Genomic DNA, 342,088 nt, shown 5'->3' on the forward strand with positions numbered 1-342,088 from the left:
GAAGGCTACCTCGTCGGGGTGGCGGGCCCGGTAGATGAGGGTGGCCTGGCCGTGGCCGTAGGGGAGGTCCCACAACAGGGCCAGCAGTGGGGTTATGCCGACCCCGCAGGCCAGCATTGTCACCGGGCCGCCTCGGTAGGATTCGGCGGTCAAGCGGCCGTAGGGGCCTTCGATCAGGACCTTTGTTCCCGGGGTCAGGTGGGCTACCCGGGCGCTGCCGTCACCTAATTGTTTGACCGTGATTCTCAGCTGGTTGCCGTTGGGCGGGCCGGACAGCGAGAAGGGGTTTCCTCGGGTCCATCCTGGACCGTCGAGGAAGCGCCAGACGAAGAATTGTCCTGCTCGGACCGGGAGGCGGTCCAGGCGGCGGCCGCGGAAATGGACCGACACCAGGCCGTGTGCTTCCGGGACGACGTGGTCGACCACCAATCTGTGCCGGAGGGTACGCCATAGCGGGCGCAGCACTCGGAACAGCACCACGCTGCCGGCGGCCAGCAGGTACAGGGTCCACCAATAGGCGCGCGCCGCTGGGCTGGATCTGAACTCCGTGCCTGTCCACAGCATGTGCGGCAAGGCTAGGGCTACGCCCAGGTACGCGTACAGATGAAGGAGGTGCCATGACTCGTAGCGCAAGCGGCGACGGGCTTTTCGTACCGAAGTCGTCACGACCATGACCAGTGCGGCGGTGGCTGCTGTCGCCAAAAGCATGCCGGGGTAATTGATGACGAGGTCCAGGAACTGGACGAAAATGTTGCCGCTCGCCGCGTAGGCGAATGTTGCCAGCGCGATGTGCGCTATGAGCAGGTGGAACGACGTGAAACCGGCCCAGCGGTGCCAGCGGGCGAGGGTGTCCTGGCCGAAAGCGCGTTCGATCAGCGGGATCCGGGCCATCAGTACGACCTGGATGAGCAGCAGGTCCGCTGACCAGAGCGCGGCCAGTCGCCCGGCCGAGCCGGCGGTCGGATCGCTGACGCCGCCATTCTTGGCCCACAGGGCGGTGACCACGAGCAGGCTCAGGCCGGCCGTGGTGCTCGCGGCGCCGGCCCACCAGCGCGGGGTCGGGCCGACACGGGGAAGCATGAGCAGTAACGTACAAACGCTAAAGCCCTGGTGGCAGGGGTGAGTGAAGAAGATAATGCGCAGGGCCGATAAGGGTTATCGGGGCCCGGGTCGCGCCGTCTCCTAAAGACCCACGGCCTGCGTGCTGGAGTCCCACAGCCGTCCGGCGAGCCCGAGATCGGTCTTCGGCACGGTCACGTCATGACCCACGTAATAGGCGCCGTCGGTGAGCTCCGCGCCGGGTGTCGTCATCAGCCAGACCAACAGGGCCCCGGCGTCTTTCGGGCTGGTCAGGAACGGCCACGTCTTGTAGAAGAAACGGGTCATCCGGCCGGCACCGAAATTGGTGCGCACCACGCCCGGGTGGAACGACACCGACAATACGTCCGGCCAGCGCCGGGCCGCTTCCGCCGCGAACAGGATGTTCGCCGCCTTGGCCGCGCCGTAGGCCCGCCACGCATTCCAGGACCCGGGGTCGCCGGTGAAATCGTCCGGATCGACGCGGGCGCGCCGATGCGCTTCCGAGGAGGTGCTCACCACCCGGCCGCCGCTCAGCCGGTCCCGCAGCAGATTGGCCAGCAGGAACGGCCCGAGATGGTTGCTCTGGGCGGTCGCCTCGAAGCCGTCCACGGTTTTCCGGTACGCGTTCAGCATGCCACCGGCGTTGCTGGCGAGAACATCGATCTTCTCGTACGCGGGTTCGCCGCGAATGTGATCGGCGAGTTTGCGCACATCGTCGAGCGACTCGAAGTCGGCCCGGAACTCGTCGGGCTCGGGGCCCTTCGCGACACGCCGGATCTCCGCCATCGCGGCACCCAACCGGCGCGGGTCGCGGCCCACCACGAGCACCCGGTCACCGGTCGCGGCCAGCTGTTTCGCCGCCTCGAGGCCGACACCTGAGCTGGCGCCCGTGATCACGATCGTGCGCATGCGGTGTTCCTGCTTTCTACGGTACGTACTCGATGATCGTCACCGGGGCGTCGAACGTCCAGCCGAGCTTCTCATAGAGTGCCCGCCCGTCATCGGTCGCGACCAGCACCGCCCGGAACTCGCCGAGGCCGGTCAGCCGGTTGCTCAGCAGCGTCATCGCGGCCCGGCCGAGCCCTTGCCGCTGGTGCGCGGGCTCCGTGCCGACCTGATCGAAGACTACGACGTCACCGGCGATCCCGGCACGGGCCCAGGCGGCTGCCCCGCCGTCCGCCGCTCGCACGGTCACCTGCACGACGTCGTTCCCGTCATCGCGTACGGCTGCGGTGTATCCGTCGGGCAGGGTGACCTGACCGGTCTCTTTTATCAGCCGGTGCATCAGGTGAGCGGGCTCACGGGCCTGCCAGCCCGCGGCCATCGGCACCCGGTCCGCCGGGGCACTCACCTTGATCCAGGTGTGCGGTTCGGTGGGAAGCCCGGTCACCCGCACCACGTCAGCGCCGTCATGCAGCAGGTAACGGGCGGATTCCCCGGGTACGCCGGTCGGGATGTACCACCCACCGGCCCGTGGCGTGGGTGCCACGGTGTGCCGTGACACCGCCCAGCCATGAGCCCAATCGGACATCAGGGTCGAACGGCTCGGTGAACTGGTCACGCCGGGATTTTACGGAGCGGGCGGCTCGGCGTCAGCGTTGTTTTTTTGTCAGAGGGGGGTGTTACTCTCTCCAGTAGTTAGAACGAGTGTTCGATAGGTTCGAACGGCTGTTCCAGACGGTGTCCTTCCTCGGAGGGTGCCCGGAGCGCGCCGGAGAGCACATCGACCACCCGTCCTGACCGCGGGAGCCACGTTTCGCGGCGAGGCTCCCCGGGTGCGGCACCCGCGAAGTGCCGCACCGAGGTTCCGGGCATTCGCGGGCCCGGAACCTACCCAGGCAGGACCGCCGTCCGCCGCCCACGACCCCCGGGCAGCGGGCGACGGCCCCGCCGGAGAAGTCCGGCCGGGTGTGGTGTGGGGAAGCTTCACACCCGGCCGGCAACCCCGCTGTGCCTTCCTCAGCAGCGGAATCGGTTCGACCAGAACGTCGGATGCGACACACGCGAGGAGAAACCCATGGGGAGCAACCCGGCACCAAGCCCGAGGCAACCCAGCCCAGGCCTCACCATCACCCCGGCCCACCCCGAGCCGTCCACCATGCCCGCCCTCTGGGACGCGGAGTTGTGGGATGCCGGGCGTGACTCCCTCGTCCGGAGACCCCGACGGGAGGACCCCGCTCCTGACCCGGCCGGATTGCGGGGGTTCGGGCCACAGGAGCCCGCCCTCTGGGAGCCCGGCGTGTGGCCGGTCGAGCCTTCCTCCCCTGCCCCTGAGACGGGTGTCCCCACGGCGCGTGCCCCCGAGGCGCGTGTTCCTGAATCCCGGGAGGTTTCCGCTCAGGGCGAGCTTCCGCTGCCGGGCCGGTTCTCCCCGGAGGCCGTGACGCAGCAGGCTGGTCGGCGGCCGGTCGAGCCGCAGGTGGTCGAGCCGCAGGTGGTCGAGCCGCGTGTGGTTGAGCCGCGTGTGGTCGAGCCTCATGTGGTGGGGCCGCGGGCTTACGGCCTGGCTCATGCCCCCACCGCCGGCACCCAGGCGGCGCCCACGGTTCCCGCGAATCTGCTGCCCAACCGCACCCCCGCGCAGCTGCTCGCCATCGCCCACCAGGGCCTGACGGAAGCAACCCGAACCCGGCCCGACGGACTCCGGTACGCGGCCGCCCACCTCGCCGCCCTGCGCGCGGCCGCCGCGGTGCTCGCCGCCCGGGCCCGGCCGGCCGCGCCCACCAGACGCAACCAGGTGACCAGCGTGTGGTCCTTGCTCGTGCTAGTGGCACCCGAGTTCGGCGACTGGGCCACCTACTTCGCACTCGGGGCCAGCAAACGCTCCGCCGCCGAAGCGGGCATCCCCCGCGTGGTCACGGCCCGCGAGGCAGACGACCTCTTGCAGGCAGCAGAAGACTTCGTGTCGATGGTGCAGTCGGCCCTGGGGCTGACCTACCAGCCCAGTCTCGAGGCCGCCTGACAGCGGCTCCCGCCCACCCGGCACTCCCTTACCGCCCACCGGCCCTCCACGCCGGCCGGTCTTGATACCTGCCCGTCCTGGTCGGCCGGGTTCGGCACCGCTCCGGTTCGGCACCGCTCTGACCCGGCACCGCTCCGGTTCGGCACCGCTCTGACCCGGTGCCCGCTGGCTTTGTCCGCTGACGGCGGTCGCTTGGCCGGGTCGCTTGGCCGGGTCGCTTGGCCGGGTCCGGCGGCCGTTGGGCCTGCTCGCTGTCTGGGCCTCGTGACCGTTGGTCCGGTGATCGTTTGCATCGGGCGTCTGGTTCGGGCCGTGGCGGGCTTCGGACCGTCGTGCTCGGCGGCGTTGGTGCTGGTGATGCCGATGGTGACGGTGTCAGCGCGGTGGTAGCGGCGCTGGCAGCTGTGACGGGTGACGGCATTGGCGGTGGGGCTGTGCCGGCGGGGAATGGTGCGGGGCGCCTCTGCCCGGCTCATTCGGTGCGTGGCCGAGGCGGTCCTGGTGACCGCGAAGGACGGTGGGGCGCTGCCAGGCCGAACCCGGCACCTTCTGTTTGACCGGGAGGCCGGGGGCGGGCAGAGCCTTGAAGATCAACTTGGTGAATGTGTACAGCGGGGCGGGGACGATGGCCGGGCGCATGATCAACGGTGCTTCGGCTCTTGCTGAGCTGGTCCGGCCTGCGGGGGAGGTCGACGACGGGGGGATGCAGCGGGTTCTTCCCGTATTGCCTGAACTGGGAGGACTTTTTCCGTGGCGGGGGCTTCGGCGGGGGAGCACCGTCGCGGTCGGGCTGACCTTCGACACCTCTGCCGAGCGCGGGCGGGGGCTGGGGGTGCCGGCGGCTCGGGGGCGGGGGGTGCCGGTTGGGCGGGGGGTGGGTCATGCCGTTGGGCGACGGCCTCCGGTGGCCGGGGTGGGGAGTGGGAGTACCGCTCTTCTGCTGGCACTTCTCTCCGCTGCCTCGCACGCCGGATCGTGGTGTGCGGTGGTCGGGGTGCCTTCGCTGGGGGCGCTGGCCGCTGCGGAGAGCGGTGTCGCGCTGGACCGGCTCGCGTTGGTTCCCCATCCGGGTCCTGATTGGGCCACGGTGGTCGCCGCGCTCATCGATGGCGTCGATGTTGTCGTTCTTGCTGTTCCGGGGCAGGTCTCGGCTTCGATCACGAGCCGGTTGGTGGCGCGGGCCCGGCAGCGGGGGTGTGTGCTGATGCCCTACGGGCAGTGGGACGGGGCCGATGTCACTCTGCAGGTCACCCAGGGCCGGTGGGAAGGGCTGGGGGACGGGCGGGGGCGGCTGCGGCGGCGGAAGGTGACCGTCGTGGCTCGCGGGCGGGGGGCTGCCGCGCGGCCCAAGGAGCTGAGTTTGTGGATGCCGGCGATGGCGTCCACGATGCCGCGGATCCCTCCCGCTCCCGACGAGGTCCGCGATGAAGCCCGCGATGAGGTCCGCGGTGAAGCCCGCGGTGAAGCCCGCGATGAGGTCCACGATGAAGCCCGCGACGGCGGCCGTGATGAAGCCCGCGACGGCGGCTGGGGAGAGGCCCGCGACGGTGGGTGGGGGGAAGTCCTCGGCGGCGGCCGCGCGGGGGTGGGGGCGCCGGGGCGGGTGGGGCCTGCTCGGCGGGGTGGGCTGTGGGCGGTGGATGCGGGATGAGCCGGACTTTGCTGGTGTGGTGCCCGGACTGGCCGGTGGTGGCCGCGGAGATCGTGGACGGGGTTTCCGCTCAGGGGGCCGTTGTCGTGCTGCATGCCAACCGGGTGGTCGCCTGTTCCGAGGCGGCCCGGGCGGAGGGGATCCGGCGGGGGCTGCGGCGCCGGGAGGCGCAGAGCCGGTGTCCTCAGCTGGTCGTCGTCGAGCATGATCCGGGGCGGGATGCCCGGGCGTTCGAGCCGGTGGTCGCCGCTGTCGAGGAGGTTGCCGCCGGCGTCGAGGTGGTCCGGCCCGGCGTTTGCGCGGTCGCCGCCCGGGGGCCGGCCCGGTATTTCGGGGGTGAGGAGGCCGCCGCCGAGCGGGTTGTCGAACAGGTCGCCCAGGCCTGTGGGGTGGAGAGCCAGGCGGGGATCGCCGACGGGGTGTTCGCCGCCGGCCTGGCCGCCCGGGCCGGGCAGATCGTCGCCGACGGGCGTACCCCGGAATTCTTGGCCGGGGTGACCGTCGAAGCGCTGGAGCGGCCCGCCCTGACCGACCTGTTGCGGCGGTTGGGGGTGACGACGCTGGGGGAGTTCGCGAAGCTGCCGAGATCGGATGTGCTGAGCCGGTTCGGGTTCGACGGGGCGCTGGCCCACCGGCTGGCGGCCGGGCTGGATCATCGGGCGCTGGCGGTGCGGACGCCGCCCCGGGACCTGGAGGTGAGCGGGGAGTACGACGAGCCGCTCGAACGGGTCGACGTGGCCGCCTTCGCGGGGCGGGCGCTGGCCGAGCGGTTGCACGAGCTGCTGGCGTCGTACGGGCTGGCCTGCACCCGGCTGGGCATCGAGGCGGTCACCGCCGACGGTCAGGAGCTGCACCGGGTGTGGCGGCACGACGGGCTGCTCACCGCCGCGGCCATCGCCGAGCGGGTCCGGTGGCAGCTCGACGGGTGGCTGACCGGGGCCCGGCGCGGGACGGCGGCGCGGCCGACCGCGGGGCTGGTCCGGTTGCGGCTGGTGCCCGGCGGCGTCATCGTCCATCTTGGATTGCAGCCGGGGCTGTGGGGGGACGCGGGGGCCGAACGGGAGCGGGCGCACCGGGCGCTGAGCCGGGTGCAGGGGCTGCTCGGGCCGGAGTCCGTGGTCACCGCGGTGGTGGGTGGGGGACGATCGGCCGACGACCAGATCAGGTTCGTGCCGTGGGGTGACGAGCGGGTGCCGGCCCGGCCCGCGGCGGCGGCTCCGCAGCCCGTACCGATGAAGGTTGTCGCTCTTGAGGAACCGGAACCGGAAGACGGAGCGCGGCCGCCGGAGAAGGGTCCGCCCTGGCCCGGTCGTCTTCCGGCGCCCGCGCCGGCGCTGGTGCCGGAGCAGCCGATGCCGGCGCTGGTGCTGGACGCGGCGGGGGAGCCGGTCGGGGTCAGTGCGCGGCTGGAGCTGACCGGGAAGCCCGCGGTGCTGCTGCTGGACGGCCCGGTGGAGATCGTCGGGTGGGCCGGGCCGTGGCCGGTGGACGAGCGGTGGTGGGCGCCGGGCGAATCGCGGCGCCGGGCCCGGTTCCAGATAGCGGTGGCCGACGGGCGGGCCTTTCTGATGTCACTGACCGCGGGTCACTGGGCGATAGAAGCGATCTATGACTGAGAACGGCCGGGTACGGGCTGGGAGGCGCGGGCGATGAGTTTCCATAATCCGCCGGTGTCGTGGGGTGAGCTGGAGGGCAAGCTCACCGGTAAGCGGCATCTGCAGGTCGTCGACGGGGACGGCGGGGATGCGCCGGCCTGGAGCCGGAAACGGGAGCGTTACGAGGCGCCCGCGTTCATCAAGAAGGTCAGCGACGACCGATACGCCGAATTGCACTGTCACACGAATTTCAGTTTTCTCGACGGGGCCAGCCATCCCGAGGAACTGGCCGAGGAGGCCGCCCGGCTCGGATTGACCGCGCTCGCCGTCACCGATCACGACGGTTTCTACGGGGTGGTGCGGTTCTCGCAGGCCGCGCGGGAGCTGGGTCTGCCCACCGTCTTCGGCGCCGAGTTGTCGCTGGATCTGGCGAAACCGCAGAACGGCGAGGCCGATCCGGAGGGCCGGCATCTGCTCGCCCTCGCGCACGGACCGGAGGGGTACGCCCGCCTGGCCCGGACCATTTCCCGGGGTCAGCTCGACGGCGCGGAGAAGGGCAAGCCGGCGTACGGGGACCTGGAGCGGATCGCCGACGTCCTGCGCGACCACGTCCTGGTGCTGACCGGGTGCCGCAAGGGCAGCGTGCCGCGGGCCCTGGCCACCGAGGGGGTGACCGGCGCGGCTCGGGAGCTGGACCGGCTGGTGCGGCTGTTCGGGCGGGGCAACGTCGTCGTGGAGCTGACCGCGCTCGGTGACCCGTACGACGACGACCGTAACGATGTGTTGTTCGAGCTGGCCCGCAGCCGGAAGCTGGAGGTGGTGGCGACCGGGAACGTGCACTATGCGACCCCGGGCCGGCGGCGGCTGGCGACCGCGCTCGCCGCGGTGCGGGCCCGGCGTGGCCTGGACGACATGGACGGCTGGCTGCCCGCCGCCGGGACCGCGCACCTGCGCAGCGGTGCCGAGATGAAACGGCTGTTCGCGGCGTATCCGGGGGCGGTGGAGAACGCCGCGATGTTCGGTGACGATCTCGCGTTCGACCTGAACCTGGTGGCGCCGCGGCTGCCGTCGTTCGACATCGAGGGCCGCACCGAGATGAGCCTGCTGCGGGAGTTGACCATGCGGGGCGCGCGGGAGCGGTACGGCCCGCCGCAGGCCCATCCGAGAGCGTATGAGCAGCTGGAGCACGAGCTGCGGATGATCGAGGAGCTGAACTTCCCCGGCTACTTCCTGGTGGTCGAGGACATCGTGGCGTTCTGCCGGGACAGGAAGATCTACGCGCAGGGGCGGGGTTCGGCGGCGAACTCCGCGGTCTGTTACGCGCTGTACATCACCAATGTGGACGCTGTGCGGTACGACCTGCTGTTCGAGCGGTTCCTGGCACCGGAGCGGGACGGCCCGCCGGACATCGACGTCGACATCGAGTCCGACCGGCGCGAGGAGGTCATCCAGTACGTGTACACCAAGTACGGCCGCGAGCACACCGCCCAGGTCGCGAACGTCATCTCGTACCGGCCGCGGTCGGCGGTGCGGGACATGGCCAAGGCGTTCGGGTTCTCGCCGGGGCAGCAGGACGCGTGGAGCAAGCAGATCGACCGGTGGGGCAGCGTCGCCCAGCTCGACGTGGAGGACATCCCGGAGCACGTGGTCGACTTCGCGAACCAGGTGCAGGGTTTCCCGCGTCACCTGGGCATCCACTCCGGGGGCATGGTCATCTGCGACCGGCCGATCATCGAGGTCTGCCCGGTCGAGTGGGGGCGGATGCCGGGCCGCACGGTGTTGCAGTGGGACAAGGACGACTGCGCGGCGGTCGAGCTGGTCAAGTTCGACCTGCTGGGGCTCGGGATGCTGTCGGCGCTGCACTACGCGTACGACATGATCGAGTCCGATCTGGACATCGGCACGATGCGGCTCGACGACGACCAGGTGTACGCGATGCTGTGCCGGGCCGATTCGGTCGGCGTCTTCCAGGTGGAGAGCCGCGCACAGATGGCCACGCTGCCCCGGCTCAAGCCGCGGGAGTTCTACGACCTGGTGGTCGAGGTCGCGCTGATCCGCCCGGGGCCGATCCAGGGCGGCTCGGTGCACCCGTTCATCAGGCGCAAGAACGGGCTCGAGGAAGTCACCTATCCGCACCCGCTCATGCGTAACGCGCTGGAGAAGACGCTCGGTGTCCCGTTGTTCCAGGAACAGCTCATGCAGCTCGCCATCGACGTCGCCGGCTTCGACCCGGCCGGGGCGGATCAGTTGCGCCGCGCGATGGGATCAAAAAGGTCCGCGGAGAAGATGGAGCGGATCAAGAAGCGGTTGTACGACGGAATGGCGGACCGTGGCATCACCGGTGACCTCGCCGACGAGCTCTTCATGAAGCTGTCCGCGTTCGCCAACTACGGGTTCCCGGAGAGCCACGCGATGAGTTTCGCCTATCTCGTGTACGCGAGCGCGTGGCTCAAGCGGTATCACCCGGCCCCGTTCTGCGCGGCTCTGCTCAACGCGCAGCCGATGGGTTTCTACTCGCCGCAGTCGCTGGTCGACGACGCGCGCCGGCACGGGGTCGAGGTGCGCCGGCCGGACATCAACCGCAGTGCCGCCGCGGCGACGCTGGAGTCGACGCCGGCCACCCGGTGGGGCGCCCTGCCGGACGAGCCGCCGCACGCGTGGGGGCTGGGTGGGCCGGCCGTGCGGATGGGGCTGTCGAGTGTCCGCACGCTCGGAGCCGAGCTGGCGGAGCGGATCGAGGAGGAACGGCGCACTTCTGGGCCGTACCGTGACATGAACGATCTTGCCCGGCGGACCGGGTGTTCGACCGCCCACCTGGAGGCCCTCGCGACCGCCGATGCTTTTGCCGGTTTCGGTCTGTCGCGCCGGGAGGCGTTGTGGGCGGCGGGTGCCGCGGCGCAGGACCGGCCGGACCGCCTGCCCGGCACGATCACCGGGACGAGCGCGCCGACCCTGCCCGGCATGGGTGACGTGGACGCGCTCGTCGCGGACGTGTGGGCGACCGGGTTGTCCCCGGACGCGCACCCGGCGCAGTTCATCCGGGCCGAGATGCAGCGCCGGGGTGCGGTGCCGATCAACCGGCTGGGCCGGGTCGAGGCCGGCACCCGGATCCGGGCCGGTGGCATCGTCACCCACCGGCAGCGGCCGGCGACCGCGGGCGGGGTCACGTTCATCAACCTGGAGGACGAGACCGGGATGTTGAATGTGACCTGCTCACCGGGGTTGTGGCAGCGCTACCGGCGGGTGGCCCGGACCAGCTCGGCGCTGATCGTGCGCGGGCGGCTGGAGAAGTCGGAAGGGGTGCTCAACCTGGTGGCGGACCGGCTGGAGGCGCTCACCCCGCCGGTGACCCCCGCGTCCCGTGACTTCCGCTGAGCAGACCGTATATTTCCGTTCTGCGTGTCTTGCACCTTTTATCGGGTAGACCGGATGCGCGAGAAGGGGAGTGTTGCCATGATCCGCACCATCGTCCTGTCCACGGTCCTGCTGGCCGCCGCCGCCGCACCGGCCGAGGCTGCCGCCCCGCGTACCGAACTGCGGTTGAGTTATCAGGCGGAAGCCGGTTACGCCGCGGCGGTCGTGCTCCGCTGCGACCCGGCCGGCGGGCCGCATCCGAGGAAGGGCAACGCCTGCAAGGCGCTGGCGAAGGCCGGCGGTGACCCGGCGAGGCTCAAGCCGGCCAAGGCGATGTGCACGATGGAGTATTCCCCGGTCACGGCCGCTGTCCGGGGTTCGTGGAGGGGCACGAAAATCGACTGGTCGCGCACATTCGGCAATGCGTGTCAGATGCGGGTGGCAACCGGAATTGTGATGATCTTCTAAATTGTCACCTTTCTGTCAGTTGGGCCGCGCACCCGCCATTCACTGGTGAGCGTCTATACCTTCAGACCGGGAATTACCCGGTCCTTGGGGAGGACGCATGCGTCTGGCTTTGCTGTCAGGTCTCGTCTCGATCACTGTCGGAGCTCTGGGCACACCGGCCCACGGTTCCCCTGTTGTCGCCGAACCACCCGCTTCCGCCCGCGCCACCTCGGTCACGCTGATCACCGGTGACCGGGTCGTTCTCGGCGCGAGCGGAAGCACCGCCGTCCAGCCCGGTCCCGGGCGCGCCGGCACGCGCTTCGTCACCACCCGCACGAAGCAGGGCCGGTCGGTCATCCCGGTCGACGCGTTGCCGCTGCTGAAAGCCGGCCGGCTCGACGAACGGCTGTTCAACGTCACGACGCTGGCCGAAGCCGGCTACACCGACGAGCTGCCGCTGCTGGTCGAGGGCCGGTCCCGGCGCGCGTCCGCGGTCGACGGCGTCACGGTCAAACGCGACCTGCCGGTCGTCGGGGCGGTCGCGGTCCGTGCGGACCGGCAGGGCCGGGCCGAGCTCTGGAAGACCCTCACCACGGGTACGAACTCGGCGCGCTCGCTGCGGGCCGGGGTCGACCACATCTGGCTCGACGGCAAGCGCAAGATCAGCCTCGACGTGAGTGTGCCGCAGATCGGGGCTCCCGCCGCGTGGCAGGCCGGTCTCGACGGCACCGGCGTCACCGTCGCGGTGCTGGACACCGGCATCGACGCCACCCATCCGGACCTGGCCGGGCAGATCGCGGAGTCGGCGAACTTCACCACCACCGCGTCCACCGACGACGAGGTGGGCCACGGCACGCACGTCGCGTCGACCATCGCCGGCACCGGTGCCGCGTCGGGTGGCCGCTACAAGGGCGTGGCCCCCGGTGCGAAGCTGGCGATCGGCAAGGTCTGCGGCACCTCGTTCTGCGAGGAGTCCGACATCCTGGCCGGCATGGCCTGGGCCGCGACCAGGGCCCCGGTCGTCAACATGAGCCTCGGTGGTGGCGACAGCGAGAGCATCGACCCGCTCGAAGCCGCGGTCAACGACCTCACCGCGCAGTACGGCACGCTGTTCGTCATCGCGGCCGGCAACGCCGGAGGCGACGCCACGGTCGGGTCCCCGGCCAGCGCCGACGCCGCGCTCGCGGTCGGTGCCGTCGACCGTGACGACCAGCTCGCCGACTTCTCCAGCCGCGGCCCCCGGGTCGGCGACAACGCGATCAAGCCTGAGATCACCGCGCCCGGCGTCGAGATCGTCGCGGCGAAGGCGGCGCACGACGTGATCGGCGGGCCGGCGCCCGTCGCGGGATATTCCAGCCTGTCCGGCACCTCGATGGCCACCCCGCACGTCGCGGGGGCCGCGGCGATCCTCACCCAGCAGCACCCGGGCTGGTCGCCGAACCAGCGCAAGACCGTCCTCATGGGAGCGGCGCAGCCGACCGAGGGTGTCACCGTGTACGGCCAGGGCGCCGGCCGGGTCGACGTGGCCCGGGCGATCACCCAGCAGGTCGCCGTCGACGAGGGCACGGTCAGCTTTCGGGGCGGGCTCTGGCCGCACGACGACGACCAGCCCGAGACCAGGACGGTGACCTACCGCAACGACGGCACCACCGCGGTCACCCTGTCGCTCGCGTTGTCCGCGCCCGCCGAGGTGTTCACCCTCGCCGCCACCACCCTCACCGTGCCGGCCGGCGGCACGGCCACCACCACGATCACCGCGGACACCAGCGCCGACGTCGAGGACGGCTTCCACAGCGGTTACCTCACCGCCACCGCCGCGGGTGGGCTCCGGGTCGAGACCCCGGTCGGGGTGTTCCGCGAGCCGGAGAGCTACAACGTCGCCATCGACGTGATCGACCGCGCCGGCAACCCCGCCGAGAATTCCCTCGTGGTCCTGTTCGAGCACAACACCGGCTCGACCCACGAGCTGCAGGGCTCCGGCACCAAGCGGCTGCCCAAGGGGGAGTACGGCCTGTTCTCCTTCATCGGTGACGAGGACACGACCCTGCTCGCCCAGCCCCGGCTGTTCGTCACCGATGACTCCACGATCAGGGTCGACGCCCGGGTGGCGAAGCCGGTCAAGGTCACCGTGCCGACGGCCGGGGCGGTGAACACCCTGCTCGTGGCGAGTGCCGAATGGCAGACCGACGCCGTCTGGCTCGGCGCGGGCGCCGGTGGTGACGACACCGTTGCGCTCTACACCGGACAGCTCGGGCCGCGGACCCCGTTCGAGCCGTTCACCGCCTCGATCAACGCGTCGTACGCCAGGGCGGACGCGGCGGGGACGCTGCACAACAGCCCGTACACGTACGACCTGGCCTGGTTCTCCGAAGGGACGATGTACGACGGGTTCCGCAAGAACGTCCGGACCCGTGACCTCGCCACCATCAAGGCCTCGTACGCCGCCGCGGCCACCGGGGCGACCGGGGTCAAGGCCAACTCGGCCCGGCACGGCGACGCCGGTTCCTGGTCGGTGTACATCCCGTTCGACCTGCCGTTCCAGCGCACCGAGTACGTCAACACCGACGGCGGCGCCACCTGGGCCGCGGACTTCTACCAGCAGGCCCCGCCGCCCACCGAGGACGACTGGCCGGTCGACCTCAGCTACCTGTCCCAGCCGCCGGCCCAGCTGCGCGCCGGTAAGACGTACCGGCAGGAATGGAACAAGGGCGTCTTCGCGCCGAGCGTGGCCGGTGTCTCGTCGCCGTACGACTTCGTGTTCCGGATCGGCGACACCCTGTACGCGTCGCCGCCCACCCACGGGGACGGTGCCGGGCACCCCGGGTATTCCACGCTGGACTCGGCCCGGCTCGCGCTGTACCGCGACGGCAAGCCGGTCAGCGCGACCGACACCGAGTACGGCCAGTTCGAGCTGCCGGCCGGGCCCGGCAACTACCGCCTCGACCTGGTCGTGAACCGGAGCGCGCCGCACACCCTGTCGACGAAGGTGACCGGCTCGTGGACGTTCCGTTCCGGGCACGTCGCGGGTGCGGACCCGCAGCGGATCGCGATGTCCACGATCCGCTGGAGCCCACCGCTGAGCGACCACAACGTCGGCCGCGCCGGCCGGGTGGTCACCGTGCCGGTCCACGTCGACCAGCAGGTGGCGTCACGGGTCGGCAAGGTCACCACCGAGGTCTCGTTCGACGACGGCCGGACCTGGCGGCCGGTGCCGGTGAAGGGCTCCGGTGACCACCGCAGCATCGAGATCCGGCACCCTGGCCGGGCCGGCTTCGTCTCGCTGCGCGGCACGGCGACCACCCGGGCCGGCACGGTCGGCCAGACCGTGATCCGGGCGTACCCGATCAGCTGACATCCAGCACCCGGGGTGACGGGCCACGGTCCGTCACCCCGGCTCGGAGCCGGGCAGCTCGCGCATGCGGGGGACGGGGGAGAACAGGACGAACAGCACGCCGGTCACCGCGCCGACCGCGCCGATCCACAGTGCCGCGTGCACCCCGATCAGCGTGCCGAGGGTTCCGCCGAGCAGCGCACCGATCGGGCGTACCCCGTAGTTGACCGTGCGCTGGGCGCCTTTGACCAGGGAGAGCCGGGAGTGCGGGGTGGCCGCGGTCTGCAGGGAACCGACCCCGATGTCGAGGATCATCACGCCGAGGCAGGACAGGAACTCCGCGGCCAGCAGCATGCCGATCACCACCGGCTGAGGGCCGCCGGCGAGCGGGATCAGGATCAGGGGGAGCGGGAACGCCAGGTAGCCGAGGACCACGATCGGGCCGATGCCGAAACTGCGGGTGAGCGGGCCGGCGACCGCGGCACCCAGCAGCCCGCCGATCGACGCGATGCCGATCAGCGCGCCGAGCATGCCGGGCGAGATGCCCAGCACCGTGGTCACATAGAGGATCAGCAGCGCGTGGAAGACGTAGTTGAACAGGTTGATCGTGGTGGCGCCGAGCAGGAGCTGCCGCAGCACCGCGGAGCGGAAGATGAACGCGAGCCCGGAGCCGATCCCGAGGCCGGCACCCTCCGATCGGGAGCCGGCGTGCTCCGGCGGGGCGATCCGGGACAGCAGCAGGGCCGATCCGAGGTACGACAACACGTCCGCCACCAGCGCGAACGGCGCGGTGAGCACCTGCACGAGGATGCCGCCCGCGCTCGGGCCGGCCACGAACGACATGGCCCGGGCGCCGTTGGTCAGCGAGTTGGCGGCGATGTAGTCCGGCCGCTCCACCACCGACGCGAAGAGGCTGCCGTCGGCCACCTCGTAGAGAACGGTGAGCGTGCCGATGGCGAAGGACAGCGCGTAGAGGTGCCACAGGTGCAGCACCCCGGTGAACGCCAGCACCGGCACCACCGCGAGCAGCGCGGCCCGGCCCAGGTCGGCACCGATCATGACCTTGCGCTTGTCGGTCCGCCGGTCCACCCATGCCCCGGCGAGCAGCGAGAGGAAGAGGTTCGGCAGCAGCGCCGCGGCGGTCAGGTAGCCCATCTCGGCCGGGCCGGCACCGATCGTCAGCACGGCGAGCAGCGGGATCGCGATGAGCGAGATCTGGTCGCCGACCATCGACACGACGTGGGCGGACCAGTAGCGCCGGAACACCCGGTCGCGGAGCAGCACCGGTCCGGTCCCCGGCCGGGTCTCGGTGGTCACGGCGCGCCGTCCTCGGGTGTGGGTATCGCCATCTGGACGACGGCGACCGGGCGGGAGCCCTCGGCTCGCGCGGACCTGTCCCGGAACGGCTCGAGCAGCGCCTCGACCTGCTCGTTGAGGGCGACCAGCTGCTCCGCGGTCACATAGATCATCTCGTCGCTGAATCCGGCCGCGTTGCGCCACTCGGCGGGCTCGTCGCCGCGGATCGCCAGATAGGCCTCGGTCCGCCGGATGTAGTGCCGGAAGATCGCCGTGTTCAGCTGGTCGGTCGCGACCCGGGTCTCCGGGTCGTCCGAGTCGTCGGTCCAGGACGTGCTGCTCGCGGTCGCCTGCCAGGGCCGCTCCCGCCCGTCGGCCGCGGGCGCCCGTTCGGCCAGCCCGTACTTCGCGAGCTGCCGCAGGTGGAACGAGCAGTTCGGCACGTTCTCGTCCAGGGCGGCGGCGCACTGGGTGGCGGTCATCGGCCCGTTGCGCCGCAGCATCCCGATCAGGCTGAGCCGCAACGGGTGCGCGTAGGCGCGCAGTGCCCGCGGGTCGTCCAGCCGGATCGTCGTACGTTCTTCGGGAGCCATACGCTAGAGAATGCTTTATAAACACAGCTTTAGCAACACTCCTCTAGCATCTGCTGGCGGGGGCGGGCGCCCGGCGCGCCGTCCCGCCTGCTGGGCGGGGCCGATACGCTGCGGATGTGGACACCGCATCGACGCGAACCCCCCGACCGCCCGTCTCCGTGCGCACCGCCGCCGTCTGGGCGGTGCTGCGCCGGGAGCTGGACCGGCACGCCGGCCGGGAGCTGACCGTGCTCGACGTCGGCGGCGGCACCGGTGGATTCGCCGTCCCGCTGGCCGAGCTCGGGCACACGGTCACCGTGGTCGACGCCAGCCCCGACGCCCTCGCCGCCCTCACCCGCCGGGCCGCCGACGCCGGCGTCGCCGGCCGGGTCCGCGCCGTGCAGGGCGACGGCGACGCCCTCTCCGGCCTGGTCGAGCCGGGCAGCGTCGACCTCATCCTGTGCCACGCTGTCCTCGAGGTCGTCGACGACCCGGCCGAGGTCGTCACCGCGGTCACCACCGCCCTGCGCCCCGGCGGCGCCCTCAGCCTGCTGGTCGCGAGCCGCGCCGCCGCGATCCTCGCCCGCGCCGTCAACGGCCACCTCGGCGCGGCATCGGCCCTGCTCACCGACCCGGACGGCCGGGCCGGCCAGCGCGACAACCTGCGCCGGCGCTATGACGCGGAGTCGGCCGCGGCCCTGCTCGGCGCCGCGGGCCTCACCGTCGAGGAGACCCACGGGGTGCGGGTCCTCACCGACCTGCTGCCGCCCGCGGTCGTCGAGGGCGACCCCCGCACCATGCTGGAGCTGGAGCTCGCGCTGGCGGCCCGCCCACCGTTCCGCGACATCGCCGCCCAGCTGCACGTCTTCGCCCGCCGCCCATGATCCCGCCGCCACCGGTCCCGCCGCCCCTGGTTCCGCTGGGGGACCCGCTCGCCGTGGTGCGGCCCGCGTACGGCCGGGGCAGCCTGGCCGACCTGCTACCCAGCGTGTCGGCGGTGCTCGGGGTGCCCGGTGCCACGGACGTGCTGGGGCTGGGTGGGCGGCTCGGGGACGTCGACCGGGTGGCCGTGCTGCTGATCGACGGGCTCGGCGCGTACCAGATGGGGTTGGCCTCGGCGCACGCGCCGATCCTGGCGCAGCTGGACGGGGACACGCTGACCTCGGGTTTTCCGTCCACGACGCCGGTCAGCCTGGCGACGCTGGGGACCGGGGCGCCGCCGGGGGAGCACGGGATCCTCGGGTTCACCGTGCGCAGACCGGACGGCGGCGTGCTCAACCACATCCAGTGGGGGTCGGATCCCGATCCGGCGAGCTGGCAGCCGCTGCCCACCCGGTTCGAGACCGCGGTCGGCGCCGGGATCCCCGCGACCCTGGTGACCAGACCGGGATTCCGGGGCAGCGGGCTGACCACCGCCTGTTACCGCGGTGCCGCTTTTGTCGGTGCCGCCGATCCGGACGCCCTCGTCGCCGGCATGCTCGAAGCTCTGGACCGACCCGGCATCGTGTACGGATACCACCCCGACCTGGACCACCACGGTCACGGCAGCGGGGTCGGTTCGCCGGCATGGATCACCGCCGCGGTCGAGGTGGGGCGGCTGATCACCCGGCTCGCCGAGCGGCTGCCACCGCGCTGCGCCCTGCTGGTCACCGCCGATCACGGACAGCTGAACATCCCCGCCGAGGGGCGTCGTGACCTGGCCCTCGAGCCCGACCTCGCGGCCGGGGTGACCGGGGTGGCCGGCGAGCCCCGGATGCGTCACCTCTCTGTCGAGCCGGGGGCCGTGGACGACGTCGTCGCGGCGTACTCGCAGCTCTCCGCGCTGGTCCTGACGCGGGACGGCGCCATCGCCGAGGGGCTGTTCGGCCCGGTCCCCGACGCTCACCGGGGCCGGATCGGGGACGTCGTGGTCGCCTGCCTCGACCACGAGGTCGTGCTGGCCGGTGGCTGGGAACCGCCGAACGTCGGCCGTCTCGTGGCGTACCACGGGTCACTCACCGCCGCCGAGATGACCGTTCCGCTGCTCAGTTGTGTCACACCCCCGCTCTAGTCTCTGCCGGTGGGAAGAAGTCAGGCGATCGGGCGCGGCTCCGACCCGCGGTTCGGGCCGGAGGCCGACGACGCGGGATGCACCATCCTGCACGTCGACATGGACGCGTTCTTCGCGTCGGTCGAGGTGCGCCGGCGCCCCGAGCTGCGGGGACGCCCCGTCGTGGTCGGTGGTGTGGGCCCGCGCGGGGTGGTCAGCTCGGCCAGCTACGAGGCCCGGCGATACGGCATCCGCAGCGCGATGCCGGCCGCCCGGGCACGGGCGCTCTGCCCGCACGCGGTGTTCCTGCCACCGGACTTCGACGGGTACAACGCCGCCTCCCGGGCCGTCATGCAGATCTTCCGGGACGTGACCCCACTGGTCGAGCCGTTGTCGCTGGACGAGGCGTTCCTCGACGTGACCGGGGCCCAGCGGCTGCTCGGCCGGCCCGCGGTGATCGCCCGGGCGATCCGCGACAAGGTCCTCGAACAGCAGCGGCTGACCTGCTCGGTGGGGGTCGCGCCGAGCAAGTTCGTGGCCAAGCTCGGCTCCACGCGGGCCAAGCCGGACGGCATGATCGTCGTCCCGGCCGGCCAGGTGCTCGAGTTCCTGCACCCCCTGCCGGTCGACGCGCTCTGGGGCGTCGGTGAGAAGGCCGCCGAGCACCTGCACCGCCTCGGCCTCGCCACCGTCGGCGACCTGGCCAACGCGCCGGCCCGGATGCTGCGGTCGTCGCTCGGTGAGGCGTCCGCCACCCACCTGCACGAGCTGGCCTGGGGCCGCGACCCGCGCCGGGTCGTCCCCGAGCACGAGGAGAAGTCGATCGGTGCCGAGCTGACCTACGACACCGACGTCCTGGACCGCGCGGTCCTGCGGCGCAGCCTGCTCTCGCTCGCCGAGAAGGTCGGTGCCCGGCTGCGCGGCGGCGCTCTCGTGGGTCGCACGGTGTCGATCAAGGTGCGGATGGCGGACTTCCGTACGGTCAGCCGGTCCCGCACGATCCCGACGACGACCGATATGTCCCGCGAGATCTTCGAGACCTCCTGGGCGCTGTTCCAGGTGCTGGACCCGGCCGAGCCGATCCGCCTGCTCGGCGTCCGGGTGGAGGGTCTTGCCCCCGCCGCCGGCGCCGCACGACAGCTCACGCTGGGCGAACCCGAGCGCGGCTGGCGCGAGGCGGAGGCCGCGGCGGACGCCGTGGCGGCCCGGTTCGGGCGTGCGGTTCTGGGTCCCGCCAGTCTTTTGGGACGAACCAACCCTCGGAGAACCGAAAATCACCCGCACTCGACGGTCGTCCCGCTTTCCGACCCGCCAACCCCCTCGTAGACTTGCGGTAAGGCAGCCGGTCGGCTGTCTCGCACCATCGGCCCGCCTGCACCTCAGCCGGAGGGCCGGACATGCGCCCGGGGAGGAATGCCGTGCCGCTCTCGGAGCACGAACAGCGGCTGTTCGATCAGATCGAGCGGTCGCTTGCCGAGGACCCCAAGTTCGCCTCGGCTGTGCGCAACAGTGACCCGCGGTTCCACGCCCGCCGTCGGCTAGTCGTCGCGGTGCTCGTGGGCATCCTGGGTCTAGCACTGGTTGTCTATGGCACGGTGAGCAAAAGTACGCCGCTCGGTGTGGCCGGCTTCGTGGTGATGCTGGCCGCCGCCGCGTTCGGGATCCAGAGCCGCCGCAAGGGGCAGTCACCGGACCTGCACGTCGTCGGCGGCACCGCGACCCGTCGCACCCGCCAGGCCCGTCGAGGTGGCTTCATCGAACGCCTCGAGGACCGCTGGCGCCAACGCCCGGAAGGCCACCGATAGCAGTGGATCCCCGCTAACCCACCAGAACGCCGACCCGGCGGCCGTCCAGGCCGCCGTCGCCGTGTGGACCCCAGCGGGGATCCCACCCGAGCGGCATCTCCCGAGGTGCCGCTCATACCCATGTGCAACACCCGGTCATTCGCCGGTGCAGCGCATCGGTGTGACCGACCTGATGCGGCTGGACGGTGATCTGGAGAACGCCGCGGCGTTGTCGAACAGGCGCCCGCCGGAGCCGGGCTACCCGTGTTCCGGTGCCCCGGCCCGCCAGCCGAGAAGGATCGCGCTGAGAGCCTGTTCGGCGAGTCGCCGGGCGCGCTGGTTGCCGTCGGTGCCGAGGTGGCCGAGCGAGGCTATGCCGTACAGCGTGCCCCAGATGATCTCGCAGGCCTCGTCGGGGTCGGCAAGGACCACGTCGTGTGCGTCCGACCAGGTGGTGAGCAGTTCCTTGAGGACGTCGACAGCTGGTTCCGCGGCGCGCCGGCGCTCGTCCGCTCCGACTGCGGTGCCGTTCATGACGTCGTAGAGGTGCGGGTGCGCGCCGGCGAACCGGACGTAATCCGACGCGATCCGCATCATGCGCCGGTCGATGCCGGGCTCCTGGGCGGCTTGCCGGAACTGGTCCAGCATCAGGCGGTGGCCGTGCGCGACGAGTTCCAGCACCAGGGCGTCCTTGTTGGCGAAGTGCTGGTAGACGACGGGCGCGGAGTATTCGACGTCGGTCGCGATGCGCCGGATCGTCAGCGCCGCGGCACCCTCGGTCTCGAGGACGTGCAGGGCAGCCTCGATGATCCGTTCGCGGGTGCTCGCCCGTTCGCGGGCTCGTCTGGTGTGGGTCGGCATGGTCGGTCACCTTGCTGGAGATGGTGTCCACGGACACTAGCCGCCGCCCTTGACGGCGCCGTCACGGCGTCGCTAACTTAACAGCGTTAGGTAATCTAACAATGTTAGATATCGGGGCGGACGTGCGCCGCACCCGACCGACCGTTTCAAGGAGAAAGCTGTCATGGCCGAACATGTCATCATCGGCGCCGGTTCCATCGGTACGAACGTCGCCCGGCTGCTCGCCGACCACGGCGAGAGTGTCCGGATCGTCACGCGCAGCGGCTCCGGCCCCGATCACCCCCTGATCATGCGGGTCGCCGCCGACGCATCCGACCCGTCGCGCCTGACCGAGCTGTCCCGCGGCGCGAAAGTGATCTACCACTGTGCGAACCCGCCCTCATACACGACGTGGGAACGCTTGCTACCACCGATGCAGACGGCAGCGATCACTGCCGCAAAGGCGAACGACGCCGTCCTGGCGCTCACCGGCAGTCTCTACGCCTACGGCCGGCAGCCCGGCGGCCGGATGAACGAGCACACCCCCATGGCCGCTACCGGCCGCAAAGGGCGCCTACGCAAACGGATGTGGGAACAGGCCCGCGCCGCCGGCATCCGCACCGTCGAGGTCCGCGGTGCCGACTACATCGGCAAAGACGCGGCCGGCCTCTACGCCATGGTCATCGAGCCGGCCCTGATGAAGGGCCGCGCCGCCTGGATCCCCGGCCACCTGGACATGCCGCACACCTTCACCGTCAACCGCGACATGGCCAAGGCCTTGACCACGCTCGCCCAGGACCAACGTGCCTGGGGCCGGGCCTGGCACGTGCCGTCCCCGCCGGCCGTCACCATCCGCGAGCTGGCGCACCGCTACGCCGTCGCCGCGGGTCGGCCACCGATCACCTTGATTCAAATGCCACGCTTCGCGATGCGTACGGCTGGACTGGTCATACCGATCGCCCGCGAGACGGCCGAGATGGACTACCAGTGGTACGCCCCGTTTCACATGGACGCGACGGAGACCGCTGACACCTTCGGCCTGACCGCCACCGACCTCGACACCGCCATCCGCGACCAGGTCGGCACGATCACGTCCTGAACACGCCGAGGCGGTTCGACTCCGCGGAAACGGGACGGACGTGACCTGCCACTCCGTGAGTGCTTTGCCGTCCGGCATGCTTGCTCGACTAGCCTGCTCTGGTGGCAGCAACCGAACTGGACGAGTTGATCGTGGCTGACAGCGCGGCGTTGCGTGCGTGGCTGGTGGACAACCACGCCGCTTCCCCCGGGGTGTGGCTCGCTCTGACCCGGAAGGGCGGCTCTGTCACCACGGTGACCTGGCAGCAGATGGTCGACGAGGGACTGTGCTTCGGCTGGATCGACGGGCAGGCGCGCAAGCGCGACGACGCGAGTTCCTGGCGGCGGTTCACCCCGCGCCGGTCCCGCAGCATCTGGTCGCAACGCAACGTCGCCAACGTGGCCCGGCTGGAGGCGGCCGGTCTGATGCTGCCCGCCGGCCGCGCCGCGGTGGACGCCGCCAAGGCCGACGGGCGGTGGACGGCTGCCTACGCGCCGCCGTCGGAAGCGGTGGTGCCGGCCGACCTGCTGGCCGCGATCGCCGCCGAACCGGCGGCACAGGCGATGTTCGACGTGCTCACCAAGGCGAACATCTTCTCCCTCATCGGCCGGGTCAACGCCGTCAAGCGGCCCGAGACCCGGACCCGGAAGATCGCCGAGTTCGTGGCCATGCTGGCCCGGCACGAGACGTTCCACCCGCAGCGAGCCAGACCGGCGAGCCCGCCAACCCCCTGACGGGCCATCGTGGTCACCCCGTCCTCCGCCGGTCCCGGGGTGGGAAAGGCCTTTACCTGGCCCGGTTGGCCAGCATCCGCCGAGGGTTGAACCGCGAGGACGCCTCCCGCAGCTTGCTGAGCGAAGCCATCCACCGGGTGGAGGACTCACCGAGATCGGTCCGCCACCGCAGCATGACCGAGGGCGGCAGGAGCAGAGCCGTCAGCCGGGTACGGGCCGTGGCCGAGGCGGACATGCCCTTGCGGACCTCGGCGAGCGCCTCCGTGAGGCCTTCACCGCGCAACGGCTTGCGGGCGTACCGGGCTCGTTCCTCGGCCTGGCCCAGCAGGGTGGCCGCCTGGGCGGTGCCCGCCTCGAGCTCAGCTTCGCGGATGAGGCGCTGGGCGGTGTGCCGGGGGGTCTCGGTCGGGTCGACCGGGACCCGGAAGTCGAGCATGGTGTCGACCAGTTCGTCCCAGGCGGCGTGGGCGTCCTCGCGGGCCTGGATCGTCTCGGTGGTGACGGTGACCTCGACGCCGGGGCTGCCGGGTGGGGCGGCGGTCGACGAACTCACCGTGATCGGGGCGGTGGCCGCGTGCCGGCGTTTGCGGACCAGGATCCGGCGCAGGGCCGGGACCAGCAGCAACGCGAGCAGCAGGGCGAGGCCGGCCACGATCAGCAGGGCTGTGGTCGAGAAGCCGGAGCCGGCCGGGGTGCTCGTGCCGCCGGCGGCGCCCGCGTCCACGTCGCGGTCGGGGCGGGCGGCGGAGCCGGTGCCGGCCGAGCTGGACGCACCCGGGGCGGCCGTGGCCGACTCGCTGGCCTCCGGTGCCGCGCGGCGGTCGTTGTCGGGGGCCCAGGCCGAGCGGCTGGAGCCGACCACGTCCGCGGCCGGGGTGGCGTCGAACGGGACCCAGCCGAAGCCGTCGAGGTAGACCTCGGTCCAGGCGTGGGCGTTGCGGTTGGTGAGGACGTACGCGTCGCCGTCGCGGGTGCTGCCCCGGGTGAAGCCGAACGCCACCCGGGCCGGGATGCCGGCCGCGCGGGCCATCCAGGCGAGCGCCGCCGCGTACTGCTGGCAGTAGCCCTGCTTGTTCTCGAGGAACGCGGCGATGGCCGACGCGTTGCCGTCCGCGTTCGCGGTCAGGCTGTACGAGAACCCGTTGTCCTTGGAGAAGTGCCGGTACAACGCCATGATCTTGTCGTACGGGGTGTCCAGGCCGTCGGTCAGCTGCTCGACCAGCGCCTCGACCGCGGGATCGTCGGGGACGGTGGTCAGCTGGGTCACGAGGGCGCTGTCGGAGGGCAGCGGCTCGGAGCGGCGCAGCTGGTTGGGCGTGTACTTGGCCCGGACGTAGTCGAACGAGTATTTCTGGCCGCGGGTGGTCGAGCGGTTGGAGAAGATCACCTGGGCGTTGCGGTCGTAGGACCAGGCGCCGTCGAGACCGTCCATGTCGACCGTCGCGGCGTAGACCGGGGCGAGGGCCTGGGCGAAGTCGTTCGTGATCTCCACGTCGGCGCGGTAGGTCTGGAAGTCGCCGCCCTGGGTGTCCGGGTTCTGGCGGGGGTCCTCCAGGCCGCTGGAGAGCGGCCGCCCGGTCGGTGTGCGGTTGCTGAAGCCCTCGTCGCTGAGCACGTCGGCGATGCCGAAACGCAGGTAGAACGGGTCCGGCTCGTTGGTCGTCACCTTGACGTAGTTCGTGGTGGTGGTCGTGGTGAGCTGCCCGGAGAGCGCGGAGAACAGGTTGATGCGCCCGTTGCCGCCACCGCCCGTACCGCTGCCGCCCACGCCCGATCCCGCCTGGGTGAGCTGGTTGAGCAGCCCGGTGTTGAGGCCGGGCACGATCAGCGGGAGCAGGACGGCCGCGGCGACGCCGATGATGGCGAGCCGGCGCCCGGCGGCGGCCAGCGGTGAGGGTTCCCAGACGTCCACGTCGCGCCCGTCACCGGTGAAGCGGCGGCCGAAGCGGCGGACCCGGTCGACGTTGTCGGCGACCAGCAGCCAGAGGAAACCGACCGCGCCGACGATGAACGACAGGACCGGGACGCTGTCGATGTAGACGGCGACCGGGACCGAGTAGATGGCCAGCATCGGCAGGCCGGCCAGCGCCGGCCGCCGGGCCACCACGGTGAGCAGGTCGACCGCGATCGCGACCGAGCCGATCCCCAGCGCGGCGATGAAGAGCAGGCCGTCGCGGTCCGGCACCGGGACCCCGTACGCGCGGGTGTCGTTGCCGGCCTCGGAGAAGAGCTCCCCGAAGTGGGCGAAGGTCCCGGGTGTCGGGATCAGCGACAGGAACTCCTCCTGGCTGGGGAACATCCAGGTGAGCGTGAGCAGCAGCACCAGCACCATGCCGGCGGCCTGAGCCCAGGTGGGGAAGCGCAGGGTGCGGGTGAGCACCGCGGCTCCCGCGACGAGGGCCACCGTCAGCGTGCACTGCAGCAGCCAGGTCCAGGTGTCGAAGATCGCCGAGAGGGGGGCCGCCGACAGCAGTGTCGCGGCGGCCGCCACCAGCCCGAGCCGTCGTCGGCCGGTCACAGAGGGACTCCTGTCATCACATTCCCGATACGGTCTCGGCCATCGCCGCGCGGTAGGCGAAACCCTGCGAGCCACGCCCGGCCGAGGGCCAGAGCGTCGCCAGCGAGTCGCCGTGTGCCACGGGCAGGGAGCGCCAGCCGCTGCGGACGAGCGCCAGTGTCGTCCCGGCGTGCTGCCGGTCGGCCTCCTGACGGTCGGCGGGTGTCATGTTCACCCAGGTGGAGCTGTCGACGGAGAAGGCGATACAGGTCGCGCCGTTGCTGCGCAGCCCGGTCAGCACCTGCGCCTCGGCGGTGGTGAGCAGGCCGAACAGGCCGATCACCAGGCCGCCGTCGGTGCGCCGGCGGACCGTCTCGACGAGGGTCGAGATGTCGCCGTCGGTGGTCGGTTTGACGTCGGCGAGGGTGTCCAGGATCGCGCCCTCGCCACCCATCTCGTTGGCGTCGAGGTCGATGCCCGTACCCGTGACGAGGCGCAGTTTGTAGCCCGCGTGCCGCAGGTGGACCGAGATGCTGGCGGCGGCCGACACCGCCCATTCGAAGCTGGCGGTCGGGCCCTCGCCGCGGTGGGCGTAGAGCCGGGTGTCGAGCACGACCGTCGCCCGTGACTCCCACGGTTGTTCCTCACGGCGGACCATGAGCTCACCGGTCCGGGCGGTGGAGCGCCAGTGCACCCGGCGCAGGTCGTCGCCGCGGCGGTATTCCCGGGTGGCGGCGTCGTCCTCGCCGTGCACGGCGACCGAGCGGGCCCGGCTGTCCCCGGTGCCGGCGTACTCCCCGGCGAGGCGGACCGCGGGCAGCGCGACGACCTGCGGGATGACGGTGAGGCTGTCGACGCTGGGGAACGAGCGGGTCAGCTCGCACAGGCCGAACGGGTCGGTCAGCCGGATGACCAGCGGGCCGACCGGGTAACGGCCGCGGACGTCGGCGCGCACGGTGTAGGCCACCGAGCTGGCCATGTGCGCCCCGAGTCGCTCGAGCACCACCCGGGGGCGGCTGCCGAGCGCGTACGGCAGGCGGTCCTCGAGCAGGAGGGTGCCGGTGGGCAGCCGGGACAGGTTCTGCAGGCGCAGGATCACCCGCGCGCTGGAGCCGACCGGCGCGCGGCCCGGCTCCAGCGAACGGGTGCACGCCAGTTTGTAGCGGCTGCGCCCGACGTAGGCGGCGGCCAGCAACGGCAGCGCCGCCAGCAGGATCGCGACCCGCAGCAGGTCCTTCTCGCCGAGGATGATCGCCGAGATGCCGGCGGCCACCGCGGCGGCGAGGAACGACCGGCCGCGGGTCGACAGACCCCGCATCGCCTCCCGCATGTCAGAGACCCCGGGACTCGTACTGCGCCCGGCCGTCGCCGTTGGTGGTGGCCCGGGTGTCGTACGGGTTGCGGGCCCGGTCGTGCGGCAACGGCAGCCGGTGCACGATCTCCGACACGATGGTGTCGGTGGTGCGCCGGTTGAGCTGCGCGTCCGCGGTCGGGATGAGGCGGTGCGCCATCACCGGCACGGCCAGCGCCTGCAGGTCGTCGGGCAGGACGTAGTCGCGGCCCTCGAGCGCGGCGACGGCCTTCGCGGTCCGGATGAGCTGCAGCGTCGACCGGGGCGAGGCGCCCAGCCGGAGCTCCGGCGTCTCACGGGTCGCGTTGACGAACGCGATGGCGTACTGCTGGACGGCCTCGGCGGCGTGCACCTGACGGACCGTGGCGATCATCCGGCGCATCAACGCGGCGTCCGCGACGGCGCGCAGGCTGCTCAGCGGGTCGAGGGCGCCGTGCCCGTTCAGCATCGCCAGCTCGGCGCGCGGGTCGGGGTAGCCCATGGCGATCCGGGCGGTGAACCGGTCGCGCTGCGCCTCGGGCAGCGGGTAGGTCCCCTCCATCTCGATGGGGTTCTGCGTCGCGATGACCATGAACGGAGCCTGCAGCTCGTACGTGGTGCCGTCGACCGTGACCTGGCGCTCCTCCATGCACTCGAGCAGCGCGGACTGGGTCTTCGGCGACGCCCGGTTGATCTCGTCGCCGACCACCAGGTTGGCGAAGACCGCGCCCGGCTTGAACTCGAAGTCGCGCGTCTCCTGGTTGTAGACGCTGACGCCGGTCACATCGCTGGGCAGCAGGTCGGGCGTGAACTGGATGCGGCGCACCGAGCAGTCGATCGACCGCGCGAGCGCTTTCGCCAGTTTGGTCTTGCCGACACCGGGCACATCCTCGATGAGCAGGTGTCCCTCGGCGAGCATGACCGCGAGCGCCAGCTTGACCGTCGCGCCCTTGCCTTCGATGACCTGCTCGATGTTGCCGATGATGGCGCTACTCGCGGCGCGGAACTCGTCGTCTGTCAACGGTCCGACGGGCGCGTCCCAGGTAGGGGTTGTCACGGGCCTCCTCCATGTCGTTCAGGCTCCTTCCTACGTGACCACGCCGAAAGGAAACCGAAGGCCGGCGCTCGCCGCCCGTTCCCCCACAGGTTAGCCCGATCACAGCAACTCGTGAGAGGCGCCGTAAACACGATTACGTCCCGTGGTCAACCGGACACGCATATCGACTGGGTTGCGAAATCGCCCATCCGGACACCGGTCGTCGCCGCGGAGGTCGTACGGGTATCATCTGGGCATGGTCTCTGGCTTCCTGCTTCTTAGCTAGCCGCGCGGTTCCTCCGAACCAGCGCGGCGCCCCCTCGTGGAAGGGGGCTTTTTTATGTCCAGGGCCAGGCTGATCTTTCCCGCGGCGGAAAACTGAAGTTCAAAGAGCTGTGAACGAAAACGAGATGGTGACGATGAGCGAGTCCGAAACCGGAACGGACGTCCCGGCGTTCCGTTACACGGCCGCGATGGCCAACGAGATCGAGCCGCGCTGGCAGGACTTCTGGGCCCGGAACGGCACGTTCCACGCCCCGAACCCGACCGGTGACCTGGCCGATCCCTCGCACCCGCGCGCGGGCGCCCCGAAGCTGCACGTGCAGGACATGTTCCCGTACCCGTCGGGCGCCGGCCTGCACGTCGGGCACCCGCTGGGCTACATCGGCACCGACTCGTACACCCGCTACAAGCGGATGACCGGCTTCAACGTGCTGCACCCGATGGGCTTCGACGCGTTCGGCCTGCCCGCCGAGCAGTACGCGGTCCAGACCGGCACGCACCCGCGCACCACCACCGAGCAGAACGTCGAGCGTTACCGGATCCAGCTGCGCCGGCTGGGCCTGGCGTACGACGACCGGCGCTCGGTCTCGACCACCGACCCGGAGTACTACCGCTGGACCCAGTGGATCTTCCTGCAGGTCTTCAACTCCTGGTTCGACCGCGACCTGCGCAAGGCCCGCCCGATCACCGAGTTGATCACCTCGCTGGAAGACGGCACGCGGGAAACGCCGGACGGCCGGAACTGGGCTGAGCTGTCCGCGGTCGAGCGCCGTACGGTCATCGACGGCTACCGCCTGGCCTACGTCAGTGAGGCGCCGGTCAACTGGTGCCCCGGGCTGGGCACCGTGCTGGCCAACGAGGAGGTCACCCCGGACGGCCGCAGCGAGCGCGGCAACTTCCCGGTCTTCCAGCGGTCGCTGCGGCAGTGGAAGATGCGCATCACCGAGTACGCCGACCGGCTGGTCGAGGACCTGGACGTGATGGACTGGCCCGAGCCGGTCAAGCTGATGCAGCGCAACTGGATCGGGCGTTCGCGGGGTGCGCACGTCGACTTCGCGATGGACGGCGACGACCGCGTCTCGGTGTTCACCACCCGCCCAGACACGCTGTTCGGCGCCACCTACATGGTGCTGGCGCCGGAGCACGCGCTGGTCGACACGATCGTGCCGGCGAAGTGGCCGGACCGGACCCGCCCGGTGTGGACCGGCGGCCACCCGACCCCGGAAGCGGCGGTGGCCGCCTATCGCGCGCAGGCCGCGGCCAAGACCGAGGAGGAGCGCACCGCCGAGGGCAAGGTCAAGACCGGCGTCTTCACCGGCGCGTACGCGACGAACCCGGTCAACGGCACCCGCGTCCCGGTCTTCATCGCCGACTACGTGCTGGCCGGGTACGGCACCGGCGCGATCATGGCGGTGCCCGGGCACGACACCCGCGACTGGGACTTCGCCGAGACGTTCGACCTGCCGGTCATCCGTACCATCGAGGTCCCGAAGGGCCACGACGGCGTCTGGACCGGCGACGGTCCGGTGGTCAACTCCGACTTCCTGGACGGTATGGGGATGGTCGACGCCAAGGCGGCGATGATCTCCTGGCTGGAGGAGAAGGGGCACGGCAAGGGCGCCACGACCTACCGGCTGCGTGACTGGCTGTTCAGCCGGCAGCGTTACTGGGGCGAGCCGTTCCCGATCGTCTACGACGAGACCGGGCTGCCGATCGCCCTGCCCGACACCATGCTGCCCGTCGAGCTGCCGGACGTGGACGACTTCTCGCCGCGTACGTTCGACCCGGACGACGCCGACAGCGAGCCGGAGACGCCGCTGTCGCGCAAGAAGGACTGGGTGCAGGTCGAGCTGGACCTGGGCGACGGCCTGAAGACCTACACCCGCGAGACCAACACCATGCCGCAGTGGGCCGGCTCCTGCTGGTACGAGCTGCGCTACCTGGACCCCGGTAACGACAAGGTTCTGGTCGACCCCGAGAACGAGGCCTACTGGATGGGCCCGCGCGGCGAGGGCGACCCGGGCGGCGTCGACCTGTACGTGGGTGGCGTCGAGCACGCCGTGCTGCACCTGCTGTACGCCCGCTTCTGGCACAAGGTCCTGTACGACCTGGGCCACGTCTCGTCGTTCGAGCCGTTCAAGAAGCTGTACAACCAGGGCTACGTCCAGGCCTTCGCCTACCGTGACTCGCGGGGCTTCCCGGTCGAGGCGTCCGAGGTCGTCGAGCGCGACGGCAAGTGGTTCCACGGCGACGTGGAGGTGGCCCGCGAGTACGGCAAGATGGGCAAGTCGCTGAAGAACGTGGTCACCCCGGACGAGATGGCCGAGGAGTACGGCGCCGACACGTTCCGCGTGTACGAGATGGCGATGGGCCCGCTGGACGCGTCGCGCCCCTGGGACACCCGCGCGGTCATCGGCTCGCAGCGCTTCCTGCAGCGCGCTTACCGCCTGGTCGTCGACGAGGAGACCGGTGCGATCCGGGCCGGCGACACCGAGCTGGACGCCAAGACCCGCCGCGTCCTGCACCGCGTCATCGACGGCGTCCGCGCCGACATGGAGGAACTGCGCTTCAACACCGCGATCGCCAAGCTGATCGAGCTGACCAACGCACTGACCCCGCTGCCCACGGTGTCCCGCGAGGCGGTCGAGCCGCTGGTGTTGATGATGTCGCCGTTCGCCCCGCACCTGGCCGAGGAGCTGTGGCGCAAGCTGGGTCACGACGACACCCTGGCCTACGCGGACTTCCCGGTCGCCGACCCGGCTCAGCTGAAGGCCGAGTCGATCACCTATCCGGTGCAGATCAACGGCAAGGTCCGCGGCCGGGTCGAGGTCGCGCCGGACACGACCGAGGACGCCGTACGCGCGGCGGCGCTGGAAGCGATCGCCGAGGCGCTGGCCGGACGCGAGCCCCGCAAGGTGATCGTGGTCAAGGGACGGCTGGTCAGCGTCGTCGTCTGATCCGGTACCAACTGGTGGAAAAGGCTCGCTCCGGCGGGCCTTTTCCGCGTCACAATGCCGGCATGCCCGACGTGCAGCATCTCACCCCGCTGACCAGGCCCCTGGACGCCACCGTGCGCCCGCCGGGCTCCAAGAGCATCACCAACCGCGCGCTCGTCTGCGCCGCGCTCGCCCCCGGCACCTCCACGCTGACCGGCGCGCTCTTCGCCGACGACACCCGGGCGATGATGGACGCGGTGGCCGCGCTGGGCGCGTCGGTCACCGCTGACCCCTCATCTCGTACGGTCACCGTGGCCGGCCCCTGCTCGAAGGGCGGGCCCGTCGACGCGCGGCAGTCCGGCACCACCTCGCGTTTCATCCTGCCCGCGGCGGCACTGCTCGGCGCCCGCACGGTCGTCGACGGCACACCGCAGCTGCGGGCCCGCCCGTTCGGCCCGGTCCTGGACGCGCTGCGCCAGGTCGGCGCCGAGGTCGAGGAGCTGGGTGAGCCGGGCTGCCTGCCGGCCGCCGTCCGGGGGCCGTCGCGCGGGGGAGAGGTCCAGGTCAGCGGGCACATCTCCAGCCAGTTCCTGTCCGGGCTGCTGATGGCCGGCCCGCTGATGCGCGACGGGCTGACGGTGGCGCTGACCTCGCCGCTGGTCTCGGTGCCGTACGTCGAGATGACCAGGGCGGTCATGGCCGCTTTCGGCGTCGTCGTCACCGGCCTCACGGTCCCCGCCGGGGCCTACCGTCCGACCGATTACGCGGTGGAACCCGACGCGACCGCCGCCTCCTACTTCCTGGGCGCGGCGGCGGTGGCCGGCGGCCGGGTCACGGTCTCCGGGCTGGGCACCGACAGCCTGCAGGGTGACGTCGGGTTCGCGGACGTCCTCGCCCGGATGGGCGCAACGGTGTCCCGCACCGACACCTCGATGACGGTCAGCTCCACCGGCCGCCTGCACGGCGTCGACGTCGACATGGCCGACATCTCGGACACCGCCCAGACGCTGGCGGCGGTGGCGGTCTTCGCGGACTCCCCGACCCGGGTCCGCGGCATCGGCTTCATCCGCGGCAAGGAGACCGACCGCATCGCGGCCGTGGTCACCGAGCTGCGCCGGGCGGGCATCGACGCCACCGAGGACGAGGACGGTTTCACGATCAACCCGGGCCGGCCCCGGCCCACCCGGTTCGCCACGTACGAGGACCATCGCATGGCCATGAGCCTGTCCCTGCTGGGCCTGCGCGCCCCGGGCATCGAGATCGCCGATCCCGGCTGCGTGGCCAAGACCTACCCCGGCTACTTCCAGGACCTCGCCGCGCTGTCCTGAGCGGCCGGTCCGTCGTCGGGCCGACATGCAAGAAGCCCGGCGGTGGTGGTCACCGGCCGGGCTTCTTGTCGTGCTTGGTCAGGCGGTCGCGGCGGCAGCGGTCATGGCGGCAGCGGTCATGGCGGCGGCCGCGGTGCGCTTGGCGGCCAGGCGCCAGCGGAAGACGATCGTGGTGGTGAGGCCGATGCCGATCGCGGCCGGGGCCAGGGTCAGCGGGTTCAGCGAGCCCGGGGCGGCCACCGCGGCGCCGATCACCGCGTAGGAGACGGCCGACGGGATCGAGGCGAGCGTGGTGCCGAGCAGGTAGCGCTTGCGGCAGACCGACGTCGTGCCGTACGCGTAGCCGATGAGGCCGAACGGCGCGAGCGGGAGGAAGCGGACCAGCAGGACCGCCGACAGGCCACGGCGGTTGAGCCAGCCGTCGAGGCGTTCCATCTTGCTGCCGTTCTTGGCGCCGAGGGCGCCGCGGCCGGCCCAGCGGCCCGCGTAGTAGGTGGCGACCGCGGCGATCACCGCGGCGGCCAGCGCGGTGGCGGCACCCGTCGCCGGGCCCAGCAGGGCGCCGCAGGCCACCGTGATGGCCGTGCGGGGCACCAGGACGGAGAGCAGGAGACCGCCGACCACCGCGACCACGATGGCCGCGGCCGGGCCGAGCGCCACGATCGAGTCGGCGATGGCCTGCAGCGGCAGCACCATGGCGGCCACACCGAGGCCGGCGACGACCGCCCCGAGGACACCGAAGCGCAGGAGGCGGTGCCGCCGGCTCATCGGCGTGGCCACCTCGTCGGTGGTCACGAGGTCGGCGGCAGGGGCGGCCGTGAGCTGCTGGCTGGCCTGAGGGTCCGCGGCGGGGGTGTTGATGCCCCGCGGGGCGATCAGGATGTCAGTCATGCAGGCGTACCGCCCCTACTTTTCGTCGGTCCAGGAAAGTGCTGGTCTGGCGTGCCATCGGGTGCTGGTGGTGCGTGCTGGGTCAGACGGTACTCGCGGCGGCGAGTCGTTCGCCGCGGAGGCGTTCGGCCCAGGTGTCGTCGAGAGGTTGAAGACTATCCGCGCCGATCGCCCAACGCAGTAGCAGATCGGCTATAGCTGGGTTGCGAGCGAGTGCGGGGCCGTGGGCGTACGTGCCGAGGATCTTCCCGTTCCAAGCGCCCTCGGTCTGCCCGTCATTCCCGATCCCGGCGGTGACCCGCGCGAGGGGGGCGACGCCGGCGCCGAGATGGGTACGGCCGCCGTGGTTCTCGAAGCCGGTCAGCGGGGGCAGCCCGAGCCGCGGGTCGATGTCGCCGCGGACCTCGCCGACCGCGCGGGTCTCGCCCCGGTCCGAGTTGATGTCGAGCAGGTCGAGGCCGCGGCACTGGGCGCCCTTGGCGTAGAACGAACCGCCGAAGAGCTGGTAGCCCGCGCAGATCGCCAGCACGGCCGCACCCTGGTTGACCGCGCGGTGCAGGCCGCCGTCGGCGATGAGCCGTTGCGCGGCGAGCGCCTGGGGGCCGTCCTCGCCGCCACCGATCAGGTAGATGTCGGCGGTCGCGGGCATGGCCTGGTCGGAGCGCACCTGGTAGGTCTCCACCGGGATGCCGCGCAGGGCGGCGCGACGGGCCAGGATCAGCATGTTGCCCCGGTCGCCGTACGTCGACAGCAGGTCGGGGTAGATCCAGACGATCCGCAGAGTGCTCTCACTCATGGTTTTTCCTCGTTTGTCCGCGGCGGGCAGGCTCAGTTGACACGGTCCAGCTCCGCTCGGATGTCCTGGAACGCCGTGTAGTTGGCGATCACCTCGAGTCGTCCCGGCGGGGTGGCCTGGACTGCCTCGTCGAAGGTAAGCACGTGCCGGAACGCCACTTCGTTCACCTCGAGGCGCACAGCGAGGTCGTAGGCCCGGTCGCCGGTGATGTAGACAGGCCGTCCCCGCAGCGGCGAGAAGTCGACGTCGTAGAGCCACGACGTGTCGAAACCGTCGGGGTCACGGGCGTTGATGGACAGCAGGGTCGGCGCGGTCTCGGCCATGTCGAAGGCCTCGAGCCAGCTCGCCGGGTTCTTCGCCAGCAGCAGCCGGATGTTGCGCCCGTCCCGGTCGACCTGGGCGTAGCGCCCGGCGACCGACGCGACGCTCGCCAGCCGCGGCACGGCTTCTATCGGGCGGACACCGAACTCCGCGGCGACGGCGAGCGCGGTGGCCGCGTTGCCGACGTTGACGTGGCCCGGCAGCTGCAGCTTGACCAGGTGCCAGTCGCCCTTGGGGTCCAGCACGCCGTCGTCCTCGACGGACCACTGCGCCTTGGGGCGGCGCAGCGTGCAGCCGGTGCACCACCAGTCGCCGTCGGCGCGGTTGATCGGGGAGCCGCACTCCGGGCAGACCCAGGAGTCGTCGGTCCAGCGCTGGCCGGCGCTGAACCAGCTCACGTGCGCCACGTTGACCGCGGCCCAGACCACCATCGGGTCGTCGGCGTTGGCGACCACGGCGACGTCGGGGTGGGCGGCGAGTGCGGTGCGCCACATCTGCGCCATCATCGCCACCTCCTTGGCCCGGTCGAGCTGGTCGCGCGAGAGGTTGAGCAGGGCCACGACCCGGGGCGTGGTCTCCTCGATGACCCGGGCCAGGTAGTGCTCGTCCACCTCCAGCACGGCGAACGGGGTCGCCCCGGCCTTCGCCAGTGCGGACGTGTGCCCGGTGGGCATGTTGGCGCCGAAGGAATTGGTGGCGACCGGGCCCAGCACCCCGAGGGCCGCCGCCGCGAAACGTGTCGTAGTCGTCTTGCCGTTGGTGCCCGAGACGAGCGCGATGGCCCGCCCGGACGCGAGGTTGCGCAGCAGGTCCGGATCGATCTTGAGACCGATCCACCCGCCGATCACCGAGCCGTCACCGCGGCCCGCCACCCTGGAGAGGGCGGCAGCACCGCGCGAGACCGAACTCGCGACCTTGGCCCGCAGGGGCATTTTCCCGTCCGTCACGGTGGCGAGGGTACCGGAAACGGACACTACGTCGAGTGGTCCCAGGTGGGCCTGTGGACAACCGCACCGCTCCTCCGGCCGCCCTCCTCCGAAAGGATGATCAACCAGGGTCGTCCGGTGCCGTATTAGCGCCGGTAGGGGTGTTTGCGATGGCAATAGTCCGACCTGGTGGGCGTCCATGATCAGCCCGGCTGCGGCTTTTTGTGTGTTCTGATTCACCCGTAACCATCGGCGCAGTGTGATCGACCATGCGCACAGGGTCGCGGCATTTGTCACGGCGCGGTTACAAAGCGGACATCGGCTCGCGTGCCAATTACTCACAGTGATGACGGTGGGGCTAACGGTCGGCGGAAAATTCAGGTAGCAAGGACGGGCCGGTGAGCACCCGCTCGCCGCTCGCATCGAACGGATCACGCCGAGCCCTGCCCCGGTCCGTTCGGAGCGACCGACGAACTCGAACGACCAAAACAGGCAGACGGGGGCAGGGACGGGGGACCCATAACCGGTCCGATCACGAGCCGAACAGACTCGCGGACCTTGGGGTGAAGTCGTCTTCCTGGCGACCGGGCACACCTTCCCGCCCGAACCCGACAGCTAACCTCGCAGGCGTGCCGGAGGGATATCTCTACCGTGCACGAACGCAGTTCGAGCCGTGGCCGCCGCATGTCCGTCGGTACCGGAACAGCAGCACTGTCCCTGGGACTCTGCCTCTGCGCCGGCCAACTGGTCGCGACCCCGGCAGCCTCCGCCGCAGCAGCGCCCGTCACCGCGGCCCCCGTGGTCAAGGCGGCAGCGGCGGCGAAGGTCACCCCCAAGATCGCCAACCGCTACTCCGCTCGCACCATCAAGTGGGGTCAGAAGGTCTCCGTGACCGCCAAGGTGATCAACCCCAAGACCGGCAAGGTCGTGACCAGCGGATCCGTACGCTTGCAGGCCAAGCGCAACGGCAAGTGGGTCACCATTGCCACCAAGAAGCTGAACAAGGGCGGCACGGCCACCCTGACGACGAAGCCCACGGGCAGCGTCCGGCTCCACACGCAGTACACCGGCAGCGGCTCCGTCAAGGCGCTCAACTCCGGCAGCGTCCGGATCACGGTCAAGAACAGCGGCGCGAAGATCCTGGCCGAGGCCAAGAAGCACAAGGGCGCTCTTTACAAGTACGGTGCGTCGGGCCCCAAGCGCTTCGACTGCTCGGGCTTCACCAAGTACGTGTACAAGAAGGCCGCGGGTAAGAGCCTGCCCCACAAGGCGAACTCGCAGCAGAACTACGGCAAGTCCGTCAGCAAGAGCAAGAAGCAGGTCGGTGACCTGATCGTCTTCCGCTCGGGCGGCCACGGCTACCACGCCGGCATCTACGCGGGTGGCGGCTACATCTACGACTCGCCGCACTCGGGAGCCCGGGTCGGCAAGCACAAGATCTGGAGCAGCAACTACGTCGTACGCCGCCTCGCGGCCTGACGACCTCCGGATCGCCGGGAAGTAGAGCGGCCAGGCACCGAAGATAAGCAGTGGACAGTTCAGCAGGGCGCGGCCTTCCACAGGCCGCGCCCTGCTGTCGTCCGGCACCGGCCCGGTCGGGGCTGTCCCCGGCGCTGCGCAGCGCATCGTGCAGCCTGGTGAATCGGCCTCTCTGCCTCCCTCGGCCGCCTGCTTCCCTCGGCCGCCTGCTTCCCTCGGCCGCCTGCTTCCCTCGGCCGCCTGCTTCCCTCGGCCGCCTGCTTCCCTCGGCCGCCTGCCTCCCTCGGCCGGGCTGCCTCTCCACCCACCTCGGTCGGGCGGTCCTGTCCTGGCATCCTCCGGTTGCCGGTAGAACGATCGTTCTTTCTTCCTGTTTGGGCTGCCGGCCGTTCCCGGCGCCGTCGAGGTGCGCCCGAGCGGTGGGCCCGCCTGGCGCGAGAAGGCTCTCCGTCCGTCGCGGTCGGCCGAGCGGTGCGCCCGCCTGGCGTGGGGAGGGTGTCTGTTGCGGTCGGCCGGGCCCGCGTGGTGCGAGAGAGGCCGTCGCGGTCGGCCTAGCGGTGCGCCCGCCTGGCGTGGGAGGAGTGTCCGTCGCAGTCGGTTGAGCGGTGCGTCCGTCCGGTGAGGGAGTGGGCGCATCCATCCGGGCCGGTCCTGAGCGAGGTGGATCCGTCTCTACCGTCGTGCGGGAGACGTGTCCGGTGGGGGATTGTGCGCCTCCGTCCGGGCCGATCCGTCTCGGCCGTCGAGCGGGAGGATGCCGCCGGCGGTGGGTGGCGGTCGTGGGTGGTGTGGGGTGGGCAACAGCCTGCGGTAGCGGGTGGTCCGGGCAGGGGTGGGTGGCTGATGGGGGCGTGGGGGTTGATTTTTCCCTCCACTTCGCTTCCTCTCTTTCCTCCACTTCCCTCCCCTGAGGGCATTTTGGGGCCTGGAACGCCCGAAATCGGTGGAGTTTCGTGCCCGGGTGGGCGGCTTGTCGGAAAGTGGACCATGGTCTGAGGGCTGAAGCCCTCCACCCCCGCTCCACCGCGTCTGACGTGCGGATTCGTCTGCGAATACGGTTCGCGGACGGGCCGATTCCGGTTGCGGGTGGAGGGAAGTGGAGTAAGGTGGAGCGCAGTGGCAGGCCGGACTGGACCTGCCGGCCCGAGTGAACCAGGCGGACCGCGAAGCCGCCGAATGGGCAGGGGGGTGGCCGGATGTTCCTCGGCACGCACACCCCTCGCCTGGATGACAAGGGCCGGTTGATTCTTCCGGCGAAGTTCCGGGACGAGCTGGCGGGAGGTGTCGTGATCACCAAGGGGCAGGAGCGTTGCCTGTACGTGTTCCCGATGCCGGAGTTCCAGCGGATCGCGGAGCAGTTGCGGGACCAGCCCGTCACCCACAAGGCTGCCCGGTCCTACAGCCGGGTGTTCTTCGCCAGTGCGCACGACGAGATCCCTGACCGGCAGGGGCGGGTCACCATCCCCGTCCACCTGCGGGAGTATGCGGCTCTCGACCGTGAGCTCGTGGTGATCGGGGCGAGTACCCGGGTGGAGATCTGGGACAAGCAGTCCTGGGAGCAGTACCTCTCGGCGAGCGAGGACGATTTCGCCGACATCGAGGAGGGGGTGCTGCCCGGCGGACTGTAGGCGTGGCATCTGCCGGCCGTCGAGACGGTCCGGACGTCGCTGCCGCCGTACTGCGAGATCTCCAGCCGCTCCCGCTCCTGGCGCCTCTTCCCCGGCGCCAGGCGTGTGTCCAGAGGGCGCGCCCGAACGGCAAACGGGCACGAGCGGATGGGGATCTGGCGGTACGGAACGACGTCTGGCGGTAGTACGGACGACCGGAACACAGACCACCGGAACACACCGGTGTACGGATGGCACGCGCGAGAAAGAGCTGGGGCTATGGGGGTCGACATGGGGGAGCTGCGAGGCACGCATGTGCCGGTGCTGCTCGAGCGGTGCATCGAGCTGCTGGCCCCCGCGCTGGATCGGCCCGGGGCGGTGCACGTCGACTTCACTCTCGGACTCGGCGGGCATGCCGAGGCGGTGCTGGAGCGGTATCCGGACGTCACGCTGGTCGGGCTCGACCGCGACCCCGAGGCGCTGGCCCACGCGCGGCATCGACTGGCTCGTTTCGAGGCGCGTACCCATCTCGTGCACGCGGTCTTCGACGAGCTGCCGGAGGCGCTCGCCGAGCTGAAGCTGCCGGCGTTCCACAGTGGGCTGATGGACCTGGGTGTGTCCTCGTTGCAGCTGGACGAGGCGGACCGCGGGTTCGCGTATTCGAAGGACGCTCCGCTGGACATGCGGATGAACCAGTCCGACGGGCCCACCGCGGAGGACGTCGTCAACGGGTACGAGCCGGGTGAACTGGTCCGGATCCTGCGGGTGTACGGCGAGGAGAAGTTCGCCACCCGGGTGGTGTCGTCGATCGTCAAGCAACGGGCGAAGGCACGCATCGTCTCGACGAGCCTGCTCGCCGACCTGGTGCGGGACGCGATTCCGGCCGCCGCGCGGCGTACGGGTGGAAATCCTGCGAAAAGAACGTTTCAGGCACTGCGCATCGAGGTAAACGGGGAGCTCGCCGCCTTGGAGAACGCGTTGCCGTCCGCTCTGGACCGGCTCGCGCCCCGAGGGCGATTTGTCGTCATGTCGTACCACTCTCTTGAGGATCGGATCGTCAAGCGCGCCCTGGCCGAGAGGGCGCGCAGCACCGGCCCGATCGATCTGCCGGTCGAGTTGCCGGGCACCGGTCCGAGTCTGCGGTTGCTGACCCGGGGGTCGGAACCGCCGACGGAACAGGAAGTGGCGGAGAACCCGCGTGCGGCTTCGGTGAAGCTGCGCGCGGCGGAACGGATCGACGAGCACGAGCCGGCATCGGGGGCCGCCCGCGAACGGGCCCGGATGCCGGTGGCCGGGGGACGAGGGCGGGAACGCCCGGGGGCAAGGAAGAAGGGGGAGGGGCATTGAGCGAGCGCAGGACAGCGGCGTCGCGGTCGGGGGGCCGGACCGCGAGCCAGACGGACAAGAGCCGGTGGAAGCCGGCCGGCATCAGGGGGACCGCGCGGGGGGCGCGGGATTTCCCGGTCGACGGTGCCACGGCGCTGAAGCTCGACGCCGACCAGCAGCGGGCCGGTGGCCTGCGTGAGGGCGCGGCCACGCCGCGCCTGAGGGTCGCACCGCCGGCACCGATCAACGCGCCCCGGGCGCCGTTCATCGCACTGGTGGTGGGCATCGTGATCGCTGGTGTCCTCGGCATTCTGTTGATCAACACGAAGACGGCGGAGAATTCGTTCAAGCTGGATTCGCTGGAGAAGCAGCAGAGCACTCTGGACGCGCGGCAGCAGGCGCTGAAGAACGAGATCGACCTGAACAAGATGCCGGGCAGCCTGGACGCGGCGGCGAAGCGGCTCGGCCTGGTCAAGGCCGACTCGCCGGCGTTCATCCGGATGCCGGACGGGAAGATCATCGGCGTGATGACGCCGGCGAACGGTGAGCCTGCCGTCACCGCCCAGGACTCGGCAACACCGGACGCGCCGGCGGATCCGGCGGGCACCGCCCCGGTCGCGGGGCAGTAGCGGGGTGCCGCGTTCAGACGGGACGCCGCGCCGGGGCCAGGATCCCCGGCGCGGTTCTTCGTCCCAAGACCAGACTCCTGAGGACGAGGAGCGGGGCTTCGGCGGGATCGGCGAGGCCCGTGCGTACACGCCGCGTGGCCGGACCGTGCGCGAGAGCAGCGACCAGCGCAGCCGTTCGCCGCGCGCCGGCCGGACCGGTGACCCCTTCCGCCCGTCGTTGCAGGTCCTGGACGGCGGGCGGCCGTCGCGGGACCGCCGGCACGAAGAGGCCGACCGGCGGCGCGAGGGCGAGCGGGAACTGCCGCCGCAGCGCCGGGCCCGGGCTGATAAAGGCGATAAATCCGATAAGGGCAAGGGTACGACCGCGAGGCGGCGCACGGCCGAGGAGAAGGAACGGCGCACCCGCACCGAGCCGACGCGCGCGACCGCGGGAACCGGCCGCACCCGCTCGACCGCGAACCCCCGCCGTGGCACCACAGCGAGCACCCGCCGGGACGGCGCAGCGGGCACGGGCCGGGACGGTTCCGCGAGCACCCGCCGGGATGGCACAGCGGGCACCCGACGGGGGAGTGCGGCGGGCGCGCGGGAAAGCAGCGTGCGAGGAAGCCGGGCCCGGGAGACCAGCGCGCGGGAGAGCGGTGCGCGAGATGGCGGTGCGCGAGATGGCGGTGTCCGGGTCGGCAGGGCGCGGGACGGCGGCGACCGTGCGGGGCGGGGCGGCCTGCGCGATGGCGGGGGCCGGAGCGGCGCGCGCGACGGCGGGGGCCGGGGTGGTGCTGGTGAGCGGGCCAGGACGGGGAGCGGTGGGCGGCTGCGGGCGGAATCGCGCCCGGGTTCGCGTACCGATGGCTTCCGGGTTGTCCCGGCGGAGCCGCCCAAACTTGCCAGCAGCAGCAAACGGCTGCGGCTGGGCACGGTGCTCGCGCTGACGTTGTTCGCGACCATCGGGGTGCGCCTCGTCGTGCTGCAGGTCATGGATTCGCCCGCGTCCGCGCAGAGTCTGCTGGAGCAGCGTCAGAAGCGGCTCATCGAGGTGGTTCTCCCGGCGCCGCGCGGCAGCATCACCGACCGTAACGGCGCCGTGCTCGCGCACAGTGTCGCGGCCCGGCACATCTATGCCGACCCGGAGATGGTGACCGATCCGGTGGGCGCCTCGGCCCAGCTCGCGCCGCTGCTCGGGGTGCCGCAGTCGAAGCTGATGCAGCTGATGGCGAAGAAGAAACGGCCCGGCGGTGGTGAGTCCCGGTTCGAGTATCTGGCCCGGGGCGTCGACATCGCGGTGGCGGACAAGATCAAGAAGTTGGACCTGGACGGTATCGGCTGGGGCCGTGACGAGCGGCGTGACGTGCCGGGCGCCGACCTGGCCGCGAACCTGATCGGTTTCACCGGCGAGGACCACACCGGTCTGGAGGGCATCGAGGCGCGGTACAACGACGTGCTGCGCGGTGTCGACGGCAAGAAGGTGTACGAGACCGGTAACGGTGACCTCGCCAAGGAGATCCCGGGCGGGTACAAGCGGGAGACCGCCGCCGCCCCCGGCTCCTCGGTGCAGCTCACCATCGACAGCTTCCTGCAGTTCGACGTGCAGCAGTACCTCCAGCAGTACATGGAGGAGGTCAGTGCCACCGTCGGCGGCGCGGTCGTGATGGACGCCCGGACCGGCGAGGTCCTCGCGCAGGCGAGCTACCCGACGTACAACGCGCAGAAGCCGCTCGACTTCAAGCCGGCCGAGCGTGACGACGCGGTGTCCAGTGTGATCACCGACCCGGGGTCGACGCACAAGGCGTTCACCATCGGGGCGGCCCTGCAGGAGGGGGTGATCACCAAGGATTCGGAGATCACCGTCGGCAAGGCGCTGGAGCTCGGCGGGACGACGTTCCCCGACACGCACCCGTTCCCGGCCGGCACGAAGCTGACCATCCCGCAGGTGCTGGCGTACTCCTCGAACGTGGGGACGATCCGGATCGGTCAGAAGCTCGGCAAGGAGAAGCTCTACGAGTACCAGCAGAAGTTCGGGCTGGGCCGGTCGACCGACGAGGGGATGCCCGCCGAGGCGTCCGGGGCGCTGCTCGCACCGGCCGACTGGAGCGGTTCGTCGTACGGTTCGGTGCCGATCGGGCACAGCGTGGACGCGACCCTGCTGCAGATGGTGGCCGGGTACGCGGCGATCGCCAACGACGGGACGTACATCCAGCCGCACCTGATCAAGTCGACGACGTCGGGGAACACCGGCAAGGTCACCGCGGCGGCCCCGCCGGAGACGCACCGGGTGCTGAGCCCCGAGGTCGCCTCGGAGCTGCGCGAGATGATGGAGGCCGTGGTCGACGCCAAGGGCGCCACCGGGGGCAAGGCGAAGGTCGAGGGCTACCGGATCTCCGGCAAGACCGGCACCGGCAACCTGCTCATCAACGGCCGGTACACCAAGCACAACGCGAGCTCGTTCATCGGCATGGCGCCGGCCGAGAACCCGCGGTTCGTGGTCGGTGTCTTCGCGGACGTGGCGACCGGCACCGGCGGCGACGTGGCCGCTCCGGCGTTCAGCAAGATGATGTCCGCGGCGCTCGTGCAATACCGTGTGCCACCGTCCGGTACCCCCGCGCCGAGATTCGACTGGAAGGAATAGCGCGCCCGTATGGCGTTCGCAGCGGTGTGCGTGTCACCGGGTAGGGTCTGACGCCGTGCCTGGCATTCCCCGTCCCCAGACTGTCCGGCCGTATCGGCTGGCCGACCTAGCGGTGCTGGTTGAGGCTGTTCCAGCCGTCAACGACGCCGACAACGACGCCGCGATCACCGGTGTCACCCACGCCAGCGGCGAGGTCCGGCCCGGTGATCTCTACGCCGCGCTGCCCGGAGCCCGCCGGCACGGCGCCGAGTTCGCCGGTGCCGCCGCCGAGGCCGGTGCCGTCGCGGTCCTGACCGACCCGGCCGGCCGGGAGCTCGCCGCCGGTGCCGGGCTGCCGGTGGTGGTCGTGCCGGATCCGCGCGCGGTGCTCGGTGTGGCCGCGTCCGCGATCTACGGCGACCCCTCGGCCCGCCTGACCGTGATCGGGCTGACCGGGACGGCGGGCAAGACCTCCACCGCGTACCTGGTCGAGTCGGGCCTGCGGGCCGCCGGGCTGACCACCGGCCTGATCGGCACGGTCGAGACCCGCCTCGGCGACCTGGTGGTCACGAGCGCGCGGACCACCCCGGAGGCCACCGACCTGCACGCGATCCTCGCGGCGGCCGTCGAGCTCGGGGTCACCGCGGTCGTGATGGAGGTGTCCAGCCACGCGCTGTCCATGGGCCGGGTCGGCGGGGTGCGGTTCACCGTCGGCGGCTACACCAACTTCGGCCTCGACCACCTGGACTTCCACACCGACGTGGACGACTACTTCGCCGCGAAGGCCAAACTGTTCGACGGCCGCTGCCGCTTCGAGGTGCTCAACGCCGACGACCCGGCGCTGAAGCCGCTCGGCAAGCCGGCCACGATCACGTACTCGGCGGACGGCGACCCGGCGGCGACCTGGCACGCCGAGGACGTCGTGGTGGCCGGCGAGGGCCAGACGTTCGTGGCCGTCGGTCCCGGCGGTCCGCTCCGGGCCGGGGTGGCACTGCCCGGCCGGCACAACGTGGCCAATGCGCTGCTCGCCCTCGGTTCGCTGACCGCGGCCGGGATCGACCCCCAGACGGCCGCTGACGGCATCGCGGCGTGTCCCGGGGTCCCCGGTCGGCTGGAGCGGGTGACCGTCCCCGGCGACGTGCTCGGCTTCGTCGACTACGCGCACAAGCCGGACGCGATCGTGGCCGCCCTGACCGCGCTTCGTGACCTGGCGACGGCCCGTGGTGGCCGGCTCGTCTGCGTCATCGGGGCCGGCGGTGACCGGGACACCGGCAAGCGGCCGCTGATGGGCGCCGCCGCCGCGCGCGGCTCGGACGTCGTGGTGGTCACCGACGACAACCCGCGCACCGAGGACCCGCAGGTCGTACGCACCGCGGTCCGCCAGGGGGCGGAGTCGCTATCCAAGCCTGGACTATCAGTCGGCGGAACGCAGGCCGGCGCGGCTGCGAAGATCATCGAAGTGGCGGGCCGCCGGCCCGCCATCGACGAGGCGGTGCGGCTCGCCGGTCCCGGCGACATCGTGGCCGTCCTCGGCAAAGGACACGAGCGAGGCCAGGAGGTGAACGGCGAGGTGCTGCCGTTCGACGACCGGATCGAGCTGGCCGCGGCGCTGGAAGCCCGCGCGGGCGGTGCCGCTTGATCCGCATGACACTGGGTGAGATCGCCGCGGTGACCGGGGGACGGGTCGTCAACGCCGACCCGGCCACGACGGTGAGCGGGCCGGTCGAGTACGACTCGCGCGCCCCGATGCCTGACGGGCTGTTCGTAGCGTTCGAGGGCGAGAACGTCGACGGTCACGCCTACGCCGCCGGCGCGGTCGCCGCCGGGGCCGCCGCGGTGCTGGGGACCCGGGACACCGGTCAGCCCGGCGTGGTGGTCGGCGAGCAGCTCGCCGCGCTGGCGAAGCTCGCGCACGAGGTCGTCGGCCGGCTGCCGGAGCTGACCGTGGTGGGGCTGACCGGGTCGTCCGGCAAGACCACGACGAAGGACTACATCGGGCAGCTGCTCGCTCGGCTCGGTGCGACCGTGGCGCCCCCGGGCTCGCCCAACAACGAGCTCGGCTTCCCGTGCACGGTGCTCAAGGCGACCCCGGACACCCGGTTCCTGGTGCTGGAGATGGGCGCCCGGGGGATCGGGCACCTCGCCTACCTGGCCGGGATCGCGGCACCTTCCGTCGGCGCGGTGCTGAACGTGGGCGCCGCGCACATCGGCGAGTTCGGTTCGATCGAGGGCACCGCCCGGGCCAAGGGCGAGCTGGTCGAGAGCCTGCCCGCGGACGGCGTCGCGATCCTCAACGCCGACGATCCGCTGGTCGCCGCGATGGCGTCGCGGACCCGGGCGCGGGTCGTGCTCACCGGTGAGAACCCCGAGGCGACGGTACGCGCTGAGCACGTGAGCGTGGATCCGCGGGGCCGGGCGTCGTACACCCTGGTGGTGGGACGTGAGAGTGCGCCGGTGCGCCTCGCGGTGACCGGGCGGCACCAGGTCGCGAACACCCTCGCCGCCGCGGCCGTCGCGCTGGAGGCCGGGATGCCGCTCGCGGACGTGGCCGTCGCGCTGGGTGCGGTGGGCATCGTCTCGAGCCGCCGGATGGACGTGTTCGACCGCCCGGACGGGGTCACCGTCATCGACGACTCGTACAACGCCAACCCGTCCTCGACCGCCGCCGCGTTGCGGGCACTGGTGTCGATGGGCGGGGACGGCCGCACGATCGCCGTGCTCGGTTACATGGCCGAGCTGGGCGAGCAGGAGGTCGCCGGCCATGAGGAGGTCGGGCGGCTCGCCGCGGAGCTGGGCGTCGACCGGCTCGTCGCGGTGGCCGAGGCCGCCCCGGTGCTCGACGGCGCGGCCGGCGTACCGGGATGGAAGGGTGAGGCTGTCGCCGTGGCCGACCAGGCGGAGGCGATCGCGGCGGTGACGGGCGATCTGCGCCCGGGAGATGTCGTGCTGGTCAAGGGTTCGCGGTACCGGACGTGGAAGGTGGCCGACGCGCTGCGCGCGGAGCCGGCCACTGGGGAGGTTGGCCCGTGAGGGCAGTCATCGTCGCGGCCGCGGTCGCGTTCATCATCTCGTTGTTCGGCACCCCGGTGGCGATCAAGGTGTTCACCGCGCTGAAGGCGGGCCAGCCGATCCGGTCGGTCGGCCCGGCCACGCACCAGGGCAAGCGGGGCACCCCCACGATGGGTGGCGTGGCGTTCATCATCGCCACGGTGCTCGCGTACGTCGCCGGGCACATCGCCCTGACGACGCTGCCCGAGGCCCAGATCGCCCAGGTCAAGCCGACCATGACCGCGCTGGTGCTGCTCGGTCTGTTCGTCTTCTGCGGGGCGGTCGGCTTCCTGGACGACTTCCTCAAGGTGCGCAAGCGCAACTCGGCGGGCCTGAGCGCGAAGGGCAAACTGCTGGGCCAGCTCCTGGTCGGCGGTGGCCTGGGCGTGGCCGCGCTGTACGTGCCCAGCACCAACCTGCAGACCGTGGCCAGCGAGCACATCTCGTTCATCCGCGACATCAGCTTCCTCGACGTCGGCAAGGTCGGCTCGGTCCTGGTGTTCGTCTTCGTCATCATGTCGATGTCGAACGGCGTGAACCTCACCGACGGCCTCGACGGTCTCGCCACCGGCGCGTCGATCCTGGTGCTCGGCGCGTACTCGCTGATCGGGTTCTGGCAGTACCGGCACTGGTGCGGTGACATCAACTACACCGGCAGCTACTGCTACGAGGTACGGGATCCGTTGGAGGTCACGCTCATCGCGGCCGCGGCGGCCGGGGCCTGTGTGGGCTTCCTGTGGTGGAACACGTCGCCGGCCCGGATCTTCATGGGTGACACCGGCGCGCTCGGCCTGGGCGGTCTCATCGGCGGCCTGGCCATGGCGACCCGCACCACGCTGCTGTCGATCGTCATCGGCGGCCTCTTCGTGATCATCACGATGTCGGTCGTCATCCAGATCATCTCGTTCAAGACCACCGGCAAGCGGGTCTTCCGGATGTCGCCGCTGCAGCACCACTTCGAGCTGGCCGGATGGAGCGAGGTCAACATCGTGGTGCGGTTCTGGATCGTCGCCGGCATCTTCGTGGCGATCGGTCTGGGCCTGTTCTACAGCGACTTCCTCGCGGCAATGGGATAGATCTCTTCCGACACGCCAGGTGCGCATCCCGGGCCTGGCGTGTCGCCGCACCATGATGGTGGGCATGGGGGAGGACAAGCTCGAGTCCCGGACCACGGTCACCGTGTCGCCGGCCGCCACCGTGCAGCCCGCGCCACCGCCGCTGAAGCCGAGGTCGCTCAGCCAGCAGCTGCTGCCCGCGGTGCACGGCATGCTCGCGCGGCCGCTGTCCTCGTACTATCTGCTGATCGCGAGCAGTGGCCTGTTGCTGCTGATCGGCCTCACCATGGTCTTCTCGGCCACCAGCGTGAAGGCGTACGCGGAGGACGGCAACGCGTTCTCGGCGGTCCAGAGCCAGCTGATCTTCGCGGTGCTCGGTCTGCTCGGGTTCTGGGTGTGCCAGCGGCTGCCCGCGAGCACGCTGCGTTTCCTCGGCATCTACGTCCTCGGCGTGGCCGTGCTGCTGCTCGGGGTGCTCGACCTGCTCGGCGCGCTGGGCGCGGTCGGGGTGCTGCCCACCTCGCAGAACGGCGAGGTCGTCACGCTCGGCCCGCTGACCGGCAACCTGCTGTGGCTGTACATCGGCCCGGTCGGTCTGCAGCCCGCCGAGTTCGTCAAGTTCGGCGTCGTGCTCTGGGGCGCCGACATCATCGTGCGCAAGGGCGCGTCGCTCGGCTACTGGCGCGAGTTGTCGATGCCGCTGTTCCCGGTGGTCGGCGTGCTGTTCATCCTTGTCGGCTACAACGACCTCGGCACCATGCTGGTGCTGCTGGCCCTGATCGTCGGCCTGCTCTGGGCCGCCGGGGTGCGCCTGCGGGTGTTCAGCGCGCTCGGGGTGCTCGGCCTCGCCGGGATCGGCCTGCTGATCGCCGCGGCGTCGCGCGGCGCGGGCTCGGGCAGCGCCGGCGAGCCGAACTACCGGCTGCTGCGCATCACCATGTGGCTGCACATGCCGGAGAACTGCGACCTCGGCTACTGCTACCAGATCCTGCAGGCTCGCTCCGCCATCTACGAGGGTGGCTGGTTCGGCGTCGGACTCGGCAAGGGCGCGCTCAAGTGGAACTGGCTGCCGGCCGCCGACAACGACTTCATCTACGCCGTCGTCGCCGAGGAGCTGGGTGTGGTCGGGTGCATGGTGATCGCGGTGCTGTTCGCTGTGCTCGCGTACACCGGGTTCCGGATCGCCCGCCGCGTCGACGACCCGTTCCGCCGGCTCGCCGCGACCGCCATCACCACCTGGCTCGTCGCGCAGGCGGTGATCAACATGGGTGGCGTGATCGGCCTGCTGCCGCTGACCGGCGTGCCGCTGCCGCTCATCTCCGCAGGTGGCAGCGCGTTGACCGTGACGATGGCGGCGCTGGGCATCCTCGCCGCGTGTGCCCGGGCCGAACCGGACGCCGCGCGGGCCCTGCACGCCCGTCCGCCGTCGCGGTGGGTGCGGCTAGTCTGGGCCCCGCTGCCGCCGCTCCCCCCACCGCGGCGGCCGGGTTCGTCGCGCCCCTCCACCCGGGCACCCGTGAACAAGGGGGGTGTGAGGAGGCGGTGATGGGTTCGCTCCGGTCGGTGGTGCTCGCCGGGGGAGGCACCGGCGGTCACATCTATCCGCTGCTCGCCTTCGCCGACGCGTTGCGCCGCCACTTCCCCGAGGTGCGGATCACCACCCTCGGCAGCCCCAAGGGCATGGAGAACGAGCTGATCCCACCCGCGGGGTACGACCTGCGGGTCATCCCGGCGTTCCAGCTCCCGCGCTCGGTCAACCTGAACCTGCTGCGCACCCCGGACCGGATGTACAAGTCCGCGCACGCGGCCGGCCAGATCCTGGACGAGGTCAAGGCGGACGTGGTGGTCGGCTTCGGCGGCTACGTGTCGGTCCCGGCCTACCTGGCGGCCTGGCGGCGTGAGCTGCCCATTGTCATCCACGAGGTGAACGTGCCGCCCGGGGTCGCCAACCGGATGGGCATGAAGTTCACCAAGAACATCGCGGTCGGGTTCCCCGGTCAGCCCGCGGCGGCCGAGTCGTTGCGCGACGCGAAGGTGGTCGGGGTGCCGCTGCGCACCGCCATCGCCCGGATGGACCGGCCCACGCTGCGCCCGCAGGCCCTGCAGCACTTCGGCCTGCGCCCCGACCTGCCGGTGCTGTTCGTCTCCGGCGGCTCTTCCGGGGCCCGGACGATCAACCTCGCGGTGGCCGGCGCGGCCAAGAAGCTGTCCCACGCGGGCATCCAGGTGCTGCACGTGCAGGGCGGGCGCAACGACCCGTTCGACGTGCCCAGCGACCTGCCGGTGCCCTATGTCGTGGTCCCCTACCTGTCGGACATGCAGCTCGGATACGCTGCCGCGGACCTGATGCTCTGCCGGGGCGGCGCGATCACGGTCGCCGAGACCACGGCGATCGGCATGCCGGCCGTCTACGTGCCGTACCCGCACAGCAACCAGGAACAGAAACGCAACGCGCTGCCCGTGGTCGACGCCGGCGGTGGTCTGCTGGTCGACAACGCCGAGCTCACGCCGGAGTGGATCGAGCAGACCATCATCCCGCTCGCCCGCGATCCACAGCGGCTGTCCGTGATGGGCGGCGCCGCCGGCTCCTACGGCCGGCGGGACGGCGACGAGGCACTGCTGGACTTCGTCGTCGAGGCGGTGGCGGCACGATGACCGTATCGACGATTGGGAGAGTGGCCCTGTGAACACGGCGCAGCTGAAGCCGGCCGGCGGTCTGACCGCCGAGGACCTAGGCACGGTCCACCTCATCGGCATCGGCGGTGTCGGCATGGGCGGTCTCGCCCGGCTGCTGCTCACCCGCGGTGTGCCGGTCTCCGGCAGCGAGCTGCGGGAGTGGCCGGCCCTGGTGGCGCTGCGCGCGCTCGGCGGCACGGTGCACATGGCGCACGAGGCGTCCAACCTCGACGGCGTCGACACGGTCGTGTACTCCACGGCGATCCCGTTCGAGCACGTCGAGCTCGCCGAGGCGCGCCGCCGGGGCCTGCGGGTGCTGCACCGCTCCGAGGCGCTGGCCGCCGCGATGACCGGGCGCCGCACGATCGCGGTGGCCGGCACCCACGGCAAGACCACCACCACCTCGATCATGACGGTGATCCTGCAGCACGCCGGCGAGGACCCGTCGTTCGTGATCGGTGGCGAGATCTCCGCGGCCGGCTCCAACGGCCACCACGGCTCCGGCGGTTACTTCGTGGCCGAGGCGGACGAGAGCGACAAGTCGTTCCTCGTCTACCGCCCGCACGTCGCGATCATCACCAACATCGAGGGCGACCACCTCAACAACTGGGGCGACCTCGACGGACTCAAGGCCGGCTTCCTGGAGTTCGCCGAGCTCACCGACCCGGACGGGTTCGTCGTGACCTGCGCCGACGACGAGGGTGTGCACGGCATGGTCGAGGCGCTGCGCGCCAAGGGCCGGACCGTCTACACGTACGGGGAGAGCGAAGGCGCCGACCTGCGGATCACCGATGTGGTCACCGGCCCCCAGGGGGTGCGCTTCCAGGCAACGCTCGACGGGAAGCCGCTGGGGGAGATCTCCCTCGCGTTGCCGGGCCACCACATGGGCCTGAACAGCGCCGCCGCGGTGCTCACCGCGCTGCGGCTGGGCCTGCCGCTCGACAAGATCACCGAGGCGCTCGCGTCGTTCCCGGGGGTGCGGCGGCGCTTCGAGCGCAAGGGCACGGTCGCCGGGGTCCGGGTCTACGACGAGTACGCCTACCACCCGACGTCGGTCAAGGCGGCGCTGCGGACGTTGCGCGACGTGGCCGGCGACGGGCGGCTGGTCGTGGTCTTCCAGCCCTACCGCGTGTACCGCACCCGTGACCTGCAGGCCGAGCTGGCCGAGGGGCTGGCGATCGCCGACGAGGTGATCGTCATGGAGGTCTTCGGGCCGGGGGAGACCCGCGGGCCCGGCGAGGGCGGTGTCGCGCTCACCGCGGCCGTCGACCTCCCCGCCGAGCACAAGATCTTCGTGCCGTCGTGGGAGGACGTCCCGGCCGAGGTCGTGCGCCGCAGCCGGCCGGGTGACGTCGTGGTGACGATGGGTGCGCCGCCGATCTCGCTGATGGGCGACGAGCTCCTGGTGGCGCTCGCCGAAAGCTGATCCATTCCGGTCCGGGGGTAACCATGAGTGACGGCGGTGGGCGGAACTGGCGGTTGGTGCGGGCGGACACGGACGCCGTACCCCCGTCGGTCCGGCGGTTCATGGCCCGCGCCCGCCGGCGCCGGCTGCGGGCGGTGCTGCCGTGGGCGGTCGCGCTGGGCGTGGCCGTCGTGCTCGGCGCCCTCGGCTGGACCGTGTACGCGACGTCGGTGCTGGGCGTGCGCGACGTCGAGGTGGTGGGCACCGAGCTGGTCACCCCGCAGCAGGTCGAGGACGCCGCGGCGGTGCGGATGAACGAGCCGCTCGCCCGGGTCGACCTCGACGCGGTGCGGGCCCGGGTGCAGGCCCTGCCGGCGGTGGAGCGGGCGATCGTGTCGCGCGGCTGGCCCTCGACGCTCAAGGTGCAGGTCGTGGAGCGGACGCCGGTGGCCGCCGTACCCGTGGGTGAGGCCTTCGCTCTGATCGACGCCGAGGGCGTGCCCTATCGCACGGTCGCGCAGGCCCCGGAGGATCTGCCGGTGGCAAAGCTCGCGGAGCCCGGCCCGGCGGACATCGAGACCCGCGCCGCGCTGGTGGTGCTCGGCTCGCTGACCGACGAGCTGCGCGAGCAACTGATCTCCGTGTCGGTGCCGGCGCCGGCACAGGTCACGCTGAAACTCCGGATGGGCCGGACCATCGTCTGGGGCGACGACACCCAGAGCGAGAGCAAGGCACAGGTCGCCACAGTGCTGTTGAAACGCGACGGCGACTGGATCGATGTGAGCGCGCCCACTGTGGTGACCATTCGCTGAGTGTGGCGTTATCAACCGGACAGAGTGCGTCAAACGGCGCATTCCGTCGCAGGTTACGGCTGAGTCGGATACTCGCCTCGTAAGCGGACGCCGACACGCCGCGTCGGTCCTTGGATCGGGCGACACGTCCGCTTACGTTGCCCCGAGAGGTTGAGTAGTTGACATAACACTAAGCCTCTAGTAGAGGGTGAGGGTTTCCTCGCCCTCCCTTGTAGCGAGCGGACGTCGGTGGCTGTTCTCCGAGGAAGAACAGCTGGGGCCTCGACGTTCGCCAACCCTGGAAGGGAAGGCTGAGCCCGATGACACCTCCGCACAATTATCTGGCGGTCATCAAGGTCGTCGGCATCGGTGGCGGCGGCGTGAACGCCGTGAACCGCATGATCGAGGTAGGGCTCAAGGGAGTCGAGTTCATCGCGATCAACACCGATGCCCAGGCGCTTCTGATGTCCGACGCCGACGTCAAGCTCGACGTCGGCCGCGAACTGACCCGTGGTCTCGGCGCCGGTGCGCAGCCCGAGGTCGGCAAGAACGCCGCCGAGGACCACCGCGACGAGATCGAGGAAGTCCTCAAGGGCGCCGACATGGTGTTCGTGACCTGCGGCGAGGGCGGCGGCACGGGTACGGGCGGAGCGCCCGTGGTGGCCAACATCGCCCGCAAGCTCGGGGCGCTGACCATCGGTGTGGTCACCCGGCCGTTCTCGTTCGAGGGCAAGCGCCGTCAGGTGCAGGCCGAGTCCGGCATCGACGAACTGCGCAACCAGTGCGACACGCTGATCGTGATCCCGAACGACCGGCTGCTCGCTCTCGGTGACCGCGGCATCAGCATGATGGACGCGTTCCGGCAGGCCGACCAGGTGCTGCTCTCCGGCGTGCAGGGGATCACCGACCTGATCACCACCCCGGGTCTGATCAACCTGGACTTCGCCGACGTCAAGAGCGTCATGAGCGGTGCCGGTAGCGCCCTCATGGGTATCGGCAGCGCCCGCGGCGACAACCGCGCGGTCGAGGCGGCCGAGAAGGCGATCTCCAGCCCGCTGCTGGAGCAGAGCATGGACGGCGCCCGCGGCGTGCTGCTCTCCATCGCCGGCGGGTCCGACCTGGGCCTGTTCGAGATCAACGACGCGGCGCAGCTGGTCACCGACGCGGCCCACCCGGACGCCAACATCATTTTCGGCGCGGTCATCGACGACGCACTGGGCGACGAGGTCCGGGTCACCGTCATCGCCGCCGGTTTCGACGGGGGCACACCCTCGTACAAGCCGGTGGAGCAGGCCCGCAAGGTCGCGCCGCAGGCCGCCGCGCCGGTGTCCACGCCCAGCGTGCCCGCGCCGGTGAACCCGCCGGCGTCGACCCCGCCCGCGGCGACCACGCCGCCGCCGCGCCGGGTGCTCTTCGACGACGTCGACGTGCCGGACTTCCTGAAGAACGGCTCCTGAGGAACTTCTTTCTTGACGGCTCTCTCCGCTGAGGCGCGCCGCGCCGAGCTCGCCACCTCGCTCGCCGAGGTGACCGGGCGGATCGCGCGCGCCTGCGCGGCGGCCGATCGCGACCCGGGCTCCGTCGCCCTGGTCGCGATCACCAAGACCTATCCCGCGTCGGACGTCGCCCTGCTCGCTTCGCTGGGCGTCACGGACGTGGGCGAGAACAAGGACCAGGAGGCGGCGGCCAAGGCCGCCGCCGTGGACGCGCCGCTGCGCTGGCACTTCGTCGGCCAGCTGCAGCGCAACAAGGCGAAATCGGTCGTGACCTACGCCGATGTGGTCGAGTCGGTCGATTCGGTGCGGCTCGCCACCGCCCTGGGCGCGGCCGCGGCCCGGCTGCGGGAGCGGCCGCTCGACGTCCTCATCCAGGTGAGCCTCGACGGCGACCCGGCGCGCGGGGGAGCGGTCGACGCCTCTTCGCCGGATCCCGAGCGGGATCTCGCTCGGATCGCCGACGCGATCGCCTCGGCCGATGGGCTGCGGCTGGGCGGAGTGATGGCCGTCGCTCCCCGCGACTGGGAGCCGTTGCGGGCCTTCGATGAACTGGCTGGTATCGCCGCCCGGTTGCGGGCCGTCCATCCCGGGGCCACAGTCATCTCCGCGGGGATGAGCGGCGACCTTGAGCAGGCCGTGACGCGCGGGGCGACACACGTACGGATCGGTAGTTCTTTGCTCGGGATGCGAAACACGCTGCGGTAGCCTTGCGGCGGGCAGCAAACTACATACGTGTTGTTCACGCGCGACGTGCTCCCGGTCCTCGCCAGGATCGGCCGCCGCGCCCGACGACGCAGCGTCGTGACGGGTGCCGTGGTCCGAAAAGGTTTGAAGATCGCGGAATCCGTGCAAGGGGGGACGCGGCTCGCAGGGGGTGCGGGCCGCATTAAGACGGAGGTGGGGGCATGGACGAGCGGTTCGGCGCCGAAGGTCTGGTGATCGCATGAGCGCTCTTCGCAAGGCTGGTGTTTGGCTCGGTCTCGTCGAGGAGGACGACCAGTACGACGACCGTGGCTACCGCGACAGCGGCTACCGCGAGCGGGAGCGTGACCGGGATCGCGACCGGGACCGGGACACCGGTTACCGCTACGCGGACGAGTACGCCGACGACGAGGACGAGGTTGACGAGGCTCCCGCGCTGCCGCGTGCCCGCACCTCGGACCGGGGCAGCGGACGCCTCGAGCGGGCCGCCGCGGCACTCGACCGCGAGGACCACGACCACGACCGGGGCGAGCGCGCCAGCGTGCGTTCCATCACCCGGCCGCACGTCCCGGCGAGCGAGCCGGCCTACACGGGCCGGGAGAACATCGCGCTGGCCCCGCAGACGCAGGTGCACCAGCGGCCCGCCGAGGAGGAGCAGCGTTACCAGATCACCACGCTGCACCCGACGACGTACCGTGAGGCGCGCACCATCGGGGAGCACTTCCGCGACGGCGTGCCGGTGATCATCAATCTCACCGAGATGGACGAGAGCGACGCCCGCCGGCTGGTCGACTTCGCGGCCGGACTCGCGTTCGGTCTGCGCGGTACGATCGAGCGCGTGACCAACCGGGTTTTCCTGCTCTCACCGGCCAACGTCCAGGTCACCGCTGAGGACAAGGCCAAGATCGCTGAGGGCGGTTTCTTCACCCAGAGTTGACCCCTAACGAGGGACCCGCCTGACGTGCTGTCGATCGTGTTACAGATCATCTATCTGTTGGTCTATCTCTTCTTCCTGACGCTGCTCGCCAGGTTCGTGCTGGGTGCGGTGCTGCAGTACGGGCGCCGCTGGCAGCCGGGACGCGGCGCCTCGGCGGCATTGGAGTCGGTGTGGAGCGTCACTGATCCACCCCTCAAGGCGTTGAGGCGTGTGATCCCACCGCTTCGAATTGGTACCGTGAGTTTGGACCTGGCGTCCCTGGTCCTGCTGGTTATCCTGTTCGTGCTTTTGAACTTCGTGTTAGCGCGCCTGATCTTGCAGACCTCCTGACCGAGGCCGGCCCGATCAGCTGCGCCCCACGCGGCCGCAACTGACCCGAGGAGTTTCGATGCCGCTGACCCCGGCCGACGTGCACAACGTCGCCTTCAAGAAGCCCCCGATCGGCAAGCGGGGGTATGACGAGGAGGAGGTCGACGCCTTCCTGGACGAGGTCGAGCGTGAGCTCGCCCGTCTGATCGAGGAGAACAACGAGCTGCGAGCCCAGGTGGAGCGCGGCGGACGGGGTGGCGCACCAGCCGGCCCGAGCGCCGACCCGCGGATGGCCGCCGAGCTCAATGACATCAAGGCGCAGCTCGACCGCGTCCAGCGTGACAAGTCCGCCGCCGAGCAGGCGGCCCGCCAGATGCAGGCCGAGCTCGAGTCGGTCCGCGCCCAGGGCCCCGGCGCCGGCGCCTCCCCGTCCGGTGGTGGTGACGGCGAGCAGCAGGCACTGCGCGTCCTCATGATGGCCCAGCGCACCGCCGACGACCACGTGTCCGACGCGCGTCGCGAGGCCGACAAGCTCCTCTCCGACGCCCGCTCCAAGGCGGAGGAGGTCACCCGGGAGGCCCGGGCCAAGGCCGACGCCCTCGAGCGGGACGCGCGCCAGCGCCACCAGGAAGCCATGGGCGGCCTGGATGCGAAGCGCTCGGCCCTGCAGAAGCACATCGAGGAGCTCAAGCAGTTCGAGCGCGAGTACCGCACGCGCCTGAAGGCTTACCTCGAGAGCCAGCTGCGCGACCTCGACGGCCGTGGCCAGGGACTGGAGACCGAACTCTCCCGTGCCGACGCCAACCGCGCGGTCGGCGGATCGGGCGGTCTCGCCGCGGCGGGCCTGGCCGGATCGTATGGCGGCAGTCGCGCCAATTCGATCGAGACGGGCCGCTGAGCCCCGCATCACCCCTCGTGCGAAACCACTCTCCACTGCGGCGGGGATGAGCCATGATCGTAGCCAGCCTCCTGCTCATCCTCGTCGCCGTAACACTGCTGATCCTCGGCCTCACCGGCGGATCGAGCACCCTGCTCATCAGCTCCATCGTCGCCAGCCTGCTGGCCGCGGTGGCCCTGGTGATCGGCGCGCGGCAGACGGCCACCCGCCGCTCCGCGTACGGCGATCCCCTCCCCGCCGACGCCGACCCCCTGTTCCCGCCCGAGGCCGCCTACGCGGCCACCGCGGGCCCGGGCACCCCCACCACGCCCGGAACGACCAGTTCCCGGGCGGCCGCCGGACCCGGCTCCAGGACACCCACCGGACCCGGCTCCCGCACCTCGTCCACATCCGGCTTCACCGCCGCCCGCGACGCCGACGACCTGTCCGGGTCTGAGACGTCCGCTTTCGACCCGCCCGTGTCTGACCCGTCCGCGCTGGACGAGGACCCCTACGACCGCACCGAACCGGACCGTGCCGCCGCGTACGCCGCGGGTCAGCGCGACGCCGAGGAGGGCCTCACCGGCCCACCCCGGGCGGCGGACGAACCGGACGACCTCCACCAGGACCCGGCGCCGACCCAGCATCCGAGTCCCGGCGAGGCACTGCACGAGGACCACTCACCGGCAGCCCACCACGACACCGGCGCGGACCGCACCCCGTACTCGGGAACGGACGCGACCCGCACCGGCCGTCGTGGCCCGGGCTCCCCGGAAGAGGACCCCGAGGGCTACATCTCCCCCGACTACGACCAGGCAGCCTCGGTGATCGACGCGGCCCGGACCCAGGAGGACGACTCCTGGCGTCGGACGCCGGGTGCGGGTGAACCGTGGGAACGCGACCAGCCGTCCTCCTCGACCACGGACGACTCTTCGACGGAGCCGACCGTCACCCGCCTCGCTGAATCCGATGTCGCAGCGCCGTCCGGCATCGATGACGGTCCGGAGGCTTCCGCGGGGCCGGATGCCCTCGGCCAGCAGAGCGCGGGCCGGAGCTACGCCGCGGAAGAGGCTTCATCCGGGCCGGCCGCTGAGCCGGTCGCCCGGGACGCCGACTTCGCGGCTCCGGACCCGGAGGATCCCGACGACGAGCCGTTGCCCCAGGCGGTACGCCCGTCCGACGCGGTCCGGATCGCCCGGATGGACGCTGAGGTCATGGTGGTCGACGGCCGCCCGCGCTATCACATGGCGGACTGCCCGCATCTGACAGGCAGGTCGACCGAGGCGCTCCCGGTCGCGGAAGCGGTCGAACTCGGCTTCAGCCCGTGCGGGCTGTGCCGCCCGGTCGACCGTCTGGTGGCCGCCGCGGCCCGCCGATGATGTAGTCCGGCCGGCGGCCCGGTGGTGATCGACCTGGGAACGGGTCGATCGCTGCCGGGCCGCGGTGCGTGACCGGGGGTGGTCACTCACCGTCGTGGGCTGGCCCCGGTGGGGTGGGGAATCGATGATCGGGACAATGGGGCATGGCCAAACGGCGCCCGTCCCGACCTGATCCTGCCCCGGCATCGAGCGGCTCCGTCACCTCGCGCCGGGTGGCAGGGACGCCCGGTGCGGGGCCGGTTCCGGTCGCGGTGCGGGTGCGGCCGGGTGCCGGGCGTACCCGGGTCGGTGGGCGTTACGAGGGGCCGCACGGGCCCGCGGTGATCGTGGCCGTCGGGGCTCCCGCGGTGGACGGCAAGGCTACCGAGGCCGTACGGCGGGCGCTGGCTTCCGCTCTGGGTGTGCGGCCGGCCGCGGTCGAGCTCAAGATCGGTGCCGTCAGCCGGGACAAGGTCTTCGTCGTCGAGGGGGCCGTCGGTGCGAAGCTCGCAGAACTGCTCGATGGCGCCCCGTGAGCGGTGGGCTCGACCTGGGGCTGCTGCTCGGGGCCGGGGTACTGCTCGTCGCGGTCGGCGCGGTCCGGCTCTCCACCCGGGTCGGGGTGCCCAGTCTGCTGGTCTATCTGCTGATCGGGATGGTGATCGGGGAGGCCGGGCTGGGGATCCGGTTCGACGACGCCGAGCTCACCCGTACCCTCGGATTCTGCGCTCTGATCATGATCATCGCCGAGGGCGGGCTGACCGCCCGCTGGAGCACCTTGCGGCCCGTCCTGGGGCTGTCGGCGACGCTGTCCACGCTCGGGGTCGCGGTCAGTGTCGCGGTGGTCGGTGGCGCGGTGCACTGGGTGCTGGGGATCGACTGGCGGCTGGCCCTGCTCTACGGTGCCGTCCTCTCCTCGACCGATGCCGCCGCCGTCTTCGCCACCCTGCGGCGCCTGCGGCTGCCACCGCGGCTGGTCGCCACGCTCGAGGCCGAGTCCGGGATGAACGACGCCCCGGTGGTGCTGCTGGTCGTTCTGCTCTCGGTCCCGGTTCCCGCCGGTCACCCCTGGTGGTACGAACTTCTCCTCGTCGGGTACGAACTGAGCGCCGGCACCGCGGTCGGACTGGCCGTGGGATGGGCCGGCCGGTGGCTGCTGCGGCATGCCGCGTTGCCGTCCGCCGGGCTGTATCCGATCGCGGCCGTCGGGTTGACCGTGCTCGCCTATGCCGTGGGGGCGGTGGCGCACGCCTCCGGGTTCCTGGCCGTCTATGCCGCCGGGGTGGTGCTCGGGAACGGGCGGTTGCCGCACCGGCGGGCGATCCTGGGGTTCGCCGACGGACTGGCGTGGGTGGCCCAGATCGGGCTCTTCGTCCTGCTGGGGCTGCTGGTGTCGCCGGCCGAGCTGTCCGCCGCGGTGGGGCCGGCGCTGGTGGTCGGGCTGGTGCTGGTGCTGCTGGCCCGGCCGCTGTCGGTGTGGGTGTCGGCGGTGGCCGCCCGTCGTTCGCGGGCGCTGGGCTGGCGGGGGCAGGCGTTCCTGTCGTGGGCCGGGTTGCGCGGTGCGGTGCCGATCGTGCTGGCGACCATCCCGTTGTCCAGTGCGGCCCCGGGTGCCGACGGGCTGTTCAACGCGGTGTTCGTGCTCGTCATCGTGTTCACGCTGGTGCAGGCCACGACGCTGGCTCCGGTCGCCCGGCGGCTGGGGATCACCGCGCCCGCGGAGGCGGCCGAGGTGCACGTGGAGGCCGCGCCGCTGGAGCGGATGCACGCCGATCTGCTCCAGATCGACGTCGCGCCGGGGTCGTTGCTGGCCGGGGTGCACATCGACGAGCTGCGCCTGCCGGTCGGGGCGAGTGTCACCCTGGTCGTGCGGGCCGGTGCCGGCTTCGTGCCAGGACCGGACACCAGGTTGCGTACGGGTGACAGTTTGCTGATCGTGGCCACCTCCGACGTGCGGGATGTCGCCGAGCGCCGGCTGCGGGCGGTGAGCCGCCGGGGGCGGCTGGCCCGGTGGTTCGGCGAGGACGGCGCCGATCATGCGTGACCGGCCCGGCGGGTCGGGAATCCGACCGGGGCACCTGGGCGGTTCGTCCTGGTTGGGGATGACCGGGGCGGTGTGCCGTGTTGTCGCGGCTCTTCACGTTCCGTATCCTTGCCACCCATCGGTGTGGCCGCGAGGGCGGTAGTGCCGCCGATGGACCAGGGGACAGCGCGGCCGGGGGGCTGCGCGCGGACCGCGTGGGGGCGCGGCCGGATCACCGACGGGCGGGAGCGGCGGGCGGCCGCGGACCCGCCGACACCACGACCGATTTCAGCCGCGCCCGGCGCGGCTCAGGGGGAGCGACGATGGCCAAGGTAACCGAGAAGGCCGCGCCCGAGCGGTCCCGCAGCGCGGAAGAGACCGAGCGGATCCGGGTAGCGCTGGTCGAGCGCCGCGACGAGCTGCAGACGGAGTACGACCAGTCGCTCACCGAGGCGACCGCCGCCCAGCGGGAACGGCTCGAGGACTCCGCCGGCGACGACCAGGCCGACACCGGCACGAAGACGTTCGAGCGTGAGCAGGAGATCACTCTGGCGAACAATCTGCTGGAGCGGGTCACACAGGTGGAACGCGCCATCGAGCGGCTCGGCGAGGGCAACTACGGTTGGTGCGAGCGATGCGGCAACGCCATCCCCGTCGAGCGGCTGGCGGCGTTCCCCGTCGCGACTCGCTGTGTGGCCTGCAAGCAGTTGGAGGAACGACGCTGAACGCGGACGAGGCAACGGGCGGCACCGCCGGGGCCGGCCCGGCGGACGAGACCGCGGGCGGGACCGCCCCGGTCGGCATGCCGGTGGACGACGCCCGGCCCGGCTTCACCGCCAGGGCCGTGGCGGTGCTGGGGATCACCGCACTGCTCGCGGTGATCATCGACCAGGTCGTCAAGGAACTCTCGACGAACGGCCTGACCGAGGGGGAGCCCGTACGCATCCTCGGTGGTCTGGTCTATCTGTCCCTGCTGCGCAACAGCGGGGCCGCGTTCAGCCTGGGCAGCGGCTACACCTGGGTGTTCCCGCTGGTGACCCTCGTGGTGATCGGCTGGATCGGGTGGATGGCCACCAAGCTGCGCTCGGTGCCCTGGGCGGTCGCGCTGGGCCTCGTGCTCGGCGGCGCGCTCGGCAACCTGGGGGACCGGCTGTTCCGGGCCCCCGGCGTGTTCCAGGGGCACGTGGTCGACATGATCAGCCTCTTCGGTCCGTACGGGGAGTATTTCGCGGTGTTCAACATCGCCGACAGCTGCCTCAGCGTGGGCGTCGTCCTCGCGGTCCTGCTCGAGTTGACCGGGCGTCAGCGGGACGGTTCCCAGCCCGCCCGGAAGGTGGCTTCCTCATGACCGCGCGCTCCCTGCCCGTACCCGACGGTCTGGACGGCATGCGTCTCGACCAGGCCGTGTCGCGTCTCTTCGGCCTGTCCCGCACGGCGGCCGCGTCCCTGGTCGAGGCCGGCGACGCGCTGGTCGACGGCTACCCGCGGCCGAAATCCGACAAGGTCGCGGCCGGGTCGTGGCTCGAGGTCACGCTGCCCGCGCCGGTCACCGCCCCCACGCTGGTGGCCGAGCCGGTGCACGGGATGAGCATCGTCTACAGCGACGACGACATCGTGGTGGTCGACAAGCCGGTCGGCGTCGCCGCGCACCCCAGCCCCGGCTGGACCGGGCCGACCGTGATCAGCGGGCTGCTCGCGATGGGGCAGAACGTCGCCACCAGCGGCGCCGCCGAGCGTCAGGGCATCGTGCACCGCCTCGACGTCGGCACCACCGGGCTGATGGTCGTCGCGAAGAGCGAGATCGCGTACAGCGTGCTCAAGCGCGCGTTCAAGGAGCGCGAGGTCGACAAGCGCTACCACGCGATCGTCCAGGGGCACCTCGACCCGCTGCGCGGCACCATCGACGCGCCGATCGACCGGCACCCGACCGCCGACTACAAGTTCGCGGTCATGAACGACGGCAAGCCCAGCGTGACGCACTACGACACGATCGAGGCGTTCCGGTCGGCGAGCCTGATCGACGTCAAGCTGGAGACCGGCCGGACCCACCAGATCCGGGTCCACTTCTCCGCGATGCGCCACCCGTGCGTGGGCGATGTCACGTATGGTGCGGACCCGACCCTCGCCGCCCGGCTGCGGCTCGGCCGACAGTGGCTGCACGCCCGTGAGCTGGGCTTCGTCCACCCGCGCACGCACGACGAGGTCCGGTTCGTCAGCGAATACCCGGCCGACCTCGAGTACGCGATGGACACGCTCCGCGACGCGAACTGAGAACCTGCCGTAGGGGGAGCTTGCATGTGGCCCGGGGACCGCATGATGCCACCGCTGGTACGCGGCCGGGCCCACCCGGGTCCCGGCCCGCTCCGGCTGCGCGTCATGACCGGGCTGGCCCTCGCGGCGGCCGCGGCGCTGCTGGTCACCGTGGTCCTCAGCACCGACCGGGGACCCCTGGCCGAGCACCCCGCCGGTGACGTCGTCCGGGTCGGGGTGGTCGACGGCCAGTCCGTCTCCGGCTACCTGCGGTCCACCCGAGGCGAGCTGACCGCGATGATCCCGTCCGGCGGCACCCCGACCGCCGGGGACACCTGGGCGCTGGTCAGCCTCGCGGCCTACGTCGCCCCCGACGACCTGCGCGGCCTGCTCGGCGACGTGCCGGTCGCCCAGGTGTACGCGCGGGCCCCGATGGCCGGGCCCCGGACCCCGGTCGTCCGGATCCCCGTCTACCGGATGCCCGAGGACGTGGTCACCGGCCTGCTCGACGCCGCGGTCGCCCGGGACGTGGAACAGGCCGACTACCGCAAGCTCGGCGGCGAGCTGCACGGCGACGGCGACAACGAACAACGGCTGCGCCGGGCGTACGACACCGCCGCGCGCACCGCCGCCGCCGAGTCGGCGGCCTTCCGCGCGCGCTGTGCCTGCGTCTTCGCCGCGGTCGTCCGGGCCGGCCCGTCGGCGCTGGATTTGATCGCCGCCCGCTCCGACGTTCGAGCGGTCGACCCGGCACCGGAGGTACGCAGCCTCGACCGCACCGAATTCCGCCCGGTCCGGCCCGAGGAGACAACGACCGTCCCCGATGAGGAAAGCCCCTCCGGGCCGATAGTTTCGGCCCCGTCGGCGGTTGCCCCGGAAACCTCCGCGCCACTACCCTCATCGTCCGGGGCCGGTGTGACATCAGCCTCATCCGACAGGCGCAGCACGTCCGCCCCGGCACCGGAGGAGAGCACCGCCGCACCGTCCGTGCCGCCCACCGATCCGGTCCCCGAGCAGCGGACCACCGATCCGGGAGCATCCCAGGGCGCTCCCGGGCGTTGAGACTGCGTCGGCACACATCCGTGCCGGCGTCCGGAGACGTACTGACAGTCGCGGGAGCCGTACGCCCGCCCGGCGCCGATGGGTGACCAAGAGCGCGCGTATTTGCGGCCCGCAGGTGTGGCCCGAATAGGGTAGGCGTCCGTAGCCTGTGCAGGACAGTGCACCGGATGGTTGCCACAAGCAGTGTCAGGTGGCTGAACGGTTACGCGTTGTGGTCTGCCTTCCGGGCGGGCATCTCGCCTTCCGGGCGGGCATGGGGTCTGTCCTCCGGGCAGGCATCGAGCAGGAATCGACTGAGCACCGAGTAGGCGCTGGGAGGACGAGCCGTGGACGGGACCGAGACCGGCTGGGGCCGGCCTGCGGAACCAGCACCTCGCTGGCGAGCGCTGCTCGACCGGGCTCGTCACGGTTCCCGCACCGAGCAGGAAGCCCGCGAGGCCGAGCAGGACGACGAGGCCGAGGCCCGGCGACAGGCCGGCCAGCCGCCGCTGCCCAACCGCCCGCAGGGCCGCCCGTTCAACCCGCTCGACCCGCGCACGCGCGACCAGTCGCCGCAGCCCTACTCCCCGCCGGCGCCGCCGCCACTGAACCCTCTCGATCGCCGCCCCGGCCGGGCCGGCCTCGGCGAACGCCTGGGCGCCACCGAACAACCCGAGCGCGGCGGTCTGCCGGACCGCGGTCTGCCGGACCGCGGTCTGCCGGACCGCGGTCTGCCGGACCGCGGTCTGCCGGACCGCGGTCTGCCGGACCGCGGTCTGCCGGACCGCGGCCTGCTGGGCGAACGCGGCCCTCAGCCCCTTCCTGAGCGAAACGGCCTGCCCGAGCGTGGTGGCCTGCCCGAGCGTGGTGGCCTGCCCGAGCGGAACGGTCTTGCTGAGCGAAACGGCCTGCCTGAACGGAACGGTCTTGCCGAGCGGGGTGGGCTGCCTGAGTGGGGTGGTCTCTCCGAGCGTGGCGGTCTGCCCGAGCGTGGCGGTCTGCCCGAGCGTGGCGGTCTGCCCGAGCGCGGCGGCCTGCCCGAGCGCGGCGGCCTGCCCGAGCGCGGCGGCCTGCCTGATCGGGGTGGAATGTCCGATCGGGGGCCGGGTTCGGTGGCCGACCGTGGTGGGCTTCCGGAGCGGGCCCCGCTGGAGCGCGGTCCCATGGGCGACCGGCCGATGGGTGACCGCTCCATGGGTGACCGCTCCATGGGTGAGCACCCGATGGGTGACCGGCCGATGGGCGATCGACTCCTCGGCGACCGTTCTCTGAGCGACCGTTCTCTGAGCGACCGTTCTCTGAGCGACCGTTCTCTGAGCGACCGTTCTCCGGGTGAGCGTGCCCCGGGGGACCATGCCCCGGGTGAGCGTGCTCCGGGGGGCGAGCGGGGTGCTGAGTGGGGCAGCCAGCCGTCGCCGGGTGGTCCTCTCGAGTCTCGCCGGCAGTCGCGGATCGGGGAGGGTTTCCAGGCCCGGTCGGACGCCGAACCGCACAGCTTCTTCAACCCCGCCACCCGGCCCTCGCCGCCGATCGGGCGGGGTGGGCCGGATCAGGTGCCGCCGCGCGGTGCCGCGTCGGTCGGGTCGGCCTCGGTGCCGCAGCCCGCCGCGGGGCTCGCGCCGCCCGTACCCGCGCCGTTCCAGGCCCCGGTGCAGTCACCGATGCACCCGGCGCCCCCGCGGCAGGCTCCGGTGCCGCAGCAGGCCCCGCCCAGCGCGCTGTATGAGCCCGCGCCCACCCACCCGGGATCCGGTCAGCCGGGCTTCGGTCAGCCCGCGCCCACCCACCCGGGTCCCGGCCAGCCCGGCCACATTCAGCCCGGCCAGCCCGGACCCGGCCAGCCCGGCCCTAACCAGCCGGGGCCCAACCACCAGCCCGTGCCGCATCAGGGCGTGCCTCATCAGGGGGCGCCGCAGCAGAACGCGCCGAGTCCGACCTCGCCGGCGCCGGCGCGGATCGAGTGGCGGCATCAGAGCCGGCCGGAGCCGGAGAACCGCGCGGTCTCGATTCTTCGGCGGAAGCTGGGCAAGCCTCGGGTGCTGGCGTTCGCCAACCCGAAGGGTGGCGTGCACAAGACCACCGCGACGGTGCTGGCCGCGGCCACGGTCGGCAGTGTCCGGGGCCGGGGTGTGCTGGCCTGGGACGACAACGAGCTGCGGGGCACCCTGGGGCTGCGGGCCGGCAGTGCCCGGCACGCGCGCACGATCCGGCACCTGGTCGGCGACCTGATCGAGATCGAGAACATGCACGGTAACGACCTGATGCAGTTCTTCGACGGCTACCTGCGGCATGCCTCCGACGGATCGTACGACGTGCTGGCGGGCGAGGAAAATCCGCGCTTCGCCCAGCGCCTGGACCAGAGCACCGTCAGCCGGGTGATGGACCTGCTGCGGCGTACCCATGATGTGATCTGTGTGGACACCGGCAACAACGTGGAGAGCGTCAACTGGCAGACCGTGATGCGCAGTGCCGATCAGCTGGTCGTCACGACGGTGCCGCGCGAGGATGCCGCGTTCACCGCCGACTGGATGCTGGACGTGCTCAACGAGACCGGCCAGGAGGAGCTCGTCGCGAACGCGGTGACGCTGATCTCCTGCCCGTCGCCGGGGAAGCTCCCGCTGCTCGACGATCTGGCCAAGCACTTCGCCACCCGTACCCGGGCTGTCGCGGTTGTTCCTTACGACCCGGCGCTGGAAGTCGGGTCATCGATCGAGTACGGAGTGCTACAACCCGAGACCAAGCAGGCCTGGCTGCGGGCGGCAGCTGTGATGATCGAGCCATTCGCCGAATAGATCGGGTGTCACCGGTGCCGTCGGTACCTCCCCGGGTCTAGGCTCGCAGGGCTGTATCTGCCGCAGGCGTTAGGGGGCCCTGGGTGTCTGACTCGTTCGTGCACCTGCACGTGCACACCGAGTATTCGATGCTCGACGGAGCCGCCCGGGTGAAGGAGCTGCTCGCCGAGGCGAACCGGCTCGGCATGCCCGCCGCGGCGATCACCGACCACGGGAACATGCACGGGGCGTACGACTTCTACACGCAGGCGAAAGCCGCGGGTGTCACGCCGGTGATCGGGGTGGAGGCCTACGTCGCCCCCGAGTCGCGGCTGCACAAGAAGCGCGTCAAGTGGGGCCGGCCGGAGCAGAAGAGCGACGACATCTCCGGCAACGGCGCCTACACCCACATGACCATGTGGGCCCGCAACGCGGTCGGTCTCAAGAACCTGTTCCGGCTCAACTCGCGGGGCTCCATCGAGGGCCAGCTCGGCAAGTACCCGCGGATGGATTTCGACATCATCGCGGAGCACGCCGAGGGCATCATGGGCACCACCGGCTGCCCGTCCGGTGCCGTGCAGACCCGGCTGCGGCTGGGCCAGTTCGACGAGGCGCTGGCGTCCGCGGCGCAGTATCAGGAAGCCCTGGGCAAGGACAACTACTTCCTCGAGATCATGGACCACGGCCTGTCCATCGAGAAGCGGGTCCGTGACGGGCTGCTCGAGATCGGCAAGAAGCTCGACATCAAGCCGCTGGTGACCAACGACTCGCACTACACCCACGAGGCCCAGGCCGCGGCCCACGACGTGCTGCTGTGTGTGCAGACCGGCAGCAACGTGGCCGACCCCAACCGGTTCCGGTTCGACGGCGCCGGTTACTTCGTGAAGTCGGCCGACCAGATGCGCGCCGTCGACTCCTCCGAGGCCTGGCAGCAGGGGTGCCGCAACACCCTGCTGGTGGCGGAGCGCGTCGACATCGACGGCATGTTCACGTTCAAGAATCTCATGCCCCGGTTCCCGATCCCGGAGGGTTACTCCGAGGAGGAATTCTTCCGGCACACCGCGTTCGAGGGGCTCCGGGCCCGCTTCCCGGGCGGCATCCCGGACTCGCACATCAAGCAGGCGGAGTACGAGCTCGGGATCATCATCCAGATGGGCTTCCCGTCGTACTTCCTCGTGGTCGCCGACTTCATCCAGTGGTCCAAGCGCAACGGCATCGCGGTGGGCCCGGGGCGTGGCTCGGCGGCGGGGTCGCTGATCGCGTACGCGATGGGTATCACCGACCTCGACCCCATCCCGCACGGCCTGATCTTCGAGCGGTTCCTCAACCCCGAGCGCATCTCGATGCCCGACGTCGACATCGACTTCGACGAGCGCCGGCGGGCCGAGGTCATCAAGTACGTCACCGACCGCTGGGGCGAGGACAAGGTCGCCCAGATCGCCACGTTCGGCACGATCAAGGCGAAGGCCGCCATCAAGGATGCCTCCCGCGTCCTCGGTTTCCCGTACGCCGTGGGCGACCAGATCACCAAGGCGATGCCGCCGGACGTGATGGGCAAGGGCATCACGCTGGGTGGCATCTTCAACAAGGACGACAAGCGGTACAGCGAGGCCGGTGAGGTCAGGTCGCTGTACGAGCAGAATCCCGACGTCAAGAAGGTCATCGACACCGCGCGGGGCATCGAGGGCCTGATCCGGCAGACGGGTGTGCACGCGGCCGGCGTCATCATGAGCGCCGAGCCGATCATCGACCACATCCCGCTGATGCGGCGCCCGGCCGACGGCGTGATCATCACGCAGTTCGACTACCCGACGTGTGAGACGCTCGGCCTGCTCAAGATGGACTTCCTGGGCCTGCGAAATCTGACGATCATCGATGACGCGGTCAAGAACATCAAGCTCAACCACGACCTGGACCTCGACCTGCTGGGTCTGCCGCTGGACGACCCCAAGGCGTACGACCTGCTGGCGCGCGGTGACACCCTGGGCGTGTTCCAGCTCGACGGCGGCCCGATGCGCTCGCTGCTGCGGTTGATGAAGCCCGACAACTTCGAGGACATCTCCGCCGTCCTGGCGCTGTACCGCCCCGGCCCGATGGGCGTCGACTCGCACACCAACTACGCGCTGCGCAAGAACAAGCTGCAGGACATCACCCCGATCCACCCGGAGCTCGAGGAGCCCCTGCGGGAGATCCTGGAGCCCACCCACGGCCTGATCGTGTACCAGGAGCAGGTGCAGCGCGCCGCGCAGATCCTCGCCGGTTACACCCTCGGCCAGGCCGACCTGCTGCGCCGGGCCATGGGCAAGAAGAAGAAGGAGATCCTCGAGAAGGAGTTCAAGCCGTTCCTGGCGGGCTGTCAGCAGAACGGTTACTCCGACGAGGCCACCCAGGCGGTGTGGGACGTCCTGGTCCCGTTCGCCGGGTATGCGTTCAACAAGGCGCACTCCGCGGCGTACGGCCTGGTGTCCTACTGGACGGCCTACCTGAAGGCGCACTACCCGGCCGAGTACATGGGTGGTCTGCTGACCAGTGTCGGTGACGACAAGGACAAGATGGCGATGTATCTGGCCGAGTGCCGGCGCATGGGCATCCAGGTCCTCCCGCCCGACGTCAACCAGTCCGCCGGCCCGTTCACCCCGGTCGGCAAGGACATCCGCTTCGGTCTCGGCGCGGTCCGCAACGTCGGCCACAACGTGGTCGAGGCCATCGTCCGGGGCCACAAGGAGAAGGGCGACTACACCAGCTTCTACGACTTCCTGTCGAAGGTGGACGCGGTCGCCTGCAACAAGAGGACGATCGAGTCGCTGATCAAGGCCGGCGCGTTCGACTCCATGGGGCACAGCCGCAAGGGCCTGCTCGCGGTGCACGCCGAGGCCATCGACGCGTTCGCGGACGTGAAGCGCAAGGAGGCCGCGGGGCAGTTCGACCTGTTCGGGGCGTTCGGCGACGAGAACGGCGGGGCCGCGACCGTGGCCATGCCGACGATCACCGACAGTGAGTGGGACAAGCGCGACAAGCTGTCCTTCGAACGCGAGATGCTCGGTCTGTACGTCTCCGACCACCCGCTCGCCGGCCTGGAGCAGATGCTCGCGAACGCGGCGGACACCTCCATCGCGTCGCTGAACGAGGACGGTTCGGTCCCGGACGGCCAGGTCGTGACGCTGGCCGGCATCCTGACCGGGGTCCAGCGGCGGATCACCAAGCAGGGCCGGGCGTGGGCGTCGGCGACGCTCGAGGACCTGGCCGGCGGGGTGGAGGCGCTGTTCTTCCCGAACACCTACGAGGTCATCGGCCAGTACATCGCCGAGGACGCGATCGTGGTGGTCAAGGGCCGCATCGACCGCCGCGACGACACCCCGCGGATCATGGCGATGGACATGTCGATGCCGGACGTGACGCACAACCCGGACTCGAAGCCGATCACGCTGACCATGCCGATCACCCGGTGCACCCCGCCGCTGGTGGCCGATCTCAAGGAGATCCTGGTCAGCCACCCCGGTGACGCCGAGGTGCATGTCCACCTGCTCAACGGCAGCCGCAAGACGGTGATGCGGCTGGGCGGTTTCAAGGTCGCGCCGACGCCCGCGCTGCGGGCCGACCTGAAGATGATCCTCGGTCCGTCGGCGGTCGCGTGATGGTCCGCAGCGGACGTCCAGCCGGACCTGGCAGGATCGGGGCGTGAACCCGAACCACCAGGACCCGAACCACCCGGACTCGGCGCACCAGGATCCGAACCACCAGGATCCGATGCAGCGGCGCGACGATCCGGACCCGGTCTATCTGTACGGTCCTCCGCCCGGCCCGGAAGCGGTCGAGTCCGGCGACCAGGGCCCCGAGGAGGGCTGGACGATTGTCGAGCCGCCGCGGGTGAAGCGCCCCTGGCGGCGTACGCTGCTGGTCGCGGTCGTGATCATCGTGGTGATGGCGGTCGCTGGCGCCGCTCTCGGGCTGCTCTGGGCCTGGCTCGCGCCGACGGTGCCGGTGGTGAACGCCGGCGGCAACGGCATCGTGGTCAACGACCCGTCGCCGGAGGAGTACATCGCTGCCGACGGCTGGTTCACGCTCATCGGTTTCGGGTTCGGCCTGGTCGCCGCGATCGTCGCGTGGCTGGTGCTGCGCCGCGACCGGGGTCCGGCGATCCTGATCGGGGTGACGCTCGGTGGCCTGCTCTCGGCGCTGACCATGTGGGCGGTCGGCCGGCTGGTCGGGCTGTCCGCGTGGAACGACTGGCAGCAGAGCTCGGCCGCGGGCGACTCGTACGACCGCCCGCCGGACCTCCACGCCCACGGCGCGCTGCTGGTCACCGCGTTCGCGGCGGTGATCGTCACGACGCTGCTGGCCGGCTGGTCGAACGACCCCGACCTGGACCTGCCCGGCGCGAAGCCCGGTTACGGCCGTGACCTCGCACCGGCCGGCGAGGCCGGGACGGAACTCAGTTCGGGCTCACCGGCCGGGCCAGATCCGACAGCGGCACCGGCACCGCCCGCACCCTCGCCAGCAGACCCGCCTCGCGGTTGAGCAACCGCAGCTCGGCCCGCAGCCGGGCCGCGGTGTCGGGGGCGGCGAGCAGGTCCTGACGCTCGTCGGTGGTCAGCTGCGCGGTGGCCGCGACGAGGTGCGACAGCACGGTCGGGTCGTCCGGCACCTGGTCGAGCACCTCGGAGTCGGGGCGCAGCAGGTCGAGGTAGGTGCGGAACGCGGCCAGCACCCGCGGCGCGAGCAGCGCGGCGATGTCGCCGCGGGACTCCTCGTCCGGCAGCCACTCCACCTCGGCGGTCAGGTAGGGATGCGGTGACTCCGCGGTGATGGCCAGCACCCGGAACCGCCGCCGGCCCACCGTGACGATGTCGAAACGGCCGTCCGGCAGCTCGGTCACCTGACGCAGCTCCGCCGTGCAGCCCACGGCGTAGAGCTGGTCGGCGGAGACCGGCGGCCCGTCGGGGCGCTCCCCGTCGCCGTCGCCGGACGTGGTCTCGAACGCGGCCGGGGCCTCGAGGCCCTGCCGCATCGTGACCACGCCGAACTCGTGCGGATCGTCATCGGTCGTGGCGACGAGATCGCGCACGAGTGTGCGATACCGCTCCTCGAAGATGTGCAGGGGCAGCACCAGGCCGGGGAAGAGCACCGTGCCCAGCGGGAAAACCGGGAGAATCGCGCCCACCGGACGAGACTATCGCCCTTGTTTGCGCTCCGCCCCCTCCGTACGGCCGCGATCTTTTCGTCGCGCCCGGGTTTCCGGAGGCGGTGCGGCCGGGAAAAGCCGCAAAGTGGCAGTTCCCACTGCCTGGAACCGGGTCCGGGGGCCCTCGGCCCGGCGGCCTAGACTTGGCGGCGTGTTGAACCGGATCGACCTGCGCGGTTCCCTTCGGGACCCGCGCGGTCTGCTGCCCCGTGCCCAGCTCGACGTCTCCCAGGCGGTCGAGACGATCAGGCCCGTCGTGGAGGCGGTCCGGGAGCATGGTTTCTCAGCGATCCGCGAGGCCACCGAGAAGTTCGACGGGGTACGCCTCGAGCGGCTGCGCGTGCCGGTGGAGACGATCCGGGCCGCGGCCGAGACACTCGACCCCGACGTCCGCGCCGCCCTGCTGGTGTCGATCGAGCGGGCCCGCAAGGTGCACGCCGACCAGCGCCGCACCGACGTCACCACCCAGGTCGTACCCGGTGGTTCGGTCACCGAGCGCTGGGTGCCGGTGTCCCGGGTCGGTCTCTACGTCCCCGGCGGTCTCGCCGTGCTGGCCTCCACCGTCGTGATGAACGTGGTGCCCGCCCAGGCGGCCGGCGTCGAGTCGCTGGTCGTGGCGAGCCCGCCGCAGGCCTCCAACAACGGCCTGCCCGACCCGACGATCCTCGGCGCCTGCGCGCTGCTCGGCGTGACCGAGGTCTACGCGGTCGGTGGCGCTCAGGCGATCGCGATGCTGGGTTACGGCAGCGCCGGACGGTCCGGTGCCGCCGACGAGGCCGGCTTCGAGCACTGCGCGCCGGTCGACGTGATCACCGGGCCGGGCAACATCTGGGTGACCGCGGCCAAGCGGCTGCTGCAGGGCACGGTCGGCATCGACGCCGAGGCCGGCCCGACCGAGATCGCGATCCTGGCCGACGACACCGCCGCCCCGGCGCACGTCGCCGCCGACCTGATCAGCCAGGCCGAGCACGACCCGCTCGCGGCGAGCGTGCTGGTCACCGACTCCCCGGCGCTGGCCGACGCGGTCGACGCCGAGCTCGCGGTCCAGGTGCCCGTGACCAAGCACGAGGCCCGGATCCGCGAGTCGCTGGCCGGCCGGCAGTCCGGTGTGGTCCTGGTCGACGACCTCGAACAGGGGCTCGCCGTGGTCGACGCGTACGCCGCCGAGCACCTCGAGATCCAGACCCGCGACGCCCGCGCCCTCGCCATGCGGGTCCGCAACGCCGGGGCCGTCTTCGTCGGCGCCTTCTCGCCGGTGTCGCTCGGTGACTACGCGGCCGGCTCCAACCACGTCCTGCCCACGGCGGGTTGCGCGCGGCACTCGTCCGGCCTGTCGGTCCAGTCGTTCCTGCGCGGCATCCACGTCGTCGAGTACGACGAGGCCGCCCTGCGGGAGACCGCCCCGCACGTGGTCGCGCTCGCCAACGCCGAGGACCTGCCCGCACACGGTCAGGCCGTGACCGCCCGCTTCCCCCGGGGAGAGTCGTGACCACGATCGACGATCTGCCGATCCGCGACGACCTGCGGGGCCAGACGCCGTACGGCGCTCCCCAGCTGGATGTCGCGGTGCGGCTGAACACCAACGAGAACTCGTACCCGGTGCCGGACGCCGTGGTCGACGCGATCGGCAAAGCCGTCCAGGCGGAGCTGCGCGACCTCAACCGCTACCCGGACCGGGACGCGGTCGCCCTGCGCACCGACCTCGCCGACTACCTCGGTCACGGCCTCGGCGTCGCGAACGTGTGGGCGGCCAACGGCTCCAACGAGGTCCAGCAGCAGCTGCTGCAGGCGTTCGCCGGGCCCGGCCGGGTCGCGCTCGGCTTCGGCCCGTCGTATTCGATGCACCCGCTGCTCGCGGTCGGCACCGGCACCCGCTGGGTGGGCGCGCTGCGCGATCCCGACTTCGCGCTGACCCCCGCGGCCGCCGTCGCGCAGATCGCGGAGCACCGGCCCGACCTGGTGTTCCTGTGCTCGCCCAACAACCCGACCGGCACCGCGCTCGACCCCGAGGTGGTGACCGCGGTGCTCGGGGCCGCGCCCGGCATGGTGATCGTCGACGAGGCCTACGCCGAGTTCGCCCGCCCCGGCGTCCCGAGCGCGCTGGCGCTGCTGCCCGGCCACCCGCGCCTGGTCGTGACCCGCACGATGAGCAAGGCGTTCGGCTTCGCCGGCGGCCGCCTCGGCTACCTCGCCGCCGACCCGGCCGTGGTCGACGCCGTCCAGCTCGTCCGCCTGCCCTACCACCTGTCGGCGCTGACCCAGGCCGCCGCCCGGGCCGCACTGTCGCAGCGGGACGCGCTGCTCGCGACCGTGGACGCGATCAAGGCGCAGCGCGACCGGATCGTCGCGACGTTGCGTGCGCGGGGGGTGCCGGTCGCCGACAGCGACGCCAACTTCGTGCTGTTCGCCACCGACCCCGACCAGAAGGCCGTCTGGCAGGCGTTCCTCGACCGCGGGGTGCTGATCCGCGACGTCGGCCTGCCCGGCTGGCTGCGGGTCACCGCCGGCGACCCCACCGAGACATCCGCGTTCCTGACCGCCGCCGAGGAGATCCTGTCGTGAGCCGCACCGCCCGCATCGAGCGCGTCACCAACGAGACCAAGGTGCTGGTCGAGATCGACCTCGACGGCACCGGCAAGGGCGATCTAGCCACCGGCGTCGGCTTCTACGACCACATGCTCAACCAGCTCGCCAAGCACGGCGGCTTCGACCTGACCGTGCGCACCGAGGGCGACCTCGAGATCGACGCGCACCACACCATGGAGGACACCGCGCTGGCGCTGGGCGAGGCGTTCGCCCGGGCGCTCGGCGACAAGGCCGGCATCCGGCGGTACGGCTCGGCGACCATCCCGATGGACGAGGTGCTCTGCCGCGCCGCGATCGACCTGTCCGGCCGTCCGTACGTGGTGCACGACGAGCCGCAGCTCGCGCCGTACATCGGGCCGGTCTACCCGACCAGCATGACCCGGCACATCTTCGAGTCGTTCGGCCACGCCGCCAAGGTGACCCTGCACGTCAGCGTGCTGCGGGCGGCCCGTGACGGCGGTTACCCGGACGCCCACCACGTCGTCGAGGCGCAGTTCAAGGCGTTCTCCCGGGCACTGCGTGAGGCCGTCGAGATCGACCCGCGCAACGCCGGGGCGCTCCCGTCGACGAAGGGCGTGCTGTGAGCCTGGTCCCGCTGCTGCTGCTCGGCCTCGCCGGCATCCTGGTCGGCGGCGTGATCACCCTGGTCCAGCAGAAGGCGACGAAGTTCTCCATCGGCCTGGTCGGGGTGCTCGCCCTGATCGCGCTCGCCGGTGGGGTGCTGTGGATGATCCCGGGGGAGTCATGACCGACGTCGTCATCCTCGACTACGGGTCCGGCAACCTGCGCTCGGCCGAGCGCGCGGTCGCGCGTACCGGCGTGACCGTCACGGTGACCGACGACCTGGCCGCCGCCGCCGCCGCGGACGGGCTGGTCGTGCCCGGGGTCGGCGCCTACGCGGCCTGCATGGCCGGCATCGGCAAGCTCGGAGCCGGGCCGGTCATCGCGGAACGGGTCGCGGCCGGCCGGCCGGTGCTCGGCATCTGCGTCGGCATGCAGATCCTGTTCGAGTCCGGCCTCGAGCACGGCGTCGAGACCCGTGGCCTCGGGCTGCTGCCCGGTGCCGTCACCAAGCTCACCGCACGGCGCATCCCGCACATGGGCTGGAACACGGTCACCACCCCGGCCGGCACGGTGCTGCTCGACGGGCTCGCCGGCGACACGCGGTTCTACTTCGTACACTCGTATGCCGCCTCTGATCTGGCCGCCCTCGACGCGGCCGGCGCCAAGGTGACCACCGCGGCCCACGACCAGCCGTTCGCCGCCGTGGTCGAGCACGGCGCGCTGTCGGCCGCGCAGTTCCACCCGGAGAAGTCGGCCGACGCCGGCTACGCGCTGCTGCGCAACTGGGTCACCGGGCTCTGACGGATGAGCAAGGAAAGGGCCCGCCGCCGGGCCGAACGGACCGCCGTCCTGGAACGCGAGAAGGCGGCCCGTGCCCGTAAGGTCGCACGGCGCAACGGGCGCCGGGCCCTGGTCCGCAAACTCACCCCGCAACGCCGCGGGTCCGGGCGCCTCTACCGGCGCAGCCGGTCCCAGCGGGCCGGGATCATCGCGATCCCGGTGGCCGCGGCGGCGCTGATCTGGTTCCTGGTGCCGGACATCGCGCTCCGGATCGTACTCATCGCCCTGATCGTTCTCGTCCTCCCGGCCGTGGTCGTCGTCGTCCTCGGCCGCCGGTGATAAGGAGTTTTCCGTGACTCTCTCCCTGCTGCCCGCCGTCGACGTCGCGGACGGTCAGGCGGTGCGCCTCGTCCAGGGTGCCGCCGGCTCCGAGACCAGCTACGGTGACCCGCTCGAAGCCGCCCTCGCGTGGCAGAACGACGGTGCCGAATGGGTGCACCTGGTCGACCTCGACGCCGCGTTCGGCCGGGGCTCCAACGCCGCGCTGCTGGCCGGTGTCGTCGACCGGCTCGACGTCAAGGTCGAGCTCTCCGGCGGCATCCGCGACGACGAGTCGCTGCGCGCGGCGCTCGCCACCGGCGCCGCCCGGGTGAACATCGGCACGGCCGCGCTCGAGGACCCGGAGTGGTGCGACCGCATCTGCGGCGAGTTCGGCGACCGGGTCGCCATCGGCCTCGACGTCCGCGGCCGCACCCTGTCCGCCCGCGGCTGGACCCGCGACGGCGGCGACCTGTGGGAGGTCCTCGAACGCCTCGACAAGGCCGGCGCGGCCCGCTACGTCGTCACGGACATCACCAAGGACGGCACCATGAAGGGCCCGAACCTCGAGCTGCTGCGGGACGTCTGTTCGCGTACGGCCGCACCGGTCATCGCGAGCGGCGGCGTCTCCACCCTGGACGACCTGCGCGCCCTGACCACCCTCGAGCCGATCGGCGTCGAGGGCGTCATCGCGGGCAAGGCCCTGTACGCCGGAGCCTTCACCGTCGCCGAGGCGCTGGCGGCCCTGGCATGACGGTGGCGGTGCGGGTGATTCCCTGTCTCGACGTGGACGCGGGGCGGGTGGTGAAGGGCGTCAATTTCGTCGACCTCCGCGACGCCGGTGATCCGGTCGAGCTGGCCGCCGCCTACGACGCGGCCGGTGCCGACGAGCTGACGTTCCTGGACGTGACCGCGTCGTCGGACGACCGGGGCACGATGCTCGACGTGGTGCGGCGCACCGCCGAGTCGGTGTTCATCCCGCTGACCGTGGGTGGCGGGGTGCGCTCGGTGGAGAACGTCGACACCCTGCTGCGGGCCGGGGCTGACAAGGTGGGTGTGAACACGGCCGCCATCAACCGGCCCGAGCTGATCGCCGAGATCGCCGACCGGTTCGGCAACCAGGTCCTCGTGCTCTCGCTGGACGTGCGCCGGCAGGCCGATCAGCCCAGCGGGTGGGAGGTCACCACGCACGGCGGCCGCCGCAGCGCGGGCCTCGACGCGGTCGCGTGGGCTCGCCGGGTCGCCGAGCTGGGTGCCGGGGAGATCCTGCTGAACTCCATGGACGCCGACGGCACCAAGGCGGGATTCGACCTGGGCCTGATCGCGGCGGTGCGGGCGGTCGTCGGCATCCCGGTGATCGCCAGCGGGGGAGCGGGTGCGGTCGAGCACTTCCCGCCCGCGGTCGAGGCCGGGGCCGACGCGGTGCTCGCGGCCAGTGTCTTCCACTTCGGCGAGCTGACCATCGGCCAGGTCAAGGACAGTCTGCGCGCGGCCGGCAACCCGGTCCGGCGGTAAGGGCGCCCGACCGGATCAGCGGTCGTCGGCGAGGCGCAGCGAATACTCGCGGACCGCGGCGTTGTAGGTCTTGTCGTCCAGTTCCCAGTCCGACTCGCCGGGGGTCGCCGCGCGGTTGAGCTGGGTCTGCAGCGTCACCACGGCCGAGGACAGGCCGCTGAACGGGCGGGTGCGCCAGAGCTGTTCGCCGGCCGGGGCCACCTCGACGATGTCGTCGTCGACGGTGAGCAGGCCCGCGCCGGTCAGGCGGCGGACCGCCTCCTCCAGCTCCGTGCGGCTGGGGACGCTGTGGTGCAGGAAGTCGGCCGCGGCGAGGACGTCGGCCAGGCTGGCGCCGGTCACCGGCAGGGCGGCGTGCAGGGCCCGGTCACGCTCGAGGCGTTCGGCGATGACCGCGGACACGAAGATCCAAGCGTCGTTCCAGTGCCACCCGCCAGCCCCCATGTCGTCATGATGCCGTCTGGTCGCCCAACCGGAAAGCGATTGTGTCGCGATGATCACCAAGCTGTGTCCAGGGGGCGGACATTTCACCCGGTCGGTCCATTCAGGATGGTACGAGCTCCGGGCGCGGTGCGGGGACCGCGAAGATCGGCATCAGCAGCTGGACGAGCGGTCCGATGGCCAGGGCGTACGCGATGGTGCCGACCCCCGCGGTGCCGCCCAGCACCAGGCCCACCGCCAGCACCGTCACCTCGATCGAGGTCCGCACCAGGCGGATCGACAGCCGGGGGAAACGGTGCACGATCCCGGTCATCAGGCCGTCGCGCGGGCCGGGCCCGAAGCGGGCGCCGATGTACATGGCGGTGGCGACCGCGTTGAGCAGGATGCCGGTGACCAGGAAGCCGATCCGCGCCGGCAGGCCGTCGCCGGCGTCGAGCACGGACAGCGCGTACTGCGCCACGAAACCGATGATCACCAGGTTGGCGACGGTGCCGAAGCCCGGTCGCTGCCGCAGCGGGATCCAGATCAGCATCACCACGGCGCCGGCGATCAGGGCCACCCACCCGAAACCCAGCCCGGTGGTCCGCGACGCGCCCTGGTGGAAGACGTCCCAGGGGTTGCCGCCGAGGCTGGAGTCGACCATGAATCCGGTGCTGACGCCGTACAGCACCAGGCCGGTGAAGAGCTGCGTCACCCGGCGCGGGAGGCGGTTGCCAAGATCCTTCATAACTGCCACTCTGAAGGCCAATCCACGGCTCTGACAGAGCCAATTCGCGGGCGGTGGTTATGACGACGTCGGTGCGAGGGGGCCAATTGGCTCGCCTGCTCGGTCAGTGGCACTCCCTGCCGGGCCGGCACCGCAGTCCCGACTATGCCGCCCTCGCCGGCGCCGTCCGAGGGCTGCTCAGCGACGGCCGGCTGCCCCTCGGGGTCCGGGTCCCGGCCGAACGCGAGCTCGCCGAGTCGCTCGGCATCAGCCGGACGACCGTCACCGCCGCGTACCGGAGCCTGCGCGAGAGCAACCACCTGACCAGCCGGCGCGGCGCCGGGAGCTGGACCACCCTGCCGAACGGGCACCGGGTGGCCACCTCCGGGCTCTGGACCCCGATCGATGACCTCGACATGATCGACCTGGGGGTGGCCGCGTCCGCCGCCCCGGCCGAGCTGGTCCCCGCCGCCCGCGCCGCCGCCGAGGACCTGCCCCGCTTCCTGGGCAGCGCCGGGTACAACCCCACCGGCCTGGGCGAACTGCGCGACGCCGTCGCCGCCGCGTACACCGCGCGCGGCGTACGGACCAGCCCCGAGCAGATCCTCATCACCAACGGCACCCAGCAGGCCCTCGACCTCGTCCTGCGCCTCAGCGTCCCGGCCGGCGCCCCGGTGCTGGTGGAGACCCCGACCTATCCCAACGCGCTGGCCGCGCTCGCCGCCCGCCGCGCCCGGATCAGCACCCACGGGCTCGATTCCGCGACCGGCTGGGATGCCGAACTGCTGCTCGGCGCGCTGCGGCAGACCCGGCCCCGGCTCGCGTACCTCATCCCGGAATTCCAGAATCCCACCGGCCACCTCATGTCGGCCGAGCTGCGGGAACGGCTCGTGGCCGCGGCCCATGCGACGGGCACCGAGCTGGTCGTCGACGAATCGTTCGTCGACCTGCCCCTCGGCGGCACCGTGCTGCCGCCACCCGTCGCGGTCTTCGACCGGCACTCGCGGGTCGTCTCGATCGGCGGCATGAGCAAGGCCTACTGGGGTGGCATCCGGATCGGCTGGGTCCGCGCCTCGGCCCCGCTGGTGCAGCGCCTGGCCGCGCTGCGCGTCGGCGTCGACATGGGCAGCCCGGTCCTCGAACAGCTCGTCGCGGTGCGCCTGCTCCGCGACGCCACCGCGATCGTGACGGCTCGCCGCACCCAGCTCGCCGAACGCCGCGACGCCCTGGTCACGGCGCTGCGCGAACACCTACCGGAATGGCAGTTCACGCTGCCCACCGGCGGTGCGACGATCTGGGCGGAGCTGGACGGCCCGATCTCCAGCGCGCTGGCCCGCGCCGCCGAGGAGGTCGGTGTGCGCCTCGCCCCCGGCCCCCGCTTCGGCCTCGACGGCACCCTCGAGCGCTTCATCCGGTTGCCGTACGCGCTGCCGGCCGAGGATCTGATCGAGGCCGTCAAGCGCATCGCGTCGGTCCGCTACGACCTCGACCGGGCCGCGCGGCCGGAATGGCGCACCCCGGCGGTCATCGCCTGACTCAGGCCGTGGGACAGGCTTTCGGCGTGGTCAGCGTCGCCCCCGACAGGGCCTGCCGGACCAGGGCGGACACCGCCGGGTTCGTCGGCAGCTCACTGTGCGAGACGGTCAGGCCAGGACAAAGACCCTGCATCGGTACGTTCACCGCGCCGTCCAGCCGCGCCGAATCCGGCGGTTGCACGGTCTCGTCGTCCTCGGTCCAGATCGACAGCCAGGGCAGCCCGGACGGCAGGTCGTCGTCGGCGATCCCGGTCAGCAGGTCGCTGCCCGGGGCGAGCTGACGGCAGGCGACCGGGCAGGAGTCCGGGGCCAGTGCCGCGCCCAGCCCGGCGAGCCGGGTCCCGTGCAACGGCGAACCGAGCGTGACGACGCGGCGGGCAAACCTGGCCCCGTCGTGCCGCTGCACCCAGAGCCGGGCGACCACGCCACCGGCGGAGTACCCGACGATGTCGACCGAGGGTGCCCCGTCGTCGAGCGCGGTCCGCACCGCCTGCTCGAGCGTCCCGGCCGACACGACCAGGTCACCGGTGCCATCCCCGGGCAGCGCCACCACCCGTGCCGGCCGGCCGTCGGCCTCCAGCAGCTCGGCGAGCCTGGTCAGGGCGGTGGTGCTGCCGCCGTACCCGGGGACCAGCAGCACGGTCCCGGCGGCGGCCTGATCCGGGCCAGGCCGGTCGCGCTCCCCGGCCCCGCGCACCACGAACACCACCGCGACCGCGGCCAGCACGACGGCGGCGGCGGTGACCAGAGCGATCCAGCGTCCGCGAGTCACCGCCCCATCATGCAACCGCCCCGGGCGGCGGGGGATCACATCTGGACGAGCGACCCCGCGTACATCTTGTCGATCTCGTCGGCGAAGTTGGCCTCGACGCTGCGGCGCTTGATCTTCATGGAGGGGGTGATCTCGCCGCGTTCGATGCTGAGGTCGCGGGGCAGGATGGCGAACTTCTTCACCGTCTCCCAGCGGTTGAGCTTGGCGTTGAGCTGGTCGATGTAGTCGGCGACCAGCTTCTGGGTCTCCGCGGCGACGGCGATCTCCTCGTAGCTGCGCCCGGCCAGCGGGCCGCCCGCCGCCCAGGCCACGATGGCTTCCTCGTCGAGGCTGATCAGCATGGTGACGAAGTTGCGGGCCTGACCGACGACGACCGCCTGCGACGTGTACGGGCAGACCGCCTTGAACATGCCCTCGATCGCCGACGGCGCGATGTACTTGCCGCCGGACGTCTTGACCAGGTCCTTCTTGCGGTCGGTGACCTTGAGGTAGTTGTCGGCGTCGAGCTCGCCGATGTCGCCGGTGCGCAGGAAGCCGTCCTCGGTGAACGCCTCGGCGGTCTCCTTGGGCAGGTTGTGGTAGCCGCGCATGACCGTTCTGCCGCGCAGCAGGATCTCACCGTCGGCGTCGATCCTGCATTCGAGGTCGCCGAGCGGCTGACCGACCGTGCCGATCTTGATCTTGCGGTGCCGGTTGCAGAAGTCGGCGGCGCTGGCCTCGGTGAGGCCGTAGCCCTCCATGATCGGGAGGTTGGCCGCGGCGAAGAACTCGGCGATGTCGCGGCTCAGCGGGGCCGAACCCGAGACCAGGGCGCGCATCCGGCCGCCGAGGCGCTGCTGGAGCTTGGAGAAGACGAGCTTCTCGGCGAGGGCGTACTGCGCCTTGAGCGGGGCCGGGACCGGCTTGCCGGCCTGTTCCAGGGCGACCTTGCGCTTGCCGGTGGCCACCGCCCAGTGGAAGATCTTCGTCTTCAGGCCGCCGGAGCCGGTCGCCGTGGTGACCGTCTTGTTGTAGACCTTCTCGAAGATCCGCGGGGCGCCGCACATCAGCGTCGGCTTGACCACCGACAGCATGTCGACGAGCTTGTCGACCCGGCCGTCGACGTAGGTCGGCACCCCCACGTGGATGATGCCGCAGGTCAGCGACTTGCCGAACGAGTGCGACAGCGGGAGCCAGAGGAACTGCAGGTCGGTGGGCTCGAACAGGCCCACCCCGGACTGCGCGACGCCCTGCCAGCACCAGCCGCCGTGGGTCAGCTCCACGCCCTTGGGCCGGCCGGTGGTGCCGGACGTGTAGATCAGCGTGGCGATGTTGTCCGGGCCGATGCCGTCCGCGATCCGCTCGATGAGGTCGGGCGTCGTGGCCAGGGCCGCGCGGCCGCGCTCCTCGAGCTCGGCGAGGGTGAGCTGGGGCGGCTGGGCCGACGCGTCGGCGAGACCGTCGATGACCACCAGGTGGGTCAGCGAGGTCTCGACACCGGAGAGCTTCAGTGCCTGCCGCGGGTTCTCGGCGAAGAGCACCTTGGACCCCGAGTCGGCGACGATGAACGCGGCGTCCTCGGGCTCGGTGGTCGGGTAGACCGTGGTGGTCGCGCCGCCGGCGAGGTTGATGCCGAGGTCGGCGAGGATCCACTCGATGCGGGTGCCGGACAGGATGGAGACGCGGTCCTCGAGGCCGATGCCGAGCTCCGCGAGCCCGGCCGCGATCGCCTTGGCCCGCTCGCCGATCTGCGACCAGGTCAGCCAGGTGATGCCCGTGTCATCCGCGGTGGGGACGGCGAACGCTTTGTCCTCCGGGGTTTTCCGCACCCGCTGCAGCAGCATGTCGGGAATCGACCGGTAGGGAACCTCGAGAGCCATCGGCGCCGCCTCTTTGCGTCTGTGTGGGGCTGTAACAGCCGTGTTACCGAAGGGTATTGCCCCGGACTCGCGGGCACCAGCCCACCCCGGACCTGCGTTGATCCTATCCGCGCCGCTCGGGCCGTTACTGAAAGGCACTTAACAGTCAGCGATATGGTTGTTTCGATATAGGCACCTATCGACTGTTTGGCCCTACTGTCGGGGGCCAGGATCTTTCTTCCCCCAAAGAAGACGGTGCCCGGGCTGGTCGGCCCGGGCACCGTTTTCTGGTGGTACGCGTACAGAACGCCGATCAGTCGTCGGAACCGTGCCCGCCCTTGTCGTCCGAGCCGTGCCGCCCGTGGTCGTCCCCGCCCTTGTCGTCCGAGCCGCGGCCCCGGTTGTCGGACCGGTGGCGCAGGACCTCGCCGGTCGTGCGGTCGACGTCGATGTCGTGCTCGACGCCGCCGGTGACGACGTCGATGTCCCAGACCGCCCGGCCGTGCTCGGTCTCGCGCTCCACCGACGCGACGTGACCGCCGCCGGCGACCCGGATCGCGATCGCCTTGGCCGCGTCCAGGCTGATCCCCGACGCCGAGGCGGCCGACGAGGAGCTTGCCGACGCCGATGCCGACGGCAACGGGGACGCCGATGCCGACGGGGACGCCGATGCCGAGTCGTCCGTTGCGGAGGGTGACGGGGAGGCCGCATCGTCGGTGAAGCTGGGGTCGTCGGTGAAGCTGGGGGACGGCGTGATGACGTCGCCGTTCGGCTTCATCGGCACGGCGCCGTTGTCGTCGGCGCCGTCCGAGGCCAGTGCCACCCCGCCGACGGCGAGGGCGGCGAACGCGCCGGCGGCCAGGGCGGAAGCGGTGCGAAGCCTGATCATGTGAACCTCCGGTGTCTCGTGAACTTGACACCGGAAGAGTGCCGCGCCGCAGGCTATGGGGGCGCTGTGTGATCCCTAAGCTCCGGTAAAGGCCGTCGCGCCGAGCTCCACGCGCACCCGCGCCCCGCCGCCCGGGGCTGCCTCCACCCGCAGGCTCCCGCCGGCGGTCTCCGCGGCCCGCCGGGCGATGTCGAGACCGAGCCCGGTCGAGCCGCTGCCGGACGAGCCCCGGTCCAACGCCCGCGCCGGGAACCCGGGACCATGGTCACTGACCGTGAGAACAGCGCCGCCCCCGGGCCGGGGCGTCAGGGCCACGGCGAGCGCCGTGCCGTCCGGTGTGTGCGCGAAGACGTTGCCGAGCAGCGCGTCGAGGGCCGCCGCCAGCTCGTCGGCGGATATCGCCACGGGCAGGGGTGCGGACGGGAGCTCACGGCGTACCTCCCGGTCGGTGTCCTCGGCCAGGACGGTCCAGAAGGCGACCCGGTCGGTGACCACCGCCGTGGCGTCGCAGGCCTGTCTCTCGCCGCCCCGGCGGCGGGCCTGCTGGATGACCACCGTGACGGCCCGCTCGATGCTGTCCGCGGCCGCCGCGACCCGGGCCGCTTCCTCGGTGTCCCGCAGCGACTCCACCTCGAGCCGCAACGCGGTCAACGGCGTCCGCAGCCGGTGCGAGAGATCGGCGACCTGCTCGCGTTCCTCGCGCAGCAGATCCTGGATGCGCGCGGCGAGATGGTTGAGCGCCCCGGCGACCTCACGCACCTCGGGCGGCCCGGCGGGGGACGCCCGCGCGGACAGCTCGGCACGCGCGAGCCGGTGCGAGACCGCGGCGAGCTCGGCGATCGGGGCGACCAGCGACCGCGCCAGCCGGTCGGCGACGAGCAGTCCGATCGCGACCAGCGTCAGCCCCAGACCGGCCAGCACCAGCCAGGACCGGGTCACCCCCCGGGTCAGTTCGGCATCGGGCACCACGGTCCGGATCACGTAGCGGCCCCGGGTGCTGACCACCGGCACGACGAACTCGCGCCCGGCCGGCGTCGCCACCACGAAAGCCCCGGTCCGGGCCGAGGCCAGCCGCACCGCCGGGGTCCGTCCGGCCGGGGCGCCGAGCACCGAACCGTCCGGGGTGAAGATGCTGACCGGCAGCGGCTGCCCCTCGGCGGAGAGCGCCAGCACGTCGTCGGAACTGCTGCCGATCAGCGGCACGATGCTCTGCAGCGACGCGGTGGCCCGGCTGACCGCGCGGTCCGCGGCCACCTGCCGCACCAGCACCGCCAACGGCACCAGGAACGCGATCAGGACCAGGCAGGTGGTCGCGGCGACCAGCAGGGTCAGGCGCCGTCTCACCCGGGCCCACTCAGCCGTACGCCGACCCCGCGCACCGTGTGCAGATAGCGCGGTGCCTGCGCGGTCTCCCCGAGCTTGCGGCGCAGCCACGACAGATGCACGTCGACGGTCTTGTCCGCCCCGCCGTAGGGCACCTGCCACACCTCGCTGAGCAGCTCCCGCTTGGTCACCACCTGACCGGCCCGCGCGGCGAGGTGGTGCAGCAGGTCGAACTCGCGCGGCGTCAGGTCCAGCGACGTCCCGTCCAGGCTGGCGGTCCGCGCCCCGGCGTCGATCCGGAGCCCGCCGACGATCAGCGCCACCGGTTTCGAGCCGGCCGACTCGCCCCGCCGCAGCACCGCGCGGACCCGCGCGTCGAGCTGCGCGGCGGTGAACGGCTTGACCACGTAGTCGTCGGCGCCGGCGTCCAGCACCCGGACGATCTCGGCCTCGTCGTCCCGGGCGGTCGCCACGATCACCGGGATGGTGCTCACCGCCCGCAGCATCCGCAGCAGTTCCTTGCCGTCCAGGTCGGGCAGCCCCAGGTCGAGCACGATCAGGTCGGGCCGTTCGGCGAGCGCGGTCTGCAGCCCGTCCATCGCGGTGTGCGAGGCGGCGACGGCATGACCGCGCTCCCGCAGGGCCCGCAGCAGATTGGTACGGATCGCCGCGTCATCCTCGATCAGAAGCAGGTGGGCCACTCGCGCACGCTATCCGACCGGGCCGCCCCGGCCGCGTCCCTTAACCCTCTTTTATCGTCCCCCTGGGTGAGTCTTAGCGCCGGGCCGGGCATAGTCGGCCAGGTGAAACGTCGCACGCTCATCGTCCTGGCCGGCTGGCTCGGCGCGGCCGTGCTCGCCGTCGTCGTCGGCATCACGGCGATCAGCGTCCTCCGCGCCGGCCTGACCTCCTCCGCCGACCGCCCCCTGACCGCGGCTGAGGTCGACCGCCTGCTCCGCGACCTGCCGTCGGAGCCGGCTCCGTCGCCATCGGCCCCGTCGCCATCGGCTTCGCAGGGGGTGGGCACCTCACCACCACCTGAGGTCACCAGCCGGACCCTTGCCACGGCCGGCGGCACGGTGGTCGCCCGCTGCCCGGCCGGCCGGCCGGAGATCGTCTCCGCGGCCCCCCGCCCGGGCTTCGCCCTGCACGAACAGCACGGCGCCGAAGGCGAGTTCCGGGGCACGTCCGACAACCACAACCGGGTCAAGTTCACCATCACCTGCGCCGGCACCACCCCCACCCTCACCCTCCGCACCTCCGGCGGCGGGGACGACGACTGATCAACGGCGAGGCCCACCAGGCCGCCCTCGACCCCTGCATCCGCCTCCACCGCCGCCCGCAAACGGGAGGTGCCACCCCTGTCCCCCGCCTCACGGCGGTCAGGTCGAACGGAACCGCCGGCTGAACACGGCCGACGCCCCGTGTGGGTAACTCGCGTCCGGCAGGTAGCCGTCGCAACCCCGGCAGAACGGATATGCGTCGACGCGCGATCCGGTTGCATCCAGCGCTGCTCGGACGCTCATGAGCCGGACGCTATGGCCGAGATCTGACGAGAGCGACGTTTGCTCAGATTGTCGTATGACTACTAGTCTCGGGTGAACCGCTGGGTCGCAGGTAGTCGCTACCTCAGGGAACTGTTGTGCGCACTTCGCGAGGGCGCGGTGCCGCGCGGCGAAGATTTCCTGCTCCAGAAAGAGCTATACCCCGGGTCGCATGCAAGCAGAGGCGGGTCCCGGGGCGTACAAGAGGGAGCCTAGCACGATGGCTGACAACACAGGAAGCGCATCGGAGGGCCCGATCGCCGAGGGGGGTCAGGAATTGATCAGGAAGTTCCTCTCGGAACCACGCTTTCAGCGCTACAGACGCGACTGTGCGGGTGACGACGGCGAGGCATGGCGCCTCTACTGGTGGAATGTCGAGGTATCGTCCGCGTTCTATCCTGCTCTGCACTGCCTGGAGATAGCGTTGCGGAACGCCTTTCATGAGGCGTTGGCATCCCACCACGGTCGGGGTGACTGGTGGAATGCGGTGACCCTGCCCGGTGTCGGTACCCGGATGGTGGAGGAGGCCACGGAGAAGCTGCGTCGCTCATTGCCGCAACCTGGCGCCGACGACGTCGTCGCGGCATTGACGTTCGGGTTCTGGGTTTCGCTGTTGAGCCGGTCCAACGAAGTCGCCCTGTGGAGGCCGGCCCTCTATCGAGTCTTCCGGCCCGGCTATCGCGGGCCGAGGGGTGAGATGCATCGACGGATCGAACATCTGCGCTTGTTCCGGAACCGGATCATGCATCACGAGCCGATCTACTGGAGGCGCCTGGTCCGGGACCGTTCCAGCATCTACGACCTGGTGGAGAACGTGGTTCCTGAGATGGGCCCGGAAATGCGAAGGATCGATCCGCTGCCGGGAGTTCTCGCCCGGAATCCCCTTCGCCGCTGATCGCGCTGTGTGTATGCGAGGGGTTCGAGAGCGGGCGGCAGACTGGGGGGATGGATCTGGTTGTCGACCTCGAGGGGCGTGGGGAGCGGACGGTCCGGGTCTACCGGGCGCTGCGGGAGGCCATCGTGGACGGGCGGCTGGTCGCCGGGCACCGGTTGCCGGCTACCCGGGTGCTGGCCGCTGACCTCGGCGTTTCGCGCAACAGTGTGGCCACCGCCTATGAGCGGCTGGTCGCCGAGGGGTATCTGGTCGCCCGGATCGGGGCCGGGACGTTCGTGGCCGACGTGCGATCGGAGCCGGTTCCCCGGCGGGCGGCGGCCGATCCGCTCACGCCGCGGGCGGGGTGGAGCTTCACGCCACGGGCCTCGGACGGCGACGAGCCCAAGCCACGGTACGACTTCCGCAGCGGCATCCCGGACGCGACGCTGTTCCCGTTCGAGACGTGGCGGCGGTTCGTGGCGGCGGAGTTGCGGCTGCGGGCGCATGATCCCGGCGGGTATGCCGGGCCGGCCGGGCATCCGGGTCTGCGGGCCGCGGTCGCCCGCTATCTGGGGTATTCCCGTTCTTTGCGGGTCACGGCCGACGATGTGCTGATCACCAACGGTACCCAGCATGCCCTCGATCTGATCGGCCGTGTCCTGCTGGCTCCCGGTGACGTGGTCGCGGTCGAGGAGCCGGGGTATCCGCCCGCGCGGCGGTTGTTCGCGTCGCTGGGGGCGCGCGTGGTCGGCGTACCCGTCGATGGTGCGGGGTTGGTCGTCGATGCCCTGCCGGAGGACGCGCGGATCGTCTATGCGACGCCGTCGCACCAGTTCCCGCTGGGGCGGCCGATGAGTCTCGCCCGGCGGCACGCGTTGCTGGACTGGGCGCGGCGCAAGCAGGTCGCGTTGCTGGAGGACGACTACGACAGCGAGTTCCGGTATTCGGCCCGGCCGCTGGAACCGTTGCACAGCCTCGACACCGCGGGGCGGGTGCTCTATCTCGGCACGTTCTCCAAGACGATGATCCCCAGCGTGCGGACCGGTTTTGTGATCGCGCCACCGGCGTTGCGGTCCGCCCTGGCCGCGGCACGCCAGCTCGGTGACGGGTACGGCCAGATCGCCGTCCAGGCCGCGCTGGCCCGCTTCATCGACGAGGGGCAGCTGGCCCGGCATGTCCGCAGGGCCGCGAAGGCGTACGCGGACCGCCGCTCCCGGATCGTCGCCGCGCTCAGCGGTCATCCCGGGCTGGACGTGGTCGAGTCCGCGGCCGGGTTGCACGTCACGGCGCTCAGCCGGCGACCACCCGCCCCGAACCGGGTGGTCGCCGCGCTCGCGGCCAAGGGGGTGGCCGTCGAGGATCTCGCGGACTACGGCAGTGGGACCGGGTTCGTGTTCGGGTTCGGCGCGATCGACCCGGCGGTGCTGGACGAGGGGATGGCGCTCTTCCTGGACGAGCTGTAGAGCACCGCCGCCCCGGCCACGGCCAGGCTCCACAGTGCGGGCCGGCCGGTCAGCACGAGCAGGCCGCAGACCGCGACCAGGGCCAGTCCGGCACCGCGCCGGGTCCAGCCGCGGGGCAGCAGGCGCAACGCGGCGGCCGTACCGAGGATGTAGACCAGCGTGAAACAACCGGTGACCAGCAACATCGTGGTTTTCAGGTCGAACGGGAGGGCGAACGCCGCGATCGCGCCCAGGGTCACGAAGACCAGCGATCTCCGGACCGTGCCGAACGGGCGGGCCGGCAGCGCGCCTTCGGCCGCGAGCGCCGCGCCGAGCCGGGAGGTGCCGGCGATGTACGCGTTCATCGCCCCGATGGTGAGCAGCACCGCGACGACGGCGGTGAGCGCCCGGACCGGGCCGCCCAGGCCGGCCGCGAGCAGGTCGGCGAGCGGTGCCGGGCTGTCGCCGGCGGCCGGGCCGAGCACGAGGACGCTGGTCGCGGCGACCGCGAGGTAGAGCACGCCGACGACGAGGACCGCGGCGCCGGTCGCGAGCGGGACGTCGCGGCGCGGGTCGCGGTAGTCGCCGGACAGCGAACTGACCGCCTCCCAGCCGGCGAATCCCCAGACCAGCACCGCCGCGGCGGCGCCGACACCCGCCCAGCCGTGCGGGGCGAACGGGGTGAGGTTGGCGAGCCGGGCGTGCGGCAGCGCGGCGACGACGGTGACCACGAGCAGGGCGGCGAGGGTGGCGGTCAGGCCCAGTTGTGCCCGGCCGGAGATCCGCAGCCCGAACCAGTTCATCGTGACGACCACGGTGAGGCAGAACAGGAACGTGGCCAGCACGGTGGTCCGGCCGCCGCCCAGCACGTCGGCGACGTAGCCGCCGGCGAACGCGGCCGCCGCCGGGGTGCCCAGCGGGACGGCGAAGAAGAAGCACCAGCCGACGGCCGCGGCGGCGCGCGGGCCGAAGGCCAGACGGACGTAGGTGGAGACGCCGCCGGCCCCCGGATAACGGGCTCCGAGCGCCGCGAAGGTCCAGGCCAGGGGAGCGGAGAGCAGGATCAGGACGAGCCAGGCGAGCAGCGACGCGGGTCCGGCCTCGGCCGCGGCCAGCGCCGGCATCGAGATGACCCCGGTGCCGAGGACGGCGCCGACGGACAGGGCTGTGCCTTGGGCACGGGAGAGGGCCATGACGTCGACCGTAGGCAGTCGATTGGCCCCCTGTCCGGGCCAATCAAGCCTGGATCGGAAGGGCCAATCCGGTGGGTACGGCGATCAGCGGCCGAGTTTCGCCGTCCGGAGGGACTGGTCGCCGGTGACCTCGACGCGGGAGACGCGCTGGCGGCCGGACAGGAAGAGCACCAGTTCGCCCGGGGCGCCGGTGAGGGTGGCCGTGGGTTCGCCGTCGCCGATCTGCAGGACGCCGTGACCGGGCGCCTCGATCCGGACCGGCTGGAACGGGCGCAGCGTCATCCGCGACGTCAGCTTCACGCCCTTCCAGAGCGCGAGCTCGAAGTCCTTGTCCAGCGGGCGGGGCTCCCAGCCGGGCTGCGCACGGCGCACGTCCTCGTGGTGGATGAAGAACTCGGTGCCGTTGGTCAGCCGGTCGACGAGCGGGATCGGGCTCCAGGCCGGCGGGTTGCGCAGCTCCTCGACGATCGCGGGGTACGGCGCGCCGGTCTTGGCCGCGCGCACCTTCTCGGCGTGCCCGGCCAGCGCGGGGACCACCGAACCGGCCGCGGTGTCCGGGCGGCGCTCGCGGACCACGACGTGCGCGGCGAGGTCACGGGTGGTCCAGCCCTCGCAGCAGGTCGGCGCGTCCGGCCCGGCCGCTAGCAGGCTGTCGGCGAGCAGGTGGCGCTCGGTACGCGCGAAGTCCGTCATGCATCGATCTTAGGCTGTCGATGATCGCGGGGCTGCGCGCGGCTGTAATTGTGGACACAATGTAAATCCCGTGGTTTCCGGCGGGCGATTCGGCAGGATGGATCGGTAAGGCCGGTACGGCCGGCGGGCGCTTACTTCAGGGCGGGGAACCAGTGACCACGAGGGCCAGCACGGACGTGCTGGGACGGGGCCTGCGGGTGCTCGGCCGCGCGATCCGCACCGAGCCGCGGCTCTTCATCATCGGCGCGGCCGGCAGCAGCCTGTTCGGCCTGCTCGTCATCGCCAACTCCTACGTCGTCGGCGCGGTCACCGGCCGCGTGGTCGTGCCGGCGTTCACCGAGCACCGGGCCGGGGTGCGCGAGCTCGCGGTGATCGCCGCGGTGTTCGTCGGCATCTCCGTGCTGCGGGTCGCCAGCATCTTCGGCCGCCGACTCGGTGCAGGTTACATGCAGTTCGCGCTGCAGGCCCGCTACCGGCGCGCGGTCACCCGGCGCTACCTGGCCCTGCCCCCGGCATGGCACCAGAAGCACTCGACCGGCACGTTGCTGTCCAACGCGAACTCCGACGTGGAGGCCGCTTTCGTACCCATCGCGCCGTTGCCGTTCGCGGTCGGCACCATCGTCATGATCGTCGCCGCGGTGGTGTCGCTGTTCTTCACCGACTGGGTGCTCGCGCTGGTCGGGGTGTTCCTGTTCCCGGCCCTGTTCGGCCTCAACTATGTCTATTCGCGGCGGATGTCCCCGCGGCAGATCCGCGCCCAGCAACTGCGCGGCAAGGTCAGCGCGGTCGCGCACGAGAGCTTCGACGGCGCGCTGGTGGTCAAGACCATGGGCCGCGAGGCCGACGAGTCACGCCGGTTCCGGGTGCACGTCAGCGAGCTGCGCGACGCGCTGATCTCGGTCGGCCGGCTGCGCGGCGCGTTCGACCCGGTCATGGACGCGCTGCCCAGCATCGGCACGCTCGCCGTCCTGCTGCTCGGCGCGTGGCGGCTGCAGAGCGGCGCGATCACCGTCGCCGAGGTGGTCAGCGTCGCGTTCCTGTTCACCGTGCTGGCCTTCCCGGTACGCGCGATCGGCTGGGTGGTCGCCGAACTGCCGCGCAGCGTCGCCGGCTGGGAGCGGGTCCAGGCCGTCCTCGGCGCCACCGGCGACCTCGCCTACGGCACGGCCACCACCCCCGGCACCGGCCCGGCCGCGCTCATCTTCGATCAGGTCTCCTTCTCGTACGCGGGTGGCGCCGACGTGCTGCACGACGTCTCCTTCACCGTCCCGGCCGGTAAAACCGTGGCGCTGGTCGGCGCGACCGGCTCCGGCAAGTCGACGATCGCGTCGCTCGCCGTGCGCCTCGTCGACCCGGCCGGCGGCACCGTCTCGGTGGACGGCGTGCCCCTGCCCGAGCTGACCGCGTCCGCGCTGGCCGGGACGTCCGCGCTGGTCCCGCAGATCCCGTTCGTGTTCGACGACACCGTGCGCGGCAACGTCACCCTCGACCGCGACGGGATCGACGACGACGCGACCTGGAAGGCACTGCGGATGGCCCAGGCCGAGGGCTTCGTCGAGAAGCTGCCCGGCGGGCTGGACACCGCGGTCGGCGAGCGCGGCACCTCGCTCTCCGGCGGCCAGCGCCAGCGGCTCACCCTCGCCCGCGCGCTCGCCGGACGGCCCCGGCTGCTCGTGCTCGACGACGCGACCAGCGCGGTCGACCCGCGGGTCGAGGCGGCCGTCCTCGCGTCGCTGCGGGACAAGGACGCGGGCGCGTCGATCCTGGTCGTGGCCTACCGGCGGGCCACGATCGCGCTCGCCGACGAGGTGGTCTACCTCGAGGACGGCAAGGTCGTCGCCACCGGCACCCACACCGCGTTGATGGCCTCCGAGCCCGGTTATCTGGGGCTCGTCACCGCGTACGAGAAAAATGACGAGGTCGAGGTCCAAGCGTGACCACCGCAGTAGTCGAACCTGAAGAAGGCACCCTCGCGACCGTCCGGCGCGGCATCGCGCTGTCGCCGGAGCTGCGTCCCGGGCTGGCCGGCACCCTGGTGCTGGCGCTCGTCTCGATGCTCGGCCGGGTCGCCGTGCCGATCGCCGTGCAGCAGGGCATCGACCGGGGCATCCGCGCCCCCGGCGGGCCGCACCTCGACGTCATCGCGGTGATCGTGCTGATCGCGGTCGGCCTGCTGGTGATCTCCACGGTCTGCGGATACCTCATGACCCGCCGGCTGTTCACGGTCAGCGAGACCGCGCTGGCATCGCTGCGGGCCCGCACGTTCCGGCACATCCACGACCTGTCCATGCTGCACCAGCAGTCCGAGCGGCGCGGGTCGCTGGTCTCCCGGGTCACCGGCGACATCGACCAGATCACCCAGTTCCTGCAGACCGGCGGCGTGCAGCTGATGCTGACCGCCGGCCAGGTCGTGGTCACCACCGTGGTCATGCTCGTCTACTCGTGGCAGCTCACCCTGGTGGTGTTCCTCGCGTTCGTGCCCGCCGTCATCGTGATCCGGCTGTATCAGCGCCGGCTCGCCGGCGTCTACCGCATCGTGCGGGAACGCACCGGGATCATGCTCGGCGCGGTCGCCGAGAGCGTCGTCGGCGCGACCGTCATCCGCGCGTACGGCGTGGCCGGGCGTACCGGCAAGCGCCTCGACACCGCGATCGACAGCCTGCGGGTGGCCCAGCAACGCGCGCTGCGGACCAGTGTGACGAGCTTCTCCACCGGTGAGCTGGCCGCCGGGGTCGCGCTGGCCGCGGTGGTCGTGGTCGGGGTCCTCATGGGCGTCGGCGGCGGGCTGACCGTCGGCAAGCTGACCGCGTTCCTGTTCCTGGTCACGCTGTTCATCCAGCCGGTGCAGATCGCCACCGAGGTGCTCAACGAGGCGCAGAACGCGGTGGCCGGCTGGCGGCGGGTGCTCGACGTGCTCGACATCGACCCGGACGTCGCCGACCCCGACCTCGACGGTGTCGCTCTGCCGCCGGGGCCGCTGTCCGTACGCTTCGCCGACGTCTCGTACCGCTATCCCGGCGGCCCGGTCGTGCTCTCCGGTGTCGACCTGGAGATCCCGGCCCGCACCAAGGTCGCGGTCGTCGGCGAGACCGGCAGCGGCAAGACCACGTTCGCCAAGCTGCTCACCCGGCTGATGGACCCGGCCGGCGGCGAGGTGCTGCTCGGCGGCACGCCGCTGACCACGGTGCGGTTCGACTCGCTGCGCTCGCGGGTGGTCATGGTGCCGCAGGACGGTTTCCTGTTCGACGCCACGGTCGCCGAGAACATCCGCTTCGCCCGCCCCGAGATCACCGCCGACGAGATGGAGCTCGCGTTCTACGAGCTGGGCCTCGACGACTGGCTGTCCGGGCTGCCGCAGCGGCTCGACACGCCGGTCGGCGAACGCGGTGAGGCCCTCAGCGTGGGGGAGCGGCAGCTGGTGGCGCTGGTCCGGGCGTACGTCGCGGACCCCGACCTGCTCGTGCTGGACGAGGCGACCAGTGCGGTCGACCCGGCCACCGAGGTGCGCCTGCAGCGCGCGCTCGACGCGGTCACCCGCGGCCGGACGACGGTGGCCATCGCGCACCGGCTCTCCACCGCGGAGTCCGCCGACGAGGTGATCGTCGTCGACGCCGGCCGGGTGGTGCAGCGCGGGCCGCACGCCGCGCTGGTCGCCGATCGCGATTCCATCTACGCGAAGCTGTACGCCAGCTGGCTGGAGCAGACACGTTGAGATCCCGGCACTCCGTTGTGCCGGGATCTCAACAGTCCTTTAGCGGGCGTAGAACTCGACGACGAGCTGCTCGTCACACACCACGGGGACCTCGGAGCGCAGCGCCTTGCGGATCACCGTCGTACGCAGGTCCTCCACCACGGTGGACAGGTACGGCGCGGTGGGTCCGTCGAGGTGCGCGCCGGTGGCCGCGATCTGGAACGGCGGCTTCTGCCGGCTGCTCTCACGGACCTCGACGACCTGACCCGGCTTGAGCCGGTAGGACGGGCGGTCCACCTTCTTGCCGTCCACCGTGAAGTGGCCGTGGGCGACGAGCTGCCGCGCCTGGTAGATCGTGCGGGCGAGACCGGCGCGCTGCACGGTGGCGTCGAGCCGGCTCTCCAGGAACGCGACCAGGTTCTCGCCCGTCTTGCCCTCGCGACGGTGGGCTTCGTCGTACGCCGCACGCATCTGGGTCTCACTGATGTTGTACTGGTGCCGCAGGCGCTGCTTCTCGAGCAGCCGGACCTGGTAGTCGGACGCCTTACGCCGTCCGCGGCCGTGCACGCCGGGCGGGAACGGGCGCCGCTCGAAGTACTTCACACATTTGCGGGTCAGAGGGATGCCGAGAGCCCGCGACAGCCGGGCCTTGGGTCGGGAGTTGTTCACGGGCGATCTTTCTTCCTCCGGGGCAGGTGTTACGGTTAGCCTCGCCTTACTAAGGTAAGGCTAACCGATGCCCGGAGGATCCTGACATGCAGCCCACCCATGCCGAGGTCGCGCGAACACTTGCGGCCGGCCATCTGCCCGCCACCGCGCACATCGCCTGCCGACCGGGACCGCATCCGGTGCGGCACGTCACCGATGCCCAGGGCCGGGTGCTGCTGCTCTCGCCCCGCGACGGAGCCGTGACCGCGGCTCTGCGCCCCGGCCCGGACGTGGACGACACCGCGCTGGTCCTGGACATCGCCGACGTCCCGCCGGTCGCCGGCGCCCCGTCGCTGGGCCGCGTCTGGGTGGCCGGCTGGGCCACCCTGCTCGAAGGCGAGGAGGCCCGCCAGGCGGCGCTCGACTACGCCGACACGGACGCGGCGTCCGACCTGCTCGACATCAACGACACCCAGGTCATCCACCGGATGGACGTGGCCGAGGTGCGATACGAACGCAACAATGTGCTGGTCGACGTCGACCCGGACGACTACGCCGAGGCGACCCCCGACCCGCTGCGCCAGATCGAGTTCGACCTGATCGCCGACCTCTCCGACCACCACGTCACGGAGATGTCCGACTACGTGCGCCGCCAGCTCGGCCCGGCCGCCCGGCCCGGCGACGACCCCCGCGTCGTCCGCCTCGACCGGTACGGCTTCCTGGTCCGCACCGGCAAGCGCCTCGCCCGGTTGTCCTTCCCCCGCCCGGTCACCGACCGCCACGACCTGGCCCACCTGCTGCACCCGGTGCTCTGCCACCGCTGCGCCCACCAGGAGGAAGCCGCCTGACCTGGTGGCCTCCGCGCACCACCAGGTCGCGGGACCGTCGCTACCGGCTTTCGGAGGCTGGCCCTCACCATCGCCGCGCATCACCGAGATCTCGGTCATGCCGGGAAGGTCGCCGGACTAATAGCGCCCAGTCCCCGTTACAGCGCGAGAATCCGTTCCAGGAACTCTGTGTAGCTCCGCATCGCAATCCGCATACTCTCGGTATCCGGTGCCGAGGTGTCCCGGAGCGGGTCGAGCTCGTCCCGCTCGGCCAGCATCGACGCACTGAGCTCCTGGACCGCCTCGGTGAGCAGCCCCCGGGCCCGGGTCAGCGCCGCCACCGGGTCATCCACGAACTGAGCTTTCACCTCGTGCCACTCGCCGCGGAACTGTTCCCCGGCGGCAGGATCCCAGAACGAGATCGACGTCTCACCCACGTCACCGGGCCGCAACCGAGCCGAACCAGCAGCCTCCACGCCGGCCATCGGCTCACCCGCCCCGGTCCCGCCCGCCCCGGTCCTGTGTGGCTCGGCCACGTCTGCCTCGGCCCTGACCGGCTCGGCCCTGACCGGCTCGGCCCTGACCGGCTCGGCCCTGACCGGCTCGGCCATGTCTGCCTCGACCCTGCCCGCTTCGGCCTGGTCGGGCTCGGTCCCGGTCTCGCCCGCCGTGGTGTCGCCCGCGGTGGTCCCGGCCGTCTTGGTCCTTGCGTCGTCTGCTTCGGCCGATTCTGCCCTGACCTCGGCCGTCCTGGGCCCGTCTGCCAGGGTTGCGTCTGCCACGGTTGCGTCTGCCACGGTTGCCCCAGCACCGGTCCAGCTTGCCCCGGTCTGGCCTGTGCTGGTCTGGCCTGCATCGGTCCGGCCTGTGCCGGTCCGGCCTGTGCCGGTCACGGCGGCAATGGTCGCGCTGGTAACGGTTCCGGCCGCATCGGTTCCGGCCACCGTCTGGCCTGCGTCGTCTGTCTCCGTGAGGCGTTCCGGTTCCCCGACGGCCGCGATCGACTCGTTCTTCTCGGAGAACGTCGCCGTGCTCCAGGCCGCCAGGGGACGCACTTCCTCCTCCGCCGGCTCCGCGCGCCCCGCCAGTTCCTCCGGGCTGTCCACGTTGATCATGGACAACGCCGCGTATCCGGCGTCCGACTCAGTGCCTGCCGCTCGGCCGGCTTCCGTTCCAGCGCTGTTCGCGGTGCCGATGCCAGGTCCGGTGTGGAGCCCCGTCTCGGTGCCGGTCACTGTTTCCGCGGCGGCCTCGGTCTCCGGGACCACCTGGTAACCGGCCGGGCCGTCGTCGTCGGACCGGTCCCCTTCCTCCGCCGCGGCACGGCGACCGCCACGGTAGGAGTCCGGCGCCGATTCCAGCACGTCCTCCTCGCGGCTCCGGCGCCGGCCACCGGGCTGCTGCGGCGTACCCGTCGGAAGTCCCCGGACCGGCGCCGGGTGCAGCGGGTTCGGCGGCAGCGGGTCGACCCGTGCGGCGGCCGGCGTCGCGTCGGCCGCGGTCGGCTGGGGTGCCGTGGGCAGGTCGGACAGTTCGTCGTGGACCGCGGCTGCCCCGCTCGCGGTGGGCGGACCCGACACCGGCCAGGACGACACCGGTGCCGCGGACGGCTGCTCGGCGGCGGGCTGGGAGTGGTAGGTCGCCCGGTAGTGCTCCTCCTCGCTCACCGGCTGTCCGCTGACCGGCGCCGAAGCGGCGGTGAACGGGGCAGGCGGAGCCCATGGGCTGAGCGGTACGGGCTCGGAGGACACGTCGCCGGTCCCGGTCGCCGGTGTGTCCCGGTGCTGGGGCTCCGCGGGCGGGACCTGCGCCGAACCGGTGGCCGGGCGGGGGACCTGCGCCGAGCCGGTGGCCGTGGGCGGGACCGGGGCGGAACCGGTCGCCGGGCCGAGCGGATCGGTCAGGTAGTCAGGGGCGTGCTGCCCCCGGCCCCGGTCGACGTTCTCGGCGCCGTTCTCGCCCCAACTCGGGGAATCCCACGCGGGCGCGTCCGAACGGGGCATGTCCCACGCCTGGCCCGGGGTGTCCCAGGCCGGCGCCTCCGGGTGGCGCGAGTCGAAGTCCTGGAACTCCGCTTCGGGCTCCTCGGCACGGGGCTCGGGCACCGGCGGGTTGCCGGCCGCGGCGAACGGCGACGGGGCGTACAAGGGTGGGGTCTCCGGCGGATGCGGCGCGAACGGTGACCGCGACATCGACAGCGGGTTGCTCGGCGCCGGAGGTGTCCCGTACTCATCGTGGGAGTCGTCCTCCGAAGCGCTGTGCCCGTTGATACGGTGCCCGTTCGTCTCCACGGGTCCGAGGCCTCCCTGGTCGTCCCAACGTGCTACTGACACCTCACCGAGCAGCATGTCACCGCGCCGCCGGTTACCGAGGGCCACCATCTCGGTGTCCCCGTCCATGGTCCTGCCCTGCTCCGGCTCAGGCTCCGGCTCGTCACGCGACACCGGATCCGGAGTCGGCTCGGCATCGCCCGCCCATGCCGCCTCGAAGGCACTCACCGTCTCGTCCGGCCCGGCGTCGTGGGGCTCCTGAGCGACACCGAACGCCGGCCAGTGCCGATCAGCCCCCGGTACGAACGGTTCGGTCACCCGGAAAGGCTCGGCGACCGGCTGCACGGGCTCCGCGTTGGCAGCGGTCTCCGGGCGCTCGGCCGAGGACGCTTCACGGTCAGCAGGAGGTTGCGCGGCGGACCAGTCGCCCAGACCGAAATCCGGCCGGCGGTCGTCCTGATGAAAACCGTTCCGCCCGAATGGGGAAGGTTGCCCGAATGGAGTGGCACGCCCGAAAGGCGCAGGATGTTCGACCGGAGCCGGCTGCCCGGAGGCAGTGGGCTGGTCGCCGTCACCGGGCTGGTCACCAGCGGTGGTCTGCATGCTCGGATTGGTCCGCGTGCCCGCAAGGGGCTGCATGTCCGCAAGGGGCTGCATGTCCGCGGCGGGTTGTTCGTCGGAAACAGGCTGCACCCCGGGGGTGGCCTGCCCGTCGGCAACAGGCTGCTTGCCGGCGGTCGGCCGCTCGCCGGCATGGGGGTACGTGCCCGTGGCGGACCACTCGTCGGCAGCGGGTTGTCCGAAGGCGACCTCCGGCCCGGGCGCGATGGGCTGCCCGGCCGGAGCCGATCGGTCCCGACCTGCGGGCTGCTCGATCGCGCCGGGTTGCCCGGCTCCTGCCAACCGTCCAAGAGGCGCGGGTTGCCCGTGCGATGCGGGTTGCCCGTGCGGTGCGGGCTGTCCGTGCGGTGCGGGCTGTCCGTGCGGTGCGGGCTGTCCGTGCGGTGCGGGCTGCTCGAACGAGGCGGGTTGCCCGGGCGGGCCGGGTTGCGTGGACGGGTCGGGTCGACCGAACGGGGCAGGCTGTTCGAAGGCGGCCGGCCGGCCGAACGCTGCGGGTCGGCCGAACGGCGCGGGTCGGCTGAACGCGGCAGGCTGCTCGAACGGGGTCCGATCCGGGGCGGCGGACCGGTCCGGGGCGGCGGACCGGTCAATTGCGGCTGGCTGGTCTGAGGCAGCGGGATGACCAGAGGCGGCGGCCCGGTCCGAGTCGGCGGGATCGCCGGAGGCGGCTGGATCGGCTGAGGTTGCGGCCTGGTTCGAGGCGGTGGGCCGATCGAACCCGGTGGCCTGGTCAAACCCGGCCCGTTGGTCGAACCCGGCCCGTTGGTCGAACCCGGCCCGTTGGTCGAACGCGGCAAGCGGGTCGAGCCTGGCGTGCTGGTGGGAACTGGCGGCCTGGTGAGAACCGGCCCGTTGGTCGAATGCGGCACGTGGGTCGAGCTTGGCCTGCTGGTGGGAACTGGCGGCCTGGTGAGAACCGGCCCGTTGGTCGAATGCGGCACGTGGGTCGAGCCTGGCGTGCTGGTCGGAACCGGCAGCCTGGTCGGAAGCGGCCCGCTGGTTGGAACCGGCGTGCTGGTCGGAACCGGCGGGCTGGTCGGAACCGGCGGGCCGGGCCGGGGCGACGGGGCGGCCGAACGGTGCGGGCCGGTCGGGGGCGGGGGGCTGGTCCGGGGTCGGTGGGCGCTGCTGGGGTGGGGCGGCCGCCGGCTGGGCCTGGGGATCGGGTTCCTGGCGGAGATGCTGGGAGGCGAGCCGGAGCGGGTCCGAGGGGGCCGGGCGGGGCGTCGGGCGTTCGAACGCGGGGAACGAACCGGTCGGGAACGTGGCGGCCCGGGCCGGGGTGACGCCCCGGGGGAAGGGTTCCGGGATCGCCGCGGGGGTCGCCTGGCTGCCGCCGGAGGCCTCCGGGCTGCCGTTCGGGGCTGCCGGGCCATTGGAGGCGACGGGGCGGTCGAATGCCCACTGGCCGAAACCTGAGCGGCCAGGCGCCGGCGGCGGGGTGACCCGGCCGGCCGCGGTCCCGGGCGCCCGGGACGGTGCCGGGTTGGTGGGTGCCGGGTTGGTGGGTGCCGGGTCTGCGGGTGCCGGGGGGAACGATCGCGCTGCGGGGAAGGCCGCGGCGGCGGGGGAGAACGGCCGGATCGAGTCCTCGTCCCCCTGGGTGGGGAAGGCCGAGCGCGCTGAAGGCGCCGGACGGTCCGCGAAGGGCGGACGGCCGTTGAAGGCCGGGCCGTCGCCGGGGGCCGGGCCGTAGCCGGGGGCCGGGCCGTCGCCGGGGGCCGGGCCGTCGCCGGGGGCCGGGCCGTCGCCGGGGGCCGAGCCGTCGCCGCGGGCTGGGCGGTCACCGAAGGCTGCGCGGTCACCGAAGGCTGGGCGGTCGCCGGGGGCCGGGAGGTTCGGCGGGGGCGGAGCGGAAGACGGTGCCGGGTCCTCGGGCCGGGGTGGGCCGTCAGCGGGGGCCGGGTGGTCGGAAGGGGCCGGGTGGTCGGAAGGGGCCGGCCAGAAGCGGTCCGGGCCACGCGATTGGCGGCCGTCGTCGGGGGTGGCCGTCGGCTCCATCTGAACGTGACTCCTGTCGCGGTGGCGGCGCGTGGCCTGCCGGATGGGCCAGCGGGTGCGGGTGCGGCACCTTGACCGGCGCGGCGCACGACGACGGTACCGTCACCGGCACGGCGGTCACACCCCCTGTGCGGCTCCGTGACCGGATCGTGGGCTATCGGGTACGCCACGTGGACACTCGCGGTGGATGCGAGACAATCTGGCACTGTGCCAGTTACCGACCTCGAGAACCAGCCCGCCCGTCCGTCCTCCCTCGATCCGGCGATCGCCGCCCTGCTCAGTCGTAGCACCGATGGCCTGGTCGCCGCCATCGTGCGGGAGCATGACACCGGCGACGTCCTGATGCTGGCGTGGATGGACGACGAGGCGTTGCACCGCACGCTCACGTCCGGGCGGGCCACGTACTGGTCCCGGAGCCGGCAGGAATACTGGGTGAAGGGCGCTACGTCCGGTCACCACCAGTATGTGCGGTCGGTAGCCCTCGATTGTGACGGTGACGCTCTGTTGGTCACGGTCGATCAGGTGGGCGCCGCCTGCCACACCGGCACGCACACCTGTTTCTCGCAGCAGATCCCGGTCAGCAAGCCCGAGGGGAACTCATGACCAGCGGTACCGTCGTACCCGATGAGGCCGGTTTCCTCAGCCAGGCCGCGCGCCGCCGGGTCGTTCCCGTCACCCGGCGGCTGCTCGCCGACGGTGAGACGCCCGTCGGGGTGTATCGCAAGCTCGCCGGTGGCCCGGGCACGTTCCTGCTGGAGTCCGCGGAGCAGGGTGCCGGGTCCGCCGCCTGGTCGCGGTACTCCTTCATCGGCGTCCGCAGCGCGGCCACGCTGGTCGAGCGGGACGGGCAGGCGGCGTGGCTGGGCAGTCCCCCGGACGGCGTACCCCTCGATGGTGACCCTGTTGTCGCCCTGCGGGAGACGGTCGCGGCGCTGACCGCCCCGGAGGACCCGGGGACCAGTGCCGAGCTGCCGCCGCTGACCGGTGGGATGGTCGGTTATCTGAGCTATGACCTGATCCGGCGTTTCGAGCGGTTGCCCGTCACCGCGACCGACGACGTGCCGCTGCCCGAGCTGGGCATGATGCTCGCCACCGACCTGGTCGTGCTGGACCATTTCGACGGCTCGGCGATCCTGGTGGCCAACGCGGTGCTGCCGGCGGACGCCGGTGACGCGGCGGCCCGGGCGGCGTACCACCAGGCGGTCGGTCGTCTCGACGCCATGACCACCGCGTTGTCGCGGCCCACCCCGCCGATGATCTCCACGGTGGAGCGGGTGAAGCCGGGCGAGGTGATCAGCCGGACGGCTCCGGGTGACTACCAGAAGGCCGTCGAGACCGCGAAGGAGGCGATCCGGGCCGGCGAGTGCTTCCAGATCGTCGTCGCGCAGCGGTTCGAACGGGCCACCGACGCCGACCCGCTGGATGTCTACCGGGTGCTGCGGGCGACGAACCCCAGTCCGTACATGTATCTGTTGCGGTTCGACGATTTTGACATTGTCGGTTCGTCGCCGGAGGCACACCTCAAGGTCACCGCCGAGGACGACGGCGCGCGCCGGGCGATGCTGCATCCGATCGCCGGTACGCGCTGGCGCGGTGCGACCCCGGAGCTGGACAACGCGCTGGCCGCGGAGCTGCTCGCGGACCCGAAGGAACGCTCGGAGCACGTCATGCTGGTCGACCTGGGCCGCAACGACCTGGGCCGGGTCTGTCGCGCCGGCACGGTCGAGGTGCCGGATTTCGCCAGGATCGAGCGGTACAGCCACGTCATGCACATCGTGTCGACCGTGGTGGGCGAGCTGCGCGACGATCAGAGCGCGTTCGACGCCCTGGCCGCGACGTTCCCGGCGGGCACGCTCTCCGGGGCGCCCAAGGTCCGGGCCATGGAGATCATCGAGAGCCTCGAACCAACCCGCAGAGGACTGTACGGAGGGACTGTCGGCTACTTCGGTTTCGGCGGTGACCTGGACATGGCGATCGCCATCCGCACCGCTCTGATGCGCGCCGGCACCGCCTACGTGGGAGCGGGAGCGGGCATCGTGGCCGACTCCGATCCGGTCGCCGAGGAACAGGAGACCCGCAACAAGGCCGCCGCGGTCCTCGCCGCGATCGCCGCCGCCGAGACCCTGCGGGCAGCCCGCTGATGCCCGCCGACGATCCCACCACCCCGGCCGCCGCCCTGCCGGAGAAAGCCGGTCCCGCGCCGGCCGGAACAGCGGAGAGCGGGCCCGTGCAGGCCGGGTCCGGGGAGAGCGGGCCGTCGCCGGCGTATCAGCTCGGTGCGGCGGTGGTGCTCTGCGTGCTCGGTGCCGGCCTGGTCTGGTATCTCGCCTCCCGGGTCTGGACGGCCACGCTCGTGTCCGGGGTCAAGACCGACGAGACCGGTGCGGACGTGGCGCCGCTGGTGCCGGCACTGGCCCTGGTCGGGCTGGCCGCGGGCGGGGCGCTGCTGGCCACCCGGGGGCTGTTCCGGCGGATCCTGGGCGCGTTCGTGATGGTGGCCGGCCTCGCGGCGGGCGTCGCGGCGGTCATCGGCTGGACGTCGGTGCCCGCGGGGCCCAGCTCCAAGGTGACGGTCTACATGGTCGGGTGCGTGCTCGGCGGGATCGTGATCGCGCTGGGTGGCCTGTGGGCCCTGCGCCTGGGTCACCGGTGGCCGGCGATGGGTGCCCGCTACGAGCGCGGGGCGACCACGGCGCCGGCGGTCGACGACGACGGCCGGGTGGACGCCCGCGCGGCCTGGGACGCCCTCGACCGCGGCGACGACCCGACAAACCGGTGAGCCCGCGCCGACGGCGGTGAGGCCCGGAGGCGGCTCGGCCGGCCGGTAGGCCCGGCGGGCGGGAAGCTCAGCGGGCGGGAAGCTCAGCGGGCGGGAAGCTCAGCGGGCGGGGGAGACGCGGGTGCGGGTGGGGCGGTTGTTGCGGGGGCGGGGGCGCGCCGCGAGGGCCGCCACCATCTCGTCGACGTCCGCGCGGGCCTGGGCGCGGGCCTGGTCGGCGCGCATCGCCTCGTAGGCGTTGCCCTGGGCGGTGCGGACGTTGCGTTCGCCGACGATTTTCCGTTCCATGCCGGCGAGCATCTCGGCGGCGTACGAGACGACTGAGCGGGAGACGGCGATGAAACCGGTCTCTTCGACGACCATGTCAGCTCCACAAGGCGTAAGTCGGCAGCAAACTCGTGAACCAGTGTGCCCGAACCCCATCGTGCCGCAGTCGTATTTCAGCTGCGTGACACCACCGTCACAGTCGTCCGGGGTCAGCCGATCATCCAGGGTGCCGCAGGTCCGCGCGGTGGCGTGCGGCGAAACGCCCGGGGCGCGTGTGACAGAAGTGACACCTGCTCGCCCGGCAGCGCATTATGCCGCAGTCCATCTCGTGAGGATCGCCATACCCCGGGGGGCTGGACAGGACGGCGGCCACCTAGCATCGGGCCGAGGACACCCGGAGAGGGGAGTCGTTAGGTGACATCCGATCAGCGTGGTGCGGGACCGCAGAACGTGCTCGAGGAAATCCTCGCGGGGGTTCGCGAGGACGTAGCGGTCCGGCAGGAGAACGTCTCGCTCGACCAGGTGCGCGACCTCGCCGCGGCAGCTCCGCCGGCGATCGACGCGTACGCGGCGTTGCGTAAACCCGGTGTGGCGGTGATCGCGGAGGTGAAGCGGTCGTCGCCGTCCAAGGGCGCGCTCGCCGACATCCCCGATCCTGCCGTCCTGGCCGGAGAATATGCCGCCGGAGGCGCGCGCTGTATCAGCGTGCTGACCGAGGGCCGATGGTTCGGCGGGTCGCTGGCCGACCTGACCGCGGTGCGTGCGGCTGTCGGCGTGCCGGTGCTTCGCAAGGACTTCGTCGTCTCCAGCTACCAGGTGCACGAGGCCCGGGCCCACGGCGCCGACCTCGTCCTGCTGATCGTGGCGGCGCTCGAGCAGAACGTCCTGACGGGCCTGCTCGAGCGGATCGAGTCGCTGGGTATGACCGCGCTCGTCGAGGTGCACAACGAGGAAGAGGCCGACCGGGCACTGGACGCCGGTGCGCGGGTCATCGGGGTCAACGCCCGGGACCTGCGGACTCTCGAGGTGGACCGGTCGGTGTTCGAGCGGATCGCGCCGGGCCTGCCCAACAACGTCGTGAAGATCGCCGAGTCGGGGGTGCGCGGGCCGCACGACCTGATCCGGTACGCCTCCGCGGGGGCCGACGCGGTGCTGGTCGGCGAGGGCCTTGTCACCCAGAAGAGTCCCCGGGACGCGGTGGCGGAGCTGGTCAACGCCGGTAACCACCCGGCGACCCCGAGGCCCGTGCGATGACCGCACCCTCGTTGCCGGACCTGGCCGGGCACTTCGGCCGCTTCGGTGGGCGGTTCGTGCCCGAGGCGCTGGTCAAGGCGCTCGACGAGCTCGACGCCGCGTACCGTTCGGCCAAGACCGACCCGGTCTTCCAGGAGCGGTTCACGGGTCTGCTGCGCGACTACGCGGGCACGCCCTCGCTGCTGTACAGGGCGGAGCGGCTGTCGGCCGCGATCGGTGCGGAGGTCCTGCTCAAGCGGGAGGACCTCAACCACACCGGCGCGCACAAGGTCCGCAACGTGCTCGGGCAGGCGCTGCTGGCGAAGCGGATGGGCAAGCCGCGGGTGATCGCGGAGACCGGGGCCGGCCAGCACGGCGTCGCCAGTGCCACCGCGGCCGCGCTGCTCGACCTGGAGTGCGTCGTCTACATGGGCGAGACCGACACCGAGCGGCAGGCGCTGAACGTGGCGCGGATGCGGATGCTCGGCGCCACGGTCATCCCGGTGACGAACGGCTCGCGCACGCTCAAGGACGCGCTCAACGAGGCGCTGCGGGACTGGGTCTCCAGCGTCGACACCACGCACTACCTGCTCGGCACCGCCGCCGGGCCGCACCCGTTCCCGGAGATCGTCCGGGACTTCGTGGGCGGCATCGGCATCGAGGCCCGCGAGCAGTGCCTGACCCAGCTGGGCCGGCTGCCGGACGCGGTCGCGGCGTGCGTGGGCGGCGGGTCCAACGCGATCGGCATCTTCCACGCGTTCGTGCCGGACGAGGGCGTACGCCTGTACGGCTTCGAGGCCGGCGGCGACGGGGTGGAGACCGGGCGGCACGCGGCGTCGATCACCGGCGGCTCGTCGGGGGTCCTGCACGGCGCCCGCACGTACGTGCTGCAGGACGACGACGGCCAGACGGTCGAGTCGCACTCGATCTCGGCCGGCCTGGACTACCCGGGTGTCGGGCCGGAGCACGCGTGGCTGCACGACACCGGCCGGGCGGTCTACGAGCCGGTCACCGACGACGAGGCGATGGCCGCGTTCAAGCTGCTGTGCCGCACCGAGGGGATCATCCCGGCGATCGAGAGCGCGCACGCGCTCGCGGGTGCGCAGCGGATCGTCCCGCGGCTCACCGAGGAGCTGGGCCGGACGCCCACGATCGTGATCAACCTGTCCGGCCGCGGTGACAAGGACGTGCACACCGCCGGTGCGTATTTCGGCATTCTGGACAAGAACGAAGTGATCGTCCCGGGGGAAGTCACGTGAGCATCGCCGACACGTTCGGGAAGGCGAAGGCCGAGGGACGTTCGGTGCTGGTCGGCTGCATGCCGGCCGGTTTCCCGAACGTGGACGACTCGATCAGGTCGATGGTCGCGATGGCCGAGTCCGGCTGCGACGTCATCGAGGTCGAGCTGCCGTACTCCGATCCGGTGATGGACGGCCCGGTCATCCAGAAGGCCAGCGACATCGCGCTGGCCGGCGGGGTGCGCACCCGGGACACCCTGAAGATCATCGAGGCGGTCGCCGGCACCGGTGCCACGGTCGTCCTGATGACCTACTGGAACCCGGTCGAGAAGTACGGCGTGGACGCGTTCGCCCGTGACCTCGCCGCCGCCGGCGCCACCGGCATGATCACGCCGGACCTGATCCCGGACGAGGCCGGCGAGTGGATCGCCGCCGCGGACCGCTACGCGATCGACCGTACGTTCCTGGTGTCTCCCTCGTCGACCGGCGAGCGCCTGGCCATGACCGTCGGCAACTGCCGGGGCTTCGTCTACGCGACCGCGCTGATGGGGGTCACCGGAGCCCGTACCAGCGTGTCCTCGCAGGCCCCCGAGCTCGTCGCCCGGATCCGCGCGGTGGACCCGGGGATGCCGGTCGGGGTCGGTCTGGGGGTCGGCACCGGCGCGCAGGCGGCCGAGGTCGCGGCGTTCGCCGACGGGGTGATCGTGGGCAGCGCGCTCATCCGGTGTGTCCTGGAGGCTCCGGATCTCGCCACCGGGCACCGTAACCTGCGCGCGTTGAGTGCCGAGTTGGCCGAAGGCGTCCGCGCGGGCCAGCCCGCTTGATGATTCCCCCGCCGTCCGGCGGTAAGGTGCGCCCGTGAATTACGCCGCTATTCCCAGCCCGACGACGTCGGTGTGGCACCTCCTCGGCCTTCCCGTGCGGGCGTACGCGCTCTGCATCGTGCTCGGCATCGTGGTGGGCGTCCTCATCATGGAGCAGCGGCTGCGCCGCCGTGGGGTGGCGCCGTGGGCGTCGCTGGACATGGCGGTGTGGGCGGTGCCGTTCGGCATCATCGGGGCCCGGATCTACCACGTCATCAGTTCACCGGCGGACTACTTCGGCGACGGCGGTGAGCCGTTGCGGGTCTTCCAGATCTGGGAGGGCGGCCTCGGCATCTGGGGCGCCGTCGCCGGTGGCGCGCTCGGCGCCTGGCTGGCCGCCCGCCAGCTGGGCCTGCCGCTGTCGGTCTTCGCCGACGCGATCGCGCCCGCGCTGCCGGTCTCGCAGGCCATCGGCCGGTTCGGCAACTGGTTCAACAACGAGCTGTACGGCAGCGTCACCACGCTCCCGTGGGGTCTGCGGGTGCACGACATGGACCGGGCCAATCCCGGTCACGCCACCGTCATCGACGGCCAGGCGGTCACCCTGCCGGACCTCTACCACCCCACTTTCCTGTACGAAGCACTGTGGGACGTCGGCGTGGCGGTGCTCGTCTGGCTGCTCGACCGCAAGTTCAAGTTCGGCCGGGGACGCGCGTTCGCCATCTACGTCATGGCGTACACGGTCGGCCGCTGCTGGATCGAGATGCTGCGCATCGACGACGCCAACCACTTCTTCGGCGTACGCCTGAACGTCTTCACGGCGATCGTGGTGTTCCTCGGGGCGCTCATCTTCTTCCTGCTGGTGAAGGGGCCCCGCGAGTACGTCGTGCCGATCGACGCCCCGGACACCGCGCCGGAGCCGGCCGCGGAGAGCGACGTCAGCCAGGTCGACGTGGCGGGACCGCGGGAGGCCGCCAAGGCGCCCAAGGCCTATCAGGTCGTGAGCGAGGAAGAATTCCGGGAGTACGAACGTACGGGAATCCTGACGCGCAAGGGTGAGCCCGAGCCCGAGCCCGAGCCCGCTCCCGAGCCCGGCCCGGTGGAAGCCCCCGCCGAGTCCGCCGCCGACGAGCGTTAGGGACCGGGGCCCGGGCATGCGCACGGCCGTGGTCGTGGGCGCGGGTATGGCCGGGCTGGCCGCCGCCGGCGCGCTGGCCCGCGACGGCTGGCGGGTGACCCTGCTGGAACGCGGTGAACGGGTCGCGGCGCCACCGACCGCGCTGGTGCTGTGGCCCAACGGCCGCCGGGCCCTGGACGCGCTCGACCCCGACGGCGGCTGGTCGGCGATCGCCGCCCCGCTGCCCGACGGCGGTGTCCGCCGCCCCGACGGCCAGTTCCTGGTCGCCCCGCACACCCGGCCGGGCGCGGGCCCGGCACCCGCGGTCGTACACCTGGAGGACCTGTACGACGCCCTGGTCGCGGGTCTCGGCGAGAACGTCGAGATCCGTACCGGGGTCGAGATCACGAAGGTCCGGACCCACCGGGTGACGCGTCCCGCGGTGGGTGACGGCCGGGTCTTCTACGACGCCGACCTGATCGTGGCGGCGGACGGCATCGACAGCCCGATCCGGCACGCGCTCGCCCCCGAGGCGGTCGTCGTCGGCTCCGGTTTCGCCGCGTGGCAGGCGGTCGTCCCGGCGTTCCGGGCCCCGGCGCTCGCCCCCGACCAGGCCGCCGGCGGGGAGACCCTCGGTGCGGGCTACCGCTTCGTGTCGATGCCGCTGGGCGGGCGGGCAGCCGGCCGGGGCGGGGTCTACTGGGTGGCCACCGCGGCGGGCGCACCCCGCCCGGAGCCGCCGGCGACCCAGCTGGCCCTGCTGTGCCGGTGGTTCGCCGCGTGGCACCCGCCGGTCGGGGAGCTGCTCGCCGCCACCCGTCCGGAGGATCTCGTCCCGCAGGAGGTCCGCGAGCTGCGGCCGTTGCCGCGGTCCTACAGCTTCCGGTGCGGCACCGGGGGTGTGGTGCTGCTGGGCGACGCCGCCCACGCGATGCCGCACCACCTGGGCCAGGGCGCGTGTCTCGCGTTCGAGGACGCCGCCACGCTGCGCTCGCTGGTGGCCACCGCCGAGCCCGGCGCCGAGCTGGGTGCGGCGGTCGAGCAGTACGACCGGGCCCGGCGTCCGCGGACGGCGTCGGTGGTGCGCCAGACCCGCCGGATGTCCGCGGTCGTGCAGGCCCGCGGCCGGCTGGCCCTGCGCGCCCGCAACGCCGCCCTGGGCTCGCTGCGCCCGCGCATCCTCGGCCACGCCCACGGCTCGGCCGCCGACTGGCAGCCCCCGGAATAGCCCTCAGCCGGCAGCCGGCGGGACAGCTCAGCCGGCAGCCGGCGGGACGGCCCAGCCGGTCCGGCGGGCTCAGATGGTCGCGGCGGCGGGGGCGGCGATGCAGGCCGTGCCGGCGCGGCGGAAGCCGATCCGGGAGTACAACCGGGCGATGTCGTCGTCGCCGGCGGACAGGAAGACCACGTCGTCGCCGGATTCGAGGGCCCGGCGGGCGAGGTTGGCGGTCAGCTGCGACGCGTAACCGTGCCGGCGGGCCGATGGCAACGTGGCCACCCCGGCGACCTCGGCGACGCCGCCCACCCGCTGGACCGTGCCGCAGGCCAGGATGCCGGTCCCCGGTGCCTCGACGACCGCGCTGAGCAACCGCCCGGCGGCGTGCGCCCGGGTCTGTTCGGCGATGACGTCCGCGCCGGGGGCCGGCACCGCGTCGCGCTGCTCGGGACCGGCCGGCCCGATGACCAGCGCACCGGCCGTCGCGGTGCCGGGCGTGGCCGCCGGGGCGCCGAAACCGAGCCGGGACACCGCCTGCGACGCCGCGATGTCGGCGGCGAACCCCGGTGCGTCCGGGTCGAGGAACCGGACGGCCGCCCCGGGGATGGGCAACTCCGGCACCAGGGCCGCGCGGTCCAGCACCAGCAGCGGCGCGAGCAGCACGTCCAGCCCGGCCGAGCGGGCCACCGCGAGCAGATCCGGCGTGGTCTCGTGCACCCATTCGAAAGCCTCGGGTACGCCGAGCTCTCGTTGCCGGGCCCGTACAGCGGTAACATCAGCGGCGGACGGCGTCTCGGCGCCGTTCTTCCCGGATGGGCGGGGCCGGGCGTAATAGGGCCACCCCGCGCCCTCACGGACGAAGAGCACGAAGCCCCCGATGTCCTCCGCCACCGCGGCGGCACGGGGCACGGCGTCGTAGAAACGCTCCAGCCTGGGGAAGATCTCGGTATCCTCTAGCGCCACCGCGCGAGACTATCGAACCCGAGCCGAGCCTGTGTGATCTACAAGCACAAGTGCACCTGGCGGAGATCGGCGACGACTAACGTAGTATCTAGAGACTTTGCAGGGCCGACGTCGTCCCGACTTTGAATGGAAACACCAGTGACGATCGGAGGCCCGGTGGCTTTTGCGCACCCCCAGGGGACGAACCAGGGGCTTTACGACCCGGCCAGCGAGCGCGACGCGTGTGGTGTCGCGTTCGTCGCGGACCTGCACGGCCGCCGCTCGCATGACGTGGTCGCCAAGGGCCTTTCCGCCCTGATCCGGCTGGACCACCGTGGCGCCCGCGGTGCCGAGTACAACACCGGCGACGGCGCCGGCATTATGATCCAGGTCCCGGACACGTTCCTGCGCGGGATCGTCGATTTCGAGCTGCCCGCCCCCGGCGCGTACGCCACGGGTCTGGTCTTCCTGCCCACCGACGCCTCCGACGCCGCCCGGGCCATCGCGGTCTTCGAGAAGTACGCCCTGGTCGAGGGCGCCGAGATCCTGGGCTGGCGGGACGTCCCGGTGGACCCGTCCGGGCTGGGCGAGTCGGCCGAGGCCGCCCGTCCCACGATCAAGCAGGTCTTCATCGCGGCGGACCGGATCACCGGCGCCCGCACCGGGGAGCCGCTGAGCGGCCAGGAGCTCGACATCGTCGCGTTCTGCGTGCGCAAGCAGGCCGAACGCGAGACCCAGCAGCGCGGCATCGGCGCCTACTTCCCGTCGCTGTCGGCGCGGACCATCACGTACAAGGGCATGCTCACGCCGGACCAGCTGCCGGAATTCTTCCCGGACCTGACCGACGAGCGGGTGGACAGCGCGATCGCGCTGGTGCACTCGCGGTTCTCCACGAACACGTTCCCGTCGTGGCCGCTCGCCCACCCGTACCGCTTCATCGCGCACAACGGCGAGATCAACACCATCCGGGGCAACAAGAACTGGATGGCCGCCCGCGAGGCGCTGCTGAAGTCGCCGAACGTGCCGGGCAACATCAAGCGGCTGTTCCCCATCTGCACGCCCGAGGCGTCCGACTCGGCGAACTTCGACGCCGTGCTCGAGCTGCTGCACCTCTCCGGTCGCAGCCTGCCGCACTCGGTGCTGATGATGATCCCGGAGGCCTGGGAGAACGACCCGGGCATGGACGCCGCGCGGCGGTCGTTCTACCGCTTCCACGCGAGCCTCATGGAGCCGTGGGACGGCCCGGCCTCGGTGGCGTTCACCGACGGCACGATCATCGGTGCCGTGCTGGACCGCAACGGCCTGCGCCCCGGCCGCTGGTGGCACACCAGCGACGGCCTGGTGGTGCTGGGTTCCGAGGCGGGCGTGCTCGACCTCGACCCGTCGACGGTCGTCGCCAAGGGCCGGCTCCAGCCGGGCCGGATGTTCCTGGTCGACACCGCGGCCGGCCGGATCGTGCACGACGACGAGATCAAGGCCGAGCTGGCCGCCGCGCAGCCCTACGACGAGTGGCTGCACGCCGGGCTGATCGACCTCAAGGACCTGCCGCCGCGCGAGCACATCATCTACACGCACGACTCGGTGATGCGCCGCCAGCAGATCTTCGGTTACAGCGAGGAGGAGCTGAAGATCCTCGTCGCCCCGATGGCGCGCGCCGGTGCCGAGCCGCTCGGCTCGATGGGTACGGACACCCCGATCTCCCCGCTGTCGACCCGGCCCCGGCTGCTGTTCGACTATTTCCACCAGATGTTCGCCCAGGTCACCAACCCTCCGCTGGACGCGATCCGCGAGGAGATGGTGACCAGCCTGTCGATGACCATCGGGCCCGAGGGCAACCTGCTCGACCCGGGCCCGTCGAGCTGCCGGCAGATCGTGGTGCCGTACCCGATCCTCGACAACGACGAGCTCGCCAAGCTGCTCTCCATCGACGAGGACGGCGACCTGCCCGGGTTCAAGGCGGTCCGGGTCTCCGGGCTGTACCCGTTGCGGGACGGCGCGGCCGGCATCAAGGCCCGGCTGACCCAGATCTGCCGGCACGTGTCGGAGGCGATCGAGGACGGCGTACGCATCCTGGTGCTCTCCGACCGCGACTCCAACGCCGACCTGGCGCCGATCCCGTCGCTGCTGCTCACCGCCGCCGTGCACCAGCACCTCGTGCGCGAGCAGACCCGTACCCAGGTCGCGCTCGTGGTGGAGAGCGGCGACTGCCGGGAGGTGCACCACGCGGCCGTGCTCATCGGGTACGGCGCCGCGGCGGTCAACCCGTACCTCGCGTTCGAGACGGTCGACGACCTCATCGCGACCGGCCCGCTCGCCGGGATGGAGTCGCAGAAGGCGGTCCGCAACTACGTCAAGGCGCTCGGCAAGGGCGTCCTGAAGATCATGTCCAAGATGGGCATCTCGACGGTGTCGTCGTACTGCGGCGCGCAGGTGTTCGAGGCCGTCGGCCTGGACAACAAGCTGCTGCAGCGCTACTTCGCCGGCACCTCCGGGCGGATCGGCGGCTCCGGCCTGGCCGAGATCCACGCCGAGGTGGCCGCCCGGCACGACAAGGCGTACCCGAAGAACCCGGCCGAGCGCAGCCACCGCCGCCTCGAGGTCGGCGGCGAGTATCAGTGGCGTCGTGAGGGCGAGGTCCACCTGTTCAACCCGGAGACCGTCTTCCTGCTGCAGCACGCCACCCGCAGCAAGCAGTACGACGTCTTCAAGCAGTACACCGAGAAGGTCGACGGGCTGTCCGCGAAGGCGGGTTCGCTGCGCGGGCTGTTCCGCTTCAGCCCGGACCGGGTGCCGGTGCCGCTGGACGAGGTCGAGCCGGCGTCGGAGATCGTGAAGCGCTTCGCGACCGGTGCCATGTCCTACGGCTCGATCTCCGCGGAGTCGCACGAGACCCTGGCCATCGCCATGAACCGGCTCGGCGCCAAGTCGAACACCGGTGAGGGCGGCGAGGACGTCGAGCGGCTGTACGACCCGGCGCGGCGCTCCAGCGTCAAGCAGATCGCGTCCGGCCGCTTCGGCGTGACCAGCGAATACCTCGTGAACGCGGACGACCTGCAGATCAAGATGGCGCAGGGCGCGAAGCCGGGCGAGGGTGGCCAGCTGCCCGGCAACAAGGTGTGGCCGTGGATCGCCAAGACCCGCCACGCGACGCCGGGCGTCGGGCTCATCTCGCCGCCGCCGCACCACGACATCTACTCCATCGAGGACCTCGCGCAGCTGGTCCACGACCTCAAGAACGTCAACCCCGCGGCCCGCGTACACGTGAAGCTGGTGTCCGAGATCGGGGTCGGCACCGTCGCGGCCGGCGTGGCCAAGCTCAAGGCCGACGTCATCCTGATCTCCGGCCACGACGGCGGGACGGGCGCGTCGCCGCTCAACTCGCTCAAGCACGCCGGTTCGCCCTGGGAGCTCGGCCTGGCCGAGGCGCAGCAGACGTTGCTGCTCAACAAGCTGCGCGACCGGGTCACCGTGCAGGTCGACGGCCAGCTCAAGACCGGCCGCGACGTGATCATCGCGGCGCTGCTCGGCGCCGAGGAGTTCGGCTTCGCGACCGCGCCGCTGATCGTGTCCGGCTGCATCATGATGCGCGTCTGTCACCTGGACACCTGTCCGGTCGGCATCGCGACGCAGAATCCGGTGCTGCGCGAGCGGTACACCGGCAAGCCCGAGTTCGTCGAGAACTTCTTCCTGTTCCTCGCCGAGGAGGTCCGCGGTTACCTGGCCGAACTGGGCTTCCGCACCATCGACGAGGCGATCGGGCACGCCGAGGTGCTCGACGTGCTGCCCGCGGTCGACCACTGGAAGGCCAAGGGCCTCGACCTCGCGCCGGTGCTGTTCGTGCCGGAGCTGCCCGAGGGCGCGTCGCGCCGCGGCATCGTCGCGCAGGACCACGGCCTGGACAAGGCGCTCGACAACGAGCTGATCGCGCTGGCCCAGCCGGCGCTCACCGGGGGCCACGAGGTCCGGGCCGAGGTCCGGGTCCGCAACGACCACCGCAGCGTCGGCGCGATGCTCGGCGGCGAGGTCACCCGGCGTTACGGCGGCAACGGCCTGCCGGACAACACCATCTCGTTCACCCTGCGGGGCACCGGTGGCCAGTCGTTCGGCGCGTTCCTGCCGCGCGGCGTGACGCTGCGGCTCATCGGCGACACCAACGACTACGTCGCCAAGGGCCTGTCCGGCGGCCGGGTCGCGATCCGTCCCGCCGAGGACGCGCCGTTCGTCGCCGAGGACAACATCATCGCGGGCAACACCATCCTGTACGGGGCCACGGGCGGCGAGGTGTTCCTGCGCGGCAAGGCGGGGGAGCGGTTCGCGGTCCGCAACTCCGGCGCCTCCGCGGTCGTGGAGGGCGTCGGCGACCACGGCTGCGAGTACATGACCGGTGGCCACGTGGTGGTGCTCGGCCCGGTCGGGCGCAACTTCGCGGCCGGCATGAGCGGCGGCACCGCGTACCTGCTGGATCTCGATCCCTCGAAGGTGAACCCGGAGCTGGTCGACCTGGCGCCGCTCACCGCCGAGGAGCGGGAGACGCTGCACACGCTGGTGACCCGGCACCTCGACGAGACCGGTTCGGCGGTGGCCGAGCGGCTGCTCGAGGACTGGCCGGCCGCGGTGACGGGCTTCACCGCCGTCGTGCCGCGCGACTACAAGCGAGTGATGGAACTGATCAAGACCGCCGAGGCTGCCGGTCGCAACGTCGACGAGGCGGTTATGGGGGTCACCCGTGCCTGATCCGAACGGTTTCCTGAGGTACGAGCGGCAGCTGCCCGCGCGCAGGCCGGTGCCGGTCCGCATCCGGGACTGGAGCGAGGTGTACCCGCCGGCCGGCGAGGAGCTCATCCGCGACCAGGCCACCCGGTGCATGGACTGCGGCATCCCGTTCTGTCACGAGGGCTGTCCGCTGGGCAACCGCATCCCGGACTGGAACGACCTGGTCCGGACCGGTGCGTGGGCGTCGGCGGCGGAGAGCCTGCACGCGACGAACAACTTCCCGGAGTTCACCGGGCGGCTCTGCCCCGCGCCCTGCGAGGCGGCCTGTGTGCTCGGCATCGCCGACGACCCGGTCACCATCAAGCAGGTCGAGGTGGAGATCGCCAACCACGCGTTCGACCTCGGGTACGTCCAGCCGCAGCCGCCGGTCACGCTCTCCGGCAAGTCGGTCGCCGTGGTCGGCTCCGGGCCCGCGGGCCTGGCCGCCGCCCAGCAGCTGGCCCGGGCCGGGCACGCGGTGACGGTGTTCGAGCGCGACGACCGCATCGGCGGCCTGCTGCGGTACGGCATCCCGGACTTCAAGCTGGAGAAGGAGCGCATCGACGCCCGGATGGCCCAGATGGTGGCCGAGGGTGTCGAGTTCCGCACCGGCGTGAACGTCGGGGTCGACGTGTCCGCGGCCGAGCTGCGCGAGCGGTTCGACGCGGTGCTGCTCACCTGTGGCGCGCTCACCGGCCGCGACACCCCGGGCACCCCGGGGCGCGAGCTGAACGGCGTACACCTGGCCATGGACCACCTCGTCCCGGCCAACCGGGTCGTGGCGGGCCTGCAGCCGTTCGCGGAGATCGACGCGGCCGGCAAGCACGTCGTGATCATCGGTGGCGGTGACACCGGCGCGGACTGCCTCGGCGTCGCCCACCGTCAGGGCGCGGCCGAGGTCATCCAGCTCGACCAGTACCCCCTGCCCCCGGACACCCGCGTCGCCGGCCTGCACCCGTGGCCGACCTGGCCGGTCATCCTGCGCAACTACGCCGCGCACGAGGAGGGCGGCGAACGCGTCTTCGGGGTGGCCGTGCAGGAGTTCGTGGACGACGGCGACGGCAACGTCGCCGCGGTCCGGGTCGCCGAGGTCGTCGTCGAACGCATCGACGGCGTCCGTACGATCACCGTCACCCCGGGCTCCGAGCGGGACCTGCGCGCCGAGCTGGTGCTGCTCGCCATCGGCTTCGAGGGCACCGAGCAGCAGCCGCTGCTCGAGCAGTTCGGCGTGACGCGCAACCCGCGCGGCGCGGTGGACGCCCGCGACGACTGGCAGACCGAGGCCGACGGCGTCTTCGTGGCCGGTGACATGCACCGCGGCGCGTCCCTGATCGTGTGGGCGATCGCGGAGGGCCGGTCCGCGGCCGCCGCCATCCACACCTACCTGGGTGCCTACGGCGAGCTGCCGGCTCCGGTGTCCCCGTCCTCGCAGCCGCTCGCGGCGACCCGCTGACGACCGGGCCCGGCGTCCGCGCCGGGCCCTGTCCCGTTCTCCCGCGGCATCCCGGTCCCGTTCTCCCGCAGCATCATCGCGTGATGGCGGCGCCACAGTTCCAGCTCGGCGGGGTCGGCGCCGCACGCGTGCAGCAGCGGCGCGACCAGGGTTTCCCAGTCGGGCGGTGCGCCGACCGCGCCGGCCAGCATGTCGTCGACCCGGCGCTGGTCCAGCCCCAGTCGCCGGACCAGGTGCGGCACGGAGAGCCCGGACGTCCGGACCGCTCGGTCCACATCCGCGCAGAAGTCGCTGACGGCGTTGCCTGGCATGTGCTTCCCCAGCCCTTCCCGACCAGCGAGACCCCGCGGAAGAACCTAGTGGCAAACGTGCGGGCGCGATGCCCCGCTCGCCGGGTGGCGCCCGCTCCTCTGGCAACGATCCGGGGCCCGTGAGGCGATGCCCGGGCCGGCGACACTCCCGTACACCCGCACTCGTGGGGTGCGGAACGGCGGTCGCCGTCGGAGAAGGTCGCGGGGCCGATAAGCTGAGGTCGTATCGCGGTGCCTGACGCCCGCATCGGCGCGGGGCGACGCGCCCGCAGCTTCACCACCCCTGACGGGGGTCGGCCGGCGGGCCGACCCGAAAGAGAGACTAGCCTGATGGCTGTGACACGCCGCGCAAAGATCGTCTGCACCATGGGTCCCGCCACCGCCTCCCCCGAGCGCATGCTCGGTCTGGTCGAGGCCGGCATGGACGTCGCCCGAATGAACTTCAGCCACGGCAGCCACGAGGACCACCAGAAGGTCTACGAGCTGGTCCGGGCCGCCGCGAAGCAGACCGGCCGTGCCGTCGCCGTCCTCGGCGACCTCCAGGGCCCGAAGATCCGCCTCGGGAAGTTCGCCAACGGGCCGCACGTGTGGGCCACCGGTGACATCGTGACCATCACGAGCGACGACATCCTCGGCACCCCCGACCGGGTGTCCTGCACCTACAAGAAGCTGCCGCAGGAGGTCAAGGTCGGCGACCGCCTCCTCATCGACGACGGCAAGGTGGCCATCGAGGTCACCGACGTCGCCGGCAACGACATCACCTGCCTGGTCACCGAGGGTGGCCCGGTCTCCAACAACAAGGGCGTCTCGCTGCCCAACGTCGCGGTCAGCGTGCCGGCCATGAGCGACAAGGACGAGGAAGACCTCCGGTTCGCGCTCGGCCTGGGTGTCGACCTGATCGCGCTCTCGTTCGTCCGCTCGCCCGACGACATGAAGCTCGTCCAGCAGATCATGGCGGAGGAGGGACGCACCGTCCCGGTCATCGCCAAGGTCGAGAAGCCCGAGGCGGTCGAGCACCTCGAGGCCATCGTGCTGGCGTTCGACGGCGTCATGGTGGCCCGTGGTGACCTGGGTGTCGAGCTCCCGCTCGACCAGGTGCCGCTGGTGCAGAAGCGCGCGGTCCAGCTCTGCCGCGAGAACGCCAAGCCGGTCATCGTCGCCACCCAGATGCTCGACTCGATGATCGAGAATTCCCGCCCGACCCGCGCCGAGGCCTCCGACGTGGCCAACGCGGTGCTCGACGGTGCGGACGCCGTGATGCTCTCCGGTGAGACCTCGGTGGGCAAATACCCCGTCCTCACGGTCAGCACCATGGCCAAGATCGTCACCACCACCGAGGGCGGCGACTTCGGTGTGCCGGTCCTGCAGCACGACCCGCGTACCCACAGCGGCGCGCTGACGGTCGCGGCGTCCCGCATCGCCTCCAACATCGGCGCCAAGGCCCTCGTCGCGTTCTCCCAGACCGGCGACACGGTCCGCCGCCTCAGCCGGCTGCACAGCGACCTCCCGCTGCTCGCGTTCACCCCGGTCCCCGAGGTCCGCGACCAGCTCGCCCTCTCCTGGGGTGTCGAGACGTTCCTGACGGACTTCGTCCAGCACACCGACGACATGTTCCGCCAGGTCGACCAGGCGCTTCTCGGCCTCGGCCTGGCCAAGCCCGGCGAGTACGTCGTCGTGGTGGCCGGCAGCCCGCCGAACGCCCCCGGCTCCACCAACACCCTGCGCGTCCACCAGCTCGGATCGCTCGTCGACCCGGGCACCGTGTGACCGTGGCTCCTTCCGGCCAGGCCGCCGTCGACCAGCTGCTCGAGGTTCTCGACCTCAAGCAGCTGGACACGGACCGTTTCCAGGGCGAGAGCCCTCAGGTGGGCGCCCAGCGCGTCTTCGGCGGCCAGGTCGCGGGCCAGGCCCTCGTGGCGGCGGGACGCACGGTCGACCCGTCCCGCGCCGTGCACAGCCTGCACGGCTACTTCGTGCGCCCCGGCGACCCCACGGTGCCGATCGACTTCACCGTGGAGACGATCCGCGACGGCCGCTCGTTCTCGGTCCGCCGCTCCACGGCCCAGCAGCACGGCAAGACCATCTTCTTCATGTCGGCGTCGTTCCAGGTCCACGAACAGGGCCTCGACCACCACACGCCGGCGCCGCACGACCTCCCCGGCCCGGAGGACACCCCGACGGCCCAGGACTGGCTCGCGCGCTATCCCGAGCGGCAGGCGTCCTTCAACGCCTCCCCGCAGGCGATCGACGTCCGTTACGTCGGCACCCCCGGCTGGGTGCCCCCGGGCGACCGGGCCGCGGCCGACCAGCAGCGGGTCTGGATGCGGATCAACGGCACGCTCCCGGACGACCCGCTGATCCACGCCTGCGCGCTCACCTACGCCTCGGACCTGTCGCTGCTCGACTCGGTCCTGTCCGTGCACGGCGAGGTGTGGGGTCCCGGCGGCGTGATCGGCGCGAGCCTCGACCACGCCCTCTGGCTGCATCGCCCGTTCCGGGCCGACGAATGGTTCCTGTACGACTGCACCAGCCCGTCCGCCTCCGGCAGCCGGGGCCTGGCCAGCGGCCGCATGTTCACCCGGGACGGCACCCACATCGCGAGCGCGGTCCAGGAGGGCCTGCTCCGCAAGATCGGCGCCTGACCCGGCTCCGGACACAGAAGTGCCTCGCCGGCTGCGGGACCCCGGCCCGGCGACTGACCGGTTGGGTGGTCCCGCCTCCGGCGAGGCGGGGGAGTGGCTTCCTCGGACGGGCGTCAGTCCACCATCCGGCTGCGCATGATGATCGAGGTGTCGTCCATGCCGGGCCCGGCCGCCTCCGCGGCCCGTCCCGCCGGGTCCAGCAGCGGCAGCGATGCCGGGGTGTGGCCCGACGCCGACGCGTTGGCCGCCGCCAAGGCCGCTGCCTGGGCCGCCGCGGCAGCCGCGCTCGCCTGGGCCGGGTCGGGCAGTTCGGCGCCCTCGGCGGTGTCCGGGATCTCGACCTGACGGGCCTGGTCGGCCGCGGCCCGGGCGGCGGTTCCCGGGGCGGCCGCGCCGGTCACCCCGGCCAGGGCGAGCATCGCGTCCAGGTCGGCGGTGGTCCGCACCACCTCGTCGTGGAACGAGCCGGTGGGGCCCGGTCCGGCCCCGATCTGGGTGGCGGTGACGTGCGGTACCGGCATGCCCGTGGCGCCGGTGTCCAGCGGCACCGCCCGGTCGCTGGTGCCCGAGGGCCGGGCGAGATCCGCCATGCCGGCGGCGGACGGCCGGCTCGGGGCGGCCGCGCGGTGCCGGGGCGTCGTGCCCCGCTGCGGTGCGTCGTCGAAGTCCGCCATGCCGGCCGTGTATCCGGCGACCCCGATCGCCCGTTCGGGCGGGAGCTCCAGCAGGTGCTGCGCGCGGGTCCCGGCCGAGGCCTCCCGCAGGCGCAGCGACGCGACGAGGTCCGCGACGCCACGGATCAGGGCGGCACCGCCGAGGATCACGACGACCAGTTCGGCCGTACGCGCGTAGGAGCCGGCGGCGAAGAATCCCAGCGCGACCTCCGTCACACCCACGACCGTGAGCAGTCCCCAGATCCGGTCGCTCTCCCGGGTCAGCATGGCGATCGCCAGGTCGGCGGCGCCGCGGACCATGAGGTACCACCCGATGAGCGCGGCCGGCGTGGTCCACGACGACGTGTCGCCGTCGGTGATCAGGATGGCGCCGGTCGCCGCGAACAGGACGGTCATGCCGGCGTTCAGCCACCACGTGCGGGTCCCGGCGAGGGCCCGGACCGCCTCGGTGACCGCTGCGAACAGGATGACCGGCCCGGCGACCTGGGCGATGTCGGCCGGTTCGAGCCGCAGCACGCTCCAGGCGACCGCCAGCCAGGCCACGCCCGCGAACAAGAGGAAGCCCCACATCCCGTCACGGACGACGGTCAGGGGCGATGATCCGGACCACAACATGGAGCCTCCCGCATTGCTGGTACTGCCATGACAACACCAGCCATGACCAGCAATCCGGCCTTTCCCGGAAATACCTCAGGTGCGCGCCCGGCGCTCAGGCCGTGATCGAGGACACGCGCAGGCTCTCGGAGCAGTACCGTGAGGGAGACCGGTTCCGGCCCCTGAACAGGGCCGGAACAACGTCGGTAGGTGTGCCGAGGGCGGGACTTGAACCCGCACGCCCTTTCGAGCAGAGCATTTTGAGTGCCCCGTGTCTGCCATTCCACCACCCCGGCATGCTCGATTCGCCACAACCAAGGTCACGGCGATACGAGCAGGACACACACTACCTACTACGCTGTCAGAGGTGACACCCAGATACCCGGGTGTCGCACCATCGGGAGTGTTGGGGGTAAGGGTTTCGTGGCCGACACGCAGGCGAGTGCCGAGCGCAGGCGGGTGTTGATCGCCGAGGACGAGGCTCTGATCCGGCTCGACCTGGCCGAGATGCTGGTCGAAGAGGGTTATGACGTCGTCGGGGAAGCCGGTGACGGCGAGACCGCCGTACGCCTCGCCGAGGATCTCTCTCCGGACCTGGTGATCCTCGACATCAAGATGCCGATCATGGATGGCCTCGCGGCCGCGGAGCGGATCGCCGGCGGCCGTATCGCCCCGGTGGTGATCCTGACCGCGTTCAGCCAGCGCGACCTGGTCGAGCGGGCCCGCGCGGCCGGTGCGATGGCCTACCTGGTCAAGCCGTTCCAGAAATCGGACCTGGTGCCGGCGATCGAGATCGCGCTGTCCCGCTATTCGGAGATCTCCGCCCTCGAGTCCGAGGTGGCGGGCCTCACCGATCGGCTGGAGACGCGCAAGAGCGTCGAGCGCGCCAAGGGCGAGCTCATGACGAAGTATTCGATGACCGAGCCGCAGGCCTTCAAGTGGATCCAGCGCACCGCGATGGATCACCGCATGACGATGCGCGAGGTCGCCGACCGGATCCTCGCCGAGGGCGAGGAGACCGAGACCGCCACCGAGGCGCCACCACCGCAGTCATGACCACGCCCGGCCGCCGGCGACCGTACCCCCGGGTGCGCGCATCGCCGGTGGCCGCGCGGGTTCTCGCGGTGGCGGTCCTGCTCGCGGCCGGCTGTGACCCGGCCCCTTCCGAACCGGCCCCGCCGGTTGCGGCGCCGCTGTCGCTGCCCTGGCAGGTTGTGGAGCTGCCGGTGCCGCCGGGTGCTCCGGGCCGGGTGATGCTGCGGGATGTGACGTTCTGCCCCGGCCACTGGTTCGCGGTGGGTGCGGTGGCGGACGTCAAGGGCGGCACCCGCCCGGCGGCGTGGTCGAGCCCCGACGCGGTGACCTGGTCGGCGCTGCCGATCGAGGCGAAGACCTATTACGGCGACCAGAACATCCTGGCGACGGTGGCCTGCCGGGACGGCCGGATGGCCGCGGTCGGCGCCAAGGTCGGCGGCGCGCACGGCAACCCCCGGACCAGCTCCTGGTATCAAACGCCGGCCGGCGCGCTGCGGGAGGTGACCGCCCCGTTCGAGCTGTACGGCGGCCCACAGGCGATCAACGTGACGCGGCTGCACGCCGGTCCGGCCGGATGGCTCATCACCGGCAACCGGATGTCCGGCGCCGCCGCGTGGCTGTCCCCCGACGCGGCGACATTCGCGATCAAGGAGCGCGCACCGGGGCTGGCCTCGAGTGCGGCGGGGGAGACCTGGGCGTTCGACGGCACCCCGGCCGACGATGGATGGCTGATCGTAGGCGGCTGGTTACCGTCCGGCAGGATCGACCGGGACGTGGCCGGCTGGCGCTCGGTGGACGGTGCGGTGTGGACGCCGGTACCCGCCGCGGAGCCGACCAGTGATTACGAAGAATTGCAGCGAGTGGTCACCGCCGATGTCCCGGTGGCTCTCGGTGTTCGGGGCGGCAAGTTCGGAGCGTGGCGCCTCGAGTCCGGCTCGTGGCGGCCGGCCGGCACGTTCGGCACGGTTCCCCCTGGTGGGAAAGCCGGCGTTCGATCTCTCAGCGGTGCTCTGCTGGCGGCGACCACCGACGGCAGTGCCTACTCTGTGTGGTCCTCATCGGATGGTGGCCGGAAATGGCTACCCGTGGTGATGCCTGAGCCGACGGTGATCGGCGGCGAGGGTGCGGTCGCGGTGGCCGCCGGTGCGGGGCATTGGGTGGTTGCTGTCGACAATGCCCGGGATGCACTAATTTATCTGACTGAAACACCCGGTTAACGCGCCAGCTTTGTTACATGGGCCACTCAGGCAGCCGACCCCTGGCTTAACGTGCATGCCTTCGTAACGGTTTGGCAAGCGTCACGTTTGAAGCTTACGCAGCAAATCTGAGACAAGTACGCTGCGCCATCACAAGCAGTAAGCAGGTGCTGCGGTTCGGACGCCCGGGGACGGCGACGAACACGTGGTGAACCCGTCCGCGGCGCCGCGCCTGCACCTGGATGAAAGGTCATAAGCCTTGAGGCGAAACTTTGTACGAGCTCTCGGCGTCGTGGGTCTCTCCGCGTCGCTGCTGGCAATGGCAGCCTGTCAGGACGCCGGGGGCGACGACACGGACGCCGCCGCCGGCTGTGGCGGCAAGATCGCGATCTTCGGTGCCTTCACCGGCGCCAACGCGGGTCTGGTCATCCCCTCGCTGAACGGTGCCAAGCTGGCCCTGAAGCAGTTCACGGCGGCCAACCCCGACTGCAAGGTCACCATGCAGGAGTTCGACACCCAGGGCACCCCGGAGCAGGCGACGCCGATCGCCAACCAGGTCGCCCAGGACACGTCGTTCACCTCGGTCATCGGTGGTCACTTCTCCGGTGAGTCCAAGGCGACCATGGCGACCTACAACGCCGCGGGCCTGGTCATGGTCAGCCCGTCGGCCACCGCCGCCGAGCTCACCACGCTGGGCAACAAGAACTTCTTCCGCGTGGTCGGCAACGACAACACCCAGGGCGACGCGGCTGTCACCTACATCAAGAACACGCTCAAGGCGCAGAAGGTCTTCGTCATCGACGACGGCCAGACCTACGGCGTGGGCATCATCGACCGGGTCAAGGCCGGTCTCGGCGCGACGGTCGTCAACTCGGACAAGGTCCAGACCGACCAGGCCAACTTCGACGCCACCATCTCGAAGATCAAGTCTTCGCAGGCGGACGTCATCGCGTACGGCGGCTACACCAACGAGGCTGCCCCGCTGCTCAAGCAGGCTCGCGCGGCCGGCGTCACCGCCAAGTTCCTCGGCTTCGACGGCCTGTACGACCCCGGTTTCCCCAAGGGTGCCGGTGCCGCCTCTGACGGCGCGGTCGTGACCTGCCCGTGTCTGCCCGCCGAGGAGGCCGGTGGCACGTTCGCCGCCGACTACACCAAGGAGTACGGCGAGGCTCCGGGCTCGTACGGCGCCGAGGGCTACGACGGTGCGACGATCATCCTCGAGGGTTACAAGGCCGGCAAGAAGACCCGCGCCGAGCTGCTCGAGTGGGTCAAGGCGTACGACAAGCAGGGTGTCTCGAAGTACCTGAAGTTCGACGAGAACGGCGACGTGGACAAGAGCAAGGTCGTCATCTGGGCGTACGACGTGGCCTCCGGTGGCTTCAAGCCGCAGCAGGAGATCAAGCTCAGCTAGTAAGCCGGTTCCAGGACGCGGCCGGAGGCAGCAGCCTCCGGCCGCGTCTGGTGCAAAAGGAGACTTCGTGAACTTCGATGAACTCTTCGGGCACCTGGGCCAGCACACGGTGGACGGCTTGGCGAAGGGCTCGATCTACGCGCTCATCGCCCTCGGCTACACCCTGGTCTACGGCGTTCTGAAGCTGATCAACTTTGCCCACTCCGAGGTGTTCATGGTCGGCACCTTCGCCGTCCTCGGGGTGTGGAACCTGATGGGTGCCGACGGCAGCGAGGGTCTGGGCATGACCCTGGTCCTGCTCGCCGTGGGTCTGCTGGCCGGCGCGCTCGCGTCGGGTGCCACCGCGGTCGCGACCGAACGGATCGCGTACCGCCGACTGCGGCGGATGAACGCCCCGCCGCTGATCTTCCTGATCACGGCCATCGGTGTGTCGCAGGTGCTGTCCGAGACGTTCGGTCTCTGGCAGGGCCGGCTCATCGTCGGCATGCCGACCCTGGTCGAGCAGAAGGTCGCGTTCAGCATCTTCGGCACCGACGTGACCAACACGCAGTTGCTCACGATCATCGCGGCTCTCGTGATGATGGTGCTGCTGGACCAGTTCATCAACCGCACCCGCTACGGCCGGGGTGTGCGGGCGGTGGCCCAGAACCCGGACGCCGCCGCGCTGATGGGTGTCAACAAAGACCGCGTCATCATGCTGATCTTCCTGCTCGGCGGCCTGCTGGCGGGCGCCGCCGCGCTGCTCTACTCGGTCCGGTACGGCAACACCCGCTTCAACGTCGGCTTCATCCTGGGCCTCAAGGCGTTCACGGCGGCGGTTCTCGGCGGCATCGGCAACCTGCGGGGCGCCCTGCTGGGCGGCCTGGTCCTCGGTGTGGTCGAGGTCTACGCGGCGACGCTGACCACCTCGAGCTGGGAGGATGTGGCAGCGTTCATCGTGCTGGTCGTGGTGCTGTTGTTCCGGCCGACCGGCTTGCTCGGAGAATCGTTGGGGAGGGCACGCGCATGAGCGAGACAACACAGAGCGGACCCCTCGGCGCTGTGAAGGGTTTCTTCGGCGGTGTCGGAGAACGCTGGCGTGGCCTGCCCAAGTGGCAGCGCGCCATCGGTTTCCTGGCCTTCGTGGCGTTCCTGTACTACCTGCCGTTGCTGGGCATCCCCGGCCTCACGTGGCTGCGTACCGACTCGATCGAGGGCGGCAACAACTGGGCGGGTGTGCTCTTCACCTGTGCCATCTATGTGCTGATCGCGCTCGGCCTGAACGTGGTCATCGGTCTGGCCGGCCTGCTCGACCTCGGCTACGTCGGCTTCTTCGCGGTCGGCGCGTACAGCGTCGCGCTGTTCGGTTCCCGGCAGTCGCCGGTCGTCGCGGCGATCCAGGAGAAGTTCGACCTGTCCCAGGACTGGGCGGTCGCCTGGGCGATCTGCATCCCGATCGCGCTGGCGCTCGCGATGATCTCCGGTGTCATCCTCGGCTGGCCCACCCTGCGGCTGCGCGGTGACTACCTGGCGATCGTGACCCTGGGCTTCGGCGAGATCATCCGGATCGTGGTCCGGAACTCCACCGAGTGGTCCGGCGGTGCCGCGGGTGTCGCGGCCATCCCCGGTCCGCAGGGCGCGCCCTCGGCCGACAACCAGATCTTCGGTCTCATCGACGCGAAGCCCTGGTACTGGCTGGCGCTGAGCGTGGTGCTGCTGGTGGTCTTCCTGGTGCGGCGGCTGGAGAACAGCCGGGTCGGCCGGGCATGGCTGGCGGTCCGCGAGGACGAGGACGCGGCGGCCGTGATGGGCGTCGACGGCTTCAAGTTCAAGCTGTGGGCGTTCGCCATCGGCGCGGCGCTGGGTGGCCTGTCCGGCTTCCTGTTCGCGAGCCGGCAGGGCTTCATCGAGCCCAACCAGTTCAACGCCAACCTGTCGATCCTGTTCGTCGCGATGGTCGTCGTCGGCGGATCTGGCAACATGGCTGGTGCGGCGCTGGGCGCGGTGCTGCTGGCGTACCTTCCGGAGCGCTTCCGTGACTTCGCGGAATACCGCTTCCTGGTCTTCGGCCTCGCGCTCGTTCTGGTCATGCTCCTTCGCCCGCAGGGCCTGCTGCCGAGCCGGCGGCGTGCCCGTGAGCTGAAGGACCGTCGGGAGGAGGTGCCCGCGAGTGTCTGAGCGTGAGGTACTTATCGACGTCGACCACGTCACCCTGCGCTTCGGCGGTGTGGTGGCGCTCAACGACGTCAGTTTCAAGCTCTACAAAGGTGAGATCCTGGGGCTGATCGGCCCGAACGGCGCCGGCAAGACGACCTGCTTCAACGTCATGACCGGTGTCTACAAGCCGACGTCCGGTGCGGTGCAGTTCGACAACAAGACGATCACCGGCAAGAAGCCGCACGAGATCAACCGCATGGGCGTCGCCCGTACGTTCCAGAACATCCGGTTGTTCCCCGAGATGACGGCGCTCGAGAACGTCATGGTGGGAACCGACTCCCGGCACTTCACCAGCGTCCCGGGGGCGCTCTTCCGGCTCTACCGCAAGAAGGCCAAGCCGGAGGAACTGCCGGTGGTGGACGCCACCAACGGCATCGTGCGGGCATGGCAGCAGGTCCGGCTCACGTCCGCGAAGATCTTCGGGATCTCGCGGCACGCGCTGGAGGAGCGGGCGGGTGAGCGCAAGTCGCTCGACCTGCTGCGCCTCGTGGGTATCGAGCACCGGGCGAACGACCAGGCCCGCAACCTGCCGTACGGCGACCAGCGGCGGCTGGAGATCGCCCGGGCGCTCGCGACCGAGCCGAAGCTGCTGTGTCTCGACGAGCCGGCGGCCGGCTTCAACCCCGCGGAGAAGGAGGAGCTGAACCAGCTCATCCGCAAGATCCGCGACATGGGGTTCACCGTGCTGCTGATCGAGCACGACATGCGGCTGGTCATGGGCGTCACCGACCGGATCGTGGTGCTGGAGTTCGGCAAGAAGATCGCCGAGGGCGTCCCGGCCGAGATCCGCGACGACCCGAAGGTGATCGCCGCCTACCTGGGGGAGTCCGCTGATGCTGCTTGAGCTTGAGGAAGTCACCCTCAAATACGGTCGCATCGAGGCGCTGCACGGCATCAGCCTGCAGGTCGAAGAGGGCGAGATCGTGGCGCTGATCGGTGCCAACGGCGCCGGCAAGACGTCCACGATGCGCGCTGTGTCCGGGCTCAACCCGCTCGCCGGCGGCAAGATCAAGTTCAACGGCGAGGACATCACCGGGGTACGAGCGGACCTGCGCGTTCCCATGGGTATCTGCCAGTCACCCGAGGGCCGGGGCGTCTTCCCCGGTATGACGGTGCGGGAGAACCTGGACATGGGGGCGTACACCCGTCGCGACGGTGACGGCATCGCCGCCGACCTGGAGCGGGTGTTCGGTCTGTTCCCGCGTCTGCTGGAGCGGGCCAAGCAGGCCGCCGGCACCCTGTCCGGCGGCGAGCAGCAGATGCTCGCGGTCGGCCGGGCGCTGATGAGCCGTCCGAAGCTGCTGTTGCTGGACGAGCCGTCCATGGGTCTCGCACCCATGATCATCCGGCAGATCTTCGACATCATCACGGAGATCAACCAGCAGGGCACCACCGTGCTGCTGGTGGAACAGAACGCCCAGCAGGCACTGTCGCGGGCACACCGCGGTTACGTGCTCGAGACCGGCAAGATCGTGAAGGCGGGTACCGGACAGGACCTGCTCGTCGATCCCGCGGTCAAAGAGGCGTATCTCGGCGTCGCCTGATCCTCATGCGGTCACGGGGCGCTTGCGCGTGCAAGCGCCCCGTGTCGTTTCCCCGGTGACGATTCTTGTCGTACCCGGCGACTAGAGTTCCCTCCCGTGAGCGACGACATCCAGACCCCCCGACTGCTGCTGCTGGATGGCCACTCGCTGGCCTATCGCGCCTTCCACGCGCTGCCGGTGGAAAACTTCTCCACCGCCACGGGCCAGGCGACGAACGCGGTGTTCGGCTTCACCTCGATGCTGATCAACATGCTCCGCGACGAGAAGCCGACGCACATCGCGGTCGCGTTCGACGTCGCCCGCACCACGTTCCGCACCGAGATCTTCCCGGAGTACAAAGCCGGTCGCTCCGAGACCCCCAAGCCGTTCCTGGGCCAGGTCAGCCTCGTCAAAGAGGTGCTCGAGGCGCTGCGCATCCCGGTCCTGGAGAAGCCCGGTTACGAGGCCGACGACATCATCGGCACGCTCACCACCCAGGCCCGCGCGCAGGATTTCGACGTCCTCATCTCGACCGGCGACCGGGACTCGTTCCAGCTCTCCGGCGAGAAGGTGACGATTCTCTACCCGGTGCGCGGGGTGTCCGAGGTCTGGCGGATGACCCCCGACGCCATCGAGGCGAAATACGGTATCCGCCCGGAGCGCTATCGCGACAAGGCCGCCCTCGTCGGCGACTCGAGCGACAACCTGCAGGGTGTGCCGGGCGTCGGTGACAAGACCGCCGCGAAATGGATCAATCAGTACGGCAGCCTCGACGAGATCATCGCGCGGGTCGACGAGTTCAAGGGCAAGGCCGGCGAGAACCTGCGCGCCCACCTCCCCGGCGTCATGCGGAACTACGACCTGAACAAGCTCGTGCTCGACCTGGAGCTGCCGCTCGGCCCGCAGGACCTCAAGTGGCAGGGCTGGGACCGCGAGGCGGTGCACCAGGTCTTCGACGCCCTCGAGTTCCGGGTGCTGCGCGAGCGGCTGTATTCGTACCTCGACGCGGTCGAGCCCGAGGCCGAGGCCGGCTTCGACCTCGACGGCATCGTGCTGGGCACCGGTCACGTCGCGGCCTGGCTCGCCGCCCACGCCGCGAGCGCCCCGGTCGGCGTCGCGGTCACCGGCACGTTCGGCCGCGGCACCGGCACGCTCACCGGCGTCGCGGTGGCCACCGGCGACGGCCCGGCCGCCTGGTTCGACCCGGCCGCCCTCGACGAGAAGGACGAACACGCGGTCGCCGCCTGGTTCGCCGACCCGGCCCGGCCCAAGATCGTCCACGACGCCAAGCCCGCGATGCTCGCGGTCCGCGCCCACGGCTGGACCCTCGACGGGGTGCGCGTCGACACCGCCCTCGCGGCCTACCTCGCCAAGCCCGACCAGCGGGCCTACGACCTCAACGACCTCGCCCTGCGCTACCTCAAGCGCGAGCTGCGCGTCGACGCCCCCGACAACGGTCAGCTCACCCTCGAGGGCTTCGGCGAGACCGGCGACGAGAGCACCGCCGAGCAGAACCTCATGCTCCGGGCCCGCGCCACCCTCGACCTCGCCGACACCCTCATCGAGGAGCTCTCCCGCGACGACGGCGCGTCCCAGCGCCTGCTGGCCGAGGTCGAGCAGCCCCTCGAGATCGTGCTCGGCCAGATGGAACACGTCGGCATCGCCGCCGACACCGACTACCTGCACGAGCTCGAGTCGCATTTCGCGGCCGAGGTGAAATCGGCCCAGCAGGCGGCCCACGAGGTGGTCGGCCGCGAGTTCAACCTCGGCTCGCCCAAGCAGCTCCAGGAGATCCTCTTCGTCGAGCGCAACCTCCCGAAGACCAAGAAGATCAAGTCCGGCTGGACCACGGACGCCGACGCGCTGCAGCACCTGCACACCCAGACCGGCGACCCGCTCCTCGCCCACCTGCTGCGCCACCGCGACGTCGCCAAGCTCAAGTCCACCGTGGACGGCCTGCTCAAATCGGTCTCCGACGACGGCCGCATCCACACCACGTTCAACCAGACCGTCGCGGCGACCGGCCGGCTCTCCTCGACCGACCCCAACCTGCAGAACATCCCGATCCGCACCGAGGAGGGCCGCCGCATCCGCCGCGCCTTCGTGGTCGGCCAGGGCTACGAGTCGCTGCTCACCGCCGACTACAGCCAGATCGAGATGCGCATCATGGCCCACCTCTCCGAGGACGAGGCCCTGATCGCGGCATTCAACTCCGGCGCCGACTTCCACGCCGCCACCGCCTCCTCGGTCTTCCACGTCCCAGTCGAGGAGGTCGTCCCCGACCAGCGCCGCAAGATCAAGGCCATGAACTACGGTCTGGCGTACGGCCTGAGCGCGTTCGGCCTCTCCAACCAGCTCGGCATCACCACCGAGGAAGCCCGCGGCCTGATGAACGAATACTTCGAACGCTTCGGCGGGGTCCGCGACTACCTCCAGGCCGTGGTCCGCAGAGCAGTCCAGGACGGCTACACCGCAACCATCCTCGGCCGCCGCCGCTACCTCCCCGACCTGAGCAGCGACAACCGCCAGCGCCGCGAAATGGCCGAACGCATGGCCCTCAACGCCCCCATCCAGGGCTCAGCCGCGGACATCATCAAGGTAGCCATGCTCAACGTCGACAAGGCCCTGCGAGAATCCGGCCTCAAGAGCCGCATGCTCCTCCAGGTCCACGACGAACTGGTCTTCGACATGGCCCCCGGCGAAAAAGCCCAGCTCGAAGCGCTCGTCCGCCAGCAGATGGGCGAGGCCTACCCCCTGTCGGTCCCCCTGGAAGTCTCCGTAGGAATCGGCCAGGACTGGAACGGAGCCGACCACTGACCCGGCCGCCCCGCCCTGGCCGCACTCGACCGGGCGGCCTGCTCTGGCCGCACTCGACCGGGCGGCCTGCTCTGGCCGCGCTCAACCGGGCGGCCTGGCCTTGCCTGGCCGCTCTGACCTGGCCGCACCCACCCGGTCCGCCCTGCCCCGGGTGGGTGCGGCCCACGCTGGACCGCGGTGGCGTCAGCCATCAAGATCGAGCTGACTCCCCACGCCGGCCGGGCACAGGTCCGGCCCCGCACCCGAATTTCGGGCGGCACGCCGCGGATCCGTAAAGCGCAGCCGCAGCCGGGGCGTGCCTGGTCGACTCACGGCGCAGCCAGTCGCCCGCCCGGTTGCGGGCGGCGGAAGCATCGCGGTCGTGCCCCGTGCTCCCTTGGGCCGGAGTGGTCTCGGATGCGCCTCGGTGGGGGCGGCCAGGGTCGGTGCAGCCCGATCCGGAAGATCCCGGCCCGCGGCGCCCGATCTGAGAACGACCCGGCCTGTGCAGCAATCTCAAGTCTGGTGGCCAGGTCCGATGGTGGCCAGGTCCGATCGCGGTCGGGGTTGATTACCGTCCGTCCTGGTCCTGGCCGGTCCTGGTCCTGGCCGGTCCCGGTCTCGGTCTCGGTCTCGGTCTCGGTTGAGGGTTGATCGCAGACTGGGTTGATCGCGGCCTCCGGTGCTCCTGGCCTCCGGTGCTCCTGGCCTGCGTTGATCGCGGGCTGCGTTGATCGCGCCGGCCGGGGATGTGTTGATCAAGGCTTCGGGGCTCGTAGCCTTGCCGTTCTGTATGCGTGTGGTCTTGGCGCGCTGCCTGTCTCTGTCGACGCGGTCAGGGGCGGGATTGCCGGGCCTCTCGTCGTTGTCTTTCGGTATCGCGACGATCGTGGCGTACCCGTGGGCGTCGTTGCGTCCCGCGGCACTCGGCCGTGTGGTCCTCGATGCTGTCGACGGCTTGCTGTCCGGGCCGTAGTTCCGTCCAGGCCGGCATCCCTGGTCGCCGCGCCGGGGCGGCAGGCCGGTCCTTGTTTCCCCGCTCCGGTGCCTTTGTCGGGCCACCGTTCATGTCGACCGGACGGTGTTCCCGGGGGCTGGGACTTTCGGGCAGGAGCGGCAGACTTTCGGGCTTTCGTACATTGTGGTGGACAGGTCTTTTATTACTGACTGGTAATGGACCGTCCACCTCGGACTTCGTCTGACCTGGCACTCTGTGGCCGCGGAATTTTCGATAATGCATTCTGGCTCAGCGCATCGAGGATCTTGCGGAGTGCAGCGAAATGTCAATTTCTTGTGTGGACGGCTTGCTCGCTTCTGCAAAGGTGGGCTTATGCCAAGCACTTCCATCGAGATGACATCGCTGTCGGGGGCGTGGGCTCCGGTGGTCCGCCGGCCGCTCGAGGCCGACCAGGCGAGTGCCTTCGCTCCGATGTTCAAAGCCCTCGGCGATCCGGTGCGCCTTCGCCTGCTCTCCATGATCGCCTCCGCCGGTGGGGGAGAGGTCTGCGTCTGCGATCTGACCGGTTCCTTCAACCTGACCGGACCGACGATCTCGCACCATCTGAAGGTTCTCCGCGAGGCGGGGCTGGTGGACAGCGACCGCCGGGGCACGTGGGTCTACTACCGGCTCGTCCCGGCCGCCCTGGTGCTCCTGACCGGCCTGCTCGACATAACCTCGGCCGCGGCCACGATCTGAGGCTGCGGCCATGTTCTGAGGCTGCGGCCATGATCTGAGGCCGCGACCATGATCTGAGGCAGCGGCCCCACCGGTGACGTCGCAGAGGGGTTGGCGGACCCCGGCGCGGCGGCGAGAGAGCGCCCTACTTCTTCTTCAGCGGGTCGTGTCCCCAGTTCATGAGGGAATACCGCCAGGCCGTGTCCGTGACGTCTCCGGACGGGCGCTGGGCCAGGTGCCGGTGGACGTACCCGGTCACCTTGCGCATATGAGCCTCATCCGCGTCTGTCAGGTCCGCCTTCCTGGTGTGCAGGATCTTGATGATCTTCCGGCCGCTGTCGTGGCCCACCGATTCTCCGCCGGACGCCGGTTTCTGGCCGACGTCGCGGGACTCGCCGGTTTCCAGCCACTTCGAGAGCTCCGCGGCGGTCATGTTCACCGCCTCGCGGAACGGGGCGTGGACGTCGTCAGTCATGGTGGAGCGCCTCCGGCTTGTGGACCGCCGTACCCCCGGTCTTGTCGCTCTTGACCTTGAACTGGGGTTCGTCCGGGGAGGCCTTGACGGTCCGGCCCGCCTCCTCCGTGTGCGAGGTGACCTTTTTCTCCACCGTTCCGTGGACCTTGTGACCGTGGCTGTTCCAGGTGACCTTGTCACCTTTCTCAAGACTCATGGCTGGGGAATACCCCCAGGTCAGGGGAGATAACAGACGAAGATCGCGGTGCCCGGGAAGAGCCGGCCGCGCAGCGGGCTCCACTGGCCCCAGATCTGTTCGTGCCCCGGGGGCCATTCCGGTTCGATCAGGTCGGTGAGGACGAAGCCCGCCGCCACCACCTCGCGGATCCGGTCGCCCAGGGTGCGGTGCTGCTCCACGTACGTGGGGACGCCGTCCTCGTCCTGCTCCACGTACGGGCGGCGGTCGAAGTAGGGGTGGACCGCGAGGAGTCCTTCCTTGCCCGGTTCGTCGAGGAAGACCCACCTCATGGGGTGGGTGATCGAGAAGACCCACGTGCCTCCCGGGCGCAGGACGCGGGCGACCTCGTTCATCAGCTCGCCCGAGTCCGCCACGAACGGGATGGCGCCGAAGGCCGTGCACACGGTGTCGAAGGACGAGGTCGCGAACGGGAGGGCCAACGCGTCGGCCTGCACGAGCGGTACCCGTACCCCCGAACGGTCCGCGGCCTGCTGCGCCTGGCGCAGCATCCCCCCGCTGAGGTCCATCGCGATCACGTCGGCGCCCTGCCCGTCGAGCCAGCGGGCCGCCGCGGCCGCTCCGCACCCGAGTTCGAGCACCCGCTTGCCGCGGACGTCACCCAGAAGGTGGACGTCGGCCTCGCGGACGCCTTCCGGGCACCAGATGAAATCGACATCACCCAGGAAGGCGCCGTGTTCCTCCTGGTAGTCGTCCGCGTCGAGGTCCCACCAGTGCCGGCTGGCGACGCGGCTCTCGTCGTCGGTCACGGTGCGGCGCAGCGTGGCGGCCTGTCCGGTCGGTTGCTCTTCGATCACGACGCAACGGTACGGCCAGAGCGCGGCCCGCCTCCACGGACGGGCCCCGAGGGCGAGGGGATCGACCGGTGGCCGCGGTTCGGTTAAGATCAACAAGCGGCAGGTGAGCCTGAAGTGGCACAAAACAGCCTTGATGGCGGGTTTTGGGGGACCAATCTGGTTCGGTCCTCAGGAGGCCTTGCAACCTGTGGTAATGCGCACGGTAAGCTAGTCGATGCGCTCGCGGAATCGTGTGCCTCGGCAGGGAGCAGGTTCCGCAAGTCGTCGGTCCCAGCATGATTCTGCTCGCTTGGCCATGGGTCGTTTGCCCAGGTCACCGGATGTTCGTGCTGCGCCCGTCGCCAGTTCCGCGGCCGCGCTGACACCACGAAACCATCCGTTCGGAGCAACAGTCCACATGACGAGCAGCATCGAGGCCACCTCGAGCGCCAACAGGGTCACTATCGACGATCTTGGCTCGGAGGAAGCTTTCCTCGCAGCCATCGACGAGACCATCAAGTACTTCAACGACGGCGATATTGTCGAAGGCACCGTCGTCAAGGTCGATCGGGACGAGGTCCTGCTCGACATCGGCTACAAGACCGAGGGCGTCATCCCCTCGCGCGAGTTGTCGATCAAGCACGACGTGGACCCCGCGGAAGTGGTGTCGGTCGGTGACCACATCGAAGCCCTCGTCCTCACTAAGGAGGACAAGGAAGGTCGCCTGATCCTCTCGAAGAAGCGCGCGCAGTACGAGCGCGCTTGGGGCACCATCGAGAAGATCAAGGAGGACGACGGCGTCGTTCGCGGCTCCGTCATCGAGGTCGTCAAGGGTGGCCTCATCCTCGACATCGGCCTGCGTGGCTTCCTCCCCGCCTCCCTGGTGGAGATGCGTCGTGTGCGCGACCTCCAGCCGTACGTGGGCCGTGAGCTCGAAGCCAAGATCATCGAGCTGGACAAGAACCGCAACAACGTGGTCCTGTCCCGCCGTGCGTGGCTCGAGCAGACCCAGTCCGAGGTCCGCACCGAGTTCCTCAACAAGCTCCAGAAGGGCCAGGTCCGCAAGGGCGTCGTGTCCTCCATCGTCAACTTCGGTGCCTTCGTGGACCTGGGTGGCGTGGACGGCCTCGTGCACGTCTCCGAGCTCTCCTGGAAGCACATCGACCACCCGTCCGAGGTCGTCGAGGTCGGCCAGGAGGTCGAGGTCGAGGTCCTGGACGTCGACCTGGACCGCGAGCGCGTCTCGCTGTCGCTGAAGGCGACCCAGGAAGACCCGTGGCGCCAGTTCGCCCGCACCCACGCGATCAACCAGATCGTCCCGGGTAAGGTCACCAAGCTGGTTCCGTTCGGTGCGTTCGTCCGCGTGGACGACGGCATCGAGGGCCTGGTGCACATCTCCGAGCTGGCCGAGCGTCACGTCGAGCTGCCGGAGCAGGTCGTCCAGGTCGGTTCCGACGTCCTCGTCAAGGTCATCGACATCGACCTCGAGCGTCGCCGGATCTCGCTGTCGCTCAAGCAGGCCAACGAGGGCTTCGTCGAGGGCGAGGAGCACTTCGACCCCACCCTCTACGGCATGGCTGCCACGTACGACAACGAGGGCAACTACATCTACCCGGAGGGCTTCGACCCCGAGACGGGCGAGTGGCTCGAGGGCTTCGACAAGCAGCGCGAGACGTGGGAGAAGCAGTACGCCGACGCCCGCGAGCGCTGGGAGGCCCACACCAAGCAGGTGCAGGCGTCCCGCGACGCCGACGCCGAGGCCGCGCTCAACCCGCAGCCTGTCGGTGCCGTCACCACGTCGTCGTCCTCGACGTCGACCTCCTCCTCCACGAGCTCGTCCGCTCCGGCGCGCTCGAACGAGGAGCCGGCCGGCACGCTGGCCACCGATGAGGCTCTCGCCGCTCTGCGCGAGAAGCTCGCCGGCGGCAAGTGATCATCTGATCCACCGCTTCCGCCCCCCGGCCTCACCGCCGGGGAGCGGGAGCACCTCGCTCCGGCCTGGGACGCCAGGCCGCGACGGGACCCCAAGAGCCGCCCACCCCGCACTCCGGTGCCCGGTGGGCGGCTTTTTCATGGGTTGACCGGGGTGGATACTGGGCGCGTGCTCAAGGTGGGGTTGACCGGCGGGATCGGTGCCGGCAAAAGTGCCGTCGCGCGACGGCTGCGGCATCTCGGTGCCGTCATCGTCGACGCCGACAAACTGGCCCGCGAGGTCGTCGCCGCCGGCACCGACGGCCTGGCCGCGGTGGTCGAGGCGTTCGGGCCGGGGGTGCTCGGCGCGGACGGCGAGCTCGACCGCCCCGCGCTCGGCGCCCTCGTCTTCGGTGACGACGGCGCCCGCCGCCGGCTCGAGGAGATCATCCACCCCCGGGTCCGCGCCCGTACGGCCGAACTGACCGCCGCCGCCCCGGCCGGGGCGATCGTGGTCAACGACGTCCCGCTGCTCGTGGAGACCGGGCTCGCCCCGACCTATCACCTGGTCGTCGTCGTCCAGGCCGACGCCGCCACCCGGATCGCCCGCCTCGCCGCGACGCGTGGCATGCCCGAGGACCAGGCCGCCGCCCGGATCGCCGCCCAGGCCGGTGACGACGACCGCCGCGCCGCCGCCGACGTGGTCCTGGTGAACAACGGCACCCGGGCCGAGCTGGAATCACAGGTCGATCGGCTGTGGCGCGAGCGGCTCCGGCCGTACGAGAGGAATCTCGGTCTCCGCAGGCATGCCCCGGCCGACAAGATCCTGCGGGTCGCGGAGCCGGACCCGGAATGGCCGGCACAGGCGGCCCGGCTGATCGCCCGGATCAGCCACGCGCTCAGGCCTTCGATCGGCGCGGCCGGCATCGCGCACATCGGCTCGACCGCCGTGCCCGGTCTCCCGGCGAAGGACCTGATCGACCTGATGCTCACCGTCGCGACCCTGGACGAGGCGGACAAGATCGCCGGCACCCTGGCCGCGGCCGGTCTGCCGCGACGTCAGGGAGAATGGGCCGACAACGCCCGCGGCGTCCCCGGCAAGACCTGGCCCAAGCGGTTCCACGGCAGCGCCGACCCGGGCCGGTCCGTCAACCTGCACGTACGGGTGAACGGCTCCCCGGGCTGGCGTTTCGCCCTCCTCATGCGCGACCACCTGCGCGCCGTCCCCGCGGCCCGCGACGAGTACGCGGCGTCGAAGTTACGCTGGGCGGCCGAGCACGGGGACGTGGCCGGCTACGCGGAGGCGAAGGAGCCCTGGTTCGACGCCGAGGCCACGGCGGCGCACGAGTGGGCCGTGGCGACCGGCTGGAGTCCGCCGGCCTCCTGAGCCACTCAGCGGCGCCGACGTTTCCCCTGCCACTGTGCGCGCCGAGGTTCCCAGCTGCCGGACGGCCGGTCGGCGCTCTCGGCGTGGCGTGTGCCGAGGCTGCGGTCCGGTCCCGCCCGTCGGCACCCGACGGTGGCGCCGGACCGAATGTGCACCCGCCGAACGCCGCCGCCGAAACTTGTCGTACCCCCGACGTACGGTAGGTCCATGGCGCTCGACATCCCACGACTCGACGGCACTTTCCAGGTCGTCAGCGACTACCAGCCGGCCGGTGACCAGCCCACGGCCATCGCCGAGCTGGAGCGCCGGGTGCGCCGCGGCGATCGCAACACGGTCCTGCTCGGCGCGACCGGCACCGGCAAGAGCGCGACGACCGCGTGGCTCATCGAGAAGCTGCAGCGGCCCGCGCTCGTCCTCGCGCCCAACAAGACCCTGTGCGCGCAGCTCGCCAAGGAGTTCCGCGAGCTCATGCCGCATAACGCCGTCGAATACTTCGTCAGCTACTACGACTACTACCAGCCCGAGGCGTACATCGCCCAGACCGACACGTACATCGAGAAGGACTCGTCGGTCAACGAGGAGGTCGAGCGGCTTCGGCACTCGGCCACCATGTCGCTGCTCACCCGCCGCGACGTCATCGTGGTCGCCACCGTGTCCGCGATCTACGGCCTGGGCACCCCGCAGGAATACCTCGAACGCGCCGTCCGGGTGAAGGTCGGCGGCGAGGTCGACCGCGACAAGCTGTTGCGCCGGCTGGTCGACATCCAGTACTCCCGCAACGACATGGCGTTCCAGCGCGGCACGTTCCGGGTCCGGGGCGACACCCTCGAGATCATCCCGGCGTACGAAGAACTGGCCGTGCGCGTGGAGCTCTTCGGCGACGAGATCGAGAAGCTCTACTACCTGCACCCGCTCACCGGCGAGATCGTCCGTGAGGTGGACGAGCTGGTCATCTTCCCCGCGACCCACTATGCGGCCGGTCCGGAGCGGATGGAACGCGCCATCGGCCAGATCGAGGTCGAGCTCGCCGAGCGGCTGGCCGAGTTCGAACGCCAGGGCAAGCTGCTGGAGGCTCAGCGGCTGCGGATGCGCACCACCTACGACATCGAGATGATGCGGCAGGTCGGCTTCTGCAACGGCATCGAGAACTATTCGATGCACATGGACGGCCGTAACCCCGGCGACCCGGCGTACACCCTGCTCGACTACTTCCCGGACGACTTCGTCACCGTCATCGACGAGTCCCACGTGACCATCCCGCAGATCGGCGGGATGTACGAAGGCGACGCCTCCCGCAAGCGCATCCTCATCGAGCACGGCTTCCGCCTGCCCAGCGCCGCCGACAACCGCCCGCTGCGCTTCGACGAGTTCCTCGAACGCGTCGGCCAGATGGTGTTCCTGTCCGCGACCCCCGGCCCCTGGGAGATGGGCGAGGCCCAGGGCGAGTTCGTCGAGCAGGTCATCCGCCCCACCGGCCTCGTCGACCCCCAGGTCGTGGTCAAGCCCACCAAGGGCCAGATCGACGACCTCATGCACGAGATCAAGCTGCGGACGGACAAGGACGAGCGAGTCCTGGTGACCACCCTCACCAAGAAGATGTCCGAGGACCTGACCGACTACCTCCTCGAGAACGGCATCCGGGTCCGCTACCTGCACTCCGAGGTGGACACCCTGCGCCGCGTCGAGCTGCTCAAGGAGCTCCGCAAGGGCGATTACGACGTCCTGGTCGGCATCAACCTGCTCCGCGAGGGCCTCGACCTGCCCGAGGTCTCCCTGGTCGCCATCCTCGACGCGGACAAGGAGGGCTTCCTCCGCAGCGCCCGCTCCCTCATCCAGACCATCGGCCGGGCCGCCCGTAACGTCTCGGGCGAGGTCCACATGTACGCGGACAAGATGACCCCGTCCATGACCGCCGCCATCGAGGAGACCGACCGCCGCCGGGCCAAGCAGGTCGCCCACAACAAGGCCAACGGCATCAGCCCCGAGCCCCTGCGCAAAAAGATCCACGACATCCTCGACGACATCTACAAAGAGGCCGAGGACACCGACGCCGTGGTCGGCGGCAACGTCGTGGGCGGAGGCGGCCGCCAGATGTCCCGCGGCAAGGGCCCGGTCCCCGAAACCCGCTCCCGGTCCCGGGCCTCCACCACCCCGGCCCGCGAAGGCATGGCCCGCGCGGAACTGGCCCAGCTGATCCAGGACCTCAACGACCAGATGCTGGCAGCAGCCCGAGAGCTCCAGTTCGAGCTGGCAGCCCGCATCCGCGACGAGGTCTCCGAGCTCAAAAAAGAACTCCGAGGCATGGACGTAGCCGGCGTCCGCTGACCCCAGCCCAACCCGTCTGCCGCTCCCACCGCACTCACCCCGCGGTGGGATCGGGCCAGGCCAATGGCGCTGGCCTACGTCCTGGCTCGCCTTGCTTGTCCCGGCCCGCTCTGCCCTGCTCGCACTATCCGGCCCGGCCCTGCTCGTGCCGTCCCGGCCCGCTCTGCCCTGCTCGCACTACCCGGCCCGGCCCGGCCCTGCTCGTGCCGTCCCGGCCCGCTCTGCCCTGCTCGCACTACCCGGCCCGGCCCTGCTCGTGCCGTCCGGCCTTCCCTGCCAGCCCTGCTCGCGCCGCCGGTGCCGGACCGCTATGCCTGTTCGGCCTGGCTCGGCCCGGCCCGGCCTGGCTCGGCTCGGCCCGGCCCGGCCCGGCCCGCCTCGGCCCGGCCCGGCTCGGCTCGCCTTGGCCCGGCTCGGCTCGCCTTGGCCCGGCTCGGCTCGCCTTGGCCCGGCTCGGCTCGCCTTGGCCCGGCTCGGCTCGGCCCGGCTTTGCTGGCCCGGCTTTGCTGGCCCGGCTTGCGCTGCGCGGCTCGCGTGGCCCGTTCTGGCCTGGCCTGCCCTGCTGGCCCGGCTTGCGCTGCGTCCGACGGCCGGCCCTGCCCTGCCCGCTCGGGCGGGGAGGGCTCACCTGCCCTGTTCCGCCCCTCCCTGCTTCGCACTGTTCTACCCATCGTTGGCCGGTCGGGGGTCGGCATCGATCGGCGATTTGTCGGTTGCACGCTGTTTTCTGGGCTGAGTGCTTACCGGGGTCACAGCTGCCGGGCGCGGGCTGGTGGGTGGCTGGGGAAAGTCGGTGGGGGATCAGGGTGGGGATTATTACGCTGGCGGCCGTGACTTCTCTGGGAACTGTTTCCTGGGCCGGTGGTTCGCCGGGGGATTTTGCTGAGCTTGTCGGCCTGGCCGCGCGGTGTCTTGCCGCTGATGGTGGGCTTCCGCTGGCCGCCGATCCTGGATTTGTGAGATCTCGGTGGACGGGGGAGGGCGTGCTGGATGTGCGGGGCCGGTCGCAGGCTGGCCGGCTCGTTGCTGCCGGTGCCGTTCGGCCCGCGGGTGGTGGGGCGATTTTTGTGGGGCTGGTCGACCCGGTCGCTCGGGGTAGGGGGCTGGGTGGGCACCTGGTGGACTGGGGGCTGCGGACGGCCGGCCGGTTCGGTGGGGGTGTGACGGTAGAGACCGAGTCGGTCACGCCGGGGGCGACCGAACTCTTTGCCGCCCGGGGGCTTCGGCGGGTGTTTGCCGAGGATGTAATGCGGTGCGACGTGGCTGCCGGCGTACCGGATGGGGGTTGGGCTGGCCATGTTGACCTGGCGGCTTGGTCGGGGGCGACTGCCGGGCGGTTCTTCTCGGTCTATGAGGCCGCTTTCCGGGAGCGTCCGGGGTTTCCGGGGTGGTCCGCGCAGGAGTGGATCTCGGATCTGGTCGAGGACGATGAGTTCCGGCCCGAGTGGTGCGTGCTTGCGGTGCTTCCTGGTGTGGGGGATGCCGGGTTCGTGACTGCCGCGGACGGGTGGATCGTTCAGGTCGGGGTAATTCCGGCGGCCCGGGGGCGGGGGCTCGGGGCGGCTCTGGTGACGGAGACCTTGCGGCGGATGCGGGCCGCGGGTGCGGATGAGGCATGGCTTGATGTCAATGTTGATAACCCGGCCGTGAGTTTGTATCGGCGGCTGGGATTTGCGCATCGCGGCCAGCGTGCCCGGTTCGCGTCGGTCTGAGGGGTTGAAAAGCCGGCCTTCAGGGCGAGTGCGCGGCGCCGGTCCCGCTGAGTGAGGCACCGGACCGAGAGCAGGGGGCGAGGCACTGGGCTCAGGAATGAGGCGCTGGGCGAAGGGGTGATGCGAAGGGGCGAGCCGGGCTCAGGAGTGGAGGTGTTGCCCCGGTGGGGGGCCTGAGGGCAAGGGGCTGGGGTATTGGCTCGCGAGAGCGGGCATCGAGCTCAAGGGCGGGCCGCCGATCTGATCAAGAGCAAACCGCCTAGCCTCCTAGGATGCTCTGAAGGGGGTGTTGTTACTCATCGTTACCGGGCGGTCCGGGTGGCATTGCCGTGCGTGGTGGGATTGCTGTGATGCCGCAGCGTGAGGCCGGCTGTCCGTCGGCAGGTACGGATGGCCGCGCAGGCTGCGGGGATGGTGGCAGGGTGCGACCCCGCAAGCAGCCAGTTAGCACCTTCGACCTGGGCTGAGTCCGGTTTGGGAAGTGCTGGCGGAGAGAGCCCGGACACGGTTGGCTGGGGGCATGTGTCACTTCGGGACGCGATGCGACACAATGGTTTCTGTAGGAGGGGAGTATTCCCCCGTGCCGGTCTCGTCAGCACGGTCTGCATTCGAGAGGATGCGCCCGGGGCCGGTGGTTCTTGTCCGCCGGGCAAGAGCGGAAGAGACCTCCGACAGTCGCACATCGTCGCGCCGTTCTCCCCGGACCTCGCGATGGTGCCCCGTGTCTGCCGGAGGTTCTTGTTGAACGTGTCTGCCTGGGTCTGGATCGCCACCCTCGGTGCTCTTGCGATCATGCTCGCCGTCGATCTGCTGATCGTCGGGCGACGGCCCCACGAGCCCTCCATGAAAGAAGCCGGCGGCTGGGTCGCCTTCTATGTCGCGCTCGCCCTGGTGTTCGGTCTCGGGGTGTGGCTGGTCGCGGGTGGGCAGCCGGCCGGCGAGTTCTACACCGGATGGCTCACCGAGTATTCGCTGAGCGTCGACAACCTGTTCATTTTCATGATCATTATGGCCCGGTTCAGCGTGCCCCGGCAGTTCCAGCAGAAGGTGCTGCTGATCGGGATCGTGCTGGCGCTGATCATGCGGGGTGCGTTCATCGCCGCCGGGGCCGCGTTGATCCAGCAGTTCTCGTGGGTGTTCTACCTGTTCGGCGCGTTCCTGGTCTATACCGCGATCACGCTGCTGAAGAACGGCGACGAGGAGGAGGAGTTCACCGAGAACATCCTCATCCGCTGGGCCAAGCGGCTCTTCCCGATCTCCAGTTCGTTCGACAGCGGCAAGATGACGGTGGTCAGCGAGACCGGCAAGCGGCTGTTCACGCCGATGCTCATCGTGATGATCGCGATCGGGACCACCGACCTGATCTTCGCGCTCGACTCGATCCCGGCGATCTTCGGTATCACCAAGGAGCCCTACCTGGTCTTCACCGCGAACGTGTTCGCGCTGATGGGCCTGCGGCAGCTCTACTTCCTGCTCGGTGGCCTGCTCGAACGCCTGGTCTACCTGAACATCGGGCTGTCGTTCGTGCTCGCGTTCATCGGTGTGAAGCTGTTCCTCGAGGCGTTGCACACCAACACGCTGGGCTTCATCAACGGCGGGCACGGGGTGCACTGGGCGCCGGAGATCCCGATCTGGCTGTCGCTGCTCGTGATCCTGGGCACGCTCGGGGTCGCCACCGCCGCGAGCCTGATCAAGACGTCACGGGACCGCAAGAAAGAGCTGATCAACTTCTGACAGGACACAAAAACGCTCCCCGGGTACGCGTACCCGGGGAGCGTTTTTGTCTGCTTCTAGCCCTGGTGCTTGCGGCGGGAAGCCGCCCGGCCGCGGGTCTGCTGGTCGAGGACGACCTTGCGGATCCGGATCGCGGACGGGGTCACCTCGACGCACTCGTCCTCGCGGCAGAACTCGAGGGACTGCTCCAGGGACAGCTTGCGCGGCGGGATCACCTTTTCGGTGTTGTCCGCGCTCGCGGCCCGCATGTTGGTGAGCTTCTTCTCCTTGGTGATGTTGACGTCCATGTCGTCCTCGCGGGAGTTCTCGCCGACGATCATGCCTTCGTAGACCTCGGTGGTCGGCTCGACGAAGAGCTGGCCGCGCTCCTGCAGGTTGATCATGGCGAATCCGGTGACCACGCCAGCGCGGTCGGCGACCAGCGAGCCGTTCTGGCGGGTGCGGAGCTCGCCGTACCACGGCTCGTAGGACTCGAACAGATGGTGCATGATGCCGGTGCCGCGGGTCTCCGTGAGGAATTCCGTCCGGAAACCGATGAGGCCACGGGCCGGGACGAGCCACTCCATGCGGAGCCAGCCGGTGCCGTGGTTGATCAGCTCTTCCATCCGGCCCTTGCGGGTGGACAGCAGCGTGGTGATGGCGCCCATGAACTCGTCGGGGGCGTCGATGGTGAGGCGCTCGACCGGCTCGTGGACCTTGCCGTCGATGGTCTTGGTGACCACCTGGGGCTTGCCGACGGTCAGCTCGTAGGACTCGCGGCGCATCTGCTCGACCAGGATGGCGAGGGCGAGCTCACCACGGCCCTGGACCTCCCAGGCGTCGGGCCGCTCGGTGTTGAGGATCCGCAGCGAGACGTTGCCGATGAGTTCCTTGTCGAGGCGGTCCTTGACCATCCGGGCGGTGACCTTGGCGCCCTTGACCTTGCCGACCAGCGGTGAGGTGTTGGTGCCGAGGACCATCGAGATGGCCGGCTCGTCGACGGTGATCAGCGGCAGCGGGATCGGGTTCTCCGGGTCGGCGAGCGTCTCACCGATCATGATGTCGGAGATGCCGGCGATGGCCATGATGTCGCCGGGGCCGGCGCTCTCGGCGGGCTTGCGCTCGAGGCCCTCGGTGATCAGCAGCTCGGAGATGCGCACGTTGCTGACCGTGCCGTCGGTCTTGCACCAGGCCACGGTCTGGCCCTTGCGGATCGTGCCCTCGTGCACGCGGCAGAGCGCGAGCCGGCCGAGGAACGGCGAGGCGTCGAGGTTGACGACGTGGGCCTGCAGCGGCGCGCCCTCGGTGTAGGTCGGGGCCGGGATGGTCTCGAGGATCGTGCTGAACAGCGCCTGCAGGTCGGTGGCGTCCTCGGGGACGGTGCCGTCCTTGGGCTGGGTCAGCGACGCGACGCCGTCGCGGGCGCACGCGTAGACGATCGGGAACTCGATCTGCGACTCGTCGGCGTCCAGGTCGAAGAAGAGGGCGTACGTATCGTCGACGACCTCTTTGATCCGGGCGTCGGGACGGTCGACCTTGTTGATGATCAGGATGATCGGCAGCTTGGCGGCGAGCGCCTTGCGCAGCACGAAGCGGGTCTGCGGCAGCGGGCCCTCGGACGCGTCGACGAGCAGCGCGACGCCGTCGACCATGGTGAGGCCGCGCTCGACCTCACCGCCGAAGTCGGCGTGGCCGGGAGTGTCGATGATGTTGATGGTGACGGGCTCGCCGGACTCCGGCTGGTAACTGATCGCCGTGTTCTTGGCGAGAATGGTGATGCCCTTTTCGCGCTCAAGATCCCCAGAGTCCATGGCGCGGTCGGCCATCTCGCCGCGGGCGTGGATCTGGCCACCCTGCCGCAGCATGGCGTCCACCAGGGTCGTTTTGCCATGGTCCACGTGGGCGATGATGGCGACGTTGCGTAGGTCGGTGCGGGTCTGCATACCACCATTGTCCCCGGTCTTGGTTGCTGTCGCCGCCCCGGGGTCCATCGCCGGAACCGGTTGCGGCAGGCGTCCTTTACGTCCCTTTTGCCGGGCGGCTACGGTGTCGTCGCGCTGCTAGCGTTCGGGCATCCCGCCGGGCGAACGTGAGAGGGGTCCCTCGATGGATCGCAGGTTGTCCTGGTTCGCCGGTGGGGTGGTGGCCCTGATCGTGGCCGGTGGGTGTGGCCTGGGCGGGAACGACGCCCAGCCCGTCCCGGTCGCGGCCGTGCCCACGCAGACGTCCGAGGTGCCGGCGTCCGAGGCGCCGGCGTCCGAGGCGCCTACCGCCGAGTCGGCCGTCGAGACGGAGTCGCCGTCGCCTTCCGCGTCGACGAAGACGAAGAAGGCGAAAGCGAAGCCGAAACCGTCCCGGACCTCGGCCACGCCGACCGAGGACCCGAACAACTTCCAGCTGCCGGAGTGCGCGCACTACGAGGGCAAGGCGGTCTCGAAGGCCAAGGCCAAGGCGGCGCTGAAGGCCGCGGCGGCCAGGCGGTACTGGCCCGGGTCGGCGCCCGGGCTCACGGTGCCGGGCCGGCTGGTGATCGCCACGGCCTGGCACGAGAGCGGCTGGACCTCGAACGTCGTCAACTGTGACGGTGGTCATGGCCTGATGCAGGTGATGCCGGACACCGAGGCGTTCATCAACCAGCGCTTCGAGCAGTCCTACGACGCGACGGACTACAAGCAGAACGCGGTGCTCGGGGCCAACTACCTCGCCTGGCTCACGAAGGCGTTCGGCGACACGCACTTCAAAGGGTCCTACGACCTGAGTGCCAAGAAGTGCCGGACCCACGCCAGCCCGTGTCTGCTGAACATGGTCATCGCGGGTTACAACATGGGCCGCGGGGCGGTCGACGCCGCGTACGAGGACAAGGAGATCCCCAACCCGGGGTATGTCGACAGCGTCCGTTCGCTGATGACGTCCTGCTTCTGCGACAAGTACTGACCCCTGGGCCGGGTCGGACGCGGTCAGTGGGGCGAGCTATGCTGGTGGGCGAACCTGAGCCTATGCTGCGCCGCTCCATGTTTTTTGACCCATGAACCAGCGCGTTAGTAGAGTCTCGGGGTTGTCGCGCGTTGAGATGCTGGCGAGCTCCTGAATTTGGCCCGTGCAGCACACACTAAGGAGCTTTGCGTAATGCCGCCCAAGAAAAAGACCCATGAGGTAACCCTCGCGCTTGAGGCGGGTAACGCCGCGATGGTGGACCTCGGTAAGATGCTCGGCCCGACGGGCGCCAACATGCGCGCCGTCAAGGTCGAGTACGACGAGGCGACGTCGAAGAACCGTGGCGAGATCATCCCGGTCGTCGTCAGCGTCTACGAGGACCGCTCGCACTCGCTGATCTACAAGACGCCGCCGACGAGCTCCCTGATCCGCAAGGCTTTGGGCATCCAGTCGGGCGCGTCCAACCCGCTGACCCAGACGGTGGGCACGCTGAGCACCGAACAGATCACGAGCATCGCGGAGCGCAAGCGCCCCGACCTGAACGCGAACGACCTCGACGCCGCTATCAAGGTCGTCGCCGGCACCGCGCGCTCCATGGGCGTCAAGGTCGCCGAGTAACCCAGTACTTCACCGACGGCGCGGTTCCCCACGGGGAGCCGCGCCGTCGGCATTGGTGGGCAAGAGCTCAGGCTTTGCCGACGATGTCGTCGATCAGGCCGTACTCCCTGGCCTCCTCGGCGGACAGGCTGCGACCGGTCGACAGGTCGTCCTCGACCCGGCTGCGGGTCTGCCCGGTCACCTCGACGAGACGCAGGATGACCTCCTCCAGCTCCCGCAGGTGCTGCCCGGCGGCGCGGGCGACCTCGTCGGCCGTACCCGTGACGCCGGCCGCCCGGGGTTCCACCAGCCGGAACCGGGCGTGCCGGTATGCCGATCGTTTCCGGGCGGCGGCCAGCACGGCCAGGACCGCACCGCCGGCCTCGGAGGTCACCAGCGCGTGGACCGGGGCGGTCATCGCGTCGATCACGTCGAGGACCGCGTGGGCCGCGTTGAGGTCACCGCCGGAGCTCGACACGTGCAGCTGCACCGGCTCCGGGCCGGCGGCGTCGAGGGTGAGCAGCGCCGCGGCCGTGCCCGAGGCGGTGTGCGTGGTCAGCGGGCCCCGGATCATCACGATCCGCTGGTCGAAGAGGCGTTCCTCCAGCCAGCCGGGGACGCCGGGACCGGCCCCGCCGGGGCTGCCGGGCGGCCAGGAATCGGGCGACGGCTGCCCCGGCTGCCAGCGCATCGGGTCGTGATGCATGTCCATCTTCCCGACTGTACGTATCACCAGCCGCGAGCGCGCCACTCCGCCAGGTGGGGGCGTTCCGCGCCGAGGGTGGAGTCGTTGCCGTGGCCCGGGTAGAACCACGTGTCGTCCGGGAGCCGGCCGAAGACCTTGGCCTCGACGTCGTCGATGAGCGAGGTGAAGTTCTGCTCGCCGCGGGTGCCGCCGACGCCGCCCGGGAAGAGGCTGTCACCGGTGAACAGGTGGGCGATGCCGTCCGGTTCGCGGTACAGCAGGATGATCGACCCCGGGGTGTGCCCCACCACGTGGATCACCTCGAGCGTGCGGTCGCCGACCGCGATGGTGTCCCCGTCACGGACCGGGTCGGTGACCACCGGGATCGCTTCCGCGTCGTCGGCACCGGCGTAGGAGCGGGCGCCGGTTGCTTTGACGACGTCGGCGAGCGCTCCGTGGTGGTCGTAGTGCTGGTGGGTGGTGATCACCGCGGCCAGCCCGGCGTCCCCGATCAGGTCGAGCAGGGTCGCGGTGTCGTTGGCCGCGTCGATGAGGACCTGGGTCCCGTCGGTGGTGCTGCGCAGCAGGTAGGCGTTGTTGTCGAGGGTGCCGACCGAGACCTTGGTGACGGACAGCCCGGTCAGTTCACGGACCGCCGGCGCCGAGCCCCGGCTCACGTTTCCGGTGTAGGTCATGGTCACTTCCATCTCGCGGGTACGGGGAGCTCCCCATCGGGGGCAACGGTCAGGCCGGCGCCGTCCGCGCGGCCGGTCAGCCAGGCGGCGATCGCCCGGCTCGGGCCACCGATCACCGGGGTGCTGCCGGTGACCTCGCCCAGGGTCACCGGGTGGTCGAGGCCCTGGGGGCGCAGGATCAGCGGCGCCGTCCCCGGCGTGGCGTCGGTGGCGACCTCGCGCAGCAGCCGCAGCGCGAACGCGTCCGACCAGTCCTCCGGGGTGTAGCCGGCGTCCAGGTCGACGTGGTGCACCTCCACCTCGCGCAGCCGCGCCCACGGCACCGCCGCCGCGGACTTGCCGATCGAGGGCACCAGGAACGTCCAGGCCTCGGCGGTCATGGCGGCCGCCGCGTCCGCGAACCGCTCGTGGGCGTCGCGGACGTCGGCGATCTGCTCGCTCAACGGCCGGCCGTGACCGGCCTCGATGCCCTCCGCGCGGGCCGTCGGCGTCGGGTACGCGGGTGTCGGCACGCCGGTCCGGGCCCAGGTCAGCAGGTTGGTGTAGGCGTCGGCGTTGCGGGCGACATGCGTTAGCACATGGCCGGTCGTCCAGCCGGGCAGCAGCGACGCCCGGGTCAGGGCGCCGGGTTCCAGCCGCTCGGCGGTGCTCAGCAGCCGTTCCGTCGCCTGATCGACATCGGTCATGAGGACCAGCGGATCCATCGTCACCCCCCAGACCCTAGTCGCCCGGCCGGAATTCGCTTTCCCGGCGGTGGCGCCGACCGTACCGTTCGGGGCAGACGCGTCGGGAACAACGGAGAAGGAGGTAGGGAAGCCGTGCTTCTTCATCACCACAGGGGATCGCTCATGTCTGAACTGCCCGCGCTGGGCTGGGACGCCACTCTCGCGTCCGCCTATCGCCCCTTCGACCGGTCCGACACCGCCGCCGGGCGGGTGCTGCGTGCCGATCGTGGGATCTGCACCGTTTTGGCCGCCGACGGGGTGCACCGCGCCAGCCTCGCCGGCAACCTGCTGATCAGTGCCGCCGCCGACCCGGCCGACCTGCCCTGTGCCGGCGACTGGGTGGTGCTGCGGCGCTGGCCGGACCGGCGGACCACCGTCGATCTGGTGCTGCCGCGGCGGACCGCGCTCGTACGGCGTACCGCTGACAAGGACTCCCGTGGCCAGATGCTGGCCGCCAACATGGACACCGTCGCGGTTGTCGAACCGGTGCACCCGGCGCCGGACGACGGCCGGATCGAGCGCCTCCTGGCCCTGGCCTGGGAGTCCGGGGCGCAACCGATCGTCGTCCTGTCCAAGTGCGACACCGCGGGCGATCCCGGGGCGATCGCGCGCCAGCTCAGCGACATAGCCCCGGGGGTACGCGTCCTGCCGGTCAGCGCCCGTACCGGAGCCGGCCTGGACGAGCTGCGCGAGTTCGTCGCGCCCGGACGCACGCTCGCGTTGCTGGGCCGGTCCGGTGCGGGCAAATCCTCCCTGGTCAACGCGCTCGCCGGCACCGACGTGATGGGGATCCAGGAGATCCGGCGCGCGGACGGCAAGGGGCGGCACACCACCGCCTATCGCAACCTCGTCCCGATTCCCGGCGGCGGTGCGGTGCTGGACACCCCCGGCATCCGCGGGGTGGGTCTGCTCGACACCGGTGGCGGGCTCGAACGGGCCTTCGCGGACGTCGCCGAGGTGGTGGCCCGGTGCCGGTTCGGTGACTGTGGTCACGGCGCCGAGCCGGGCTGCGCGGTCCGCGAGGCGCTGGCGGACGGCACCCTCACGGCCCGGCGCTGGGAGAACTGGCGCAAACTGAGCCATGAGGTCGCCGTCGAGAGCGGCCGCAAGGCCGCCCGGCTCGCCGCCACCAACCGTCGCCGGCCCCGGACGTGACACCGGGGTGACACCGGGCTCTGGCAAACTGCCCGGGTGCCCACGGCCGAGGAGACGATCGACGCGGAACGTCCCGGCGGCGTGCCGGAGCTAAACCGCGGCCGGATGGGGCTGTGGGCACTGCTGAGCTACCCGGTTCTCGCCGTGGTGGTGATGAGTCAGCTCTGGATCAACCCCGCCGGGCGGGTGCTCTCGGCGAACGAGGACGACTACGGCTTCTTCCTGTTCGTGCTGGGGCACGGCGAGCGGGTGCTGTTCCACGGTGACAACCCGCTGTTCACCGACCGGATGAACGTGCCGGACGGCGTCAACCTGATGGCGAACACGTCGGTGCTGGCGCTGACCGTGCCGTTCGCGCCGGTCACCCACGTGTTCGGCCCGGGCCTGTCGCTGGTGCTGCTGCTGACCCTCAGCCTCGCCGGCACGGCTGCGGCGTGGTGGTGGTTGCTCTCCCGGCATCTCGTACGCTCGCCGCTCGCCGCCTGGGTCGGCGGACTGTGGTGCGGCTTCTGCCCGGCGATGGTGTCGCACGCCAACGGGCACCTGAACTTCGTCGCCCAGTTCCTCGTCCCGTTCATCGTGTGGCAGGTGCTGCGGCTGCGCGAGCCCGGCCGGGCCGTGCGGGGCGGGGTGGTCCTGGGGCTGCTGATCGTGCTGCAGGTCTTTCTCAACGAGGAGATCCTGCTCTTCACCGCGATGGCCCTGCTGGTGTTCGTCGCCGCCTACGCCGCGTTCGACGTCGCTCTCGTACGGGAGGCCGCCGCCCGTTTCCTGCTGGGGCTGACAGTGGCCGCCGGCACCGCGCTGGTGTTCCTGGCCTACCCGCTGTGGTTCCAGTTCACCGGGCCGCAGAGCTACGCCGGGCAGCCGTTCGAGCCGGGCCGGTTCGTCACCGACCTGGCCGCCGTCGGCGCGTACGCCCGGCAGTCGCTGGCCGGCAACGCCGCGATCGCCCGGACCCTGGGCGTCAGCCCGACCGAGGACGACTCGTTCTGGGGCCTGCCCATGGTGGTGCTGCTCGTGGTGGCCGCCGTGCTGCTGTGGCGTAACCTCGCCGCCCGGGCGGCGTTCGTCGCCGCGTTCGCGCTGCTGGTCGCGTCGCTGGGGCCGCGGCTGCGGGTGGCCGGGCACGACACCGGCATCGTGATGCCGTTCGCGCTGATCCAGCACCTGCCGATCGTCGACCTGGTCAGCGTCGTCCGGTTCGCGATGGTGCCCTCCACGATCATCGGGGTGCTGCTCGCGCTGGCCGTCGACCGGGTGCCGGCGCTCACCCGCCGGCGGCGTACGGCTTTCTGGATCGGTCTGGCCCTGGCCCTGGTCCCGGTGCTGCCCAAGCCGTTGCCCGCGATCACGTCCGACCCGTTGCCGCCGTTCATCGCGCAGCAGATGTGGCAGCGGTACGTCCCCGAGGGCAGCACCCTGCTGACCGTGCCCGTGCCCGAGGTCACGTTCGGGCGGGAGGGCATGCGCTGGTTCGCGCTCTCCAACCTGGCCTACCCGGTGCCGCGCGGATATTTCATGGGTCCGCAGAATCCGCCGGGCGACCGCACCGGTTCGTGGAACGCCGCCCCGCGGCCCACCAGTGACCTGCTGGTCCGCGCGGAGAGGTACGGTCGGAAGCCGGTGCTCACGGACGCCGACCGGACGGCCGCGGTCACCGACCTCACCTACTGGCGGGCCGCCGCGGTGGTCCTGGAGCCACGCACGAAGAACCACGACCTGCTGCTGGCGGTCCTCACGGACCTGCTCGGATCCGGTCCGCAGCTGGTCGGCGGCGTCCAGATGTGGGACGTCCGGCCGCTCGTTCACCCCGGCGGGTGACGGGAATGACCGGCGTGTCCCGGGCGCTGTCATCTCACGGCGGAAAACTTGTCGTACCCCCTAGCTAGGGTGACGGCGCCCATTGTCCTGACGTAAACGGAGTGGCTGGCTGTGGCCGACCGATTGATCATCCGTGGCGCGCGCGAGCACAACCTGCGCGACGTCAACCTCGACCTGCCCCGCGATGCGATGATCGTGTTCACGGGGCTCTCCGGCTCGGGCAAGTCCAGCCTCGCCTTCGACACGATCTTCGCGGAGGGGCAGCGGCGGTACGTCGAGTCGCTGTCGTCGTACGCGCGGCAGTTCCTCGGGCAGATGGACAAGCCCGACGTCGACTTCATCGAGGGCCTGTCCCCGGCCGTCTCGATCGACCAGAAATCGACCTCCCGCAACCCGCGGTCGACGGTCGGCACGATCACCGAGGTGTACGACTACCTGCGGCTGCTCTTCGCGCGTACCGGCATCCCGCACTGCCCGGTCTGTGGCGAGCTGATCTCCAAACAGAGCCCGCAGCAGATCGTCGACCGGGTCCTCGCGATGAAGGAGGGCACCCGCTTCATGGTGCTCGCCCCGGTCATCCGCGGCCGCAAGGGCGAGTACGTCGACCTGTTCGCCGAGCTGCAGGCCAAGGGCTATGCGCGGGCCCGGGTCGACGGCACGGTGTATCCGTTGTCGGAGCCGCCGAAGCTCAAGAAGCAGGAGAAGCACACCATCGAGGTGGTCGTCGACCGGCTCTCGGTGAAGGACTCCAGCAAGCAGCGGCTGACCGACTCGGTCGAGTCCGCGCTGGGCCTGTCCGCCGGCATCGTGCTGCTCGACTTCGTCGACGTGCCCGAGGGTGACCCCAACCGCGAGCGGCTCTTCTCCGAGCACCTGGCCTGCCCGAACGAGCACCCCCTGGCCATCGAGGATCTCGAGCCGCGGGTCTTCTCGTTCAACGCACCGTACGGCGCCTGCCCGGAATGCACCGGTCTGGGCACCAAGAAAGAGGTCGACCCGGAGCTGATCATCCCGGACGACGAGCGCAGCCTGCGTGAGGGCGCGGTCCAGCCCTGGTCCGGCGGCACCACGCTCGAATACTTCCTGCGCCTGCTCGAAGCGCTCGGCAAGGCGGAGGGCTTCAGCGTCGACACCCCCTGGCGGGCCCTGCCCAGCCGCGCGCAGAAGACGATCCTGTTCGGCTCCGAGGACCAGGTCCACGTCCGATACCGCAACAAGTACGGGCGTGAGCGCTCGTATTACACCGGTTTCGAGGGCGTCATCCAGTGGATCGAACGCCGGCACAACGACACCGAGAGTGACTGGTCGCGCGACAAGTACGAGGGCTACATGCGCGACATCCCGTGCCCCACGTGCGGCGGCACCCGGCTCAAGCCCGAGGTGCTGGCCGTCACGATCGCCGGGAAGAGCATCGCCGAGGTCTGCAACCTGTCCATCGGTGAGTGCGCCGAGCTGCTCTCCGGCATGGAGCTCGACGACCGGCAGAAACTGATCTCCGAGCGGGTGCTCAAGGAGATCAACGCGCGGCTGCAGTTCCTGGTCGACGTCGGCCTCGACTACCTGTCGCTGGACCGCGGCGCCGGCACCCTGTCCGGCGGCGAGGCCCAGCGGATCCGGCTCGCCACCCAGATCGGCTCCGGCCTGGTCGGCGTCCTGTACGTGCTCGACGAGCCGTCGATCGGCCTGCACCAGCGCGACAACCACCGGCTCATCGAGACCCTCGTGCGGCTCAAGAAGCTCGGCAACACGCTGATCGTGGTCGAGCACGACGAGGACACCATCCGCACCGCCGACTGGATCGTCGACATCGGCCCCGGCGCCGGCGAGCACGGCGGTCACATCGTGCACAGCGGTTCGGTCAAGGGGCTGCTCGCCAACAAGGAGTCCCCGACCGGGGCCTACCTGTCCGGCCGCAAGAAGATCCCGATGCCGGCCATCCGCCGCCCGCAGACCGCCGGCCGGGAGCTGGTCGTGCAGGGCGCCCGCGAGCACAACCTGCGCAACCTCACCGTGCCGTTCCCGCTCGGGCAGTTCATCGCGGTCACCGGCGTCAGCGGCTCCGGCAAGTCGACGCTGGTCAACGACATCCTCTACACCGTGCTGGCCAACCAGGTCAACGGCGCCCGGATGGTCCCCGGCCGGCACCTGCGCATCACCGGCCTCGACAACGTCGACAAGGTCGTCGGCGTGGACCAGTCACCGATCGGCCGCACGCCGCGCTCCAACCCCGCGACGTACACCGGTGTCTTCGACCACGTCCGCAAGCTGTTCGCCGAGACCCCCGAGGCGAAGGTCCGCGGCTACGGCCCCGGCCGTTTCTCCTTCAACGTCAAGGGCGGCCGCTGCGAGAACTGCTCCGGCGACGGCACGATCAAGATCGAGATGAACTTCCTGCCCGACGTGTACGTGCCGTGCGAGGTCTGCAAGGGCGCCCGCTACAACCGCGAGACGCTCGAGGTGCGGTACAAGGGCAAGACGATCTCCGAGGTCCTGGAGATGCCGATCGAGGAAGGCGCGGCGTTCTTCGAGGCCATCACCGGCATCCACCGCCACCTCAAGACCCTGGTCGACGTCGGCCTCGGCTACGTCCGGCTCGGCCAGAGCGCCCCGACCCTGTCCGGCGGCGAGGCCCAGCGCGTCAAACTCGCCTCCGAACTGCAGAAACGCTCCACCGGCCGGACGGTCTACGTGCTCGACGAGCCCACCACCGGCCTGCACTTCGAGGACATCCGCAAACTCCTGCTGGTCCTCAACGGCCTGGTTGACAAGGGCAACACGGTCATCACGATCGAGCACAACCTCGACGTCATCAAGAACGCCGACTGGCTCATCGACATGGGCCCCGAGGGCGGCAGCAAGGGCGGCCTGGTCCTGGCCACCGGCACCCCCGAGGAGATCGCCGAGGTCCCCGGCAGCCACACCGGCCAGTACCTGCGCCCCATGCTCGGCCTGGAAGGCGAGCCCCGGGGCGCCGACGCGGCCACCGCCCGCGCGGCCAAGGCCAACGGCACGAAGACAACGGCCCCCACCAAGGCTGCCCCCACCAAGGCAACCGCTTCGAAGGCGGCCGCTTCGAAGACGGCGCCCTCCAGGGCGGCCACGTCGAAGGCGGCGGGCTCGAAGGCCGCTGCGGCGGCGGCCTCGGCCGAGGCGGAGCCGGCGGCCAAGCCCAAGGCCACCCGGCCCCGAGCCAAAGCCGCAACCGCGCCGAAGGCCTGACCCACCCCGGCCCGCTCCACCCGGGGCCGGCCCGCCTTTTCCTTGGCGGATCCGCCGTCCGGGCGGAGAAACTTTAAGGCACAGGTAACTCACAGCTATGGCGTGCGCCCCGTCCGCAACCTGCGAGAACGGGGTGCGCGCCGCTGTGTTCGCCGAAACGCGCCGGAAATCGGCAGTTCCGGGCGGATAATTTCCTCGACGAGCCATGAACCACATCCGGGAGCCGTGCGTATCTACAAGCAACGCCGTGTGACCTCATCACACGGAACAGCGGGTACATCGAAGGGTTTGGCGAACAGATGACTGACGTGCAGATGAGGCCCGAAGCCGAGATCCCGGCCACCGACGAGAAGGCCGCCGGCGTCTCCACGGCCACCTCCCGGCGTGTCGTGCTCACGGGCGCCGGAGCACTCGGCGCAGGATGCCTCCTCGCCGCCTGCGGTACGGACACCACCACCGCCGGCACGACCGGCGCCAACGGCGGCGACTTCAGCAACGACCCCGTCCCGGCCGGCAGTGCCACGGCCGGCGCGAACGGCGGCTCCTCCTCGGGCGGCTCCACGCTCGCCGCGGTGGCCGACGTCCCCGAGGGGGGCGGCATCATCAAGGGTGACTACGTCATCACGCAGCCGCAGGCCGGCACGTTCAAGGCGTTCAGCAAGATCTGCACCCACCAGGGCTGCCCGGTCACCAAGATCGACGGCGACAACATCTTCTGCCCGTGCCACAACAGCACGTTCTCGATCGCGGACGGCTCGCCCACCGGCGGCCCGGCCACCAAGGCGCTGCCCGAGACCAAGGTCAAGGTGGACGGCGACAACGTCGTCTCGGCGTAACCGGTCCATACCGCTCTGACCTGGGGCCGGCCTGGTGGTCACCGTGCGACGGTCACCACGTCCCTGCCGGCAGCGCCGGCCCCACCAGACTTCCCGGCCGGAGGTACGGCGCCGTGGCGGCGGCAACGGGCCTCCGGCCGGGGAAACATGTCAGAGGGTCTCGCTAGTGTGGAGTGGTGCCTGACCCGTCCAGCTACCGCCCGGCGCCCGGGACCATTCCGGACGCACCGGGCGTCTACCGCTTCCGCGACCCGACCGGCCGCGTCATCTACGTGGGCAAGGCCAAGAGCCTCCGCAGCCGGCTGAATTCGTACTTCGCCGACACCTGGACCCTGCACGCGCGCACCCAGCAGATGGTGACCACGGCCTCCGCCGTCGACTGGGTCACCGTCGGCAGCGAGGTCGAGGCGCTGCAGCTCGAATTCTCCTGGATCAAGGAGTTCGACCCGCGGTTCAACGTCAAGTACCGCGACGACAAGTCCTACCCGTTCCTCGCGGTCACGCTCAACGAGGAATACCCCCGGCTCCAGGTCATGCGTGGTGCCAAGCGCAAAGGCGTGCGCTACTTCGGCCCGTACAGTCATGCCTGGGCGATCCGGGAAACCCTGGATCTCCTCCTGCGGGTCTTCCCGGCGCGCACCTGCTCGGCCGGCGTCTTCAAGCGGTCCGGGCAGATCGGCCGGCCCTGCCTGCTCGGTTACATCGGCAAATGCTCCGCGCCCTGCGTCGGCACGGTCAGCGCCGAGCAGCACCGGGCCATCGTCGACGACTTCTGCGACTTCATGGCCGGCCGCACCGACGCGTTCGTCAAACGCCTCGAGAACGACATGCTCGACGCCTCCGAGCAGCTGGAATTCGAGAAGGCCGCCCGTCTGCGCGACGACATCGCCGCACTGCGCAAGGCGATGGAGAAGCAGACCGTCGTGCTCGGCGACGGCACCGACGCCGACGTGGTCGCGTTCGCCGAGGACCCGCTCGAGGCCGCGGTCCAGGTCTTCCACGTCCGCGACGGGCGGGTGCGCGGCCAGCGCGGCTGGGTCGTGGAAAAGGTCGAGGACCTGACGACCGGAGACCTTGTGCACCACTTCTGCACCCAGGTGTACGGCGATGAGCACGGCGAAGGTGACGTGCCCCGTGAGTTGCTGGTGCCGGCCCTGCCCCCGGACGCCGAAGCGCTCGAGAACTGGCTCTCCGAACACCGCGGCAGCCGCGTGAGCCTGCGCGTGCCCCAGCGCGGCGACAAGCGTTCCCTGCTCGAGACGGTCGCCCGCAACGCGGGGGAGTCCCTGCAACGCCACAAACTGAAGCGCGCCGGCGACCTCACCACCCGCAGCAAAGCCCTCGACGAGATCGCCGAGGCCCTCGGCATGGAGACGGCCCCGCTGCGCATCGAGTGCTTCGACGTCTCCCACATCCAGGCGACGGACGTGGTGGCCAGCATGGTCGTCTTCGAGGACGGCCTGGCCCGCAAGAGCGAATACCGCCGCTTCGCGATCCGCGGCAACGCCGACGGCAGCGGCCTCGACGACCTGGCCGCCATGAGCGAGGTCATGCGCCGCCGCTTCGCCCGCTACCGGGCCGACGTCACCGCAGCCGAGCCTGCCCCCGCCGCAGCCGAGCCCGACCGGGCCCCAGCCGAGCCTGACCCAGCCGAGCCTGACCCAGCCGAGCCTGACCCAGCCGAGCCCGGCGGTGGCGACGGGACGGCGGCCAACGACCTACCCGGCATCGACCCGCTGACCGGCAAGCCCCGCCGCTTCGCCTACCCACCCCAGCTCGTCGTGGTCGACGGCGGCCAACCGCAGGTCAACGCGGTGGCGGCGGTCCTGTCCGAGATGGGCATCACCGATGTGGCCCTGTGCGGCCTGGCCAAGCGCCTCGAGGAGGTCTGGCTCCCGGGCGACGACTTCCCGGTCATCCTGCCCCGCACGTCAGAGGCGCTCTACCTGCTGCAACGGGTCCGCGACGAGGCCCACCGCTTCGCGATCACGTTCCACCGCCAGCGCCGCTCCAAGCGCATGACAGCCTCCGGCCTGGACAACATCCCCGGCCTGGGCGAAACCCGCCGCAAGGCGCTGCTCCGCCACTTCGGCTCCCTCAAACGCCTCGGCCAGGCCACCCCCGAGGAGATCGCCGAGGTCCCCGGCATCGGCCGCCGGACAGCGGAAGCCATCCTCACCGCCCTGGACGGCGAGACCACCCCCAAGCCGGCGGCCGGTGCCAAGCGCGCAGACGGCGCCGAGGCCGCGGAGGGTGCCAGGCCCGCAGACGGTGCCAGGCCTGCGGAGGGTGCCAGGCCTGCGGAGGGTGCTGGGCCCGCAGACGGTGCTGGGCCCGCAGACGGTGCTAGGCCCGCAGACGGTGCTAGGCCCGCGGACGGTGCCGAGCCCGGCAGAAGTGTCGAGGCCGGGGCCGCGGAGGGTGTCAGGTCGGCCGACGGTGCCGGGCTGGCCGACGGTGCCAGGCTGGCCGACGGTGCCAAGCCCGGCAGAAGTGTCGAGCCTGCGGCCGGCGCCGAGGCTGCCGAGGGTGTCAGACCGGCCGACGGTGCCAAGTCCGGCAGCGGTATCGGGGCCGGCGGCGGTGGCTGGTCCGGGTCCATGACCGGGGTCGGATCCGAGCCTGTCGCAGCAGCCGGATCCGAGCCCGGCCCCACCGGGATCGGAGCAAATCAACTGAGCCCGGCCGTCATGGGCGGAGCCGGCAAGACCAAGCCGGGAGGCGCCAGGCCCCGAGCCGCGCGACCGCCGGTGCAGCCGCCCGCGATCGTGGAGGCCAGAGAGGGCTGACGAACCCGCTGCCCGCGATCCTGCTGCCGGACAGGGTCGAGGTCACCGCGCCCATGTCCGGCTGACTCCGCTGCGGGAAACCTGAGGCATGCCCTCGCGGCCCGACCTCACCCTGCCCGCCGGCCTGGGCCGACGAGGTGGCCCTCGGGTCTGACCGACGAGCGGACCCATGGGCGGGGTCTACAGGTTCGGCCGCCGGGGCCGGCTCATCGGCTGGCCCACCGGCCCTGCTTGATCGAGCCGAGGGTGCGGCTGTCGGTTGAAGACGGCGTGCTTGCCCGGGCCGTCTCGCCCGGCTGGCTTGGCTTACCCGGGCCGTCTCGCGCCGGGCGGTCTTACTGGGCCGTCTTGCCGGGCGGTCTTACTGGGCCCTCCGGCCGGGCCGTCTGGCCGGGCCGTCTGGCCGGGCCGTCTGGCCGGGCGGTCTTACTGGGCCCTCCGGCCGGGCCGTCTTGCCGGGCCGTCTTGCCGGGCCGTCTTGCCGGGCCGTCTGGCCCAGGCCGTCTGGCCGGGCAAGACCGCCCGGCCGTCTCGCCCAGGCCGGCTTGGCCTGGCTTGGCTGGGCGGGTCGGGGTGGGGTTCTCGGGTGGGTGATCTTGCCTTGGTGGGATGGGTTGGCGGGTGCATTCGGTTACGGGTGGGGGACGCGGGGTGAGCTGGACTTTCTGGAATAGGGATGTTCGGTGGCATGGTTGATTTGAAGGGTGAAATGCCCGTTGGTGTGGTGAGAGCCACCCTGGGTGGTGGATCGGCAAGCGGACATCATGTCCGGCGGCCCCGGGTGGTCCGTTCGGCCTAGGATGCAGTGTCCACCCGGACCGGGTGGGCAAGCAGCGGTGCAGGAGGAGTGCGTGACCGAGTCGATGCCGGAGTTCGCTCCGGAGCCGTCGCCGGACGAGGAGAGTACGGACCTCGTGGTGGTGACCGGGGTTTCCGGTGGTGGCCGCAGTACGGTCGCCCGTGCCCTGGAGAACGTCGGCTTCTATGTCGTCGACAATCTGCCGCAGGCGTTGATGCTGGACATGGCCCAGCTCGCGTTCGCCGCGGGTGGGGCCGCCCGGCGGACCGCGATGGTGCTGGATGTCCGGAGCCGGGCGTTCTCCACCGATCTTGCCGGCGCGGTGCGGGCGTTGAAGGAGCGGGGTTTCTCGCCTCGGGTGGTGTTCGTGGACGCCGATGACGAGGTGCTGATCCGGCGCTTCGAGTCGGTGCGGCGGTCGCATCCGTTGCAGGGGGACGGGCGGCTGGCCGATGGGATCGCCGCTGAGCGCAAGCTGCTCGAGGAGGCCCGCGAGCAGGCTGACGTGATCATCGACACCAGTCATCTGAACGTGAATCAGCTGCGGCGGCGGGTGGAGGAGCTGTTCGGCGGCGAGGATGCTCGCAAGCTGCGGATCACCGTGCTGTCGTTCGGCTTCAAGTATGGCCTGCCGCCGGACGCCGATTATGTGCTGGACGCGCGTTTCCTGCCGAACCCGTTCTGGGTGCCGGAGCTGCGCGAGCACACCGGGCTGGAGGAGGGCGTCAGCAATTATGTCCTCGGCCAGGAAGGCGCCAACGATTTTGTCGGCACGTATGCGAATCTCATCGCGTCGACCGCTCCCGGGTTCGAGCGGGAGGGCAAGCGCTATCTGACCGTCGCGGTGGGGTGCACCGGGGGGAAGCACCGCAGTGTCGCGATCACCGAGGAGCTGACGTCCCGGTTGCGGGACATCCGGTTGTCCGCGCATGCCTCGCACCGGGATCTGGGGCGCGAATGAGCCGTCCGCTGAAGGTGGTCGCTTTCGGTGGGGGGCACGGGCTGGCGGTGTCGCTCAACGCGCTGCGCCGGTCCGCCTCACCGGGCCGGCTCGACATCACCGCGGTCGTCACGGTGGGGGACAACGGTGGGTCGAGCGGCCGGCTGCGGGCCGAGCGTGATGCCCAGCTGCCGCCGGGTGATCTGCGGATGGCGCTGGCCGCGCTGGCCGGTGCCGGGTCCGATCATCAGATGACCGTGAAGCTGCTGCAGCACCGTTTTGCCCCGATCGGCAACCCGGACCGCCGGGCCGGCGAGCGGCGGGTCAGCGGTGCCCATGATCCGCTGGCCGGGCACGCGGTCGGCAATCTGCTGCTGCTCGGGCTGATGGAGCTGACCGGTGACCCGGTCGAGGCGTTGCGGCATGCCGGGGCGATGGTCGGGGCGCAGGGCCAGGTCCTGCCGATGGCCTGTCACGCGGTCGGGATCGAGGCCGATGTGCGTGGCGGGGATCCGTCCCGTCCGGATGATGTGGTCACCGTGCGGGGGCAGCACGCGGTCGCGGTCACGACCGGGCACGTGGAGGCCGTACGCATCGTGCCTGAATCGCCGCCGGCGTGCCCTGACGCGCTGGAGGCGATCGCCGGGGCCGACTGGTTGATCTTCGGTCCGGGCAGTTGGTACACCAGTGTGCTGCCGCATCTGCTGGTGCCGGAGCTGGCCGCCGCTATCGTGGCGAGCCCGGCGCGGCGGCTGGTGACGCTCAATCTGGCGGCCGACAACGAGACCGCCGGGCTGTCGGTGGCCGATCATCTGGCCGCCCTGCACTGGTATCTGCCGCAGCTCCGGGTCGATACCGTGCTCGCCGACGTGAAATGGGTCGGGGAGCCGGATCCGGTGCACCGCGCGGCCGAGGCGCTGGGTGCGAAATTGGTGCTGGCCCCGCTGGCGGTGGCCGACGGCAGTCCCAGGCATGATCCTGAGTCGTTGGGCACAGCACTGGTGCCGGTCCTCGGTGTCGATCGTTAAAGCAACTGGCGTACCGCGAAACAAGCATGAGGTGACTTCGAGATGGCGATGACGGCAGCGGTGAAGGACGAGCTGAGCCGGGTCGACGTGCCCAAGCCGTGCTGCCGCCGTGCGGAGATGGCCGCCCTCCTGCGGTTCGCGGGCGGGCTGCACATCGTCTCCGGCCGGGTGGTCGTCGAGGCCGAGCTGGACACCGGGGCGGTCGCGCGGCGGCTGCGGCGGGAGATCGCCGAGGTGTACGGGTACCAGAGCGAGGTGCACGTGCTGGCCTCCGGTGGCCTGCGCAAGGGCAGCCACTACATCGTGCGGATCGTGAAGGACGGCGAGGCGCTCGCGCGGCAGACCGGCCTGCTCGACGTGCGGGGCCGTCCGGTCCGGGGGCTGCCCCCGCACGTGGTGTCGGCGAACGTCTGCTGCGCGGTCGCCGCGTGGCGGGGTGCGTTCATGGCGCACGGCTCGCTCACCGAGCCGGGCCGGTCCAGCGCCCTGGAGATCACCTGTCCGGGTCCGGAGGCCGCGCTCGCCCTGCGTGGCGCCGCGCGCCGGATCGGGATCACCGCCAAGGAGCGCGAGGTGCGCGGCGTCGACCGGGTCGTGATCAAGGACGGGGACGCGATCGCCGCGCTGCTCACCCGCATAGGAGCGCATTCCAGCGTGCTCGCCTGGGAGGAGCGCCGGGTACGCCGTGAGGTGCGCGCCACCGCGAACAGGCTCGCCAACTTCGACGACGCCAACCTGCGCCGTTCCGCCCGGGCCGCAGTCGCCGCCGCCGCTCGGGTGACCCGGGCGCTGGAGATCCTCGCCGAGGAGGCCCCGAACCACCTGACGTCGGCCGGCCGGCTGCGTCTGGAGCACCGCCAGGCGAGCCTGGAGGAGCTGGGCGCGCTGGCCGACCCGCCGCTGACCAAGGACGCGATCGCGGGCCGGATCCGCCGGTTGCTCGCCCTGGCCGACAAGCGGGCCCGTGACCTGGGCATTCCTGACACCGAGGCGGCCGTCACCCCGGAGATGATGGCCTGCTGACCAGGTCGCGCAGCTCGGCCACGAGCCCGTCCAGCCAGCCGGCGGACCCGGGGATCGCGGCCAGGCCCTCGTCGACCAGCCAGCGCAGGGTGAGCACGGTCCAGCACATCCCGCCGGTGGTCAGCTCGTCGGCGACCTCCGCGGGGCCGGTGCCGGTCTCACGGGCGTAGACCTCGGCCAGCCCGGGCTCCCCGGTCTCCCGGATCAGGCAGTACAGATCGCCCAGGTGGGAGTGCAGGTAGGCGAGCGGCCAGTCGACGGCGACCAGCCGGCCGCCGGGGGTGTGGACGAGGTTCTTCGGGTGGAAGTCGCCGTGCACGATCGTGTCCGGTCGTGCCGCCGCCCGCTCCAGCCGCTCGATCAGCTCCCGGGCCGGTTCGTCCAGCGCACCGGCGAGATCCGGGCGCACGGCCGCCAGCCCGGCACCCGCCCGCCGCGCGATGCCGGCGAAATCGGCGGTCGATCGGCGCAGGCCGGCCCCGATCGACGGGTCGGCGGCCAGGGCATTCGTCGCGGTGGCGCGCATCCGCACCAGCGTGCGGACGGCCTCGCGGTAGCCGCCGGGGCTGGGCCGCTGCTCCAGGTTGTCGCGCCCGGCGTCCTCGAGCACGAGCGGATCGACGCCGAGCAGCCGCGGCGCGTCGAGGCCCAGGGGCACGATCAAGCGCTGATAGCGGTCGGCCTCGGCGGCCATCTCACCGCTGCCGCGTTTGACGATCACGGACCGTACGGGTGCCCCGGCGAGCTCGACCCGCCACACCTCGGACAGCCCCCACTTGCGGAGCAGCTCCGCCGCGACAACCCTGCCTCCATGCGCTTGTTGATGCTCGGCGGCACGAAGTACATCGGCCGGTACGTCGTCGAGGACGCGCTCGCTGCGGGACATGACGTCACTGTGTTCCACCGGGGGCGTACCGGCAAAGACCTTTTCCCCGAGGTGCCCCGCCTCGTGGGTGACCGGGACGGTGACCTGTCCGCGCTGACCACCGGGACCTGGGACGCGGTCCTCGACTTCAGCGGGTTCGAGCCCGGCGAGGTCACGGCGACCGCCGAACTGCTCGCCCCGCGCGCCGGTCACTACGTCTTCATGTCGTCGATCGCGGTCTACCCGCCGTCGTCACAGGCGGGCCGCACCGAGGACGCGGAGACCATCACGTCGCCCGCGGACGCGTACGGTCCGCTCAAGGCCGCCTGTGAACGCGCGGCCGAGGCCGCGATGCCGGGCCGGAGCACCGCGATCCGCGCGGGCCTGGTGATCGGGCCCGGCGACCCGTTCGGCGCGTTCTGCGCCTGGGCGATCGCGATGGCCGGCGCCGGCGAGGTCCCGTGCGCGGCCCGCCCCGAGCAGCCGTTGCAGACCACGGACGTGCGTGACCTGGCCGCCTTCATGGTGCGGGCCGCGACCGGGCCGCTGCCCGGGATCTTCAACGTCGTGTCCCCGCCGACCACGTTCGCGGAGCTGCTGGAGACGTGCCGGCGGGTGGGCGGCGGGACGGCCACGGTCCGCTGGAACGAGACGGAGAACGTCGACGGGTTCGTCGTGCAGCCCCGCGACGGCAGCGACGACGGCGTGTTCCAGCTCTCCGATTCCCGGGCGCGGGCGGCGGGCTACCGGCCCCGGCCGTTCGCCGGGACCGCCGCCGACGTGATCGGGTGGATCCGCCGGGCCCGCCCCACGTTCACCAGCCCGCACTGAGGTCAGGACGGCGTGGGTGACCGGTTGAGCAGCACCCGGCCGAGGAGCAGGGTGCCGAGGCCGGCGACGACGACGCTGAGCAGCCCCACGCGCAGGCCGGCGTGGTCGGCGACGAGGCCGACCAGCGGGGGTGAGGCCAGGAAACCGATCCGCAGCACCCAGCTGACCACCGTGAGACCCAGGCCCGGTGGCAGGCCGGGCAGTTCGTCGGCGGTGTGCATCGCGGCCGGGACCAGGGTCGCCGTGCCGAGGCCGGCCAGCGCGAAGCCGATCAGGGCCGAGCCCACCGACGGGAACGCGAGTGCGCCTGCCATGCCCGCCGCGGCCAGCGCACCCCCGAGCCGTGTCGCCGTGCGCTGGCCGAAGCGGTCCACCGCCCGGTCGCCGACGAGGCGACCGGCCGTCATCGCGACCTGGAGGGCCACGAACGCGAGACCTGCCGTCGCCGCGGTCGCGCCGAGGTCGCCGGTCAGGAACAGGGCACCCCAGGACGCTCCCGCGTCCTCCACCAGGGCGCCGAACAGTGCGAGGCACCCGAGCGCGGCCAGCATCCAGACCGTTCTTCTCCCCAGCGACGCCGTGGGCCGGGGTGCTTGCGACCGTTCCGCGTCGTCGGGGCCGGGCAACAGGTAGCGGTACGCGACCACGGCCACCACGCTGAACACGCCGCCCGCCACCACGAGGTGGAGCAGCAGCGGAACGCCCAGCCCGGCCGCCGCGGAGCCCATGAGGCCGCCCAGGACCGCGCCGATGCTCCACACGCCGTGGAACGAGTTGACGATCGAGCGCCCGTAGATCCGCTGGACCCGCAGGCCGTGGGCGTTCTGGGCGACGTCCACGACCGCATCGGCCGCGCCCGAGGCGAACAGCACCAGAGCCAGCAGCCACCAGCTGGGTACGACCGCGACCAGGGCGAACGCGGCGGCGACCAGCGGGATGCCGAACGCGGCGGCCCGGGCCGAGCCGAGCAGCCGCAGCGCCACGGACGCGAACAGGCCGCCGGTCAGCGCGCCCAGCGGACCGGCCGCCAGCGCCGTGCCGAGCAGGGCGTTGCTGAGCTCCAGGTGCTCCTTGATCTCGGGGTACCGGGGGACGACGTTGGCGAACAACGCGCCGTTGGTCAGGAAGACGACGGCGACGGCCGCCCGGGCCCGCCGGACCCCGGGCGGCACCGCGACAGTGGTCATGAGAAGCGCTGCACCGCTTCGGTCACCTGGGTCTCGCTCACCGGGAAGCCGGGGAAGCGGGAGAGCCGCACCAGCGGGATGGCCCGCATCATCTGGCCGTTCTTCGGGTCGAACAGCATGTCGTGGAACGCGCCGGTGAGGCTGGTGCGCAGCCACTCGCCGGCCGCCGGGTGCGCCAGCCACGCGTCGGCGGTCGACTCGACGGTCAGCGGTGTCACGACGTCGTCACCCTCGAGCGTGATCGTCGTGTCCATGCGGATGTCGCGGGAGGAGGAGCCGACCCGGATGCCGAACTCACCGCCCTCGACGGTCCAGTTCCGCAGTGCCGGGTGCCAGAACGCGAACGCGCGCCGGTCGAGCTCGACGGTGACCCGCTTGCTCTCGCCGGGCTCGAGCGTGACCTGGGCGAACCCGCGCAGCTCCTGCTCGGGGCGGTAGACGCTGGCCTGCGGGTCGCTCACGTAGACCTGCACGGTCTCCGTCCCGGCGCGGGCTCCGCTGTTGGTCACCGTGAGGGAGACCTGGGCGGTGTCGGTCCCGGTCGTGACATCGAGATCCCCGTACGAGAACGTGGTGTACGAGAGCCCGTGGCCGAACGGGTACGCGACGTCGAGCTGGTGGGCGTCGTACCAGCGGTAGCCGATGAGCAGGCCCTCGCCGTACCGGACGTGGCCGTGCTCGCCGGGGAACGCGCCGACCGTGGGGTTGTCCGCGTAGCGCACCGGGACCGTCTCGGCGAGCTTGCCGGCCGGGTTGACGACGCCGAGCAGCAGGTCCGCGGTGGCCGCGCCGCCGGCCTGACCGAGCAGCCAGCCCTCGAGGATCGCCTTGGCCCGGTGCTGCCACGGCGCGACGGTGACGACCGAGCCGTTGGACAGCACCACGGCCACGTTGTCGTTGACGTCGGCCACGGCGTTCAGCAGGTCGATCTGATGCTGCGGCAGGTCCATGTGGGCGCGGTCGTAGCCCTCCGACTCGTACGACGGGGGCAGGCCCAGGAACAGCACGGCGACCTCGGCGTCACGGGCGGCGGCGACGGCGGCCTCGACCAGCGCCGGGTCGGCCTGTTCGGACTCGATGACGAAGCCGGGGGCGAAGACGACGTCGGTGGCGGCCCGGAGCGCGTCCAGCGCGGTGTCGACCCGGGTCGGGTTGACCTGCGACGAGCCGGCGCCCTGGAACCGCGGGGAGCGGGCGAACTCGCCGATCACCGCGATCGGGCCGCCGCCGGTGGCCAGGGGGAGCAGGCCGCCGTCGTTCTTGAGCAGCACGGCGCTGGCGGCGGCGGCCTCCCGGGCGAGCACGTGGTGCGCGTCGACGTCGAAGCCCTGACCGGGGGCGAGCGCGGGGATCGCCTTGTTCACCAGGTCGAGCACCCGGGTGACGGCCAGGTCGACGTCCTTCTCGCTGAGGGTGCCGGCGGCCACCGCGTCGAGGATGACCGTGGTCCCGCCGCCCCCGGAGGACGGCATCTCCAGGTCGAGGCCGGCGTGCACCCCGGCGTCCCGCTCGTTGACCGCGCCCCAGTCGGAGACGACCAGGCCCTGGTATCCCCACTCGTCGCGGAGCACGTCGGTGAGCAGCCAGCGGTCCTCGCTCGCGTACACGCCGTTGATCCGGTTGTAGGAGCACATGACGGTCCACGGCTGGGCGCCGGTGACGACCCGCTCGAACGCCGGCAGGTAGATCTCGCGCAGCGTGCGCTCGTCGACGTCGGCGGAGACCGTCATCCGGTCGGTCTCCTGGTTGTTGGCGGCGAAGTGCTTCAGCGACGTGCCGACGCCCTCGCTCTGGATGCCGTTGACCAGCGCGGTGCCGAGTTCGCCGGCGAGGTTCGGATCCTCGGAGAAGTATTCGAAGTTGCGCCCGCACAGCGGCGAGCGCTTCATGTTGATGCCGGGGCCGAGCAGCACCGCGACCTCCTCGGCGCGGCACTCGCGGCCGAGCGCGGCGCCGATGCGCGTCAGCAGATCGGGGTTCCAGGTGGAGGCGAGACCGGCGGCGGGCGGGAAGCAGGTGGCCGGGACACTGTCGTGCAGCCCGACGTGGTCGGCCTCGCCGGCCTGCTTGCGCAGCCCGTGCGGGCCGTCGGTGACCATCACCGCCGGGATCCCCAGGCGCTCGACGCCCTGGGTGTGCCAGAAGTCGGAGCCGTCGAGCAGCCCGGCCTTCTCCTCCAGGGTCAGGGCGCTGACCAGGGTCGGGACATCTAGCGCGGCTGCTCGTTCTTCGCTCATAACCTGACTGTAACAATGAAAACCTCCGCGTGGAAGTTTTTGGGTGCCTACGATGGGGCGATGACCGAAGAGGCGCTCACCGTCCGGCGCGGTTCCTACGAAAAGGGCGTCCGGCGGCGGCGGGAGATCCTCGACCGGGCCATCGAGGTGTTCGCCGAGCGCGGCGCCCAGGGCACGTCGCTGCGGGCGATCGGGGAGGCCATCGGGGTCTCGCACGCGGCGCTCAAGCACTACTTCGACTCCCGCGAGGAGTTGCTGATCGAGGTCTACCGGGCCGCCGAGGAGCGGCTGACCGCCGGTGACCCGCCGATCGGGGAGACCTCCGTGGTGGGCGTGATGACCCAGGCGGCGCGGCGCAACCACGGGGTGCCGGGGCTCGTGCAGCTCTACTCGACGCTGGTGGCCAGCGCGCTGGAGAACGGCCACGACGCGGCGCGCACCTTCTTCTCCGCGCGCTTCTCGGGGCTGCGGGAGGTGCTCGCCGAGCGGGTGCGCGACGAGCAGCGGGCCGGGCGGATCCGGGCCGACCTGTCCCCGGAGGCCGTGGCCGCGCTGATCATCGGCGCCTCGGACGGGCTCCAGACACAGTGGCTGCTGGATCCGGCGGTGGACATCGAGGAGTCGTTGGCACTGCTCGAATCGTTGCTGGAGCAGCCCTCGCCGTCAGTCCCGCTTCAGCCCGGAAGGGGCCAACGGCCCTGATCGCTACGGCCCGCCCACCAGGGGACGGGGCCGGGATTTCTGCGCCTGTGAAACCGTATGCGCGTACCGGAAAATGAATTCAGGAATGCGACCCTGAGGTAACGATAAGGTCGCGCCCCGCAGTAAGCGGTCGGAGGCTGCTCGGTTAGGGTCTTGGTTGACGGCGACGCTGCCGGGCTAGGACGGCCGACGCGCGAACCAGGTCGGCCCGAAGACCTCCGCCGGTCGCTTCCGGCGGACCGAAATGAGGAGATCCACCTGTGACCATCCGGGTTGGCATCAACGGCTTCGGCCGCATCGGCCGCAACTTCTTCCGCGCTGTGCAGGCGTCCGGCGCCGACATCGAGATCGTCGGCGTCAACGACCTGACCGACAACGCGACCCTTGCCCACCTGCTGAAGTACGACAGCATCCTGGGCCGTCTGCCCTACGAGGTGAAGGCCACCGCCGACGAGATCACCGTCGCGGGCAAGACCTTCAAGGCGTTCGCCGAGCGCGACCCGGCCAACCTGCACTGGGGCGACCTGGGCGCCGACGTCGTCATCGAGTCGACCGGCTTCTTCACCGACGCCGTCAAGGCGAAGGCGCACGTCGACAACGGCGCGAAGAAGGTCATCATCTCGGCGCCGGCCAAGAACGAGGACATCACGATCGTGATGGGCGTCAACGACGACAAGTACGACGCGTCGAAGCACACCATCATCTCCAACGCGTCCTGCACCACGAACTGCCTGGCGCCGATGGCGAAGGTCCTGAACGACACGATCGGCATCGAGCGTGGCCTCATGACCACGATCCACGCCTACACCCAGGACCAGAACCTGCAGGACGGCCCGCACAAGGACCTGCGCCGCGCCCGCGCCGCCGCCCTCAACGTGGTGCCGACCTCGACCGGTGCCGCCAAGGCCGTCAGCCTGGTGCTGCCGGAGCTCAAGGGCCGCCTCGACGGCTTCGCGATGCGCGTGCCGATCCCGACCGGCTCGGCCACCGACCTGACGTTCCAGGCCAAGAAGGAGACCTCGGTCGACGAGGTCAACGCCGCCATCAAGGCCGCGGCCGAGGGCCCGCTCAAGGGCATCCTGGTCTACACCGAGGACGAGATCGTCTCCTCGGACATCGTCACCGACCCGGCGTCCTGCATCTTCGACGCCGGCCTGACCAAGGTCATCGGCAACCAGGTCAAGGTCGTCGGCTGGTACGACAACGAGTGGGGCTACTCGAACCGCCTCGTCGACCTGGTCAAGCTGGTCGGCTGAGCTGACGTGAAGACTCTCGACGACCTGCTCGGCGAGGGTGTCTCGGGTCGGCGCGTGCTCGTGCGCGCCGACCTGAACGTCCCGTTCGACAAGAGCGACCCCACTGTCATCAGCGACGACGGCCGCATCCGGGCGGTGCTGCCGACCCTCGTCGCCCTGCGCGACGCGGGCGCCAAGGTGATCGTCATGTCCCACCTCGGCCGTCCCAAGGGCGCGCCGGACCCCGCTTTCACGCTCGCCCCGGTCGCCTCGCGGCTCGGCGAGCTGCTCGGTGCGCCCGTTGTCTTCGCCTCGGACACCGTGGGTTCCTCGGCGACCGAGGCCGCGGCCGCGCTGCTCGGCGGCCAGGTGCTGCTGCTGGAGAACCTGCGCTTCAACGCCGGTGAGACGGCCAAGGACGACGCCTCGCGGGGTGCGTTCGCGGACGAGCTCGCCGCGCTGGCCGACGTCTACGTCGACGACGCGTTCGGTGCCGTGCACCGCAAGCACGCCTCGGTGTACGACGTACCGGCCCGGCTCCCGCACTACGCGGGCGGCCTGGTCGTGCGCGAGGTCGAGGTGCTGCGCAAGGTCACCGAGACGCCCGAGAAGCCGTACGTGGTCGTGCTCGGTGGCTCGAAGGTCTCCGACAAGCTCGCCGTCATCAAGGCGCTGCTGCCGAAGGTCGACAAGCTGCTCGTCGGCGGCGGCATGTGTTTCACGTTCCTCAAGGCCCAGGGCCACGAGGTCGGGAAGTCGCTGCTCGAGGCCGAGATGATCGAGACCTGCGCCGCGCTCCTGGCGGAAGCCGATGGGCGCATCGTCCTGCCGGTCGACGTGGTGGCGGCTACGGCGTTCTCGGCCGACGCGGACCACGAGATCGTCGGCGTGGCGGACATCCCGGCCGAACAGCTCGGTCTCGACATCGGCCCGAGGTCGGTGGCGCTGTTCAACGAGGCGATCGCGTCGGCGAGGACGGTGTTCTGGAACGGCCCGATGGGCGTGTTCGAGCTCGCACCGTTCGCCGCCGGCACCCGCGGCGTGGCCGAGGCGATCACCAAGATCGACGGCTTCTCCGTGGTGGGCGGTGGCGATTCCGCCGCGGCCGTGCGCACGCTCGGCATCGACGAGTCCGGCTTCGGGCACATCTCGACCGGTGGCGGCGCCTCCCTGGAATACCTCGAGGGCAAGACCCTGCCGGGTCTGGCCGCGCTGGAGAGCTGATCCATGACCGGGGCGACTCCCCGCACCCCGATCATGGCCGGCAACTGGAAGATGAACCTCGATCACCGTGAGGCGAATCTCCTGGTCCAGAAACTCGCTGCCAGCCTCACCCCGAAACAACTGACCGACGTCGAGACGGTGGTCCTGCCGCCGTTCACCGACCTGCGCACCGTGCAGACCGCGATCGACGGCGACAAGCTGCTGATCAAGTACGGCGCGCAGGACCTGTCACCGCACAAGAGCGGCGCCTACACCGGCGACGTCTCCGGTGTGATGCTGGCCAAGCTCGGCTGCTCGTACGTCACCGTCGGGCACTCCGAGCGCCGCCAGCACCACCACGAGGACGACACGGTGGTCAACGCCAAGGCGAAAGCGGCCCTGGCGAACGGCATCACACCGATCGTCTGCGTGGGCGAGGGCCCGGACGTGCGCGAGGCCGGCGAGCAGGTGGCGCACTGCGTCGCCCAGCTCACCGGTGCGCTCGCCGGGTTCAAGGCCGAGCAGGTGAGCAAGATCGTCGTCGCCTACGAACCGATCTGGGCGATCGGCACCGGTAAGACCGCGACCCCCGAGGACGCCCAGGAGGTGTGTGCCGCCCTGCGGGCCGCGCTCGCCGAGAAGTACGGCGCCGAGGTGGCCGAGGTCGTCCGGATCCAGTACGGCGGCTCCGTGAAGGCGGGCAACATCGCCGCGATCATGGCCAAGCCGGACGTGGACGGCGCCCTCGTCGGGGGTGCCAGCCTGGTCGCGGACGAGTTCGTATCGATCGTCCGGTTCCGCGAGCACGTCCAGCGTTAGAGGTATCGTGAGAAACCGGCTGCCCCAGGGCGGCCGGTTTCCGCTGCGCCCGCTATTGTGGGGGCGCTGCTGTGCCCTTCGAGAGGATTGACCCGACCATGCCGATCGGCTTCGCGTACACGTTGATCGTGTTGCTGCTCATCTCGAGCATCCTGCTGACTCTGCTCGTCCTGCTGCACCGCGGCAAGGGCGGCGGCATGTCCAGCATGTTCGGTGGCGGTGTCACCTCCAGCCTGGCCGGCTCCTCGGTCGCGGAGAAGAACCTCGACCGATACACGGTGCTCGTGGGCATCATCTGGTTCGCCTGCATCGTCGGCCTTGGGCTGTGGCTCAAGGTGAACCAGGGTTCCTGAAACACATTGTTTACGCACGGTCCCTGACCGTGCGTCGGTAACTCTTCCTGAGTCGCTCCGCGAGTCGTAGACTTCCCCGCGCGGTCCGGTCCTTTCCGGGCCGCGCGGTTGTTTCTTCACCGCTCTACGACCGCCGGCCCCCTCGGCGAAGACGCCCCTTGACAGGCAGGAGTGACTCCGTGTCCAGTGGCAGCGCGATCCGCGGCAGCCGTATCGGGTCCAGCCCGATGCGCCCCGACGAGCGCAGCGAACCCGCACCCCGTCGGGAGGTGACGTACTGGTGTGCCGCCGGCCACGAGGTCGAGGTCCGCTTCGCCGCCGACGTCGTCCCGCCGGACACCTGGGACTGCACCCGCTGTGGTCAGCCCGGTGGCCTCGACCGTAACAACCCGCCCGGCCGCCTGCGGGCCGAGCCGTACAAATCGCACCTCGCGTATGTGAAGGAGCGCCGCTCGGACGCCGACGGCGAGGCCATCCTCGCCGAGGCGCTCGCCAAGGTCCGCCGCCGGCGCGGCCGGGACTGACGCCATCGAGGACCCGCGGGGCATGCCCCGCGGGTCCTCGGCGTTTCTACCGGATCTCGTACGCCCTGAGCACCGTCTGCGTGATGGTGCCGCCGGGCCTCTATGCGGTGTGGCCGGGTGATCAGCTCGTCTCGCGGCCCAGGTAGACGACGTTGCCCGCGTCTGGCACCGTCAGCTCGTGAAAGCCGAGCCGGTTGTAGAAGGCGCGCGCCGCCGTGTTGCCCGGCGCCATGCCCAGGTGCACCCGCGCCACCCCGGCCCGCCGCAGGCCGGCGAGGAACGCGGCGATCAGGCCCCGGCCGAAGCCCCGCCCCTGCCACTCGGGCAGCAGGTCGATGTGCAGATGCGCCGGATAGCCGGCGAGCTCCGGCACGACCATCCGCTCCGGGTGGTGGTGCAGGAAGAGCATGCTGTCATCGGAGTCGGCGGGATACCGGTCCGCGACGGCCGGCAGCCACTCGTCCCGGTACCGCCGGGCGAAGACGGCCGTGTCCGCGGTGCCGAGCACGTATCCGACCGCCGCCCCGGAGCCGTCGTCGAGGACGTGGGCGTGCTCGGGTTCGAGGGTCGCGTACGGCACCGCGAAGATGTCGCCGAGAAGCCGGTCGGTCAGGAACTTCCCGCGGGCGTCACCGCCCGCGTCACCGGTCCGGACGCAGATCTCATAGAGGGCTTCGAGGTCACTGGGCTGGTAAGCACGGATCACGGGCTGCACGGCGCGATTCTAGGTCGTCCGCCGCTGTGACCGGCATCACTTCAAAGGCGCCAACCTTTTCCGGCGCCGCGCGTCCCTCCCTGCGAGAGCACCACCACCGACCCCGCAGGAGATCCGCGATGCGCAAGATCGTCCAGGCCGCCATCGGCACCGCAGCGTTCGTCGTCGTGGGCGGGATCTCCGCCGCGGCGTTCGCCGACACCTCCGCGCCGGCCCCCGCCCCCGTGACCTCACCCGTCGCCACCTCATCTGCTGCCGCCGAACCGACCACCTCGCCTGCCGCCGCCGCTCCGACCACCTCACCTGCTGCCGCCGCACCTGCCGAACCGACCGCCTCGCCCGCGGCCGTCACCACGGCCCGGCCGCGGACCCCGCGCCACGCGCCGACCGCCGCGCCCGCCGTCACGCCGGGCAACCCGGGCCCCACCGTCTCTCTGGTGCCGCCCCGGGTCTCGCCGACGCCGGCCCGTCCGGCCGCGACCGCCTCGCCGGTGCCGGCGGATCCCGCCGCGACGGTTTCGCCGGCACCCTCGCGGCACGTCACGCCGAAGCCGACCGTCTCGGCCCGCTGATGCACTTCGTCGGGGTTCTGCCGGCACCGCTGCTGCGGTGGCTGCGCGCGGTCGTGTCCGGTTCCGGAGCCCCGGTCCGCGACACGGCCGGCCCCGGCGAGGGCTCCGGCCCACCCGCGATCAACGAGCTGTACCACGCGCGTCGCCTCAGCCTGGTCCGCCTGGCGGTGCTCATGGTCGACGACCTGCCCACCGCGGAGGACATCGTCCAGGACGTGTTCGCCGCGCTCTACCGCCGGCACGGCTCCAGCCTGAACACCATCGCGGACCCGGACGCGTACCTGACCTCCGGTGTCCTGAACGCCGCCCGGTCCGCCCTGCGCCGCCGCCGGACCGCCCGTGCCTACGTGCCGCCCCCGCCGGATGCGGCCCCGGCCGCCGAGGACCAGGTCCTGCTGGCGGTCGAGGATCGCCAGGTGATGGACGCGCTGCGCGGGCTGACCGCCCGTCAACGCCAGGTGGTGGTGCTGCGCTACTGGTCGGAGCTGTCCGAGCAGGAGATCGCCGAGACCCTGCGGGTGTCCCGGGGAACGGTCAAATCAACCGCCAGCCGAGCCCTGACCATCCTCCGAGACCAGCTGGGAGACCGACGATGAGCGCTGTCGAGGCCCGACTCCGCACCGCGCTCGCGGCCCGGGCGGCCCAGGTGACCACCGCGCAACTGCAGCCCGCCCGGCCCCCGACCCTGCACGAGCCGGGTCGCTCCCCGCGCCGCTGGTGGCTCGCGCTGGCCGCGGGGGCGGTGGCGGCGGTCGCGCTGGCGGTGGCGGTCGCGCTTCCCCACCTTCCGGTACGCCGTGAGCGCCCCGACGCCCCGGCGGTCCCCGTGGCCCCGCCCTCCCCGTCGACCCCGGCCTCCCCGTCGACCCCGCCCTCCCCGTCGTCCCTCGCCTCGCCCACCGCCACACGGGCACCGTCACCTTCCGCTGCGGCGTCCTCCCCGACCACCCCGCCGCGCTCGGTGTCGCCGGACCCGTCGCCACCCGTCGCCGATCCCGGTGCGGCCGCCCCGACCGTCTCGCCACCCGGCACGCCCGAGGCCCCGGACAGCGCTCCTCTGGCTACACCGGGTGACACCATGGGCGAATGAACTGGACGCTGGAAGTAGTGGTGGTGCCCGTCGCCGACATCGACCGGGCGAAGGAGTTCTATGCCGGGAAACTGGGCTTCGTCCTCGACCACGATGTCGTGTTCAACGACGATGTCCGGATCGTGCAGCTCACCCCACCGGGCTCGGGCTGCTCGATCGTCATCGGCAAGGGTGCGGTCCCCGACATGCCTCCCGGTTCCCTCAAAGGCCTCCAGCTGGTGGTCCCCGACATCAACAAGGCCCACGCCGAGCTGGTGGAACGAGGCGTGGCGGTCAGCGACGTCCAGAAGATGGGCGAGAACCCCACGCCCACCCCGGACCCTCTGGACAACGTCGGCTTCGTCTTCTTCGCCGACCCCGACGGCAACGGCTGGGCGGTCCAGCAGATCTCCTCCCGCGCCTGACCCGAGGCCTCCGGCCGGCCGGACCTGGCACCGTTGTGCGCCCGTCCAGCGCTCCCCACGGCCCCTCGTTCCACGATCGGGCCACTGTTGATGAGAGTCAGCAGCGGGCCAAGATCCGGACCAGGTGGCCGTCACATGGGTGCCGCCATCGCGCCGTGGCCTTTCCGCTGGAGCGCGTGGAACTCCTCGCGGCGGCCCTCCCGCTCGCTGCGGCCCAGTTCCACCGAGGTCTCCACCAGGGCCCGCGCCCGGCCGTGACGCCGGGTTTCGTACGCGTCGAAGGCCTTGTCCAGGCTGGGACGCGCCGTGATCTCCTCGGCCAGGACCACCGCGTCCTCGATGGCCAGGGCCGCGCCGCTCACCAGCTGTGGTGAGGGGGAGTGGGCGGCGTCGCCGGCGAGGACGGTGCGGGCGGCGTGCCAGGGGCCCTCGACGAACAGGACCTGGACCGGGCGGCGCACGACCTGGGCCGGGACGGTGATGCCGTCACGGACCTCGGCGAACCGGCCACCGAACGGCGCCAGCAGGGCCCGCATGCGTGCGGCCAGCTCGGCCTCGGGCACGGTGCCCGGGTCGTCACTGCTCTCGGTGAGGAAGACGTAGGCCTTGCCGGGGGAGATGGGTATCAGACCGGTGGTGAACGTCGGACCGGCGAAGGTGTAGATGTCGGTGGCCCACTCGGGACGGTCGACCAGGGCCCGCCAGACCATCTGGCCCGTGTACCAGGGGTCGCCGGGCAGACCCAGCTGTGCGCGGGTGCGGGACCGGACGCCGTCGGCGCCGACCGCGTAGTCGACGGTCCGGGTGCTGCCGTCGCTGAGGCTCGCGGTGACCCCACCCTCGCCGGACGACAGCGACTCGACCGACAACCCGGTGCGCAACGTGGCGCCCAGCTCGGCGGCGCGCTCTCGGAGGACGGCGTGCAGCACCGGGCGGCCGATGCCCACCTCGGCGGGCTTGCCGGGCCCGAGCACGCTCGGGAGCTCCATGACGTTTCGCACGGTGCCGATGGCGTCACAGTGGAGCGTACGGAAAACGGGGTAGCCGGCTTCGACGCAGGCGTCCGCGAGGCCGACCGCCCGGAGCGCCCGGATCGCGGGGCCGGTGAGGCTCAGGCCCCAGCCGGCGACCTTCCAGTCGGGCCGCACCTCGATGACCTCGACCTCGATACCCGCCTGCCGCGCGGCGACCGCATGGGTCAGTCCCGCGATCCCACCGCCGATCACCAGCACCGATCGTGGCCCGACGTCTCGTTTCATGACTGCCCGCTCCTCTGTGCCGCTGCCGTGTCGCCGGTTCCCAGTGTGGAGGGGCAGGGTGCCCGGAAACAGTGGTCATCGGTCTACGTATCGATCGACTTAAGTATTTGGCGATTGAGCCGATGGTCGCTGGCCGGATAGACCATCGGCGCAAGAAGCTGGAGCGGAGCCGAAGGCAGGCGGCGCGGTGGGGGGAAGGCGGTGGCAGGGGCGTGTTGGTGGGGTGGTGGGAAAGCGGCGGGCGGGGACGGGGAGGCCGTGCCACGAGGTCTGGATTCGGGCGGCCAGGAGGGGCAGGCCGGGGCCGTCCAGGTCGGCGAGTGCGGCGGGCCGGCCTGATATCGCCATGCTCAGGGCCTCGGCGGGGCCCTGCACCAGTGCCCCGTCGTCGCTGGGAGCGGGAGGCCAGATGGTGTCGGTGGCGGACAGGACGAGTCCGTCGAGCCGGTGTGGGGGGATCAGGGCCGGTGCTGCATGGGGGGAGACCAGGTAGTCCAGCAGCGCGCGCCAGTGCTCGAGGGGTACGTCCGCCGCGAGGCCGAGTGGCCGGACCATGTCTCGCAGGTGGAGGCAGCTGTCCGCGAACGGGCCCATCGGTCCGACGCGGGCCGGGGTCAGGCGGTCGGTGGCGTGCGAGCGCAGCAGTTCGGTCAGTTCGGTGACCGGTCGACGGGCCAGTTGCCGGGCGAAGTGGTCGACGGTGCGGTCGGTGTCGCCGCGGAAGCGGATCGCGGTCACGGCGAATCGTCCGAACCCGATCAGCGTCGGCTGGACGAGGTGTGCGGCGAGATGGCGCACCGTCCAGCCGGCGCAGAGCGTGGGGGTGTTCCACTGGGCGCCGGACAGCGTGTCCAGGATGTCAGCGATCGCCAGCCGGTTGGCCGTGGTCCACTCGTGGATCATGGGGATCCTCCTTGGTCTGCGCTCTGCGGCGTACATCCCGGTTCAGGGCCCGCAACACTTTCCTGGCCGCTGTGATCTCCTCGTCGGTGCAGTCCTGGGCCATGCCCGCCAGGTGGCGCAGCTCGTCCGTGCGGACCCCGGCGATCGCGGCCGCGCCCGCCGCGGTGAGGCTGACCAGCGACGATCGGCGATGCGCGGGATTGTGGTGGGTGGTGACGTGGCCCAGGGCGATCAGGTCGTTGATGTGTCGCTGGACGCCCTGGCGGGGCAGGTCGAGCCGGTCGCCGATGGCCGGGACGGTTGCCGGGCCGTGGTCGTCGAGGATCTCCAGGACCGCACGGGATCCGACGCTCAGGCCGGCCGGGCGCAGGGACACCTCCACGACCCGGGCCGAGTTGAGTACCAGGGGGCGAACGTGGCGCAGGACGTCGTACAGGGCGGCTCCGCGATCCTGCGACATGACAACAATGATGTCATGATGAGGAGGTGATCGTCGATTTCGAAGCCGAGTTGTGGATCTGGGCAGCCCGGCGGACCGAGACCTGGACGTTTGTGAGTCTGCCCATCGACGCGTCCGAGGAGCTCCGGGAGCGGGCCGGGGGACTGACCCGCGGGTTCGGCTCGCTGCGGGTGCGGGCCACCATCGGCACGACCGTGTGGAAGACCTCGATCTTCCCGGACAAGGACCGGGGCAGCTACGTGCTGCCGGTCAAGAAAGCGGTTCGCAAGGCCGAGGCTCTCGAGCCGGGGGACCGTACGGCGGCGACGGTGGAAATTCTGGATCTATGACAGAACCGCCCCGCGGAGTGGTCCACGGGGCGGCGCGAGCACGGCGTCAGCGCTTGGCGGCAGCGGCGGTGTCGAGGAGCCAGAGCGTGCGGGACGTGCCCTGGGCGCGGGCGGCGGGCAGCGATTCGTCGCCGCCGAGGGCCGCGCCGACCGAGACCGCCTTGTCCGGGCCGGCCGCCACGAGCCAGACCTCCTGGGCCGAGCGGATCGTCGCCATGGACAGCGAGATGCGGGTGGGCGGCGGCTTGGGGCTGTTGTGGACCGCGATCGCCGTGCCCGTCTTCGTGGCGTCCGGGTGGTCCGGGAAGAGCGAGGCCACGTGGCCGTCCTCGCCGACGCCGAGCATCAGCACGTCGAACGTCGGGCTGCCCAGCCCACCGGCGTAACGGGCGGCGGCGGCCTCCGCGTCGTCGCCGTCCGGGCCGTCCGACGCCGGCATGGCGTGGATCCGGGCCGGGTCGAGCGGGAGGGCGTCGAGCAGTGCCTCGCGGGCCTGGGTCTCGTTGCGGTCCGGGTCACCGGCCGGCAGGAACCGCTCGTCGCCCCAGTACAGGTCGACGCGGGACCAGTCGATGGCGGCCGACGCGGGCAGGTCCTTGACCGCGCGCAGCACCTTCGCGGCGACCCGGCCGCCGGTCAGGACGATGTCGGCGCGCCCGCGGACCGCCTGCGCGTCGATGATCTTCGTGACCAGGCGGGCGGCCACGGACGCCGCCAGGACGTCGGCGTCGGGAACCACCACCACTACGGTCTCGCTCATGGGACCCCTTGCTCTCTGCCTACAGTGAAGAAAAGGGGCCGTCCGCCCAGCCAGGCGGAACGGCCCCGTCGATCTTAGTTCGGCCTCAGGCGGCCGAACCGCCAGGTCCGGCCATCGCGGCCTCGTCGCCCGCGCGGGCGGCCAGGGCCGGGTCCTTCCAGACGTGTACGCGCATCGGCGGCTTCTGGTCGAGGTCCTTCATGCCGGCCATCGCGCCGAGTGCCTCGCCGTAGATCTGGTCCGGGTCGAGCCGGCGCAGCTCCTCGGCCAGCTCGTCACCGACCGGACGCTTGGGCAGCGGCATGTAACGCGGCTCCTGGCCCGTACGGCTGAAGAGCGCTGTGCCCTCGTCGCGGGTGACCGAGACGCAGTCGCCGTTGGCGCACTGCAGCTCGACCGAGTGCATCCGTGGCGCGCGGTCGGTCTTCTCCCAGACCGGCTCGATGCCGAGGCGGGACTTAAGCCAGCCGCACATCAGGGCCGCCGTGGGGTCGTCGCCGGGGGCGATGACGGTGGCTCCGGTGACGCGTTCCTCGGTGGTGTCGAACGCGCCCGCGACCAGGGTGCGCCACAGGGTGATCCGGGTCCAGGTGAGGTCCGTGTCGCCCGGGGCGTAGTCGAGGGCCCGCTGCTTGAGCGCGGCGACCGGGTCGACGGCGAGCTTGCTGTCGGTGATCCGGCGGTCCGCGACGACGCCCAGGAAGTCGTTGGCGATGACGTCCGGCGGGGCGCTGTGCCACCAGGTGACCACCGGGACGTCCGGGGCCAGCAGCGGCATGACGACGGACTCGGCGTGCAGCGCGAGCCGGCCGTACATGCGCATCACGACGGCCTCGGCCGGGCCGAGCCGGCCACCCACGACGATCTCGGCGTCGAGGCGGCTGCGGCCCTCCAGGTCGGAGCGGACCACGATGAGCAGGCGGCACGGGTGTGCCGACGCCGCGATGGTCGCCGCGGCCTCGGCCTCACGGACCTGCTTCTCCTCCACGACGGACACGAGCGTGAGGGCGAGGCCGGAGGCCACACCACCCGCGCTGCGCCGTTCGGCGGCGAGGGCCTTGACGACCTCGTTGCCGGTGGTGTCCCACAAGCCGATCATGCTCGCCTCCAAGCACGGCCCTCGCGGGCCAGCATCTGGTCCGCAGCGCGCGGACCCCACTCACCCGACCGGTACGGCTCGGGTTTGGTGCCCGCCCAGGCCGCTTCGAGCGGGTCGATGACCCGCCAGCTCTGCTCGATCTCGGCGGCGTCCGGGAACAGCGAACGGTCGCCGACGAGCACGTCGAGCACGAGTCGTTCGTACGCCTCCGGGCTGGACTCGGTGAACGCCTCGCCGTACTGGAAGTCCATCGCGATGTCGCGGACCTCCATGGTGGTGCCGGGGACCTTGGAGCCGAACTTCAGCACCACGCCCTCGTCCGGCTGCACGCGGATGACCAGCTGGTTGTTGCCCAGCATCTCCACGTCGGCGGGGTCGAACGGCAGGTGCGGCGCCTGCTTGAACAGGATCGCGATCTCGGTGACCCGGCGCGGCATGCGCTTGCCCACGCGGACGAAGAACGGGACACCCGCCCAGCGCCGGTTCTGGATGCCGAGGCGGACGGCCACATAGGTCTCCGTGGTGGAGTCGGCGGGCACGCCCTTCTCCTCCAGGTAACCCACGGCGCGTTCACCGGCGACCCAGCCCGGGAGGTACTGCCCGCGGACCGAACCCTCGCTGATGTCCTGGGGGATGCTGATGGCCTTGAGGACCTTCAGCTTCTCGGCGCCGATGTCGATGGAGTCGAAGCTCGTGGGCTCCTCCATGCCGACCAGGGCGAGCAGCTGCAGCAGGTGGTTCTGCAGGACGTCACGGGCGGCACCGGAGGCGTCGTAGAACGCGGCCCGGGAGCCGATGCCGACGTCCTCGGCCATGGTGATCTGCACCGAGTCGACGTACTTGGAATTCCAGACCGGCTCGAACAAGCTGTTGGCGAAGCGCAGCGCCAGGATGTTCTGGACCGTCTCCTTGCCGAGGTAGTGGTCGATCCGGAAGACGTCCTCCGGGGTGAAGACCTCGTCGACGAGCTGGTTGAGCGACTTGGCGGTGGCGAGGTCGTTGCCGAACGGCTTCTCGACCACGACGCGGCGCCAGCCACCGGATTTCGCGTTGTCCGCCATCCCGGTGCGGTTCAGCTGGTTGAGCACCAGCGGGAACGCGGCCGGCGGGATGGAGAAGTAGAACGCGACGTTGCCCGCGATGCCGTTGCGCTCGCGCAGGTCGTCGAGGGTCTCCGCGAGGTGGTCGAACGCCTCGTCGTCGTCGAACGAGCCGGGGACGAACTGGAACTGGCTGGCGAGGCGCTGCCAGACGTCCTCCCGCCACGGTGTCCGGGCACCCTTCTTGGCGGCCGCGTAGGCGAGCGACTCGAAGTCGCCGTCGCCCCAGTCGCGCCGGGCGAAGCCGAGCACGACGAAACCGGGCGGCAACAGACCCCGGTTCGCGAGGTCGTACACGGCCGGGATCAGTTTCTTTCGCGACAGGTCACCGGTGACTCCGAAGATCACCAGAGCGCACGGCTCCGGGATCCTGGGCAGCCGTCGGTCCTGTGCTGTACGCAGCGGATTACCCACGTGTCCCATCCTGCCAGCTTTTTGTCGTCCCGAAGGGTTACAGCCAAGGGTCGGGCCCGCAACATCTGCACGAGCCGTGTTGCTCCGTGCCGGTCCGCGGACCCGGGACGGCGATCCACGGGAAGATCCATTCCGCAGGTCACCGTTGTGGTAGAAGACGTCCGGAGCCGGAAAAGACTACGACGGACAGATGATCATGGACGGCCGCGGGGAAGGCACACGGGACACGGGCATGATCTGAAGTGGTGAAGAACACGTGACCCGCGGCCTGCCCGCGGCGGAGAACCGCCGCGGGCAGGCCGGTGATCACTTGGCGGCGTCGCTCGGGTTGCTCGCACCCTTGGCGGCGGCCTCGAGGGACTTCTTGACGTCCTCGAGCAGCTCGGACCAGCTTGCCTCGAACTTCTGCACGCCCTCGTCCTCGAGGACCTTGAAGACGTCCTCGAGGTCGACACCGATGGCGGCGACGTCGTCCATGACCTTCTGGGCCGTGCCGTACGAGCCGGTCACGGTGTCGCCCCGGGTGTCGCCGTGGTCCTCGTACGCCCGGATGACCGCTTCCGGCATGGTGTTGACCACACCGGGAGCGATGAGCTCCTCGACGTAGATGGTGTCCTTGTATGCCGGGTTCTTGGTCCCGGTCGACGCCCACAGCGGACGCTGCGGGAGGGCACCGGCGGCGGCCAGCGTCTTCCAGCGGTCGGTCGCGAAGACCTCCTCGTACGCCTGGTACGCGAGCTGCGCGTTGGCGACGGCGGCCTTGCCCTTGAGCGCCTTGGCCTCGTCCGAGCCGATCTTGTCGAGACGCTTGTCGATCTCGGTGTCCACGCGGGAGACGAAGAACGAGGCGACCGAGCCGATCTTGCTCAGGTCGTGACCGTTCGCCTTGGCCTGCTCGATGCCGGCCAGGAACGCGTCCATGACGGCCTTGTAGCGCTCGAGCGAGAAGATCAGCGTCACGTTGACGCTGATGCCCTCGGCCAGGGTCGCGGTGATCGCCGGCAGGCCCGCCTTGGTCGCCGGGATCTTGATGTAGACGTTCGGCCGGTCGACGAGCCACCAGAGCGTCTTCGCCTCGGCCTGCGTCTTCTCGGTCAGGTGCGCGCTGCGCGGGTCCACCTCGATGGAGACCCGGCCGTCGACGCCATCGGTCGCGTCGTACTGCGGGCGCAGCACCTCGGCGGCCCAGCGGACGTCGTACGAGGTGAGCAGACGCACGGCCTCCTCGACCGTGACGCCCTGCGCGGCGAGGTCCTTGAGCTGGTCGTCGTACGCGGAGGCGTCGGCCAGCGCGGAGGCGAAGATGCTCGGGTTGGTGGTCACACCCGCCACGTGCTGCTCGTTGAGCAGCTTGGCGAGCGAACCGGTCTGCAGCCGGACGCGGGAGAGGTCGTCGAGCCACACCGCTACACCCGCAGCGGAGAGCTCAGCCAGCCTGTCAGTCATCGGTACTCCTCAGTTTCCGGTCTTGTGACCGGTGATCTCGCCGACCTTGGCCAGGGCGGCGTTGGCCTTGGCCACCACGTTGTCCGCGGTGAAGCCGAACTGCTCGAAAAGAATCTTGGCGGGGGCGCTCGCGCCGTAGTGCTCGATGCTCACGGGCTCGCCGGCGTCGCCGAGGATACGGTCCCAGCTCATCCGGATCCCGGCCTCGACGGTTACGCGGGCCTTAACACCGTGCGGCAGAACTTCCTGCTGGTACGCGGTGTCCTGCTCGTAGAACCACTCGAGACACGGCATCGACACGACCCGGGTCGGGGTGCCCTCGGCCTCGAGGCGCTCCTGGGCGGTCAGGCAGAGCTGGACCTCGGAGCCGGTGCCGATGAGGATGACCTTGGGCTCGCCGCCGGTCGCCTCGGACAGGATGTAGCCGCCCTTGAGGGTGCCCTCGGCCGACGCGTACTTGTCGCGGTCGACGGTCGGGAGGTTCTGCCGGGACAGCGCCAGCGCGGTCGGCCGGTCGTTGTGCTCCAGCGCGCCACGCCAGGCCCATGCGGTCTCGTTGGCGTCGGCCGGGCGGACCACGTCGAGGCCGACGATCGCGCGCAGCGCGGTCAGCGTCTCGATCGGCTGGTGCGTCGGGCCGTCCTCGCCGAGGCCGATCGAGTCGTGCGTCCACACGAACGTGACCGGCAGCTTCATCAGCGCGGACAGGCGGACCGAGCCGCGCATGTAGTCGCTGAAGACCAGGAACGTGCCACCGTACGGGCGGGTGCCGCCGTGCACGGTGATGCCGTTCAGGATCGAGCCCATACCGTGCTCGCGGATGCCGAAGTGCAGCGTACGGCCGTACTCGTTGCCCGGGAACGCCTTGGTCGCGTACTCGGCGGGGATGAAGGAAGGCTCGCCCTTCATCGTGGTGTTGTTGCTCTCGGCGAGGTCGGCCGAACCGCCCCACAGCTCCGGCAGGACCGGTGCGAGCGCGTCGAGCACCTTGCCGGAAGCGGCGCGGGTGGCGATGCCCTTGGCGTCGGCCGGGAAGACCGGCAGCGCCTCGGCCCAGCCCTCGGGCAGCTTCTTGGCGGCGAGACGGTCGAAGAGCGCCTTGCCCTCGGCGTTGCCCGCGGCCCAGGCCTCGAACGCCTTGTCCCACTCGGCGTGCGCCGCGCGGCCCCGCTCGACGACCGTGCGGGTGTGCTCGAGCACCTCGGGCGCGACGTCGAACGTGGTGTTCGCGTCGAAGCCGAGGATCTCCTTGGTGGCCTTGACCTCGTCGGCACCGAGCGCGGAGCCGTGGATCTTGCCGGTGTTCTGCTTGTTCGGCGCCGGGTAGCCGATGATCGTGCGCAGCACGATGAACGACGGCTTGTCGGTGACGGCCTTGGCCGCCTCGATCGCGGCCCAGAGCTCGGGGACGTCTTCCTTGTAGGCGCCCTTCTCCGGGTCATCCTTGCGCCAGTCGACGGTCTGGACATGCCAGCCGTACGCCGCGTAACGCGCGCCGACGTCCTCGTTCTTGGCGATCCGGGTGTCGTCCTCGATGGAGATCTCGTTGTCGTCGTAGATCACCGTGAGGTTGCCGAGCTTCTGGACCGAGGCCACCGCGCTCGACTCGTGGCTGACGCCCTCTTCGATGTCGCCGTCGGAGCACAGCGCGAAGATCTGGTGGTCGAAGAGCGACTCGCCGTCGGTGCTCGGGTCGAACAGGCCACGCTCGCGGCGGGCGGCCATCGCCATGCCGACCGCGTTGCCGATGCCCTGGCCCAGCGGGCCGGTGGTGATCTCGACGCCGGGGGTGTGGCCGTACTCCGGGTGACCCGGAGTGAGCGAGTCCCACTGGCGCAGCGAGCTCAGGTCGTCGATCGACAGACCGAAGCCGTTCAGGAACAGCTGGACATACAGAGTGAGGCTCGAGTGGCCGCACGACAGCACGAAGCGGTCCCGGCCGGCCCAGTGCGGGTCCGTCGGGTCGTGCCGCATCACCTTGTTGAACAGCAGGTATGCGGCCGGCGCCAGGCTCATGGCGGTGCCGGGGTGGCCGTTCCCGGCCTTCTCCACGGCATCCATCGCCAGTACCCGTGCGGTGTCGACCGCACGGCGGTCGAGGTCGGTCCAGTCAAATTCGTTGGCCACGTCGGTTGTGCTCCTCGGGGCATGGTGGTGGAACCCTTTTGAGTTGACCCTATCCATTCCCTCTAAACCACCGTCGGCGGATACGTGCAGGCCCATACGCTGAGAGCGGACAGCCGGGGCCCGGTGCTGTGACGCCGTACACGCTCGCCGGGCCGTCCGAAGGACTGCCCAGGCTGCGCGTAGTGTGTCCCAACGTGCCGCCCGGCCCCGCCCGGCAGCGGTCCACGAAATACGCCCTCGCCGATGCCGGAAGGTGGCAGTCCGTGAGCATGATCACCGAGCGACCCGCCGAGGGGCAGTCGCCGGGCCAGCTGGAGAAGGCGTCTCGCCCCAGTGCTCGAGCCCTCTTCGGGGCGTACCTCTCGTTGACCAAGCCCCAGATCGTCGAACTCCTGCTGGTGACGACCATCCCGGCGATGATGCTGGCGGCCGGCGGCTGGCCCGATCTGGGACTCCTCGCGGTGGTCCTCGTCGGTGGCGCGCTCGCCGCGGGAGCCGCGACGACGTTCAACTGCTACATCGACCGCGACATCGACGAAGTGATGCGGCGCACCAAGCGTCGGCCGCTGCCGCAGCACACGCTGACGCCCCGCGCCGTGCTCGTCTTCGGCACCGTCCTGACGGTGGTCTCGCTCGTGCTGATGGCGACGTTCACGAACTGGCTCGCCACCGCGATGACCGCGGCGTCCATCTTCTACTACGACGTCATCTACACCATCTGGTTGAAGCGACGCACCCCGACGAACACGTTCTGGGGCGGCATCTGCGGCGCGGCGCCGGTTCTCATCGCCTGGGCGGCCGTCACCGGCAGCGTGGGCCCGGTCGCCTGGGCGCTGTTCGCGGTGGTCTTCTTCTGGCAGATGCCGCATTTCTACCCGCTGGCCATCAAGTACAAGGACGACTACGCCCGGGCCGGCATCCCCATGCTGCCCGTGGTGCGCTCGGCCCGTCGGGTGAACACGGAGATCCTGCTCTTCACGGTGCTCACCCTGGTGTCCTCGTTCGCGGCCTGGCCGCTGGGCACGGACATCGGCGTGGGCCCGATCTACGGCATCACGGCCATCGTGTCGGGCGCCTTCTTCCTCCTGGAAGCGCTCCGCCTGGTCGGCCGCTCCCGCCGGGGAGAGCCCCTCAAGGCCATGCGCCTGTTCCACTGGTCCATCACGTACCTGACGATCCTCTTCATCGCGGTCGCGGTCGACGCACTAGTCTGATCGCGCGGTCGACTTCCTTGATGATGTTGCATTGAGTGACTTCAATGCCGAACCGTCGCACACTCTGCCCGTTTTCCACCCCGGGAAGGTGACGGAATGTCACTCGATGGAGGGAACACGCGACTACCGGATAATTCGGACCATATCGGGTCAGAGCAATGCTACGTTCCGGTAAACCCGCAGGTAATTGGCATCACAAAATGCCCCGCCACCTTCGCGGCCCGGGCAAATGCGTGCCTACGCTGCTTGTCATGGCAGACGGTTCCGATACGACATTGACCGCGGGCATCAAAACCTTCGCCACCGGTCACGGCGGCGCCAAGGCGGTCATTGAGTACGTAGGCAAGCGAGGCGCCCGCATCGTCCTGGTCGGCCAGGACGGCGAATGGACCGACCAGTTCGCCGCCGGCGGCACCGATGTGGCCCGCAAGGCCTGCGAGAAGGCCGGCGTCGAAGTGGAGAACGAGTGGGAACGCGAGCTGATGGACCAGATGCGCCCCAGCAACGATCTCTGGCGTTCGATGTCACGCCGGAGCATGGCGCGATGACTCTCTGAACTCTCCCTGTTCGGCGCGGCCCGGGATCCCCGGGCCGCTTTCGTGTCCGGACTGCTTGGACCAAGAGCAAACCGGTTCGCCCGTACGTGCGGTGCTGCGACCAGTAATGGCAGCTCGGATCGATCGTGCGGTTGCCTGCCGGCTTCCCGGTCGCTCCCGTGCCGGCCGCCGCCGTGCGTGCACGAATTCGGGATCACGCGGAGTCGTGCCGACCGTGAAGCGGCGTGTTCACTCGCCCTGTGCCTTTCCCGCTGTGCGCGGCCTTCTGCGCCCGGGCAGGTCTTCGCGCTCCTCGTGATGTCTCCGCCTGGGCCTTCGTGGGGCCGGGCGCCTGACCCTCGACACGTTCACAGCCTCGCGGCCCCCGCTGCCCGACCTGCCCGGAGGGTGGCGCGCCGAGGTTGCGCGTGGGGAGGGGTGCGCGATGTCCGGCTCCCGGCCGAGCGGATCGTCGCGACGGTTGGCCGTGCCGGAATCAGCGACGCGGGACGTAAAGAAAGAACGGTCGTTCTTGCCCACGACAATCCCGAGCGCGTGGAGCCGGTGCGAGGAATGCGGTAGGGAGGGCGGCGCGGGCAGGTGGCGCCGGGCGGGCGGCGCCGGGCGGGCGGCGGGGAAGCGCGGTGACGAGGGTGCGGGGCGCCGGTACGCGAGGGGGAGCGCGGCTTGAGGGGGAGCGCGGCTTGAGGGCTGGTGGGGCGGCCTTGACCGTGTGGCCGGGTCTGCCGGTGGGGACCGGGTCAGATGGCCGGTGCGGGCTCCGGGGTGGCTGCCGGGGACGGCGACGGGCTGCCCTCTGTCTGGGCCGGGCGTTCGCGCAGGCGCCAGAGGACGTTCAGGGTTGCCACCCAGACCAGGGCTGCTCCCAGGAGGTGGAAACCGACCAGGACGACCGGGAGGTGGGTGAAGTACTGGACGAAGCCGATCAGGCCCTGGGCGAGCTCCACCACGATGAGCAGCCCGGCCGCCCGGATCGCCGTCGCCGGGGCGTGGACCGCTCGCAGGGCGAACCAGAGCGCCACCGAGAGGCCGATGAGCAGCATGACCAGGTCCGCGTGGGCCTGGGAGATGGTTGCCGGGTCGAGGCCGTTGCGTTTGGCGTCCGCGTCGCCGGCGTGGGGGCCGCTGCCGGTGACGATCACGCCGACCACGATCACGGCCGCGCTCACCACCGCCGTCAGGGCCGCCAGGTGGTACAGGGGGCGGGCGACGAGGGGGCGGGCCGGGGCGTCGCCTTCCTCGGTGCGGCGCCAGAGGGCGTACGTGAGGGCGATCAGTGCCATCGAGAGCAGGAAGTGCAGCCCGACCACCCACGGGTTGAGGTTGGTCAGGACCGTGATGCCACCGATGACGCCCTGGCCGGGGATGCCGAGGCCGGCGGCGAGCGAGAGCATGACGAGCGAGCGGCGGCGGGGCTTGCGCAGCAGCGCGGCGATGAACGTGGCCAGGGCGATGACGCCGAGCACGATGCCGAGCACGCGGTTGCCGAACTCGATGATGCCGTAGACGCCCATCTCGGGAGTCGTCACATACGACTCGTCGGTGCATTTGGGCCAGGTCGGGCAGCCCAGCCCGGAGCTGGTGAGCCGGACCGCGGCACCCGTGACGACCAGCGCGATGTTGGCGATCAGGGACGCTAGGGCCAGGGGGCGCAGGAGGGTCGTCTTGCTCACGCGAGGCATGCTACGCCCGAATTTGATCTTGTTATCGAGCGCCTCCGTGAGCCGGTGTCATGAATCACCGGGGCGTCGGTTTGCAGGGGCGCGCGGAAATACGTAACGTTGCCGTAGTGAAATACGTCGTGGGGTCCAGGGGAAGTCAGGTGACCGCTCCGGTCGCCGGCCCCCGCGCACCCCTCGACGGCAGGCGCGCGCCTCTCGACGGCAAGGCAGCCGACGGGCGTACCCGCGACCGGGTTGCGCAGTTGCTCTTCGACTGCGGCGGCGCGACCGCCGCGGAGCTGGGCGGCCAGCTCGGCCTCAGCCCGGCCGCCATCCGTAAGCACCTCGACGCGATGCTCGCCGACCACCTGGTCGAGGCCCGGGAGACGACACCGCGCGGGCCCCGGGGCCGCGGCCGGCCCGCCAAGGTGTTCGTGCTCACCGCCGCCGCCCGCGAGGGTTTCCCGCACTTCTACGACGGCATCGCCACCGCCGCTCTGCGCTGGATCGCCGAGCACGGCGGTCCCGCCGCCGTCGACGCCTTCGCGGCCGCCCAGGTGACCGCGCTGGAGGAGCGTTGCCGCACGGCCATGCTCGAGGCGGGCGAGGATCCTCTCGCCCGGGCGGAGGCACTCGCCAATGCCCTGACCGCCGAGGGTTACGCTGCCAACGCGACCACGATCGCTTCCGGCGGGCAGCTGTGCCAGCACCACTGCCCGGTGGCGCACGTGGCCGCCGAGTTCCCTCAGCTGTGCGACGCCGAGACCGCGGTCATTTCGCGGCTCATCGGCACCCACGTGCAGCGTCTCGCCACCATCGCGCACGGCGACGGGGTGTGCACCACGCACATCCCCGCCCCGCAGTGCGCACCAGTTGTAACCAACGCAATCACGGTTAGGACGGATAGATGACCGACCAGATCGTCACTCAGGAAGAGCACCTCGCCGCTCTTGGTAAATACGAGTACGGCTGGGCCGACGCCGACACCGCGGGTGCCACCGCGAAGCGTGGTCTGTCCGAAGACGTGGTGCGCAACATCTCCGCTCTGAAGAACGAGCCGCAGTGGATGCTCGACCTGCGGCTCAAGGGTCTGCGCCTGTTCGGCCGCAAGCCCATGCCGAACTGGGGCGCCGACCTCACCGGCATCGACTTCCAGAACATCAAGTACTTCGTGCGCTCCACCGAGAAGCAGGCCGCCACGTGGGAGGACCTGCCCGCGGACATCAAGGCGACGTACGACAAGCTGGGCATCCCCGAGGCGGAGAAGCAGCGCCTCGTCTCCGGTGTCGCGGCTCAGTACGAGTCCGAGGTCGTCTACCACAAGATCCGTGAGGACCTCGAGGAGCAGGGCGTCCTGTTCCTCGACACCGACACGGCGCTGCGCGAGCACGAGGAACTCTTCAGGGAGTACTTCGGCACGGTGATCCCGGTCGGCGACAACAAGTTCGCCGCGCTGAACACCTCCGTGTGGTCCGGCGGCTCGTTCATCTACGTGCCCAAGGGTGTCCACGTGGACATCCCGCTGCAGGCCTACTTCCGGATCAACACCGAGAACATGGGCCAGTTCGAGCGGACGCTGATCATCGCCGACGAGGGCAGCTACATCCACTACGTGGAGGGCTGTACCGCGCCGATCTACTCGTCCGACTCGCTGCACTCCGCGGTCGTCGAGATCGTCGTCAAGAAGAACGCCCGGGTGCGGTACACGACCATCCAGAACTGGTCGAACAACGTGTACAACCTGGTCACCAAGCGCGCCACCTGCGAAGAGGGCGCGACCATGGAGTGGGTCGACGGCAACATCGGCTCCAAGGTGACGATGAAGTACCCGGCCGTCTACATGACCGGCGCGCACGCCAAGGGCGAGGTCCTCTCCATCGCCATGGCCGGCGCGGGTCAGCACCAGGACTCGGGCGCCAAGATGGTGCACGCCGCGCCGCACACCTCCTCGACGATCATCAGCAAGTCGATCGCCCGGGGTGGTGGCCGCACGTCCTACCGGGGCCTGGTCCAGGTGCTCGACGGCTCGCACCACAGCGCCAGCACGGTCAAGTGCGACGCGCTGCTGGTCGACACGATTTCGCGCTCGGACACGTACCCGTACGTCGACATCCGCGAGGACGACGTGAACATGGGTCACGAGGCGACCGTCTCCAAGGTCAGCGACGACCAGCTCTTCTACCTGATGAGCCGGGGCCTGACCGAGGACGAGGCGATGGCGATGATCGTCCGTGGCTTCATCGAGCCGATCGCCAAGGAGCTCCCCATGGAGTACGCCCTGGAGCTCAACCGCCTGATCGAGCTGCAGATGGAGGGCGCGGTCGGCTGACCGCCGCCCCTCCCGTCAACCTCAACGCCGAGAACTAGGAAGACATGACTACCGAGGCCATGGCCCCGCCGAGCACCAAGTCGCAGGTGCTGCGCTCCTTCGACGTCACCGACTTCCCGGCCGTCAACGGCCTGGAGGAGGAGTGGCGCTTCACCCCGGTCAAGCGGCTCGGCTCGCTGATCACGGCCACCACCCTGTCCGGCACGGCACCGGGGTTCACCCCCGGTGACCTGCCGGCGGGGGTCTCGGTGACGAGTGTCGACGCGGGCAAGGTCGACCCGGTGCTGACCCCGTTCGACCGGGTCAGCGCCCTCGCGTTCGGTTCGGCCGCCGCGGTGACCCTGATCGACGTCGCGCCGGACACCGTCTCGGACGTCCCGGCCGTGATCAAGGTCGTCGGCGGTGGCGGCGACGCGGCGGCCGCCCGCACCTACGTACGGGTCGGCAACTTCGCCAAGGTCACCATCGTGCTGGAGCAGACCGGCACGGCGACCGTCGCCGACAACATCGAGGTCGTCCTCGGCGACAGCGCGCAGCTGACGTTCGTCACGACGGCCGAGTGGGACGCCGGGTCGGTGCAGGCCCAGCACCTCAAGTTCCGGGTCGGCCGGGACGCCCGCGTCCAGCACGTGCAGGTCTCGCTCGGTGGTGACCTGGTCCGCCAGTTCGCGTCCGTCGAGTACACCGGCCGTGGTGGCGACGCCGAGCTCTGGGGGATCTACTTCGCCGACGCCGGCCAGCACATCGAGCAGCGTCAGCTCGTCGACCACTCGGTCCCGAACTGCCGCAGCTACGTCGGCTACCGCGGTGCGCTGCAGGGCGAGTCGGCGCATACCGTCTGGGTCGGCGACGTGCTGATCCGCGCGGAGGCGACCGGCACCGACACGTACGAGATCAACCGCAACCTGGTGCTGACCGACGGCGCCCGCGCCGACTCGGTGCCGAACCTCGAGATCGAGACCGGCGAGATCGTCGGCGCCGGCCACGCGAGTGCGACCGGCCGCTTCGACGAGGAGCAGCTGTTCTACCTCATGGCCCGGGGCATCCCCGAGGGTGAGGCACGCAAGCTCGTGGTGCGCGGCTTCTTCGCCGAACTGATCAACAAGATCCCCGTCGAGGAGCTGCGCGAGCGCCTCGGTGACGCCATCGAGTCGCGGCTGGCGAAGGCCGGAGCCTGACCGATGAGCTTCGAGCTGGTCGGCCGCTCCGGCGACGTGGCGAAGGGCGACGTGCTCTCGGTGGAGATCGAGGGCGTGGAGGTCGCGGTCGTTCATGCGGACGACGACAACTTCTATGCCGTACGCGACGAGTGCAGTCACGCCGCGGTAGCCCTCTCCGAGGGTGAGCTGGACGGCTGCTTGATCGAGTGCTGGCTGCACGGCTCGCGCTTCGACCTGCGTACCGGTGCACCCTCCGGTCTGCCCGCCACCGAGCCGGTGGCGGTTTTCCCCGTCGAGATCCGCGACGGCGACATCTACGTTTCGACGACACCGAGTAATGGAGTAGAGCCGTGAGCACCCTGGAGATCCGCGACCTGCAGGTTTCGGTCAAGCTGCCCGAGGGCGAGCTGAAGCCGATCCTGGCCGGGGTCGACCTCACCGTGAAGTCCGGCGAGACCCACGCCATCATGGGGCCGAACGGCTCCGGCAAGTCGACGCTGGCCTACTCCATCGCCGGCCACCCGAAGTACGAGATCACCGGTGGTCAGGTCAGCCTCGACGGCGAGGACGTCCTCGCGATGACGGTGGACGAGCGCGCCCGGGCCGGCCTGTTCCTGGCGATGCAGTACCCCGTCGAGGTGCCCGGCGTGTCGGTGGCCAACTTCCTGCGTACCGCGAAGACCGCGATCGACGGCGAGGCGCCGAAGCTGCGCACCTGGGCCGGCGAGCTGCGGACCGCGATGGAGCGCATCCAGATGGACCCGGCGTTCGCCCAGCGCAACGTCAACGAGGGCTTCTCCGGCGGTGAGAAGAAGCGCCACGAGATCATGCAGCTCGAGCTGCTCAAGCCCAAGATGGCGATCCTCGACGAGACCGACTCCGGCCTCGACATCGACGCGCTGCGCGTCGTCAGCGAGGGTGTCAACCGGGTCCGCAGCACCGGCGAGACCGGTCTGCTACTGATCACGCACTACACCCGGATCCTGCGCTACATCAAGCCGGACTTCGTACACGTCTTCGTCGCCGGCAAGATCGTCGAAGAGGGCGGCCCGGAGCTGGCCGAGCAGCTCGAAGCCGACGGCTACGAGCGCTACACCACGGGCGTCAAGGCCTGATCATGGGCTTCGATGTGATCCGCGTCCGCGGCGATTTCCCCATCCTGCGCCGGGAGATCAACGGTCATCCGCTGGTCTATCTCGACAGTGCCAACACGTCGCAGAAACCGCGCCAGGTGATCGAGGCGATGCAGGATCACCTGGAACGGCACAACGGCAACGTGTCGCGCTCGGTGCACACGCTGGGCACCGAGTCGACCACCGCCTACGAGGGCGCCCGGGCGAAGGTCGCGGCCTTCATCGGCGCGGCGTCGCCCGAGGAGGTGGTGTTCACCAAGAACTCCACCGAGGCGATCAACCTCGTGGCGTGGACGGCGCCGCAGTTCCTGTCGCTCGGCCCGGGTGACGAGATCGTGGTCTCCGAGATGGAGCACCACTCCAACCTCGTGCCGTGGCAGATGCTGTGCGAGCGGACCGGCGCGACCCTGCGCTGGTTCGGTGTCACCGACGAGGGCCGGCTCGACGAGTCGACGCTGACCGAGCTGGTCAACGAGCGCACGAAGCTGGTCTCGGTCGTGCACATGTCCAACATCCTGGGCACGGTCAACGACCCGGCGCGGATCGTCGCCCGGGCCCGCGAGGTCGGCGCGCTGGTGATGCTCGACTGCTCCCAGTCGGTGCCGCACTTCCCGGTCGACGTGGCACAGCTCGGCGTCGACTACATCGCGTTCACCGGCCACAAGATGCTCGGCCCGACCGGCATCGGTGTTCTGTGGGGGCGTGCCGAGCTGCTGGAACGCATGCCGCCGTTCCTGGCCGGCGGGTCGACCATCGAGACCGTGACGATGGCCGGCACGACGTTCGCGCCGCCGCCCGCGCGGTTCGAGGGCGGTACGCCGCCGATCACCGAGGCCATCGGTCTCGGCGCCGCCGTCGACTACCTGACGGCGCTGGGCATGGACAACGTCCACCGCCACGAGCAGGAGATCACCGCGTACGCCCTGAAGGCGCTCGCGGACGTCCCCGGCGTCCGGATCTTCGGGCCGGCCACCCCGGAAGGACGTGGCGGCACGGTGTCGTTCGCCGTCGACGGGGTGCACCCGCACGATGTCGGGCAGATTCTCGACGATCTCGGTGTTGAGGTACGGGTGGGGCACCACTGCGCACGACCGGTGTGCACCCGGTTCGGGGTTCCGGCGATGACCAGGGCCTCGTTCTACCTCTACACGACGACCGATGAGATCGACGCCCTGGTGCGCGGTCTGGAGCAGGTGCGGAAGGTGTTCGCCTGATGATCGACTCGCTCTACCAGGAGATCATCCTGGACCATTACAAGCACCCGCACGGTCGCGGACTGCGCGACCCGTTCGCGGGCGAGGCCCACCACGTCAACCCGACGTGCGGCGACGAGATCACGCTGCGGGTCACCGAAGACCTTTCCGACATCTCGTACGACGGCATGGGCTGCTCGATCAGCCAGGCCTCGGCCTCCGTGCTGTACGAGCTGCTCAAGGGCCGCCGGCCGGCCGAGGTCACGGAGATCCACGAGGCGTTCGTCGCCCTCATGCAGGGCCGCGGCCAGGTGGAACCGGACGAGGACGTGCTCGGTGACGCGATCGCGTTCGCCGGCGTCGCGAAGTACCCGGCCCGGGTCAAGTGCGCCCTGCTGCCGTGGATGGCTTTCAAGGACGCGGCGGCTCGCGCCGGTGTCAGCGTCAACCCGGAGGTGACAGCATGACCGACAAGACCATCGAAGACATCGCCGAGACTGCGGCGGACACGGCAGGACCGGACGACGCCACGTCGCCACTGGTCGCCGCAGAACCGGTCGCCGCGGCCCCCACCGAGGCTCCGGCCGTGGAGAGCGTGCCAGCCTCCGAGGTCGCGGGCACGGTCGTGTCCAAGGCATCGGTCGCCGACGTCGAAGAGGCGATGAAGGACGTCGTCGACCCCGAACTCGGCATCAACGTGGTCGACCTCGGCCTCGTCTACGACGCGTTCGTCGACGACGACAACGTGGTCACCCTCGACATGACCCTGACGTCGGCGGCCTGCCCGCTGACCGACGTGATCGAGGACCAGACCCGTCAGGCCCTGACCACGGGCCCGGGCGGCGGCCTGGTCAAGGACTTCCGGATCAACTGGGTGTGGCTCCCGCCGTGGGGCCCCGACAAGATCACCGACGACGGCCGCGAGCAGCTACGGGCGCTCGGCTTCAACGTCTGATCCACCTGTTCCACAGAACCGCCGGGCGCCGCGTGCGCCCGGCGGTTTTTGTCGGGTGGTGCTGGTAGTGATCCGGCATGGACCCCATCGATCTGATCGATGACCGCGCCACCGCCTTCCGCACCGCGGTGGCGGCGGCGGACCTCGGCGCCCGCGTGCCCGGCTGCCCGGACTGGACGGTCCGCGACCTGGTCGCCCACCTCGGCCGGGTCCACCGCTTCTGGGCGGCCGCGATCAAAGCCGGCCCCTCCGACAGCCCGCCCCCGGAAGACGCGATCGGCCCGGTCAGCCCGCTCACGACGGATGCCGTCGGGTGGGCAGGGAAAAAGTCTGGTGGCGCGCCCGCGATGGATGCCGCCGGGTGGGCAGGGGAAGAGGCCGGTGGCGCGCCCACGACGGATGCCGCCGGGTCGGCGGGGGAAAAGTTTGGTGGCGCGCCCGCGATGGATGCCGCCGGGTGGGCAGGGGAAGAGGCCGGCGGCGCGCCCATGACGGATGCCGCCGGGCCGCCTACGGCCAAGGCCGGTGGGCCGCCCACAGCCAAGGCCGGCGGGCCGGCTGCCGGGGATCTGCTTGCCTGGTCCGAGGCGTCCACCGGGCTGCTGCTCGCCGCGTTGCGGGCCGCCGATCCCGGCGACGGGTGCTGGACGTGGTGGGGTGCGTCCGGCGCGCCGATGACCGTCGGTGCGGTCGCGCGCCACCAGGTCATGAGGCGGCCGTGCACGCCTACGACGCCCAGGCTTCCGGCGGTGACCCGCAGCCGATCCCGGCGGCCGTCGCGGTCGACTGCGTTCCCGAGTTCCTGCAGGTGGGCCTCGGCTCGCTAGGTCCGTGGCCCGGGCGTCCGGCCCGGCTCGCGTTCGCCGCCGTGGAGGGACCCACCTGGATCCTCGATCCGACCCCGTCCGGTGCCACGCTCGACCCGGCGCCGAGTGGCGATCCGCTCGCCACGATCCAGGGTCCGGCGGCTGTTCCGCTACGGCCGGGTCGCGGCGACGGAGCTCACGATCACCGGTGACCTCGGCGTTCCCGGCGCGCTGACCGCGTGGATCAAAGCAGCTCAGAGATGCTTGGACGCCTCGCGGACCGACAATGGGGACAAGTGTGCGCGGTGGCCGGCCAGGTAGCCGCGCACCGCGTCCGGGTCGGTCCGGGCGTGGTGGCGCAGGGCCCAGCCGATGGCTTTGCGGACGAAGAAGTCGGGGTGGCCCGCCTGCATGTCGCAGTAGTCGAACAGCCGATCGGTGTCGGTCGCCGCGCCGTGGTGCAGCTGGTGCAGGATCGCGGTGCGGACCAGCCACATGTTGTCGTCGGCGGCCCACTCGTCCATGGTCGCGGTCAGGGCCGGGTGGCGTCGCACCAGCGTGCCCACGAAACGGGTGGACAGCGGGTCGACGGTGTCCCACCAGGAGTGGGTGACGATCAGCTCACGTGCCGTACCGATGAAGTCCGGGCCCGGCACCGCCGCGTGGGTCCGCAGATAATCGCAGGCGAAGTACTGGTATTCGCGTTCCGGCAGCTCCCAGCAGGCCAGCGCGACCTGGCGCAGGTCGTCCGGGGACGGCGTGGGCAGTCCGGCCACGACCTCGCGGCTCAGGATCCGCCGGGCCGGCGTCGCGATGCCGAGGAACGGGAACCGGTCACGCATGTACGCGGCCGCGGCCACCGCCCGTCGCGGGTCCCGGGCCCGGCCGAACGCCGGGACGAGCCGGGCCACGACCGCTGTGGTCAGCGAGGACGACATGGGCCGATCCTGCCACCGTAGGGTGTTCCCATGAGCGCACGACCCGCGGCCGGCGGGGGACGCTGGGTCGATGTGGCCCCCGAACGGCTGACCCGCTGGCTGGAGAATTTCGCGTCCCGGCACGACGGCTACACGATCGAGGGCCTGATGATCACGGGTACGGACGGTGCCACAGCCGAGCTCTCGCCCCCACCCGGCGCCCCCACGGTCACCGGGCTTGACGAGCTGGCCACGGTCGCCGCCGAGCCGCGCCGGCTGGGCCTGTTGCTGGCTCGCAAGGGTGCCGTCGCCGTCGGCATCGCGGAGGGCACGAAGCTGGTCACCTCGAAGGTCGACACGCATTACGTCCAGGGCCGGACCGCTGCGGGCGGCTGGTCGCAGCAGCGCTTCGCCCGCCGGCGCGACAACCAGGCCAAGGCGGCGGCCGCCGACGGCGCGGCCATCGCGGCCCGGATCCTGCTCCCGGAGGTACGCGCCCTGAGCGCGCTGATCACCGGTGGTGACCACACCGCGGTGGACACGATCCTCGCGACGCCGCAGCTGAGCGCGCTGAGATCGTTGCGGCACGAGCGGTTCCTGGACGTCCCGGAGCCCCGCCGCGCGGTGCTCGAGGAGGCCATCGCCCAGGCCCGGGCGATCCGGGTCCTGGTGACCTGAGTGGCCGGTGCGTCCCCGCGGTGGATAGGGTCCGATCATGGGTGTGGTCGCTGAACTGATCCTGGTCCGTCACGGTCAGAGCGCGTCGAACGTCGCGTTCCCGAAGGCCAACGCCGCCGGGCTGGTGGATTCCGGGCTGACCGGCCGGGACACCGATGTCGAGCTGACGCCGTTCGGGGTCGAGCAGGCGAAGGCGGTCGGGCGGTGGCTCGCCGGGCTGCCCGCGGAGCTGGTGCCCGAGGTCGTGATCACGTCACCGTACCTGCGGGCCCGGGAGACGTGGCGGATCGCGGCGGCCGCGTCGGGTCTGGCGTTCGCCGCGCCGTCGACGGACGACCGGCTGGTCGACCGCCTGCTCGGTGATCTGGAGATGCTGACCGAGGCCGCGGTGGCCCAGCGTTTCCCGGACGAGCCGGCCCGCTACCTGCGGGCGGGCGCCTACCTGTACAAACCGCCGAACGGCGAGGCTTTCGGCGACATCGCCGTCCGGTTGGCCTCGTTCCTGGCCGATCTGAACCGGGATCATGCGGGACGGCGGGTCATCGTGACCGCCCACGACTCGGTGGTGCTCATGATGCGGTCCGTCATCGAGGGCCTGGACCTGGACGGGACGGCACGGATCGCCGATTCCGGCCACGTCCGGAACGCCTCGATCACCCGTTTCGACGGTGCGTCCGGCAAGCTGCTCCTCGACCACTACAACACCGTCGACCATCTGCCGGTCGAGGAGTCATAGCACCATCAGGACGGCCAGCGCGGCGATCACCGCGCTGGAGACCAGTGTGGTGACGGTGCGGGCGCGGGGGCCGGTCAGGAACCGTCCGGCGAGGGAGCCGCTCGCGGCGATGAGCAGTTGCCAGCTCGTGGACGCGAGGAACGCCCCCACGACGAACCACGCTCCGCCGCCGTCCCCGCCCCGGCCCAGCACCAGTGCGGCGAAGTACACGACGGTGACCGGGTTGAGCAGGGTGAGCCCCAGGACACCGAGGTAGGCCCTGGTGGGGCTGCTGCCGTCCGTACCCTCCGCCGGGGTTGTGCGGTTGACCGCCGTCCACCCGGCCAGGGTGAGCAGCACCGCGGCGGCCGCCCACCGCAGAGCAGTGGCCAGCGGGGCGATGGCCTCGGCCAGGGCGGTGCCACCGATGATCGCCAGTGCCGCATAGACGCCGTCGGCTGTCGCGGCACCGAGCCCCGCCGCCGCGCCCGTGCGGAAACAGACCCGGGCGCTGAGGCCGGCGATGAGCACGCCGATCGCGCCGACGGGCACGGCAACCCCGTAACCGGCGATCGCTCCGGCCAGGAAATCCGCGATCATGACAGGGGTACGGGCACCGCGCGGCCGCCGGGGACCCGCTGCTGTCGCGTGGCCCGGACGGGGGCGGCACGGTCAGCGGTCGGCGGGAGCACGGTGGCGGTCACGTCGGCATCATGGTTCGCCCGGGCGCGGATCCGCCATCGATTTTGCCGCGCGCACTGTGGTCTGATGGGTGCAGGGGAGGCGGATCGCATGGAATCGCTGGTGCTCGCCGCGTTGCTGTTCCTGACCGCTCAGGCCGGGGCGAAGTCCGATGTCGTCACGCGGCGTTTCGGTCTGGCCGCGGGGGACGCGGCCGCCCGGTTGCTCGATGTGGCGCGCTCGCGGATGCGCGGGAACGACGCCGCGCGGCCGGTGCTCGAACGGTTCGAGGCGGAACCCGGTGATCCGGTTCACTTCACGGCGCTGCGCCGGCAGCTGAACGTGCTGCGCGTGCGGGACGAGGGGTTCCACCAGCGGCTCAGCGAGCTCACCGGGGAGGTCCGGGCGGCTTCCGAGGCGCTGTGGGAGGGTCTCGAGCGGGCCGGGCGGGAGATCCAGCAGGGGATCGACCCCGGCGACATCGCATTCCTCGCGGGCGATCGGGTCACGGCCGAGATCGAGGGCCTGCGGGTGCGCCTGCGGGCCGTCACCGCGGTGTGGGACGGCGCCGGCGGGCCGGATTCGCCGCAAGCGGTCGAGCTCCGGCTCCTGATCGGCCGGCTCGACGAGGCCGTGGACGCCTATCTGGGGAACTGATCGGCCGGGCCGCTCAGGAAGCGGCCCGGCCGAGATGGATCAGGAGACCGCGCCGGCGGCGAAGGTGTCGCAGCTCTTCGGGGAGCCGCTCTTGTAGCCCTCGCTGAACCATTGCTGGCGCTGGGCACTCGTACCGTGGGTGAACTCGGCGGGGTTGACCGTGCCGCCGGACTGCTGCTGCAGGGTGTCGTCGCCGATCTTGCTGGCGGTCTGCAGGCCCTCCTCGATGTCCTGGGTGGTGATGCTCTTGAAGATCTTCTTGCCGCTGGCGGTGTCCGTGCCGGTGGCGTTCTTGGCCCAGGCTCCCGCGTAGCAGTCGGCCTGCAGCTCGAGCTTGACGCTCAGCGCGTTGGCCTGGTCGGGGTCACGTTCCTGCTGGCGGCGCATGGCCGCCTCGGTGCCGGCGAGGTCCTGGATGTGGTGGCCGTACTCGTGGGCCAGCACGTAGGGCTGCGCGAACTCGCCCGGGGCGCCGAGCTGCTGGGCGAGCACGTCGTAGAAGCTCAGGTCGATGTAGACCTTGTCGTCCGCGGGGCAGTAGAAGGGCCCGACGCCGGAGTCCGCCGCGCCGCAGCCGGTGTTGACCCGGTTGGCGAACAGCGTGGTCTTCGCCGGCTTGTAGGAGCCGTCGAAGTTCTGCGGGTAGGCATCGGTCCAGTAGTCCTGGATCGAGTTGACGAACAGCGTGTTGCGGCAGTCGAGCTGCTTGGTGGCATCCGACTCCGAGCACTTCTGGGTCAGCGAGGTGTTGTCCCCCGTCTGGGTGGAGCCGCTGTCGCTGCCTCCGAGGGTATTGATGCCGAAGTAGCCGCCGACGAGGGCTATGAGCACCGTCACGATGATGCCCGTGAGGCCGCCACCACCGATCGGGAGGCCGCCGATGCCGCCACCGCCTCCACCACCGGATGATCGCTGGTCGTCGATCTGACTGGTGTCGATCTCAGCGTTCTCGTTGAGTTCCATGCCGTCCTCCCGGGCGAGTCTCGCCGCGTGTACCCGATGATCTTGCCGCTTAATCGGGTGAGTGGTGTCATCCGCGGCCGGGTACAATTTGCGTGTGCTGCTCTGCGAAGGCTGACCTGCCCTGCCCCGACCCGTGTTTTCCCCGGTCGGGGCTTCCGTGTGCCTGAGCCAGCCTTCTTCCCGAGAGCGAGAGTTTTTCCCCGATGATTACCGCCACTGGCCTGGAACTGCGCGCCGGCGCCCGGATCCTGATCTCCCCCACCACGCTCCGGGTGCAGCCCGGGGACAGGATCGGCCTGGTCGGGCGCAACGGCGCCGGCAAGACCACCACGCTGAAGGTGCTGGCCGGCGAGGGCGCGCCCTACGCCGGTGAGGTGACCCGTACGAGTGAGGTTGGTTACCTTCCGCAGGACCCGCGGACCGGTGACCTGAACGTCACCGCGCGCGACCGGGTGCTGTCCGCCCGGGGTCTCGACGTGCTGCTCACCGAGATGCAGAAGCTCGAGGTCGAGCTCGAGGAGAGCTCCGACGAGAAGCTGGTCCGGCGGTACGGCGTGGTGGAGGACCAGTTCGCCAGCCTCGGCGGTTACGCGGCCGAGTCCGAGGCGGCCCGGATCTGTTCCAACCTCGGGCTGCCGGACCGCGCGCTGGCGCAGACGATCGGCACGCTCTCCGGCGGTCAGCGCCGCCGGATCGAGCTGGCCCGGATCCTGTTCCAGAACTCCGGTCAGAACGGCAAGGGCATCCTGCTGCTCGACGAGCCGACCAACCACCTCGACCACGACTCGATCACCTGGCTGCGCGGTTACATCGCCAACCACAAGGGCGGGCTGATCGTGATCAGCCACGACGTCGAGCTGCTGGACGCCGTGGTCAACCGGGTCTGGTATCTCGATGCCAACCGGTCCGTGGTCGACATGTACAACATGGGCTGGAAGACGTACCTCGAGGCGCGGGAGACCGACGAGCGCCGCCGCCGCCGGGAGCGGGCCAACGCCGAGAAGAAGGCCGGTGCGCTGTTCGCGCAGGCCGACAAGATGCGGGCCAAGGCCACCAAGACGATCGCCGCGCAGAACATGGCCAAGCGGGCCGAGAAGCTGATCGGTGGCCTGGAGGAGGTCCGGGTCTCCGACAAGGTCGCCAAGGTCCGCTTCCCGAACCCGGTGCCGTGCGGCAAGACCCCGCTGACCGCGCACGGGCTGTCGAAGTCGTACGGCTCGCTCGAGATCTTCACCGACGTGGACGTGGCGGTCGACCGCGGTTCCCGGGTTGCCATCCTCGGCCTGAACGGCGCGGGCAAGACCACGCTGCTGCGGATCCTCGGCGGGCACCTGAAGTCCGACACCGGTGAGGTGCGCCCGGGCCACGGCCTGCGGCTGGGCTACTACGCCCAGGAGCACGAGACGCTGGACGTGGACCGGACGATCCTGGACCACATGCGCAGTGCCGGTTCGGAGCAGACCGACACCGAGCTGCGCAAGATCCTCGGCGCGTTCCTCTTCTCGGGTGACGACGTCGACAAGCCGGCCGGGGTGCTCTCCGGCGGCGAGAAGACCCGGCTGGCCCTGGCCACGCTGGTCTGCTCGGGCGCCAACGTGCTGCTGCTCGACGAGCCGACGAACAACCTCGACCCGGTGAGCCGCGAGCAGGTGCTCGACGCCATCGCCAACTACCCGGGTGCGATCGTCCTGGTCACCCACGACGCGGGTGCCGTGCAGGCGCTCAAGCCGGACCGGGCGATCCTGCTGCCCGACGGCGACGAGGACGCGTGGAGCGACGACCTGTTGGAGCTCGTCGAGCTCGCGTAGCGATCCCGTTGGATCGAGGATCATCGGCATTCTCAGTTGTCAACTGGTGCCCACACAGACAGTGCGACCTTTGCCCGCCACTGGTCACACCGCAACAGCATCCGGGCGTCCCTCACACGGTGAGGGACGCCCGTTCGGGCAGTGGATCGAGCCCCATCGTGACCGAGTGCTACACGCTGCGTGACATCGTTGTCGGTCGTCGACGATGATGATGTTTGTGCAGGTCATCCTGCCTTGATCGACGGCGGATCGCGGGTATTTCCGGGTAGCCGTTAACGTTCTCATCCGTTCGGCCGCCCTCTCTTTTCGCGCCCGAACGGACATCGGCGCCAACTGTCTGACATTGATGTGCTTGGTCATCGTCGGGTTCCTGACACTGGTAAAAGGGCACGTTCGCTAAGCCGAGATACCTAGCGCATGATCGTTGGAGGCGGTCTAATAGGTGGGACCGTATCGAACCGCACAGTCTGGGACGTGAGGATTCAACATGGCAGCCACCGGCACAGCCACCAGCACTGAGAAGGGTCGTCGAATCGTCGGAAGCGAGCGTCAGACCCTCGCCAAGGACCTGGTGAAGCGATACACCTCCGGAGAGAGCATTCGCGCACTGGCCGCGTCGACCGGCCGGTCGTACGGATTCGTGCACCGCGTGCTCACCGAGTCCGGCGTGCAACTGCGGCAGCGTGGCGGTGCCCGTCGCCGTAAGAAGGCGTGACGACCAGCGCAGCCTCGGCATCGGAGGCCGGCGTCCGGTACGTGCAGGACGGGCCGGTCGCGTCGGTGACGTTGTGCCGGCCCGACGTCCTCAATGCGCAGACGCCGGCGATGTGGGCCGAGCTGGGCAACATTTCGCGGAAATTACCGGGTGACGTGCGAGTCGTCATTGTCCGCGGCGAGGGACGTGCTTTTTCGGCGGGACTCGACTTGTCGGTGGCGCGTGGCGACGGCGATTCCTCGTTGTCCCAACTCGCTCGGTTGTCCCCGGAAGAGAGCGCGGAACGGATTGCCGGCTTCCAGGATGCATTTACCTGGCTGAGGCGTCCCTCTCTGGTCACCATCGCGGCAGTGCAGGGTCATGCGATCGGCGCCGGATTCCAGCTCGCACTGAACTGCGACATGCGCGTCCTCGCCGATGACGCGCGGTTCTCGATGGCCGAGGTGACACTCGGACTGGTGCCCGACCTCGGCGGCACCAAACGGCTCACCGAACTGGTCGGGCCGTCCCGGGCACTGGAGATCTGCCTCACCGGACGCCGGATCCCGGCGGACGAGGCGGACCGGATCGGACTGGCCACCGCCGTCGTGCCCCGTGACGAGCTGGACGCCGCGGTGCGGGACCTGAGCGCCGCCGTGCTGGCTGCCCCGGCCGGAGCGGTCGCCGAGATCAAGGCGCTGATCCACGAGGCGTCCGGGCGGACGTACCCCGAGCAGGACCGGGCCGAGCGGGAGGCGCAGACCCGCCGCGTGCGCGATCTGGCCGGGCTGGAATAGGGAACACCGGCCGGTCCCGGGAAGTTGTCGTACCCGGCGGGCACAATGTGCCTGCCGCTACGACGCCGCCCGGGAGGTGACGGATGATGGGACCCACGTCCGGTGGGAACAACTGGGCCATGCTGCGCTCGCTCCAGAATTCCGAGCGGGTCACCCAGCACCAGCTGACCCGGGGCACCACGCGGCGCATCCTGCGCTTCGCCGTGCCCTACCGGCGCGACATCTCGGTCTTCCTCGTCACCGTGGTGTTCGCGGCCGTGATCGGTGTCGCGACACCGGTCCTGGCCGGGCACGTGGTCAACGCGATCACGTCGGGCGGATCGGAGGCGGCCGCCACCGTCATCCGGCTCGCCCTGACCATCGCCGCGCTCGCCGTCGTCGACGCGCTGTTCTCCCTCGCCCAGCGGTGGTATTCGGCCCGCATCGGCGAGGGCATCATCCTCGACCTGCGCACCCGGGTCTACGACCACGTGCAGCGGATGCCCCTGCAGTTCTTCACCCGCACCCAGACCGGGGCGCTGGTCAGCAGGCTCAACAACGACGTCACCGGCGCCCAGCGGGCGTTCACGTCGACCCTGTCCGGGGTGGTCAGCAACGTCATCCAGCTGGTGCTCACCGCCGCGGTGATGTTCAGTCTGTCCTGGCAGATCACCGCGCTGTCACTGGTGCTGCTGCCGCTGTTCATCATCCCCGCGCGCCGGGTCGGCAAGAAACTCGCCGAGATCACCCGGGAGTCCTACAACCTCGACGCCAAGATGAACGCGACGATGACCGAGCGCTTCAACGTCTCCGGCGCGCTGCTGGTCAAGTTGTTCGGCCGGCCGGACGCGGAGGCCGGCCACTTCGGTGACCGGGCCCGCCGGGTCCGGGACATCGGCGTCCAGCAGGCCATGTTCTCCCGTACCTTCTTCGTCGCGATGCTGCTGGTCGCGTCCCTGGCCCAGGCCCTGACGTACGGTCTCGGCGGCTGGCTCGCGGTCACCGGCAGCGTCACGGCGGGCACCGTGGTCACCATGGCCCTGCTGCTGACCCGGCTGTACGGCCCGCTCACCGCGCTCAGCAACGTGCGGGTCGACGTGATGAGCGCGCTCGTGTCGTTCGACCGCGTCTTCGAGGTCCTCGACCTGAAGCCCGGCATCGAGGAGAAGCCGGACGCGGTCGCCATCGCGCCCGGAGCCGGCCGCGTCGAGTTCCGCGACGTGCACTTTCGGTACCCCAGCGCCGACGAGGTCTCGCTGGCCACCCTCGAGGACGTCACCGCCCTCGACCGTACCGAGAACGCCCCGGTCCTGCGCGGTGTCGACTTCAGCGTCGAGCCGGGCCAGATGGTGGCCCTGGTCGGCCCGTCCGGCGCCGGCAAGTCGACCACCTCCATGCTGGTGTCCCGGGTCTACGACGTGACCGGGGGCGCGGTCCTGGTCGGCGGCGTCGACGTCCGCGACGCGACCCTCGACTCGCTGCGCGACACCATCGGCGTGGTCACCCAGGATTCCCACCTGTTCCACGAGAGCATCGCCGAGAACCTGCGCTACGCCAGCCCCGGCGCCACCGAGGAGCAGATGTGGGCGGCCCTGGAGGCGGCCCAGGTCGGCGACCTCGTGCGAGCACTGCCCACCGGCCTCGACACGGTGGTGGGCGAGCGCGGCTACCGCTTCTCCGGCGGCGAGAAACAGCGCATCGCGATCGCCCGCCTCCTGCTCAAGCACCCGTCGATCGTCATCCTCGACGAGGCCACCGCCCACCTTGACAGCGAGTCCGAGGCCGCGGTCCAGCGAGCCCTGTCCGCGGCTCTCGAGGGCCGCACCGCCCTCGTGATCGCCCATCGCCTGTCCACCGTCCGCGACGCCGACCTGATCCTGGTCCTCGACGGCGGCCGCATCGTCGAGCGCGGCCGCCACGACGACCTCGTCACAGCGGGCGGCCTCTACGCTGAGCTCTACCGCACCCAGTTCGCCGACAGCCGCCCGCTGCTCCCCGCCAAGGCGGAGTGATCAGGCGATCTTCATGCTGTAGACGACGACCGAGTGGTCCGAGTACGCCGTGTCGATCACTCCGCACCAGCGCCACGGCTGGGTGCTGAAGATGTGGTCGAACTTGACACCCCACACCGTGGTGGAGCGACCGGTGCGCAGCGGGTTCGTGGCGTCGGACTGGTCACACTCGCGGTAACCGGTGGTGCCGTTCCAGTACAGCCCGGCCGGCCACACCCAGTCGCGCGAGCTGTCGCCCGCCCAGTCCGGCGGCACCACGTTCAGGTCGCCACCGAAAGCCACGTGGTCGTACTGGTCGACGACGGCCTTGACCTCGGCCAGCTGGTCGTCCGCGTAATCCCAGGTGGGGTGGTCCGGGTTCACGCCGTACCGGGAGATGTGCAGGTTGCAGAGCCGGATGTTGTCGAAGTAGGTGGCGGTGGCGCACTGCTGGACGCTGTTCTGCCCGTTCCACGGCTGGGTGGTCTCGATGATCTGGGGGTTCGACAGACCCGCGTGGATCACGATGGCGGTGCCGTACCGGTCCTGACGGCTGCTGTTGTCCTCGCCGCACCGGCTGTTGGTCAGCACGCCGTTGTTCGAGTAGTAGTACGGCGCGAAGTTCTTGCTCCACCCCGATCCGAGCTGACCCATCAGGGTGGTCAGGTCGTTCTCGCAGATCTCCTGGAGCAGCATGGCCTGGACGTAGTTGTTGGCCACCTGGGACTTGATGATCGCGAGCTTGTCGGCGAAGGTCCCGTAACCGGCGCAGTTCCAGCTGGCCCGCTGGGAGTCGCACATGTTCCACGACATCAGTTGCAGGTTCGTCCCGGCGGGCGCTGCGGCCGCGGCCGGCGTGACCGGTATGAGTGCGGCGAGCACGAGCAGGGCGCCGGCGAAGGCGGTGCGAAGCTTCCTCAAGAGTTCTCCCCGAAGTAGTTGATCAATCGACCACTGTAGAGAGTGGGGAGATCGCGTGCTGCCCCGTTGCTCCGGAACGCGGTTCAGAGCAGGGTGAGGGCCTCGGCGTAATGGCAGGCGGTGCGGTGGCCCTGGCCCCGGTCGATCAGGGCCGGCGTCTCGGTGACGCAGGCTTCGCGTTCGGGATCGCTCAGCCGGCCGGCGAACGTGGGGCAGCGGGTGCGGAAGCGGCAGCCGCTCGGCGGGGTGATCGGGCTGGGGACGTCGCCGGTCAGGGTGATGCGGCGGCGGGTGCGTTCCTTGTGCGGGTCGGGCAGCGGGATCGCCGAGATGAGGGCCTGGGTGTACGGGTGTGCGGCGCGCCGGAAGAGTTCCTCGACCGGGGCGGTCTCCACGATGCGGCCCGAATACATCACCGCGACCCGGTCGGCGATGTGGCGCACCACCGACAGGTCGTGGGAGATGAACAGGTAGGACAGGCCGTACTCGTCCTGGAGGTCCTCCAGGAGGTTGACGATGCCGGCCCGGATGGAGACGTCCAGGGCGGAGACCGGCTCGTCCAGGACCAGGAACCTCGGGCGCAGCGCCAGGGCCCGGGCCACACCGATGCGCTGGCGCTGGCCGCCGGAGAACTCGTGGGCGTACCGGTTGCCGTGCTCGGTGTCGAGGCCGACCGTGCGCAGCAGGTCACGGACCTTGGCCCGGCCCTCGGCGGCGGTGCCGTACCGGTCGTGGACGCGCAGCGGCTCGGCGATGATCTCGCTGACCGTCATCCGGGGGTCCAGTGAGGAGTACGGGTCCTGGAAGACGATCTGCATCTCCTCGCGCAGCGGGCGCATCCGGGCCCGGGACAGCGGCACGATGTCGCGGCCCTGGAAGCGGACCTCGCCGGCGGTGGCCTGTTCGAGGTTGAGCAGCAGCCGGCCGGTGGTGGTCTTGCCGCAGCCGGATTCGCCGACCAGGCCCAGCGTCTCGTGGGGGAGGATGTCGAAGTCGACGCCGCAGACCGCGTGGACCTCGCCGGTGCGCCGCCGGACGATGCCGCGCGAGCGCACCGGGAAGTGTTTGACCAGGCCGCGGACGGAGACGATGGGTGCCGTCATGGGAGCTCCGAGTGGAAGTGGCAGGCGGCGAGGTGGTCCGGGGCAGCGGTACCGGTCAGGACCGGTTCGGTGTCGTCGCAGAGGTCCGCCGAGCGGGGGCAGCGCGGCGCGAACGGGCAGCCGGGCGGCAGCGTCAGCAGCGACGGCGGCGCGCCGGTGATCGGGGTGAGGCGGGGGCGGCCGGCTTCGTCGATCCGGGGCAGGCTGTCGAGCAGGCCGAGCGTGTACGGCATCCGGGGCCGGTAGAAGATCTCGTCGACGGTGCCGGTCTCGACGAGTTTCCCGGCGTACATCACCGCGACCCGGTCGGTGTGCCCGGCGATGACGCCGAGGTCGTGGGTGATCAGGACCAGCGCGGCGCCGGTCCGGGCGCGGGCCGCCTCGAGGGCTTCGAGGACCTGGGCCTGCACGGTGACGTCGAGGGCGGTGGTCGGTTCGTCGGCGATGATCAGGTCGGGATCGTTGGCCATGGCGATCGCGATGACGACCCGCTGCCGCATGCCGCCGGACAGTTCGTGGGGGTAGTCGCGGGCCCGGTCGCGCGGTGCGGGGATGCCGACGACGTCGAGGAGTTCGGCGGCCCGGTGCAGTGCGTCCTTCTTGGACACCCGGTGGTGGGCGCGGATGGCCTCGGCGATCTGGGCGCCGACCGGGTACACCGGGTTCAGCGACGTCAGCGGGTCCTGGAAGATCATCGCCACGCGACGGCCGCGGATCCTCGAGAGCTCGGCGTCCGTACGCCCGAGCAGCTCCTCGCCGAACAGCTTGACCGAACCGGTGACCCGTGCGCCGCGCGGCAGCAGGCCCATCACCGCGAGCGAGCTGACCGACTTGCCGGAGCCGGACTCGCCGACGATGCCCAGCGCGTCACCGGGCCGCACCTGGTACGAGACGCCGCGCACCGCCCGCAGCGGCCCGTCCTCGGTGGGGAATTCGACGGTCAGGTCCTCGACGGACAGCAACGTCATGCGCGCACCCTCGTCTGCTTGGGGTCGAAAGCGTCGCGCAGGCCGTCGCCGATGAAGTTGACGGTCAGCGCGACGGCGATGATGAACAGGCCGGGGAAGTAGAACAGCCACGGCCGGGTGTTGACCGCGTCCTTGTTGATCGACACGAGCAGCCCGAGCGAGGTGTCCGGGGCCTGCACGCCGACGCCGAGGAACGACAGCGCCGCCTCGCCGAGGATGCCGGTGGCGATGGTGAGGGTCGCGGTGACGATGATCGGGCCGAGCGCGTTGGGCAGCAGGTGGCGCAGGACGATCCGGGTGTTGCCGGCGCCGAGGGCCCGGGCGGCCTCGACGAACTCCTGCTCGCGCAGGGCGAGGACCACGCCACGGACCACCCGGGACACGTACGGCCAGGTGAGCGCGCCGAGCACGACCGCGATCGCCCACCAGCGGCTCTGACCCACGCCCTGGGCGGCGACGGCCGCGGCGACCGCGATCGACGGCAGGGTGAGGACCACGTCGACGAGGCGCATCATGATCAGGTCGAGCCGGCCGCGGTGGAGGCCGGCGATCGCACCCCAGAGCGCGCCGAACACCGTACCGATCAGGGCGATCGCGAGGGCGATCTTGACCGACTGCTGGGTGCCGCGCATGACCTGGGCGAAGGTGTCGTGTCCGATCTGGTCGGTGCCGAACGGATGGGTCGCGGACGGCGGCTGGGAGAGGTCGTCGGTGATGTCCGCGTAGCCGTACCGCCACAGCAGGGGACCGGCGAACGCGAACAGCACCACCACGAGGAGTACGCCCAGACTGGTCACCGCCGCACGGTGCCGCAGGAACCGGCGCAGCACCAGTTCGGTCTGGGTGCGCACCACGACCGGGCGGCGGCTATCCATGGCGGATCCTCGGGTCCAGGACGGCGTACAGCACGTCGGCGACGACATTGAAGATGATCACCACGAACCCGGCGAGCAGCAGCCAGCCGGCCACCGCGTCGGTGTCGGCGCGGGCCACCCCGGTCAGCAGCATCCGGCCCAGACCGTTCCAGTTGAAGACGGTCTCGGTGATCACCGCCCCGCCGAGGATCGCCGCGACGTCCAGGGCGGTGACGGTGACCAGCGGGATCAGCGCGGTCCGCAGCACGTGCCGGACCAGTACCTTGCGCCAGGTCAGCCCCTTGGCCCGGGCCAGGCGGACGTAGTCGGAGTTCAGCACCTCCAGGACGGCGGCGCGCTGGTACCGGCTCCACGCCGCGTACGAGACGAGGCCCAGCGCGATCGTCGGCAGCACCAGGTGCCCGGCGACGTCGGCGATCTTCGCCCCGGGGGACAGTCCGCTGTAACCCTGCGACGTCTCGCCGATGGTGTAGAACACCGTGGTGCCGGTGGCCTTGTTGTAGCGCACGGCGAGGTCTTTGAGTACGATCGCGACCCAGAACAGCGGCATGGCCAGGAACACGAAACCGGTCAGCGTCAGCGCGTAGTCGGACTTCGAGTACTGCCGGACCGCGCCGAGCACGTCGGTGAGCACGGCGAACACGAGCGCGAGCAGCATCGCGCCGACGACCAGCCGCAACGTCACGGTCGCCGACCGGGACAGGTTGGCCCCGATGTCGTACGTGCTCTGCACCGACTCACCGAGGTCACCGTGCAGCACACCCCACAGCCAGTGGCCGTATCGCACGACGATGGGGTCGTCCAGGCCGAGCCGCGCGGTCTCCATGTCGATGGTCCGCTGCGGCGCCGGCGGGTTGCGCAGTCTCAGCGGTTCGAGCGGGTCACCCGAGAGGGCGACCAGGGCATAGGACAAAAAAGACGCGACGATGAGTACGGGCACCGCGGCCAGCAGGCGCCGGACGACGTAGGCGAGCATCTAGTTCGTACCCGCCGGGTGTCCCCACTCCTCGGTGTTGAACGTCGGCCCGGTGACCGTGGCGTTCGGCCGGATGTTGACGTAACCGGACTGGGCCGCGATGAAGTTGGCGCGCTGGAACAGGGGGAGCACGTAGTAGTCCGCGGCCATCAGCGCGTCGGCCTGGTTGAGCAGCTCGGCACCCTTCGCCTCGTCGAGCCCGGCCTGCACGCCCTGTTTCAGCAGTGTCTCGGCCTGATCGTTGGCCCAGTGCCCGTAGTTCGTCTCGCTGTCCTTGCCCCAGAGCTGGTCGGCGATGGCGAAGAAGAACGGCGAGGTGACCCACGCGTACACGATCAGGTCGAAGTCGCCGGAGCTGAGCGCGTCGTTGAGGTTGTTGGTGGGCTGGATGCTCATGGTGATGCCGAGCTGCTTGAGCGTGGCCTGGACCAGCTCCCCGGTGGCGGCCCGGTTGACGTTGCCCTCCGTGTGCCGGAACCGCAGTGTGACCGGCTCGCCGGCCGGCGTGGTGAGCTGTGTGCCGACCCCGCCGTAACCCGCGTCGGTCAGCACCTTCTTCGCGGCCTCGAGGTCACCCGCGCCGGCCCCGGACGCGCTGAGCACGTCCTTGTAATGCGCGCTGCCCGGCACGAAGTTGTGGCTCAGCAACGGTTTCGCGTCCTTCCAGAACGTGCCGACCGTACGGTCGATGATGCGCTGCACGTCGATGGCCCGGAAGATCGCCTCGCGCAGGGCCTTGTCCTTGAGGAACGTGTTCTCGAGGTTGAGGTCGATGTGTTCCCAGGAGAGCCCGCCGCTGACCCGGTGATTGACCTCGGTCAGGTTCTGCACCTGCGTCACCATGTCGAAGTTGGGCTGCGGGTCACCGGCGTTGATCTCGCCGTTCTGCAGCGCCGGGACGAACGACGACTGGTCGGTCACGATCTTGAAGATCAGCTTCTCCAGCGACGGTTTCGTGCCCCACCACCTCGGGTTCGGCACCTCGACCAGCTCCTGGCCCTCGGCGTAGCTCTCGATCATGAAGGGGCCGCCGGACCACGCCGGCTGCGTCGCCTTGAACCACTCCCAGGATCTCGCCAGCCCCGCGGGCGTACCGTCGTCGCCGTTCTGCTTGGCCAGGTGCGCCGGGTAGATCGTGCTGAACAGGTCTTTCCAGTCCGGATAGGTCTTGCCCGGCTGCAGCGTCGCGGTGACCGTCCTGCCGCCGTCCGCACCGGTGACGCTCGCCATCAGGTCGTACCCGGCGTTGCTGGACGAGCCGCAGGCCGGGCAGTCCCTGGTGTTGCGCGCCCGGAACTGGTAGGCGAAGTCGTCGGCGGTGATCGGCACGCCGTCGCTCCACACCGCCTCCGGCTTGATCGTGTACGTGATGGTCTGCGGCGAGGTGGCGGTGAGCTCGGGCTCCGCGGCCATCAGCGTGGTGTTCAACGTGGCCTTGAAGTCCGAGCCGCTGTAATAGACGCTCGGCACCAGCGGCCGGAGCATCACCGACGTGGCGTAGTGCCCGCCGTCCTCGCTGACCGTGTTCCAGGTGGTCCGGTCCTGCTCCTCGTAGAACACCATCGTGCCGCCGGGCTCGGTCGTGCCGGTGTTGCAGGTCAGCGGTGACTCGCCGCAGGAGTCGAAGCCAAGTTCCCGATTCGGATCGGAGTCGTCACCGCTGCACGCGGTGAGGGCGAGCACGGTCACGGTCAGGATCGCGGTCAGTCTGACGGTCATGGTGTCCTCCGGAGCGTCGCCGGGCGCGGAGTTACAGCGTGAGTACATCCGACTCCACGGAGTGCCGATGCGATAGATCGTTGCATCGACATGTGACTATCTCGTTACCCGGCGGGCGTTACCCGGCGAGCGTTATCCGGCGGGCGTTATCCGGCGGGCGTGGCCCGGAGCACCGCGTAGGCGGCGCCCAGTGTCTCCACTGTGTAGTGCGCGTTGAGGCCGCTCGGGTTCGGCAGGACGTGCACCGGGACGCCGCCGATCGTCGAGGACTGCGGGCCCGTCGTGGCCTTCGGCCGGCCGAACGCGGTCCGGTAGGCGGTCACCCCCAGGATCGCGAGGCATCCGGGCCGCCACCGTGCGACCAGCTCGGCGAGCACCTCGCCGCCGGCCTTGAGCTCGGCGGGGGAGAGCTCGTCGGCCCGCGCCGTCGCCCGGGCCACCACGTTCGTGATGCCGAGACCCAGGCCGGGCAGCAGTCCCTGCTCCGACGGGTGCAGGCGGCGCGGGGTGAGGCCGGCCAGGTGCAGGGCCGGCCAGAAACGGTTGCCGGGCCGGGCGAAATGGTGGCCGGTGGCCGCAGAATACAGACTCGGATTGATGCCGGAGAACAGGATCCGCAGATCAGGACCGACCAGATCCGGCACCGTACGGCCGGCCGCCGCCGCGATCTCCTCGGGAGACGGTTTCACAGCATCCGCAGGGAGCCGCCGTCGACCGGGATCTGCAGCCCGGTGAGGTAACTCGCGGCCGGGGACAGCACGAACGCCGCCACCCGGCCGAACTCCTCCGGGCGCCCGAGCCGGCCCAGCGGCACCTTCGTGGCGGCGTCGGCCTCGGCGCGCGCGGCGTCACCACTGGCCGCGAAGATCTCGCGGTTGCGGTCGGTCAGCACCCGTCCGGGCAGCAGGCTCACCACCCGGATGCCGCGCGGACCCAGCTCGTCGGCCATGTCCTTGGCGACCCCGGCGAGACCCGGCCGCAGTCCGTTGGACAGGCCCAGCCCGGGCAGCGGCACCCGGGTGGACGTGGACAGCACGAACACCAGCGAGCCGCCCTCGGACAGCGCCGCCGCGAACGTGCGGGCCGCCCGGACGACGCCGAGGAAGACCGTCTCGAACGCGTCGCGCCAGTCGTCGTCGGCGTGCTGCAGGGCGGTGCCGAGCTTCGGGCCACCGACCGAGATCAGCGCGCCGTCGAAGCGGCCGAAGCGCTCCATCGCGGTATGCACGAGCAGCTCAGGGGTGCCCGGATCGGTCAGGTCGGCCGCGACGCCGGTGCTCGCGGGACCGAGGTTGGCCACCGCCTCGTCCACCGAGGACGGGGTGCGCGCCGAGATCACCACCCGGGCGCCGTCGTCGGCCAGGGCCCGCGCGGTGGCGTAGCCGAGGCCCTTCGAGGCGCCGGTGAGGACATAGACGCGGTCGGTCAGCCCCAGATCCATGGCTCTGATCCTGCCACTACCGGGTCCGCAGGAAGCGGGCCGTCCCGTCGTTCGCCGGAAGGAATGACTCGACGGCCAGTTCCGACAGCGTGACGTCGAGCGGCGTGCCGAGCACCGAGGTCACGCTGAAGAAGACCAGTTCCGTGCCGTCCACGTCGAGGCGCAGCGGCACGACGGGCCCGGCCGGCGTGCCCGTGACCGTCCCGCCGGGCAGGTCCAGCAGCTCGCCGTGCAGGGCCCGCAGGACCGGATCGCCGGTCGCGCCCGCCTGGTGGTCCAGCTGGTGCAGCAGATGGGTACGCCACTGGGCGAGGTTGGCGATGCGCGGAGCGACCCCGTCCGGGTGCAGCGCCAGCCGCAGGACGTTGACCGGCGGCTCCAGCAGGGCGGGAGCGGCGCCCGCGGTGAGCAGAGCACTCGCCTCGTTGCCGTCGATCAGCGTCCAGTGCCGGTCGATCAGCACCGCCGGGTAGGGCTCGTGCCCGCGCAGCACGTCACGCAGCGACCCGAGCACGGCGGCCAGGTCCGGGCCGTCGAGCGCGTGCTCCGGATGCGCCGGTGCGAAACCGCCGGCCAGCAGCAACGCGTTCTGGGCCCGCAGGGGTACCCCCAGCTCGCGCGCCAGCCGCAGGATCATCTCCCGGGTCGGCCGGGAGCGCCCGGTCTCCACGAACGACAGGTGCCGCGCGGACACCCCGGTGCGGGTCGAGAGCTCGAGCTGGCTCAGCCTGCGGTTCCCCCGCCATTCCCGCAGCAGGACACCCACGTCACCCATGGTCGTTACCTCCGAGGTAATCGTCACGCTTACCCGTACCGGTGAGAGTGGACCTCATGAGTGACATGGTCAAGAAGTACCTGGACATCTGGAACGAGACCGATCCGGTGGTGCGGCGCGCGGCGATCGCGGACGTGTTCGCCGCGGACGTCCGATACACCGACCCGCTCGCCGCGGTCACCGGCCCCGACGGGCTGGACGCGGTGATCGCCGGGGTGCACCGGCAGTTCCCCGGGCTGGCCTTCACGGCGGGCGAGCTGGACGACGCCCATCACGACCAGGCCCGGTTCACGTGGCGGCTCGGCGAGGCCGTCGAGGGCTTCGACGTGATCACGCTGGACGCCGACGGGCGGATCAGCGCGGTGTACGGCTTCCTGGACCGGGTGCCCGGCTGAGATACACCCGGCCGGCGACCTGGAGCACGACGGTGCCGGCGGCGGTGCGCAACGCGGGGAACCGGCGCCGGTGGCCGTCGTCGTGCATCGTCGCCTCCCGGGTGGCCAGCTCCACGAGCGCGAGCGGGGGGAGCGCACCCCGGGCCCGCAGGACGCGGGCGAAGGCCCAGCCGTCGCGCAGGGAGCCCTGGGTGGGCCGGGCCGCGGCCCAGGCCGACCATGCGCCCATCCACCCGGGGCCGAGCGCGGTGGCCGTCATCGGCCAGTGCCGGGCGACCTCACCGGCCCGTTTGCGCAGCAGCGCGACCCGGGCGACCTCCACCAGCCGGGTGTCGAAACCCGGCGGGACGGGGGCGCCCGCGGTCAGCGCCGCGACCAGCGCGGCCTGCCGCTCGGCGAGCGAGCTCACCGGGTGACCGGCGGATGACCGGAGGCGGCCGCGATCGCGTCGAGCTCGGCGCTCAGCTCGGCCGCGGGCGGGTAGTCACCGTCGCGTTCCAGCATCAGCGCCGGGGGCCGGTGCCGGGCGCACAGGTCGGCGACCAGGTCGAGGACCTCGGCCGGCACCGCGTCGGTGTGCGTGTCGTGATACACCCCGTCGTGCGACGAACCGCCCGCGACGTGGCAGTACGCGATCCGCTCCAGCGGGATCCGGGTGAACAGCGCGGCCGGGTCGGTGCCCCGGTTGAGCGCGTTCGCGTACACGTTGGCCACGTCGAGCAGCAGCAGCGCGTCCGTACGCTCGAGGATCTCGGTGAGGAACGCGCCCTCGTCGAGTTCGTCGTCCGGCCAGTCGAACAGCGCCGCGATCGGTTCCAGCGCGATCGGGACGTCGAGCTCGGCCTGGGTCCGCTTCACGTTGGCGACCACCGCGTCGACCGCCTCGCGGGTGCGCGGCACCGGCAGCAGGTGCCCGGCCTCGACGCCGCCGGCCCGGACGAACGCGATGTGCTCGCTGACCAGGGGGGCGTGCAGGCGCCGGGCCACCTCGGCGAGGTGGGTCACCCGTTCGGGGCTGACCGGCTCGGCGCCGCCCAGCGACAGCTTCACGCCGTGCGGCACCACGGCCACGCCCCGCTCCAGCAGCTCGCCCAGCCCGGCCGGCAGGTCGCCGTGGGCGTGCACGGACTCGGCGACCACCTCGGCGAAGCGCAGGCCGGGGAGCCGGGCCACGTAGCCGGCGATCTCCGGCCGCCAGCCGATCCCGACGCCGTACGCGGTGGTCATCCGCCGCACCCTCCGCCACCGCCGCAGGAACTGCCACCACCGCACGAGCTGCTGCCACTGCTGCAGCTGGAGGCGGTGCTGTTGTACGAGCTGTCGGAGAACCCGGTGCCGCCGCCGCTGGTGAGATCGGTGTGCCGCTGGATCTCCGCCTCGGCCGCGAACGCCGGGTCCATCGTGTAGAGCGCGGCCGCGCCGAACAGGGCCACGCCCATCGCCGCACCGGTCGCGCCGTACGTCGCGTAGGCGGGCGACTGCCGCGGGGCGAGGTACTGGTGCTGGGCCCGGAGCTGGTCCAGCGCCTTGACCGTGGCGTTCGTGGCCCAGCGGGTCTTCTTGCGCAGCGTCAGGGTCATGCCCAGCGCGAAGATGATGGCGATGACCAGGAAGGTGACCGGCTTGTCGTTGAGATACCCGGCCACCGCCCGGGCGACCCCGAGCGCCACCAGGGCGAACCCGGCGTACACCCAGATCCGGGCCGATCGCGCGGTGCTCGCGCCGACCGCGTGGCCGCTGGTCTCCAGGCCGGTGCGCAGCTGCTCCAGCGCCGAGCGCACCCAGTTGTCGGCCGCCGCGTCCCGGGCCCGGACGCGCTGTCCGGCCACGTTGTAGACGGCGGTGTCGAGCGGGGTCACGCCGGAGGGCAGCGGGCCGGTCTGCTGCAGGGTCTTGCCGGGGCCGCTGCTGATCGCCCCGGCGGTGCGCAGCGCGCCCATCGAGGCGTAGAGAGCGAGCCTCTCCCCACCGTTGAGGTAGGCGACCTGCTGCGGCCCGAGCGAGGTCACCGACAGCTTGCGGTCGCCCGCGAACAGGATCCGCCGGTGGATCGCGGCGAGCAGGACGAGAGCCACGGTGGCCCCGATGTAGAAGACGAGGAACGTCGGACCGGGAATGCCCCAGGTGTCCATGCTGACCTCCCGTTATGTGCCGCTGCTGACCCTCATTGTGCAGGTCGGCGCAACAGCCGGGTCAGCGGCGCCGGACGGCTTCCTCCACGACATCGAGGACCCTGCTCAGTTCGCCCGCCGGGCGGCCGGTCGCGAGGTGCAGCACGAGCCCGTCGTACGCCAGCTCGAGGAACTGGGTCAGCACCTCGACCGGCACGTCGTCGCGCAGCACCCCGGCCTCGTGCTGGCGTTCCAGCCGCTCGCGGGTGGCGGAGGCGATGGCCGCGGACCGCTCGGTCCAGCGCTTGGCGAACTCGGGGTCGGTGCGCAGCCGCCGGGACACCTCCAGCTGGCTGCCGAGCCACCCGGCGGTGTCCGTGCTGGCGCCGGCGCGTTCCAGCAGGTCCCGCATGACCTGGACCAGCCCGTTGCGGGCCACGGTCTCGGCCATCGCGGCGGCGTCGTCCTCGGCCACCGCGAGGAACAGCGATTCCTTGTCGCGAAAATGGTGGAAAATCGCGCCCCGGGACAGCCCGGTGGCCTCCTCGAGGCGGCGCACGGTGGCGCCCTCGTAGCCGTGGCGCGCGAAACACCCACGCGCTGCCCCGAGGATCTCGTGGCGGCGGGCCTCTAGCTGGTCCTGGCTTACCCTGGGCACAAAAGTGATGGTGTCATGACAGCTCCGCCGCTTGCAATCCGTACGTACGGCTTGGGATCGGCTTCTCATGCTGCTGAAACACCCATCCTGCCCGATCTTTGTTAACACTCCTGCACTGTTCGCGCCCGCATTCACTCACGTACAGTGCCCGGGTGCCCCTTGTCTTCCTGGCTCTGGACGACACCCTGCTCGACCGCAGCGGTGGCTTCAAGCTGTGGGCCAAGGGCTTCCTCGACGAGATCGCCGCCCCGCAGGAAGACCTCGACTGGTTGCTGTCCGTGGATGCCGACGGCCTGACGTCGCGCTGGGACCTCGCCGACGCGCTGCGCGAGCGCTACCAGCTGGACATCCCCTCCATCGATCTGGTCGAGGAACTGCACGAGGGCCCGCTGGCCTACGAACGCCTCGATCCGCTGGTCGCCTGTGCGCTGCAGATCGCCGGGGACGCCGGCTGGGTGCCGGTGGTGGTCACCAACGGCGCCCACGAGCAGCAGGAGAGCCGGATAAGGCGCACCGGGCTGGACCGCTACGTCGCCGACTGGGTGATCTCCGAGCAGGCCGGCGTCAGCAAACCCAACCCGCGCATCTTCGCCCTGGCCGCCCAGCGGGTCCGGATGCGGCTCGGCGGCGCCTGGATCGTCGGTGACAGCCCCGAGGCCGACATCGGCGGGGCCGCCGCGATGGGCCTGCCCAGCGTGTGGCTGCACCGCGGCCGGGACTGGATCGACAAGCGCTTCGCCCCGACCCGGGTGTGCGGCAACGTGATCCAGGGCCTCTCCGCGATCATGACGCCGCGCTGATTGTTAATTCGGTTGCGCCCCGGTCGGGCGCCCGGCAGAGTTGCTCCCGCACCGCACGTCGCGGGTGCTCGCAGATGAAGGAGGTGAACCTCATGGCCGTCGCTGTCCTCCGCCACGCCCAGGTTCAGCACGTTTCTTTCTTCATCTCCGAGGAGACCCTCCAGTGCGAGAGCACGATTCTTCCGGTCCGGCCACCATGGGCCGCGGCCGTCGCAAGTTCGACGACGACGAGTCCGATTTCCTGAAACGCGGGCGCCTCGAGCCCCAGCTGACCGAGGACCCCGACCTGCCCGAGGTCGGCGACCGCTGGTCTACCTGGGACGGGTCCCTGAAAGGCCCCGAGCCGCGACCCGACTGGGTCCGCACCGAGCACGGGGCCGTCGACACCGAGCTCGGCATGCTCAAGACCGGCAAGGAAGCCGACGTCTTCCTGGTCCGCCGGGCGGTCCCGGCCACCGGCGAGGTGAGCATGCTGGCCGCCAAGCGGTACCGCGACGGCGACCACCGGATGTTCCACCGCGACGCCGGCTATCTCGAGGGCCGCCGGGTCCGCCGGTCCCGGGAGAACCGGGCGATGACCAACCGCACCGCGTTCGGCAAACAGATGATCGCCGGTCAGTGGGCGGCGGCGGAGTTCGACGCCCTCTCCCGGCTCTGGCAGGTCGGGCAGGAAGGCGGCACGATCTCGGTGCCGTACCCGGTCCAGCTGATCGGCACCGAGCTGATGCTGGAATTCATCGGCGACTGGGAGACCGGTGAGGCGGCACCCCGCCTCGCCCAGGTCCGCCCGGACCCGGACGGTCTCGCCGACCTCTGGCGCCAGATGGTGGACGCCCTGAGCATCCTGTCCCGGGCCCAGGTCGCGCACGGCGACCTGTCGCCGTACAACACGATGGTCCACCACGGCCGGCTGATCATCATTGACCTCCCGCAGGTGGTCGACCTGATCGCCAACCCGCAGGGCGGCGAGTTCCTCGCCCGGGACGTGCGCAACGTCGCCTCGTGGTTCACCGCGCGTGGTCTGCGCGTCGACATCGAGGAGCTGATCGAGCGTCTCAGCTTCGAAGCGGGTCTGCGGTAGGCGTTCCGCGGCCGCCTCCCATGAGGCGGCCGCGTTCACGTCACTGCAGGTAACCCTCGACCTCGCCGGCCGAGTGCGCCTGCTGCTCGTCCGGGTCGGTGCCGAACTCCCGGGCCGCCCGCCGCCGGCGCAGCAGGTCCCAGCACTGGTCGAGGGCGACCTCGACGTCCTTCAGCCGGGCGTGCTCCTCGTCCGCGGTGAGCTTGCCCTCGGCCAGCTGCGTGCGCAGCTGGTGTTCCTCGTCGACCAGACCGTGGATCCGGCCCAGCACCTCTTTGTCATCCATGCGCGAAGCGTAGAACAACGGTCCGCCTGGCACTCTTGGCGGATGGACTTCCGCTGGGCCTACAAATCCGCCGTCACCGTCTTCACCGATCTGGTCTACCGGGTGCCGGCCGACCGGTGGGACGGCCCCGGCCTCGGCGACTGGAGCCTGCGCGAACTGGCCGGGCACACCGTGAGCTCAGCATTGCGCCAGGTGCCCGGGGTGCTGGCCACCCCCGGCCCGGCGGTGATCGTCGAGGCACCCGAGGGTTACTGGGCGTCGACCCCGCCGGCCGCCGACGACGCGAAGGCGGCGGGGGAGGCCCTGGGCGACGATCCGGGCGCCCGGGTCGCCGAGTACGCCCGGCAGGCCACCCGCGCGTTGTCGGCCGCCGGGGACAACGACGTGATCGCGGTGCCGGCCGGCGGGATGCGGGTGCGCACCTGGATCCCCACCCGCACCTTCGAACTGGTCGTGCACGGCCTCGACGTCGCGGCGGCCGCGGGGGTGCCGGTCGAGTACGCGACCGGCGTCGTCGCCGAGATGACCCAGCAGGCGGTGGCGATCGCGGCGACCGGCCGGGACAGCACCTTCGTCCTGCGCGCCCTCACCGGCCGCGCGACACTGCCGCCGGGCTATTCGGTGCTGTCGGCGACCACGACGTGAGGCCCGCGCCGCCGCCCCGGCGCCGCCGCCGAAATCCCGTGGTGAGGCAGCGGAAGGTCGGATAGCGTCCCCGCGCATGGACGCCATCGGAGAAAAAGAGATCCGGTCTTCCTTCGTCAACTGCAGCAAGGGTGAGGCGAGCCGGGTCAAGATGCCCGCCGGCCTGACCGACGGCGGGGTGGCCTGGGACGATCTGGATTTTCTGGCCTGGACCGACCCGGGGGCGCCGTTGCGGGCGCTGCTGGTCGTCCCGGGTGAGCGCGGCCTGACCGGGCTCGTGCTGCGGCGCCCCGAGGCCCGGCGGGCCAGCGCGATGCGGTCGAGCATGTGCCAGGTCTGCCTGACCGACCATGCCGGGTCGGGGGTGGCGCTGTTCGTGGCGCCGCTGGCCGGGGCCGCCGGGCGTAACGGCAACACCGTCGGCCAGTATCTCTGCGCCGATCTCGCGTGCTCGCTCTATCTGCGGGGCAAGCGGCAGCCGAAACTGCGGCTGATCCGCCGGGAGGAGACGCTCAGCCTGCGGGAACGGATCGACCGGGCGCTGACGAACCTGGCCGCGTTCACCGACCGGGTGGTCGCGGGCTGACGGGAGGGCGGGTCACGGGAGGGCGGCCACGAAGACCGCTACCGAGCGGGGTGGCACGGTCAGGGTGCCGGTTGCCGGGTCGGCGGTCGCGGTGCGTAGCAGCGGGTCGGCCGAGGCGGTCAGTTCGGGGTGCAGGGTCAGCGGGACACCCACGAGTTCCGGGACGGTCTCGGTGGCCGGGGAGCCGGTGGCGTTGAAGACCGTGACCACGGTGCTCCAGCGGGGGTCGAGGCCGGTGCCGTCGAGGCACATGACGATCACGCCGGGGGTCTCGGCCGGGCCGCCCAGCGGGAACGTCAGGCGGCGTTCGACCTCGTCGGCGGTGGGCAGGCCGAAGACCGGGGTGGAGCGGTGGACGCGCAGCAGCTCGGCGAAGCGGGCCGCGGTCAGGTCCACGATCGCGGGCGGCGGGACGAGGGCGGGGTCGGCCAGCAGCGGCCGGGCGTGGCCCCAGACCTCCTCGTTGTCGGCGGCCGGGGGCAGGCCCACGCCGAAGCCGTTGCCGTCCGCCGGGTCCCAGCGGATCTGGTTGAACCAGTCGCCGGAGTTGTAGGAGTTGCGGTCGAGGGATTTGGACCGCAGCCGCTCGCTGCCGAGCGCGAAGAAGCCCACGCCCTGCCCGAGCACCACCAGCGACAACGCGAGCACCTGCATCCGGGCCCGGTCCTCGATGCTCAGGTCGCGGGGCAGTTTGAACGCCATCGCGTCGTACAGGATCTCGTTGTCGTGGGCGTCCACATAGGTCACGCACTCGGCCGGGCTCGTGGTGTAACCGCTCGGGGAGCCGTTGTAATCGATCTGCGAACCGCACTGCGAGGCGCCGGTGTGGGTGACGAACCTGTACGTGGCGAGCGCACCGGACAGGCCGACCTTGATCCGGTCGTGGACGTGCGGCGGGGTGTCCGGGCCGAGACCGGTCGCGAAGCCCCGGGTGCCGGGGTCGTTGCCGTGCGCCGCTCCGCCGCGGGCCGCGTCGCGCAGCCGGTCGTCGAACGTGCCGACCCCGGTGCCGGCCATGTTGACCTGGGTGGCCTGGGCGAAGCGGGCGTCGTAGGCCACCTCGCCGAAGTTCCAGCCCTCGCCGTACAGGTAGATGTCGTCGCCGAGGGCCGCCTTGACCGCCAGGATGTTGGCCCGCGGGTGGTGGCCCATCAGGTCGAACCGGAACGCGTCGACCTTGTAGTGCCGGGCCCAGGTGGTGAGCGAGTCGACGACGAGCCGGCCCATCATCAGGTGCTCGGGCGCGGTGTTGGAGCAGCAGGTCGACTCCGCGACGGTGCCGTCGTCGAGCAACCGGTGGTAGTAGCCGGGTACGACCTTGTCGAGGACGCTGAGCGGGGCGAGCCCGTCGGCCATCGTGTGGTTGTAGACGACGTCCATGACGACGCGCAGGCCGGCCGCGTTGAGCGCGGCGACCATCCGGCGGAATTCCAGGATCCGCGCGCTGCCGGCCGGTTCGGCGGCGAAACTGCCCTCGGGTGTCGTGTAGTGCAGCGGGTCGTAACCCCAGTTGAAGCCGTCGTCGTCGGCGACGGCCATGACCGCGCGCTGCTGCTCGGGTGAGTCCGGCGGGAACGACGCCAGGTCGCACAGCGGTACGGCCTGCTCGGCGCGGCGGTCGGGCACGGTGGCGAAGTCGAACGCGGGCAGCAGGTGCAGGTGGGTGAGCCCGGCGTCGGCGAGTGACCGCAGGTGCCGCATGCCGGCGGTGTCCTCGTCGGTGAACGCGAGATACGTGCCGCGGTGCGCCGCCGGGACGCTGCGGTCGGCGATGGAGAAGTCCCGGACGTGCGCCTCGGCGATCAGCATCCGGGCCGGGGCGACCGCGGGCGGCTTGGCCAGGGTGTCCCAGCCGGGCGGCTTGAGCGCCGGGTCGTCCAGGTCGACGAGCTGGCTGTGGGTGGATCCGGCGGACAGCGAGAGCGAGTACGGGTCGGTGACGCTGCTGGTCACGATCTGTTGCGCGGCCGGGTGCCAGACCTCGACCCGGTAGCGGTAGTAGCGCCCGAGCCACTTCGGCTTGCCGGCGACGCTCCACACGCCGGTCGCCGGGTCGCGGTCCATCGGGTGGATCCGGGGCTCGTCGTCCCCCGGGGTCTTCGAGAGCTCCAGCGACACCGTCCGCGCGGTCGGCGCCCACACCGACAGCGGCCCGAGGGGGGCCTCGGCGGCGTCCGCGTACAGGTCGTCGAGGACGCCGGGCAGCTGCACGCCGGTCAGGGTGATCACACGGCCGTGCTCGTCCCGGCCGGCGACCAGCAGCTGGCCGCGCAGCAGGTGCCCGAGGGCGGCGTCGGCGAGCTCGGGCACGGCGTACGCCCGGTAGGCGCGCAGGTGCGGGAACCGCCGGCTCTGCGCCTGGAACAATCCGCCCGGGCGCGGCGTGAGCGGCAGGATCTCGTGCTCCCCCACCAGCTCGCCCCCGTCGCGGCGCACCTCCCCGCCGGCGGAGGCGACCAGCGTGAACGCGCCGGTGAACCGGGCCGGCAGGGCGATGGTGGTGCGGTCGACGAAGACCGCCAGGGACCGCGCCGGGTCCAGCTCGGGACCCAGCGACCCCAGGTCGGGGCGTACGGGCGCGACCTCGCCGGCGAGCACCCACACCGCGCGGCTCACGGTCAGATCGAGCCGCTGGTCGTCCGGCAGGTCCTTCTGGTCACCCCGGTGGATCACGAAACGTACGCCGGCCGCGCCGGGTCGCACCGGAACGCGGAACACCGCTCCGTAGGAGTCGTAGGAATCGGGCTCGGTGGGCGTACCCCATCGGGGTTTGGTGGGTGTGCCTTCCCAGGCGTGCACGCCCCACCCGGCGTAGTCCCCGTCCGGGCGGCGATAGTGGATCACGGCGAAGCCGTCGTCGATGCTCTCCGTGACAGGCGCGGGGTAGATCTCGGGGTCGCCGGGCCGCAGCCAGATCTCCGGCGTCACGCCCGGGTCGACGAACCGGTCCCCGGCGACGTCCTTGACCCCGTCCGGGCCGACGACCAGGAAGCCGACCTCGCGGGCACCCTCGGCCAGACGCACCCAGGCGAACCGCCCATGGTCGTCCGCGCCGGCGAACGGATGCCCGTCGGGGAAGCTCGTCTTGGCGGACTCGTCGATGTCACCCCAGGCGTACAACGACCCGTCCTGGGGAAAATGCACGATGAGCCACATGGTGACCATGATGGCACTCTCAGCGGGTGGAGATCACCGTTGTGATGCGGGGCCCGTCGGCGTCCATACGGATCAGGTATCGATAGCTCTCACCGGGAACGGCGTTGCCCAGGCTGTCGAGGTATTCCCACTCGACGTGGACCATGGAGAGCGCCGCACTGAGCTGCTGCACATCGTGGAGCTGCGCGTGCGCCGCGACGATGTGCTGGTCGTGGTACGACGGGGCGGCCCCCAGGAACGACAGTGCCACCGCGGCCGGGGAGCTGAACGTGAAGCTGTACGAATCCGCGACCACCATCCCGGGCAGCGCGTAGCAACCGGCCACCGCGGCGACGTCGCCCCGTGTCAGGGCCGATCCGTAGCGGTCGAAGAAATCCGTGAAGCGGTCCAGATCCGTGGGTGCCTGCACGGATCATGGATACCCGACGGGAACAACCGCGAAACCGGTGGGGCGGGTTGCGTCGGCTAACAAGACGGACGTACGGTTTAGCCGACGACATTGACGCTGAGTTAGGTATGCCTAACCGCCGCGCGGCACCAGCCGGTGCGGAAGACTGCTGAGGACTACTCACGGTCGCTGGGTCTGGAAGGAGAAGACGTGGCCAGCCTGGACACCTTCGGTGCGAAGAGCGAGCTGCGCGTCGACGACGCGAGCTACGAGATTTTCACGATCGACAAGGTCGAGGGTCATGAACGCCTGCCCTACTCCCTGAAGATCCTGCTGGAGAACCTGCTCCGCACGGAGGACGGCGCGAACATCACCGCCGACCACATCCGTGCCCTCGGCGGCTGGGACTCCAGCGCCGACCCGAGCGTGGAGATCCAGTTCACGCCGGCGCGGGTCCTCATGCAGGACTTCACCGGCGTCCCGTGCGTGGTCGACCTCGCCACCATGCGCGAGGCCGTCAAGGACCTCGGCGGCGACCCCACCAAGGTCAACCCGCTCGCCCCGGCCGAGCTGGTCATCGACCACTCGGTCATCGCCGACCTGTTCGGACGCGAGGACGCGTTCGCCCGCAACGTCGAGCTCGAATACCAGCGCAACCGCGAGCGCTACCAGTTCCTGCGCTGGGGACAGACCGCGTTCAACGAGTTCAAGGTCGTCCCGCCCGGCACCGGCATCGTGCACCAGGTCAACATCGAATACCTGGCCCGTACGATCATGGAGCGAGAGGGTCCCACGGGGGGTAGGACCGCGTACCCCGACACCGTCGTGGGCACCGACTCGCACACCACCATGGTCAACGGCCTGGGCGTGCTGGGCTGGGGCGTGGGCGGCATCGAGGCCGAGGCCGCGATGCTCGGCCAGCCGGTCAGCATGCTGATCCCGCGCGTGGTCGGCTTCAAGCTCTCCGGCGAGATGCCGGCCGGCACCACCGCCACCGACCTGGTGCTGACCATCACCGAGATGCTCCGCCAGCACGGCGTGGTCAGCAAGTTCGTCGAGTTCTACGGCCCCGGCGTCACCGCCGTGCCTCTCGCCAACCGGGCCACCATCGGCAACATGTCGCCGGAGTACGGCTCCACCGCCGCGATCTTCCCGATCGACGACGAGACCATCAAGTACCTGAAGCTGACCGGCCGGTCCGAGGCCCAGGTCAAGCTCGTCGAGGCGTACGCGAAGCGTCAGGGCCTGTGGCTCGACCCGAACGCCGAGCCGGACTACTCGGAGAAGCTCGAGCTGGACCTGTCGACGATCGTCCCGTCGCTGGCCGGCCCGAAGCGTCCCCAGGACCGGGTGCCGCTGGACGCCGCGAAGCCGATGTTCCGCGACGCGCTCACCAACTACGTGCAGGGCAACGGCCCCGCCGACGAGGCGTCCGAGGAGTCCTTCCCGGCCAGCGACGCCCCGGCCAACCACGCGGACTCGGCGGTCGACAAGCCGCACGTCTTCTCCGCCGCGACCGGTTCCGCGGGCCGCCCGTCCAAGCCGACCCGGGTCACGCTCAGCGACGGCACCGAGTTCGAACTGGACCACGGCTTCGTCGGCATCGCCGCGATCACGTCCTGCACCAACACCTCGAACCCGCAGGTCATGATCGGTGCGGCGTTGCTGGCCCGCAACGCGGTCGAGCGCGGCCTGTCCCGCAAGCCGTGGGTCAAGACCACCCTCGCGCCGGGTTCCAAGGTCGTCATGGACTACTACGACCGCGCCGGCCTCACGCCGTACCTGGACAAGCTCGGTTTCAACCTGGTCGGCTACGGCTGCACCACCTGCATCGGCAACTCCGGCCCGCTGCTCGAGGAGATCTCGGCCGCGGTCAACGAGGCCGACCTCACCGCGGTCAGCGTGCTCTCCGGCAACCGCAACTTCGAGGGCCGGATCAACCCCGACATCAAGATGAACTACCTGGCGTCGCCGCCGCTGGTCGTCGCGTACGCGCTGGCCGGCACGATGGACCTCGACATCACCACCGAGCCGCTCGGCACCGGCTCGGACGGCCAGCCGGTCTTCCTCGCCGACATCTGGCCCAGCGCCAAGGAGATCGACGACACCATCGCCTCGGCGATCGGCGCGACCGGTTACTCCGCGGCCTACCAGGACGTCTTCGCCGGCGACGAGCAGTGGCAGTCGCTGCCCACCCCGGAGGGCAAGACGTTCGAGTGGGCATCCGAGTCCACCTACGTCCGCAAGCCCCCCTACTTCGAGGGCATGGCCGCCACGCCGTCCCCCGTGGTGGACATCCCGGGCGCGCGGGTGCTGGCCAAGCTGGGCGACTCGGTCACCACCGACCACATCTCCCCGGCCAGCTCCATCAAGGCCGACTCGCCCGCCGGCAAGTACCTCGCCGAGCACGGGGTGCCCAAGCACGAGTTCAACTCATACGGCTCCCGGCGCGGCAACCACGAGGTGATGATCCGCGGCACGTTCGCGAACATCCGCCTGCGCAACCAGCTCGTCCCCGGTGTCGAGGGTGGCTTCACGGTCAACCACCTCACCGGCGACCGGTCGACCATCTACGACGCCTCCACCGCCTACAAGGAGGCCGGCATCCCGCTGGTCATCCTCGCCGGCAAGGAGTACGGCTCCGGCTCGTCGCGTGACTGGGCGGCCAAGGGCACCATGCTCCTGGGCGTCCGCGCGGTCATCGCCGAGTCCTACGAGCGCATCCACCGCTCCAACCTGATCGGCATGGGCGTGCTGCCGCTGCAGTTCCCGCCCAAGACCAACGCGGAGTCGCTCGGCCTCACCGGCACGGAGACGTTCTCCATCACCGGCGTGACGGCGCTCAACGAGGGCGGCATCCCGTCCACGGTCAAGGTCCGCACGGACACCGGCGTGGAGTTCGACGCGGACGTCCGCATCGACACCCCCGGCGAGGCCGACTACTACCGCCACGGCGGCATCCTGCAGTACGTCCTGCGCAAGATGCTCGACAGCTGACGCGTACGCACCAGGCCGCGCCCCGCCTTCCGATCAGGGAAGGCGGGGCGCTGTCAGTTCCGCCAGCAACACCCCGGCGTCCACGCTGGTGCCGAACGCCCGGCCGCCGAGCTCGGCCGGCACCTCCGGATGCTGGGTGTTCACCCGGATCAGGCGCCCGCGGGGACGTTCCCGGGCGACGCGTTCCATCGGCCACCGGATGACGCCCGGGGTGTTGTACCCACTGCCGAGGTCGAGCACGAGCAGCCGCTCGTCGGCCGGGGCCGCGGCCAGCCAGCTCTGCAGGCGCCGGCCGGCCGGCAGGTACGGGTCGACGATGTACTCCGGTCCCTTGTGCACGTTGAGGAACACCTCGCCACCGCAGTTCGGGCACGACGGGATCGCGGCCGGGTCGGTGACCCGGCCGGTGGACGGGTCGTACGCGGCCAGCGCGGCGTCGATGATCGGCCGGCTCTGCCAGGTCTGGCGGGTGCACGGCGTCTCGCACTGGTACCGGCCGTAGTCGCCCTGCACGGTGAACACCCGGCCGGGATCGAAGCCGCCCCGCGCGAACAGGCCGTCCACGTTGGACGTCATGACGAAGTGGTCCCGCTCGCCGATCAGCGCCCGCAGCCGCTCGTAGACCGGGTGCGGGCCCGGGCCGAACCGGATGTCGGTGACGTGCGCGGCCCAGTAACCCCAGAGCAGGTCCGGTGGCAGCCGGGCACCGATGAGCTGGTACCGGGCCCGCAGGCCGAGCCGGTGCAGCGCGGGGAACAACTCGGCGAAACGGACCGGGTCGCCGTAGTCGTAACCGGCCGCCACGGACAGACCCGCGCCCGCGCCGATCAGGACCCGGTCGGACTCGTCGAGCCACTGCCGGACGGTGTCGAGGTTCATCGTGGTCCTTCGCTCAGTGCCTGCTGGTAGAAGCGCCGGTCGTCGGCCGACCAGACGTCGAACACGACCCGGTCGAGCCGTCCCGGATGCGCGGCCAGCCACCCGGTCACCGTGCGCACCGCTGTCCGCGCGGCCGGCAACCCCGGATACCCGAAGACCCCGGTGCTGACGGCACATAGGGCCACACTGCGGACGTCGTCGACCTCGGCGGCCAGATCAAGACATGACGTGTACGCGGAGACGAGCGCCGCCTCGTGCCCCGCCCCGGGTTCCCCGTCGACCACCGGGCCGACGGTGTGCAGCACGTACCGGGCCGGCAGGTGGTATCCCCGGGTGATCTTCGCCGTGCCGGTCGGCTCCGGGGAGCCCTGCGCGGCGACAACGGCCCGGCAGTCGTCGCGCAGCCGGGGTCCGGCCGCGCTGTGGATGGCGTTGTCGATGCAGGGGTGCCCCGGCCGGAAGCAGCCGAGCAGCCCGGAGTTGGCGGCGTTCACGATGGCGTCGACACGCAGCGTGGTGATGTCCCCGCGCCACAGCGCCATCGCGGAGGGCCGGCCGCCGCCGACGCCGGGCAACGCGGCGGCGTCCACCTCGGGCCGCCCGGCGCGTTCGGCGGCGAGCAGGCCGTCCAGGAGCGGGACCACCGCGCCGGGCAGCGGCCCCGGGTCACGCACGGTCAGCATCGCGCGCAGCAGATCCCGCGCCGGTCCGCGCCCCGCCCCGGCCACCCGCCGCGCCTGCCCGGGTGTGACGCCGAGCCGGGCCATCGCCGGATCCCCGGCGAGCAGCTCCAGGACCGCGCCCGGGTCCGGGGCGGGCGAGCCCGGCGGCGCGGCGTGGTGGAACGGGCGGTCGAGGTCGATCAGGCCTCGGTAGGCGGCCAGGTCCACGCGCGGTCAGCCCTTGAGCGCGTCGGTGACCGCGTCGCGCAGCGGGGTGGCCGGGCGGCCGAGCAGCGTGGCCAGGTCGCCGCTCACCGGCGCCAGGGAGCCCCGGGAGACCTGCACGTCGGCGTCCACGAGCAGCTCGACCAGGAAGTCCGGCAGGCCCGCGCCGGTGAGGATCCCGGCGTAGTGCTCGGCGGGCAGGTCCGTGTAGCCGACCGGCCGGCCGGACACCGCACTCGCCTCGGCGGCCAGCTCGCTCAGCGTCCACGCGGTGTCGCCGGTCAGCTCGTACACCCGCCCGGCCTGGGGTTCGGTGGCGGTGAGCACGGCGGCGGCCGCCTCGGCCAGGTCGGCGCGGGTGGCCGACGCGATCCGGCCGTCCCCGGCGGACCCGGCGATGCCGCCGCGGGTGACCCCGTCGGCCAGCGTCGCGGTGTAGTTCTCGGTGTACCAGCCGTTGCGCAGCAGCACGGTCGCCAGCCCGGACGCGGCCAGCGCGGCCTCGGTGTCGCGGTGCACGCCGGCCAGGCCCAGCGGGCTGGTGTCGGCGCCGGCCAGCGACGTGTAGGCGACCAGCCCAACCCCGGCCGCCCGTGCGGCGTCGACCACGGCCCGGTGCTGGACGACCCGCACCGGGTCCGGGCCGTTGGCGGAGACGAACAGCAGTTTGTCCGCTCCGGCGAACGCCGCGGTGAGGGTCTCCGGCCGGTCGTAGTCGGCCTCGCGCACCTCGACGCCGAGCGCCGCGAGCCCGGCGGCCTTCTCCGGGCTGCGCACGGCGACCGCGATCTCACTGGCGGGCACGCCGCGGCGCAGCAGGCTCTCGACGGCCAGTCGGCCGAACTGTCCGGTGGCTCCGGTGACAACGATCATCGAACTCTCCTTCAACGAGGGGCTTACCCGGAACCGTACGCTAACTTTTTGAAAGCGCAAACTAAAAGTTAGTGCTGTGTGGCGGGTAGCATAGGCGTTATGGACACCCCGCCCCCGTTCGACGTGTTCGCCCGCGGCTGCCCCTCCCGGCCCGTGCTGGAGCACCTCACCGGCCGCTGGGGGCTGCTCACCCTGGCCGGCCTGCAGCCCGGGCCGGCCCGCTTCAACGCCCTGCGGCGGCGGGTCGACGGCATCAGCGAAAAAATGCTGGCCCAGACCCTGCAAGCGCTCGAACGCGACGGCTTCGTCCGCCGCGAGGTGCACGCCGTGATGCCCCCCCGGGTGGAGTACAGCCTCACCGACCTCGGCCGGGGCACCGCGGTGAAGCTGCTCGACCTGATCGAGCACCTCGAGACGAACATGCCGGCGGTGCTGGCCGCCCAGCACGATCACGACACCCAGCAGGCCGGCAGCTGAACGTTCGCCCGGCCGCGGTGGCGTCGCGCAGGCGCGTGACACGATGTGGACGGTGAGCGACCGCCCGTTCTACGCGCGCCATGCCGACGGCTACGACCTGCTGATCGATGACCCGGCCGAGCCGTGGGTGGACGCGGTCTGCGCCCGGATCGCCCCGGCGTCGTCACTGCTCGACGCCGGTTGCGGCACCGGGCGGCACGCCGCGGAATTCCGTGCCCGGGGGCACCGGGTCGAGCTCGCCGATGCCGCCCCGGAGCTGCTGGCGATCGCGGTGCGACGGTGCCCGGGTGCGCGTACCCGGCTGGTCGATCTTCGCACGATGGTGCCGGCACCGGAGCACGACGCGGTGACCTGCCGGGGTGTCCTCAACGACCTGCTCACCGACGCCGACCGGGCCGCGGCGCTGGCCACCCTGACCGGCAGCCTGCGCCCCGGCGGCCGGCTGTTCCTCGACGTCCGCGAGGCCGGGGCCGCCCGTGCCCGGGCCGACGGCACACCCCGCAGCCGGACGGTCGCCACCGGCCTCACGTTCACCGGCACCACGACCTGGGACGACGGGCTGCTGCGGGTCGCGGAGACCTACACCCTGGCCGGTGAGACCGTCCACCACGACTTCACCATGCGCCCCTGGCGGCTCCCGGAATTGACGGATCTGTTGCGGGCCAACGGATTCCAGCACATCGAGATCGGCCCCGGCGCCGGCCGGCGCACCCCGGACCGCCTGTTCGTGATGGCTGCCGGGCTCGGCGCCGGCTCGGCGCGGCGGTGCGGGCCGGAGGGGATTTGAACCCCCGGTGGGGCATGGCACGCCAGCGGCCCCACGCGCCGACCGGTCGCCGTGCGTGCCCGGCTGTCAACTCGTCGGCGCCGCGATAACCCGGCTCTGCCACCGGCCCGCTGCAGTATCGCGGAACCGTGACCTCCTGGCACCGGGATTACTGCTCGGCGGCGATGTCAGCGAAGTAGGGCTCGGCTGCCTCCAGCCGCGGCACCGGCACGCCCAGCCGGCGCGCTTCGGCCAGGGTGTCGCGGCAGACCGCGCGCAGTTGCTCGGGGTTGGCGTGCGCCTCCTCCCCGCGCCGGCGGCGTTCCTGCGCGGCTTCGTGAACCATCTGCGCACCCACCAGGGCCTGGCGCGCACGCTCGCCCCCCTCGTGGCCACGCGTTCGGACGCGCTCGCCGACGGTGGCCGGGTGCTGGACCAGGCCATGGCCGGCCTGCTGGCCGCGGGCGTCGAGGAGGGCTCCATCCGCGAGGACGTGGGCGCCGGCACGATGGTGCTGCACGGCATCTGTGCCGCCGCACGTCTTGAGCTCTGGCATCATCCGATCGCGGTGACGGTGAGGTCGACGATGCCGTCGGCGTAGTCGTCGGTCAGGGGGCCGTTGCGCAGCAGCCAGCGGTGGTACAGCGGTCCGAAGAGGAGTTCGACCGCCTGGTCCAGGTCGACGTCCGGGCGGACCTGGCCGGCCCGCCGGGCGGATTCCAGGCGGGTGCGCACCGCGGTGAGCTGCGGGCGCAGGAGCCGGTCGCGGACCTGGCCGGCCAGGTCGTCGTCGGACAGGGTCTCGATGGTGAGGGCGCGGGTGGTCGCGGACAGCCGGGGGTCGGCGAACTCGGCGACCGTGGCCCGCAGCATGCCGCGCAGGTCGGCGCGCAGGTCGCCGGTGTCCGGCAGGGCGGGGTCGCCGGCGCGGGTGAGCTGGTCGACGAGTGCGTCCAGGATGACCGCGCCCTTGCCGCGCCACCACCGGTAGATGGTCTGTTTGCCGACGCCGGCCCGCGCGGCGATCGCCTCGACGCTCAGGTCGCGGTAACCGGTCTCGGCCAGTAGTTCCAGGGCGGCGCCGAGGATCGCGCGGCGGGAGCGCTCGTTGCGGCGAGCGGGGTCGGGGTCGGGGCGGGACACGTCGCCGACCCTACCGCCCGTCTTGACAACTCCGGCTAGACGCGCAACGGTGGGGAGACGAGACGGTCCGTCTCGCCAGTGAAGGAGCACTCATGTCGCACATCGCCATGGTCAGCATCCCCGCCCACGGGCACGTCAACCCGAGCCTGGAGATCGTGCGCACCCTCGTCGCGCGCGGGCACCGGGTCACGTACGCGAACGACAAGGCGTTCGGCGCGGCCATCGAGGGTGCCGGGGCCGGGCTGAGACCGTACGCGTCGACGCTGCCCACCACCGACGACGAGTGGCCGGAGGACTGGGTCGAGCAGCTGACGATCTTCCTCGACGACGCGATCGCCATGCTCCCGCAGCTCAGGGCGATCTTCACCGAGGACAGACCCGATCTTTTCCTGTACGACATAGCCGCCGCGCCCACCCGGATCCTGGCCGAGGAGTGGGGCATCCCCGCGATCCAGCTCTCCCCGACGTTCGTGGCCTGGGACGGTTATGAGCAGGAGACCGCCGCCATGCGCGCCGATCCCGCGGCGGCGGACTACTACCGGCGGTATGCGGACTGGCTCGCCGCCAACGGGTCGGCCGTCACGGACAGTGTCGCGTTCCAGGGCCGGCCCGAGCGGTGCGTGGTGCTGATCCCGCGGGCCCTGCAGCCGAACGCCGACCGGGTCGACCCCGCGGTCTACTCGTTCGCCGGCCCGGTCCTCGGCGACCGTGGATCGTGGACCCGCCCGGCGTCGGCGGACAAGGTGCTGCTCGTGTCGCTGGGTTCCGCGTTCACCCGGCACCCGGATTTCTACCGGCGCTGCGTCGAGGCGTTCGGCGACCTGCCCGGCTGGCACACAATCCTGCAGATCGGGCGGCACGTCGACCCGGCCGAGCTCGGGGCCGTCCCGGACAGTGTCGAGGTGCACCCGTGGGTGCCGCAGCTCGCGATCCTGGAGCGGGCCGACGCGTTCCTGACCCACGCCGGCATGGGTGGCAGCAGCGAGGGCCTGGCCTGCGGTGTCCCGATGATCGCCGCACCCCAGGCCGCCGACCAGTTCGCCAACGCCGACCGGCTCGCGGAGCTCGGCGTCGCCCGCGTCGTGGACACGGCCACCGTCACAGCCGCCGAGCTGCGGGCGGCGCTGCTGGAGCTGACCGCGGACCCGGCGGTGCTCGCCCGGTCCGCCGAGCTGCGGCGCGGAATCGGCGAACAGCCGGACGCCGCCGGTCTCATCGAAACCGTACTGTGGGAGCGGGGCGGGTCGCTACGGGCGTGAGCGGCAGCGGGTGACGCATGGCAGGAGCGACCGGGGAGTTGCCACCGGCGGTTCCCGACCCGGCCCGGCTCGCCGCGGTGACCGCCACCCCGCCTGCCGGACGCCGCGGGCATGGACGCCGCCGCCGCCTACCTGCCCGCCGGCGTGCACGGGGCCGAGGTGGTCGGGGACTTCCACGACCTGTTCCACACCCGGGAAGCGTCGTGGTGCGCGGTGGTGGGCGATGTGTGCGGCAAGGGCATCGACGCGGCCAAGCTGACCGCCCTGGCCCGGTACACCGTCCGCCCTCGCGGCGTTGCGTCACGAGGTCACCGGATACACCGGCGGTCATGCGGTCGACGACACGGCGCTGATGCTGCTGCGCGTCGTCGGCTGACCGCCGGCCGGGGGACGGGGCCGGGTTGAGCGCCGGGGCGACTTGCGGGATCATGACGCACCGGTGACGGCCCGGATCGCGGTCGTCGAAGGTGGGGGAGAGTTCGACGTGCGTGCGCTGCCGGTGATGTGCGGTCTGTTGATGGTGGCGCTGGCCGCGGGGTGCACGTCCGACCCGGAGACCCCGGCGTGGGAGCCCGGCGCCTCGGCCGCCGCGTCCACCGCCGCGTCGCCGCCGGCCTGGACCGAGCCAGCGAACTACGAGTACGTCGTGGAGCGCGGCTGCGAGGGCAAGAAGCAGCTCGGCATCTACAAGGTCACGGTCGCGGGTGGCGAGGTGGCGAACGTCGAGCGCACCGACGACCGGCAGTTCACGAGCGAGGAGGAGATCGAGCCGCCGACGCTCGGCGGCCTCCTCGAGATCGCCCGGACCGCGGCCGAGGACGGCGGCAAGATGTCGACCAGCGCCGACCCCGCCGACGGCCACCCGGTGGCGGTCTCGTTCGACGTCTCCGAGAACGGCGACAACGAGGACAACACCTGCTTCGTCATCTCGGAGTACACCCCGAGGTCCTAGGCGCAGCGGCGGGAGAGATCTGCGCTGCCCGGCCTCGTCTCAGGCCGGGCAGGCAGGCCGTTTGTCAGTCGGGCAGGCGGGGGCCGGCTTCGCGCTGGGAGGTCAGCCAGGCCTCGACGTCGGCGGAGGTGCGGGGCAGGGCGGCCGACAGATTGCGGCAGCCGTCCGCGGTCACCAGGACGTCGTCCTCGATGCGGACACCGACGCCGCGCAGCTCCTCGGGGACCAGGTCGTCCTCGGGCTGGAAGTACAGGCCGGGCTCGACGGTGAGGACGTAGCCCTCCTGGAGCGCGCCGTCGCGGTAGGTCTCCTTGCGGGCCGCGGAGCAGTCGTGGACGTCGATGCCCAGCATGTGGCCGAAGCCGTGCAGCGTCCAGCGGCGGTAGACCGTGGAGTTCTCGGACATCGCCTCGTCGACGCCGACCGGGAGCAGGCCCAGGTCGTGCAGGCCCTCGGCGAGCACGCGCATGCAGGTGAGGTGGATGTCGTGGAACTTGACGCCCGGCCGGATGGCGTCCATGCCGGCCTGCTGGGAGGCGTGCACGATGTCGTAGACCTGGCGCTGCAGCGGCGTGAACGTGCCGGAGACCGGCATCGTGCGGGTCACGTCCGCGGTGTAGAACGAGCGGGCCTCGACGCCCATGTCCATGAGCAGCAGGTCGCCCGGGGTGGTGACGCCGTTGTTGCGGATCCAGTGCAGGATCGTGCCGTGGGCGCCGGCGCCGACGATGCTGCTGTAGCCGACGTCGTTGCCGTCGGTGCGGGCCCGCAGGCCGAAGACGCCCTCGAGGAGGCGTTCCTTGACGCCGCGGTCGGCGGGCAGGACCCGGGCGACGTCCTCGAAGCCGCGGACGGTGGCGTCGATCGCCTCCTGGAGCTGGGCGATCTCCCACTCGTCCTTGACGAGCTTGAGCTCGGAGATCACCCCGGCCAGGGTGCGGTCACGGCGCACCGACGGGTCGGGGTCGTAGGCCAGCACGGTGCGGTCGACCGCGGCGTCGAGGCCGCGCAGCACCCGGGTGCGGGCCGGGGCGTTGTCGGCGAGGGCGCGGCCGAGTTCGCCGTACGGCGCGGTCTCGATGCCCAGCTCGGTGGAGCGCTCGGCGAGCGTGTGCCGGCGGCCGACCCACAGCTCGCCGTTGCGGTCGCGGAAGAACGCGTCGGTGGCCTTGGAGTTGCGGTCGTGGGTGTAGAGGACCGCGTCGTGCCCGGAGCCGCTCGGGCGCATGACGAGCACGCCGTCGGGGTCCGCGTCGCCGGTGAGGTAGACGTAGTCGCTGCCCGGCCGGAACGGGTAGTCGGTGTCGTTGGCGCGCACCTTCTCGTTGCCGGTCGGGATGATCAGCGTCTCGCCCGGGAACGCGTCGGACAGCGCGGCCCGCCGCTTGGCGTAGTTGGGCACCTCGGGGCGCGCCGTGACCTCCAGCGCGTCCTCCCGCCAGCCACTGCGCATGAACTGCAGGAACGCCTCGGGGAAGTCGGGGTCGTGTGATTCCGTCTTCGCCGGCGTCTTGCCGTCGCCCTGCTCAGCCATGGTGGAGCCTCCCGTCTGTCCCGCGTTGCGACTGAGACGTTACCGCTTCCCACCGACAGGTTTTCGCCCCGGATGCCGTTTGAAGATCAACTACGGGCGCAAGGTGAGGCACGCCACCCGGGGCCCGGCCGTCCCGGCCTTGCCCGCGTCGGTACGCGTGAGCTCCGCGTGCAGGATCAGCGACCGCGGCGGCTGCGTAGCCCCGAACGCCCAGTCGTGGCTCGACGCGACGGTCGCGGCGCCCCGGCTGTCGGTGGTGAAGTCCAGCCACACCTCGTTGCCCGGGTTCGCGTACGCGGGGTCCACCGACGGCTTCGACGGGTCCGCCTGGTGCTGGTAGTGCGGACCGGCGTCGTCGGGCACCGAGGTGCAGGTCATCGTGTGCAGGTGGGCCCCGTACGCGCGGCGGGGCACCATCCCGGTCACGGCGAGCCGTACCCGTACCCCCTGGGCGGTCGTCGCGATCGAGACCTGGGCCGTCGCTCCGGGCGGGACCACCGCCTTGTCGTACGTGACCGCCTGGGTGCCCTGGGGGGCGGGCTGGAACGTGCCCGACGCCGTCCCCTCGGTCAGTGGGGCCTGCTCGCCGGCGGAGGCACCGGCGGAACCCGACGGGGCCGGGAGGCCGCTGGAGATCATGAACGGCGTGCCGGGCGGCGGCAGGGACGGCTCGCCGCCGCCGATGCCGTCGAGACCGGGGGAGCTGCCGCAGCCGGCGAGAGCGGTGACGAACACGGTGGCCAGGGCGGGAAGCAAGCGACGCATCCCCAGATAATGCCAAATCACGCCAAACCGGACGAGCGCGGGGAGGGTGCTAACTTTCCGGGGACGCAGTCGCTGAGGCCGGCGGCGCGACCGGGAGGAGAGCACGGATATGGGGTACGCGGTGGTGCTGGGCGAGGCGCTCGTCGACCTCCTGGAGACCGAGCTGGAGACCGGTGAACTGATCTACCGCCAGGCGATCGGGGGAGCCCCGCTGAACGTGGCGGTCGGCGTGACCCGGCTCGGCGGCGAGGTGCGCTATGTCGGCTCGCTCGGCGGTGACACGCTCGCCGACCGCATCGCGGCGTTCCTGACCGAGACCGGCGTCGCCACGACCTCGGTGACCCGGGTGCCGGTGCCGACCACACTCGCGGTGACCACGTTCGAGGGCGCCGAGCCGACGTTCCAGTTCTACGGCGAGCCGCCCTCCTACTCGCTGGTCACGCCGGACGACGTCGACGAGGCCGCGGTGGCCGGCGCGGCGGTGGTCTACGCCGGGTCGATCGCACTGATGCGCGAGCCGTTCCAGGCCGCCGCCCGGGCCGCCTGGTCGGTGCCGGGCCCGGTGCGCGTCTTCGACCCCAACGTCCGCCCGAAACTGCTCCCCGACGTCGCCGCGGTCGACGAGCTGCGCGACCTCGTCGAGGAGTATTTCGCCACCGCCGACCTGGTGAAGCTCAGCTCGGCCGACGTCGAGGTGCTCTGGAACGGCGCGACGCCCGAGACGGCCGCGAGCCACATCCTCAAACTCGGCGCCCGCGCGGTCGTGGTGACCTGCGGCGCCAAGGGCGCCTACATCGCTACGCCGGACGGCACCGCCATGATCCCGGCCCCGCGGGTCGCCGCGGTGGATGCCACCGGAGCCGGTGACTCGGTCATGGCGGCCCTGGTGAGCCGCCTGCTCGTCCAGGGTGTCCCGGTGGACCTCGCCGGCTGGCAGGGTTACGTGACGTTCGCGCTGCAGGTGGCCGGCCTCGTCTGCGAACGCCCCGGCGGCGCGGTCGCGATGCCGACCGTCGAGGAGCTCGCCACCCGCTGGAGCTAGCCCACCGGGAAGCCGTCGTCCAGATAGAGCGACGTGCCGTCCGCCGACGCGGTGACGGCCGCGCGCACCCGCCGGGCCAGTCTCTCCGGCAACCGCGCGGCCGCCTCCTGCTCGGTGCACCACGCCCAGCCGAGCAGCTCGTCGGCGGGCACCTGGATCCGCGCGGTGTCCCGCTCGGTGAGCACGCCGCCGTCGAAGACCAGCATCAGGCCCTCGGTGCGGTCCGGCTGCGGCGGCACCCAGTCGGTGACCAGCAGCCGGCCCGGCGTCAGGTCGAGGCCCAGCTCCTCCTTCAGCTCCCGGACCGCCGCGGCGTAGGGGGACTCGCCGGCCTCCACGGTCCCGCCGGGGATCTCCCAGGTCGGCTTGTACGCCGGCTCGACCAGCAGCACCCGCCCGCCCGGATCCCGGAAGAGCAGCCCGGCCGCCATCCGCTTGCGGGGCAGCGTCGCGGTGAAATCACTCATCCCCGAGCGCCTTGGCGATGAACCGCCGCCGATCGAGGACGACCCGCTCGACCCGCACCTCCGCGACCAGGTCCGCACCGTCGTGGACGGTGACCTCGAAGATCAGCGTGCGGCCGTCCTGCCGGGCGAGCGTCGCTTGGGCCACCACCCGGTGCCCCACCGGCGTCGGGGCCCGGTGCTCCACCTCGGCCCGGGTGCCCACCGTGGTCAGACCGCCGGGCAGCTGCCGGGCGGTGGCCGCCACCGTCGCGGCCTCGGCCAGGGCCAGGACCCGCGGCGTGGCGAGCACCGGCACATCGCCGGAACCGAGCGCCTGGGCCGTGTCGGCATCGGTGACGGTCAGCTCGACCCGGCTGCCGAGACCGGGCGCGAACTCCGGAAGCTCCATGCCACTCAGCTTAGGGGCCGCTGCCAGAGCGCGTCGCCCTCCGGAGCGGCCGGAGCGGCCGGAGCGGCCGGAGCGGCCGGAGCGGCCGGAGCGGCCGGAGCGATCGGAGCGACCGGGTCGGCGGCACCAGGATCGGCCACCGTGGACGTGACGAGCGGTGCGGGGCCGCGGGCGTGCCGGGCCCGCACGGACAGCTGCTCGGCGAGCCACCACGCCTCCGCGACGTCACGGTCCTTGGCCACCCCGGACAGTCCGCCGGCCGTGTCCGCGTACACCGTCGCGAGCCGGAGCAGGCGCTGCACCGGACCCTGGATCACCCGGACGCTCTGTAGCCGCGCGTACGGCACGAGTGTCATCTCCCGGGTCAGCAGCCCGGACCGGGACACGAACACCTCGGCGGTCAGCCCCACGCCGTACGACCGCAATGCGATCGGATGCAGCCACCTGGCCCGGGCCGGCGGCGGCGCGGTCGGCACCGCGCCCACGTCGACGCCGGGCAGCACCTCCCAGACCAGCATCCGGCCCACCTCGAACGCGCCCACCGGCAGCAACCGGTCCGAGCGCTTGTCGTCGCCACCGGCCTGGGGACCGGACAACCCGGCGATGTCGAGCCGCAGGTGCAGCCAGCCCTGCATGCGCCACAGCAGCGGCCAGGTCACCCCGATCGCCTGCACCCGGTTCAGCGGCACGATCTGGCTGCGCGTCTCGACCAGCCCGAACCGCACCGCGAGCCGCCCGTCCGGATCGCGGGCCAGCCGGAAGTCCCAGTCCTGCAGGACCCGCCGCACCGGCTGCAGGAGCACGCCGGCCATCGCGGTCACCGTGCTGGCGATGCCGATGAACGTCCACGACCCCTCGAGCACGAACTGCATGACGACGAACGCGACACCGACCGGCAGCAGGAACGCCTGCGGGGTGAGCAGCTGGCTGATCACCAGGTCCCGGTTGCGGACCCGGAAGAGCGGACGTTCCAGGGCGGCCGGTCCGGCGTCGTCGCCCGGCGCGGCCTCGGCGGCGGCCCGGGCTCCGGACCCGGGGGTACGGCCGGCAAGCGCGAGCAGGCGTTCCCGCAGAGCGCCGGCTTCCTTGACCGTGAGGTAGGCCAGCGGCGCCTCGGTCTTGCCCCCGCCGACCACCTCCAGGCGCAGCTCGGCCAGCCCGGTGAGCTGGGCGAGCAACGGCCGGCGCACCTCGACGGCCTGCAACCGGTCGAGCGGGATGGCCCGGTTCCGGCGCCAGAGCAGGCCGTCCTGGATCCGCAGTTCCCGCCCGACGACGTGGTATCCGGTGTTCAGCCACCCGATGACCGCGAAGATCACCACCCCGACCGCGAGCACGGCCACGACCAGCGCGAACTTCTCCGCACCCAGTTGCGAGAACGTCTGCCAGCTCAGCGCGGCGACGATGACGGCGATCGACTTGGCCCCGGTCAGCAGCGGACTGAGCGGATGCAGCCGCCGCCGCGGCTCCCCGCCGGTCTCGTCACCGGGGAGCTCACCCGGCTGGGGCTGGTCCGGCTGGGGCTGGGCCGGGTCCGGCTGGGGGTGGGTGTCGGCGGCGGTCACAGGCCTTCGGCCCGGTCCTCGCCCAGGGCGGTCAGGCGGTCGCGCAGGCGGGCCGCCTCCTGCGGCGGCAAGCCGGGGATCTTGGCGTCGCTGGCCGCCGACGCCGTGTGCAGCTGGACGGTCGCGAGTTTGAACGCCCGCTCCAGCGGCCCGGCGGTCACGTCCACGAACTGCATCCGCGCGTACGGCACGATCGACAGCCGGCGGACCACCAGCCCGTGCCGGACGAGCAGGTCGTTGTCGCGTTCGGCATAGCCCCAGGCCCGGACCGCCCGGAACGTCACCACCGAGCGCCAGGCCCAGGCGGCGATCTCCAGCGCGACCGCGGTGGGCCAGAGCCAGTGCCCCTGCAGCACCCAGCCGGCGCAGAGCCCGATGAGCACGACGACCGCCCACGACGCGCGGCTGATCAGTTCCACAGTGATCAGGCTCCGTGACACCGGCCGCCAGTCGACGGTGTCGGGCCACGGCTCCAGCGCATCGATGGGTACGCCCTGCTGGGTCACGCCGGATTGGTCGCTCACCCCCTGAAGATTAGGGGGTGGGACGGAACGCGGTCACCTCGCGCAGGAAACCCCGGAGCTCCAGGAACTGCCCGAGGGTCTCGCGGTGCTGCTCACAGGCCAGCCAGGTCTTCCGGTACGCGGCATCGTGCAGCTTGGGATTGTTCCACCGCAGGGCCCACCGGGCGGCCGAGCGGCAGCGCTTGGCGGAACACTGCACGGCCGGCTCGTCGTCCACCCGCAGAACCCTACCGACCGGGGTGATCCGGCCCGACGCGCCCGGGGTGTGGAACGGATTCGGATTTCCACCACGGTCTTTCCGGGGACCGGGCGGAAGTTCCTCGCGCGCTCGAAGGAAGCCGGTCCTGAGCTGCGGAGAAGAGAAGTTTGAGCGCCGGGCGACCACGGGGGAAGTCGCCCGGCGACGGGGTGAATGTTACACCGGTGATCCGGGCATTCGTCTACCCGCTCGAGGTGCCCGTCCGTGCTCATCGCGCAGAAAGATCGACATGTTCGTAGTCTTGCCGTCGGCGCGTAATGCGGCACTGCCGGACTGCTCCCAGCCCGGTCGTGTAAGTCTTGAGCGTCGGCATGCGCGCCGACGCGCCCGCGAAGTGCACACGCTGTTGGAGGACCGGTGGCCGAGCCGACCACGCCCGAAGGTACGACCAGCACGTCCGCGCCGGTGCCCCCCGCGCAGGACGCCACGCAGCTCGAACGGGCCATGTTCGAGGTGAAACGGGTGATCGTCGGGCAGGACCGGATGATCGAGCGGATGTTCGTCGCCCTGCTCGCCCGGGGTCACGTCCTGCTCGAGGGTGTCCCCGGTGTGGCCAAGACGCTCGCGGTGGAGACCCTGGCCAAGGTGGTCGGCGGCACGTACTCCCGGGTGCAGTTCACCCCCGACCTGGTCCCCGCCGACATCGTGGGCACCCGGATCTACCGCCAGTCGAGCGAGAAGTTCGACGTCGAGCTGGGCCCGGTGTTCGTCAACTTCCTGCTCGCCGACGAGATCAACCGCGCGCCCGCCAAGGTCCAGTCGGCGCTGCTGGAGGTCATGGCCGAGCACCAGGTGTCGATCGGCGGCGAGAGCCACCGGGTCCCCGACCCGTTCCTGGTCATGGCCACCCAGAACCCGATCGAGCAGGAGGGTGTCTACCCGCTGCCGGAGGCCCAGCGCGACCGGTTCCTCATGAAGATCATCGTCGGCTACCCGACGGATGCCGAGGAGCGCGAGATCGTCTACCGGATGGGCGTCAGCGCCCCCGAGCCGAAGCCGATCTTCAACGCCGAGGACCTGCTCAACCTCCAGCGCCGGGCCGACCAGGTCTTCGTGCACAACGCACTGGTCGACTACACGGTCCGCCTGGTCCTCGCCACCCGCGCCCCGGCCCAGCACGGCATGCCGGACGTCGCCCAGCTCATCCAGTACGGCGCCAGCCCCCGGGCCTCGCTCGGCATCGTCCGCGCGACCCGGGCGCTGGCCCTGCTCCGCGGCCGCGACTACGCGTTGCCCCAGGACGTGCAGGACATCGCCCCGGACATCCTGCGGCACCGTCTGGTGCTCAGCTACGACGCCCTGGCCGACGACGTCCCGGCCGACCACATCGTCGGCCGCATCATGGCCAGCGTCCCGATGCCCTCGGTCTCGCCCCGCCAGGACGCCGCCGCGACCAACGGCCACAACGGTCCGAGCCCGAACGGCGGCCCCGCTCAGCACACCGGACCCGGTCAGCACGGCCCGGGCTATCCCGCCCAGGTCTCGGGGGTGCCGGCCCCCGCGAGCGGCGCCCCGTTCGGCGCCCGCCCGGCCCAGCCCGGTCAGCCCCAGCCCGGTCAGCCCCAGCCGTTCCCGATGGGGCCGGCTCAGCAGCCACCGGCCGCCCAGCAGCCGTCCTGGCCGGGCCAGCAGTGACGGTCGGCCAGTGACCACAGAGCCGGTATCCAACGGCCCGGTATCCACTGGCCCGGCGCCGACCGGGCCGGGGTCGACCGGGCCGGCGCCGACCGGGCCGGGGTCTGGGGCGGCTGGTGGTGTCGCGCAGCACAGTGGGCGGACCACTGAGCTCCCGCCGCCGATCACGGGCGCGGGCACGGCTCGGGCCGAGGTGGTGCTCTCGCGGCTGCAGCTGCTCGTCACCCGCAAGCTCGACGGGCTCCTGCAGGGTGACTACGCGGGCCTGCTGCCCGGGCCCGGCAGCGAGGCGGGGGAGAGCCGCGAGTACCGTCCCGGCGACGACGTGCGCCGGATGGACTGGCAGGTCACCGCTCGCACCACCAAGCCGCACGTGCGGCGCACCATCGCCGATCGGGAGCTCGAGACGTGGATGGCGCTCGACCTGTCGGCGAGCCTCGATTTCGGCACCGCCAGGTATCTGAAGAGCGACCTGGTGCTGGCCGCGGCGACCGCCATGGCGCACCTGACCGTGCGGGGTGGCAACCGGATCGGCGCGGTCGTCGGGACCGGGCCGGACCGGCCGGTGCGCGAGCATCGGGGCGCGTTCTGGAAGCGTCGCAAGGCCCCGGCCGCCACCGCGCCCGAGCACCCCTCGGTGGTACGGATGCCGGCGCGCCCCGGGCGTAAGGAAGCTCAGGGACTGCTGCGGGCGGTGGCCCGTACCGAGATCAGGCCCGGACGTGCCGACCTGGGTGAGCTGATCGATCTGCTGAACCGGCCGCCGCGCCGTCGTGGGGTGGCGGTGGTCGTCTCCGATTTCCTGGCGCCGGTCGACGTCTGGTCGCGGCCGATCCGCAAGCTCGGGGTGCGGCACGACGTGCTGGCCATCGAGGTGGTCGACCCGCGCGAGCTGGAGTTGCCCGATGTCGGCGTGCTCACCCTCGCGGACCCGGAGACCGGCGCGTTGCACGAGGTGCAGACCAGCGACCCTAAGCTGAGGGAAGGGTACGCGGAGGCGGCCGGCCGGCAACGTGGCGAGATCGCGCGCGCGTTGCGGGCGGCCGGAGCCGCGCACCTGCGCCTGCGCACCGATTCCGACTGGCTGCTGGACATGGTCCGCTTCGTGGCCGCCCAACGACACGCTCGCACCCGGGGGACCACCCGATGATCCGTTTTCTGCAGCCGTGGTGGCTGCTCGTCGTCCTGCCCGTGCTGCTGGTGGCGGCCGCCTACATCTGGCGGCAGTTCCGCAAACGGCACTATGCGATGAAGTTCACCAACGTCGACCTGCTGCGCACGCTCGCCCCGAAGGGCCTGGGCTGGCGCCGGCACGTGTCGGCGGCCGCGTTCCTGCTCAGCCTGTTCATCCTGGCGCTGGGCATGGCCCGTCCGTCGATCGACCGGGAGGAGCCGCTCGAACGCGCCACGGTCATGCTGGCGATCGACGTCTCGCTGTCGATGGAGGCCGACGACGTCGCCCCGAACCGGATCGAGGCGGCCCAGGAAGCGGCCAAGGCGTTCGTGCAGGAACTGCCCCCGACGTACAACCTGGGTCTGGTCTCGTTCGCCAAGTCGGCGAACGTCCTGGTCTCCCCGACGAAGGAGCGCGGGGACGTGCTCGCCGGCATCGACGGGCTGACCCTCGCGGAGGCCACGGCCACCGGTGAGGCGGTGTTCACGTCCCTCGACGCGATCCGTTCGGTGCCGTCCGACGGTGCCGACGGCGCCCCGCCGGCCCGGATCGTGCTGTTGTCGGACGGGTACCGCACGTCGGGCCGCTCCATCGAGGACGCGGGTGCGGCGGCGGAGGCGGCGAACGTGCCGGTCTCCACGATCGCTTTCGGCACCGACACCGGCATCGTGGACATCCGCGGCGTGCTGCAACGGGTGCCGGTGGACCGGCTCTCCTTGCAGCAGCTCGCGGAGAAGACGAAGGGGTATTTCTACGAGGCGGCGTCGGTCAGTGAGCTGAAGCAGGTCTACGAGGACATGGGAAGCTCGATCGGCCACCGGGTCGAACCCCGTGAGATCACCCAGTGGTACGCGGGGACGGCGCTGCTGTTCGGCATCGCGGCCGCCGCGTGGAGCATGGTGTGGACGTCCCGCCTGCCCTGACCGGCGGCGGTGCGGTCAGGGGTTGTTGTGGACCAGGACGAACACCACGACAACCCAGGCGGCGGCGAGGGTGAAGCTGAGCGGAGCGACAAATCGGTTCATGTCAGTGACTTTCCGTGAGGTGCGTACGGAGAAAGTTGCGCATGAGGAAGTCGCGACCGGCACTGTCTGCAACGTCGCGGCGCGGCGCGACGACACCCGGCATGAGCGCCAGGAGCGCGTGCCAGGGTGGGGCAGAGAGTGGGTGAGCGGTGTCAGCGGGTCAGAACCCAGCCTGCGGCGGGTCAGAGCGACTGACGGGCGGCCCGGCCACGACTAGGAGGATCGCTATCTCGCACAGCGATCACCTCCGTCGGTAGTAGGCCGTCTGGAACCGAGTGAGACAGTACTCCTTAAGCGCCATTTAAGAAATTCGGGCTACCTGTGGCGTCCCCCACGCGGGTGAGCTGCCGCGGCCGGCGATGTCGGCACCCAGCCGCCGCCGTCCGGCTCGAGAGCCGGTGTGCCCGCGGCGGGCGCCGGTGGGTTCAGGTCCGACCGCCCAGCGCCCAGGACGCCGACAGCGCTGACCGGATAATCACCCAGGGTGACGAGGGTGATCAACAGGGCGCCACCACCTAGCGTGACCCCCTGTGGGGGTGGGCCTGGCGGCGGCTCACGGTGATCCGGTCCGGCGGCGAGCCGGCGCGGCGGCGCCGGTGTGACGCGGACCGTGCCGGGTATCAGCTACTCGCAGGTAACGCCTAGTCTGCGAGCGATCCGTCGTGACTTCCCGGCGGACGTCCCGACAGCAAGGAGCAGCGCGTTGGCCCGCACCGTCCTGGTGACCGGAGGAAACCGTGGCATCGGCCTCGCGATCGCGCAGGCCTTCGCCGAGCAGGGGGACCGCGTGGCGGTCACGCACCGTGGCTCCGGCGCCCCTGAAGGCCTGTTCGGTGTGCAGTGCGACATCACCGACCCGGCGGCTGTCGATGCCGCGTTCACCACGGTGGAGAAGGAGCTCGGCCCGGTCGAGGTGCTCGTCGCGAACGCCGGCATCACCGACGACACGCTGCTGCTCCGGATGTCCGAGGAGCAGTTCACCCGGGTACTCGACACCAACCTGACCGGCTCGTTCCGGGTCGCCAAGCGGGCCAGCTCCAAGATGCTGCGCGCGAAATGGGGCCGGATCGTCTTCATCTCGTCGGTGGTCGGCCTGTACGGCGGTCCCGGTCAGGTGAACTACGCGGCGAGCAAGGCCGGCCTGGTCGGCATGGCCCGTTCGATCACCCGTGAGCTGGGCAGCCGTAACATCACCGCGAACGTGGTGGCGCCGGGGTTCATCGAGACCGAGATGACCGAGGTGCTGTCCGACGCGCGCAAGGCCGAGATCCTCAAGGCGATCCCGGCCGGGCGGCTCGCGACGCCGCGGGAAGTGGCCGACACGGTCACGTTCCTGGCCGGCGACGGAGCGGCGTACATCTCCGGCGCGGTCATCCCGGTCGACGGCGGTCTCGGTATGGGTCACTGAACAACAATGGGAGAGAATCAGTTGTCTGGATTGCTGGCCGGTAAGCGGCTGCTCATCACCGGCATCATCACCGACGCGTCGATCGCGTTCTCGGTGGCGAAGATCGCCCAGGAGAACGGCGCCGAGGTCGTGCTGACCGGCTTCGGCCGGCTGTCGCTGGTCGAGCGGATCGCCAAGCGGCTACCGAAGCCGGCCCCGGTGATCGAGCTGGACGTGACCGATCCCGAGCACCTGGCGTCGCTCGAGGGCAAGGTCCGCGAGCACGTCGACGGTCTCGACGGCGTGGTGCACTCGATCGCGTTCGGGCCGCAGAGCGTGCTCGGTGGCGAGTTCCTCAACGCCGGCTGGGAGGACGTGGCCAAGGCGTTGCAGGTGTCCACGTTCTCGTACAAGTCGCTGGCAACCGCGTGCCTGCCGCTGATGAGCAGCGGCGGCAGTGTCGTGGGCCTGACGTTCGACGCCACCAAGGCGTGGCCGGTCTACGACTGGATGGGCGTCGCGAAGGCCGGCCTCGAGTCGGCGTCGCGCTACCTCGCGCTGCACCTGGGCAAGCAGGGCATCCGCAGCAACCTGGTGTCGGCCGGCCCGCTGCGCACGATGGCGGCCAAGTCGATCCCCGGGTTCGTGCAGTTCGAGGACGCGTGGGCCGAGCGGGCGCCGCTCGGCTGGGACCTCTCGGACCAGGAGCCGACCGCGCGGGCGATCTGCGCGCTGCTGTCGGACTGGTTCCCGGCCACCACCGGCGAGATCATCCACGTCGACGGCGGGTATCACGCGCTCGGTGCCTGACGGGCATGCTGGAGGGCCTCCGGGCCCTCCAGTAAATGTCTGACAAGCGAGGTTTATTCGGAAACGAAAGATCTTTCGCTTTTCCGGGTTTAGCGTCGCGTCGTGGCGCATATGCGAGTGTTTCGTGACGACAAGTCGGGACAGACCCGCCGTACGGCGGTCTTCACCGCGGTACTGCTCGCTCTCGCGCTGGTGGGTCCGCCCAGCGCTGCCAAGGCGGCCCCGGTGGACGTCCGGACCACCGCCCAGGGGCTGAGGTCCAATCTCACGCTGGTCGTGCCGATCAACGGCCTGACCACGACGCAGTCCACCTGGCAGCAGGGGCAGGCGGTGAACACCCAGGACACGGCGAACGTCGGTGTCCCCGGGGTGCTGAGCACCGGCACCATCACCGCGAGCAGCGGCCCCGACGGCGACGGCGGCAAGTCCTCCGCCCGGGTCGAGAACCTCGGCGCACTCGGCGGGAGCACTCTCGGGGCGGACGCGGTGACCACGTCCTGCTCGATGACGCCCACCGCCGTCACCGGTGGCGCCGACGTCGCGAACCTCAAAGTGCTCAACAACCCGGTCAACCCCGGGGTCGGCGTCAACATCAACGCGCCCGGCGTGCTCACCGGCGTCGCCAACAAGCAGACCGCCACGTACAACACGACGTCGGGGCGACTGCTCTTCACCGTCCACGGGCTCGACCTGCAACTGCTCGGCGGAACGGGCCTCGCCAGCGGGACCGTCGTGGTGGCCGAGTCGACGTGCTCCGGCGTGGTCAGGTTCGGCGCCGTCGACACGAACGCCAGGACGCTGGTTCCCGGCGCGAGCGGCACCCCGACCGTCACCGTCACGAACGCCGGTGAGGTCGCCGCCCCGAACACCGTCATCACGATCCCGGCCCCGCCGTTGGGGTACACGCTGGACGAGGTCACCACGACCGGCGGCGGCACCTGCTCGACGGCGAGCTCGACCCAGATCCGGTGCAGCGGGGTGACCGTGCCGGGTGGCGGCTCGGCCGTCGTCTCCCTGCCGGTGCGCCTCGCCGCCAACGCCGCGGGCGCGGGCAACTGGTCGCCGGCGGCCGGCACCATCACCGCCGTCAGCACGCCGTTCCCGTCGGTGGACACCACGACGATCTCGGTCAGCGGCTCGGGCCGGCTGGTCACCGTCGGCACCCCGCAGAGCACCGGCGCCACCATCACCGTCACGGAGATGTCGCTGCCGGCCGGCAAGACCGCCCAGACGCCGATCACGGTGACCAACGCCGGCCCGTCCGACGCGACCACCACCGTGACCGTGCCGCTGGCCGGGCGCCCCGACGGCGTCTCGATCGTGAGCGCCGCCGTGGGCAGTGCCCCCTGCACGGTCACCTCCAGCACGATCACCTGCTCCGGGGTCACCGTCCCGGCCGGCGGCCGGACCGAGGTCACCGTCAAGGCCGCCGCGACCACCACCACGCCGGTCGGCACCTCATGGAGCCTGGCCGGGATCACCGCCACCGTGAACGGGTTCGCCGCCACCGGTGCGGGCAAGCTGCTCACGGTCAGCGACCCGGACGTGAACCTCAACGGCGGGGTGTCGATCATCCGGGTGACCGCCACGCCCGGCGGCCCCGCGGCCACCGCCCGGGTCCGGGTCGCCAACGCCGGGATCACCGCCGGCACCGGCACCACCGTGACGATCCCGGCACCGCCCGCCGGCTACACCGTGGGGACCGTGACCACGACCGGCGGCGGCACCTGCACCAGCGGCCCGGCCAGCGTGTACTGCAGCGGGGTGACCGTGCCGCCGATGGGCTCGGTGACTGTGAACGTGCCGGTGACCCTGGCGTCGAGCGTGACGGCGAACTGGGTCACCGTCCCCGGCACCCCGGTCAGCGCGACCAGCGCCGACTCCACCGGGCAGACCTCCGGGACGCTGGTCACCGCCGCGCCACGGTGGACGTTCTCCATCGATGCGACCGGGCCGGCGCCACGGACCGTACGCCCGGGGCAGAGCACGACCATGAACGTCACGGTGACCAACGACGGCCCGTCCGACGCGACCCAGCAGGTGTTCACCGTGCTGGCGCCCCGCTCGACCACGTTCGGCACGCTCACCGGCACCGCGCTGCAGCGCTGCACGGTCACCGGGCCGGCGTCGCTGCGCTGCACCGCAACCCTGGCCGCCGGCGCCGATCTGGACCTCGTGCTGCCGCTGAACGTCTCGGCCCAGGCCGACCCGGCCACCCCGCTCGACGGCGGGTGCGTCAGCTTCGACGGGGACGCCGACTGCTCCGGCCCGGACGACGAGGGACTGCCCGCGATCCAGCTGAACGCCCCGCTGAGCGGCCGGCTGGCCCCGAGCCCGACGCTGGTCCCGGTCACCGTCACGCCGGGGCTCAGCGGCGTCGCCCGGGTCCGGCTGGCGTCCAGCCAGGACGAGACCGGCCTGACGGTGACCGTGCCGACCGGCGGCCTGCCCGACGGCTTCCGGGTCACGCTGGCCACCACGACCGCGTCCGGCGGGTCCTGCACGATCGGCGCGACCGCGGTGTCCTGCACCGGTCTGAACCTGACCGCGAGCCAGCAGCGGGAGGTCGCGCTGACCGTCACGCTCGGCTCCGGCGTGCTGCCGCCGGCGACGTGGACCCCGACCGGTGTCACCGTCTCCGACGGCGCCGAACAGGTCAGCCGCAGCGGTGACCTGGCGATCGCCGGTGACCCGGTGGTCGACCTCGACGCCGTGGTCACCGGGCCGCCCGACAACACCGTGCAGCCCGGCGGCACGACCCAGCTCACGCTGGTGGTCTCCAACGGCGGGCCCTCGGACGCGAAGCGGGCGACGTTCGCCGTGCTCGCCCCGAACGGCGCGACGTTCGGGACGTTCGGGACGCCGGCTGCCACGTACTGCACGCTGCCGACGCCGGCCCGGGCCGAGTGCACCGCGGACATCGTCGCCGGCGGGCGTACCCCGAACCTGGTCCTGCCGTTGATCGTGTCCCCGAACGCGGACCCGTTCACCCCGCTCGACGGCGGTTGCGTCGACATCGACGGCACGCCCGGCTGCGGCCCGGACGACGAGCCGATCGACCCGATCCTGCTCCAGGTGCCGTTCGACCGGCAGGTATCGGTGGACTCGACCACGGCGACGGTGACCCCGGGCCGGCAGGACACCGCGACCGTCACGGTCACCGCCACGCACGGCGACCTGACCGGCGTCTCCGTGGCCGTGCCGCTGGGCGGTCTGCCCACCGGGCTGACGGTCGTCGCACGCTCCAGTTCCAACGGCGGCGCCTGCACCCAGAGCACCACCGAGGTGCGCTGCACCGGCCTGAGCATCACCGACGGCACGACCGCGACGGTCTCGCTCGGCGTCGCCGCGACGCCGGCGACCCCGCAGGGTACGGCCTGGACCGCGGCCGGCATCACGGTCGCCCGCAACACCCAGTCGGTGACCGCCCGGGCCCGCCTCGCCGTGGTGGGACCGCCGGTGTACGACCTCGACGTGAACGTGACCCCGCCGGCCGGCCCGCTGGAACCGGGCGGCACCGGGAACGTCGACGTCACCATCCGCAACCTCGGCCCGTCGGACGCCGACGACGAGACGATCAGCGTGCTCGCCCCGGACGGCGCCACGTTCGGCCCGCTGACCACGCCCACCTCGGGCTTCTGCCGGGTGGTCACGCCGACCCGGGTGACCTGCACGTTCGACCTGCCGGTGTCGGCACCCCCGATCTCGCTGCGGCTGCCGATCGTGGTCTCGCCGGGCGCCGACCCGGGCCAGCCGCTCGACGGCGGCTGTGTCGACCGCGACGACAACGGCGTCTGCGACGACACCACCGACGAGCCGATCCCGGACATCCCGCTGGCCACGCCGTTCGACCGTCAGGTCGACATCAGCACGAACCCGGCCCGGATCACCCCGGGCACCACCGGCAACGCGACGGTGCTGCTCTCGGCGAGCCCGGCGCAGACGAACCTGACCGTCACGATCCCGCTGGACGACAAGCCGGCCCAGATGACGCTCGGCCTGACGACCGCGTCCTCCGGCTCGTGCCTGCCCACGCCGCAGAACACGATCAGGTGTACGGGCGTCAACGTGCCCGCCACGGGCGCGACCATCACCATCCCGGTGACCGTGCAGAGCGGCGTCCAGGGTGTCCTGGTCTGGTCGACCCGGGCGATCGTGGCCACCAACACCAGCGGCGACCGGGCCACCGGCGCGGGCCTGCTGGTGCGCACCGGCGACCCGCAGTACACGCTGAACGCGGTCGTCCAGGGGCCGCAGCCGGGCACGGTGCTGCCGGGCGACACCACCACGATGCGGGTGACGCTCACCAACACCGGACCGTCCACCGCCACCAACGCGCTGGTCACCCTCAGGGCGCCGGTGGGTACGGCGTTCGGCACGCTGACCGCACCGATGTCGAACGCGTGCACGCGGGCAGCGGCCACCCGGATCAGCTGCTCGGTGACCCTGGGCCTCGCCCCGGCGAACATCGTCTGGGACGTCCCGATCGTGGTGCCCGGCAACGCCGACCCGCAGCAGGCGCTCACCGGCGGCTGCCTCGACCTCGACGGTGACGCGGTGTGCGGCGGGCCCCCGGACCGGATGATGCCCGACATCACGCTCGCGACCCCGCTGGGCCGGGTGGCGGCGATCAGCGCCACCAACACCCCGGTCGTGCCCGGGCGCACGGCGACCACCACGGTCACGGTCGCCCTGAGCCAGGCCCGCGACGGCCTGCGGGTGACGATCCCGCGCGCCGCGCTGCCGGCCGGGGTGACCACCACCGGGATCACGGTCACCGGGGGGACCTGCACGACGGCCGACGACGCGTACACCTGTGGTGACTTCACCGTCGCGGCCGGCGGAAGCATCGCCCTGCGGATCGCGCTCGCCGCGACCGGAGCGGCCGTCCCGGGTGCCGTCTGGGCCCCGGCGGTGACCGTGACCCGCGGTGCCGAGTCGCTGAACCGCTCGGTGGCCGCCGCGACCGTCGCCTCGGCCGACGCCCCGCTCACCGTCACGGTGGTCGGCCCGGCGCCCGGCACCGTCCAGCCCGGAGGCACCGGCGACGTGACCGTCACGGTCACCAACCCGGGACCGTCCGACGCCCGCAACGCCCGGCTCATCTTCCGGGCGCCGACCGGGACCACGTTCGCGGCGCTCAGCTCCACCGTCGCCACGTTCTGCACCCGGTCGTCGGCCACCCGGGTGGACTGCACCCTGGACGTCGCGGCCGGTACGAACCGCCAGTTCGTCCTGCAGATCCTGGTGCCGCCGACCGCGGACCCGGACGAGCCGGTCGGCGGCGGCTGCGTCGACACCAACCGCGACGGCGTGTGCACGACCCCGCCGGACAACCCGATCCCGGACATCGACCTGGGCTCGCCGCTGACCGGTTCGCTGGCCGTGACCACCCGGACCGGGACCGCGACGCCGGGCCTCGGCGCCACCGGCTACGTCGTGGTGACCGCCCAGCGGGCCGCCGCCGGCCTGACCGTCTCGGTGCCGCTGACCGAGCTGCCGGACGGCTTCACGGTGACGTCGGCGACCGGCCCGGCCGGCTCGTCCTGTCAGGTGCAGGTCATCCAGATCCTCTGCACCGGGGTCTCGCTCACGGCCGGCGCCAACCAGGCGGTCACGATCGTCGCCGGCACCGCGTCGCGGCTGCTCGCCGGCGTCAGCTGGACCCCGGCCGCGATCCGGATCACCCGGGGCACCGAGAGCGCCCAGGGCAGCGGCACGATCATCACCACCGGCACGCCTGTCCCGGCCGTGCAGGTGGCGCTGACCGGGCCCACCGGTGCCATCCGGGTCGGCACCACCGTGACGGCGACCGCCACGGTCACCAACACCGGCCCGTCGGACGCCGTCCGCGCCGTCGCCACCGTCGTGGCGCCGACCCAGACCACGTTCGGCAACCTCTCCGGCCAGGCCGCGGCGGACTGTGTCGTGGTCAGCACGACGCGCCTGACCTGCACGTTCGACCAGGCGGTGGGCGCGGCCGCCCGGGTGTGGCTGCTGCCGCTGGTGATCCCGGCGACCGCCGACACGAGCCAGCCCGCGACCGGCGGCTGTGTCACCGTGTACGGCGTCAGCACCTGCCTGAGCGACCTCTTCGGGGACTTCGCGCTGTACCAGCCGCTGCGCAACACCGCGACGATCACCACCGCGCCGGTGGAGGTCACGCCAGGCGACTCCGGGTCGCCCGCGGTGACCGTGGCCGACACCAGCATCCGCGACGGGTTGAGCCTGGTCGTGCCGCTGGAGACGCTGCCGACCGGCTTCTCGGTGGCCGGCGCCGACGCGGTGTCGACCGACGGGGACAACGCGTCGGGCACCTGCCGGGTGCAGACCGCCCAGGTGAGTTGCACGGGCATGTCCGTCGAGGCCGGTTCGATCACCGTGACGCTGGAGGTCGCCGTGGCGGACTCGGTGGCCGACACCGCCAAGTGGACGGCCACCAACATCACCCTGACCGACGACGACAGCACCACCGACCAGCTCATCACCTCGGGGGTGCTCGTCACCACCGGCGGGACCACCGACACCGTGACGACGACGTTCGGCACGCCGACGGTGAACCCGGCGGCACCCGGACAGCGCACGATCCTGCCGATCAAGCTCAGCAACCCGGGGCCGAACGCGGCGAACCCGCACGTCATGACGCTCAAGGTGCCCAGGGGCCTGACCCCGGGATCGCCGCTGCCCGGCGACTGTGTCTGGGACGAGGCGAGCAACGTGGTCACCTGCACGCGGACGCTGGAGGTGGGGGACGAGTACTCGTACAAGATGCCGTTCGTGGTGGGCCGCACGGTCGCCGTCGGCACGGCCATCACCGGGGGCTGCCTCGACGCCGAACCGGCCAACAACACCTGCTCCGACGCCGACGACCAGGCGCTGCCGGCGATCTCGGTGGTGGCCTCCCGCGTCGACCTGGAGCTGGGCGTCAAGCGCAAGACCACCACCGCCCGGGCCGGGGGGACGGTGCTGCTCAAGCTGCCGTACAGCAACAACGGCTCGCAGACCGCGAGCGGGATCGTGTTCACCATCGACCCGCCCACCGGGGTGAACCTCGAACGGGCCCGGGTCCTGCTGGACGCGTCCGCGGACAGTGCCGCGCTGGTGCGGGCGGCGGCGGACGGCGAGCTCGCCGAGATCGACTGCATCCCGGACGAGACCGGCGACGAGAACACCGTGGTCTGCGACGGCCCGGACGCGGTGGTCGGGGCGACCAGCGAGCTGTGGCTCACGATGCGGATCACCTCGGCGGCCAGAAAGGGCGTCCAGCCGGTGCACGTGACGATCAGCACGACCAGCGCCGAGGGCAATGTAATCAACAACACGATCGATGCTCTGCTCGACATCGGCGGTACGACCACCAACACGCCGCAGGACAACTCCGACGACGGTCCCAAGGTGGTGGACAACCTGCCCAAGACCGGTCAGAACCTGATCGGCATGGTCGCGCTGTCGGTGATGTTGCTGGTCTCAGGCGTGATGCTGCGGGTCGGTGCCCGCCGCAAACCGGCCCGCCGGAGCGAGTGACGGCGGGCCGACATCAGGGGTGCGTGGGCGCCACCGGGCCGGACGAGAGAGGATGGTCCGGTGGCGTACGACGCGTTCCTCCTGTTGTCCTTCGGTGGCCCCGAACATCCCGACGATGTGATGCCGTTCCTGCGCAATGTCACGCGCGGCCGCGGTGTCCCCGAGGAGCGGCTGCTGGAGGTCGCCGAGCACTACTACCACTTCGGTGGCGTGTCCCCGATCAACCAGCAGTGCCGTGAGCTGCTCGACGCGGTGCGGGCCGACTTCTCCGCCCACGACGTGGACCTCCCGGCCTACTGGGGCAACCGCAACTGGCAGCCGATGCTGGCCGACACCGTCGCGCAGATGCGCGACGACGGGGTCACCTCGGCGCTCGGGTTCGCCACCAGCGCCTACGGCGGCTACTCCTCCTGCAAGCAGTACTGGGAGGACATCGCCCAGGCGCGGGCCAAGGTCGGTCCCGGCGCGCCCGTGATCACCAAGCTGCGTCAGTTCCACGACCACCCCGGCTTCGTCGAGCCGCACGTCGAGGCCGTCCAGGCCGCGCTGGCCGAGCTCGACCCGAAGCGCCGCGCGAGCACCCGCCTGGTCTTCACGGCGCACTCCATCCCCAGCTCGATGGCGGCCACCGCGGGCCCGACCGGCGGCCGTTACGAGGCGCAGCTGAACGAGACCGCCGCGCTGGTGCACGCCGCCGCGGCCCCCGACCTGCCCTGGGACCTCGTCTGGCAGAGCCGTTCCGGCCCGCCCCAGGTGCCGTGGCTCGAGCCCGACATCAACGACCACCTCAAGGTTCTCGCCGAGAAGGACGTGACCGACGTCGTGGTCAGCCCGATCGGTTTCGTCTCGGACCACCTCGAGGTCATCTGGGACCTCGACAACGAGGCCAAGGAGACCGCCGACGAGCTCGGTCTCGGCTACGCCCGGGCGGGCACCCCCGGCACCGATCCCCGTTTCGTGACGATGATCCGCGAGCTCGTGCTGGAACGTACCCAGGGCGTGGACCGCGACCGCTTGGGTACGCTCCCGATCTGGGACGTCTGCCCGGCCGACTGCTGCCCGCCGCCGCGCCGCGCACCGCGCGACTGACCGTTACCTGAGGAGTTCCATGATCGAGCGCAAGGCCATCGAGACCTGGCTGACCGATATGGACGGGGTCCTCGTCCACGAGGGCGTGCCGGTGCCCGGAGCGCCCGAGTTCGTCAACCGGATGAAGGAGTCGGGCAAACCGTTCCTCATCCTCACCAACAACTCCATCTACACCCCTCGCGACCTGCAGGCCCGGCTCGCCCGGATGGGCTTCGACGTGCCCGAGCAGTCGATCTGGACGGCGGCGCTGGCCACCGCGCAGTTCCTGGCCAACCAGCGCCCGGGCGGCACCGCGTACGTCATCGGCGAGGCCGGTCTGACCACGGCCATGCATGCGGCGGGTTACATCCTCACCGAGTTCGCCCCGGACTACGTGGTGCTCGGCGAGACCCGGACCTACAGCTTCGAGGCGATCACCAAGGCGGTCCGCCTGATCAACGACGGGGCCCGTTTCATCTGCACCAACCCGGACGCGACCGGACCCTCCAACGAGGGGGCGCTGCCGGCGGCCGGCTCGGTGGCCGCGATGATCAGCAAGGCCACCGGCGTGGACCCGTACTTCGTCGGCAAGCCCAACCCGATGATGATGCGCTCGGCCCTCAACGTCATCGGCGGCCACAGCGAGAGCACCGCCACGATCGGCGACCGGATGGACACCGACGTGCTCTGCGGTCTGGAGGCCGGACTCGAGACGATCCTGGTCCTGACCGGCATCAGCACCCGGGCCGAGAGCGAGCGCTACCCCTACCGGCCGTCCCGGGTGGTCGACAGCGTCGCCGACCTGATCAGCGAGATCTGACCCGGGCGTACAGCATGACGGCCACCGAGGTGGCCAGATTCAGGCTCGACACCCCGGGCCGCATCGGGATCCGGACGGCGAGGTCGGCGCGCTCCAGCAGGGCCGCCGACAACCCCTCCCGTTCGGTGCCGAACGCCAGCACGGCGCCGTCGGGAACGGCCTCGGGGCGCAGCTCGTCGCCGTCCGGGTCGACCGCGACGACGACCCGGCCCGGGAACACCGGCTCCGCGATCCGGGCCACCGGCAGCGCGTAGTGCAGCCCGGCCGAGCCCCGGATCGCCGCCGGGTCCCACGGGTCGTGCAGCCCGCTGGTGAACACGGCCGCCGCGTCGGCGGCGGCCGCCACCCGGATGACCGCGCCCAGGTTCCCCAGGTTCCGGGGGTCCTCCAGGAAGACCACCGGCTTGGCCGGGTCGAGCTCGGCGCCGGCCGCGGGCCGGCGGGCGATCGTGATGACCTCGGTGTGCACGCCGTTCCTGGACAGCCGGCGGAACAGCTCCGGCGGCACCGGCACGGCCGTCCGGATGAAATAGCCGCTCAGGTCCGGGGCGAACTCACCCGTCATGGCCTCCAGCTTCGCGGGGTCCACAGCTACCACCCGCAGGATCTGCGCCCCGAAGCGCAGTGCGTGCTTGAGCGCGTGGAATCCCTCGAGGACCGCCAGCCCGGGATTCTTGCGGGCCTGGGCGAGCTCGTCCGGGAGCGCGGAGAGGTCGTCGTACGTCATCGCTGGAGTCTGCCTGGCCGGCCCGGCGGCCCCGGACCCGGGACGTGGTGGTCCCGGACTTGGTGAAACAGGCATGGCAAAACGTGAGCTTTGATTAGATATGAGGCGTGCGAAGGCTAACGGTTCTGATGGTGAACGCGGCTCTTGTCCTGCTCGCGTCCGGCGCGGTGGGCTGGGCCGTCGTGCTGGTGCGCGAGGACGGTGGCGGTGACCGCGCGACCGCCGCGAGCCCGGCCCGGACGGTGACCGTCGGGAAAGGCCCGGTGACCGCGACCGTGGAGGCCGACGGCACGCTGGAAGCCGCGTCCACCGCCACCGCCGACTTCGTCACCACCGGCACGGTGACCGCCGTGCACGTGAAGGTCGGGGACGTGGTCGCCGCGGGCAAGGTGCTCGCCGAGGTCGACCCGGCCGCCGCGAAACGGGCCCTGGCGCTGGCGAACGCCGACCTGGCCGTCGCGGACGACGCCCTGGCCGGGGCGGTGGCCGCCGCGACCGGCACCACCGCCGCCGCCAACCAGGTCACCCGGGCCAAGCTCGCCGTCGACGACGCGCAGGCCGCGGTGACCGGCACGAAGCTGCTCGCGCCCACCCGGCCGGGGCCCTGACGCACTCCGCAACGAGCAGAGGACACGCATGGACAGCGACACCAAGGTCATCGCGCATCCCACGGAGGATCTCGCCGGCGCGCTCGCCGCCGCGGCACCTCGGCGCTGGCGCAACGGGGCCACCCCGGTCCTGCTCGCGGTCGTGCTGGTCGCGGGCGGTTTCCTCGGGGGCGTCGCGGTCCACCGTTCCACCGGCTCCGTGGCGCCGGCCGTCAGGTCACCCGCAGCGCGGGACGGCGGTCAGGCCACCGCCGGGACGATCCAGTCGGTGGGCGACGGCACGCTGACGGTGCGGACCGCGGACGGGCGAACGGTGACGGTCAAGGTTGGTGGCAACGCCCAGGTCCGGGCGACCACCACCCCGGCGGAACTGACCGCGGGCCAGAACATCACGGTCCAAGGCACAACAGAAGCCGACGGTACGGTCACAGCGACGTCCCTGACAGCCTCCTGAACCGTCCCCGGCTCGTTCCTTCCGGCTTCCTGAACCGTCCCCGAACGGGTGAAGCCCGGCGACCGGCCTCTTCCCTGCCGGATAATCCGGAGATGGCGATGACGGTAGGTAGCGGGCCGGTTCATGTTCTGGCCCTGCACGGCTGGTTCGGCTCGGCCCGGGGGTGGGGCTTCCTGCCCGGCCTCATCGACAAGGAATCCCAGACCTGGGCCTTCCTCGACGCCCGCGGCTACGGCGAGCGGCGCGACGTCCCCGGCGAGCACACCATCGCCGAGATCGGTGCCGACGCCCTCGCTCTCGCGGACGACCTGGGCTGGGACCGCTTCGCCCTGGTCGGCCACTCCATGGGCGCGAGTGCCGCCCAGCATCTCCTCGCGGAAGCCCCGGCCCGCGTCACCCACCTCGTCGGCATCAGCCCGGTCCCGGCCAGCGGCATCCCCTTCGACGACGACCAGTGGGCGGTGTTCACCGGGGCGGCCGCCGATCCCGCCAACCGCAGGGCCATCATCGACATGGTCACCGGCGGCCGGCTGTCCGCCCGCTGGGTCGCCACCATGGTCCGCGACAACCTGGCCACCTCCGACGCCACGGCGTTCGGCGCCTACCTGCCGTCCTGGGCTCGCAGCGACTTCGCAGCCAGAATCAAGAGCAACCCGGTCCCGGCCCTCGCCGTGGTGGGCGCCCAGGATCCGGCCATCACCGCCGCCATCATGGAGAACACCTGGCTGGAGCCCTACCCCAACAGCAAACTCGAGATCATCGCCGATGCCGGGCATTACGCCATGTACGAAACCCCGGTCCTGCTCCAGACCCTCATCGAAGACTTCCTCCGTACGTAGCCCGATGATCTAACGTGGCGGGCATGGCTTTGTCGTGGGAAGAGTCGTATCTGGGCGGCCTGCGGATCCTGGCCGGTGACGACCGGGTCCTGATCGCGATCAGCGCGCACAGCGTGGTCCGCGACGATCGGGGCCGGGTGCTGCTGATCCAGCGCTCCGATGATCTGACCTGGGCACTGCCCGGCGGCACGATGGAGCTGGGGGAGACCCTGCGCGACTGTGCGACCCGTGAGGTGCGGGAGGAGGCCGGGCTGGTCGCGCATTCGGTGACGCCGTTCGGGATCTACACGCGGGCCCGCGACCTCGCCCCGAACCCGTTCGGTCACACGTACCAGAACATCTCCCTCATGTGCCGCGTCAACGGTTACGTGGGCGAACTCCAGCGGGTGACCGACGAGAGCGTCGACGCCGGCTGGTTCGCCCCGGAAGCGTTCCCCGAGGGCACCGGCTGGCTGGTCCGGCGAGCGGTGACCGACCTGGCCGCCTACGAGAAGGACGGCACCTTCGCCCTCGACTGACGAGCCTAGAAACCGGCGGCGACCTGGGCGAACCAGCGGTCCGCGACCTGGGTGTGCAGGCTGAATCCGAGGGGGGCCGGGCGTTTCAGGACTTCGCGGCCGGTGGTCTCGGCGTCCTCGTGGTCGGGCAGGTCCGCCGCCGTGGCCAGGGACGGGAGCAGTCCGAACACGAGCAGGGTGCCGTCGGGGGCGCTGAGTGCGTCGAACAGGCGTACCGCGTCGGGGTCGGCTTTGATCCCGGTTTCCTCGCGCAGCTCGCGGCAGACCGCCTGCTGCCAGGTCTCGGCCATGTCGATGTAGCCGCCCGGCAGCGCCAGCAGGCCCGTCGCCGGGGGCACCGCGCGGCGGATGACCAGCAGGCCCGCGCCGATCGGCTGGAGGGCGACCGCGACCGGTTTCGGGTTCAGGTAGCTGGTCTCACCGCAGGCGCCGCAGCGCCGGGGCCAGGCCTGATCCGGGGTGAAGCGCGCGCCGCAGAAGGTGCAGTGCGCGTAACGGTCAGGCATGCAGCGGGGCGTTGCACGCCGCGACCAGGGCCTGGCGGCATGCCGACATGAGCGGGCGCAGGGCCGCGTCGCGCTGCTGGGCCTCGTAGGTGTTGACCGCGCCGCCGGGGGCGTTGTGTTCGGCCAGGGTGAGGACCTGGTCGAGGACGCTGGCCCGGGCGAACAGGCGGCGCGAGCGTGGGTCGAAGCCGGGGGGCAGCGTCGCCGTGCTCTCCGGGCGGCGCAGGGCCTGCAGCGCGCCGGCCAGCTCGGGGCGCCAATGGGCGACGTCGAGGCGGGTCAGCTGGGTGGTCGCGTCGGCGAGGGCCTGGGTCAGCTCCGCCTCGGCCTCGGCCGCGCCCATCTGGAAGACCGGTTTGCACTCGGCGACCGGGTAGAACTTCCACAGGACGGTCTCGAACGTCACACCCGAGCCGGACGTGTGGGTGCGCACCTCGGGGACGACGCCGAAGTCGGGGGCCATCACCGCTTCGCCGGCGAGCAGGGCGGCACCGGTGAGCTCGCCGGGGCCGGGCAGGCCGCGGGGGTCGCCGGGGGCCGGGAGGACCAGGCGGATGTCGTCCGGGTGCAGCTTGGCGAACGCCGGCAGCGCCTGGGTGAGCGGCACGTCGGTCCACGTGCCGGGGGCATCGGCGACGAGGTGTTCCTCGTCGGTGGCGATCTCGTCGGCCAGCTCGTCGAACGGGACGAGGCCGGCGCGCCAGGCGCGAACCCAGGCCACGAACCGGGTTGACCGGCGCGCCGTGAGGGTCGCCGCATCTGCTGCGGGGGACATGCAGGCAAGGGTACGTGGCACCCGGCGACGTTGTCTCGGTGAGAAGGTCGGTGCGTCGTGTCGGCGTGGCGGCGCGCGGAGGGTTACCGTGCCGGGATGTATGGGGAGGACGTGCTCACGGGTAACTGGCGGCGCCGTAAGACGGTCCCGGAGGTCGACGCGGAGCCGGACCTGGTGGTCGAGGACGCCGACTCGGGGTTCTGCGGCGCGGTCGTCGGGTTCGAGTTCGGCGCGGTGGTCCTGGAGGACCGGCGCGGCAAGCGGCGCAACTTCCCGCTGGAGCCGGCCGCGTTCCTGCTGGAGGGCCAGGTGGTCACGCTCCGCCGGCCCGCCGCGGCCAAGGCCGCACCGCAGGCCCGGCGCACGGCATCAGGATCAACCGCACTTGCTGGGGTACGGGCTCAGGTGGCCAAAGCCAGCCGCATCTGGGTCGAAGGCATCCACGACGCTGCCCTGGTGGAGCGGATCTGGGGCGACGACCTGCGGATCGAGGGCGTCGTGGTGGAGCCGCTCGACGGCATCGACGATCTCGCCGGTGCGGTCCGGGAGTTCCGGCCGGCCCCGGGGCGCCGGGTCGGCGTGCTCGTCGACCACCTGGTGCCGGGTTCCAAGGAGAGCCGGATCGTGGCCGCCGTCACCGATCCGGACGTCCTGGTCACCGGGCACCCGTACATCGATGTCTGGCAGGCGGTGAAGCCCGAGCGGGTCGGCCTGCGCGCGTGGCCGGTCATCCCGCCCGGGCAGCCCTGGAAGGAGGGCGTCTGCCGGGCCGTCGGCATCGCCGAACCGTACGAGATGTGGCGGCGCATCCTCGGCAGCGTGAACAGCTACAAGGATGTCGAGACGCCACTGATCAACGCGATGGAACGGCTGATCGACTTCGTGACGGAGCCCGCCACCCAGGACACTCCCTAAGCCAGGTCGCGGGGGTCCCGGCTGAACACGAACGTGGCGATGTCCAGTTTCGTCACCGTGCCGTCGGGGGCGCGCAGCACGGCCAGGACCTCGCCGGTGTTGGCGCCCGCGGTGCCCCGCCAGCGGTCCCGGGCCTCGCGGGTGAAGCGCCACGGTGCTTTCGCGCTGAAACCCACCGGGGCCATGACCAGTTCGGTGCCGTCGGTGGCGACCTGGTACTCGCTGCCCATCCACCACCAGCGCCCGCACACCTCGGCGGTGTCGCCCTCGGGTGCGGGGGAGGGGCGCCACGCCGGTGGGGTCACCGGTTCCGCGTCCAGCACCGTGGTCAGGGCTTCGAGCGCCACCGCCCGGATGCTGGTGCCGCGCAGGCCGTACGAGTTGGCGAACGCGATCACGCCGAGGCGGCTGGGCCGGTGCACCAGGAGCTGCGCGACATAGCCGGGCATCGAGCCGCCGTGACCCACGTACACGCGTTCGCCGACCCGGTTGAGTTCCGGTCCCAGCCCGTGCCCGGCGGTCCAGGTCTCGTCCTGCATCACCACCGGCGTGCACATCTCGTCGACGGTCGCCCGGCTCAGCACCGCCGGGGCCGGGTCGGCGAGGAACGCGGCCCACCTGGCCATGTCGGTCACCGTGGACCACAGCTGCCCGGCCGGGGCCATCGCGCCCGCGTCCGGCCGCGGTTCCTCGTGCAGGCTGTCGTCGAGCGAGTGCACCAGATAGCCGCGGGCATACGGTTCGACCGGCGCGTACGTGGTGCGTTCCATGCCCAGCGGCTCGAGCACCCGCTTGCCGACGAGTTGGGCCCACGGCTCGCCGGTGACCCGTTCGAGCATCGCGCCCAGGAGTCCGTACGCCAGATTGGAGTAGTGGTAATCGCGGAACGGCGGTCCATAGAGCTTGTCCGGCGCGAGGTCTTTCAGCAGTTCGTCGACGGTGCCGCCGGCGTTGCGCTCCCACCACGGGCCGTCGGGCTCGCGCTGCAGGCCGGAGACGTGCCCCAGCAGCTGGCGCAACGTGATCCCGCCGACCGGGGTGCCGGGCAGGTGCCGGTAGAGCAGGTCGTCCAGCGCGAAGAAGCCCTCGTCGCGCAGCTGCAGCACCATCGTCGCGGTCAGCGTCTTGGTGATCGACCCCAGCCGGTACTGCGTGCCCGGATCCGGCGGTGGCGTCTCACCGGCTCCGGTGAAGTGCAGCAATGATCCGTCGCGGACCACCGCGAGGGCGAGCGACGGCGTACGTCCGGTGGACTGCGCGCGGGCTGCTGTCTCGGTGACACGTCGGCCGATTTCCGGCAACAAGGACACGGGTGGGTTCCTCCAGACTCGGTCGGGGGTCTAACTGTGCGGGACGAATAATGGGAACGCGGCAGATCCCGGGCTCCGTGATGTCGCTGGACAAGCGTGGACGTGTCACGATCGAGGTATGGAAGCCGTGCTCTGGGTAGTGCTCGCGGTCGCGCTCGCGATCGGCGAGGCCTTCACGGCGACTTTCCTCATCATCTTCTTCGCGGCCGGCGCCCTCGCGGCGGGCGGCGCGGCGGCCCTCGGGGCCCCGCTGCTGGTCCAGGTCATCGTGTTCGCCCTCGTCTCCGGCCTGTCCCTCGGTGCCCTGCGCCCCATCATCGTCCGGCATCAGCGCACCGCGCTGGAGTCGGGGGAGACGGCGTTCGGCGTCGAGGCCCTGGAGGGTCAGCAGGCCACGGTCCTCGAGGAAGTCGACGGCGATCACGGCATGATCAAGATTGACGGCGAGATGTGGCGGGCCCGCTCCTTCGACGGCGCGGAGACGTACCAGCCCGGCGACCGGGTCCGCGTCATCAAGGTCAACGGCGCCACCGCCATCGTCTGGCGCGACGAACAACCGAACATATAGAGAGGGCACCCGTGGATGTCATAGTCGGTGTACTCATTTTCGTGATCGTCCTTTTTGCGGTGATCACCACGATCCGCTCCGTCCGCATCGTCCCGCAGCAGCGCATGGACGTCGTCGAACGGCTCGGCAAATACAAGCGCACCCTGGCGCCGGGCCTCAACCTGCTGGTCCCGTTCGTCGACGCGGTCCGCACCAAGGTCGACATGCGCGAGCAGGTGGTCAGCTTCCCGCCGCAGCCGGTCATCACCTCCGACAACCTCGTGGTGAGCATCGACACGGTGCTCTACTTCAAGGTCGTCGACCCGGTACGCGCCACGTACGAGATCTCCAACTTCCTCCAGGCCATCGAGCAGCTCACGGTGACGACGCTGCGTAACGTCATCGGCTCCCTCGACCTGGAACGCGCCCTCACCAGCCGCGAGGAGATCAACCGCCACCTGTCCAGCGTCCTCGACGAGACCACCGGCCGCTGGGGCATCAAGGTCACCCGCGTCGAGATCAAGGCCATCGAGCCCCCGCCCAGCATCCGCGACTCCATGGAGAAGCAGATGCGGGCCGAGCGCGAACGCCGCGCCACGATCCTCAACGCCGAGGGCCACAAGCAGGCCGCGATCCTCACCGCCGAGGGCGAGAAGCAGGCCTCGGTCCTGCGCGCCGACGGTGACCGCCAGTCCCGCATCCTGCAGGCCGAGGGCCAGGCCAAGGCGATCCGTACGGTCTTCGACGCGATCCACACCGCCAACCCGTCGCAGAAGGTCCTCGCCTACCAGTACCTCCAGTCGCTCCCGCAGATCGCCAACGGCACGGCCAACAAGGTCTGGATGATCCCGACCGAGTTCACCAAGGCCCTCGAAGGCCTCGGTGGAGCCCTCGGCGGCCTGGCCGGCATGGTCGGCGACCAGCCCTCCGCGAACATCGACGCGGGCGCGGTCGAACGCGAGGCCCTGGCCGCCGCCGAGGCCGCGGCCGCCGAGGCCAAGGCGGTCGACGAACAGGTCCGCGCGGCCGAGGCCCAGGTCTCGAGCTCGGCCCCCAGCGCGGTGACCGGTGCCGCCCCGGCCGGCCTCGGCGTGGGCTCCAGCACGGTGTCCGGCGCCGCTCCCGGCCCGATCCCGGGCCCGGTGCCGGACGACCAGGCTCCCAAGGGCCTGCCCGCCCCGGAACACATCCCGCCGTCGGCCGCCCTCGGCGCCGCCGACTACAACGGAGTGGGCGAGCAGGAACGCGCCTGACCCGGACCGGGTGCGAGAACGGAGTGAATCCGGCAAAACCCCGCGCGCGAGTGCGGGGTTTTGCCATGGTGGATCGAGGATTCCGACGGTGCCCCCGGGCCGCTCGGCTGGAGCGAACTTCGTGAGCCATCTAGGCGGAGCCATGAGCATGTCCCAGTTCCAGACCGCCAGCGGTCGCCCCCTGCGGGTATCGCCGGCCTGGGTGGGCGCCGCCCGTCCGGAGACCGACGACGACGTCCTGCTCACGGTCCAGGAAGCGGTCTGGATCTGGTCCGTGCGCCGGTACGCCCGCGTCTCCCTGTGGGGCCTGCCCCTCGGAGCCGCCCTGTACGGCTGGTCCACCCTCGGTGTCACCGTCCCTCCTGGTCCGCTCCCGGTCGAACTCGCCGCGGGCTGGCTGGCCACCGTGGCCATGATCGGCCTGACCGGCCTGCTCGCCGGCTGCCGGACCCGCCGGACCGCCCTGCTCGGCCTCCTGGTCGGCCTCGCCGGGGCGATCCTCTGGCTGCCCCTGACCGCCCTCCCCGCCGGAACCGCCCCGGACGGCACCACCATCCCCGCCGGTTCGGTCCACACCACCGCCGTGGTGGCCGCGGCCGCCATGGGAACGGGCCTGCTGCTGCTGGGCTGGGCGGTCTTCCGCTCCAAACTGGTCAACCCGGCGGACGGTGTCCTGCTGATGCTGGCGGCGGTGTCGATCGGCGCCGGCTCCCTCGCGGTCAAACCACTCCCGACGGTGGGCGCGCTGCTCCTGCTCGCCGCCGGCATGGGCCTGGCCTGGACCGGATCCCGTCTGATCCCGCCCGTCTGATCCCGCCCGCCTGATCCCTTTCGGCATGACCCCGACCCTGTCAGATCCGAGATCTCGTGGATCGGGTTGTCCACAGGGGCGCGGAGCGGTCACCCGTGTTTGTCCACAGGCCGCAGCGGGCCCCGCTTCAGGAATGGCATCCTCGATCCCAGGAACGAGCTGGGAGGAAACATCATGGGGAAAGTGGTCGCCGACATCTCGGTGTCGCTCGACGGTTTCGTGGCCGGGCCCGATCCTGACCTGGAGCACGGCCTCGGCCTGGGTGGCGAGGCCCTGCACACGTGGGCCCTCGCCGGCGACGCCGTGGACCGCGAGATCCTGGCCGCCACCACCGAGGCGACCGGCGCGGTCGTCATGGGCCGGCGGTTGTTCGACTTCGTGGACGGCCCGACCGGCTGGTCCGACGAGATGGGCTACGGCGCCGCCGAGGCCGGCACCCCGCCGGTGCTCGTGGTCACCCGGAATCCGCCCGATCACGTCCGCCTCGGTGACCGGTTCTCGTTCGTGGTCGACGGCGTCCGCAGTGCGGTGGCCAAGGCGGTCTCGACAGCCGGTGAGCGCGATGTGGTCATCATGGGCGGTGCGGAGGTCATCCGGGGCGCCTTCGAGGCCGGTGTGGTCGACGAGCTGCGCCTGCACCTGGCACCGGTGATCCTCGGGGCCGGCACCGCGCTGTTCAACGACGGGACCGAGCCGATGCTGCTCCGGCAGATCCACGTGCGGGCGTCCACACACGCCACCCACCTGACCTACCGGGTGGACTCGCGGGACAGTTCGTAGAAGGCGATCGCCGCCGCCGTCGCGACGTTGAGGGAGTCGACACCGTGATGCATGGGAATCGCGACCCGGACGTCACTGGCCGCCATCGCGCGCTGGGTGAGGCCGGGGCCCTCGGCGCCGAGCAGGAGCGCCGGTCGTTCCCGCTGGGCGGGCGTCAGCGCCGCCAGCGGCACGGTGTCCGGGCCCGGGGTCATGGCGAGCAGGGTGAAGCCGGCCGCCCGGATGCCGGCCAGGGTGTCGGGCCACGACTCGCTCTTCGCGTACGGGATGGCGAAGACCTCACCCATGCTGACCCGGACGGATCGGCGATAGAGCGGGTCGGCGCAGTCGGGCGAGAGGACGACGGCGTCGATGCCGAGCGCGGCGGCGCTGCGGAACAGGGCACCGAGATTGGTGTGGGTGTTGAGCCCTTCGAGGACGGCCAGCCGGCGCGCCCCCGCGAGCAGTGCCGGCAGCGTGGGCAGCTCCCGGCGGTGGAAGGACGCCAGCACACCGCGGTGCACGTGGAAGCCGGTGATCGCCTCCAGCACCGGCTGGGTGCCGCCGTACACGACGGCGTCGTCCGGCAGACCGGTGAGCTGATCCACCCGCTTCTCGTCCACCAGCACGGACCGCAACCGGTAACCGCCACGCAGCGCGCGCCGGATCACCAGCTCACCCTCGGCGATGAACAACCCGTTGGGGGGTTCCCACCTGGTCCGCAGCTCGACGTCGGTGAGTGCCCGGTAATCGGCGATGCGGTCGTCGTCGGGGCTGCTGATCTCTGCGTACGGCACGGGAGCATTGTGCCCGCCCTAGTACGGTTGCCGCGGCACCGGGCCATTGACGAGGGGATGCCATGACAGTTTTGAGGACCGAACGTCTGCTGCTGCGCCCCTGGCGTGACGAGGACGTGATGCCCTGGGCCGCGATGAACGCCGATCCGCTGGTCCGGGAGTACTTCACCGAGATCCTCACTTACGACCAGAGTGCGGCTTCCCTGGAGATGTTCCGCACCGAGCTGGCGGAGCGCGGCTGGGGCTGGTGGGCGGTGGAGGTCGCCGGGACCGGGCAGTTCATCGGTTTCGCCGGTCTCGACGTGGTGGACGACGGGTTGCCGTTCAAGGGCGTCGAGGCGGGGTGGCGCCTCGCGCGCGAGGCCTGGGGTCACGGCTATGCGACGGAGGCGGGCCATGCCTGTCTCGACTACGGCTTCGATGTGCTCGGCCTGGACGAGGTCCTGGCCCTGACCGCGGTGGGCAACACGCGGTCCCGGGCGGTCATGCACCGCCTGGGGATGACCTACGACCCGGCCGACGACTTCGAGGATCCCGACGTCCCCGGCCGGCATTCCGTGCTGTACCGGGGCCGCAGGAACGGCTAGACAACAGGCCGGGCCCGGTGGAGATCCCCACCGGACCCGGACGAGCGGGAGCGGACAGCTCAGGCCATGTGCGGGTAACGGTGGTCGGTCGCGGGGACGAACGTCTCCTTGATGGAGCGCGGGCTGGTCCAGCGGCGCAGGTTGCTCGCGGCACCGGCCTTGTCGTTGGTGCCCGAGGCCCGGCCGCCGCCGAAGGGCTGCTGGCCGACGACGGCGCCGGTCGGCTTGTCGTTGATGTAGAAATTGCCCGCCGCGTTGCGCAGGACGTGCTGGGCGTGGGCGATGGCGGTGCGGTCCTGGGCGATGATCGCGCCGGTCAGCGCGTACGGGGCGGACGACTCCATCTGGCGCAGCACGGTCTCGTAGTCGCTGTCGTCGTACACGTGCACCGCCAGCACCGGGCCGAAGAACTCCGTGGTGAACACGTCGTGCGCCGGGTCCATACCCTCGATGATCGTGGGCCGGACGAAGTAGCCCTCGGAGTCGTCCGTGGTGCCGCCGGCCAGCACGCTGAGCGACGTCTCCTGCTTCGCGCGGTCGAGGACACCGGCGAGGCGGTCGTAGGAGCGCCGGTCGATGACAGCTCCACCGAAATTGGTGAAGTCGGTGACGTCACCCATCGCGAGGCCGTCGGTCAGCGCCGCCAGGTCGTCGCGGATCCTGGCCCAGACGCTGCGGGGCACGTAGGCGCGCGACGCCGCCGAGCACTTCTGGCCCTGATATTCGAACGCGCCACGGATCAGCGCGGTCCGCAGCACGACCGGGTCGGCGGACGGGTGGGCGAACACGAAGTCCTTGCCGCCGGTCTCGCCGACGAGCCGCGGGTACGAGCGGTAGCCCGCGATGTTCGCCCCGACCGACTTCCACAGGTGCTGGAACACGCCGGTCGAACCGGTGAAGTGGATGCCGGACAGGTCCCGGTCGGCGAGCACCACATCGGACACGGCCAGGCCGTCGCCGGGCAGCATGTTGATGACGCCCGCGGGCAGCCCGGCCGCCTCCATCAGGCGCATGAGGAACTGCGCGGAGTACTGCTGGGTGGGTGCGGGCTTCCAGACGACGGTGTTGCCCATGAGCGCGGCGGCGGTCGGCAGGTTCGCGGCGATCGACGTGAAGTTGAACGGCGTGACCGCGTACACGAAGCCCTCGAGCGGGCGGTGGTCGAGCCGGTTCCACATGCCCGGGCCGGAGACCGGCTGCTCGGCGTAGATCTCGGCGGCGAAGTGCACGTTGTAACGCCAGAAGTCGATCAGCTCGCAGGCGGCGTCGATCTCGGCCTGGTAGGCGGTCTTGCTCTGGCCGAGCATGGTGGCCGCGTTGATGGTCTGCCGCCACGGTCCGGCCAGCAGGTCGGCGGCCTTCAGGAACACCGCGGCGCGGTCCTCGAAGCTCAGGTCACCCCAGCCGGGGGCGGCGGCCTTGGCGGCGCGTACGGCCTGCACGGCGTCCGCCGTGGTCGAGTGGGCCGAGACACCGAGCACCTGGCTGTGCCGGTGCGGGGCGACGACGTCGAAGGATTTCCCGCCGGGCATCCGCTCGGTGCCGCCGATGGTGGCGGTCAGCTCGGCCGGGGCGGCGTCGGCCAGCTCGGTCAGCTTGGCCTGGAGCTCGGCGCGCTCGGGGGAACCGGGGGCGTAGTCACGGACCGGCTCGTTGCGCGGCGCCGGCACCTGGGGGATCGAGTTCACGTCGGGTTCCTTAGTTCGTGGTGGCGAGGGAGCGGAGGAAGAAGGCCACGTTGGCGGGGCGCTCGGCGAGGCGGCGCGAGAAATACCCGTACCAGTCGGTGCCGTAGGGGACGTAGACCCGCACGGTGTGCCCGGCGCGGGCGAGCCTTTCCTGTTCCCCGGCGCGGATGCCGTACAGCATCTGGAACTCGCTGTCCGATCCCGGCGGGGTCAGGACCGTCTCCGCGATCCGGATGATCCGCGGGTCGTGCGTGGCGACCATCGGATAGGCCGGGGACTCGGCCAGGATCCGCAGACACCGCACGTACGCGCGGTCGACCTCGGCCTTGACGGTGTGCGCGACCGACGGGGGTTCCGCGTACGCGCCCTTGACCAGCCGGATCCGGGAACCGGCGACGGCCAGGTCCCGCGCGTCGGCCTCGGTGCGGTGCAGCATGGCCTGCAGGACACAGCCGACCCGGGGCTGAGTGGCCCGCGCCGCCCGCAGCGTCTCCAGCGTGTGGTCGACGGTGGTGTGGTCCTCCATGTCGAACGTGACGTCGACACCGTGCCGGTAGGCGTGCTCGACCAGCTCGAGGGCCCGGTCGGTGGCCCGCTCGGGCCCGTCCGTCCCGAGCGACTGGCCCAGCGCGGACAACTTGATCGAGATCTCGTTGCCGGCGGCGAGCCCGGCGTCCGCGAGCCGGCTGACCAGCGTGCGGTACGCCCCGACGGTCGCCTCGGCCTGCGCCTGCTCGGTGATGTCCTCCCCGAGGTGGTCCAGCGTGACGCGCAACCCGTCGTCGTGCAGCGCCTTCACCGCGGCCAGGGCGGCTTCGACCTCCTCGCCGGCGACGAACCGCGAGACCACCGGCCGGCTGATCGGGCTGGCGGTCACCGCCGTACGCACCACGGGGTTGCGGGCCACGCCCAGCACCATCCGTCCGAACATGCCGTTCCTCCTCGCGAGCTTCCGTCATGGTGACGGTAGGGACGAGAGCCCCCTCGCAGCCAGATACAGGTGTAAGACCGTGGCCGGCCTTCGCTGTACATTTGGATGATGATCGAGGCGGATCCGGCGCAGATCCAGGAACTGGTCGACGTCGTCGCGGCCCGCACCGGCGCACCCACCACCCTCGAGGACCGGGAGCTGCACCTGGTGGCCTCGTCCGGCCACGAGGAGATCCTCGACGAGGTCCGCCGCATCTCCATCCTGCGCCGCCGCTCCAGCCCCGACGTGCAGCGCCTCTTCGCCAGCTTCGGCATCGCCGCCGCGGAGGAACCCCTGCGGATCCCCGGCAACGCCCAACCCGGCCTGTACGCGCGGTGGTGCGTCCCGGTCCGGTGGCGGGGTGTCGCGTACGGCTATCTGTGGTTGCTCGACCCCGGCGAAGCCGTACCGCCCACCGCGATCCGGGCCCTCGCGGACGTCGTCGACCAGCTCGCGGTCGCCATGGCCCGCAGGTCCCGGACCAGCGACCGCACCTCCTGGGCCGTCGCCGAACTCCTCTCCGCCGACGCCGGAGCCCGCGCCCGGGCCGCGGAGGAGATCCAGCGCGACGGCCTGATCCCGGCCGGCCGCGAGATCGTCCTGGTCGGCCTCGCCCGCCACGACGGCGGCCCGGTCGGCCCGGTCAACACCTGGCTCCTGCCCCGCGGCGTCCTCAGCGCCCCGATCGGCCAGCGCGGTGCCCTCGTCCTGCCGGCCTCGACCCACGACGCCACCGACGTCGCCGCCCGCGCCGCCCGATCCCTGCTCGCGGAACACACCGCGGGCGTCGCGGCCGGCGTGTCGGCCCCGGTCCAGGCCCCGGACGGATACGCGGCCTGGCGCCAGGTCGACGCGGCACTGCGCGTCGCGCTGAGCGCCGATCCCGGAACCGCCACCGTACGGACGTGGGCGGACCTGGGCGTCCTGCGGCTGCTCTCCTTCGCCGAACCGGACACCCTCACCCGCACCCTGGCCGACGCCCGGGCCCAGCGCCTCCTCGACGGCGACCCCGACCTGCTCCGCACCGCCGGCACATACCTCGACCTGGCCGGCAACGCCCAGAGAACGGCCGCGGCGCTCTCGATCCACCGCCAGACCCTCTATCACCGCCTGCGCCGGATCACCGCCCTGACCGGTTACGACCTGGACGACGGCGGCGACCGCCTCACGCTCCACCTGGTCCTCCGCCTGGCCGAATACCGCTCCTGACCACCCCGTCCGGCCACCAGAATTGTGCCAGGAATACGACAGCCAGGACGGCTTTAGCGGGGGCGGGGCGGCGATCGTCGAAGTACGGTTGTCCCATTGGCGTCATTTGGCGGTCGGGGGTGCATACGTGTCGTCCGGTTCCGGTTCGGACCCGCACATGCTGGCCCTGCTGCGCGCGATCCGGCTGCGCTCGGCCGCCCCGGACGCGGCCGCGGCGGGCGCGGCGGACGCCATGGCGGCCCTCCGGGGCGAGATCTCCGAGATACCCGACGCCGGCGTCATACCGGCCGAGCTGAGTCACCCCGGGCTGATCCATCCCGAGCTGATGGTGCACCCGGACTGGCCGGCGCACCACGAGCTCCCGGCGGCGGAGACCCCGGCGCTGCCGTCGGCCCATCCGTTCCGCGACCTGTCGGCCACGAGCATCCCGCGCGAGAGCCCCCAGGAGGCCACGGCCCACTCCCGGCCGGGCGAGTTCCGGGCGAGCATGGGCCCGCTCCCGAGCGGAACACGCCCGGCACCGAGCACCCCACCGTCGACGCCGGCACCCCCGGCAGGTGGCCAGCCCGCACCATCCGGCGCAGGCCGCCCGATCGTCGACGGCCCGGGAACGACCACCCCGGCTCCGGCCCCCGGATCGGTGCCGGCCCCGGGAACGACCAGCCTGCCGGAGACGTCACCGGTCGCCGACTTCGACCCCGGCCACCTCATGGACCTCCTCCCGGACGACCTCGGCCGCAGCCAGCGCACCACCACCTCGACCTCACCGGTCCCCGCCCACCTGATCCCCCCGGAAGCAGCGGTCCCCAACGGCGGGAACACCGGCGCGTCCCCGGGCAGCAACGTTCCCGGCGGCGCGCTCCCGGGCGGCACCGGCACAGGCAACGCGGCCGCCGGTGGATTCGGTCCAGGCGGAACCGTCCCGGGGGGCGCCAACCCGGGCGGTACCAACCCGGGCGGCATCGGCCCAGGCGGCAGCGGTCCAGGCGGCAGCGGTCCAGGCGGCAGCGGTCCAGGCGGTGCTAGCCCAGGTGGGACGGGCCCAGGTGGGACAGGCCCAGGAGGATCCGGCGTGGGCGGGCCTGGCATGGGCGGGCCTGGCGTGGGTGGCGTTGGCTCGGGCGGCCCGGGCGGGGGTGGGGCTGGCTCTGGCGGGTCTGGTCAGGGCGGCCTTGGCGCGGGTGGATCCGGACCGGGCGGCATGAATCCAGGCGGAATCGGCTCCCAGCCCGGAGGAAGGACCCCGGGCGGGGCCGGGCCGGGCGGCGCGAACCAGGGTGGTCCCGGACCAGGCGGCATGAACTCAAGCGGCGCGATCCCAGGCGGCGCGATCCCAGGCGGCGCGATCCCAGGCGGCGCGATCCCAGGTGGGACGGGCCCAGGCGGCGCGATCCCAGGCGGCGTGAACCCGGGCGGGACGTGGCCGGGTGGGGCCGGGCCAGGTGGTACAGGGCCAGGCGGTCGCGGCGGGACCGGGCCGGGCGGCGCGAACCAGGGCGGCGCGAACCAGGGCGGAGCGGCGCCGGGTGGGACAGGTCCGGGCGGGACAGGTCCGGGCGGGATGTACCCGGGCGGCGGTAGGCCAGGTGCTGTCGGTCCGGGAGGTATGACGCCGGGAGGTATGACACCGGGAAGCGCCGGAGCGGGCGGTCTGGTGCCGGCGGCCGGGGCCGGAGGTCCTGGCCTGCCCGTTCCAGGTTCGCCCGTTCCTGGGTCGCCCGTTCCAGGTTCGCCCGTTCCCGGGTTTCCCGCCCCCGGGGCAGGACTTCCGGGCATGGGTGGTCCGGGCGGTCAGCAACCGGCCCACGGTACGACGATTCCAGGAACGGTGATCCCGGGGGGACCTCTTTCCGGTGCTCCGGGGGCGGGCCGGCCGGCTCTGCCGTGGGACGCTGCGGGGCGGGCTGACGGCGTACCCGGAAGAAGGCCGACCATCGCCTATCCGCCGGGTCCCGGGCCCTGGGCCGGCGGTGCTCCCACCGCCTCGGCGTCACCGATCGGGGCCATCCCGCCGCTGAGCGGGCCGCGACCACCGTGGTTCGGTGATCAGCTGAACCCTGCGCAGGGTCTGTCCGCGATCCGGTTCCCCGATCTTTCCGGCCTCTGGGGTGCCAAGCCGGTCGCTCCCGGGCGGCCCGCGCTGCCGGCGGACGGGATGGATCCCGCGGACGATGCCGCGCTCACCGAGATCCGGCGGCTCCTGGGCAACAGCCTGTCCCTGGCCGGCGGGCCGGCCGAGGTGGCGGGGCGGTTTCGGGCGGCCCTGGCCCAGGCGCAGCCGATGCTGTTCGCCACGCTTCCGGGCGGGCCGGCCTCGCAGGTCGAGCAGCTGGCCGACGGGCTGGTCTGGCTGGCGCATCATGTGGATCAGCCGCCGATGCTCGTGGCCGGGTTCGGGCGGCTGGGGATGGCGCTGGCCGAGGCGGGGGTGGCACCGCAGCAGCTGCAGCTGGCGGGGGCGGCGCTGGCCGAGGCGATGCGGGCCGGGATGGCCGCCAACGGGTGGCGGCAGGATTTCGACCAGGCGTGGCGGTCCACGTGGCAGCACGCCTACGAGTGGATCTCGGAGGGGATGGCGGTCGGCGGGTACGAGCCGATGGTCTGGAGTGCGAAGGTCGTCTCGCACGAGCTGCGGCGGCCCGATCTCGCGGTGATCCGGCTGCGACCGTATCTGCCCCTGCCCTACCTGCCCGGCCAGTTCGCCCGCGTGCAGGTGGCGGAGCATCCGGGGGTGTGGCGGCCGTATTCGCTGGCCGGGACGCCGCGCCGGGACAACGTGCTCGAGCTGCATGTGCGGGTCAAGACGTTCACCGGCGTCAGCGGGAGCCTGGTGCACCGTACGGGCGTGGGGGACAGCGTGCGGATCTCCCGGGCCGAGGGTTCGATGATCCTGCCACCCGCCGGTCGTGACCTGTTGATGATCGCCGGGGACACCGGCGTCGCGCCGCTGAAGGCGCTGCTCACCGAGCTCGCCGTGACCGACGATCCGCGGTCGGCGGTGCTGTTCTGGGGCGTCCGGTCGATGGCCGAACTGTACGACCTGGACGAGCTCGTCGCGATCGCCCGGGCGGCGCGGCGGGCCACGGTGATCCCGGTGATCACCGAGGGGGAGCCCGGGCCGTACCCGTCGGGTCCGGTGACCGAGGCGGTCGCCGCCTACGGCGAGTGGTCGGATCACGACGTGTATCTCGCGGGACCGCCGGTGATGCTGGCCGAGACCGGTGCCGCGTTGATGCATCTCGGGGTCGGGCCCGGGCAGATCCATCATGACCCGCCGGAACAGTCCTGACGGGTCAGGTCACGGCGACGTCGATCCGGAAGTCGAGGTCCGCGCCGGCGGCCGGTCGCGCGGTGGTTCCGGCCCGCGAAAGACGCCGGCGCGGCCCGGGCAGTGCGGGCCGGCCGGCCGGTCAGAGGATCGCGGCCAGGGCCTTCGCGTAGGCCGGGGGGACGTACGTCTCGCCGCCGGGGGTGAGGACCGCGGCCCGGTCGGCCTCGGACCAGGCGGCGGGGGGCACCGCCGCTCGCAGGGCCGTCACCACCGGGGCGTCGGCCCACTGGGGGTCTTCGGCGAGCATGGTCAGGGCGACCAGGGATTCCTCGACCTCGCCCACGCACTCGAACGGCTTGTGGGCGTCGATGCCGAGGAGTTCGAGGTAGCCGGGCACCTGGGCCGGGTCGGCGAACAGGTCGCGCCCGAAGATGTGGGTGAGACGCTCGCGGGGCATGGACGGGGCCATGGCGAGCGCGACGAAGCGGCATTTGGGGCAGTCGCCGCACCAGCGGGTGGTCGGGTCGTGCAGTTTGAAGGCCTTGTTGCAGCTGGTGACCACGTCGTCGTAGGCCGGGAAGCGGGCGTACAGCTGGGCGATGTGCAGTTCCGACAGTGACCGCAGCAGCGAGAAGTACGGCTCGGTGAGGCCCACGTAACTGGTGACCGCGGCGCGGAGCAGGCCTTCCGCCTCGACGCCCTTGGACCACTGGTGGTTGATCTCGTGACCGTTCCAGATCAGGTTGGGGTCGGAGGCCGAGCGTTCGTTGGACATGACCACCGGGCCGAGGCCGTGCAGCACCGCGGTGGCGATCGCGATGAGCGAGTTGATCGCGGTGACCGGGATGTGGCCGTTGCGGGCGCCGGCCTTGTTGAGCTCGAACAGGTGCGGGTCGAGCTTGCGGCGGGCGGCGAGCGCGGGGATGCCGGAGGCCGCGTTGACGTTGACGATGACCGGGTTGGGGTTGACCGAGAACGGTACGGGTTCGAGCCCGGCCGCCCGCAGGATCTCCAGCGTGACGATGGAGTCCTTGCCGCCCCCGACCGCCGACAGCGGCCGCGCGCCGGAGTTGTCCACGGGAGCCGCGGCCGGCGCCACGCCCGGGACGTCGACCGACATCGTGAGCACGAACGGCAGCTGGTTGACGTACGCGTATTCGCCCAGGCCTTTGCTGTAGACCGCGTCGAACAGCGCCTTGGCCTCCGGGGTCACCGCCTTGGGGGCCTCGATCCGGGCCGGCGCGCCGACCTTGTAGTAGCTCACCCCGGCCACGACGTGCACCAGGTCGAGCACCCGGTGGAACGCGTCCGTGGGCGCGGGCCCGGCGGGGAACGTGATGGTCTCGGTGAACGTCTCCGGGGACTCGCCGTCCAGCACGTAGTCGAACGTCGCCACCCCCGTGGACGGGTCGTAGGCGTACGAAGGAAAGCGCATCACGTCGAACTGCACCCGCAAACTCCCAACATCGGACCGACGGGCAATACTAGTGCCAATCGACAGAGGGAGTATTCCTGTGCGTTTGGCAGATCTGCGCGGACGTTCCGTAGCCGTCTGGGGGACCGGCCGTGAGGGCCGTGCCGCCGTGACCGCGATCGCCGCGCAGGGGCCGTCGCGCCTGCTCGCCGTCGACGACAGTGCCAACTTCCTGTCCGTGCCGTGGGAGGGCGAGCTCGCGGAGAAGGCCCCGCTCGCCGGCGGTGACCACGCGTTCCCGGCCCTGGTCAGCGCCGATGTCGTGGTGCGCTCGCCCGGCGTGCCGCAGACCCACCCGTGGATGGTCGAGCTGCGCTCCCGGGGCGTGACCGTCACCGGCGGCAGCGCGCTCTGGATGGCCGATCATGCCCGCAAGACCGTCGGTGTGACCGGCAGCAAGGGCAAGAGCACCACCGCCGCGCTGATCAGCCACCTGCTCGCGGCCGCCGGGCGGCCCAACGTCTTCGGCGGCAACATCGGGGTGCCGCTGCTCGATCTGCCCGATTCTGATCAGTACGTCCTGGAGCTCTCGAGCTACCAGTGCAGTGACCTGACCGACTCGCCGCGCGTCGCGGTGGTGACGTCGCTGTTCCCCGAGCACCTCGACGCGCACGGCGGTGAGCGGGAGTACTACCGCGACAAGCTCAACCTGCTCGCGCACAGCCCCGAGCTGATCGTGGTCAACGGTGCCGACGAGCGGCTGGTGACCGAGACCCTGGCGATGCGCGACGTCAACAACTGGCCGGCGATCCCGGCGGGTTCGGGGGATTCGCGGTTCCGGATCGAGGACGACGGTCTCGTCTACTGCAGCGACGACGCGCTGTTCCCGCGGGACGCGCTGAAGCTGCGGGGCCGGCACAACGGGCGCAACCTGTGCGTGGCGCTGGCCGTGCTCGACGGTATGGGTCTCGATGTGCTGAAGCTCAAGGACGAGCTCGCCGCCGCCGTCGCGACGTTCCAGGGGCTGCCGCACCGGCTCGCCGAGATCGAGGATCCGTCCGGGCTGACCTTCGTCGACGACACGCTCTCGACCAGCCCTTACTCGGCCATGCACGCGATCGACGCGTACGAGGGCCGGCCGTTGACCGTGCTCGTCGGCGGCACCGACCGCGGCCTGGACTATGCCCCCCTGCGGGACCACCTGAAGGGCCGGGAGATCACCGTGATCGGCCTTCCGGACAGCGGTCCGCGCATTCTCGCGGCCTTGCAGGACCTTGCCGGGGTACGCACGGAGTCCGCGGAGGACCTGCCCGCTGCCGTGCGTCTCGCGCGTGAGCTGACCCCGGCCAGGGGTGTCGTACTGCTGTCGCCGGCGGCGCCGAGCTATGGGCGGTACCGCAACTTCGAGCATCGTTCCGAGGTTTTCGCCGAGGCCGTCCGCGCATCGGCTCAACCGGCTGATCGAAGGGCTTAACCGGTTCTGGGCAGAATTATTGCCGGACCGTGATCTTGTTTCCGCCGTGCGTCATCTGTTGACGGCACGTTTCCTTTCGCACGCGGAGTCACGACGGAGCGCCCGAAATGGCCGGTTATTTGTCTGCTTCATGGTCATATGGGCGTGATCAAGACAATTCGCTGCGTAATCGCGATTGATGCCCGTCGTTCAGGTAACGGTTTGAAAACTTCACCCACAGTCTTGACAGGAGGGGGCCCGCAGTAAGAACTTTTACCGCAACAGTTAACACTCCTACCTGAGGGGCGGCCCCATGGTCGAGCCACAAGCGGACGGCACCGCTCGCACAGCGGTCGCCGACTCGCCGGCGTACGACCAGGCGCCCGTGCCCGTCATGCACGCCTCCGACGGCGTCCTGATCCGGGTGCGCACCCTCCTGCCGGAATTCACCGGCGCCCTGCAGCGCGTCGCCGAGCAGGTGCTCACCGACCCGGCCGCCGCGTCCCGGGCCACGATCGTCGAGCTCGCCGAACGCAGCGGCACGTCGCCGGCCACGGTCACCCGCTTCTGCCGGGCCATGGGCTTCGACGGCTACGCCGACCTGCGGCTGGGCATCGCCGCCGAGACCGGCCGGGCCCGCTCGGCCGGCTGGCACATCGACATCGGCCGCGAGATCCAGCCCAGCGACCCGCTCGAACGGGTGCTCGGCCAGATAATGGCCGCGGACACCCGGGCCATGCACGACACCGCGTCCCTGCTGGACCTGCGCGAGGTCGACCGGGCCGCGGCCGCGGTCGCCACCGCCCAGCGGGTCAACATCTTCGGGGCCAGCGGCAGCGCCCTGGTCGGCGAGGAGATGCAGTTCAGCCTGCACCGCATCGGTGTCGCCGCGTGGGCGTGGACCGACGTGCACAACGGGCTCGCCAGCGCCGCGCTGTCCCGGCAGGGCGACGTCGCGCTCGGCATCTCGCACAGCGGGGAGACCGGCGAGACCATAGAGCTGGTGGCCGAGGCGAGCAGCCGGGGCGCGACCACGATCGCGCTGACCAGCTTCCCGCAGTCGCCGCTGGCCGAGCTGGCCGACATCGTGCTGCTCACCGCCACCCAGGCCACGACGTTCCGGCCGGACGCGCTCTCCGCGCGGCACCCGCAGCTGGTCGTCCTCGATCTGCTCTACGTCGCCGTCGCGCAGCGGACCCACGAACGTTCGCATGCCGCGTTCCAGCGAACCGCACAAGCCGTCCACGGTCACAAAGCCGCCAAGGACGGAGCAGCACCCCATTGATCCTGACGCTTCACGGCACCCCCTCATAAACCTCTCAGCGCCCGGCAACGCACCAAGATTCTGAGGAGAAAGCGAATGTCCGACATCTTCAAGCCCGAGGTCGACCGCCGGACGCTGCTGCGCCGCGCGGCCGCCGTGGGCCTGCTCGCCACCCCGGCCATGGGCATGCTCACCGCCTGTGTCGGTGGCGGCGGCGACAGCGACGACGACGCCGCGGAGAAGCCCGCCGGCACCGTCTCCGCGACGAACCCGCTCGGTATCAAGGAGGACGAGCCGCTGGAGATCGTGATCTTCAACGGTGGCCTCGGTACCAAGTACGCGACGGACGTCGACATCCCGTCGTACAACAAGCTGTTCCCGAACTCCAAGGTCACGTTCAGCCAGACCGAGGAGATCGCGACCGTCGTCCAGCCGCGGTTCACCGGCAACAACCCGCCCGACATGATCAACAACTCGGGCTCGAAGCTGATGGACCAGGGCGCGCTGGTGCAGGCCGAGCAGGTCCAGGACCTGACCGAGCTCTTCGCGGCCCCCTCGCTCGACATCACCGGCAAGACCGTCAAGGACACCCTGATCCCCGGTACGGTCGAGCAGGGCACGTTCAACGGCAAGCCCTACGTGCTCAACTACGCCTTCACCGTGTTCGGCCTGTGGTACTCCGGCAAGCTGTTCAAGGAGAACGGCTGGACCGCGCCGGCGACCTGGGCCGACTTCCTCAAGCTGCTCGACGCGATGAAGGCCAAGGGCATCACGCCGTACGGGTACGCGGGTGCCAACGCGCCGTACTACCAGTACACCGTGCTCCTGGCCAGTGCCGCCAAGATCGGTGGCCCGGACATCCTCAAGAACATCGACAACCTCGAGCCGGGCGCCTGGACCAACGACGCCGTCAAGCAGGCCGCGGCCGCGTGGGCCGAGGTCGGCGCGAAGTACTCCGACAAGGCGTTCCTCGGCCTCAAGCACACCGAGGTCCAGCTCAAGCAGGACCAGTACCAGGTCGGCTTCTACCCGTCCGGGTCCTGGCTGGAGAACGAGCAGGCCAAGGACACCCCGGCCGGCTTCGACTACCAGATCATGCCGCTGCCCAGCGTCACCGCCGCCGACAAGCTGCCCGTCACCGCGCTGTACGCGGCGGCCGGCGAGCAGTACTTCGTCGCCAGCAAGGGCAAGAACCCCCGCGGTGGCATGGAGTTCCTGCGCCACATGCTGTCGAAGGCCGGCGCCGTGGGCTTCACGCAGCTCACCAAGACGCTTACCGTGGTCGCGGGTGCCACCGACGGCATGGAGATCAGCCCCGGTCTCACCTCGGGCAACAAGGCGCTGGTCGCCGCCGGTGCGGACACCTTCGCGTTCCGCTTCGACACCTGGTACAAGAAGCTCGACGACGAGCTGCGCGCCGCCACCAACGAACTGATGTACCAGGGCGGCACCGCCGACAAGTTCGTCGAGCGGATGCAGAAGGCGGCCGACGCCGTGAAGGCCGACTCGTCGATCGAGAAGTTCTCCCGCTGATTCCCAGCATCTGACTACGCGTAACCGCAATCACGGACGGAGCTTAGAAGCATGAAGCACGGCAGGTACCCGTTCATCATCGGCTTCCTGATCGTGCCGGTGGCAATCTACTCGACGTTCGTGATTGCGGCCTACGTTCAGGCGTTCCAGCTGTCGTTCACCAACTGGCGGGGGTTCTCCCCCGACGTGGAATACATCGGTTTCGACAACTTCACCAAACTCTTCCAGGACAGCACGTTCTGGAAGGCGATCCAGCACCACGTCCTGCTGCTGATCTTCCTCCCGCTGCTGACGATCGCGCTGGCACTGTTCTTCGCGTTCCTGCTCAACGTCGGCGGCGGCTCCAAGGGCGGGCGTACCCAAGGGGTCTGGGGGTCGAAGTTCTACCGCGTGGTGTTCTTCTTCCCCCAGCTGCTCGCGCTCGCCCTGGTCGCGGTCATCTTCGCCCGGGTCTACTCACCGGACGAGAGCGGCCTGATCAACGGCCTGCTCAACCAGATCGGCTCCGGCCCGGTCCTGTTCCTCGCCGACAAGAACATCGCGCTCTGGTCGATCCTGGCGGTGCTCGTCTGGCAGGCGGTCGGCTTCTACGTTGTGCTGTTCTCGGCCGGCATGGGCTCGATCCCCACCGAGATCTACGAGGCGGCGGCGCTGGACGGCGCCACCCGCGGGGTGCTGTTCTTCAAGGTCACCCTGCCGCTGCTCTGGAACACGCTGCAGGTCGCCTGGGTCTACCTCGGCATCGCCGCGTTCGACGCGTTCGCCCTGGTGAACGTCATGTCCGTGGACCGGGGCGGCCCCGACGGCGCGACCACCGTGCTGGGCCTCGAGATCTACCGCAACGCGTTCGACTACGCACAGTTCGGCTACGCCTCGGCGATGGGTGTCGTGCTGTTCTTCCTGACCCTCACGTTCGCGGCGCTGACCCTGCGGGTCACCCGGCGCGAGACCGTCGAGCTCTGAGCCGCACCGGGAGCCTGAGATGACCAACCTGCGTACCGATGTCTCCACCCCGCCGCCGGGCTCGGTGAACTACCCCGGCTCCGGCAAGTCCGCCGGGACCCCACCGGCCAAGAAGGAGATCAAGCTCTTCGGCGGCTTCGCCCACATCGCGCTCGCGGTCTGGGGCCTGCTCGTCATCGCGCCGCTGATCTGGGTGATCCTGGCGTCGTTCAAGAGCAACACCGAGATCTTCACGCACGCGCCGTTCAGCCTGCCGAGCGCGCTGTCCTTCGAGTCCTACAAGACCGCCTGGACCGAGGCCCACGTCGGCCGCTACTTCCTCAACAGCATCTTCGTGGTGTCGCTGAGCACGGCCGGCACCATGATCTTCGGCTCGATGGCCGCGTACGTCCTGGCCCGTTACAAGTTCTTCGGCAACCGCTTCATCTACTACCTGTTCGTGTCGGGCCTGGCGTTCCCGGTGTTCCTCGCCCTGGTGCCGCTGTTCCTGATTCTGCAGAACCTCGGCCTGCTCAACACGTACCTCGGCCTGATCCTGGTGTACATCGCCTACTCGCTGCCGTTCACGGTCTTCTTCATGACCGCGTTCTTCAAGACCCTGCCGAACCACGTGGCGGAGGCGGCGATCGTCGACGGGGCCTCGCACACCCGGCTGTTCTTCCAGGTCATGCTGCCGATGGCCAGGTCCGGCCTGGTCAGCATCACGATCTTCAACATCGTCGGCCAGTGGAACCAGTACCTGCTGCCGGTCGCGATCATGCAGGGCCAGGGCGCCGAGAACAAATGGGTCCTCACCCAGGGCATCGCGAACATCTCGGTCTCGGCGGGCTACCAGGCCAACTGGGCCGCGCTCTTCGCCGCGCTCACCCTCTCCATCCTGCCCATGATCATCGTGTACGCGTTCTTCCAGCGCCAGATCCAGTCCGGCCTCACCGCCGGAGCAACCAAGTAGGCCCAGCCGTACGACGAGGCGGTGCCGTCCCCCGGGGCGGCACCGCCTCGCTGCGTCCACAGCCCTGCTGAAAGGCCTGCGGTGCCCGACCCCGATCACTGCGCCGCCCACCCCGTCACGGCCCACGGGGCGGATGATCGCCGACCTGAGCGCGACGCTGACGGCCTGATGCTGCTCACCCAGTCCGAACACTCCCGCCGGCCGGCAGCGATCAGCAAAGACCCCGGCGCACTCGGTACCGAGCTCAGCTCGCAAACCGGTCAGATGGCCACCGTCATCGCGCTGACCGAGTGCCCCACCCGCGGGTAGCCCCCAGGCCCTCCCACACGCACCTTTCCGCGCGCCCTCACCCCGTTTCCCCTCCCGCGCCGCCGACATAACCCCCACCGTGCCGCCCGACCGGGCTTGCCCGTGCCGTCCCACCGGGCTTGCCCGTGCGGTCCCACCGGGCTTGCCCGTGCCGTCCCACCGGGCTTGCCCGTGCCGTCCCACCGCGTCGCTTGCCTGTATCGACTCACGGCCCTGTCAGTGCCGTCTCCACGGCCCGCGCGGCCGCCACGGTGACTGCCTGCGACACCCCCGACCGCGCCGGCCTGCGTTTCCCCGCATCATTCGGCGGCGATCAATGTCTTTCAGTGGTTTCGGGTATTGGTGGGCCGGTGGGGTGTGGGGGCGCGGGAAAGTGTCGTACCCCGGGGTCAGAATGGGGGTGTGTTGATCGCGGTGGTGTCGGAGAACGGGAGCTGGCGGGGGCCCGGGTGGCTCAGGCCGCTGCGTCCCGACGGCACGCCCGCCGCCGAGCCCGAGCCGGTCGCCGACCTGGCTGTCGCGATCGCCGAGCGGGAGGCCGCGGAGCGCCCCCGGTGGGTGTGGGCCGCCACCACCGACGGCTATCCCACGCTGTTGCGGGCCGGGGTGCGGGTGAGTCGCTGCCATGACGTCGAGCTGACCGAGGCGCTGCTGTCGGGGCACGCCGGGCGGTGGGGTGAGCCCCGGTCACTGGCCGCCGCGCTGGCCCGGCTGACCGGGGTCGCGGTTCCGCCCGATCCTCCGCCGCGCATCCCCGAGCCGCCCGGCCAGATGCAGGACACCCTGTTCGGGCCGGCCACCGAGCGGTCCGGGTCGCCGCACACCGCCGTGCTGGGCGTCGCCGGTGTCTCCTCGGCCACGCCCGGGTATTCGGTGCTCGACGCGCTCGTGCGGGTCTACGCCGACCAGCATCGGCGGATCGCTGCGACCGGGCAGCCGCGCCGGTTCGCGTTGCTGGTCGCCGCCGAGTCCGCGGGGGCGCTGCTCGGCGCCGAGATGGGGCTCGCCGGGCTGCCGTGGCGGGCCGACGTGCACGACGGTCTTCTTCGTGAGCTGCTCGGGCCGCCGCAGCCGGTGGGGCCGCCCCGGCGGGTCGCCGAGCTGGCCGCGGAGGTCAACGCCGCGTTCGGGATGCGGGGGCTGCACCCCGATTCGCCGGCCGAGGTCGTGCGGGCGTTCGCGCGGGCCGGTATCGACATCCCGAGCACCCGGGCGTGGGTGCTGCGCAACGTCGAGCACCCGGCGGTCAAACCGCTCCTGGAGTACAAGGAGCTTTACCGCATCTGGACCGCGCACGGCTGGTCGTGGCTCGAGTCCTGGGTCAGCGAGGGCCGCTTCCGCCCGGAGTACGTCCCCGGCGGCGTCGTCTCCGGGCGCTGGGCCACCCGGGGCGGTGGCGCGCTGCAGGTGCCCAAGGTGGTGCGTGGCGCGGTGATCGCCGATCCGGGCTGGACGTTCGTGGTCGCCGACGCGGGTCAGCTCGAGCCGCGTGTCCTCGCGGCGGTCTCCGGTGACCGCCGGCTCGCCGCCGCCAGTGAGGCCGACGACCTGTACGCGGCGCTGGCCGCCGACTCGTTCGGTGGTGACCGCCCGAAGGCCAAGGTCGCCCTGCTCGGCGCGATGTACGGCCAGACCGGCGGCGCGGCGATCCCGGCCCTGGCCGTCCTGCGCCGGCACTATCCCGTCGCCTTCGAGTATGTCGAGGCGGCGGCCCGTACGGGTGAGGCCGGGGGACTGGTCCGTTCCTGGCTCGGCCGCACCTGCCCGCCCTCGTCCACGGCGTGGCGCGACGCGGGCCTCGACCCGCCCGAGGACACCGGGTCCGCCGACGTCCCCCAGGGCGGCGCGTCCGGCCGGGCGCGGGGCCGCTTCACCCGAAACTTCGTCGTCCAGGCGACGGCCGCCGAGTGGGCGCTGGTGCTGCTCGCCACCTTGCGGACGGCGCTCGACGGTCTGCAGGCGGAGATCGTCCTCTTCGTCCACGACGAGGTCGGCGTGCACTGCCCGCGGGAAGAGGCCGAGCAGGTCGCCGAGGCGGTCCGCGCCGCCGCCGTCCGGGCCGGCGAGCTGCTGTTCGGCGACACCGAGGTCCGGTTCCCGCTGGACGTCTCCACCGTCGACCGGTATGCGGACGCGAAATGACCGGCGTTCAGTCGTTGTTGCTCGCGCTGGGCGGGAATTCACCCAGGAATTGGACGGCCGGGTAGGCCGACCATTCCTCGGGCGCCGCCTCAGGATAGGTGATTCCCAGGCGCCGCCAGAAATCGATGATCACCCACGTGTCGTCGATCGTGCATTCGTCGTCCGGGAACACCTTTCCCGCGTACGGTGCCAGGAACCGCCGGAACAGGCGGAACGTGAACGTGTCCGGGTTGACGAAATAGGACGCCAGGGTGTCCGGGGGCCGGGCGAACAGGTCACCCAGTACCGCGGCGTCGCCCCGCCACCGGCTTTCCGGGACCCCCTCGACGACCATGTACGCGGGGTCCGAGGCGAACCGGTCGGCGACCCGCCCCGACTCGTACGCGACGTGCCACCACATGTCGCTGTCGTAGATGTTGATCGAGCTGGCCACCACGCCGAACTCCCGTGACAACCAGCTGCTGGCCGTGCCCTGGTAGCCCGCGTACCTCGGCCAGTCCACGACCAGCCAGCCGTCCCGGGGCGGGACCACCACGGCGATGTCCTTCGTCGTGGCCGTCCCCGCCGTCACGATCCGCGAGCCGACACCGTGCCCGGCCGCGAACCGGGTGATCGCGTCGGCCACGATCGCCGGGTCCGCGACCGGCAGTGCGGTGAGGTGCACGAACTCGCCCACCCACCGACGCTATCGCCCGGCGGGGCCGGCCCGGGGAGGGTTAGCCCGTTCGGTCCGATCTGGCCGGGAGACGGTCATCCCGGCGGTTGGTACCGCCGTCGGAGCCATTTCCGGCGCCTTTCAGGGCTTACCGTGACAGCATTGGCACCCGAGCCATTCCGGCACGGCCGCATTCTTTTCCGGAACTGCCTCGCGGGCACCGCTGTGCCCTGAACAGAAATCGAGCCCAGCCATGCGTGAATGCATTTCTCCGTGACCGCGGCCCTGCCCGCGCGGATCCGCGGCGACCGTCAGGGCGTACACCAGGCTCTGGGTCTGGTCGTCGCGGGTTCGATCAGCGTCCAGGTCGCCGCCGCGATCGCGTCGGGCCTGTTCGCGGCGCTCGGCCCGTTCGCGACCAGTTCGCTGCGCATGATGCTCGCCGCGGTGCTGCTGTGCGCACTGTTCCGGCCCCGGCTGACCGGGCGGACGGCCACCCAGTGGCTGGGCATCACCGGTTACGGGATCGCCATGGCGGCGATGAACCTCTGCCTGTACGCGGCCATCGACCGGCTCCCGCTCGGCGTCGCGGTCACCCTGGACTTCCTCGGCCCGTGCGCGGTCGCCATGTGCGCCGCCCGGCGGGTCGGCGAGGCGATGGTCGCCCTGGCCGCGCTGGGCGGCGTCGTGCTCATCGCCGGTCCGGGCGGATACTTCGACCTTGCCGGGTACGCGTTCGGGCTGGCGGGCGCCTTCTTCTACGGTCTTTACACGCTGTCCGCCGAGCGGGTCGGCAAGTCGGAGGCCGGGCTGTCCGGCCTGGCCCTCTCGGTGACCGTCGCGGCGATCGTGTCGTCCCCGTTCGGCCTGCCGGTCGCGCCGAGCGTCACCGCCGGCCAGTGGCTGGTCCTCGCGGTGGCGGCGGCGCTGGGCGTCGCCCTGCCGTTCGCCGCCGACATCATCGCCGCCCGTCTGTCGTCCGCCCAGGTCCTCGGCACCCTGCTCAGCATGGACCCGGTCGCCGGCGTGATCGTCGGCGTCCTGCTGCTCGGCGAGAAGGTCCACGGCTTCGCGATCCTGGGCATCGTCCTGGTCGTCACGGCGGGCGCGGTCATTGCCGGCCCCACCCGCGCCGACAGCAAGACGCGGTCCCGAGCAACGCAATCCCCAGCACGGGCTGAACGGCGCGGTCCTGGCCGGCGCGGCGCGAGGCGGTGCCGAACGTGCGGTGCGGCGACAGGCGGTGCGGGACGTGCGGTGCGGCGACAGGCGGTGCGGCGGCAGGGAGTGCGGGACGTGCGGCGCGGGGTGGTGCGGCGACGGGTGGTGTGGGCACAGGCAACGCGGGGCGGCGGGGAATGATCCTGGCTGATGACAGCGGTGCTCCGTCTGGCCCTTGGGGCCGCATCCTGCGAAAACGTGAGGTGGTCACCACAGTGGAGGTCTATCGGCACTAGTCTCTTGCTAATGGACACGGGTGATCCCGGAGACCCCCGCGAACATATACGATCGTCACGTCCGCGCGCGGATGATCGACTTCTTCACCCTCGATGGTCTGTCGTGGCCCCGGCGGCTGTGGGACGTCGGCTCATTGCTCGCGCTGCAGGAGCTCTGGGAGGCGGGCACGTGGGCGCGTCACCGCGTCCTGTCCCCGGCCGCGGTCGACTGGCAGCGCCACGAACTGCTGCGGGTCATCGGCCCGGACATCGGCCTGGGCAGCCGCGATCTGCGCAGCCAGTTGACCGCGCTGCTGCGTGACCCGTTGCCCGACCCCAGCTCCGCGCACCGCCGGCTGCGGGAGGTGATCGATCACGCCCGCGGCGGATACCTCCAGCGCTGGGCCGACGCGGCCACGCTGCCCGAGGAGCGACGCCCACGACCGGAGCGACTGGCCCGCTCAGTCTCGGCCCACCTGCTCGACCTCGGCTACGACGCAAGCCATCTCGCGACCTGGATCGGCGGGCTCGCCCACGCCCGGGCGACGGCCGCAGAGGCGCTGCAAGGTGCCGTGGAGCTCGGGGCGGCCGCACCGAGGGAGTTCACTGTCCTCGTCGTGCTCAACAGTGTTCCCGAGCCGGCCCTGGCCGAGCGCGAGGAGTCGTGGCTCTCCCGCCACGGTGTGCTGGCCTGGCTGAGGCAGCGTGATCATCCGACCAGCGGCCTGCGTCCGGCAGGCGGGTTTCTTTATCGGGTGACCGCTCGGGATCCCTACGGTGCTGCGAGTCTTGCCCGGGAACTCGTGGATCGGTTGGTGGCCCGGGCATCTTTTATGCGAAGCAAGCGGGACGGGATCAAACCGGCCGATCAGCTCTGGGTCGACCGGCATCCTGATCCGATCCCACTTGCCGTGCCGGCCCGTGGCGCCGATGTTCTGTCCCTGGTGAACGAAGGCCATCTGTACAGGGTGGAGGGTCCTCGCACGGTGATCGACGATGCCCTGGAACTGGCCGCGCCGGTCAACCGCGGCGCCCTCGGGCCCGCTGTCGCCGGGGCGTGGGCAGCGGTCGAATCGCTGCTCTCCCATCCGGACGATCCCGTCGACGGGGAGCGGTCGGGCAAGGCGGTCGCCGCGGACCGGCTTGCCGCCATCATCGCGTGTTCATGGCCCAGGGCCGAATTGACCGCCCTGGCTCACCGGCATCACCCTGCTGTTCCTGATGAGCTTGCGCTGAGTCTCATGGCTTGCACCACCAACCGGGACCGGGCCTTTGCTGTTGCTGCCGCTCTGACGAACGGCGCTGTCCCGACATTCGCGACACGCTTCCGGCGGGACTCGGACATGGCCGCCGTGCACCGGATGCACCGGGTCGTCAATGACCCCAAGCGGGAACTCGCGGGCGCCGTTGCCGCTGTCCGGATCGCGATGAGACGGTTGTACCGGACCCGCAACATCGTGCTGCACGGTGGCTCCACCCAAGGTGTGGCGTTGAAGGCGGCGCTGCGTGTCGCCGCTCCGCTGGTGGGTGCGGGCCTCGACAGGATCACGTACGCCGCTCTTGCCGAGGAAACCGCCCCGCTGCGGCTCGCGGCTCGTGCGGAGGTGGGATTGCAGATCGTCGGCGGCGAGACTTCCCTGAGCGTGGCCGATCTTCTGGTGCCACCCGCATGACGGACCTGGGCCACCCGCGTGACGTACTTGGGCCACCGCATGACCGGAAAAGGGCAAGCAAAAGGGCCCAGGCCAATTGGCGAGGACCCCTGCGATGCTGGTGAAGACTTTACCCGATTGCTGCCGGGTCCACCACCCAGTTGGGGCAGGCGTCCCGGTCTCAGTGGCGGGAGTGGCGGCGGACGCCTCGGGTGTTGTAGGCGCGGCGGCGACGGCGGCTGCGGGCGGTGAGCATGGTGGTTCCGGCGATCACCGCGATGAGCGCGGCGCCGGCTCCGACGACGGGCAGGCCCGGGGTCTGCAGCAGGCCGGGTGGGGGTGCGGCGGCGACCGGGGCGCTGGAGCGGGCCGCCGCGGCGCGGTTGGGTGCGGTGGTGGTGCTGGGGCTGGGGCGGGGTTTCGACGGTTTGCCGATGATGCCGTAGATCCAGCCGGTGATGTTGTCGATCCGGCCGCTGAGGTCGGCGCCGGTATGCGGGCAGGTCGGGCCGTTGCTGACCACGGAGACCACGGTCGCGGTGCCGTCGGCCGCCTGGGTGAAGTAGGGGCCGCCGGAGTCGTGCGGGCAGGGGCTGGTGCTGGATCTCGGCGCGGTGCCGGCCATGCCGATGGTGGTCTTGGCGACGGTCGTCACGAGGAACTGGCCGGTCTGCATCCGTTCGGCGATGCTGGACTCGTCGCCGTCGGTGAGGCCGAAGCCGGTGAGGCGGACCTTCGCGTTGCGTTTGGGCGGCTTGGCGCTCAGGACCATCGGCCTGATGTCGGTGACCGGGGTCTTGAGTTTGGCGAGCGCGACGTCGGCGGTGCCCGACTGCCGGACCGCGACGATCTCGACCACGTGCCCGGCGCGGGTACGCAGGTCCGCCCGGCCGATGGTCGCCGTGGTCCGGTCCGCGACCGGCCGGGCGACATGCTTGCCGTTCACGTCCTTGAAGCAGTGCCCGGCGGTGAGCACCCAGCTGGGCGAGATGAGGCCCCCGGAGCAGGAGCTGTCCCGGCTGCCGCCGTCGGCGGTCGGCAGCCCGGTCATCGTCAGTTTGACCGCGAAGTCGTACTTGCCCTGAGCGGCGGTCTCCCCGTTGGCGATGCGGGGGACGAAGCGTGCGGCCCGGGTGGGCGCGGAGGCGTGGGCCGGTGTCCCGGCCAGGGCGGACATGACCGTGACGGCGACGCCGAGCCCCACCCACGTGCGTACCCGCATTCGCGCGCCTCCTCTGTCCGGCCATCAACTTTGACGTACGGTCGCCGGCAATCGTTCAATTACCGCCCAAGAACGGCGCGATCGACGACGGTCAGGGTAGAACCGGGCATCAAGGCCCGCGCCACCATGGGTCCATGGCGTTGGTGGTAGCGGTGGTGGAGATGAGTCAGCCCGAGGCGGGCCGCCGCCCCTGTCACGCGGGTCACCGAGGTCCGTGACCTCTAGGCGGTCGCGGCGATGACCCGGGTCAGTGCGGCGTGCAGGGATTGGAGCTCGTCGAGCGGCAGGCCGAGGCGCTCGACGACGGCCGGCGGGATCGTGAGGGCCTCCTCGCGCAGCGCCCGGCCTTTCGGGGTGAGGGTCACCGCGAGGCTGCGCTCGTCGGCCGGGTCCCGGCGGCGGGTGAGGTAACCGATCGCCTCCAGCCGTTTGAGCAGCGGCGACAGCGTGCCCGGGTCCAGCTGCAGCAGACCGCTCAGTTCTCGTACGGACGCCGGGGCGTGCTGCCACAGCGCGAGCATGACCAGGTATTGCGGGTGGGTCAGGCCCATGGGTTCGAGCAGTGGGCGGTACACCGCGACCACGCCGCGCGCCGCGACGGAGAGGGCGAAGCAGACCTGTTGTTCCAGGTGCAGCGGGTCAATGGTGGGTTGGCCGGCGTCGGGCATGCTGTTATCGTACCAATGGTTGGTGCACAAACTATCGGCACGGCAAACTATCGGTGCGGTAAGCAGGGGGAGTCATGGCGAAGGATGTTCGTGAGGGCGGCTTCCTGTGGAACTGGTTCTATAAGAACCTGGCCGGCCCCGCCGCCGTGCAGGGCGCGATCGAGGGGGTCACCCAGGAGGCCCGCGACGCGTGGAAGGCCGACCTGGCCGAACGCAAGCGCTACACCCGCGAGCAGCGCGCCCGTAAGGCCGAGGCCCGCCGCGGCTGAACGATATGGTCGCGGGGTGCCTGCTTCCGATTACGTCAAAGGCCTGCGCGCCCGGGTCGGCCACGACCTGATCATGTTCCCGTCGGTCAGCGCGGTGGTGCTCAACGACCGGGGTGAGCTGCTGCTCGGCCAGCGCAGCGACAACCTCCGCTGGGCGCTGGTCGCGGGCATGATGGATCCGGGGGAGCAGCCCGCCGAGGCGATCGTGCGCGAGGTCCTCGAGGAGACCGCGGTCGAGATCACGGTCGAGCGGCTGGCCGGCGTCGTGCAGCACTCGGTCGTCTACGGCAACGGCGACCACTGCGAGTTCGTCAACACGTGGTTCCGCTGCCGGGCGGTCGGCGGCGAGGCCCGGGTCAACGACGCCGAGTCGCTCGAGGTCGGCTGGTTCGCCCTGGACGACCTCCCGGAGCTCAACGCGTTCACCCACCACCGCATCCGCACCGCGCTCGACGACACCGCACCGGCCTGGTTCGCCTCCCCGGGCGACCCGCTCGAGTGGGACGGCGCGGCGGGCAGCTAGGCCAGCCACCCCGGGCGGATCAGGCCGGCCTCGTAGGCCAGCACGACCAGCTGGGCCCGGTCGCGGGCGCCGAGTTTGACCATCGTGCGGCTGACGTGGGTCTTCGCGGTCGCCGGGCTGATCACCAGGCGGGCGGCGATCTCGTCGTTGGACAGCCCCTCGCCGACCAGCACCATCACCTCGCGCTCGCGGTCGGTGAGCTGGGCCAGCTCCGCCGAGGGGGCCGCGGAGCGCCCGCGGCCGGCCGGGGACGCGAACTCCCCGATCACCCGGCGGGTCACGCTCGGTGACAGCAGCGCGTCCCCGGCGGCGACCGCCCGGATGCCGCGCAGCAGATCGACCGGCTCGGTGTCCTTGACCAGGAACCCCGAGGCGCCGGTGCGCAGTGCCTCGAAGACGTACTCGTCGAGTTCGAACGTCGTCAGGATCACCACCCGGGTGCCGGCCAGCTCCGGATCCGCGGCGATCCGGCGGGTGGCCTCCAGGCCGTCGACGCCCGGCATCCGGATGTCCATCAGGACCACGTCGGGACGGGTGCTGCCGCAGAGCCGCACCGCCGCGAGCCCGTCCCCGACCTCCCCGACCACCTCGAGATCCGGTTCGGCGTCGATGAGGGCCCGGAACCCGGCCCGGACCAGCGCCTGGTCGTCGGCGATCAGGACCTTGATCACGATGTCTCCTCGACGGGGGTGGCGGGGGCGACGGGGGTGGCTGGGGTGGCGGTGGTGGGCAGCACGGCTTCGACCAGGTAACCGCCGTCCGGCAGTGGTCCGGCGGTCAGCGTGCCGCCGAGGCTCTCGGCCCGGGCGCGCATGCCGGCGATGCCGCTGCCGGGCACGGACCCGGCGTCCTCCGGCGGGGGCACGGCGGTGCCGTCGTTGCGGACGGCCAGGCGCAGCTCGCCGGGGGCATAGGAGATCGCGACCTCGGCGGAGTCGGCGGCCGCGTGGCGGCGCACGTTCGTGAGGGCCTCCTGCACGATCCGGTACGCCGCCCGGTCCACCTCCGCGGGCAGGCCCCGACGCTCGCCGCTGACGGCGGTGCGCACCGGCAGGCCCGCGTCGGCGGTGAGGTCGTCGAGCCGGTCGAGGCCCAGGGCGGGTTGCCGGGGCGCGGCCTCCTGCTCGGGGCGCAGCGCGTCCAGCACCGAGCGCACCTCGCGCAGCGCCTCCGAGCTGGCCGTCTTGATCGCGGTCAGCGCCTCGCGGGCCTGCTCGGGCCGGCTGTCCATCAGGTGCAGCCCCACCCCGGCCTGCACGTTGATCAGCGACAGGTGGTGGCCGAGCACGTCGTGCAGCTCGCGGGCGATCCGCAACCGCTCGTCGGCGGCCTGCCGTTTCTCCTGCTCCTCGTGGGCGCGGGCGCGTTCGGCGTTCACCTTGGTGATCTCGGCCAGGTAGGCCGCGCGGGCCCGGGCGGCGTTGCCGACGAACATGGTCAGGGCGATGCCGAGCGCGGTCAGCACCGCGTCGCGCACGCCGGGCCGGGCGGCGGCGGCCACCCCGAGTGGCCCGGCGAACACGACCGTGACGGCGAGGTAGGCGGCGTAGGCGGCCCCGGCGATGGTCACGGCGCCCTGACCCCGGCCGGCCTTGACGGCGCCGAACAGGGCGAACACCGGTGCGACCGCGAACGTCCAGCTCGGCTCGGCGGTGACCGCGTAGCCGATGGTCGCGGCGGCGGTGACGGCCAGCACCGGCAGGGGATGCCGGCGGCGGACCGTCAGGGCGAGCGGCCCGAGCACCAGCAGCGTGCCGGCCAGGTAGTCGGTGGGGTGGGCGAGGGCGGCGGTCTCGCGCCCGTTGGCGAGCACGTGGAACAGCAGGGCGGTGAACACGCCGGGCCCGGACCGGCCGGTGCGCCGTGACCCGGCGGCCCGCCACTGCGCCTCGTGGGCGGAGAACCGGCCGCGGTCGAACGAGAACCGGCGATCCCCGGGAAAGGGCCCGGCCGGGGCGGGGCGTCGCTGGTGATCTCGCACGTCCACGACGCTACGTCACCGCGGGGCCGTCGGCGTCCGCCCGGCGAGGGTGATCGGGACTGCGCCCGGGGAGGTAGCAGGCCCCGTCCGCGTACTCCCCGGGTCGTACGCGGGCCGGATCGGATGCCCTCGCCGGGCCGACGCGGGGGTGGGGGTGCCGCGCCCATGCTGGAGGAGCAGTCAGCCGTTCTCTGGAGGTCACGATGCAACCGAACCCGACCCGCCTGCGCACATCGGACGCCGAGCGGGAGCAGGTCGCCACGATCCTGCGGTCCGCGATGGCCGAGGGGCGTCTCACCCTCGAGGAGGGTGAGCAACGGATGGCCACCGTCTACGCGAGCCGGTTCCGGGACGAGCTCGGCCCGCTCACCGCCGATCTGCCGAACGGGGGCCGGCAGGCGTTGCGGGAGACACCGCAGGCGCGTACCGCGACACGCCGGGCCCTCGGCCGGCACGCCGGATTCGTGATGCTGGCCGCCGGTGTCCTCACCGGACTGTGGGTGGTGTCCGGTGCGACGTTCTTCTGGCCCGCCATCCCGCTCGTGTTCCTGGTCATGGGCCTGTTCCGGCACGTACGCCACGGCGAGTCGCGCACCTGGCGGCACCACTCGCACGTCGCTCCGTGGAACGCGCCCGACTATAGGTGATCTTGATTACTGCCTCTCGGCGGTGGCGGTCGTTGCCCACCTTGTGCCCCGATGCGACAGTTGGCGGCCCAAGCCGGAAGAGGTGGGCAACAACCATGATGGGTCCGTCGCACGCATTGTCGGGCGCGTCGGTATGGCTCGCGGGAAGCTGGGCGCTGGACTTCTTCGCCGGCTACGACCAGAGTCCGCTGGCGATCGCGATCGGGACGGCGGTGTGCGCCGGTGGCGCCCTGCTGCCCGACCTGGACCTGTCGGGCAAGGTGACCCGGAACCAGGGCGGCGCCACCGTGGCCCGTACGTTCGGGGTGTTCTCGCTGTTCGTCGCCGAGGTGGTCGAGAAGATCTCGCTGGGCATCTACACGGCGACGAAGCTGAGCAAGGATCCGCGCCGCAACAACGGGCACCGCACGTTCACCCACACGCTGCCGTTCGCCGCGCTGATCGGGTGGGGCACGACGAGCCTCGCGACCTCGTACGGGAAATGGGCCGTCGTCGGGATCGTCTTCTTCATGGCCGGTCTCGCGCTGCGCGGGCTGTTCGACGAGTGGGCCGAGCGGGCCGGCTGGGTGATCATCACGATCACGTCCGGGGTGATCGCCTGGTTCACCGCGGCGAACCTGCCCGGTGACCGCGGCTATCCGATGCTGGGGTTCGCGGTCGCGGTGGGCTGCGTGGTGCACCTGCTCGGCGACATGATCACGAAAGCCGGGGTGCCGATCCTCTGGCCGATACCGATCAACCGCCGGATGTGGCGGATGATCGGCGTGCCGGACGTCATGGCGGTCAAGGTCGGGGGCAAGACGGAGACGGTCGTGCTGCGTACCATCTTCACCGTGATCTCCGTCCTGGCCATCGCCGGCATGTTCGCGCCGCATGTCATGCACCAGCTCAATCTCGACAAATGGGTGGCCGATGGCTCGGCGCGTTAGCGCCCTTGCCCTGTCGCTGATCGCGGCGCTCGCCCTCGGGGCGACCGCCGTGCCCGTGCTGACGTCGGCCGGTTCCGTCCCGGAGCCGGCCGTCGAGCTGAGCGAGGTGCTGCGGCGGCACGGGCCGGGCGCGCCGGTGCTGATGGTGGCGCACCGGGGTTACTGGCGGGGCGCGCCGGAGAATTCCCTCGACGGCATCGAGCAGGCCGTCGAGCACGGCGCGCAGGTCGTCGAGATCGATGTGCAGGGCACCGCCGACGGTGAGCTGGTGCTGATGCACGACGAGAGCGTGGACCGCACCACGGACGGCACCGGTGTGGTCGCCGCGCTCACCATGGAACAGATCGGTGCGCTGCGGCTCAAGGCCGGTCTCGGCGGTGCGCTGGCCCCGGTGACCGCGGCCCGGGTGCCGACGCTGCGGGAGGCGATCCTCGCGACGCGCGGCCGGGCGCTGATCAACCTGGACCGGGCCTGGCCGTTCCGGGACCAGATCCTCGGCCTGCTGACCGAGCTGGACGCGGTGGACCAGGCGCTGTTCAAGAGCACCGCGCCGGTCGCCGAGGTCAGCGAGTTCCTCGCCCGGGACCCGCGCATCCTCTACAGCCACGTGGTCTACCCCTGGAACGTCGGCCATGTCGGGGCGTTCACGAAGAACAAGCCGCTGGCGTACGAACTGAACTTCGAGCGGCTGACCGACGCCACGATCCAGCCCGCCGTGGTGGCCAGGGCGCGCGCCACGAGCCGGATCTGGGTCAACACGATGTGGGACGGGCTGGCGGCCGGGTTCACCGACGAGGCGTCGCTGCGGGATCCGGCGCTGGGCTGGGCCGCGGTGATCGACCGGTACGGCGCGAGCATGATCCAGACCGACAATGTGGACAAACTGCGCGACTGGCTGGCCGATCCGGCCGCGTTGGACGTCCCGGCCGGTACGGTGCGGGTGCAGGCCGAGTCCGGTGGCAACCCCCGTGGTGCCCGGGCCGCCGTCGACCCGTCCAGCGGTGGCTACGAGAGCGCCGACGGCGCCGGCACGCTCGGGGTGGCCGTGACCCGCTCCGGTGGCCTGCTGCGGTACGCGGTGGACGTGCCGGAGGCCGGGGAGTACCAGGTCACCGCGCGGGTGTCCTCGCCGTACCGGCCGGCCGGGCGGTTCACCGTGGACCTCGGTGCGGACGGCGTCACCGCGCCGGTGGACGTCGTCACGACCACGTCGCACGGCGCCTTCGTCGAGCAGGTGGTCGAGGAGTCGCGGCGGCTGGCCCGGGGGAGGCACGAGGTCGTGGTGCGCGTCGACCCGGTCGCCTACCAGAACTTCACCCTGGACTACCTGGAATTCTCCCGCTTGCGCGCCCGGTAGGCCCCGACCTTGGCGCGGTTGCCGCACTCGGCCATGCCGCACCACTGCCGGTTGCCGAGGCGCGACGCGTCGACGTAGATCCGGGTGCACTCGGGGTTCGCGCAGCCCTTGACCCGGTCGATCTCGGGGCCGGCGAGCAGGTCGAGCAGGTCCGCGGCCAGCGTCGCGAGCAGCTCGCCGACGGTGCCGGCGCGGGTGGTCCGGCCGTCGGGGTGCAGCCGGGGCGTGATCCGCGGGCCGTGGGCCAGCTCGTTGAGCCGGGTCACGTCGGCGCTGTCCGGGGCCCGGCCGTCGAGCCGGGCGCGGACCGTACGGTAGATCGCCTCCCTGGTCGCCGTGGCGGTGCCGAGCTGCTCGTCCGTCACGCTCATCGGCGTCTCGGTGAGCCCCGCGGACACGGGCCAGTCCGCCAGGTGTCCGGGGGTCGGGAGCTGCTCCTCGCCGCGGGGCCGGCGGCGCCACTTGAGCGTGCCCGCGAAGTCGAGGCTGGGCCGGCCGCTGACGAAGACGACAGTCACGTAACCATCTTGACGGGTTACCGGTTCGTCGGCAAGCTGTGTAACCATGCAAACGGGTTACCTGTACTTCGTCGAGCGCGCGGTGCACGGCATGCGCGACATCGTGGCCGGGCTGGGCGACGAGCTGGCCGTCCGGCGTCCGGACGTGCCGGGCGCCAACACGCCGTACGGACTGCTCACCCACTGCCTGGGCGTGCTGGACTACTGGGGTGGTCACGTCGTCGCCGGGCGCACGGTCGAGCGCGACCGCGACGCCGAGTTCGACGCGGTGGGCCCGGTCGCCGAGCTGTGCACCCGGGCCGATCGCGCGCTCGAGCAGCTGCGGGCCGACATCGCCGGGGTGGACTGGGCCGCCGCGCCCCGCAACGAGCCCGACCCGGCGTTCCTGGGCCCGTCGCGGCGGCTGGACCAGGGCGGCGTGCTGCTGCACCTCTTCGAGGAGATGGCACAGCACCACGGCCAGATGGAAGTGGTGCGGGACCTGCTGCGGATCAGGGACTTCGACGACGTACCCCTGTCCTGGTTGCGGGCCAAACGCGGGGTGAAATGGCAGCGGCCCGGTCCGGACCTGCTGCCGGCCTGGGTCGCCGAGACCGACTTCCCGGTGGCGCCGCCGGTCCGCGACGCGCTGCACGCCACCATCGCGCGCGGCGACCTCGGTTACCCCGATGGGCCCGGATATCCGCCGGCGGCGCCGTTCGCGGCCCGGATGCGGCAGCGGTACGGATGGGAGCCCGACCCGGCCCACGTCCGGCCCCTCACCGACCTGATCCAGTCCCTGCAGCTCGTGCTGACGCTCGCCACCGCCCCGGGTGACGGCGTGGTGGCGTTCACCCCGAACTACCCGCCGTTCCTGGCCACGATCGCGTCGATGGGCCGGCGCCTCGTGAGCGCCCCGGCGGTGGCCCGCGGCGAGAGCTGGACCTGGGACCTCGACCGCCTCGACGCCGACCTGCGCGCGGCCGGGGCCCGGGTGCTGCTGCTGGTCAACCCGCACAATCCGACCGGCCGGATGTACTCGCGCGCCGAACTGACCCGGATCGCCGAGCTGGCCGACCGCCACGATCTGCTCGTGGTCAGCGACGAGATCCATGCCGAGCTCGCCCACGCGCCGCGACGGCACGTACCGTTCGCCTCGCTCGGCCCGTCGGCCGCGGCCCGGACCGTCACGGTGACCTCGGCGGCGAAGGCGTTCAACATCGCCGGGCTGCGCACCGCCGTCGCCCACGTCGGCCCGGAGGAGCTGCGGGCCCGCTGGGACGCCCAGCCACCGGACCTGCACGGCAAGGTCAACGTGCTCGGCGTCGAGGCGACCCTGGCCGCGTGGGCGTCGGGCGACCCGTGGCTGCGTACCCTCAACGGTCATCTGCTCCGGCAACGCGACCACCTGGTGTCGCGGATGGCCGATCTGCCCGGTCTGCGCCTGCGTGCCCCCGACGCCGGCTACCTGGCCTGGATCGACTGCACCGCCGCCGATCTGCCGGAGTCCCCTGTGGACTGGTTCCGCCGGCACGCCGGGGTCGAGCTCTCGGCCGGCGCGGACTTCGGACCCGGGCACGAGGCGTTCGTGCGGCTGAACTTCGCCACCACCACGGCGGTGCTCGACCGGATCCTCGACGCGATGGCCGCAGCGCTCAGCGACCGTTCCGGGACACACTGAAGTTGATCAGGTTAGGGTTGGGGAACCGGTGGCAGGGGAGGGAGCGGCGTGGCGGAGCACGAACGCCTGGCGCAGGCTGACTCCGGCGAGCAGCCGTGGCGCGCCTGGGGTCCCTACGTGGCCGAACGCGCCTGGGGCACGGTCCGGGAGGACTACAGCGAGCACGGCACCGCCTGGGACTACTTCCCCCATGACCACGCGCGCTCCCGGGCGTACCGGTGGAACGACGACGGCATGGCCGGGGTCTGCGACGACCGGCAGACGTTCTGCTTCGCCCTGGCGCTCTGGAACGGCGAGGACCCGATCCTCAAGGAGCGCATGTTCGGGCTCGGCGGCGACGGCGGCAACCACGGCGAGGACGCCAAGGAGTACTGGTGGTACCAGGACTCCACCCCCACGCACTCGTGGATGAGCTGGCGCTATCACTACCCCCAGGCCGCTTTCCCGTACGACGACCTGGTCGCGGTCAACGGACGGCGCTCCCGCGACGAGCCCGAGTACGAGCTCGTCGACACCGGGGTGTTCGCCGACGACCGCTTCTGGGCGGTGACCGTCGACTACGCCAAGGCGTCCCCGCGCGACATGTGCGTCGTGGTGACCGTGTCCAACCGCGGGCCCGACGAGGCCACCCTGCACGTGCTGCCGTCGCTGTGGTTCCGCAACACCTGGTCGTGGGGGCTCGGCAACCGCCCGGTCCCGGTCCTCACCGGCACCCCCGGCCGGCTCGCCGGCGAACACCGCGGCCTCGGCCACCTGGAACTGCGTGGCGAGGGGGAACCCCCGGCGCTGCTCTGCGACAACGAGACCAACGCGCAGCGGCTCTGGGGCCTGCCCGGCACCAGCGTGTACCCCAAGGACGGCATCAACGACTTCGTGGTCGGCGGCGCCCCGACGATCAACCCGGCCAGGGTCGGCACCAAGGGCGCGCTGCACTACGTCGTGACGCTCGGCCCGGGGGAGACCCGGCAGATCCGGCTGCGACTGACCGAGTCGGACGCCGCCGCCGAGCCCGGTCTCGGCGACGATTTCCAGGCCGTCTGCGCCGCCCGCAGGGCCGAGGCCGACACGTACTTCGCCGGGCTGATCCCGTCGGCGGCGTCCGCGGAGGAGGCGGCGGTGGCCCGGCAGGGCATCGCCGGTCTCATGTGGGGCAAGCAGTTCTACCACTTCGACGTCAAACAGTGGCTGGAAGGCGACCCGGGCTCCGCGCCCCCGCCACCCGGGCGCCGCTACGGGCGTAACAACGCCTGGTGGCACATGAACAGCTTCGACGTCATCTCCATGCCGGACCCCTGGGAATACCCCTGGTACGCGGCCTGGGACCTCGCCTTCCACTGCGTCAGCATCGCCCGCGTCGACCCCGGTTTCGCCAAGGGCCAGCTGCTGCTGTTGCTCCGCGAGTGGTACATGCACCCCAACGGCCAGATCCCCGCGTACGAGTGGGCGTTCGGTGACGTGAACCCGCCCGTGCACGCCTGGGCGGCGCTGCGCGTCTTCGAGATCGACGGCGGCCGCGACCACGACTTCCTCGCCCGGATCATGCACAAACTGCTGCTCAACTTCACCTGGTGGGTCAACCGCAAGGACGTCGGCGGCAACAACGTCTTCGAGGGTGGCTTCCTCGGCCTGGACAACGTCGGCCCGTTCGACCGTTCCGCGGCCCTGCCGGTCGCCGGTGTCCTCGAGCAGTCCGACGGCACCGGCTGGATGGCCATGTACGCCCTCAACCTGCTCGACATGTCCATCCGCCTCGCCCTGCACGACCGCACGTACGAGGACATGGCGACGAAGTTCTTCGAACACTTCGCGTACATCGCCGAGGCCGCCTACCGCCAGGGCCTCTGGGACGACGAGGACAGCTTCTTCTACGACGTGCTGCGCCTGCCGGACGGCCACAAGATGCCGCTCAAGGCCCGCTCGATCGTCGGCCTGCTCCCGCTCGCGGCCACCACCCGGCTCAGCGCCGGCACCCTCAACCGCCTGCCCGAACTCAGCGCCCGGGTCCGCTGGCTGCTCGCCGACCAGCCCGACTACGCCGACGTGATCAGCGCCCGCCGGATCTCCCCGGACGGCCGCCGCCAGCGCCTGCTCTCCATGGTGGGCCAGGACCAGCTGCTGCGGATCCTGGCCCGGATGCTCGACCCCGAGGAATTCCTCTCCCCGTACGGCCTGCGGACCCTGTCCCGGTCCCACCTCGAAAAACCGTTCACCGTGTCGCTGGGCGGCTCCGACTTCACCGTCGGCTACGAACCGGCCGAGAGCACGAGCGGCCTGTTCGGCGGCAACTCCAACTGGCGCGGCCCGATCTGGATGCCGGTCAACTATCTGCTGATCGAGGCCCTGCGCGAATTCGCGGCCTTCTACGGCGACGACCTCATGGTCGAATACCCCACCGGCGCGGCCACCAAGACGTCCCTCACCAAGGTCGCCGACGACCTGTCCCGCAGGCTGATCTCCCTGTTCGTCCCCGACTCCTGGGGCCGGCGCCCCATCTACGGAGCCAACGAACTCTTCCAGACCCACCCCGACTGGAAAGACCTGATCGCCTTCCCCGAGTACTTCCACGGCGACAACGGCGCGGGCCTCGGAGCCTGGCACCAGACCGGCTGGACCGCCCTGGTCGTCGACCTCATCCTCACCCTGCACCGAGACCCGGACCCGGACCCCGGCCCCGGCCCCGGCCCCGACCCCGACCCCGACCCGGGCCCCGACCGATCATGACCCCGGCGCAGCGGTTCGGCTCGGCCCGGGTGGCTCGGCTGGCCACGGTCACGCCGGACGGCGCCCCGCATCTCGTGCCTATCGTCTTTGCCCTGGTCGGGGACGTCGTGCATACGGCTGTCGACGGGAAGCCGAAACGGCACCGGGGGTTGCAACGGCTGGTCAACATCGCCCATGAGCCCCGGGTCAGTGTGCTCGTCGACCACTACGACGAGGACTGGTCCGCGCTCTGGTGGGTCCGCGCCGACGGGCCGGCCTCGGTGGTCGACGATCCCGAGCCCGCGCTGCTCGCCCGCTATCCGCAGTACGCGCTGAGCCCGCCACCCGGCCCCTATCTGCGGATCCGGGTCGAGCGGTGGACGGCCTGGTCCGGCGCGGGGGCCCAGGTGGTCTGAGTACGCCGACTCAAGAGGGCGGGCGGGGTGCTCCGACAGGATCAACGGCGTGATCTCGTACCCGTGTCCGTTCTGTCGTGCCGTCGCTGACCTGGCCTCCGGTTGTCCCGGATGTGGCCGGGGGCCGGACCCCGACGCCGCCGAGGTGGTGCGCCTCGACGCGGAGATCCCGGTGCTCACCGCCCGGCTCGCCGCGGCCCGGGACGCGGTCGGGGTGGCCGACACGGCGTTGCGCCGGGCATGGAACCTGCGGGAAGCCGCCGCCACCCGGGTACGGGCCGCCGTCGGGGCCGCCGCGAGTGTGACCCCGCGGGCGCCGGCGATGACCGCGCCGGTGACCACCGCCACCGCCGAGCGGTCCGCGCCGCTGGTGGCCGAGGCCTCGACCCGGATCATGCAGAACACCCTGTTCACGCTCGGCGGCCTGCTGCTGGCGGTGGCCGCGATCGTGTTCACCGCGGTCGCCTGGTCGCAGTTCGGGGTGCGGGGCCGGGCCGGGCTGCTGGCCGTGGCCACCGTCGTCGCGCTGGCCGCGCCGCTGGTGGCGCTGCGCCGCAAGCTTACCGCGACCGCCGAGACGTTCACCGCGGTCGGGCTGGTGCTGGTCCTGCTCGACGGGTACGCCGCCTGGTACGTGAACCTTTTCGGTCTCGCGGACCAGCCCGCGCTCGGCTACGCGGGGGCCGTGTTCGCGGTGACCGCCGCGATCGCCGCCGGCTTCGAACACCTGACCGGGCTGGTCGGCCCGCGCTACGCCGCGTTGCTCCTGGCCCAGCCGGTGCTGCCCCTGGTCGTCGCGCCGGCCCATCCCGGTGCGGCCGGGTGGGCGTACACGATGGGTGCCGTCGCCGCCGCGAACCTGGCCGTGATCCACCTGCGGCGCCCGACGGTGCTGAGCCCGCTGGCGCTCACGGCGTACGGAATCGGTCTGATCGCGGTCTGCTTCTCGGGTCTGTGTGCCCTCTACGGTCTCGCCCTGGCCCGGACGCCCGGCCCGGCCGCTTGGTCCGGCCTCGCGCTGGTGACGGCCGCCGGGGTGGTCCTGGCCGCCGCGCTGCTCGCCCGCAGCGGGTGGGCGCTGCGGTGGGCGGCCGGCCTGATGGTGGTCGCGCTCGCCGTCGCCGCCTCCCGCTTCGCGGTGGTCACCGCCGGGGGATTCCAGGCCCCGCTGCTGGTCGCGCTGGTCGTGACGGTTCTGGCCGTCGGGGTCAGCTTCCTGCCCGCTGCGGTACGGACGGGAGCGCGCGCGGGAGCGTTCGCAGCGCTCGCGGTGCCGGTGGTCGTGGCCCTGGTGGCGGTGGCCCTGGCAGTCTTCGCGGGGGTGGGGGACTGGCGGCTGCCGGCCATCCTGGTCATGCTGACCGTCGGTGCCGCGGCTGTGGTGCCCCGCGCCGACCTCGTGCTGACCGGGATCGCCCTGCTGGGCCTCGCGGCCCCGGCCGGTTTCGGCCTCGCCTGGTGGTCGGCGTCCCCCATCGACCTGGCGGTGCTGGCAGCGGCCCTCGTCCTGGCGGCGCTGCGAACCCGCTGGACGGTCGCCCTCGCGATGATGCTGGCGGTCCACGCGGTGGTCGTGGCGGCCCGGACCCCCGGGGTGGCGGCGCTGACCCTGGCGGCGATCGCGACGATCGGCTTCGCGGCCACCTGGCGCCGGACCTGGTACGCCGGCCCGGCCCTGGCGTGCGGCCTGCTGCTCGTGCCGGCCGTGGCGTGGCAGGCGACCGCGGCGTTCGGCTGGCCGGCGGTCGCCCAGAGCCGGACGGCCCTGGGAGCGGCGGCGGCACTGGTCGCGGCGGTCCACGTGATCGGCCGGTACCGGAGGCACGTACTGACGGCAACGCTCACCGTGACGGTAACGGTGCCACTGTGGGCACTGTCCTCCGGCGACCCGGCATCGCTCTACGCCGCGGCGGGCCTCCTGCTGGTAGCCACCCTGATTCGACCGGCTTCCTCTCCCGTTTCCCTGGCCCGGCCGATGGGGGAGCGTTCTCTGCCGGCGGCGGCTCTCCTGCTGGGGGCCGCACTGGTGGCCGCTACCGGACGAAGCCTCTATTCCGTTTTCATCCTTCCTTTCGGGTCTGTCGGGGGTAGGCCGGACGGATCGGCCGGCGTGACGGACGCCATCGCTGTCGGAGTCGCGGCTCTCGCGGTGGCCGCGGGGGTCTGGCAACTCGGCGGTCGGCGGGCCGCGGCGTGGGCGATCGCTCCGGTCGTCGTGGTGGGGATGCCGCTGGCGGTCGGTGCGGCGGACGTGCCATGGCCCGGGGTGACCGTCACGAGCCTGGTCGTGGGGCTCGGCGGGCTGGCACTGGCCGCGCTCGGAGGCAGCGGGCGCGGGCGGGTGCCCGGCGTCCTGGCCGCTGTCGCGGGGATCGCGGCCGGGGCCGGGCTGGCCGGTGCGGTGGCCACCGACGCGATGGCGCTGGTCGCGTTCGGGCTGGTCGTGATCGCCGGGACGATGATCGGCGCCGGGGGCCGGGCGACGGGGGTCCGGATGGCCACTGTTCGGGTCGCCGGCTGGGTGGGGGCCGCGGTGGCGGTGCTCGCCGAGGCCGGGATCGCCGGGCGGACGGCCGGGTTGCCGCTGGAGCAGACCGCGTTCGCGGTGCTCGCCGCCGCCGCGCTGGTGCTGGCCGTCGGCGCACTGCTGGCAGCCGGGGTCGGCCGGCCTGCGAGGAGCGGGGTTGCTGGAGCCGGCCAGGCCGGGACGCGCGGGGTGGCCGGGGTGGGTTCGGCCATCCTGGGGCGGGCGGCTGAGGGGCGGGCGGCTGAGGGGCGGGCTGTGCAGGCGGCTGCCCACGGGGGTGCCCTGGTGGCATTGGCGCTGACCGTGGGATCCCTGCGGCACGCCGCCGCCGTTTGTACGTTCTGGGGGCTGGCGCTCGGGCTGCGGGCACTGCTCCACGGTGCCGGGGGCCGGCGGGGGCATGTGATCGCCGCCGCGGTGGCGGAGCTGGGTGGCGCTTGGCTGGTGCTTGCCGCCGGGCAGGTTGCGGTCGTGGAGGCGTACACGGGTCCCGCTGCCGGGGTGGCACTGCTGGTCGGGTGGGTGGTCCGGCGTGGGCGGGCCTCAGGGGTCTCCAGCTGGGTCGCCTACGGGCCGGCGCTGGCCGCCGCGCTGGTGCCGACGCTCGCGTCCGTGCTCGTGCAGGAGGGCGAGCCGCTGCGACGGTTGCTGCTCGGCGTGGCCGCGCTGGGGATCACGGTGGTGGGGGCGCACGTCCGGCTCCGGGCGCCGGTGGTCGCGGGTGGGGTGACGCTCGCGGTGCTGGCATTGCACGAGGCCGTGCTGGTGTGGGACCTGCTGCCGCGGTGGATCCCGCTGGCCGGGGCCGGGCTGGTGCTGGTCGGGCTGGCGATGACGCTCGAGCGCCGGCGCCGGGACGTGGCCCGGCTGCGGTCCGCACTCACCCGGATGGGGTGATCGTGATGGCCGGGCGGTTCCCACGGGGGTGAGCCGCCCGGCCGTCAGTCCGGGGTGCGGGCGCGGTCGCGCATGCTGATCAACTGCAGGGCGAAACCGAGGACGAACGTCGACGTGGCCAGGCCGGTGTGGTCGGAGCCGTCGGACAGGTCACCGTGGACGCGCAGGCCGAAGCTCACCGCGTACCCGAAAAAGGCGGTGGCGAGCAGGGTGGGCCGGGGGATGGGGCGGCCGAACAGGCGCACCCGGCCGGGGTGGGCGCGGTGCCGGAGCAGGAGGGTGACGGCGGCCGCGAGGGAACCCGCGCACACCACCACGGAGAGGACGAGGAACACCACGTCGAGGGTGGACATGGCCGGGACGATAGCGCCCGGACGCCGGCCGGGTCGACCGGAGGCCCGGGGCGCGAGACGTCAGGCCGGGTTGCGGCGGCGGCGGGCCGCGGCCATCAGGCCCGGGTGGGCGTGAATCCGCTCCCGGCCGCGAGCAGGGTGAGGAACACCAGGTCGACGACGAACACAGCGGCGAGGCTGGCGGTCGTGCGCCATCGGTGACATGGCGCACGACCGGGGCGGGTCAGGCCTCGCGGACGACGGCTTCCGCGACGCGGCGCAGTTCGCGCTGGTCGGGGACGAAGCCCTCGGCGATGTCGTGGTGCAGGCCGGCCCGGGTCTCGTCGAGGATCTCGGTGGCGACCTGGTCGACGGGCTCCCCGGAATACTCATGGGAGACCTTGTCCGTGGCGGCCTTCATCGCCGACGTCAGCTGGTCCTCGAGGGGGCCGCGGAGCTTCTGCTCGACCGGGCTGAGCGTGTTCGGGTCAAGGGTGACGTGTGGCTCGACCATGGGTGGGCTCCCCGTTGTGGTGGCTGGTGACGCGCCGGTCTTACCCATGGTCGCAGCACCGTCAAACAGGTGATCCTCAGCGACCTCTTTTGAGTTCGAAGAAGGTCTGGCTGCGGGCCAGCGGCACCACCGCGTCCCAGATGGCCAGTGCCTCGTCGCGGCCGGGGACCTCGCCGATGATCGGGCCGTGCACGCCGCGCGGGGCGCCCTCGATCAGCAGCACCGGGGAGCCGATGTCGGGGCCGGCCGAGCCGAACGCGAACTCGTGGGACTCGCGCACGGCCTCGTCCCAGGCGGCATCGTCGAGGATGGACTTGGCGTCGGTGACACCCGCCTCCTCGGCCGCGGCGAGCACGATCTCGTCGGTGAGCGGCGCCTCGGCCTCGAAGGTCCGGGTGCCGATCGCGGTGTAGAAGGCGCCGATGGTGTCGTCGCGGTCGTCGGCGCGCAGGGCCTCGACGAGGCGCAGCGCGCGGCTGGACGCCTCCATCATGGGTCGGTACTGCTCGGGGGCGTTGCCGCCGCTGAGGATGGAAAGACTGAACGCGCGCCATTTGACGGTGACGTCACGCTCTGCCGCCACGCTGACCAGCCACCGCGAGGTGCGCCAGGTGAACGGACAGGCGGGGTCGAAAAAGTAAGTGGCCTCCATGTCCCGATCCTATGCCGCCGCCGCGGCCAATCCCCGAACTAGCCTCCTAGGACGCGCGAGAGTAGGTGACGCTGATCTGCCGGCCCGGGGCCCGGCGTGCGTGCACGGCATGCCGGGGCTCCCGGACCGCCCCCGTTACGCCCGGCCGGTGGTGATCACCGTGGGGCGTACAGCTACGGTCGCTCACGGAGGAGGGCGTCGCCAGGGCGTTCACCGGGCGTTCGGGGGGCGTACGTGATCGGGGAGCGGATCCGGGTGCGCCGCCGGGAGCTCGGACTGACCCAGGAGGAGCTGGCCGAACGCGCGGGGATCGACGTGAAGACGGTCCGCATGATCGAGACCGGGAAACGTACGCCGCGCCCGGCCACCGCCCGGTCGCTCGCCGAGGCCCTCGACCTCGACAGCGTCCGGACCGACACCACCGGCCCGGTGCCCGCCCAGCTCCCACCCGATGTCTACGGATTCGTGGGCCGCGAAGCACAGCTGCGAGCGCTGGACGCGATCACGGCGGCGCCCGGCGACCGCCCGTCCGCGGTGGTCATCTCCGCGCTGTCCGGGTCGGCCGGGATCGGCAAGACCACCCTGGCCGTGCACTGGGCGCACCGGGCGCGGGACCGGTTCCCCGACGGGCAGCTGTACGCCGATTTGCGTGGCTTCGACCCCGGTGGGGCCACCAGCGACCCGGCCCAGGTGCTGCTCGGCTTCCTGGGCGCGCTCGACGTCCCGGCCCGCAAGATCCCGGCCGGCCTCGACGACCGGGCGGCGCTGTATCGCAGCGTGCTCGCCGACCGGCGGATGCTGGTGCTGCTCGACAACGCCCGCGACGCCGCGCAGGTGCGCCCGCTGCTGCCCGGGGCGCCGGGCAGCATGGCGCTGGTGACCAGCCGCGACGACCTGGCCGGCCTGGTCGTGCGGCACGGCGCGCACCCGCTGGGCCTGCACCTGCTCAGCACCGACGAGTCGTTCCAGCTGCTGGCCCGGCGGCTCGGTGAGGACCGGCTGGCCACCGCCCCGGACGCGGTCGAGGAGATCATCGAGCGGTGCGCGCGGCTGCCGCTGGCCCTGACGATCGCCGCCGCCCGCGCCGCGACCCGTCCCGGGGTGTCGCTCGACGCCCTGGCCGCGGAGCTGCGGGACGTCCGGGGCCGGTTGGACACCCTGGCGGTCGGTGACCCGGCCGGGGACGTGCGCGCGGTGTTCTCCTGGTCGTACACGACGCTCAGCGACGGCGCGGCCCGGCTGTTCCGGCTGCTCGGGATCCACCCCGGACCCGAGGTGTCGGTCGCGGTCGCGGCGTCCGTGCTCGGTGAGCCGGTGGTCCGTACCCGGCTGCTGCTGGCCGAGCTGACCCAGGCGAGCCTGCTCACCGAACGCTCCGCCGGCCGGTTCGGTTTCCATGACCTGCTCCGCGCGTACGCGGCGGAACTCGCCCTCGGCGATCCGGACGCGGACGCGGCGGCACGCCGGATGCTGGACCACTACCTGCAGTCCGCGCTCGCCGCGGACCGGGTCCTGCTGACCCGCCGCCACCAGGTCGCCGCCCCGCCCCCGGCCCCGGTGCCGGGCATCGAGGTGACCGAGCCGCCCGGCACCGAGGAGGCGCTGGCCTGGTTCCTCGAGGAATACCGGGTGCTGCTGACCCTGCTCGCCCGCACCGGCGACGACGTGCACGTCTGGCACCTCGCGTGGGCCATGTCGCCGTACTTCAACCGCCGGGCGCTGTTCCACGACTGGGTCGGCGCGCAGCTGCTGGCGATGGCCGCGGCCGAGCGGCTCGGCGACCGGGACCGGCAGGTCCGCACCCAGAACGATCTCGCCATCGCGTACTTCAGCGTGGGCCGCACCGACGAGGCGATGCACCATCTGCGGCTGGCGCTGACGCTGTTCGAGGAGCTCGGGGACCGCACCGGCCAGGCCGGCGGCAACCTCAACCTCGGCTCGATGCTGCAGATCGGCGGCCGGCACACCGAGGCGCTCGATCATCTCGAACAGGCCCTCGAGCTCTTCCGGGAGCTGGGCGCGATCGAGGGGCAGGCCAGCGCGCTGAACGCCATCGGCCTGGGCCGGGTGCGCCTCGGCGAGTACGAGAAGGCGCTGGCGTACTGCACCGAATCGGTCGACCTGCGGCTGCGGTCCGGGGCCCACCACGCGGGGCGGGCCGCGTCCTGGGACAGTCTCGGCGAGGTCCACCGCCACCTCGGCCACCACGACGAGGCGCTGCGCTGCTTCGACGAGGCGCTGACCGCCTACCGGGCGGCCGGCAGCCCGCACAACGAGGCCGACGTCCTCCTCCACATCGGCGACACCCACGACGCGACCGGCGACCGGAACAGGGCGCGCGACCACTGGCGGCGTGCCCTGACGATCCTGGAGAGCATCGACCACCCCGACGCGGCCGGGGTCCGGGCGAGACTCGAACCCTGAGCCGGCCGGGTCCGGCTCAGGCGGGTTCGGGCTCGGGAGTCGGCTCCGACCCGGGGATGCTGTCCGGGTCGTCGGGGCCCGGCAGCGGCTCGATCGGGGCCGGCGGCAGGGTCTCCGGGGTGTCCGGGGAGAGCACGCCCGGGTCGTCCGGGACCGGCTCGGTCGGGTCGATCGGCGGGTAGTTGTCCGGGTTGGGTCCTGGCTGCACCATGACCTTGCTGTGCCCAGCATGGTCACCCGTTATGCCTCCCGGACCGGGGGCCGTGAAAATCCGGGGGCAGCGCTCAGTGGCGTCCTGGTGACACGATGTGGGTATGGCGGTGCCCGGTGTCTCCTCATCAGCCGCTGGATCGCGGGGGAAGACCACCACGGCCGTACGGGTCGGGTTCGTGGTCCTGGCCCTGGCCGCGCTGTTCCTGGGCTACGTGGGCCTGGACCGGTATTTCGTGCAGGAGAACCTCGAGGGCCGGCACTTCCTCAACCTGCTCTACTTCGACCTGCAGCTGTTCGTGCTCGGCGCGGACCCGCTGCAGGACGCCACGGACTTCCCGCTCACGCTGCAGATCGCCCGGTTCGCGGCGCCGGCGGTCACGCTGTTCGCGTTCGCCGAGGCGGTGCGGCTGCTGCTGGCCACCGAGCTGCGTCGGATCCAGGCCCGCAACGCCCGGGGCCACGCCATCGTCTGCGGGGACTCCACCGTGGCCATGACGCTGGCCCGCAACCTGGCCCGGGCCGACCGCCCGACCGTGCTGATCCGGACCCGGCCGATCGGGCCGCTGGAGCTGCGCCGGGGCCGGTTGCTCGGGATCACCGGGGACGCCACCGACGCGGACGTGCTGCGCGGTGCCGGGGCCGAGCGGGCCACCGTCATCTACGCCTGCACCGACGACAGTGCGACCAACGTCGCCATCGCCACCACCGCCGGGCGGGTGCTCGGTGGCAGCGCCCGCGGCGCGACCGTGTACGCCCAGATCCACGACCCGGACCGGGCGGTCGCGCTGCAGGCCCGCCGGCTCGGTGTGGACGCCGCCCCGGACCTGCGGCTCGATTTTTTCAACCTGGACCAGCTGGCCGCGCAGGTGCTGCTCACCCAGCGGCCGCTGGCCCCGGTCGGCCCGCGGCCGCCGCGGCTGCTCATCGCCGGGGACTCACCGTTCGCCCGGGCGTTGCTGGTGGCCGTCGCCCGGGACTGGCGGTTGCGCCGCACCGACGAGTGGACCCGCGTCGAGGTGGACCTGGTGTCACCCGGTGCCGTGGCGATGCTCGCCGCCCTGCGCGTGCGGTATGTGATCGTGGACGAGGCGTGCGCCGTCACGGCGTACGAGATGGATGTCCCGCAGTTGCTCCAGGAACACCCCGAGCGGCGTTACGACGACGCCTATCTCTGCTACCGCGACGAGGAGTACGCCCTGCAGGTCGCGCTCGTCGAGAACGTCCTGTGGTTCCGGGTCGCGGGGAGCGTGCTGGTGCCGGTCGACCGGCTCGCCGGGCTCACCGACGCGTTCGGCGACGAGTACGGCCGGCCCCTGCTCGACCAGGTGCACGGCAAGATCCGGTTGTTCCCCAAGAACAGCGCGGCCTGCGACCCGGAGCTGATCGCCGAGGACCTCGTGGAACGTCTCGCCCGGCTGATCCACGAACGGTACGTGGTCGCCTGCCGGGAACGCCCCGGTGAGCCGACCGACCCGGCGGCGCTCGTCGACTGGCCCGAGCTCGACCAGGCCCGCCGGGCGTCCAACCGGGCACAGGCCGGCTCGATCGGGGCCAAGCTGCACGCGATCGGGTGCACCATCGCGGCCCGCAGCGCCGGCGACGACTTCCGCCTCGACGAGGAGGAGATCGAACGTCTGGCCGCGTCCGAGCATCAGCGCTGGATCCGGGAGACAATGGGTGCGGGCTGGCGTTTCGGGGCCGAGCGCGATCCGGTCGCGCGGCTCTCGCCGTACCTCAAGGACTGGACCGCGTTGAGCGAGGAGCACCGGGGCAAGGCCCGGGCCGCGGTCCGCGACCTGCCGGCCATCCTGGCCGACGCCGGTTTTCAGGTGGTGCGCCTCAGCGGCCCGCAACGGCAGCCGGTGTGAGGGACGGACGGAGACGGTGATGACTGACGACGTGGTACGCATCGGGGTGACCGGGCACATCCGCCTCACCCGCGGCTCGGCCCGGCACATCTACCGCGAGGTGCGCGAGGTGCTGCTCCGCCACGGCGCCGTGCACGGGGTGACCTGCCTGGCCGACGGCGCCGACAGCATCTTCGCCCGGGCGGTCCGTGACGTGGCGGGCACCATCGAGGTGGTCCTGCCCGGACCGCCCGGTCGCGGCCGCCGGACCCGCCGCCTGCTGCGCGCGGCCACCCACGTCACCCACATCGGCTACGACCCGGTTCCCGAGAACACGTACGCGGCCGCGAGCGATCACGTGCTGCGGGCCTGCGACGTCCTGGTCGCGGTCTGGGACGGCGACGACGACGGGGTGTACGGGGGGACGGCGCACACCGTGGCCCGCGCCCGTGCGATGGGCCGGCCGGTGCTGGTCGTCTGGCCACGCAAAGCACGCCGCAGGCCTCAGGTGGGCGGCGGCTCGATGTCGCACTCGAGCCGGGTGCCGGCGATGGCGGCCCGCACCTCGGGGTGATCGGAGCCGAGCCGGGCGGACAACCGCCGCACGGCGTCCCGGCCCGCCTCCGGGTCGGCCGGCTCCCGGTCCCGGGCCAGGTTGACCGCGCACGCCAAAGTCTCCGGGTGGTCTTCCCCCCGGACCCGCCGCAGCCCGTCCACGGTGGCCTGCCCGAGCGCGGCGGCGTCCTTGTCCGCGTGATGATGGGCGAGATCGGTGGCGAGGCCCATGGCGGCGACCAGGGCGTGCGGGTGCCCGGCCCCCAGCGCTCGCACGGTCTCCTCGTGCGTGACCTCGTCCATGCTGTACGCGGCCCGCCACTGTCCCAGAGCCCGCAGCACGACGGCGAGGTTCGTGGCCGCGGCCAGCGTCAGCGGGTTCTGGTCCCCGAACAGCCGCCGGTAGCGGTCGTAGGCCTCGGTCGCGAGACTTCTGGCCCCGACGGCGTCCCCGACGACTCGCAGCGTGTTCGCGTACGTCATGATCGCCGCCAGCGTCAGATGATGGTCGGGCCCGAACCGCTCCTGACACATCCGGTAGACCTCGGTCGCGACCGCCCTTGCCTGCTGATGCCGCCCGAGCCGTCGCAACCCCACCGCGACCGCCCGCTTGGCCAGCGCCACGTCGTCGTGGCGCCGGCTGCGGGGCATCCGGGACTGTTGCACCTCGACGGCTTCACCGGGTCGTCCGAGCTCGAGCAGGTCCCACGCCTGATTGCGTGCCATCACCAGCAGGGATTCCTCGTCGTGACCCTTCGCGGTGTCCAGTTCCAGAGCCGCCGCGGCGTCACCGACCAGCCGGAGATCGACACCAAGATTGGTCACCGCCAACGTGGTTCTCATGTCGTGGTCGCCGTACAGGCGGCGCAGGATGCCGACGCGTCGGCGGTCCAGGTCCAGCGCTTCGTTGTATCTGCCGGCGAGACGGAGGTAGAACGCCGCGACACCGCCCGTGGCCAGGGTGTCCTGGTGCTCCTCGCCGTAGGCGGCGCTGGTGCGCAGCAGGTCCAGCGTCTCGATGATCATCTGATGGGACTCCTGGTACGAACCCAGTGCCCGCAGCGCGTTGGCCAGGTGCCGGATGGCCCGCACCGTGAACGGGTGCTCCGGTCCGAGCGCCGGATCGGATCGCCATGCCCCGACCGCGTCGCGCGCGAGCCGGGCCGACTCCCCGAAGTCACCGATCCGTTCCAGGTAACGGATCTGGTCCAGCACCGCCTGACGCAACTCGTGCGGGATCGCGTGCAGGGTGTCCGCGGCGATCAGGTGCGGCCCGATCTCGCCGTGCTGGTTCCAGGTTCGGGAGTCGTCGGGGCTGCCGGGATCGGCGGCGTCGAGCAGCCGGTGCACATCGAGGCGCCGCTGCTGGGCCTGCCCCGGCGGGAGCCCGTCGCGGACGACGCGCTGCACCAGCCGGTGGACCTGGAGCTGCTGGCCGTTCGCACTGATCTGAGCGAGGCCGTACCGCCCGAGCTGGGCGGCGATCCGCTCCAGCTCCACGGTGCCGAACAGTGCCCGGCCCAGCGGCGGACTGAGCTCACCGTCCCGTCCGCGATGCAGCAGGGCGAGCGACACCGGCACCGGCGCCATGAACGACAGCAGCTCCAGGAGCTGGGCCGCGGCCACCGACTCCGCCCGCAGCCGCCCCACCGCGACGTTCACCGAGGTGGTCACCGTGGTCCGGGAACCCGCCTGCCGGCCGTCGGCGAGCAGTTCGTCGAAATGCTCCGCGAACAGGCGCAGATACTCCCGGACGGGGATACCGGTCGCCGTTTGCATCGCGCCGACCTGGTCGAGTGCGAGCGGCAGGTCGCCCAGCTGGTCGGCCATGGCGTGGCAGTCCTCGGTGGAGCCCTCGACGCCCCACTCGCGCAGGAACACGACGCTCTCCTCGCGGGTGAACACGGCGACCGGCAACGAGGATCCACCAGCGGTGGACCAGGCGGCGTTGCGGGTCGTCACGACCACGTGCCCACCCGTGGCAGGCATGAGCACGCCGAGGTCGCTGGGCTGGTCGGCGTTGTCATAGACGAGCAGCCAGCGCAGCGCGCTCTCCTCCAACGCGGTGAGCACCCCGCGCAGGGTCTGCCGCATGTCCGCCGCCGGTGGGAGTCCGAGCTGGTCGCCGAGGGCAACGAGCGCCGCCATGGCCTGCGACGGTTGCTCCGCCGGCACCCACCACACGAGGTCGTAATCGGCCGCCCAGCGGTGGACGTACTCGACGGTGAGCTGGGTCTTACCCACCCCGCCGAGGCCGATCAGCGACAGTGGTGAACCACCGGACCCGGTCAGGGCCGACCTGATAGCGGAGAGCACACCGGTCCGGCCGGTGAAGTGCCGCACCCGCGGCGGTCCGTTGGTGATCATCGGCGTCGTGGCGGCCGGCATGCTCCCCGGGGCCGGCGGTGGGCCCGAGGGCGATCCGGGCTCGTCGTCGGCCGCCAGCCAGAGCCGGTGGAAGCGGCGGATCTGCTGGTCGGCGTCGAGGCCGGTGACCGACCAGTCGGCGAGCTGTCGCACCACGCACTCGACCTTCACCCATTTCGGCAGGCCGCTGCCGCGCAGCATCGCGCCGACGGTCTCGTGGCTCACCGTGTCCCGCAGATCGTCCCGGTCGCGGATCGCGATGCTGATCCGGCGGACGCCGGGCTTGCCGGCCGATCGGTGCAGCTCCTTGAGGGCCAGGACGAGGTCGCCCAGCGGACCGTCGGGTCCCGGTGCGGTCACCACTGTGGTAAGCCCCCGTTCGCCGGTCCGCCGTCAGTAATCGTCTAGTTCCGCCAGACGATGGAAGTCCATTGGACGGCGTGCTGCCAATAGTCGTCAACTTCTGCGAGAGGGGCGGCAGAACGAACTCGGGGTGAACGATGATAAATGCGATGCTGTGCACTGCGGGAACGAATACGAAGGAGGTGCGGGGTGACTGTGGAAGTCCGTACTTCGCTGTGGACACGTGAATTACTCACGCGTGACTTTCTGCGGCTGGGCGTCCGCCCGGGTGACGTGCTGCTGGTGCACTCCTCGATGCGCGGCATCGGCCGGGTGTGCGGCGGCGCCACGGCGGTCGTCCAGGCACTCCTCGACGCCGTCGGCCCGGCCGGCACGATCGTGGTGCCGGCCCAGACGCCGGAGAACCGTGACCCCGCCCGGTGGTCGCCGCCCGTGCCGCCCGAGTGGTGGCCGGTGATCCGCGCGAATCTTCCCGCGTTCGACCCCGCGGTCACTCCGAGTGCCGGTATGGGGGCGATCGCCGAACGGATTCGTACCTGGCCCGGCGCCGTCCGTAGTGGACACCCGCTGACCTCGTTCGCCGCGGTGGGACCACGGGCGGCCGGGCTGATGGCCGTGCACGACATCTCCTCGCTGCTCGGCGAGCGCTCGCCGCTGGCCGCGCTGGAACGGGCCGGTGCCAAGGTCCTTCTCATCGGCGTCGGATTCGACAAATGCACCGCATTCCACCTCGCGGAGTCGCGGTTGCCGGATCTGCAGGTCGTGGAGCTGGCTGCCGCGGTGCGGACCGAAAACGGACGTGAGTGGGTAACATACGTGACGGCCGGACTCGACGACGGCGATTTCCATGATCTCGGGATCGCGTACGAGGCCGAATGTCACAAAGACGGCGCTCTCTCCCGTGGGACGGTCGGCGCAGCGTCGGGCCGCCTATTCCCCCTTCCCGGAGCGGTGCGTTTCGCGGAAACATGGCTCGCCCGCGGCCGTATGCCCGCTGTGCCGAAAAGGAGAAATGATGACACCTCCCGAGTCCGCCACGATCTTCACCGGCCTGATCCGCGCGGCCGATCTGCCGTTGGATGAGCTGCTGGCCCGGCGCGCGGCCGGGGACACGGCGCTCGACCACTGCCTGCGCCGGGTGGTCGAACAGGCCACCTCCGGGACCCGGGAACGCGCAGCCGCGTTCAACGCCGCGCCGTTGCGCCGTTCCTGAGCCGTCATGGTCGCCACCGGCCTGGACGTGCCCTTCCGGCAGTTCATCGTCAAGCTCCACAGTCGTTGCAACCTGTCCTGTGACTACTGCTACGTCTACCATCACGTCGATCAGAGCTGGCGTGACCGGCCCATGGTGATGAGCCCGGCGACGGTCACGGCGCTGGCCCGGCGCATGGGCGACCACGCGGCGGCCCACGATCTGGAGAAGCTCGACGTGGTGCTGCACGGGGGAGAGCCGTTGCTGGCCGGCCCCGGGGTGATCGAACGGGTGATCATCGAGATCCGCGCCGCGGTGCCGGACAGCACCGGTGTCGACGTCACGTTGCAGACCAACGGCACCCTGATCGACGACCGGTTCATCGACGTTTTCCGCCGGCACGAGGTCGGCATCGGGATCAGCGTGGACGGGGGCCGGGAGGCGAACGACCGGCACCGCCGGTATGCCGACGGCCGGCCCAGTTTCGCCCTGGTCGAGCGGGGGATCGAGCGGTTGAGGGCGGCCGGGGACACCTGGACCGGACTGCTGTGTGCGGTCGACCTCGACAATGATCCACTCCGGACGTACGACGAACTGCTCGCGCTCCGCCCGCCGCAGATCGACCTGCTCCTGCCGCTGGCCAACTGGGCGCACCCGCCACCCGGGCACGGCCGGGGCGCGACCCCGTACGCCGACTGGCTCATCCCCGTCTTCGACCGCTGGTTCTCGGCGCCGCACCGCGAGACCGGGATCCGGTTGTTCGAATCGATCATCTCGGTGTTGCTCGGCGGCGGCAGCGACACCGAGGCGGTCGGGCTGGACTCCTCCGACGCGATCACCATCGAGACCGACGGCAGCCTCGAGGTCACGGACGCGCTGAAGACCACCGCCCCGGGAAAGGGCGCACTCGGGCTCTCGGTGCTGGGGCACTCGTTCGACGACGCCATGCGCCGACCCGAGGTGCTGGCCGCACGCCGTACCGTCGGGCTGCTGTCCGCGGAATGTCAGGCGTGCCCGATCGTCGAGGTGTGCGGCGGTGGGCAGTATTCGCACCGGTACGGCGCCGACGGCACCTTCGACCACCCATCCGTCTACACCCGCGACCTGTTCCGGCTCGTCACGCACATCAACGGCCGGGTGCGGGAGGCCCTGCTCTGATGCGCACCTACACCCTCACCGATGCCCAGTTCCGCAGCCTTGCCCGAGGCGGCGGAGATCCGGATGCGATCGCCCTGCTCGTGGACAGCCAGCTGTCCCGGCGCCGTCTTTACCTGATGGCGGCCGCCGAACAGGACTCCGGGCTCCTCGAGATCCTGCGGCTGGTGGCCCGGATCGACCGGGCCGTCCCGGCGGCCGGCCGGGATCTGCTGCGGCACCCGTTCCTGGACACCTGGTTCGCCCGGCCCGCAGCGGAGCGGGCGAGCTGTCTCGGGGCGCTCGCCGCGGCCACGGCCGTGACCGCGGGGCTCCCGTTCACCCTCGAGGTGTACAGCCACGACGAGGATCTCGTCCTGCCGGCGCTCGGCACCGCGCTCGGTGTCGGACCCGGCCCGGTGGTGCTCAGCGGCGACGGGAAGACCTTGACCATCACCCCCGAGCACGGCTGGCGACCGGCACCACGCCTGCGTGTCACGGGCACCACGATCGAGATCATGGACGCGGATCCCCTGCGCGACCGGTTCCCTGACCCACCCCTGCCGCCACTGCGGCCCGTACTGGTCCGGGCGTTCGGCCGGGTGATCGAGCAGGCCTGGGACCTGCTGGACGAAGAACAGGCGAGCGCGATGGGTCTCGCGGTGCGGGCGGTGGTGCCGCTGCGGGCGCCGGCCGACGGCACGCAGGTCAGTGCATCCGTCCGCGGTTGCTTCGGTGCCATCGGCATGTCACTGCCGGGCGATCCCACGACAGCGGCGGAGCTGTTGATCCACGAGTTCCAGCACGAGAAGCTCGGTGCTCTGCTCGATCTGGTCAAGCTGGCGGCCGAAGGAGGCCCGGCCCACTTCCACGCCCCATGGCGGCCCGACCCCCGCCCGGCCGCGGCCCTGATGCAGGGTGTCTACGCGTTCGCCGGAGTAGCTGCGTTCTGGCGGGGGCACCGGCACCACCTTGACGGCGGGGCCCGTGACCAGGCGGAGTTCCGGTACGCCTACTGGCGCGAACAGTCCCGGTACGGCCTGGCGCAACTCCTCGGCTCCAGCGAGCTCACCCCGCTCGGCGCTCGGTTCTTCGGCACCCTGCGGGAGACGCTCGAGTCCTGGCCCGAGGATTCCCCGGCGGCCGGAGCGGCTCGACGGCGCGCCACCACGATCCACATCGCCTGGCGGCTCGCCCACTACGAACCGGACCCGGAGGACGTGGCGGCACTCGCCCAGGCCTGGACCCGGCGCGACCCGGCACCCCGGGAGGTCGCCGCGCCGAGGATCACCGCGGACCCGGCACCCGGGTTGACCGCGCTCGTCGACGACGTCCGGCCGGACCCACCCCCGGGCGACTGGATCACGCTCGCCGTTGCCCTGCACACCCGGCATCCGATCGCCTACCACCGCCCCGACCTGCTCAAAGCCGTCCACGTCCGGACCGGGAGACCGGACCTCGAGGCGCTCGCCCGCTTCCTGTCAACGGCCGTGCGTCAGATCGAGAACGGCGCGATGTCCTGGTCGACGCGCTGACCGTCACGGGCCGCGCGGGTGCTGATGTGGTCGGATCCGAACGTCTCCACGAGGGTGGCGAGGGCCTCCTCGCGCATCCGGGCGGCGTTGCCCGACTCGGTACGGTCGTGGCTGAGGCCCCAGTTCCACATCGCCGCAAGGAGTGCGGGATGGGTCTTCTCCAGCTTCGCGCGTCGCAGGCGGGACAGGACCTCGTCGTCGGTGGCGGCCGCGACCTGGTGGGAGCCATCCGCCCACTGGGCGTTCGACAGGGTGATCATGCCGGCCACCGTGTACGGGTGAGCCGGGTGGAACCGGTCCCCGAGCCGGCGGAACGTGCGCTCGGCGAGGCTGAGCGACTTGTCCGTACCGCCGGTCACCCGGCGGAAGATGGCCAGGTCGTTGCCGGCCGCGATGGCGTCCGGGTGGTGTTCGCCGAACACCCGCTGGAAGTCCTCGAACGCGTCCTCGCCCAGCGCGCGGGCCTCCTGCACCCGGCCCTCGGCCCAGCGCACGTCGGCCTGCTCCAGGCGCAGGTTCAGGGTGATCCGGTGCTGCCGGCCGAGCGAGCGCTCGGCGCGTCCCACGGCGTCGTCGATGACCTCGACCGCCTTGTCCACGAGACCGAAGCGGCGCAGCGCGACGGAGTACGTGTTCGCCACCCGCACGCTGCGGGAATGATCTTCGCCGTAGAACGTGCGGCAGGTGTCGTAAGCCTGCTCGAGGACGTTGCGGGCGCTGCGGAGGTCACCGAGCTCGATCAGGTCCAAGCCGAGGTTCTCCAGCGAACCGATGGTGTGCAGAGAGCTGGCGCCGAGCACTTTGCGGCGGCGCTCCAGCGTCTCGCGGTCGCGGCGGGCGGCCTCCTGGAAGTTGCCGACGAAGCGCATGGAGACCGCCAGGTTGCTGGCGGCGGCGAGGGTGTCCTGGTTGTCATCGCCGTAGACGGCGCGGAGGCCGCGAAGGGTCTGTTCGTCGAGGCTCACCGCCTTGTCGTACTCGCCGCGGGCGCGCAGGTCGGCGCCGAAGCTCATCGCCGCGCTGAGCGTGTACGGGTCGTCGTCGCCGAGCGTCCGGCGCAGCCGTTCGAGGCTGTCCTCGTTCATGGCGTAGGCGTCGGCCTCGTGTCCCTGGTCGCGCAGCGCGAGGGCCAGGGTGCGGCGCAGGCGCAGGACCGAGGCGTCGTCCGGCCCGAACAGCGGCAACCACTCCTTGAGGGTCGCCTCGGCGAATTCCTGGCAGCCGGCCGTGTCGCCGCGGACGAACAGGTAGCGGGCCATGTCGATGATCAGCTGGCGGGTGGCCGGGCTGTCCGACGTGAGCGCGCCGCTCGGCTCCAGGTGGGGACGGATCGCCTCGTACGCGGCCCGGCTCTCGACCTTGTCCGGGTCGCCGCGTTCTGCTTCTGCCAGCACGCTCTGGATCTCCCGCCTGCGGTCGGCTTGTTGGGCCTCGGTCAGCCGGGAACGGACGATATCCTGTGTCAGCCGGTGAACGACGACGCCACGCTTTCCCGGGTCGGGGTTCCCATCGTTCGTGCCGGCGTCCACCCGGGCCAGGCCGAGCCGGCCGAGGTCCTGGATCAGGGAGCCGTGCCGGGCCGGGTCGTACATCCGTTCGTCGATCGGGGCCAGCAGCGCCGTCAGTTGTTTGTTACTGATCATCCGGTACGGGATGACCTCGGGCGCGGCGAATGCGAGAAGTTCGATGAGTCTCGTGGCCGCCGGCTTGGTCTGGGCGAGCCGGTCGTAGGCGACGCCGACCGTGGAGGCGACCGTCTGGTTGTACGCCGCCGGAGGGCTCTCGCTCATGGTCTTGGCCGCGCTGCGGTCCAGCAGGCCGACATAGTCCGCGACCGTCATGCCGGTGGCGCCGAGCCAGCCGCCGGCCTGTTCGAGCGCGAGCGGGAGGTCACCGACCCGGGCGGCGAGCCGGTCGGCGTCGATCGGGGCCAGGTTCTGGACCCGGCGGCCCAGCAGTTCCAGGCTCTCGGCCCGTTTGAAGACCCCGACGTCGACCGCCTCGAGGCCGTCACCCCACTGCGGGTTGCGGGAGGTGACCAGGATGTGCCCGGGGCCGGCGGGCAGCAGCTCGGCGAGCTCGGCCGGGTCGTCGACGTTGTCCAGGACGACCAGCCATTTGCGCACCGGGACCGCCTTGCGCAGCGCCTCCAGGACCGCGGCGACCTGCTCCTCGACGTTGCCGCCGGGCAGGGACAGGCTGGTCGCGACGTCGGCGAGCGCGATGCGGACCTGGCCGGGCTGGGCCGCCGAGATCCACCAGACCCCGTCGTAGCTGGCGGCGAAGCGGTAGACGTACTCGAGCGCGGTCTGGGTCTTGCCGACGCCGGGCAGGCCGATCAGGGCGAGCCGGCCGCCGCCGACACCGCTGTTGAGCAACCGGTTGCGGATGTCCTCGATCACGCCGCCGCGGCCCGAGAAGCGCGGGTTGCGGGTGAGCTTGACCTGGAAGAACGGTGGCTGGTCGGCCGGGTACCGCACCGAGCCGCCGGCCTGCGGGACGGCCGGGGACGGGTCGGGGCTCAGCGCGCCGGACATCATCTCCAGGACCCGCTGCTCGCTGGCGCCCATGGCGTCGACGAGCATCCGGGACGGCACCCGCCCGCCCATGACGGTGGCGTCGACGCGCAGGACCGCGACGGTGTTCTCGGCCCCGGTGGAGATCCGGTCGCGGATCTGGTGCAGCAGGCGCGGGCCGCCCTCACGGTTGATCAGGTCGCGGGAGAACACCACCACGAGGTGGTCGAGGGCGTCCAGGTCGGGCAGGGAGTCGCGGATGCTGTGCAGGATGATGCGGTGCGTGGCGTCGTCGAGGCGGTCGCGCAGCCACTCCGCCCAGATGCGGTCCAGCGGGGCGTAGACCACCACGATGGTCCGGCGGTCCTCGTTGACGGTCTGCTCGAACTCCCGCAGCACCCGGGTGCGTTCGCCGTCCGGGATGGCCGCGGCGGGGCAGGGCCGTCCGGCCAGGCGCGAGGCGAGCCGCACGTACGGGCCCAGGAGCCGGTCGTTCTGCAGCGGCACGTCACCGAAGGTCGCGAGCACCTCTTCGTACGCGTAGTAGGGGATGTAGGGCACTTCGACGGCGTTCCAGTACTCGGCGGAGGGTTCGTCGCCGAGGAAGTCCAGGTAGGGCTCGAAGCTGTCGCGGGAGACCGTCCGGCCCCGCTGCAGTTTCGCCTTCTCACCGTCCTCGATGCGGGTGGGCAGCGGATACACCGTGATGCCGGAATTCTGGCTGATGATCGAGCGGGTGATCGCCACCGCGCCGGTGATGCTCTGGGTGTTGAGCGTGAAGCAGTTGACCACGGTGCCGGGCAGGCGGACGGTGCAGATGCTGCCGGTGTCGCTGGTGCCGGTGCGGCTGTCGATGAGGACGAAGTCGTAGTTGGCCGCCATGTCGTCGCGCAACGCGTCGAGCAGTTGCCGGCCGCGGCCCGCGTGCCAGAACGCGTCCCAGTCGAAGGTGCTGACCGCCTCGGCGTACCCGAGGTCCTGCCGGCCGGCCGGGACGAAGTCGATCAGGCCGCCGCCGGGGAAGTCCCAGTCCAGCGACATCGCGTATTCCTGGATCCGGGCCGGGCCGTGGAACTCGGGCGGGCCGGCCATGGCGTGGGTCGCGGTGTCGGCGTGCTTGCGGATGAGGTCGAGGATGCCCTCGGAGCTGCGCAGACCCTTGTCCTTCAGGAACGGGTGGTAATACCGGTGCAGGCCGGGCGACTCGAGGTCCCAGTCGACGGTCAGGACCTTGTAGCCGTTCGAGGCCAGCAGCCAGGCGACGTTGGCGAGCGCCATCGTGCGGCCGGTGCCGCCCTTGTAGCTGTAGAAGGTGATGATCCGGCCGGTGGGTCCGGGGTCGGCGCTGAGGCTCATCGGGGGTCCTCGGGAAGGAGATTCGGGTTCAGGATGGGCCGCTCGTCACGGTTGACGGCCGGCCGGGGCACCCGCCGCCGCACCGGGGGAGCGGCCGGCGCGGTGACGAGGGCGGGGGTCTCGAACGCGGAACGCACGGTGTCGAACGCGGGGCGGTCGCTCGACACCACCACCGGGTCGCCGTCGCTGAGGTCGACGATGCGGGAGGCGAGCAGCTGGACGAAGGCGTGGTACTCGTCGCGGTTACGGGTCTCGCGGATCAGCGCGCGCAGCTTGGCCCGTTCGTAGCCGGGGCCGAACGCGGCTTCCCGGTACTGGTAGGGCTCGGCGACGGCGGGAACCTTCATCGGCACCCACAGCAGCGGCACGATGGACGACTCGGCGCCGTGCAGCCGGCCGCTGCGGGCCAGCCGGGACGTGAAGATCTGCCATTCCTTGCCGCACGCCGGGCTGGCGAAGTAGGCCGGGCTGAGCAGCGGGACGAAGACCTGCGCGGTGCTCAGGGCGTCGATCAGCGACGGGGACCACCGCTGGCCGAGGCTCAGGGTCGTGTCGCAGAACCCGGCGGTGTCGTGGGACCGCTGCCCGGCGAACATCAGCACATCGTGGTGCAGATCTCGGTAGAAGGTGTCGACATGCCTGTCGTCCTCACCGGAGTCATGGACGTAGCTGATGAAAAAGCGCACTCGCGAGCTCCATCGTGAGGAGTCGATCACCCAGTGTATCTTCCCGGCGCCATCATCATGGTCCCCTGAGGATGGGCCGGTCGACCCTGGGTTCGTCGCGGCCCCGGTCGTCATGGCCCGTCGCGGGCCGCGCGCCGAGCTTGAAGAGCCGGTTCCGCGCCTCCTCGAGAATGCCGGAGAGGTCGGCGTCGAACGCGTCGGCACTGCCGATCTCGCTGCGCAGCAACGCCCCGGAGCGCCCGGCGCTGCGGCGGAACGTCGTGCGGAGCCCGAATCTCAGCTCGGGCAGCCGGTCCATGGTCTCCCGGTCGGCGCTGCTGGCCGGCACCAGCACCGCGGTGTCACCGAGGCCCCGGCGGTCGATCTCGGCGAGGATCCGCTGGTAAGCGTCGAGCTGGGTCAGCCACCAGTCACAGAGGATCACCACGATCTCGCGCGCTTCCCGGGCCCGCTCGATGCGCCCGATGATGTCGTCCAACGTGGTCACGTCGGCCTGCAGCGCCCGGTCGGCGGCCAGCAGCCGGGCCCGGCTGGCCAGCGTCTCCCGCTCGACCGGGAGGTACGGCGTCCAGTCCAGCCCGTCGGCGCCGTAGTAGGCGAGGTCGTTGCGGACCTTGTCCATCTCCTCGGCGGAGGCCGCGGCGACGACGAAGTGCACCCGCCGGTCCGACCCGGCGAGGGCGAACGCGTTGCGGGCGGCGCCGAGATCGGTGACCGGCTCGGCGCCGGGGGCCGGGACCCGCTCGCCGGCGGCGACGATCCGTGCGGCGAGCCGGCCGGTGAATTCCTCGTATTCACGGCGCAGGCTGCGCAGCCGGATCAGCTGCCGCAGCCCCCGCTCGACGTCGGTGCCCGGTGGGCCCGGTGGTGGGCTGAGCGGGGGGCCGACGAAGTCCGGCGCGGTCACGCCGACGGCCCAGGCGACCGGGATCATCGCCGAGCGGTCGGCGCCGGGCCGGTAGCGGTCGGCGAAGATCGTCCACTGTCGCCCGCAGGACTCGTTGCGGAAGTAGCGCGGCGAGGTCAGTGCGACGAACACGTCGCAGGACGCGAGGCGCAACAGCATGTCGGCGGGGGTGCCGGCGTCGCGGTTGCCGATCGTGCCGAGGAAGGAGAGCCCGGCGCCGTGATCCGAGCTGGATCCCGAGACCCGGTCGCGGAGATCCTCGAAGAACTCGCTGACATAGGGATCGTCGTCCCCGGCCGCCGAGCTCAGGAAGAAATTCGGCACACGGACCACCCTAGTCCAGCGACTACTCAAGCGACAGAGACCAGTCCGCCCAAGCCTAGGGGGCGCAGTCGAGCGCGCAACAGTGCCAAAAAGGACAGAAATGGGGGGCCGGTGGCCCAAGAGGAGGCTCTCGGTCCGCTTGAACCACCGGCATCCTTAGCGCTACCCGCTGATCGCCGGGCTAATCACCCGTTCGAGAAGTGGCGGCAGAAGTTCCCGGAGAACCGCGACCCCGTCCGCGCTGAGCACGGATTCCGGATGGAACTGGACCCCGGCGAAGCCCGGCCCGCGCAGCGCGTGCACCGAGCCGTCCGGGTCGGCGGCGATCTCCACCCCCGGCAGGGCGGCGGTCAGCGCGGTGAAGCTGGAATAGAACCCCACCCGGCGCGACGTGCCGAACAGGTCCACGTCACGGGCCAGGCCCTGGTACGGCGAGTCGCGCCGGTGCAGGCGCAGGCCCAGCTCCGCGCTCAGGATCTGATGGCCGAGGCACACGCCCAGCAGCGGCCGGGCGGTGGCCAGCGCCTCGGTGACCAGCGCACGCAGGCGCCGCATCTTGGCGTCGGAGGAGCCCGGGTCGCCCGGTCCGGGGCCGAGGATCAGCAGGTCGGCGGCGGGCACCGGCGCGGTCCACGGCACCACGGTCACCACCAGCCCCAGGGCGCGCAGCTGGTGGGCGAGCATCGCGGTGAACGTGTCCTCGGCGTCCACGATCACGGCGGTGCGGCCGTCCAGGGCGGGCACGGTGAGGGCGCCGGGCCGGCGCTGCTCCAGCCAGAAGCGGGCCAGCCCGGTGTTGCGGTCCGCGAGCGCCGGCTCGACGAGCGGATCGGGGTGCTCAGGGCGTACCGAAGCGGTCCGGTCCGAGGGTGACCGGAACGCGGAGAGGATGCCCGCGGCCTTGGCATGGGTCTCGGCGACCTCGCCGGCCGGGGTGGAGTGCCGCACCAGGGTCGCCCCCACCGGCACCCGCAGCGCGCCCTCCGGGGAGATCTCCGCGGTGCGGATCAGGATGGGCGCGTCGAGGGTCTGCCGGCCCTGGTCGTCGTGGCCCAGCAGCGCCAGCACGCCGGCGTAGTAGCCGCGGCCGCGCCGCTCGTGGCGGGCGATCACCCGGCAGGCGTTCTCGACCGGGCTGCCGGTCACCGTGGGCGCGAACATGGTCTCGCGCAGCACCTCGCGCACGTCCAGCGAACCGCGGCCGGCCAGGAGATACTCGGTGTGGGTGAGATGGGTCATCCGTTTCAGGTACGGCCCCACGACCTGCCCGCCGTGCTCGGCGACCGTGGCCATCATCTTCAGTTCCTCGTCGAGGACCATGTGCAGCTCCTCGATCTCCTTGCGGTCGGTGAGGAAGTCCGCGAGCGTGCGCGTGCCGTCGTGCCGGAACGTGCCGCTGATCGGGTTCATCATGACCAGGCCGTCGGCGACGCTGACGTGCCGTTCCGGGGTCGCGCCGACCAGCGTACGGCTGCCGGTGTGCACCAGGAACGTCCAGTACGCGCCGCGCTCGCGGGTCAGCAGGGTGCGCAGGGCGGCGCGGGCCGATGCGAGCGGGTCGCCGTCGACGGTGGCCCGGTACACCCGGTGGATGACGAAGTTCGCCCCCTCGCCGCGGCCGATCTCGTCGCGCAGCACGTCGGTGACCACGTCCTCGTACTCGTCGTCGCTCAGGTCGAACGCGCCGTCGCGGACCGCTGTCCCGGTGGGCAGGGAGTCGATCAACTCCGCCAGCGGGAGCGTCTCGTGGTGGGTGATGCGCAGGCATTCCAGCGGCGCGTCGTCGTCGACGCAGGCGAAACCACGTTCCGAGATCTGCCGGTACGGGATGAGCGCGAGCGTCTGCGGTCCGCTCCCGTCCGGCAGGGGGATCTCGGCGAGCGTGGCCACGGTGACGACGTCACCGCGCAGGAGCTCGGCGTGGTCGGCGCCGTCACGGTGCAGCAGGGCGAAGGGTTCCATGGGGTCCTCGGTCGGCCAGGGACCGCTGCCGAGGATCGGCCACAACGAAGAACGGCCGCCTCGGGGAGGCGGCCGCGGTGGAAATTTACACGCGGGTGGGTGTGGCCGCCGGGTCGGCGGGCCACCACATGCTCAATCGCGCGTGCATGCGGAGAAGGTTACTGCATGAAGGCTTTCTGGATGGCGTTGCGGGCCCAGCGCATCCGGCCGAGGGCGCAGTCCGGGTGCTCGCCGAACTCCTGGGCGACCAGTGCGGCGCAGGTGTCCTCGCCGAGCCGGTCGACCGTCGCGTTGACGGCGGCGCGGATCAGCTCGGGGGTCGGCTGTTGCGAGCGTTGCAGGTGTGAGACGAACAGCGCGTCGATGCGGGGGTCGTCGGTACTCAGTACGGGCATCAGGTCCTCCTGCCGGGTGGCTGCGTACAGCACACCCGCAGCAGGATGCATCCTCGCTGCGTACAAGTTGCCGTGTGGTTGCGAAGAACAGAAGTCACACCAGAGATATGCGGATATTGTCGAAAAGTGGTGATTCTTGGAGGGGAGCAGACGTGACGGTGGTGCTGGTCGCCGACGACGACGCCGACATCCGGGACCTGGTCGCCTTCAAGCTCGAACAGGCCGGTCTCGAGGTGATCGCCGTCGAGGACGGGCAGGCCGCGCTGGAACAGGCCCGGGCCCGGCAGCCCACGCTCGCCGTGCTCGACGTCTCGATGCCCGGGCTGTCCGGCATCGACGTGTGCCGGATGCTGCGGGCCGACGCCGCGACCGCCGGGATCCTGATCATCATGCTCACCGCCCGGGTCCAGGAACAGGACGTCGAGGGCGGGTTCAGCGCGGGTGCCGACGACTACGTCACCAAACCGTTCAGCCCCCGCGAGCTGGTGTCCCGGATCCAGGCGCTGCTGAGCCGGACCCGGGCCTGACCTCCACCGGTACCCCGATGCGCCGCGACCGGTCCGTCGGGCGGCTGCTCACCGGTGCGTTCGGGACGCTGGTGCTGCTCATCGTCTGCTCCGGCGCCGCCGAGACCACCGCCCTGGTCATGCAGCACCGGGTGGTCCGCGAACTCTCCGGCCACGTCCAGCCGCTCGAACTCGCCAACGCCGAACTGCGCGGCGTGCTCGGCGACGCCCAGCGCGGCCTGCGCGGCTACCTGCTCACCGGCGACAGCCAGCTGCTGGACACCTACCACGCGGCGCGCGGCGACTACTTCACGTCGAGCCGCCGGCTGACCGCGCTGGCCGAGACCGGCGAGCGGGAACGCGTAGCCAGACAGCTGACCCGGGCCGACGCCTGGTGGCAGCTCGCCGAACGGCAACGGCAGGCCGCACCCCGCAGCGACGCCGCCGCCGCGTACGTGAGCCAGGGCAAACCGCTGTTCGCTGCGTTCACCGCCGAGAACGAGAGCTTCGACGCCGGCCTCGCCGTCCGCGCCGCCGACCTGCAGCGCCGCAGCTCCCGGCTGAGCACCGTGACCACCGTCGTGATCGTGGCGCTGACCCTGCTCGCCGCCGTGACCGCGGTGCTGGCCGCCGTGCTGACCGCACGCCGGATCACCCGCCCGCTGGCCGCGGTGGTCTCGGTCATCGACCGGCGCCGCGCGGGAGCGGCGGACGCCCGGGCCGACGCCGGCGCCGGGCCCACCGAGATCCGGGCGGTCGCCCTCGCCGTCAACGAGATGGCCGAGGAGGCCGACCGGTCCCGGGTCGCCGAGGCCGAGGTGGCCCGGCTGCGCGGCGAGGTACGCGCGCTCGGCTACCGGATCCGCGCCCACCTCAAGGTCGAGGACGCCATCCACGAGGCGATCGAGGGGCTGGCCGGCACGATCGTCGCCGATCACGTGCTGCTGCGGATGGCGCCCGGCCAGACCGACGTGCCGCCGCTGGCCAGCCTCCGCGACGAGCACCGGGACGGCGTACTGCAGGAACTGGCCGCCGCTGACGTCACCTGGCTGCGGACCGGCGAGGTCTGGACGTCCGGGTCCGAGGGGTTGCCGGAGGCCGAGCAGCGCGGCTGGGCCGCGGCCGGCGACGGCCCCGCGCTCACCGTCCCGGTCAGCGGCGGCGACGAATGCCTGGGCGGCCTCACCCTGATCCGCGACAGCGGCCCGGACTGGACCCCGGTCGAGGTGCGCCTCGCCGAGGCGGTCGCCGCCGACCTGGGCCGCGGCGTCCACCTGGCCCGGCTGTACCAGCGCGAACAGCACCTCGTCACCCGGCTGCAGGACCTCGATATGGCCAAGACGGACTTCATGTCGACCGTCTCGCACGAGCTGCGCACGCCGCTGACCAGCATCGCCGGCTACGTCGAGCTGCTGCTGGACGCCGACGCCGGCGAGCTGGCCCCGCCGCAACGCCGGATGCTGGACGTGATCGCGCGCAACACCCGCCGGCTGCGCGAACTCATCGAGGACATGCTCACCCTGTCGAAGATCGAGGCCGGCTCGTTCCGGACCGCCCGCCGTCCGGTCGACGTCGCCGCGCTCGCCGGCCACGCGCTGACCGCGATCGCCCCGGCCGCGGAGAAGGGCGAGGTGCACCTCGCGCCGGACCTGCACGGGCCGCTGGAACTGACCGCCGACCCGGACCAGCTCGACCGCATCCTGATGAACCTGCTCTCCAACGCGGTTAAGTTCACCCCGGCCGGCGGCACGGTCACGCTGCGCGCGGTGCGGGAGAACAACGAGATCCACCTCGTCGTGAGCGACACCGGCATGGGCATCCCGCCGAACGAGCAGGACTCGCTGTTCGCCCGCTTCTTCCGCGCCACCAACGCCATTCACCAGGCCATTCCGGGTACGGGTCTGGGGCTGGCCATCGTCCGTACGATCGTGGACAACCACAGCGGCCACATCTCGGTGCAGTCCGCCGAGGGGGCCGGCACCACGGTGACCGTGCGCCTGCCGATGCGCTGAGACAATCGTCGGGTGGACATCGCATTCCTGCCGCCGGGCAGCCCGGCCGCCCCGGTCACCGCACTGATCAACCAGGTCTACGCCGACGGGGAGAAAGGCCTGTGGCGCGCCGGCGCCGCCCGCACCACCGAGGCCGAGGTCGCTTCGCTCATCGAGCGCGGGGAGATCGCCGTCGCCCGGCGCGAGGGCCGCGTCATCGGCACCGTACGCGTCCAGCAGCTCGCCCCCGGACTCGGCGAGTTCGGCCAGCTGTCGGCCGACCCGGCGGAACGCGGCACCGGTGTCGGCCGGGAACTCGTGCGCTTCGCGGAGAACTGGGCCCGCGACCGCGACCTGCCCACGATGCAGCTCGAACTACTCACCCCGGACGACTGGGAACACCCGGTCAAGGAATTCCTGCGTGCCTGGTACACCCGGATCGGTTACCGGGTGGTCGGCACCATGGACATCGCCACCGCCCACCCCGAACTCGCCCCGCTGCTCGCGGGCCCAGCGACATTGCTGGTATTCCACAAAGAACTCTGAGTACGCGTACGGATGGCCGGGGCGCCCGCCTCGACAAGACTTCCACCCATGCGAATTCTTCTGGCCACCGTCGCCCTCACCGGCGTATTCATGACCGGCGCCTGCTCCTACCAGGAAGCCATCTGCGGCAACGGGGAATACCCGGTCACCACCACCGAGGGTGGCGGCACCTGCGTCAAGAACGGCGAGGACCCGCCCTCGGGATACATCCGCTATCCCGAGGGCAAGGAACCGAAGCACGTCGACGACGAATGGGACCTGTACTGGCGCGACCACCGGGTACCGGCTACTGCCGGTACGTCGACAGGAAGCGCGCCAGCCGGTCGGTAGCGTCGTCGAGGACGTCGACCGGGGCCAGGAACACCAGCCGCAGGTGGTCCGGGGTGGGCAGGTTGAAGCCGGTGCCGTGGGACAGCAGCATCAGCTCCTGCTCCAGCAGATCGATGATCATCTTCTGGTCGTCGCGGATCTTGTGCACCGCCGGGTCCAGCCGCGCGAACAGATACAGCGCGCCGCGCGGCCGCACGGCGTCCACCCCGGGAATCTCGTTCACCTTCCGGTACGCGTGATTGCGCTGCTCGTACAGCCGCCCGCCCGGCCGGATCAGCGTGTTGATGCTCTGGAACCCGCCCAGCGCCGTCTGCACCGCGTGCTGGGCGGGCACATTCGGGCACAACCGCATGTTCGCCAGCAGCTGCAGCCCCTCGAGATACTCCTGCGCGTTCGCCCTCGGCCCGCTGACCGCCATCCACCCCGATCGGAACCCGGCCGCCCGGTACGCCTTCGACAACCCGCTCATGGTGAGGACCAGCAGATCGGGCGCGAGCGCGGCGGCGCACACGTGCTCGGCGTCGTCGTACAAGATCTTGTCGTAGATCTCGTCCGCCAGCACCAGCAGATCGTGGCGCCGGGCGATCTCCAGCATCCCCAGCAACGTCTCCCGCGAATACACCGCCCCGGTCGGGTTGTTCGGGTTGATGATCACCATCGCCCGGGTCTCCGGCGTGACCGACGCGGCAAGATGCTCCAGATCCGGCTCCCACCCCTGCGACTCGTCACACCGGTAATGCACCGGCCGCCCACCGCACAACGTGACCGCCCCGGTCCACAGCGGGTAGTCCGGGCTCGGCACAAGCACCTCGTCGCCGGTGTTGAGCAACGCCTGCATCGACATGACGATCAGCTCGGAGACCCCGTTGCCGAGAAAGACGTCATCGGGCTGCACGTCCCGGACCCCGAGCGTCTGGTAATACTGCGCGACGGCGACCCGGGCAGAATAGATCCCGCGGGCATCGCTGTACCCCTCGGCGGCACCCAGGTTGTGCACCATGTCCGCGACGATCGGCTCGGGGGTGGCCAGCCCCCACGGAGCCGGATTCCCCAGGTTCAGCTTGAGAATCCGGTGCCCGGCACTCTCCAGCTCCTGAGCCCGCTGCAGCACGGGGCCACGGATGTCGTACCGGACGTTCTTGAGCCTGCTCGCCTGCGCAACCATGCGACCGAGCTTAAGCCGCCCCGTCCCGCCCGTGTGACTATGTCGCTAACATAGCGACATTCGGGGGTATCATGTTGCTATGTTAGCGACATTGCCCCATCGTGATCTACGGTAATCCGGCCCTGACCGACGAGGACCGCACCGTCCTGGCCGGGATCCATGACATGCGTCAGCAGCTGGCCAGCGTGTTGCGAGCTCCTCGCCGGTGGCAGGGCGGGCTGCGCCGGACCATGCTCGCGCGGGCGATCCGGGGTTCCAACAGCATCGAGGGCTACGTCGTGGACGAGGACGACGCCGCCGCCGCCCTCGACGACGAGGCTCCGTTGAGCGCCGACGAGCTGACGTTCGCGGAGATCCGTGGGTACCGCCAGGCGCTCGGCTACGTCCTGCAGATGGCCCGCAACCCGCATTTCACGATCAACACGGCCGCCGTCGGCAGCATGCACTACATGATGCTCGCGCATGAGTTGGGCAAGAGCCCCGGCCAGTACCGGACCGGCCCGATCTACGTGCACGACGACAAGCGGCAGGCCGTCGTGTACGAAGGCCCGGACGCCGCGCTGGTGCCCGCGCTCATGGAGGAGCTCGCGTCGAGCCTCCAGGTGGACCTGGATGTCGATCCGCTGGTCCGGGGTGCGATGGCGCATCTCAACCTCGTCATGATCCATCCGTTCCGGGACGGGAACGGGCGGATGGCGCGTGCGCTCCAGACCCTGGCCATCTCGCGGCACGCCATCGTCGAGCCGGCGTTCTCCAGCATCGAGGAATGGCTCGGGCACAACACCGAGGACTACTACCAGGTGCTCACGCTCACCGGTCAGGGCTCGTGGCAGCCGCGGGGTGACGCCCAGCTGTGGGCGGCCTTCAATCTCCGGGCGCACCACATGCAGGCCCAGACCGTCGCGCAGCGGGTCGACGAGGCCTCGGAGATCTGGATCGCGCTGGACGACCTTGTCGGCGGACGAGGGCTTCCGGAACGGGTCACGGGGACGCTTTACGAGGCGGTGCTCGGCTACCGGGTCCGCCGCTCCGGCTACATGAAGATGACCGAGGTCGAGAAGCACACCGCGACTCGTGACCTGGGCCGCCTCACGGAGCTCGGGTTGCTGATCCCGCGTGGGGAGACCCGGGGCCGGCACTACGTCGCAGGCGACCAGCTGCGTGAGCTGCGCGAGGAGTGCCGCCGGCGTCGGCGGCCGCTCGTCGACCCGTACCCGTGGATGCGGGCCCGGCTGGCGTCAGGCGGCCTCGGCCGTCAGTAGTTCCGGGCGCAGGGCGACGTTGGTCGCGGCGAGGGTGAACCAGAAGATGCTGCCTCCGCCCGGGTTGGGGTCGACGCCGAGGTCACCGCCGTGCAGGTCGATGATGCGGCGGCAGACGGCCAGGCCCAGGCCGGTGCCGGGGAAGCCCTCGGCGGCCGGGGCCCGGTGGAAGGGCTGGAAGATGCGGGTCCGCTGGTCCTCCGGGACGCCGATGCCGCGGTCCGCCACCTCGACGCGCCACCAGCCGGGGGACTGTTCGCGGGCGCTGACGGTGATGCGGGGGGCGGTGCCGTGGCGGACGAAGCGGGTGGCGTTGTCGACGAGCTGGCCGAGGACCTCGCCGAGGAGTTCGCCGTCGGCCAGCACGGGCGGCAGGTCGCCGACGTCGATGCTGGGGCGTTCGCCCTGGACCGTGTCGAGGCGGCCGGCGACGACGCCGAGGGTGAGCGCGGTCGTGTCGACCGGTTCGAGTTTGAGGGCCGCGTCGGCCGCCGCGGAGTACGTGAGGAGCTCGTCGACCAGCGTCAGCATGCGCCGGGTGCTGGCGCCGATGCGGTCGAGGAAGCCGCGGGAGGCCTCGTCCAGCTGGGGTGCGGTCTCCTCGAGGAGCAGCTCGGTGAAGCCGGCGATGGTGTGCAGCGGGGCGTGCAGGTTCTCGCCGGCCGCTCGGGCGAAACCGGTCAGTTCCGCCTCGCGTTCGCGCAGCAGCGCGGCCGCGGCGTCGGCTCGGGTCAGGGCGTCGAGCTCGGTGGCCTGGGCACGGGCCACCTCGGCCTGCTGACGGTCGTACGCGTCGCGGGCCTCGCGGGCGGCCCGGTGCCGGTGGGTGCCGACGGTCAGGACGGTGCCGGCCAGCAGCAGTGACAGCACGGCGGCACCGAGCATGGTGAGCGGTGCCGCGGCCGCCTGTCCGGTGCTGATCAGGTCGGTGGTCGGGCTGACCCGGACCTGCCAGGCGTGCCCGGCCAGGGCCACGTCGACCGTGGTGAACGCGTCCGAGGCGGCGCCCGCACCGTCGGCCGACCAGCGGGCGACCTCGTGGGTGACGCCGTCCGGGGCGGTCGACGAGAGCACGGCGGCGACACCGGTGACACCGGCCGCGCGCAGCGAGTCGCGCAGCAGGTCGGAGGCGCGGACGCCGATGACGACCCAGCCGCGGAACGCGGTGTCGTGCACCGGGGCGATCAGTTCGAACGCGGGCTGCCGGTGGGCCGGCGGCAGGTCGAGGTCGGCGTCGAGGACGTGGGCGGGGCCGGCGATGAGTCGGCCCCGGGACCGGGCGGCCTGCAGGCCGCGGTCGAGGTCGGGGGAGACGTCGAGACTGGTCCGCGGCGGCGGGGTGCTGCCGTCGAGGGTCCGCTCGGCCAGCACCTGGCGGGTCGGGGAGATGACGACGACCTGGTGGGCGCCGGGGAGGCGGTCGGTGGCGATCCGGGTCACGGTGGGGCCGAGGGAGGCGCCCGGCTGGGTGGCGGCGGCCGCGACGAGGTCGTGCGCGGTGTCCGCGTACCGCTGGAACGTCGTGTCCAGGGCGCCGCGCACGCTCGCGGTCCGCAGCGCGAGCTGGGCTGCGGCCGCGTCGTCGGCAGCCGCGTCGAGTCCGGTCGCCGCCGCGGCGCCGGTGCCGAGCCCGGCCACGAGCACGGCGGCCGCGAGGGCCACGCCGCGCCGGCCGGGAGCGCCGATCCACCTGGTGATGTTCACGATGCATGTATCGGACAGCGGCCGGGCCGGGTTGAGCGTCAGGAACGCGGGTTGCCGCATTGCTACCGTTCCCCGCGAGGGATGCTCACATAACGGATATGTTGGGACAGGTACAGGACCGGCACGGCAACCGGAGGGCCGATGAGCACCATCCTGCTCGTCGAGGACGATCCGGACATCCGCCACCTCGTGTCGTACAAGCTGGGTCAGGGTGGTCTGGATGTGATCGCCGTGGCGGACGGGGTCGCCGCGCTGCGTGAGGCCCGGGCCCACCCGCCCGACCTGGTGCTGCTCGACGTCCGGATGCCGCGGATGTCCGGCATCGAGGTCTGCCGCGAGCTGCGCGCCGGACCGCTCACCGCGAAGGTCCCGATCATCATGCTCACCGCCCGGTCCCGCCCGCAGGACCTCGAACAGGGGTACGCCGCCGGCGCCACCGACTACGTGGTCAAACCGTTCAGCCCGCGGGCGCTGCTGCTCCGGGTCGAAGCCGCGCTGGCCAGGGTCGCCGGCTGATGCTGCGGTTGTTCATCCTCGTCGTCGAGATCCTCGCCGCCGTCGTGACCCTGACCGCGGCCGGCATCGTCGCCACCCGGGTCTTCCGCGGCGTCCGGCACCGCAAGCGGGCCCGCCTCGCCGCCGGACCGCGCCGGGCGCTGCTCGCGTTCGTCGCCGACAACGGCGAGGAGGGCAGCCACGACCTGGTCGCCATCCCCGACGACGCGTGGCGGGCGGCCGAACCGCACGCCCTGGCGCTGCTCGGCAAACTGCGCGGCGAGGCCCACCTCGGACTGGTGTCGGTCTTCCTGCGCCGCGGCACGGCTCGCGCGGCGCTGGGCCGGCTGCATTCCCGGATCCGGGTACGCCGGGCCCGCGCCGCCCAGGTCCTCGGCGACCTGGAACTGCGCCAGGCCGTCCCCGAGCTGTGCCGCCTGCTCACCGACCGGCACGCCGAGGTGCGCGTGGTGGCCGTACGCGCGCTCGGCCGCATCGGTGACCCGGCCGCGGCCTGGCGCATCATCGCCAGCCTGGACCGGGCCGACCCGATCCCGTCGCTGCTGGCCAGCCACACCCTGGTCCAGCTCGGCGCGGGGGCCGAGGTGACGCTGTCGGCGGCGCTCGACCACCCCCATGCCCGGGTACGCGCGGTCTGCCTCGACGCGCTGGGCCTGCTCGGCGCCACCGCCTCGGTGGACCGCATCGCCCGGGTCCTCAAGGAGGACGCCCACCTGGACGTACGGATCTCCGCCGCGGTCGCGCTCGGCAAACTCGGCACCCGGTCCGCGCTGGAACCGCTCACGCTGGCCCTGCACAGCTCCCGCCCCAACGCCCTGCGGGCCGCCGCGGCCAAGGCGATCGGTGAGCTCGGGGCCCCGAGTGCCGTCCCGACGCTGGCGGTGCTGCTCGACGACGCGGCGTTCCACGTCGCCCACGAGGCCGCGCACGCGTTGCGCCGCCTCGGCCGGCCCGGGACCGCGGCCCTGGAGGCCTCCGGCAGCGACCACGCCGTCGAGGCCCTGGCCCTGTCCCGGGTCATGAAAGTAGAGGTCCCGGTCTGATGGAGGAGTTCATCCGCGACGCGCTGCGCTGGACCGACGTGGCGGTGTTCGCGTACTTCGTGGCGCTCAACAGCAGCTACCTCGGCCTGATCGTGCTGGCCGGCCTCGAGTTCCACAAGCACCTGCGGCGGATCCCGTTCGCCGGGGCCGACGACATGTTCCGCAGCCCGCTCACGCTGCCGGTGTCGGTGATCGTGCCCGCGTACAACGAGGGTCCGGGCATCGTCGCGGCGGTGCAGGCGATGACCGCGCTGCGCTACCCGCGCTACGAGGTCGTGGTCGTCGATGACGGCTCCGGCGACGACACGTTCGAGCAGCTCCGGGCCCACTTCGATCTTGTCGAGGTACCGCGGGTGGTGCCGGCCGACGTGCCGTACCGGTCGGAGGTGCTCTCCGTGCACGTGGCCCGGGCCAACCCGGAGACGCTGACCGTCGTGCGCAAGGCCAACGGCGGCAAGGCCGACGCTTTGAACGTCGGCATCAACCTGGCCCGGCACCCGCTGATCTGCATGGTCGACGCGGACTCGGTGCTGGACCCGGACGCGCTGCTGTCGGTCGCCAAACCGTTCGGTGACGACCCGCTGCGCGTCGCGGCGTGCGGCGGTGTGGTCCGCATCGCCAACGGCTGCAAGGTCGTCGGCGGCCGCGTCGTCGACGTCCGGATGCCCCGGCAATGGCTGGTCCGCACCCAGGTCGTCGAATACCTGCGGGCGTTCCTCATGGGCCGCACCGGCTGGTCCCGGCTCGGCGGCCTGGTGGTGATCTCCGGGGCGTTCGGGGTCTTCCGCCGCGACCTCGTGGTCCGGGTCGGCGGGATGGACCCGGACACCATCGGGGAGGACGCCGAACTCGTCGTCCGCCTGCACCACCACCTGCGCGAGACGAAACAGGACTACCGGGTCATCTTCGTCGCGGAGCCGGTCAGCTGGAGCGAGGCCCCGAGCAGCCTGCGGGTCCTGGGCCGGCAGCGCCGCCGCTGGCACCGTGGCATCGCCGAGATCCTCAGCAAGCACCGCCGCATGATCCTCAACCCCCGCTACGGGCGCATCGGCCTGGTAGCGCTGCCCTACTACGTGGTCTTCGAGCTGCTGGCGCCGTTCGTCGAGCTCTCCGCGCTGATCCTGCTACCACTGGGCGTCTGGGTCGACGCGATCAACGTGGAGTTCGCGTGGCTGTTCGCCCTCGTCGCGTACGGGTACGGCCTGCTCGTCAGCCTGGCCGCGCTGTTCATCGAAGAGGTCTCGTTCCACCGCTATCCGCGCTGGTCCGACCTGGCCCGCGGGGTCGCGGCGGCGGTGATCGAGAACTTCGGCTACCGCCAGATCCTGGCGGTGTGGCAGGTCACCGGCGCGTTCGGCGCGTGGCGCGGCAAGCAGGCGGTCTGGGGCACGATGCACCGCGAGGGCTTCGACACGGTGGAGGAGCGCTCAGAGATGGTCGGCGCCGGCCGGTGAGGCGCTCGCGTCCCGCGGATGCCGCAGGCCGGGATGCTCCGCCGGCAGGCTGCGCTGGATGATCCACCAGCTCACCGCCAGGCACGCGGCGACCAACGGCCAGGTCAGCACACCCCGGGCCACCCCGAGCGCCACCACGGCGTGCGCGGCCCACAACGGGACGAAAACCGCCAACCGCACGACATACTGCAGAACCCAGATCCAACTTCCCCGCGAGTACGCCCGCAGCAGCGCCGGATCGCGGCGCCACCGGGTCTTCTGGCCCAGCACGGCGCCGACGATGACCCCGAGCAGCGGCCACCGCACCACGATGCTGACCGCCCAGGCCAGCGCACTGGCCGCGTTGCTGACGATCTGGATGAGGAAGAAATCCTCGGCCCGCCCGGTCCGCAGGGCGACGATCGCGGCGACACAGACCCCGAGCAGCCCGATCAGTACGGCCCGGGGCTTGTCGCCCTGGCGCAGCCGCAACCCGCCCACGATCGCGGCGGCCACGATCGCGGCACCGGCACCGGCCCAGATCGACCGCCCACCGGCCAGCCACCCGGCGACGAAGACCACCGGCGGAACGGTCGCGTCCAGGGCGGCCCGCCGCCCACCCAGCAGATCGGCCAGCGACTCCGGTTCCGCCACGATCACACCCCGTTCTCCGTGTTAGGTCAGCCTACCTTCCGGCCCGTCAGGCACAATCACAGCCGTGACACGAGCACCAGGCGACGCCCAGCCCCCTTCCGAGTCCTTCTCCCTCGACCACTTCACCAATCTCTACCTGGCGAAGGACGACCCCTGGGACAACGCGACGAAGTGGTCCGACCAGCGCAAATACGCGGTCACCCTGGCCAGCCTGCCCAGGCGGAAATACCGTTCCGGGTACGAGCCGGGCTGCGCGGTAGGCATCCTCACCCGCATGCTCGCGCCCCGGTGCGAGGCGCTGCTGGCGGCCGACGCGGTCACGGCCGCGGTGGAGCAGGCCCGCACGTTCGTCGCCGACCTCCCGCACGTCCGGGTCGAGGAGGCGCTGCTGCCCACCGACCTCCCGAACGACACGTTCGACCTGATCGTGGTGGGCGACCTGCTCTACTACCTCAGCGCCGACGACCTGGCCGCGACGATCAACGGCCTGGCCGACCGTCTCGAGCCCGAGGGTGACCTGGTGTCGGTCCACTTCCGCGACCGGGAGAACGGCGGAAGCTTCGACGGCTTCAACGCCCACGAGGCCCTGCGCGACCACCCCGCGCTGACCCCGGTCGTCCACCACGAGGACGACTGGTTCCTCCTCGACGTCCTCCGCCGGTCCGCCTGATCCGGACAGACGATCGGGTGAGATCGTCACGACCGCGACGATCTCACCCGATGCTGCTGGAGCGTCTGTGCCCGCAAGCCGCACTGACCACTGGGTCCATGCCTGTGAGACAGCCTCGGTGCGGAGCGCCCATTACTATTCATGGGTCCCGGACCGCCATCAGCTGAGCCAGTGGTATGACGTTTCCCCGTGAGTCGACTTCGTGTTCACCGGTCGATCAGGTTGCCAATGGCTTGGGACGACACTCGTTACTTGTCGCCCATTGTCTGCCTTCCGTCAGTACTTTTCTCTCCAAGGCCACTGTACACTGAGCATCTTGCCGGTGGGTGGCTTGTCGACCTCGAGCCGATGCACGTGTCCGACCTGCTGCAGCTTGCTGCTCACGTCCTGCTCGTTCACCCAGCTCGCAGCGCTGTTCCATCGCTTGATGAACGCCGTCGGTGCAGGTTGCACAGCAAGATTCGGTGGGAATTCGATGCTCAACGTGGCTTTCCGCATCGGTTGCTTGACAATCTTCGAGAGAAAATGACCGAACTGCTTCTCGGTGTCCCGCAGGTACTGGATCACTGTTACCGAGACGGTCTCCCCGGGCGAGTACGAACGGTTCATGCCAACAATCGTGCGCCGATCGAGTTTGTGTGCCGAGCGTGAGTCGTCCAGCAGGCGGTAGACCTGCTGCTCGGGCACGTCGGTCCTGATCGTGCCCTGTCCGGACCAGCCGTATTCGAAGACGAACAGGCTTGCTCCGTTGTGGGTCGCCTCCAGCAGGAACTCTCGTTCACATTCGTGCATGTACACGTCGGTACCACTGATCCGGTAGGCCATGCTGTACTCGATGACCTTGAAGCCGGTCTGGGCCATCGCGTGGCGGGCCCGCCGTCCGACGATCTTCGCGCCGACAGCGATTCCCGCGCCGAGCCCGAGAATGACGGAGATCGGAACGGTGATCCATACCGGCGGGCTCCAGGCCACAAAAGCGGCTATCGCGCCGGCAGTGAGGACCGTACCGGCTATCGCGATCTCCCGGATGTTCTTGAACGTCGTGACGACCAGATTGAAGCGGTCGACCGTGCCTCGCGCGTTTCCAGTCATCAACCATCCCAGCTGCAAGTCCGGTCCTGCGTTCCGGAATGCCGTCAGTAGCCGAGCGATTGCACCGTACCCATCGGGCCGGTGAAGCTGCAATGCCGGTTCCGGCTAGCTCCTGAGATTTCCGCGGTGTGCTGGCTAGCGCTCCATGATCGGCGGGGCGACGTCCAGGACAAAAGGGGGGAGGCCCATCCTGAAGGTGAGGCTGTGCACCATTTCCCGAACATATGGGTGCGCGATTTCCACGACACCGACCGAGCCGAAAGCCTGTAACCTGTCCGCGTCGAGGGCCTCCGGCTGCTCCAGTCGGAAGACCAGGTTGAGTGACATCGTGGCGTTGAAGACGTCGCTCTCGGTCGCGTCGGTGGCGCCCAGGGTGTACATGAAGTCGTAGATGGCGTAATTGCCGGCGAGGCTCACCTGCGGCTCGATGCGTACGCGAGGCTTCAGCGGCGGTGACGCGGACGGTGAGGTCAGCTTCGCCTCCAGCGATCGCACCCGGATGTCGACAAGGGACGCGACCCGCGAGACCTGGTCGGAGAATCGCCTGCGTTGCGCTCTCTCAGAGGCCGTCACGGCGTTCGGGGGGCCAGTTCGCTCTGCAGTTCCCGCAGGTAACGGCTGTCGGCCTGACCGAAGTCGCGATACCGGGTCTGCACCTCGTTACCGGTTCTCGTCCGGCGCTGGGTGCCGATGGTGCCCGGCTGAGCCTGATCGCCGGACCACCATCGCCCGATGGCATCGTCGATACGGACGGGATCGACGACGGACTCGTAGGTCACGGAGCGTCTCGTCCACGAGTCGTAGGCGACGAACGGGCCGGTCCATACCTGCATTTCGAGCCGGTAGCCGAACACGCGGGCCCATCGCTGCAAGGTCGACACGCGAGGTTGTATGCGGCCCTTCTCGAAGTCGGAGATCGCCGATTGGGTCGTGCGCATCCGGCCGGCCAGTTCGGACTGGGTCCAGCCCCATCGTCGGCGGAGATTGATGAGGAAGCCGAGCAATTCGTTCCGCACGATCGTGTCCTCGAACGCCTCCCGAAATTTCGGATCTTGGAGGCGGCGTTGCAAGGACCGGTCACTGTCGTCACGGTCGCCTGGTTCGGTCATCGGTTCAGCATCTGGTTGCGACATCCTCTACTCCCTCCGGTATGACAATGTCAATCCCGTGCTGGGTATCGGTATTGCCGATGGTCTCATCGGCGGATGATCCCTGCCAGATTCCCGGCCAAGACTTCAGCCATCCTTAATCACGGATGTTTCCGCCAGGTACGCAGGCGATCATGGGCCAGGCGTCGGGTGGAGTCGTTGATCTTCCTCGATCGGGCGACCGTGATGTGTAGTGCCACCACGGCCCTGCTCGCGGACCCGCCGGCGTTGGCGAGGGGTGCGTATAGCAGGGCGTAGGTCTTGTTTTCCGAGGTGGTTACCCAGATGACCCGCAACTGGCCGTCGATGTTCTGGTCGTCGAGTGGTGGGGGCTCCGTGGATACACCCGGGCTGCGGTGACGATCTTTATGGCATTTGATCGCGAATCGCACTTCGGCCTCGGCCTCCGCGGGAAGGTTGATCAGTTCTTCCTCGAAAGAGGTGGTGCCGGTCGGGCCGCCGTAAAAATGCCAGATCGCAGGCACGCGTGAGCCTTCCGCCTGTCACTGCCGGGCGAGAAGTCCTCACACTATCGGGGCATATCGGAGATCGCCATGACGTGGCCTGGCTGATCGATGGCATGGGTGATCGGCCACCGGGCATCCGTACTCAGCTGTGGCCGTGGATCTACTCGTTGATGTTCCGTCTTATGGGTCTGACCGGAATATGCCCCCAAAAGGTCTTGTCATAACTGTCTGAAAGGACGACTTTGGAACTGGATATGGCTGCTGGAGTCGTCTACCGTCGATTGTGCGGCGGGCTCCTCGGGGATTGATCCTCGAGCGTGCTGTTGCAGGGTTGATGATTGATGCTGGACGGCGCCTACCGGTCGGCATCACCGCGGTGGGAGGCACCCGAGATCTCTCGAGTGCCCCCACCTCATTTTTTTCTTATTGGTCAGCCATCGGTTGCTCCTCGACAGGGCCGGTTGCAGGGTGGTCGATCTGCCTGGCGCCTACCAGGTTGGTGCGTATCGGTATTACCGATTGAGAGTACCAGTCCTGTTCATGGATGCGTCCTCGCGGCAAAGTCGCATCGGCGTGGGGCGGCGTGATTCACGCATGTCAGCCATGGATGGATCAAGCGGGCATGATACATCCATCGTTGACTCGGACTTTTGATCACTCAAAAGTCTCCACCTGCGCGACTCCGGTCCGTATCGGGCGGTTGGTTCTCATGCTGTCCTGTGTTTGTCAACGCTAGTTCTCCGTGGCGCGCAGAGTGGCATTTTTCGTCTGCTGAAGACGGAGTGATGCGGGATGAATGGGATATTCATTTTTGATCTCGATATTTTGTGATTCTTGGACCGATATGTCCGCGCCGGCGCGGCGGCACCTGATGGCCGGACGGTCGCGGCGAGATCCTTTCGGGTGACTTCCGCGTGCCATATCGGAGTGCCGCGCGCGGCGGCCCGCCCTTGTGTTGCCAGGAGGTACCGGCCTCCCGCAACTGCCGCATCCGGTCCGGCAGCACCGAGTCGATGGCCAGGTCGGGAGGCGTCAGACAGGCCCGATCCCGGTCCCACCCGGCCAGCCCGTGCCGCCGCAGTGTGCCGATGGCGGCGTCCACCCCCGGCACGTCGGTGCCGAGCCGGCCGGCCAGCTCGGCGACACTGTCGAACGTCCGGCGAGCAGCTCCACATGGATCTGTTGCTCCAGCCCGTCCAGGTCAAGGGTGGCGAGCACGTCCCGATCCTGAGATCGCTCCCACGCGCCGTCAAGGAACCGTGTCACATGGTGCTGAGGGCGACGCTCATGACGGTCACCGCCCCGGCCAGGGCGACGGCGAAGGCCCCGGTGCCGACCAGGAGCGCTCTGCGGCCGCCGATGCGGAAGTGGCGGGCGAGCTGCCAGAGGACGACGGCACCGAGGTAGGCGGCGACCGCGAGGTAGACGGTGGACATGAAGCCGAGGCCGGTGAGCAGCCCCGCGACGACGGCGACCGTGACGGCCGGGCCGGTCCGGAGGTCACGGCGGGCGAGCAGGAACGTGGTGACGCCGGCGAAGAGGGTGAAACCGGCGGTGAGGGCGACGATGAGATCCATGCCGGGGGGGGGGGGGGGGGGGGGGGGGGGGGGGGGCGGGGGGCGCGGGGGCGCGGGGGGGGGGGCGCGGGGGGGGAGGGGGC

295 protein-coding genes, 2 tRNA genes, 4 pseudogenes and 1 riboswitch (1 of these 302 only partly in view) are annotated in these 342,088 nt (G+C 71.2%); of the genes and pseudogenes, 187 read left to right on the top strand and 114 right to left on the bottom strand.

Features of this window, described 5'->3' with window-relative positions:
- The 3 genes from ACIA6A_RS14565 to ACIA6A_RS14575 form a co-directional block, all read right to left on the bottom strand.
- Positions 1-1,080: the 5' portion of a ferric reductase-like transmembrane domain-containing protein gene (locus ACIA6A_RS14565; protein WP_396098084.1), read on the bottom strand. 264 nt of this gene lie to the left of the window's left edge; the window shows 1,080 of its 1,344 coding nt (coding positions 1-1,080); its start codon is at positions 1,078-1,080; its stop codon lies off the left edge, out of view.
- Positions 1,081-1,182: 102 nt separating this feature from the next.
- Positions 1,183-1,989, bottom strand: a complete 807-nt coding sequence (locus ACIA6A_RS14570) for an SDR family NAD(P)-dependent oxidoreductase (protein WP_396098085.1) — start codon at positions 1,987-1,989, stop codon at positions 1,183-1,185.
- A gap of 16 nt (positions 1,990-2,005) precedes the next feature.
- Positions 2,006-2,641, bottom strand: coding sequence for a GNAT family N-acetyltransferase (locus tag ACIA6A_RS14575; RefSeq protein WP_396098086.1), 636 nt, complete (start codon positions 2,639-2,641; stop codon positions 2,006-2,008).
- Positions 2,642-3,562: 921 nt separating this feature from the next.
- Here ACIA6A_RS14575 and ACIA6A_RS14580 point away from each other — a divergent pair.
- From ACIA6A_RS14580 to ACIA6A_RS14605, 6 genes and pseudogenes are all read left to right on the top strand, one after another.
- Positions 3,563-4,042 (top strand): SAV_6107 family HEPN domain-containing protein, encoded by a 480-nt coding sequence (locus ACIA6A_RS14580; protein WP_396098087.1) that lies wholly within the window; start codon positions 3,563-3,565, stop codon positions 4,040-4,042.
- Positions 4,043-4,667: 625 nt separating this feature from the next.
- Positions 4,668-5,453: pseudogene (locus ACIA6A_RS14585) on the top strand (hypothetical protein); the annotation flags it as partial.
- A gap of 236 nt (positions 5,454-5,689) precedes the next feature.
- Positions 5,690-7,309: a DNA polymerase Y family protein gene (locus ACIA6A_RS14590; RefSeq protein ID WP_396098089.1), complete on the top strand. Its 1,620-nt coding sequence runs from the start codon at positions 5,690-5,692 to the stop codon at positions 7,307-7,309.
- Positions 7,310-7,342: 33 nt separating this feature from the next.
- Entirely contained in the window at positions 7,343-10,663 is a 3,321-nt protein-coding gene (locus ACIA6A_RS14595) for an error-prone DNA polymerase (protein ID WP_396098090.1), read from the top strand.
- A gap of 78 nt (positions 10,664-10,741) precedes the next feature.
- Positions 10,742-11,110: an SSI family serine proteinase inhibitor gene (locus tag ACIA6A_RS14600; protein ID WP_396098091.1), complete on the top strand. Its 369-nt coding sequence runs from the start codon at positions 10,742-10,744 to the stop codon at positions 11,108-11,110.
- A gap of 97 nt (positions 11,111-11,207) precedes the next feature.
- Positions 11,208-14,441: a S8 family serine peptidase gene (locus ACIA6A_RS14605; protein ID WP_396098092.1), complete on the top strand. Its 3,234-nt coding sequence runs from the start codon at positions 11,208-11,210 to the stop codon at positions 14,439-14,441.
- Between the two features lie 33 nt (positions 14,442-14,474).
- On the opposite strand, the gene ACIA6A_RS14610 is transcribed toward ACIA6A_RS14605, so the two are convergent.
- Both ACIA6A_RS14610 and ACIA6A_RS14615 read right to left on the bottom strand, forming a co-directional pair.
- Positions 14,475-15,737, bottom strand: coding sequence for an MFS transporter (locus tag ACIA6A_RS14610; RefSeq protein ID WP_396098093.1), 1,263 nt, complete (start codon positions 15,735-15,737; stop codon positions 14,475-14,477).
- Positions 15,734-16,309, bottom strand: coding sequence for a winged helix-turn-helix domain-containing protein (locus ACIA6A_RS14615; protein WP_396098094.1), 576 nt, complete (start codon positions 16,307-16,309; stop codon positions 15,734-15,736). The genes ACIA6A_RS14610 and ACIA6A_RS14615 overlap by 4 nt, the downstream gene beginning before the upstream one ends.
- Before the next feature lie 116 nt (positions 16,310-16,425).
- Between ACIA6A_RS14615 and ACIA6A_RS14620 the strand changes: the two genes are divergently transcribed.
- The 4 genes from ACIA6A_RS14620 to ACIA6A_RS14635 all read left to right on the top strand — a co-directional run bounded on the left by ACIA6A_RS14620 (position 16,426) and on the right by ACIA6A_RS14635 (position 20,122).
- Positions 16,426-17,172 carry a methyltransferase domain-containing protein gene (locus ACIA6A_RS14620; protein ID WP_396098095.1) on the top strand — a complete coding sequence of 249 codons (747 nt, stop codon included), beginning with the start codon at positions 16,426-16,428 and terminating at the stop codon, positions 17,170-17,172.
- Positions 17,169-18,338 (top strand): alkaline phosphatase family protein, encoded by a 1,170-nt coding sequence (locus ACIA6A_RS14625; protein ID WP_396098096.1) that lies wholly within the window; start codon positions 17,169-17,171, stop codon positions 18,336-18,338. Before ACIA6A_RS14620 ends, ACIA6A_RS14625 begins: the two co-directional genes overlap by 4 nt.
- A gap of 9 nt (positions 18,339-18,347) precedes the next feature.
- Positions 18,348-19,643 (top strand): DNA polymerase IV, encoded by a 1,296-nt coding sequence (locus ACIA6A_RS14630; RefSeq protein ID WP_396098097.1) that lies wholly within the window; start codon positions 18,348-18,350, stop codon positions 19,641-19,643.
- A 92-nt stretch (positions 19,644-19,735) separates the two neighbouring features.
- Complete coding sequence (locus tag ACIA6A_RS14635) at positions 19,736-20,122, top strand: DUF3040 domain-containing protein (RefSeq protein ID WP_396098098.1); 387 nt, start codon at positions 19,736-19,738, stop codon at positions 20,120-20,122.
- 237 nt (positions 20,123-20,359) lie between these two features.
- On the opposite strand, the gene ACIA6A_RS14640 is transcribed toward ACIA6A_RS14635, so the two are convergent.
- Positions 20,360-20,962 carry a TetR/AcrR family transcriptional regulator gene (locus ACIA6A_RS14640; protein ID WP_396098099.1) on the bottom strand — a complete coding sequence of 201 codons (603 nt, stop codon included), beginning with the start codon at positions 20,960-20,962 and terminating at the stop codon, positions 20,360-20,362.
- Positions 20,963-21,125: 163 nt separating this feature from the next.
- On the opposite strand from ACIA6A_RS14640, the gene ACIA6A_RS14645 reads away from it, so the two are divergent.
- Together ACIA6A_RS14645 and ACIA6A_RS14650 are read left to right on the top strand one after the other, a co-directional pair.
- Positions 21,126-22,040, top strand: coding sequence for an NAD-dependent epimerase/dehydratase family protein (locus ACIA6A_RS14645; RefSeq protein WP_396098100.1), 915 nt, complete (start codon positions 21,126-21,128; stop codon positions 22,038-22,040).
- A gap of 101 nt (positions 22,041-22,141) precedes the next feature.
- Entirely contained in the window at positions 22,142-22,753 is a 612-nt protein-coding gene (locus ACIA6A_RS14650) for a YdeI family protein (RefSeq protein WP_396098101.1), read from the top strand.
- A gap of 52 nt (positions 22,754-22,805) precedes the next feature.
- Here ACIA6A_RS14650 and ACIA6A_RS14655 read toward each other — a convergent pair whose 3' ends face one another.
- From ACIA6A_RS14655 to ACIA6A_RS14665, 3 genes are read right to left on the bottom strand one after another with little or no spacing between them, the layout of a single operon-like run.
- Positions 22,806-25,271 carry a DUF3488 and DUF4129 domain-containing transglutaminase family protein gene (locus ACIA6A_RS14655; RefSeq protein WP_396098103.1) on the bottom strand — a complete coding sequence of 822 codons (2,466 nt, stop codon included), beginning with the start codon at positions 25,269-25,271 and terminating at the stop codon, positions 22,806-22,808.
- A gap of 16 nt (positions 25,272-25,287) precedes the next feature.
- On the bottom strand, positions 25,288-26,580 hold the full coding sequence (locus ACIA6A_RS14660) for a DUF58 domain-containing protein (RefSeq protein WP_396098104.1): 1,293 nt from the start codon (positions 26,578-26,580) through the stop codon (positions 25,288-25,290).
- 1 nt (position 26,581) lies between these two features.
- A complete protein-coding gene (locus ACIA6A_RS14665) occupies positions 26,582-27,637 on the bottom strand; it encodes an AAA family ATPase (protein ID WP_396098105.1) in 1,056 nt (351 codons plus the stop codon).
- Between the two features lie 389 nt (positions 27,638-28,026).
- Between ACIA6A_RS14665 and leuS the strand changes: the two genes are divergently transcribed.
- Complete coding sequence (gene leuS, locus ACIA6A_RS14670; protein ID WP_396098544.1) at positions 28,027-30,855, top strand: leucine--tRNA ligase; 2,829 nt, start codon at positions 28,027-28,029, stop codon at positions 30,853-30,855.
- A gap of 62 nt (positions 30,856-30,917) precedes the next feature.
- Positions 30,918-32,162 (top strand): 3-phosphoshikimate 1-carboxyvinyltransferase, encoded by a 1,245-nt coding sequence (aroA, locus tag ACIA6A_RS14675; protein WP_396098106.1) that lies wholly within the window; start codon positions 30,918-30,920, stop codon positions 32,160-32,162.
- Positions 32,163-32,240: 78 nt separating this feature from the next.
- On the opposite strand, the gene ACIA6A_RS14680 is transcribed toward aroA, so the two are convergent.
- From ACIA6A_RS14680 to ACIA6A_RS14690, 3 genes are all read right to left on the bottom strand, one after another.
- Positions 32,241-33,053: a TVP38/TMEM64 family protein gene (locus ACIA6A_RS14680; RefSeq protein ID WP_396098107.1), complete on the bottom strand. Its 813-nt coding sequence runs from the start codon at positions 33,051-33,053 to the stop codon at positions 32,241-32,243.
- 82 nt (positions 33,054-33,135) lie between these two features.
- A complete protein-coding gene (locus ACIA6A_RS14685) occupies positions 33,136-33,849 on the bottom strand; it encodes a type 1 glutamine amidotransferase (RefSeq protein ID WP_396098108.1) in 714 nt (237 codons plus the stop codon).
- 32 nt (positions 33,850-33,881) lie between these two features.
- The gene (locus ACIA6A_RS14690) at positions 33,882-35,102 is read right to left on the bottom strand and encodes a MurT ligase domain-containing protein (RefSeq protein WP_396098545.1); all 1,221 of its coding nucleotides are present in this window, start codon (positions 35,100-35,102) and stop codon (positions 33,882-33,884) included.
- 464 nt (positions 35,103-35,566) lie between these two features.
- Positions 35,567-35,741, top strand: a riboswitch (cyclic di-AMP (ydaO/yuaA leader).
- A 39-nt stretch (positions 35,742-35,780) separates the two neighbouring features.
- On the opposite strand from ACIA6A_RS14690, the gene ACIA6A_RS14695 reads away from it, so the two are divergent.
- The 27 genes from ACIA6A_RS14695 to ACIA6A_RS14825 all read left to right on the top strand — a co-directional run bounded on the left by ACIA6A_RS14695 (position 35,781) and on the right by ACIA6A_RS14825 (position 69,996).
- The gene (locus ACIA6A_RS14695) at positions 35,781-36,575 is read left to right on the top strand and encodes a C40 family peptidase (protein ID WP_396098109.1); all 795 of its coding nucleotides are present in this window, start codon (positions 35,781-35,783) and stop codon (positions 36,573-36,575) included.
- 1,196 nt (positions 36,576-37,771) lie between these two features.
- Positions 37,772-38,203, top strand: coding sequence for a division/cell wall cluster transcriptional repressor MraZ (mraZ, locus tag ACIA6A_RS14700; RefSeq protein WP_396098110.1), 432 nt, complete (start codon positions 37,772-37,774; stop codon positions 38,201-38,203).
- Between the two features lie 147 nt (positions 38,204-38,350).
- A complete protein-coding gene (gene rsmH, locus ACIA6A_RS14705) occupies positions 38,351-39,529 on the top strand; it encodes a 16S rRNA (cytosine(1402)-N(4))-methyltransferase RsmH (RefSeq protein WP_396098111.1) in 1,179 nt (392 codons plus the stop codon).
- Positions 39,526-40,137, top strand: coding sequence for a hypothetical protein (locus ACIA6A_RS14710; protein WP_396098112.1), 612 nt, complete (start codon positions 39,526-39,528; stop codon positions 40,135-40,137). The genes rsmH and ACIA6A_RS14710 overlap by 4 nt, the downstream gene beginning before the upstream one ends.
- 4 nt (positions 40,138-40,141) lie before the next feature.
- On the top strand, positions 40,142-42,760 hold the full coding sequence (locus tag ACIA6A_RS14715; protein ID WP_396098113.1) for a penicillin-binding transpeptidase domain-containing protein: 2,619 nt from the start codon (positions 40,142-40,144) through the stop codon (positions 42,758-42,760).
- Between the two features lie 55 nt (positions 42,761-42,815).
- Positions 42,816-44,378 carry a UDP-N-acetylmuramoyl-L-alanyl-D-glutamate--2,6-diaminopimelate ligase gene (locus ACIA6A_RS14720; protein WP_396098114.1) on the top strand — a complete coding sequence of 521 codons (1,563 nt, stop codon included), beginning with the start codon at positions 42,816-42,818 and terminating at the stop codon, positions 44,376-44,378.
- Complete coding sequence (gene murF, locus ACIA6A_RS14725) at positions 44,375-45,769, top strand: UDP-N-acetylmuramoyl-tripeptide--D-alanyl-D-alanine ligase (protein WP_396098115.1); 1,395 nt, start codon at positions 44,375-44,377, stop codon at positions 45,767-45,769. Before ACIA6A_RS14720 ends, murF begins: the two co-directional genes overlap by 4 nt.
- Complete coding sequence (gene mraY / locus ACIA6A_RS14730; protein ID WP_396098116.1) at positions 45,766-46,863, top strand: phospho-N-acetylmuramoyl-pentapeptide-transferase; 1,098 nt, start codon at positions 45,766-45,768, stop codon at positions 46,861-46,863. The genes murF and mraY overlap by 4 nt, the downstream gene beginning before the upstream one ends.
- Positions 46,864-46,927: 64 nt before the next feature.
- A complete protein-coding gene (locus tag ACIA6A_RS14735) occupies positions 46,928-48,388 on the top strand; it encodes an FtsW/RodA/SpoVE family cell cycle protein (RefSeq protein ID WP_396098117.1) in 1,461 nt (486 codons plus the stop codon).
- Complete coding sequence (gene murG / locus ACIA6A_RS14740) at positions 48,388-49,497, top strand: undecaprenyldiphospho-muramoylpentapeptide beta-N-acetylglucosaminyltransferase (RefSeq protein ID WP_396098118.1); 1,110 nt, start codon at positions 48,388-48,390, stop codon at positions 49,495-49,497. Before ACIA6A_RS14735 ends, murG begins: the two co-directional genes overlap by 1 nt.
- Positions 49,498-49,525: 28 nt before the next feature.
- Positions 49,526-50,944, top strand: a complete 1,419-nt coding sequence (gene murC / locus ACIA6A_RS14745) for a UDP-N-acetylmuramate--L-alanine ligase (protein WP_396098119.1) — start codon at positions 49,526-49,528, stop codon at positions 50,942-50,944.
- A gap of 23 nt (positions 50,945-50,967) precedes the next feature.
- Positions 50,968-51,735 (top strand): cell division protein FtsQ/DivIB, encoded by a 768-nt coding sequence (locus ACIA6A_RS14750; RefSeq protein WP_396098120.1) that lies wholly within the window; start codon positions 50,968-50,970, stop codon positions 51,733-51,735.
- Between the two features lie 299 nt (positions 51,736-52,034).
- The gene (gene ftsZ, locus ACIA6A_RS14755; protein ID WP_396098121.1) at positions 52,035-53,171 is read left to right on the top strand and encodes a cell division protein FtsZ; all 1,137 of its coding nucleotides are present in this window, start codon (positions 52,035-52,037) and stop codon (positions 53,169-53,171) included.
- 12 nt (positions 53,172-53,183) lie between these two features.
- Positions 53,184-53,915 (top strand): YggS family pyridoxal phosphate-dependent enzyme, encoded by a 732-nt coding sequence (locus ACIA6A_RS14760; protein WP_396098122.1) that lies wholly within the window; start codon positions 53,184-53,186, stop codon positions 53,913-53,915.
- A gap of 238 nt (positions 53,916-54,153) precedes the next feature.
- On the top strand, positions 54,154-54,849 hold the full coding sequence (locus tag ACIA6A_RS14765) for a cell division protein SepF (RefSeq protein ID WP_396098123.1): 696 nt from the start codon (positions 54,154-54,156) through the stop codon (positions 54,847-54,849).
- Positions 54,850-54,873: 24 nt separating this feature from the next.
- Positions 54,874-55,179, top strand: a complete 306-nt coding sequence (locus tag ACIA6A_RS14770; RefSeq protein ID WP_396098124.1) for a YggT family protein — start codon at positions 54,874-54,876, stop codon at positions 55,177-55,179.
- 58 nt (positions 55,180-55,237) lie between these two features.
- A complete protein-coding gene (locus ACIA6A_RS14775; protein WP_396098125.1) occupies positions 55,238-56,056 on the top strand; it encodes a DivIVA domain-containing protein in 819 nt (272 codons plus the stop codon).
- 53 nt (positions 56,057-56,109) lie between these two features.
- A complete protein-coding gene (locus ACIA6A_RS14780; protein WP_396098126.1) occupies positions 56,110-57,414 on the top strand; it encodes a hypothetical protein in 1,305 nt (434 codons plus the stop codon).
- Positions 57,415-57,626: 212 nt separating this feature from the next.
- Positions 57,627-57,929 carry a DUF167 domain-containing protein gene (locus tag ACIA6A_RS14785; protein ID WP_396098127.1) on the top strand — a complete coding sequence of 101 codons (303 nt, stop codon included), beginning with the start codon at positions 57,627-57,629 and terminating at the stop codon, positions 57,927-57,929.
- Positions 57,926-59,437, top strand: coding sequence for a potassium/proton antiporter (locus ACIA6A_RS14790; RefSeq protein ID WP_396098128.1), 1,512 nt, complete (start codon positions 57,926-57,928; stop codon positions 59,435-59,437). Before ACIA6A_RS14785 ends, ACIA6A_RS14790 begins: the two co-directional genes overlap by 4 nt.
- A 302-nt stretch (positions 59,438-59,739) precedes the next feature.
- The gene (locus ACIA6A_RS14795) at positions 59,740-60,141 is read left to right on the top strand and encodes a TraR/DksA family transcriptional regulator (protein ID WP_396098130.1); all 402 of its coding nucleotides are present in this window, start codon (positions 59,740-59,742) and stop codon (positions 60,139-60,141) included.
- A gap of 77 nt (positions 60,142-60,218) precedes the next feature.
- The gene (gene lspA, locus ACIA6A_RS14800) at positions 60,219-60,764 is read left to right on the top strand and encodes a signal peptidase II (RefSeq protein ID WP_396098131.1); all 546 of its coding nucleotides are present in this window, start codon (positions 60,219-60,221) and stop codon (positions 60,762-60,764) included.
- A complete protein-coding gene (locus ACIA6A_RS14805) occupies positions 60,761-61,687 on the top strand; it encodes an RluA family pseudouridine synthase (protein ID WP_396098132.1) in 927 nt (308 codons plus the stop codon). Before lspA ends, ACIA6A_RS14805 begins: the two co-directional genes overlap by 4 nt.
- A 24-nt stretch (positions 61,688-61,711) precedes the next feature.
- The gene (locus tag ACIA6A_RS14810; protein WP_396098133.1) at positions 61,712-62,728 is read left to right on the top strand and encodes a hypothetical protein; all 1,017 of its coding nucleotides are present in this window, start codon (positions 61,712-61,714) and stop codon (positions 62,726-62,728) included.
- 1,430 nt (positions 62,729-64,158) lie between these two features.
- Entirely contained in the window at positions 64,159-65,499 is a 1,341-nt protein-coding gene (locus tag ACIA6A_RS14815; protein WP_396098546.1) for an AAA family ATPase, read from the top strand.
- A gap of 83 nt (positions 65,500-65,582) precedes the next feature.
- Positions 65,583-69,113, top strand: a complete 3,531-nt coding sequence (gene dnaE, locus ACIA6A_RS14820) for a DNA polymerase III subunit alpha (RefSeq protein WP_396098134.1) — start codon at positions 65,583-65,585, stop codon at positions 69,111-69,113.
- Between the two features lie 43 nt (positions 69,114-69,156).
- Positions 69,157-69,996, top strand: a complete 840-nt coding sequence (locus tag ACIA6A_RS14825; protein ID WP_396098135.1) for a hypothetical protein — start codon at positions 69,157-69,159, stop codon at positions 69,994-69,996.
- Here the strand turns inward: ACIA6A_RS14825 and ACIA6A_RS14830 are convergent.
- Complete coding sequence (locus ACIA6A_RS14830; protein WP_396098136.1) at positions 69,911-70,639, bottom strand: LON peptidase substrate-binding domain-containing protein; 729 nt, start codon at positions 70,637-70,639, stop codon at positions 69,911-69,913. The two genes, ACIA6A_RS14825 and ACIA6A_RS14830, sit on opposite strands and share 86 nt — an antisense overlap.
- 172 nt (positions 70,640-70,811) lie before the next feature.
- On the opposite strand from ACIA6A_RS14830, the gene hisD reads away from it, so the two are divergent.
- From hisD to hisF, 8 genes are read left to right on the top strand one after another with little or no spacing between them, the layout of a single operon-like run.
- Positions 70,812-72,149: a histidinol dehydrogenase gene (gene hisD, locus ACIA6A_RS14835; RefSeq protein WP_396098137.1), complete on the top strand. Its 1,338-nt coding sequence runs from the start codon at positions 70,812-70,814 to the stop codon at positions 72,147-72,149.
- Positions 72,146-73,222: a histidinol-phosphate transaminase gene (locus tag ACIA6A_RS14840; protein WP_396098138.1), complete on the top strand. Its 1,077-nt coding sequence runs from the start codon at positions 72,146-72,148 to the stop codon at positions 73,220-73,222. Before hisD ends, ACIA6A_RS14840 begins: the two co-directional genes overlap by 4 nt.
- Positions 73,219-73,830 (top strand): imidazoleglycerol-phosphate dehydratase HisB, encoded by a 612-nt coding sequence (hisB, locus tag ACIA6A_RS14845; protein ID WP_396098139.1) that lies wholly within the window; start codon positions 73,219-73,221, stop codon positions 73,828-73,830. The genes ACIA6A_RS14840 and hisB overlap by 4 nt, the downstream gene beginning before the upstream one ends.
- Positions 73,827-73,994 carry a hypothetical protein gene (locus ACIA6A_RS14850; protein WP_396098140.1) on the top strand — a complete coding sequence of 56 codons (168 nt, stop codon included), beginning with the start codon at positions 73,827-73,829 and terminating at the stop codon, positions 73,992-73,994. Before hisB ends, ACIA6A_RS14850 begins: the two co-directional genes overlap by 4 nt.
- Entirely contained in the window at positions 73,991-74,611 is a 621-nt protein-coding gene (hisH, locus tag ACIA6A_RS14855) for an imidazole glycerol phosphate synthase subunit HisH (protein ID WP_396098141.1), read from the top strand. Before ACIA6A_RS14850 ends, hisH begins: the two co-directional genes overlap by 4 nt.
- Positions 74,612-74,614: 3 nt before the next feature.
- Positions 74,615-74,929 (top strand): hypothetical protein, encoded by a 315-nt coding sequence (locus ACIA6A_RS14860; protein ID WP_396098142.1) that lies wholly within the window; start codon positions 74,615-74,617, stop codon positions 74,927-74,929.
- Between the two features lie 13 nt (positions 74,930-74,942).
- Positions 74,943-75,662 (top strand): bifunctional 1-(5-phosphoribosyl)-5-((5-phosphoribosylamino)methylideneamino)imidazole-4-carboxamide isomerase/phosphoribosylanthranilate isomerase PriA, encoded by a 720-nt coding sequence (gene priA / locus ACIA6A_RS14865; RefSeq protein ID WP_396098143.1) that lies wholly within the window; start codon positions 74,943-74,945, stop codon positions 75,660-75,662.
- Positions 75,659-76,423, top strand: coding sequence for an imidazole glycerol phosphate synthase subunit HisF (gene hisF / locus ACIA6A_RS14870; RefSeq protein WP_396098144.1), 765 nt, complete (start codon positions 75,659-75,661; stop codon positions 76,421-76,423). The genes priA and hisF overlap by 4 nt, the downstream gene beginning before the upstream one ends.
- 15 nt (positions 76,424-76,438) lie before the next feature.
- Here the strand turns inward: hisF and ACIA6A_RS14875 are convergent, their stop codons facing one another.
- Both ACIA6A_RS14875 and ACIA6A_RS14880 read right to left on the bottom strand, forming a co-directional pair.
- Complete coding sequence (locus ACIA6A_RS14875; protein ID WP_396098145.1) at positions 76,439-76,867, bottom strand: hypothetical protein; 429 nt, start codon at positions 76,865-76,867, stop codon at positions 76,439-76,441.
- A gap of 100 nt (positions 76,868-76,967) precedes the next feature.
- Positions 76,968-77,591 (bottom strand): YitT family protein, encoded by a 624-nt coding sequence (locus tag ACIA6A_RS14880; protein ID WP_396098146.1) that lies wholly within the window; start codon positions 77,589-77,591, stop codon positions 76,968-76,970.
- Between the two features lie 59 nt (positions 77,592-77,650).
- Between ACIA6A_RS14880 and ACIA6A_RS14885 the strand changes: the two genes are divergently transcribed.
- Positions 77,651-79,105, top strand: a complete 1,455-nt coding sequence (locus ACIA6A_RS14885) for a PLP-dependent aminotransferase family protein (RefSeq protein WP_396098147.1) — start codon at positions 77,651-77,653, stop codon at positions 79,103-79,105.
- A gap of 1 nt (position 79,106) precedes the next feature.
- Here the strand turns inward: ACIA6A_RS14885 and ACIA6A_RS14890 are convergent, their stop codons facing one another.
- The 5 genes from ACIA6A_RS14890 to ACIA6A_RS14910 all read right to left on the bottom strand — a co-directional run bounded on the left by ACIA6A_RS14890 (position 79,107) and on the right by ACIA6A_RS14910 (position 84,628).
- Positions 79,107-79,877: a lipase family alpha/beta hydrolase gene (locus ACIA6A_RS14890; protein ID WP_396098149.1), complete on the bottom strand. Its 771-nt coding sequence runs from the start codon at positions 79,875-79,877 to the stop codon at positions 79,107-79,109.
- Between the two features lie 35 nt (positions 79,878-79,912).
- Positions 79,913-81,736: an AMP-dependent synthetase/ligase gene (locus tag ACIA6A_RS14895; protein WP_396098150.1), complete on the bottom strand. Its 1,824-nt coding sequence runs from the start codon at positions 81,734-81,736 to the stop codon at positions 79,913-79,915.
- A gap of 292 nt (positions 81,737-82,028) precedes the next feature.
- Positions 82,029-82,604 carry a PepSY domain-containing protein gene (locus ACIA6A_RS14900; RefSeq protein ID WP_396098151.1) on the bottom strand — a complete coding sequence of 192 codons (576 nt, stop codon included), beginning with the start codon at positions 82,602-82,604 and terminating at the stop codon, positions 82,029-82,031.
- A gap of 75 nt (positions 82,605-82,679) precedes the next feature.
- Complete coding sequence (locus ACIA6A_RS14905) at positions 82,680-83,948, bottom strand: sensor histidine kinase (RefSeq protein ID WP_396098152.1); 1,269 nt, start codon at positions 83,946-83,948, stop codon at positions 82,680-82,682.
- Positions 83,945-84,628, bottom strand: coding sequence for a response regulator transcription factor (locus tag ACIA6A_RS14910; RefSeq protein ID WP_396098153.1), 684 nt, complete (start codon positions 84,626-84,628; stop codon positions 83,945-83,947). Before ACIA6A_RS14910 ends, ACIA6A_RS14905 begins: the two co-directional genes overlap by 4 nt.
- 102 nt (positions 84,629-84,730) lie before the next feature.
- Between ACIA6A_RS14910 and ACIA6A_RS14915 the strand changes: the two genes are divergently transcribed.
- The 3 genes from ACIA6A_RS14915 to ACIA6A_RS14925 all read left to right on the top strand — a co-directional run bounded on the left by ACIA6A_RS14915 (position 84,731) and on the right by ACIA6A_RS14925 (position 87,808).
- Positions 84,731-85,210: a hypothetical protein gene (locus ACIA6A_RS14915; protein WP_396098154.1), complete on the top strand. Its 480-nt coding sequence runs from the start codon at positions 84,731-84,733 to the stop codon at positions 85,208-85,210.
- A 481-nt stretch (positions 85,211-85,691) separates the two neighbouring features.
- Positions 85,692-86,366, top strand: a complete 675-nt coding sequence (locus ACIA6A_RS14920; protein ID WP_396098155.1) for a hypothetical protein — start codon at positions 85,692-85,694, stop codon at positions 86,364-86,366.
- A gap of 50 nt (positions 86,367-86,416) precedes the next feature.
- Positions 86,417-87,808: a PLP-dependent aminotransferase family protein gene (locus ACIA6A_RS14925; RefSeq protein ID WP_396098156.1), complete on the top strand. Its 1,392-nt coding sequence runs from the start codon at positions 86,417-86,419 to the stop codon at positions 87,806-87,808.
- Here the strand turns inward: ACIA6A_RS14925 and ACIA6A_RS14930 are convergent.
- Both ACIA6A_RS14930 and ACIA6A_RS14935 read right to left on the bottom strand, forming a co-directional pair.
- Positions 87,715-88,980, bottom strand: coding sequence for an APC family permease (locus tag ACIA6A_RS14930; protein WP_396098157.1), 1,266 nt, complete (start codon positions 88,978-88,980; stop codon positions 87,715-87,717). The genes ACIA6A_RS14925 and ACIA6A_RS14930 overlap by 94 nt on opposite strands.
- A gap of 84 nt (positions 88,981-89,064) precedes the next feature.
- A complete protein-coding gene (locus ACIA6A_RS14935; RefSeq protein ID WP_396098158.1) occupies positions 89,065-89,673 on the bottom strand; it encodes a TIGR03085 family metal-binding protein in 609 nt (202 codons plus the stop codon).
- Between the two features lie 176 nt (positions 89,674-89,849).
- On the opposite strand from ACIA6A_RS14935, the gene ACIA6A_RS14940 reads away from it, so the two are divergent.
- Both ACIA6A_RS14940 and ACIA6A_RS14945 read left to right on the top strand, forming a co-directional pair.
- Complete coding sequence (locus tag ACIA6A_RS14940; RefSeq protein WP_396098547.1) at positions 89,850-91,610, top strand: ABC transporter ATP-binding protein; 1,761 nt, start codon at positions 89,850-89,852, stop codon at positions 91,608-91,610.
- The gene (locus ACIA6A_RS14945; RefSeq protein WP_396098159.1) at positions 91,607-93,385 is read left to right on the top strand and encodes an ABC transporter ATP-binding protein; all 1,779 of its coding nucleotides are present in this window, start codon (positions 91,607-91,609) and stop codon (positions 93,383-93,385) included. The genes ACIA6A_RS14940 and ACIA6A_RS14945 overlap by 4 nt, the downstream gene beginning before the upstream one ends.
- 39 nt (positions 93,386-93,424) lie before the next feature.
- On the opposite strand, the gene rpsD is transcribed toward ACIA6A_RS14945, so the two are convergent.
- On the bottom strand, positions 93,425-94,033 hold the full coding sequence (rpsD, locus tag ACIA6A_RS14950) for a 30S ribosomal protein S4 (protein ID WP_396098160.1): 609 nt from the start codon (positions 94,031-94,033) through the stop codon (positions 93,425-93,427).
- Positions 94,034-94,119: 86 nt separating this feature from the next.
- On the opposite strand from rpsD, the gene ACIA6A_RS14955 reads away from it, so the two are divergent.
- Positions 94,120-94,860, top strand: coding sequence for a DUF2470 domain-containing protein (locus ACIA6A_RS14955; RefSeq protein WP_396098161.1), 741 nt, complete (start codon positions 94,120-94,122; stop codon positions 94,858-94,860).
- Positions 94,861-94,997: 137 nt separating this feature from the next.
- Here ACIA6A_RS14955 and ACIA6A_RS14960 read toward each other — a convergent pair whose 3' ends face one another.
- The gene (locus tag ACIA6A_RS14960) at positions 94,998-97,427 is read right to left on the bottom strand and encodes a hypothetical protein (RefSeq protein WP_396098163.1); all 2,430 of its coding nucleotides are present in this window, start codon (positions 97,425-97,427) and stop codon (positions 94,998-95,000) included.
- Between the two features lie 2,514 nt (positions 97,428-99,941).
- Here ACIA6A_RS14960 and hisI point away from each other — a divergent pair.
- From hisI to ACIA6A_RS14975, 3 genes are read left to right on the top strand one after another with little or no spacing between them, the layout of a single operon-like run.
- A complete protein-coding gene (gene hisI, locus ACIA6A_RS14965; RefSeq protein WP_396098164.1) occupies positions 99,942-100,337 on the top strand; it encodes a phosphoribosyl-AMP cyclohydrolase in 396 nt (131 codons plus the stop codon).
- Positions 100,334-101,875: an anthranilate synthase component I gene (locus ACIA6A_RS14970; RefSeq protein ID WP_396098165.1), complete on the top strand. Its 1,542-nt coding sequence runs from the start codon at positions 100,334-100,336 to the stop codon at positions 101,873-101,875. Before hisI ends, ACIA6A_RS14970 begins: the two co-directional genes overlap by 4 nt.
- Positions 101,875-102,513: a Trp biosynthesis-associated membrane protein gene (locus ACIA6A_RS14975; protein ID WP_396098166.1), complete on the top strand. Its 639-nt coding sequence runs from the start codon at positions 101,875-101,877 to the stop codon at positions 102,511-102,513. Before ACIA6A_RS14970 ends, ACIA6A_RS14975 begins: the two co-directional genes overlap by 1 nt.
- Positions 102,514-102,612: 99 nt before the next feature.
- On the opposite strand, the gene ACIA6A_RS14980 is transcribed toward ACIA6A_RS14975, so the two are convergent.
- On the bottom strand, positions 102,613-102,876 hold the full coding sequence (locus ACIA6A_RS14980) for a hypothetical protein (protein WP_396098167.1): 264 nt from the start codon (positions 102,874-102,876) through the stop codon (positions 102,613-102,615).
- Between the two features lie 354 nt (positions 102,877-103,230).
- Between ACIA6A_RS14980 and trpC the strand changes: the two genes are divergently transcribed.
- The 5 genes from trpC to ACIA6A_RS15005 are packed head-to-tail and all read left to right on the top strand — an operon-like array spanning position 103,231 to position 108,399.
- Positions 103,231-104,034, top strand: coding sequence for an indole-3-glycerol phosphate synthase TrpC (gene trpC, locus ACIA6A_RS14985; RefSeq protein WP_396098548.1), 804 nt, complete (start codon positions 103,231-103,233; stop codon positions 104,032-104,034).
- The gene (trpB, locus tag ACIA6A_RS14990) at positions 104,031-105,272 is read left to right on the top strand and encodes a tryptophan synthase subunit beta (protein ID WP_396098168.1); all 1,242 of its coding nucleotides are present in this window, start codon (positions 104,031-104,033) and stop codon (positions 105,270-105,272) included. The genes trpC and trpB overlap by 4 nt, the downstream gene beginning before the upstream one ends.
- Positions 105,269-106,075, top strand: a complete 807-nt coding sequence (trpA, locus tag ACIA6A_RS14995; RefSeq protein WP_396098170.1) for a tryptophan synthase subunit alpha — start codon at positions 105,269-105,271, stop codon at positions 106,073-106,075. Before trpB ends, trpA begins: the two co-directional genes overlap by 4 nt.
- A gap of 34 nt (positions 106,076-106,109) precedes the next feature.
- Positions 106,110-107,192, top strand: a complete 1,083-nt coding sequence (gene lgt / locus ACIA6A_RS15000; RefSeq protein WP_396098171.1) for a prolipoprotein diacylglyceryl transferase — start codon at positions 106,110-106,112, stop codon at positions 107,190-107,192.
- Between the two features lie 16 nt (positions 107,193-107,208).
- On the top strand, positions 107,209-108,399 hold the full coding sequence (locus tag ACIA6A_RS15005) for an FAD-dependent oxidoreductase (protein ID WP_396098172.1): 1,191 nt from the start codon (positions 107,209-107,211) through the stop codon (positions 108,397-108,399).
- 69 nt (positions 108,400-108,468) lie between these two features.
- Here ACIA6A_RS15005 and ACIA6A_RS15010 read toward each other — a convergent pair whose 3' ends face one another.
- On the bottom strand, positions 108,469-109,350 hold the full coding sequence (locus tag ACIA6A_RS15010; RefSeq protein ID WP_396098173.1) for a GNAT family N-acetyltransferase: 882 nt from the start codon (positions 109,348-109,350) through the stop codon (positions 108,469-108,471).
- Between the two features lie 126 nt (positions 109,351-109,476).
- On the opposite strand from ACIA6A_RS15010, the gene gltB reads away from it, so the two are divergent.
- Positions 109,477-114,063, top strand: a complete 4,587-nt coding sequence (gene gltB / locus ACIA6A_RS15015; RefSeq protein ID WP_396098174.1) for a glutamate synthase large subunit — start codon at positions 109,477-109,479, stop codon at positions 114,061-114,063.
- Positions 114,056-115,534 carry a glutamate synthase subunit beta gene (locus ACIA6A_RS15020; protein WP_396098175.1) on the top strand — a complete coding sequence of 493 codons (1,479 nt, stop codon included), beginning with the start codon at positions 114,056-114,058 and terminating at the stop codon, positions 115,532-115,534. Before gltB ends, ACIA6A_RS15020 begins: the two co-directional genes overlap by 8 nt.
- Here ACIA6A_RS15020 and ACIA6A_RS15025 read toward each other — a convergent pair.
- Entirely contained in the window at positions 115,474-115,845 is a 372-nt protein-coding gene (locus ACIA6A_RS15025) for a hypothetical protein (protein WP_396098176.1), read from the bottom strand. The genes ACIA6A_RS15020 and ACIA6A_RS15025 overlap by 61 nt on opposite strands.
- A 330-nt stretch (positions 115,846-116,175) precedes the next feature.
- Here ACIA6A_RS15025 and pyk point away from each other — a divergent pair, with 330 nt between their 5' ends.
- Both pyk and ACIA6A_RS15035 read left to right on the top strand, forming a co-directional pair.
- The gene (pyk, locus tag ACIA6A_RS15030) at positions 116,176-117,612 is read left to right on the top strand and encodes a pyruvate kinase (protein WP_396098177.1); all 1,437 of its coding nucleotides are present in this window, start codon (positions 116,176-116,178) and stop codon (positions 117,610-117,612) included.
- Between the two features lie 2 nt (positions 117,613-117,614).
- Positions 117,615-118,487 (top strand): acyl-CoA thioesterase, encoded by an 873-nt coding sequence (locus ACIA6A_RS15035; RefSeq protein ID WP_396098178.1) that lies wholly within the window; start codon positions 117,615-117,617, stop codon positions 118,485-118,487.
- 113 nt (positions 118,488-118,600) lie between these two features.
- Here the strand turns inward: ACIA6A_RS15035 and ACIA6A_RS15040 are convergent, their stop codons facing one another.
- Together ACIA6A_RS15040 and ACIA6A_RS15045 are read right to left on the bottom strand one after the other, a co-directional pair.
- Positions 118,601-119,776: an HdeD family acid-resistance protein gene (locus ACIA6A_RS15040; protein ID WP_396098179.1), complete on the bottom strand. Its 1,176-nt coding sequence runs from the start codon at positions 119,774-119,776 to the stop codon at positions 118,601-118,603.
- A 192-nt stretch (positions 119,777-119,968) separates the two neighbouring features.
- A tRNA-Leu gene (locus ACIA6A_RS15045) sits at positions 119,969-120,051 on the bottom strand.
- Positions 120,052-120,178: 127 nt separating this feature from the next.
- On the opposite strand from ACIA6A_RS15045, the gene ACIA6A_RS15050 reads away from it, so the two are divergent.
- From ACIA6A_RS15050 to ACIA6A_RS15090, 9 genes are all read left to right on the top strand, one after another.
- The gene (locus ACIA6A_RS15050; RefSeq protein WP_396098181.1) at positions 120,179-120,811 is read left to right on the top strand and encodes an ANTAR domain-containing response regulator; all 633 of its coding nucleotides are present in this window, start codon (positions 120,179-120,181) and stop codon (positions 120,809-120,811) included.
- Positions 120,808-122,007 (top strand): hypothetical protein, encoded by a 1,200-nt coding sequence (locus tag ACIA6A_RS15055; RefSeq protein WP_396098182.1) that lies wholly within the window; start codon positions 120,808-120,810, stop codon positions 122,005-122,007. The genes ACIA6A_RS15050 and ACIA6A_RS15055 overlap by 4 nt, the downstream gene beginning before the upstream one ends.
- A 238-nt stretch (positions 122,008-122,245) precedes the next feature.
- On the top strand, positions 122,246-123,397 hold the full coding sequence (locus ACIA6A_RS15060; protein ID WP_396098183.1) for a branched-chain amino acid ABC transporter substrate-binding protein: 1,152 nt from the start codon (positions 122,246-122,248) through the stop codon (positions 123,395-123,397).
- 67 nt (positions 123,398-123,464) lie between these two features.
- Positions 123,465-124,406, top strand: coding sequence for a branched-chain amino acid ABC transporter permease (locus ACIA6A_RS15065; protein WP_396098184.1), 942 nt, complete (start codon positions 123,465-123,467; stop codon positions 124,404-124,406).
- Positions 124,403-125,554 (top strand): branched-chain amino acid ABC transporter permease, encoded by a 1,152-nt coding sequence (locus ACIA6A_RS15070; protein WP_396098185.1) that lies wholly within the window; start codon positions 124,403-124,405, stop codon positions 125,552-125,554. Before ACIA6A_RS15065 ends, ACIA6A_RS15070 begins: the two co-directional genes overlap by 4 nt.
- Positions 125,547-126,437, top strand: a complete 891-nt coding sequence (locus tag ACIA6A_RS15075; RefSeq protein WP_396098186.1) for an ABC transporter ATP-binding protein — start codon at positions 125,547-125,549, stop codon at positions 126,435-126,437. The genes ACIA6A_RS15070 and ACIA6A_RS15075 overlap by 8 nt, the downstream gene beginning before the upstream one ends.
- Positions 126,427-127,137 (top strand): ABC transporter ATP-binding protein, encoded by a 711-nt coding sequence (locus tag ACIA6A_RS15080; protein ID WP_396098187.1) that lies wholly within the window; start codon positions 126,427-126,429, stop codon positions 127,135-127,137. Before ACIA6A_RS15075 ends, ACIA6A_RS15080 begins: the two co-directional genes overlap by 11 nt.
- Positions 127,138-127,233: 96 nt before the next feature.
- The gene (gene polA, locus ACIA6A_RS15085; RefSeq protein ID WP_396098188.1) at positions 127,234-129,933 is read left to right on the top strand and encodes a DNA polymerase I; all 2,700 of its coding nucleotides are present in this window, start codon (positions 127,234-127,236) and stop codon (positions 129,931-129,933) included.
- Positions 129,934-131,263: 1,330 nt separating this feature from the next.
- The gene (locus ACIA6A_RS15090; protein WP_396098549.1) at positions 131,264-131,608 is read left to right on the top strand and encodes an ArsR/SmtB family transcription factor; all 345 of its coding nucleotides are present in this window, start codon (positions 131,264-131,266) and stop codon (positions 131,606-131,608) included.
- Between the two features lie 124 nt (positions 131,609-131,732).
- Here ACIA6A_RS15090 and ACIA6A_RS15095 read toward each other — a convergent pair whose 3' ends face one another.
- Genes ACIA6A_RS15095 through ACIA6A_RS15105 form a run of 3 tightly spaced genes read right to left on the bottom strand, consistent with a single transcriptional unit; the run spans position 131,733 to position 133,091 of the window.
- Positions 131,733-132,062, bottom strand: coding sequence for a DUF3140 domain-containing protein (locus tag ACIA6A_RS15095; RefSeq protein WP_396098189.1), 330 nt, complete (start codon positions 132,060-132,062; stop codon positions 131,733-131,735).
- On the bottom strand, positions 132,055-132,258 hold the full coding sequence (locus tag ACIA6A_RS15100) for a DUF2945 domain-containing protein (RefSeq protein WP_396098191.1): 204 nt from the start codon (positions 132,256-132,258) through the stop codon (positions 132,055-132,057). The genes ACIA6A_RS15095 and ACIA6A_RS15100 overlap by 8 nt, the downstream gene beginning before the upstream one ends.
- A 20-nt stretch (positions 132,259-132,278) precedes the next feature.
- Positions 132,279-133,091 carry a class I SAM-dependent methyltransferase gene (locus tag ACIA6A_RS15105; RefSeq protein ID WP_396098550.1) on the bottom strand — a complete coding sequence of 271 codons (813 nt, stop codon included), beginning with the start codon at positions 133,089-133,091 and terminating at the stop codon, positions 132,279-132,281.
- Positions 133,092-133,491: 400 nt separating this feature from the next.
- On the opposite strand from ACIA6A_RS15105, the gene rpsA reads away from it, so the two are divergent.
- The 5 genes from rpsA to ACIA6A_RS15130 all read left to right on the top strand — a co-directional run bounded on the left by rpsA (position 133,492) and on the right by ACIA6A_RS15130 (position 142,142).
- Positions 133,492-135,006, top strand: coding sequence for a 30S ribosomal protein S1 (rpsA, locus tag ACIA6A_RS15110; protein WP_396098192.1), 1,515 nt, complete (start codon positions 133,492-133,494; stop codon positions 135,004-135,006).
- A gap of 168 nt (positions 135,007-135,174) precedes the next feature.
- The gene (gene coaE, locus ACIA6A_RS15115; protein ID WP_396098193.1) at positions 135,175-136,371 is read left to right on the top strand and encodes a dephospho-CoA kinase; all 1,197 of its coding nucleotides are present in this window, start codon (positions 135,175-135,177) and stop codon (positions 136,369-136,371) included.
- Positions 136,372-136,578: 207 nt separating this feature from the next.
- On the top strand, positions 136,579-138,696 hold the full coding sequence (gene uvrB / locus ACIA6A_RS15120) for an excinuclease ABC subunit UvrB (protein WP_396098194.1): 2,118 nt from the start codon (positions 136,579-136,581) through the stop codon (positions 138,694-138,696).
- Positions 138,697-139,856: 1,160 nt separating this feature from the next.
- Positions 139,857-140,408: a GNAT family N-acetyltransferase gene (locus ACIA6A_RS15125; RefSeq protein WP_396098195.1), complete on the top strand. Its 552-nt coding sequence runs from the start codon at positions 139,857-139,859 to the stop codon at positions 140,406-140,408.
- Positions 140,409-141,149: 741 nt separating this feature from the next.
- On the top strand, positions 141,150-142,142 hold the full coding sequence (locus tag ACIA6A_RS15130) for a TerC family protein (protein ID WP_396098196.1): 993 nt from the start codon (positions 141,150-141,152) through the stop codon (positions 142,140-142,142).
- A 56-nt stretch (positions 142,143-142,198) separates the two neighbouring features.
- Here the strand turns inward: ACIA6A_RS15130 and typA are convergent, their stop codons facing one another.
- The gene (typA, locus tag ACIA6A_RS15135; RefSeq protein ID WP_396098197.1) at positions 142,199-144,064 is read right to left on the bottom strand and encodes a translational GTPase TypA; all 1,866 of its coding nucleotides are present in this window, start codon (positions 144,062-144,064) and stop codon (positions 142,199-142,201) included.
- Between the two features lie 163 nt (positions 144,065-144,227).
- Between typA and ACIA6A_RS15140 the strand changes: the two genes are divergently transcribed.
- Together ACIA6A_RS15140 and ACIA6A_RS15145 are read left to right on the top strand one after the other, a co-directional pair.
- Entirely contained in the window at positions 144,228-145,055 is an 828-nt protein-coding gene (locus ACIA6A_RS15140; RefSeq protein ID WP_396098198.1) for a transglycosylase SLT domain-containing protein, read from the top strand.
- Between the two features lie 192 nt (positions 145,056-145,247).
- The gene (locus ACIA6A_RS15145; protein ID WP_396098199.1) at positions 145,248-145,673 is read left to right on the top strand and encodes an uL11 family ribosomal protein; all 426 of its coding nucleotides are present in this window, start codon (positions 145,248-145,250) and stop codon (positions 145,671-145,673) included.
- Between the two features lie 67 nt (positions 145,674-145,740).
- Here the strand turns inward: ACIA6A_RS15145 and ACIA6A_RS15150 are convergent, their stop codons facing one another.
- From ACIA6A_RS15150 to ACIA6A_RS15160, 3 genes are read right to left on the bottom strand one after another with little or no spacing between them, the layout of a single operon-like run.
- Entirely contained in the window at positions 145,741-146,364 is a 624-nt protein-coding gene (locus ACIA6A_RS15150) for an ATP-dependent Clp protease proteolytic subunit (protein WP_396098200.1), read from the bottom strand.
- A gap of 17 nt (positions 146,365-146,381) precedes the next feature.
- Positions 146,382-147,032 (bottom strand): MBL fold metallo-hydrolase, encoded by a 651-nt coding sequence (locus ACIA6A_RS15155; RefSeq protein WP_396098201.1) that lies wholly within the window; start codon positions 147,030-147,032, stop codon positions 146,382-146,384.
- A 2-nt stretch (positions 147,033-147,034) separates the two neighbouring features.
- Positions 147,035-147,742 carry a maleylpyruvate isomerase family mycothiol-dependent enzyme gene (locus tag ACIA6A_RS15160; RefSeq protein WP_396098202.1) on the bottom strand — a complete coding sequence of 236 codons (708 nt, stop codon included), beginning with the start codon at positions 147,740-147,742 and terminating at the stop codon, positions 147,035-147,037.
- Positions 147,743-147,880: 138 nt separating this feature from the next.
- On the opposite strand from ACIA6A_RS15160, the gene rsgA reads away from it, so the two are divergent.
- The 8 genes and pseudogenes from rsgA (at position 147,881) to whiA (ending at position 161,370) form a co-directional block, all read left to right on the top strand.
- Positions 147,881-148,912, top strand: a complete 1,032-nt coding sequence (rsgA, locus tag ACIA6A_RS15165) for a ribosome small subunit-dependent GTPase A (protein WP_396098203.1) — start codon at positions 147,881-147,883, stop codon at positions 148,910-148,912.
- A gap of 36 nt (positions 148,913-148,948) precedes the next feature.
- Positions 148,949-150,736: a hypothetical protein gene (locus ACIA6A_RS15170; protein WP_396098205.1), complete on the top strand. Its 1,788-nt coding sequence runs from the start codon at positions 148,949-148,951 to the stop codon at positions 150,734-150,736.
- A gap of 111 nt (positions 150,737-150,847) precedes the next feature.
- Positions 150,848-153,832: pseudogene (gene uvrA, locus ACIA6A_RS15175) on the top strand (excinuclease ABC subunit UvrA); the annotation flags it as partial.
- A gap of 422 nt (positions 153,833-154,254) precedes the next feature.
- On the top strand, positions 154,255-154,791 hold the full coding sequence (locus ACIA6A_RS15180; RefSeq protein ID WP_396098206.1) for a Rieske (2Fe-2S) protein: 537 nt from the start codon (positions 154,255-154,257) through the stop codon (positions 154,789-154,791).
- Positions 154,792-154,967: 176 nt separating this feature from the next.
- Positions 154,968-157,001, top strand: a pseudogene (gene uvrC / locus ACIA6A_RS15185) (excinuclease ABC subunit UvrC); the annotation flags it as partial.
- A gap of 1,442 nt (positions 157,002-158,443) precedes the next feature.
- Entirely contained in the window at positions 158,444-159,340 is an 897-nt protein-coding gene (gene rapZ, locus ACIA6A_RS15190) for an RNase adapter RapZ (RefSeq protein ID WP_396098551.1), read from the top strand.
- Positions 159,337-160,347, top strand: coding sequence for a uridine diphosphate-N-acetylglucosamine-binding protein YvcK (yvcK, locus tag ACIA6A_RS15195; RefSeq protein ID WP_396098207.1), 1,011 nt, complete (start codon positions 159,337-159,339; stop codon positions 160,345-160,347). The genes rapZ and yvcK overlap by 4 nt, the downstream gene beginning before the upstream one ends.
- 42 nt (positions 160,348-160,389) lie before the next feature.
- Positions 160,390-161,370, top strand: coding sequence for a DNA-binding protein WhiA (whiA, locus tag ACIA6A_RS15200; RefSeq protein ID WP_396098208.1), 981 nt, complete (start codon positions 160,390-160,392; stop codon positions 161,368-161,370).
- On the opposite strand, the gene ACIA6A_RS15205 is transcribed toward whiA, so the two are convergent.
- Positions 161,345-162,256: a phosphotransferase gene (locus ACIA6A_RS15205; RefSeq protein ID WP_396098209.1), complete on the bottom strand. Its 912-nt coding sequence runs from the start codon at positions 162,254-162,256 to the stop codon at positions 161,345-161,347. The two genes, whiA and ACIA6A_RS15205, sit on opposite strands and share 26 nt — an antisense overlap.
- Between ACIA6A_RS15205 and ACIA6A_RS15210 the strand changes: the two genes are divergently transcribed.
- Positions 162,182-163,066 carry an NAD-dependent epimerase/dehydratase family protein gene (locus tag ACIA6A_RS15210; RefSeq protein ID WP_396098210.1) on the top strand — a complete coding sequence of 295 codons (885 nt, stop codon included), beginning with the start codon at positions 162,182-162,184 and terminating at the stop codon, positions 163,064-163,066. The two genes, ACIA6A_RS15205 and ACIA6A_RS15210, sit on opposite strands and share 75 nt — an antisense overlap.
- A 2-nt stretch (positions 163,067-163,068) precedes the next feature.
- On the opposite strand, the gene ACIA6A_RS15215 is transcribed toward ACIA6A_RS15210, so the two are convergent.
- Together ACIA6A_RS15215 and ACIA6A_RS15220 are read right to left on the bottom strand one after the other, a co-directional pair.
- Entirely contained in the window at positions 163,069-164,253 is a 1,185-nt protein-coding gene (locus ACIA6A_RS15215; RefSeq protein WP_396098211.1) for an MFS transporter, read from the bottom strand.
- Positions 164,250-166,490, bottom strand: coding sequence for a glycoside hydrolase family 3 C-terminal domain-containing protein (locus ACIA6A_RS15220; RefSeq protein WP_396098212.1), 2,241 nt, complete (start codon positions 166,488-166,490; stop codon positions 164,250-164,252). Before ACIA6A_RS15220 ends, ACIA6A_RS15215 begins: the two co-directional genes overlap by 4 nt.
- Before the next feature lie 60 nt (positions 166,491-166,550).
- Here ACIA6A_RS15220 and ACIA6A_RS15225 point away from each other — a divergent pair, with 60 nt between their 5' ends.
- The 6 genes from ACIA6A_RS15225 (at position 166,551) to ACIA6A_RS15250 (ending at position 171,326) form a co-directional block, all read left to right on the top strand.
- Positions 166,551-167,192 carry a TetR/AcrR family transcriptional regulator gene (locus tag ACIA6A_RS15225; protein ID WP_396098213.1) on the top strand — a complete coding sequence of 214 codons (642 nt, stop codon included), beginning with the start codon at positions 166,551-166,553 and terminating at the stop codon, positions 167,190-167,192.
- 260 nt (positions 167,193-167,452) lie between these two features.
- Positions 167,453-168,448, top strand: coding sequence for a type I glyceraldehyde-3-phosphate dehydrogenase (gene gap / locus ACIA6A_RS15230; protein ID WP_396098214.1), 996 nt, complete (start codon positions 167,453-167,455; stop codon positions 168,446-168,448).
- 6 nt (positions 168,449-168,454) lie between these two features.
- A complete protein-coding gene (locus ACIA6A_RS15235) occupies positions 168,455-169,651 on the top strand; it encodes a phosphoglycerate kinase (protein ID WP_396098215.1) in 1,197 nt (398 codons plus the stop codon).
- Positions 169,652-169,654: 3 nt separating this feature from the next.
- Complete coding sequence (tpiA, locus tag ACIA6A_RS15240) at positions 169,655-170,449, top strand: triose-phosphate isomerase (RefSeq protein ID WP_396098216.1); 795 nt, start codon at positions 169,655-169,657, stop codon at positions 170,447-170,449.
- 98 nt (positions 170,450-170,547) lie between these two features.
- Complete coding sequence (gene secG / locus ACIA6A_RS15245; protein ID WP_396098218.1) at positions 170,548-170,802, top strand: preprotein translocase subunit SecG; 255 nt, start codon at positions 170,548-170,550, stop codon at positions 170,800-170,802.
- Between the two features lie 179 nt (positions 170,803-170,981).
- Positions 170,982-171,326: an RNA polymerase-binding protein RbpA gene (locus ACIA6A_RS15250; RefSeq protein WP_396098219.1), complete on the top strand. Its 345-nt coding sequence runs from the start codon at positions 170,982-170,984 to the stop codon at positions 171,324-171,326.
- A 121-nt stretch (positions 171,327-171,447) separates the two neighbouring features.
- Here the strand turns inward: ACIA6A_RS15250 and ACIA6A_RS15255 are convergent, their stop codons facing one another.
- Positions 171,448-172,041, bottom strand: a complete 594-nt coding sequence (locus ACIA6A_RS15255; RefSeq protein WP_396098220.1) for a GNAT family N-acetyltransferase — start codon at positions 172,039-172,041, stop codon at positions 171,448-171,450.
- A gap of 119 nt (positions 172,042-172,160) precedes the next feature.
- Between ACIA6A_RS15255 and ACIA6A_RS15260 the strand changes: the two genes are divergently transcribed.
- The 4 genes from ACIA6A_RS15260 to ACIA6A_RS15275 are packed head-to-tail and all read left to right on the top strand — an operon-like array spanning position 172,161 to position 174,107.
- Positions 172,161-172,613: a hypothetical protein gene (locus ACIA6A_RS15260; RefSeq protein WP_396098221.1), complete on the top strand. Its 453-nt coding sequence runs from the start codon at positions 172,161-172,163 to the stop codon at positions 172,611-172,613.
- The gene (locus tag ACIA6A_RS15265) at positions 172,613-173,209 is read left to right on the top strand and encodes an RNA polymerase sigma factor (protein ID WP_396098222.1); all 597 of its coding nucleotides are present in this window, start codon (positions 172,613-172,615) and stop codon (positions 173,207-173,209) included. The genes ACIA6A_RS15260 and ACIA6A_RS15265 overlap by 1 nt, the downstream gene beginning before the upstream one ends.
- Positions 173,206-173,703: a hypothetical protein gene (locus ACIA6A_RS15270; protein WP_396098223.1), complete on the top strand. Its 498-nt coding sequence runs from the start codon at positions 173,206-173,208 to the stop codon at positions 173,701-173,703. The genes ACIA6A_RS15265 and ACIA6A_RS15270 overlap by 4 nt, the downstream gene beginning before the upstream one ends.
- Positions 173,700-174,107 (top strand): VOC family protein, encoded by a 408-nt coding sequence (locus ACIA6A_RS15275; protein WP_396098224.1) that lies wholly within the window; start codon positions 173,700-173,702, stop codon positions 174,105-174,107. The genes ACIA6A_RS15270 and ACIA6A_RS15275 overlap by 4 nt, the downstream gene beginning before the upstream one ends.
- A 131-nt stretch (positions 174,108-174,238) precedes the next feature.
- Here the strand turns inward: ACIA6A_RS15275 and ACIA6A_RS15280 are convergent, their stop codons facing one another.
- The 3 genes from ACIA6A_RS15280 to ACIA6A_RS15290 all read right to left on the bottom strand — a co-directional run bounded on the left by ACIA6A_RS15280 (position 174,239) and on the right by ACIA6A_RS15290 (position 176,729).
- A complete protein-coding gene (locus ACIA6A_RS15280; protein WP_396098225.1) occupies positions 174,239-175,366 on the bottom strand; it encodes an FAD-dependent monooxygenase in 1,128 nt (375 codons plus the stop codon).
- Positions 175,367-175,465: 99 nt separating this feature from the next.
- Positions 175,466-176,269 (bottom strand): maleylpyruvate isomerase family mycothiol-dependent enzyme, encoded by an 804-nt coding sequence (locus ACIA6A_RS15285; protein ID WP_396098226.1) that lies wholly within the window; start codon positions 176,267-176,269, stop codon positions 175,466-175,468.
- On the bottom strand, positions 176,226-176,729 hold the full coding sequence (locus tag ACIA6A_RS15290; RefSeq protein ID WP_396098227.1) for a MarR family winged helix-turn-helix transcriptional regulator: 504 nt from the start codon (positions 176,727-176,729) through the stop codon (positions 176,226-176,228). Before ACIA6A_RS15290 ends, ACIA6A_RS15285 begins: the two co-directional genes overlap by 44 nt.
- A 26-nt stretch (positions 176,730-176,755) precedes the next feature.
- On the opposite strand from ACIA6A_RS15290, the gene ACIA6A_RS15295 reads away from it, so the two are divergent.
- Positions 176,756-177,058, top strand: a complete 303-nt coding sequence (locus ACIA6A_RS15295; RefSeq protein WP_396098228.1) for a DUF1905 domain-containing protein — start codon at positions 176,756-176,758, stop codon at positions 177,056-177,058.
- Between the two features lie 46 nt (positions 177,059-177,104).
- On the opposite strand, the gene pgl is transcribed toward ACIA6A_RS15295, so the two are convergent.
- The 5 genes from pgl to tkt form a co-directional block, all read right to left on the bottom strand.
- Complete coding sequence (gene pgl / locus ACIA6A_RS15300; protein ID WP_396098230.1) at positions 177,105-177,818, bottom strand: 6-phosphogluconolactonase; 714 nt, start codon at positions 177,816-177,818, stop codon at positions 177,105-177,107.
- 85 nt (positions 177,819-177,903) lie between these two features.
- Positions 177,904-178,917, bottom strand: a complete 1,014-nt coding sequence (locus tag ACIA6A_RS15305) for a glucose-6-phosphate dehydrogenase assembly protein OpcA (protein ID WP_396098231.1) — start codon at positions 178,915-178,917, stop codon at positions 177,904-177,906.
- Entirely contained in the window at positions 178,914-180,431 is a 1,518-nt protein-coding gene (gene zwf, locus ACIA6A_RS15310) for a glucose-6-phosphate dehydrogenase (RefSeq protein ID WP_396098232.1), read from the bottom strand. Before zwf ends, ACIA6A_RS15305 begins: the two co-directional genes overlap by 4 nt.
- A gap of 306 nt (positions 180,432-180,737) precedes the next feature.
- A complete protein-coding gene (tal, locus tag ACIA6A_RS15315; protein WP_396098233.1) occupies positions 180,738-181,877 on the bottom strand; it encodes a transaldolase in 1,140 nt (379 codons plus the stop codon).
- A 9-nt stretch (positions 181,878-181,886) separates the two neighbouring features.
- On the bottom strand, positions 181,887-184,061 hold the full coding sequence (gene tkt / locus ACIA6A_RS15320; RefSeq protein WP_396098234.1) for a transketolase: 2,175 nt from the start codon (positions 184,059-184,061) through the stop codon (positions 181,887-181,889).
- 206 nt (positions 184,062-184,267) lie between these two features.
- On the opposite strand from tkt, the gene ACIA6A_RS15325 reads away from it, so the two are divergent.
- Positions 184,268-185,218, top strand: a complete 951-nt coding sequence (locus ACIA6A_RS15325) for a heme o synthase (protein WP_396098235.1) — start codon at positions 184,268-184,270, stop codon at positions 185,216-185,218.
- A gap of 251 nt (positions 185,219-185,469) precedes the next feature.
- Entirely contained in the window at positions 185,470-185,766 is a 297-nt protein-coding gene (locus ACIA6A_RS15330) for a hypothetical protein (RefSeq protein ID WP_396098236.1), read from the top strand.
- 749 nt (positions 185,767-186,515) lie between these two features.
- Here ACIA6A_RS15330 and ACIA6A_RS15335 read toward each other — a convergent pair.
- The gene (locus ACIA6A_RS15335) at positions 186,516-187,457 is read right to left on the bottom strand and encodes a heme A synthase (protein ID WP_396098238.1); all 942 of its coding nucleotides are present in this window, start codon (positions 187,455-187,457) and stop codon (positions 186,516-186,518) included.
- A 140-nt stretch (positions 187,458-187,597) separates the two neighbouring features.
- Between ACIA6A_RS15335 and ACIA6A_RS15340 the strand changes: the two genes are divergently transcribed.
- The 9 genes from ACIA6A_RS15340 to ACIA6A_RS15380 all read left to right on the top strand — a co-directional run bounded on the left by ACIA6A_RS15340 (position 187,598) and on the right by ACIA6A_RS15380 (position 195,033).
- The gene (locus tag ACIA6A_RS15340; protein WP_396098239.1) at positions 187,598-188,347 is read left to right on the top strand and encodes a helix-turn-helix transcriptional regulator; all 750 of its coding nucleotides are present in this window, start codon (positions 187,598-187,600) and stop codon (positions 188,345-188,347) included.
- The gene (gene sufB / locus ACIA6A_RS15345) at positions 188,344-189,765 is read left to right on the top strand and encodes a Fe-S cluster assembly protein SufB (protein ID WP_396098240.1); all 1,422 of its coding nucleotides are present in this window, start codon (positions 188,344-188,346) and stop codon (positions 189,763-189,765) included. Before ACIA6A_RS15340 ends, sufB begins: the two co-directional genes overlap by 4 nt.
- A 44-nt stretch (positions 189,766-189,809) precedes the next feature.
- Positions 189,810-190,943 (top strand): Fe-S cluster assembly protein SufD, encoded by a 1,134-nt coding sequence (sufD, locus tag ACIA6A_RS15350; RefSeq protein WP_396098241.1) that lies wholly within the window; start codon positions 189,810-189,812, stop codon positions 190,941-190,943.
- Between the two features lie 3 nt (positions 190,944-190,946).
- Positions 190,947-191,279 (top strand): non-heme iron oxygenase ferredoxin subunit, encoded by a 333-nt coding sequence (locus tag ACIA6A_RS15355; RefSeq protein WP_396098242.1) that lies wholly within the window; start codon positions 190,947-190,949, stop codon positions 191,277-191,279.
- Entirely contained in the window at positions 191,276-192,040 is a 765-nt protein-coding gene (gene sufC, locus ACIA6A_RS15360; protein ID WP_396098244.1) for a Fe-S cluster assembly ATPase SufC, read from the top strand. Before ACIA6A_RS15355 ends, sufC begins: the two co-directional genes overlap by 4 nt.
- Before the next feature lie 2 nt (positions 192,041-192,042).
- Complete coding sequence (locus ACIA6A_RS15365) at positions 192,043-193,272, top strand: cysteine desulfurase (RefSeq protein WP_396098245.1); 1,230 nt, start codon at positions 192,043-192,045, stop codon at positions 193,270-193,272.
- A complete protein-coding gene (gene sufU / locus ACIA6A_RS15370) occupies positions 193,269-193,718 on the top strand; it encodes a Fe-S cluster assembly sulfur transfer protein SufU (RefSeq protein WP_396098552.1) in 450 nt (149 codons plus the stop codon). Before ACIA6A_RS15365 ends, sufU begins: the two co-directional genes overlap by 4 nt.
- On the top strand, positions 193,715-194,206 hold the full coding sequence (locus ACIA6A_RS15375) for a metal-sulfur cluster assembly factor (protein ID WP_396098246.1): 492 nt from the start codon (positions 193,715-193,717) through the stop codon (positions 194,204-194,206). Before sufU ends, ACIA6A_RS15375 begins: the two co-directional genes overlap by 4 nt.
- Before the next feature lie 77 nt (positions 194,207-194,283).
- A complete protein-coding gene (locus tag ACIA6A_RS15380) occupies positions 194,284-195,033 on the top strand; it encodes a maleylpyruvate isomerase N-terminal domain-containing protein (protein ID WP_396098247.1) in 750 nt (249 codons plus the stop codon).
- Positions 195,034-195,266: 233 nt separating this feature from the next.
- Here the strand turns inward: ACIA6A_RS15380 and ACIA6A_RS15385 are convergent, their stop codons facing one another.
- Positions 195,267-195,950, bottom strand: coding sequence for a DNA alkylation repair protein (locus ACIA6A_RS15385; RefSeq protein ID WP_396098248.1), 684 nt, complete (start codon positions 195,948-195,950; stop codon positions 195,267-195,269).
- 30 nt (positions 195,951-195,980) lie between these two features.
- On the opposite strand from ACIA6A_RS15385, the gene ACIA6A_RS15390 reads away from it, so the two are divergent.
- Positions 195,981-196,607, top strand: coding sequence for an acVLRF1 family peptidyl-tRNA hydrolase (locus ACIA6A_RS15390; RefSeq protein ID WP_396098249.1), 627 nt, complete (start codon positions 195,981-195,983; stop codon positions 196,605-196,607).
- A 37-nt stretch (positions 196,608-196,644) separates the two neighbouring features.
- On the top strand, positions 196,645-197,343 hold the full coding sequence (locus ACIA6A_RS15395; RefSeq protein ID WP_396098250.1) for a histidine phosphatase family protein: 699 nt from the start codon (positions 196,645-196,647) through the stop codon (positions 197,341-197,343).
- Here ACIA6A_RS15395 and ACIA6A_RS15400 read toward each other — a convergent pair.
- A complete protein-coding gene (locus ACIA6A_RS15400) occupies positions 197,338-197,922 on the bottom strand; it encodes a LysE family transporter (RefSeq protein WP_396098251.1) in 585 nt (194 codons plus the stop codon). The genes ACIA6A_RS15395 and ACIA6A_RS15400 overlap by 6 nt on opposite strands.
- A gap of 192 nt (positions 197,923-198,114) precedes the next feature.
- Between ACIA6A_RS15400 and ACIA6A_RS15405 the strand changes: the two genes are divergently transcribed.
- Complete coding sequence (locus ACIA6A_RS15405) at positions 198,115-198,660, top strand: hypothetical protein (RefSeq protein WP_396098253.1); 546 nt, start codon at positions 198,115-198,117, stop codon at positions 198,658-198,660.
- 39 nt (positions 198,661-198,699) lie between these two features.
- Here the strand turns inward: ACIA6A_RS15405 and ACIA6A_RS15410 are convergent, their stop codons facing one another.
- A complete protein-coding gene (locus ACIA6A_RS15410; RefSeq protein ID WP_396098255.1) occupies positions 198,700-199,623 on the bottom strand; it encodes a neutral zinc metallopeptidase in 924 nt (307 codons plus the stop codon).
- A gap of 203 nt (positions 199,624-199,826) precedes the next feature.
- Here ACIA6A_RS15410 and ACIA6A_RS15415 point away from each other — a divergent pair, with 203 nt between their 5' ends.
- The 4 genes from ACIA6A_RS15415 to ACIA6A_RS15430 all read left to right on the top strand — a co-directional run bounded on the left by ACIA6A_RS15415 (position 199,827) and on the right by ACIA6A_RS15430 (position 204,913).
- On the top strand, positions 199,827-201,431 hold the full coding sequence (locus ACIA6A_RS15415; protein WP_396098256.1) for an ABC-F family ATP-binding cassette domain-containing protein: 1,605 nt from the start codon (positions 199,827-199,829) through the stop codon (positions 201,429-201,431).
- A gap of 487 nt (positions 201,432-201,918) precedes the next feature.
- Positions 201,919-202,146: a helix-turn-helix domain-containing protein gene (locus ACIA6A_RS15420; protein WP_015620263.1), complete on the top strand. Its 228-nt coding sequence runs from the start codon at positions 201,919-201,921 to the stop codon at positions 202,144-202,146.
- Positions 202,143-202,922, top strand: a complete 780-nt coding sequence (locus ACIA6A_RS15425; protein ID WP_396098257.1) for an enoyl-CoA hydratase/isomerase family protein — start codon at positions 202,143-202,145, stop codon at positions 202,920-202,922. The genes ACIA6A_RS15420 and ACIA6A_RS15425 overlap by 4 nt, the downstream gene beginning before the upstream one ends.
- 83 nt (positions 202,923-203,005) lie before the next feature.
- Positions 203,006-204,913 carry an ABC transporter ATP-binding protein gene (locus ACIA6A_RS15430; protein WP_396098258.1) on the top strand — a complete coding sequence of 636 codons (1,908 nt, stop codon included), beginning with the start codon at positions 203,006-203,008 and terminating at the stop codon, positions 204,911-204,913.
- Here the strand turns inward: ACIA6A_RS15430 and ACIA6A_RS15435 are convergent, their stop codons facing one another.
- The 9 genes from ACIA6A_RS15435 to ACIA6A_RS15475 all read right to left on the bottom strand — a co-directional run bounded on the left by ACIA6A_RS15435 (position 204,914) and on the right by ACIA6A_RS15475 (position 213,670).
- The gene (locus ACIA6A_RS15435; protein WP_396098259.1) at positions 204,914-205,813 is read right to left on the bottom strand and encodes an endonuclease/exonuclease/phosphatase family protein; all 900 of its coding nucleotides are present in this window, start codon (positions 205,811-205,813) and stop codon (positions 204,914-204,916) included.
- Positions 205,814-205,896: 83 nt separating this feature from the next.
- Positions 205,897-206,916, bottom strand: coding sequence for an ABC transporter ATP-binding protein (locus ACIA6A_RS15440; RefSeq protein ID WP_396098260.1), 1,020 nt, complete (start codon positions 206,914-206,916; stop codon positions 205,897-205,899).
- Positions 206,913-207,884 (bottom strand): ABC transporter ATP-binding protein, encoded by a 972-nt coding sequence (locus ACIA6A_RS15445; RefSeq protein WP_396098261.1) that lies wholly within the window; start codon positions 207,882-207,884, stop codon positions 206,913-206,915. The genes ACIA6A_RS15440 and ACIA6A_RS15445 overlap by 4 nt, the downstream gene beginning before the upstream one ends.
- Positions 207,881-208,759: an ABC transporter permease gene (locus ACIA6A_RS15450; protein ID WP_396098262.1), complete on the bottom strand. Its 879-nt coding sequence runs from the start codon at positions 208,757-208,759 to the stop codon at positions 207,881-207,883. The genes ACIA6A_RS15445 and ACIA6A_RS15450 overlap by 4 nt, the downstream gene beginning before the upstream one ends.
- A complete protein-coding gene (locus ACIA6A_RS15455) occupies positions 208,752-209,735 on the bottom strand; it encodes an ABC transporter permease (RefSeq protein ID WP_396098263.1) in 984 nt (327 codons plus the stop codon). The genes ACIA6A_RS15450 and ACIA6A_RS15455 overlap by 8 nt, the downstream gene beginning before the upstream one ends.
- Complete coding sequence (locus ACIA6A_RS15460) at positions 209,736-211,454, bottom strand: ABC transporter family substrate-binding protein (RefSeq protein WP_396098264.1); 1,719 nt, start codon at positions 211,452-211,454, stop codon at positions 209,736-209,738.
- Positions 211,455-211,600: 146 nt separating this feature from the next.
- A complete protein-coding gene (gene mug, locus ACIA6A_RS15465) occupies positions 211,601-212,143 on the bottom strand; it encodes a G/U mismatch-specific DNA glycosylase (protein WP_396098265.1) in 543 nt (180 codons plus the stop codon).
- The gene (locus ACIA6A_RS15470) at positions 212,140-212,895 is read right to left on the bottom strand and encodes an SDR family oxidoreductase (protein ID WP_396098266.1); all 756 of its coding nucleotides are present in this window, start codon (positions 212,893-212,895) and stop codon (positions 212,140-212,142) included. The genes mug and ACIA6A_RS15470 overlap by 4 nt, the downstream gene beginning before the upstream one ends.
- Positions 212,896-212,911: 16 nt before the next feature.
- Complete coding sequence (locus tag ACIA6A_RS15475; RefSeq protein ID WP_396098267.1) at positions 212,912-213,670, bottom strand: helix-turn-helix domain-containing protein; 759 nt, start codon at positions 213,668-213,670, stop codon at positions 212,912-212,914.
- 56 nt (positions 213,671-213,726) lie between these two features.
- Between ACIA6A_RS15475 and ACIA6A_RS15480 the strand changes: the two genes are divergently transcribed.
- On the top strand, positions 213,727-214,065 hold the full coding sequence (locus tag ACIA6A_RS15480) for a nuclear transport factor 2 family protein (RefSeq protein WP_396098268.1): 339 nt from the start codon (positions 213,727-213,729) through the stop codon (positions 214,063-214,065).
- Here the strand turns inward: ACIA6A_RS15480 and ACIA6A_RS15485 are convergent.
- The 4 genes from ACIA6A_RS15485 to ACIA6A_RS15500 form a co-directional block, all read right to left on the bottom strand.
- Positions 214,025-214,474: a hypothetical protein gene (locus ACIA6A_RS15485; protein ID WP_396098269.1), complete on the bottom strand. Its 450-nt coding sequence runs from the start codon at positions 214,472-214,474 to the stop codon at positions 214,025-214,027. The genes ACIA6A_RS15480 and ACIA6A_RS15485 overlap by 41 nt on opposite strands.
- Complete coding sequence (locus ACIA6A_RS15490) at positions 214,471-215,292, bottom strand: DUF692 domain-containing protein (RefSeq protein WP_396098270.1); 822 nt, start codon at positions 215,290-215,292, stop codon at positions 214,471-214,473. The genes ACIA6A_RS15485 and ACIA6A_RS15490 overlap by 4 nt, the downstream gene beginning before the upstream one ends.
- Complete coding sequence (locus tag ACIA6A_RS15495; RefSeq protein ID WP_396098271.1) at positions 215,289-216,197, bottom strand: TIGR04222 domain-containing membrane protein; 909 nt, start codon at positions 216,195-216,197, stop codon at positions 215,289-215,291. Before ACIA6A_RS15495 ends, ACIA6A_RS15490 begins: the two co-directional genes overlap by 4 nt.
- Before the next feature lie 61 nt (positions 216,198-216,258).
- Positions 216,259-216,834, bottom strand: a complete 576-nt coding sequence (locus ACIA6A_RS15500; RefSeq protein WP_396098272.1) for a helix-turn-helix domain-containing protein — start codon at positions 216,832-216,834, stop codon at positions 216,259-216,261.
- A 152-nt stretch (positions 216,835-216,986) separates the two neighbouring features.
- Between ACIA6A_RS15500 and ACIA6A_RS15505 the strand changes: the two genes are divergently transcribed.
- Both ACIA6A_RS15505 and ACIA6A_RS15510 read left to right on the top strand, forming a co-directional pair.
- Positions 216,987-217,634, top strand: coding sequence for an HAD family hydrolase (locus tag ACIA6A_RS15505; RefSeq protein WP_396098273.1), 648 nt, complete (start codon positions 216,987-216,989; stop codon positions 217,632-217,634).
- 163 nt (positions 217,635-217,797) lie between these two features.
- Positions 217,798-218,715 (top strand): serine protein kinase RIO, encoded by a 918-nt coding sequence (locus ACIA6A_RS15510; RefSeq protein ID WP_396098274.1) that lies wholly within the window; start codon positions 217,798-217,800, stop codon positions 218,713-218,715.
- 40 nt (positions 218,716-218,755) lie between these two features.
- Here the strand turns inward: ACIA6A_RS15510 and ACIA6A_RS15515 are convergent, their stop codons facing one another.
- Positions 218,756-219,001: a DUF2630 family protein gene (locus tag ACIA6A_RS15515; RefSeq protein WP_396098275.1), complete on the bottom strand. Its 246-nt coding sequence runs from the start codon at positions 218,999-219,001 to the stop codon at positions 218,756-218,758.
- A 42-nt stretch (positions 219,002-219,043) separates the two neighbouring features.
- On the opposite strand from ACIA6A_RS15515, the gene ACIA6A_RS15520 reads away from it, so the two are divergent.
- Both ACIA6A_RS15520 and ACIA6A_RS15525 read left to right on the top strand, forming a co-directional pair.
- The gene (locus ACIA6A_RS15520; RefSeq protein WP_396098277.1) at positions 219,044-219,646 is read left to right on the top strand and encodes a maleylpyruvate isomerase family mycothiol-dependent enzyme; all 603 of its coding nucleotides are present in this window, start codon (positions 219,044-219,046) and stop codon (positions 219,644-219,646) included.
- A gap of 76 nt (positions 219,647-219,722) precedes the next feature.
- Positions 219,723-220,232, top strand: a complete 510-nt coding sequence (locus ACIA6A_RS15525; protein ID WP_396098278.1) for an FBP domain-containing protein — start codon at positions 219,723-219,725, stop codon at positions 220,230-220,232.
- A 12-nt stretch (positions 220,233-220,244) separates the two neighbouring features.
- On the opposite strand, the pseudogene pulA reads toward ACIA6A_RS15525, so the two are convergent.
- Together pulA and ACIA6A_RS15535 are read right to left on the bottom strand one after the other, a co-directional pair.
- Positions 220,245-223,385, bottom strand: a pseudogene (gene pulA / locus ACIA6A_RS15530) (pullulanase-type alpha-1,6-glucosidase); the annotation flags it as partial.
- A gap of 22 nt (positions 223,386-223,407) precedes the next feature.
- Complete coding sequence (locus ACIA6A_RS15535; RefSeq protein WP_396098280.1) at positions 223,408-223,797, bottom strand: hypothetical protein; 390 nt, start codon at positions 223,795-223,797, stop codon at positions 223,408-223,410.
- 174 nt (positions 223,798-223,971) lie between these two features.
- Here ACIA6A_RS15535 and acnA point away from each other — a divergent pair, with 174 nt between their 5' ends.
- On the top strand, positions 223,972-226,773 hold the full coding sequence (gene acnA / locus ACIA6A_RS15540) for an aconitate hydratase AcnA (protein WP_396098553.1): 2,802 nt from the start codon (positions 223,972-223,974) through the stop codon (positions 226,771-226,773).
- Between the two features lie 33 nt (positions 226,774-226,806).
- On the opposite strand, the gene ACIA6A_RS15545 is transcribed toward acnA, so the two are convergent.
- From ACIA6A_RS15545 to ACIA6A_RS15555, 3 genes are read right to left on the bottom strand one after another with little or no spacing between them, the layout of a single operon-like run.
- The gene (locus ACIA6A_RS15545) at positions 226,807-227,652 is read right to left on the bottom strand and encodes an NAD-dependent protein deacetylase of SIR2 family (RefSeq protein ID WP_396098281.1); all 846 of its coding nucleotides are present in this window, start codon (positions 227,650-227,652) and stop codon (positions 226,807-226,809) included.
- Positions 227,649-228,542: a macro domain-containing protein gene (locus ACIA6A_RS15550; protein WP_396098282.1), complete on the bottom strand. Its 894-nt coding sequence runs from the start codon at positions 228,540-228,542 to the stop codon at positions 227,649-227,651. Before ACIA6A_RS15550 ends, ACIA6A_RS15545 begins: the two co-directional genes overlap by 4 nt.
- A gap of 6 nt (positions 228,543-228,548) precedes the next feature.
- The gene (locus tag ACIA6A_RS15555) at positions 228,549-229,412 is read right to left on the bottom strand and encodes an NAD(P)H-binding protein (protein WP_396098283.1); all 864 of its coding nucleotides are present in this window, start codon (positions 229,410-229,412) and stop codon (positions 228,549-228,551) included.
- Positions 229,413-229,511: 99 nt separating this feature from the next.
- On the opposite strand from ACIA6A_RS15555, the gene ACIA6A_RS15560 reads away from it, so the two are divergent.
- Together ACIA6A_RS15560 and ACIA6A_RS15565 are read left to right on the top strand one after the other, a co-directional pair.
- Positions 229,512-229,889 carry a winged helix-turn-helix transcriptional regulator gene (locus ACIA6A_RS15560; RefSeq protein ID WP_396098284.1) on the top strand — a complete coding sequence of 126 codons (378 nt, stop codon included), beginning with the start codon at positions 229,512-229,514 and terminating at the stop codon, positions 229,887-229,889.
- A gap of 52 nt (positions 229,890-229,941) precedes the next feature.
- Positions 229,942-230,676, top strand: coding sequence for a class I SAM-dependent methyltransferase (locus tag ACIA6A_RS15565; RefSeq protein WP_396098285.1), 735 nt, complete (start codon positions 229,942-229,944; stop codon positions 230,674-230,676).
- Here ACIA6A_RS15565 and ACIA6A_RS15570 read toward each other — a convergent pair.
- Both ACIA6A_RS15570 and ACIA6A_RS15575 read right to left on the bottom strand, forming a co-directional pair.
- Positions 230,658-230,785: transfer RNA gene (locus tag ACIA6A_RS15570), tRNA-OTHER, on the bottom strand. The two genes, ACIA6A_RS15565 and ACIA6A_RS15570, sit on opposite strands and share 19 nt — an antisense overlap.
- Positions 230,786-230,824: 39 nt before the next feature.
- Positions 230,825-231,001 (bottom strand): hypothetical protein, encoded by a 177-nt coding sequence (locus ACIA6A_RS15575; RefSeq protein ID WP_396098286.1) that lies wholly within the window; start codon positions 230,999-231,001, stop codon positions 230,825-230,827.
- Between ACIA6A_RS15575 and ACIA6A_RS15580 the strand changes: the two genes are divergently transcribed.
- Entirely contained in the window at positions 230,993-231,256 is a 264-nt protein-coding gene (locus ACIA6A_RS15580; RefSeq protein ID WP_396098287.1) for a hypothetical protein, read from the top strand. The genes ACIA6A_RS15575 and ACIA6A_RS15580 overlap by 9 nt on opposite strands.
- Here ACIA6A_RS15580 and ACIA6A_RS15585 read toward each other — a convergent pair.
- Positions 231,211-231,798: a TetR/AcrR family transcriptional regulator gene (locus ACIA6A_RS15585; RefSeq protein WP_396098288.1), complete on the bottom strand. Its 588-nt coding sequence runs from the start codon at positions 231,796-231,798 to the stop codon at positions 231,211-231,213. The two genes, ACIA6A_RS15580 and ACIA6A_RS15585, sit on opposite strands and share 46 nt — an antisense overlap.
- Positions 231,799-231,890: 92 nt before the next feature.
- On the opposite strand from ACIA6A_RS15585, the gene ACIA6A_RS15590 reads away from it, so the two are divergent.
- Both ACIA6A_RS15590 and ACIA6A_RS15595 read left to right on the top strand, forming a co-directional pair.
- On the top strand, positions 231,891-233,057 hold the full coding sequence (locus ACIA6A_RS15590) for a macrolide family glycosyltransferase (RefSeq protein WP_396098289.1): 1,167 nt from the start codon (positions 231,891-231,893) through the stop codon (positions 233,055-233,057).
- 439 nt (positions 233,058-233,496) lie between these two features.
- A complete protein-coding gene (locus ACIA6A_RS15595) occupies positions 233,497-234,009 on the top strand; it encodes a DUF6174 domain-containing protein (RefSeq protein ID WP_396098290.1) in 513 nt (170 codons plus the stop codon).
- 64 nt (positions 234,010-234,073) lie between these two features.
- Here the strand turns inward: ACIA6A_RS15595 and ACIA6A_RS15600 are convergent, their stop codons facing one another.
- Both ACIA6A_RS15600 and ACIA6A_RS15605 read right to left on the bottom strand, forming a co-directional pair.
- Positions 234,074-235,543 (bottom strand): aminopeptidase P family protein, encoded by a 1,470-nt coding sequence (locus ACIA6A_RS15600; protein WP_396098291.1) that lies wholly within the window; start codon positions 235,541-235,543, stop codon positions 234,074-234,076.
- A 90-nt stretch (positions 235,544-235,633) separates the two neighbouring features.
- On the bottom strand, positions 235,634-236,308 hold the full coding sequence (locus tag ACIA6A_RS15605; protein WP_396098292.1) for a superoxide dismutase: 675 nt from the start codon (positions 236,306-236,308) through the stop codon (positions 235,634-235,636).
- 109 nt (positions 236,309-236,417) lie between these two features.
- On the opposite strand from ACIA6A_RS15605, the gene ACIA6A_RS15610 reads away from it, so the two are divergent.
- Positions 236,418-237,350 carry a PfkB family carbohydrate kinase gene (locus tag ACIA6A_RS15610; protein ID WP_396098293.1) on the top strand — a complete coding sequence of 311 codons (933 nt, stop codon included), beginning with the start codon at positions 236,418-236,420 and terminating at the stop codon, positions 237,348-237,350.
- On the opposite strand, the gene ACIA6A_RS15615 is transcribed toward ACIA6A_RS15610, so the two are convergent.
- From ACIA6A_RS15615 to ACIA6A_RS15635, 5 genes are read right to left on the bottom strand one after another with little or no spacing between them, the layout of a single operon-like run.
- Positions 237,347-237,817: an NUDIX domain-containing protein gene (locus ACIA6A_RS15615; protein ID WP_396098294.1), complete on the bottom strand. Its 471-nt coding sequence runs from the start codon at positions 237,815-237,817 to the stop codon at positions 237,347-237,349. The genes ACIA6A_RS15610 and ACIA6A_RS15615 overlap by 4 nt on opposite strands.
- The gene (locus ACIA6A_RS15620; protein ID WP_396098295.1) at positions 237,810-238,205 is read right to left on the bottom strand and encodes a thioesterase family protein; all 396 of its coding nucleotides are present in this window, start codon (positions 238,203-238,205) and stop codon (positions 237,810-237,812) included. The genes ACIA6A_RS15615 and ACIA6A_RS15620 overlap by 8 nt, the downstream gene beginning before the upstream one ends.
- A 5-nt stretch (positions 238,206-238,210) precedes the next feature.
- Positions 238,211-239,770, bottom strand: coding sequence for a PH domain-containing protein (locus ACIA6A_RS15625; protein WP_396098296.1), 1,560 nt, complete (start codon positions 239,768-239,770; stop codon positions 238,211-238,213).
- Complete coding sequence (locus tag ACIA6A_RS15630) at positions 239,767-240,294, bottom strand: PH domain-containing protein (protein ID WP_396098297.1); 528 nt, start codon at positions 240,292-240,294, stop codon at positions 239,767-239,769. The genes ACIA6A_RS15625 and ACIA6A_RS15630 overlap by 4 nt, the downstream gene beginning before the upstream one ends.
- Before the next feature lie 10 nt (positions 240,295-240,304).
- Positions 240,305-240,511 carry a hypothetical protein gene (locus ACIA6A_RS15635; protein ID WP_396098299.1) on the bottom strand — a complete coding sequence of 69 codons (207 nt, stop codon included), beginning with the start codon at positions 240,509-240,511 and terminating at the stop codon, positions 240,305-240,307.
- A 399-nt stretch (positions 240,512-240,910) separates the two neighbouring features.
- Here ACIA6A_RS15635 and ACIA6A_RS15640 point away from each other — a divergent pair, with 399 nt between their 5' ends.
- The 8 genes from ACIA6A_RS15640 (at position 240,911) to ACIA6A_RS15675 (ending at position 255,996) form a co-directional block, all read left to right on the top strand.
- Positions 240,911-242,188 (top strand): AAA family ATPase, encoded by a 1,278-nt coding sequence (locus tag ACIA6A_RS15640; RefSeq protein ID WP_396098300.1) that lies wholly within the window; start codon positions 240,911-240,913, stop codon positions 242,186-242,188.
- A gap of 196 nt (positions 242,189-242,384) precedes the next feature.
- Complete coding sequence (locus tag ACIA6A_RS15645; RefSeq protein ID WP_396098301.1) at positions 242,385-243,338, top strand: DUF58 domain-containing protein; 954 nt, start codon at positions 242,385-242,387, stop codon at positions 243,336-243,338.
- A complete protein-coding gene (locus ACIA6A_RS15650) occupies positions 243,335-244,285 on the top strand; it encodes a VWA domain-containing protein (RefSeq protein WP_396098303.1) in 951 nt (316 codons plus the stop codon). Before ACIA6A_RS15645 ends, ACIA6A_RS15650 begins: the two co-directional genes overlap by 4 nt.
- 805 nt (positions 244,286-245,090) lie before the next feature.
- Complete coding sequence (locus ACIA6A_RS15655) at positions 245,091-245,795, top strand: beta-ketoacyl-ACP reductase (RefSeq protein ID WP_396098304.1); 705 nt, start codon at positions 245,091-245,093, stop codon at positions 245,793-245,795.
- 21 nt (positions 245,796-245,816) lie between these two features.
- A complete protein-coding gene (fabI, locus tag ACIA6A_RS15660) occupies positions 245,817-246,584 on the top strand; it encodes an enoyl-ACP reductase FabI (protein WP_396098305.1) in 768 nt (255 codons plus the stop codon).
- Positions 246,585-246,695: 111 nt separating this feature from the next.
- Positions 246,696-254,108, top strand: a complete 7,413-nt coding sequence (locus ACIA6A_RS15665; protein ID WP_396098306.1) for a hypothetical protein — start codon at positions 246,696-246,698, stop codon at positions 254,106-254,108.
- Between the two features lie 60 nt (positions 254,109-254,168).
- On the top strand, positions 254,169-255,197 hold the full coding sequence (locus ACIA6A_RS15670) for a ferrochelatase (RefSeq protein ID WP_396098307.1): 1,029 nt from the start codon (positions 254,169-254,171) through the stop codon (positions 255,195-255,197).
- Between the two features lie 19 nt (positions 255,198-255,216).
- On the top strand, positions 255,217-255,996 hold the full coding sequence (locus tag ACIA6A_RS15675; protein WP_396098308.1) for an HAD-IIA family hydrolase: 780 nt from the start codon (positions 255,217-255,219) through the stop codon (positions 255,994-255,996).
- Here the strand turns inward: ACIA6A_RS15675 and ACIA6A_RS15680 are convergent.
- Positions 255,983-256,723, bottom strand: a complete 741-nt coding sequence (locus tag ACIA6A_RS15680; protein WP_396098309.1) for a TrmH family RNA methyltransferase — start codon at positions 256,721-256,723, stop codon at positions 255,983-255,985. The two genes, ACIA6A_RS15675 and ACIA6A_RS15680, sit on opposite strands and share 14 nt — an antisense overlap.
- 131 nt (positions 256,724-256,854) lie before the next feature.
- Here ACIA6A_RS15680 and ACIA6A_RS15685 point away from each other — a divergent pair, with 131 nt between their 5' ends.
- The 4 genes from ACIA6A_RS15685 (at position 256,855) to ACIA6A_RS15700 (ending at position 259,142) form a co-directional block, all read left to right on the top strand.
- Positions 256,855-257,331, top strand: a complete 477-nt coding sequence (locus ACIA6A_RS15685; protein WP_396098311.1) for a biotin/lipoyl-binding protein — start codon at positions 256,855-256,857, stop codon at positions 257,329-257,331.
- Positions 257,332-257,359: 28 nt separating this feature from the next.
- On the top strand, positions 257,360-257,785 hold the full coding sequence (locus tag ACIA6A_RS15690; RefSeq protein WP_396098312.1) for a DUF5666 domain-containing protein: 426 nt from the start codon (positions 257,360-257,362) through the stop codon (positions 257,783-257,785).
- Positions 257,786-257,877: 92 nt separating this feature from the next.
- The gene (locus ACIA6A_RS15695; protein WP_396098313.1) at positions 257,878-258,624 is read left to right on the top strand and encodes an alpha/beta fold hydrolase; all 747 of its coding nucleotides are present in this window, start codon (positions 257,878-257,880) and stop codon (positions 258,622-258,624) included.
- Positions 258,625-258,647: 23 nt separating this feature from the next.
- Positions 258,648-259,142 carry an NUDIX domain-containing protein gene (locus ACIA6A_RS15700; RefSeq protein WP_396098314.1) on the top strand — a complete coding sequence of 165 codons (495 nt, stop codon included), beginning with the start codon at positions 258,648-258,650 and terminating at the stop codon, positions 259,140-259,142.
- Positions 259,143-259,147: 5 nt separating this feature from the next.
- Here ACIA6A_RS15700 and ACIA6A_RS15705 read toward each other — a convergent pair whose 3' ends face one another.
- Positions 259,148-259,648, bottom strand: coding sequence for an NUDIX domain-containing protein (locus ACIA6A_RS15705; protein ID WP_396098315.1), 501 nt, complete (start codon positions 259,646-259,648; stop codon positions 259,148-259,150).
- A complete protein-coding gene (locus tag ACIA6A_RS15710; RefSeq protein ID WP_396098316.1) occupies positions 259,641-260,423 on the bottom strand; it encodes a hypothetical protein in 783 nt (260 codons plus the stop codon). Before ACIA6A_RS15710 ends, ACIA6A_RS15705 begins: the two co-directional genes overlap by 8 nt.
- A gap of 96 nt (positions 260,424-260,519) precedes the next feature.
- On the opposite strand from ACIA6A_RS15710, the gene ACIA6A_RS15715 reads away from it, so the two are divergent.
- Entirely contained in the window at positions 260,520-261,338 is an 819-nt protein-coding gene (locus ACIA6A_RS15715; RefSeq protein ID WP_396098317.1) for a DUF3097 domain-containing protein, read from the top strand.
- Here ACIA6A_RS15715 and ACIA6A_RS15720 read toward each other — a convergent pair.
- Positions 261,335-262,648 carry a serine hydrolase domain-containing protein gene (locus tag ACIA6A_RS15720; protein WP_396098318.1) on the bottom strand — a complete coding sequence of 438 codons (1,314 nt, stop codon included), beginning with the start codon at positions 262,646-262,648 and terminating at the stop codon, positions 261,335-261,337. The genes ACIA6A_RS15715 and ACIA6A_RS15720 overlap by 4 nt on opposite strands.
- Positions 262,649-262,766: 118 nt before the next feature.
- Here ACIA6A_RS15720 and ACIA6A_RS15725 point away from each other — a divergent pair, with 118 nt between their 5' ends.
- The 4 genes from ACIA6A_RS15725 (at position 262,767) to ACIA6A_RS15740 (ending at position 266,039) form a co-directional block, all read left to right on the top strand.
- Complete coding sequence (locus tag ACIA6A_RS15725) at positions 262,767-263,216, top strand: NfeD family protein (protein WP_396098319.1); 450 nt, start codon at positions 262,767-262,769, stop codon at positions 263,214-263,216.
- Positions 263,217-263,236: 20 nt separating this feature from the next.
- A complete protein-coding gene (locus ACIA6A_RS15730; RefSeq protein WP_396098554.1) occupies positions 263,237-264,448 on the top strand; it encodes an SPFH domain-containing protein in 1,212 nt (403 codons plus the stop codon).
- 142 nt (positions 264,449-264,590) lie between these two features.
- The gene (locus ACIA6A_RS15735) at positions 264,591-265,259 is read left to right on the top strand and encodes a hypothetical protein (RefSeq protein WP_396098320.1); all 669 of its coding nucleotides are present in this window, start codon (positions 264,591-264,593) and stop codon (positions 265,257-265,259) included.
- A gap of 174 nt (positions 265,260-265,433) precedes the next feature.
- Positions 265,434-266,039, top strand: a complete 606-nt coding sequence (locus ACIA6A_RS15740) for a dihydrofolate reductase family protein (protein WP_396098321.1) — start codon at positions 265,434-265,436, stop codon at positions 266,037-266,039.
- Here ACIA6A_RS15740 and ACIA6A_RS15745 read toward each other — a convergent pair.
- Positions 266,009-266,815 (bottom strand): TrmH family RNA methyltransferase, encoded by an 807-nt coding sequence (locus ACIA6A_RS15745; RefSeq protein WP_396098322.1) that lies wholly within the window; start codon positions 266,813-266,815, stop codon positions 266,009-266,011. The genes ACIA6A_RS15740 and ACIA6A_RS15745 overlap by 31 nt on opposite strands.
- Positions 266,816-266,877: 62 nt before the next feature.
- Here ACIA6A_RS15745 and ACIA6A_RS15750 point away from each other — a divergent pair, with 62 nt between their 5' ends.
- The gene (locus ACIA6A_RS15750) at positions 266,878-267,402 is read left to right on the top strand and encodes a GNAT family N-acetyltransferase (RefSeq protein ID WP_396098323.1); all 525 of its coding nucleotides are present in this window, start codon (positions 266,878-266,880) and stop codon (positions 267,400-267,402) included.
- A gap of 59 nt (positions 267,403-267,461) precedes the next feature.
- Here the strand turns inward: ACIA6A_RS15750 and pruA are convergent, their stop codons facing one another.
- Both pruA and ACIA6A_RS15760 read right to left on the bottom strand, forming a co-directional pair.
- Positions 267,462-269,090, bottom strand: coding sequence for an L-glutamate gamma-semialdehyde dehydrogenase (gene pruA, locus ACIA6A_RS15755; RefSeq protein WP_396098324.1), 1,629 nt, complete (start codon positions 269,088-269,090; stop codon positions 267,462-267,464).
- Positions 269,091-269,100: 10 nt separating this feature from the next.
- Entirely contained in the window at positions 269,101-270,021 is a 921-nt protein-coding gene (locus tag ACIA6A_RS15760; RefSeq protein WP_396098325.1) for a proline dehydrogenase family protein, read from the bottom strand.
- 108 nt (positions 270,022-270,129) lie between these two features.
- Between ACIA6A_RS15760 and ACIA6A_RS15765 the strand changes: the two genes are divergently transcribed.
- Positions 270,130-271,269 (top strand): PucR family transcriptional regulator, encoded by a 1,140-nt coding sequence (locus ACIA6A_RS15765; protein ID WP_396098326.1) that lies wholly within the window; start codon positions 270,130-270,132, stop codon positions 271,267-271,269.
- A gap of 297 nt (positions 271,270-271,566) precedes the next feature.
- Here the strand turns inward: ACIA6A_RS15765 and ACIA6A_RS15770 are convergent, their stop codons facing one another.
- A complete protein-coding gene (locus ACIA6A_RS15770) occupies positions 271,567-271,980 on the bottom strand; it encodes a hypothetical protein (protein ID WP_396098327.1) in 414 nt (137 codons plus the stop codon).
- A gap of 1,444 nt (positions 271,981-273,424) precedes the next feature.
- Here ACIA6A_RS15770 and ACIA6A_RS15775 point away from each other — a divergent pair.
- On the top strand, positions 273,425-274,558 hold the full coding sequence (locus ACIA6A_RS15775; protein WP_396098328.1) for an FAD-binding oxidoreductase: 1,134 nt from the start codon (positions 273,425-273,427) through the stop codon (positions 274,556-274,558).
- A 121-nt stretch (positions 274,559-274,679) separates the two neighbouring features.
- Here ACIA6A_RS15775 and ACIA6A_RS15780 read toward each other — a convergent pair whose 3' ends face one another.
- The gene (locus tag ACIA6A_RS15780; protein WP_396098555.1) at positions 274,680-275,975 is read right to left on the bottom strand and encodes a hypothetical protein; all 1,296 of its coding nucleotides are present in this window, start codon (positions 275,973-275,975) and stop codon (positions 274,680-274,682) included.
- Between the two features lie 79 nt (positions 275,976-276,054).
- Here ACIA6A_RS15780 and murD point away from each other — a divergent pair, with 79 nt between their 5' ends.
- From murD to ACIA6A_RS15810, 6 genes are all read left to right on the top strand, one after another.
- Positions 276,055-277,428: a UDP-N-acetylmuramoyl-L-alanine--D-glutamate ligase gene (murD, locus tag ACIA6A_RS15785; RefSeq protein WP_396098329.1), complete on the top strand. Its 1,374-nt coding sequence runs from the start codon at positions 276,055-276,057 to the stop codon at positions 277,426-277,428.
- A 292-nt stretch (positions 277,429-277,720) separates the two neighbouring features.
- Positions 277,721-278,692: a MurR/RpiR family transcriptional regulator gene (locus ACIA6A_RS15790; protein WP_396098330.1), complete on the top strand. Its 972-nt coding sequence runs from the start codon at positions 277,721-277,723 to the stop codon at positions 278,690-278,692.
- A gap of 75 nt (positions 278,693-278,767) precedes the next feature.
- Positions 278,768-280,204: an N-acetylglucosamine/diacetylchitobiose ABC transporter substrate-binding protein gene (gene ngcE, locus ACIA6A_RS15795; RefSeq protein WP_396098331.1), complete on the top strand. Its 1,437-nt coding sequence runs from the start codon at positions 278,768-278,770 to the stop codon at positions 280,202-280,204.
- A 51-nt stretch (positions 280,205-280,255) separates the two neighbouring features.
- Entirely contained in the window at positions 280,256-281,167 is a 912-nt protein-coding gene (locus tag ACIA6A_RS15800; RefSeq protein ID WP_396098332.1) for a carbohydrate ABC transporter permease, read from the top strand.
- Between the two features lie 19 nt (positions 281,168-281,186).
- Positions 281,187-282,119 carry a carbohydrate ABC transporter permease gene (locus tag ACIA6A_RS15805; protein WP_396098333.1) on the top strand — a complete coding sequence of 311 codons (933 nt, stop codon included), beginning with the start codon at positions 281,187-281,189 and terminating at the stop codon, positions 282,117-282,119.
- Between the two features lie 711 nt (positions 282,120-282,830).
- Entirely contained in the window at positions 282,831-284,570 is a 1,740-nt protein-coding gene (locus ACIA6A_RS15810) for a bifunctional 3'-5' exonuclease/DNA polymerase (RefSeq protein WP_396098334.1), read from the top strand.
- A 7-nt stretch (positions 284,571-284,577) separates the two neighbouring features.
- Here the strand turns inward: ACIA6A_RS15810 and ACIA6A_RS15815 are convergent, their stop codons facing one another.
- Complete coding sequence (locus ACIA6A_RS15815) at positions 284,578-285,246, bottom strand: hypothetical protein (RefSeq protein ID WP_396098335.1); 669 nt, start codon at positions 285,244-285,246, stop codon at positions 284,578-284,580.
- Positions 285,247-285,486: 240 nt separating this feature from the next.
- Between ACIA6A_RS15815 and ACIA6A_RS15820 the strand changes: the two genes are divergently transcribed.
- Together ACIA6A_RS15820 and ACIA6A_RS15825 are read left to right on the top strand one after the other, a co-directional pair.
- Positions 285,487-286,587 (top strand): EamA family transporter, encoded by a 1,101-nt coding sequence (locus ACIA6A_RS15820; RefSeq protein WP_396098337.1) that lies wholly within the window; start codon positions 285,487-285,489, stop codon positions 286,585-286,587.
- Between the two features lie 166 nt (positions 286,588-286,753).
- A complete protein-coding gene (locus tag ACIA6A_RS15825) occupies positions 286,754-288,334 on the top strand; it encodes an integrase (protein WP_396098338.1) in 1,581 nt (526 codons plus the stop codon).
- 160 nt (positions 288,335-288,494) lie between these two features.
- On the opposite strand, the gene ACIA6A_RS15830 is transcribed toward ACIA6A_RS15825, so the two are convergent.
- Entirely contained in the window at positions 288,495-289,535 is a 1,041-nt protein-coding gene (locus tag ACIA6A_RS15830; protein ID WP_396098339.1) for a S1 family peptidase, read from the bottom strand.
- Positions 289,536-289,756: 221 nt separating this feature from the next.
- Positions 289,757-290,203, bottom strand: coding sequence for a MarR family winged helix-turn-helix transcriptional regulator (locus tag ACIA6A_RS15835; protein WP_396098340.1), 447 nt, complete (start codon positions 290,201-290,203; stop codon positions 289,757-289,759).
- A gap of 74 nt (positions 290,204-290,277) precedes the next feature.
- Here ACIA6A_RS15835 and ACIA6A_RS15840 point away from each other — a divergent pair, with 74 nt between their 5' ends.
- Positions 290,278-290,472, top strand: a complete 195-nt coding sequence (locus ACIA6A_RS15840) for a hypothetical protein (protein WP_396098341.1) — start codon at positions 290,278-290,280, stop codon at positions 290,470-290,472.
- 16 nt (positions 290,473-290,488) lie between these two features.
- Positions 290,489-290,995, top strand: coding sequence for an NUDIX hydrolase (locus ACIA6A_RS15845; protein ID WP_396098342.1), 507 nt, complete (start codon positions 290,489-290,491; stop codon positions 290,993-290,995).
- On the opposite strand, the gene ACIA6A_RS15850 is transcribed toward ACIA6A_RS15845, so the two are convergent.
- Entirely contained in the window at positions 290,992-291,666 is a 675-nt protein-coding gene (locus ACIA6A_RS15850) for a response regulator (protein WP_396098343.1), read from the bottom strand. The genes ACIA6A_RS15845 and ACIA6A_RS15850 overlap by 4 nt on opposite strands.
- A complete protein-coding gene (locus ACIA6A_RS15855; protein ID WP_396098344.1) occupies positions 291,663-292,976 on the bottom strand; it encodes a sensor histidine kinase in 1,314 nt (437 codons plus the stop codon). The genes ACIA6A_RS15850 and ACIA6A_RS15855 overlap by 4 nt, the downstream gene beginning before the upstream one ends.
- Positions 292,977-293,179: 203 nt before the next feature.
- On the opposite strand from ACIA6A_RS15855, the gene ACIA6A_RS15860 reads away from it, so the two are divergent.
- The 3 genes from ACIA6A_RS15860 (at position 293,180) to ACIA6A_RS15870 (ending at position 295,909) form a co-directional block, all read left to right on the top strand.
- Positions 293,180-293,623, top strand: a complete 444-nt coding sequence (locus ACIA6A_RS15860; RefSeq protein ID WP_396098345.1) for a DUF1707 domain-containing protein — start codon at positions 293,180-293,182, stop codon at positions 293,621-293,623.
- 95 nt (positions 293,624-293,718) lie between these two features.
- A complete protein-coding gene (locus ACIA6A_RS15865; RefSeq protein WP_396098346.1) occupies positions 293,719-294,552 on the top strand; it encodes a metal-dependent hydrolase in 834 nt (277 codons plus the stop codon).
- On the top strand, positions 294,536-295,909 hold the full coding sequence (locus ACIA6A_RS15870; protein WP_396098347.1) for a glycerophosphodiester phosphodiesterase family protein: 1,374 nt from the start codon (positions 294,536-294,538) through the stop codon (positions 295,907-295,909). Before ACIA6A_RS15865 ends, ACIA6A_RS15870 begins: the two co-directional genes overlap by 17 nt.
- Here ACIA6A_RS15870 and ACIA6A_RS15875 read toward each other — a convergent pair.
- On the bottom strand, positions 295,876-296,427 hold the full coding sequence (locus tag ACIA6A_RS15875) for a CGNR zinc finger domain-containing protein (protein WP_396098348.1): 552 nt from the start codon (positions 296,425-296,427) through the stop codon (positions 295,876-295,878). The genes ACIA6A_RS15870 and ACIA6A_RS15875 overlap by 34 nt on opposite strands.
- Before the next feature lie 46 nt (positions 296,428-296,473).
- On the opposite strand from ACIA6A_RS15875, the gene ACIA6A_RS15880 reads away from it, so the two are divergent.
- Genes ACIA6A_RS15880 through ACIA6A_RS15895 form a run of 4 tightly spaced genes read left to right on the top strand, consistent with a single transcriptional unit; the run spans position 296,474 to position 304,627 of the window.
- Positions 296,474-298,087: an aminotransferase class I/II-fold pyridoxal phosphate-dependent enzyme gene (locus tag ACIA6A_RS15880; RefSeq protein WP_396098349.1), complete on the top strand. Its 1,614-nt coding sequence runs from the start codon at positions 296,474-296,476 to the stop codon at positions 298,085-298,087.
- A 48-nt stretch (positions 298,088-298,135) separates the two neighbouring features.
- Positions 298,136-300,808: an MGH1-like glycoside hydrolase domain-containing protein gene (locus ACIA6A_RS15885; RefSeq protein WP_396098350.1), complete on the top strand. Its 2,673-nt coding sequence runs from the start codon at positions 298,136-298,138 to the stop codon at positions 300,806-300,808.
- Positions 300,805-301,203, top strand: coding sequence for a TIGR03668 family PPOX class F420-dependent oxidoreductase (locus ACIA6A_RS15890; RefSeq protein WP_396098351.1), 399 nt, complete (start codon positions 300,805-300,807; stop codon positions 301,201-301,203). Before ACIA6A_RS15885 ends, ACIA6A_RS15890 begins: the two co-directional genes overlap by 4 nt.
- Before the next feature lie 49 nt (positions 301,204-301,252).
- Positions 301,253-304,627, top strand: a complete 3,375-nt coding sequence (locus tag ACIA6A_RS15895) for an SCO7613 C-terminal domain-containing membrane protein (RefSeq protein ID WP_396098352.1) — start codon at positions 301,253-301,255, stop codon at positions 304,625-304,627.
- A 44-nt stretch (positions 304,628-304,671) separates the two neighbouring features.
- Here ACIA6A_RS15895 and ACIA6A_RS15900 read toward each other — a convergent pair whose 3' ends face one another.
- The 3 genes from ACIA6A_RS15900 to ACIA6A_RS15910 all read right to left on the bottom strand — a co-directional run bounded on the left by ACIA6A_RS15900 (position 304,672) and on the right by ACIA6A_RS15910 (position 306,125).
- Entirely contained in the window at positions 304,672-304,980 is a 309-nt protein-coding gene (locus ACIA6A_RS15900; protein WP_396098353.1) for a hypothetical protein, read from the bottom strand.
- Between the two features lie 223 nt (positions 304,981-305,203).
- Complete coding sequence (locus ACIA6A_RS15905) at positions 305,204-305,473, bottom strand: hypothetical protein (protein WP_396098354.1); 270 nt, start codon at positions 305,471-305,473, stop codon at positions 305,204-305,206.
- Between the two features lie 76 nt (positions 305,474-305,549).
- Positions 305,550-306,125: a DsbA family protein gene (locus ACIA6A_RS15910; protein WP_396098355.1), complete on the bottom strand. Its 576-nt coding sequence runs from the start codon at positions 306,123-306,125 to the stop codon at positions 305,550-305,552.
- Between the two features lie 234 nt (positions 306,126-306,359).
- Between ACIA6A_RS15910 and ACIA6A_RS15915 the strand changes: the two genes are divergently transcribed.
- The gene (locus ACIA6A_RS15915) at positions 306,360-308,549 is read left to right on the top strand and encodes an ATP-binding protein (protein WP_396098356.1); all 2,190 of its coding nucleotides are present in this window, start codon (positions 306,360-306,362) and stop codon (positions 308,547-308,549) included.
- A gap of 16 nt (positions 308,550-308,565) precedes the next feature.
- On the opposite strand, the gene ACIA6A_RS15920 is transcribed toward ACIA6A_RS15915, so the two are convergent.
- Entirely contained in the window at positions 308,566-308,760 is a 195-nt protein-coding gene (locus ACIA6A_RS15920; protein ID WP_396098357.1) for a hypothetical protein, read from the bottom strand.
- 103 nt (positions 308,761-308,863) lie between these two features.
- Here ACIA6A_RS15920 and ACIA6A_RS15925 point away from each other — a divergent pair, with 103 nt between their 5' ends.
- Both ACIA6A_RS15925 and ACIA6A_RS15930 read left to right on the top strand, forming a co-directional pair.
- Positions 308,864-310,630 (top strand): NAD-binding protein, encoded by a 1,767-nt coding sequence (locus tag ACIA6A_RS15925; RefSeq protein WP_396098358.1) that lies wholly within the window; start codon positions 308,864-308,866, stop codon positions 310,628-310,630.
- A 19-nt stretch (positions 310,631-310,649) separates the two neighbouring features.
- Positions 310,650-311,183 (top strand): hypothetical protein, encoded by a 534-nt coding sequence (locus ACIA6A_RS15930; RefSeq protein WP_396098359.1) that lies wholly within the window; start codon positions 310,650-310,652, stop codon positions 311,181-311,183.
- Here the strand turns inward: ACIA6A_RS15930 and fxsT (ACIA6A_RS15935) are convergent.
- Complete coding sequence (gene fxsT / locus ACIA6A_RS15935; protein WP_396098360.1) at positions 311,114-313,894, bottom strand: FxSxx-COOH system tetratricopeptide repeat protein; 2,781 nt, start codon at positions 313,892-313,894, stop codon at positions 311,114-311,116. The genes ACIA6A_RS15930 and fxsT (ACIA6A_RS15935) overlap by 70 nt on opposite strands.
- Before the next feature lie 189 nt (positions 313,895-314,083).
- Between fxsT (ACIA6A_RS15935) and ACIA6A_RS15940 the strand changes: the two genes are divergently transcribed.
- The 4 genes from ACIA6A_RS15940 to ACIA6A_RS15955 are packed head-to-tail and all read left to right on the top strand — an operon-like array spanning position 314,084 to position 317,755.
- Positions 314,084-314,977, top strand: coding sequence for an aminoglycoside N(3)-acetyltransferase (locus ACIA6A_RS15940; protein WP_396098362.1), 894 nt, complete (start codon positions 314,084-314,086; stop codon positions 314,975-314,977).
- Entirely contained in the window at positions 314,910-315,107 is a 198-nt protein-coding gene (locus ACIA6A_RS15945) for a hypothetical protein (RefSeq protein WP_396098363.1), read from the top strand. Before ACIA6A_RS15940 ends, ACIA6A_RS15945 begins: the two co-directional genes overlap by 68 nt.
- A gap of 6 nt (positions 315,108-315,113) precedes the next feature.
- Complete coding sequence (locus ACIA6A_RS15950; protein ID WP_396098364.1) at positions 315,114-316,244, top strand: FxsB family cyclophane-forming radical SAM/SPASM peptide maturase; 1,131 nt, start codon at positions 315,114-315,116, stop codon at positions 316,242-316,244.
- On the top strand, positions 316,244-317,755 hold the full coding sequence (locus ACIA6A_RS15955; RefSeq protein WP_396098365.1) for an aKG-HExxH-type peptide beta-hydroxylase: 1,512 nt from the start codon (positions 316,244-316,246) through the stop codon (positions 317,753-317,755). Before ACIA6A_RS15950 ends, ACIA6A_RS15955 begins: the two co-directional genes overlap by 1 nt.
- On the opposite strand, the gene fxsT (ACIA6A_RS15960) is transcribed toward ACIA6A_RS15955, so the two are convergent.
- The 5 genes from fxsT (ACIA6A_RS15960) to ACIA6A_RS15980 all read right to left on the bottom strand — a co-directional run bounded on the left by fxsT (ACIA6A_RS15960) (position 317,716) and on the right by ACIA6A_RS15980 (position 325,901).
- Complete coding sequence (gene fxsT, locus ACIA6A_RS15960) at positions 317,716-321,627, bottom strand: FxSxx-COOH system tetratricopeptide repeat protein (RefSeq protein ID WP_396098366.1); 3,912 nt, start codon at positions 321,625-321,627, stop codon at positions 317,716-317,718. The two genes, ACIA6A_RS15955 and fxsT (ACIA6A_RS15960), sit on opposite strands and share 40 nt — an antisense overlap.
- A complete protein-coding gene (locus ACIA6A_RS15965; RefSeq protein WP_396098367.1) occupies positions 321,624-322,313 on the bottom strand; it encodes a TIR-like protein FxsC in 690 nt (229 codons plus the stop codon). The genes fxsT (ACIA6A_RS15960) and ACIA6A_RS15965 overlap by 4 nt, the downstream gene beginning before the upstream one ends.
- A 55-nt stretch (positions 322,314-322,368) precedes the next feature.
- Positions 322,369-323,544, bottom strand: a complete 1,176-nt coding sequence (gene fsxC / locus ACIA6A_RS15970) for an FxsC protein (RefSeq protein WP_396098368.1) — start codon at positions 323,542-323,544, stop codon at positions 322,369-322,371.
- Positions 323,545-323,706: 162 nt separating this feature from the next.
- A complete protein-coding gene (locus ACIA6A_RS15975) occupies positions 323,707-325,506 on the bottom strand; it encodes an anthranilate synthase family protein (protein WP_396098370.1) in 1,800 nt (599 codons plus the stop codon).
- A 158-nt stretch (positions 325,507-325,664) separates the two neighbouring features.
- Positions 325,665-325,901, bottom strand: coding sequence for a hypothetical protein (locus tag ACIA6A_RS15980; protein WP_396098371.1), 237 nt, complete (start codon positions 325,899-325,901; stop codon positions 325,665-325,667).
- Between the two features lie 152 nt (positions 325,902-326,053).
- On the opposite strand from ACIA6A_RS15980, the gene ACIA6A_RS15985 reads away from it, so the two are divergent.
- Genes ACIA6A_RS15985 through ACIA6A_RS16000 form a run of 4 tightly spaced genes read left to right on the top strand, consistent with a single transcriptional unit; the run spans position 326,054 to position 329,274 of the window.
- Positions 326,054-326,428 (top strand): response regulator transcription factor, encoded by a 375-nt coding sequence (locus ACIA6A_RS15985; RefSeq protein WP_396098372.1) that lies wholly within the window; start codon positions 326,054-326,056, stop codon positions 326,426-326,428.
- 17 nt (positions 326,429-326,445) lie between these two features.
- Complete coding sequence (locus ACIA6A_RS15990) at positions 326,446-328,419, top strand: ATP-binding protein (RefSeq protein WP_396098373.1); 1,974 nt, start codon at positions 326,446-326,448, stop codon at positions 328,417-328,419.
- Between the two features lie 12 nt (positions 328,420-328,431).
- On the top strand, positions 328,432-328,944 hold the full coding sequence (locus tag ACIA6A_RS15995; protein WP_396098374.1) for a GNAT family N-acetyltransferase: 513 nt from the start codon (positions 328,432-328,434) through the stop codon (positions 328,942-328,944).
- Positions 328,945-328,992: 48 nt separating this feature from the next.
- Positions 328,993-329,274, top strand: a complete 282-nt coding sequence (locus ACIA6A_RS16000) for an SCO0607 family lipoprotein (protein WP_396098375.1) — start codon at positions 328,993-328,995, stop codon at positions 329,272-329,274.
- Here the strand turns inward: ACIA6A_RS16000 and ACIA6A_RS16005 are convergent.
- On the bottom strand, positions 329,231-330,439 hold the full coding sequence (locus tag ACIA6A_RS16005; RefSeq protein ID WP_396098376.1) for a pyridoxal phosphate-dependent aminotransferase: 1,209 nt from the start codon (positions 330,437-330,439) through the stop codon (positions 329,231-329,233). The two genes, ACIA6A_RS16000 and ACIA6A_RS16005, sit on opposite strands and share 44 nt — an antisense overlap.
- Positions 330,440-330,540: 101 nt before the next feature.
- Here ACIA6A_RS16005 and ACIA6A_RS16010 point away from each other — a divergent pair, with 101 nt between their 5' ends.
- Entirely contained in the window at positions 330,541-331,701 is a 1,161-nt protein-coding gene (locus ACIA6A_RS16010; protein ID WP_396098377.1) for a Fic family protein, read from the top strand.
- Here ACIA6A_RS16010 and ACIA6A_RS16015 read toward each other — a convergent pair.
- Positions 331,678-333,465 carry an ATP-binding protein gene (locus ACIA6A_RS16015; protein WP_396098378.1) on the bottom strand — a complete coding sequence of 596 codons (1,788 nt, stop codon included), beginning with the start codon at positions 333,463-333,465 and terminating at the stop codon, positions 331,678-331,680. The genes ACIA6A_RS16010 and ACIA6A_RS16015 overlap by 24 nt on opposite strands.
- Positions 333,466-333,546: 81 nt before the next feature.
- Between ACIA6A_RS16015 and ACIA6A_RS16020 the strand changes: the two genes are divergently transcribed.
- From ACIA6A_RS16020 to ACIA6A_RS16030, 3 genes are read left to right on the top strand one after another with little or no spacing between them, the layout of a single operon-like run.
- Positions 333,547-333,921, top strand: a complete 375-nt coding sequence (locus tag ACIA6A_RS16020; protein WP_396098379.1) for a response regulator transcription factor — start codon at positions 333,547-333,549, stop codon at positions 333,919-333,921.
- Positions 333,921-334,964 carry a HEAT repeat domain-containing protein gene (locus ACIA6A_RS16025; RefSeq protein WP_396098380.1) on the top strand — a complete coding sequence of 348 codons (1,044 nt, stop codon included), beginning with the start codon at positions 333,921-333,923 and terminating at the stop codon, positions 334,962-334,964. The genes ACIA6A_RS16020 and ACIA6A_RS16025 overlap by 1 nt, the downstream gene beginning before the upstream one ends.
- On the top strand, positions 334,964-336,418 hold the full coding sequence (locus ACIA6A_RS16030; protein WP_396098381.1) for a glycosyltransferase family 2 protein: 1,455 nt from the start codon (positions 334,964-334,966) through the stop codon (positions 336,416-336,418). Before ACIA6A_RS16025 ends, ACIA6A_RS16030 begins: the two co-directional genes overlap by 1 nt.
- On the opposite strand, the gene ACIA6A_RS16035 is transcribed toward ACIA6A_RS16030, so the two are convergent.
- Positions 336,392-337,051: a DUF3159 domain-containing protein gene (locus ACIA6A_RS16035; RefSeq protein ID WP_396098556.1), complete on the bottom strand. Its 660-nt coding sequence runs from the start codon at positions 337,049-337,051 to the stop codon at positions 336,392-336,394. The genes ACIA6A_RS16030 and ACIA6A_RS16035 overlap by 27 nt on opposite strands.
- A gap of 64 nt (positions 337,052-337,115) precedes the next feature.
- Between ACIA6A_RS16035 and ACIA6A_RS16040 the strand changes: the two genes are divergently transcribed.
- On the top strand, positions 337,116-337,721 hold the full coding sequence (locus ACIA6A_RS16040; RefSeq protein WP_396098382.1) for an SAM-dependent methyltransferase: 606 nt from the start codon (positions 337,116-337,118) through the stop codon (positions 337,719-337,721).
- 276 nt (positions 337,722-337,997) lie between these two features.
- Here ACIA6A_RS16040 and ACIA6A_RS16045 read toward each other — a convergent pair whose 3' ends face one another.
- From ACIA6A_RS16045 to ACIA6A_RS16065, 5 genes are all read right to left on the bottom strand, one after another.
- Positions 337,998-338,813 (bottom strand): hypothetical protein, encoded by an 816-nt coding sequence (locus tag ACIA6A_RS16045; RefSeq protein ID WP_396098383.1) that lies wholly within the window; start codon positions 338,811-338,813, stop codon positions 337,998-338,000.
- Between the two features lie 135 nt (positions 338,814-338,948).
- Positions 338,949-339,308, bottom strand: coding sequence for a hypothetical protein (locus ACIA6A_RS16050; protein ID WP_396098384.1), 360 nt, complete (start codon positions 339,306-339,308; stop codon positions 338,949-338,951).
- 74 nt (positions 339,309-339,382) lie between these two features.
- Positions 339,383-339,922, bottom strand: a complete 540-nt coding sequence (locus ACIA6A_RS16055) for a helix-turn-helix domain-containing protein (RefSeq protein ID WP_396098385.1) — start codon at positions 339,920-339,922, stop codon at positions 339,383-339,385.
- 140 nt (positions 339,923-340,062) lie between these two features.
- Positions 340,063-340,446, bottom strand: a complete 384-nt coding sequence (locus tag ACIA6A_RS16060; protein WP_396098386.1) for a hypothetical protein — start codon at positions 340,444-340,446, stop codon at positions 340,063-340,065.
- A 1,244-nt stretch (positions 340,447-341,690) separates the two neighbouring features.
- Positions 341,691-342,005, bottom strand: coding sequence for a hypothetical protein (locus ACIA6A_RS16065; RefSeq protein ID WP_396098387.1), 315 nt, complete (start codon positions 342,003-342,005; stop codon positions 341,691-341,693).
- Positions 342,006-342,088 lie beyond the last annotated feature (83 nt).

The sequence above is a fragment of the Actinoplanes sp. NPDC051494 genome, assembly GCF_044454705.1.
In the GTDB taxonomy this organism is placed as follows: domain Bacteria; phylum Actinomycetota; class Actinomycetes; order Mycobacteriales; family Micromonosporaceae; genus Actinoplanes.

Excerpts from the sequence above, each read along its gene's own strand:
- ACIA6A_RS15735 (WP_396098320.1), top strand. The coding sequence starts at position 264,591 with ATGAGCATGTCCCAGTTCCAGACCGCCAGCGGTCGCCCCCTGCGGGTA.
- ACIA6A_RS14860 (WP_396098142.1), top strand. The coding sequence starts at position 74,615 with ATGAGCAAGGAAAGGGCCCGCCGCCGGGCCGAACGGACCGCCGTCCTG.
- ACIA6A_RS15615 (WP_396098294.1), bottom strand. The coding sequence starts at position 237,817 with ATGAGTGATTTCACCGCGACGCTGCCCCGCAAGCGGATGGCGGCCGGG.
- ACIA6A_RS15380 (WP_396098247.1), top strand. The coding sequence starts at position 194,284 with ATGGACCCCATCGATCTGATCGATGACCGCGCCACCGCCTTCCGCACC.
- ACIA6A_RS15275 (WP_396098224.1), top strand. The coding sequence starts at position 173,700 with ATGAACTGGACGCTGGAAGTAGTGGTGGTGCCCGTCGCCGACATCGAC.
- ACIA6A_RS14920 (WP_396098155.1), top strand. The coding sequence starts at position 85,692 with ATGGCTGACAACACAGGAAGCGCATCGGAGGGCCCGATCGCCGAGGGG.
- tkt (WP_396098234.1), bottom strand. The coding sequence starts at position 184,061 with ATGGATAGGGTCAACTCAAAAGGGTTCCACCACCATGCCCCGAGGAGC.
- ACIA6A_RS15095 (WP_396098189.1), bottom strand. The coding sequence starts at position 132,062 with ATGACTGACGACGTCCACGCCCCGTTCCGCGAGGCGGTGAACATGACC.
- ACIA6A_RS15805 (WP_396098333.1), top strand. The coding sequence starts at position 281,187 with ATGACCAACCTGCGTACCGATGTCTCCACCCCGCCGCCGGGCTCGGTG.
- ACIA6A_RS15740 (WP_396098321.1), top strand. The coding sequence starts at position 265,434 with ATGGGGAAAGTGGTCGCCGACATCTCGGTGTCGCTCGACGGTTTCGTG.
- ACIA6A_RS15525 (WP_396098278.1), top strand. The coding sequence starts at position 219,723 with ATGGACGCCATCGGAGAAAAAGAGATCCGGTCTTCCTTCGTCAACTGC.
- ACIA6A_RS14795 (WP_396098130.1), top strand. The coding sequence starts at position 59,740 with ATGGCCAAGGTAACCGAGAAGGCCGCGCCCGAGCGGTCCCGCAGCGCG.
- ACIA6A_RS15290 (WP_396098227.1), bottom strand. The coding sequence starts at position 176,729 with ATGTCGCAGGATCGCGGAGCCGCCCTGTACGACGTCCTGCGCCACGTT.
- ACIA6A_RS15950 (WP_396098364.1), top strand. The coding sequence starts at position 315,114 with ATGGTCGCCACCGGCCTGGACGTGCCCTTCCGGCAGTTCATCGTCAAG.
- tal (WP_396098233.1), bottom strand. The coding sequence starts at position 181,877 with ATGACTGACAGGCTGGCTGAGCTCTCCGCTGCGGGTGTAGCGGTGTGG.
- ACIA6A_RS14625 (WP_396098096.1), top strand. The coding sequence starts at position 17,169 with ATGATCCCGCCGCCACCGGTCCCGCCGCCCCTGGTTCCGCTGGGGGAC.
- ACIA6A_RS15725 (WP_396098319.1), top strand. The coding sequence starts at position 262,767 with ATGGAAGCCGTGCTCTGGGTAGTGCTCGCGGTCGCGCTCGCGATCGGC.
- ACIA6A_RS14695 (WP_396098109.1), top strand. The coding sequence starts at position 35,781 with ATGTCCGTCGGTACCGGAACAGCAGCACTGTCCCTGGGACTCTGCCTC.
- ACIA6A_RS15555 (WP_396098283.1), bottom strand. The coding sequence starts at position 229,412 with ATGATCGTTGTCACCGGAGCCACCGGACAGTTCGGCCGACTGGCCGTC.
- ACIA6A_RS15430 (WP_396098258.1), top strand. The coding sequence starts at position 203,006 with ATGATGGGACCCACGTCCGGTGGGAACAACTGGGCCATGCTGCGCTCG.
- ACIA6A_RS14595 (WP_396098090.1), top strand. The coding sequence starts at position 7,343 with ATGAGTTTCCATAATCCGCCGGTGTCGTGGGGTGAGCTGGAGGGCAAG.
- typA (WP_396098197.1), bottom strand. The coding sequence starts at position 144,064 with ATGCAGACCCGCACCGACCTACGCAACGTCGCCATCATCGCCCACGTG.
- ACIA6A_RS15830 (WP_396098339.1), bottom strand. The coding sequence starts at position 289,535 with ATGCGGGTACGCACGTGGGTGGGGCTCGGCGTCGCCGTCACGGTCATG.
- rsmH (WP_396098111.1), top strand. The coding sequence starts at position 38,351 with ATGGGGATCTGGCGGTACGGAACGACGTCTGGCGGTAGTACGGACGAC.
- ACIA6A_RS15840 (WP_396098341.1), top strand. The coding sequence starts at position 290,278 with ATGGCGAAGGATGTTCGTGAGGGCGGCTTCCTGTGGAACTGGTTCTAT.
- ACIA6A_RS16055 (WP_396098385.1), bottom strand. The coding sequence starts at position 339,922 with ATGACCGAACCAGGCGACCGTGACGACAGTGACCGGTCCTTGCAACGC.
- ACIA6A_RS15450 (WP_396098262.1), bottom strand. The coding sequence starts at position 208,759 with ATGGATAGCCGCCGCCCGGTCGTGGTGCGCACCCAGACCGAACTGGTG.
- ACIA6A_RS16015 (WP_396098378.1), bottom strand. The coding sequence starts at position 333,465 with ATGCGGCAACCCGCGTTCCTGACGCTCAACCCGGCCCGGCCGCTGTCC.
- ACIA6A_RS15690 (WP_396098312.1), top strand. The coding sequence starts at position 257,360 with ATGGACAGCGACACCAAGGTCATCGCGCATCCCACGGAGGATCTCGCC.
- ACIA6A_RS15820 (WP_396098337.1), top strand. The coding sequence starts at position 285,487 with ATGCATTTCTCCGTGACCGCGGCCCTGCCCGCGCGGATCCGCGGCGAC.
- ACIA6A_RS15775 (WP_396098328.1), top strand. The coding sequence starts at position 273,425 with ATGGATCCCGCGGACGATGCCGCGCTCACCGAGATCCGGCGGCTCCTG.
- ACIA6A_RS14615 (WP_396098094.1), bottom strand. The coding sequence starts at position 16,309 with ATGGCTCCCGAAGAACGTACGACGATCCGGCTGGACGACCCGCGGGCA.
- ACIA6A_RS14955 (WP_396098161.1), top strand. The coding sequence starts at position 94,120 with ATGCAGCCCACCCATGCCGAGGTCGCGCGAACACTTGCGGCCGGCCAT.
- fxsT (WP_396098366.1), bottom strand. The coding sequence starts at position 321,627 with ATGAGCCTCAGCGCCGACCCCGGACCCACCGGCCGGATCATCACCTTC.
- aroA (WP_396098106.1), top strand. The coding sequence starts at position 30,918 with ATGCCCGACGTGCAGCATCTCACCCCGCTGACCAGGCCCCTGGACGCC.
- rpsA (WP_396098192.1), top strand. The coding sequence starts at position 133,492 with ATGACGAGCAGCATCGAGGCCACCTCGAGCGCCAACAGGGTCACTATC.
- ftsZ (WP_396098121.1), top strand. The coding sequence starts at position 52,035 with ATGACACCTCCGCACAATTATCTGGCGGTCATCAAGGTCGTCGGCATC.
- ACIA6A_RS15665 (WP_396098306.1), top strand. The coding sequence starts at position 246,696 with ATGCGAGTGTTTCGTGACGACAAGTCGGGACAGACCCGCCGTACGGCG.
- ACIA6A_RS15040 (WP_396098179.1), bottom strand. The coding sequence starts at position 119,776 with ATGTTGTGGTCCGGATCATCGCCCCTGACCGTCGTCCGTGACGGGATG.
- mraZ (WP_396098110.1), top strand. The coding sequence starts at position 37,772 with ATGTTCCTCGGCACGCACACCCCTCGCCTGGATGACAAGGGCCGGTTG.
- ACIA6A_RS15355 (WP_396098242.1), top strand. The coding sequence starts at position 190,947 with ATGAGCTTCGAGCTGGTCGGCCGCTCCGGCGACGTGGCGAAGGGCGAC.
- ACIA6A_RS15470 (WP_396098266.1), bottom strand. The coding sequence starts at position 212,895 with ATGGATCTGGGGCTGACCGACCGCGTCTATGTCCTCACCGGCGCCTCG.
- gltB (WP_396098174.1), top strand. The coding sequence starts at position 109,477 with ATGGAAACACCAGTGACGATCGGAGGCCCGGTGGCTTTTGCGCACCCC.
- ACIA6A_RS15280 (WP_396098225.1), bottom strand. The coding sequence starts at position 175,366 with ATGAAACGAGACGTCGGGCCACGATCGGTGCTGGTGATCGGCGGTGGG.
- ACIA6A_RS15220 (WP_396098212.1), bottom strand. The coding sequence starts at position 166,490 with ATGAGCGAAGAACGAGCAGCCGCGCTAGATGTCCCGACCCTGGTCAGC.
- ACIA6A_RS15955 (WP_396098365.1), top strand. The coding sequence starts at position 316,244 with ATGCGCACCTACACCCTCACCGATGCCCAGTTCCGCAGCCTTGCCCGA.
- ACIA6A_RS15270 (WP_396098223.1), top strand. The coding sequence starts at position 173,206 with ATGAGCGCTGTCGAGGCCCGACTCCGCACCGCGCTCGCGGCCCGGGCG.
- ACIA6A_RS15880 (WP_396098349.1), top strand. The coding sequence starts at position 296,474 with ATGCAAACGGGTTACCTGTACTTCGTCGAGCGCGCGGTGCACGGCATG.
- ACIA6A_RS15335 (WP_396098238.1), bottom strand. The coding sequence starts at position 187,457 with ATGCCTCGCGTGAGCAAGACGACCCTCCTGCGCCCCCTGGCCCTAGCG.
- ACIA6A_RS16030 (WP_396098381.1), top strand. The coding sequence starts at position 334,964 with ATGGAGGAGTTCATCCGCGACGCGCTGCGCTGGACCGACGTGGCGGTG.
- ACIA6A_RS15990 (WP_396098373.1), top strand. The coding sequence starts at position 326,446 with ATGCGCCGCGACCGGTCCGTCGGGCGGCTGCTCACCGGTGCGTTCGGG.
- ACIA6A_RS15445 (WP_396098261.1), bottom strand. The coding sequence starts at position 207,884 with ATGACGTTGCTGTCCGTCGAGGACCTGACCGTCGAATTCCCCACCGAG.
- ACIA6A_RS15205 (WP_396098209.1), bottom strand. The coding sequence starts at position 162,256 with ATGTCCCGCAGCGAGCGCGTCCTCGACGACGTACCGGCCGATGTACTT.
- ACIA6A_RS15025 (WP_396098176.1), bottom strand. The coding sequence starts at position 115,845 with ATGCCAGGCAACGCCGTCAGCGACTTCTGCGCGGATGTGGACCGAGCG.
- ACIA6A_RS15605 (WP_396098292.1), bottom strand. The coding sequence starts at position 236,308 with ATGCGTCGCTTGCTTCCCGCCCTGGCCACCGTGTTCGTCACCGCTCTC.
- ACIA6A_RS15375 (WP_396098246.1), top strand. The coding sequence starts at position 193,715 with ATGACCGACAAGACCATCGAAGACATCGCCGAGACTGCGGCGGACACG.
- ACIA6A_RS14930 (WP_396098157.1), bottom strand. The coding sequence starts at position 88,980 with ATGGCCCTCTCCCGTGCCCAAGGCACAGCCCTGTCCGTCGGCGCCGTC.
- hisH (WP_396098141.1), top strand. The coding sequence starts at position 73,991 with ATGACCGACGTCGTCATCCTCGACTACGGGTCCGGCAACCTGCGCTCG.
- ACIA6A_RS14750 (WP_396098120.1), top strand. The coding sequence starts at position 50,968 with ATGAGTGACGGCGGTGGGCGGAACTGGCGGTTGGTGCGGGCGGACACG.
- ACIA6A_RS15460 (WP_396098264.1), bottom strand. The coding sequence starts at position 211,454 with ATGACCGTCAGACTGACCGCGATCCTGACCGTGACCGTGCTCGCCCTC.
- ACIA6A_RS15610 (WP_396098293.1), top strand. The coding sequence starts at position 236,418 with ATGGGGTACGCGGTGGTGCTGGGCGAGGCGCTCGTCGACCTCCTGGAG.
- ACIA6A_RS14640 (WP_396098099.1), bottom strand. The coding sequence starts at position 20,962 with ATGCCGACCCACACCAGACGAGCCCGCGAACGGGCGAGCACCCGCGAA.
- ngcE (WP_396098331.1), top strand. The coding sequence starts at position 278,768 with ATGTCCGACATCTTCAAGCCCGAGGTCGACCGCCGGACGCTGCTGCGC.
- ACIA6A_RS14590 (WP_396098089.1), top strand. The coding sequence starts at position 5,690 with ATGAGCCGGACTTTGCTGGTGTGGTGCCCGGACTGGCCGGTGGTGGCC.
- ACIA6A_RS14570 (WP_396098085.1), bottom strand. The coding sequence starts at position 1,989 with ATGCGCACGATCGTGATCACGGGCGCCAGCTCAGGTGTCGGCCTCGAG.
- ACIA6A_RS14885 (WP_396098147.1), top strand. The coding sequence starts at position 77,651 with ATGACGACGTCGGTGCGAGGGGGCCAATTGGCTCGCCTGCTCGGTCAG.
- ACIA6A_RS15825 (WP_396098338.1), top strand. The coding sequence starts at position 286,754 with ATGATCGACTTCTTCACCCTCGATGGTCTGTCGTGGCCCCGGCGGCTG.
- ACIA6A_RS15330 (WP_396098236.1), top strand. The coding sequence starts at position 185,470 with ATGGCAGACGGTTCCGATACGACATTGACCGCGGGCATCAAAACCTTC.
- ACIA6A_RS15710 (WP_396098316.1), bottom strand. The coding sequence starts at position 260,423 with ATGTCCCCCGCAGCAGATGCGGCGACCCTCACGGCGCGCCGGTCAACC.
- ACIA6A_RS15265 (WP_396098222.1), top strand. The coding sequence starts at position 172,613 with ATGCACTTCGTCGGGGTTCTGCCGGCACCGCTGCTGCGGTGGCTGCGC.
- yvcK (WP_396098207.1), top strand. The coding sequence starts at position 159,337 with ATGAGCCGTCCGCTGAAGGTGGTCGCTTTCGGTGGGGGGCACGGGCTG.
- ACIA6A_RS15705 (WP_396098315.1), bottom strand. The coding sequence starts at position 259,648 with ATGCCTGACCGTTACGCGCACTGCACCTTCTGCGGCGCGCGCTTCACC.
- ACIA6A_RS15870 (WP_396098347.1), top strand. The coding sequence starts at position 294,536 with ATGGCTCGGCGCGTTAGCGCCCTTGCCCTGTCGCTGATCGCGGCGCTC.
- ACIA6A_RS15395 (WP_396098250.1), top strand. The coding sequence starts at position 196,645 with ATGGGTGTGGTCGCTGAACTGATCCTGGTCCGTCACGGTCAGAGCGCG.
- ACIA6A_RS14880 (WP_396098146.1), bottom strand. The coding sequence starts at position 77,591 with ATGAAGGATCTTGGCAACCGCCTCCCGCGCCGGGTGACGCAGCTCTTC.
- ACIA6A_RS15800 (WP_396098332.1), top strand. The coding sequence starts at position 280,256 with ATGAAGCACGGCAGGTACCCGTTCATCATCGGCTTCCTGATCGTGCCG.
- ACIA6A_RS14690 (WP_396098545.1), bottom strand. The coding sequence starts at position 35,102 with ATGCCCCTGCGGGCCAAGGTCGCGAGTTCGGTCTCGCGCGGTGCTGCC.
- ACIA6A_RS15905 (WP_396098354.1), bottom strand. The coding sequence starts at position 305,473 with ATGGTCGAGCCACACGTCACCCTTGACCCGAACACGCTCAGCCCGGTC.
- ACIA6A_RS15005 (WP_396098172.1), top strand. The coding sequence starts at position 107,209 with ATGCGCACGGCCGTGGTCGTGGGCGCGGGTATGGCCGGGCTGGCCGCC.
- trpB (WP_396098168.1), top strand. The coding sequence starts at position 104,031 with ATGACCGCACCCTCGTTGCCGGACCTGGCCGGGCACTTCGGCCGCTTC.
- whiA (WP_396098208.1), top strand. The coding sequence starts at position 160,390 with ATGGCGATGACGGCAGCGGTGAAGGACGAGCTGAGCCGGGTCGACGTG.
- ACIA6A_RS15590 (WP_396098289.1), top strand. The coding sequence starts at position 231,891 with ATGTCGCACATCGCCATGGTCAGCATCCCCGCCCACGGGCACGTCAAC.
- ACIA6A_RS16065 (WP_396098387.1), bottom strand. The coding sequence starts at position 342,005 with ATGGATCTCATCGTCGCCCTCACCGCCGGTTTCACCCTCTTCGCCGGC.
- ACIA6A_RS14980 (WP_396098167.1), bottom strand. The coding sequence starts at position 102,876 with ATGGTCGTCGAAGAGACCGGTTTCATCGCCGTCTCCCGCTCAGTCGTC.
- ACIA6A_RS15515 (WP_396098275.1), bottom strand. The coding sequence starts at position 219,001 with ATGGATGACAAAGAGGTGCTGGGCCGGATCCACGGTCTGGTCGACGAG.
- ACIA6A_RS15650 (WP_396098303.1), top strand. The coding sequence starts at position 243,335 with ATGATCCGTTTTCTGCAGCCGTGGTGGCTGCTCGTCGTCCTGCCCGTG.
- ACIA6A_RS15145 (WP_396098199.1), top strand. The coding sequence starts at position 145,248 with ATGCCGCCCAAGAAAAAGACCCATGAGGTAACCCTCGCGCTTGAGGCG.
- ACIA6A_RS14875 (WP_396098145.1), bottom strand. The coding sequence starts at position 76,867 with ATGGGGGCTGGCGGGTGGCACTGGAACGACGCTTGGATCTTCGTGTCC.
- ACIA6A_RS15700 (WP_396098314.1), top strand. The coding sequence starts at position 258,648 with ATGGCTTTGTCGTGGGAAGAGTCGTATCTGGGCGGCCTGCGGATCCTG.
- ACIA6A_RS15910 (WP_396098355.1), bottom strand. The coding sequence starts at position 306,125 with ATGGAGGCCACTTACTTTTTCGACCCCGCCTGTCCGTTCACCTGGCGC.
- ACIA6A_RS15760 (WP_396098325.1), bottom strand. The coding sequence starts at position 270,021 with ATGTTCGGACGGATGGTGCTGGGCGTGGCCCGCAACCCCGTGGTGCGT.
- ACIA6A_RS15715 (WP_396098317.1), top strand. The coding sequence starts at position 260,520 with ATGTATGGGGAGGACGTGCTCACGGGTAACTGGCGGCGCCGTAAGACG.
- ACIA6A_RS15925 (WP_396098358.1), top strand. The coding sequence starts at position 308,864 with ATGGCGGTGCCCGGTGTCTCCTCATCAGCCGCTGGATCGCGGGGGAAG.
- ACIA6A_RS15365 (WP_396098245.1), top strand. The coding sequence starts at position 192,043 with ATGGGCTTCGATGTGATCCGCGTCCGCGGCGATTTCCCCATCCTGCGC.
- pgl (WP_396098230.1), bottom strand. The coding sequence starts at position 177,818 with ATGAGCGAGACCGTAGTGGTGGTGGTTCCCGACGCCGACGTCCTGGCG.
- sufB (WP_396098240.1), top strand. The coding sequence starts at position 188,344 with ATGACCGACCAGATCGTCACTCAGGAAGAGCACCTCGCCGCTCTTGGT.
- ACIA6A_RS14765 (WP_396098123.1), top strand. The coding sequence starts at position 54,154 with ATGAGCGCTCTTCGCAAGGCTGGTGTTTGGCTCGGTCTCGTCGAGGAG.
- ACIA6A_RS15575 (WP_396098286.1), bottom strand. The coding sequence starts at position 231,001 with ATGGTTCACGAAGCCGCGCAGGAACGCCGCCGGCGCGGGGAGGAGGCG.
- ACIA6A_RS15520 (WP_396098277.1), top strand. The coding sequence starts at position 219,044 with ATGGACTTCCGCTGGGCCTACAAATCCGCCGTCACCGTCTTCACCGAT.
- ACIA6A_RS14900 (WP_396098151.1), bottom strand. The coding sequence starts at position 82,604 with ATGATCAGGCTTCGCACCGCTTCCGCCCTGGCCGCCGGCGCGTTCGCC.
- ACIA6A_RS15860 (WP_396098345.1), top strand. The coding sequence starts at position 293,180 with ATGCAACCGAACCCGACCCGCCTGCGCACATCGGACGCCGAGCGGGAG.
- ACIA6A_RS15385 (WP_396098248.1), bottom strand. The coding sequence starts at position 195,950 with ATGTCGTCCTCGCTGACCACAGCGGTCGTGGCCCGGCTCGTCCCGGCG.
- ACIA6A_RS14925 (WP_396098156.1), top strand. The coding sequence starts at position 86,417 with ATGGATCTGGTTGTCGACCTCGAGGGGCGTGGGGAGCGGACGGTCCGG.
- ACIA6A_RS15765 (WP_396098326.1), top strand. The coding sequence starts at position 270,130 with ATGATCGAGGCGGATCCGGCGCAGATCCAGGAACTGGTCGACGTCGTC.
- ACIA6A_RS14970 (WP_396098165.1), top strand. The coding sequence starts at position 100,334 with ATGACCAGCGGTACCGTCGTACCCGATGAGGCCGGTTTCCTCAGCCAG.
- ACIA6A_RS14935 (WP_396098158.1), bottom strand. The coding sequence starts at position 89,673 with ATGACGGACTTCGCGCGTACCGAGCGCCACCTGCTCGCCGACAGCCTG.
- ACIA6A_RS14810 (WP_396098133.1), top strand. The coding sequence starts at position 61,712 with ATGTGGCCCGGGGACCGCATGATGCCACCGCTGGTACGCGGCCGGGCC.
- hisF (WP_396098144.1), top strand. The coding sequence starts at position 75,659 with ATGACGGTGGCGGTGCGGGTGATTCCCTGTCTCGACGTGGACGCGGGG.
- ACIA6A_RS15680 (WP_396098309.1), bottom strand. The coding sequence starts at position 256,723 with ATGACGTACGACGACCTCTCCGCGCTCCCGGACGAGCTCGCCCAGGCC.
- ACIA6A_RS15155 (WP_396098201.1), bottom strand. The coding sequence starts at position 147,032 with ATGACCTACACCGGAAACGTGAGCCGGGGCTCGGCGCCGGCGGTCCGT.
- ACIA6A_RS15420 (WP_015620263.1), top strand. The coding sequence starts at position 201,919 with ATGGCAGCCACCGGCACAGCCACCAGCACTGAGAAGGGTCGTCGAATC.
- ACIA6A_RS15055 (WP_396098182.1), top strand. The coding sequence starts at position 120,808 with ATGACCACGCCCGGCCGCCGGCGACCGTACCCCCGGGTGCGCGCATCG.
- pyk (WP_396098177.1), top strand. The coding sequence starts at position 116,176 with ATGGCTGTGACACGCCGCGCAAAGATCGTCTGCACCATGGGTCCCGCC.
- ACIA6A_RS16025 (WP_396098380.1), top strand. The coding sequence starts at position 333,921 with ATGCTGCGGTTGTTCATCCTCGTCGTCGAGATCCTCGCCGCCGTCGTG.
- ACIA6A_RS15305 (WP_396098231.1), bottom strand. The coding sequence starts at position 178,917 with ATGATCGGCTTGTGGGACACCACCGGCAACGAGGTCGTCAAGGCCCTC.
- ACIA6A_RS15890 (WP_396098351.1), top strand. The coding sequence starts at position 300,805 with ATGACCCCGGCGCAGCGGTTCGGCTCGGCCCGGGTGGCTCGGCTGGCC.
- ACIA6A_RS15835 (WP_396098340.1), bottom strand. The coding sequence starts at position 290,203 with ATGCCCGACGCCGGCCAACCCACCATTGACCCGCTGCACCTGGAACAA.
- ACIA6A_RS15180 (WP_396098206.1), top strand. The coding sequence starts at position 154,255 with ATGACTGACGTGCAGATGAGGCCCGAAGCCGAGATCCCGGCCACCGAC.
- ACIA6A_RS15090 (WP_396098549.1), top strand. The coding sequence starts at position 131,264 with ATGACATCGCTGTCGGGGGCGTGGGCTCCGGTGGTCCGCCGGCCGCTC.
- ACIA6A_RS15405 (WP_396098253.1), top strand. The coding sequence starts at position 198,115 with ATGGAATCGCTGGTGCTCGCCGCGTTGCTGTTCCTGACCGCTCAGGCC.
- ACIA6A_RS15440 (WP_396098260.1), bottom strand. The coding sequence starts at position 206,916 with ATGACGGCACCCATCGTCTCCGTCCGCGGCCTGGTCAAACACTTCCCG.
- lspA (WP_396098131.1), top strand. The coding sequence starts at position 60,219 with ATGCCGGTGGACGACGCCCGGCCCGGCTTCACCGCCAGGGCCGTGGCG.
- ACIA6A_RS15100 (WP_396098191.1), bottom strand. The coding sequence starts at position 132,258 with ATGAGTCTTGAGAAAGGTGACAAGGTCACCTGGAACAGCCACGGTCAC.
- ACIA6A_RS15980 (WP_396098371.1), bottom strand. The coding sequence starts at position 325,901 with ATGCCCGTACTGAGTACCGACGACCCCCGCATCGACGCGCTGTTCGTC.
- murG (WP_396098118.1), top strand. The coding sequence starts at position 48,388 with ATGGGTTCGCTCCGGTCGGTGGTGCTCGCCGGGGGAGGCACCGGCGGT.
- ACIA6A_RS14685 (WP_396098108.1), bottom strand. The coding sequence starts at position 33,849 with ATGAGTGAGAGCACTCTGCGGATCGTCTGGATCTACCCCGACCTGCTG.
- ACIA6A_RS15225 (WP_396098213.1), top strand. The coding sequence starts at position 166,551 with ATGACCGAAGAGGCGCTCACCGTCCGGCGCGGTTCCTACGAAAAGGGC.
- ACIA6A_RS15215 (WP_396098211.1), bottom strand. The coding sequence starts at position 164,253 with ATGACCACTGTCGCGGTGCCGCCCGGGGTCCGGCGGGCCCGGGCGGCC.
- ACIA6A_RS15070 (WP_396098185.1), top strand. The coding sequence starts at position 124,403 with ATGAGCGAGACAACACAGAGCGGACCCCTCGGCGCTGTGAAGGGTTTC.
- ACIA6A_RS15455 (WP_396098263.1), bottom strand. The coding sequence starts at position 209,735 with ATGCTCGCCTACGTCGTCCGGCGCCTGCTGGCCGCGGTGCCCGTACTC.
- ACIA6A_RS15410 (WP_396098255.1), bottom strand. The coding sequence starts at position 199,623 with ATGGAACTCAACGAGAACGCTGAGATCGACACCAGTCAGATCGACGAC.
- ACIA6A_RS15560 (WP_396098284.1), top strand. The coding sequence starts at position 229,512 with ATGGACACCCCGCCCCCGTTCGACGTGTTCGCCCGCGGCTGCCCCTCC.
- ACIA6A_RS15080 (WP_396098187.1), top strand. The coding sequence starts at position 126,427 with ATGCTGCTTGAGCTTGAGGAAGTCACCCTCAAATACGGTCGCATCGAG.
- ACIA6A_RS15750 (WP_396098323.1), top strand. The coding sequence starts at position 266,878 with ATGACAGTTTTGAGGACCGAACGTCTGCTGCTGCGCCCCTGGCGTGAC.
- ACIA6A_RS15975 (WP_396098370.1), bottom strand. The coding sequence starts at position 325,506 with ATGGAACCCTTCGCCCTGCTGCACCGTGACGGCGCCGACCACGCCGAG.
- ACIA6A_RS15930 (WP_396098359.1), top strand. The coding sequence starts at position 310,650 with ATGACTGACGACGTGGTACGCATCGGGGTGACCGGGCACATCCGCCTC.
- ACIA6A_RS15495 (WP_396098271.1), bottom strand. The coding sequence starts at position 216,197 with ATGGACACCTGGGGCATTCCCGGTCCGACGTTCCTCGTCTTCTACATC.
- ACIA6A_RS15140 (WP_396098198.1), top strand. The coding sequence starts at position 144,228 with ATGGATCGCAGGTTGTCCTGGTTCGCCGGTGGGGTGGTGGCCCTGATC.
- ACIA6A_RS15260 (WP_396098221.1), top strand. The coding sequence starts at position 172,161 with ATGCGCAAGATCGTCCAGGCCGCCATCGGCACCGCAGCGTTCGTCGTC.
- ACIA6A_RS15475 (WP_396098267.1), bottom strand. The coding sequence starts at position 213,670 with ATGGGTGACGTGGGTGTCCTGCTGCGGGAATGGCGGGGGAACCGCAGG.
- ACIA6A_RS15390 (WP_396098249.1), top strand. The coding sequence starts at position 195,981 with ATGAGCGCACGACCCGCGGCCGGCGGGGGACGCTGGGTCGATGTGGCC.
- ACIA6A_RS15150 (WP_396098200.1), bottom strand. The coding sequence starts at position 146,364 with ATGGACATGCATCACGACCCGATGCGCTGGCAGCCGGGGCAGCCGTCG.
- ACIA6A_RS14600 (WP_396098091.1), top strand. The coding sequence starts at position 10,742 with ATGATCCGCACCATCGTCCTGTCCACGGTCCTGCTGGCCGCCGCCGCC.
- ACIA6A_RS15415 (WP_396098256.1), top strand. The coding sequence starts at position 199,827 with ATGATTACCGCCACTGGCCTGGAACTGCGCGCCGGCGCCCGGATCCTG.
- ACIA6A_RS15675 (WP_396098308.1), top strand. The coding sequence starts at position 255,217 with ATGATCGAGCGCAAGGCCATCGAGACCTGGCTGACCGATATGGACGGG.
- ACIA6A_RS14660 (WP_396098104.1), bottom strand. The coding sequence starts at position 26,580 with ATGCGGGAGGCGATGCGGGGTCTGTCGACCCGCGGCCGGTCGTTCCTC.
- ACIA6A_RS15865 (WP_396098346.1), top strand. The coding sequence starts at position 293,719 with ATGATGGGTCCGTCGCACGCATTGTCGGGCGCGTCGGTATGGCTCGCG.
- rsgA (WP_396098203.1), top strand. The coding sequence starts at position 147,881 with ATGTCTGAACTGCCCGCGCTGGGCTGGGACGCCACTCTCGCGTCCGCC.
- ACIA6A_RS15490 (WP_396098270.1), bottom strand. The coding sequence starts at position 215,292 with ATGACCACCGCGTACGGCGTCGGGATCGGCTGGCGGCCGGAGATCGCC.
- uvrB (WP_396098194.1), top strand. The coding sequence starts at position 136,579 with ATGGCGCTCGACATCCCACGACTCGACGGCACTTTCCAGGTCGTCAGC.
- ACIA6A_RS15790 (WP_396098330.1), top strand. The coding sequence starts at position 277,721 with ATGGTCGAGCCACAAGCGGACGGCACCGCTCGCACAGCGGTCGCCGAC.
- ACIA6A_RS15545 (WP_396098281.1), bottom strand. The coding sequence starts at position 227,652 with ATGAACCTCGACACCGTCCGGCAGTGGCTCGACGAGTCCGACCGGGTC.
- ACIA6A_RS14780 (WP_396098126.1), top strand. The coding sequence starts at position 56,110 with ATGATCGTAGCCAGCCTCCTGCTCATCCTCGTCGCCGTAACACTGCTG.
- sufD (WP_396098241.1), top strand. The coding sequence starts at position 189,810 with ATGACTACCGAGGCCATGGCCCCGCCGAGCACCAAGTCGCAGGTGCTG.
- rapZ (WP_396098551.1), top strand. The coding sequence starts at position 158,444 with ATGCCGGAGTTCGCTCCGGAGCCGTCGCCGGACGAGGAGAGTACGGAC.
- ACIA6A_RS15945 (WP_396098363.1), top strand. The coding sequence starts at position 314,910 with ATGACACCTCCCGAGTCCGCCACGATCTTCACCGGCCTGATCCGCGCG.
- ACIA6A_RS16020 (WP_396098379.1), top strand. The coding sequence starts at position 333,547 with ATGAGCACCATCCTGCTCGTCGAGGACGATCCGGACATCCGCCACCTC.
- ACIA6A_RS14975 (WP_396098166.1), top strand. The coding sequence starts at position 101,875 with ATGCCCGCCGACGATCCCACCACCCCGGCCGCCGCCCTGCCGGAGAAA.
- ACIA6A_RS15920 (WP_396098357.1), bottom strand. The coding sequence starts at position 308,760 with ATGGTGCAGCCAGGACCCAACCCGGACAACTACCCGCCGATCGACCCG.
- ACIA6A_RS15285 (WP_396098226.1), bottom strand. The coding sequence starts at position 176,269 with ATGATCCACGAGTGGACCACGGCCAACCGGCTGGCGATCGCTGACATC.
- ACIA6A_RS15480 (WP_396098268.1), top strand. The coding sequence starts at position 213,727 with ATGAGTGACATGGTCAAGAAGTACCTGGACATCTGGAACGAGACCGAT.
- ACIA6A_RS14645 (WP_396098100.1), top strand. The coding sequence starts at position 21,126 with ATGGCCGAACATGTCATCATCGGCGCCGGTTCCATCGGTACGAACGTC.
- ACIA6A_RS15900 (WP_396098353.1), bottom strand. The coding sequence starts at position 304,980 with ATGTCCACCCTCGACGTGGTGTTCCTCGTCCTCTCCGTGGTGGTGTGC.
- tpiA (WP_396098216.1), top strand. The coding sequence starts at position 169,655 with ATGACCGGGGCGACTCCCCGCACCCCGATCATGGCCGGCAACTGGAAG.
- secG (WP_396098218.1), top strand. The coding sequence starts at position 170,548 with ATGCCGATCGGCTTCGCGTACACGTTGATCGTGTTGCTGCTCATCTCG.
- ACIA6A_RS15210 (WP_396098210.1), top strand. The coding sequence starts at position 162,182 with ATGCGCTTGTTGATGCTCGGCGGCACGAAGTACATCGGCCGGTACGTC.
- ACIA6A_RS15780 (WP_396098555.1), bottom strand. The coding sequence starts at position 275,975 with ATGCGCTTTCCTTCGTACGCCTACGACCCGTCCACGGGGGTGGCGACG.
- ACIA6A_RS14735 (WP_396098117.1), top strand. The coding sequence starts at position 46,928 with ATGGGGGAGGACAAGCTCGAGTCCCGGACCACGGTCACCGTGTCGCCG.
- leuS (WP_396098544.1), top strand. The coding sequence starts at position 28,027 with ATGGTGACGATGAGCGAGTCCGAAACCGGAACGGACGTCCCGGCGTTC.
- ACIA6A_RS14605 (WP_396098092.1), top strand. The coding sequence starts at position 11,208 with ATGCGTCTGGCTTTGCTGTCAGGTCTCGTCTCGATCACTGTCGGAGCT.
- ACIA6A_RS16045 (WP_396098383.1), bottom strand. The coding sequence starts at position 338,813 with ATGACTGGAAACGCGCGAGGCACGGTCGACCGCTTCAATCTGGTCGTC.
- ACIA6A_RS14805 (WP_396098132.1), top strand. The coding sequence starts at position 60,761 with ATGACCGCGCGCTCCCTGCCCGTACCCGACGGTCTGGACGGCATGCGT.
- ACIA6A_RS16000 (WP_396098375.1), top strand. The coding sequence starts at position 328,993 with ATGCGAATTCTTCTGGCCACCGTCGCCCTCACCGGCGTATTCATGACC.
- ACIA6A_RS15620 (WP_396098295.1), bottom strand. The coding sequence starts at position 238,205 with ATGGAGCTTCCGGAGTTCGCGCCCGGTCTCGGCAGCCGGGTCGAGCTG.
- ACIA6A_RS16005 (WP_396098376.1), bottom strand. The coding sequence starts at position 330,439 with ATGGTTGCGCAGGCGAGCAGGCTCAAGAACGTCCGGTACGACATCCGT.
- ACIA6A_RS15695 (WP_396098313.1), top strand. The coding sequence starts at position 257,878 with ATGGCGATGACGGTAGGTAGCGGGCCGGTTCATGTTCTGGCCCTGCAC.
- ACIA6A_RS15400 (WP_396098251.1), bottom strand. The coding sequence starts at position 197,922 with ATGATCGCGGATTTCCTGGCCGGAGCGATCGCCGGTTACGGGGTTGCC.
- ACIA6A_RS15600 (WP_396098291.1), bottom strand. The coding sequence starts at position 235,543 with ATGGCTGAGCAGGGCGACGGCAAGACGCCGGCGAAGACGGAATCACAC.
- ACIA6A_RS14680 (WP_396098107.1), bottom strand. The coding sequence starts at position 33,053 with ATGACTGACATCCTGATCGCCCCGCGGGGCATCAACACCCCCGCCGCG.
- ACIA6A_RS14895 (WP_396098150.1), bottom strand. The coding sequence starts at position 81,736 with ATGGCTCTCGAGGTTCCCTACCGGTCGATTCCCGACATGCTGCTGCAG.
- ACIA6A_RS15770 (WP_396098327.1), bottom strand. The coding sequence starts at position 271,980 with ATGAGGTGGCCGGGGTCGAAGTCGGCGACCGGTGACGTCTCCGGCAGG.
- ACIA6A_RS14775 (WP_396098125.1), top strand. The coding sequence starts at position 55,238 with ATGCCGCTGACCCCGGCCGACGTGCACAACGTCGCCTTCAAGAAGCCC.